Genomic DNA, 344,204 nt, shown 5'->3' with positions numbered 1-344,204 from the left:
AGCCGAAGCCTACATCCTGACCAAGGAAGAAGGCGGTCGTCACACCCCGTTCTTTGCGAACTACCGTCCGCAGTTCTACTTCCGTACAACTGACGTGACCGGCACCGTGACTCTGGCGGCTGGCACCGAGATGGTTATGCCCGGCGACAACGTCGGCTTCACCGTCGAGCTGATCGCTCCGATCGCGATGGAAGACGGCCTGCGCTTTGCCATCCGCGAAGGCGGCCGCACCGTCGGCGCCGGCGTCGTCTCGAAAATCATCGAGTAATCACGGTAGTCGGGCTTTGGCCCGACAAATCGGTGAACTAAAGAAGGCCGCTCCACATGGGGCGGCCTTTTCTCATCCAATCTTCTCGGCGCATTGAGATTGTTCGTCGAATGATCTCGGGCAAGCTGAGTTCATTGAACAAAACAGCTGTCGATCTCGCATTCTTAATCTACCGTCCACTCCAAACGAAGACTGAACTCCCAGCTCTCTATTGCAACAGCAAGGGTGACGCGCAAATCAAGCGCGTCCCGGCGATCAGGGGAGACTAAGATGTTTGGTTTTGAATTTCTAAACTATGGAACGCAAATCCTTCACAGCAAGGATTTGGATGATATGAGAGCCGCTGTTCTCGGTGACGACGAACAGGAAGTTGAGTGCAAAATCAGCGACTTTTGCCGAGAGCGCAAGCGATTTGATATCAAGCTTGCTGAAATGTCGGACAGCATGGCGAGAGGAGCGACCTCGGTCAAAACCAGCGCAGACGCGGCCTAACGGCGCAATAGTCGTTTCACGCCGGGTTCTGGGTTCACATGCTCTTTGCCCATGGCTCACGCCCGACCATCCGGTCGGCCTCGGCGGTGATGTCGTTCATATGCTGCTCAAGGCTCAGACGAAGGGCCTCAATCTGCTCTTCGCTGGCCTTGCGTGGAACTGGATCGGTCCATTCGCGGCACAGAAATACACCGTCGTTGCGCCAGGGGCGAGGCATCAGCAGACGATCCCAAGTTCCGGCTTCGCGCCCGTGCCGCGCGGAATAGGTGATGCCGAAAACTCGTTTACCTGATGTGCGAGCCCAGACCAGCGGTACGGTCGAGGATACCCGCTCGGGTCCGCGAGGGCCGTCGGCGGCAATGCCAATCGAGATACCCTGTTTCATCTTTCCCAGCACTTCGCGCGACAAGGCGACGTGGCGCTTGCGGCTGGACATTGCAATTGTATCCATCCCGAACAGCTTCTGCACTCGCCCCACCATGCTGCCCGCGCGCGCTGCCGAAGTGATCGAGCAGATGCGGCCTTTGTCCAGTGGGAAGAAATATGGCGATTGTGCCAGTCTCTGGTGCCACAGCACCACGATGACCGGTTCGCCCTGTTCGGCCAGTTGATCCAGTTCTTCGTAACCGATGCGCTGCCAGCGTGTGTTGCGATGCACCAATCGGATATAGCTTGCGATCCGTCGCGCGACCCAGTTCAGCACGGCTTCGCTGTCTGCGATTTTCTTGCGGATGCTCAAGGCTGCGGTCCTCCTGCTGGCCGAGCCTTGTCTTAAAGAACTGCGCGCCGGGCGCAACTTTTTTGTCAGCGGTAAAGTGTTCGGAAAACTCAAAAAGCCTCTTGAGTCCGCTGCGCCTCTGTCATATCTGATGGCCCAGCCTAGGGGTATAGCTCAGTTGGTAGAGCGACGGTCTCCAAAACCGTAGGTCGCGGGTTCGAACCCTGCTGCCCCTGCCATTTCCCACCAGACAAGCGAAATTCCTGCAACAGAGGCGTGGGCTTGGTGCTTACGTGTGGCGCAATTCACTTGACGTGTGCGGCAATAAAGAAAAAGCTTGATCAAGGCTGAAGGAAAAGCCATCAGGACTGTCCAGCTAATGTGCTAAAGTCGTTCGGCTTTTGTGTCACAATATGCAAGCCTGACCGGGTAGGGGAACCCGGAGACGATCGGGGACAACGGGGATAATGACAGAGATCGACGCATTCCTTGAAGAACACGGGCTGTCGAAATATGCGCCGGTATTCGCGTCGAACGAAGTTACATTGGCCGATCTCGCACATCTCTCCGAACATGATTTGATCGACCTTGGGCTGCCACTTGGACCAAGGCGCCGATTGATGGCCGCATTGGGGCAGGCGCGGGATGCCAATCCGACCCCGGTGCAAGGCAGCGGGAAGATTGTCGCCGAGCGGAGGCAACTGACAGTTATGTTTGTTGATCTGGTTGGCTCGACTGCCATGTCCGAGCGGCTTGATCCCGAAGACTTGGGGGAGCTGCTTCGGCGGTTCAAGGAAATTTGCTCGACCTCGGTTGCTCGCTTTGGTGGACATATCGCCGATTTCATGGGTGACGGGGCGATGATCTATTTCGGGTATCCTCACGCGGTGGAAGATGCGGCCTCGCGCGCCGTTCATGCGGGTCTGGATATTCTTGAAGGATTGAATCGCATGGAAGGCGAGGAGCGTCTGACTGCGCGGATCGGTGTTTCGACCGGTCTTGTCGTTGTGGGCGAGATCCATGGCGAAGGGTTGAAGGAACATGACGTGGTCATGGGGCGTACACCCAATCTGGCAGCACGTTTGCAGAGTTTGGCCGAGCCCAATACACTGATCATCAGCCCATCCACTCGCAGATTGGTGGGCAATGCATTTGAACTGCAGGATCGCGGGTCTTTCGCACTGAAAGGGTTTTCGGAACCGATACAAGCCTGGAGCGTCACAGGGCAGGCGCGGATCGAGCGCAGATTTGACATAATGCCTGATGCCGGTTCTGGTCGGCTCATTGGGCGCCAGGCAGAGTTCCGCAAGCTGACCGACAAATGGAATGAGGCAAGTCAGGGCGCTGGACAATCGGTTCTTGTCACTGGCGAGGCAGGGATCGGCAAATCACGCCTGATTGAGGGGCTTAGCCAAGAAGTGCTGGATCAAGGCGCGCTTCGCCTGAACTTCCAGTGTTCGCCCTTTCATGCCAACTCGGCACTTTATCCGATCATTCAGCATCTGGAACGCGCAGCAGGATTTGCGCCGACAGACAACGATGAGGATAAACTGGGAAAACTCTCGTACCTCTTGCGCCATCACCCGCCTGAGCATGTGCGCCTGATCGCTGATTTGTTGAGCGTTGATGCTGATGCTACGCTGGGGCCTCTCGACCTGCCGCCGCAAGTGAAGCTTGAGAAGACGTTGGAGGCAGTGACAGAACAGCTTGCGACGTTAGCGCGAGAACGACCAGTGTTGCTGTTGTTCGAAGATGCGCATTGGGTTGATCCGACCACCTTGTCTCTGACAGACCGGGTGATCGAACATATTCGGGACCTACCGGTGCTGATCGTCGTAACAGCACGTACCGGTTTCGATCCGGGTTGGGGTCACCACAACAATACCCTGCGTATACCTCTCAAGCGTTTGACCAATCGGGATGTGGCTGAGATCGTAGCTGAGGTGGCGGGAGGGCACCCAGTACCACCCGAGGTTTGCGACCTTATTGCGGCCAAGACGGATGGCATTCCGCTTTATGTCCAGGAAGTGACCCGCGGTCTTTTGGAATCGGGGCAATTGCGCTTGAGCGACAAGGGGTATGTCGTGCGCGGCCCCCTGCCATCGCTTTCAGTTCCCAGCACGTTGCAGGATTCGCTGATGGAGCGTCTGGACCGTTTGGGCAAGGCCAAAGAAGTGGCGCAAACCGGCGCCGTGTTCGGGCGGCAGTTCTCGATCGCGTTGCTGGCCTCTGTTTCGTTTCTGTCTCCGACGGTTCTGCAGGCCGGACTGGAACAGCTCTCATCGGCCGGGATCATTCTTCAAGCCCCGGATGCGGCAGAGGATGAGTTCATCTTCCGCCACGCATTGATTCGCGACATGGCTTATGACAGCCTGCTGCGCACGGAACGGCAGTCGCTGCATGACCGCGCGGCGGGTGCATTGCTGGAGAACCAGCCGCAACTGGCCCAGACTCAGCCCGAGGTTCTGGCACAGCATTACACGTTGGCCCAACGCGCGGATGAGGCCGTGATGCACTGGCAAAGCGCGGGGCGTCGAGCGATCGAACGCTCGGCCCAGGCCGAGGCGTTGACCCATCTGTCGAAAGCTCTGGATCAGCTTGCCGATCTGCCAAAGAGCCGTGCACGGGATTTGCAAGAGATCGACATCCAGATTCTGCGTGCCGGTGTCCTGCGCTCAACAAGCGGTATTTCAGGGGATGCGACGGGTGAGGCCTATGGGCGTCTGCGCGAACTATGTCACCGAGCTGACGAGACCGAGCGGCTGTTTCCTGTGCTCAACGGGCTATATGCATTCCATCTTGTGCGTGCCGAATATCGATTGGCGAAAGGCGTGGCTGCGCAGATCCTCGATCTGGCGGCGACAAGCGGCAAGACCGAACACCGCATGGTCGGTCATCGCGCCATGGGGGCGGTGCAATTGCATCTGGGCAACCTGTCAGATGCAAAGCGCCATCTTGAGCAAGCTTGGGCGCTTTATGATTTTGATCAGCACAGCCAGCTAGCCTATGTCTATGGAACGGATCATGCCGCGATTACATCAGCATTTCTGGGCACATGTTATTGCCTGATGGGTCGGCATCAAGATGCCCTGCAGGTGCAGAATACAGCGCTGGAATGGTCCAAGAACCTCAAGCACGCGCATAGTGTGGCGCAGATCTTGGTTTACATGTGCAAGGTTCACCTGCTGGCGCGCGACATCCCTGCATTGCAAAGGGATGTTAAGGCGCTGTCCGAAGTCGCCGAGGAGCATTCGCTACCCTTTATGGCGACCATTGCGCGGCTATGGGAAAGCTGGGCAAAGGCGACCACGACCTCTGAAGTCGAGCATATCGAGGACCTGCGTCAGGCGTCGGAAGACTGGTGGTCGGTTGGGGCCGGAAATTACAAGACTTTCTTCCCTTCGCTGATTGCCGAGATTCAGACAAACGCCGGCCTTCACGACGCTGCGCATCAGACTCTGACGCACGCCAGAGATGTTCTGAGCAAAACCGAAGAGAAATGGGCCGAGGCCGATCAACTGCGTATTGAGGCCGCCCTTGTAGCCAAGACCGGGGGCGATCCCGTACCGCTGCTGTTGCGCGCTATCGAAACAGCGCAAAGGCAAGGCGCGCGGCTTTACGAGCTTCGTGCAGCGGTCGCGTTGGCGGAGTGGCGGCAACACCGAGGCGAACCGGTTGGTGAGGCGTTGAATTCGGTCATGTCGCATTTCCATCAAGATGCCCAACTGCCGGACCTCAAAGACGCACGAGCGTTGATGGAAACGATTACTTGACCCGAAGGCCAACTTGCTGCCAGCTTGGGCGCGGGCAGAGTTGGGATGATACCTGAATTTCGACTTTTTAGCGCTGGGTCACCAGTCCGGCGCCCCGCTCTTGTGGTATGAGGAGACCTAATGCGTAAGATCAGCAAAACCCTTCTGGCCAAGGATGTCTTGGCGCAAAGCCGTACCGATCTGGCGCTGCAGCAGTACCATTCGATCACGCCCGATGAGATACGTGAATTTGAGAAGAAACTGATCGGAACGGTCACTCTGCCGACCGACGCGGATTACAACAATGACCGGCAGGTTTGGAATCCGGCTTTCCAGGACTACCCAGAGATCATCGTCTATTGCGAGACCATTCAGGATGTACGCGCCAGCCTTGCTTTCGCGCGTGAGCATGACCTGTGGGTTGTTGCGCGGTCAGGGCGTCACAGCACGGCGGGGTATTCGGTCAATAACCAGATGGTGCTGGATACCAGCCGAATGCGTTACGTGACCGTCGATCCAAAGGTGCCGATGGCCTATGTCGGTCCGGGCACACCGTTCAAGATGCTGAATTCGGAGTTGAACTCCTATCACCTGCACGTGCCGGGCGGGGCCTGTCAGGATGTCTGCGTTGCGGGTTTCATGATGGGCGGCGGCTATGGCTTTACCTCTCGCCGGCTTGGGATGGCTTGCGACAGCGTTCTGGGTGTCACCGTGATGCTGTGGGACGGCAGTATCGTGATCGCGGACAAAGACACGAACTCCGACCTCTTCTGGGCCATACGAGGCGGGACCGGCAACAACTTTGGTGTGTTGCTGGAAATCCGCTACCAGCTGCACCAGCTGTATGAAGTCTGGGGTTGCCACATCACATGGCCGTTGGACAAAGCCGCCAAGGCACTGGAGTACCTGCAGGCCAACTACATGCGCACCTGCGAAGATGACCGTTTCGGGGCTTATATCTTTCTGGCCTATCAGGGAGATCGAAAGGTACTGCTGGTGTCGGCGCTCTATGATGGCACGTCCGAAGAGGGGAACGCGTTTGTCCAGCCCCTGCTGAGCGATGAAATCGGCGGCGAGATGGGTGAGGACGACCAGAACTATGGCACCTATCAAGAAATCAACTCATGGCTGTATGACGACAAATATGACATCCCCGTCGTCCCCGATCAGGCGCGTGAAGATAAGCAGGCCGGATATATTGAACGCCAGCTCAACGAAGCCGAATGGCAGCGCGTCGTAGACTACCTCGACAGCACGCCCAACGCTTATGGCGCTGTGGCCATCGAACCCTATGGGGGGGCGATCAATCGGATGCCGTTGGGCAAACAAGGCAATGCCTTCATTCACCGTGATGTGTCGCTGAACTTCTACGTCGATGTGTTCTGGGTGTCGGAAGAAGAAAAAGAGATCGTGGTGCCGTGGCTCGACGGATTCATGGAACTGATGACCGAAGAAGGCTATTTCATTGACCGCGTCTATCAGAACTATCCACGGCGGACCCAGAAGAACTATCGCTGGCAATACTGGGGCGAGTATTTCAACTCTTTGCTGTTCGTGAAGCAGAAATTCGACCCGCATAACTTCTTCCATTATCAGCAGAGCATTTCGCCGGTGCCGGATGACGCTCCGCCAGACATCATCCGAGATACGTCCAAGTCGATCTTCGACGACCCAACTATCACATACGAGAGCTATTCGAACCCCTGAAAGCGGGGGCTGCCAAGGCCAAACGGGGGAGGGCCCAGTATGGACACGATCCAAGAGATTTTCTTTCTGCCACCCATGGCGGTTGCTCGCCTGGGACCGGGCGAGACACCGCTGGAAAGCTATGAGTGGCAGCAGGACATGGATGCCCATGGCAACAACAAAACGGTCATCCGCTCGAACATAACCCTGCGCGAGATCGAAGATGGTAGTGTCACCGCCTATCTTCCCGATCCCGACACGATCCGCTTTCGCGACGAAGGCGGCGCGCTGCGTCCGGTTGCCCCGTTCTTTGAGCTGTGGGCGCGGATGCATGATGCCGAGACGGGCGAGGAATATGAGACACCGGTGACGCTCGATCTGCTCGACGATCAGGGCCTGTCGCTGCAAAACGTGCGCTATTCGGTCACCGTCGGGAACACCAAGGCCGAGCGCCGGACTGGCGACGCGGCTTGCGGGTTTCGTGCACGGGTCGAGATTGCGGGACAGGATTTCACCCCGAAACCCCTGCTGGCCTTCAGCCCGTATACGTCTGAGCAACAGCCGATGGTCTATGAGCATAACCCGATCCCGCTAGGCTCGATGCGTGTGATGCATCCTGTGCAGGGTCATGATGAACCGGTCGAAGGGAAGTTCATCGACCGCAGTATCCTGCGCCTGCGCTTTATGCCTCCGAAAGGCGAGGTTTATGGCCCGCCTGATGCTGCATACGGTCCGGCGACGCTGGCCGTACCGGGCTATCAGAACGACCCGCCGAAATCGGAATATGGTCGCATCCACGAAATCGTGCCCGAACAGAACCGCATCCTGAACCCCGACACCCCTTGGTCGAAATGGATCATGATGTCCGGCACCTCGGACGACCCTGAGCCGCATGATAGTTACGACGGTGCCCGTGTGGGCAATGACCAATCCTGGGGAGTGGCCGATGACACCAGCGATGGCGTGATCGAGGCGACGCTGGCTGTACGTGGCGAACGCCTGACCGCGCGCGCCACGATCATGACCGGACCACCCGATTTTGCACCTGATGCGCGGCCGTTCTACAGCCTTGAGGATGATCTGGCCGATCGTGATCTGTCGCTAATCTCGGTAACTGAAGAAAACTACACCCAGGCCAAAGACGAGGTGGTCGATATCTTCCGCCGCGCCTTCGAGACCAACAGCCTGATCAACCTCGACGATATCCGCGCGCAAGGTTTGAAGGACAATGCCAAATTACAGGCGAAAACCGGGATTTCCCCGACGCCGGGCCTGCCGTCAACCGATGCGAAATCCATGACGGAGGAGGATGCAAGGCCGCCGGACAAGATCGACGAACTGATCCGCCCGCAACCGATCTCAGTCTTTTCGAACTCCGTGCCGAATGATCGGCTGCCCTATACAGTGGCGACGAAGTTCGTGCATGAGCAGTTGATTGACGAGGCCAACCTGCTGGATTTCCTGCGCCGTCGCCCGGATTTCGTTAAAACGCTGCTGCGTCCACCATATGGTGTCCTGACCGAGCTTGAGACAAACCCAAACCCTGATCAAAATCCGAACCCGGATTTTCGCGATCCTCGGATTATCCGCGACTCGATGCACGACGCGCGGATGCCGCCTTATATGCGCGATTCCAACTATTACCCGCTGTCGCTGTCGCGCAGGCAGTACCATCTGGTGATCTCGTTCATCGACTATCTGGTTGCACAGGAAACGGAGGCTCAGAATGTCTGATCAGCCCGGCCAAATCCGCGTTAAACCCCGCAACCTGACCGCCCGCGCGGCCTATAAGGTACCGGGCAACCCCGACAACACGCGACTGGACGGATCGGTGGGGAATTGCTTTCCCGGTCTGGAAATGGATGTACGCAACCTGGACCGCCGCTTTTTCCCCGGTCTGGTGTTCAACGCCGCGCGGGTGCCGCTGAACCCCGTGCCCGAGGCGCCGAAGAATTCACAGGGCTTCCATCTGGTCTTTGTCGATTATTTCTACGACCCGATGCTGCCCGACAACAGCCCCGAAGAATGGGTGCAGACCTTGCTGGAGGCTTACAGTGGCGTCGTGGGCGCGAAGCTTAGCCAGGGGCGCTGGTTCCTGTCATGGGTCGAGCAGAGCGGTAAGCGCATCACTTTCAAGGAGGAAGACGGCACACCCTATGACGGGCTGATGATTTGGCGGTTCATCCGCAGTCTGGAACATGGTGATGACAAACCGGTCAGCATTGCGCTGGAACGGCGCAATCATGAAGGCATCGTGGATACCGAGCAGGTTGTCCTGCACGGTTTTCGCCGCCAGTACCGGACCGAGGCGGGTGTCTTCAGCGAAGCCTATGATCCCGGAGAATTGACGCAAAGCCTGTGCAATCCGTGGTCCCATGACTTCCGCGACTGCGGCTGCCACTACTGGCCTTCGAACCACCCCGACGTAGTGATGGCTGAGGTGGCGCATGACGATCAGTTACCCTCGGGTCAGTCAACGAACCCGATCGAGGCCGAGACCTATCTGGATTGGCTGCGCTCGGACAAGTCTCCGTCCGGTAACGTCGCGGCGCTGAATACGGTCGAACAAAACCGCCCCTACCAGATTGACCATTATCAGGTAAATCAGATGTGGAGCGAATTGCCTATCGTCGTTGAAGGCCGCGAAACGGGCGAGGTTTATAAAGTTGATCCCGAAATGCCAGGCGTGGAGCCCTATGACACGCCGCAGGCGATGATCGAGGACCTCAAGACGCGTCTGGCCGCGATGGAGATGACGCTGAGCGTGCAATATCTCTATGCCTATTTTTCGTTGGCGGATCCCGAAACGGCGGATACCCGAAAATGGCCGACGCTGAAAGACGATCTGATATTTGCCCGGCGTTCGGTGCTGGAGGTCGCGATTGGCGAGATGACCCATATGCGCTGGGCGAACCAACTGCTGTGGGAGCTTGAGCCCGAGGGGTATGAACCCATCTTGACCCCGTCCGAAACCTTGCCGGCGGGCAAGGGTAAGACGCAGCCGCGCGCACTGAGGCCACTAACGGCCGAAGCGCTTGCGGATTTCATCGAGATCGAGCGCCCCGGAGGCTTTATTGACCGCGCTTATGCACAATGTGTGGCGACTTTGGAGCAGGAGGATTTGTTCCCGGAACGCCGCCTTTATGCGCTGGCGGTACGGATCGACACCGACGGGGACGAGCACTTCCTGCGCTTCAGTCAAATGAAGGACGTTTTGGCCAAATACGATACGGGAGAAGGCACGCCTGCCTATTTGCGTCAGATTGAGGTTGGCACTGAAGAGGAGGCCAGGACGGCGCTGGAACTCTACGCTAAGGTCAAGGATGGGTTAGCCAACGCCTATGCGCTTGAAGCGGATGGCAAATTTGAAGACTCCCAGGCCTACATCCAGCAGGTGCGCGATGACATGAAGCTGTTCCGCGTCGAGGGCGAAGCGCTGGCCGCCAAGGGGATTGGCATCCCGTTCTGGACGGAGGGTAAGGCGTGATCCCACCCGCCGCGCAGGTGCATTTCTTTGACACAGGGCATGGAGATCACATGCTGGCCGTTGATGGATCGCGCGTGTTTGATGTGCCTGAGGGGACGGCGGACCAATTCGCAACGATGGACAAGAGAAGTCAAAGCGCTTTCCTCAGGTCCATGGGATTGGATGGAACACCTTTCATCGATGACACGCCGCCTCAGAGTATGCCCGTGAGGTCGCTGTCACTGGCAGTGGCGCAGAAATGCAATCTGGCTTGCACTTATTGCTATGCTGCAGGGGGAGAATTTGGCGGACCCGCGCGGAATATGGAATGGGAAGTCGCCAAGGCTTCGGTTGATCGGCTGGTGGCCGAAGCCGAACCCGGTGTGCGGATCAACCTTGCCTATTTGGGTGGAGAACCTCTGATCAACCGCGATCTGGTGCAACGCACTACGGAATATGCCGTCGATCAGGCGCAGGCCAACGGGTTGAGCGTCGGGTTCTCGATCACAACCAACGGGACCCTGCTACGCCCCGAGGATGCGGCGTTTTTCGAAGCGCATGGATTTGCTGTCACCATCAGTCTGGATGGCGTGGGCGAGGTCCATGACAAGCTGCGCCCAAATCGTGGCGGTCGGGGTAGTTTTGATACGATCCTGAAGCGGGTCGAGCCTTTGCTGGCAGCTCAACACCGTATGCAGGTTGGTGCCCGGGTAACGGTTACGCCGCAGAATATGAACCTGCCAGCGACGCTGGATCGGTTTGTGGGAATGGGATTTCATTCGATTGGATTCTCGCCCATGCTGGCCTCGCCCAACGGTCAGTATGAACTGAACCGGAGTGATTTGGACGAGATGCTATCGCAGATGATCCGTTGCGGCGAAGTTTTCGAGGCGGCGGTAATCGAAGGGCGGCGCTACCCTTTCTCGAACATGGCAGCGGCGATGCAGGAGATCCACCGAGGCACCCACCGGCCCTATGCCTGCGGGGCAGGGGGCGGGTATTTCGGCGTGTCTGCTGATGGCGGCCTGTTCGCCTGCCATCGCTTTGTTGAAGACGAAGCCGGAGCCATGGGCGATGTCTATGATGGCCCTGATCTTCGGCGAGAAAATTGGTTGACGAACCGTCACGTGCACACCCAGTCCCCGTGCGGCACTTGCTGGGCGCGGTATCTGTGCGGCGGCGGCTGTCATCACGAGGTCATCCATCGCGGACGCCCCGCTTGCGACTACATTCGAGGTTGGTTGCACTATTGCCTTCAAGCCTATGTCCGCTTGTCCGAAGCACGTCCGGATTATTTTGGCGTGTCCGCTCAGGTGGCCTCTGCCTGAACGGATGGAGATTGAGACCGAAATCTGCGTGATCGGAGGCGGCCCGGCAGGTAGTTCTGCCGCGCTGAGGTTGGCTCAGCTAGGTCGGCGTGTCTGCCTGATCGAGCGGCAAACGTTCCCGCGCCAGCATGTCGGCGAGTCATTGCCGCCATCTATCTGGCCGATCCTGAACCTGTTGGGGGTCGACGAAACCGTTTCCCAAACCGGTTTTCTGCGTGCAAGCGGATCGCTTTTGCATTGGGCCGGAGCATTCGAACGTCGCGGCGTCGACGGTGATCACCCCGGACTTTTGGTTGACCGGGGCCAGTTTGATGCGGTGCTGTTACGTGCAGCACAAGCGGCAGGGGCGCAGGTCGTCCAACCTGCGCGCGCATACCGCCCGGTGCGCCAGCAGTCTGGTTGGGAGATTCCCGTTCGGACCGACACGGGCGCCTTTCGGATCCAGGCACAAATCCTGCTGGACGCAGCGGGACGGCAAGCCGGGCTGGGCCGCAGGTTTCTCCCTGCATCCCAACCTTTGTTGGCGCTTTATGCTTATTGGCACGTGCCGCCGGGCTTTGGCCCGCAAGCCCGGGTCGAGGCGGGACAAGGACATTGGTATTGGGGCGCGTTGTTACCGGGAGGAGTGGTCAACGCAATGGTTTTTGTCGATCCCGACGCCTGCATTGGGCTGCCACCCGCAGATCGACGCGATCTCTATCTGAATCTTCTGGCCCGTTCGACACTACTAGCGCCCTGTCTGGAACAGCGCCGTATCGGGCCTGTGCGGCGGGCGGATGCGACCAGCCAGGCCGAGACAACACCACCAACGCGCGACCTTCTGCGGGTCGGAGAGGCCAGCTTCGCGGTCGACGCGTTGTCGTCGCAGGGGGTGCAATTGGCGATGGGGCAGGCGGTGCAGGCCGCAGCTGTGGTGAACACGCTTCTGACAACCCCCGAACATAGTGATCTGGCCTTGTCTTTTTATGCGGATCGGCAATTCGAGCGTGTGCAGACCCATGCAGCGCTTGCAGCCGATTTCTATGCACGGCAGCATGCTGTCGATCCTTCGCACTTCTGGGCTGAGCGCGCAAAGCCGTTGGATTGGGTAAAGTCCCCAGCGTTCGATCCAAACAGGGAGGCGTTGCGTGATGATCAGCCCCTGATCCTGTCACCTCAGGCCAAGCTCATCACTTCCGGCGTGCAAACCACTTCGCATATCGAACCCGGCCTTGTCATAGGGCACCCGAATCTTCCAAGGCCAGTTGCAAATCTGGAGGGCGCAATGCTGGGACCGTTGTTAGAGCGGCTGGGCGCCCCGACAACCACTTTGAACATCATCAAGAGCTGGTCAGAGGTTTTGGCCACACACACGGCGTCGCGCATTCTGCGCTGGCTTTGGTATCATCGCATCGTGATCCCCGCCGCTGATCAGGCTTAATCGAGGTTTCCTCGGCGCGTTGAATGGCCTAAAGTCCGCCGCAACGCCAATCGCCAAGAAACAAGAGGTCGCATGTCGCGTTTTGATGGGTATTTCCTGCGGCAATTGCTGGTGCTGTTTGGCTTTTTCACCCTTGTGCTTGTCGGGGTGTTTTGGATCACGCGTTCGGTCAGCCTTTTTGATCGGGTCATCAGCGGCGGCCAATCGGCGATGGTGTTCCTGGAGTTCACGGCGTTGACCTTGCCGACGCTGATCCGGACGGTCATGCCCATGGCGGTGTTTGCGGCCGCTGTTTACGCCACCAACCGTTTGAGCCGCGAAAGCGAGATGACGGTGATGCTGGCAACAGGCTCCAGCCCGTGGCGACTGGCGCGCGCGGTCTTGGTGTTCGGGCTCAGTGCGGGACTGATGATGGCTGTCATCAGCGTCTTTTTGCGACCTGCATCGGTTGATCAACTGGAATTAAGACAGGATGAAGTTGCCGGAGATGTCACCGCACAGCTGTTGAATGAGGGCGAATTCTTGCATCCAGCAGAAGGTGTAACCGTCTATATCGGCGATATCGATTTGGACGGAACGCTGCGCGAAGTCTTCGTCTCGGACCGTCGCGATGGGATTAACCCTGTCAGTTATTCCAGTGCTACGGCCTATCTGGTCAATCAGGCTTCGGGCATTCATCTGGTTATGCTGGATGGGATTGCGCTGCGGTATGATCAGGCTGGTAACACGCTGTCATCCACGTTGTTCGAAGACGCCTCTTACGACATTTCCGAACTGACCCAGAATTCGAGTATGGGCCATCGCAGCCTTGAAGCCATCCCGACGGTCGAGTTGATCTGGGATCGCGAAGCGGTCTCAGTGAAAGATGATCACAGCATCGGCCATCTGGTGGATGAGCTGCACCAGAGGTTCTCGTGGATTGCGATATGTATTGCGGTCGCATTGGTCGGATATTCGACCCTGATGCTGGGTAGCTTTTCGCGCTTTGGGCTTTGGCCTCAGATCCTGGGTGCCTTTACCATTCTGGTCCTGCTTGAGGGGGTTCGGGGATTCGTATCCCCGTTCGTCATCAATGATCCCAGACTTTGGGGCTTGCTGTATCTTCCCGCCGTTATGGGCGTGCTTGTGTCGGTTCTGTTTTTACTGGCCGCGGGGCGACCCTTGCTGCGAAAAAGGGTTCGAAACGGAGCACCAAAGCCGTCACCGGTCTGAAGTCAGCGGCGAAGTTCCTCCAGGCACTGCAGGATGTTTTCAACTTCTTGACTGTCCGAACGGACCACCAAATACAGCGGTAGCATTAAGTCGCGCGCATCTTTCTCGCGCAACAGCTCGCCCGAGTTCAGATGCTGAGTGATGACATAGTCCGGGAAATACCCATACCCGCCACGCTGTAGGAGATAGCGTAAAGCCATCAAGCAATTACCCAGAAAGATAGTTTGCCCTGTCGCGAGACGCGCTGTGGAACGGACATGATCCCGGTAGGTCTCGCCCAGTTCTATGTTGACAAATACCCGTTCAGCGTCGGTGTTCGCATCCTTCCTGCTTTGAACCAAAGACAGCCGTTCGGGCGCAAGTTCGTGGAATACCACGCGCCGGTCCGCAGGTTTTTCATGGGTCAGCGCGGCGTCAAGTACGTGGGTAGCAACGGCGTCGACCATATCCAAATCATGGTCGTAATTCAGGGTTAAAAGCAATTGTCCAAACCGTTGTTCAAAGCGAACAGCAAGGTCCACCAGTAACGGATCCCACACGCTCAACTGGGCACCCAGACGCAGTGCCAACCGATTTTGAATCTGTTCAGGCAGGTCGTTGGCTGCGAACGACCACAGCGACAGCATCTGTTCAGCATAGGGTTTGAATTGGCGACCGTACTCGGTCAATACCGTTCCGCCTGCCCCGCGCGAAAACAGCGGTTTGCCTGTTGCGTCTTCCAGGGCCCTGATCCGGGCGCTGACTGCGGTTTGGGTTACATTCAACTTACGGGCCGCTGAGTGAAACCCACCGGTTTCGGCTACGCTTAAAAATGTTTCCAGAGATTTGGTTTGCATATTGAAAGTATTTTTTGATCGTATTGATAAAATCAATTCATTTTTTTGCCTATATCTGCCGCTTTAAAGTGATTTGACGAACGTAGCCAAAGGATTCGCGCGATGCTGGACAAGAGCCACAAACCCACCTGGACCAGTTTTGAAGAGGCGACCAAGGCCGACTGGGATGCGGTCATGGAGTATGAAGACAGCTACAACGCTGCTTTGCCGGATCGCATACTGGACGCCATTCGTTCACTGGACGAAGAATGGACGCCGTATCCGGTGAATCGCTATCAGCACAGCCTGCAGGCCGCGACACGAGCGTATGAGGACGGCGCTGATGAAGAGTTGGTTGTGGCTGCCCTGATCCATGACACCGGCGATATCTTGTCGCCTTATAATCACGGGGAACTGTCCGCCGCGATGATGAAGCCCTATGTCAGTGAGAAGACACACTGGATTCTCAAGCACCACTGCGTGTTTCAGGGCTACTACTACAATCATCATCTAGGTGGTGATCGGAATGCCCGCGACAAATATCGCGACAGTCCGTATTGGGAGGACTGCCGCTATTTTTGTCATGAATATGATCAGAAGGCGTTCGACCCGGATTATCCGACCAAACCGCTGGAGTTCTTCGAGCCCATGCTACGCCGCGTTCTGAACAAAGGCGAAGGGCACATGGAACTGAATGAGACCGCCGAGGCTTAACAGGCGGCCATCAGGCGATAGACGATCTGGGCGGCGGTAAAATCCCAGGCGGCATTGCCGTTCGGGGCCAGTTCGACGACGTCGAAACCCACACATTTTCGGCCCTTCAGGGCGTGTTCCACCAGGCGCAGTGCTTGATAATATCCCAGCCCGCCTGGGACGGGTGTTCCAGTGGCGGGCATGATTGCCGGGTCCAGCCCATCAACGTCAAAGCTGACGTACACCAGTTCGGGAAAATCCTTTGGCAGATCAACCGAGTGGATGTTGCCGGTAACCAGTTCTTCGGCGTCCACATGAAACACGTGGTTTCTCAGGCGGCTTTGGGCTTCTTCGGTCGAAAAGGCGCGAACGCCGAATTGCGCCAGACGGATACCATCTTCGGCAAGAAGATGCATGACTGAGGCGTGAGAGTGTTTCTCGCCCTGATAAGCGTTGCGCAGATCAGCATGGGCGTCGATTTGCACGATACCAATCGGTTGGTTTAGAGCGCGGGCAACACCCAACACTGCGCCGTAGCTAAGTGAATGCTCTCCACCTAGCGTCACCGGGATTTTGCCGGCGCGAACGGCCGCTTCCGTGCGTTGGGCTAGGCGTTCCATTATCTCTGACAACGCTGCATCGCAGTCAACGGGTTCTTCGGTGAAGATCCCCTCGACGCAGGGCTCGGCGTGGCCAGTGATGCGTTCCAGTTCATTACTGGCTTCGATAATTGCGTCCGGGCCTTTGGCGGTGCCCGCCCCGTAAGATACAGTACGTTCCAGCGGCACCGGGATCACACGGAACCGCGCGTCCTCAGTGCGCTCGGATGCGGACAGTTCACTGTCGAGGAAAATACTCATGAGAGGCGGCCTTTAAAGTCGTCATAGCCGAACTGTTTGATGATTTTCAGTTCGTCCGTTTCGCTGTTCCACAGCGCTATAGTCGGCAGCGGAACTCCGTTGAAGGTGTTGGTTTTGACCATCGAATAATGCGCCTGATCGAGGAAGGCAAAGCGCTGGCCGATTTCCAGTGGTTTGTCCCATGTGTAGTCACCAATCACGTCGCCCGCCAGACAGGACGGGCCGCCAAGGCGATAGGTATGGCCTGCCTCGGCCTCATCCATGAGGGCGGGGCGATAGGGGGCTTCTATGACGTCCGGCATATGGCAGGTAGCCGAGATATCGGTGATCGCAAGGGTCATACCGTTGGTCGGCAAGTCGAGGATTTCGCCAACCAGAATGCCCGCATCCAGGGCCACCGCCTCACCGGGTTCCAGATAGACGTCGATACCGTGTGTCTCACGGATGGATTTGATGAAGGCGACCAGCCCGTCGCGGTCATAGTCATCACGGGTGATATGATGCCCGCCGCCGAAGTTCAGCCATTTGAGTTGGCCAAGGTACGGTTTGAGTTTTGGCTCAACCGCGTCCCAAGTCCGCTGCAACGGCTCGAACCCCTGTTCGCAGAGCGTGTGCATGTGCAGACCGTCCACGCCACTCATAGTCTCGGCGGTCAATTGGCTGACAGGCGTGCCCAGACGCGAGCAGGGCGCGCAAGGGTCGTATTTTGGGATTTCGCCTTCGGAATGTTCCGGATTGATGCGCAGACCGACCTGTACGCCGGCGGCTTGGGCTTTTGCCAGAAAGCGGTCCTTTTGCGCGGGTGAGTTGAAGATGATGTGGTCAGACAATGACAGGATTTCGTCTATGTCCGCGTCTTTATATCCGGCGCAGAAGGTTGCGACCTCGCCGCCATATTCCTCGCGCCCCAGCCGCGCCTCATAGATGCCGGACGCGCAGGTGCCGCCAAGGTGTCGGCGCACCAGTGGGGCCAGCGAGAACATGGAAAACGCCTTGAGCGCGCTCAGGACATGTGCGCCGGAGCAGGTGCCTATCTCGGAGAGGATGGTCAGGTTGCGCTCAAGGGCTTTCTCATCGACCACGAAGCAAGGGGTGGGCACGCGGTTGAAGTCGAAATTGCGGAAAGCTCCGGCATCTCCGGCTTGGGTGGTCATCATGTCGGACAATTCGGGTGTCTCCGGATTGTGGAGAGGCCGGGGGGCGCTGCCCCCCGGACCCCCCGAGATATTTATAGCCAGATGAAGCTGATGCGGATCAGAAATCGACGGGGCCGTCGAGTTCGTGGACCTGCCACGGCAGGCCGTGGGTGTTCAGCATGTCCATGAAGTCGTCCGGGTCGAGCTGTTCCATGTTCCACACGCCCGGCTGGGTCCAGTTGCCCTTTAGCACCTGCGCCGCACCGATCATGGCGGGGACGCCGGTGGTGTAGCTGACGGCTTGGCTGCCGACCTCACGGTAGCATTCCTCGTGATCGCAGATGTTGTAGATATAATAGGTCTTTTCGCCCGAGCCGTCCTTGGCCTGACCTGTGGCGATGTCACCGATGCAGGCTTTGCCCTTGGTCTCCGCGCCCAGATCGCCGGGATCGGGCAGCAGGGTTTTCAGGAACTGAATCGGGATGATTTCCTTGCCGTCATGCATCACCGGGTCAATGCGAGTCATACCGACGTTTTCCAGCACCTTGGCGTGGGTGATGTAGGCGTCACCGAAGGTCATCCAGAAGCGGGCGCGCTCAATCTCGGGGAAATGGGTGCTGAGCGACTCCAGTTCCTCGTGATACATCAGGTACATGTTCTTGGGGCCGATGGCGGGGAAGTCGAACTCGACCTTGTGGGTCATCGCCGGGCTGTGCTGCCATGCGCCGTTTTCCCAATGGCGCACCTCGGCCAGCACTTCGCGCAGGTTGATTTCCGGGTTGAAGTTGGTGGCGAATTCTTGATCGTTGCTGCCGCCATTCGCGTCCAGCACATCGATCTGACGGATCGTATCCAACTTGTGCTTCTTCAGCCATTTGGCGAAGACGGATGTAACACCCGGATCGAAGCCCGAGCCGAGGATGGCAGTCAAACCAGCCTCTTTGAACCGCTCTTGATAGGCCCATTGCCAGTGGTATTCGAACTTGGCCTCGTCCTCGGGCTCATAGTTCGCGGTGTCGAGATAGTGGATGCCGGCCTCAAGACACGCGTCCATCAGAACCAGATCCTGATACGGCAGGGCCAGGTTTACGAGGATTTCTGCACCCGTTTCTTTGATCAGTTTGACTGTATCTTCAACCTTGTAGGCGTCCAACTCGGCAGTCGCGATGTCCACACCGACGCGGTCCTTAACGGCCGCTGCGATGGCGTCGCATTTCGATTTCGTACGGCTGGCCAGCGTGATCTCGGTAAAGATGTCCGAATTCATCGCCATTTTGTGCACGGCTGCGTGGGACACGCCGCCCGCGCCGACAACCAGTGTTTTGCCCATGGGATAGTCTCCTCTCAAGGGGTTATTCGTAATAGGTGTAGCCGTTGATCGAGTCGCGATAGGCGCTCATCAGGGTTTTTCGGTCCTTGGCTTGCAGAGTACCGGTCGAAATCGCCTCGTCCACCATTTTGCGGAACGCGGCGACACAGTCTTGCGGGTCGAATTCCACATAAGACAAGACTTGAGAAATTGTGTCGCCCTCTTGTTCATGCAGCAAGTCGAAGCCACCGTCGGTGCGCAGGTCGATGGTGACAACATTGGTGTCGCCGAACAGATTGTGTAGGTCGCCAAGTGTTTCCTGATAGGCGCCAACGAAGAAGACGCCCATGAAATACTCGCCTTCTTCGGGCAGCGAATGCACCGGCAGGCTGGGGGACACGCCGTCGGCCAAAATGAACCGGTCAATCTTACCGTCGCTGTCGCAGGTAATGTCGGACAGGACCGCGCGGCGGTCTGGTGTTTCATTCAAGCTTTGCAGCGGCACGATCGGGTGTAATTGGTCGATGGCCCAGACATCGGGGAGGGATTGGAACAGCGAGAAGTTGCAATGGTAGATGTCTGCGACCTTCTCAAGCTGGTCATCCACTTCCGTGTCCAGATCATCACTTGCCGCCAAGGCCTTGAGACGGGCCATAAGGGACAGGTAGATGCGCTCGGCCCGGGCCATCTGGCGCAGGTCGACATACCCGCGTCTAAAAAGCGCGCGCAATTCATTGCGATAGAAGGTTGCGTCGTTCCAGCATTCCTGCAGACGATCTTTGCTGAGATAGCCGTGTACTGCGGCGAGGTCCGAAACCATGTGGTGGTCATCGGGCTCGGCCATTGGTCCGTTCGGGGCGTCGTAGAGTGTGCTTTCCAACACGTTGAAGACCAGCATGGACGACGTCGCAACAACCGCACGGCCGCTTTCGGTGATCAGTGTGGGGTGGTCGATTTCAGCCTCGTCCATGGCGTAAGCCACGGTTTCGACTACGTTGGCGCAATATTCCTCGACCGTGTAGTTGATCGAGTTTTCCGCGGCCTTTTTTTCGCCCGTGTAATCCACCCCCATGCCGCCGCCGAGATCCAGATAGCTGAGTGGTACACCTTCACGCGAGAGTTCGGTGTAATACCGGCATGCCTCGCCAACAGCGCGGCGCACATCGTTAACGTCTTGCACCTGTGAACCCAGATGCGAATGTTGCAGCTTGAGGCAGTGCAGCAATCCCGCCGCTTTCAGCTTGTCCACGGTGGCAACAAGCTGGTCGGTGTTCATTCCAAAGGCGGAACGGTCGCCGGAACTTTCTTCCCATTTGCCGCTGATCTGATTGGTCAATTTGACCCGAACGCCTATTAGGGGCTCGATCCCCAGTTGGTTATAGACCTCGATGACGGTATTGGCCTCTTTTGGGCTTTCCAGCACTATGACGGTGTTGAACCCGATCTTGCGAGACAGGATCGCCAATTGGATGAATTCAGCATCCTTGACGCCATTGCAGACGATCAGCGCTTCGGGGGCCAGGCGATGGGCCAGGGCCACCACCAGTTCAGGTTTTGATCCTGCTTCAAGGCCATAATTGTATTTTTTGCCGAACTCGACGATCCGGTCGACCACCTGCGCCTGTTGGTTCACCTTGATCGGAAAAACACCGCGATAGTGGCCCTTATAGTTTACGCGCGCGATTGCCTCGGCAAAGCTCTCGTTCAGGTGCGCGATTTCATGCTCTAGATAAGACGCAACACGCAAGACCATCGGGGCTTTGATCCCCCGGTCGTCCAGATCGCTGAGGATGCCCGGCAGGCTGATTGCCTCGGCCTCGGGGGCCATCGGATTGCGCAGAGCTATCTCGCCCCTTTCTGTCACCTCAATGAGGCCATGGCCCCATTTCTCAACCCCGTAGATGGAATGCGGTGCGTCGGGCGTCTGTTTCAATCAGATCAGTCCTTAACTTGGGTGTGCTGGTTTAGCGCCTGCCAATACGGCAGCGGTTTGATTCGTCCAAGTGTAAACTGTGAGAGGGTTCGCCGCCGAAATCTAGCCGTATGCACGGATCGGGATCAGGTGGTTGTCCCACTGGCAATCCGACCGCGCGGTGATTTCGGCGCCGGTGGTCGTCAGAGTGCCAAATGCACCGGTTCCGGTGGTAAACGCCAACCCAGCCTTGCCGGCGCCTAAACCGCAAACATCTTCGAACACTAAAGCTTCGATGAATGTTCCGCTATTTACGTCGAAGCGGTGCAATGCATCGCCTCGCGGACAGGTGATCGCAACCGATTGGCCATCGGTGGAAAAGGCAATGCTGCCAGCGTACCCTTGCAACTCTCTTTGCTGCGTTTCGGGCGCTGACAAAAGGCGAGGCTTTTCGCCCCTTTGGTGAAGCCCCAGAAGGGCAGGGTACTTGGTCTGGCTGCCTTGCCATTGCATTGCAAAACCCACTAGACCATCGTCACGCACCGCAAGATGGCGGATCGAGTTTTTGTGCAGCGCGCGGGGTAGCTCTACTTGCTCCAATATCGAACCCGAAATGTCGAGATAGCTCAGGTTGGGCTGCATCGTTGGCAGATTTAGCTTGGTCCGACCGCTGTCGGGGTGTGTCTCGATGCCGCCATTGGCGATGACCAGTATGTCGCCACCGGGCAGCAAGCGCATGTCGTGGGGGCCTATCCCACCTGACGAGAACTCTCCCAGCCGTGCGAAGCTGATCGCGTCCCAGACGCCAACCACACCTTCTGCGGCCTCATAGTCGTTTTCGGTTGTGAAAAACTGTGTTCCATCAGCCGAGAATGCACCATGCCCGTAGAAGTGGCGGCCATTGGGTGCCTCCAGCCGCTTTAGGACAGAACCATCTGTACAATCAATTACAATTGCAAAGGTCCCGGGGCGGCGGGCAAAGGCGACCGCTTGGGCTTTGAACGGATGGGCCGCGGCGGCGTGCCCGCGCGCGGGTAGCGGTATAGCGAACAAAACTGCGCCCGAGTTATCCAGGCCGGACAGGCGGTAGCTACCATCTGGGAATAAGGCAGCGGCCAGATAGCTGGGCGCGCCGACGGACGCCCAGCCCGGCACCGAAGCAAGACTGGCGGCACCAAGGCCTGCAAGAAATTCGCGGCGGTTCGTCAATGGTCAATCCCCATCCAGTGAGTTGAATCCGGCGCTGATGCCGAGCGTCGGGCCAAGCTCGGTCGCGGCGATCTCGCGAATGTCGTTGATCGATTGCTGCAGCGCTTCGATGCGGACGCGACCTTGCGGTGTCGCAACACCGGCGAGGGCGGGGTCGTCCAGTGATTGAGCCCGGTCGATGGCCCGCGCGAAACCGGCATCCAGATCTGCAGCAATCTCGGGGTGGTCAAAGGACAGACGGGCGGCCAAGTCACGCAGGGCGATCAGAGACAGCGTGACATGATGCAACGACCGCTTGGACCGCCGCGCTTCAGCACGGTTCGGGCGCGGACGCTCGAACGTTCCTAAAGGGCGTCCAATGCGTGTGTCGGCTGTGAACTCTAGCCCCGTTGTAAGCGCCTTGAACAGCTCCTGCATCGCCTCATCGCCCGAGCGATAGGGGCTGTTGTCCCCCGGCTGCGTCAGTCGTGGTGCGTAGCTTTGCCAGTCCGCGTTGATCGCGACGGCATTTCGGTTGATATCAGTGGTGATGGCGCGGATAAGCGCGCAACGATAGTCGGCGCTTCCTTGTTCTGTCATCGCTGGATCAAAGAGCATTCGTTCCAATGCAAAAAAGCCGCGCCCGGCGATTGAGGTTTCGGCAAAGGCATCGGGGTCGTCGACGGCAGTGTCTTCACTGGCGATGTGTCGGGACAGGGTTTTGGGTGTGAATCCTTTGGTATCTGGCCAGAAAGCCAGTGCAAAAGCGCGATCGTCAGCCTCGGACGGCCCAAAACGTAAATGGCTGGCCGAAACCCAGCTATTGAATGCCGTGGCGTAATCAGCGCGCAGGTCGTCTGACTCCGGTTCGCAATCTGTTTGGGCTGTGGTCGACAAAGCACCGGTTGCGTCAGCCAGCTCTGCAAAGCGCGGTAGAATATGCGTTTCGGTCACATCCATCAAAATCGGAGCACGATCCTGAGCAAAGGCGCCCAAGGGCACTAGCAGGGCGGCGGCGAAAGTAAGGCTACGCATGGGTCAGAGGCTCCCAAGAAAGCGGATCAGAGCGTCGCGGTCGGCTTTTGGCATTGAAACTACCGTGTCACGGGCGGCCTGCGCCTCGCCACCGTGCCAAAGGATGGCTTCAAGCAGGGATCGCGCGCGACCATCGTGCAGGAATTGGGTGTGGCCCGAGACGCGCTGTGTCAGGCCGATGCCCCACAAAGGCGGCGTGCGCCATTCGCGGCCCGTTGCGCGGGCCTCGGGGCGGTTGTCGGCCAGACCCTCGCCCATGTCGTGCAACAGCAGGTCGGTATAGGGCCAGATAAGCTGGAAGCTCTGTTCGGGCCTATCGGGCATCCTGTGGGTGACATAAGCAGGCGTGTGGCAGGATGCGCAGCCCGAGGCAAGAAACACTTCTTTCCCGCGCAGCACTTCAGGGTCATCGGTGTCTCGGCGCGCCGGAACACCGAGATTGCGGCTGTAGAAGGCGACGAGGTCCATGCCAATTGCGTCAATCTCGAATCCCCGCGCATCATTGTCTCCGTGCGGTGCATCAATGCAGTTGGCCTGCAATTCGGTGCAATCGCCGTACGGCGCGGGGTAAAGCGGACTTGATATGCCGATATCACCTGCGAAGGCCGCCGCCGATTGCTCCATCACCGTGGGCATCCCGGCCTTGTGACCAAAGCGGCCCATCATTGGTTCGCCAAATTCCGTCGACCATACGATGTTCGGACGGCCCGAGATACCATCGCCGTCTTCGTCATCAGGATCGGCTTTGGCCAGCAAGTCCTCAACCGGAATTGATTCCAGCAACCCCAGTCCGATCATCTGCGGCGCAACTCGAGGGCTAAGCATCGCGTCCGGGTGCAGCGGGCCATAGCCTAAATCGGCGGCCTTATAGCTGGGGCGGCGGAGCGAGGCCGTTTCGCCATCGGACAGCGCGACGGGGACTTCCTCATACGTGATGTCCAGCCGATATTCTGCGGGATGGCCTGCCAGAGCGAAATCCTGCAGTTGAGTGCCATAACTCGGATCAGGCAGGGTGGCGATAAAGTCTTCGATCTCGGCAGGCGCGCCCTCTGGCTTGCCGGGAACCGAAACTCTCAGGAACATCGAGACGGCATTGTCATCCGGGCCGTTAGGCGTATGACCGCGCCCGTCCTTGATGTGACAGCGCTGACACGAGCGGGCGTTGTATAGCGGACCCAAACCGTCCGAAGCCAGAGTGGACGACGGAGACGAGACCCAGATCTTTTTGAACAACCCGTTGCCGACTTTGAAGTCCAGCTCCTGTTCGAAGCTTAAATTGGCGGAGGGCTGAGAAAACGCGTCCGCATCAGTGCGCGCCCGCACGGTCGCAGCACCAGCGGACAGTTCTTCGAACCGTTGCGGCACACTGAAGTCGTCCGGCGTTGCTGTGACAGCGTCGATCCGGGCGCGTTCTTCGGCAGTTCTTGGAAGGAAATTTAGATGAGAGTCCCGCAGCTCGGTGGCTTGGGAAGAGGTGGCCGTGAGTGCGGCCACCGATGCAAGGGCAAGCTTACTCGCCTTCGTCCATCTTGGATGCGTTAAGTTGCGCATAATTGGCTTCGCCAATCCTTTCATAAAGGTCGAGCTGCGTTTCGAGGAAGTCGATATGTCCTTCTTCGTCGCTGATTAATTCTTCGAACAGGCCCATGGACACATAGTCGCCGGCCTCGCGGCAGTATTCCCGCGCTTCGACATAAAGCGCCCGCGCGTCTTGTTCGGCGGCTAGATCGCATTCCAGTGTTTCTTTCGGGGTCTGCCCGATGCGGAGTGGGTCAAGTTTCTGCAGGTTGGGGTGGCCCTCCAGAAAGATGATCCGCTCGATCAGCTTGTCTGCATGGCCCATTTCCTCGATGGATTCCTCACGGCTTTTCTTGGCCATATGGCCAAGCCCCCAATCCTCTTGCAGGCGGTAATGTAGCCAGTACTGGCTGACCGCCGTCAGTTCATGCCGCAGTGATTTGTTGAGGTATTCTATGACCTTGGGATCGCCCTTCATGTGCTTTCTCCTGTGATACTTCGGATCGTAACGACCGAAGCTGCATGGGGACTTTAAGATTATCGTCTGCGCGCATTGTGTCTAGGAAAAGCGGCATACATCCGCCGCAATCCGCTGACTTGCCAAGGGCATGATAGATCTTGCCGGGAGTGATGATGGTCTGTGGGTCTGCCGCGCGCATCCAATCGATCGCCGCTCGGATATCGTGGTCAGAGATGTTGGTGCAATGGCAAACGATCATGGCGACTCAGTCGGTATATGCTATTTCCGAGTGAAATAGTTGGTTATTGAGGGCGCGTCCAGTGCTAAGACGCCACACTCGATGTTGAGAAAGGCCGAGAGCACTAAAAATGCGCCCGGCCATGATGCCTATTGGAATACCACGTCAGGGTTATCCAAGCTGTCCGAGCCTTCGAAATCGATCTGGTCAAGCTCCAGCACGGTCACGATGCGTTCGATGGTCTTGGTCTGATCGACCAGTCCATTGACGCCACCCATAATCAGCGCTTCGCCACCTTCATTGCCGCGTTCCAGCATCTGGTCATACGCAAAACCCGCTTCGGCGGTTGATTTGATACGGCCTAGCGCCAGCATGGTGTTGGCCAGCTTGGCTTTCATCTCTGTATCAAGCGTCGGATCGGCTGCGGTCACCAGATCCGATAGGGATGCACCCGAAACAGGCGTGCCATCGATGCGGGTGTAGCTGCCCAAATACACATTCTGGATGCCCAGGCCGTCATAGTAATGGCTGTTATGGGTGTTGTCCGAGAAGCAGTCCTGCTCTTCCTCGGGGTCGTTCAACATTAGGCCGAGGCGCATACGCTCACCCGCCTGCTCGCCGTAGGACAGCGAACCCATGCCGGTTAGGATCGCACTAACGCCAGCAGTTTCATTTGCGGCAAGAGCGGCACGTGCGTCACCATCTTCGGTCCACTGGGCAGTCATCCATTCCAGATCACTGATCAGCAGATCGGTTGCCGCTTTCAGATACTGGGCGCGGCGATCGCAGTTGCCACCTGTACAGCCGTCACCAACTAGATAATCGGTATAAGGACGACTTCCTGCGCCCGTGCCGTGGCCGTTCAGGTCCTGGCCCCACAGCAGGAATTCGATGGCGTGATAGCCGGTGGCGACGTTCGCCTCGATCCCGTCAGCCTCGTGCAGCGTATCCGACAGCAGGGCAGGGGTGATTTCGCTTGCGTCGATGGTCTCGCCAGACAGATCAAAGCTGGGGTTGGCGATGACGTTCAGCGCCGCAAACTCGTTCTCATCGCTGGGGCCTCCGTAGGAGGAATCCACATAATCTATCATGCCCTCGTCCAGAGGCCATGCGTTCACCTTGCCTTCCCAATCGTCGACGATGGCGTTGCCAAAGCGATAAACCTCGGTCTGCTGATACGGCACGCGCGCGGCGATCCATGCGGCACGGGCTGTGTTCAGAGTGGCATCGGACGGGTCAGCAATGAGGGCGTTGACGGCAGCTTGCAGTTTCTTTGCTGCAATCAGACTGTCGTCATATTTGGCTTCGGCGATATTGGAATATGTGGTCAGAACATCGGCTTTGGACGGGGCCTCGGCGACAGCTGTACTTGCGATACACAAGGTCAGGGCACTGGCCGCGTTGAACAATCTGGTCATGTGGAACACTTTTCTTTCTTAGCGGGATTCGGACCCCGGCAGACGCAGCGGGGCTGGATGCGGCAATTTCTTAGAGAAATAGTCAGTAATGTCAACCTGAGTTTTATTGTCAGGTATTATTCCCATTTCTGACTAACCATATCTGGGGAGCCCGAGGCACCCGGCGAACATTGCGCTGAGGCGCAATTGTATTAAAATGCCCTACGGTTTGTTTGGTTAATGGTGAACAGAATGAAACGCGCGGCCGTTGTTCTTGCGCTAATACCAGCCGCGCTGATGGCGCAGGCAGAGACCGCCATCGAAGCGCATACTCATGGCGCGGGTCATATGGCAATTTCATTTGTTGAAACCGGATTTAGCCTGACGCTTGAAGTGCCAGGCGTAGATATTGTTGGGTTCGAGCACACTGCCGAGAACGAAGATGAGAGGGCGGATGTTGCCGTCGCAATCTCGGACCTTTCTAAACCGCTTGAGATCTTTGAGGTGCCGCCTGAAGCGGGGTGTGTGACTGCAACGGCCAATGTCGCGCTTGTTGGTGATGTCTTCGTTCAGGATGAGGGGCAAGTCAGCGATAATGCCGCGCATCACACCGAATTTCAGGCCGACTATCTAGTGCAGTGTCAGGAGCCGTCGTTAGTGACTTCAATCCAGTTCACCTATTTCGAACGGTTTGCGCGCGCCGAGCGCTTGTTTGTTGAGCTGACATCATCCTCGGCCACACAGAACCTTACGGTGGAACGCCAAACGCCACATTTGAAGGTGCCAAACTGAACCGGCGTGTGCCCGCAGTAGCAAAGCTTGACGGTCAACCAGACTGATCCCGGACCAATGCGGCCTGCAACGCGCGGTAGGAGTCCTTTGGCCTTCTTTCCAGCGTCTCGAAATCTACATCGACCAGCCCGAACCGTTTTTCATATCCCAGCGCCCACTCGTAATTGTCAAGAAGGGACCAGATGAAATATCCCTTGATCGGAACGCCGTGGTCCAGGGCATTACACACTTCGGCAAGATGCTGGTTCAAGTAGTCAATTCTGTCAGCGTCGTTTTGACGTTCTGCGCTCGCCATGCCATTTTCGGTCACGTAGATAGGCAGGTCCCCAGTATACTCTTGCGCGGTCCGGATCAGGAAACGGGACAGGGCTGCCGGATCAATTTCCCACCCCATTTGCGTTTTTGGCAAGGGGCCAGGGACGTCGGTGAAGGAAGGCCAAGACGTATCTGCGCGCGTTATCAACTTGCGCGTATAGTAATTGAGCCCACACCAATCGACAGGTGCAGCTATCGTGTCGAAATCATCCTGCCACTTGTCCGGCAGATGCGGCTCCAATCCTTCCAGAACATTTTGAGGGTAGGATTTCTTGAAAGCGCCGCCCAGGAAAAAGCGGTTGTAAATCCCGTCGTAAAGCGCCGCCGCAGTCTGTGCCTCATCGCTGTCGTCAGCAGGTTCCGCCCATTCAAGGTTGAACACTGCGCCAAGGTTCGACATGCCCAATCCGCGCATAGTTTCGATTGCGCGGCCATGGGCCAGCAATACATGATGCATCGCGCGCGCGGTTGCCCGGATGTCGCGCAAGCCGGGGGCATGTTGGCCTTCGAAATGGCTCAGCCAGCTTACACACCAAGGCTCGTTGACAGGTGCGACGCTGAACACCCGATCGCCTATGCGGCCCATGATGATCTCGGTGAAGTCTGCAAACCAATTCGCGATATCCCGGTTTCGCCAACCGCCCAGATCGGCGAGTGGTGACGGGAGTTCCCAGTGATACAGCGTTGCGCAGGGTTTGATGCCGCGTTCAATCAGCGCATCGGTCAGGCGATCATAGAAATCCAAGCCTTGCTGATTGATCGGTCCGCGCCCTTCGGGCAGCACGCGCGCCCAACTGGTTGAAAACCGGTAACAGTCGAAGCCTGCGCTCCGGATCAGATCCAGATCCTGTTCGAACCGGTTATAGTGATCGCAGGCCAAATCTCCGTTTTCCGCATTGGCGACGTTACCTGGAGTTGCAGCGAAACTGTCCCAATGGGTCTTGCCTGCGCCCCCATTGGCGTGTCCCTCGATCTGATAGGCCGACGTCGCCACGCCAAACTGAAAATCTGGCGGGAAATCTGCGCGTTTGTACTTCATATCACATCCTTTGTGGGGCTGGCCCCGTCGAGCTGCCGACGACAAGTTCAGCCTCCAGCAAGCGCGTTTTGGGTGGGTCATCCGGAGCGTTGATCCGCTCGATCAGCATTTCGGCAGCCACCTCGCCCGCGTGTCTGACCGACGAGCGCGTTGCGGTGAAAATTGGAACATCCATACCATTGCGCATGTAAGACAACTCATCATCATGAGCGATCACCGAGATATCGCGCCCCATTTTCAGGTCGCGTTCTTCAAGTGCGCGCCGGATTCCAACCGCAGAGATAATCGAAGAGGCCAAAATTGCTGTTGGCGGGTCGTCGAGCTTCAGCATGTCGCAGGCTGTCTGATGCCCATAAATCTCGGTCATCTCGGCGCTGCGCAGCAGGTGTGGATCAGGCGAGATCCCGGTTTCTTTGAGCGCCGCCAGATAGCCGTTCCTCCGCCGACGCGCGAAATCCATTTCCTCGAGCCCGTTGATCAAGGCGATGCGCCGATGGCCCAGATCGATCAAAAACCGAGTAGCGCGTTCGAATGAACGCTGATTGTTCACATCGATCCAATCATATGGCTCTTTGGCGTAGGTCGACCGGCCATGAACAATGAAGGGTACGCCGAGGCGCGATAACACAGAGATGCGCGGCTCTCGTACCTTGGGGCCTTGCAGGACCACGCCGTCTACGACACCCCGATTGAACAGGCTGCGATAGGATTCTTCAATTGATGTGTCCGGCGCGTGCGTGAACATCATGTCATAATTGTTCGCCGCATAGGTTTTGGCTGCGCCTGCCACAAAATCTCCGAAAATCGGATTGACCATTTCGTGCCGGGACGAGGTGGGAATCACATGGCCGATGACCATAGACCGCCCTGTCGCCAGCCCCTTGGCGCGGCTGTTGGGGCGGTAACCATGCTTGTTCGCAGCAGCCTGAACCCGGATGCGCGTCCCTTCGCTGACCTCCGGGTAACCGTTCAGCGCGCGGCTGACGGTTGTTTGTGAAAGGCCGAGGATCTCAGAGAGTTGCTTTAGGTTCATTTTACTCAAAGCGCCTTCAAATTGATGCCCATTTGTTTTGTTGTGAAAACCTGGCTCAGTCAACATGTTTCGAGAGAATGTCTTAGAATGGCAGTTTTTTAGGTGTTAGTAGGCGAGATATTGACAGGGTCTGAATGTTAGCGGATAAAGTACGGCATCCAAAGCGCTTTGAAAACGAATCTCGTTTGCGCCGAAAATATTGGGAGGAGAACTCATGAGACACGCACTTTATTCGGGTGCGGCGGCGATCGCTCTGCTGGCCGGGTCGGTACAAGCACAAGATTTGGTCTTCGCGCCGGGCGAGGGGCCGTTCAACTGGGACAGCTATAATGCCTGGGCCGAAAGCGCCCCGGATCTGAGCGGTCAGACGGTCACGATTTTTGGTCCGTGGCTGACCCCGGAAGACGGTTACTTCAACAACATGATTGCCTATTTCGAAGAGGCGACTGGCGCAGATGTGATCTATACCGGTTCCGACAGTTTCGAGCAGCAGATCGTTATCGATGCCGAGGCAGGATCAGCCCCCAATATCGCGGTCTTCCCGCAGCCAGGACTGGCGGCGATCATGGCATCCAAAGGGCAGCTGACACCGCTGGGTGAAGATATGGCGGCCTGGGTTGGTGACAATTATGCGGCTGGCGATTCCTGGGTTGATCTTGGCACTTACAAAGACGCCGACGGCAATGACCAGATGTATGGCTTCTTCTACAATGTGAACGTCAAGTCTCTGGTCTGGTATAACCCGGAAAACTTCGAGGATGCCGGATACGAAGTGCCGACGAGCATGGAAGAACTGAAGGCCCTGACCGAGCAGATCGTCGCCGATGGCGAAACCCCGTGGTGCATTGGCCTGGGATCGGGTGCCGCCACCGGTTGGCCCGCGACCGACTGGGTTGAAGACATGATGCTGCGGACTCAGCCGCCCGAGGTTTACGACCAGTGGGTGACAAACGAGATTCCGTTTGATGATCCGCGCGTTATCGCCGCAATCGAAGAGTTTGGCTGGTTCGCGCGTGATGACGCCAAGGTCTCGGGTGGGTCAGATGCTGTCGCCTCGACTGACTTCCGCGACAGCCCCAAAGGCATGTTCTCATCGCCGCCCCAGTGCTACATGCACCGTCAGGCGTCCTTTGTTCCGGCCTTCTTCCCCGAAGATGTCGAGTTCGGCCTGGATGCAGATTTCTTTTACATGCCGTCTTTCGCAGACAAGGACTTGGGTAACCCGGTTCTGGGTGGCGGTACTCTGATGGCGGTAAGCAATCCATCGGATGCGACCAGCGCGTTCATGGAGTTCCTCAAGCAACCGATTGCACATGAAGTCATGATGGCACAAACCGGATTCCTGACCCCGCATAAGGGCGTGAACACCGAAGCCTATAAGGATGATACTCTGCGCGGTCTGGGTGACATTCTACTGGGCGCGACCACCTTCCGCTTCGACGGCTCGGACCTAATGCCGGGCGCCGTGGGTGCGGGTACGTTCTGGACCGGCATGGTTGACTATACTGGCGGGAAATCCGCCGAAGAAGTCACCGGCGAAATCCAGTCATCTTGGGACGCAATCAAGTAATCCGCTGAACCTTCGGGCAACCTTTCAATCAGGTTGCCCGAAACCCTAGCAAGGGAGAGGACGCCATGAATCCGGCAATTCAGGGCCTGCTAACAATCGTAATCGGTGTGTCGGGATGCGTGGGCTATTTCTACCTGTCCAACCAATTTCTGGATAAAGTCCTGTTCCCTGCGCGTGGACCGAACGCGGGTCGCAATATCAACCGCGCGAATATGATCCGGCCCTGGCTGTTTCTGCTTCCCGCGATCCTCGCCCTTGGGGTCTATCTTGCCTATCCGGTGTTTGAGACGCTGCGCCTGTCGCTGACTGATCGCGTAGCCGGAGGCGGATATGAATGGGCGGGTTTTGACAACTATACCCAGATGGTAGCCGAGCCGAAATTCTGGGAGGCGATGCGCAACAACATGCTTTGGCTGATTGTTGTACCTGCCATGTCCACCGCATTTGGCCTGCTCGTGGCGCAGCTGACGGATCGCATCCGCTGGGGTAACGTCGCCAAGTCGTTGATCTTTATGCCGATGGCGATTTCTTTCGTTGGCGCCTCGGTAATCTGGAAACTGGTCTATGATGCGCGTCCGGCCGATCAGGATCAGATCGGCGTCCTGAACGCGATCTACATCTTCTTTGGTGGAACCGAAACGCACACTTGGCTGACCCTGCCTTTCTGGAACAATTTCTTCCTGATGATCGTTCTGGTCTGGATACAAACTGGCTTTGCCATGGTCATTCTGTCCGCCGCGCTGCGCGGCATCCCGGAAGAGACCATCGAGGCCGCCATTCTGGACGGGGCCAATCCGTTCCAGATTTTCTTCAAGATCAAAGTGCCGCAGATCAAAACCACGATCATGGTGGTCTGGACCACCATCACCATCGTGGTCCTCAAGGTCTTTGACATCGTTTTTGCGATGACCAACGGCCAGTGGGAGACGCAGGTTCTGGCCAATTACATGTACGACAAGATGTTCCGCGCCAATGACTGGGGCGTGGGATCGGCATCCGCCATGGTGATCATGTTGCTGGTGACGCCGATCCTGATCTGGAACGTGCGCAATGCGCGCAAAGAAATGCAGTAGGAGGACGGGGTTATGAGCGATATTGCAGGAACCCGCCCAGCCCTTAGATGGGTCGTTCACGCCTCGGTTGTGCTGCTTGTGGTGCTTTGGGTTTTCCCAACACTCGGTTTGTTGATCTCGTCATTCAGAACGGCGGACCAGATTTCCAGCAGCGGCTGGTGGCGGGCGCTCTTCCCGTCGGAACAGAACCTGACTCTGCGCGCGGCTGCGCCGGAAACGCAGGTTCTGCAGGATGGTCTCTATGTGATCGAAGGCAATATCTTCGATGGTGATCGGGCCTCGGACATTTCGCGATGGGGTGTGAATTCCCGTGCGATTGATGCCTTTGCTCCGGGCGAAACGGCTGAGCTTCGTCGTGGCGGGACGATCACGGTTCAGGCCAACGGTGACTATCGGATGGAAAACGCAGAAGAGTTTTCGGGCAAGCGCGGCCCTCGCGTGTTTGTGACGACTACTCTGCCGCCTGAATTCACCTTGGAAAACTATGCCCATGTTCTGTTCAACGAAAGCAGTTCCGACAGTATGGGCAAGGCGTTCTTCAATACCCTGACGGTGACGATCCCGGCGACGATTATCCCGATTCTTGTCGCAGCATTTGCGGCTTACGCGCTGGCATGGATGGATTTCCCGGGGCGTGCCCTGCTGATCGCTGCGGTGGTTGGCCTATTGGTGGTGCCATTGCAGCTGGCGCTGATCCCGTTGCTGAAACTGCATCTCAATATCGGGATCGGCAAAGGATACCTGGGGGTCTGGATGGCCCATACCGGGTTCGGGATGCCATTGGCGATCTACCTATTGCGTAACTACATGGCCGGGCTGCCTCGTGACCTGATTGAGAACGCCCGGGTAGATGGCGCAACCGAGTTTCAGATTTTTACCAAGTTGATCCTGCCGCTTAGCTTTCCGGCACTGGCATCCTTTGCGATCTTCCAGTTCCTTTGGACATGGAACGATCTGTTGGTTGCCAAAGTCTTCCTGATCGATGCCAGCGGCCAGACAACGGTAATGACCAACCGTATCGTCGAGCTGCTGGGTACGCGGGGCGGTAACTGGGAAATCTTGGCCACGGCGGCGTTTGTCTCAATCGCGGTGCCGTTGGCAGTCTTCTTTGCAATGCAGAAATATCTGGTTCGCGGCTTGCTGGCCGGTTCCGTAAAATAAGGGCGTGTGATGAACGTGCAGACCAACGCGACAGCATTCGAAAAAACCAAGTCGGCGTCAGATTGGTGGCGGGGCGGGGTGATCTATCAGATCTATCCGCGCAGCTTTCAGGACAGCAACGGTGACGGGATCGGAGACTTAAAGGGTATCACCCAGCGGCTAGGCTACATCGCCTCGCTAGGGGTTGATGCAATCTGGATTTCGCCGTTCTTCAAATCTCCGATGAAGGATTTCGGCTATGACGTCAGCGACTACCGCGATGTCGATCCAATGTTCGGCACTATGGCGGACTTCAAAGAGTTGCTAGATGAGGCCCATGCACACGGACTGAAGGTGATGATCGATCTTGTGCTATCCCACACCTCAGATCAGCACCCGTGGTTTGGTGAAAGCCGCACCTGCCGAGATAATCCGAAATCCGATTGGTATGTCTGGGCCGATCCCAAGCCTGACGGGACACCTCCGAATAACTGGTTATCGATTTTTGGCGGTTCGGCTTGGCAGTGGGATGCGCGGCGTTTGCAGTATTATCTGCACAACTTCCTGACTTCGCAGCCAGATTTGAACTTCCATTGCAAGGGTGTCCAGGATGCCCTGCTGGATGTGGCGCGCTTCTGGCTGGATATGGGGGTCGACGGCTTCCGTCTGGACACCATCAATTTCTATTTCCACGACGCCCAGCTACGTGACAATCCGGGCCTGCCGATGGATCAGAGGAACTCATCAATTGCGCCGATGGTGAACCCGTATAACCATCAGGATCACCTCTATTCCAAAAGTCAGCCCGAGAATATCGCCTTCCTGGAAAGGCTACGCGCCCTGACTGACGAATACGAGGGCCGCGCCTGTCTGGGTGAGGTCGGCGACGCGCAGCGCGGGCTTGAGATTATGGGCGAATACACCAGCGGCGATAAACGGATGCACATGTGTTATGCTTTCGAGTTCCTCGAAAAGCGGGCTTTGACGGCAGCTTACGCAAAGCAGGTTTTTGACCAGCTTGAGGACAAGGCGGGTGATGCATGGCCATGCTGGGCCTTCTCAAACCACGACGTGCAACGCCATGCTTCGCGTTGGGGTTTGGACGATGCAGCTGTCCGGCAGCACGCCGTTCTGATGATGTGCCTGCGTGGCTCAGCCTGTCTTTATCAGGGTGAGGAACTGGGCCTGCCCGAGGCAGATGTTGCGTTCGAAGATTTGCAAGACCCCTATGGTATTGAATTCTGGCCGGAATTCAAAGGTCGCGATGGCTGCCGTACTCCGATGGTCTGGGCCGCACAGGACGAACAATCCGGGTTCAGCACGAGCCGTCCCTGGTTGCCAGTCAGCGCTGCGCAGGCCGAGCGGGCGGTGGATCGGTTGGAAAGAGATCCAGCGTCGATGCTGCACCACTACCGCCATGCGATTGCATTGCGTCATGCGCACTCAGCGCTGATGTCCGGCGCGCAGACAGGGATGTCACAAATCGGTTCGGTATTAACCTTCACCCGAGAGGATGAAGCCGAGCAGGTCTTCTGCGCCTTCAATCTGGGTGACTGTCCGGTTGGCGTGACCCTGCCAGAAGGTGACTGGCAAGTGATCGGGGAGGAGTTGGGCGGCGTTCGCGGGGAAAGCAACGTGACGCTGGATGCCGCTCAATTCTGTCTATTGGCTCGGGAAAAGAGGTAAACCATGTCGGAACTCAAGCTTACGGATGTGGCCAAATCCTATGGTCCGGTCGATGTTCTGAAACATATCGATCTCGAGATCGAGCAAGGCGAACTGATTGTCTTTGTCGGCCCGTCAGGTTGCGGAAAATCCACTTTGCTGAGGATGATCGCGGGCCTTGAAAAGATCACTGGCGGTACGCTTGAGATCGAAGGGCAGGTGGTGAACGATGTGCCACCTGCGCAACGCGGCATCGCGATGGTGTTCCAGTCCTATGCGCTTTACCCGCATATGACGGTGCGCGAAAACATGGCCTTCGCGCTCAAGATCGCGAAGATGCCGAGCGCTGAGGTTGATGCCGCCGTGGAGCGCGCGGCCCAGATTCTACAGCTTGAACCCCTGCTGGATCGCCTGCCCAAGGCATTGTCTGGTGGACAACGCCAGCGCGTTGCCATCGGTCGTGCCATCGTGCGCGACCCCAAAGTATATTTGTTCGACGAGCCGCTTTCGAACCTCGACGCTGCCCTGCGCGTGGCGACGCGGATCGAGATTGCACGCCTGAAAGAGGCGATGCCCGACAGCACGATGATTTACGTCACCCACGATCAGGTCGAGGCGATGACACTCGCCAGCCGCATTGTGGTTTTGGCCAATAAGGGAGTTGCGCAGGTTGGCACGCCGCTGGAACTCTATGAGACGCCAGATAACGAGTTTGTCGCGCAGTTCATCGGCTCACCAGCAATGAACCTGCTGCCCGGGACCATTACCGCGACAGGAGAGACAACAACCGTCACGCTGGATGATGGCGGCGTGGCAATCTCATCAATCCCGACGGATGCCGCTGACGAAGGCAAAAAGGTCAATATCGGTGTCCGGCCTGAGGACTTAAATATCACTGATGGAACACCAATTTATTCCGGCTTGGTGGATTTCACCGAAGCTTTGGGTGAGGTCACGCTGCTTTACTTTGCAGTCCCGGATGGACGGGAGGCCGTGATTGCAAAACTACCTGGTGTTCAGCGCAATCTGCGAGGAAAAACCGTCTCGGTCACGGCGGCACCCGAAAAGGTGCATCTGTTCCACAACGGCCAGTCGATGAGGCGCTAGTCGAGCTTCGCAAGGAAGGTGGAAACTTTTTCCAGCCCTTCGCGAATGATCGACGGAGTATTGGCGTAACCGATCCGAACACAGCCTTCGAGACCCAAGGCAGAGCCCGGCGTGAACATCACGCCGGTTTCCCGCAGCAGTTTCACACAGAACTCGCGCGAGGGCATGTCGACATCGTAATGCAAAAGCGCAGTTGTTCCTGCTTTGGGTTTGACCCAGCTGATTTTGGGCTCGCTTTCGACCCATTCTTCCAGCATGGCGAGGTTGCCGCGCGTAATGGCCTGGCTGCGCGCCAGAACCTTGTCGTGGTTTTCCAGCGCAAGCGCCGCGAAATGGTCGTCGATCATGCCGACCGAGATCGTGTCATAGTCCCGATGGATCGAAACCGCTTCGATCAGTTCTGGGTTGGCCGCAATCCAACCCAGTCGCAGCCCTGCCAGCGAAAACGCCTTGGACATGCCCGCGGTTGAAATGCCTTTCTCATAAAGATCTGCAACCGCATCCGTCATGCCCGAACCTTCTTGCCCGGTACCGCGATAGACTTCATCACACAGCAACCATGCTTCAGCGGAGCGTGCGATTTCGACGATCTCAAGCAGGAACGCGCGATCCATCACCGCACCGGTTGGGTTGTTGGGGTTGTTGATGGCAATCAGTTTGGTGCTCGGAGTTACGGCGGCGCGCAGCTCCTCAAGATCGGGCAAATAAGCGTTCTCGGCCCGTAAATGGATCTGCGTCACCTCCGCGCCGATGCTGGCAGGGATGGAATAGTGTTGCTGATAGGTGGGCACGACGGCCACCACCTTGTCGCCGCGCTCGACCTGCGTTTTGTGGACCAGCATGTTGGCACCGATCGTGCCATGGGTGACGATGACATTCTCACGCTTTTGCTGGTCATATAGATTACAAATCGCATCGCGCAGCCGGTCCGAGCCCCGGATCGCGCCATAGGTCATCTTCATCCCAAGCAATTCAGACAGATCATCCGAGTTTTTGCCGGAAAGCTTCAAAAGCTCGGCGATACTCAGGCTCTCGACGCAAGTCTCTGCAAGGTTATAGGCGCAGCGGGTTTCCCATTCATCCATCCAAATTTCGACGCCAAAGGGTTCGATCTTCATCGCGCTATCCTGTTCGACTAAGCCATCGCGCATCGTTCCCATGGCGAAGCGGCAAGGTCAACCTCGGCAGATGACCGTCATCGAACTTGCACAAGAGGCGCGTATCGTTACCGGTAGATCGCCACAGGATCACCCAACGCATCTTCATCTGGGTGAACGCCAAGGCCGGGTGTTTCGGGTAGATGCAGGTGGCCATCCACGTTTCTCGGCCCACGCCCACCGGCGATATCGACGGTGATCATGTCCTGACAGGCCCAGACAGCATGGCAATTCACATCCGGAATTGTCGCTGCCAGATGCAGCGCTTCGGTATCCGCCAGCACAGAACCACCGGTTGCCATTACAAACATGTCGATCCCATGCGCCAGCGCGACTTCGCGCATTCGGACCGCTTTGGTCAGCCCGCCGACCCGGTTGAGCTTGATGCCAAATATTTCGGCAATGCCATCGCGGGCTATGCGCGTCGCGTCCTGAAGGGTCACAAGGCTTTCATCAACGGAAACAGGCGAAGCATGTTTGCCTGAGATCGCGGCAATGTCATCCAGTGTTTCGCAAGGCTGTTCGATCATGACATTGAGGTCTTCGACCGCACTCATCACGCGTAATGCCTGCTGCCGCGACCAGCCGCGATTGACGTCATAGAGGATGATGTCTTCGGGATTGCGCAGGCTTTCCATGTCACGGATTCGGGCGATATCACGGGCCACATCGCCGCCGATTTTGACGGAATGGGCGATATAGCCGCGCTGCCGGTATCGTTCGATGACGGCGCGGGTTTCTTCGATTGTCTTGGCTCCTACGGAGGATGCGATTGGGCGCGGCGTACGCGACCCTCCCCCCATCAGATCAGCAATCGGAAGACCAGCAACCTGACCGGCTATGTCCCAGCACGCCGTGTCAATCGGGCTTTTGGCGTAGAGATGTCCGGGTAGGGCCTGATCCATCGCGCGTTCAACATCCAGAACTCGCCGCGGGTCGAGGCCAAGAACAAACGGTGCCATCGTCTCGATCCCGGCCCGTATGCCGGGGCCGTGGGCGGGTACATAGGTATGCCCCCAGGGCGTGCCTTCGCCCCAACCAACAAGCCCTTTGTCGGTTTCAATCTTGACCAGCGTCGCATCCAGCTTCTCAAACTTCAATCGCCCGCCTGACAGCCAGTATGGATGCTCCAATGGCAGGTCGATTTGAAAGACAGAAATCCCGGTAATTTTCATTTTGGTTTCACCTCGACGCAGTATGTCATGCGGCATCCATCCGAGGCAGTTCATCCATTCCATCGCCCCGCCATAAGACAAAGGTCAGGATTGAATGATCGCTTGTCGTCATGGCGTGGCTTTGCCAACTTTCATGCTGGCGGGTCTGGCCCGGCCCGACAAGCTGTGCATTCCCTTCAACCTTAAAACAGGCTTTTCCAGCGAGCGTCAGGTATAGCTCTTCAGCCTGATGGCTGTGCCAGTCATACTGCAGACCTGCGCCCCAATAGGCGACATAACCGCGTAGTTGGGTCGAATGGAAATGCCCGCTGGGTCCGAACAGTTCGTAATACCCGTATCGAGACAAGAAATCCGCACCGACTTCGGATTCGGAATAGGTCAGTTTCCAGTGCGCTTGCTCAGCAGTTGCTGCAATAGCCGTAACCAATGCCTGTGTTTCGGGCGTACCGTTCAGACCAAATTTGCTGACAAGCCGGGTTGCCGGAATCTGTGCGGGCTGTAAGTCCGTTCTGGATAAATCTGTTGGCCAACCCCCAAAACCCGCCAAATCCGGGTGGTTCTGATGCAATCGCCTGGCGGCCATTAAAACATCATCCAACGTCATGGGATCACCACGATGTTTCCGGTGTGTTTCTTCGCGATGAAGGCGGTTTGTGCCTCATGCAATTGGCTCAGAGGGTAGGTTGCGGCCAGGGCCGGTTTTACTTCGCCCGCTTCGATATAACGTACAAGATTTTGCATTACTTCGGGGTCGATGACAGTCGAGCCTGTAAAGGTCAGATCGCGCAAGTAGAACGTCCGCAAATCGAACTCGACCATAGGTCCCGCGATGGCGCCCGAGCAGGTATAGCGTCCGCCGCGTTCAAGAATGCTGATAAGCTGCGGCCAGTATGACCCGCCCACCACGTCGGCAACGACCGTGATCTTTTCGTCTCCCAACGATTTGCGCAAATCATCGGGGGCGCGGGACAGGATGACATCTGGACCCAACAGGGCCACGTCGTCGTGCTTAGCCTCCGACGCCATCGCGATGACCCGCGCATTTCGGCGCTTGGCCAGTTGAACCAGAGCGCCACCGACGCCGCCAGATGCGCCCGGAACAAGAACAGTGTCAGCCGCGGTGACCTTGGCGCGGGTCAGCATGCCTTCGGCGGTTGAGTAGGAACAGGAGAAGGTTGCCAGCTCAGCATCCGAAAGTGTTGATTGGATGGCTATCGCATTGACGGCCGGGATCGTTGTGTATTCGGCAAAGCCGCCATCTCGCTCTGATCCGAAGTAGCCGGTTTTGTCCTTGTTCACCGGATCGGTCGGATCGCGCAACCAGCAATCGGTTATCACACGCTCGCCCAAGCGGTTTGGATCCACGCCGTCTCCAACTCCAACGATCTGTCCACAGACATCCGCCCCTTGAATGCGCGGAAAGGCCAGTGGCGCTCCGCCCCAGGTTGGGTCATCAGTGCCGACCTCTTCAAACGCGCCACCGGTGGTCGCATCGCTGACTGTTTTAGAATACCAGCCGGACCTAGTGTTTACGTCGGTATTGTTCAGGCCACAGGCACCAACCTTGATCAGAACTTCGCCCGGTTCGGGAGTGGGGCAGGGCCAGTTTTCGTGCCAGACCATCTGATCCAGATCACCGTGCCCCATGGTGACCATCGCCTTCATTGTCTCGGATTGGGCCATGCGGCAAACTCCGTCGATGCATTTACGGTGACCTCAATCAAACGCGGGAGTGAGCTGAAATACATCGGTCCGGCCCCCTGAGTCGATTTGGTCTCGACACCGTATGCAAACAAAAATACCATCGTCAATCATGAATGGGACAGATGTATCAAATTTAGTTTTGGAACGGCTGGCGGAAGAACTGTCTCAGTTGACACCCGAGGCACGCAAGGCTGCGACCTATGTGCTTGAGAACCCGCGCGACGTGGGCGTATCGACTGTACGCGAAATTGCTGAAGCCGCCAATGTGAAACCCAATACCATTGTCCGAATGGCGCGGCAGGTGGGGTTCGAAGGCTACGAAGATTTCCGGGTTCCCTTCCGCGAGGCGATCCGGCGCGGGCAGGCCGATTTCCCGGAGCGCGCGCGTTGGCTGCAGGATATTCGTAAGTCCGGCAATATGGGCGGGCTTTATGCGGATATGGTTCAGGACGCTCTGCGCAACGTCGAGGAGACGTTTGCCAATATCTCGTCCGAACAGCTGAAAGCCGCCGCTGAAGATATCTGGAATTCGCGTAACGTGTTCGTACTGGGCGTTGGCGTGAACAATTCGAATGCGCGAAACTTTGTTTATCTGGCCTCGACGGGCATGGTGCAGTTTCATGCTATCCCGCGCGCCGGATCAAATCCGATTGACGATCTGGCATGGGCGGACAAACGCGATGTACTAATTGCGATGACCTGCAAACCTTATCGGAATGAAGTGGTCGAGGCGGTGCAAGTTGCCCGAGAGCAGGGCATGACGGTGGTCGGTCTTTCTGATAGCCCAGCCAGCCCTGTTCTGCGCAATGCACAACACGGGTTCGTCATCTCGGCGGATACGCCGCAATTCTTCCCGTCATCAGTAAGTACTATAGCATTGCTCGAAACGCTTTTGTCCTTCGTCATTGCAGTGGCCAGCGACGAGATCGTCGAAAGAGTGGCGACCTTTCACAAGCGTCGCCATCAGCTAGGCCTATATCACGCGGAAGAGCCCTGATTGGATCAGGCCAATCCGCATTGGCCATTCAGCCACGTACCAGGTGACCACCATCCACATCCAGCACAGCGCCTGTGAGATAGCCATTTGTCATTGCCATTATCACAGCTTGGGCGATGTCCTCGGCCTCACCAATACGTCCGACGGGCAGGCTGCTACCAACCTGAGCGAACATGGCCTCGCGAGCCTCATTCGACATTGCCGCGTAAGCCTCGGTTGCAACCATTCCAGGGCTGATGCAGTTCACACGCGCACGGTTTGATAGCTCCAATGCCAACCCCTTGGACAGGGCTTCGACCGCCGCGTTCACGGCCCCAAGACCCGTTGCACCGGCAGAGGGTCGGCGGCTGAGGACGCCAGAAAAGAAGGTGATGGAGCCGCCTTCAGTCAAGACAGGCAAGACTTCACGCGCCGCCACATAGGGCCCGATAAATTTAGCCTCGAACATCGCGCGCAGGTCAGTGGTTGGCAATTCGGCGAAGGCCCCACGCGCTGCGCTTGAGGCAGAGATGACCAGATGATCTACTTTTTCAAGGCCGTTGGCCCAGGACTTCATGCCAGTTTCGTTGGTGGTATCGACCGGTGCGATCTGAACTTCGCCTTCGATGTCTGCCGCTGCTGCTTCCAGCTTGGCGGGACTCCGGCTGGCGATGGTAACTTTCGCACCGAGCGCCACCGCCAGCTTTGCGGTGGCCTTACCCATGCCGCTGCTGCCGCCAATGATAACAACGTGTTTGCCGATGAGGGCCGTTTCGAAAACCGAGTTCATTGCTTTGGTTCCTTGCTTGTCGTGTTTGTTAAATGAGTCAATCGATGCTGAGCACCAACTTGCCGGTGGTTTCGCCCGCCTCTAGGCGGCGATGCGCTTCCGTGGCCTTGGCGATTGGGTATGTGGTGATCTGAGGACGCAGAATGCCAGTTTCCAACAGCTTGAATGCCTTGGTCATGTCCGCGCCGAATGCAGTTGGTCGGTTGGAAAAATACGTGTAAATATCGCTGACCCGCACTGAGACAGATTTCTGGAAGTGTTTCGCCAGATCCTCGGCAAAATCGCCAGCTGGCGGCCCGGCAAGGAATCCGAAGAGCACAGCCGTTCCAAGGGGAGCCAGCGCATCAAGGTCTGATTTCAAGGAGTCACCGGAAACCGGATTCAACGTCAGATCAACACCGCGCCCACTTGTGATCTTTGACACCAGCGTGGCCACGTCCTGAGTACGATAGTCGATGACAAAATCTGCTCCTTGCGCCTGGGCGTATCCGACCTTTTCAGTGCTGACCGAAGCGATCACAGTCATGCCCAGATGCTTGGCGATGTGGAGGGCCATCGTGCCCACACCGCCTGCAGCCGCATGCACCAGTACGGATCTTCCGGCTGCCGCACCGCCCAGATTGACCAGCATGTGATAGGCCGTCATTGCGTTGACAGGGATTGCTGCTGCGGTTTCAAAGGCGATGGTATCGGCAATTTTGGTTACATAAGGTGCACTTATTACGGAATGCGTACCGTAGCCGCCCGCACCAATCGGGCCCATCCATGCGACGCGATCACCCACGGCGAAACCAACGGCATCTTTGCCCGTCGCTTCGACGATTCCGGCACCTTCAACGCCGGGTACATGGGGCAGGTCTGGCATCATGCCCTCTGGCATTTCGCCACGGCGAATAATCGTATCGATAAAATTCACCGCCCCGGCATGATTACGGATCAGGATTTCTCTTGCACCGGGCTGTGCGACAGCTTGGTCAACGCTTCGCAGAACTTCGGGCCCGCCAGTTTGGGTGATTTCTATTGCGTACGGCATCATGCATCTCCTTTTGTTTCGCAGAAGATAGCGATGACGCCATTTCGTGATAATAGTTGAATTTGGAAGGTATTATCTCATAAATAGAATTATGATCTACAACGACCTTGGCCTGTTTACTGTTGTCGCCCACCACCTCAGCTTTACCAAAGCTGCAGATCGGCTGGGTATTCCGCTTAGCAGGATTAGTCGCAGGATTGCCATGTTAGAGGATCATCTGGGCGCTAAGCTATTCGAGCGCACGACAAGGCAGGTGTGCCTGACCGAAGAGGGGCGCCGTCTTCTGGATCGTTGCCAGGATCCGATTGAAGCGCTTCAGCGTGTTGCGGGTTTTACCGATGACACGCGGCACCACACGATCCGCATTACGGCCCCACCCTTGGCAGCTCGTACAACGATAGGGCCAAAGCTGGTGGATTTCGCGGAACAAAATCCTCAGGTCCAGCTTGAACTGACGACGACTAACATCATGCTGGATTTTTTCGCGGACAATATCGACCTCGCCTTTCGGGTCGGTCCGCTTGCGGACTCCGGTCTTGTTGCCAAGCGGTTATGGTCAGTTCCATATTGTTTTTGCGCAGGGCAGGGCTTCATTCGAGAGCACGGGCTTTCGGGTCCTTTAACGCGACCGAAGTTCCAGACTCTTCCTGCGCTGATGGCGGGTCAACCTTGGGTACTGGAAACGGGAGAGACGGTGAATCCAGCCCACATAGCCCATAATATTGGCGACCTTGATGTCATAGCACAGGCCGCTCGTCGTAATCTGGGGATAGCGATGTTGCCGAAGGATATGGTGGAGGGCGATCTGCGACGACTGGAAGTTGAGAATACTGTCCCGCTGACTCGAGACATGTATGCGGTTTATCCCAGCCGTCGCCTGTTGCCCGAGCGTGTCAGGAAACTGATCGATTTCATGGCGCCGAGATAAATCCTACCAATCAATTTGCACCCCATCCCGAAAGAAACCACCTGTTGGACCGTTCACGGGCAGTGTTGCAGCCCACACGACGCCCTTGGCCCCTTCGGACACCGGGCGACCACCCCCGCCCATGTCAGTGGCGACCCAGCCGGGGCACACTGCGTTGACAAGGATGCCTTCGGGTTTCAAATCAGCCGCAGTCTTGATGGTCAGCGCATTGAGCGCTGTTTTCGAGATGCCATATCCAGGAGTGCTGGATGACATGCCTGTCAGCGCTCCTGAGCCGGAAGACACGTTTACAATCCGGGCATCATGACCATTTTGAAGTAAGGGAACGGCCGAAATGGTTGTTGCCCAGGCTCCGAAGAAGTTGGTCTCGAAAGCACGACGCACGCGCACCAGGTCGGCGCTGAGCGCGTGCTGATCCGTGTCGTAGTCAACGCCTGCATTGTTTACCAGTATGTCGAGATATCCGTATTCGGAGTTGATCTTATCAAAGGCAGCGTTGACCGAGCTCTGATCGGACACGTCCAGTTGCAAGGCCCTAGCTCCATGCCCAATCTCTTCGGCCGTGGCTTGTCCCTTTTGCGGGTCGCGCGATGCTACCAAAACAAATAATCCATGATCGCGGGCCAGTTGTAGGGCGACTTCTTTACCGATGCCTCGATTGGCTCCGGTCACAAGTGCGATACGTTGTTCGGTCATGAGGTTTCCTTTGAATTTTCGTCAGTTAACCGAAAGCAAAGCCTAATAGTGAGATTGCCAACATCGCTCTGGCAAGGCAGCCGGCGCGCAACGATGCGGCGTTAACTGATGTCAGTTGGCCCCGGCCCCGCGTTCACCAGCGAGGGCGACGAGACCACGGTCGCCGGTTTCCCAAAGAGCGGTCATCGTCATCGTTGTCACAACCCAGCGTTCACCTGTTTTTTCCAACGCATAGTCATAGCGGCCGCCCAATACCCATAGGCCATCGTCAAGCCGGTGGGTAGCGGTGAAATCAGCCTGCGCCGTCGCGGCGGTTTCTGAAACTGAGGTGATTGCGTGGTTGGTCACCATGTGATGCGTGCTGTCGAACCCGGGCAGGAAGGCGGCCCAGCCCGCAACAAGTTCGTCAGCGGGTTGGGTTGCCGGGTCTCCACCCCAAAGGCTGGTGTAGTCAATGGTGACGTGATCGGCGAAGGCATCCCTTACACGGGTCCAATCATGCCGGTCTGCGCCTGCAGCGATATCCGTTAGGGTGCGGGTGATGTCGGTTTGATCGGCCATTGCAGGGCCTCCAATCATTGTTATGGCGGTGAGCATGGCGATGAGGGATCGTTTCATATCCGAGTCCTTTGTCAGAGTTGTACAAAGCAACGTGCGTTGCTGCGCCTGCTTCATTCATTAGCCAAGCGTTCAGGCACGGGCGCTAAGTTGTATTGCGACCAAAAAAACGTATTCGCCGCATCCTGATCGGCACTGAGATTGGTGGCCTCGACGATCTTGCCGTTCTCGATCCGGTAGACCAGAGCCCAGATGGTATCGACATTCGGCTTACCTTCGGCGTTGGACCAGCCTCGGTGAATATCTACAACATGGGTTTCATCCGCGCCAAAGTAGATCGGGTCAGCCTGAAACCCAGCTGCGCCCAACTGGGCGAAGAAGGCCAAAACTTCATCCCGACCGTTTTTGGTGCCGCTCAGCGGATGGCGGCCGGGAATGTGCCATTGTACGTCCTCGTCCATGACAGCGGCGATTCCATCAAGGTCGTTCGAGCCGTAAGCCGCAAAAAAGTTCTGAACCACTTTCATATTGTCTTCGGGGGTATCGGCCATTGCGTTGCCTCCCATAACGGTCGCGACCGCGAGTGCTAGTTGAAGTTTTCGGGTCATTGGGGTCTCCAAGGGAATGAGGCGTCGGATAGCGAGGTCCGACGCCTGATCAGCAGGATCAATTATCCAATCCGGCGCGGAAGTGGTCGGCAACGGCGTCGGCCGCCCGTGTCACGTCCTCGGGGTTGTCGTAGAAATCGAACTGCGTGACATCCTCGAGCCACTGCGCAGTCGCGTCACCGGCAAATCCGGCAAGGAAGGTCTGCACGCCCTGCGGGATCGCTGCGCTTTCAGAGTGAACAATGGTCAGCGGTTTGTCCAGACGCTGTGGGTTGTCGGCGGGATGGTAGGTCAGCCAGCCTTCCCAGCCTGCATTGTTCCATTTGTCATCATATTCCGGGATCGCCCCACGGTCAGCCTCATAGTAGTAACCACCGATCGGCATCAGCACGCCTTCGGCACCTTCTGGACCCGCGGCAGGAATGATCTGGCCCCCGGCGGCTTCGGCAGCCCGAGAGACTTGAAGCAAGCCGGCAACACCTTCTGCGCCGCCGTAGACGGCCTCAACAATTTCGGCGTTCTGCAGCCAGGGAGCAACCAAACCAAGTCGCTGAACCAGCGGGTTGCCCGAGACGGCATCGACCATATAACCCGCTGAGGCGCAGATACCCAGCCCATTGATGTGCTCGGCGTCCACTTCTGGCAGGGTCGCTATGAATTCGATCGCTGCCTTGATGTCCGAGGTCTTGGCTTCGGGGCTTTCGACAAAGCGCGCTTGGTTCGGCAGATCGCCGGATTTACCCCAGCCTCGGAAATCGAAGGTGAAGGCGGCAAATCCGCGTTCGGCCATTTCCCGGGCATAGTTCGCCGGCATCTGTTCTTGTACCGAGGTCCAGGCCCCTGTGACCACGACCGTTGGCAATGGTGCATCGCCGCGTTCTTCGGGTAGGTACAGTGTGCCGGATAGGGTGGCACCTTCATTCTCAAAGGTGACAATGCGGGTTTCGACCTGTGCGACGGCAGCTGTCGAGGCCATTAAAGCCGCAGCGGTATTCAGAGCGAGGGTTTTCATCGCGATATCTCCCAAAGTCTGTCTGGATGGGCGCAAGCCCGATGACGAGAGAGATACGTTGCCGGAGGTTCACTTGATTGCACCGGACTGCTGTGTTTTTGAATGATCCTGCATCAAGCCATGTTGGCCGCGCGATAAGCCTTGGGGGTTTGTCCCACCACCTGTTTAAAGCTGCGCGTGAAATGAGCCTGATCGGAAAAGCCACATTCCAAAGCGATATCACCCAGAGGACGCTGCTGGTCCTGCATCATCTTCATCGCCTGTTCAATTCGGTAGGCCATGACATATTGCATCGGGGTCGTGCCCAACGTCTCTTTGAACATGCGTGCGAAGTGCGAAGGGCTCATTCCCGCCTCGGTCGCGAGTTGCTCAACGGTTATGGTCTGATCCAGCCGGTTCTGTACAAAGGTCAAAACGCGCTGGTAATGCCGGGATGTGAAGCGGGATGACAACTGAACATCTTCGATCCGGCGTTTTCCATATTTCTGGAGCAGTTTCACTAGGAATACGCGGCTCATGGCTTCGAACATCACGACCGAAGACATGTCGGTCGATTCCAATGCGTCGCGCAGTATAACGCCAGCCGTGCACAGATCAGGGTCCGAGAACTGCGGCAAATCCCGAAATTGCTGCGGGTCAAGCAGCATGCCCAGCTCGGACTGAGCAAAGCGTTCAACCTTAGCCGGGTCCAGCGTGATAACGATGACATCAGACGTCGCGTACCACCGCCAACCCGATCGCATACCAGCCGGAGTGACGATGATTTCATCCTTGTGAAACATGAAATCCCGCAACTCACCATCCCTCCAGTTCTGAACTCTGTGCGGAATGGTCTGGAGATTGAGAAGCACGTGATGCTCTTTGAAAACATCCTCGGGCATCTGATCCGGCTCAGCCCGGAAATACCGAACGGACATCAACCCTGCAGCCGAAGGCCGCTCGATCGCATCGCTGTTTAGTAAAGGTTCCGAGGGGTAAATGTCCGCATATCTCGAAGGCAATCGTCGGCTCCCATAGTGCACCTGGGCAATTCTCGCTGGCGTCGATCGCACACAGTTGAAAACATCCAACAGGGGTGCGAACCCATGGAGTGGTGCCGTGGCCACCTGCTTCTCGCAACGCAGCCGTAGCGTTCGGGTCGACGCTTAGAGAATTTTCAAGATTGCGGTCGCTGAATCAAGACGGAACACGATGCCCGACGAGAAACACGCGCTGCCGTTGATCCGAGAAAATAGTCCATTGCCGATGGGTGATGCGCTCCGACAACAATCAAATCAGCGCCGATTTCACGTGCGAACTCGGTAATGCGCAGCCCTGGCTTTCCCGTTTCTACCTGGCAGTTTATATCGGTCGCTTCTCCGGCGATCGACTTTAGGGTTCCCATGATTTTATTGGTCAGATGGTTCTCGGATTTCACTGTCACGAATTCCGCCGTAAAACCCGGGATCTGTTCCAGAACTGTAAGTAGTGTGATCTTTCCGTCAGCTGCCAAAAGCTTGCGGGCAGTGGTGATTTTCTCGGCAACCAACTCTTCATGATCAATGGCAACGGGGATCAATATGGATTTATACATGTAAAGCACTCCCAGTGAGTTTCGGCGATGTCAACGAGCAGGGCTTGGTGCATCATAACTTGATAAGTACTTTCAGAATTAAAGGTTCTGATCTGTTGCCCAGGACCCCGCCCTGCCTTAGTGGCCAAACACCTCGAGCCGCGCCCATTCTGGACCTCGGTTCAAGAGAAAGACGGCCACCGCATATGCAATGGCCGCCTTGAGGTTACTATGCGCTGCGATACAGTTTTGTCATCGAGAATTCCCGATGTCCCAGCGCCTCTGCCGCGGTGTTACGGCCGTTTGCTGTCCTGCGGATCATATCGATCAGAGCATCACCAGCCTGATCGATGGTTTGTTCGCGCCGCAAGATGCCTGAAACATCAACATCCACATGCTCGCCCATGGTGCGCACTGTACGCGGGTTCGCGGTGATCTTGATGACCGGAACGATCGGGTTGCCCACCACGTTGCCCTGGCCTGTCGGGAAGGTATGGATCACAGCACCGCCCGCCGCCATCAGCGTCACACATTCCGCCGCAGCTGATGAACTGTCCATGAAGTAGAGGCCTTTGCCCGAGTTAGGTTGCTCGGCAGGTTCCAGAATGTCGATATACTGCGAAGTCCGGCCGATCTTTTCGAGGTTGCCAAGCGCCTTTTCCTCAATGGTGGTCAGGCCACCTTCGATGTTGCCCTTGGTTGGCTGACTGTCGCTGAGGTCATCGGTCTGATGGGCAAAGATTACATCGTCCTGATAGGCTTTCCACATCTTGTACCAGCGTTCGCCCACTTCTTCATTGATGGCGCGTTTCTGGCAGATATGTTCCGCCCCGGTGATTTCCGAGGTTTCACCAAAGAACCCGGTGATCCCTTCGGGCAGCAACTTGTCATACATGTTGCCAACGGTTGGGCAGGACCCCAGACCCGTTGTCGTGTCGCTTTCACCGCATTTGGTCGAAATCCAAAGCTCGTTGATCGAGCATTCCTCGCGCTGGACCTCGGTGGCCTTGTGGACAAAATCCTTGGCGGCCCATGAAGCGCGCCGGATGGTCTCGAAGTCACCGTTCTGTTCGATCGAGAACTCTGCCACGTCCTTGCCGGTCTCGCGGATGCCGTCGGCAATGCGTTTGGTCCAACCCGGCTCGATGCCGATCACCACCACCGAGTGGACATTCGGGTTGGCCCCTGTGCCAATCATGGTGCGGAAATGCAGCTCGAGGTCCTCGCCGAACTGAAGGCGGCCATAAGCGTGTGGGATTGCCAGCGTGCCCTTGACGTTGTTGGCGACTGCCTCGCAGGCGGCGTTGGAAATGTCATCGACGGGCAGGATCAGCACGTGGTTGCGCACACCAACCCGGCCGTTTTCGCGCCGGTAGCCCATGACAGTCATGTTCGAATATTTGCTCATGGTATTAACCCCTTACCAGCGCTTGGTCTTGCAGTTTTGCGTGTGGACATGCCCGCCGCGTGGGATGTCAGCGATGATCTTGCCGATATCCTCACCATACTTGATCGCCGTATCGCCGTTCTTGAGGTCCGTGAGCGCAATCTTGTGGCCAATCGGAACATCCGCACCTGCGGTCAGGCGAAAGGTCGAGTTGTCATGTGTAATACAGCACAGCATGTCGGTGCCTGCAGTCAGGCCTTCGACGACCACGACACCGACATTGTCTTCCTCTTCATGCACCAAAAGGTGCGGTATTTCATTTGGGGCTGGATTTGACATGAAGGTCTCCGGTTTTTGCTATGGTTTAAGGATGGTTTTCGGCGCAAGCGTCTTGCCAGCGCGAATGTCTGTAAAGGCCGCGGCCCCGTCGGACAGGTCGCGGGTTTCAACCCAGTCAAGCGTCCCGAGGCGGCCCTTGAACATGGCATTGCATGTGTCGCGGAAGTCCTGTGCGGTATAGGTGTAGGTGCCGATTAGCGTGATTTCCTGCAGCGTGATGCGTCGGATATCCAATCCACCTTCGGAACTGCCTAGGCCGATGTGCAAAATCACCCCGCCCGGGCTGACGAGCGCCGAGGCAACCGCACGGGTAGACGCAAACCCCACTGCGTCGATCACCAATGGAATGTCCTGTTCCGGTGTGTCCACAACGGCGATTCCACAGATGTCGCGAAGATAGGTCGCACGGGCTGCGTTGGGTTCGGATAAGGTCACCTGCTCGACCCCCATCGCAGTGAGCGCAAGAGCTGCCGCTAGCCCGATTGCCCCGCCGCCAATCACATGGGCACGCCGTTCGTCTGCCGGGTGCAGGGCCGCAAGCCCCAGCCGCACCGCATGCCAGCTGACCGCAATCGGTTCGGCGAGTGCGGCCTGCTCCAGCGTGATATGCGAGGGCACTTCAATCAAATTGCGCTCTGGGATAGCGACGTACTCCGCAAAAGCGCCTTCGCGCGGCGGCATTGAGATGATCTGTCGCGAGGGGCAAAGGTTCTCACGTCCGGACCGGCTGGCCGCGCTGTTGGGGTCGTTTACCAGCGGATTGATGGTTACGCGGCGACCATCAGCAGTCACTCCGGCCCCTTCATGGCCGAGGATCAGCGGTGCCGGGCGGCGGTCATCATGGCCCAGATAGGCGTGCATGTCAGACCCGCAAATGCCGACGCTATCGATACGGACGAGAACCTCATCGGGGCCTGGCTCCGGGTTAGCGAATTTGCGGTATTCCAGTGTTTCGACATCGGTGTAAACCAAAGCTTTCATTTCGCTGTAAACCCCCCATCAACCATCAAAACTTGCCCGGTCACGTAGGCACAGGCATCAGAGCAAAAGAACAACAACGGGCCGTCGAGGTCTTTGGGCTCACCGTTGCGACCGATACAGGTCTGCGCAGCATTACGGTTCGCGCGTTCAGGATCATTGAACACTGCAGCCGTCAGCTCGGTTCGAAAGAACCCGGGGCCAATCGCGTTTACGCATATTCCGCTTGATGACCAGGCCTCGGCCATTGCTCGGGTCAGCTGTGCCACGCCGCCCTTTGACGCCCCATAGCTAAGCCCACCTGGAAAAGCCCGGCTGGACTGGAGCGATGCGAAATTTACGATCCGTCCCCAGCCTTTGGCCTTCATATCGGGCACTAGGTGCTGCGACAGAAAGAAGGGAACGGCAAGGTTCAATCCCAGTGTGATGTCCCACCCCTCAGGCGATACATCATCCGCAGCCTCGCGCGTGTTGATTCCGGCGGCATGCACCAGAATATCCGGTGCCCCAAACGGCTGCGACGCGGCAACGGCCAGCTCTGCCAACCGATCGCGATCCGAAAGATCCCATGGCAGCGCATGAACCTGATCCAGCTCGGCCAACGCTTCTGCACGTCGCGCCACGCCCACGACCTTAGCGCCGGCATGCGACAGTACCTCTGCCGCTCTGCGACCAAGGCCGGAGCTGGCCCCGGTCACAAGAGCGGTATGTCCAGTGAGATCAGGATGATAGGTCACGGGTTGGGTCAGTCTTCGGCTGTCAGGTCAAAGTTTTCATCGGGGAAGAACTTGGCCAGTCGAATATCCGCAGTACGCGCGTGCCCCTCCATACCTTCAAGGCGTGAGATACGGGCCGTCGCCTGCGCAATCGGCTTCATCGCATCAGCGGTCGAGCGCTGCCAGGTCACGATCTTCATGTATTTATGGACGCTGAGGCCACCGGTGTAAGTGGCCGCCCGGCTCGTGGGCAGCACGTGATTGGTGCCCGAGGCTTTGTCGCCAAAGGCAACCGTGGTCTCTTCGCCCAAGAAAAGCGACCCATAGCACGTCAGCCGATCCAGCCACCAATCAAGATCATCGGCCATGACTGTCAGGTGTTCCGGGGCGTATTGATCCGATGTCGCCGCCATTTCTTCGCGATCCGCGCACAGGATGACCTCGGCATAATCGCGCCACGCAGCCGTAGCGTTTTCGCGGTTCACTTCGGGCAGGTCCTCGATCAGCACTGGCACCAAGCGCATAACCTCTTCGGCGAGGTCGCGATTGTCTGTCACCAGCCAAACCGGTGAGTTGTATCCGTGCTCGGCCTGCCCAACGAGGTCAGTTGCAACAACCATCGGATCAGCAGTGACATCCGCAAGGACCAGACTGTCCGTCGGGCCCGCGATCATGTCGATGCCGACACGCCCGAACAGGATACGCTTTGCTTCGGCCACAAACTGATTGCCGGGGCCCACAAGGATGTTAGCCTTGGGAAGCCCGAACAACCCGAAGGTCATCGCCGCAACCCCCTGCACGCCGCCCATGGCCATGATCTTGTCGGCGCCACAGATATGCGCGGCGTAGACGATCGCAGGCGCGATACCGACATCGGGGCGCGGCGGTGAGCACGCGACAATGTGCTTACATCCCGCTACTTTTGCCGTGGTGACCGTCATGATGGCGCTGGCTATATGGCTGTATCGCCCGCCCGGTACATAACAGCCTGCCGCATCCACGGGGATCATCTTCTGACCTGCAGTCAGACCAGGGACGACCTCGACTGCGATATCGGTCATGGACGCTTTCTGTGCCTCGGCAAAGCGTTTGACGTTGTTGTGGCTGAACTCGATGTCGCGCTTCAGCTTTTCTGGCACGGCATCCATCGCGGCCTGGATTTCGGCATCGCTTAGAATGACGTTGCCTTCGTATTTGTCGAATTTGGCAGCGTACTCTAGCGCCTTGGCATCGCCGCCTGCTTCAATATCAGTCAGGATTCCCTGCACAATTTCACTGACATCTGACGCTCCGCTGCGCGCGGTCAGCGTGGCTTTCTTCAGGTATTCACGGGTCATGAATTAGGTCCTTTTCTTACCGCGTCTTTCGGCGGCTTATCGATAGACATCAGGCAACAGCGAGGTAGAGAACGCCGGGATATAGGCGATCATCAACGTCACGATCAGCATGAAGAAAACAAACGGGATGGCGCGGTAGGCGATCTTGAGGATCGACTCGCCCGTAATCCCCGACACCACGAACAAGTTCAGCCCCAAGGGTGGAGTAATAAACCCGACCCCCAGCGCGGTGATCATCATGATGCAGAACTGAATCTGGTTCATCTCAATCTCTTGCGCCAACGGGTAGAGGATCGGTGCCAGGATCACGATGTTGGGCGTCGTTTCCATAACGCAGCCCGCAATGATTAGGATAAGGACCATCATGGCGATCAGTACGAATTCGTTACTGCTGACTGAGGTCAAAGCTCCGACAAATCCTTGCGGCACTCCAATGATCGCCAGAGCTTCGGCCAGAGGGATCGAGAAGGCGATGATCGGAAGGATCACACCGTTGACCTTGGCCGAACTGACCAGCATGGCCGGGAAGTCGGACAATTTCAGTGTGCCCAGGATAAACCCGATGACGATGGTCACGACGACCGCCACGGCACCTGCCTCGGTCGGGGTCAGTTTCCCCGAGAAGATGCCGTAGAAAATGATGCCGGGGACAAGGAAAGCGTACCAGCCGGACTTGACCGTCTTCCACAGGTTCGCGCGCCATTCAGCTGCGGTCATCATGCCACCGCCTTCCCAAAGGTTCAGCCGGTTCATCACGACGTTGGTGATCAGGATGGCCGTCAAGATCAAAAGGCCGGGGATCAGCGCAGCAAGGAACAAGGTCGAGACCGCTATGCCCAGCACGAGGCCGATGATGATATAGGCGATAGAGGGCGGGATGAGGATGCCGGTGCAGGCTCCTGCTGCGACCAAAGCACAGGCGTAGGGGCGGGGATAACCGCTCTCGACCAGCCGGTCGATAGTCATCCGCCCTACCGCTGCCGCACCTGCTGCGTCCGACCCGGAGATCGCTGCGAACATGCCGCAGACCAGGACGGTGGCCGAACCGAAGCCACCCTTGGCCCAGCAGGTCAGGGCTTCGGCGACGTCCAGAAACTTTCGACTGAGCCCGGTTCGGACAAGCACGTCGCCGGTCAGGATGAACAGCGGTACGGCGGTCAGCGCGAAGGCATCGATGCCCGAGAACAGCTTTTCACCGACAAGGCTCAGCGGCAATGCGCCGGACATGATCAGCATTGTGATCGATGCTGCGCCGATCGCGGCCCAGACCGGAACGGCGAGCGCGACAAGAGCGACGAAGAGAATGACAGAGGCGTAGAAATCCCACCCAAGTTCAAGCGTTTGACCGCCGAGTTGTTGCCACATCATGGCTCAGGCCCTCCCTTAATCAAACAGCTTGTCGCCTTCGTAGACGGGACGGCCCGTTCGAAGGTCGGCAATATCGCGGAGGAAGGACTGCACCAGCCGAAAGATGACCAGCGCGAAGCCAAACGGCACCGCCATCAGGAAAAAGACCTGGCTGATCCGCAGGCCGTGTGTGACAGACCCGAATTTCCAGGACACGTGGACTGTCTCCCACGACCAATAGATTGCGACGAGTGCCACGATGAACATCACGATGTCGCCGAAGATGTACAGCAGCGTTTTGACCGTGCGCGGGACGTAGTGCATCAGAACATCAATGCGGATATGCCCGCGTTCCTTGACTGCAGCGGCGGCACCGATCCATGCGAGATAGATGAACGCATACCGGACGATTTCTTCGCCCCAGATGGACGAGTAGGCAAAGACCTCGCGCCGGACCACTTCGATAAACATCGTGCCGACGAGCATGACGTAGAAGACTAAAAGCAGCCAACGTTCGGCATTTTTATCAATCGCTCGAAAGAGCTGAGACATAGCATCCTCACTACCGTCACGCGGCGGCGACGTGTTCTAGTGGGTTTTTAATGGGCAAACATCGGATGAGCCGACGCTGGACGCGCCGGCCCGAAGACGCGATCAGGCGTCGTGCACGTAGTATTTCGCACGCGTGTCTGCGGCTTCTTCCAGCTTGGCGAACGCATCCATCGATCCGGCCAGCTCGGTCTTGAAGCTGTCCCATTCGCTGCGCTGATAGCCACCGGCCTCTTTCCATTCGCCCAACTGATCTTCGCTGAGCGAGTGGAACTCGACGCCGTTCGCGATCAATTGAGACATGGCGTAGGCCCGTGCCGAAGGCACTTTGGAAAGGTTCTGCTGCTGGGTGACTTCGCCCGCAAATTCGATACCTTCCTTGACGTCCATCGGCAGGCTGTCGAACCATTCAAGGTTGATCGAATAGACCTGACTGTCCGGCACCGCCTGAGTGAAGGTCACATGGCTGAGGATCTCACCAAAGCCAAAGACATGCAACGCGCCCACCGAGGGATCAAGCGCGTCTGCGACGCCTTGCCGGATCGCTGACGGAGTTTCACCCCACGCAACAGGCGTCGGGTTCGCACCCACCATGCCATAATACTGCTGCAGCATTTTTGATCCGGGTACGCGGAATTTGACACCGGACATATCGCCGGGGGTAATAATTGCGTTGCCTCCCTGGCGAACAGCGACGACGCGCGGATCGATCACGATATACATCAGCGCTTTAAAGCCGGATGCCGCGATCTTGGGGTCTACTTCCGCCTTCCAAGCTTCGGAGGAAGTCAGGTTCGTGAACCGCTGGTTGGACCCACAGAAATATGGAAGGTTGATCAGATCAACCACGCTCGCAAAGGGCGCGAAATTCGACAGCGAGTGTTGCGCGGCTTGAATGGTCCCCCCCTGAACCGCCTGCGCCAGTGCACCACCAGCGCCAAGCTGACCACCGGGCGCCAGTTTCACATAGACCTTGCCATTCGTCATGTTCTGGATGTTTTCTTTCAGGTCCAACTGCATGATCGGATAGCTGCGAGACGCGCCCAGTACATAAGCCGTTGCCAGCGTCATCTTGAATTCAGCCGCGTTTTCGCGATCGCGTTCCTCGGCGGCGGTCTGTGCTGCCGCTTCGCTGGACCACAATGTCCCAGCCGCACCGGCGACCATGGCTGCCGTGAACGAGCCGGTGCCCGCGAGTTTCAAAAAATTCCGACGCTCGGCCGAAGCCAGCTCCTGTTTAGTCTTGTCCATGTGTTCTCCTCCCGTTGGACTTTTTTTCGGATTTATTCCTTTGGTTTTTTCTCCGAAATTTCTTTTGCTTCGCTCCGCAGAATGCCGATCGAAAAGGCGATGGCCGCAGCAAACAAGATCAACATTTCCCAGATATTGTTGACCAAGGGCGCATTCGAGACTGCTCCGATCACTACGTTCGCTACAAACGCGAGTAGCAATATTCCAGCTATCAAGTATGGCATGCGTCCTCCCCAACCCATCCAATGTCTCGCACTGAGTCGCCTGCAATGTAAGCGCTTACATTTTGTTATGCAAGCGCTTACATTGCATATGTGCTGTAGGTTCCCGACAAATCGTGCTTTTGATAGAATTTGTCTTGAGCTAGTTGCCAATCCAGAATGACAAGAAAAACCATGCCTCAAAGCGGTCACGAAAACACAGTCCCAACCCTTGCAGATGTTGCCCGACATGCGAACGTGTCCACCGCAACTGTCTCGCGGTGCCTGAACTCGCCAGAGCGGGTAGGGCAAAGCACAAGGGAACGAGTTCTGGCAGCCGTACGAGAACTTGGGTACGCGCCAAATTTCGGAGCCCAAGCCCTTGCAGCAAGGCAGACAAATACGATTGCTGCCGTGATACCGACTATGGAGAACGCTGTTTTTGCACGCGGACTACAGGCGTTTCAGGAAGAACTGGTGCGGCATGGTAAAACGCTTCTGGTTGCTTCGTCCGCCTATGATTCAGAGCTGGAAGAACAACAGGTGCGTGCGTTGGTAGCGCGGGGTGCAGATGGGTTGCTGCTGATTGGATACGATCGCGAACCGGAAATCTATGCGTTTCTGGAAAAGCAGCGTGTACCAACTTTGATCGCCTGGTCATTTGATCCTGACCAATCCCCGCCGGCCATCGGCTTTGACAATCGGGCTGCGATGTTTGCCCTTGCCCGGCAGGTCATTGGATATGGGCATCGGCATATCGCGTGTATCTCTGCACCAACCGCTTCGAATGATCGGGCAAGGGAACGCGTTCAAGGCATTCGGGATGCCAAACAAGAGGCCGGTCAAGACCCGAATACAATGTTTCTTGTCGAGACCGCTTACGGCGTTGAAACTGGTGAAGTTGCTTTGCGCGAGGTCATGACAGCCGCACCAGAAACGACTGCCGTGATGTGCGTCAATGACGTTTTGGCGGTCGGAGCCTTACGTGCGGCTCGGGAAATGGGGCTTGAGGTGCCCAGGGACCTCTCAATTACCGGTTTTGACGATATCGAAATTGCAATGCTCGCCGAACCCGCTCTTACGACGGTCCATGTCCCGCATCGCGAGATGGGTCGTCGCGCTGCAGGGATGCTGATCCAGATACTCCGTGATGCGCACAGCGGTCAAAGTGTTGAGTTGCCGACAGAAATAAGACTACGTCAATCACTCGGTCCTGCCCGCACTGTCGAGTGATCCTGTCCTTTAAGGCTATCTCTGGAAATCTACCCGCTCGAATCTACCAACGATGTACGACCCGGATTCGGCATGCACGGCCAATCCAACTTGAACTACTGGTGTGAGTATTTCTTAGATTCAGAGTTTATGGCTAGCAGACTAAGAAAGCTGTGAGGAAGGCCTTTGTGCGCGGCTCATCCGTTGCGATGCAGAATGCCCCGAACCGGACGATGCCTGCCGTGGCAATCGGGCAAAAATTATTATGTCGCGGCTGTCTTTCAGGTTCTGGTCACGTGGTTAACAGAGCCGAAAGTTCATTTGCTCCCTTTTTCAGGATACCCAGAAACGACATCAGGCTAATGACGTTGTGACGTTGTGTCGGTGCATGAACCGAAAGTGTGCCCACCAATCGGCCTTGCCCATCTTGAACGGGTACTGCTAGGGCTGCCATTCCACTCATGAACTCTTCATCATCAGTGGAATAACCGTTCTCAGCGATATGTTGGATTTCCGTGCGCAATGACTGCGGATCGGTCAGGGAGCTTTCAGTCTGTGGCTGCAGATTTCCTGCTGAAAGAAATCCATCCAGTGTTTTCTGCCGGAGCGTGGACAAGTACATCTTGCCGCTGGCGGTGCAATGAAAGGGAACCTGTGTCCCGACCGGTAATTGAATGCGCAAAGGCCACTTCGTCTCAACCCGGTCAAGATAGATCATGCCCTCTCGGTCAGGGATGGCGAGATTGCAGGTCTCTCCAACCTGTTCGGCGACACTGCGTAAGATCGCCAAACGCGCTGTGCGCAGATGCTCGGACGACATGGTGTTGACTGAAAGCAACCGCAGACGGTGCCCAGGACCGTATGAGCGGCCATCCAGATCGCGCTGCAGGAAACCTTCGGCCTCTGCTGTTTGCAACAAACGGTGGATTGTTGGTTTCGCCAGACCGAGTGTCTCGATCAGGTCCGATGGTTTGACGGCAACCCCGCGTCGCGCCACCTCCTCAAGGATGAGGAGAAGGCGCAAGTTAGTTGGGATCTGAGTTTCTTTGTCTTGTGTTTCCGTTTCGGCCATCCCGCAACAGTCTAGTTATTTGGCAGCAGGATCAAGGCCAGATCGGGTACAAGCGAGATCAAAATCCACACTGATATCAGCGCTGCTAGATAGGGCACAGTGTACCGAAGCAGACGGAAGTAGGGAACGCCAGTCACCCCTGATGCCACGTAGAGATTGAGACCGTAGGGTGGTGTGATGAAGCCAATCGAAGCCCCCACAAGGAAGATTACCGAGAAATGGATCGGATCAATCCCGACCGAGGCCGCAATCGGTGCCAGGATCGGGGCCAGGATAATCGTGACAGGCAGGCTTTCGAGTACCATGCCCGAGAAGAAAACGATCACCATCGAAGTAAACAGAACCGCATAGTAGCCACCCATCGAGGTTACGAAATCCCCAATGGTTTGCTGAGCGCCGAGCAATGACAGGATCTGCTGCATCACCACAGAAATCGCGATCAGCGGTGCGAGGATACCTGTGATCTGGGCCGAGCGGATCACGATTGAGGGGATCTCGGGGATCGTGAAGCCTTCGACGACAAACATCTCGGCATAGCTTTTTTCGGTGGGTGAGATGTCGTTCCGCGCGCCCATGATCCGATTGATCGGATAGCTGACCAACCCCGCAATAACGCAGAAGCCGACCGTCACTCCGGCTGCCTCAGTTGGTGAGAATTTGCCTGTGTATATACCCCACAGCACCAGCCCGATGGCGAAGAATCCAAGCCAGGCACCGAATGCAGTTTTCAACACCCGGTTCAGTTGCAGCGGGATCAGATGACCCCACCCGTTCATGCGGCAGATGATCCAGCAGGCGAACTGCATGCCAAAGACCATCAGCGCGCCAGGAAGGATACCCGCGACGAACAGCTCTGATATCGGCAGGTTCATCAGGAAGCCATAGACGATGAAGATGATCGAGGGAGGAATGATGATCCCCACCGTACCGCCTGCCGCCGCCGTGGCCGCGCTGAACCGTTCGTCATACCCCCCTTTGACCATCTCAGGGTGCAGCATCGAACCGATCGTGGCGGTTGTGGCCGAGTTTGAACCTGAGATTGCTGCGAACAATCCGCAAGCCCCAAGGGATGCCATCGCCAACCCGCCGCGTATCCAGCCCAGACAGGCATAGGCGAAATCGCTGAGCCGCCGCGCGATGCCCGATTTATTAATCAGGTCGCCGGTCAGGATGAAAAGCGGCATCGCCAGCAAGGCGAAACCCTTGTTGAACACGTTCAGAAGTTCAGCACCCATATTGTCCAGCGTCAGGCCAAGAACAAACGAACAGCCGATGACCCAATAGCCGATTACCAGCAAAACCGGCACGCCCAGCATGAACAGAAAGGTGACCGCAAGAGAGATCAGTGTGACCATAGTTCCGTCTGTCATCAGTCTGCTCCGATCACGGCCTGCTTGATCAGCGGCTCGCCTGTTTTCCAGTTGTTCAGATCATCGGCAAGGTTCTGAAACACGCGCCCGACCATCAGAAAGAACGACAGCGGTGCGGCCAGAAGGAACCACCACTGCATGATATTGTCTGTACCCAGAACGATCTGAAAGTTTGATGCCGACAATGCCACCAGCCGTGTTGTGGTCACGATGACGATCACCGCAAAGATGAACCACAATATCGCGTCGAGTATCAGGCAAGCCAATTGCCCAGCCCTCGGCATTGCAGTGCGGAATTCGCTGAAGCTCAGATGTGTGCGCAGGCGGACATTGTACGACGCCCCAAACCACGCCATGACCATGAACAGCAGCGGGGGAATGGTGGTCGACCAGGGTTCCTGATCGTTGAACACAAACCGGTCGATCACGCCCCAGAAGATGATTAATGCGATCGCAAGGTAGGAATACACCATCACCGACCGTTCCAGATGACGTTCAACAAAGGGCACCGCCCGATAGATCAACATGATCACGATTCCGCCAATCGCCGAGACAATCGCGCCCAACACCCAGGCGGCGTCGGATTCCAGTGCGGATTGAATCTCGAACGAATCCTGGCTGAGAAAGGCGCTGAAAATCGCGCCGATGTCTGCCCAAAACGACATGAACCCCGTCCTCCCAGTCGGTATAAAGTTGAACCGGCCCGCTCAGGGCCGGTTCGTAACAGTCTATCAGGCTTCGCCTTTCCACCAACGGCGCGGTTCGACATTTTCCGGCAGGGTGTCGGCCGGAATCTCGCGCGCGATGTCGTAGATTTCCTGATAGGTATCAATGCCGCCTGCCCATTTATTCAGACGTTCGCGCCACTGGGCCCAAGGCTCTGGGTTGTAGTTCGGGGCGCACATCTCTTCGGCCAGCTTGATCTGATCGTCAGCCAGGAATGCCGGGCGCACGCCATTTTCGGCGAAGATAGTGTCCGGCAATTGCGGCTCCGAGAAGCCTACCGTATTCAGCAATGCGGCTTCATTCGCACCCTGGATTAACGCTTGAGTGAAGTAGGAAGATTCCATAACTGCGTCTTGCAATTCTCCACTCAGACCGTCAAAGACCTCGGCCGACATGGACGTATGTTCAGTGCCGCAGAAAAATTTCAGATTGACCGACTGCGAAACCACCGGCGCCATGTTGGCGTAAGCCACGGCCGAGGCCCAGGTTTCCGCCCCATCGATCAGACCTGTCTTAAGCGCATCCAGTGTCTCTTCCCAAGCCACCGGGACCGGGTTCAGATTCAGCAATTGCATTGCAATCCGGCCCAACTGCGTACCCGTCACGCGGTTCTTGGTACCAAACAACTCTTCCAGTTTGGTGACGGTCGGCTTGTCGGCAAAGGTCGATCCCATTTGCAGGCCGCGTAGCTCACAATGGGTAAACAGGAACTTCAACCCGTGCCGTTTTTCCAGCGGATCACGCAGGATCCGTTGGCTCGCCGGGCTATAGAAGAAGTGATACTGCGCCGCGCGGCTGGGGAACATATAGGCGTAGTCCAGCACGTTCAGATAAGGTGCGCCTCCGGCCGAGTTCTGAGTTGAGGCGGCATAAATATCGACGATTCCCTGCTGGGTCTTTTCGACACAGCTCAGTTGGCCGCAGATCTGGTTGTCGCCGATGAATTCGATGCGAATCTCGCCGTCCGTGCGTTCTTCCAGGTCGCGCGCGAACTCAATTGCGCCGGCGCGTTCAATCAACAGGTTGCGGGTGTTGAAGCCCGACGCGCCGAATTTCAGCGTGTGCTTCGGCTCTTTCGAAAAGCGCTTCTCATAGGTGGATTCGGCGGCCTGCGCCAGATTCGCCAGGCTCATCGCGCCGCCGAACCCGCCCGCCGCCAGCAGTGTCGAGCTCATGCCGTAACGCCCGGCCACGCGGAAGAAATCTCGCCGTGAAATACCACTTAGTTTCCGTCCGATCTCCATTGCTTACCTCCCTGATCGCAATTATTGAGACGTTTTGTATCAAAAAAGGCTAGTATAATTCTTGCATCTTGCATAGAGTTTTTTTCAGCGACGTTGGAAGGAGGCGGTCATGGAGGTGGATTATGCAGTTGTTGGCGCAGGATCGTCGGGCTGTGTCATTGCCAATCGGTTGAGCGCAGACCCCAACACAACTGTTGCGCTGCTCGAAGCAGGTGGCCGCGATACCAACCCGTGGATTCACATCCCCGTCGGCTATTTCAAAACGATGCATAACCCCTCAGTTGACTGGTGCTATCGCACTGAGCCCGACCCCGGCCTTAACGGTCGATCCATCGACTGGCCACGGGGCAAGGTTCTGGGTGGCTCATCCTCGCTGAACGGTTTGCTCTATGTGCGTGGCCAGAAGGAAGATTACGACCGCTGGCGGCAAATGGGCAACGAGGGTTGGGGCTGGGACGACGTGCTACCCCTGTTCAAACGCTGTGAGGATCAAGAGCGCGGCGAGGATGAATATCATGGCGTCGATGGCCCCTTGTCAGTGTCCAACATGCGCATTCAGCGCCCGATCTGCGATGCCTGGGTCGCAGCAGCACAGGCCGCGGGTTACCCGTTCAACCCAGATTATAACGGGGCCGAGCAAGAAGGCGTGGGTTACTTCCAACTGACCACGCGCAATGGGCGCCGCTGTAGCGCCGCCGTCGCCTATCTCAAGCCCATTCGCGGTCGTCAGAACCTCAACATCATCACCAAAGCGCTTGTGTCGCGTGTGGTTCTGGATGGGAAAAAAGTAACCGGGCTGGTCTACTGGGATCGTTCTGGTACCGAGCAGACACTGACTGTTCGGCGCGAGGTCATCCTGTCCGGCGGGGCGATCAACTCTCCCCAAATCCTGATGTTGTCAGGGATCGGAGAGCCGGATCATCTAAAGGAAAATGGTATCAAACCGCTGCACGCCCTGCCGGGTGTTGGCAAAGGTCTTCAGGATCACTTGCAGGCGCGGCTGGTGTTCAAATGCAATGAGCCCACACTGAATGACGAAGTTCGCAGCCTGTTCAATCAGGCGCGAATCGCGTTGAAATACGCACTATTCCGTGCGGGTCCGATGACAATGGCCGCCAGCCTTGCGACTGGTTTCATGAAAACCCGGCCCGATGTTGAGACGCCCGACATTCAGTTCCACGTGCAACCCTGGTCCGCCGACAGCCCAGGCGAAGGTGTGCATCCGTTTTCGGCCTTCACGATGTCGGTCTGCCAACTGCGTCCGGAAAGTCGGGGAGAGCTGCGCCTGAACGGACCGGACCCATCCGAGCATGTCAAGATCATCCCGAACTATCTGTCCACTGAGACGGACTGCCGAACCATTGTCGACGGCGTGAACATCGCGCGCGGGATTGCCAAACAGAACCCTCTGGCCTCGAAGATTTCAGAAGAGTTTCGACCAACGGCAGAGCTGAGCTGCGAAGATTATGAAGGCACTCTGGATTGGGCCAGATCGAACAGCGTATCGATCTACCACCCAACCGGCACCTGCGCGATGGGGAACGCCGAGACGTCTGTTGTCGACGCAAGACTAAAGGTACACGGTATTTCGAACCTGCGGGTGGCTGATTGTTCGATCATGCCGGAAATCGTTAGCGGCAACACCAACGCACCAGCGATCATGATTGGCGAAAAGGCAAGCGACCTGATTAAGGCGGATGCTTGAGAAATCTGCCATCGTATCTGATCGCCTGATCCCTACAGTATCAATAGATCAGTGCGTCAATCGCATCAAAAACGATCTGGCGCTGTGCCGGTGGTTGGAATCTGCATTCGCTTTGCGACCGCTTTGTCTTGTGACTAAACGAAGTCTGGTAACCGAACCTCGGATGATATTGCGTTAGCCAATAGTCCTAACCGCAACTCCAACTTTCTTTTGACCTCCCCCGCGTTTCGGCCGACTCAAAATCGGTCTTTGCTGCCTACATGATTGTCTCAGGCAGCTCCCTTTGGCTAACATTCACGAATTCCAAAACGACACGCTACCCACGTGCTAATGACGTGCCAACAGGGAACTCATAATAAAGTCTTCAGCGCACACAATGATCCCGGTCATGGGCAATTCTGACAGCACACTACGATATGCACTGCCTTCCAGAACTTCGATCACCAGTTGTGACGCCTGAAGGGGATCCGGAACGGCGCGCAATTCACCGCCGGTAATTCCTCGCTTCACTACGGCTTCCAGGGCCTCAGTCAAACTCGACCGGTTCTCGACGAACAGCTGCGCGATGTCCGGTTGACGAACTGCTTCGCTCGAAATTTCCAATGTTAAAATAACGTTATCCGGCGCAGCAAGGTATTTTGCGTAGGCCTTGATGAACTTTCTTATGACTTTGGGCGCGGGCGCATCTGAGTTCAGGATTTTCAGAAACGGCTCCATCTCGCGGCGTTCAAGTATTGCGATTTCTACAAGCACATCATGTTTGCCGCGAAAATGATTATAGAGATTTCCAAGGCTGACGCCCGCCCGCGCTGCGATATCGCGGACGCCTGTCTGATGATAGCCGCGCTCAAGGAAACACATAACTGCGGCCTCCAAAATCTGGTTGCGACGCTTGGCTGTTGCCTTTTTCCGGATTGATTCCGGCTTCCTGGTGTCATCGGACATTTTTTCAACTTAATATTGAACGAACGATCGTTCATAGTATATGACACTCTATCGAATGCCACAAGGTGCAATGGATTCGGCGGCACAGGAAAGACAGGTCTATGACAGACAAAACTTTGGAAACTCGGCAAAGACCGACCCGGCGATGGCTTTGGATTGGACTATCGTTGGCACTGTTTGTAGCGATCGTCGTCCTCCTGTTTGATACAGAAGATACAATTGATGTTCAGGCAACAACGACCTCACCTCCGCCACCGACCGTCTCCGTCGTCACAGTAGTTTCGGCAACCGTACAAGCGCGGGTTTCGGCGTTTGCCGAAGTTCGGCCTCGGTGGGATGCCAAGCTGCGATCTGCTGTGTCCGGGCGCATCATTGCGGTACACAACGCCGCTTCGGCAGGGACTAAGGTGGAACGGGGTGCCCCTTTGTTTTCAATCGAAAATGCACCTTATCAAAGCGCCGTTGCAGCCGCTGAGATGGAGCTTGAGCAAGCGGAACTGGCGTTATTGCGCGCGCAGAACAAAGTGACAGTCGCGCAACGACAGTTTGACCGGGATGAAACAGAACCGCCAAACGAACTGGCTGTGAATCTGCCGCAATTGCGCATTGCCGAGAAATCCGTTGCCGCTGCGCAGGCACGCCTGAATGCGGCGCGAAATGAACTGAAGGACGCGGAGGTTGTCGCCCCTTTTTCGGGATTTGTAACCCATCGTTTTGCCAGCCTGGGCCAGACGGTCAACCCAGGCGATGCCCTGATACACCTTTCGGACGACCAGCAATTCGAACTGGTCGCCGAGTTTAGTCAGGCGGACTGGGCGTTGTTGGATCATCCGATCTCTGGCGCCACTGCTGATCTGACACAGCGCTCGGGCGGAGCGTTGGGGCGGGCTCAAGTCCGGCGTGGAGGAGGGTTTCTGGATCAAGACACGCGGCAGGTGCGGGTCTTTCTGGATGTCACAAAGCCCGATGAACGCATACTCGCCGGAGACTTCCTGCAGGTTCACATTCCCGGACGCCGGATCTCGGACACACTAACCCTACCCGAAAGCGTCCTGACCCGTGCGGGATACATTTGGCTTGTAGGCGATAAGGACCAATTGCAGAGGCTTAGCCCGAACATCCTGTTCCGCAGCGAAAGTACAGTGACGGTATCGGCTCCCGAAGGGACCGGCCCGTGGCGCGTGGCCAAAACACCTTTGGCCTCGTTTCTGCCCGGTCAGCGGGTGACGCCGCAATCAGATGGGGGCTGAGCCATGCACGCTCTGACTTCCTGGTTTATTCGAAATCCGGTCGCTGCCAATTTGATGATGGCGCTGATCCTATTTCTTGGGGTGCAAACGCTGCTGAACATTCGGATCGAAGGCTTCCCCCGCATTCCGCCGGAAAGTGTTACAATCGCGATCGAGTTTCCGGACGCCACAGCCGAACAGGTTGATGAATTGGTGACCCAGAAAGTTGAGCAGGCCCTCGAAGGTTTGGAGGGCGTGCGTAGTGTGACCTCACAATCCCAAAATGACCTAAGTGTCGTGACTGTCCGTCGCGCAGGTGGCCAGAAACTACAAGCCGTCCTGGATCGTGTCCGTATTCGGATCGACGGCTTGACTGATCTGCCTGATACTGCGCGCCGACCCGTGATCGAAGCCTCGGGTTTCGATTTTCCGGCGCTGTATCTGAACTTGTTCGGAGAAACAGACCCCGCCACATTGCAGAGCTTGGCGCAACGCCTGAAAGAAGAGTTGCTGGCGCAACCGGAATTGTCGCGGTTGCAAATCTGGGGCCTGATACCGCGGGAATTGCGCATTGAAATCGACCCGGCGTTGCTGCGCCACTATGGGTTGACGGTTTCGGATGTGACCCGTGCCATCGAAGGGAATTCGCTGGCATTTCAGGCAGGTCGTCTGAGGACCGATGGCGGTACGATCTATCTGCGGGCCGATGACAGGGCGAAATACGTGCCGGAATACGCAGCTCTGCCGATCATCGAACGTGACGACGGGTCCTATGTGCCTTTGGGCGATATTGCCAAAATCGAAGACGGGTTTCAGGACGGCGAGTACCTGTTTCGCCTGAACAGCAAACCAACCGTAGGGATGGAGGTTCTGGTCGGGCAGAGGGAAAACCTGCTGGAGATCAGTGATGTCGTGCGCAGCACGGTTGACGAGTTCAGCCGACAGCTGCCGTCGCAGGTTCAGGTCGAGATCTGGGGTGATAGCGCTGGCTACATCTCGGACCGCCTGGCGCTGTTGCGCTCAAACGGGGTGCAGGGTTTGATCCTTGTGACCCTGATGCTGTCGATTTTCCTGAACGTGCGTTTGGCCTTCTGGGTTGCCATGGGCATTCCTGTTTCGGTCATGGGGGCGCTTGCTGTCTCGGGCTCGAAATGGGTGGACTATTCGCTGAACGATGTCACGACTTTTGGTCTGATCATTGCCTTGGTAATTCTGGTCGATGATGCCGTTGTAGTCGGCGAAAGCGTTTTCGAAGAACGCCGCAAGGGGAAGGACCCGATTAGGGACACGGAACGCGGCGTGCATCGCGTGGCTGTTGCGACCGTCTTTGGCGTGCTGACCACAATCGCAGCCTTTTTCCCGATGCTGTTGATCGACAATCCGCTGGGCAAGGTACTTGCCGGGTTCGCGGGCATCGTGATCCTGACGCTGATCTTTTCGCTTATCGAAAGCAAATTCATCCTGCCCGCCCATCTGGCGCAGGTTTCGATGCGGCAAGAGCGTCGATACCTGCTGACCCGCTTGTGGGGGCGGGTACAGGATTCTGCGCAGGGCGGGTTGTACTGGGTGCGGGATCGCATCTACAAGCCTTTGCTCGTCGCGGCGGTGCGTCAGCGCTATGCCGTGCTGATCTTGTTTATTGCCGCCGCAACGCTGGGGCTTGGCCTGATGTACAAGGGCAAGGTCAGGACGGTGTTCTTTCCCGAGGTGCCCGGTCAGGTCATCACGATGAACCTGGAAATGGATGCCCGCTCCCCCTTTGCACTGACCCGCACGAACGTGAATCGGATCGAAGCCGTGTTGAACGAGCTGAACGTCGAGCTTGCAGAAGAGGCGAGCATGTCTGCTCCACCCGTTCAGACAGTATTCACCATCATCAACAGCGCTGGAAATGCGCAAATTTTCTCTGAAATGATCCCGGTAGCTGAGCGTCCGAATGTCCCGATCCTTTCTGTGGTCCGCGAATGGCGCGACCGGGTCGGTGCGGTCGAGGGCGCCACCGAGTTGGAGTTCACCGGATCGGAAACGCTTGCCGGAGGGTTCCGAATCCGGTTGGCGTCAAAAGACGAAGACCTTCTGCAGCAAGCCAGCGCCGAAATGAAAGGTTTCCTGTCGAACATCGAGGGCGTGGCAAATGTAAGGGATGGGTTGGTGGGCGGCCAACCTGAACTGAAACTCCGCCTGCGCCCGGACGCGCGGCACCTTGGTTTTAACGCCGAGGCTCTGGCCAGACAGATTGGCTATGGGTTCGGCGGGGCCGAGGTGACCAAGGTCAGACGCGATGGGTCCGAAGTCCGCGTAGTCGTACAGAACGCGCGTGAAAACCGCGATACGTTGGCGGATCTGGTGCAGACCCGGTTGCGCAGCGCATCCGGCGCCTGGGTGCCGCTTGAGACCGTCGCCGAAATCGAGGGCACCTATGCCTCTGGCACTATCGATCGCCGTGACGGCAAGCGCATGAGCATCGTAGCCGCGTCCATCGACCGCGACCTTGTTGCTCCCGAAGAGGTGGGGCAGGCGGTGTTCGAGCAGCTGGTCCCGAAACTCCGTGCCAAATATCCCAGCGTAACCGTCCTGCCGGCCGGTGAACTGGAAGAAATGGCCGATATAAGCGATGGCCTGAAGCGCGCGCTGTTGCTGGCAGCCGTTCTGATCTATGTGCTGATGGCCGTGCCGTTGAAAAGCTATTGGCAGCCTTTCGTCATTCTGGCCATCGTGCCATTCGGCTTTATCGCAGCCGCCGTCGGGCACCTGATCATGGATGTCTCGCTGTCGCTGTTTTCGTTCTTCGGCATGCTTGCTCTGACCGGTGTGATTGTGAACGACAGTCTGGTCATGATCACCCGCTACAATCAGGCGCGAGAGGAAGGTCAGCCCGTGAATCTGGCGCTGAGAAGCGCAGGCATTGGACGTTTCAAGGCGATCTTTCTGACCACCGCAACTACAGTGATTGGTCTGCTGCCTTTGCTGACCGAAACCTCTGAGCAAGCGCAGTATCTGATCCCTGCGGCAATCTCTTTAGCTTTTGGAGAACTCTTCGGCACAGCCCTCATGCTGCTGTTGGTGCCGGTACTGATCGCCATCACCGAGGATGTCATTGCCATTTTCAAGTCACCCCTTCCGCAGCCTTCTGAAGAAAGGACAAAGCCATGATACGGAACCTTCTAGCCCCTGCGTTCGCCGTGGTAACGCTTGCGACACCGGCCTCCGCCGAGGGTCTGAATGTGACTGTGGACGGCATCCGCAACGCCAACGGCAACATCGTGATCCTTGTATTCGATAACGCGCGCGCCTTTGACAGTTTGGATGTCTGGAGCGCCATTGACTACGCCCAGATTCCGTCACGTAAAGGCAGCGTCAGCCATGAGTTTTCTGACCTGAACGCGGGCCCATACGCTGTACTGCTGTTTCATGACGAAAACAAGGACGATGACCTGAACATGACTGAGACGAAACTGTTCGAGGGGCTGGGTTCAACAGGTGCCTCAGACCCTCAGGACGAGCCGGATTTCAAGGCTGCCTCGGTTTGGCCGGGCGATGTGCGTGTTCGCATTCACTATGATCAGTAGTGCGCCATGCTGACAGATCGACAACTGACAATCGGCACGCTTCTGAGTGTGTTCCGCTGGCGCGTAGGGCTTACGTGGTTCCTGATCCTGGCTGAAACTGCCATGACGGTTCTGATTCCGCTGTTCGTCGGCTTCGCCATAGATGGATTGCTGAGCGAAGATTTTGAGCCCTTTGTGCAGTTAGGTGCGCTCATGGTTGCCCTCACTATGATCAGCGTGATCCGGCGGATTTACGATACACGTGTCTACGGTATGATCCGTGTCGAATTGGGCAAGGCGCTTGCCGCGCGGTTTTCAAATCTTCCAATTTCGTCGCTGAACGCCCGGATCGGCATGGGGCGCGAACTGGCCGACTTTCTTGAGGAGATCCTGCCCTCGGCAATCGCGGGGGTGGTGCAGTTCGTCGTATCAGCAATTTTGCTGTTTTACTTCTCGCCAGTTCTGGCCCTGTCTGCCTGTGGAGTTCTTGTCGGAATGATATCTGTGTACGCTCTGTTTCATTCGACGTTTTGGCAATGGAACCGTGCGCTGAATGAGCAAATGGAGCATCAGGTCAGTGTTCTGGAACAACGACGTGACCGTCCGGTTTTCGTCCACCTGAGTAAACTGCGCCGGTTCGAAGTAAAGCTCTCGGATACCGAAGCCGTTCTGTATGGCGTAATCTTCATTCTGTTAATAGGTCTGCTCCTATTCAACCTGTGGTTCGCGACCCAAAACCTGGATGCGACACCGGGCATGATATTTTCGATTATCAGCTATTCGTGGGAGTTTGCGGAAGCCGCACTTGCTTTGCCCGTCACCTTACAATCCTGGTCTCGCCTGTCAGAAATTACGACCAGGTTGCAGAGCGATTGATCAGGCTTGCATACCATAAATGGCGTGATACGGGATTTGTAATCAGGAAGTAATCAGTCCATTCCGGTCGTGCGCAGCCTAGCTAAAGGAGGGGTAAAAAGAGCTAATAAACTAGAGCTTTGTGAATTCAGACAAAGCCTGCAACGGGCGCATTATGACTGAAGATCGGGCGTCGCGCTGTAATCGTTCGATGAGCTTCTTGAATATGGCCGGATTTCAATAGCAGATTCAGGTAAGTCAGCTCCAAAAGGTCACGCTGTGCGCGGCTGCCACCCAGACGAGCGTGATCTGCCATGACCGGTGTCAGCTGTTGCAGCGCATCCGTCCAATCTTGTCGCGCAATCGCGCCCCACGCACGGGCCACCGGGCGAACAAGATCTGACGCAAAACCCAAGCTTGTTTCGGTCAGAACCGCAAGGCGTTCTCCTTCCCCTGCCATTGCATGAGCCAGTGCGCCATGTATGTCTGCAAAACTCATGCCTGGGTTTGGAAAAAACCGTGATGCGTATTCACTCAGGTCGCGCCAAAGTTTGGGCGCAACTGTTAGACCCGCAATCTCAGTGCGGTGCAAAAGTGCAGCAGCATCGGTTAGAACATTTATCGGCAACGAATAGGACGCTGCGGGTGCGATAGCCCCCTCGTAAATCGTCCATAGCTCAGCCTCATCCCCTTGCTCCAAGGCCCACAGAGCGCGATGCCAACTTAAGTGGCCGTGCAATACCGAGCGCACATCATAATCCGCGATCCAGTCGGCAAGGTATGCGCGACCGGCCTCTCCATAACCTTGCTCGTAGAGTGTGTGCGCTTTGAAGTGTGACGCGTTTGCATTGGCGTTGTTCAAAGCGAGCGAGCCGTCCATCATGGACATGGCCTCATCAAGCCGCCCAACTTCGCACAGCGCCTGACCGTGTACGCTCATAACCCACCAGTCTTCGCCCAAGGCATCAAATAATTTGGTCGTGTAGGCAAGTTGCGTGCTTTCCCGACCAGGCTCACCCGATGTCCCAATCAAACCAAAAATGTTGGTACAGATCTGCGCGACAAGGACATCGCGGGGGTGATGAGCAGCGTGCTTCAGAACTGCGCTTCGTGCCTGTGAAACACGTCCCTGAAGCAAGAGATCGAATACCGCGAGATGACCCTCCTCGCGCTCAGTCAACCCAGATGCGCAGGCGCGGGCCGACGCCATTGCCTCTTGAGCGCCAGACATATCGTTTTCATACATTCGAGCTCGAGCAAGCCCAACGTGACCGAGGGCGAAGCCGGGATCGGCCGTGATGGCGGCGGAAAAAGCTTCGCTTGCACCAAACGTTGCTGCAAGGATGTGATCAAGCCCCGCGACGTAGGCGTCCCGCGCCTCTGGCAGGCTGGTCGTCAGCGTCAGTCCATATCGGTCAACCAGCATCTCCAAACTCCCACTTTCGTCAGCATACTCAAACGTGCGTGCTCGCAACTGCCCAACGCTAGCACAAAAAGCGAAACCATAAGCACTATTGTGGATAATCGATTGCTATAAGGATCGAACCATCGGTTAACGGGCTGGCCTTCTGGCCTTCACTGCTGATTGAAATGATATTGATTGAACCAAGCGTGCCTCATAGCCTTTCTTTGCCAATAGGGTTGTCCTAACGAGGCACAGCGATGAGGTGCACATTGCCTACCAAGTATATGGCGATGGCTTTCTTGCTACGTTTGACGGACCCGGCCAGGCGATCCATCGTGGCAAGGCGATTGGCGATGCCATTTCCAAGCTGAATCTGGAAGTTCGCATAGGGGGTCACACAGGCGAGGTCGAAGTTTCTGCGGATGATGTGCGCGGAATTGCCATTAACATTGCAGCGCGTATCTCAGAATTGGGCGGAGGCGGCGACATCGTCGTTTCCAGAACAGTAAAAGATCTGGTGGCTGGGTCCGGTCTGGACTTCGAAAGTCTTGGAACAAAAGAACTGAAGGGCTTATCCGAAGACTGGCAAGTTTATAAAGCGGTCTAAAGGCATCTCTAGCCATTCCCCCCAACAGCTTTCGGAAGTCACAAATTAAACATCAAATGATGACGGCGGGAGGGGTCGGGCAGATCTTCATTAGCCTTAAATTGTGGTTTTCACCCAATCAATATGAACGGCGGATTTGGCCTCAAAGCCGCCGAATAGCAGCATGCTAGCCACCTCGGCACGAATGCTTCGGAGCTGGGCATCGCCTAATGTGTAACCGCTCTTTGAACGTCCGACATCGTTGATCCATTTGCCAAACGCATACTTTTTAGCCAATTTGCGACAATGGAGTTTCTCGACGTCAGCCACAACAGTTTCCTCGTCGCCATGTCCTGCATCGTTGCCTTCGTGGCAGGGTTTACAGGATTGTCGATGACGCGAGATCTTTCGACGAAGCCGGTCTTTGAAAAGAAGGCCTCGGTGGCTCTTGCGGCTGTTTCGCTTGGCGGTGGAATCTGGGCCATGCACTTCGTGGCCATGCTCGGGCTTCAGATGCCGATCCTGTTCTATTACGACGCTGCAATCACACTCGTGTCTGCCCTTGTCGCGATCCTGCTCGTCGGGGCTGCGCTTATTCTGTTGCATTTCACCGAACGCAACCGCGCCACGATTGCGATGGCAGGAGGCGTTGTTGGGTTGGGCATCTTGGCGATGCACTATATTGGCATGGCTGGCTTGGAGCTTTGCCGGGCAGTGTATACGCCCAGTGGCGTCATCTTGTCCTCGATTGCTGCAATAGCGCTTTGTATGCTGGCTTTCGCGATTGCCTACGGGCAGCGAACAAACAGAAACATTTTGCTGGGCACTTTGTGTTTTGCAGCGGCGGTTTGCACCGTTCATTTTCTTGCTCTGGCGAGCACCCGTTTCGTCGCCGTGCCAAGTGGGGTTGAGTTTGGCCCGTTGATGAGCAATGAGACGCTGGCCATTGGCGTAATCCTGTTCAGTTTCATCATATTTGGTGCTTGCTTGTGGGTCAGCGTGACCTACCTGCCAGGACCTTCGAGGAAAGACCCGGAGCCAACAGAAGCGACCGCGGATGTAAAACCATTGCTGCAAATTCCTTGCGAACGGGATGGAGGAAAGGTCTTCATCTCTGCCGAAGATGTTCTGTTTTTGCGCGCGGATGGGCACTACACCCAAGTTTACACCGAAACGGATCGGTTGTTTTGTGTCTGGCCAGTGACCGAGGCCGCCAAGCGATTGGTGCCCACCGGATTTCTCCAGACCCACCGCAGCTACCTTGTCAATCCTCAGCGCGTGGCGCGGTTTGAGCGTACCAAGGATAAGGGCCGATGCCTGTTCGACGGGGATGGTTTGCCACCCGCGCCGGTCAGTCGATCCAAACTCAAGACGGTTCAGGATGCGCTTGCATCGCAGGTGGGCGCAATTCGTGCGACCTAGGGCGCATTTCGTGCAAAATACCTGTTTTTTGTTGATTTACTGAAGCGTCGCCATCCACGCGCATGCAGTGATCCTTTCAGCCAGAACATTTGCTTGAAGGGAGGAGAGCCGATGATTCCAGCGGCATTCGAATACTACAGACCCAAGGACATGGCGGGTGTGCTGTCGATCCTGGAAGAGCATGGCGATGATGCCCGCGTCATGGCCGGTGGGCACAGCCTGATTCCGATGATGAAGTTGCGGATGGCGGATGTGCCGCATCTGATCGATCTTCAGGATGTTGGCGGCATGTCTGATATCGAGATCGGAGGTGACAGTATCCGCATCGGTGCGATGGTCACCCAGCACGCGATTATTGATCACGACGCACTGGCTGAGGCCGCTCCGATTCTGCGCGAAGCTGCTCTTCAGATCGCAGACCCGCAAGTCCGATACATGGGTACAGTTGGTGGCAACGTGGCCAATGGCGACCCTGGCAATGACATGCCCGGCCTGATGCAGTGCCTGAATGCGCGTTTCACTGTCGAGGGTCCTGACGGGGAACGCGACATCGCTGCCCGCGAGTTTTACGAAGCCGCCTACATGACCGCTCGGGAAGACGAAGAAGTGTTGACGGCAGTCACCATCCCAACGCCGTATGGCGGTTACGCCTATGAAAAACAAAAGCGCAAGATTGGTGATTATGCTACCGCTGCTGCTGCAGTCCAGATCGTGAAAGAAGGTGGCACCTGTGCCTCCGCCTCGATTGCAATGACCAATCTGAGCGACACACCGGTCTTTTCCGAGGCGGCTGGGGCCGCTCTGGTTGGCACCGGCGTCGATGCAAATGCCATTAAGACCGCTGTGGCCGCCATGCTCGGTGATATTGACCCCACCGAGGACAACCGCGGCCCCGTCGCTTTCAAGAAACACGTGGCAGGTATCATTCTAACCCGCGCCATTGAGCGCGCCTGGTCGCGTGCGTGAGGAGATCGTCCGATGTCAAAGAAACAACACTACAAGATCACGGTGAACGGCAAGGAAGAGGAATTCCTTGCCGAGCCACGCGAACTTCTCATCTACACGCTGCGCGAGCGGCTCAACATCACCGGCCCGCATATTGGCTGCGAGACTTCCCATTGTGGCGCTTGCACCGTCACCATTGATGGCAAATCAGTCAAGTCCTGCACCATGTTCGTGGCTCAGGCCGATGGCAAGGATATCACAACCATCGAAGGCATCGGTGGGCCTGACGCGCTGCACCCGCTGCAAGAGGCGTTTAAGGAACATCACGGGCTGCAATGCGGTTACTGCACACCGGGCATGATCACACGTGCGGCAAAGTTGCTCGAAGAGAACCCGAACCCGTCCGAGGAAGAGATCCGTTTTGGCATGGCAGGTAATATCTGCCGCTGTACCGGGTATCAGAACATCGTGAAGTCCATCAAAGCCGCAGCGGCCGAGATGAATGCAGCCAAGGAGGCGGCCCAATGAATGACATGACACCAGATCGTGAGGAACGCACCGCGAACCTCAAGGGCATGGGCTGTTCGCGCAAAAGGGTGGAAGATGCCCGCTTTACTCAAGGCAAGGGCAACTACGTCGATGACGTGAAGCTTGACGGGATGCTCTTTGGAGATTTCGTCCGCTCTCCCTACGCTCACGCACGGATCACCAACATCGATACGGCGGCAGCACTTGAAGTGCCCGGCGTTCTCGCTGTGCTGACCGCCAAGGACCTTGAACCGCTCGGCCTCCATTGGATGCCGACGCTGGCCGGCGACAAGCAAATGGTTCTGGCCGATGGCAAGGTTCTGTTTCAAGGCCAGGAAGTGGCGTTTGTGGTGGCCGAAGACCGCTATGCGGCGGCAGATGGAATCGAGGCCGTCGAAGTCGAATACGAAGAGCTTGAGGTTCTGGTCGATCCGTTCAAGGCGATGGAATCAGAGATAGTTCTGCGTGAAGACACCGTGGGCGAGGATGGCAAACCAATCGATGGAGCACATGGTCCTCGAAAGCATCACAACCACATCTTCACGTGGGAAGCGGGCGACAAGGGTCCAACATTCGAGACAATCGACAATGCCGAGGTCGTTGCCGAAGAGACCATGTATTACCACCGTACGCACCCATGCCCACTGGAAACCTGCGGCTGTGTCGCCTCAATGGACAAGGTCAATGGCAAGCTGACTCTTTGGGGCACGTTCCAGGCGCCTCATGCTATCCGCACTGTGGTCAGCCTGATTTCCGGGATCGAGGAACACAATATCCGTGTGATCTCTCCCGATATTGGCGGCGGGTTTGGAAATAAGGTTGGGGCCTATCCGGGCTATGTGTGTTCGGTCGTCGCCTCCATCGTCACCGGCAAGCCGGTAAAGTGGATCGAAGACCGGATGGACAATCTGATGACCACCGCCTTTGCCCGCGACTATTGGATGAAGGGCCGCATTTCTGCCACCAAGGACGGCAAGATCACCGGGTTGCATTGCCATGTGACAGCGGACCATGGTGGATTTGACGCCTGCGCCGACCCAACCAAATTCCCGGCGGGTTTCATGAATATCTGCACCGGATCTTACGACATCCCGACTGCATTCCTTGAGGTTGATGGCGTCTACACCAACAAAGCGCCGGGCGGGGTCAGCTACCGTTGTTCCTTCCGCGTGACAGAGGCGGTTTATTTCATCGAACGGATGATCGAGGTGCTGGCGATCGAGTTGAACATGGACGCGGCAGATTTGCGCCGGATCAACTTCATCAAGAAAGAGCAATTCCCCTATCAGGCTGCGCTTGGCTGGGAATATGACTCTGGCGATTATCACACTGCCTGGGACAAAGCGCTCAGCACCGTCGACTACGAGGGATTGCGCAAGGAACAGGCCGAGCGTCTAGAGGCGTTCAAACGGGGCGAAACGCGCAAGCTCATGGGAATCGGTCTCAGTTTCTTCACTGAGATCGTGGGTGCCGGCCCAGTGAAGAATTGCGATATCCTGGGTCTCGGCATGTTCGATAGCTGCGAAATTCGCATCCATCCCACGGGCTCTGCAATTGCACGGCTTGGAACGATTTCGCAGGGGCAAGGCCACGCGACGACATTCGCACAGATACTGGCCTCCGAGATCGGATTACCTGCCGATAACATCACCATCGAAGAGGGCGACACCGATACCGCGCCCTATGGTCTGGGCACCTACGGCTCGCGCTCGACCCCGGTTGCCGGGGCGGCTACGGCCATGGCTGGCCGCAAGATCCGCGCCAAGGCGCAAATGATCGCGGCCTATCTGTTGGAAGTGCATGACGATGACGTCGAGTTCGACGTCGACCGTTTCGTGGTCAAAGGAGCGCCCGAGCGGTTCAAGACCATGAAAGAAATCGCATTCGCCGCCTACAATCAGGCCATTCCAGGGATTGAGCCAGGGCTTGAAGCGGTCAGCTACTATGACCCGCCAAACATGACTTATCCGTTCGGTGCCTATGTCTGCGTGATGGATATTGATGTGGATACAGGCGTGCCAGACATCCGCCGCTTCTACGCGCTGGACGATTGCGGTACCCGGATCAACCCGATGATCATCGAAGGACAGGTGCATGGCGGCCTGACCGAAGCACTCGCCGTCGCTTTGGGCCAGGAAATCGCCTATGACGATCAGGGCAACGTGAAGACGGGCACGCTGATGGATTTCTTCCTGCCGACCGCATGGGAGGTTCCGAACTACGAGACCGACTACACCGTCACGCCGTCGCCACATCATCCCATCGGTGCGAAGGGCGTGGGCGAAAGTCCGCATGTGGGCGGGGTGCCATGCTTCTCCAACGCGGTGCAAGATGCGTTTCGGGCCTTTGGTCTGCGGCATACCAACATGCCACATGATCACTGGCGGATCTGGAAGACCGCCAATGAGCTTGGCCTGCACGGCTAAAGGCGAAAGGCAGGGCGGAGACGTTCCGCTCTGCCCGGAGACACACATGACCTGGACCGATTTACAATCCGCTCTTGAAGGGCAGGGCTATGTCGCATCCGACGACCTAGCAGTTGCTCTCCATCTGGCGCTGACGTTGGAGCGGCCTCTTCTTCTGGAGGGCGCCGCAGGCGTAGGTAAGACAGAGGTTGCGCGCACCCTGAGCGATGCGCGCGACACCAAGTTGCTCCGACTGCAATGCTATGAGGGGCTTGACGCCGCTCAGGCCATCTACGAATGGAACTACCAGCGGCAATTGCTGACGATCCGCGCCGCCGCCGAAGATGGTGAGACGGGCAAAAGCGTTGAAGAGCGTATTTTTTCCCGTGATTTCCTGTTGGAACGCCCTCTATTGGCCGCCATTACCCAGGACACGCCGCCTGTTTTGTTGGTTGACGAAATTGACCGCGCTGATGTGGAATTCGAAGCCTACTTGCTGGAAGTTCTGGCCGACTATCAAGTGACTGTGCCAGAACTCGGCACCATCACGGCCTCTAGTAAGCCGATCGTGATCCTGACCTCAAACGGCACACGCGATCTATCCGATGCACTGCGTCGTCGCTGCCTTTACACCTATGTCGATTATCCGGACCGACAGACAGAACTTGCAATCCTCAAAGCCCGCTGCCCTGCGATTGAGGCACGTCTCGGCGCGCAAGTCGTAGGCTTTGTACAAAAGCTTCGCGAGGAGGAACTGGAAAAGACACCCGGCATCGCTGAGATGCTCGATTTTGCTGCCGCCTTGATGGGACTTGGGATTGCGGATCTGACCAACGATCCAACCGTGTTGCACTCCACCTTAACCACGCTGCTGAAAACTCAAAGCGATCAGGCACAGATCACCGCCGAAGTCGCGGCCCGTATCGCGGGGAAGGCCGCATGAGCCGGGTTTCCAAATTTGCGGCGCGTGATCCGGGGCCAGCGGCCCGTGTCGCCGGGTTCATTGCGCATTTGCGCCAGAACGGCCTGCGCCTAGGTGTGGCAGAGGCAGAGCTTGCCTTGCTTGCCCTCGGCGAGGTCAATGCCGCTGTCCCGAATGAAAGCCGTCGCGCGTTACGGGCCATCTGCACAGGATGCAAGGATGAGGCCGAACGGTTCGACAGCCTCTTCGATAGTTTTTGGATGGATTCCGGTCGGGTGAAGCAAATGGCCGTGCCCAAAGCGCAGTCTGCGCTCAGCGATGACGTGCATTCCTCTCGTCAAGCCAAGGGTCAGGATATGGGCGCATCGGGCAGCGCCATCGCTCCTGATTCCGGTGACGGCGAGGCCGACAGCGACGGCACCGGTAAACTTATCGCAACTCAGCAACGCAATCTCAGCCGCCGCGATCTGCGTGATCTGGTCCGCGCGGATGATATCGCAGAGGCCGAAGCAGTTGCGCGTCGCATCGGTGCCGCTTTGCGCGACCGACGTTCGCGCCGTCGGATCGCCGCCCGCAAAGGCGACCGCCTGCATTTTCGCAAGACCATTCGCCTGAGCCTTGCGACAGGAGGGGAACCTCTGCAGCTCTTGCGCAAGTCTCGCCCAGATCGCAGCCGCAAAATCGTAGCGCTTTGCGATGTATCGGGATCGATGAGCGTCTATGCACAAGTTTTCCTTGCTTTTCTCGCTGGGCTGATGCGCGCTGACAAAGATGCCGACGCTTATCTTTTTCACACACGGCTGGTTCGCATCACTGAAGCATTGCGCGACAAAGACGCACTGCGTGCAATTGGTCGGATGTCGCTGATGGCAGATGGCTTCGGCGGTGGATCAAAGATCGGGCCATCGTTGCAACGCTTTGCCGATACCTATGCGCGGCGCTTTGTAGATGGCCGGTCTGTCGTAGTGATCCTGTCGGACGGCTATGATACCGAGCCACCCGCAATCCTGGCAGCAGCGCTTGAGAAGCTGAGAAAACGCGGCTGTAAGATCATCTGGCTCAATCCATTGAAGGGCTGGAGCGACTACGCGCCCGTAGCTGGCGGAATGGCTGCGGCCTTGCCTTATCTCGACCTTTTTCAACCGGCCAACACCCTTGCCGATTTTGCCGCCCTGGAACCAAAATTGGTGACGCTATGAGTCCGGCAGAGATCTTAGACACGGACCTTGCCGATGCGGCACAAGACCTGCGTGACCGGCAAGAACCATTCGCCTTCGCGACAATCGTGCGCACTGCGGGGGCGACGGCGGCCAAGCCGGGTGCTAAAGCGCTGCTCAGCGCGGACGGGACAATCCTGCATGGATGGCTTGGTGGCGGATGCACGCGTGGCGCGGTCAAACGCGCTGCGGTAGAGGCTTTGCGCGCCGGTCAGCCGCAACTGGTTTCTGTCGCGCCCGAGGAACTCCTGGAAGAAATGGGCGTGATAGCGGGGGATGAAGTCGACGGGACGCGCTTTGCGCGCAATGGTTGCCCGTCAAAAGGCACCGTCGACATCTTTATCGAGCCCTGTTTGCCGATGCCCGAACTTGTCGTGCTTGGCGCATCCCCTGTGGCCCAAGCGCTTAGTTCCCTGGCACCGCAATTCCACTGGTCGGTTTCTGGCACCACGTCGACTGATACGACGTGCAATCGACGACGCTTTGTTGTCATTGCGACGCAAGGCCAAGGAGATCTGGACGCGCTCAAATCCGTACTGACAGATTTGCCCGATTATGTTGCCTTCGTCGGAAGCGCGCGGAAATTCTCGACATTGGCGGAAAAACTAAGGTTCGCCGGCATAACGCCCGAGGCCATCAACACCGTCCACGCCCCGGCGGGTCTGGACCTGGGGGCGGTCACGTCCGAGGAAATAGCGCTGTCGATCCTTGCGCAGTTAGTCCGTGTCAGACGGCATACTGTGGGGCTTGCCGATGGCTGATGTTGCCGCGATCCTTCTGGCCGCCGGTCTTTCCCGTCGCATGGGGGCGCAAAACAAGCTGCTGTTACCAATAGACGGCGTACCGATGATCCGCCGTGTAGCCATGGCTTACTTAGGCGCCATTGATACTGACCTGACGGTGGTAACAGGACATGAGGCGAGCGCCGTGCGCCGGGCATTATCAGGGCTAGCTGTTTCTTTGGTTCACAATGCAAACTTCACCAGCGGCCAGCAGAGCTCGGTTGCCACGGGATTGCATTGTGCACCTGACGCCCATCTGCTTCTGATCGGCTTGGGTGATCAGCCGCTATTGACCACTCAGGATCTGCAAGATCTGATTGCCGCTCACGTTGCAGGTGATGCGACTAAAGTGACGATACCTGTCCATAACGGCGCACGAGGCAATCCAATTACTATCCCGCAGCTATTGCGCCGGCGATTGCTGGAAAACCCCGCACGCCCCGGCTGCTTGGGCTTCACGCGCGATCATCCCGAACATGTACAAGCCGCTACGCTGCCATCGCCAGGGTTCTACACCGATGTCGATACCCCGGATGACTATGCGACCCATTTGGAAACCGCGAAAGAGCCGATCTCATGAGCCGACTTCTGATCTGGATGCGCAGGCGTCTTAAATCGCTCGAAATGACCACTGAACAAGCAGACAACATAAGATTTCCCTGTTGCTAAGAAGGACAAGACTATGGAACTGAAGGACGAAATCATCATCAACGCCCCGAAAGATCGCGTCTATGCGGCACTGAATGATCCCGAGGTGTTGAAACAATGCATCCCGGGTTGTGAAGAACTAATCAAGCATTCTGATACTGAACTGGAGGCCAAGGTCTTGCTTAAAGTAGGGCCCGTCAAGGCGCGGTTCGGAGGCAATGTCACCCTGGACCAGACCGGCGCCCCTGATGCATTCTCGCTGTCTGGTCAGGGCAATGGTGGTACCGCTGGTCATGCAAAGGGTGGCGCAGATGTGACGCTGAGTGCAGACGGCGACACGACGATCCTGCGCTATGAAGCAAAGGCCGAGATTGGCGGAAAACTGGCTCAGCTCGGCAGTCGTTTGATCCAGAGCACAGCCAAGAAGCTCGCAGGAAAATTCTTCAAGTCCTTCGCTGATGTAGTGAATGAAGGCGCGATGATTTAATCTTAATGGGTGGGGATGAATCGGTTCTGTAAGCTTGCTCCACCCGCGAACGACCAGAAAGGTAACTTGTACCGCCTGCGCAACTGCCTGACGTCATCGCCAATGGGACAGTTTAAGTCGATTTGATAAGAGAGGGTTTCTGGCTCATCGTAACCGCCAAGGAGTGGAGATGAGAAAGCAACCCGGAACCAAGCAGAGCCACGGTGAGAAGGTCGTAAAGGACATTCGCCGTGCGACCCGCAAACAGTATTCCGCAGAGGAAAAGATCAGGCCGTTCCGGATGACCGGAAGGGTGAGGATAGCATGCCGAGTTTTGCCGCTGTGAAAGCATTGCACAGAGCCTTTACTACAGCTGGTCCAAGGAATTCCTGGAATCCGGCAAGAAACGCGTGGCAGGTGATACGGCCCGCGCGGCGACTTCCACCCAAGTAAAGGATCTGAGACGGGAAACCCGTGATCTAAAGGAAGTTTTTGCTGAATAGGCCTTGGAATTGCGCCTGCTCAAAGAAAGCGTGATCGCGGATGGGGACGACGACGAGCGGGGCTCAAAAGTTTCCCTTTGAGGCTTCCGTCAGGAACAATTTGTCCAAAGTCAAATCTGAAACCGCGTGTTTCAGCCGCTCGGTCTCTTTCTAACGCCGTTTCAGTTCCTTCAACTGATCTACGCCCATTCCACCGTACTTCTTTCTCCAGCAGTAATAGGTTTGTTCAACAACCCCGATCAGTCTGATCGCATCAAGACGGGACATGCCTTGCCCCATAAGAACTTCAACCTGCCGCAACCACGAGACAATCTCTTCTAGCTTCGGTCGCTAGTTTGCCATTCTCATTCATCCGTTTCCTAAACATATCGGTGGACCAGTTCAGTTGGGGAGGCTCACATCTCTTCTGGACTTTCGAAATGATGCAAGTTTTCAGCATTTGTCCCAGGATTGGCGGCGCGAAAGCATGCAGCGGCGTTAGGTTTACAATTTCGATTGGATGGGGCGGCCAATTATCCAATATCCGCAGGATATAGTCGCCTTGCAAGAGATAGTATGGGAGACAAAATCCGATGTCATTCTTGAGACGGGCATCGCCCATGGTGGCTCTTTGATTTTGTCCGCATCATTGCTGGCCATGCTCGACTATGCTGACGCTGTGGAAAGCGGAGATTTGCTTGATCCGGCTAATCCGAGGCGACGCGTCGTCGGCATTGACATCGATATTCGTGCACACAACAAAGTCGCGATGGAACGCCATCCGATGGCCTCCCGGATCACTATGATCGAGGGATCCTCGACTGCGCCAGACACTATCGCGCGTGCCAAGGATGCTGTGGGCGACGCAAAAAGAGTCATGGTTTGTCTCGATTCGATGCATACCCACGACCATGTTGTCGCCGAACTAGAGGCATATGGGCCTTTGGTTGCCTCAGGTTGCTATTGCCTGGTTCTTGATAGCTTTGTAGAAAACATGCCGCAGGGATTCTTCGAAGACCGCCCTTGGGATGTTGGGAACAACCCCAAAACGGCTCTGCACAGCTGGTTAAAGGACAATCCCGATTTCACCATTGATCGCGATATGGCGACTAAACTGCAGGTGACCGTTGCACCTGATGGATTTTTGCGTAGGGATTAGATTTGACGGTGAAGACTTTTGTGTAGTCGCGATCAGCAGGGCCATGCACTTAGCTTCCTTTTTGTTGGATAGACGCCGTTCAATTTGTTCCCGTTGTTGCGACACCGTGAACAAGATCGGTGCACTTAAGGCTTTGTTGCGTGGAATAACATCGCTAGAGCGTCCTATCGAAAAACTGAAGCGCCGGGATTCCCATGAGAACTGAATTGTAATGCATCGTTTATGACAGGATGTATCATAACAGCACCATTGCCAGATGCGTTTCGGTCGCGGCTTCGAAAGTTGATTGAAGAATGGTTATGCGGGAGCGCGACGGCGTTATGGTTGTAACTTTCGCCTGCAACCGGCGCACGCACAAGGTTTACGGTCCGACGAACTGGACGATTGAAGGCCGCGCCGCAGGTTCGACCTTGCAGTGAAAGCATTCTTGATCCCCATCGCTCATTTCTTATCGAACGGATTGAGCAAGACGAAGACACAACCATGCCTGAACTAGCCAATGTACTGGCATATACGACCGGTGTGCAATCACACCCTAATGCGATGACAGGTTTCCGAGCAAGTTTGGCTTTAAGTACAATAGAAGACGCTGGTGGCCACCGAGCGACGCTACACACGGACAAGGGGACAACGCTACGACTGGTCTACCCGCCACCCGCCAGCTGTCTCGGCCAAGCCAGATCGCGTTGGAGCAAGGACATTCACTGAAATGTTCGACGCCTTCTCAGAGATCTGCGCTCTCTTCTCACCAGAAGAATGCTGGAACCACTTTGGGGCTGCCAGATTTGTCTCAAGTTAAAAGCCGGTGGTTTAAATTGTGTGTCCAAGTCGTTGTATAGCAACGTCATGTGCCGGGGCTTGTACTGGTTGGAAACGATTGCGTCTTGAACGTGTGCCTCTGATACGATTGAAGTTCTGAGTTCAACAACGCTGCGTTAGAATGGTATGGCAACTATGCGGCATAGCAGTTGAATAAAGGGGATCGCCGGTTGCACTGATGCGCTTTCCTAGAATAGTTCTGCGTATCTATTGATACAATCCAGATCGGTGGTTCGAATTGCCCTTCAGTCTTCACCTTAGTTCATCATTGCATGCTATAATCTTTCGACTGACACACCCAAGAAAGTACGTCGAAGCACGTAAACTTCGTTCTGCGGCAAAACACGCTCTCGAGAAGAAGAACTTTCGTTCAGCGTCGGGGACGATTTTGAAGGCGTTGAATTGTAATCCAGCGCTGAGGAATGGCGCGCAGCTTCTTGCTAAAGCAAAGGCCGCGGACGTGAGAGCAGGAAAGGCAGACTTAGTTGCAGAAGCGGAAATAGACCTTGTTCACGAAGTCGAACGGAAACTTGAGACCCGCAGGTTGTGTTCTGATGCAACGTTCGAAGCACTGGCCGTGGTCAAGGCATTGCAACTTGATGCCGAACAGTCGCTGGACGCTCTTTCGCGTTTGAAATCGCGCCGCCGCCGCAAGGTACTGTCTTTTGCAGTGATCGGCGTGTTGAGTAATGCGTTCGAGGATCGTAGCCATTTCCAAAAGTTCATTCAGTTGTTGGACCAATTTGGTGTGGCCGAAGAGGCAAATTCTCGCCGAAGTGTATTCAATATGTGGTTGGTGCACGAACTGAAGTTCGGGGTGCCTTACAAGGGTGGACATCCTCTTCTGGTTCCCGAAGTTTTTCAGAGGTTTATACAAACCGTGCAGGAAGGTGATCCCGCCGTTGCTTCTTTCCCTATCGAATTGCAGGACCTTATAAGGGCAGGGCAGGTTGGCGGCGCGCATGGTGGTTCCCCCGTCGAGTGCAAAAAGGTGTTGGTCGTCTCTGACAACTGGAACTTTTTTCCGCTGGCTGCGAAGGCACTCGAGGACGATGGATTTGAAGTGCGTTACCTCGATTTTGGAATTATCAGGCAGGCGTTTCCCAATACGGATCGCAAACTGGGTATTTCGTACCAAACAAAGAGCATCGCCGGGCGACCCTCTGCGACCGCTATCCGCGAAGCGCTGGCAGACCGCAATCCGTTAGCGAGTGACCTTGTTGGTTGGGCTGATATCGTTTTTTGTGAGTGGCTGACGGAGGGCGCTGTCTGGATGAGTCACTATTTGCAGGAAGAAAAGCCGCTGATAGTTCGTTTACACAGCTACGAAGCATTTACGGCATACCCTCTGATCGCGAACTTTCGCAGGATCAATGGGTTAGTATTCATTGCGCCACAAATTCGTAAGGTGTTGACTGCGCTGGTGGGTGAGAAGGCTCTTTTGGACACCGTTACAAATGTCATTCCCAATATTAGAGATGTGTCGAATTTCAACTTTATAACGCGCGAGACGTTATCAAAAAAGACCCTGGGTATGACGCAATACGCTTCCGCAAACAAGGACCCAATATTCGCTCTCGACATACTCAAAGAACTTCAGGTGCATGATCCATCCTGGAGGCTTCGTTTCGTTGGAAAGCCTTGGGGTAGCGATGTATCGGACTCTGAAGCGCAATATCAACTCAATTTCAAGAAAAGACTTTCTGAGTTTGGAGATAGCGTTTCAGTTGAAGGGTATACAAACGACATTGCTAGTTGGTACCGGTCGATCGGCTTTGTTTTATCTACGAGCCAAAGAGAAGGTAGTCATGAGAGTCTCGTCGAAGGCATGCTTACTGGTGCTATACCGGTTCTACGGAATTGGCCCATGATGGCACCTTTTGGGGCTCCCGAGTCAGTCTTCCCGGATCTTGAACGAGTAAATACTGCGGCCGAAGCAGCTGCATATATTCTTCAAGCATCCGATCAATACGAAATACGCTCTAAAGCCGCTGCAGATTACGCCGTCGATTATGTGACTATGGATAGGCCGGAAATTGAGTTGCCACGGTTTGTCCGAGCAGTATGTCGGCCTGACCGCATTGGACAATCCGTGGTTGCTTCGTGACTGTTCTCATCACCGGAGACGCTGGCTACGTCGACAGCCATATCGCCTGGGAGTTTCTGGACCAAGGCGATTCTGTCGTGATCCTTGACAACTTGATGACGGGTGTCTGTGAAAATCTACCAGAATCGGCAGTTTTTGTTGAAGCTTGCATTGGTGATGAAAAGGTAATTGCAGAACCACATTCTGGCATCCACACCATCCTGGTAATTGACCTCCCGATTGCGTTGGGAAAATGTCAAAAATTTTGTTCTTTTTGAAAATGGTATGAAAAAAAAGTAGCGGTAGCGTTCTTCTCGCTTTGTTTCTTACCCCCTAGAAACAAACAGCCATGGATTTCACGATCCTCAAGCGAGGTACAGAAACGGACGTTGGAGTGGCGTCGGTTTTCCGCGGTTGGTTTGTGGCGGCCGACTTACTAACCAACCACAAGAGTTAAGTTGGCCGCCTAAAGCTGTACGGCAGGCGCATTATCACTTGGTGCATGGCTTAAGAACTATATTGGCCGCAGCCGAAATGGAGGCTACGGCTAAATCTATGCTATCGGATTGGGCGCACCATCGATCTGTTTTGAAACGTGACGTAAGTTACTCTCCGTCCCGAATACAACTTCCGTGATCTTCTAGGTTTTTGGAACCGTGCGTAGACAACTCGTACTTCATCGTCGGGAAAAGAGTCAGCGTCCAGACTTCATTTGATGCGATGTGGATAAACGTCACACCATCAAGACCATGCGCAACCGTATGGGTCTTCGAATTCAACGGCTTAAACCAATCAAAAGCAGATAGAGCCGTTTCACCAAATCCTACGGGTGAAATGAGTTCCTGCGCGAAATTCACGGCAGTTCGTTCGCTTTACAGTCGCTCGTAGAAGAAGCATTTCCACCATCGCAATGCATAACAGCAAAATGGGCTACGTTCGCCGCATTTGAGGTCATTTATGGATGTCGGCTCGGAGCCAAATTCGTGGGCCCGCTGATTCGAGCTGAACGGCAGCTTTGGTCCGCTCACCTGCCACCTAACACTGGATTTGGAATGTCAGGAATGCGCGGTTGTGGCATGCTGCATGAACGAATGGCAGAGGTGGAATCAAAGGCAGGTGAGGGCTTATACTTCAAATCGATGCCCACCGCAGAGAACGGCGGGAGAGTGCCCTTATCGGCCATTGCTACAACGGTTCAGCGCTGCGGACGCATTAGACAGGTCTGCAGCCCAAAGCGGACATTCAAATCCAGGCATGATGACTTTCAAGATGCGGACAATCTGCCGTTCGCTTTCATCCGCGCAATGCCTGCATCCGGTAAGCGATATTCTCTGAGGAAAGGTTCAACTATTTGGGAAACAGCAAGGTAGCTACAAGTCTCGCGCCCCAACCATCGGGCCCACTATCGGGGCCGTCGGCCGAATAGCGTATCCCCCCGCCTACGCTAATAAGTTGATCCCCGAGTTGGGTAACTTTGGTGACAACACCGTTGATTGGCACAGACCATTGATCGTTTTCCCAATCGTAGGTGGACTCAGTGTTTATAGTGAACGTCCACGCGTTCGAATTTGTGTAGGAAATAAATGGCTGTAAGAACGTCTGGTTGATGTCGGTGTCACCATCAATGTCCCAAATGTGATTTGTCAGGCCACCATATGTCCAGGGACCCTGTTGTTTGAGTGCCACGCCGGTAACTCCAGCACCCCACTCTCCGAGACCTAAGCTGTTATCTGTCGACGTTGGCAGCAGAAAAACGGGTCCAGCCCCCCAGATCCAACCGCCCGCACTTGGTTTTTTGGGCGAAAGAAATAAGCTTTGAACAGTATCTCCTAGCCCAGTCTCGGATCCAGAACCCGGTATGCCACCATCTATGGAGGCGATTGGGAGAATTGTTCGGGATATGAGGTTCCAATCGTCCGTAAGATCAAAGGGAATAACCGGTTGTACGTTCAATATCCAACGCGAACCATTTCGGTCGGCACCCAAATTCTGATCATAATTCAGCTGGAATGGCACACTAATGAGAGCAGCCACTGGGTTAGCAAGTTGCTTTGCTAGTTCTTCTTCCTGGGACTCTGCCCACGCAGTACCAGAAAGGACACCAACCCCGGCAAGTATGGAGCAGCGTAGCAACCTTAGTTTCATAGGCGGTCTCCTTTCAGTTGGCCGTTTTCTCATGGGTGGCTTGCACTTGAAATCGCCAGATTGGCAATGACGTCAATGGCGCACTCACAGTCCGCCGCCGCCGAACTGGATGAATTTATCCAACCTGGTTGACTTTTAGCCAAAATACTTGGTCGAAACTGGCTTTCAGACTGTCTCCATAAGCGTGTCCGAAAGCACATCCTCGGAGAGCGCCCCCGGTGCGCCTATTGCGACAAGCCTTGTTTCGGGTTTGCGGTCACCCCAAGCACCATCCCGTGCGATGTCCATACGTTTTCCAACCACCTGAACAAGAATGCGATGATCTGGATCCTCCTCGCTGAAAACAAAACCCTTGAGACGATAAACGTCACCCGGAAGCTTCCGAATTGCACTCCTGAGAGAGGATAGGCTTATCGGGCGTTCAGCTTTCATCATAGTTGTTGAGAAGCTGTCTGAGTGATCAGAGTGATGACAACCACAATCTGGTCCATGTTCATGGTGATCAGGTATTTCCGTTTCGAGTTGTTCGGCGGCAAAGCGACCAACAGAAAGAAGTATGTCGAGTGGGACGTCTGCGTTTACAGCTTCGACCAGGCGATATCGACGGAAGCGAGATCCGAGCCAATCGTGCACCCTTTGAACAGCCGCCCTGTCGACGAGGTCGACCTTGTTCAAAATAACCATGTCCGAAAACGCAATTTGACGGAGCTTTAGTTCCATTTGTTCTGGTGCAGCAAATAGTTGTTCCGCGTCGACAAGACACATGAGGCTGTCCAAGCGGATCATGTCCCGAAACTTTTGATCTGTAAATGTCATCGCGATTGACGATGGATCCGACACTCCGCTTGCTTCAAGGACGATGTATTCTGGTTTCTCAGGCCGAGCGAGAACAGCTTCTACCGTTTCAATCAGATCATCTCGTATCGAGCAGCAAACGCACCCATTAGCCAAGCTCATCACATCATCTTCGAGGCCAACCACCAAGTCGGCGTCTACGTTTATTGATCCAAAGTCATTCACCAGAACTGCCACTCGCAATCCGTGATTGCCGGTAAGGATCCGGTTCAAAAGTGTCGTCTTACCGGCTCCAAGAAAGCCGGTAAGGATCGTAACAGGGATCGCAGAAGTCGAACCAAATTCAATCATTGTTCGATCTCCTCTCAGTCTTCATCACGCGAGCCGATTACATCCGAAACTCTGATGGTAAAGTCTTGCGGCCAGTCCCCGCCGGGTGCTCGGAAAACGTCAGTTGGGTAGTATTCGCGTGGATCGATCTCCATATCTCGATACTTCTGGTCTTGCTGGTCTGCGCGAGTGAGTCTTGGGTTCGGTAATGTGATTTCATCCGGAAGCTCAATACGCCCGGCCTCGGCCGCCGCAGCCAGTTCACGAAATGGTGGCACTGTACCGGATTTTCCGGGCAGTGCAGCTTTCCTGTACCAGATTGCATCCTTGGTCACGTTCACAACGGCTACATCGAGGCCCCATTGGAACAGACCGTCATAGTGGGCGCGAATACCAGCCAGCATTTCAGCGTCGATGTCTTCATCCTGGGTATAGTGTGTCACCATTCCCAAACGCGGCCTTGTGTCAGCAAAGAGCTTACCCACGGCATAGTGGGAGGTGTGATGCGTATCGATAGTGTAGTTAAAGAGATCTTGTGGGATACCGTATTTGTAGGTCATCAACTGACCAATATCCTGCCCCGACATTTCGGTTACAAAGACATCAACGCCTTCGCCGTATTTTCGTGAAAGCTCATCTGGGCGACCATCGCCGGTCCAAACAAAGCTCAGACCATTCCAATCGAGCCGATAACCAACCGCACCGTCCTTGGCATGACTTCGCGGCCAAGACCGAACAGTCACACCGTCTTCGTCATAAACAATACCACCTTCCTGGCGGAAATCGAATTCATTGACTTCGATCTCGTAGCCGTCCCCAATCGGGAAAACATCAAAGGCCTCCAGATGCCATTTGAGCATCTGTTGCATGCCTTTGACCATACCGGCTGTACCAAGCTCGGGCGTTCGACCTGACGGCCCATGGATGCGTAGTGGCGTGTAGCCACCCGACCAGGCACGGAAGGGGTAAATATACGGAATGTCGGCATAGTGGTCGACATGCAGGTGAGAGATGAAGATGTCGTTGATCAACTGCCCAGGCACTTGCATCGCAATGATGTTGCGTACACAACCGGATCCAAAATCGAAGAAGAACCTTTTTCCGTTACCCAGCTCGACCATAATACAGGTGCCCGCTTGATCTTCGCGCGGCGGATATGGTGTTGAGCCACAGAATGAGATACGCATCTCATCTGGCCCCAACTCCTCACTAAGCGGAAAATAGTTCGCATTTGAACCCGTCATGTACTTCGTCGGACGGAAGTACTCCGGCAATGATATGCCACCTGCTGGTCGACCACCATATGGGTTTTTGAGTGTTTCTCCTAGAGGGCCGTCACCTTCGTGGGCCTCGGCGCTTCCTGCCGCAAACCCAGCTGCCCCTGTGGCAGCCGCTCCAGTGGCCAAGCCCTTTAGAACACTCCGCCGCGACGGGTCTTCAATTTGATCTGACGCCTGAACCTGTTTGTCGTCCTGGTCTTTTCTATTGTCTTCCTTGGTCATGGATTGGTCCTCAGTTAGAGTATCTCACAGGTTGCGCTTCAACATCCGGCGAAGCTCGTTGATGAGTTCAGATTTGATGTGGGCCCATTCGGCGCGCTCTGAGGCCGTGATCGATGCGTCTTTCGAAAACGCAGATGCTTTCTTCAGATCCTCGATGACCTCGCCGAGTAGTGCATCCGTTTCGATGCGCCTCGAGAGCACATCGGAAAGTTCCGGAATTTCTTCAATCAGGTCCACCGTCACTGGAAAAATCCCGACGCCCACTATTTATTCTCAAATCAAGATGAGTGCGGTTGACCACAAAGGCCAAGTGAGTCACCGTGAGTTGGGGGTGAGTTGACATTGAACAAATCAAACGATTTGCCAATAAATCAACAAGTTGGCCAACCTTCTTCGGAACTCATCCGGGAAGCTCTGAGTCGAATTGTATCAAGCGACGGGTTTCAAGCTTCACCCCGACTCACGCAGTTTCTCACCTATATAGTCGAGGAAACTCTATCTGGTCGAAGCGCTCAGATTAGAGGCAAAGCTATCGCTGTTGAGGTCTATGGGCGGCGCATAGATGGTACTGGTGGTCAAAACCTAGTTCGCGTTGAGGCAAGGCGACTGCGTCGCCTTTTACATCAGTTCTACGAAGATCACTGGGACGGCAACGGGGTTCGCATTTTTGTTGATCCCGGCGGATACAAGCCGCGGTTTTCATACGAATCTACAATCGAACACCGTACATCAAGTGAACTGAAGAGCGACAATCCAGTTGGCCGTTGGCGTTCGCGGCAACTGCTGCCTGCTGGACTAGTTGTTGTTGCATTAGTCGCTGTGCTTGGCATCTGGATGAGCCAGGATAACAGGGAGGTTGTGCCGACAACTCGATCCATCGAGAAAGCAGAACGTGTGGCGCTTGGTGAACAATCATTGACGAGACTCCAGGCGGCCAACATTGCAGACCAAGCACGAGGCATGTTTTTTCCCGTTTTTGATGTCAAACGTCAGCAGATAGCACTGGGAATGTTCCAGCACGCGATGGAACTCGACCCGGCTCTGTCCGACGGCTATGCCGGCTCAGCGCAGGTCCTGGCGATCTTGGCGGTGTTGTCGCCAGATGAATCACAAAGGGATGATTTCTCCAATCAAGCTTCAGAAATGTCTGAAAAAGCGCTTCAATTGTCCCCGGCCGGCGCGTGGGCAAACAGCGCAAATGGTTGGGTGCTGGCTGTCAAAGACCAGCCAAACGAGGCATTGAAATACGCAAGGATGTCGGTCGAACTGGCGCCGAATGATGGCCATATTCTCGACCTTGCAGGTATCACCGCCATCTTGGCTAACGCCCCGGAATTTTCTGCCGAGGTTAGCAACCCGGATAGACCCAAATCAGGATCCGGTAGGTTTGGTGCGAGAAACATCTGGGGCGTCTCGCAACTTATGCTCGGGAACTACGAAAATGTTGTTGAAGCCTTTCAGGGAGCGCCAGCTGCTGGAGCGCCAGTCAGTGCTCCTTCGCTCTTGTTCCAAGCCGTTGCGCACGATCAGTTAGGAAATTCAGAAGAAGCACGACGGCTCGTTGCTGAAATGCGCAGGACATGGCCTGAGTTTCCGTCCGAGTTTCTCGCCGACAGGATTTTCCACAACGACATCAATACGCGGAACATAATACTAGAGGCACTGAGCAGATACTGACGAAACGTATCGCGACTATTGCCTCGAAAAGAGCGTCAAAATCTATTCAAATAGTTCCGCTTCGAAAGGGTAAGATGCCGATAAAATCGGCGATTGAACCGGACTACGCCGTTTGTGGATTGAGGGTGGACATTGCAGACTTGCAGAGTCTGCCTGCCGCGCATAGCCGCCGCTCATGAGGCGCAGTGCTGCTAATGCAGCGAACGGCAGTTTGGCGGCCAATTTGCTGCATCAGCTAGAACTCATAATGTGACTAATGGCGGTAGTGGCTCTTTCTGCCGAAATTGTCTGGACTTTGGTCCGTAAGAAAGCGGTACTGAAATCGCCAATATTTGCCCGGAACAGCCGGGCTCAGCTCAGTGCAGGACGCAGGATCAGCCTGTGTCCTTAGAGTGGAGACATAAATGACAACTTCATCAGATACAGAAATCAATAAATCGCCTGCCAAATCCGCGCGAAACAAACTGACGCGTCAGCAACAATTACAGAAACAGCTGTGCCGCAAGGCAGGTGCCACGATTGCGCAGATGCGGAACGCCTTTCGCTGACAACCGCATTCAGCACGCGCAGCGATTTCGATGATGCGCAAGTCAGGACATACTGTTGAGCGATCAGGATCTGACAAAAGCACAGTCTACCGGATTGTGAAGGCGCGCCAGTGGTTGGCGATGATCAATGATGGCAGAGCTTTCTCAGAAATCGTTCAAGAAGAAGGCACCTCCAAACGCCGGGTACAGGATGTGGTCGATCTGGCCATGCTGGTGCCTGATGCTCTGGATGCCATCGATTCAGGCGAACAAACTGATGGCCTGACAATGGACTACCTGATCAAGTCGGGATTCCCGGTGATCTGATCATATCAACACAAACGCTTCTCTGCCCTCTTATCTGCCGCCTCTCCGAAACACACCAAACTCTTACCGTCGGAATCGCGACCTGGGACTGTGGTCGGAAATCGACTACTGTTGCGCACACGCTCGGGTCTCAGTTGAAGTTGCTGGATCTTAAGTCGCTGAAAACACGCTATAATCGGCGTGCAAATTCTCGGTATGTGATTTCCGAGAAAATCATGGCTGGGGTGGTAGGATTCGAACCTACGATACACGGTACCAAAAACCGCTGCCTTACCACTTGGCTACACCCCAACGGTGAGCGGCTATCTACGACTGTTGCTTTCAGGGTTCAAGGGCTTTTTTGGACAATTTTGATGTGGATATGCAATTTAGTTTGATCGCGGTTGGATCGTCGGGATTGTCGAATATGGGTCAGGCGATTGTTTGAGGCGAAGCTAGATCTCTAAGACGAAAATCCAACTGGCAATCCTTGGTTCTGCGGTCTCGAGATACAATCCGCGATGCGCCACAACGCTCGTTCCTGCGACTGCGTTTCAATAGCGCAAGAATTGGATTAAATTATTGATTAATAGCGATAAAAATTACCTTTATCAGTTGAATGTCTTTGGCTTCGGACCTAGCTAGATAAGGTCCGCTAACCACCACAAAAAAGGAGCGAGCAATGAAATTGAACCCGCAAGTTGCAGAAGCATTGAATAAGCAGATCAACAATGAGCTCCACGCTTCGTACACCTACTTGGCGATGTCGGCTTATTTTGAGGCGCAGGATCTGCCAGGATTCGCCAGTTGGTTTCGGGGGCATTCTGCCGAAGAGGAAACCCATGCAATGCGTATATTCGACTTTATCGCCAAGAGGGGTGGGAGGGTAAATCTTGACGGCATCGCAAAACCGCAAACGGACTATGAATCACCCGTTGATGTACTGGAGCAGGCGCTGGCGCAGGAGCAAACCGTGACGGGCCAGATCAACGCGTTGTTTGAGCTGGCGCATGAGGTCAAAGAATACAGCACACAGAATATGCTGAACTGGTTCCTGGCCGAACAGATAGAGGAAGAAGACCTGTTCACATCGATCCTGGATAAGGCCAAGGCGGCCAGCGGGGACCGATGGAACCTGCTTTTGTTGGATCAGGAACTGGCCAAACGCGGCAGCGCTGCAGGCGCGGAGTAGCTCAGTCGGCGCTGTCGCGCACGCGTGTCATTCCCGAATCTCGGTGGGGTCGACCCCCCAAAGATTGCTTTTCAGGGTCCAGCCGCGATAGCCGCCTGCCGATATGCGGCACCAATCGGGTGAACATTTTTCAAGCCGGGCGACGACGCCGTCTTCAAATTGCGCGTTCACCTGCGATTTGGGATCAGGCATCGCGTAAACCGGCAGCAAGTCGGCTTCGATAAGGACTGTCCGCACACCTGAAAGCAGCGCGTAATGCACCCAACCCCCGGCACCGTCTCGATCCTGAACCTTGCGCCAGTTTCCATATTCGGCCGTGATCTGCAGCGGCATGCCACGGCGTTTGAACACCCAATCGATTCGGTGAGTCAGCGAAGGGCCGCGACGGACATTACCCTCGGCGGCTTTCATCGAGACATATCGTGGAAGCGGTAGATTCGTCACTGGACCGCGTTTTTCCTGCGCGGACACGGCCACTGCGCCGAGCACGAGCAGGAAAACCGATATCAACACCACAAAATGGCGGTTCACTGAAAAACTAGCACTCACTGCCTGTCTGCTCTTATGCCTGTGGATCGTATGCAAAAAAGGTTGAGACGATGCCCAAGGGGTTCTTGTGCCCCGTGTAATCCTGCGCCACGATGCCATGGCGCGCGGCAGTTTGCAAAGCGGTAGGAGGGTCAAGGTGCCAAGAGAACGTCTGAGTGTTGTCGTTACGCGACGGTTGCCCGAAGCGGTGGAAACACGGCTAAGCGAACTTTTCGATGTAAAACTGCGTGACACCGACGATCCCATGACTCGCGAAGAGCTGGTGGCGGCAGTGAACACAGCAGATGTGCTGGTTCCGACGATAACCGATACAATTGATGGCGGTATCCTGGGGCAGGCTGGTGAGAAATTGCGACTGATCGCCAATTATGGTGCCGGTGTCGACAATATTGATGTGGCGACGGCGAGGCAGCGCGGGATCCTTGTCTCGAACACACCAGGAGTACTGACTGACGATACTGCAGATATGACTATGGCTCTGATCCTGGCGGTTACACGACGTATCCCCGAGGGGTTAGGTGTGATGCAAAAGGGCGATTGGGCCGGTTGGGCCCCGACGGCCTTGCTGGGTGGCCGGGTCGGTGGTCGCCGCTTGGGTGTTCTTGGGATGGGCCGGATAGGGCAGGCCGTTGCGCGACGTGCCAGCGCGTTTGGAATGCAGGTTCACTATCACAACCGCCGCCGGTTGCGCCCCGAGATTGAACAGGAACTGGAGGCGACCTACTGGGATAGTCTTGATCAGATGGTGGCGCGGATGGACGTCATCTCGATCAACTGCCCGTCGACCCCTTCGACCTTTCATTTGATGAATGCGCGGCGTTTGAAATTGATGAAACCCACGGCCGTGATCGTGAATACATCACGCGGTGAAGTCGTCGATGAGAACGCCCTGACACGCATGATCCGCGCCGGTGAGATCGCAGGCGCTGGTCTGGATGTTTATGAACAGGGCACAGATGTGAACCCACGCCTCCGGCAATTGCCGAATGTGGTGCTGCTGCCCCATATGGGCTCGGCGACGCTTGAGGGTCGGATCGAGATGGGTGAGAAAGTCATTATCAACATCAAGACCTTCGAAGACGGTCATCGCCCGCCAGATCAGGTTGTGCCTGCAATGCTTTAGGCTGTGGCCTGAGAAAAGGGGAACGCAATGGTGCAGGCAACTGCTTTGCCGCGAAACGAGGCCGGGATCGACACGGCGCTGGGAATTTTGAAGCAGAGGTTCGCAGACCGGCTGCAATCTGGTGCTGCGATCTGCGAGCAGCACGGGCACACGACAACGTGGATTGAGAACCAGAGTCCGGATGCGGTGGTTTTCCCGCATTCAACCGAAGAAGTGGCCGATATTGTCAGGACCTGTGCCGAGCACAAGGTGCCAGTCATCCCGTTCGGAACAGGCACTTCGCTCGAAGGTCATGTAAACGCTCCTGCTGGTGGCATATCCGTCGATCTGAGTCAGATGAACAAGATATTGGCGGTCAATGTCGGTGATCTAGATTGCGTTGTCCAACCGGGTGTCACCCGAGCCGAATTGAACACCCATCTGCGGGATCAGGGGTTGTTCTTCCCGATTGATCCGGGCGCGAATGCGTCGCTAGGTGGCATGGCCGCGACACGCGCGTCTGGCACCAATGCTGTGCGTTATGGGACAATGAAAGACAATGTGCTTAGTCTTGAGGCCGTGATGCCGGACGGGCAAGTGATCCGCACGGGGCATCGTGCGCGCAAATCTTCGGCGGGTTTTGATCTGACCCGCTTGCTAATCGGTGCCGAGGGCACGCTGGGAATAATCACCGAAATCACATTGCGATTGCAGGGTATCCCCGAGGCCATCAGTTCAGCTCGCTGTTCGTTTCCATCGGTGGATGCAGCCTGTCAGGCTGTGATGATGACTATTCAGTATGGTATCCCGGTTGCGCGGATCGAATTGCTGGACCAGATGTCGGTCAAAGCGGCAAACGCTTATTCGGGACTGGATTTGCCAGAAACGCCACTGCTGCTGCTGGAATTTCACGGTTCGGACAGCGGTGCAGCGGAACAGGCAGAGACCTTTGGCCAAATCGCGGAAGAATTTGGTGGCAGCGATATCACCACCACTACGACAACCGAAGAGCGCAACAAGCTGTGGCAGGCCCGGCACGATATGTATTGGGCCAGCTTACAACTGCGCCCAGGCGCGCGGGGCATTTCTACGGATGTATGTGTTCCGATCTCGCGTTTGGCTGAATGTGTGACCGCCGCACAGGATAAGGCCGCTGAATTGGGTTTGCTGGCCCCGATCGTGGGTCATGTTGGTGACGGTAACTTCCATACACTTCTGTTAATCGACATGGATGACGCAAAAGAGGTCGCAAGTGCAGAGGAATTCGTCGGTTGGCTAAATGATCTTGCAATTGCGATGGAGGGCACCTGTACCGGAGAACACGGAATCGGGCAGGGTAAACGCCCCTATCTGGTGAAAGAACTTGGTGCGGCGACAAATTATATGGCGGCGATCAAAGCAGCGCTGGATCCCGATAACATCATGAATCCGGGCAAGGTACTCTGACCGCGATTGTTGGGTTCGGCCATAACAGCGCCTCAATTTTAGGTGAATGATCTGGGAAAGAGCAGTATTTGATTCCGAGGTTATTCATGGGCGCGTTGCGTTTCATTGGGTTTTTGCTGATTGCCGTCGTGGTTGTCGTAGGTCTGGATTATTATCAGCAGGATAAGAAAGTCGAAGGCAGGTTGTCCTTCAACGGATATGTCGACACGATTAATCAGCGGTTCAACTTGTATCAGGCGGAGCTAGCCGCGGAAGAAGTTGAACGCGAAAGGCAGAAGCGTTGGCGTGAGGGGGCCAAGCCGTACCTGCCGGATTCGGGCGAAGGATGGGTGCGTCGTTCGATCGTGGATGCAGATTTTACACGCGATGCCCGAGAAGGTGTTTTGCAGGACGGAATAAGTGAAGCTGCTCGTCCAATTGCAAAAAGAGTTGCTGTGCAAGAGACCGAACAACTGGCCAGAAAACTCGATAATTCTAGTTGGGTCTACGAAAGCGGCGAGCATACGGTCTGGCTACAGGCGAAACTCAGGAAAGACGCTAAATCCAATACACTGACTGGCAACATCGTCAGGTCTGTCGAAGGGTTGGGCGCAGGATCGAGTGGCTACACTCCATTCGGCATAATTGGTGGTGCTGCGTATTTCAGGTTTGAAAACAGCCGATACAAACCCGTCACAGTGAAAGATCGAAAGTTTTGGTCAATGATCACGGCGAGCCTGACGGACCTTGAGGTCGAACCTCGGTTTGAAATCTACAAGGCTACAATCGGACTGGGCGAAGAAATTCGTTTACAAGTCTATTCCGATGCACCAGCGCCTATGCTGCGAGCGTTTCTGGATCGACTGGATTATGACGGATTGAATGCACTGCTTCAAAAGCAAGTGCCTGGCGTCGGCAACGATACCGTTTTTGATGCTGAACGAGAAAGTGAACTGGCGACAAACATGGCCGCCTTGCGCGGCGAGTTTGTCAAGCTTCGCAGCGAGCTGGCGCGTTTGAAGCTAGAAAACATTGATGGATTGTCTCTTGTCGCAAATACTTTGGCCGCGCAATACGGTTTGCCGGCAGACACCTTCGACTTGACCGCGAACAGAATAGAATCTGCGGATGATTTGGTCCAGGTCGGATACCGCAAAGGACTGACAGATTTGCTTGAAGACGAGATGCAGCAGGCAGACAGAGATGCCGAGGGTTTCTTTGGAAATTTGTTCGCCAAATTCAAAGATCAGGAAACCTCTGAAGAAGTCGCATCTGTAAACGAAAATGAAGGCTTCCTGTCCGGATTGTTGTCAGCCTTTGGTAGTTCTGATTCCGAAGCAGAAACTGCCGTGCGGGTAAACCGAGGCGGTTCCGGAACGGGCATTGATTGCGCAACCACCGGAACGTTCAAAAGGTGCAAATTGGGGGGCGGATAACACGTCAGATCGACTGTTGGAAAGCGACCTGGTGCAACGCTCAGGTCGCTTTTCTTATATCACTGGTCGGATGAATGTCGCGTCGAGCCCCTCAAATGCGCCATATGGTGTCAACTGAATTCAAGGGGAGACACCCGGCTATGAAAACCCAAGTCAAAGCACTGGTCGTTGGCGGCGGCGCCGTCGGGACCTCGATTGCCTATCACCTTGCCAAAGCGGGCTGGGATGATGTGATGCTGATCGAGCGGGACGAACTGACATCCGGTTCCACCTGGCACGCAGCGGGCCTGTTGCCGTTGTTTAACATGTCGTATGCCACGACCCACATCCACAAGTACTCAGTCGATTTCTACAAGACACTAGAGGAAGAAACCGGCTTGAATGCAGGCTTCGCCGTAGTCGGAAACCTGCGTATGGCACAGACACAAGAGCGTATGGATGAATACATGCTCTATGCATCCACAGCGGAAACTTGTGATGTTGCATATGAGTGGCTGACGCCCGAGCAAATCAAGGAACGTTGGCCTCTGATCGAAACTTCGGACTTGAAAGGCGCGATCTATCACACTGAAGACGGCTACATTAACCCTGCGGACGTGACCCAGGCGATGGCCAAAGGTGCGCGTCAGCGCGGTGTCGACATCGTTCGCAAGATGCAGGCCGATGCGTTCCGCTGGAACGGTACTCACTGGGAAGTCACCTGCACTAAGATGGTCGAAAAGGGCGGCAACCTCATTCCGTCAGATGAGCAGGTTGTGATCACCGCCGAACATGTCGTGACCGCGTCGGGCAACCACGCACAGCGGACCGCCAAAATGCTGGGCATCAAGATGCCCGCAATCCCGGTCGAGCATACCTTCATCGTCATGGACAAAGACCCCGAGCTGGTCAAATGGCGTGAAGCGGGCAACCCCGAGCATCCGGTTGTGCGTGATGCCGACAACGAGTCGTATGCGCGCGAAGAACGTGGCGGCTGGATTCTGGGTATCTACGAACATGGCGCTCCTGCGCAGTTCGAACACGGCGTGCCGGACAGCTTCCGCGCTGACCTATTCCCGCTGGATCTGGATCGGATCGCCGATCAGTACATGGCGATGGCCGAACGCGTGCCGTCCTGTGCTGAGTCCGGTCTGAAAGACGATTTCAACGGCCCGATCTGCTACACACCTGATGGCAACCCGCTGGTCGGTCCCGCTCCGGGGCTGCGCAACATGTGGCTTGCTGAAGGCTTCAGTTTTGGCATCACCGCTGCGGGCGGCACCGGTTATTATCTGGCTCAGATGATGGTCGATGGCGAAGCCGAGATCGACATGGCTTCGCTGGACCCCAAGCGGTATTCGTCGAACTGGATGACCACCGAGTTCGCGGCGCGCAAGAACGAAGAGTGCTATGAGCACGTCTACATCCTGCACCACCCTGACGAAGAGCGCGAAGCCTGCCGTCCGCTGCGCACCGTTCCGGCCTACGACCGTCAGAAAGCTCGTGGCGCACAGTTTGGCTGGGTCAACGGCTGGGAGCGTCCGAACTATTTCGGCCCGCTGGATGCGCCTGATAACTTCGACAAAGAAAGCCGCAGCTTCCGCCGCGGTGGTTGGTGGCAGTATGCCGTCGAAGAAGCCAAAGCGATCCGAGAAGGCGTTGGCCTGATCGATGCGTCGGCCTTCACCAAGCATGTCGTCAAAGGCCCCGGTGCGACCCAGTTCCTGGATTGGTTCACCTGCAACAAGCTGCCCAAGGTCGGTCGCATCAACCTGACCTACGCGCTGACCGCGCACGGCACCACCCGCACCGAATACACCATCGTCCGCAATGGCGAGAACAATTACTACATCGTCTCTGCCGGTGCCTGGACCGAGTACGACGCCGACTACCTTTGCAAGGCGGCCGAGGACAAGATGGAGGAGTTCGGCTACATCGAAATCCAGGACGTGACCACCCAGTGGGGCGTCTTCGCGATCGCCGGACCCAAGTCGCGTGACGTTCTGAAAGAGGTCATCAAGGACGCCGATCCGGAAACCGCGCTGTCCAACAAGCGCTTCCCTTGGTTGTCGGCCCGTCAGATCGAACTGGGCATGTGCCCGGTCAACGCGATCCGCGTGGCCTATACGGGTGAGCTGGGCTGGGAACTGCACCACCCGATCGAGATGCAGAACTATCTGTTCGACCTGCTGGAGAAGGCCGGTGAAAAGCACGGCATGAAACTGGTTGGTGCCCGCGCCCAAAACTGGCTGCGCCAGGAGAAATCCTATCGCGCCTTCGGCACCGAACTGGGCCGCGACGCGACCCCGCTGGAAGCTGACCTGCCGCGCTTTGTTGATCTGTCGAAAGACTTCTACGGCAAAGCCAAGCTGGAAGAGACCGGCGTGCGCGTGAAGTGCTGCACTCTGTTGATCGACGGACCGGACGATGCCGACCCCTGGGGCCGCGAGGCGCTGTACACGCCGGAAGGTGAGCGCGTGGGTCGTTTGACCTCGGGCGGGTACTCGGTGGCGTTCGAGAAATCCATCGGTATGGGCTACGTCAAGCCCGAGTTGGCGGTCGAAGGCACCAAGCTGCAGGTCAAAATTCAGGACAAGCTGTGGGATGCGGTCGTGACTTGCGACAGCCCCTACGATCCGAAGAACGAAACAATCCGCAAAGACGGCTGACGCTTCCAAGAAATAAGGCGGTACTCACGTAGCACCGCCTACTAAAAGCCCGCTCTCGGTGGGCTTTTTTCATGCGCTTAATTCATCAAAGCAGTCTAGTGCCTTGGCGGCATACATCATGGACGGCCCACCGCCCATCTGGATGGCCATTGCCAGAACGTCCGAAATCTCGTCGCGGGTGGCTCCTGCCTTGGCCAACGCCTCGGAATGCAGGGTAATGCAAGGCTCACACCGTACTGCGATTGACATGCCTAACGCGATGAACTCTTTGGTTTTGTAGTCCAGCGTCCCGCCTTCCTTGACAGATTTTCCCAGCGCCCCGAAGGCACGCGCCGTATCAGGAATGGCTCCGTTAAGGTTACGCAAGCTTTTGCGCGTTTCGTTCATTGAATCCTGCCAGCTCATTATCACGTCCTTCTTGATACATATGATAATATGCATATGAATGATGAAGAGCAAAGCAGACTTTGATCCTGATCAGATTCCAGTTTTTTGGGCGACAAATGCCAAGTTGTTCGCAGGCATCTTTACGATTTCGACCAGTTCGAGGGCGTTGTCCTTTAACATAGACAATATATGTGTGTCGTCTTTGTACCCGATCTCAGGGTCTTGTTGGACCAGTGCGTCGTGAAATCGCTGGTCGCCATCGCTTGTCAGGTGTCCGTCACGTTTGAAAGGGCCATAAAGCACCAAACGCCCATCCGTTTTCAGAGCGCACGCTGCTTCGGCAACGAGGGTTTCAGCCTCGGGCAAACTGATCAGGTGCAAGAGGTTGATCAATAAAACCAAATCTTGCTGCGCAATTGTTTTGTGCCAACCCTCCGCAGTTGCATCCAGATGAGCGGCTGCGGCGGTGTTTGGTAAACCCTTGGTGTACGCATCGATGCTGGCGCGCCGTTCGGAGGTGACTTCGCTGGGTTGCCAATGCAACCCGGGCATCCGCTGGGCAAAGGCCGAAATGTGTTGTCCGGTTCCACTGGCCAGTTCCAGGGCCTGTCCTGATGACGGGGCGACCCGTGCCAGAAGATCGCACAGCACAACCGTGTTTCGGCTGGCGGCTGGGGCGACGAGTTTGCTGCCGTCGCCCTCGGTGGCGACGCTGGCATTTGAGGGCAGTTTGCGTTTTGTCATCGTTACAGCCTACCGGGTGTCAGCGCTTTCACAATCGCCGCATCAAGGCGCGGCGACGCGCCAGTCACAAGATCCGCCACAAGTTGAGAGGCAGCAGGAGCGGTCTGAAACCCATACCCTCCCTGTGCTGCCGACCAGATAAACGATGGATCGGTTGGATCAGGTCCGAGCACCAGCGTGCCATCGGCAACAAAACTACGTAACCCCGCCCAATTGGTTTCTACCCGAGTTACAGTTTCAGTAACCATCGCTTCGTATCGTGCCAGTCCTTCTGCGAGAACCATGTCATCGGCGTAAGCGTCATGGGGTGTGGTTGGGTCCGCCTCGCAAGGCGAGACCAGTAGCTTGCCCGCATCAGGTTTGGCGTACCAGCTCTCGCCTGCGCCCAGCATCATTGGCCAGTTTCGCAGGTCATGTCCGCCCGGTGCGGGGATGCGCGCAATCGATCGACGGTAAGGTGTGATCCCGATGGGGGAGATTCCTGCCATCTGCGCCACCTCATCGACCCAGGCTCCGGCGGCATTTACCAGATTGCGTGCCTCAAAGGATTCTGAGGATTCGACGGTCCAATGAACCGATTTGCGGATGCTGCTGACCCTCTGACGGGTCAGGACTGAACCGCCATTCTTGCGGACGGTTCGCGCAAAGTCCTGCAGGACGCGATCTGTATCGATATCATATGCGCTATTACTTATGGCTGCATAACCGACAGTTTCAGCATTCAGGACAGGAATGTGTCCGATGGCATCTTCCGGCGAAATCTCTTGCACACCAAGATCTTGGGCGTCTTTTTGAAACAGCGCCTGTTGATCCCTTCCGCCAATCAGCATCAGGCCGCGTGGTGTGAGGTACCCATTTGTTTCAAAGAACGCAGCACTTGCCTCGTTCAATGCCTTGACCGAGTTTGGACCGTAACCCTTTTCGAACAGGGCAGCTGAACGACCCGAAGTATGATATCCCAATCCGTCCTCGGCCTCTAACACCGTGACTGTGCCGTGCTCTGACAGGCGCGCACCTGCGCTTAGCCCGGCGACACCGCCACCGATTATCAGAAAATCAATCATGCGTTTTGTTCCGTTTCCGGCCGCCAAGTGATCGAGCCGGTGGTAAGTTGACTGGCGACATTGGCGGACCATGGCACGCGTACTGCCAAACGAAAAGACACAAGCCCACCGCAATGGAAACTTGATCGTAGGCGGCCAGCCTGCTTTTAGTGCAAACAACATAAGATTCGGAGGCGGACGTGAACGCGGCAGATATTCACCCGATGGCAACGGGGCACATTCCGTCATATGTGACACAAGCAGATGGTAGCGACTTCCTCTTCACCTTCATGTTGTTTTTTACCGTCGGGATGGTCGTGCTGATCGGGGTTGCCTACTTCACGTTGCATTCGATCCCGGAAAAAATGGCGCATGAAACCAATCACCCGCAATTCCAATTGGTTGGGATTCTGGCGCTTTTGGCTTTGTTTACGCATAACGGCCTTTTCTGGGTTGCCGCCATCCTTGTGGCTGGGTTCCAGTTCCCTGATTTCGCGGCACCGCTGCGCTCGATTGCCGATGCCATCCGATCTTTGGCGCCTGGGCAGGACAAAGAACACGCTTCACCCCCTCCTGAGCTGGAAACTGAGCCCGAACAAACCAAATCCTCCGAACCGGCAGCACAGGGGCACTGAACAATGATCGAGACGATGCTGTGCGCCCTGATTACCGTGCTTCCTGACTATCTGTTTCGCCGCTTTGTGCAGGGCAAACGGATCGGACACGAGATCACGCTGTTCACCATGTGGTACGAGTTGCGCTGGGGGCTGACGACTTGCGCTATTTTGGCGCTAACCGTTATCACAACGCTGTTCTATTTCCACCCGTCCAGCAAAACAGCGGCTTCCTACTTCCGGACGGTAACGATCCTTCCGCAGCTAGGGGGGCGCGTTTCCGAAGTCTACGTGCGCAACAATGAACAGGTGACAGCTGGACAGCCGATTTTCCGGATCGAAGACTTCACGCAAACCGCGCAGGTCGAAGCGGCGCATGCCCAGATTGCTCAGGTTCAAGCCTCGTTGAAGGTGGCGGAAACCGATCTGGCCGAGGCTGAGGCCGGGATTGCAGGCGCGCGCGCAGCTCTGGATCAGTCGCTCGAAGATCTGGAACGCAATACCACCCTGCGTGACGAGGGATCCAGTGCGGTGCGCTTGGCCGAGATTGATCGGTTGGAAAATCTGGTTGCCGAGCGTGAAGCGCAGGTCAAAGCAGCCGTCTCAAAACGCGCAGCGGTTGTACAACAGATCGAAGAGCTGATCCCGGCCCAACTTGCCAGTGCCAATGCGCAGCTGGATGCGGCATTGACCGAGTTGGACAAGACTGTGGTCAATGCTGGAGTGACGGGCAGGGTTGAACAATTCGGGCTTCAGGTCGGCGACTATGTCAGCCCTTTGCTGCGCCCGGCGGGTATTCTGGTGCCATCCTCCTCCGGACATGACCGATTCCAGGCGGCGTTCAGTCAGCTTTCGGCCCAGGTGGTCAAACCGGGTATGATTGGCGAATTGGGTTGCATGACCAAGCCCTTTACCGTTATCCCGGTGGTTGTCGTCGAGGTGCAGGATGTGATCCCATCGGGGCAGATCAGGCCATCTGATGAGTTGCGGGACGTGCAGAGCAACACCAATCCGGGTTCGATCCTTGTCTACCTTGAACCGCTCTACAAAAGCATGGCCGATGATGTGCCTCCGGGCAGCAACTGTCTGGCGAATATCTATACGGACAATCATGCAAAGCTGGAGGATGAGAGCCTCGGCTTCTGGGAAAAATCGTTCCTGCATGTGGTAGACACGATTGGCGTCGTTCATGCGGCAGGCCTACGCCTGCGACTGATACTGATGCCGGTGAACACTCTGGTGCTGGGCGGACACTAATTTCACGCCCTAGAAGCTGACCATTGCGGCGATTCAATCGCTTGAAGTCCTGACCCGACGACAGCTGGGTATCAAAACGCTCGTGGCTAGTATTGCCCACGGGCCGATGGTGTTGGGTCTCCAATAAGAGTGGCCACCAAGTAGACCTTCGCCGTGCGTGCAGCATTTGCTTTCTTTGAATGCAGCTATGCGGACTTAGCGGCTGTTTAGCGATTTGCTCATGCTTTTGAGAACTCGTTGATAGAGTTCGGTTGGTGCATCCTCAACTGCAGGTCTTTCGACCCATTCCAAATCCAAGTTCAGTGATCCCGCAGGAACGATTTTTTTTGCGATTTCGGGCGGCGTGGTATCGTCAGTCGTTCCATTCTTCCAGTCGTGAAAGGCTGATGAGTATCGAACGACCGCTCCACTGGTCGACAATTCGAGCAATCCGCCCTCGGCAAAGAACGTCAGCCTATCTCCCATTTCCTCACCAATAAGTTTGAGCCTGTTTCCCAATCGATGTTTGAGGATGGCTACAAACACTATCGCTGCGGAAAACGTGAATTTATCGACAAGCATAACAACCTGCTTGTTTGCGCTTTCTGAGATCGCGTCGATCAAGGGCATCGTTAGAAGAAAGTCGCCACCAGTGTTTCCGCGAACATCAATTAGTAGTGTTTTGTTCGAGGATGCGCGCACGCATTCCACCGCGGCTGAGATGGCTTTAGGCAGCGCATTTTCGTTCGGATCAAAGAAGCTTGGTAACGCTATTGATAGCCCTAGCTCTTGCCAGTCCTTTATCTCTACAAATATCTCGGGTTCCCAGGCTGGATCAGCCTTGCCGTGCTCGTTTCTCGGGTAGAGCACCGATCCAGGAACTGTATGTTCATTGGCCACTTTCAGATTGGCTATCCGCCCATTTTCGTCCTGCACACGGTACTCGGTCATGCCGCAGTTTGACGAAAAACCCAAACGCGCCAAAGCGTAGGGCCAAGCCAGTAGAATCGGGCCGATGACCCGTTTCCTTTGGCACGTTCCCGCCAGAAATTTCTCTGCAGTGGCTTCAATCTGGCTCAAAGCTGAGCCGTTGACCGCTATCAACTCTCCTCGCGGTGCGGCTATCTCTGGCGCCGCGTCGATGAATTGAACGGAACGTCCAACGCTCACGAATCTCAGCGGTAGTACCGCGATCGCATCATTCGGGATCAGCCGTGTGTGCCCATTGCCGGGAAGTGCCAATAAACGCATTGCTGACAACAGAAAGGCTTCGACAGAGCCCTCTGAGGCATATTGCCGGGTTTCACCAATACAGTCGTCAATCACGGCCTTTTCGATCTGTCGAAAACTGGGATCGGTCGGCAGGGCAGTTTCTAAAATTTGGTTCAGGTCTTCCGTGAGCGACATGTTTCACGATGCGCATAGCCACTCGTCAATGTCCAGATTGGGCTCAGGGCGACTAAAAAGGCCCGCAAAAACATGCGGGCCTTGTTGTTAGTTTCCGGATCAGATTCTACTGCGGAATTTCGCCTTCCAGCCCCTCAACGTAGAAATTCATGCCCGCCAGCGTACCGTCATCGGCGGTCTCGCCTTCGGCCAGCCAGTCACTGCCGTCCTGCTTTTTCAGCGGGCCAGTAAAGGGGTGGTATTCACCGGCTGCCATCGCGGCTTTCAGCGCCAGTGCTTCTTCTTTAACATCAGCCGGAACGGCGTCCGAAATCTCACCAATTGCTACCATGCCTTCCCGGATGCCATCCCATGTGTTGGCACTTTCCCATGTTCCGTCCATCACGGCCTGGGTCCGCGCGATGTAGTAGGGAGCCCAATCGTCGATGATTGAAGACACACGCGGGAAGGGTGCGTATTCGCTCATGTCGGAGGCCTGGCCAAAGGTGACAACGTTTCCTGCCTCTTGCGCGGCTGCCTGCGGTGCAGTCGAGTCAGTGTGCTGCAGGATCACGTCCGCGCCCTGTTCGATCAGAACTGTGGCGGCGTCAGCTTCTTTCGCAGGATCGAACCAAGTGTAGGCCCAGACGATCTTGAACTCGACATCCGGATTCACCTTCTTGGCGTGGATATAGGCTGAGTTGATACCACGGATCACTTCAGGGATCGGGTAGGACCCGATGTAGCCGATGATATTCGATTCCGTCATTTTACCGGCGATGTGGCCTTGGACTGCGCGACCTTCATAAAAACGGGCCGAGTAGACCGAGACGTTGTCGGCGGTCTTGTAGCCGGTTGCGTGCTCGAATTTCACATCCGGGAATTTCTTCGCGACGTTGATGGTCGGATCCATGTAGCCGAACGAGGTGGTGAAGATCAGGTCCGCGCCTTCCAGTGCCATCTGGGTCATCACGCGTTCTGCATCTGGGCCCTCAGGCACCGACTCGACGAACACGGTTTCAACCTTGTCGCCAAAGTGCTCTTCCACGGCCAGACGGCCCTTGTTGTGCTCATAGGTCCAGCCGCCATCGCCCACTGGGCCGACATAGACGAAGCCGACTTTGGTCTTGTCTTGGGCCATGGCCCCCGAGGCCAGACCCAGCGCCATTGCGGCGCTTGCCAAAAGTGTAGTGAATTTCATGTGTTACTCCCCAAGTTGGTGCAGTTGGCCTCGCTTAGTGCGAGGCATGGAAGGTCCGGCCCAATGCGGCAGGTGCGCTGCTCTTGTCGGCCGAAAGGATCACAAGCACAAGGATCGTGATGATGTAGGGCGACATTGCCAGATACTCGACAGGAATGGCAACGCCCGCTGCCTGCAAATTAAGCTGCAACACAGTGATGCCGCCGAACAAATAGGCGCCCAGCAAGACACGCCATGGTTTCCAGCTGGCAAAAACCACCAGCGCCAAGGCAATCCAGCCGACACCGGCAGTCATGCCCTCGGTCCACTGCGGCACGCGGATCAGGCTGATGTAGGCGCCGCCCAAGCCAGCGCAAGCACCACCAAACAGGATCGCCATGATGCGAATCTTGATGACTTTGTAGCCCAGCGCATGCGCCGCATCGTGGTTTTCGCCAACGGCGCGCAATATCAGGCCGATGCGTGTGTATTTCAGCGTGGCCCAGACGGCGGCCGTCAGGGCAATTCCGACGTAGAGGATCGGGTCGTGCTGAAACAGGATTGGTCCAATAACAGGGATATCGCTGATCACAGGGATATGGATTTCACCCATGCTGGGCGGCTTGATTCCTACGTAGCTCTGCCCCATCAGCGCGCTGAACCCGAGGCCGAACAGTGTTAGGGCCAGGCCGCTGGCAACTTGATTGGCCAGCGCCACCTGCGTCAGCAGCACAAACAACAGCGATAGCACCGCGCCACCGATTGCTGCCGCAATAAAGCCCAGCCAGGGCGAACCGGTCTCGACTGAGATTGCGAAGCCGCTGATTGCGCCCACGATCATCATGCCCTCGACACCGAGGTTCAGGACGCCTGCTTTTTCGACCACCAATTCTCCGATTGCGGCCAACAAAAGTGGGGTTGCGGCCACCATTAGCGAGGCGACCAGAAGGACGGGGTTAATTTCACCAAGGTCCATATCACGCTACCTCGCTACGGGCCGCACGGATGCGGTAGTTTGTCAGAAGATCGAATGCCAGCAGGAAGAACAGAAGCATCCCCTGGAAAACCTGAATGGCTGCGGCGGGCAGACCCAGCTGAGATTGGGCGATTTCACCGCCAATATAAGTCAACGCCATCAGGCCTCCGGCCAGCAGGATGCCCACCGGATGCAAACGGCCAAGGAAAGCCACGATAATCGCGGTAAAGCCGTAACCGACGTTGAAATCGATGCTGACCACGCCAGCAGGGCCCGAGACTTCGAACATCCCCGCAAGACCGGCCAGCGCGCCGGCCAGACCCAGACAGAACAAGATCAGGCGGGCAGGGTTTACACCAGCGAACTTCGCCGCACGCGGGGCCTCACCTGTCAGGCGGATGTGGAAGCCCAGCATGTGCCGGTTCAGCAAGACATATGCAAAGATAACAGCGATCAGGGCAGTGACTACGCCCCAGTGCATGCCTGAACCCGCAATCAGCTCGGCATTATACGCGCTGTCGTAGGATTGCAGATTGCGCGAACCGGGAAAGCCGAACCCTTCGGGATTCTTCAGCAGGCCTAGCGAGACCGAGGCCAGCATCTGTTCGGCCACATAGACCAACATCAGCGACACAAGGATTTCATTGGTACCGAAGCGCACTTTCAGGAAGGCTGGGATCATTGCCCATAGCCAGCCGCCAAACGCGCCTGCAATCACCATGATCGGAAAGATGTAGAATGCATCCAGCGGATAGAATGCCAGACCAGCGCCCGCACCGAAAATGGCCCCCATAATGTACTGACCCTCGGCCCCGATATTCCAGATACCTGCGCGGAAGCCTAAAGACAGGCCGATGGCGATCAAAACCAGGGGCGCGCCCTTAACCAGCAATTGCGGCCGATAATAGAAGGCGAACTCGCCAAACAGGGGTTCCCAGAAAATGGTTCCAATAGCCTCGACCGGGTTTTTGCCCAGAATGGCGAACAGGATGCCACCAAAAACCATCGTCGCCAGGACCGCGACCAGAGGGGTGGCATAAGACCACGCCTTGGACGGCTGAGGCCGTTTCTCCAACACAATCATTTGCTCATACCCCCGCGTTTCTCTTTTCTTTTAACTGTTTAGACATGGGCCACCTCCATGCCATGCGCGCCGCCCATCATCAGGCCGATCTCATCGACCGTCAGACCCGTAGTTTCACGCGGGGCGCTTAGTCGTCCTTCGTTCAAGGCGGCAAAGCTATCTGAGATTTCCATCAGTTCATCGAGGTCTTGCGAGATACAGATGACCGCAGTTCCCTTGGCCGCCAGATCCAGAATGGCCTGCCGGATCGAGGCCGCCGCCGCTGCATCCACGCCCCAAGTCGGCTGGTTCACGACCAGAACATCCGGGTTTTGCAGCACTTCGCGACCAATCACGAACTTCTGCAGGTTCCCGCCCGACAGCGACCGGGCGGCATTCTCAGGACCCGGCGTACGCACGTCAAAGGCGCTAATGATCTTTTCGGCAAAGCTCTTGGTCTCGGACCACTTCAGAAAGCCGTTATTCTCCAGCCCCTCGCGGACCGACCCAGTCAGCAGAGCGTTTTCGGTCAGGCTCATATCAGGGGCAGCCGCGTGGCCCAGCCGTTCTTCGGGCGCGGTCAACACGCCCAGCTTACGCCGCGCGGTCGGGCCGAGTTTGCCGATGGGCTGACCGTTGAATTTGATCGCATCTGCGGTGGTCGGAATTTCGCCAGAAAGCACACCCAGCAATTCATCCTGACCGTTCCCCGCGACACCCCCGATCCCCAGAACCTCGCCCTTGCGGACGGTCATGTGGACGTTGCGAAGCGCGGTTCCGAATTCCGACGGCGACGGCACTGACAATCCGCTGACATCCAGCGCAACGTCACCGAACTCCCGGCCGGAACGTTCAGGTGTCTGCAGGGTCGAGCCCACCATCATCTCAGCCATATCGCGCGCTGAGGTTTCAGCTGGTACACATTCGCCCACATTCTTACCCAGCCGCAGAATCGTGGCGTGGTCGCATAGCGTTCGAATCTCTTCTAGCTTGTGCGAGATATACAGGATCGATGTCCCTTCCGAGCGCAATTTGTTCAGCGTTTCGAAAAGGATTTCAACCTCTTGTGGCGTCAGAACCGAGGTCGGCTCGTCCATGATCAGCAACTTTGGGTCCTGCAGTAAGCAGCGGATGATTTCGACCCGCTGACGCTCACCCGCAGACAGATCACCCACCGTACGGAAAGGATCCAAGGGCAAGCCGTAGGTTTCGGATACTTCGCGAATACGCGACGCCAGATCTCCCATCGGGGGTGGGTTCTCCATCCCCAGAGCGATATTCTCGGCGACGTTCAACGCATCGAACAGCGAAAAATGCTGGAACACCATCGCGATCCCGTCCGCACGGGCGGCGCGCGGTTCAGGCGGTGCATAAGGCTGCCCTCGCAGCAGCATCGTGCCGCTGTCGGGCTTCACCAGCCCGTAGATCATTTTGACAAGCGTGGATTTGCCTGCGCCGTTCTCGCCCAACAGTGCGTGAACTTCGCCTTCACCGATGTCAAAGGACACCTGATCATTGGCCACGACGCCGGGATAGGCTTTGGTCAGCCCTTGCAAGCTCAGAAGTGGAGTGGTCACGCGCTCAGGTCCTTCTTCAATTCGTTCTGTCGGGCGGGGCGTAACAGTTGCGCTGCCACCCCAACGGCGATCATCTGCGGGTGTTTGCCCAAGCCCGGATCGCCGATCGGACAGGTGATCCGGCTGATCCGCTCGGGCGGATGTCCAAGGGCCGCAAGCCGCGACCGGAATCGCGCCCATTTCGTAGCCGAGCCGATAAGCCCCGCAAAGAGGAAATTGTGCGAAAGCAGCCGGTTGCACAGTTCCAGATCCAGATTGTGCGAATAGGTCAGCACCAGATGCTCGGCGTCGGTTGGCGCGTGGCGAACCAGCTCGGCGGGTTTTGCGGTCGGAACCGGGGTTACACCGGTTGGAACCACATCGGGAAACCGCTCGGGTCCGGTATCGACCCAGGTGATTGCCAGATCGGGTAGGGGGGACAAAACGTCCACCAGCGCCCGGCCTACATGGCCTGCGCCCCAGATCCACAGATTACGCGTCGGTTTGTGAACGGGTTCGACCATCCAACCTTCGATCAGTTGGGGCTCGGGCGCGACACCCTGTCCTCGCGCTGCCGCCAGCAGACGTTTGACCGATAGCGGCATCTCTCCGCCCGAGGCTGAACGCGCGATGACGGTATCGTCCAGTGCATTCAGCGTTTCATGATCAAATACTTCACTCAGCAATGAAACTGCACCGCCGCAGCATTGCCCCATGTCGGGGCCAAGAGCGTGATGCGTTAGTCGGGTGGCGGTGGTTTGAGATCGCGCAGCTTCAGTTGCCTGATACTCCAACGTGCCTCCACCGATGGTGCCACTTTGCCCGTCCTTCCAAACAAGCATCGCGGCCCCCACTTCACGTGGAGACGACCCTTTGATGCCGGCGATGACCACCCGGACCACTGTTCCGTGGGTTTTGACCGCCTCCCTCAAAGCCTCTAAGTCAAATCCCATCAGATGCCTCCCTTCATCTTTTGGACGCCGCGCCAAACCTCTTCAGCCGTGGCTGGTGCATCAAGAGCGGGGTAGGCCTCTCCACAGGCCGCGACCGCATTCGACAGGGCCAGCCATGCTGAAATACCCAGCATGAACGGCGGTTCGCCCACCGCTTTCGAACGATAGATCGTGTCCTCACGGTTTTCGGCATCCCAGAGTGCGACGTTGAATACGTCGGGTCGATCTGAGCAGGCGGGGATCTTGTAGGTCGAGGGTGCGTGTGTGCGCAGGTTGCCCGTGCCGTCCCAGACCAGTTCCTCGGTCGTTAGCCAGCCCGCGCCTTGCACATAACCGCCTTCGACCTGCCCGATATCCAACGCCGGGTTCAACGAAGCACCGGCATCATGCAGGATATCGGTGCGCAGAATGCGGTTCTCACCAGTCAGAGTGTCGACGGCCACTTCAGTGACCGACGCTCCGTAGGCGAAGTAGAAGAACGGACGGCCTCGTCCGGCGATCCGGTCCCATTCGATCTTGGGTGTCTTGTAGAAACCGGTCGCCGACAGGCTGATCCGACCCTGATAGACCAGCGCCGCAGCTTCAGCGAAGGTGTAGCGTTCTGCGCCAACCGAAACATGGCCATCAGAGAAGGTGACAGTCGACGGATCGGCCTGATGCCGCTCGGCCAGATAGTCCGCCATTCGATCGCGGATCGTATCGCAGGCCGCCTTCACTGCCATGCCATTCAGGTCACTGCCCGAGGATGCTGCCGTGGCCGAAGTGTTCGGCACCTTGGCCGTGTCTGTGGCGGTAATTTTGACCATCTCCAGGGGGATGCCAAAGCGCGAAGCCGCCACCTGCGCGACCTTCTGGAACAGGCCTTGACCCATCTCGGTGCCGCCGTGGTTCAGATGGACCGAGCCATCCTGATACACATGCACCAAAGCGCCTGCCTGATTCAGGTGGGTCAGCGTGAAGGAAATCCCGAACTTGACCGGAGAGAAGGCGATGCCCTTCTTGATCACACGATTCTCGGCGTTCCATTTCGCAATGGCGGCCTTGCGCGTTTCGTAATCGCTGGATTTCAGTAGGGCCTGAGTCATCCCGTGCAATTCGAAATCGCTGACCTCCATTCCGTAGGGTGTGGTATTGCCACCAGCGGGCAGAGGGCGCACGGGGGCGTCCCCGGTTTCGACCGCGCCGCGGCTCGTCAGGTCCTCATGCGGGTCGGGATGACCCAAAGGCTTCTCGGACGGCGTGATCTCGGCAATCGCATGGGCCGGTTCGTAGTAGTTTCGGCGGCGCAGTTCCACCGGGTCCAGACCCAGCTCATACGCAGCGTGGTCCATCACGCGTTCGATGCCAACCATGCCCTGCGGGCCGCCGAAGCCGCGATAAGCGGTGGCGGATTGGGTGTTGGTCTTCAGCCGGTGGCTTTCGATCCGTGCATTTGGCAACAGATAGGCATTGTCCGAATGCAGCATCGCGCGGTCGGCGACGGGCAGGGACAAGTCCTGTGCCCAGCCGCAGATGGCGTAGTGGTGGAACGAGACGCCCTGAATATGGCCGTTCTCGTCAAATCCGGCCTTATAGGCGATGCGGAACGCGTGGCGTTTGCCGGTGATTGTCATATCATCGTCGCGGTCATAGCGCATCTTGCACGCCTTGCCAGTTGCGCGAGCGGCGACCGCGCAAGCAACGGCCAGCGCATTGCCCTGGCTTTCCTTGCCGCCAAAACCGCCGCCCATACGGCGCGTCTCGACCCTGACGGCGTGCATCGGAACGCCCAACGCATCAGCCACCTTGTGTTGGATCTCAGTCGGGTGCTGGGTCGAGCTGTGAACCAGCATATCCGCGCTTTCATTCGGCACGGCTAAAGCGGCCTGACCTTCCAGATAGAAATGCTCCTGCCCGCCAAGCTCGAATGACCCTTCGATCACATGGGCGGATCCTGCAATAGCCGCATCAGCATTGCCTTTGGCATAGATGCGCGGGCCGTCTTCGAACCGACTGTCGGCGGCCAGAGCCTCTTCGACGGTTAGGATCGGGGTTTCCTCGGCGTAGTCGATCTTGCCCAAACGGGCCGCCTTGCGGGCGGCCAGATGGCTGCTGGCGATGACCAGAAACACAGGCTGGCCGATATAGTGAACCGCGCCGTCCGACAGTAGCGGTTCATCATGGATCGAAGGCGATACGTCGTTGGCGAAGGGCAGATCATCCGCAGCCATAACCATCACGACGCCCTCGGCAGCCTTCACCGCAGATAAGTCCATTGCGGTGATCTTGCCTTTGGCAATCGGGCTGAGGCCAAAAGCCAGATGCAAACTGTCCCTGGGTGTTGGGATATCGTCCACATACCGCGCGGTTCCTGAAACGTGCAGCGGTGCTGCGTCGTGGGGGAGGGGTTTGGTCACGCTCATGCCGATACCTCCAGCACATTGGTCACTTCGCCCTGATCTTCCAGGAAGTATCTTTCGAGCATCGCTTTGGCGGTTTCCAGTCGATAGGTGGCCGAGGCGCGCATGTCCGTGAGTGGTGAATAATCGTCAGCAAAGGCAGGCAGCGCGGCGTCAATCGTCTCGCGCGCCCAAGGTTTACCGACCAATGCGGCCTCGACATGGGTTGCCCGTTTCGGGATGCCGGCCATGCCGCCGAACGCGATGCGCGCCTGCGTGACGATGCCGCCCGAGACGGTGATGTTGAAACACCCGCAGACGGCCGAGATGTCCTGATCGAACCGCTTGCTGAGTTTATAGGCCTTCAGGCGATCCAGCTGACGGGGGAAGCTGACAGCTTCGACGAATTCACCGGGAACGCGGTCCTGTTTGCCATAGTCGATAAAGAACTCTTCCAGCGGAAGGGACCGGCGGGTGTCGCCTTTGCGCAGATGAAGGGTTGCGTCCAGAGCAATCAGCGCAGGCGGGTTGTCCCCAATGGGCGAGCCATTGGCTATGTTGCCGCCCACCGTTGCAGCATGGCGCACCTGTACACTGGCGTAGCGGCGGATCATTTCGGCGTAAGAGGGGTGAAGATCGGCCAGAGCCTCACCCATCCGATTCATGTCGACCATTGCGCCAAAGCGAATTTCATCGTCGGTGATGGTGATTTGTTTGAGATCATCGCAACGGTTGAGGAAGATTACTGGATCCAGGTCGCGCAGTTGCTTTGTCACCCACAGGCCGACATCTGTTGCTCCGGCAACCAGCGTGGCATTCGGGTTTTCAGCATAAACAGCTGCCAGTTCATCGGAAGATTCAGGCAGCATGCGCGACGCAGCAGAAGATGCGAGTGGCTTGTCTTTGACCCAGACTGGCACGGGACGGTCCTCGACCGCTTTCGCAGCGCGAATAATCGGTGCATAGCCAGTGCAGCGGCAAAGGTTTCCGGCAAGCTGGGTGTCATGATCCGTGGCGCCCGTCGCATGACTGGCGACCATCGACATGACAAAACCCGGAGTGCAAAAACCGCATTGCGAACCGTGCAGGTCAACCATTGCCTGTTGAACGGGATGTGCTTCGCCATCCGGGCCGCTTGCCCCTTCGACTGTACGGACCGCTTTGCCATGCAGCTGGGGCAAGAACAGGATGCAGGAGTTCAGAGCTTTTGCGCCGTCTTCGTCCGTCACCATGACCGTGCACGCGCCGCAATCGCCTTCGTTGCAGCCTTCTTTGGTGCCTGTCAGACCGCGATCTTCACGTAGCCAGTCCAGTAGGGTGGCCGTCGGATCGACATCCGGCAGCTCCACTGTCTCTCCGTTCAGAAGAAACGTGATGTTCATTCGAGAAACCCGTCGCGTTACCCGGTTGCGCCCGTTCGGCCCTCCTTCGATGCGACGTAGAAAGAGTGGCGGGCGGTAGCTTGCCGTCAGATGTTAGAAACAGCGCACCTTATCTGGCAAGAAAAACTGCCTATATGATACACCATTGCACCCGAGCGGCCCATGATTGTAGTGTATGTGTGAAACTTAATAAATTGAAAATAAACACTTTTTGGGAAGGTGTGCGTTCCTGCGCCCGAAGCACCTTCTGAAAAAGCCGAATAATCACCGATGATTTTTTCGGCATTCGATGGTGCCGGTTCCCGCTTTTGCAACGTCGCTGGCTGAGATAGCTTAGCCTGTATGAGTAGTTCCCCCCGATTCATTCACCTCCGCGTTCACACTGAATATTCGTTGCTGGAAGGCGCCGTGCGGCTGAAGAAGCTGCCGGACCTGTGCCAGAAGATGGAGATGCCCGCCGTCGCGGTGACGGATACCAATTCAATGTTCTCGGCCTTAGAGTTTTCGGTCACCGCCAGCGGGGCAGGTGTGCAACCGATCATGGGCTGTCAGGTCGATCTCAGTTACGTTCAGGCGCAGCCGGGAGAAAAGCCCAAAGCACCCGCGCCGTTGGTGCTGCTGGCACAATCCGAGGTGGGATATGAGAATCTGATGAAGCTCAGTTCCTGCCTGTATGTAGACAAAAGCGGGCAGTTGCCGCAGGTCACTTTGGACGAATTGGCGGAACGATCAGATGATTTGATCTGCTTAACCGGCGGTCCAGACGGGCCCGTAGGGTTGCTGTTACAGCAAGGTCAGCGCCCTGCTGCCGAGGCTTTGGTGGATCGTTTGTCCGCGATTTTCCCGGATCGCCTTTATGTTGAGTTGCAGCGTCACCCTGGCGAAGGAGGTCAACCTGAGGCCGAGCGCTTGACCGAGCGCGGTCATGTCGAGATGGCGTATGACAAGAACCTGCCGCTGGTGGCCACCAATGACGTCTATTTTCCGACTTCGGACATGTACGAGGCCCACGACGCGCTGATCTGTATCGCCGAGGGGGCTTATGTCGACCAGCAGGACGGTCGCCGACGTCTGACCGCGCAGCACTATTTCAAGTCGCAGCAGGAGATGGTGACGCTGTTCGCCGATCTGCCCGAAGCCGTCGAGAATACGGTTGAAATCGCGCAACGCTGCGCCTTCATGGCCTATCGCCGCGACCCGATCCTGCCGAAGTTTGCAGATGATGAGGTCGCCGAACTGCGTCGCATCGCCAACGAGGGTCTGCAAAAACGTCTGGCCGTGATCCCGCACGCCGTGACACCTGAAGAATATCAGGAACGACTGGATTTCGAACTTGGCATCATCGAAGGGATGGGCTTCCCCGGCTATTTCCTGATCGTTGCCGACTTTATCCAGTGGGCTAAGGATCATGACATTCCGGTGGGTCCGGGGCGAGGCTCGGGTGCGGGATCACTGGTGGCTTATGCGTTGACGATTACCGACCTTGATCCGCTGCGGTATTCGCTTCTGTTTGAACGGTTTCTGAACCCCGAGCGGGTTTCTATGCCCGACTTCGATATCGACTTCTGCATGGATCGCCGTGAAGAGGTTATCCGCTATGTGCAGCAGAAATACGGGCGCGACAAAGTGGGGCAGATCATCACCTTCGGTGCCTTGCTGTCGAAGGCGGCTGTGCGCGATATTGGGCGTGTATTGCAGATGCCATACGGGCAGGTTGATCGCCTGTCCAAGATGATCCCGGTCGAAGGCGTCAAACCCGTTTCCATCGAAAAGGCACTGAAGGATGAGCCGCGCCTGCGGGAAGAGGCGCGCAATGAAGAGGTCGTTGACCGTCTGCTCACATATGGCCAGCAAGTCGAGGGGCTGCTGCGCAACGCCTCGACACACGCTGCCGGCGTGGTGATCGGAGATCGGCCGCTGGATGCACTGGTTCCAATATACCAGGACCCGCGTTCGGACATGCCTGCGACCCAATTCAACATGAAATGGGTAGAGCAGGCCGGGCTTGTAAAGTTCGATTTTCTGGGCCTGAAAACACTGACCGTGATCCAGAACGCGATGGATTTGATCTTTAAGTCAGGCCGTGACCTTCACATAGCTCCCGATGGCACGGAACTCTATGAACCCGCCGAAGGGGCAATAAATCAGATCAACGCCATCCCGCTGGATGACGAGGCGACGTACAAACTCTATTCGGCGGCCAAGACGGTGGCGGTGTTCCAGGTTGAATCCTCGGGCATGATGGATGCGCTCAAGCGGATGAAGCCGGATTGTATCGAGGATATCATCGCCCTCGTCGCGCTTTATCGACCCGGCCCGATGGAGAACATCCCCAAGTTCTGCGAAGTCAAGAACAAGCTTAGCGAACGCGACACGCTGCACCCGTCCATCGACCATATCTTGGATGAGACGCAGGGCATCATCGTCTATCAGGAACAGGTGATGCAGATCGCGCAGGAAATGGCGGGTTACAGCCTTGGGGGCGCGGACTTGCTGCGCCGCGCGATGGGTAAGAAAATTCAGGAGGCGATGGATGCAGAGCGGCCCAAGTTCCTCAAAGGTGCTGCCGAAAACAATGTGGATGAGGCCAAGGCGACCGAAGTCTGGAACCTGCTGGACAAGTTCGCCAACTATGGCTTCAACAAATCCCACGCCGCCGCCTATGCGGTGGTCAGCTATCAAACCGGCTGGCTAAAGGCGAACCACCCGGTCGAGTTCATGGCAGGTGTCATGAACTGCGATATCCATCTGACCGACAAGCTCGCGATCTATTTTGAGGAAGTCCGCAAGGGGCTGCAGCTGCCCTATGTTCCGCCGTGCGTAAATCGATCCCAAGCGACCTTTGATGTGGCCGATGGGCATTTGGTCTATGCGCTGGGCGCGCTCAAGAACGTAGGCGTCGAGGCAATGAATCTTGTGGTTGAGGGGCGTGGCGAAAAGCCTTTCGTAAACCTGTTCGACTTCGCCCGCCGTGTTGACCTGAAGAAGGTCGGCAAACGCCCGCTTGAGATGCTGGCTCGCGCCGGTGCCTTTGACGAGCTCGATAAAAATCGTCGCCGTGTGTTTGAAAGCCTTGATCCGTTGGTTCAGTATTCGGCGGCGATTCACGAGCAGAAGAATTCCAACCAAGTTTCCCTGTTTGGCGAGGCAGGCGATGACCTGCCCGAACCGCGTCTGTCCCCTTCGCCTGATTGGCTACCTGCCGAACGCCTAAGCGAGGAATTCAAGGCCATCGGATTCTACCTGTCTGGCCATCCGCTGGATGACTATATGCCGGCCCTGAAGCGCAAACAGGTGCTGACACTGGACCAGGTGACTGAAAAGGCGCGCTCTGGACCATTTATCGCTAAGATGGCCGGAGTCGTTGCAGGTCGGCAGGAAAGGAAATCAGCGCGTGGCAATCGGTTTGCTTTTGCGCAGCTCTCTGATCCGACTGGGGCATTCGAGGTCACGTTATTCTCGGAAACACTGGAGAAATCCCGAGAGTTTCTGGAAACCGGCGCACAGGTGGTACTGACGGCCGAAGCGACCATGGAGGCCGATCAGCTGAAACTGCTGGGCCGTTCCGTTGGTCCGGTTGATACAGTTGTGGCCGATGCGGGTGCGACGGGTTTGCGTGTGTTTGTCGAGGATTCGAAGGTTTTGCCGAACATGGCCACGGTACTGGAAGGCGCAGAGGCTTCAGCCAAAAGGGTGGCCAAGGGACCTGTTTATGTTTGCCTATTCGATCCCGGATTGCCAGGCGAGGTCGAGATGGATCTGGGCCGGGAATTTCCGATCAACCCAGAAATCAAAGGCGCGCTGAAGTCGCTCGAGGGGATATCGGAGATCGAAGAAATCTGATCCCGAACCGTAATGTTGCCACACGCGATGGACCCCGCTAGGCTGGGTGAACATCCTCAAAGGTCATTTCACAGGAGGGTTCCGAAATGGCAAGTTCAGGCAATGTTTTCAGGATATTTACACTCGCCGCGGCATGTTCACTTGCATTGGCCACTGCGGTACATGCAGACGACAAAAAGAAGAAAAACACTCTTACCGGGGCCTTGGTCGGCGCGGGCGTTGGCGCGCTGGTCGGCGATGGTAAAGGGGCTGCGGTCGGTGGGGTGGCCGGTGCGATTATCGGACATAACTGGAAGTGAAGCTGATGCAGTCAATTCTCGTAAAATCTACTTTCTGTGCCACGCTCTTTGTCGTACCCACATTCGCGCTGGCTGACGATTCAGCAGAGCAGATGGTACAGGATGCCTTGCCTGTGATGCACTACACATGTGCGTCGATCGCAGAGGAGGCTGATGGCGACGAAGAATTTGTCGTGGCCGTTGTTGGAAAAATGACGGCCCTGTCACTCTATAACCGCCAGATCAATATCGAAGATCATGCGGCCACTGACGAGGAAAAGACCCAACTGCGCGAAGCCTTCATTGCTGCTCTGTCAGAGGGTTGTGCCGCCGACAAGAATGCCCTTCTGGGCGGTGTGGTCGATAACGCGGTGAAGTCGACGCTGGGGTTGTAACCCCTCAGTAATGCGGCGGGCGTTCGTCGCCGAACACAACGCCGCCTAAGCCTTCCTGCGCGCGTTCCGCCTCGCGTTGCAACAGCATCTCGACGCGGCGGGTCAGGCGGTCGATCTCGTTCTGTTGGTTTGTGACGACCGAGTTCAGCTCTTCGACCGTGCGGGTCAGATGGGCGATCTGCTCTTCCAGATGCTGCATGGGGCTCTCCTTATAGGCGTCTCATAGCGACCCTGTGACGCCCTGGCCAGAGAAACCCCGCCTTGCCCCGAAACAGACCATGGGATAGACCGCGCGCGGAACACTAAATCCCAAGGACGCCCCACATGGCCAAGCCCAAGAAACAGCCCCGCCCCAAGGCCGTAACGCCGAAAGGGTTCCGTGACTATTTCGGCGAGGAAGTCACGCAGCGCACCGAGATGCTGCGGACGATTGCAGGCGTCTATCATCGTTACGGGTTCGATGCCTTGGAGAGCAGCGCGGTTGAAACGGTTGAGGCGTTGGGCAAGTTCCTGCCCGACGTGGACCGCCCGAACGAGGGCGTATTTGCATGGCAGGAATTTGACGAAGGCGGCAATGGCGACTGGATGGCGCTGCGCTATGACCTGACTGCGCCTCTGGCCCGTGTCTATGCGCAGCACCGCAACGATCTGCCGACGCCTTATCGCCGCTATGCGATGGGTCCGGTCTGGCGGAACGAGAAGCCGGGGCCGGGGCGGTATCGCCAGTTTTATCAGTGCGATGCGGATACGGTGGGCACGGCCTCAATGGCTGCGGATGCCGAGATTTGCGCCATGCTGTCGGACACGCTGGAAACCGTTGGAATCCCGCGCGGTGACTATCTGGTGCGGGTCAACAACCGTAAGGTTCTGAATGGTGTGCTCGAAGCGATGGGTTTGGGTGAAGACGCCGCCGCCCGAGATAATGTTCTGCGCACGATCGACAAGTTCGACAAGGTGGGCGAGGCTGGTGTGCGTGAGCTTTTGACCAAAGGCCGATTGGATGCCTCTGGCGCTTTTATCGATGGTGTTGGTCTTAGCGGTGATCAGGCCGAGCCGGTGATTGCCTTCCTGACTTCTAAAGCTGCAGATACCGCTGGAACGCTGGCCAACCTGCGCGCGGCTGTGGGTGACAGCAAGATCGGTGCGGACGGGATCGCTGAGTTGGAGCAGATTGGTGCGCTGCTGGATGCAGGCGGGTATGGTTCGGACCGGATCGAGATTGATCCTTCGGTCGTGCGTGGCCTCGGCTATTACACCGGGCCGGTCTATGAGGCCGAACTGACCTTCGAAATATACGACGAGAAGGGTCGCAAGCGGCAATTCGGGTCGGTCTCGGGTGGTGGTCGCTATGATGATCTGGTCAAGCGGTTTACCGGACAGGAAGTACCCGCGACCGGCATCTCTATCGGTGTTGACCGATTGTTGGCCGCTTTGCGCGAAAAGGGGCGGATCGCGGCGCAGGCCACCGGCCCGGTGGTTGTGACAGTCATGGATCGCGACCGCATGGCGGATTACCAGACGATGGTCGCTGAACTGAGGAATGCAGGAGTCCGGGCCGAGGTATATTTGGGCAACCCTAAGAACTTTGGAAATCAGCTGAAATATGCGGACAAGCGGAACTCTCCGATTGCGGTGATCGAAGGCGGTGACGAAAAGGCAAATGGGATCGTGCAGATCAAGGACCTGATTCTTGGCGCCAAGATTGCCGAAAGCGCCACGCTTGAGGAATGGAAAGAACGGCCCAGCCAGTTCGAAGTGCCCCGCGGCGATCTGGTCGCTAAGGTGCGCGAGATTCTGGACAATCAGGACTGACCCATGCCGAACCGTTCCCAAATACAGGCCCGCGCCGCCATGATGCGTGTCCGGTTCGAGGCGGCGGGCGCGCAGGTGGTTGATACGCCTCTGCTGCAGCCAGCCGGGACGCTGTTGGACCTCTATGGAGAAGATATCCGCGCCCGTGCTTACGTAACCTCGGACGCGCTGCGGGGTGAGCAGATGCTGCGCCCGGATTTCACCCTGCCGGTGGTGCAGATGCACATGTCCGACGGGGCTGAACCAGCAAGATACACTTATTCCGGCGAAGTGTTCCGCCGTCAGGAACACGATCCGGATCGTGCCAATGAGTATATCCAAGTCGGCTACGAAGTATTTGATCGCGAAGACCCCGCCGGAGCCGATGCCGAGGTGTTTTCGTTATTTGCCCTGCAATTGCGCGGGCTGCCCTTGCGGGCAGCGACAGGTGATATCGGTATTCTGATCGCCGCTGTTGAGGGTCTCAAGACCACTAGTCGTCGTAAGGCTGCACTGATGCGGCATCTCTGGCGGCCTCGCCGGTTCCGCGTTTTGCTGGACCGATATGCCGGACGCAAAGCTAGTCTCGAGGGGCGCGATGCTTTGCTTGACGCGGTCGACCCATTGGCGATTGACGTGCCCATGATAGGCAAGCGCCGCACACCCGAAATTCTCGAACGGATTGATGCTCTGCGCGAAGACCGCGCTGCGTCGCCGATCTCGGACAATGAACTGGCCGGTTTGGAGACGCTACTTAATGTGCGAGAAACCATGCCTTTCGCGCTGGAACAACTGCGTGACATTGCGGTTGATCTGCCACAGATCACATCTGCTTTGGATCGTTTGGAAGCTCGTATCGCAGCCCTGCAGGCGCGTGGCGTGGATGTGGATACACTGGATTTTGAGGCGTCTTATGGCAGGACCTCGATGGAGTACTACGACGGGTTTGTATTCGGCTTTTATGCCGAAGGCCGCCCTGATCTGCCACCGGTTGCGACCGGTGGGCGCTATGATGCGCTGACCAGGCAATTGGGGGGTGGGGCCGAGATTCCGGCAATTGGCGGCGTGATCCGCCCGGACCTGATGCTCGAAATCGAGGAGGCTGCGCAATGAGCCTGAAACTCGGTGTGCCTTCGAAGGGCCGGTTGATGGACAAGACCTTCGCATGGTTTGAAAAGCGCGGCATTACACTGTCGCGCAGCGGATCAGACCGGGAATACGCGGGCAAGGTTGATGGGATTGGTGGCGTCTCGCTGATCCTATTGTCTGCAGGAGAGATTCCGCGCGAGCTGGCGGCGGGACGCATTCATTTGGGCGTGACCGGCATCGATCTTGTGCATGAAAAGCTGCCGCGCTGGGAACAGCAGGTGGAAGAGGTTGCACCTTTGGGGTTCGGCAAGGCGGACCTTATCATCGCAACCCCAGCCTGCTGGGTCGACGTGGACACTCTGGATGATTTGGATGCAGCGGCGGCAGGTTTTCGCAGGGCGCATGGCCACCGGCTGCGGATCGCTACCAAGTACCACCGTCTGGTCCGCGAATTCCTGACCGAAGCGGGAGTGGCCGATTACACGCTGGTCGACAGCCAGGGCGCAACCGAGGGGACGGTGGTGAATGAGACAGCCGAGGCGATTGCCGATATCACCTCGACCGGGGAAACACTGCGGGCGAACCACCTGAAAATCCTGTCGGATGGGTTGATCCTGCAATCGCAGGCCACGCTGTGGCGCAGCCGCGTGGCCAAATACGATGCGGCTGAAAAGACGGCTTTGAATGAGCTGCTGGACAGGTTGGCCTAAAGCACCCCAATTTCCGCTAATGCGCGGTTCAGATCGTTGGGCAGGGCATCGTCCTGCTCGCGATTTTTAGGCAAGTCGGCAGGGGTGTCCTCAGGCTTGAGATACCGCCAGCCCTGGAATGGACGCTTCAGAGCGTTCTGCGTTCTGTGTACCTCGGGGTCCAGGACGATGGCGCAGCGGCGGATGCCATCCTCACCACGGACTTCATCCAGCCGCAGGATGCGCTGGCGGCACTGGACCATACCTTTGATCACCCAATAGATCGACCCGCCATTCAGAATTTCAGCGTCGCGCTTGGGCCACATGCGGGTGACGTGGCGCGGGTATCCGTCCTCATAGAGTGGTTTGCGGCTGTCTTGCCATGCCATCAGCGTGTCGACGCTTTCTGACCCAACCGAAAGTTTGATGAGGTTTACGTACTTATCCACAGCTTTCCCACAGAGTCGTCCCAAGGGTGATCCCTATATTGTAGCCCTCATGCGCTTGTCATCAAGGTGTTGTGGTTTAGAATAGCACTGCTGTAATGTAATGATCCGTCGACGAATCGACGGAAACGTGGCGTAGCTCAAAGGACAGAGCGCCTTGCTTTCGAGTAGTCATGGTTCGCACCTATAGGCTACGGTGAGGAGGATGCGGGTTCAAGTCCCGCCGCCGCGACCAAACTCTTTTTGTGATATGGAGCACTAATGAGCCGCTTTGCCGCCCCCATCGCCGAGCAGATCTGGGATATGAAATACCGCTTTAAACAGGCGGATGGTACGCCCATCGATCAGACAGTCGAAGACAGCTGGCGGCGCATAGCTCGTGATCTGGCGCGTGTGGAAGAAGACCCGGCGCATTGGGAAGAAAAATTCTATGAGGCGCTAGAGGATTTCAAATACCTTCCTGCTGGCCGCATCACCGCCGGGGCGGGCACCGCGCGACAGGTAACCCTGTTCAACTGCTTTGTGATGGGGACGATCCCCGACAGCATGGGCGGTATCTTCGACATGCTGAAAGAGGCCGCGCTGACCATGCAGCAGGGCGGGGGGATCGGTTACGATTTCTCAACCATCCGTCCGCGCGGCGCCGATGTGAAAGGGGTCGCAGCGGATGCCTCGGGCCCGCTGAGCTTTATGGATGTCTGGGACGCCATGTGCCGGACGATCATGTCTGCAGGCTCGCGTCGTGGTGCGATGATGGCGACCATGCGCTGCGACCATCCGGATATCGAACAGTTCATCACCGCGAAATCCGACCCGGCGCGTTTGCGCATGTTCAACATGTCGGTTCTGGTCACCGATCCATTCATGGAGGCCGTCAAGGCCGATGGACCGTGGGATCTGGTATTTGACGGAAAGGTCTATCACACCGTTCAGGCGCGCGATCTTTGGAATAAGATCATGCAGGCCACCTATGATTATGCCGAGCCGGGCGTGATCTTTATCGACCGGATCAATCAGGCGAACAATCTGAATTACGTCGAGACGATCTCGGCGACCAACCCGTGCGGAGAACAACCTCTACCGCCTTATGGTGCCTGTTTGCTGGGCTCGATCAATCTGGCACGGTTGGTTGCCGAGCCGTTCGAGGATGCCGCGCATCTGGACGAGGAGGCCTTGCAAGAGCTGGTGGCCACCGCCGTTCGCATGATGGACAACGTGGTCGACGCGTCGAAATTCCCGCTGGCCGAACAAGAAGCCGAGGCGCAAGACAAGCGCCGCATCGGGCTGGGCGTGACTGGTCTGGCCGATGCGCTGTTGATGTTGGGTCTGCGCTACGGCTCGGACGAGGCGGCGCGTCAGACCGAGCGCTGGTTGCACGCAATCGCGCGCGCCGCGTATCTGGCGTCGGTCGATTTGGCGAGGGAAAAGGGCGCTTTCCCACTGTTTGACGCCGAGAAATATCTGGCCAGCGGCACCATGCAACAGATGGATGACGATGTGCGCGACGCAATCCGCGAACACGGCATCCGCAACGCGCTGCTGACCTCGATCGCGCCGACGGGCACGATTTCGCTTTATGCGGGCAACGTGTCTTCGGGGATCGAGCCGGTTTTTGCCTATGCCTACACGCGCAAGGTGCTGCAAAAGGACGGTTCGCGCACCGAAGAAGAGGTTGTGGACTATGCGGTGCAGATGTGGCGCGACAAGTTTGGCGACGCCGAATTGCCCAAGTATTTCGTGAATGCGCAAACACTAAGCCCGTCCCATCACGTAAAAATGCAGGCGGCGGCGCAAAAGTGGATCGATAGTTCGATATCGAAGACGATCAACTGTCCCGAAGATATCAGCTTTGACGCCTTCAAAGACGTCTACATGCAGGCTTGGGATCAGGGCTGCAAAGGCTGCACAACCTATCGCCCCAATGATGTCACCGGTTCGGTTCTGAGCGTATCGGAAAGCGACGACAAAGCGCCAGGTGAAAGCGCGGATGCCCCGCATGAGGTTGACGGAGGCGAGGTCGTTTATATGTCCGAACCGCTGGATCGCCCACAATCGCTTGAAGGGTCGACTTACAAGCTGAAATGGCCGGACAGCGAGCACGCAATTTATCTGACAATCAACGATATCGTCATTGGCGGACGCCGTCGCCCCTTCGAGGTGTTCATTAACTCGAAGAATATGGAGCATTATGCTTGGACGCTGGCTTTGACCCGGATGATATCGGCCGTGTTCCGACGCGGTGGCGATGTGTCCTTTGTGGTCGAGGAACTGAAAGCTGTGTTCGACCCGCGAGGCGGGGCCTGGGTTAAAGGCAAGTACATTCCGTCCATCCTGGCCGCAATTGGCGGCGTGATCGAGCAACACATGGTCAATATCGGCTTCCTTGAGGGCGAAGGCATGGGCCTGAAGTCCGATCCTCAGGCGCAGGTAGTCAACATGGACGCCCCGCGTGGCAAGACTTGCCCATCCTGTGGTCAGTTCGACATGGTGATGATCGAAGGCTGCATGACCTGCCGCAGCTGCGGTCATTCTAAGTGTGGCTGATTTGGCGGAAGAGGACTTGATGTTGTGGTGCTTCAGGCGACACCGCCATTATTGTCACCAAATGACCTCTAACTGCGATCTGCCGACCTGCTGACGGAACCTAAGAAGCGCTAGTTTTTTTACGTTTCTTGTCTGAAGGAAATTTACTGGCCTTGTCGACCGAAGCACCTTTGGCGAGTTGCTTCGGCTTCTCTGTGCGACTTGATGCATGGCATTTGTTCCAAACATTTGCTTTGGAGTACTTTTTAGTTCTTCAAGCGTCAGGTGCAGGTTCAAACCTTGAACCTTTAATAGAGCAGCACCCTAAACTCGTTCGTCGAGTGGCATTGCGTCTGCGACAAATTTTAAGAACTGCTCCGGGGGAATGCTAAGTGCGCGCGATAGTATAACAAGTTCTGGCACATCTATGCGCCTTTGGCCGATCTCAATCCTGGCAATAAATAACGGATGACACTTTAACTTCTTGGCGAGCTTCGCCCGCGAGTATCGTTGGGCTTTGTCGGCGGCGATAGGCGCGGAGATCAGCGCGAGATGCCCTGACGAGCGGAGAGATTTGGCCGCTTTGGTGTCCGTTTAATGCTTCGGACATTTCCTAATCTCATTTTCAGAGTGTTTAGAAAGTCAGATTGAATATCTAAGAGCGGATGATGAAAATTGCTAAACATATAATCAACGCAGCTTTTTTCCCCTGTTTTGCGTTTGCCCGAGAGCCACTCACACTAACTTCAGACGAATATGAGCACTTGGAGCCTATCTACTAAATCCTTTGCGTAGCGCCCGGTAGGACCACTGACGAATCAATGGAAGCGTTATTAGCGCACTTCGATCAACCACTTGCCAACGAAGTGGAGACTCTGATTGTGCGTAGTTCATGCGGCGCGAATTTCGATACGAATTTACCCAGCGGTTGCTGTCCCCAAGTTCCTACAAGAATCGTGCTTCGACCAGCATGATTGTCATTCTTAGTTTCTGATACCTTCGCACCGGCAGTTGACCAAATCAATTCACCAGAATCTAAGCGATTGTTAACGTTGCTTTTATTGTGTTTGATCGGTGCAGAAAACAAAGCTCTTTCTGAAAGCGAATTGGCATTATGTCAAAGAAAAGTTGGATTTTCACAATGGCTTGACGATCTGAAGCCACCTTTGAAACCGCCCCATGTGCCCACGGCGGCGGCATTCCAGATGAAATATCCCTTACGCAAAACCTGTTGTTTGTTGACCTTCCAGCGCGGGAACCGGGCATACAGCCCAAATGAGTCGTAAAGCAAGAATACACGCTTGGGATGGCAGGCATGAAACCGAACAGGGATAGAAAGGCTGTTACGCGACGCGGAGTGATTGCCGCGTTTGCTGCGACAACTCTTTTTCCAGCACCGGCCGTTTGGGCCCAATCGATGACAACCGAGGGGACGCGCCGGAATGTTTCCTCATTCCGCGTTGCTAAATGGCAGGATCACTTTGATACGCTTAAGAATGGTGTGATCCTGTCCGATACACAGTCCAAGGTCCTGCAATATTGGTCAGAAGACGAGCGCGTCTATCGGATGTATCCAACCAGCGTGCCGCTGACGGAAGACCTTACAAGGCTGGGCTACACCACAGTAACTCGCAAGGTTGAGGGGCCATCTTGGCGACCGACACCAGCAATGAATAAGCGCAACCCAGCTTGGCCCGACTATGTGGGCCCGGGTCCGGAGAATCCTCTGGGGACACATGCACTTTATTTGAGCTGGCAATACTACCGGATCCACGGCACCAACGACACACGCAAGATCGGAAGAAGATCCTCCAATGGCTGCATCGGCTTATATAACGATCAGATTGCGGAATTGTTCGAGCTGGCGGCTGTAGGCACGCAGGTAAAACTGATCTGACCATGGTCAAGTCGGCTTTTCTGGACAGGTGCTTAAGCTCGGTAACTTACAACGACGTGAAATAGTAAAATGGATAAACTTACACTCATGATAGGCGGTGTGGCGATCGCAGGTGCCGTCGCAATCGTCTACAATCTAAATCAGCAACCAGCTGGCCATTCGATGACGACACCTGATACGTCGACGCTGGCGTCGGGAGATCCAATCCAAAACGTCAATCTACCGGACCAGCTAAGCGAATTTGCGGCCGTCGGCAAAGTGGCATTCGACGCAAAATGCTCGGCGTGCCATGGCGGGAATGCAACTGGTCTGGAGGGCCTTGCACCACCATTGGTGCATAAAATCTATGAACCAAGCCACCATTCGGACGAGGCATTTTACGTTGCCGTCCAGAATGGTGTTCGGGCACACCATTGGAAGTTCGGTAACATGCCGCCGGTCGATGGTTTGACCCGCGCGGATGTGAAGGGCATCGTGGCGTACATAAGAGAGTTGCAGCAAGAAAACGGGATTTTCTGAAGGTGACGAGTCGAGTGGGCACAGCAATTCGTTACTCCATCCTGTCAATTGCGCTGGCTATTGGCGGGCTACTTGTGACGGCCGATTCTGCTCATGCACATGGCGGTGATTCACAGCATGTGATTGACCAAACCGACTCTGCGGACGTCGAACATGTCAAGCAGGGTCATCCCGGGCATTGTCATGGCGGAGCGATCTGCAACGCTGTTGGACTATTTTTGATGGGTCCAACACCGCCTGGTCCCCAAGGCACGGAACGAAGATACTCGATCCCTCGAGCTCAATACCGGGTTCTTAGTATTATCGCGTTTGACCCACCACCGCCGCGTGTCCTGATCTGACGAGTCGAATTGCGCTCAAGATGGGCGCGTCGAAGCAGACGAAAAGGACAAAGAAATGAACTTTCTAAAAATGACTACAGGCGTGGCCCTGGTTTCTCTATTTGCGGCGGCCGCCTTGGCGCATGGTGGCGCAACCGGCGTCGTCAAAGAACGCATGGACGGTATGTCCGCGATGAAGGACAGCATGAAGGTCCTTACACCGATGATGCAGGGGAAAACGCCCTACAATGCGCAAACGGTACGAAGCGAAGCCAAGAAAATCGGAAGCCACGCCGGTGAAAGCATGACAAAGCTGTTTCCAGAGGGATCTGATGGCAAACCCTCGGAGGCCAAATCGCAAATCTGGCAGGATTGGGGTTCCTTTACAGAAATAGCCAGACAGTTGGAAATCTACTCAGAAGGCCTTGCGCTTTCGGCAGACAACGGGCTGATGGCGTCCGGATCGGGTCATGGTTCCGGCATGATGGGCGGCAAATCCATGATGGGAGGTGGTTCCATGATGGGAGGTGGTTCCATGATGGGCAGCGGGATGATGGCTGGCAGTCCAAACTTAGCACAGCTGTCTGAAATGCCGGCAGATGGTGTGTTCATGATGCTGAGCCAGACATGCTCGGCGTGTCACACGCGATTTCGGTCGGAATAGGAATGCATCATGAAGCCGATAATACGGTTGGGTCTTGCTACCGCCGTTACGGCGTCAGCAGGGTTTGTTGCTGTGATGGCTTGGCCGATTGGCCAGCCCTTACAAGCTCTCGACATTCAAGGTGACGTTAACCGCGGGGCGTATCTGGCAAGGGCAAGCGGCTGTATCGCCTGCCACACAGACTTTGCCAAAGGAGGTGAGCCCTTGGCCGGTGGGGTGGAGTTGGATACCCCGTTCGGCACGCTCTTTTCGCCGAACTTGACCACAGATCCCGATCACGGGATCGGTGATTGGACCATCGAGGAATTTGCCCGCGCTGTGCGTCAGGGTGTGTCGCCCGACGGACAACCCTACTACCCGGCCTTTCCTTATCCGTTCTATGCCAACTTCACGGATCAGGACATCGCCGATCTTTGGGCCGCCTGGCAAACGGTTCCGCCAGTAGCGGAACCGTCAAAAGAGCAGGAAATGGTGTTCCCCTTCAATCAGAGATGGGGCCTGAAGCTGTGGCGGGCGGCATTTTTGGAACCGCCGCAGACCGATCCCGTGCCGGGCAATGATGATGTATGGAACCGGGGCCGTTTACTCGTTGAAGGTGCCACGCATTGTGCCGCCTGTCACACCGGGAGGAACCTGGCTGGCGCAAGAAATTCGGACACGGAACACTTCAAGGGAAGTGACTCTCTGCCGGGCGGTGACAAGGCACCGGCTATCGATTTTGGGACCCTGCAAAAGCGTGGTTGGACGGTAGATGATTTGGCTTACGCGTTGCGCACCGGCGTCATGCCTGATGGCGATGTCTTCGGCGGGGCCATGGGAGAGGTTGTAAACTATGGCACCAGTTTTCTGACAGACGAAGACCTGAAGGCAATGGCGACCTATCTGCTGGATGTGCACGACGGGGGATAATCCAGTGCGAGATCAAGTATTCTTTGGAAGGAAGTCCTAATGAAGCTCAATCGCAGGCAATTCGTTGCAGGCACGTCGGCACTAATCGCAGCGCCGACTATCGGGAGGGCGGCTACCGCCCCCCGAATAATCGAGGCGCGTTCAGGATTGGCGCGTATTGCCCCCAACAACTATCCGGAAACCGAGATATGGGGATATGATGGCGGTGTTCCAGGCCCTGAAATTCGTGCCCGGCAAGGCGAAACGGTTCGTCGGACACTCCTGAACTCGCTACCTCAGCCTACAGCAATCCATTGGCACGGATTGCGGGTTCCGAACAATATGGACGGGGTGCCGGGCCTTACGCAGGAGGCTGTACCAACCGGCGGCAAATTTCAGTATGACTTGCCTCTGAAGGACGCAGGGACCTTCTGGTATCACTCTCACAACCAGTCAACGGAACAAGTGGCCAGGGGCCTTTACGGCGCGTTCATCGTCGACGAAACGGACCCGCCGGACACGGACCATGACATCACGATCCTTCTGGATGATTGGCGGTTGGGTAAGGACGCTCAAATAGTAGATGATTTTGGTGCAATGCATGATTGGACCCATGCAGGTCGGATGGGAAACTACGTTCACGCGCGCATATCGCCAATGACCGAAGTTTTGACGAACCAGCGATTGCGAATTCGAATGGTCAACGTGGCAACTGATCGGATCATGTATGTGTCAGTAGGTGGCGCAAACGGGAAACTGGTCGCTTATGATGGCATGCCTGTAAGGCAGCCAGAAGATTTCGAAACACTTGTTTTCGGACCTGCGCAGCGAGCAGATTTGATCGTCGACGTCACAGCGGAATCGAACGAAGCCGTTCAAATAACTCTTCACGAACGCGATGAATCATTTGTTATCGCTGAGATCCCGGTTTCGGGAAGCGGTACATCTGCCAGCCGCGGTGAGATTGAAGCTCTGCCACCCAACCCTGTTTCTTTTCTTGAAGATGTTTCTGACGCCTTAAAGGTTCCATTGGTGATGGAAGGCGGGGCGATGGGCGGACTGCGTCAAGGTACTTACAACGGCCAAGTCATGAGCGCTAATGAGTTGGTTCAGGAAGGACAGATCTGGACATTCAACGGAGTTGCAGGGTTACCCGAAGACCCGCTCGCTTCTGTTTCGCGTGGCGACATAGTCCGTATTCAGATGCAGAACGACACTGTCTTTGCGCACGCCATGCACTTGCACGGGACGCACTTTCAGGAAGTACTGTCGAACGGGAGCCTGGGACCGCTGCGAGACACGATACTGGTTGACCGGATGGAAACGCGGGAGATTGCGTTCGTTGCGGATAACCCGGGGGACTGGCTGTTTCATTGCCATATGCTGTCGCATCAGGCCGCTGGAATGAAGACCTGGCTGAGCGTGGCGTGATGAACAAGAGCGCGGCGAAATGGGTGTCACTAGCTGCTGTGGTGATCATTTTCGCGGTCGCTGGCTGGGGCCTGAGCGGGCGTGCACAAAACAGTGCATCAGCGGATTCGGCACGTGGTGCAGTTTTGTATGCCGAAAACTGCGCGTCATGCCACGGGGCAGATTTGGAGGGTCAACCAGATTGGCAGACACCTGATCCAGATGGCGTCTTGCGAGCTCCCCCGCATGACCGAACAGGGCACACCTGGCATCACGGCGACAAGCTGTTGTTCGATTATACAAAGCTTGGCGGGTACCAAACACTAAAACAGATGGGCGTCGCTGATGTCAAAAGCGGTATGCCAGGTTTCGAGGACACTCTGTCGGATCAGGAAATCTGGGACATCCTTGCCTTCATCAAGGAGAGTTGGCCGGATCGGGAACGCAAGCTGCAAGAGCAGCGCACCGAGGCAGAACAAACGGAAGGAAACTGACGTGAAACGATTTTTTGCAGGCTTAATTGCCATCACTATGTCGATTGGTGCTGCTATGGCGAGTGCTGACGAATTGTCTGACTCCGATGTAAAACGGCTGGCTCTGGAAGCCATTATGGAAAACCCCGAAATCATCATGCAGGCGATTCAATTGCTTCAACAGCGCGAAGATCAGGCAAAAGCCGAAGCCATTGGAAACGTCTTGGAAAATCAGCGTGAATTGCTGGAACAGGAACCGAATGCGCCTGTCATCGGAAACCCGGAAGGTGATGTAACCGTAGTCGAGTTTTTTGACTATAACTGCCCATATTGCAAACGCGCGGCCCCGGTCGTGAAAAACTTAATCGCAGGCGATTCCGAAGTCCGAGTTGTTTACCGAGAATGGCCCATACTCGGAGAAGGTTCCGACTTCGCGGCACGCGCCGCGCTTGCCTCACGTAATCAGGGAAAATATGAAGAATTTCATTGGGCGCTTATGGCTCTGAACGGTCGTGCCACTGAGGCCAGTGTCCTGAAAGTTGTTCGGGAACTTGGCCTGGACGAGGATCAATTGCGCGCAGACATGGAGGCGCCGGAAGTCGATGCGCATATTCAGGTGTCCATGGAATTGGCCCGGCAGCTTGGCTTCAGTGGCACCCCTTCGTTTGTGATTGGAGATGCGCTTGCCCCGGGTCCGTTCGCCGAAGATGAAATGACCCGGCTAATCGAGGCAGTCAGAGACGCAAGATAGAACTAAGGGACGACAGCATGTGCGCTCCTAAACTACTGTTGCGAACGTGGCTTCGTATCCCTCGGACTCTGAGCTGCAAGGATATGATCAAGTTGATTAGTGCTTAAGTCACGTACCCTGCGGTTTTTCATGTCAAAGTCCAACTGTGCGGAGGAACTTACTGTGTCAATGGCTTTGTCTATAGCTGACTTGCGGTGCCCGCAGCTCTATCCGGGATACTTAGCGTCGTCATGAATGATGAGAAAGAAAGTCAGCCTCATCCCTTGACCTTCCACTTGCTGGAACCCTTATGTTGCCCGTCAGCAGAACATACGTGGTGACAATATGACTGAAAATTCACATGCGCGGTTCCAGGTTCAGGGTATGAGCTGTGCTTCCTGCGTTGGGCGCGTCGAGCGCGCATTGAAAGATGTGCCAGGGGTAGATGCCGCTTCGGTTAATCTCGCCAGTGAAAGCGTTCAGGTCGATTTCCGCGATCCAGCCGATAAAGCGGCCATTGCTGATGCGTTAAACCGCGCCGGATATCCGGCGCGGACCGCAGAGGTCACGCTGGATATTCAGAACATGTCCTGCGCATCCTGTGTAGGGCGCGTTGAACGAGCCCTGGAAGCCGATGGCGGCGTCTTGTCCGCGTCGGTCAATCTGGCCACTGAAAGTGCAACTGTGCGTTATGCTGAGGGAGTCACAACACCCGAAGCCATAGCGGCGCATGCGGCGTCTGCTGGCTATCCGGCGAGCCTGCGATCCGCAACGCAGACCGAACCACACGACCGCAAAGCGGCAGAGATCAGCCATTTGGCGCGGCGAACAAGCTTCGCCGCCTTGCTCGCATTGCCGGTATTCATTCTCGAAATGGGCTCGCATGTTATTCCGGGCATGCACCACCTGATAGCGAGCACCATCGGCATCCAGAACAGCTATTACCTGCAATTCCTTCTGACCACGATCGTTCTTTTTGGGCCAGGCTTGCAGTTCTACACCAAGGGATTCCCTTCCTTGTTTAGAGGCGCGCCGGACATGAATTCTCTGGTGGCTCTGGGCACTTCGGCGGCCTATGGGTTCTCGCTTATCTCGACCTTTGCGCCGGGTGTTCTTCCGGTCGGAACCGCAAATGTCTACTACGAGGCCGCAGCGGTGATCGTGGTTCTCATATTGCTCGGGCGATTCCTCGAGGCGCGCGCCAAGGGTCGAACTGGTGAAGCGATCCGAAAACTGGTCGGTCTGCAGGCAAAAACAGCGCGAGTTGAGCGCGACGGATCGGTTGTCGAGCTACCGATTGAGCAGATTGTTGTAGGTGATATTGTGCACGTTCGACCGGGCGAAAAAATCGCGGTGGATGGTGCCGTAATGACCGGCGCGTCATATGTCGATGAAAGCATGATCACCGGAGAGCCGGTTCCCGTCGAAAAAACCGAGGGCGCAACTGTGGTTGGGGGGACCGTAAATGGCGCGGGTGCATTGACGTACCGTGCTGAAAAGATCGGCGCAGACACTATGTTGGCCCAGATCATTCAGATGGTCGAACAAGCACAGGGTGCCAAGCTTCCGATTCAAGGCCTGGTCGACCGCATCACGCTGTGGTTTGTGCCGGTAGTGATCGCAGTGGCCGTTGTTACAGTGCTGGTATGGATGTTGTTCGGACCCGATCCCGCGCTTAGCCTGGCGTTGGTGGCCGGGGTTGCGGTACTGATCATTGCTTGCCCCTGCGCCATGGGGTTGGCCACACCTACTTCCATCATGGTCGGCACTGGCCGCGCTGCCGAGATGGGCGTCCTGTTCCGAAAGGGCGATGCCTTGCAAATGCTGCAGGAAACCACCGTTGTTGCGGTGGACAAGACGGGCACCCTGACCGAAGGGCGTCCGGAGCTGACCGACCTGATTGTGGCCGAAGGAATGACCGAAGACGAGGTTCTGCACCTTGTTGCTGCCGTTGAGGTCACTTCAGAACATCCAATCGCCACAGCCATCGTGCGCGCGGCAGAAACCCGTGGTCTGGAGCTTTCCAAGCCAGAAGACTTCACGTCGATCACCGGTTACGGGGTAAGCGCCTCAGTCGAAGGCCATAAAATCCTGATCGGGGCCGACCGCCTGATGAGTCGCGAAGGGGTAGAAATGGGCGCGTTGTCTGATCGGGGCGCTGAACTCGCAATCAACGGAAAGACTCCACTTTATGCTGCCGTAGACGGGGCTATCGCGGCCGTAATCGCTGTGGCGGACCCAATCAAAACCACCACGCCGGACGCAATCGAAGCTCTGCACGGGCTGGGCCTGAAAATAGCGATGATCACCGGCGACAATGCCGCTACTGCCAAATCCATTGCAGCGCAGCTTGGCATCGATCATGTCGTGGCTGAAGTTCTGCCCGAGGGTAAAGTATCAGCGTTGCAGGATTTGCGTTCAAATGGCGGAAAACTGGCCTTTGTGGGTGATGGCATCAATGATGCGCCTGCTTTGGCGGCAGCTGAGGTAGGAATTGCGATCGGGACAGGCACTGACATTGCCATCGAAGCGGCTGATGTCGTTCTGATGTCAGGCGACCTGACGGGCGTGGTCAATGCCTTCGATATTAGTCAGCGCACCATGCGTAACATCCGCCAAAACCTGTTCTGGGCGTTCGGCTACAACACACTGCTCATACCGGTTGCGGCAGGGGTGCTTTATCCGTTTGGCGGCCCGCTGCTATCGCCGGTTTTGGCCGCAGGTGCCATGGCTCTCTCCAGTGTATTTGTCCTGACCAATGCGCTGCGATTGCGCTGGGTAAAGCCGATCAAAGTTGGGCGAGAACAGATCTCGCAGAACACCGAGCAAACGCTGCGTTCAGTGCATGCTGGATAGTATAGGAGTACCGCTGTGAATATCGGAGATGTAGCAGAACGTTCGGGTCTGCCTGCCAAAACCATCCGCTATTACGAGGATATCGGGTTCATCAAACCCAAGCGGAGCCTCAATGGGTATCGCCATTTCGACGAAAAGGAACTGCACAAGCTGGCCTTCATCGGGCGGGCCCGCTCATTGGGCTTTACCATTGAGGATTGTCGTTCGCTACTGGCGCTTTACGAGGACAAAGAACGCGCAAGCGCGGACGTGAAAGAAATTGCAAAACAGAATCTGAAAGAGATCGACGATAAGATTTCCGATCTGAAGGCGATGCATGAAACACTGTCTCATCTGATCGAAGAATGCGCTGGCGACCACCGCCCAGACTGTCCAATTCTAAAAAACTTGGGCCAAGCGTAGTTAACCTTGTTGTTTGATCTGCCTCCAAGTTTGGCAATCTTTTTCTTCAGACGTGGCAATCCGCTCTTCTCTAGTGCGAGCCGCGCTATCAATTGTAGTTTTGTTGGCTTCGGGTCAGCACGTTGCCACGATCACACTACGACCGCAGTACGGTGAATGAGTTGATCCCTGTTTTAAGAGAAACGCTTTTAGTGTGCGTCTGTCTTACTGTGACAATCATCGGCTCTGTTGCTTTTGCAAACAACGACTTTGAGATCGCAGACAGCCACAAACAGTATGGCGTTTCGATCGCGTCAAAAGCATCTGAATTCAAACACAACAATCGCCGTTTTCATTCTACCACCGATCAAGATTGCGCGGACGACTGCATGAGTTGTGGCGGGGCATGCCACACTGGAACCTGTTGCGTAGGTGAAAACCCGACCCAATTAGGACCTGTGGTTTTGGTGGAAGCTTATGGCCAGAGAAACCGTAACATGGACACTGATAACCATGATTCTCAAACGCCTCTGACGCCCAATCTTCCTCCACAAATATCCTAACATCCAAAGTCCCGAAAGTGCGGGTTTTCAAATTGTTTCTGTTCGAGCATGCACTGCGGTCGTCAGGAGATTATTATGCGTGGAAGAGAGGCTAAAATATCAGTATTTGCCTTGGCGCTCATCTTATCCAAGCGGTTGCGACATGCGTGCGCTATGCACCGAAAGCGAACAGAAACAGGGCTGGTCATGATCGCCCGCTTGACACAAATCATAGCACTTGCCTGCGATTTCGGTCACAAGACCGAATATCACAGCGCAGGCGTAAACACGGAAAGGAAATGACATGACTACCACGAAACTTGACCGACGCCTTTTCCTGGCTGGCCTCAGCGCCTCCGGCATCGCCCTAGCTTCACCTACATTTGCAACGACCAAACCGCTGGTGCAGGTTCTCAAGGACCCCGCATGCGGGTGTTGTGGCGCGTGGATTGATATTATGCAACGCGAAGGATTCGAGATGGAAGTGCAGAATGCCTCCTGGGAGACTTTGTCTGAATACAAAGCTAACAAGGGTATTCCAGAAGAGATGGCGTCCTGTCACACGGGCTTGCTCGAGGGCTATGTCATAGAAGGTCATGTGCCCCCGGCGGACATCCGGCGCTTGTTGGCCGAACGCCCTGATGCGGTCGGGCTGACAGTGCCAGGTATGCCCTATGGCTCACCTGGTATGGGGCCGGAGAGTGAGCGGGAAGCCTATTCGGTTTACCTGATCGGTAAGGATGGCACCACAGAAGTTTTCAACCATTACAAGGCAGCGTGATTGCCAATTTTTTGCAACAACCGCAAACGGAATTGCCAAGCGTTTAGTGTGAATTTCGGTAGCAGCGATTGAAAAGCGAGTTCAAGGTCGGCTAGTCCGATACGGGGCTGGTCCGATGCTCCGAAGGAGTATGGCCCACCCAAGACGCTCTACAACTGCTAAAAACGTTAGAGCGACAACGGCGTGTTTGCACGGATCATGGAAAGGCTGGCTTCGGACCATTCCGATCACAGGGCGATCATGATAAAAGTGAGCAGGCGAACGCCATGCGTTCAATTGAGCCTGCGCAAGTATCTGAAGGCACATCGCATGGCTTCAAGCCTGCGGTTGAAAAAAGGGGCGCTGGTGCCTGATTGGGCGTGCCAACGGCGGAATGAGCGCCAAGTTGCATGCCGTCAGCGATGCTTCTGGCCACCCAATCCGGTCTTTCATAACTGTCGATCAGATCAGTGACTACACGGGTGCCAGGGCACTTCTAAGCAGCCTACCAGCCGCCGATTGGATGATTGCTGATCGGGGTTACGATTCTGACTGGTTCCGAAAGGCTATGAAAGACAAAGGGATACGCCCATGCTTCCCCGGCAGAAAGTCACGCGAGAAGCCTGTCCGAAAAGATAAACACAGGTTCAAGCACCGAAACCGCATCAAGATCATATTCGGTCGCTTGAATGAATAGGGCCGAGTAGAAACCCGCTACGAAAGATGGCTGAAAGTGTTCCCATCAGCCATCGCACTCGCAGAGATTTTCAGGCTCCGAAATTCAATGAGCCTAGGGTCTAGCGCAGTGCGCCAGACGTTCACCAACATTCGACGAAAAGTATCAATATGAGGCTGTTCTTTAGCAACATTTTCGTGATTGCTGCATTTCGGTCTCTTTTCCGCCCATTTTTTCGTTGATACACAAGCACAGTTACTTGTGGGATGAGTAAAAGTGCGGGCGGACAGATGAGAACCGGTTGTAACGGTCGGATAGCAATATTTTGGACACAGACGGAAGTTGACGGGCTTGAGGCGGCGCCTTTGGCCCACTTGCGCGTTGGTAGCTCTTGGTCCTGGAGGGGGCGAGCGGTCCAACTCGCCGCAAGTGCTGACCAAGTTGCGCTGCACGCAGGCTCCTCCGGTCTGGGATCTATATTGGCGGCCGGAGCCAGTTTCGCCAACCCCGGCGAGATCAACGAAAGTGCCAAGATCGAGTTGTCAAACGGGGCTCAGACTTTCGTTGCCGAGCTGGTGCGTGAGGTGAACGAAGCGTCTCTGGTGCTTGTGTTTGAGGATGGATACCCTGAGCCTGATCAAGATTTCTGGGTCAGTTCGGCAGCTTCGCATATTGAACCTGTTGAGATTGACAGCGGTTATGACGACAAGGTTGTCGTGTTCCCGGCGGCTCGTGCAAATGCAAGTTCAGTGCCGGTAAGTCTATCAAATACTGCCGGTTGGGCCGCTGAATAACGGATACTTCTCAGAAAGATTCCAACTCTAAGCAGAAATCCTACCCTTTGCTTGCTCTGGCGTGTTGACTCTGGCCGAAGCAGGGATATAAGCGCGACTTCATTGGTGTTGGTGGCCCCCGCGAGGGGATGCCTGTCATGGGGGAAACCTCAAGAGGACAACGCCCTTCATAGTGGCCCATCGGGGCCTCGATCTAAAGAAGGAGATCAGCCGTGACCAAACGCACGTCTGCCAAGTACAAAATCGACCGCCGGATGGGCGAAAACATCTGGGGTCGTCCGAAATCCCCGGTTAATCGTCGTGAATACGGCCCCGGCCAGCATGGCCAGCGCCGCAAGGGTAAACTGTCTGACTTCGGTCTGCAGCTGCGTGCCAAGCAGAAGCTGAAAGGCTACTACGGCGACCTGACCGAGAAGCAGTTCCGCCGCATCTATGCAGAAGCTGAGCGTGTCAAAGGCGACACCGGTGAAAACCTGATCGGTCTGCTGGAGCGTCGTCTGGACGCCGTTGTTTACCGCGCCAAGTTTGTTCCGACCGTGTTCGCCGCACGTCAGTTCGTGAACCACGGCCACGTTAAAGTGAACGGCAAGCGGGTCAACATCCCGTCCTACCGCGTCAAAGAAGGCGACGTTATCGAAGTGCGTGACAAGTCCAAGCAATTGGCGGTTGTCCTGGAAGCTGTCGGCTTGGCCGAGCGTGATGTGCCTGACTACATCGACGCCGACCACTCGAAAATGACCGCGACCTTCGTGCGTGCACCGGGCCTGAGCGATGTGCCTTACCCGGTTATGATGGAACCGAACTTGGTCGTCGAATTCTACGCGAAGAACTAATCTTCGCCGACCTGTTGAGTTTAAGGGCCGCGCTTTCAGCGCGGTCTTTTTTGTTTTGATGGGGCTCTGCCCCAGTCGCTGCGCGACTCCCCCGAGATATATTTGGCCAGATGAAGAGGCGGATCAGATAGGAAGCGGGCGACTTTCGGCAATGGCCTCCATTGCGAAATAGGAGGTGACGCTGTCCAGTTCGATCTTATCGATGAGGCGTTGATAGACTTTGTCGTAAGAGGCCATATCTTCTGTAACGACCTTGAGTTGATAGTCATAGTCGCCGCCAATGCGATGGAAATCGACCACTTCAGGAATGGTCAGGACATGACTGCGAAAGGCCTGCAACCATTGGGCAGAGTGGTGGCGCGTGCGCAGCATGACGAAAACCACCAGATTCAGCCCAAGCTTTTCACGCGCGATGCGCGCCGTAGAACCTTGCAGGACACCTGTGTCGTTCAAGGCCTTTATTCTTCGCCAGCAGGCATTTTGGGACAGGCCGACCCTATCTGCCAATTCTCGCTGGGAAAGTGTTGCGTCTTTTTGCAGTTCCTTCAGAAGACGCGTGTCAATTTGATCTAATTTTTTCTCCATATAAACTCATATGACACAAAATCCGGACATATAAAGCATAAAATTGTGAGGTTTCCACAGGATGGATCAATCATATTGGAGTTAGCAATATGGAGCCTGTGTAATGACCTTGTCCAACTTTCGCGCAGAAATTCAATCTGCTGCTCACGGAAATACTCTGCGTGATGGGCTGATCGGTGAGGGGGTACTCATCCCGGGTCTGCATGGGGACGTGCCGCTTGTGTATGCGGACTACGTTGCCTCGGGTCGCGCGTTGCGACAGGTCGAAAATTTCGTGGCCGAGCATGTGTTGCCGTTCTATGCCAACAGCCACACCGAAGCCTCCTATTGCGGTTCCTATATAACCCGTTTGCGCCGCGAGGCGCGGGCCGAGATCGCCCGCATAGTTGGCGCCAAGGAAGAGGACGCGGTGATCTTTACCGGGTCTGGCGCTACAGCGGGTCTCAACCGGCTGGTTAGTCTGCTGGGAGTGCAAGAGGCTAATCAGCCGGTCGTTTTGATCGGTCCGTATGAGCATCATTCGAACATTCTGCCGTGGCGTGAAAGCAAGGCGCGGGTGATCGAGATTCCAGAAGCCGTTGACGGCGGTCCCGATATGCGGGCGCTAAAGGCAGTGCTGATCGAACACGCAGATTCCGATCTTGTGATTGGGTCATTCTCAGCGGCGTCAAACGTCACCGGCATCATCACCGACCCTGATCCAGTGACGCGGATGCTGAAAGAGCATGGTGCGCTTGCGGTATGGGACTATGCGGGTGGTGGACCTTATTTGCCAATGGACATGGGGCCGGAAGATGCGCGGAAGGACGCGATCGTGGTCTCTCCGCATAAGTTTCCGGGTGGGCCGGGGGCGTCGGGTGTTCTGGTCGTTAACCAATGCGTTGTGAAGCGGACGTGTCCGAGTTGGCCCGGCGGTGGGACTGTCAGCTTTGTCTCGCCTTGGCGACACGACTACAGCGTCGATCTCGCGACACGAGAAGAGGCGGGTACACCAAATGTGATCGGAGACATTCGTGCGGCCTTGGCCTTCATCGTGAAAGATGCGGTTGGAACGGATGAGATCGCGCAGCGTGAAGCGCAGTGTAACCACCTGGCGTTGGATGGGTGGTCCAACAACCCACATCTGACATTGCTAGGTGCCGAGAATGCACACCGCCTGCCGATATTCTCGTTCCTCGTGTGTGATCGGAATGGGCAGCCAGTGCATCAGCAGCTGTTTACCCGGATGCTCAGCGATATCTACGGCATCCAGGCACGTGGCGGCTGTGCCTGTGCCGGGCCCTATGCGCATCGTTTGCTGGGCATTGATCGGGCAACGTCGGAAGAATTGCATGCGGCCCTGTCGGAGGGTGAGGAAATGAAGAAACCGGGTTGGGTGCGATTGAATTTCTCGTACCTCATGAGCGAAGAGACCGTTCAGTTCATCATCGACAGCGTTAACGAGCTGTCGCGCCGGACCGAGGAGTTCGTCCCATTCTACAATGCCGATCCGGCGACGGCGCGCTTCAAAGCGGCGTAAGATAATTGCCGCTTTTCTCAACCCGTTGAGAAAGGTATGAGGGGCCAAGCTAGTGGAGCCCCTCATGAACCAGATCACACCTCAACCCGGCATAATGGACATCGCGCTGTATCAGGGCGGACAGTCGCATGTTGACGGTGTTGCGGATGTCATCAAGCTGAGTTCCAACGAAAACCCATTTGGGCCAAGTCCCAAGGCGATCGAAGCGGTGCGCGAAAGTGCCGTTTCGCTGCATCGTTATCCCAGCACCGATCATGCCAGCCTGCGCGCCGCAATTTCTGAACGGCACGGACTGGATGCCAATCGGGTCATCTGCGGTGTCGGCAGTGATGAAGTGTTGCAGTTCGTGGCGCAGGCCTATGCTGGTCCGGGTGATGAGGTGATATATACCGAGCATGGATTCTCCATGTATCCGATCATCGCGCGAATGGCTGGCGCGACCCCGGTCATAGTGCCCGAGAGAGATCGCCGTGTAGACGTAGATAGCATCCTTGCCGCGGTCACTGGGCAGACACGGATTGTCTTTGTGACCAATCCGGGAAATCCTACTTCAACCATGATCTCTGACGCCGAATTGCAGAGGTTGGCGGATGCATTGCCAGCCGATTGCCTGATGGTGCTGGATGGTGCCTATGCCGAATTTGTCGATGGTTTCGATGGAGGCGCAGGGCTGGTGGACCGGTTTAGCAATGTCATCATGACCCGGACGTTTTCGAAAGTGTACGGTCTAGGTGGGATGCGCGTTGGCTGGGGCTATGCGGCGAAAGAGATTATTGATGTGCTGAACCGCGTTCGTCAGCCATTCAACTTGTCGCTGACGGCTCTTGCAGCGGCCGAGGCCGCCGTGCGGGATGAGGAATATCTGCGGTTCTGCCTATCTGAAAATTCACGCCTCCGGATTTGGTTGTCTGATGAACTGGCGAAGGTTGGTGTCGCATCCGATGTGTCATGCACGAATTTCATCCTCGCCCGCTTTGCTGACAGGGCCGAGGCGGAAACCTGCGATGACTATTTGAAAACGCAGGGTTTGATCGTGCGGCGGGTCGCGGGCTACAACCTGCCAAACGCGCTGCGGATCACCGTAGGTGACGAAATCGCCTGCGGTCGCGTGGTTGCAGCGATTACTGCGTTCAAAGGGGGCGCTGTATGAGCCAGATTTACGACCGTGTTGCGCTGATCGGGTTGGGCCTGATCGCCTCGTCCATGTTTTGGGCAATCAAACGGGCTGGGCTTGCGGGCGAAGTGACGGGCTATGCGCGATCCGAGGCAACCCGCGAGACGGCGCGCCAGATCGGCCTTTGTGACCGGGTTTGCGAGACCGCGCAAGAGGCGGTCGAGGGTGCTGATCTGGTGGTTCTGTGTGTTCCGGTTGGCGCAATGGGACCGGTAGCGCAGCAGATTGCGCCGGTTCTAAAACCCGGTACCACCGTGTCCGACGTAGGGTCGGTAAAGCGTCACGTGATTGACGCCGTCTCACCACACATACCTGATGGCGTTCATTTCATTCCGGCGCACCCACTGGCTGGGACCGAGCATTCCGGGCCTGAATCGGGTTTCGCCGAACTGTTCGACAACCGTTGGTGCCTGTTGGTGCCGGTCGAAGATTCCGACCCGGATGCGATCGCTCGCCTGCGGGCTTTGTGGGAGGGTATGGGATCGAATGTCGATGAGATGGACGCCGCGCATCATGATTTGGTGCTGGCGGTCACCTCGCACGCACCTCACCTGATTGCCTATACGATGGTGGGAGTTGCGGATGATCTCCGGCGGGTTACAGACACCGAAGTCATCAAGTATTCGGCAGCTGGTTTCCGCGATTTCACTCGCATCGCGGCTTCGGACCCGACGATGTGGCGTGATGTGTTTCTGACCAACAAAGACGCAACGCTGGAGATTCTGGGCCGGTTTACGGAAGAGCTCTTTGCGCTACAGCGGGCCATCCGAACAGGTGACGGAGAGCAATTGTTCGACTACTTTACGCGCACACGGGCGATCCGCCGCGGCATCATTGATGCGGGCCAGGATACGGATGCGCCAGATTTCGGGCGGGGAAAAACATCGACATGAGAAAGATCGGTTGCAGCCATTTGATTTTCTGCGTTGCTTTGGCGGCAACGACTGCAAATGCGGCGGCGCCTGAGACTTCTATTGTGCCGTTGACGCGCCCGGAAACCACCCAAGCGATGGTGGCAATCGTCACCCCCAACATCCGGCCGGTGCTACGGCCCGCTTCGCCGCAGGTAACGGCCGCTGCAGCCCGTCCCGCTGAATTACCATTGCTCGGGCCCGAGAATTCGATCCGCCCGTTTGTGCGCCCGGAAGAATTGGAACAACGCGTCTTTCTTAAGAAACGCAAGCTGCGTAAGGGTTCAGTCTGTGGCGATATCGATATTCAGGGTAAGCCGGTTGGACGTGTGAAGGGCAAGATCAAAGCCTGCGGGATTAAGGATGCAGTGCAAATCACCTCAGTATCGGGGGTCGGGCTGAGCCGCCCAGCGACGATGGATTGCGGCACTGCACAGGCGCTGAATAATTGGGTCGACAAAACTGTAAAGCCCACGTTCAAACGCCGAGGTCCGGTGGTCGAGCTACAGGTCGCCGCGCATTACGCCTGCAGAACACGTAACAACCGTAAAGGGGCGCGGATTTCTGAGCATGGTAAAGGGCGCGCCATCGACATTTCGGGCTTCAAGATGGCCGATGGTGAGGTGGTGACGGTTCTGAATGGCTGGCGCAAAAATCCGTCCAAGAAGCAACTGACCAAGGTATGGCGCGGCGCGTGTGGGCCATTTGGCACGGTTCTCGGACCAAACTCTGATCGCTACCATCGGGATCATTTCCACCTAGACACCGCGCGCTACCGCAGCGGCACCTATTGCCGTTAACGCAGTACCAGTCTCGGGGCAGGACCAAGGGGCAACGGACCCAAGGCGACGAACCCATCTCTGAAATTCAGCTGTAAATCCAGCGCATTTGGGTTGCCACCCAGTCCAGCCATGAAACCCAATGCGCGGGTCACAGGATCGACTGCCTGATCCGGCAGCGCACCTGCGGCGTTTGCCATCGCGATCATGTCGCGCCAGTTTTCGGCTTTCATCGCAATTTCACCCGTTGGAATGCCCTGTTCGTCAACTTCCAGTTCGCCGGTGGCGAACAGACGCAGCTCACCCCATTTCATTTCTGCCAAACGCAGATCAATCGCAACGGGTTGGGGGCGACGCTGCTCAAGTGCGGTGCGGTCCCAGGGTTTGTCGAAAGTGACAAACATATCCATTTCCAGCGTTTCGAACGATTGCGGCAGGGTCGATGCTGAACGCATCAGGCGTCTCAGATCATCGCCGGGGGTAAATCCGTCGATCTTCGCGGTAATCCCATAGCTTTCGGGCGCTCCAGATTGCTCCATCACAAGGCTCAGCGACTGGCCTCCGGCTTGCGGATCACCTTCGGTTGTCAGCAGCCAGCGCTTTGAGGTCAGCGCCATTTTCTCGAGCACCAGCGCGACACCGGGTTGGAGCTGCAATTCGGCTTGTAGCGCTTCGGCCTGAACGGTCGTGGTCTGGTCGAAATAGGAAAGGCGCTGCGGCGTACTGGCAAAGCGCAGCATCTGGCGGCCGGGCCAGATTGCTGGGCTTTGGAACTCGACCCAGTCCGCACTCCACGCCGTTCCGTTGACCGGATCGGCCAAAGCGGGATTATTCAGGCGTGTGATGTGCTGAAACGGATATCCGGCCGTCGACACGTCCGAGAATTCGGCCTGCCAGCCCAGTTCTTGCTGTCGGTCAAACCAACCGGTTAGGGCGTTTCGCAGACCATAACCGGCGACAAACCAGTAGGCGCTCCACGCGAGGGCGATAAATACAAAAACGCGTATCAGACGGCGCATGATGAATGGCCCTTTTTCCTGCCTCGGATTTGATGTTTATAGGGCCAAACAGGCAAGGACCAGTGCAATGACGATGTGGGTATTCGGATATGGATCGCTGCTGTGGAATCCGGGCTTCCCGGTGGCGCGCAGCGAGCGCGCCACGCTGCACGGATATGCGCGGTCGTTCTGCATGCGCTCGATCCACCATCGCGGCACGGAAGAAGACCCCGGTTTAGTATTGGCGCTGGATGAACAGCCCGACGCGCTCTGCACCGGATTGGCACTGTCTGTCGAGGCGGGCCACGAAGAGCGAACGTTGGCGGAACTGCGTGAGCGTGAGTTGATCTCATCAGCCTATCTGGAACGCATGCTGGACGTGCATCTGGATTGCGGGCAGATCGTGAACGCGGTGACCTACGTCATCGACGCTCATCACGTTCAATATTGCGGCGGGCTGCCTCTGGAAGAGCAGGCCCAGATCATCGCCCATGCGGTTGGCGGACGCGGGCCAAATACCGAATATCTCTACAATACTGCCTCGCACTTGACCGAGATCGGACTGCACGACCCTGATCTTGAGTGGTTGTCGCAACGGGTGCGGACAATCAGCGCATAAACTCTTGGCGTCGCGGGGCGAACTTCGATAGGTTCAGCCCAGAGCAGACAATACCAGGAGCCACGCGCATGGCGCAGGCACAACAGGGCGTGAGACCACATTTCTCACAACCGATCCGTCAGATTTTGATGATGCTGATCGCAATAGGGCTGTCAGGACTTGGCGTGTTCATGGCGTTGCCATATGTACTGCCGGTTATTCAGGCCAATCTGTATCTTAACGGGTTCATTTTGCTGGTCTTTGTCATCGGTGTCGCTGCCTGTTTTCTGCAGGTCACACAGCTGATCGGATCGGTTCGTTGGATCGAAGCCTTTGCCGGAGGGGTCGAACGTGACGATGTGCGCCCGCCGCAACTGCTTACCCCACTGGCGTCGTTGTTGAGGGAACGCGGGGCGCGGTCTCAGATCAGCTCTAGCTCTACCCGATCGATCCTCGATTCCGTCGCCGAACGGGTCGAAGAAGAGCGCGAGATCACCCGCTACATCACCAACGTGCTGATCTACCTTGGCCTACTGGGGACATTTTTTGGTTTGGCCACCACTGTCCCCGCCATCGTTGATACGATCCGCAGCCTGAACCCGCAGGAAGGTGAAGAAGGTCTGGCCGTCTTCAACCGTCTGATGACAGGATTGGAAGCGCAGCTGCAGGGCATGGGCGTTGCTTTTGGGTCGTCATTGCTGGGTCTGGCCGGATCCTTGATCGTCGGTTTGCTGGAACTATTCGCGGGCCATGGCCAGAACCGGTTCTATCGCGAATTGGAAGAATGGTTGTCCTCAATCACCCGCGTTGGCTTTGCTGCGGGCGATGAGGGCGGCGCGGAACTGGCCGTGCTGACCCCAGTACTGGACGCCATGTCTGAACAAATGGATGCACTGCAGGACATGTTCTCGGCGCAAGAAGTTGATCGCACGAACGTCTCGACCAAACTGGGACATTTGGTCGATGTCATCGGGGAAATGAACCAGCGGCAGGCCCAGACCGAAGGCGTAACGGCTGCGCTTGAACGTGTGGCGCTGGGGCAGGACGCTTTGTTGGATCACATGCGCGAACATGGCGCGGGCGAGGGGATCGATGCGGAAAGCCGCATGCGCCTGCGGTCGATGGATGTTCAGTTGCTGCGTATACTCGAAGAAATCTCCGCTGGTCGTCAGGACAGCATGAACGAACTGCGCAAGGATTTTGAGTTACTGGTCAAAGCGTTGACCTTGCCACGGGGCGCCGTACGAACGCCGCCAGAAGGAGAGTAACCCATGGCGCTGTCCCGCCGCACAGGTCAACGATTTTCGGGCTCGGTCTGGCCCGGCTTCGTGGATGCGATGACGGGATTGTTGATGGTGCTGACCTTTGTGCTGACCATCTTCATGGTCGTGCAATTTGTGCTGCGCGAAACCATTTCAGGGCAAGAGGATGAACTGACTGCGCTGTCCGACGAAATCGCCGCTCTGGCCGGGGCGCTGGGGCTGGAAGAGCGGGAAAACAGCCGTCTTCAAGCGCGTCTTGGGAACTTGAATGCAACGCTTAATCAGGTCGAAGACGATCTGGCGCAGGCACAAACCCGCATAACCGACTTTGAAGCACAGGTCGCGGCTTTGCTGGCTGATCAGGCGCGTGCGCAGGGGGATATCGCCGCGCTAGAAACGCAACGCGATGAGTTGCTAAATGAACAAGATGCCTTGAATTTGGCACTTGCTCAACGCAGACAAGAAATCGACGCACAGGCCGAAGCCGCCCGCCTTGCCGCGGCTCGACGCGAAGCACTTGAAGCTCTCGTCGCCGAACTTGAAACCAGCGAAGATGCGCAGGCAGCTCAGATATCCGAGCTAGAACAGCAACTGACCGAGGAAGAGGCCGCGCGTCTGGCCGAAGCCGCCGCTGCTGAGGCGCTGCGCGATCGTTTGCAAAACGCAGATGCCGAACTGACAGCGATGACCTTGGCACTGGAAGCGCAGCGAAAGGAAGCCGAGGATACCCTGACTTTGCTTGCTGCGGCACAGGCCGCCAAGGCGGAGCTTGAGCGTCAGTTCGGTGAGATCAATGCCGAAGAACTGAGGGCACAATTGCAAGCCGCATTGGATGCCCAAACCCAGGCGCAGGCAAATGCAGCCGAACAGAGGTCGCTGGCCGAAGAGCGCGCGGCGCTGCTGGCGCTCGCTCGGGATGCGCTTGCATCGGAGCAGGAAATCTCGACCGAAGCGCAACGTCAGACTGCGCTGCTGAACCAGCAGATGGCAGCCTTGCGTAGCCAGTTGGGATCACTGCAGGCACTATTGGACGACTACGAAGACCGCAACGCAGCCGCTGAGATCCAGATACAGACGCTTGGCCAGGATCTGAACGCCGCTCTGGCGCGTGCGGCCTCGGAAGAGCGTCGTCGCCGACTGCTGGAAGAGGCTGAACGCATCCGGCTGGAGGCCGAGGCCGAGAAATTGGCGGGTCAAAATCAGGAACTTGCGGCGCAGGCTGAGGATTTGCAGCGCTATCGCTCGGAATTCTTCGGACGGCTGCGCGATGTGCTGGGTGATCAAGATGGCGTGCGCATCGAAGGCGACCGTTTCGTGTTCTCATCTGAGGTGCTGTTTGCCACCGGGTCCGCAAACCTGTCTGCGGAAGGCCGTCAGGAGGTTGCCAAAGTTGCCAATATCCTGCGAAGCGTTGCCGCCGAAATACCCGAGGGTTTGAACTGGGTCATTCGTGTCGATGGGCATACCGACAATGTGCCATTTGCAGGCAGCGGACGATATCGCGACAACTGGGAGCTCAGCCAGGGCCGCGCCCTTTCTGTGGTGCGCTACATGGTTGACGCGCTGGGCATTCCACCTGATCGTTTGGCGGCAAACGGGTTCGGAGAGTTCCAGCCTGTTAATCCCGCAGACACACCCGAGGCGCGCGCCCAGAATCGTCGGATCGAGTTGAAGCTGACAGAGCGGTAAGGCTGGTACGAACCACTTTGGATTACCTGGCAAACATGAAAAACGCCCACCGAGAAGGCGGGCGTTTTTCGTTGTAGAAGCCGTGGGTTAGTCCGCTGTTAAAAGCGGGGGCTTGTCGCCCGGAATGCGGGGCTGATCGGGGCCTAGGATTTCCAGGTTCAGCTCGCCCTTCTTCATCGAGACGCGGACCACCCCGCCTTTGGCCAGTTTGCCGAATAGCAGTTCCTCGGCCAGAGGTTTCTTGATGTGTTCCTGAATAACACGACCCAGAGGACGCGCACCCATCTTATCGTCATAGCCTTTGTCGGCCAGCCATTCGGCGGCGCGGGGTGTCAGATCGATGGTCACGCCACGATCCAGCAATTGCGCTTCAAGTTGCAGGACGAATTTCTCAACGACCTGCAAGATGACCTCTTTCGGCAGCGGCGCGAATGAGATCACGGCGTCCAGGCGGTTGCGGAATTCCGGCGTGAACATGCGTTCGATCGCGGCAGTGTCCTCGCCTTCGCGACGGTCACGTGCAAAGCCGATGGCTGCCTTAGCCTGTTCCTGAGCACCCGCATTGGAGGTCATGATCAGCACCACGTTGCGGAAATTCACCGTCCGGCCGTTGTGGTCAGTCAGCTCTCCGTGATCCATCACCTGCAACAGGATGTTGAACACGTCCGGATGCGCTTTTTCGATCTCATCCAACAGCAATACGCAATGCGGATGCTGGTCAACGCCATCGGTCAGCAGACCACCCTGATCAAACCCGACATAGCCCGGAGGTGCACCAATCAGGCGGCTGACGGCGTGCTTCTCCATGTATTCCGACATGTCGAAGCGCAGCAGTTCCACACCCAGCGTATCTGCCAGCTGTTTCGCCACCTCGGTTTTACCCACACCGGTCGGACCGGCAAACAAGTAGTTGCCGATGGGTTTTTCAGGCTCCCTCAAACCGGCACGGGCCAGTTTGATGGCGCTGGACAGCGCTTCGATGGCTTCATCCTGACCGAACACCACTCGTTTCAACGAAGTTTCGAGATCTTTCAGAACTTCGGCATCGTCCTTGGTGACGTTCTTGGGCGGAATACGCGCGATCTTGGCAACCACCGCCTCAATCTCTTTGACGCCGATGGTCTTGCGACGCTTGCTTTCGGCCAGCAGGTGCTGTGCCGCCCCGGCCTCATCGATCACATCGATGGCCTTGTCGGGCAGTTTGCGGTCATTGATGTAGCGCGCCGACAGTTCGACAGCCGTCTTGATCGCGTCGGCAGTATATTTGATCGAGTGATGCTCTTCGAAATATGGTTTAAGACCGCGCAGGATTTTGACGCTGTCCTCGACCGACGGCTCGTTCACGTCGATTTTCTGGAACCGGCGGCTTAGCGCACGGTCTTTCTCGAAATGCTGACGGAATTCTTTATACGTGGTCGAGCCCATGGTGCGCAGCTTACCACCCTGCAATGCAGGCTTTAGCAAGTTCGATGCATCCATCGCGCCACCCGAGGTCGCACCCGCGCCGATTACGGTGTGGATTTCGTCGATGAAGAGAACCGCATCGGGGTGTTCTTCCAACTCGGTCACAACCGCTTTCAGCCGCTCTTCGAAATCACCGCGATAGCGGGTTCCCGCGAGCAGGGCACCCATATCCAGCGAATAGATTGTGGTTTCCGACAGAACGTCCGGCGCCTCACCAGCCACGATCTTATGCGCAAGACCTTCGGCAATGGCGGTCTTGCCGACACCGGGATCACCTACCAGCAGCGGGTTGTTCTTGCGACGACGGCACAGCACCTGAATGCAGCGTTCAACCTCGTCCGAGCGCCCGATCAGCGGATCGACATCACCGGCGCGCGATTTGGCGTTCAGATCAACGCAATACTTGCCAAGCGCGCTTTCCTTTTGATCGGTATCGCTGCTGGCTGTTTGCGCTTCTTCTTCTGCTTCATCGGCTCCGGTTACCGGGCGGTTTTCGCCGTAGGCCGGATCTTTGGCCACACCGTGCGCGATGAAGTTCACCGCGTCATAGCGGGTCATGTCCTGTTCCTGCAGGAAATAGGCCGCGTTGCTTTCACGCTCGGCAAAGATCGCGACCAGAACATTGGCCCCGGTCACCTCGGTGCGGCCAGAGCTTTGAACGTGGATCGCGGCACGCTGAATGACACGCTGGAAAGCCGCCGTGGGTACCGCTTCAGACCCGTCGATATCTGTGACGAGGTTCGACAGATCTTCGTCGATGAATTCGACAAGTGTGCTGCGCAACTCATCAAGATCAACACTGCACGCTTTCATGACGCGTACCGCATCGGGTTCTTCCAGCAGCGCCAACAGCAGATGCTCTAGCGTTGCGAATTCATGTCGCCGCTCATTCGCCGCCGCAAGGGCCGCGTGGATGGCTTGTTCAAGTGTGCTCGAGAATGAAGGCACGCGGGTGCTCCTCTGTATTGGGCCGGAAGGGGGGCCTTAGGCCGGATCCCCATCCCAACCATGTCCTCATACTATTAGAGTTTGGTTGATCGTGGCCCGGCTTCAAGGGTTTTCTTTCACTTGACAGTCACATTTGTTGTGACCGTGACCGTGAAAAGGGCTTGAAACGGGTTAAAAGCTGTCTTTTCTGGCTCGAATTTCGGCAAATACGGACGCTGGGTCAGAATTTTCCATGCCCAGATGGGCCTGAATCACCGGATCAGCAGCGCGCAGAAACGGGTTTGTAGCCTTTTCCAGCCCCAAAACTGAGGGCACTGTGGGTTCTCCGGCAGCACGGGCGCGGTTGATATCGGCCACGCGATCCAACAGCGCAGGGTTGTCAGGATCGATTGTGAGGGCGAATTTGGCGTTTGATTGCGTATATTCGTGGCCCGAGCACACGATTGTTTCATCGGGCAGGGCGGCCAGCTTGCTGAGAGAGGCCCACATTTGCACAGGCGTGCCCTCGAACAATCGCCCACATCCCAGCGCCATCAGGCTGTCAGCGGTGAATACAACGCCAGTTTGGGGCATGTAGAATGCAATGTGCCCAATTGTGTGCCCGGACACATCAAGAACCTCGACCGGCTCACCGCCGATATAAAATGTGTCACCTTCAACCACCGCCTGATCGAGTTTTGGCAACCGATGCTCATCTGCTTTTGCGCCGATCACACGCGCGGGCTGTTTCGCCAGAATGTCGCCCAGCCCGTCCACATGATCCCAATGATGATGGGTCAGCAACACATGGCTTAGCTGCCAGCCGCGCGAATCCAGTTCAGCCAGAATCGGAGCTGCCTCTGGCGCATCGATCAAGGCAGTCTCACCGCTGGCCGGATCATGGGCGAGAAAGGCGTAATTATCGCTGAGGCAAGGAATGGTAACGATCTCAAGAGGCATGGCCTTTTGCCCTTTCATTGCTAGACTGCGCCCAGCTAAGCCGATTGACCGGGTGTCCGCAATGCATCTTGATGTGCAGGATCTGAGGAATTTCTACTATCGCAGCACCCTGGGTCGCGCGGCCCAGGCAGCGATCCGTGGTCGGTTGGTGGATCTTTGGCCCGAAGCCAAGGGGCAAACTGTGGTCGGATTTGGTTTTGCCGTACCTTTATTGCGGCCTTACCTCAAAGATGCGCGCCGTGTGATTGGTCTTATGCCTGGTCCGCAGGGTGTAATGCCATGGCCTGCGGGGATGCCCAATGTTTCCGTTCTGACCGAAGAGACGATGTGGCCAATCGAAACAGGCCATGTGGATAAACTGGTGGTGATGCATGGTTTGGAAACTTCAAACCGACCCAGCCAATTGCTGGAAGAATGCTGGCGCGTTCTGGGGCCCGGAGGGCGTGTGCTATTTGTCGTACCGAACCGGGCCGGGCTTTGGTCGCGCTCAGACCGGACGCCGTTTGGCTTTGGGCAGCCCTATTCAACAACCCAATTGGAAAACCAATTGCGCGCGCACCACTTCGTCCCTGAAAACCATTGCTCGGCGCTTTACCTGCCGCCTTCGTTCCGTCGGTTCTGGCTAAAATCGGGCAGCCTGATCGAGAAGACTGGACAACGCATCCCAACCGTCATGGCCGGAGGCGTGCTTATGGTTGAGGCCAGTAAACTTATTCGTCCGCCTAGCGGAAGCGTTACCAAAGACACCGCGAAGCGCCCGATCAAAGCGTTGGATGGTTTGTTAAAGCCTGCGTGACAGTCCGGCGCATTTTGAAAGGAAAAAATGCGGGAAAAAGGTCACAGGAATCGCAAAAACCTGCATATTCGTAACATTTTTCAACTGCCCCAATCGGTCCAAAGGGTCGCACTTGGGTTAAGTGTATGAAAAATAATAATTTGTGGATAAAACTGTTACCGCTATAGCGTATTGCTTGGTTGGAACACCTCTGCTACATCCCCGGTGATTTTGATCCCCGCCCTAAATGGACGGGGTTTCCTCACGCCCCAAGGTAGCGGCCGCTACTCAAAATCGGGGCCTCAAATATCGGAAGGGTGGACGTGTCCGAACCAGCTTCGATTTCCACTGGCATCGCCGAGCGCTATGCCACCGCGATCTTCGAGATCGCCAAAGAGAATAATGACCTTGCAGGTCTGGAAACCGGAATCAACGATCTGGCAGCAGCATTGGGTGACAGCGCTGAATTGCGCGACCTGATCGCATCGCCTTTGATTTCGCGCGCCGAACAGGAAAGCGCAATCACCGCTGTTGCGGACAAGATGGGCCTGCATGCCATCCTGCGCAATACGCTGGGTCTGATGGCGCAGAAACGTCGTCTGTTCGTTGTACCGCAACTGGTGCAGGTTCTGCGCGACATGCTGGCTGACGAGCGTGGCGAGGTGACCGCCGATGTCGCCTCGGCCAAGGCGCTGACCAAGACCCAAATGGATAAACTGTCCAAGACGCTGTCCGAGCGTGTGGGCAAGACCGTGACAATCAATGCGACCGTTGATGAAAGCCTCATCGGCGGTCTTGTCGTTAAAGTGGGCTCGAAAATGATCGATAGCTCGATCCGTTCGAAGCTGAACTCCCTACAGAATGCAATGAAAGAGGTCGGATAAATGGGAATCCAAGCTGCAGAGATTTCTGCAATCCTGAAGGACCAGATCAAGAATTTTGGTCAGGAAGCCGAAGTGGCCGAGATCGGCCGCGTGCTGAGCGTCGGTGACGGGATTGCCCGTGTATACGGCCTGGACAATGTGCAAGCCGGTGAGATGGTCGAATTCCCCGGCGGCATCATGGGTATGGCGCTGAACCTGGAAAGCGACAACGTCGGTGTTGTTATCTTCGGTTCCGACCGTGACATCAAAGAAGGTGACACTGTTAAGCGCACCAACTCGATCGTGGACGTTCCGATCGGTGACGAGCTGCTGGGCCGCGTTGTTGACGGTCTGGGCAACCCGCTGGACGGCAAAGGCCCGATCAACGCGACCAAGCGTGGCGTTGCAGACGTTAAAGCGCCGGGCATCATTCCGCGTAAATCGGTTCACGAGCCGATGGCAACCGGCCTGAAATCGGTTGACGCAATGATCCCAATCGGCCGTGGCCAGCGTGAGCTGATCATTGGTGACCGTCAGACCGGTAAAACCGCCGTTGCTCTGGACGCGATCCTGAACCAGAAAGTTTACAACGACGCAGCAGGCGACGACGAGTCGAAGAAGCTGTACTGCGTGTACGTTGCGATCGGTCAGAAGCGTTCGACCGTTGCTCAGCTGGTGAAGAAACTGGAAGAGTCCGGTGCGATCGACTACTCGATCGTTGTGGCGGCAACCGCGTCCGACCCGGCTCCGATGCAGTTCCTGGCACCTTACGCCGCGACTGCGATGGCCGAATACTTCCGTGACAACGGCCGCCACGCGCTGATCATCTATGATGACCTGTCGAAGCAGGCTGTGTCCTATCGTCAGATGTCGCTGCTGCTGCGCCGTCCGCCCGGACGTGAAGCCTATCCTGGCGACGTTTTCTACCTCCACTCGCGTCTGTTGGAACGTTCGGCAAAGCTGAACGAAGACTTCGGTGCGGGCTCGCTGACCGCTCTGCCGGTTATTGAAACGCAAGGTGGTGACGTTTCGGCGTTTATTCCGACCAACGTGATCTCGATCACCGACGGCCAGATCTTCCTGGAAACCGAACTGTTCTACCAAGGCATCCGCCCTGCTGTGAACACCGGTCTGTCGGTTTCGCGTGTGGGCTCCTCGGCTCAGACCAACTCGATGAAGTCGGTTGCCGGTCCGGTTAAGCTGGAGCTGGCTCAGTACCGCGAAATGGCTGCCTTTGCGCAGTTTGGTTCTGACCTCGACGCCGCAACCCAGCAGCTGCTGAACCGTGGTGCGCGTCTGACCGAGCTGATGAAACAGCCGCAGTACTCGCCGCTGACCAACGCTGAAATCGTCTGCGTAATCTTCGCCGGCACCAATGGTTACCTCGACAAGATCGACGTGTCCGATGTTGGCCGTTACGAAGCTGGCCTGCTGGCGCACCTGCGTGGCAAGCACGCGGACCTGCTTCAGTGGATCACGGACGAAGATCCCAAGATCAAGGGTGACGCTTCCGACAAGATCAAGGCTGCGCTGGACGAATACGCCGCAACCTTCGCTTAAGGGAGAGGCGGGCATATGCCAAATCTTAAGGACCTTAAAAACAGGATCGAGTCGGTCAAATCGACCCGCAAGATCACCAAGGCCATGCAGATGGTCGCGGCTGCAAAACTGCGTCGCGCCCAGGAATCTGCCGAAGCCTCGCGTCCCTATGCCGAGCGGTTCAATGCCGTGATGGCGGGGCTGGCGGCTTCGGTCGGGGGCAGCGACAGCGCCCCCAAGCTGCTCCGTGGCACGGGTAGTGATGATGTCCATCTGCTGGTTGTCATGACAGCTGAACGCGGCCTGTGTGGCGGCTTCAACTCGAACATCGCCAAACTCGCTCGCCAAAAGGCGGACGAGTTGCGCGCCAAAGGCAAGACGGTCAAGGTTTTGACCGTCGGCAAAAAAGGCCGCGACGCGCTCAAGCGTGATTTTAGCGATCTGTTCGTTGGACATATCGACCTGAGCGAGGTCAAGCGTCTGGGGTATTCCAACGCGCAAGACATCGCCAAGGACGTCCTGTCTCGTTTCGACGGGGGTGAGTTCGACGTTGCCACGATCTTCTACTCGAAGTTCGTCAACGTTGTGACCCAGATCCCGACGGCACAGCAGGTCATCCCCGCCTCGTTCGAAGACGAAGCGACGGGTGACGACAGCGGTGCGGTATTCGACTACGAGCCCAGCGAAGAGGCCATCCTGGCCGACCTGCTGCCCAAGGGGGTTGCCACCGCGATCTTCTCGGCTCTGCTCGAAAACGGAGCGTCTGAACAGGGTGCACGGATGTCCGCAATGGACAACGCGACACGCAACGCGGGTGAGATGATCGACAAGCTGACGATCCAGTTCAACCGCTCGCGTCAGGCCGTGATCACCAACGAGCTGATTGAAATTATTTCCGGCGCCGAAGCGCTGTAAGAAAACCGGAGACGAAACATGGCGAATGCAAAAGGCAAAGTCACACAGATCATCGGGGCCGTCGTCGACGTGCACTTCGAAGATCAGCTGCCTGAAATTCTGAACGCGCTGGAAACGACCAACAACGGCAAGCGCCTGGTGTTGGAAGTTGCACAGCACCTGGGTGAAAACACCGTCCGCACCATCGCGATGGACGCGACCGAAGGTCTGGTCCGCGGCGAAGCGGTAAGCGACACCGGCGCACCGATCTCGGTTCCGGTTGGTAACGCCACCCTGGGTCGCATCCTGAACGTTGTCGGCGAGCCGATCGACGAAAAGGGCGACGTTGAAGCAACTGAAACCCGCGCGATCCACCAGCCCGCACCCGAGTTCGACGAACAGTCGACCGAGTCGGAAATCCTGGTGACCGGCATCAAGGTTGTTGACCTGCTGGCCCCCTACGCCAAAGGCGGTAAGATCGGCCTGTTCGGCGGCGCTGGCGTGGGTAAAACCGTTCTGATCATGGAACTGATCAACAACATCGCAAAAGTTCACTCGGGCTTCTCGGTGTTCGCGGGTGTTGGTGAACGGACCCGTGAAGGGAACGACCTGTACCACGAGATGATCGAATCGAACGTTATTAAGCCGGACAACCTGTCGGAATCTCAGGTGGCCCTGGTTTACGGTCAGATGAACGAACCTCCGGGAGCACGTGCACGTGTCGCTCTGACCGGTCTGACCCTGGCCGAGCAGTTCCGCGACCAGTCCGGTACCGACGTTCTGTTCTTCGTCGACAACATCTTCCGCTTTACGCAGGCGGGCTCCGAGGTTTCGGCTCTACTGGGTCGTATTCCTTCGGCCGTGGGCTACCAGCCGACACTGGCCACCGACATGGGCGCCCTGCAGGAACGCATCACCTCGACCAAGTCGGGCTCGATCACCTCGGTTCAGGCGATCTACGTGCCTGCGGACGACCTTACCGACCCTGCGCCGGCAACCTCGTTTGCTCACTTGGATGCGACCACCGTTCTTAACCGTGCGATCTCGGAAAAGGGTATCTACCCTGCGGTTGACCCGCTCGACTCGACCTCGCGTCTGCTCGACCCGGCCATCGTTGGTGAAGAGCACTACAAGGTTGCGACCGACGTTCAGCAGATCCTTCAGCGCTACAAGTCGCTGCAGGACATCATCGCCATCCTCGGCATGGACGAACTGTCGGAAGAGGACAAACTGACCGTGGCCCGTGCCCGTAAGATCGAACGCTTCCTGTCGCAGCCGTTCGACGTGGCCGAAGTCTTCACCGGTTCGCCGGGCGTTCAGGTTCCTCTGGATGTGACCATCGAGTCGTTCAAAGCGGTTGTCGCTGGCGAATACGATCACCTGCCCGAAGCGGCCTTCCTGATGGTTGGCGGCATCGAAGAAGTGATCGCCAAAGCGGAGAAGATGGCCGCAGAAGCCGCCTAAGGAGTATCCCTGATGGCAAACACGATGCAATTCGACCTCGTTAGCCCCGAGCGGAGCCTTGCTTCGCTCGAGGCCACCGCGGTCCAGATTCCCGGCGCGGACGGGGATATGACGGCAATGCCCGATCATGCCCCCACTATCACCACGCTGCGCCCGGGCATCCTGAAGGTCGAAGCACCCGAAGGGGCCAGTGAATACCTGGTCACCGGCGGGTTTGCTCAGATCAATGGCGATGGCCTGTCGGTTCTGGCCGAAAAGGCCATTCCGGTTGCTGAAGTAACACGTTCGCATCTGGACGATCTGATCGCTGACGCCCGCGCCTCGCACGAGGCGGCCAAGGCCGGTGAAGATCAGACGATCGTCGACGATGCTGCAAAGTTGCTGGCTGACATGGAAGCCCTAGGAACGCATATGAGCCTGTAAGGGTTCATGACATTCTGATCACTTGGAACGGCCCCGTATCCGCGGGGCCGTTTTTTTGTCGTGATTTTGCCATTCGCTGAAGTTAAGCTGCAGGAATTGAACAATAAAAGACGATAGATGAAAAAGTTTCAAACCCATCCCATCGGCATTGATCAGGGCGAGGAGGTCTTGTTTTCCGATTTCGCCGATGGTGGCGTGATGTGGACTGGTGAGGGCCCGCGTGAGCGTCGCGTAAGCATCCGTTTTTCAGAAGTGTTCCGCTCTGAGCCAATCGTCCAGATAGGCGTGGTGCTTTGGGATGTGGATACGTCTTCCGCTTTACGGGCTGAAGTTCAGGCCGAAGATATAACGCCGGAAGGATTCAATGCGGTGTTTCGCACCTGGTCTGATACGCGTATCGCCAGAATTCGGGTGAATTGGACCGCAATTGGAGATGTTTCGCATGAAGACGATTGGGATATCTCGTGAAGCAGGCCTGTTCGTGAGATAAGATTGCGCACCTTCGCGCGTCGTCCCATAAAGAAGACTGTCCACCCCAAATAGCGGCTAACGCAACCGGAGGATCTTACAGGTGTTTGCACGAGATCATATCGAATACGAGGCCCTGGATCTTCCGGATCGTATGGACTTGTCTGATGAAGAAATGCTGGCCGAAGCGCGAGCGTTCTACAACAAGATGAAACGCCGCCATACCGTGCGTGACTATTCGGACCGGCCCGTCGAGCGCACGGTCATCGAAGAGTGCATTCGCGCAGCCGGAACAGCGCCTTCAGGAGCCAATCATCAGCCCTGGCACTTTGTGGCAATCTCGAACCCTGAGATGAAGCGCCGTATTCGGGAAGAAGCGGAAGCTGAAGAGCGCAGGTTTTATGAAGGCGGTGCCGGGGATGAATGGCTGAAGGCGCTTGAACCAATCGGGACTAACGATCAGAAGCCGCATCTGGAAGGCGCACCCTGGCTGATAGTGATTTTCGCCCAACGTTGGGGTCAATTCGATGATGGAGATCGGTTCAAAAACTACTACGTGCCTGAAAGCACGGGCATTGCCACGGGCTTTTTGTTGACGGCGCTGCACCATGCAGGGCTGGTATCGCTGACCCACACACCCAACCCGATGAAATTCCTGAATAAACTGCTAAACCGCCCTGATCATGAAAAACCTATTATGATCGTAGCTGTAGGCCACCCGCAAGACGACGCGAAGGTGCCAAAAGTTGCAAAGATGAAAAAACCGTTGGAAGAAATCATGACGGTCGCCGAATAGGCAGGCCGTCATGAATTCAGAATCTATGGTAGTCAGCAGTTTTTCGATCAATCCATATGATAAAGTGACTCGTAGATCGGCGTAAGTGTCTTGTCTTCGAACAGCGATGATACACTTGTGCCGTTCCAAATGTTCAGGATCGCCTGCGTAAAGATCGGCGCGGTGGGCACGATGCGGATGTTGGCGGCCTTGTTGATCTCAGCCGTAGGCTGGATCGTGTCCGATAGGACCAGAGATTTCATCACCGAATTGGTCACACGTTCAACCGCCGGTCCACTCATGACACCGTGGGTGATGTAAGAGTGTACTTCCTTGGCGCCGTTATCCATCAGCACCTGGGCAGCTTTGCACAGAGTGCCAGCGGTATCGCAAATGTCATCGACAATCAGGCAGATTTTGTCTTTCACGTCACCAATGACCGTCATCTCGGCCACTTCGCCTGCCTTTTCGCGGCGTTTGTCAACGATCGAAAGGGGCGCATTGATGCGTTTGGCCAATTCACGGGCACGTGCAACACCGCCGACATCCGGCGAGACCACCATCAGGTCGTCCATCTGATCCTTGAATTGTTTCTTCACATCCAGGGCAAAGATCGGAGAGGCATATAGGTTGTCCACCGGCATGTCGAAAAAGCCCTGAATCTGGGCTGCGTGCAGATCCATGGTTAGAATCCGTTCGATACCCGCACCAGTCAGCATGTTTGCCACCAGCTTGGCGCTGATTGGTGTGCGCGCCTTGGTGCGGCGGTCCTGACGGGCGTACCCGAAATACGGAATGACAGCGGTGATCCGGGCTGCGGATGAACGGCGCAGCGCATCTGCGATGATCAGCAGCTCCATCAGATTGTCATTGGCGGGGTTCGAGGTTGGTTGAACGATAAACATATCCTCACCACGCACATTCTCGAAAACCTCGACGAAAATCTCTCCGTCGTTGAACCGTTCGACCCGAGCATCGACCAGCCCCTGGTCAACGCCGCGATGCAGGCTCATGCGACGTGCAATGGTTTCGGCAAGCGGAAGATTGGCGTTCCCAGCGATAAGCTTGGGTTCGTGAAGTGTCGGCATCGGCTGATTTTCCCCGGGCAGCAGTGGCAATGTGACAGATTCGTGATGTTGACACCGCTTAGCATGGGTCTACCGTCCCGCAAAGATAACGCAGCGGAGAAAGTGAACATGGCCCAGATTGACTACTTTTTTGCGACACTCTCGCCCTATTCCTATCTGGCGGGAATGCGCCTTGAAGAGATCGCGGCAAAACACGGTGCGACGATCAACTATAAACCATTGGATATTGTTGCCCTGTTCGGCCGGACAGGTGGAACGCCACCAAAAGACCGACATATATCTCGCATCGAATACCGCGCGCAGGAATTGGTGCGCCAAGCGCGCAATCTGGATATGCCGTTGAACCTGCAGCCTGCGCACTGGCCGACGAACATGGCACCGTCCTCTTACGCTGTGATCGCAGCAGTACAGGATGGATCAGGTGACGTGGGTAAACTTTGCCATTCCTTCTTGCGTGCCTGCTGGGCAGAAGAAAAGGACATCTCTGATGATGGCGTGATCCGGGATTGCTTGGAACAGGCAGGATTTAATCCAAATCTAGCTGATAGTGGCCTGTTGGTAGGTGCGGAAACCTACGCCGCAAATCTGGAAGAAGCCGTGGACCGGGGTGTTTTCGGGGCACCATTTTACATCACACCAGACGATCAGAGGTTCTGGGGACAGGACCGTCTTGATGATCTGGACAAGCATCTGGCTGAGATGAGATAGCCGGGGCAGGGAGGCACGGCTACAAGAGGTTCAGAAACCGATCGATCTGGTCGGTTTCGATGGACCAGTCACAGACAAGGCGGCAGGCCAGCATCTCGTCTTCGTCCTCACCGTCCAACGTATCGCCCCACAGGTGATAGACGGCGCCGGCCTCGTGCAGGCGCTTGTGTTGGCTGCGGGGAAAGCTTGCGAAAATCATGTTTGCCTGGGGTTCATGCAGGAATTCTGCCCCGACTGCCCGCAGACCATCCGCCAATCGCGCGCAATTGGCATTCGCTTTGCGAGCTGATTTCAGCCACAGGTCATCCTGCAGATAAGCAGCCATCTGGGCCGACAGATAACGGTGCTTGGAAAACAGGTGCGCCCCGCGCTTGCGCCGCAGCTCGAACTCCCAAGCTTTGCTTTCGTCGAAGAAGATTACGGCCTCGACACCCATCAGCCCGTTTTTGGTGCCGCCAAAGCTGACTGCGTCAACACCAGATTTCCACGTCATCTCTGCCGGTGAGCAATTCAAAGCGACCAGAGCGTTAGTGAAGCGTGCACCATCCATATGCACCGGCAACCCATACTTCTTGGCAACGCCACACAAGGCTTGAAGTTCGGCAAGCGAGTAAACCGAGCCACGCTCGGTCACCTGAGTGATCGAGACAGGCCCGCGCTGCGGACCATGCACGCCGCGGGTTTCTTCCCCCTCAATGGACTTGGTCAATGCTTCGGGGGTCATCTTGTCGCCACCCGGCACCAGAGTCAGTTTCGCGCCGGTGTAGAATTCGGGGGCATTGCACTCATCCTCATGGATATGAGCAACGGGTGAACAGAACACGGTTTCCCACGGCTTGCTCAGCGTTGCCAACGCCAGTGAATTAGCGGCCGTTCCCGTAGCGACCAGATAAACTGCCGCACCCGGTGCTTCGAAAATGCCGCGGATTTGGTCGCGCACTTCGTTCATCAAGGTGTCGGCGCCATAAGCCATCTGATAGCCCTGATTGGCTTCGGCCAATGCGGCCAGAACTTCGGGATGAACAGGCCCGGAATTATCAGAGGCAAAATGCATTAATTCGGCTCCTCGATGATGTAGTCTTCCCACTCTTCCATGGGCGTTTCGAATTCAGATACGGTTCGCCGCTGCACGGAGACTCCGGCGGTGTGAACGCTTTCAGGCGTACCTGATAGCAAAGGGTGCCAGTCGTAAAGCGGTTTGCCTTCCCAGAGCAGTCGATAGGCGCAAGTCTGGGGCAGCCAATAGGCATGGTTGTCGATGTTATCGGGTGTCATGACGATGCATTCGGGCACGAATTGGTGGCGGATATCATATTGGGTGCACCGGCAAGTTTCGTCATCCAGCAGGCGACAGGCAACACAGGTCAATGCGACCTCGCCCGTATCTTCGTCTTCCAGCTTGTTCAGACAGCATTTGCCGCAACCATCACACAGTGCCTCCCACTCACGCTGGTTCATCTTGCGCAGCGGCTTGCGTTCCCAGAATCGGGGCGCGAGGCCAGCTCGATCGATTGGATCCGTAGTCATGTACTGGCCAGTATCTCTCGGGCGCGCGCGCAATCGGCATCCATCTGCGAGATCAACCCGTCGAGACCGTCGAATGTCATTTCGGGCCGCAGATAGTCGACCAGACCAACGGACAGCGTGGCACCGTAAAGATCACCTGAGAAATTGAACAGAAATGTCTCGATGTTAGGAACCTCGCCTTGGAACATGGGCCGGGTCCCGACCGATGCCGCCCCGTGATAGCTGCCCTGATGCGGGCCATCCAGGACGTCGACCAAAACTGCATAAACGCCGAATCTTGGAGGGTGCAGTCCTTCGATCGACATATTGGCTGTCGGGTACCCCAACTCTCGTCCGCGTTGCTCGCCTCCGACGACCTCACCCTCAATCCGGTGCCAGTGCCCCAGCATTGTTGCCGCATCGCGCGGGCGCCCCTCTGACAGAGCTGTCCGGATCGCAGTCGACGAAACCACATTCTCGGTGCGCTCCAACAGGGGCGCGATTGTCACACCGAACCCCATCTCTTCGCCAAAGCGAACCAGGTCCTGAGGGTTACCGCTGCGCCCTTTGCCAAAACAAAAATCGGCACCCACGACAACATGAGAAAGCCCCAGACCATCGCATATGACATTTCTCGCAAAAGCTTCGGGCGTCATACCCGCGAGCGTTGAATTAAAAGGCAGTTCATAAAGCTTCTGCACGCCGAGTTTTTCCAGCCGGTGCGCGCGTGCATTGCCGCGCATCAGACGAAAGGGCGGTGCCTCTGGGGAAAAATACTCTCGTGGATGCGGCTCAAATGTCATGACCCCCAGCGGCGCGTTCAATTCAGCATTGCGCGCCAACTCGATGACGGATTGATGGCCAAGATGAACACCGTCAAAGTTCCCGATGGCGACACTTGCGCCTCGGTCTTCTGGTTCAACAAACTGGAAGTCCCGGATGATATGCATGCGGCTTGCCTAGCGGGACTGCCCGTCAGGTTCAAGCCGCAGTTCGGTTAAGGTGGATTATCAGTCGAACTTGCGGCTCGGAGCCAGCACCATGGCCTCACCCACCAGCACTTTCTTTCCGTCAACTGCGCAGTGGCAATCCAGCTTAACCCGGCGTTTGGCGAAATCGATATCGATCACCTTGACCTCGGCATAAACCATGTCGCCCGGACGCACCGGCGCCAGAAATTTAAGCGATTGTCCCATGTACACGGTTCCATGTCCGGGCAGCTGCTCTCCGATAACCGCAGAGATCAGGCCAGCGGTCAGCATGCCATGCGCAATACGTCCTTCGAAAATCGTATCGCGGGCATAGTCATCATCCAGATGAACCGGATTCCGGTCGGTCGATACTTGAGCGAACATCTCGATATCTTCATCGGTCACGACTTTGCGCAAGTGCCGTGACATGCCCATTTCGATGTCTTCGATGCAAATCGTTCCGCGCGGAAGGTTGTCCAACATGCTGCCCTCATTCGAGATCGAAAGAGCAACAAAAGACCATCATCTGCCGCTCGTCGGCAACTTTATTACTTCGCAGTTGCAGAAAATCAAGTCTTTTTTGCTATCTCAGGCGACCAATCGAATAGGTTGGATTGATCTGTTCCTTCTCGTTATGAGCTTTCAACGCGTCTTCGTCTGGATGATGTGATGTTTTGGTTTCTGCGGCTGCCAAACCGCCGGTGATGAAGAGGGTATCAATGCCTTCCCCCATGCCTCCAGCGATATCTGTTTGCGGCCCGTCCCCTATGGCAAGTATTTCAGAATCCGACACATCAACCCCAATCGCCTGCAACCTGCGCCGGGCCAGATCGTAGATCGGCGGGTGTGGCTTACCGAAATATAGGCTTTCACCACCCATCTCGGTATAAAGTCGGGCCAAAGCACCTGCGCACCATTCGCGCGTTTCGCCTCGGTCCACCACGATGTCCGGATTTGCGCAGAGCAGTTTCATCCCTTTCTGCTTGGCATAAAGAAAGTCGGGCCGGTTCACATCTGGGTCCGCCATCGGGTCGAACGGGCCGCAACACACGATGCCTTCGGCCGCGTCCAGCGGAACGCGTTCAATGTGGATCGGATGATCCAGCAGTTTCAGGGGTTCAAAAAAACCGGCATCCCGCTGCCATTCCCCCATGAAGTAGACTTTTTCGCCAATCGCCCCGCGAAACATCGCTGAACGCGCCGAATCACCGCTGGTTGCAATCGTGTCATAGGAATCTGCCGGCACATTGAAATGTAAAAGCTGCTCGGCAACCCCGGCCCGAGGCTTGGGGGAATTGGTTACAAGAACCACCGTGCCACCACGTTGACGATAAGCTTGCAGTGCCGCGACAGCCTCTGGGTAGGCAGTTATCCCATTATGAACGCAACCCCACAAATCAACAAACAGCGCTTTGTAGCGGTCAGAGATTTCAGCGAGTGAAGAAACGATCTGGGTCATGGCGCGCCTCGTGCAGCAGGGAATGCGAGATGTCAAAGCCTATGGCAGAGCGTGGCGCAATTGGCCAGAGTTGCAGCCCAAGGCGGAGCGGCCGAAATCAACCCCCCTTGTTCATCTGGCCAAAAATATCTCGGAGCACGAGGCAGAGCCTCGCAAAAAAAAGCGCCCGGTTTCGGGCGCCTTTGATGATCTAAATTCAAACCTTGAGGTTCGGAATGATCTGCTTTTTCCGGCTCATCACGCCGGGCAACACAACCGCGTCACCGTCCACGGTTGCGCCAAAGCTCTTCTCAGCGACGCTTTTCACCAGATCATTTGGAACCAATAGCGTCGCTTCTTCGTTCAAAATATCGACCACGAACAGCAACACCTGATCAACGCCGTCTTCCTTGGCCACATCAGCCATCGAGCTTACGATGCTGTCCTTGCGATCCAGCACGACACCGGGGGCAGTGGTTTCCAGAACCGAGACCCGGAACTTGGTGCCGTCGACTTCGTATTCTTTGCTGTCCATGCGGATCAGTTCGGCGTCCGAGAATGACGATACATCCGATTTTGCTGCAAACATGTCGGCGGCGTAGGCCGAGACATCCAGACCAAGTTCAGCCGCCAGTTTCTCAGCCACGGCGCGGTCGTGCGCGGTGGTTGTGGGTGAGCGGAATTCCAGTGTGTCCGACAGGATGCAGGTCAGCGCGGCACCTTTGATCGCGTCGGGCATCTTGGCGGCGTCGTCACCCATCAGGTCGACCATGATGGTTGCCGTGCAGGCCAGCGGGCGCACAGTGATGTCGATGGGGCCTTTGGTTTCAAGCCCGCCAACCAGTTTGTGGTGGTCGATTATGGCGCGGATATCGGCGCTGTTGATGCTGGCGGGCAGCTCGGCCGGATTGTTGGTGTCGACGATGACAACCGGTGCATCCTCGGCCACGTCCTCGATGATTTGCGGCTTGGGCAGGTCCCAACGCTCAAGCATAAAGGCGGCTTCGGTGTTGGGTTCGCCTAGCAAAACGGGCTGTGCCTGTTCACCTTTCACTTCGTTCAGATACCATGACCACAGGATTGGAGAGCCGGTGGAATCGGTGTCGGGAGATTTGTGGCCAAAAACTAGCGTTGTCATGTCTCGTGTCCTGAAGAATATGGATTTGCGCGCCTTATAGGGTGGTCAAACACGGTTGTCACCCGGAAGCAAACTTGCTGCGACCCTTGGTCTGAAAACCTAGAATTCAGCGCGTTCCAGTGTATATCCGGCTTGCTGTAGCTGGTTCAGTAAGCCGTAGTCGTTGCTCAGATGTCCGGCCCCGACAGCGATCACCGCGGTCTGATCCTTCAGGTCCAGAATCTTTTCCATCCAGTTGGCGTTGCGTTGCACCAGAAGCTGATCCTCGAACCCTTTCCATTCGGCGTTAAACTCTTCTGGTGTCATCCCTGAAGCTTCGAGTCCCTGAATTTTCGCAAGCTCAATGATCGCGGCGTGCTGCTCTTCGATATAGGCGTTCGCCATCGTGATCATTTGGTCGTCCCCGGCCTGCAGCGCCCCAGCGAGCCTGGTCAGTGAGGCCACTTGTTCCTCTAAAGAATGGCTGTCGAACATGGCGATCAGATCCTCGATCCGCTCTAGCGAATACTGGGGTATCCCGTGTTGTTCGGCCAGTTCCGTCAGGCGCGTGTCCATGCCGCGATCAAAGTCTGGGGTATTCATCAGGCAAGGCGGAATGCCCAACATCATGCTTAGAAACCAGGGGCGCATCTTGGCGGCCATCCAGGCGGGAATGCCACGCTCGGCCAGAGTCGCGGACAGCGCTGTCCAATCTTCTTCCGACATCAGATCAATCAAAGTGGGGCCGGACGTAATCAGGACCGGGCTGAAATCATCGGCCAGATCTTTTTCGAACGCGTCCATTTCGTCCTGTGTGACCTCGAAGAAAAACGCGTCGGCCTGACTCAGAACTGGCTCCAAGCGCTCGACCACGGGTGCCATGCGGGGGTCGCTGGTGTGGAGGGTGCCGATCAGGTGCAAGACGGTCCCGTCTTTTGTCGCGATCCAGTGGTTGCCCTCCGGAAACGGAATGTCACTGATTGTCTTCTCGAGATCAGCTTGACTTTCGGCCGACAGGTCAAGCCTAAGATCTCTCCCTTCGCAGGCCGCATGGGCGGTAATCGGAAGCAAAAGGCCGAGACAAAAGCTGAGCAAGCGCATATGGAACCTTCCGGAAATGGCGAATATGACCAAGACGTACTCCTGCCTTCTTGTAAGTTGCAATGTGGTTTGTCTCCAAGCCGTGGCTGGCAATCCGCGCGAAACTACATAGCATAGCGTTATGAAGCTCGAGCAGGACCTTTACCCACCCATCAAAGCCTTGTTGGAACGTCAGGGATATACCGTGAAAGGTGAAGTTGGCGCCGCCGACATTGTTGCTCTGCGAGACGGGCAGGAGCCGGTGATCGTTGAACTCAAGCTTCGCTTCAGCCTCGCGCTGTTTCACCAAGCTATCACTCGTCTGAAAATAACCGATCAGGTCTACATTGGGGTCTGTAAACCAAAAGGCCGGGCAGCGCGACGGGCGTTGAAGGATAATCTGGCGTTGTGCCGTCGCCTGGGGTTGGGCCTGATCACCGTGCGCTCTGATGGAGCGGTCGAGGTTCAATGCGATCCCGGCCCCTATGCGCCGCGCAAGGATAAGGTCAGGGCTAAGCGATTGCTGCGCGAGTTTGAAAGGTTGCAGGGCGATCCCAATGCGGGCGGTGCCACGCGTCATGGGATCGTAACGGCCTATCGGCAAGATGCGCTAAAATGCGCGGCCCATCTGGCAGAGAACGGAGCGGGCAAGGGGGCCGATGTCGCAAAGGCCACTGGCGTAAGTGCGGCGACACGTTTGATGTACGACAATCATTACGGCTGGTTCGAAAAAGTGGAAAAGGGCGTCTACGCGCTGTCTGAGGCAGGGCAAGAAGGTCTGAAACACTGGGCGTACAGCTGGGATCAGCCAGACTAGGTGCCTTGTTCTTGCCTGCTTATCGCGCCAGGCAAAAAAATCTTTCACATATTGTTGACTCGCTTCCTGCAACTCCCTAGCTATGCGTCGTTATCACTCATGAGACCCGAGTGCTAACGCCTCGTCAGTCGGCGAGGGGAGGATAACAAACTTTGAGCCCAAGGAGCTGCAAAGATGGCATTGAAACCGCTTCATGACCGTGTGCTGGTTCGTCGCGTAGAAAGCGAAGAGAAAACCGCAGGCGGACTGATCATTCCCGACAGCGCAAAAGAAAAGCCCAGCGAAGGCGAAGTCGTTGCAACCGGCGAAGGCGCGCGCAAGGACAGCGGCGAACTGATCGCGATGGCTGTAAAAGCTGGCGACAAGATCCTGTTCGGCAAATGGTCGGGCACCGAGGTTCAGGTCAACGGCGAAGAGCTGCTGATGATGAAAGAAAGCGACATCATGGGGATCATCGAGTAAGCGCACCCGCTTTCTCTGATCTTCATTTCAACAGATATTCTCAAGGAGAGACAACATGTCTGCAAAGGACGTCAAGTTTGACACCGATGCCCGTAACCGCATGCTGGCCGGTGTAAATGTTCTGGCCGATGCTGTTAAAGTGACCCTGGGCCCCAAAGGCCGCAACGTGGTTCTGGACAAATCCTTTGGCGCGCCGCGCATCACCAAAGACGGTGTTTCGGTTGCCAAAGAAATCGAACTGGAAGACAAGTTCGAAAACATGGGCGCGCAGATGGTGAAAGAAGTCGCCAGCCGCACCAATGACGAAGCCGGCGACGGCACCACCACTGCAACCGTTCTAGCCCAAGCCATCGTTCGCGAAGGTCTGAAGCAGGTTGCAGCGGGCCTGAACCCGATGGACCTGAAGCGCGGCATCGATCTGGCAACTGCCAAGGTTGTCGAAGGCATCAAAGACGCTTCGCGTGAAGTCAAAGACTCGGCAGAAGTTGCTCAGGTTGGCACCATCTCGGCCAACGGCGAAGCCGAAATCGGCCAGCAGATCGCAGACGCGATGCAGAAAGTTGGCAACGAAGGCGTTATCACCGTCGAAGAAAACAAAGGTCTGGAAACCGAGACCGATGTTGTCGAAGGTATGCAGTTCGACCGTGGCTACCTGTCGCCCTACTTCGTCACCAACGCAGACAAGATGATCGCAGAACTCGACGACTGCATGATCCTGCTGCACGAAAAGAAACTGTCCTCGCTGCAGCCGATGGTTCCGCTGCTCGAGCAGGTGATCCAGTCGCAGAAGCCGCTGCTGATCATCGCGGAAGACGTTGAAGGCGAAGCGCTGGCGACCCTCGTGGTCAACAAACTGCGCGGCGGCCTGAAAATTGCTGCTGTCAAAGCACCGGGCTTCGGCGACCGCCGCAAAGCCATGCTGCAGGACATCGCGATCCTGACCGGTGGTCAGGTGATCTCCGAAGATCTGGGCATGAAGCTCGAGTCCGTCACCATGGACATGCTGGGCACCGCCAAGAAGATCGAGATCACCAAAGACGAAACCACCATCGTCGACGGTGCTGGCGAGAAAGCCGAGATCGAAGCACGTGTTGCTCAGATCCGCACTCAGATCGAAGAAACCTCGTCGGATTACGACCGTGAGAAGCTGCAAGAGCGCGTTGCCAAACTGGCAGGCGGTGTTGCCGTTATCCGCGTTGGCGGCATGACCGAAGTTGAAGTGAAAGAGCGTAAGGACCGTGTGGACGATGCTCTGAACGCAACCCGCGCTGCTGTACAAGAAGGCGTTGTTGTGGGCGGTGGTGTTGCTCTGGTTCAGGCCGGTAAAGCACTGGAAACTCTGGAAGGTGCAAACGCCGACCAGAACGCAGGTATCAACATCGTTCGTAAGGCAATCGAAGCGCCTCTGCGCCAGATCGCCGAGAACGCTGGTGTCGACGGTGCGGTTGTTGCTGGCAAAGTTCGCGAAAGCGACGACGCAGCATTCGGCTTCAACGCTCAGACCGAAGAATATGGCGACATGTTCTCGTTCGGTGTGATCGACCCGGCCAAAGTTGTCCGTACCGCTCTGGAAGATGCGGCATCGGTTGCTGGCCTGCTGGTCACCACCGAAGCAATGGTTGCCGACAAGCCCGCCAAAGAAGGCGCGGCACCTGCCGGCGGCATGCCCGACATGGGCGGCATGGGCGGCATGATGTAAGCTGCTTAAGCCTTAGTGCTTAATAGCGGGGTCGCCTTTGGGCGGCCCCGGTTTTGTTTGGAATGTCTGTTGTGCATTCGTATCATTGGTGCTGGTAGGCTCAGGTCCGAGGAGGGTCGGGATTGGCTCGGCAATCGGGAATGTGAGTGTGCAAATCCGTTTGAAACGGCTATGCGGTTGATATGCGACTGTTTCTTCTGACCGCTTTAACCATGTGCGCCTTCGCTGCGAATTCGATCCTGAACCGCCTTGCTATCGACAGTGGCGCAAGTGATCCGGCGGGATTTGCCATCATCCGGGTTTTGGCTGGTGCCTTGGTTTTAACGGTATTGGTGGCGCTTCGGGGCAGCTCGATCCCTGTTTTTAATCGTCGACGTGTTGTTGGGGCCGGGTCACTGTCGCTTTATATGATCGGGTTTTCAGTAGCTTATCTGACGCTTGATGCCGGGCTTGGTGCGCTGATCCTGTTCGGGGTTGTGCAAATTACCATGTTTGCGATTGGTGCTATGACCGGTTCTGCACCCACGTTGAGACAGATATTGGGTGCCGGTATTGCGCTTGGTGGACTGGCGTTTGTTCTTTGGCCTGCTGGGACGGTTCAGGTCGACCCGACAGGGGCCGGCTTAATGACGGCTGCCGGGGTCGGGTGGGCCATATATTCCATCGCGGGCCGGTCCGAACCAGATGCATTGTCGGGAACTGCAGCAAATTTCATCATGGCGTTGCCCGTCACGGGATTTGCCCTGTTCCTGCTGGGAAGCAATTGGCAAATGTCTCCGCTTGGCTATGGGCTGGCTGCGCTTTCCGGAGGCGTCACGTCCGGTCTCGGCTATGCGCTATGGTACCGTGTCGTGCCACAGCTTTCACCGGCGGTGGCCGCGATCGTGCAACTCAGCGTTCCAGTTATCGCAATTGCTGCCGGGGTCATCCTGTTAGCCGAGATGGCAAGTCTAAGGCTTCTACTCGGCGCCGGATTTGTACTCGGCGGCATCGCACTGGCGGTGCTGCGCCGGAACCGTGGCTAGGGGTTCCCTCGGCCTGGGTTAGGCCTTATCTGGCGTGTATGAAATTTCTTGCTGTTCTCCTCTTGTGCCTTATGCCTGCGGTGGCCAATGCGAAATGCGTGGTCCTTCTGCACGGCCTCGCGCGCACAGAGGCCTCGTTTACCGTCATGGAGCAGCTCTTTCATGCGCATGGTTACACTGTGGTTCGTCCCGGTTACCCTTCGACAGACCTACCAATACCAGACCTCGCCAACCAGACTTTACCAGCTGCGTTCGCCGCCTGCGGGGATGATACGGTTAACGTTGTAGCGCATTCGATGGGGGGCATTCTGCTGCGCTATTGGTTGCAGGACAACGACCCCGAGAATCTGGGACGGGTTGTCATGCTCGGGCCTCCTAATCAGGGCAGCCAACTGGTGGACGAGCTTGGCGCCTGGGAGGTTTTCGGCTTTCTGAATGGCCCTGCAGGGCTGGCGTTGGGAACCGGACCAGAGGGTATTCCACGCCGCCTGCCGCCCGTGGACTTCGATTTGGGGGTGATTGCAGGCGAGAACTCATTGAACCCAGTGTTCTCGTCTCTGATCGATGGTCCAGATGACGGTAAGGTATCGATCGAAACCACAAAGGTTGAGGGTATGGCTGATCACATCGTTTTGCCGGTGACGCATACGTTCATGATGAACAACCCACGGGTCATGGCGCAGACCCTGCATTTCATCGAATTCGGACAGTTCGATCCACAAATCACCTGGCTTGACGGGGTGATGGATATCATCGACCAGATCTGCCTTGGGGAAGATTGCTCGGAACCGGACTCGGAGCCCACTCAATGAACTCATTGGAACTGACATTGACCGGCGCGAATGTTCTGTTGCCCGGCGAAGGGGTGTCGCGTGCTGAACTGACGATCGCCGAAGGTACCATTCAATCCGATAGGGCAGGGCGGCAGATTGATTTGTCAGGATACCTCATCCTGCCTGGCATCATTGATTTGCATGGCGACGGTTTTGAACGTCACATCGCGCCCCGGCGCGGTGCCATGAAGCAGATGGCAGAGGGCATTTTATCGGTTGAAGCGGAACTAGCCGCGAATGGAATAACCACAGCTGTTCTGGCGCAGTTCCACAGTTGGGAAGGCGGCGTGCGCGGGCCCGAGTTTGCTGGTCAGGTTTTTGACGCCATCGCTGCGGTTCGGGATGATGTTGTAACCCAACTGATCCCTCAACTGCGCTTCGAAACCCATATGCTGGACGACTATGACGGGCTGCCCGAACGTATCGCGGATTGGCAGGTGCCTTATGTGGTTCTGAATGATCATCTACCTCATGACCGGCTGGCTGAGGGGCGAAAACCACCCCGCTTGACAGGGCAGGCACTGAAGGCGGGACGGAATCCCGAAGTGCATTTTGAGATGCTGAAGGCAATGCACAACCGCAGCGCCGAGGTGCCAGCAGCACTGGACAGCCTTTGCACTGTCCTTGCGAACCGAGGAATTCGGCTCGGCAGCCATGATGATACAACGCCGCAGGATCGTGCTGAGTGGCGCGAGCGCGGGGTGATGATCTCGGAATTTCCGGAAACGCTGGAAGCCGCCGAATGTGCCCGGGCGGGCGGAGATCACATCATCCTCGGCTCACCCAATGTTGTGCGGGGCGGCTCACATAAGGGAAATGCCAGCGCGGTGGATCTAATCTCGATGGGTTTGTGTGATGCATTGGCATCGGATTACCACTACCCTAGCCCGCGCCGCGCTGCGCTGATGTTGGTAAAATCTGGCCTGCTGGATATTGCGGGCGCCTGGGCGCTTGTCTCGTCCGGTCCCGCGCGGGTTTTAGGCCTGAAGGATCGCGGAACGCTACAGCCCGGATATCGTGCTGATCTGGTGATACTCGATGCGACAACCCACAATGTCGCTGCCACACTGTCAGGCGGGTGTGTCAGCTATATGTCCGGTAGTATCGCAACACGTTTCTTGAGCTGATCCCGGCTTCATCTGGCTAAAAATACCTCCGCCGGAGGCATCGCGCGTAAGCGCGATTACCTCATCGCGAAATCCGGTTGAAATGCCCCATCTTGCGGCCGGCCTTGACCTCGGCCTTGCCATAGAGATGCAGTGCTACGTCCCGTTCGCGTGAAAGCTCGGGTACGCGGTCCATGTCATGCCCGATCAAATTCTCCATCACGACGTCCGAGTGGCGCTGACCGTCGCCCAAAGGCCAACCGGCCACGGCGCGAATATGTTGTTCAAACTGATCCACGGCGCAGCCGTTCTGGGTCCAGTGACCCGAGTTATGAACGCGCGGCGCGATTTCATTCACGATCAATCCTTGTGGCGTCACAAACAATTCGACACCCATGACGCCGACATAACCCAACGCGTTGAGAATGTTGGCGGCCAGCAATACCGCATCTGTCCGCTGCGCCGGAGACAGGCGTGCCGGTATTGTGGTCGTGTGCAGGATGCCATTGCGATGGACATTCTCGCCCGGATCGAAACAGGCAACTTGCCCGTCCAGACCGCGTGCTGCGATGACCGAAACCTCGTGGCTGAAGTCCACAAACCCTTCCAGTATGGACGGCGCGCCCGCCATATCGGCCAGTGCCGCCCCGGCATCTTCGGGTGCGCGCAGCCGGGCCTGACCTTTACCGTCATAGCCGAAGCGTCGGGTTTTCAGGATGGCGGGGGTGCCAATGTCATCAATTGCTGCGCGCAAGCTGTCCAAATCGGAGATGTCTGCAAAGGGCGCGATTTGCAGGCCTAAGCCTTGTAGAAATGTCTTTTCGGTCAAGCGGTCCTGACTGACCCGCAAAGCCTCTCGACCCGGGTGAATGGGGCGGTGTGCCTCAAGCAGATCCAGCGCCTGGGTGGGGATGTTTTCAAACTCGTAGGTGATCACGTCCACCGACTCCGCAAAGGCCTTCAATGCGTCGGCGTCATCATAGGCGGCGGTCGTGACCTGATTTGCAACTTGACCGGCCGGAGGATTTGCGCCCGGCTCGAATATGTGGGACTTGAACCCCAACCGTGCAGCCGCGATCGAGAGCATCCTGCCCAGCTGACCGCCCCCCAATATCCCGATTGTCGCACCGGGCGTAAGCATATCTGACATCGTCATGTCTCCAATCTCTTGCCAATCGCACTCAGTGCAGCACGCAAGGCATCATGCGCGCCCTCGGATTGCAAAATATCCGTCATCTGAAGGCTCAGTGTGCCCTCGGTCGCAAGCGCGTCACGCTCGGCTGCCAGTTGGCCCGCATGCTCTTTTTGCATTGATGTCAGAAACCCTGACACAAGCTGCGTAGTGTAGAATTCGGCCCGGTCTTTGTCGCCGGTCTGATCAGCCAACCAGTCGGTGCCTGTTGCCATAAGATCCAGGATACCTGGCACCATGGCGCAGATGGCGAAGTGGGCGTTCAACGCGGCCTCATTGGCAACCTTCACCACAGGGTTTTCAGGCTCAAACAAATCAGCCAAGAGGCGATCGTTGCCGTAAGCGGCCAGCGGGCAACCCCCTGTCTGAAGGAACCCCAGCGGAATCGTTTGCACAAAATCCGATGCCGGCGCGCACAGGCCGGATAGCTGCTCCTCAGAGACGGCGGCCATCACCGAAACAATCTTCTGATCTGCGCGAAAGCTTAGCGGGGCCAGAACGTCCTCGGCCACATGGGGGCGCAGGCAGAGAAACACGATCTCGGACGCATCAATCACGTCTTGCGGAGTGCCAACTTGGACCCCAAGTTCGGCCTGCAGTGCCGAGGATACCTGGGCATTGCGTTCTGTGACGTGAAGATCATGACCTTTTGCAGCCATCAGCCGCGCGATTGGCGCAGCGATGTGGCCTGTGCCGATGAAACCGATACGGCTCATTGCTGAGGTTCTTCCGGGATCGAAGCAGAGAGGGCCTCGCGCCAGGCGTCCAGCCGTTCCGCAAGCGCGGCATCCTGCAGCGCCAGAATGCCCGCGGCCATCAGGCCCGCATTGGCCCCGCCGGCCGAACCGATAGCCATGGTCGCAACCGGAAAACCTTTGGGCATCTGCACAATGGAATAGAGCGAATCTACGCCCGACAACGCGCGGGTTTGCACCGGAACGCCAATCACGGGCACACGTGTTTTCGACGCCATCATTCCGGGCAAATGCGCCGCGCCACCCGCGCCCGCGATAATGACCTGCAAGCCGCGCGACACGGCGGTTTTACCATAATCCCAGAGGCGATCCGGCGTGCGGTGGGCCGAGACGATCCGCGCCTCATAAGCGATGCCCAATTCATCCAGAATATCGGCGGCCTCTTTCATCGTGGGCCAGTCCGACTGACTGCCCATGATGATCCCTACTTTCACATCGCTCATCCGCTTACGTCCCTGCCATCGGAAAGAGCGCGCACTATAGCCAAATCCGCATATGTGGCAATGCGGTACGCGCGTCTCAGGCGATGATATCGGGGGTCAATCTGTCTTCGATCAGACGGATGATGTCTTTCAGGCGCAGTTTCTGCTTTTTTAGCCGCTTGATCGTCAATTGGTCCGAGGTCCCCTTGGCCTGCAAGGCCTCGATCGCTTCGTCCAAATCACGGTGCTGGCGTCGAAAGACCTCTAATTCCACCCGCAGGACTTCATCGGTTTTCATCGAAAGATCGGTGGGTGCGTTCATGGACGACTCAGTGTTTAAAGTGGTGCTTTCAACACAAGATAGTGTGTCAGGGTTTATCCGGCCAGACCTTGTGGACATCCCTGTATCTTCCCATATTCTATATCAAGCGGTTGCCGACATAGGGACCGCAGAATACGTCGCTTTGACAATGAAGGACGAAAATACGTGTCGAAACTTACCTTAGGCTCATACCCGCATCTTTTGGGGTTCGAGCAGTTGGAACGCCTTCTGGAACGGTCTGCAAAGGCCGGAAATGAAGGATACCCGCCCTATAATATCGAGCAGACCTCGGATTTTTCCTATCGCATCACCTTGGCGGTGGCCGGTTTCGCGGAAGAGGACCTGTCGATTACAATCGAGGATCGCCAGTTGGTGATCCGGGGCCGTCAGCGCGACGACAGCGAGGGGCGCATATTCCTGCACCGTGGCATCGCGGCGCGTCAATTCCAGCGCATGTTTGTGCTGGCTGACGGGGTCGAGGTGGGCGAGGCGATCATGGAAAACGGTCTGCTGCATGTGGACCTGACCCGCGCCGTGCCTGAAACCGTGGTTCAGACAATCAACATCAAGAAGGGGTAAGAGCAATGAATACACCGATTGAGATCAACGCCGAAGGCAATCGGATTGTCTATGTAAAGGCCGTTGATGTGGCCGACCTGCCGCAAGATCTGCGCGAGCAGGCAGGCGATCTGGATCAGCTGTATGCTGTCCACGATTCCGATGGGCAGCAACTGGCATTGGTGGCCGATCGCAAGCTGGCCTTTGTACTGGCACGCGAACATGACCTGTCCCCGGTGGCCGTTCACTAGGCCACCAAACATTCCGCCGAATTGACGTGACATTTTCTGCCTCAGCGGTGATCGTGCCGCTGAATGAAACGCAGGAGTGCGCGATGAGCTGGTATGATTTCGATTGGGTGGATGCGTTCAGCGATCAGGCCTTTGGTGGCAACGGCTGCGCAGTTGTGCATGAGGGTGCAGGGCTGTCGAACGCGGTTTGCATGGCATATGTGCGCGAGACTTCTCTGGTTGAATGCACTTTTACCGGGCCATCCGATATCGCTGATATCCGGGTCCGGTACTTCCTGGCCAGCCGGGAAATCCCATTTGCCGGGCACCCGACCATAGCAACCGTTGCAGCGATGCGATCACGGGGGTTGGTTCAGGGTGATGCTCTGACGCTTGAGACCGGAGCAGGGATTGTATCGATCAAACTGAATGGTGATGACATCGAAATGACGCAGGTTGCCCCGCAATTCGGCGATCATGTGCCCGCAGATCTGGTTGCCGCCGCCATCAGCCTGCCGGAAGAGGTGGTAATTTCTCCACCGCAGTTCGTTTCAACCGGTCTGCCCTTTTGCATTACGGTCCTGCGCGATCACGAGGCGCTGCGCGCTGCCAAGCTGGATGTTGCTTTGCTCAGTCATATTACCGAAAAGGCCGGTTTCTCGGGGTCGGACATGGCTGAACCGTTTCTTGTAGCACTGAAAGGCGCAACGACTACGGGCGACACATTCTCGCGCCTGATGATGGCGCCCCCCAGCCCGCCCGAGGACCCGTTCACCGGATCGGCCACCGGTGCGATGGCGGCCTATCTCTGGAAACACGGACTGATGGACAAAGAGACATTCATCGCCGAACAGGGCCATGACATGGGCCGCCCCGGTCAGGCGACCGTGACACGCGTTGGACCTTCGGATGCGATGACGGGGATCAAAGTTGCCGGGCGCAGCCATGTCCTGATGCGCGGGCAGGTGAATTTGCCCGACTGAACCAGACCCGCACCTGCGAAAAAGGCCCTCAGAAATCTGAGGGCCTTTGATGTATTTTTTCGTCTTAAGTGATCAGGATGCTGCAATCAGCCCCATGCTTTCCAGCTTAAGCAGAACCTGATGTGCGCAGTTGTCAACCTCGACATTCTCGGTCTCGACGCGCAGCTCTGGGTCTTCAGGGGCGTCGTAAGGGTCGGAAATCCCCGTGAACTCTTTGATCTTGCCCTCACGTGCCAGTTTGTACAGACCCTTGCGGTCTCGGCGCTCGCATTCTTCAATGCTGGTCGCGACATGCACCTCGCAAAATGCACCGAATTGTTCGATTTCTTCACGCACAGCACGACGGGTAGTTGCGTAAGGCGCGATAGGAGCACAGATGGCAATACCGCCGTTCTTGGTTATCTCAGACGCGACATAACCGATGCGGCGGATGTTCAGATCGCGATGTTCCTTCGAAAAGCCCAGTTCAGAAGACAGGTTCTTACGCACGATATCCCCGTCCAGCAAGGTAACCGGACGATCCCCGGTCTCCATCAGCTTGACCATCAAGGCGTTGGCAATGGTGGATTTGCCCGAGCCTGAAAAACCGGTGAAAAATACGGTGAATCCCTGTTGCGAGCGCGGCGGGAAGCGGTTGCGCAGTTCCTGAACAACTTCGGGGAACGAAAACCAATCCGGAATCTCCAGCCCTTCGCGCAGACGGCGGCGCAGTTCAGTTCCCGAGATGTTGAGGATCGTGACGTTGTCCTTGTCCAGGATCTCGTCATTCGGCTCGTATTGCGCGCGTTCCTGCACGTAGACCATATGTTTGAAATCGACCATCTCGACGCCGATTTCGTCCTGATATTTTCGGAACAAGTCTTGCGCATCATAGGGGCCGTAGAAATCCTCACCGGCAGAGTTTTTGCCCGGACCTGCGTGGTCACGACCGACGATGAAATGGGTGCAGCCGTGGTTTGCGCGGATCAACCCGTGCCAGACTGCCTCGCGCGGGCCAGCCATGCGCATCGCAAGGTTCAACAGCGACATCGACGTAGTCGAGGCCGGATATTTATCCAACACGGCTTCGTAGCAACGCACGCGGGTGAAATGATCCACATCGCCCGGTTTGGTCATGCCAACCACGGGATGGATCAGCAAGTTGGCCTGTGCTTCTTTTGCGGCACGGAAGGTCAATTCCTGATGCGCGCGATGCAAAGGATTGCGGGTCTGGAATGCCACGATACGGCGCCAGCCCACTTTGCGGAAATAGGCGCGCAACTCGTTCGGCGTGTCGCGGCGGGCTTTGAAATCGTAATGCACGGGCTGCTGGATGCCAGTGACCGGGCCGCCCAGATAAACTTTGCCCGCTACATTGTGCAGGTAATTCACAGCCGGGTGCGCATCATCATCAGCACCAAAGACCTTTTCCGCCTCACGCGCCTTGTCTGGTGTCCAGCGGTCGGTCACGGTCATGGTGCCGAGGATCACGCCTTCCTGATCGCGCAGGGCAATGTCCTGCCCCAGCTCGATCGATGCGGCAAAATCCTCGTCAACATCCAAGGTGATCGGCATTGGCCAAAGTGTTCCATCGGCGAGGCGCATGTTTTCGACCACGTTGTCATAGTCCGCTTCGCTCAGGAAACCTTTGAGCGGATTGAACCCGCCGTTCATAAGCAGTTCCAGATCGCAAATCTGCCGGGGCTTAAGATCCCAGCTGGTCAGATCAGCGGCTTCTATCTTCAGTTTCTGCGCAGACTCGTAGGAAACATACAGTTCAGAGATAGGGGCCAGATTGCTTAACATCGTCATCGGAAAACTCTTATCGCAGTTCTGTTTGCATTTGTTTCAAGGGTGTTTGCAGGGCATGTGCCTCGGCCTGAGGGTGAAGTCCATAGACTTGCAAAAACTAAGGATGAAATGCGTGGTTTTTTCTCGAAATGGAACGGTTTTCTGTTTTTTGTTTCATGTTATTGAAAAAATCCCGCCGCTCAGGCTCATTAGGCGCATTCTCAGGCAATCTGTTCCAGCGGTGAGGTTTGCGACCCAAGGTCGGCTGCGTGCCTGACGGGCAGGGCAGGGACGGGTTCAGAGACACCGCGCAGGCTGAATTCCCGCAGATCGCGGGGATCACATTGTAACCCAGCCGCGTCCAAAACCTTGTCCGATACAAGGAGCTCAACCCCCAGTGCTTTGGTTTCAGCCTCCAAACGGCTGGCAACATTTACAGCGTCTCCGATGATCGTGCGTGGCGCGTGTTTAGCCGCTCCGATTTCGCCCAGCACAAGATCACCAAGATGTAGACCCATACCAATGCGCACAGGTTGGCTGCCTTCTGCTTGGAGCTGCTGGTTGAAACGCTCCAATGCGTGTCCGATCCCAGCCGCCGCCCTCAGACCGGCACTTGCCGAACTTGCGGCGTTGGCTGTTTCGAACATCGCCAGCAACCCATCGCCCATGTATTTGTCGACAACTCCGCCTTGCGCCGTGATTGCTGGGACAATTGCGTCGAAGAAACGATTCAACAGAAACACGACATCATACGGCAATTGCCCCGTTGTGCGGGCAGTGAACCCGCGCATGTCCAGAAACAGAACCGCCAGTTGCCGTTCTTGCCCTTGGCTCGCATGCGCACGATCACGCGCGCCGTCAGGGCGGAAAACACGAAACACCGTGAGCGGGTCGGACGGCCGCATCTGGCAGGCCAAACGGGTTCCTTCTGGCGCGCTGATCGCTTTCAGACTGCGGGCTTCAACTTCGGTAGGCGGGTGCAACTGATCGGCACCATCTTCAACCACTACGCGACAGGTCGTGCAGCGCCCCTTGCCACCACACAGCGCGGTATGTGGGATGCCATTTGCGCGTGACATCTCCAAAAGGGTCATGCCTTTCTCCGACACAACTTCTGGACCGTTGACATAGCGCACCCGCACCGAATGCCGCCGCCGCCAAAGCTTGCGCCCGAGATAGACCAAGCCTGTTAGTGCAAGCGCGGCCCAGAAAACCCACTGCGTATAGTCTGTGACGGAAAACAAGGACTGAAACTCTTCTTGCGAAGGCCAGTTATAGTATTCGACATACTGTTCTCGCAGATCGGGGTCGGCAAAATCGACCCAGATTCGCCGCCCCTCGGTCAGAAGGCCTGCGAAGGCGAAGCCCGGTACAAAGACGGCGAGACCGATCAGATATGGAACTATCGCGCGCCACCATGTGGTCAACCGTAACCACATATGTAGCCCTATACATCCGTGGACCCACACCAGCAGAAGCAATAGGCTTTGAAACCAGATCGCGGTGCTGGGCCACATCAGAATGATAATGTAACCCATTTCATCATTCACCCCGAAAATCTCATGCGCGTATCGGGTCTGAACCAGATGTGAGATAAGCTGCAGCGGGATCAACAGGCCAAGAATAACCTGAAGCGAGACGCTGAAAGGCATTCTGAGCGTCCGACGCTGCGCGAGTGAGATAAGCGCCAGTCCCATGTGCATCAGCAATGCGCCATATATCACGACGCTGCCGATCTCATTACGGCTGACAGCTTTACGTCCGCCCTGCATCCCGTGCAGCAAATCAGTGTGAAACAGACCAAGGCCGATATTGATGAAATGAAAGAACGCAAAGACAAACAGCACGAGGCCGCTTGCGATTCTGAGCCGGCTCATCCATCCGCCGCGCCAAAGAACGTTTTCCAAAAGCTCACCTGTTCTTCGCGTTACTGCGGTTGATCCTGATACGGTGCCGGGTGCCGGTCAAGATAGGCGCGGTCACCTTTCGGGGAACCAGTCGCAGGGGGCGCCTGCGGTTTGTATTATCTGGTGTTCTGCGTTGAACAATACCAGATGGCTCAGTTCAGGGCGCGAGCGCGAACTATATAGCAGCCCATCCGCGCCGTATGTGCGGGCCTTGTCCGAAAATCGCCATGTTGGAGAGAGTATGCCGGTTGCCCGCATGTCTTGCCAGACGATCGAGGCAGAAGGTTGCCCTCGCAAATCCAATACTTGCGCCTTGGATATCTTCAAGCGATGGATCGTCCGTGGAGGGTCGCACTGCGAGACATAGCGCCGAATGGCGATCCCGGCCCCTTCAGCGCTAAGCGACGCATAAAGCGCGAATTGGCCAGAATGATGAAACCGTCCTTCGGGGGCACGGGCCGATGAGAGCGGGTCACCCGATTGGGTGCGGAACAGAATTCTCCAGACGAGGCCGGAGAAATCTGTGATCATCTTAGTCGTTCTCCGCCAAGAATCGTTCTGCATCCAGCGCGGCCATGCAGCCCATACCGGCGCTTGTCACAGCCTGACGGTATACGTGGTCGGTCAGGTCTCCGGCAGCGAAAACTCCCGGAACCGAAGTTTGCGTCGTGCCCGGCTTGGTCACGACGTAGCCACCCATGTGGGTTTCCAGCGTATCTTTGACCAGCTCATTTGCCGGGGCGTGGCCGATAGCGACAAATACGCCTTTGCACGGAATCTCCGTGATTTCGCCGGTCTTTACATTCTTGACCTTGACGCCTTCCACACCCAGTGGGGCATCGGTTCCGATCACCTCATCCAGTTCGTGAAACCAAAGCGGCTCGATCTTTTCGTTCTTGAACAGCCGATCCTGAAGGATCTTTTCAGCTCGCAACTCATCGCGGCGGTGGATCAGAGTGACTTTGCTTGCGAAGTTGGTCAGGAACAGCGCTTCTTCGACGGCAGTATTTCCGCCGCCGATCACAACGATTTCCTGACCGCGATAGAAGAAGCCGTCACAGGTGGCACAGGCTGACACGCCAAACCCTTTGAATTTCTCTTCCGAGGGAATGCCTAACCACTTGGCTCGTGCGCCCGTTGCCAGAATCACCGCGTCGGCGGTGTAGACGGTGCCACTGTCGCCTTTGGCTGTGAAGGGACGCTGGCTTAGATCGAGATCGCTGATGATATCGCCGATCACTTCGCATCCCATTGCCTTGGCGTGATCCTGCATCCGAACCATCAGGTCTGGCCCCTGAACCTCGGTGTCACCCGGCCAGTTTTCCACCTCGGTTGTGGTGGTCAGTTGTCCACCGGGTTCGATACCCTGCACCAGGATCGGTTCCAACATGGCCCGGCTTGCATAAACGCCCGCGGTGTATCCTGCAGGTCCCGACCCGATGATCAGAACCTTGGTGTGTCGTGTTTCGGCCATGGTATCCTCACTCAAACTGCCTCGGCGGACGTGTTGTCCGGTGCGGATCGATATAGCGACCGCAGGGCAGGGCTTAAAGCCCCTTCATATTGCAGGTCCGTGATGTGCCTAATGATTGGCTTTGCGGCCAATTATGTATCTGAAATAACGAAAATTGCGTGGCTGTGAAATATTATTGCGCCTCCCGGGGCTGCTGATATAACAACTGAAAAACTCAGGAGCATTCGATGGTCACGACCCGGTTGGATGAAATCGACCGCAAAATTCTTGCGGAACTGCAGGCCGATGGCCGTATGACCAATGTTGAGCTTGCCAAGCGCGTAGGAATATCCGCTCCTCCTTGCCTGCGACGGGTGCGGACGCTGGAAGATTCGGGGTACATTCGCGGCTATCATGCCGAGGTGAACGCCCGCGAGCTTGGGTTCGAAGTGCAGGTCTTTGCCATGGTCGGACTTGAAAGTCAGGCTGAATCCGAACTCAGCGCCTTTGAAGACCGGTGTCGGGAATGGCCATTGGTTCGCGAATGCCACATGCTGAATGGCGAGGTTGATTTCATCCTGAAATGCGTCGCACCGGATCTCAGCAGTTTTCAGCAATTTCTGACAGGCGAGTTGCTGACCACGCCAAACGTGGCCAGCGTCAAGACTTCGCTTGTTATCCGAGGCGCAAAAGACGAGCCAGGCGTACCATTTGACGTACTGGAAGACCGGATGAACCGGACGGCCTGAACCTACCTCTTGTTTGATCCACAGGACAGGGTGGCAGCATCGCTGCCAGTGCAAGGGTTAAAACCCAACTCAGTAAAATCTGCATAATGCCCCACGCTTGCAGTAATAGTTAACCAGTTCACGCTGTCATAGCGTCAATTTCACCATCTCCGGCTCTTGGCAAGAGCAACGGCCCAAAATCATTCAACGATTCGATATGTGAGAATAGATTCAAATAGATCGAACGCAAAGAGTGACTGATCATTCGGACTGCGTTGATGCCCGGATGATAGGTCTCGAATTGCAGGCCATCGACCCGAATCACGGAATGCCGGGCGACACAGATATGAAACAGCTCGACCGGAGTCGGTGGCAGCGTTTCAATGATACCCATTCCATCCTGAAACTCACTGACGGGTGTCAGCATGGGCTGCCCGCCGTTCAAATGACGCATGTGCGTAGGCGTACCCAGCAGACGTGCGGCGGGGCCCGTGATGACGCCCGACATCGGTTTTTGCATCCCGAACGTGTCGGCCATGATCCGTGTCAGCGGCCGGGTTCGCCCGCGCGTATCCTCGCGTCCGGGAATCAGTGTGACAGACCCTTTCCAAAGTACGGTTTCCGATGATCCGTCTTGAGTGAGGACATCATCACCCGGCAGCAGATCTTCGATCGCCATCTGGCCCTGTGGCGTCTCGACCAACGATCCGCGTGTGAACGCACAAAATGCATCTTCAAACATCGGTAAAGCTGGCGCGATATGGCGTGTCTGTGAAATATCCCCGTTTTTCAGCAGACTGCACACTTCATAGCGTCGAAGCTGTGCTTTTTGCTTTGTCGCGGGACGAGGCGCATCGCGCAATAGCGCTGACGTTTCGACCGCGTTTCTGGCAGCGCGGGCCAGAGAATTTGGAATAGTCATGGTATTCCGTCCCCTCTAAATTCCGTCCGACGGCTTGAACCCCCGTGCAATATCGCCGGACGACCTTGTTCTTTGTCTGTAATCAGATGGGTAAACACAGGCCGGTCGCCGCGAATGCACAGCGCCGCATCAGAAAACACCAGTGTTTTGGTCAAGTTCTTGACCCCCCCAGACAAACTCGTAAACCGCAGGCTGCAATTGCCTGCACACACACGCTCCGAACCCTGGTCGCAGTCCTGATTGCGACCCCACACACCGGACCGGAGCTTCATCCGGTATGCGTTTGCCCTCCGAGACCGGCAGCTGGTCTCTTGGGGTTGCTGTGTCAGCGTCGCGCCGCCAGATGGCGTGCAACTCTGACTGAGTGACTTGAAACCCGCTTCCAGGGCATTTCTGGTTCTTGATCCCTGACAGCCGCAAAAACGGCGCTGAGAAAGCGTGATTTCGATTTCATATCCATTGTCCTGCTTCGATAGGGCGGTCGCCCTGTTCCCGTTTATGAAGCCAATGTGACGCTGATTTGCGGCGCCTATAAGGCTGATCCGGGTTGAATTGAGGACAAATTGAAGGTTTCAGGTACCTCTTAGTTGCTTCCGCCCATGCCATCACGATCCCACTTGGGGTAACCGTCTGTGCATTGGCGAAAATTTGAGACGATTCTGACTCTGATAAACACAAGAAATGTGGCAGAAACTGGGCAAAGCTGCCTTAATATGGGCCAGATTTACAATCTGATAGCGGAAATCAATCTGCCGTAGTCGGCCTCTTTGGCATGGGTCGAGCGCCGGTATGAATAAAACCTGTCAGGGTCGGAATAGGTGCAATGACGGACCCACTCGGCCTGGCCGATACCAGCTTCGCGCAGACGATGCAGGCCAAAGGCGGGCAGGTCGAAATGCATCCGGTCACCTTTGCCATTTGCAAAAAAACGCGCGTTCTCTGGCGTGTCAGCAAGGAAGTCGTCCAGAAACTCTGAGCCGACCTCGTAAGCGCGTTGTGAAATCGTGGGGCCGATTACGGCAACAGTGTTATCCCGGCTGGCTCCCAGCGCTTCCATCGCGTCCAGTGTTGATTCCAGCACACCATCCAACGCGCCGCGCCAACCGGCATGTGCGGCCCCGATCACATTTGCGTCAGGATCCGCGAACAGCACCGGCTGACAATCAGCGGTTAAGATTGTAAGCGCCAAACCCGGCGTTGATGTGACAACCGCGTCAGCTTTGGGTTTGTCACCAGTCATCGGACCATCGACTGCAATCACGGTCGGCGAATGCACTTGATGCACACCGATCATCGCTTCAGGTGCCACTTCCATCGCGTCGGCGACGCGCCGACGGTTCAAAGCTACGGCCTCAGTCAAATCTGTCGACCCGGTTCCGCAGTTGAGTCCTTCGAAGATACCAGAAGATGCGCCACCGCGGCGGCTGAAGAACCCGTGTCGTACGGGGGACAGCATGTCTGAAGTAATGATTTCCAGTGTCATGGTTCCAGTCCCGGTGGCGGCGTGGCGTTTGGCGGATAAAGACCCAGTACTTTGAACAGGTTTCCCATTTCGTCGGGGTGCGTCAACCGTCGATGTGCAGAGACCAGCGCCTCAAGCTGTGACCCGCTGAGAGGGGCGGCAAGCGATTGCGCGCGCGCGGTGATCCCGAGCCGCTCAAGAAACACACCCTGCGGGGTCAGTTTTGTATAAGCGCAGCCCGAAGTATGAGACGCCTTCGCCAAGACCTCAAAGTCGACATGTGTGGTCAGATCCGCCTGACCGGGCTGATCCAGGGGGTCGACACGTTCATGCGCTTGCAATGCCTGCAATGTGTCGCCAAGCGAGCGCCAGTCACCATAATCGATGATCAGCGCGGCTCCGCCGTTACGGGCGATCTGCCCGGCAACAGAGTACATAATGGAACTGGCAGCAGCGCACAGTTCTACCAGATCTCCGTCCTGCGTATCCTCGACACGTTCGCTGAGCGCGGCTTGTGCCAATTGCGTACCAAGACCGAACGCAAGCGAAGCACCATCTTTGCCAACTAACCTCTCGCGCCAACCTTCGCCTTCGCGCAGGAACTGGCGGATGGGCAGGGCATCAAAGAACTCGTTTGCCACCAGAAACAGAGGAAGATCTTCAAGATCAGAAATTGCCTCGATCCACTGAGGTTCATACCCTTGCAGTGCCTTGGCTTGTACGTCGCGCAATACAGGTGAAGCTTCGAGCAATGCGATCTCGGCCGCTTTGTGAAAGCCAGGAACACTTTGAGTGGCGCGCAGGATGTCTGCCATCAGGGTGCCACGACCAGGGCCAAGCTCGGCCAGAACAAACTTTTCGGGTTTGCCTTGTACCAGCCAGCATTGCGCCAGACACAATCCTATTAGCTCTCCGAACATCTGACTGATTTCAGGCGCTGTAATGAAATCGCCCTGAGCGCCCAGCGGATCGCGTGTTGTGTAGTATCCATGTTCCGGATGCATCAGACACTCGGTCATGTAGTCAGCGATGGTCATAGGGCCATCATTCTGGATGCGCAGGAGCAGACGATCCTTCAGGTTCATGATCTGCGTCTTGCCCGAAATGCCAACCAAAGGCCAAGTGCAATCATTGGTAGCGACAAGAGTTGCCCCATGGTCAATCCATATCCGCCAACATGCCACGCCAGCCCTAGCGGATTCCCCGGCGATATAAATTGCGCATCGGGTTGACGGAAGAATTCGACAAAAAACCGCGATGCGCCGTAGCCAGCCAGAAATACGCCCATAACCAGACCTGGTTTTTGAAACGCGCCGCGCCGGTAGGCCAGCCATATCAGAATCGCCCCGAGGATCAGACCTTCAAGTGCTGCCTCATACAGTTGCGAAGGGTGGCGGGCGCACATCCCCGCAACAACGCCGGGGCAATCCTGGGCCGCAGTTCCGGGAAAGATCACCGCCCATGGCAATTCGCTGGGTCGACCCCAAAGCTCGGCATTGGTGAAATTCGCCAATCGTCCCAGCAACAACCCGGGCGGCACTGTGTAGGCAACCAAATCACCCAGCGAAAGAATCGGTATAGCGTGGCGCCTGCCGAACAGATACGTGGCGATCACCACGCCCAACAGGCCGCCATGGAATGCCATGCCACCCTGCCAAACCATCAGAATTTCCAGTGGATACGCAAAATAATATGCGGGTTGATAGAAAAGGACGAACCCCAATCGACCACCAAGAATTACACCCAGTATGATCCAGGTGACCAAATCCTCAAGCTGGTCGGGTTGCATCGGTGGTGTGTCATCAGCCCAAAGCACAGGCCGCCTAAGCGCCATCAGCGCCATGCGCCAAGCAATCAGGATGCCGACGATATAGGCCAGCGCATACCACCTGAGCGCAAACTCCATCCCGAACAGAGAGATCGAGAAAATTTCGGGTGACAGATCGGGGAAATTCAAAACAGCCTGCATGTGCGTCTCATTGCCCGGGGTTTGCGTGGCAAGTCAACCTTGAGCCCGGGCCAATCTTTACCCATATAGAGAGCAATCGCGAAATCGGAGAAAGCCCATGCAAACCCGTAACAAGATTCTGGACGATATGTCTCAACTGATGACCAATGCCATGGGTGTGGCGCAGGGGGCACGAGAAGAGGCCGAGAATGCGATGAAATCCATGATGGACCGCTGGCTGGCCGACCGGGATTTTGTGACCCGTGAAGAATTTGATGCTGTGCGTGCCATGGCGCAGAAAGCGCGCGAAGAGAACGGTGCACTTGAACAGCGAATTGCCGCGCTCGAGGCGAAGCTGGACAAGTAACATCCGCAGGAATTTAAGATTTTGGGTAAAAGCATCCGCCGCGCAATCCGAACTTGGATTGTGCGGTGTTGTGCATTTTGCCGCTCTGCAGAAATTTATCAAGACAAAGCTGCATCCATTGCCAATATTTTGATCGGCGTTGCCAACTGTCCACAACTTATTGCTGTTATCCCCAATAAATAGGGTTGCCAGAGCTGTGCTCACATCGCACCATATTTAGTACAGGCAGACTGGGGAAGCCCGGCTTGTAGAGCAGGCAACTAGCGCTGGGGCGCTGCCAGCCCCAAAATGCTAGAGATTAGTGAGGTGGCATTATGGCCCTTTCCGAGCAGTATCTCGAAGAAGACCTTCATCCGATCGACATTGTTGAACATCTTGCAGAACATCACGACTGGGATTTTGACCGGATCGGGGATGATCAGATTGCCATGGCTGTCGAAGGACAGTGGCGCACATATTCGATAACTTTGGCCTGGTCGAATTACGATGAAACGCTCCGCATGGTGTGTTCCTTTGAGATGGAGCCTCCGGCCGAGCGCGAAACCGAGCTTTATGAGCTACTGAACAAGATGAATGATCAGTGTTGGGCCGGGGCGTTTACCTACTGGGCCAATCAGAAATTGATGGTCTATCGCTATGGCTTGGTGCTGGCCGGTGGTCAGACGGCCAGCCCGGAACAGATCGATACCATGATCACCGCAGCGGTACTGAGCGCCGAGCGCTATTACCCCGCGATCCAACTGGTGACCTGGGGAAACCGAGACCCCGAAGAGGCGATGCAAGTCGCCATTGCAGAGGCCTACGGCCGCGCGTAAAGCTTTGCCCCGAACCATAGGGGAGGGGCAATCATGGATATCTCGCGAGTTGCGGAACAGGGGCTTGTGCTTCTGGGATGCGGCAAGATGGGCTCAGCGATGCTTGCAGGCTGGTTGGAACATGGCCTTCCTGCCGCATCGGTCTGGGTGATCGATCCATTTCCCTCGGATTGGCTGAAGGCGCAGGGCGTCAACATCAACACTCCTCTCCCCGAGGCACCCGCAGTTGTACTCGTAGCGGTCAAACCACAGATGATGGGCGAAGCCCTGCCAGCCATTCAAGCTCTGGGCAATGGTGACAGTCTTTTCATATCGGTCGCAGCGGGTACATCGCTGGCCACTTTCGAGAACGTCATTGGGGCAGATACGCCGATCATCCGTGCGATGCCAAATACGCCTGCGGCGGTTCGGCAGGGGATCACGGCGCTGATTGGGAATGCCAACACCTCGGACGCGGATATCCTACTGGCTGAAGACCTGCTTTCGGCCATTGGTGAGACGGTTCGATTGGATGATGAGACGCAGATGGATGCCGTCACCGGGGTCAGCGGTTCGGGCCCGGCCTATGTATTCCACCTAATCGAAACACTGGCGCAAGCTGGCGAAGCGCACGGCTTACCGCCGGAACTGGCGATGAAGCTAGCCAAATCAACCGTCGCTGGGGCAGGGGCGTTGGCGATGGCCGCTGACGAGCATCCGTCTCAATTGCGGGTCAACGTCACCTCTCCCAACGGCACCACTCAGGCCGCACTGGAGGTGTTGATGCATGAAGAAGAGGGTTTCCCAGACCTGCTACATCGTGCCGTCAAAGCTGCAACCGACCGATCTAAGGAGTTGTCTCGTGAGTGAGATTTCATTCGACGAATTTCTCAAAGTCGACATTCGTGTAGGTGAGGTGATACGCGCCGAGCCGTACCCGGAAGCCCGCAAGCCCGCGATCAAGCTGTGGGTCGATTTTGGCGATGAGATCGGTGAGCGCAAAACTTCGGCCCAGATCACCGCGCACTACGATCCGGCGACGCTGGTGGGCAAGCAGGTGATGGCCGTGGTCAACTTTCCCCCGCGCCAAATCGGTAAATTCATGTCCGAGGTTTTGGTGTTGGGTCTTCCCGACGAAAACGGTGAGATCGTGTTGATAGGCCCCGATGGCGCTGTGCCCATCGGTGGAAGGATGCATTGATGAAACTGCTGATTGCCCGACCGATGACTTCGGCTGTGCAAGTGCGCGCCCGTGCCGAATTCGATGTGGAATTCCGCAGTGAAACCACGCCTATGACGCATGAAGAAATGTTGCGGGCGCTGACTGAGTTTGACGTTGTGGTCCCAACGTTGGGCGATCAGTTTTCGGCAGAGATCTTTGCTAAGGTGCCAGAGCCTCGCTGTAAACTGCTGGCAAATTTCGGAGTTGGTTACAATCATATCGACGTGGACGCCGCGCACGCTGCCGGGGTAGCGGTAACCAACACGCCGGGTGCCGTCACCGATGCCACCGCCGATGTTGCCATGACACTTTTGCTCACGACGGCCCGCCGTTCAGGTGAGGGGGAAAGGTTGGTCAGGTCAGGCCAGTGGCAGGGGTGGCATCCTACACAGATGCTAGGCCAACATGTGACCGGCAAAAAGGTGGGCATCATCGGAATGGGCCGCATAGGTCAGGCCATTGCCCGGAGGTGTCATTTCGGATTCGACATGACCGTTGCCTATCAATCACGCAATCCAAAGCAGCTGGACCTCCAAGCAGAGTATATTCCGGATCTCAGTGCATTAGCTGCGGCAGTGGATTTTCTTGTCATAGCCGTCCCCGGAGGAGCTGAAACACGACACTTGGTCAACGCGCAGATTTTGGCTTCGATGAAGCCCTCGGGCATTGTGATAAACATTGCGCGCGGTGAAGTTGTGGACGAAGCCGCCTTAATCCAAGCGCTTAATGCTGGTCGGATTGCTGGCGCTGGACTGGATGTCTACGAGTTCGAGCCCAAGGTGCCGCAGGCCTTGTGTGACATGGGAAATGTGACTCTGCTGCCCCACCTCGGCACCGCGACCGAAGAGGTGCGCACCGATATGGGTCACATGGCGTTGGACAATATCGCGGCGTTCGTGGCCGGGCGAACGTTACCCAACCCGGTTTAGGAACCCACCGCCTCGCGCCAGTGTTTGCGGCAGAGCGAGACATAAGTCTCGTTCCCTCCAATCTGTACCTGCGCCCCTTCGGTGATGGTGTTTCCGTTTTCATCCTGACGAATCACCATCGTCGCCTTGCGCCCGCATTCGCAGATGGTGCGTACTTCGCGCATCTCATCGGCCAGAGCCAACAATGCTGCCGACCCGGGGAACAGTTTACCCTGAAAATCCACCCGCAACCCGTAGGTCAACACTGGGACCTTCAGATCATCTACGGCGCGCGCAAGTTGCCAGACCTGCTCTTCCGAAAGAAACTGGGCTTCATCAATGAATACGCAGGCGATGCCCCCTTGTGTCAGGCGGTTTTCGATCATGGCAAACACATTGTCGTCGGGACGAAACATGTCCGCTCGTTCCGAGATTCCGATTCTTGATGCGATCCGCCCCTCACCGGCGCGTCCGTCAATGGCGGCTGTCATCAGGTAGGTATACATGCCGCGTTCGCGATAGTTATGCGAGGCCTGCAGCAACACGGTCGATTTGCCCGCGTTCATAGTCGAATAGTTGAAATAGAGCTTTGCCATGCCGTGGGTCTAATTCGCATGTGATGCCTGGGCAAGCCGTCTCATGGGGGTAAATCGACGCCACCATCGCTACAGCTGAGGTTGAGCAAATGCTCTTGGGGATGGATTACCTCGCCTTCGCGACAGTGGCGTCGTCGGCCTACAAGTGGCCTATACAATGCAAGGCTAAAATCCTGCCCCGCATACACTCTTTACCGGCTCGAACGGCCGCCACTCACTCACAAAATCCCTGCATATCTGAGGGATAGTCAATTATTGCCATTTCAATTATGAATCGAATATGGGAAATTTCCCTACCCTTTCCCCCAGCATGGACAGGCAGAGGGGGCAGGGCGCAGGTAACAAGGGTAGCAAAATGGCAGATATCGGGGCCTATCTGAAAAAGCATACCGAAGCATTGGTTAAGGATGTCGGAATCGAAGCAGCGTGCGAGATCACCGGGAAATCCAAAGCCACGCTTGGCAGGTACTATTCAGACAACGCAGAACATTCTGACCGGTTCATGCCGGTGGATGCTGTTGCCCGGTTGGAAAACGCGGCTGCCTATCCGCACGTGACTGCGGCATTGGCGGATTTGAAGAATATCACGCTTTCTTACGATGGACGAAACTCGGACAGCCCACGTACGGGCGGGGTAAATTCCGATGTCATTGCGCTGAGCCAACGTTTTGCCATGCTGATGACGGAATACCAGTCGGCGATAGAAGATGGCATCATCACGGTGAACGAGGCGAAGCGGCTGCTGAAAGAAACCAGTATGCTGCAACAGGTTCTGATCGAAATGAAGCTGCATCTGGAAGAGGAAAGCGTCAGTTAAGGTGTCATGTCCCTGTACTGAATTGTTGTGAATGCGCAAAATAAAGGCGGCCCATGTGCCGCCTTTTTGTTTGTCTGCCGGGCAGATTAATATTCAGCGTTCATCATTGTTGGCGTTCTTGCCGCGCCCGGGGCTTGCCCCCTCTGGTCCGTTGCCGCCACCGTTATTGCCTTTGGCACCGCCTTTGCCTGGCTTGTCACCACCGTCGTGGCCACCTTTACCACCGCCTTTGCCGGGCTTGTCACCACCGCCGTGACCGCCTTTACCACCGCCTTTGCCGGGCTTGTCACCACCGCCGTGACCGCCTTTGCCGCCGCCTTTGCCGGGTTTGTCACCTCCGCCGTGGCCACCTTTGCCACCGCCCTTACCGCCGCCATCGCCAGGACTGCTTCCACCATCACCCGGATCACCGTTGCCGCCGGAACTCCCGTCGCTGTTGCCTGAGCTACCGCCGCCGTTGCCCGAGCTTCCGTTTTCACTCGAGCCAACGGAATTGGAGGATGGATCTCTGCTGCGCTCTTCACCGGCATTGGTGTTGGAAATCGACGCAGTGGGCAGATCGCTCAACAACTGAGTCAGACCGGGGCATTGCGCCGAAGTGTTCTGCAGGATCGAAGCAAAATCAGAACGATTTTGCAGATGTGATACAAACCCTCGCGTTACCTGCGAACAGCTGCAGAGCGTGTCAAAATCGCCTTCATTGGCGGCAACACGCGCGGTGTTGACTGTACAGGTTTGCGGTTCTGCGATTGCCGCGCCGGTCGCCATAACCCCAATGAAAGGTGCGGCGACCAAGGCGGCCAGTCCAACGCGAGTATTATTTCCCATAACAGCGGGCTCCCATAACTACATCACTCGGATGCACAGGGCATCCGGGTTTCGATGTGTCGGTCAGAGATGAAGGAGCGGTTGAGCCCGTCTGAATAATTCTTGAGAAAGCGGTTTGGTCTTGCAGCGATTCCAGCAGCGCAGATAAGGCGCGCGCTTATTGATACCGTTTGACGATCACAGAACCCACCGAATACCCGGCCCCGAACGAGCAAATCAGGCCCACATCGCCCGCATCCAGATCATCGGAATGCTTTGAGAAGGCGATAATCGACCCGGCGGATGAGGTATTGGCGTAGTCTTGCAGAATGTTGGGTTGCTCACCCGGTTCTGGCTCACGCCCCAGAACCTTCTTACCGATGAAGTCGTTCATCGTCTTGTTGGCCTGATGCAGCCAGAGGCGTTTTAGATCATCACTACTGATGCCCTCTGCCTCCATGTGGTCGCTGATATGTTTGCTGACCATGGGCAGGACCTCTTTGAACACCTTGCGACCATTCTGCATGAACTGCATGTCGCGGCGATCCACCAGACCATCGGGGCGCGAACGGCGGAGGAAGCCGTTGTTGTTGCGGATATTGTTGGAAAACGCAGTTGCGCACCGGGTCGATACTATCTCGAAATGTGGGCCTTGGGCGTCTTCGATCCGCTCGATCAGAGTAGCGGTCGCGACATCGCCAAATATGAAATGGCAATCCCGGTCGCGCCACTCAAGATGACCCGAGCAGATCTCGGGGTTGACGACCAGCGCCGCTCGGACCGAGCCCGAGCGCACCATATCCGCCGCCGCCTGAATGCCGAATGTGGCCGAGGAACAGGCCACGTTCATGTCAAACCCGAATCCGCTGATCCCCAATGCCTGCTGAATCTCGATGGCAATTGCAGGATAGGCACGTTCATGGTTCGAAGCGGCGCAGATCACCAAATCGACATCCTCGGCGCTGCGCCCCGCTTGTGCTAGCGCCTTAAGGCACGCATCCACCGCCATCTCGGTCATGATCCCAGGCTCGTCGTCGCTACGCTGGCGCAGCGCGGGATGCATGATCTCGGGGTTCAAAACACCGGTCTTGTCCATCACATACCGGTTCTCGATGCCTGATGCCTTCAGGATGAACTCTTCCGAGGAATGCTGCATCGGTTCCATGTCGCCCGCTGCAATCGCATCTGCGTTTTCGACGTTCATCCGGTCGGCATAGGCATTGAACGCTTCCACCAGTTCGGCGTTGGTTATGATGCTTTCTGGTGTATAGACACCGGTCCCGGTGATGGCAGGAGTGTACATGGCTGGCCCTGAGTTCATGATCTGCACAAAATGCAGTCCCTATTAATATTGATCAAGATGTGTTGACCCAAGGGAATGCATCGCTCCTCGCTTCATAACTTGAATAGTTCAAAATTCGAAGTATATTTCGCCGCGACTCGCACGGAAAAGATTCATGTCAGACGATATCAGCATGCGGTTAGGACGCCTCAGCCCTGAGATTCAGGCGATGATGGGGGTCTACGCGCTTTATTGGAAACTGGAAGAGAGCTTTGACAGCATCGAAACAGACCTGAGCCATCAGGAATGCCACATGCTAATCAAGCTCGATGTGCCCAAACGTATGGGAGTGCTGGCCGCAGATATGTTGACAGTGCCGTCAACGATTACGGCGACCGCCGATGCACTTGAACTGGCGGGACACCTGACCCGACAGCGTGATCCCGAAGACCGTCGCGCCTGGCTTTTGGTGCTGACCGAACAGGGCGAAGAGGCCCGCAATATGCTGGTGGCCGTGGCGGGTGAGCTTTTCCACAGCGCATCGGGTCTGAACACCGAAGAAACCGCCGAGTTCGCACGGCTGGCTCACAAAATCCGTGACAACATTCTGAAAACCGGAATTCCCGAGGGATTGACGAAATGAAACTCCTGACCTCTGTTTGCCTCGCACTGTCCTTGTTGACTGCGCCTGCCATGGCGCAAGAGCCTGCCAAGCCTGTGAAACTGATGCAGGTAAGCGAAACCTCTCCCGGCTTTTCGCGCCAATTCTTTGGTCGGATCGCCGCTCGTCAGACCGTTGATCTGGCGTTTCAGGTCGCAGGGCAGATCGTTGAGATGCCTGTGACCGAAGGCTTTGTAATCCCAAAGGGTGAGTTGATTGCCCGCCTCGATCAGGAACCGTTCGAACTGCAGCGCGACCGGACGCGCTTGCAAAAAGATCAGGCGGATCGAACACTCGCCCGCCTGTCGCGTCTGCGTGGAACCGCAGCCAGCCAGGTCGCCGTCGATGATGCCGAAACAGCTGCGCAACTGGCCGCGATTGCGGTTCGAGATGCAGAATATGAGTTGGAACATGCGACGCTGACCGCTCCGTTCGACGCGCTGGTTTCAAGCCGTGCAGTTGAGGCGTTTACAACTGTTTCTGCGGGTACTCCGATCGTGCGGATTCACGATATGTCTGAACTGCGTATTGAGGTGGATGTGCCCGAAATCCTATTTCAGCGGTCCGGACAGCAGGACGACATCACGATTACTGCCAAGTTCCCTGTCAGCGATGAGATCTTTCCGCTGGAAATAAGGGAATTCGATGCTGAATCCTCAAGCGTGGGCCAGACCTTTCGCATCCAGTTCGGTTTGACACCGCCCGAGGGATTGCAGATTCTTCCCGGTTCCTCCGTGACCGTCACGGTGCAGGTGCAGGATGAACGCACCGGTATCATCATCCCGCCAACGGCTGTAGTTGCTGATGCCAGCGGCGCGCTGGGCGTTCTGGTCTTCTCGCCGGCTGGCGCCGACGAAGGCACCGTCCGCCGGGTTCCAGTGACTGTTGAACCTACGCAGAGCGGCGATGTCCGCGTGCTCACCGGCCTGATGGATGGCGACGAAATCGTCGTCGCCGGTGGGGGTGCATTGTCCGATGGTCAAACTGTCCGCCGCTTTGTCGGCTTCTCGAACTGAGGGCGGTTTCATGAGCATCGCACGCGCTTCGATCGACCGGCCTCTCTATACGTGGCTGTTCATTCTGATTGCCCTGTTCGGCGGCATTTGGGGTTTCACGTCGCTAGGTCGCCTTGAAGACCCGGCCTTCACCATCAAACAGGCGGTGATCGCCACGCAATACCCCGGTGCGACTGCCGAACAGGTGGCGCTGGAGGTTTCAGAACCGCTGGAATCTGCCATTCAGCAGATGGGCGAGGTGGATGTCATCACCTCGGTCAACCAGCCGGGACAGTCGCTGATCGAGGTTGAGATTAAATCCACCTATGACGGCAGTGAGTTGCCCGACATCTGGACCCGTCTGCGTGCCAAGGTGCGCGATGCAGCACGCGGTCTGCCTTCGGGCGTGGGTGCGCCTTATGTGAATGACGGGTTCGGGGATGTGTTCGGCCTGTTCTATGCCGTTACGGCAGACGGGTATTCTGACGCCGAGAAGCACGAACTGGCGACCTTCCTTCGCCGCGAATTGCTGACGGTAAGCGGTGTTGCAGATGTCGAGGTTCAGGGCTTGCCGAATGAGGCGATCTTTATTGAGCCGGACCTGTCGATCTCGGTCAATCAGAACGTCCCGCTGCAGGCGATCAACGAAGCTATCGCAAACGCGGACTCGGTCAACGCCTCGGGTTCGCTGCGATCCAATAGTGACCGCACCACGATCTTGACGGCCGAGGGCTCGGACAGCGTATCGGCGATCGCCGGCCTGTCAGTTGGATCGCAGGGGCAAGTGATCAACCTGTTCGACATGTCCGACGTCTATCGCGGGCGGCAGAACGACCCCGATATCATGATCCGATTCAACGGCGCTGAAGCTTTCACGCTGGGTATCGCTGGGCTGGCCACTGAAAACATCGTCGAAGTCGGGCAGCGTGCAGATGCCAAACTGGCCGAACTGGATTCCGAAATCCCCTTTGGTGTCGAAATCCTGCCCATCTATCAGCAGCATGTTGTTGTCGATGAGGCCTCGAACGCCTTCCTGCTGAACCTCGCCATGTCAGTCAGCATCGTTGTTGCGGTTCTGGGCATTTTCATGGGCTGGCGCGCCGCAATTGTCGTTGGGTCCACCTTGTTGCTGACCGTTGTGGGTACTTTGCTCTTCATGTCGATGTTCTCGATCGAGATGGAACGGATCTCGCTGGGCGCTCTGATCATCGCCATGGGGATGCTGGTCGACAACGCCATCGTGGTGGCCGAAGGAATGCAGATTTCGATGTTGCGGGGAAAATCCTCGCGCGATGCTGCGGAAGAGGTTGCGTCAAAAACGCAGATCCCACTTCTGGGCGCGACGGTGATCGGGATCATGGCTTTCGCCGGGATCGGGCTCAGTCCTGACGCGACCGGGGAATTCCTGTTCTCGTTATTTGCCGTGATCGGCATTTCACTACTGCTGAGCTGGGTTCTGGCCATCACGGTGACACCTTTGCTCGGACACTATTTCTTCAAGCAGGGCAAAGAGGGTGAGGTGGATGCCTATGGCGGCATCCTGTTCCGCGTCTACGGTGCAATCTTGAACTGGGCGCTTCGGTTCCGATGGCTGGTAGTGGCCGGGTTGATCGGGGTCACAGTCGTCTGTTTTGCGGGCTTTGGACTGATGAAACAGCAATTCTTCCCAAACTCGAACACGCCGTTGTTCTTCGTGCACTACAAGCTGCCACAAGGCACGCCGATCGCCCGCACGGCGGAAGATATGGCCGTATTCGAGGACTGGCTGGCCGAACGTGATGACGTCGTCTCGGTTGCAACATTTGTCGGGCAGGGGGCCACGCGGTTCATGTTGACCTACGCTGCCGAGAAGCCAAACCCAAGCTATGGACATATGATCATCCGCACCGAGGCTTTGGGCGACATTCCTGGCTTGCAAGCCGATCTTGAGGAGTTCGGTTCGGCCCAGTTCCCCGAAGGCGAATTCCGAACCAAACGCCTGATTTTTGGTCCCGGTGGCGGCGATCCAATCCAGGCTCGGTTCTCGGGTAGTGATCCGGTTGTTCTGCGTCAACTGGCCGAAGAAGCGGTACAGCGCATGTCAGCCGCATCTCCGAATGCGCTACATGTGCATCACGACTGGCGTGAGCAGGAATTGGCCGTGCAGCCGATCTATGCCACGGAGCGCGCCCAAACAGCAGGCGTATCGCGCGAAGACATTGCGGCTACGTTGCAGTTTTCGACCGATGGCATCACGGGCGGCGTTTTGCGCGAGCGCGACCGCCAGATCCCGATCATCTTGCGCCGCCCGGCGGATGGAGACTATTCGATCGTCGATCAGGTAGTTTACTCCGATCAGTCGGAACGTTTCGTTCCAATCGAGCAGATGGTGGACGGCTTCGACTACAAGGCGCTCAATACGCTGGTTCATCGCCGTGACCGGGTGTTGACCATCACTGTTGGCGCGGACATCCCCCCTGACATGACCGCCGCGCAGGTCCACTCCGAAGTACGCAGTGCCATTGAAGCGATGGAACTGCCGATCGGCTATCGTATGGAATGGGGGGGCGAGTTCGAGGATTCAGGCGACGCTCAGGCCAGCCTTGGGCGGCAGTTGCCGCTGAGCTTGCTGATTATGGTGTTGATTTCCGTATTGCTGTTCAATGCAATCCGGCAAACGGTCATTATCTGGCTATTGGTCCCGATGTCCGTAAATGGCGTGGTTATCGGTCTGCTTGGAACAGGTCTGCCCTTCACCTTCACAGCGCTATTGGGGCTGTTAAGTCTCTCAGGCATGCTGATCAAGAACGGCATTGTACTGGTCGAAGAAATCGATCTGGTCCGCGCTACTGGTAAAGCCCTGCGTCCTGCGATTGTTGAGGCCTCTGTCTCGCGTCTGCGCCCGGTAATGTTGGCGGCGATCACGACGATTCTGGGGATGGCACCGCTTCTGACGGATGCGTTCTTTGTGTCCATGGCAGTCACAATCATGGGCGGTCTGGCCTTTGCCACGATCCTGACCATGGTTGCCGCACCTGTCTTCTACATGTTGTTTTTCAACCGTGAAGAAAAGCGACGTCTGGCTGCTGGTTGATCAACCGCCCGCATCCTCCTTTGGATCATAATGGTAGTAAAAACAGGATAGCTTGTTGCCATCGGGGTCGCGCAGATAGGCCACATAGAATCCGGGCTCGTAATGGGGGCGGACACCAGGTTTGCCTTCATCTGCACCGCCGTTTTTCAAACCCGTGGCATGGAAACGCCGGACCTGATCGGCACTTCTGGCGGGAAAGGCGATCATCGTGCCATTGCCGGTACTGGCGGGGGCTCCGTCAAAAGGTTTGCAGATCCAAAACCCGGTGCCGCTGTCGGGGTCGGAACCCCATCCGGCCCAGCCATCAATCCAACCGGGCAGGCGCGGCTGGCCAAGAACCGCGAAGATCGCATCATAAAAGCGGATGGCCCGAGGCAGGTCGTTGCTTCCGTATGTGGTGTAGAGGTCCATGAGCACTCCTTCCCCGCCCATCATGTGGGCGATGGGCAAGGAGGGGAAGAAAAAAGACCCCGGCCGAGGCCGGGGTCCATTCATTCATACCGTTGCCGGGGCTTAGCCCTGCAGCGATTTCACCTCAACATCGCCTTCGGCCTGCGCCTTGATCGCCAGCGCGGCGGCATAGCTTGCTGCGGCTGTGGTGTAATAGGGGATCTTGTCATACAGCGCGATCGACCGGATTGATCGGCTGTCTTCCACCGCCTGTGCGCCTTCGGTCGAGTTCATGACCAGCTGCACGCCGCCGTCCTTCATCAGGTCGGTCACATCCGGGCGGCCTTCGTACACTTTGTTGACCACGCCGCACGGCACATTTTCTTCAGTCAGCCAGGCTTGTGTGCCGCGGGTCGCAACAAGCTCAAAGCCTTGCTCAACCAGAACACGCGCTGCTTCGAGCATATCCGGCCCTTTGTCCGCATCCTTGATCGAGATAAACGCACGACCTGCGCTGGGCAGCACCATACCGGCCCCCATTTGTGCTTTCAGGAAAGCGCGCGGGAAGTCGCGGTCCCAGCCCATGACCTCTCCGGTCGAACGCATTTCAGGGCCCAGGATGGTGTCAACGCCGGGGAAGCGGGCGAAAGGCAAAACGGCTTCTTTCACCGAGAACCACGGCATGTTCGGGTCGGCCAGCGTCATCTGGTCGGCGATTTTGGTGTCATCGACCGTTTTGTAAGGGGGGCGTTTCGGGAAGTTCGCCAGTTTCTCACCGGCCATTACACGCGCAGCGATAGAGGCAATGGCGCTGTCAGTGGCTTTAGCTACAAAAGGCACGGTGCGGCTGGCACGAGGGTTGACCTCAATCAGGTAAATCTCGTCATCCTTGATGGCGAACTGCACGTTCATCAGGCCGACGACATTCAGCGCCTTGGCCAGCTTGAACGCCTGATCCTTAATCTGTTCGATGATCTCTTTCGACAGCGAATAAGGCGGCAGCGAACAGGCCGAGTCGCCCGAGTGCACGCCGGCCTCTTCGATGTGCTGCATGATGCCTGCAACATGCACGTCGTTACCGTCGCACAGCGCGTCCACGTCCAGTTCGACCGCACCGGCCAGATAGCTGTCCAGAAGAACCGGGCTGTCGCCGGATACCACTACGGCCTCATTGATGTAGCGGCGTAGCTGATCCATATCGCGCACGATTTCCATCGCGCGGCCGCCCAGAACATAGGAGGGGCGGATGACCAGCGGGAAGCCGATATCTTCGGCAATCTCCAGCGCCTTTTCGTCGGTCGAGGCGATGCCGTTCTTGGGCTGCTTCAGGCCCAGTTGATTGACCAGCGCCTGGAAACGCTCACGATCTTCGGCGAGGTCGATGGCGTCCGGCGTGGTGCCAAGGATCGGAATGCCCTCGGCTTCAAGCGCGTTGGCCAGTTTCAGCGGGGTCTGGCCGCCGAACTGAACGATGACGCCGTGCAGCGTGCCGGCTTCCTGTTCCTTCGTCAGGATTTCCATGACGTGCTCGAAGGTCAGCGGCTCGAAATACAAGCGGTCCGAGGTGTCATAGTCGGTCGAGACCGTCTCGGGGTTGCAGTTGACCATGATGGTCTCATATCCGGCTTCGGTCAGCGCGAAACAGGCGTGGCAGCAGCAGTAATCGAACTCGATGCCCTGGCCGATCCGGTTCGGACCACCACCAAGGATGACGACCTTTTTGCGGTCGCTTGGACGTGCCTCGCATTCGACCTCACCCATCATCGGGGCTTCGTAGGTCGAGTACATATAGGGGGTCTGCGCCTCGAACTCAGCCGCACAGGTGTCGATGCGTTTGAAGACGGCGTTCACACCCAGATTGCGGCGGGCGCGGCGGACGTTGTCTTCGTCACGGCCGGTCAGATTGCCCAGACGCGCGTCGGTGAATCCAAGCATTTTCAGTTTGCGGATACCGTCCTCGGTAACCGGCAGACCATCTTTGCGCACCTGACGCTCGGCCTCGATGATCTCACGAATGCGGGCCAGGAACCACGGGTCGAACTTGGTGACACCGAAGATTTCATCGTCGGTCAGACCGTGACGCATAGCCTGCGCGATTGTGCGCAGACGATCGGGGGTCTGCTGGCTGATTGCCTTGATCACAGCGGCTTTGTCGTCCGCTTCTTCCCAGACTCCGACGTTCAGACCGGGGATTTCGATCTCATCAAAGCCTGTCAGACCCGACTCCATCGAGGCCAGAGCCTTTTGCATCGATTCGTGAATGGTGCGGCCGATTGACATCGCCTCACCCACCGACTTCATGGCGGTGGTCAGATAGGGTTCCGAGCCGGGGAATTTCTCAAAGGCAAATTTCGGGATTTTGGTGACAACATAGTCGATGGTCGGCTCGAACGAGGCCGGGGTGACCTTGGTGATGTCATTGTCTAGCTCGTCCAGCGTGTACCCAACGGCCAGTTTTGCGGCGATCTTGGCAATCGGGAATCCGGTCGCCTTCGAGGCCAGAGCCGAGGATCGCGACACACGCGGGTTCATCTCGATCACGACCATGCGGCCATCCACCGGGTTGATCGCCCACTGCACGTTCGAGCCGCCGGTTTCGACGCCGATTTCGCGCAGCACGGCAATCGAGTGATTGCGCATGATCTGGTATTCTTTGTCGGTCAGCGTCAGGGCAGGGGCCACGGTGATCGAGTCACCTGTGTGCACGCCCATCGGATCAACGTTCTCGATTGAGCAGACAATGATGGCGTTGTCAGCGGTGTCGCGCACCACCTCCATCTCGTATTCTTTCCACCCCAGAAGACTTTCATCGATCAGGATCTGACCGACGGGGGACGCATCCATACCCGAGCGGCAAATATGGATATAATCCTCGCGGTTATATGCGACACCGCCGCCGGTGCCGCCCAGCGTAAAGGCGGGGCGGATGATGGCGGGCAGACCAACTGTTTCGAGGGTTTCAAGCGCTAGTGCCACACCGGCGTCGAGATCTTTCTTGCCGTTCTCATCCTTGGGGGCCGTCACGATCTCGGCCTTGGGGTTTTCGATGCCCAACCTATCCATCGCCTCGCGGAACAGGGCGCGGTCTTCGGCCATTTCGATCGCGTCTCGCTTGGCGCCGATCATCTCGACGTTGAACTTATCCAGCACGCCCATCTCTTCCAGCGCCAGCGAGGTGTTCAGGCCGGTCTGTCCGCCCATAGTGGGCAGTAGGGCATCGGGGCGTTCTTTTTCGATGATCTTGGCGACAACTTCGGGCGTGATCGGCTCGATATAGGTCGCATCGGCTAGCCCCGGGTCGGTCATGATCGTTGCAGGGTTCGAGTTCACCAGAATGACCCGATAGCCTTCCTCGCGCAGCGCCTTACATGCCTGAGCGCCGGAATAGTCGAACTCGCAGGCCTGACCGATAACAATGGGGCCTGCCCCGATGATCATGATCGACTGGATGTCGGTTCTTCTCGGCATGGCTTGGCCCCTTCAATTGTCCGCGAGTCAGGGCACCGCCCCAGCGCCCAAATTGTCCTGCGTTATAGGGACCGCGCGAAAAGGTGCAAGAGGTATCGGAAACGGGTTTGAAATTGCCGCTTTCCCCTCTTTCCCTTGGCGCGCTATTCTCTATACCGCGCAGCACGGCAAATGAGGATGCAATTGCGTATTCGTTTCGATCAAGGACCAGCTGGGCGCGGAACCCGGTTTGAGCGTCCGACCCGGATTATCCGCGCGGATAACGCGGCGGAGGTGCCCCAGGCTCTGGCGGCGCTGGATCAGGCGCGCGCGGATGGGGCCTGGCTGGCAGGATACGCAAGTTATGAGCTGGGCTACGTGCTGGAACCACGTCTGGCAGACCGGCTGCCAGAAGGACGACGCCTGCCACTACTGTGTTTCGGTGTGTTTGACGCACCGGATCGCGTTGGACTGCCAAAGGCGTCGGGCAGTGTCACTGCGTTTCAGCCCCGCTGGGACGAGGCGCGATATACGCAGGCCTTTCGTACAGTGCATGAGGCGATTGGTGCGGGTGACATTTATCAGGCAAATCTGACCTTCCCAATTGATCTCGATGTAACCGGAGACAGCGTTGCGCTTTATGCGGCGCTTGCGGCTGGTCAACCCGTCGGCCACGGCGCCTTGGTTGAGCAGGAGGGGCTGCCTGATCTGCTGAGCCGCTCGCCCGAACTGTTTTTCCGAACCGACGCCGAGGGCCGGATCGAAACGCGCCCGATGAAGGGAACTCAACCGCGCAGCGAGGACCCAGTCGAAGACGAGCGTCGACGCGCTTTCCTGTCTTCGGATGAAAAGAACCGGGCCGAAAATCTGATGATCGTCGATCTGCTGCGCAACGATATTAGCCGGGTCGCGCTGGCCGGATCGGTGAAAGTACCCGAGCTGTTCAAGGTTGAGACCTATGCGACTGTCCATCAGATGGTCTCGCTTGTGCAGGCGCAGTTACACCTTGGCGTAGGCCTTTCTGATATTCTGACCGCCTTGTTCCCGTGCGGATCAATCACCGGAGCGCCAAAGATTCGCGCGATGGAGATCCTGTCCGAACTGGAACCTTGGCCTCGCGATGTTTACTGCGGAACCATCGGTTGGGCGGCCCCGGACGGTCGGTCGGAATTCAACGTGGCCATCCGGACCCTCATGGTTGAAGGCGGCAAGGCGACCCTTAACGTAGGCGGCGGGCTGGTCTGGGACAGCACCGCGCCATCGGAATATGAGGAGGCGCTATGGAAAGCCCGCTTCGCCCACCAACTGAGCCTGATTTCCGTCTGATCGAAACTTTGGCCTACAGGCCGGGGCAGGGGTTCGTCAGGCTTGATCGTCATTTGGCCCGCATGGCGCGCACAGCACAGAAGTTCGGCATTGATTTTGACCGAACCGCCGCTTGGACGATTTTGGATGCGAGTTTGGGTGAGATTGCATTGCGCTGCCGTTTGACCTTGGACGCGGATGGTAAATTTGAACTGACGTCCGGAGAATTGGCTGCCAATCCGTCCGTCTGGCGTGTGGATTTGGCCAAACAGAGACTATCATCATCGGATATCTGGCTGGGTTACAAAACGACCCGACGGGCCGTCTATGACATGGCGCGGGCGGGCTTGCCGCTAAGAGTTGATGAGCTTTTGTTTTTGAACGAACGGGATGAGCTTTGCGAGGGCACTATCACGAACCTGTTCCTGACCATGCCCGACGGCAGACGACTGACGCCCTCACTGCGATGCGGATTGCTTCCCGGGGTTTTGCGCGAGGAATTGTTGGATAATAAAGAAGTTACCGAATCCGTTCTGACCTTGACCGATCTAAAAAACGCGCAATCTATCCACTGTGGAAATTCCCTTCGGGGGCTGATCCGTGCGGAGCTTGTGGCACCTTGAGCAAAAATACCGAATGGGTGGAGACCCCTGTTACCAACTCACGCCTCAGGATTGAGTTTGTGCTCTTTTTTGTGGCGGTTCCCATAGCCATCGCGACATTGTTCCCGCCAAACTGGATGTTCCCCTCGCTTTTTGCGTTTACCGGACTGGGCATACTGCTGCTGCAGGATACGCCCGGTTTTTCCTGGGCGGAGCTTCGGTATGGCTGGCGAAACTGGTCGTGGACCGAAGTCTTTGCATTTACCCTGTTCATGGCTGCCTTCTGTTCCGCCCTGGTGCTGTGGGCGCGACCGGATGCAGCCTTTGTTTTGCTGCTGCATCGGCCAGAGATGTTGATATTCATCTGTATCGGCTACCCGTTGTTGTCCGCTCTGCCACAAGAGCTGCTTTTCCGCTCTCTCTTTTTCCGACGCTATCACGCGATCCTACCTGAAGGGCGGGCCGCATACCTTTTGAACGCTGGCCTGTTTTCGCTTGCGCACCTCATGTACTGGAGCTGGGTAGTAGCCATCATGACTTTCGTCGGAGGCCTCCTGTTCACCTGGGCCTACCGCAAGCGCGGATCATTCTTTTATGCAGTTCTTCTGCACGCAATTGCCGGTAATATTATCTTTGCGGCAGGGCTGGGCGTCTATTTCTACTCGGGCAACGTGCAAAGGCCGTTTTGACGGCGCGACCCGCCTTGACTTTCCAAGCCTGACGGGGTGTATCGGCGCGACGAATTCTGCGCCCGAAGGGATATGATCCATGCACGCCTATCGCAGCCACACCTGCGCCGCTCTGACCGCCGCCAATGTCGGTGAAACCGTCCGCCTGTCCGGTTGGGTGCATCGTGTCCGAGATCACGGCGGCGTACTGTTCATCGACCTGCGCGACCATTTCGGTGTGACCCAGGTTTTGTGCGACGGCGATAGTGCGGCATTTGCTGAACTGGAAAAGGTACGGTCCGAGTGGTGCATCCGCATCGACGGCACTGTCAAAGCCCGCGACGCTGATCTCATTAACCCGAAATTGCCGACAGGCGAGATCGAGGTTTATGTGCGTGAGCTGGAGGTTCTTGGTGCTGCCGACGAATTGCCGTTGATGGTGTTCGGCGATCAGGAATACCCCGAGGAAACACGTCTGCGCTATCGCTACCTCGACCTAAGACGCGAGGCGATGCAGCAAAACATGACCCTTCGCTCGGACGTTGTCGCATCTATGCGCCGCCGGATGTGGGATCAGGGATTCCGTGAATATCAGACACCGATCATTACCGCATCGTCGCCCGAAGGCGCACGCGACTTTCTGGTCCCCTCGCGACTACATCCGGGCAAGTTCTACGCCCTACCGCAGGCCCCGCAGCAATTCAAACAGCTGATCATGGTGTCGGGCTTCGACAAATATTTCCAGATTGCACCCTGCTTCCGCGATGAAGACCCGCGTGCAGACCGATCGCCCACCGATTTCTATCAACTCGATCTAGAGATGTCGTTTGTCGAGCAGCAGGATGTGTTCGACACCATCCAGCCCGTGCTGACTGGTGTGTTCGAAGAGTTCGGGGGCGGGCGCAAGGTCGATCAGGAGTGGCCGCAGATTTCCTACAAGGACTCAGCCCTGTGGTACGGCACCGACAAGCCTGACCTGCGGAACCCCATTAAGATGCAAGTGGTCTCTGACCACTTCCGGGGTTCTGGCTTCGCGATTTTCGCGAAGCTGTTGGAGCAGGAAGGCACCGAAATCCGCGCTATCCCAGCGCCGAGCGGTGGCAGCCGCAAATTCTGTGACCGTATGAACGCATTTGCCCAGAAAGAAGGTCTGCCCGGTATGGGTTACATTTTCTGGCGTGATCAGGGCGAGGGTATGGAGGCCGCAGGTCCACTGGCCAAGAACATCGGCCCCGAACGAACCGAGGCGATCCGTCAGCAATTGGGTCTGGGCGTCGGTGATGCCGCGTTCTTCCTGGGTGGTAAGCCAAAAGCCTTTGAAAAGGTGGCCGGAAAGGCCCGTGACGTGATCGGAGATGAACTGAATCTCACCGAGAAAGACCGCTTTGCCTTTGCCTGGATCGTCGATTTCCCGATCTACGAGCAGGACGAAGAAACCGGCACGATCGACTTTGAGCACAACCCGTTCTCGATGCCGCAGGGTGGAATGGAGGCGCTGCAGGGCAATCCTCTGGACGTACGCGGGTATCAGTATGACCTGGCCTGCAACGGCTACGAGCTGGTGTCAGGTGCGATCCGGAATCATAAGCCTGAGATTATGTTGAAGGCCTTTGAACTGGCAGGGTACGGCGAAGACGAAGTCAAATCCCGCTTTGGCGCCTTGTTTAACGCCTTCCACTACGGCGCCCCGCCGCACGGGGGCTGTGCCGCAGGTATCGACCGGATCGTGATGCTATTGGCGGATGAGGCTAATATCCGCGAAGTCATGATGTTCCCGATGAACCAGCGCGCTGAAGACCTGATGATGGACGCGCCATCCGATCCGACCTCGGATCAGTTGATGGAACTGGGTCTCAGGATCATCCCGCAAGACTAAATCTAGCCGCCCGCCCTGAGCGGGCGGTTTACGTTTGGGGCAGTGCAATACAATCGGTGTATTCGCCGCGCCACGCAAATCCGAGTTGCGTGGTGGTCTCAAAACAAGCTCAACTCAATCCAGTGGATTTGCGGCATCCCGACGATTGCGGATGCTCTTGGCCGTCTGTCGTGTCAGGCGGTAGACCCAGATGCAAAGGATCGATGCGGTAATAAAGTAAGCGGTCAGCATCTCAGATCGCCTCTTGCCGTTCGAGCCGATCCTGAACCAGACCCGCAATCCGTGCAGCCTGGGCGGTGACCGGTGTCCCCCGCGCACGAGATTGGGCAAGGTCCCGGGCTGCTTCGGCAAGCACAGTATCTTCGGCGTCTCGCGCAACGCTTTGCAGGAATTGTACCGCATAATCCAATGTGCGCTGATCAGTGGGGCCGGTAAGCACGTCGGCGATATGGGCCATGTCGTCCCGATAGGCCAGCGGATCGGGCTGAACGATGTTATCCCTGACGGAATCCAGACCTCCTGGGCGGCGATCTTCGGGCAGAAGTTCAAGTATGGAGGTCTGGAAATAAGCGACCGAGGTCAGGGGTTTGGCCAGAAACCCATCTGCACCTGCGCGTCTGGCGATAACCTGCATGCTGTCATCGCCAGACAGCCCGAGAATGACACCGATGCGGGGTACAGCGTGGGTCATTTCGGCTATCAGGTCAGCGCCGGACCCGTCAGGAAGACCCATATCGACGATCAGGACCGAGGGACGATAGATTTGCAGATGGCGCCGCGCTGATTTCAGACAATCCGCACGACGGATACGCGCACCGCTATGCAAGCACATCAATCGTATTGCATCGCACGCATAGCGGCTGTCTTCGACCACAAGGATTGTTTGGCCCAGCAGCGGTCGCATCTTGGTGGCCAGCGCTGGAGAGGCGAAAGGTCCCGAATCGTCCATGGCAGAACTCCTGTTTAGCAGATGCCTCACGCTAGGAACTTCTGGCTAATACAGGGTTAACGACGATTTGGCGCACTTGTCCTTTGGGTATACTGCCCCCATAACCGCTGCAACGCAGAAGGAAGGAGAGTCCCATGATTGGTCGCCTGAACCACGTAGCCATTGCTGTTCCCGACCTAGAGGCCGCATCGGCCCAGTATCGCAATGCGCTTGGCGCCAAAGTCGGCGCTCCACAGGATGAGCCGGATCATGGGGTCACCGTGGTCTTTATTGAACTACCCAACACCAAGATCGAATTGCTGTATCCGCTGGGTGAGAACAGCCCGATCAACGGATTTCTGGAAAAGAACCCATCAGGCGGCATCCACCATGTCTGCTATGAGGTCGAGGATATCATCGCAGCCCGCGATCATCTGAAAGAGACCGGTGCGCGCGTTCTGGGATCGGGTGAACCCAAGATCGGAGCGCATGGCAAACCGGTGTTGTTCCTGCACCCGAAGGATTTCAACGGATGCCTCGTTGAGCTGGAGCAGGTCTGAAGTCGATGACCATTACCGCCGCTCTGGTTCTTTTCGCTGTAATTTGGTTTCTGACCTTGCTGATTGTTCTGCCTGTGCGCATCAAAACGCAGGGGGATCTTGGGGATATTGTTCCGGGCACTCATGCGGGTGCGCCGGAAGTCCATCACATGAAGAAGAAGCTGTGGATTACCACCGGGATATCGGTGGTGCTGTGGGCGATCATTGCCGGCATCATTATCTCCGGCGTAATCAGCGTGCGCGATTTCGATTGGCTGAACCAACTGGAACCGCGCGAGTAGCTCAGGTTCGGCTACCCGACAGACCGTGATAAATGTGCGTGAAGGTCGCCGCTCCTAGGATCGGGATCAACAGGTTGACCAATGGCACAGAGAGCGGGACCGCCATAAGAATACCGGCGACCCAAATGGTTGTCGCGTGCTTTGCGCGCAGCTTTCGCGCCCCCTCGCGCCCCAGTCGGCGCATCGCAGCCAGGGTGAAATATTCTCTCCCCAGAAGAAACCCGTTCATACCCCAAAAGATAAACAACGCGAATGGCGTGAAGAGTGCATAGAGGATCAATGCCAACAGGTTGGCAACGATCAGTACACCCAGAAAACTGAGAGTATCCCTTAGCGCATCGCCAAAGGGGATGCGCTTAGCCGGCGGCAGACCGGGGTAATGCTTATCCTCAACCGCCTGTGCGACCTCATCCAGAAACATCGAGGTGATGGCTGACGCAACGGGGACCATCAGAAACACCGACAGCACCATCATCAGCAGGAATGACGACACGCTTAGCAGGTCGTTCAGCCATGTCACCTCACCCAGTATTGGCAAGGTGGCCTGATCGCCGACCAGCGCGTTGATCAGCCACAAAAATCCGGCATAGGCAGCCACCAACAACGCGAATGTCAGGCCGACACCCAACAGAAGCACCTTGCGAAACCTGGGGTCACCGATCTGTCCCAGCGCCTGCAGAAACGACTGGATGATGATCATTCGGAAACCCATTGGGTTAGCGCCGCCACATCGGGGCGCGGTCGTTCGGGCGGGGTCGTACCTTCGGTTGCGATATGGATAAAGCCTGCAATCTTCTCGTTTTCGGCCAAGCCGAGCCCCTGTTCGCAAAACTCGCGATCATGAGATTGCCAGCCGGACAACCAATTGGCCCCCCAACCTGCGGCCAGCGCTGCGTTCAGCAGAGCCAGACATACCGCACCCGCTGAATAGGTCTGTTCAATTGCCGGTATCTTGTCAGAAGGTTTCTGCACCTCAATAACAGCAACCGCCAGATGGCCCATTTCGAATTGGCTGCGCGCCTTGGCGATATCTTCGGGCGATTTTCCCAAGGTGAGACCACAAGTTTCTGTAAGATCTGCAAGGCGTTGCATGGCCCCATGCTCGACAACAACAAAACGCCAGGGTTCCAGCTTTCCATGGTCCGGGCTGCGCGCTGCAGCAGTCAGCAGCGGCCTCAGCTCGTCCCGGGTCGGGGCCGGGGCTACCAGCGTTTTGGCCGGACGAGACCGGCGCGCGTGCAGAAAATCCAGCGCAGCTTGGTTCTTCAGGGTCATATGTTAACTTCCTTCACATGGCAGTCTGTATGTCGGAGGCATACTGTTCTCTTTCAAGGGCAAACTGCTCATCAAAAGGCGACAAATTCAATCTGAATTGCTGCTTGTGATCAGACGCAAGATCCAAAAGGAACCACTAGTCTTTGGTGCTCTCGGACTCACGTATCTGATAAACGCCCTCGGGCAAATCCAGCGCAGCGGCCAGATCGCGTACCTGCTCTGGTGACAGGGTAATCTTCTGAATCTGATCGGTCCGCGGGTCCAACTGCTCAAGTGTGACGCATTCAGCGAAGTTGTTGATGACGACATCCTCTTGCAAAGGCTTTGCGCCTTCGTCCACCAGCGTAATCACCGTCGAGTCGAATTCGTGTTCAATTGAAAACATATGTGCAGAGTGCAGGGCATAAGATCGCAATGCAACCCGTTGCAAGCTGTAATCGGCTGTGGCCCGGCCTTAAATGCCGCGCTATGCTTGTCTGCCGACAGAGTGACCGAAAGGAATGTGAATGCGCCGTCTTGCCCTGTTGCTGGTGATGCTGTTGGCGGCTTGCGATATGTCGCCTGTTATCGCGATCCCGGCCGATCAATGGCAGCCATCGTCATCAGAACAAAAGGACAGGGCGCGCGTATTCGAGCAGGTCAGCCGGGCTGTCGGAACGACCGCAAGCCGGGAATGCCGCCGCCAATCGAGGACTGCCAATTGTGATTTTGTGATTTTGGTTGATCTCTCGTCAAAGGCCCCAGCGAATGCATTTCAGACCTTGGACAAGGATGGGCGGCCGCTAGTCGTTTTTACACAGCCGATGATCGATGCAACGCAGAACGCGGACGAGATGGCCTTTGTCATGAGCCATGAGGCCGCCCACCATATTCTGGGTCACATCGCCCGGCAGGCCCAGAACGCCAAAGAGAGCGCGCGGATATTCGGTGAACTCGCGCGCAATCAGGGCGCGGACGATGCAGGTATTGAGCGCGCACAGGCGCTGGGTGCTGAGGTCGGGGTGCAGAACTACACGCGTGAGTTCGAATTGGAAGCGGATCGTCTGGGGACACAGATCACTTACGCGGCGGGGTATAACCCGCTGGTCGGGATGGCTTTCTTCCAACGCATTCCTGATCCGGGTGATCGTTTCCTTGCCACGCACCCTCCCAATGCCCAGCGGGTCGAAGTTGTGTTGCAAACGGCGCGGGAACTGGGATTACGATAATGGTCAACTTAACCCGATTGGGTGTCGTTCTCAGTGATCGCGGGTCGAAATATGCTGTGACGGGCGCGGGGGTCACCAGTCGTGCTGATGTCGATGCTGTACTGGCGGAACTGAAATCCGACAAGGCATATTCGAAGGCAACTCACAACACTTGGGCGGCCATCTTGCCAAACGGTGCGCTCAAGGCTGATGACGGAGAGTCTGGCGCGGCAATGGTCATTTTGCGGATGATGGAGCGGGCCGAGCTGACGGATCACGTAATCATCGTGACACGCTGGTACGGTGGCAAGAAGCTGGGCGGGGACCGCTTTCGCCGCGTGCAGGACGCCACGCGGGCCTATCTGGACCAGCTGGCAACCGGGCATTGACCTGAGTCAAGGGCACTGTGCGGGGCATGCGTTACCCTTTCCATAGAGTGAATGGAAAAGGAAACCGCATGTCTGATCGTGAAACGCTGCGACGTCACGCCGACCTTGTAGATCGGATGGCCACGACGCTGGGCGTAGATTTGCAAGAAGTTGCCATCGAAGGGGCCTTACAGTTCGACGAAATCTCGGACGCGGTATTGCGGTGCACGGAATGCCCGAATCCGGGCCATTGCAAGGCCTTTCTGGCCAAGAACCTGACAGCGCCCGACACACCTGAATACTGCCGCAATCACGAGCTGCTGAACAGGCTCAAGCCGTAACGCCAAAGGGGGGTACCGTGCCACGACTTGGACGGATCATGACCCATCTTCGCCTTGTATTGCGAATGGCACAGGCGACGGGAGCCGACCTTGCCACCGCACATCGCGACGGGCACCTGAGCCAACAGGAATGGGCAGATATGGTTCAGCTCTGCCGCGGGTGCGAATGGGCGCGGGCATGCCCAGACTGGTTGAACGAGAACGAAACGGCGGAAAGCGCGCCCTGCACCTGCCCAAACCGGCACAGGTTCGCCACCTTGAGGGTCAGCAAACAAAGGTGATCAAATGGACCGAACATCACTGGGCGAGATCGAAAAACACTTTTGGCTGACACGCTCGGTCGCGCGATCCTTAGGGATTTCTCTGACCGAAGCAATGGCCGAAGGGAAACTGACACCTGCCGACTACGCTCAGATGGTGACCCGATGCCGGGGCGCAATATGCGACGAACGTTGTCAGATATGGCTTGCCGCACAACAAGGAATGGCTGAGAAAGCACCTGATTTTTGTGCCAATGCTCAGGTTTTGAACGACTTGACCTGACTTTCAGAGCTTATTGTGCGTTCCGTCGCACAACGGAGGATTGGCGCAGTGCTTACAGCCACAAAAAAACACCTTTTTGCTGGCCTCAGCCGTATATTTTACGGGTTCGAAAGACGTATCTTTGTGCGAACCGTCGCAAAATGGTTGCCGCTTGGACTTGCCACAGGCGCACCAGAAATAGGTTTTTCCTTCGGTCACTTCGAACGGATAGGGCGATTTCTGGGCGATGATCGGGGCGTCTGACATGTGGCTACTCCGTCTTTGGCTGATGTCGAAGTCAAAGTTTAGGGCTCTTTGTCAAAAAAGGTAGACTGCGAATGAAAACCCGCCTTCCAGCGTGGTTTCGCCTTTATTCACGAATGCGTTATCGATTCGGTTGCCATATGAAATTCTTGGTCCTATTCTGATACCGGCCCCGAAAAACTGGGCAATATCAGAAAAGTAATAGAGGATTGATGGACATGAAACTGAAATTTGCTGCTATCTGCGCCACGGCCGTTGTATTGACTGCGTGCTCGCAGCAAGAGGAACCGACCCCGGTTTACATCCAGCCCGACTATGACAAGTTTGGTACACCCAGTTGCTCGGCAGGCTATGAACTGGCCACAACCGAAGCAGGCCAGACCGTATGTAACCCGGTCACCCAATAAGTATTAAGCAGGCGGTTCTGATCGCAGGGCCGCCTGCGCACCTCTAAAAAGAACACCGCCTTCGAGGCGGTTTTTTCTTGCCTTTCTGCTGTGGGACGCGGACGTCTTCTTGCAGGATGACTGATCGGAAACCCCATGCGCAAGTTCTTTGACCACCTAAAGGATCGTACCCGCTGGAGCTGGCAGGGCCTGGCTGCAACCTGGCGGCAAGAGTATTCGTTTCGTGGGTGGGTTTGGGCCAACCTGATTTCGGCTTTATTGGCGTTTGCACTCCCTCTAGTTACGGCAGAACGGGCGCTGATCCTTGCTCTGGGCATTCTGGTCTTGGTGGCCGAGCTATTTAATACGGCCATTGAGCGTGCCGTCGATCACACCTCGACCGAGCACCACGCGTTGGCGGGGCAAGCCAAGGATGCAGCAAGTGCAGCGGTGGCGTTGTCTGCAGTCGCTGCCGGAGTGGCGTGGATCGTGATTTTGATCGGCTTGCTCTAGGGACAGACGCCTTTCGTTACGCCGAGGGGTGCAAACGCCCCCACAAGTCGTATTCTCCGGCTTCATCTACCTCGACCGTGACGATATCCCCGGGTTTCAGGCCTTCGAAGCCTTCGTCGATAAACAAGTTACCATCGATTTCTGGAGCATCGGCCTTGGTGCGGCAGGTCGCGGCCTCTTCATCCACCTCGTCTACGATGACATCGAGTTTTTGGCCAACCTTTGCTGCCAGCTTGGCCTCAGAAATGGCCTGAGCTTTCTCCATGAAACGCTCCCATCGCTCTTGCTTGACCTCGGCCGGGACATGATCCGGCAGGTCGTTCGAGCGGGCGCCATCGACATTTTCGTACTGGAAACAGCCGACACGATCCAACTGCGCTTCGTCCATCCAGTCCAGAAGCGTCTGGAACTCTGACTCGGTTTCTCCGGGGTAGCCGACGATGAACGTGGACCGCAAAGTGATATCCGGACAAATAGCGCGCCAGTTGGCAATCTCGTCCAGAGTTTTTGCCCCTGCGGCAGGGCGGGCCATGCGTTTCAGAACATCGGGATGCGCATGTTGGAATGGAATGTCGAGATACGGCAGCACATTGCTACCCGCATCTGCCATCAGCGGGATCAAATCGCGCACATGGGGGTAGGGATAGACGTAATGAAGCCTGACCCACGCATCAATCTGGCCCAGTTCACGCGCCAGATCGGTGATATGGCTGCGCACCTCCCGATCTTTCCATGGGTTCACGTCATACTTACGATCCAGCCCATAGGCCGAGGTATCCTGTGAGATCACAAGCAGTTCGCGCACGCCGCTGTCGACCAGTTTCTCAGCCTCGCGCAGCACTGCATGGGCCGGGCGGCTTGCGAGTTTACCGCGCATGTCGGGGATGATGCAAAACTTGCACTTATGATTACAGCCCTCGGAAATCTTGAGATAGCTATAGTGGCGCGGGGTAAGTTTGACGCCCGAAGCGGGCAGCAGATCGACATAAGGGTTTGGGTCGGGTGGTACGGCTGCATGTACTGCGTCCAGCACCTGTTCGTACTGATGCGGTCCTGTAACCGCCAGAATGCGCGGATGGTGTTCCCGGATATAGTCAGGCTCAGCCCCCAAACAGCCGGTCACAATGACCTTGCCGTTTTCAACCAATGCCTCGCCAATTGCGTCCAGCGACTCGGCCTTGGCGCTGTCCAGAAACCCGCAGGTATTCACAATAACGGCATCAGCACCCGTGTAGTCCGGCGAAATACCGTACCCCTCGGCCCGCAACCGGGTCAGGATGCGTTCGCTGTCAACCAGCGCTTTTGGACAACCCAGCGACACCATTCCAAGGGTCGGTTGGCCACGGCGGGGTGTCTCGGCGATCCGGGCCTCTGGGGCTAGATCGGGGCGAAGGTTCGGTGGGTTCTTGCTCATGGCCGGGCATATAGAGGGGAAAGCTTCCCCTTGCAAATCCCGCCCGCTCGGGGCTGACTTGAAACAGAGCAGAAAGGCCGGAAAGGCAGACCCATGAAGTGGCTCATTCGTTTTCTATTTCTCATCGTTGCAGCCTTCGGGCTGGTCATTGGTGCCTTGCTGCTGATGCCAGGCGAAAAACTGGCGACAATACTTGCTGAACAAGTAAAGGCGCAAACAGGCCGCGATCTCGAGTTGACCGGTGACGTCAAACTGTCATTTTGGCCGGTATTGGGGATGGAAACCGGCCCTGTGACATTTGGCAATGCGCCTTGGGCCGGGCCGGAACCGATGCTTAGCGCCCAAAGCCTCGCGGTTGGGGTCGATGCCTCGGCGTTGTTGTCTGGGAATATCCGGATCAAACGGGTGTTGGCCGATAGCCCGGTTCTACGCCTTGAACGCGCCGATGGGCGCGGCAACTGGGAGCTGCATCAGCCAGGTAACTCCTCGCAAACGGGCGCTACGGCGCAAGCCGTTGAAAGCCGACCCATCACGCTCGAGCGGTTGGAACTGACCAATGCGCGCCTAATCTATCTTGAGAATGGCGCGGTTAGTATGGATTTTGCCGATGTCGATCTTTCGGCCCGCTGGCCTGACGTAACGGCCCCAATGGAAATGCAAGCCAGTATGTCCGTCCCCGGAGGCAGCGTCGCAGTGGACCTTACCATCCCCGACTTGCCCGCATTTTCCAGCGGCGCTGTAACGCCGTTGCAGCTGAGCCTAACCGCGCCTGGCGGAGATATTCAGTTCTCGGGCCGGGTGAATCTGGCCGGCGAAATGGATGGCAAGACGACGGTCACGGCCAAGGACACTCAAAAGATGCTGGCCGCGTTTGGTCAGGGAGGAGTCACCGTTCCGGAGGGACTAGGACAGGTCGCGAGCGTATCCGGGCAGATGACCTATACCCGGGACGGGCGGATTTCATTGCGCAACATGATCGCGGTTCTGGATCAAAACCGGCTTGAGGGCGAAGCTGATATCCAGATTTCAAATCCGCCCCAGATGACTGCGCGTCTGAACGCAGGCGATCTCGACTTATCGAAGGTAAGCGGAGGCAACACTTCTGACGGCACCTCAGATACGGAAGGGTGGTCAAAAGCCCCAATTGATGCGTCGTTTCTGGCGCTGGCAAATGGCAAGATCCGCTTGCAAGCCACCTCGATTGCGGTTCCGGGTATGACCTTTGGGAAAAGTGATCTGACACTCAGCCTTGATCGGTCGCGGGCGGTATTGCAGATGCACCCGGCCTCGCTGTTCTCGGGGCAATTGAACGGCCAGGTGGTCGCCAATAATCGCAACGGTCTGTCGGTTGGTGGAAGTCTGAAAGCTGCCAATATCGATATCAACGAAGCGCTCGAAACGCTGGGGGATATCAAACGGCTTTCGGGCACCGGTTCAGGCAATCTTGAATTTCTGGGCGTCGGACAGAGCGAAGATCAGATCATGCGATCGCTCAGCGGCAAAGGAGATATCGAGGTCGGGCGGGGCGTTATCTCGGGGCTGGATCTTGACCGCCTTATGGGGCGGGGAAAGGGATCGGGTGGTACGACCGTATTCAACAGCCTTACGGCCAGCTTTACGATGAAGAATGGCGACTTGACCAACAAGGACCTGTTGATGCAGCTGGATAATTTCCGGGCGGACGGTACGGGCCGCATCGGCTTAGGAGCTCGCGATATCGATTATCTGTTCACACCGGTCGCCCTGCGCGCCAACTCAGGGCAGGGGATATCGGTACCCGTCCGAATTAAAGGTCCGTGGAGCGACCCGTCGATCAAGCCGGACCTTACCAAAGTCATTGAGGCGGCAGCCGAAGGCAAAGTTAAAGAACTGGAAGACGACGCAAAGAAGAAGGTTTTAGAAAAGGTTGGTAAAGAACTGGATACCACGGTGACGGATTCCGATCACATCGAAGACGCGCTGAAGAACAAGCTTGAGGATGAGGCCAAGAAAGGCCTGCTCAAGCTGTTTGGCGGGGATTGATCTAAGCGCGATAACAAAGGGCGCCGAAATGGGTGCCCTTCATAGTGTCATTTAGATTGTCTGATCGTATTCGCCCACGCCGGGTTCAGTTCGAATGACGGCGTCGATATCTGCGAAGATCGCGCGCATTTCATCCTCGCTTTCGCTGCTTTCGCAGACGACGACCAGATTGGGTGTATTGGATGAAGCGCGGACGAGTCCCCAACTGCCATTGTCCAGAATGACCCGGGCTCCATTGACGGTCACGACCTCTTTGATAGCCCGCCCCGCAAAGCGTTCGCCCGCATCGGCTTTGGCGACCAGTCTTTCGACCAAGCGCTGCAGGATTTCGTATTTCTCAGTATCCGCTGCGTAAGGAGACATGGTGGGTGTTGACCACGTCTTGGGCAGCGCCTTGCGCAGGTCCGACATGCTTTGATCCGGGTTACGGTCCATCAGTTTGCAGATTTCCACCGCCACGCGCATTCCGCAGTCGTATCCGCGCCCGACCGGTTCGGCCAAGAAATAGTGTCCCGATTTCTCAAACCCAGCCAGCGCACCGATTTCCTTGACGCGGCGCTTCATATGGCTATGGCCGGTTTTCCAGTAGTCGGCTTTGACCCCAAGCGCTTGCAACTCGGGATCGCTGGCGAACAGCCCAGTGGATTTCACATCGGCTACAAAGGTCGAACCTGGATGCAGCTTGGCCAGATCACGGGCCATGATGACGCCGACCTTATCGGCAAATATCTCTTCGCCTTCGTCATCCACAACACCGCAACGATCGCCATCCCCATCAAACCCTAGCGCCAGGTCCGCGCCGCTGGATTTGACTGTGTCGGCCATGTCATGCAGCATTTCCATGGCTTCCGGGTTCGGATTGTAATTGGGGAAGGTGTAATCCAGCCGTGTATGGCTGGGCACAACCTCAACCCCGATCCTTTCGAAAATCTCGGGCGCGAAGGCGGCGGCGGTGCCGTTGCCGGTGGCACAAACCACTTTCAGCGGACGCGACATTTTGAAGTCACCGACCAGATCATCGATATAGGCTTCCTTCACGCCATCGACGAATTCATATGACCCGCCCGGGCGTGCAACACCTTCCCCGTTCAGGACGATGTCGCGCAGTTCCGACATTTCGTCAGGGCCGTGGGTCAATGGGCGGTCAAAGCCCATTTTGACGCCGGTCCAACCGTTCGGGTTATGGCTTGCCGTGACCATCGCAACCGCCGGTACGTCCAGATGGAATTGCGCGAAATACGCCATCGGGCTGAGCGCTGGGCCGATATCTTTCACCTGAATACCCGCCTGCATAAGTCCAACGATCAGAGCGTTTTTGATCGACAGGGAATAATCGCGATAGTCATTTCCCACTGCAATCACGGGTTCGATCCCGCGTTTGTGCATCTGTGTGCCCAGACCCAAACCCAGGGCCGTCATGCCTGGCAGATTGATCTCATCGGGGTATTTCCACCGCGCGTCATATTCGCGAAAGCCCGTGGGCTTGATCATCGGATCGCGCAGAAAGCTCCAGGTGTTTGGGGTCACCTCAGGCAAAGGCTTGGTCATCACAAATCTCAATCGTTAAATCTGAATTGGGTTTTCTTTGGCCAGCGCATCAAATCGCATCAATGTGTCAACCAGATGGCCCATTTGATCCAGAGGGATCATGTTCGGCCCATCTGAGGGGGCGGTGTCGGGATCCTGATGGGTTTCTATGAATACGGCTCCGACGCCCAGAGATACAGCGGCGCGCGCCATCACCGGCGCAAACTCACGCTGTCCACCCGAGGAACCACCTTGGCCGCCGGGCTGTTGCACCGAGTGGGTCGCGTCCATGACGACCGGATATCCGGTTTGCACCATCTGCGGCAGCGATCGCATGTCCGCGACCAGCGTATTGTAGCCAAACGAAGTTCCACGCTCGGTCAGCAGGATGTTCTGATTGCCAGTGCTTTCGATCTTTGTGACGATATTCGGCATTTCCCACGGGGCAAGAAACTGCCCTTTTTTTACGTTGACCGCTTTGCCGGTATTGCCCGCCGCCAGCAGCATGTCCGTCTGACGACACAGAAACGCAGGGATTTGCAGAATATCGACGGCCCCAGCCGCAATCGCGCATTGCGCTTCGGTATGGACATCGGTCAGTACCGGTATGCCCATGGTCTTGCGGATATCTTCCAGCACCTGCAGCCCGGAATCAATGCCCATGCCGCGCTTGCCGGACAGCGAGGTCCGGTTAGCTTTGTCATACGAGGCCTTGAACACATATTGCGCACCTGCGGCGTCGCATGCCTCTTTCATGGTGCCGGCGATCATTTGGGCGTGATCGGCGGTTTCAAGCTGGCAAGGGCCGGCAATGATGGTCAGCGGAAGGTCGTTGCCAACCGTCAGGTCGGCTATTTTTACATGTTTCATGAGTCTTACGAGGATACCTGTTCACGAAGGACCGACGCGGTAAGCGAGATCATCAGGTAGATACCAGCAAATAACAGGAATGCCAAAATCGTATTTTCGAACTTGCGCGGATAGCTGGGCTCCTGGCTGGCGACCGGGTTCACCGAGACGGTCAGATACCGCACTTTTCGATTGGCCTCGGTCCGCGTAGCTTCCATTTGCTGCATTGCCGTTTGCAGCATCATGTCACGCGCCGCCAGATCGGCCTGAGCCATCTGGATTCGCACGCTCAAACGCGCCAGCGAATTTTCGCCCGCCGACACATCCAGCATCTCGGCATTCAACTCATCAAGGACCGCTTGCAGCCGCGCGATATCCGCCCGTGTACCATCCACCTTGGCCTGGTTGGGGCGCGTATTATCGAGAAGCGCGGCCAATTGTAGTTCTTTGTCCTGCAGCTCGAATTCGAACTGATCGATCCTTCCTCGCAGGCTGGCGATCACACTTTGCGGGTCCAGTATCGCACCTTGTAGCTGCAGTTCGATCAGGTCTTCCTGAGCCTGTCTGCGTGCCTCTTGCGCAGCCTCAAAACTCGCCAAGGCATCGCGCATCTGGTCTTCGCGTTTCAATTCAGTCAGACCATTGATGGTCTCTTCCGCGTAAGAGATAAGCCGCCTGGACAAATCGACCGCTATCTCGGGGCTCGGCGCTGCGACCTCCATTCGGATGACGCCGTCACTAGGATCATATCCGATTGTGATCATACGTTTATAAAGCTTGTAGGTTTCTTCAAGCGTCGCATCAGCCGGCAATCGTTGGATCGGGTCTATCCAATCCTGCCGAAAAAACTCAGTAAATCCGACATCACGTTCAAGCCGTTCCAATGCATCCTTGGATTCCAGAAATTCCTGAGTGGACACGGAATCCTGCGCCGTCGCAAACTGCGTGCCCGCCAGAAATCCACCGAATGAGGCACCGCCGCCATCCGCTTGCAGGATCGAAAACACCGAGTCGCTGGCATACATCGGTGTCGCCACGCGATAGAAATAGTAGCCCACGATGAATGTTGGAATGAATACGAACACCGTCAATCGTGCGAATAACCCGGCAAGCTTGCGGCGTCGGCGGCGGGCGATGTCTTTCTGGATCTGCCCGATTTCATATTCACGACGTTCGGCTGGGCTGAGTTCGGGTCCTGGCAGGTTCTTCTGCGAGTCCCTGGTCGTTTGCGGCAGGTGAATCTTTATATTGTCTTGCGCGGCGTCATCACCAGTTGGCTTACCTTGGTCAGGAGCTGCCAGATCAAGCAGGTTTGTGCGCTGAAACGGATCAATTCCTTTCTTTCGTAACAGTCGGACCGCATCGTAGTCAGACGTCGCCGCCAGCCCGTTCTTGTGCGCCAAACGCCGCGCGACGCGCAATTGCCGCCCTGTCAGACCTTCGCGTTTGATCGCGTCCAACTCGTTGCCCGGTTGCTGAGTGTCGTCAGCCGAGTCTGTGCCTTGGGTCGCCTTTCGGATGCGCGAAATGGCGTCCGAGCGTGCCTCGGCAGTGCCAGAACCGCGTGCCGTGCGGTCGGGGTTGTATTTCCTAGCCTTGGGTTTGGTAGTCATAGAGCTGCTTTGCCTCTTCCAAGGTTTCAAACATGTAAAGCTGGCCGTCTACCAATACCGCAGCCTGCCGCGCGAATTTTTCAAGAAGCGAAGGGTTGTGCGATACGATCACCAAGGTTGTCGTGCGCAGCTTCTCTTTCAGAATGTCGCCCGCCTTCTTGTTGAACTCGACATCGGTTGTCGAGGGCATCCCCTCATCGATCAGATACATATCGAAATCCAGGGCCAGCATCAGTGCAAATGTAAACCGGGCCCGCATTCCGGACGAATAGGTTCCGAGCGGCTGGTCGAAATACTCACCCAAGTTGCACAGCCATTTGCAGTAGGCTTCGACATAGTCGGGATCCATGCCGTAGATCTTCGCGATATAGCGTGCGTTCTCCAGCGCGGACAGGCGCTTGGCCACACCTCCTGCAAAGCCCATGGGGAAGGATACGCGGCAGTCGCGCCGAATCACGCCTTCGTCGGGCTTTTCCAGCCCTGCCATCATGTTGATCAACGTAGTCTTGCCGGTTCCGTTCGGGGCCAGCACGCCAAGAGATGTTCCAAGCTCGACCCGGAACGAGACCCGATCCAGAATCACCTTTCGGCGGGTTCCGGTCCAGAAAGACTTGCTGACATTTTCGAATTCCAGCATGTGCGGCCTGCAGATCGCTCGGGGTTTTGACGGTTTGAGGATCGGTGTGCTACCGATCCATGTTGGCCACATTATGTCGAAATATGAAACAAATGATCAATGCGCATCCGCGTTCATGACATTGATGTGTTGCAAGGACGGTTTCATTGGCTCGAGGGTAGATGATGCCTATCTTCATCGATGAACATTGCAAAAGCCTGTTGATCCGATGAATTCGCTGATAGAGGACATCCAAGCCTGCCGTTTGTGCGCGGATAGGTTCGCGCAGACCACGACTGCGCACCAGCCGCGCCCGGTGGTCTGGTTTCGCCCCGGTGCGCGCATTTTGATCGCAGGTCAGGCACCGGGCGCGCGCGTCCATGCTTCAGGGAAGCCTTTCACCGACCCTTCGGGTGACCGGCTGCGGGATTGGCTGGGACTGGATGAGAACGCATTTTATGACCGTTCGCGCGTATCCATCGTGCCGATGGCGTTTTGCTTCCCCGGATACAATGAGCGCAAGGCCGACCTGCCTCCGCCGCCGATATGCGGGCGCACCTGGCATGACAAGGTGATGGCTGCGTTGGGAGAAGTACCGTTGACGATCCTCGTCGGGGGTCATGCCCATAAATACCATCTTGGCGTAAAAACACCGGTTACCGAGACTGTTAGTCTTTGGCGAGACCATGCACCGCGCGTGTTTGCCTTGCCTCACCCGTCCTGGCGCAATACGGCTTGGCTGAAGAAAAACCCCTGGTTCGAGGCCGAGCTTTTGCCGGTGCTACAGAAACGGGTGAATGAGGTTCTGAATGACTGAAGCCACAGCTTTGGATGCTGCACATAACGCCATGCAGGCGGCCCCGGAAGACGACAACGCTCGACTACGCTTTTTTGAAAGACTGGCCGATAGCGAGCTGTTCCTGATGCTTACCGAAGAAGCGAAGGATGAAAGCATTTCGCCCGAGCTGTTCGATGTGGCGGATGGTCGTTTTGTTCTGGTGTTTGATCTTGAGGAACGAATGGCGGCATTTGCGGGTCGGCCGGTCCCCTATGTCGCTCTGTCGGGTCGTGTTCTTTCAGGGATGTTGTCGGGGCAGGGGGTCGGGCTGGGTCTGAACCTTGATGTTGCACCGTCGTCGATGTTGATCCCCGCGGAAGCGCTCGGTTGGTTGTCTGACACGCTGCAGCATGGTCCTAAGGAGGTGCAGCAGCGACTTGCCGAATTCCATCCGCCCTCCGGTTTGCCAGATGTTCTGTTAACCGCGCTTGATGCAAAGCTGGCGACGGCTGCAGGTCTGGCTGCGGCGGCGTTTCTGGTTGGAACAAGGACCGAGGATGGGGGGCAGGGTCATTTGTTGGGTTTTGTTTCGGCGGTCGAAGGCGCGCAGCCAGCGCTTGCACGCGCCGTATCCGAGGCATTGACCTTTTCGGGGATCGAGGCCGGAGCGCTGGATGTTGGCTTTTTTGAAGTGCAGGATCCGGCTACTTCTGCCCTGGCAAAGGTTGGGCTGCGGTTCGATTTGCCCCAGCCTCAAGCGCCCCAAATGGAAAGGGCCGCGCCGGGCAGTGTTCCCGAGCGGCCCCCAATATTGAAGTAGCGCAGGACGTTAATCCGCCGCTTCCAGTTTATCCTGCGTGCGGGTCTCAAAATCGCTGGCGTCATGACGTTCGTGCAACTGCGTATGCGGCTCTCCGAACGCACGATTGACCATCCGGCCGCGCTGAACGGCGGGGCGAGCATCGATGGCATTGGCCCACCGCATCACGTTTTCATAGCTTTCGACATCCAGGAATTCTGCCGCATCGTATAGACGGCCCAGAACAAGCTGTCCGTACCACGGCCAGATCGCCATGTCGGCGATCGTATAGTCCTGACCTGCAATATAAGGCTTATCGGCAAGTTCCAGTTCCAGCACATGCAACTGGCGTTTGGCCTCCATCGCGAAACGGTCGATCGGATATTGCCATTTCTCAGGCGCATAAGCGTAGAAGTGGCCAAAGCCACCGCCCAGATATGGCGCGCTGCCCATTTGCCAGAACAACCAGTTCATCACTTCTGTCCGCTCGGCACCGCTGGCGGGCAGAAACTCACCGAATTTCTCAGCGAGATGCAGCAAGATGGAGGCGCTCTCGAAAACGCGCACAGGTGTTTCACCTGAATGATCCCACAGCGCCGGTATCTTCGAGTTAGGATTGGCCCCGACAAAGCCCGAGCTGAACTGATCACCTTCACCGATGTTGATCAGCCACGCATTGTATTCGGCCCCGGAATGGCCCAATGCCAAAAGCTCCTCCAGCATGACCGTAACCTTGACGCCGTTCGGGGTGGCGAGCGAATACAGTTGAAGCGGGTGCTTCCCGACCGGAAGATCCTTATCGTGGGTCGCACCAGCTATGGGCCGGTTTATATTGGCAAAGCGTCCCCCGCTTTCGCTGTCCCAAGTCCAGACCTTTGGGGGTGTGTAAGTGGATTGTTCGCTCATCTTTTGCCTTTCTGCATCATTTGGCCAAAACGCCGCCGCCTTCACAGCTAATATTGCAAAACTCAAAGTCCAACCCCGGATGTGGCGAGATATTTGTAACATTGCACCTCGTTCACCTCACAAAACCCCTCTGGTTTTCACAGCGGCGCGAGGGGGTCTTCGCGCCGGGCCAAAATTACCTATTGTTTGACCAGACCCGCAGTTCGGGTGACCAGAAACCGTAAGGACATGAGGACCAATCACATGAAACGCTTTGCGCTGACCCTTGCCGCGACGATGGCTTTTGCCGTGCCCGCGTTCGCCGGAGAACAATATGTTGATGGCACCGGATTTGCAGTATCGGGATACGACGTTGTTGCTTACCGCAGCCTGGATCAGGTTCCTGTAGGCCAGTCGCAACCCGAGGCCGTTCGCGGTCGGGCCGACATCACCGCAGACTATAATGGTGTAACCTGGGCGTTTGCGACCGAAGAAAACCGTGACAAGTTTTTGGAGAACCCGGCCTTTTACGCTCCGCAATATGATGGCCATTGTGCATACGGCGTGTCGAAAGGCGGCAAGGTTCCGGGCAACCCAAATCTGTGGCGTATTGTCGATGACAAGCTCTATCTGAACATCACTGATGTTGTTGTTGGTTTCTGGGAAGAGGATGTTCCGGCCAACATCGACCTGGCGGAAGGCAACTGGCCCGGAATCGAAGGGGATGCCGCTTCGACCAGCGTGATCCCGAAATTCACATCAGAAGGCCCAATTTCCAACTGATTCCGATTAATGAAAGAAAGCCCGGCCACTAAGGCCGGGCTTTTTTCGCTGGCGGGTTCTCTCACCCCGCCAACTCGAACATATCCCGCATGTGTTGATCCGCTTCGAACCGTATTGTTACACTCTTGGCACCGGGAAATTTCCTCTCGCGTATCGGGTCAGGAATGACAATCTCACCGGAGCCCGAGCCCTTGGACCGAAAGGTCAGAATCTCTGTTTCTGACTTGCGGTAGCCGGAAAGGACCGAGGTTGGCAATGCAACGCGGTTAGACCCTTCGCAGACTGACGATGCGACGAAGTAGGTAAGATCGCGCCCGAAGCATCCGATTGCATCAGGAACATGGTCCGAAGATTCGCGGGCGCTTTTGGCGGCGTCCGGTTCACCTAGTTCCGATAAATCCTTCAGCGCGCGTTCGGGTTTTAACAGATCGTGACAAGCTTTGATTTCATCTGCGGCCAGTTCGATTACGCGTTTCTTCAGACGAGGACGACGCGGTGTAGAAGAATCTACACCGTTTTTGCGTGTCATCCCTTCTTTACGCAAAAAATCATAGGCTGATTTAGCATCCGAAAAACCGGAATAATCACCGTCGGTATGATCAGGATGATCGTGGAACGCGATTTTGCGCCAGGCTTCACGAATCTCGTTTGCGTTTGCATTTGGGGGCAGACCAAGAACCTGCAACGCTTCGGCCCGAGCCTGTACCTTGCTCACTGGCTTCATACTCAAAACACTCATTAAAACTACAACGGGGTCAGATTGCCATTGATCACATTTTTGTCAAATTTTTTCAGGAATTAGACTGAGGTAGGGCAACAGTTGACGGGTGCATATCGAGATTGTCGCCTGCGCAGCGGTTGTCGCAAATGAGCATATCAGACGACCGCCACGCCCGGCGATACAGGGCAAACGCAAAAACTGTAGGATCAGGCGACGTTCTGCAATTCGGTCTGGGGTGTAATGCCCAGGGCAAAACAGACATCCCGAGTAAGCTCAGGTCGGTTGAGCGTATAGAAATGCAGTTTGTCCACGCCGCCTTCTATCAGGTCCGAGCAGAGTTCGGTGCATAGCGCCGTCGCCAGAAGATCTTCGCGATCGTCCCGGATTGCTTTGTCAAATGTGTTCTCGATCCAGTCGGGAATGTGGGCGCCACAGCGTTTTGCAAAGTTACGCGCACCCTTCCAGTTCTCGATGGGAAGAATGCCCGGTACGATAGGCTTGTCGATCCCCGCTTTTTCGCAGGCATCGCGAAACCGGAAGAAGGTTTCAGCCTCGAAGAAGAATTGGGTCAACGCCTCGTCCGCGCCCGCATCCAGCTTGGCCTTTAGCCAATCCACATCAGCGCGGGCATTGCTTGCTTCTGGATGTTTATCCGGATAAGCGCCGACACGGATGCTGAACATCTCGGTCTCGGCCAGTGCAGAAATCAGTTCTACCGAGTTGGCGAAACCATCAGGGTGGGGGGCGAACCGGTCTTGACCTTTAGGGGGGTCGCCACGCAGGGCAACGATATCCTGAACACCTGCGCGCGCGAAAGTGTCTGCGATCTCAAGCGTCTCCTGACGCGAGGCATCGACACAGGTCAGATGCGCAGCAACAGGCAGCCCCGAGGATTTGTGCAAGGTTGCAACTGCATCACGCGTCAACTCACGTGTTGTACCACCAGCACCATAGGTCACCGATACAAACCGTGGGTTCAGCGGCGCCAAGGTCTGAACCGTATCCCAAAGGCGAAACGAGGCCTCCAGAGTCTGCGGCGGGAAGAACTCGAATGAAATCTCAGGCTTGGTCATGGTGGCCTCGTAGCTGTCATTTATGCCCTTGTGCCATCAGATGCATTGTGAGACAAACTCATATTGTTCAACAACAACATGAGTTGCGTGAGTAATGCATATCGAATTTCGCCACTTACGGACGATCAAAGCCATCCACGAATGCGGTGGGCTTGCGCGTGCAGCTGATCAGCTAAACATCACGCAATCCGCACTAAGTCACCAGATCAAGGGGTTGGAAGATCAGGCCGGGGTCGAGCTGTTTTTACGTCGATCCAAGCCGATGAAGTTGTCGGCAGCTGGTTTGCGGCTGCTGCGGCTCGCTGAACAAATTCTGCCTCAGGTCGAGGCGATGCAGGATGAGTTTTCATCGCTGCGCGACGGTCGCACCGGTCGGATGCACATTGCGATCGAATGTCACGCTTGTTTCGAGTGGCTGTTTCCGGTGCTTGAAGCTTTTCGTAAATCCTGGTCAGACGTTGATGTGGATATCCGCCCGGGCCTTGCATTCGACGCGTTGCCCGCCTTGCAGAAAGAAGAGGTTGATCTAGTGGTGTCCTCTGACCCCGAAGATCTGCCGGGTGTCGAATTTGTCGAACTCTTTGACTATCAGGCCGTATTTGTCGCGGCGTCTTCGCATCCATTGGCTGAAAAGCCCTATATCGAAGCTGAAGATTTCCGAGGTCAGACACTGATTACCTACCCGGTCGAACGAACCCGGTTGGATGTTTTTAGTCAGTTGCTGATCCCGGCCCGGGTCGAGCCTGCCACCATCCGACAGGTTGAACTGACCGCTGTGATCTTGTTGTTGGTGGCTTCGAATAGGGGCATATCCGTTCTTCCGGACTGGGTGGTGCGCGAGGTAAAGTATAGCTCGGACTACGTCACGCGCCCGCTTACCAAAGACGGGATTACCCGCAGGTTATATGCTGCGGTCCGCAGCGAAGACCTTGAAAAACCCTTTGTGCAAGAGTTGGTGAAACTGGCGCGGACCGAGGCGCGTAAGCTTCAGACTCAATAACACCGGACGCAGATCAGCCATGCGCATCATTCCTCTTGGCAAGGGCGCGTTGCCCCAGTATACGCGCGGCTTGACCGGACAGGAGCCTATGGAAAATGGTTGGCAGTGCAAATCTCAACATCATGATCAAGGCCGCGCGTAAGGCGGGGCGTTCTCTGGTCAAGGATTTTCGTGAAGTCGAGAACCTGCAGGTGTCGATGAAAGGTGCGGGCGACTTTGTGTCGAAGGCCGATATCGCGGCCGAAGCCATCCTGAAAGAGGAATTGCTGGGTGCCCGTCCGACCTATGGTTGGCTGGCCGAAGAGGGCGGCGCGATTGACGGCGAAGACCCGACTCGTCGCTGGATCGTCGACCCGCTGGATGGGACAACCAACTTCCTGCACGGGCTGCCGCACTGGGCCGTTTCAATCGCGTTGGAACATAAGGGCAAGATCGTTTCGGGTGTGATCTATGACCCTGCCAAGGATGAGATGTTCTTTGCCGAAAAAGGCGAAGGTGCGTGGATGAACGACATGCGCATCCGTGTGTCGGGCCGCCATCGCATGATCGAGTCGATCTTCGCGACAGGTCTGCCATTCGGTGGCCGTTCGGACCTGCCTGCGACCTTGCAGGACCTGGCCCGTCTGATGCCTGCCTGTGCAGGTGTTCGTCGCTGGGGTGCTGCCGCGCTGGACATGGCCTATGTGGCCGCCGGTCGTTACGAAGGCTTTTGGGAGCGTCGCCTAAACGCCTGGGATCTGGCCGCAGGCATCATCATCGTGAAAGAGGCGGGCGGCTTTGTTCAGGCGCTGAACCCCGAAGGCAGCGTGCTTGAGGATGGCGAAGTGATCTGCGCCAATGAGCCGATCTTTGACAATTTCGCAACGGTAATTCGGGGCTGATATTCAACCCCGGTCATTTGATCATGGTACGCGCGTCCGGTCCGGGCGCGCGTTTTGTTTTAGAAGTCGACCTCGATCGCGATCCCTTGCTGGACCGCCAGATCAACTGCCGCGCTGGCCACCGCAAGATCTTGCAGCCCCACGCCAGTACCGTCGAACACGGTCACCTCAGCCTCGGACACACGCCCGGGATGGGTCCCGTTAATGACCTCTCCGATCTGCCGGATATCGCCTTCGGCTTTCATTTCGGCAGCCACGGCATGCTGGCTTTCACCCAATGTCACGGCCTGCGCGACCTCGTCGGTAAAGACGCTTGCGCGCGCGATCAGGTCTGTGGCGACCTCTTGCTTACCGACGGTATCGGTGCCCATACATGCGATGTGTGTGCCGTCGGAGACGTGCTCGGACATCAGTGTTGGCGCGAAGGAGGAGGTGATGGTGATAATCACATCCGCCTGCACCATGCCGGGCAGATCCACAGCCTCAAAAGGCAGCCCCGCTTCAGCCGCGACCTTTTCGAGATTTGGCAGCATTTCTGGATGCAAGTTCCAGCCTATGACTTTCTCAAAGTTTCGCTGTTCCAATGCCGCGCGAAATTGGAATGTCGCCTGATGCCCAGCGCCAACCATTCCGATCACCTTGGCATCTTTGCGTGCCAAATGGTTGATCGAAACCGAAGAGGCTGCAGCCGTGCGCAGTGCGGTCAGCAGGTTGCCCCCAACGATGGCCCGAACGCGACCCGTATCTGGATCAAACAAAAACACGGTGGATTGGTGATTGATCAGCCCGTGCGTTTCCAGATTGTTTGGCCAATACCCGCCTGCTTTCAGGCCAAGGTTCTTGCCCGCGCGATCAAACCCGCCTTTGAACCCATAGAGCGCATCCGCATGACCTATGGCCTCGCGCACGACCGGGAAGTTGTAGGCATCCCCAGCCGCCATCGCGGCAAACACTTGCTCAACCGCAGTATAGCTTTCCTGTCGGCCTAACAGAGCGCCGATTTCCTTTTCAGGAACGATGATCATCGCGTTTGTCTTTCTTTTTGATGGCATTAGAAAGGGCGGTGCTAAACGTCCGCCCCTGCATTCATCTGTTGATCAATAGGCCTTGCCACGGGCAGAGACCGGCCAAAGGGCTTCAACCTTGCCGCCGCGCACACCGACGTACCAGTCATGAACGTTGCAGGTCGGGTCACAGTGGCCGGGCACCAGCCGCAGCTTGTCGTTGACCTTCAGCACCCCATCCGGATCGCCAATCACCCCGTGTTCGTCCGAGCACTTCAGGTATTCCACATCGTCCCGCCCAAAGATGAAGGGCAGGCCGCTATCGACGGATTGCGCCTTCAGACCCGCATCGCAGATTGCCTTGTCCGCTTTGGCGTGGCTCATCACGCTGGTCAGAATGAACAAGGCGTTTTCCCATTCACCCTGATCGATCCGTTGACCGTCCTTGTCCAGAATCCGACCGTAATCAGCATCCATGAAGGCATAAGAGCCACACTGCAGCTCGTTATAAACGCCCGAGTTGCTTTCGAAGTAATAAGACCCCGTACCGCCGCCCGAAACCAGCTCGCAGTCGATCCCTTCAGCCTTCAATCCGTCGACGGCATCCTTGACCATGGCGATTGCGGTATCCAGTTTTTCTTTGCGTGCCTCATACGTATCCAGATGCTGCATCGCGCCTTGATAGGCCTGAATGCCGGTAAATTTCAGGTTAGGGGCGGCCTCAACCGCCTTGGCGATTTCGATCACGGCGGGGGTCGTGGTGACACCACAGCGGCCCGCGCCGCAGTCGATCTCGACAAAAACCTCCAATTCAGTGCCATGCTTAGCGGCAGCAGCAGACAGGTCAGCGACGTTGTCAACATCATCAACGCAGACAATCGTTCGTGCACCTAGCTTAGGTAGGCGCGCCAGACGGTCGATCTTGGCCGGGTCGCGCACCTGGTTCGAGACCAGAATGTCCTTGATGCCGCCGCGCGCAAACACCTCGGCCTCGGAAACCTTTTGGCAGCAGACGCCGACTGCGCCGCCCAATTGTTCCTGCAGCTTCGCGACGTCTACGGATTTGTGCATCTTGCCATGCACCCGGTGCCGCATCCCATGTGCCTTGGCATAGTCGCCCATCTTCTTGATGTTACGCTCCAGCGCGTCCAGATCAAGGATCAGGCAAGGCGTCTGGATTTCGGATTCATCCATGCCGATCGCGGCAGGGATGTCATAGCCAACTTCGAATTGATCACTGTTCATCGGTTTGTTCATCCTGTTTCTCCTTACCCTTTCAGCCAGGGCAGCTTATCCAGATCCACGTTGCCGCCGGTGATGATGACGCCGACGCGCTTGCCCCGGAAGGTGTCGGGGTTCTTAAGAATGGTGGCCAGAGGAACGGCCGAAGACGGCTCCATCACCACGCGCAAGTATTTCCAGGTGAGTTTCATTGCGTCGATGATCTCTTGCTCGGACGCCGTGAAGATGTCGGTCACATTGTTCGACACAAAGTGCCATGTGTTTTCCTTGAGCGGGACCAACAGCCCGTCCGCCACCGTTTTGGGGGCATCGTCCGCAATGATATGACCCGCTTTGAAGGAACGGTACGCATCGTCCGCCTGCTCAGGCTCAGCCGCATAGATCGCGGTTCCTGATGCCAGATTCGAGACCGTCAGACAGGTGCCTGAGACCATCCCGCCACCGCCGATTGGCGCGATCACTGCATCCAGGCCATCGGTCTGCTCAAGCAATTCAGCCGAACATGTGGCCTGACCAGTGATAACACGAGGGTCGTTGTACGGGTGCACGAACTCTCCGCCTGTTCGGGCCTGCACCTCGGTAAAGGTCGCTTCGCGGGAAGAGGTGGATGGCTCACATTCAGTGATCGTACCACCAAAGCGTCGTACCGCGTCTTTCTTGGCCTGCGGCGCGGTGCGCGGCATCACCACATTGCATGGAATGCCCCGGCGACCAGCCGCATATGACAGCGACAGGGCGTGGTTCCCGCTTGAGTGGGTGCAAACACCCTTGGTCGCCATTTCATCGCTTAGGCCGAAGACCGCATTACTGGCACCGCGCACTTTGAATGCACCTGCCTCTTGAAAGTTCTCGCATTTGAAGAACAGCTGCGCGCCGGTTCGTTCATTCAGATAGTCCGAGGTCATGACCGGTGTGCGCCGGATGTGCGGCTTGATCCTTTCATGCGCAGCCCGTACGTCGTCATACGTCAGGTCGGCGACGGGGATTTGATCCAACATGACTGTCCTCCCTAAGCTGCGGCTTTTGCGTGGCTGGTTGAGCTGGCGCGATAGAATTCCTGCGCCGCAGCAACCCCGCTCCCAAGCTTCACTGGGTAGTTCAGATCGGCCATGGCCATCTCGACCGTGGCCAGCCCCGACAGGACCATAACATCGGTCAGGCTGCCCAAGTGGCCAATACGGAACGCTTTGCCATTCAACTCACCCAGACCAATGCCGAAGGATACCCCATAGGTGTTGAAGGCATGGTCAGTCAGTTCGTTGCTGTCGAAACCTTCGGGCACAAAAATGGCGCTGACGGTGTCCGAGTAGAGGTCAGGAGATTGTGCGACCAACTTCAGGCCCCAGGCCGCAGTCGCGCGGCGCACACCTTCGGCCAGACGGGTGTGGCGGGCGTAGACATTGTCCAACCCTTCCTCGAACAGCATCTTCAGGCTTTCGCGCATGCCGTAGATCAGCTGCAAAGGCGGAGTATAGGGAAAGCCGCCAGACGCATTTGCCGACATCATATCACGGAAATCAAAGAAGGTGCGTGGCAGTTGCGCGGTCTCTATCGACGCCAGTGCCTTGGGGCTAACGCATAGGATTGCCATGCCGGTGGCCAGCATGAACCCCTTTTGCGACCCCGAGACTGCAATATCCACGTCCCACCGGTCAAACTCGAACGGCATTGAGGCCAAAGAGCTCACGCAATCCACAAACATCATGGCCGGGTGATGTGCCGCATCCATCGCATCGCGCACAGCGCTGATATCGGAACGCACACCTGTCGCGGTTTCGTTATGCGTCACCAATACGGCCTTAATTTCATGCGCTTTATCCGCGGACAGGATGGCCTCGAACCTGTCGGCTGGCGCGCCTGTTCCCCATGGACATTCAACAATCTGAACGTCCAACCCGTGTCTTTCGCACAGATCGATCCAGCGATGGCTGAAGACGCCGTAGCGGGCGACAAGAACCTTGTCACCGGGGCTGAGCGTATTTGTAATCGCTGCCTCCCAACCGCCCGTTCCGCTGGCTGGAAAAGTGATTATCTGGCCTTCGGTGGTGCCGAAAACCTGTTTTGTGTCTTCCAGTACCGGGGCGAAGGTTTCAACGAAATCCGGGGCGCGGTGGTCTTGCGTCTGAACCTGCATGGCAAGGCGCAAACGATCAGGAATATTGGTTGGGCCTGGGATAAAGACCGGGTTTTGATGCGACATAACTCAATCCTCTGCTTTGGACCCAAGTGTCGCTTGAACGGTTGTGTGTTGCAATTTTCTTGAAAAATATTTTCATTTTATCCGTTAAATTGATAAGGTGCTGAAACGGATAGGAATTCAGTTTATCAAAATGATCTCGGAGAATTCCGGGCCAGAAAAATTGGTTCGGGTTTTCGGGGGAAAGTCCGAAAGCCAGGTGAGAAATGGAAACGCAAAAGCGACCGCGCGGCAGACCCAAATCGCTGTTTAAAGAAAGTTCGGCCGGGACCATGCAATCATTGGATCGGGCGCTGGGCGTACTGACCACTGTTGCCCGGCTAGAGCGCGTCGCGCTAAGCGATCTTGCCCGCGAGGTTGATGTTCCGACAGCCACCACGCATCGCATTCTGGTGACACTGCAAAAACACGGGTTCGTATCCTTTGATGAGGAACGGCAGGAATGGCTGGTCGGAATCGAAGCCTACCGGACCGGTGCGTCTTTTCTTCGGCGCAACAGCGTTCTGGAAATCGGCAGGCCGATCCTGCGGCGTCTGATGCAAGACAGCGGTGAGACCGCAAATCTGGCCGTACCCGATGGAGCAGAGGTGGTCTTTGTCGGGCAGGTCGAAACTCAGAACCCCATCCGGGCCTTCTTTCCACCCGGTGCGCGGACGCCCATGTATGCGTCCGGTACAGGAAAGGCTATTCTCGCTGCGTTGAGCGAAGAGAGTTTAGGCAAAGTTCTGGGCCGGATTGATCCGGTTGCTTTCACTGAAAATACGAAGTTGCCCGCTTCGGGCCTGTATGCAGATCTGGCTGAAACTCGTACCCGAGGTTGGTCTTACGATCACGAAGAACGGTATGAAGGTATGTCTTGCATTGGTGCGGCCATCTTCAATGACAGGGCTGAGCCTTGCGCCGGTATCTCGGTATCCGGACCCACCGTAAGGTTCAGCCGAGAACACGCGCCCGAGTTGGGCGATCTGGTCATGCGCGCGGCGCAAGAGATCACCCACCTGAGCGGCGGTAGGCTACCCAAGAGCTGACGCTTGATTATTTGCGCGGCACTCTGGGGATGCGCGATTGCGAGAGTTTGTACTTGTGTTCCGGATGCGGTGGATGGCCGTGGGTGCGGTTCCAGAACCCAGTCCCTCCGCGCCTGAGCCATAGGGGGATGCACAGGATCAGCCCAACAAAGAACCCTCCGGTATGCGCCCAATAGGCAACGCCACCTTCATCGGGATTGCTGGCCAGGCTGCCAAGGAATTGCAGGCCCAGCCAGACACCCAGCATGATAAAGGCCGGGATGGTAAAGATCCGGATATAGACGATCAGAATCAACAAGATATCCACGCGCGCTTTTGGGAAAAGCAGAAGATAGCCGCCCATGACACCGGCTATCGCTCCGGACGCGCCAATTGTTGGCACCACCGAATCCGGTGCCGAAACGACGTGAATCAGCCCCGCTCCGATTCCTGCCAGCAGATAGAACACGAGAAACAGCACATGCCCCATTTCGTCTTCGAGGTTGTCGCCGAATATCCACAGAAACAGCATGTTTCCCGCCAGATGCATCCAGCCCCCATGCAGGAACATTGACGTCACGAGTGTCTCGAACCCATAGCCGTCAGTTATCCGGGCAGGAATGACCGCGTAGTCAATATAAAGCTGATTGATCAGCCGCGCATTCTCCATGACACCCACATAGCTGAGGAAGATCAGTATGTTCGCAGCCATAAGGGCATAAACAACAAACGGAGTACGCCCCGAAGGGTTATGGTCTCGGATCGGAAACATGGCGCGACGCTGGGCTTTTCGCCGCCCAGCGTCAAGGTCCGGTTATGCCGCACCTCCCAGAAGGGCGGCGTTGCCTCCGGCGGCGGTGGTGTCGACACAGACATGGCGTTCCCCCAGCACCCGCGCACGGTCGGGCTGCCCGGGGATCAGCGGGATGATCGGGCCATCGCGCCGGGCCAAATGCTGCTCGATCTGGCGGGCAGCGTCGTCGTCGCCCCACCACAGAACGCCCGAGAAACCGGTCAGGTTTTCAAGCCGGTGCAAATCCAGCATGCCCGTCATACGGATCGCTGTGCCGCCCAACGCTTTGACCGCATCCGCCTGAGCCTTGGCGGCCTCGTCCCCCGGACCCATGCACAAAAGCGGGGAGCGGGAATATTCGGTCAGGCGGTTCGATTCACCGGTGGGGCCAGGCAGCGATTGGGTGCTGGGCGTTGCAGGTTGCCCTTCGGGCGCACCTGGTTCAGCCGAACTGTCCCAGCGTCCCGAAGCATTCTGCCGATCAGGCGCGCAGAACCGTGCCATATAGTTCGGACCGCCCGCCTTGGGGCCGGTGCCGGACAGACCTTCGCCACCGAAGGGTTGCGAGCCGACGATTGCGCCGATCTGGTTGCGGTTGACGTAGATATTACCGGCATGGATCGCCTCGGTCACATGCTGCACCCGGTCGTCGATCCGCGTGTGCAGGCCGAAAGTCAGGCCGTACCCCGTGGCATTGATATCCGCAATGACCTTGTCGATATCTTGCGCCTTGAACCGGGCGACGTGCAGAACCGGACCGAACACCTCGCGCTCTAGCGCCGAGATGCCGGGTATCTCAATCAGAGTCGGTGCGATAAATGTACCCTCAGGAGGCGTTGTCATCTCCTTCAGTACCCGTCCTTCTGAGCGGGCCTGGGCCACGTGGTCCGCGATGATTTGCCGGGCTTGCGCGTCGATGACCGGGCCGCAATCAGTTGAAATCAGCCAAGGATCGCCCACATGCAAAGCGTCCATCGCCCCTTGCAACATGGTCAGAACGTCCTCGGCAATGTCCTCTTGCAGATAAAGACAACGCAGGGCCGAGCACCGCTGGCCTGCCGATTGGAACGCGCTTTCGATAATCGATTGGACCGCTTGTTCCGGCAAAGCGGTGCTGTCTACGATCATGGCGTTCAGACCGCCGGTCTCGGCGATCAATGACGTACCTGTCCGCATGTGCTGCGCCATTGCTGATCGGATTTTCAGCGCGGTCGCGGTGGAACCGGTAAAGGCCACACCAGAGACGCGTTCGTCCGACGTCAACGCCGCGCCCACTTTCGGCCCGCCCGGAAGAAGTTGCAGCGCATCGCGTGGAACGCCTGCTTCATGCATCAGTTGAATGGCACGATGGGCGATCAATGGCGTTTGCGGGGCAGGGGCTGCCAGCACAGCGTTGCCGGTGGCCAACGCAGCCGATATCTGCCCGGTGAAGATCGCCAGAGGGAAGTTCCACGGGCTGATGCAGGTGAATATTCCGGCGGGTTTGGCGGCAGGAATATTGGCGGCGTAGTAGCGCAGGAAATCAACCGCTTCGCGCAGCTCGGCAACTGCATCAGGCACTGATTTCCCGGCTTCGCGGGCGAGCAGGGCAAACAGCTCTCCGAAATGCGCTTCGTAGAGATCGGCTGCTTTATTTAGAATTTCAGCGCGCTTCTCTGCTGAGGCCTGCCATGGGCAAGCGCTGGCCAGCGCCAGTTCCACGTCTTCGGGGCTGGCCGCAGCAACCGAACCGGGACGATCCAATGGTTGCGCGGGATTGATCACGGGAGTGTCCGCCAAAGGCAGTGCATCATCCGACAGCAAAGGTCGGGCGTACCAATGATGGGCGCGGAAGGCGTCGCGCGCGATGTCAATCTTGTCCAGCGTCGGCGTATGGTGCAGATCAAAGCCTTTCGAGTTTGGGCGTTCCGGTGCGAACAACTCAGGCCCGGTTGGCAGCGGTTTGCCAGGCGTTTGAACGGCCACGAACGGATCTGCGGCAACGGTTTCTGGGGCGACTTCCTCATCAACGATCTGATTGACGAACGAAGAATTTGCCCCGTTTTCCAGAAGGCGACGCACCAGATAGGCCAACAGATCCCGATGCGCACCGACCGGAGCATAGATACGGCAGCGCGAGGACCGCTTGTCGCGCACGATCTGATGCAGGGTTTCACCCATACCGTGCAGGCGCTGGAATTCGAATGGCTGGCCGTCCGCCATATGTAGGATGGCGCTGACGGTATGGGCGTTGTGCGTGGCAAATTGCGGATAGATACGGTCGGTCATTCCCAGCAGCTTGCGGGCGTTGGCGATATAGGACACATCCGTCGCTGCCTTATCGGTGAAGACCGGAAAACCATCGACGCCCTCGACTTGCGCGCGCTTGATCTCGGTATCCCAATAAGCGCCCTTTACCAGCCGCACCATCAGCTTGCGGTCGTGTTGCTGGGCCATGTCATAGAGCGTATCCAGCACCAACCCGGCGCGTGGGCCGTAGGCTTGCACGACGATGCCGAACCCGTCCCAACCGGCCAGTGCAGGCTCTGCCATAACTTCTTCGATCACCTGTAGCGAGAGCGACAGGCGATCGGCCTCTTCCGCGTCAACGTTCAGCCCCATGCCCGCCGCCTTGGCCAGCAAAGCCAGCGCGCGCAGCCGGGGCACCAGTTCGTCCATCACCCGTTGTTCTTGTGCCAGCTCATAACGGGGGTGCAGGGCCGACAGCTTGACCGAGATGCCCGGATTTTCGCGAATGTCTTTATGGGTGCAAGCCTCGGCAATAGCGGCGATCGCGCGCGAGTAAGACAGGTGATAGCGGGCAGCATCGGCCTCGGTCCGTGCCGCCTCGCCCAGCATGTCGTACGAGTAGGTATAGCCCTTGTCTTCCATTCCTTTGGCGCGCTTCATGGCGGATTGAACGGTTTCGCCCAAAACGAACTGACGCCCCATTTCTTTCATCGCACGACCAACGGCGGTGCGGATCACTGGTTCACCCAGCCGCTTTATGGCCCCGCGCAGCGCGCCGACGGGCGAGGATTTGTCTTCGTCCAGAACCCGGCCTGTCAGCATCAACGCCCATGTCGACGCGTTCACCAGTGACGAGGATGATTGTCCCAGATGTTTTCCCCAATCTGACGGGGCGATCTTGTCTTCGATCAGTGCGTCAATGGTATCCGCATCTGGCACACGCAACAGCGCCTCGGCCAAACACATAAGCGCAACGCCTTCATCTGTGGATAGGCCGTATTCAGCCAGAAACACTTCCATCATGCCAGGCGACGTGCTTGAGCGGATGTCGCGCACCAGCTGTGCTGCAGCCTCACAAATGGCCGTTCGGTCGGCCTCTGACAGCTTGGCCTGAGAGATCAGCGCGTCCAGTACAGTGGACTGGTCGGCATAAGTCTGAGTGTCGATTTTGGTGCGTAGGCTGTGTGACATGTGTACTCCGGGGCTTTTGCCTAATATAACCGCCTATAGTCAGGAGAATGGACCGAATTTCCTCGAATTCTGGTCGAATTGACTGAAATATAGGAGCCTGATTATGCAAAACGACTTGTCCAGCCTTGATCGCTTTGACCGTGCGATCCTTACGGCATTAGCTGAAGATGGCCGCATCTCAGTGACGGACCTTGCGCGCAGGATCGGCTTGTCAAAATCGCCGACACAGGCGCGGCTCAAGCGGCTTGAGGCTGACGGGATCATCACAGGCTATCGCGCCATGTTGGACCCGATCCGTCTGGGCCTTGATCATGTGGCCTTTGTCGAGGTGCGTCTCACAGATACTCGTGAAAAAGCACTGGCCGAGTTCAATTCAGCGGTGCGCAGAGTTGCTGAGATTGAACAGGCTCATATGATCGCGTCCAACTTTGATTATCTGCTTAAAATCCGCACCCGATCGATGACGGAATACCGCACGGTGCTAGCCGAGAAAATCTCATCCCTGCCGCATGTTGCCAACACCTCCACCTTCGTTGCGATGGAGGCGGTGAAAGAAACCGGGTTGCTGGCTCCGCTATAAAGCAGTTGACCTAAACGACTGATGGATCAGGTTAGAGAGGATGAAAAACGTACTTATCGTTGCCATACTCGCTGGTTCTGCCGCTCAGGCTTCTGCAGATTGCCCGGTTGCGCCGGATCATATCTCTGGCGTCGACGCCCTGATTACGCAAGCCCAAACCGCGTCGTCTGAGCGCGAGGCGCGGGGCATTTCGGGACGGATGTGGCAACTCTGGACCGATGCGCCGGACGCCCGATCTCAAACCCTGTTGGATCGCGGGATGTCTCTGCGCGAGTCTTGGGATTTGACCGGTGCGCTGGCCGAGTTTGACGCTCTGGTCGCTTATTGCCCGGATTATGCCGAGGGGTACAATCAACGGGCATTCGTCAACTATTTGCAGCAGGATTACGGTGCGGCCCTGATCGATCTGGATCGGGCCATTGAGCTGTCCCCGAACCATGTAGCGGCGCTTAGCGGGCGGGCATTATCGCTGTTGGGTCTCAAGCGGCTGGACGAAGCGCGAACGGCGCTGAACCATGCACTCGAACTGAACCCGTGGCTTTCAGAGCGTGCCTTGCTTGCGCCGGGCGGGCTGCTTGATCCACCGGGTGAGGATATTTGAATTGAGACGAAAAAGCGCCCCGGAACCGAAGTTCAGGAGCGCTTTTGATGCAAGGGCTTGATTAGCCGACCAGCTCGTTGTCGGTGCGTTTGATCGCAATCACCGACGAACGCGGCGTACCGCCATCGGGCCAATTGCTGCCCGGATGCTGGATGCCAACAAACATGGTGCGCAGGTCGGTCGACCAGGCCAGACCGGTGACTTCACAGCCATTCGGGCCGGTCATGAAGCGCACAATCTCCCCGGTCACGGGATCGCCAACTAGCATCTGGTTATTGCCGTTTCCTGCGAATTCTTCCTCGTTGTCATCATTCCCGTCTGTCTGAATCCAGACCAGACCAGTCGAATCGATGGCCATGCCGTCGGGTGAGTTGAACAGGTTGCCTTCGTTCACATTTGCCGATCCGCCACGGTTATCCGAATGAACAGTTGGGTTTCCGGCCATGACATAGAGATCCCAATCAAAGCCAGTGGCCGCGTGATCTTCATCCGCTGGACGCCAGCGCACGATCTGGCCGTATTTGTTGGCCTCGCGCGGGTTAGGGCCGTTGACTGCAGTGTCATCACCCCCAGCATTTGGCTTAACTCCACGGTTCTTGTTGTTGGTCAGGCAGCAATATGCCTCGACCGCAACAGGGCTTGAGGCCACCCATTCCGGGCGGTCCATTGTGGTGCCGCCCGCAGCCGATGCGGCCATACGGGTAAAGATCAGAATTTCGGCCGCGTCCATGCCGGTTGTTTCCGGCGTCAGCGGCAGCCATTCGCCGCTCATGTCGTCATTGAACTTGGCGACATATAGCGTGCCGTCATTCAACAAGCCCTGAGTGTCGACACCGGGCGCATAGGCCGCGTTCGAGACGAACCTGTAAAGATACTCGCCACGTTCATCGTCGCCCATATAGACCACGACACGACCGTCCGCAGCCAGCGCGACCTCAGCATTTTCATGCTTGAAGCGACCAAGGCCGGTGTGCTTGACCGGAGTGCTGTCGGGTTTGGTCGGGTCGATTTCAACGATCCAGCCTGCGCGGTGCGGCTCATTGGGGTTTTTCGAGGTGTCGAAGCGGGGGTCAAACAGTTCGTAGCCATTCCAGCTTTCGGCTTTGATGCCATAGCGTTTCATGCCGTCCGCGACCTTCTGATCGTAGCTGGCATTCTCGTCAGAGGAACCAAAGTAGCCGTTGAAATTTTCTTCGCAGGTCAAGTAGGTGCCCCACGGTGTCTTGCCGGAACCACAGTTGTTCATGGTGCCCAGCGACGCGGTTCCTGTTGGATCGGCCTCGGTCTTCAGTAGGTCATGACCAGCGGCGGGGCCGACGATCTTCATTGGAGTGTTGTGGTGGATCCGGCGGTTGAAGGGGCTGTCCTTAACGACCGCCCAGCCCGCAGGGCCTTCCTTGATCTCCATTACGGTCACGCCCTGGATGTTCTGCAACTTCAGAACTTCATCGGCACGGGTTGGAACACCTTCCTGCGCGGCAGGCAGGTTGATCTTGCGGTTTGGGTACTCGTGGTTGATCGCAATCAGCTCGTGACCCCGGAACGAGAATGTCTCCATCCCATCCGTATTCTCGCCAAAAACCTTGTCCGAGTTTTCAACCTTACCGCCATCGGTCAAATCGTATCCATCGGCCTCGGAAAACAGCGGATCACCCCAGCGCATTAGCATCTTCCACTCATAACCTTCCGGAACGTGGACTGTCCCATCGGTCTGGGCGGGAATCGGCGTGAAGGCAAAGCGTTGTGCATCGACCGCCTGTGCTGAAGTTGAGCCCAACAAACCAGCGCCCATCGCCGCAGCGCCCGATCCAAAAGCCACAACTCCTGACAGGAAACCCCGTCGCGAGATAGCGCTTTCAACCACGCGGTCGAAGTCGTGTTCATCCGGGCGGGGGAAGTGCAACTCATCCCAATCGTCGGCGGAAAGGGTGGTAAGATCGACGTCTGTCATGGATAGCTCCTGGCTGTCTGAATAGGGTTTTGGTGAACAGCGTATATTCACGTAACATGACAGTTTGTTTTCAAACCGCAGGTTGAGTTATTCTCCATTTCGAAAACATCAGTTCAAAACAGGCAGTTTTCAATTGCTCCGCTCAATTTGGGTTGGCTGAGAACACTTGATATCCGCCCTCGTTGGCGAAAATTAGGTTGATATCCCAGCCCGCAGTCTTGAAACTGTCTTCGATACGACGCCAAAACGGTCGATCCAGAACAACGATATAATCAATCTTACGTTCCCGCCCCAACACATCAAATGCTCGCCATCGTTCTTTACCATTCGAGGGGGCTGTGAATTCCTCGTGAAATTTGATCGCAGAAGGCGATTTCAAGCCGACAAGATCAACGAACCGAATGTTTTGATTCGAGGCTGTCGAGGCGATCTTCCAGGGTATAAAGCCTGCGTCGTGAACACCTACTACAGAATTCGACGGTAAATTCTCAGTCATCCATTCCGCTGTAATAAGACGCTCTTCGCTACCCGATTTCCATTGTATGGTGTAGACTGGCCAACTGCTTGTCGCAAAAGCGTATACCGACAGGAGGGCACCGATCACAAAGACCGGGGCCGAAGAAACTTGACGCGCCGTCAGGACCGCTGTCCAAGATGCAATTGCAATTGGTAGCAACGGATACAGGTAGCGGAAATTGTTGTGATACAGAGCACCCGGTAGTTTCAGAGCTGATGAGAGCACAAAAATTCCGAAAAAAGCTAAGGCAACCCAGCCTCCCCTAAGGAATGGTGCGAAGACCAAGCCCGAGAAAACCACAAGCAAATTGGTCTCAACCACGGCGTGCAGAGCGACCATCAGTCGACTAGAGAAAACTTCACCTTTCTCTGCAAAAAAAGCCTCTTTCGCGCCGGCAGTATCAGGCCAAACACTGCCTAGAATCAGAACGCTCACAAGTGCCAAGATTATGTAGGCGGATGCGGAAATGAAAAAAATCTTGACGCAGTACGCGTAGTTGATCGGCTTCACGACGATGATAGAAATGAACAAGAGAGCAGAAAGAACGTAAAACTCCGGTCTGATAAAAGGCATTATGCCAATCAATATCGATAGCGCGACGTGGCGATTGGTTTGGCGTAGAAAAAAGGCCCAAGTGATGGCTGCCATTGCCATACCAGTCTCTAGGCCATTCATAAGGTGGAGCCACGCGAATCCTAATAAGAGACCCGCAATCGACCCAGATGCTGCAACAATCCGAGAGCCTGACACGGAACACAGTAACAACCATAACCCAATCATATATGCGCCGGCGCTTAGAACGCTCAAGGCCAAGCTGGCCTCTGGTGTAGTGGTGAATTGCGATAAAAAGGCCAGCACGAGAAAATGAACCAAGCTACTTGCGCCGGTCGGACCATCATTGCCGTAAAGATCTGAGCGCCCCGAAAGAAACAGATCCACGTTTCCGATTGTTATATAGGCATCATCCAAAGGCATCCATACGGGCGACTGCTGCGAGAGTGTCAACACGATCAGGCAAGTGAACACTAAGGCTGGGATAAGCATACAAAGTGTTTTTCTCCAGTGTGAGTTAGATGCCGGAATCAAGTTACTTCCCTTGCGTTTGGTGGTGACCCAGATCTGTTTTCCATCGCTAATTAACGACCATTGAATTGCCACGACTTCCCTTTTTGCCGCCCATCTGAAAATTTCTTGAAGATCGTGTCATTGATGTCGTGCGCCGTATCTGAGGCTGAAAACACAACTTCGCGCTTGACGATGGTTGGTACATAAAATAATCAGCGCAAGCACTGAGCGGGTATAGCTTAATGGTAAAGCCCCTGCCTTCCAAGCAGGCTATGTCGGTTCGATTCCGTCTACCCGCTCCAACTCAGCCCCTCCATCTCTAACATTCCGGTCGAATGCGTCAAAAGGCCCGGATCGTGCCCCGAATTGCGCCCAAAGCTTGACCCCATTGTCCCACGCCGCCATGAAACGTTGATTGACGCCTGATAAGGGCTGCGACCAGAATACAAGGGCCAGATATGGCAAGAACACGCTCCGCCAATCCAGCAAATGCACAAGCGCCCGGCGCCTACGATGAACGGGCTAGGTCTAAAAAAATTGGCGTGCTGCGGTCATTGTGGCCGTTTATGAAGCCCTATCGACTGCTGATGATCGGCGCGACACTGGCGTTGATCCTGACGGCCAGCATGACGCTGACATTGCCCTTGGCTGTGCGGCGTGTGGTCGACAATTTCCGCATCGAAGATGGTGATTTGCTTGAATGGTACTTTCTGGCCGCCCTCGGTATAGCCGGGATTCTCGCCGTGGGTACGGGTATTCGCTATGCTTTGGTGACCCGGTTGGGTGAACGTGTGGTGGCCGATATCCGAAAGGCGGTTTTTGACCGCGTGATCGGGATGAGCCCCGAGTTTTACGAGCGCATCATGACCGGCGAAGTTCTGAGCCGGATCACCACCGACACAACGCTGATCCAATCGGTGCTGGGATCGTCTGTGTCCATCGCGCTCCGCAATCTTTTGATGTTCGTCGGCGGACTGGTGCTGATGCTGCTGACATCGGCTAAGCTGACTGGGATGGTGTTGCTACTGATTCCGCTGGTGGTTGTGCCAATATTGGTACTGGGCCGCAGGTTACGGGTGATCAGCCGGGAAAATCAGGACTGGATTGCGGCGTCCTCTGGAAATGCCGGCGAGGCGTTGGGTGCGGTGCAAACCGTGCAGGCTTTTACTCATGAGGACGCCAGCAGGACGCAGTTCGGAGAGATGACAGAAACTTCGTACGAAGTTTCTCTGCGTCGGATCCAGACCCGTGCGATTCTGACCGTCATTGTGATCTTTCTCGTCTTCTCGGGCATCGTTGGCGTGCTGTGGATGGGTGCGAATGATGTGCGTAACGGGGTTATGACCGAGGGCGTGCTGATCCAGTTTGTGATCTATTCGATCATCATGGCGGGTTCAGTCGCCGCGTTGTCCGAAATCTGGAGCGAGTTGCAGCGCGCTGCAGGTGCGACGGAGCGTTTGGTCGAGCTGCTGAACGCTGAGGATACCGTCAATGATCCGTCGCAGGCCAAGGATTTGCCTGTGCCCGTACGCGGAGAGATACGTTTCGACGATGTGACATTCCACTATCCCGCGCGCCCGGACGTTGTCGCGCTGGATCATTTGTCACTGCAGATTAAACCTGGGGAGACAGTGGCCTTTGTTGGCCCGTCTGGTGCGGGCAAGACAACAGTCATCCAGATGATTCAGCGGTTCTATGATCCCGATGCGGGACAGGTCAGTCTTGATGGGCTCGACCTGCGCGAGTTGAACCGTGACGACTTCCGTCAGCACATCGCGCTGGTCCCGCAAGACCCCGTGATCTTTGCCGCTTCGGCGCGCGAGAATATCCGCTTTGGCCGTCTGGACGCCTCAGATGCCGAAGTCGAGTCCGCCGCCCGAGCCGCCGCCGCGCATGAGTTCATCTCGGCTTTGCCCGAAGGGTATGACAGCTTTGTGGGCGAACGGGGCGTAATGCTGTCGGGTGGTCAGAAGCAACGTATCGCCATCGCACGTGCCATCCTGCGCGACGCACCGGTGCTGCTGCTGGACGAGGCGACCTCGGCTTTGGACGCAGAAAGCGAACGTGCGGTGCAGGGTGCGGTTGATAACATGAGGGCAGGGCGCACCACTCTGATCGTGGCGCACCGTCTGGCGACCGTTAAGAAGGCAGACCGGATTGTCGTGCTGGAAGCCGGGCGCATTGTGGCGCAGGGTACCCATAACGATCTGGTGGCGCAGGACGGTTTGTATGCCCGCCTCGCACGCTTGCAGTTCACCGACGGGGTGGCTGCAGAATAAAGTGACGCTCCGGCACATCTCGTTTCGCCGTAGCGTCATTCTACATATTCCCGGACCTGATCGCTAAGCCCTTGCTTGCGCATGGTGTGTTTTGCTTCCATCTTGGAGGTGACAAACAAGCCTGTGCGCGACACGGGAGACAGATCAGGGGAGGAGCCACATGGCCTTTGTGGGATTGGAAGACAAGGCGCGCATCGAGCAGGAGATGGCGTGGGAAGATCGGGACGTACCCGTCACCTTCCATCAACTGTTGTCGCGGACGGCGGGCAAGTTCCCGAACCATAAAGCGATCAGCTTTCAGTTGTTGTCCGGCCCGAGCGACAAGGCCGAGACGCTGACATGGTCCGAGCTGCTGGGCAAAGTCAATCAGGCCGCCAACCTATTCCGTTCCCTTGGCATCGGAGAAAACGATGTGGTGGCCTATGTGCTGCCCAACTGCAACGAGACGCTGGTCACCATGATGGGCGGTGCGGTGGCCGGGATCGTGAACCCGATCAACCCGTTGCTGGAGCCAGAGCAGATCGCGGCGATCCTGCGTGAGACCAAGGCCAAGGTTGTCGTCACCCTGAAATCCTTTCCCAAAACCGATGTGGCCCAAAAGGTTGAAGAGGCTGTGCGTCACGCTCCGGGTGTCAACACGATCCTTGAGATCGACCTGAATCGCTATCTGACGCCGCCCAAATCCTGGCTTGTACCGTTCTTGCGCCCAAAGATGGGTGATAAAGAAAAGCTGGCCCATGCGGACTACAAGAACTTCCTTGATGAGCTGAACAAGCAGCCTAAAACGCTGAACTTTGAGGATAGCCAGGAAGATCGGGTGGCGTGCTACTTCCACACGGGCGGCACCACGGGCATGCCGAAAGTGGCGCAGCACAAATACTCGGGCCTTATCTACAATGGCTGGTTGGGCAACACGCTGCTCTTTGACGAGAACGACGTCATCATGTGCCCACTGCCGATGTTCCATGTCTTTGCGGTGCATGTCATCGTGATGGCGGCGGTGTCGTCTGGTGCACATGTGGTATTCCCGACGCCTGCCGGGTATCGCGGTGATGGCGTATTCGACAATTTCTGGAAACTGATCGAACGCTGGAAGGTTTCGTTCATCATCACAGTGCCGACAGCGATTTCAGCCAAAATGCAGCGACCTGTGGATGCGGATATATCCAGCGTTAAAACAGCATTTTCGGGATCAGCTCCGTTGCCGGTCGAACTGTTCCGTCGGTTTGAAGAAGCGACCGGCGTTACTATCGTCGAGGGCTACGGCCTGACCGAGGCCACTTGTCTGGTGTCATGCAACCCCGTGGATGGGGAAAAGAAGATCGGCTCGATCGGTATCCCGTTCCCTTATACGGATGTCAAAATCCTGCAGGACGGGCCCGATGGACCAACCGAGTGCGGCGTAGATCAGATCGGTGAAATTTGCATCTCGAACCCCGGCGTATACGCGGGCAATACTTATACCGAGACCGACAAGAATACGAACCTCTATCATTTCGATAAATACCTGCGCACGGGCGATCTGGGACGGTTTGATGAGGACGGCTATCTGTGGATCACCGGTCGCGCGAAGGACCTGATCATTCGCGGCGGACACAATATCGATCCTGCAGAAATCGAAGAGGCCTTGCTGGGCCATGATGCCGTCGCCTTTGCAGGGGCCATCGGTCAGCCCGATGCGCATTCGGGTGAGGTGCCTTGCGCCTTTGTTGAACTGGTCGAGGGGGCCTCGGTCACTGAACAGGAGCTGATGGACTATTGCAAGGTCCACGTCCACGAACGCGCGGCACAGCCCAAGCACATGACCATTCTGGATGAATTGCCGAAAACCGCCGTTGGCAAGGTTTTCAAACCCGAACTGCGCAAGCAAGCCATCACTCGCATCTACAACGGTGCATTGGACGCCGCAGGCATTGAAGCGCGGGTCGTTTCGGTAATCGACGACAAGAAGAGGGGTCTTGTCGCGCAGCTTGACGCGAATGGGTCTTCCGAAGACGATGTCTCAAAAGTACTGGGTTCGTTTACCCGGCCATGGGAGTGGTCTGAATAATTCGGAGGAACAATGGACTATGAACGTCTGATCGACGAGGAGACCTGGGGTTTCATCCGGCGCACAGCCGAGAGCTATCCGGATGATACGGTAGAGATGTCCATTGCTGACCAACGCCGGGTCTATGACGCGATGTGTCAGGACTTCCGCCAGCCGCGCCCACCTGGCATCGAGGTGCGCGACAGGTCCGCCGATGGCGTAGCTGTTCGCATTTATAGCGCCGGTGACCCCACCCGGACCGTCGTCTACATACATGGTGGTGGGTTCGTCGTCGGGGGCTTGGATAGCCACGATGATGTTTGTGCGGAACTCTGCGCCCAGACGGGCTATCGGATCGTTTCGGTCGACTATCGGTTATGCCCTGAGCATGTGCACCCGGCGCAGTTTCAGGATAGCTGGACCGCCACGAACTGGGTGGTTCAGGAATACGGCGAACCGATCGTGCTGGCCGGTGACAGCGCGGGTGGCAATCTGGCAGCAGCCGTTTCGCACCATGGTCGGAGTCGGTTGGAAAATGTGCTGGGGCAGGTCCTTATATATCCCGGCTTAGGCGGAGATATGTCGCAGGGGTCGTATATCGAACATGCCAATGCCCCGCTGCTGACATTGGACGATATCCGGTTTTATGAGACTGTTCGGTATCAAGGTACCACGCCCCAGAACGATCCTACCTATGCACCGTTGCATGACGTCGATTTCTCGGGGCTACCGCCGACGGTGGTGGTGACCGCCGATTGCGATCCGCTGCGCGATGACGGGCAAGCTTATTGCGACCGGATCACAGCCGCAGGTGGGCAGGCCCATTGCATCAACGAGGCCGGTTTGGTCCACGGATATCTGCGCGCCCGAACATCGGTCAGGCGCGCCGCGGACAGCTTTGAGCGGATTTCCGTGGCGATTGAGGCTTTGGGGCAGGGGATTTGGTCCTACGACTGAACCGCGTCAGGTCAGGAACGGCTTGGCTTTCATCGTATCCGCCACCGGTGCGCCCATGCGCTGAAGTATGGTTGGTGCAAGCTGTAGCTGGTCTATCACGGTATCGGGATCAGGGCCTTTGGCCTCTCCAAAGTAGTAAAGCGCTGTTTCCTGCTGCAACGGGCTGCGCCCTCCGTGATGGCCACGTTCGTCTTGTCCATGATCAGCCGTCACGATGACGTCATAGCCCAACTGCTGCCAGCGCGGAATGAACGGGGCCAGCATTTCGTCCATGACAAAACAGGCATGGTCCATCTCGGCGCAATCGTGGAAGAAACGATGCCCCATACTGTCCAGTGTGCAGGTGTGCAGGATGCCATAATCCAGCCCAAAGCGCAGACACAGATTGGTCAGCGAGGCAAACAGATCGACATCACTGGGCGTCATCTGGTTCGCTTTGCCGTATCCCGTCATCGAATGAAATCGACCATGGTTGATGGTCAGGCTGTCGGGCTCGTCATATTCAACGTCGCGGACGTAGTCGAATGGGTGGCGATTGAAGAATTGAGACCAATAGCTGTGGGTGACCGCGCCGGTTATGCCGCCTGCCTCACGCACCTGGCTGAACACATCCTTGTGGCTTAGCCGGAAGACGTTGCCGTTGCCGGTGCAGCCATGCTCTTGCGGTGTGACGCCGGTATGGATCGACGCATAGCAACTGGCAGAGGTCGAAGGCAGTACAGAGCAGAGTTTCCAAACCCGGGCAGCACCGCTGTCGACCCATCCTTCAAGATTGCCAAACAGTCGACGAAAGTTGCGCCAGGGGACGCCGTCAAGGATGATCAAAAGCAGTTTGCGGTCCATGTTCCGGCCCTTGTTTCTGAGTATTCGTTCCGGCGAACCTATGAGATTCGTCCGGCTATGGCTGCGCATTTGCGCCCCAAATAGCAAAATCCCGACGTCTGCTTGTGTTCACAGCGCCGGGAATTTGAATGGTCTTCGGTGTTTCTATGAGAAGGGCGCGGATCAGTTCCCCGCGCTCTCCATTTTGCGGTGAGCGACAACCTCTTCCAGCCAGCCAAGATGCATCTCAGGCACCGAGCTAAGCAGCAAGTCTGTATAGTCGTCGAATGGAGGGCTTAGCACCTGGCTCTTGGGACCGTAGCGAACCACCCGACCCTGGTACATCACCGCGATACTATCGCTGATCGCACGGACTGTCGCCAGATCGTGGGTGATGAACAGGTATGCCACATCCTCGATCTTTTGCAGATCCAGCAGCAGCTTGAGGATACCGTCCGCGACCAGCGGGTCGAGCGCCGAGGTGACCTCATCACAGATGATCATCTTTGGCTTGGCCGCCAGCGATCGCGCGATACAGACACGCTGTTTTTGACCACCCGACAGTTCCGCCGGATAACGATCGATGAACTTCTCGCCCAGTTCGATCTCATCCAGCAACTCGACGATCCGCTTGCGTTTCTCGGCGCCGCGCATGTTGAAGTAGAACTCGAGTGGGCGGCCGATAATCGTACCGACGGTCTGACGCGGGTTCATTGCCACGTCGGCCATCTGGTAGATCATTTGCAGCTCACGCAGGTCTTCACGCGTGCGGCCTTTCAGATCAGAGCTGAGCTTGCGGCCCGCAAAGGTAATCTCACCATCGCGGGGCGGAAGAAGCCCGGTGATGACCCGTGCCAGCGTAGACTTGCCCGATCCGGATTCACCCACAACCGCCAGTGTCTGCCCCGGATGAAGCTCGACGTTGACATTATGCAGCACGTCGAAGTTCAAGCCTTTGTAGCGCGCGGTGATACCATCGACGCTCAGCACGGGTTCAGGAGTTGGTTTTTTCTCTTCGTGCTCGATTGAGCGGACCGAAACCAGCGCCTGTGTGTACTCTTCTTGCGGGCGGTTGATGATCTGGTCGGTATTTCCGTATTCGACCGTATCGCCCATCCGCAGCACCATGATGTCATCACTGACCTGAGCCACAACCGCCAGATCATGGGTGATATACAAGGCGGCAACGCCCGAGTCGCGAATGGCGTCTTTGATGGCCATCAGCACATCGATTTGGGTAGTCACGTCCAGTGCCGTGGTAGGTTCGTCAAAAACCACCAGATCAGGCTCAGGGCAAAGCGCCAGCGCCGTCATGCAGCGCTGCAGCTGTCCGCCCGAAACCTGGTGCGGGTAACGATCACCGATATTGTCAGGGTCGGGCAAACCCAGCTTGGCAAAAAGCTCACGCGCGCGGGATTCAGCCTCTTTGCGCGAAAACTTCTTCTGCTCAACTGCGGCCTCGACCACTTGATCCATGATCTTCTTTGCGGGGTTGAACGATGCGGCGGCGGATTGGGAAACATATGTTACCTCACCACCGCGCAGTTTGCGGATGTCCCCATGAGATGTCTTGAGGATATCACGCCCGTTTACCCAAACCTCGCCCCCGGTGATTTTCACACCGCCACGGCCATAGGCCATCGAGGCCAGACCGATGGTAGATTTGCCAGCCCCGGATTCGCCGATCAGACCCAGCACCTTGCCTGGAGCGAGGTCAAAGCTGACCCCGTGCACGATCTCGATGTCATGGGGCTTTTCACCCGGCGGATAGACGGTCGCGCCGATTTTGAGGTCGCGGACCTTGAGAAGGATATCACTCATCCCCGGCCTCCTTTCAGCGATGTGGTACGGTTCAGGACCCAGTCAGCCACCAGGTTGACCGAGATTGCCAGCGTCGCAATGGCCACAGCGGGATAAAGCGCTGCGCCGATGCCATAGACGATGCCATCCTTGTTTTCCTTCACGATACCGCCCCAGTCAGCCAGCGGTGGCTGGACGCCCAGTCCCAGGAACGAAAGGGTCGAGATGAACAGAACCATGAAGATGAACCGTAGCCCGAATTCGGCCACAAGTGGCGACAGCGCATTGGGCAGGATTTCCCGGAAGATGATCCAGGCGCGCCCTTCGCCGCGCAGCTTGGCGGCTTCAACATAGTCCATCACGTTGATGTCCACCGCTACAGATCGCGATAGGCGATACGGGCGGGTGGCATCCAGTAAGCCCATAACAAGGATTAGGATCGGGACGGTCACCGGAACGATGGCCAGAATGACCAGTGCCAGGATCAGAGTCGGGATTGACATGATCAGATCCACCGTACGGCTGAGCGCCTGATCAGCCCATCCGCCCAGTACAGCAGCCAGCAAGCCCAACGACGTACCGGTCAGAAAGCTGAGCAGCGTCGCCGCTGCCGCGATGAAGATTGTCGTGCGCCCGCCATAGATCATGCGGGTCAGCAGATCGCGACCGATATTGTCAGTGCCTAGCAGATGTTCGGGGCTGCTCGGCTCCCAGACGTCGCCGACGACTTCTGCCATTCCATAGGGTGCAATCAACGGGGCGGCGATCGCCACGAAGAAATAGGCGAAGGTGAAGATAAGGCCAATCAGAGCCGAAAGAGGAATGTTCTTTATCATTTCGGATGCCTCAGTCTTGGGTTGGCAAGGATCGACACGATATCTGCAACCATGTTCAGACCGATATAAACGGCCGCAAACACCACGCCGCAGGCCAGAACAACCGGCACATCACGTTTGGTCACGGCATCCACAAGGTATTGCCCCATACCTGGATAGACGAACACAACCTCGACCACGACAACACCCACGACCAGATAGGCCAGGTTCAGCATGACGACGTTCACGATCGGTGAAATCGCGTTAGGAAAGGCATGGCGGGCAATAACCTGAAATGTGCTGAGGCCTTTCAATTCAGCGGTTTCGATATAGGCCGATTGCATGAGGTTCAGAATGGCCGCGCGCGTCATGCGCATCATCTGTGCCAGCACGACCAGCGTCAGAACAAAGGCAGGTAGCGCGATTGCATTCAACTTTTGTCCAAACGACATAGAATCATTGATCATCGCAAGCGACGAGAACCACCCCAATTTCACTGAGATATAGTAGATCACCACATAACCGATCAGAAACTCGGGGATCGAAACCGTCGTCAGGGTGATGGCTGAAATCAGTTTGTCGGGCCAGCGATTGCGGAACCGCACGGCAAGCAGCCCCAGAAAGATTGCAAGCGGTACGGAAACTATTGCTGCCACGCAAGCCAGGAACAGAGTGTTCCCAAGGCGTTTTCCAATACTCTCGGAGATATCAAGTTTGTTGGTCAGGGATTGACCCAGGTCACCCTGAAGTATGCCGCCCAACCACTCGAAATAGCGTGTAAGGGCAGGGCGGTTCAGGCCCATTTCTTCGCGTAGGTTTGCCAAGGCCTCTGGAGTTGCGGACTGCCCCAGGACGGCTTGCGCGGCGTCTCCGGGTAGGGCTTCGGTTAGGCCGAAAATCAGGGCCGAAGCGCCGAGCAGCAAAAGGAGTCCCAGCGCCAGGCGCTGGGAAACCAATTTGATGATGGGATGCATTATCCGTAGCCCGTTTTAGACGAACCACATTTTGCGAGATATGTTGCCGTTCATCATCTCTTGCGTCGGGTCAGATTCCCATCCATCCAGCTGGTTGCTGACGCCTTCGACAAAGTCGTTGAACATCGGGCAGATCAGGCCGCCTTCGTTGCGGACCATTTGACCCATCTGGCTGTAGATGGCTTTGCGTTTCTCAGGGTCGAGTTCCGCCTTTGCCGCGAACAATAAGTCGTCAAACGCCTGAACCTTAAACCTCGTGTCATTCCAGTCTGCGGTCGACAGATATGCAGTCGAGTACATCTGGTCCTGAACCGGACGGCCGCCCCAGTAAGACGCACAGAAGGGTTGAACGTTCCAAACCTCGGACCAGTAGCCATCATTGGGCTCACGCTTGATTTCAAGCGGAATTCCAGCCTGTGCAGCAGTCTGCTGGAACAGAGCAGCAGCATCTACAGCACCTGGGAACGCACCATCGGCAACGCGCAAAATAATCGGAGAGCCATCATGTCCAGATTTCTTATAGTGCTCTGCAGCCTTTTCAACGCTGAATTCGCGCTGTTCGATGGTTTCATCAAACAATGGATAGGCTGAATTGATCGGCATATCATTCCCGATCGAGCCATAGCCGCGCAGAACTTTGTCAACCAATTCCGCTCGGTTGATGGCGTACTTCAGTGCGGTGCGCAGTTCATTGTTATCAAACGGAGCCGTGTCGCAATGCATGATGAAGACATAGTGACCGCGACCAGCGGTTGAATGCACCGTCAGGTTAGGCGCACGGCCCAACAGGTCGGCAACTTTGGGTTCAACGCGGTTGACGGCGTGGACCTGTCCGGACTGCAGTGCAGCGGTCCGTGCCGTCGCATCGTTGATCACAACAACTTCTACGCTGTCAAAATTGCCGAAATCGCTGTTCCAGTGGTTTTCGTTCTTGGTGAACAAGTGGCGGACGCCGGGTTCGTCCACTTCTAGTTTGTACGGGCCGGTGCCGATACCTGCCGCAGGATTATCCATGCCGCCATCGGGCTGAATGATGAGGTGATAGTCGGCCATCAGATACGGCAGGTCAGCGTTCGGCTCGGTCAGTGTGACCTGGAAATTGTCTCCATCGGCCTTCATCGACTCGATGCCTTTCATGATGCCCAAGGCACCTGATTTGGAATCTTCGTTCGAGTGACGCTGCATAGTTTTCAGCACGTCTTCGCTGGTCATGGTCTTGCCGTTGTGGAACTCGACCCCTTGACGCAGCTTGAACGTCCATACTTTCGCGTCTGCACTTCCTTCGACGCTTTCAGCCAGACGCGGTTCGATGGTTCCGTCGGGCGCCACTTCGACCAGTTGGTCGCCGAACTGCTTGCCGTTCTGGAACGGGACTGAGCTTGCGTAGGTTGCCGGATCAAGTGAGTTGGTTGATTCACCACCCTGCAAACCGAATTTCAGATCGCCGCCCTTTTTCGGACCAGCGGCACGTGCCGCATCGGCAAACATAGTGCTTGCCATTGCGGCCGAGACACCCAGTGCCGCTGCTTTACCCATGAATTCACGGCGGGTCAGCTTTCCAGCTGTGACCTGCTTTGACATGTGAGTGAGTTGTTCGTTCATCCAGATTTCTCCCAGTTGATAGGATGTTCAGCCCGTTGGTGGGCTTTTTATTGACGCATGAGTCAACTTAGGTGCAATTCAGGGCAGCGGGCAAGTGCAAATCTCTTGAAATAATGGGGAGGTTCCGCCTTTGATCGCGCCAGATGATCTTGTTATGAGCCTTTGGAAATCCAAAACCCCTTATTCCTAACTACTTACTCTGACCTGAACAAATTATCCGATAGTTGCCTGGTCAGTTTAGCATGAACTTTCGTTCCACAGATCAAACGCCATTCCGGCCTTTAAGTGATTCTATCTGGTGGGTTTTTCGGATGGGCGGGGTCAGGGTCTGGGATCAGTTTTTTATTGCAACAATCAGATCCATTACGTTTGTGCCTGTGGGTCCCGTGACCAACAGCGCCCCCGCCTTGTCGAGGAAACTGCCGCTATCTGCATTGTCTAGATACGCTTGCGCCTTATCAGACCAAGTGTCGCCGGTAACGATGGCGCCTGCTGCATCTGTTGGCCCGTCGGTGCCATCTGTTCCTCCGACGATGACTGTCAAATCAGATTGCCCTGCGATTTCGCGCGCGAGTGCCAGAGCAAGGGCCTGATTACGCCCACCGCGCCCTGGCGCATCAGGTAGGACCACGGTTGGTTCGCCGCCAAATACCATGGCGCCCTTGGGCATATTCCGCAGCCGATCTCCTAATTTAGCTGCAACCGAGAGATAGTCATCGTGCATCGCTTCTTCGTTGTCGAGGACCTTGATGCCTGAGTTCTCAGCCGCAAATGCTGCGGCGTCGCGCGCGTGTGCGTTTGATGCGATTATCGCGGTGTGGGCAGAAAACTCCGGTTCGTCGGGCAATGACCCGATACCGGAGCCAATAACACCCAGATCATCACCCGGGACGTCCGAGATCGCCAGAACGATCACGCTTTTCCCCGAGAATGCTGACAACAAACCGCCACCCTTGATCCGGGACAGCTTGCGCCGTTCCGTGTTCATTGCACCGATGTCGAGACCTTCACTCAGCAGTCTTTGGTTGAGGGCCTCAAGATCATCCAATGTCGTACCGGCCACGAGGTCCTCGGCAAGCGAAGAAGCCCCTCCCGAAACTAGCAGAAGCAGCTTGCTGTCGGGTTTCATCGCCTCAACCGTTTCGCGCAATGCCTGCCCACCCTTCAGACTGCGGGCATCGGGAACCGGGTGTGCAGCTTCAATCACCACAATATGCTTAGGCAGGTCGTGGCCATGGCCATCCTTGGTAACCACCAGAGTGGGCACTGGGCCAAACCGTTCGACGGCGGCACGGGCCATGGCCCCTGCGGCTTTTCCAACGGCCAATATCTGATCTGGGGCTTCGATCGCCCGAGTGGCCTCCAGCGTTGCGCGATATCCATCAACCGCCGCCACACCTGCGCGCCAAATGTCCTGTGCCTGTTGCGAACTCTGCATCAGCTTTCCATCCAAATTGTGACTGGTCCGTCATTGACCAACTCTACCGCCATGTCAGCTCCGAACGCACCTGTCTCAACCGGAATGCCCCGCGAAGAAAGGTTGTGTACAAACGCCTCGTAGAGGTGTTCGCCCTCAGCCGCCGAGGCGGCCCCGGAAAACCCGGGCCTGTTTCCACGCGATGTGTCAGCTGCCAAGGTGAACTGGCTAACCACCAGGGCCGAGCCCTCAATATCCAATATCGAACGGTTCATCTTTCCCGCGTCGTCCTTGAAGATACGGAGCTTTGCGATCTTTTCAGCCAATTGATCAGCTTGTGTCTCTCCATCCCCCTGCATCGCACAAACCAGAATCATCAATCCGGGGCCCGATCGCCCGATGACTGTTCCATCGACTTTGACCGAGGCACTGGAAATTCTTTGAAGTAAGGCGCGCATCTGCAGGTCCTGTATTTTATTGCTATTCGTGCCAATCGATCACTTCATCCAGCGCGGCACGTTCCGTTCTGAACGCGTTCGCCGGGTGATCCATATCCGCATATCCGAACGAAATCGCGCACAGAATCAAGCGATCTTCTGATATCCCGAAATAACGGTGAAGAAATGTGCCATGGGCCGCTACCGCTGCCTGCGGGATACAAGCCACACCCAGGGCCTGCGCCGCCAGTGAAAATGCGGTCACGAAGCCACCACAATCCATCGCGCCGTAAGGGCCCAGTTCAGCAGGGCTGGACAGTATGGCGCAATGTGGGGCGCCGAACAGAGCATAGTTTTCCATCATCTGTTGCGCCGAGGCCCTGCGATCACCTTTTTCGATACCAACCGCTTTGTAGAGGGCCCAGCCACAGGCGCGACGGCGCTCTTGATAAACACCGGAATAGCCGGTTGGAAAGGGTAGGTCCGGAGCAGGCGCAACGTGCGAAGCTTCGTGTTGCAACGCGTCCCGAAACTGGTCTGTCTCGGCCCCGCTGGTGATCACGATCTGCCAGGGTTGCGCGTTGCACCAGCTTGGAACACGCGCAGCACTGGCGACGATCTGTTCAATCTGTTCGCGAGGCACCAAGTCCGTGCGAAAGGCACGGCAAGAAAAACGATCGGCCAAGAGCGCGTTCAGAGCGTCAAGGTGCAATTCAACATCTCCTTTCAGGCATGCCGAGGAGTAGGTTCCATGAGCGTGCTCTGCTTATCAGCGTTATTGCTGTCCAGTTGCCACCAGATACCCGACGCCGGCCGCAACGAGAAGGCCCAGAACCACGGCGATCGTAATCTTGATTGCGGACCAGGGACGCTCACCCTGAACGCGGCCGGTCCGGCCATTGACCACAAAACGATAGGTCTGGCCGCGGTATTTGTAGGCCGCCATCCAAACCGGCAAAAGGATGTGTTTGAATGTGACATCTCGCACTTCGGTGTCGACAGCGTGAATGCGCTGACGATCGCCTCCGATATCGAACCGCACGTCACGCTCGATCACCCGTGCCATATGTGCGCGGGCCTCTTGATAACCTTCTCGCAGTTCGACCGTGTAAGCCTCGGCGCGGAAACCGGCCAGATATTCTGGCTGGTATGGCTCAAGCGCAGGCAGGTCCCATGGCTCCAGCGCATCGGTATAGGATTTGGGCAGCGATTGTGATGCCAACACCAGAACATCGTCAAAGAACCGCGCAACCCGTCCGGATTTTGGAGTCCAGCGCACTTTGGGAACCTGTTGCTGCACGCGCTTTCCATCGCGCATGACGGTTCGGGTTTCGTAATACACCACACCGCGTTCCCCACGATAGCTCGACTTGGTATCAGCGTCGAAGGTCCAATACGGGACATAAATGCCCTGCATCTTGCGTCCCTTTCGGGCGTATTCCTTCAACCCGTTGGGTGCAAACCACAGTCGGCCCAGCCAATCCCCCATTGCCTTGTGGGCCGAGCGTTCATCCAGTGCAAAGGGCAACACTCCGCGGGGTTTGATATGGCGGCTAACGCCTGTATCGGTCACTACCGGAGTGGCACAGAACGGGCACTCCGCAGCATGGGTGTTCGGATCAAACTCAACCTGAGCCGCGCAGTTCGGACAGGTCAGAACACGGGTTTCTTCAATCTCGCTGTCAGGCAAGCGATCCGCGATGGCGGCGTCGAAATCCAGCTCTCGCAGACTCGCACCACCCCATGGGCCAGCACCGATCGTTCTGGTGTTGCCACAATGATCGCAGGTCAGCGTTCCGTCACCGGGATTGAACCGATAATCCGCCCCGCATTGGTCGCAGGGGAAACGGTGTTCGTCTTTCGCCATGACAGAACCTCGAAATCAGGTTATCAAATGTCAGATCACGCGCCCGGAGGCGGCGGAGGCAGGATCGTGAACAGCTGTGCCAGTTCCTGCACGTCGCCTGCCTTCTTCCAACCGTCCTGACCGGCAGTCCAGACGTGGGTATCACGTGTGATTTCACCATCGGTTGCCATACGACCCATCTTGGCCTTGGAGAACGGCCCGCTGGTCTGGCCATCCACCGCGATATGCCACACGTGTTCGACGGGTGGCGGGGGTGGCGGTGCCGCAGGCGCTGAGGCTTGCGGGGCAGCGGGGGCGGAACCGCCCCAAGGGCCGCTTGGTTGACCCGCTGCCATGTTCGACATCTGCTGTGCCATCGCCATACCCATTCCCATGCCAAGACCGGCACCCATGCCGCCACCCTGACCGGGATTGTTGGCCGCTGCGGTCATCGCTTCGGCTGCGGAATACTGCGTGAACTTGCCCAGATCGCCCGCCAACCCCATCGATGTGCGCTTGTCCAGCGCGGCCTCGACCGCTGGTGGCAGCGAGATGTTCTCGATGTAGAACTCGGGCATGCTCAAACCATACCCGTCCAGCACCGGTGACACCTCGGCGGCAATCAGTTTGCCCAGATCGGCAGTGTTCGCCGCCATATCGAGAACTGGAATGCCCGAGCCTGCGATGACGCGGCTGAATTCCTGCACGATGATGTTTCTGATCTGAAAGCTGATCTCGTCCATAGTGAATTCACCATCGGTGCCTACGATCTCTACTAGGAATTTCGCCGGGTCCTTGACCCGCACTGTATAGGTGCCGAAGGCCCGGATGCGTGTTGGTCCAAACTCGGGATCGCGCAGCATGATCGGGTTCTTGGTGCCCCATTTCAGGTCATTGAACCGGGTCGTGTTAACGAAGTAAATTTCAGACTTGAACGGAGACTGAAAGCCGTGATCCCAATGCTGCAGCGTCGTCATGATCGGCATGTTGTTTGTCTCAAGCATGTAGAGACCTGGGGTGAAGACATCCGCCAACTGCCCCTCATGCACAAAGACCGCCGCTTGACCTTCGCGCACGGTCAGCTTGGCGCCGTATTTGATCTCGTGTCCTTCACGCTCGAACCGCCAGACCATGGTGTCGCGCGTATCGTCGACCCAGTGGATGACATCTATGAATTCACCGGTCAGAAAATCAAAAATTCCCATTGGATTTCTCCTGTCTTCGGGGTCAGAGCGACTGCCCCATCAATTCGCGTGCAATGATACGGACCACTGGCCGCGCTTCGTCAGCTGTCATGCCTGGCTTGAGGCGCGGGTCGTATAGAATGGTTAGTAGTTTTTCATCATGGCTTGTGAGCAGGGCGAACTCGTCGTCATCGTTGAAGATTGATGGCCGGGCAGACGGGCTGTCATTCGGCAGCCCCAATCCCTGAGCGATCTCTTCGTGGACGCAACTCAGGCGCACCAGATCGGGATGTTCCGCCCGGATCAGGGCAACAGCCCGGGTATATGTCTGTGGCGCGCTGTTCGACGCCGAAGCGAATACAAAGCAATAGAAAGAGCGTGGCAGTTTGTCGAAGAGGTCAAGTTGTGCCTGCCCTATGCCCGGGATCAGTTGTCGCAGCCGGGCTTGCACATAAGCGGTATCATCTTCACCCGCCACGAAGACGTGGAAATTTGCATTCCGGGTGGTGGTTGAGACCGGGTGTCCAGTGAGCCGCGACAAGCGGTTGGCGTAGGCGTCAATTCGGGCGGCCTCTTGCAGGCGGACTTCAGGTGCAACCGATGGACCAAACTCGGGCTTTATGCGAACCGGCGACGACCAGCGACTAAGCTGTCGGCTGGTGCGACTGCTGCCGCTGGCAACGGCTTGCCCCGGATATTCATTATAAAACGCTATGGTCTCAAAGTTCCGAGCCAGATCATCGGCATCATAGGGCGTATCAGGGCCACCGCCATCGGTTCTCAGCAACCCGCGCGTCAGCAAGTTGTTTTGTACGCTTTCATAGTATCGCGCGAGATCAAGGCTCGCTGGTGAGGGCGCTTGATATGCATTGCTCAGGCCTTGCGGCTGGGCAGGTTGAGGTTCAGGAGCGATCGTCGTCGTCAATGCCTCATCGCAGCCAGCAAATGCCAGCAGCGACAAGCCCAATACTGCAATCTTAGCGCGATGAAATGGCCGCACGCCCGCTGTTTCCATTATCCGGGAACAGCCGTTCCGGCATTGTCGCCGATCCCGTCCTGTCGCGCCTTGGCCGATGCGAGTGTGTCGCGCAGCTCGGCTTCCATCTTCTCAAGCTCTTCCTCAGCGGCGGCACGCTTGGCTTTGCCTTCGTCGGCAATGGCGAGGCTTTCATTAATGGTGCCGATCAGATCTGCGTTGGCTTGTTTGACGGCTTCGATGTCAAAGACACCGCGTTCCATCTCTTCGCGGATCATTTTGTTGGATTCGCGCAAGTTGGCGGCGTTCGAAGTCAGCAATTCATTGGTCAGATCATTGGCATCACGTACGGCAGCGGCGGCCTCGGCACTGCGCTGTATGGTGACAGCTTGTGCCAGCTGGGTTTCCCAGAGCGGTACTGTGTTGACGAGGGTCGAGTTGATCTTGGTCACCAGCGACTTGTCATTTTCCTGCACCAGACGGATGGAGGGCAGCGATTGCATCGTCACCTGACGGGTAAGCTTCAGGTCGTGGACCCGGCGTTCCAGATCATCGCGCGCGGCACGCAAGTCGCGCAATTCCTGCGCTTTCATCACCTGTTGGTCTTCGGGCGCGGCCTGAACCTCGGCCTCTTTTTCAGGAATGTCGTGGCTGTCCAGCTCGGTCAGCTTCTCCTCTCCCGCTGCGATGTACAGTGCGAGTTCGTCGTAGAACTCCAGCGTTTTTTCGTACAGCAGATCCAAAGACTTGATATCTTTCAGCAGTGTATGCTCATGCCCCAGAAGATCATCAGTAATCCGGTCGATCTGGCTTTGAACGTCTTCATACTGCGCTGTGAATTTGGCGAAGGGCGCAGCACGGCCCAGCAGTTTTTCCCACCAGCTACGCTCGCGACGCACATCCAGTTCGCTGACTGAAAATCCGCGGATCGTTGTTACGATGTTGCGAAGGCTGTCACCCGCCGGGCCCACATCCTTGTTGCGGACATCGGCCAGCATCGCCTGACTGATCTCTTGCAATTCCGCCTGTGCGGATGATCCGAACGAGACGATCGAGTTTGTGTCGCCCATATCGATCTCACCCATCCGCTTGCGGATCTCGGCACCAACTGGTTCGTCGGCCTCTTCCAACGGGACAATCTCGGCCTGCGGCTCGGGGAGGGCTACGGCGGTGACTTCCTGCACCAGCGTTTCAGCCTCGACTGCCTTGTTTTTAATCTCATCGGACATGGGGTAATCCTCGCTTACATAAAAGCCGGTCAGTCCAACCGGACGCCTTCGCGCTGCAGCCGGTCGCGCAGCACATCAATTTCAACCGTCAGATCACTGCGGTCATCCAATAGCATCTTTCGCGTCCGCGCCGCGAAATTCTGTTCAAGATCGTCCAGCAACGCCGAATAGTCCGCCAACGCCTGCGCATCACGCGTCCGTGCATAGACGTCCGAAAACTTCACCGTCGCATCGCGCGCGCCCTGCAAATAAACCGTCAGGTATTTTCGGGCACCAGCCAGATCGCGCGGGTCTTCCTCGACCGTGCGAAACAGATCGCGGGCTGTATCCTGAAAGCGTTCGACCCGCGCTTCGATCCGGCGGTCACCTGCGCGTTTTATTGCATCTGTCATTTGGGTCAGATGGGTTTCGGCGTCCTCGACCACGCGTGCGACACGGTCCTGCTGGAAGGTGTCGACACCCTCCATTCCTTTGTCCTTCATTGGGTCGAGGCCGAAGGAAACCGAATGTAGAACCGTTGCAGCGGCGCCAAACAGGATGGGGGCCAGCAGGCTTACCTGTGATGCTGTTTCGGCGTCCAGAAATTCGGTCCGGTATGAGGCTAGCGCCGCCCCCAAACCGGTCAGAACGCTGGAAAATATCTTGCGGGGAAACGCAGGTCTGCGTGCGGTGCGGCGGGCGTTGTAAGCGGATTCGGCCCTTAAACCTTCGCGCAGCAGAAACGCGGCAGCGGTCAGTAGCCCCGCCGCAACCAGGCCTATGGTCATTCCGATCGCGCCATCGTTCAGAGACAGAAACACCAGTGGTATCGCCGGGACAAACAGGATGTTCGCGCGTGCACCTGCCGGTTCGACACGGGCACCATCGAATTGGCCACGCGATGGCTGATCCTGCGAGGAAACATCGCCTTCTGGGCTGAATTTGCCGCCGTACCGTTTGGCCATTTCGCTACAGGCCCCCCAACAGACCGGTGCAGACGCCGAACAACAGCACCAACAGGGCCGCATAGGCCAATTTTTGTACTCCGGTCCCGGACATGGCGCCCCCCAACTGTGACCATCAGGGAAAATTTAGGCGATACGAGGGCTTGGCGCTAGGGGGAAGGTTGAATAACCCGCGTCACTTGCGAGGTTTCTTGCCGATTGCTGGTCTTTTGCGCTGCGGTTGAGCAGGGCGTTTGGCCGGGGGTATTCCGCTATCCTCAGCATCCAGCCCCAGTTGGTCGCGCATGACACGGCGGCGGATTTCTTCAACCTCGCCGGGTTTCAGGTTGCCCAGTTGGAATGGGCCGTAAGAAACCCGCAAAAGCCTGTTCACCACATAACCGATATCTTCGATAGCGCGGCGGATTTCGCGATTCTTGCCTTCGCGCAGGCCGATGGTCAGCCAAGCGTTCGCGCCCTGTTGACGGTCCAGTGTCACGGTCATGGGTTGAAACCGCTCACCATCGATTACCAGGCCTTTGCGCAGCGGTTCGAAATCCTCGTCTTTGGGGCGTCCATTTACCCGCACCCGGTATTTGCGTAGCCATCCAGTTGAGGGTAGTTCCAGCTTGCGCTTGATGCCGCCATCATTAGTCAGCAGTAGCAATCCTTCCGAGTTCAGATCGAGTCGCCCGACGCTCATGACCCGGGGCATATCCTCGGGCAGGTCGTCAAAAATCGTCTTGCGGCCTTTTTCGTCACGCGCCGTCGTCACCAGTCCCGGTGGCTTGTGATAGAGCCACAGGCGTGATGGCTCGGGCTCGGATACTGGTTTGCCATCGACGGTAATCCTGTCCTTGGCGGTTACGTTCAGCGCAGGGCTGTTGATCGCTTTGCCATTCACGGTCACACGTCCGGCTTCGATCATGCGTTCAGCTTCGCGGCGCGAGGCGACACCGGCGCGGGCCAGCACTTTGGCGATCCGGTCGCCGGGAGGAGGGGTATTGGTCATCCTCCGGCCATAACCCATCCCGGCGGCTTGCGAAAGACGGGTTTCTGAGGCAGTCAGAGGCATGAAGTTCAGATCCCACATGAAACAGGCGCTGGAACAGGCACAGGCGGCAGCAGATCGAGGTGAAGTGCCGGTCGGCGCGGTGATCGTCGCGCCCGACGGGCAGGTGGTGGCCGCAGATGGGAACCGCACCCGCGAGTTGAATGACCCCACTGCCCATGCTGAGATTCTGGCTCTGCGCGCCGCATGTGCCGCGGCCGGGTCCGAGCGTTTACCCGATCATGACCTTTACGTAACCCTTGAGCCTTGTGCCATGTGCGCCGCAGCGCTGGCCGCAGCACGCATCCGGCGCATCTACTACGGCGCTTCCGATCCGAAATCTGGCGGTGTCGCGCATGGCGCGCGGGTGTTTTCGCACCCACAGGCCCACCATCGACCCGAAGTCTATGACGGCATTGCCGCCGAAGAGGCTGCCGCGCTGCTGAAACGCTTCTTCGCGACGCAGCGCGGTTAAGTTTTTACGACCATCTCACGTGGGATATCAGCCAGGGGCTTGCCCCCATCTGACGTCACCACAAAGCTTTCGGTAATCGCCAGTCCCCAGTCTGGGGTCCAGAGGCCGGGCATTAGGTGAAAGGTCATATTCTCTTGCAATTCCGTCGTGTCACCGGGTCGCAGGCTCATGGTGCGCTCGCCCCAGTCGGGCGGATAGCTGAGCCCGATGGGATAGCCGGTGCGGTTGGCTTTGACATACCCCGCGCGGGCGAAACTGTCATAGACACAAGCCGCGACCTCTTCGCAGGTGATGCCAGGGCGTGCGGCGGTCATTGTGTCGTCGATAGCGATTAGAACGGCGGCTTCGGCCCGGCGGATATCATCCGGGGGATCACCCAGAAACAGGCTGCGACTGGCGGGGCAGTGATAGCGTCGATAGCAGCCGGAGATTTCGAAATAGGTCGCCTCATCCCGCGCCAGAGGTCGGTCGTTCCAAGTAATGTGCGAGGCAGAAGCCTCACGACCGGAGGGTGCAATCGGTACGATAGCAGGGTAATCTCCGGCTAGGCCGGGCAGTCCGGCGATGCCTGCCGCCTGCACTTCTGCGACAAGTTGGTTTTTGGGCATTCCTTCCTGATATGCATCACGCAGAACACCGTGCATATGTGCGGTCAGCTGACCCGCCTTGCGCATCATTGCGATCTCGGCATCGCTTTTTACGGCGCGCTTCCAATTCACAAGCCCTGTGGCATCAATCAATGCACCGAAGGCGCGTTCGAGGATGCGGTGGCTGGTGGCTGAGTAATAATAGTTATCCATCTCCACGCCGATACCAGAGGTCCAGCCGCGATCCCGCAATGCCAACACAAGGGCGTCGACCGGGTGGTGGTCCGGGTGTTGCACATGCTCTTCAGGCCAATCCAGCAGGTCCATCTGGTCCAACCAGGTGGTCTGCGCAGCCCCCGCTTTGTCCTGCGTTCTGCCCCACCAAAGAGGCGATCCGCTGGCGGGCAGGATGACCATCTGCGGTACGTAAAAGCTCCAACCGTCATAACCTGTGAGCCACGCCATGTTCGATGGGTCCGTGATCAACAAGGTCTCGATACCCTGTTGATCCATCGCAGAACGGGTCTTGTGAATGCGGTCAGCGTATTCCTGCGCGCTGAAATCCGACGCGGGCATCAGAGAGAAATCGCCCGCATGACCTCGGGCTCGATCACATCGACACCGGGCAACTCGTCAGCCAGTTCCTGAGCCGATTGTGCAAGGATCGGAAAGGTCTTGTAATGGCACGGGATCACTGTCTTGAAATTGAAATACCGCTTGGCAGCATAGGCAGTGCCCTTCATGTCCATGGTAAAGTGGCCACCTGCCGAAAGGATGCCGATATCGGGTTTATAATAATTACCCATCCACTCCATGTCGGCCATAATGTCGGTATCGCCAGAGAAATAGAGCATACGGTCCTCGGACGCGATCATATAGCCGACCTCGGTTCCACCCGTACGCAGACCATCAGGTGTCGAGAAGGTCGAGCTGTGCGAGGCAGGCACCATCGTTAATTTGATACCGTTTAGGTCAACCGTGCCACCTTTGTTGAATCCGACCGTTTCAATGCCTTCAGCCTCGGCCCAGTAGCCCATCAGGTCGTATTGCCCGACCACGGGCACGTTTAGATGTTTGGCCAGCGGCAGCACATCGACGACATGATCGAAATGAGTATGAGTCAGCAGGATATGCGTCGCGCCCGCAACGGCTGCGTCGTGCTGATCTTCGGGCAAAGATGGGTTGCCCGTCAGCCAGGGATCGATCAACAGAACTTGTCCTGCTGTTTCGATGCGAAAGCTGCCATGTCCCAGCCAAATGATATCCATGAAGAATCCTCCCATTTTCCGCTTGGAGTTAGCCTAGCATCGGCTATGTAAAAATCTATGGATTGGACGCAGTATGTTGATGGATATTGTGAGCGGCTCTCACCCGCGTATTGGGCCGAGCCGATAAACGCGATTACCAATGCGGCCTTTCTTATTGCTGCATTTGTGATGTGGCAAAGGGCGCGCGGGCAGGGCGCACCTTTGGCGATGGCTTTGGTTGTCATATTGGCGATGATCGGAATTGGCAGCTATCTGTTCCATACACATGCGCAGGTTTGGGCGGCGATCTTGGATGTGACGCCAATTCTGCTGTACATCCTCGTCTACATCTACGCGGTGAATCGCGATGTCTGGCGGCTGAGCAACAGATACGCGCTGGGTTTGACCGCGCTGTTCTTTCCATACGTGGCGCTGACGATCCCGCTATTCCAGTTGGTGCCTGGGCTTGGTGGCTCGGCGGCATACGCCCCAGTTCCTCTATTGATTCTGATTTATGCGGTCCTGTTGCGCCGGAAAGCCCCGGACACTGCGCGTGGGCTGACAATAGGAGCAACTGTCCTGATCAGCTCGATCACCTTTCGATCACTGGACACTCCAATTTGCGGGTATCTGCCAACGGGGACGCATTTTATGTGGCACATTCTGAATGCGGTTATGTTGGGCTGGATGATTGAGGTTTATCTGCGGGCGATCCGAAATCCATCTGCTGGAGCTGCGGTGGCTGCAGGATCAGGACATTGATCAGAACTACCTAAGCATCATCCTGATTGGTTAGTCCCTGAACGCAGCAGCCAAAGCCTCGGGCAGATCAAATTCAGCCAATACGCGCGCGCGGCCTTCGGCTGACATCTTGAAAGCCGTTTTTTCAACAATGCGCTGGATTTTTTCGGCAGAGTGCTTGGCGGCAAAAGGTTCAAAGTACCATTTCAGAAAAACGAAACAGATCACGTCCTCAAGCGCCTGTACCTCGGCATTGCGCTTGATCCCCTGTTTGCGCAGCATTTGCCCGACGGCTTCTATATCGTCCGCACCATATTCAGCCTGTTCCATGAATCCTTGCACAACGTCAGCGTGATATACGCCTTGCGCCTTCCTCCAGGCCAGATACCCTGCACGTCCTTCGGGGTATTCAGTGCGCTTTAGCTTCCAGCGTTCGACATGCTGACCACGTGCGGCGATCTGTAAAGCATCCGACGCATCGGGAAATAGCCGATCCAGCTCGGTGCTCATGCGTTGGCCATAAAGCAGCTCGACCGGCTGGCCGTCCTCTATATTAGGGTCTTGCGCATTTGCTGCGTCAATTGCGTCCAGAACGGTTTGCTTGCGTGTGCTCATTCTCTGCTCCGTTAGCTCGCCTGAACTGCACCTGACGGGTGGTTCGGCGTTTGATCCAAGACCATGCTAACGAGTTGTTGGAATGGGTGCAGCAGTCAATTGTAAAAAGCGCCGGATCGGGAGGGGGCGTACCGATCCGGCGCGCAGGTCAGGGTTATTTGCCTGCCTGGGTGTGGTCCCTCGTCACGGGCTCCGAAACAGGCGCGGGGAAGCTAAGGTTTCGGGTCAGATTGTTCATATCGATACCCAAAGCCAGGGCGGGCGAGGTCAGAACCAGAGCGGACAATATGAAGGCGGGAAGAAGGGTTTTCATGAGGTGTCTCCGATTTCTCGTTGCGTCACGATATTGAGGTGAACTGTTCGGTTCATTTTTTCAATGGCAAAACTGAACTAATCGGTTTACTTATTTGCATATCAGCCATTCAAATATGCATGGCAGCTGGCGATATTGGGTTTGAATCCGCGTCTGCCGCCTGTCGCTCTTGCGAGTGTTGCGGCAGGCAGGTAAACGCCCCCTAACGTAGATGAGGGTTTCCGATGTCGATTGACCAAAGCACCGCCGCCAAGGTGGCCAAACTGGCCCGGATCAAGGTCGAGGATGATGCGCTGCCTGCGCTGGCGTCCGAGTTCAACAATATCCTCGGGTTTATCGAGCAACTGAACGAAGTGGATGTCGAAGGCGTCGAGCCGATGGTCTCGGTCGAGCCGATGCGCCTGAAGCGTCGTCAGGACGTGGTCACCGATGGAAACCAGCAGGACAAGGTCCTATCCAACGCCCCCGATGCGCGCGAAGGGTTCTTCGCTGTTCCAAAAGTTGTGGAGTAAGTCATGAGCGAACTGAACAAACTGGGCCTGGCCGAGGCCCGCGATGCGCTGCGTGCCAAAGAAGTGACCTCGGTCGAACTGACCGAGGCCTGCCTCAAGGCCATTGACGAAGCCGACGCGCTGAACGCGTTTGTCCACAAGACGCCCGAGATCGCGTTGGAGCGCGCCACGGCGGCGGACGAGCGGATCAAAGGCGGCGACGCGCCTTCGATGTGCGGCCTGCCGATCGGTATCAAGGACCTGTTTTGCACTAAGGGCGTGCCCTCGCAAGCGGCCTCGAAAATTCTCGAGGGGTTCAAGCCCGAATACGAATCCACCGTGTCGCAACAATTGGCGGATGCTGGTGCTGTGATGCTGGGCAAGCTGAACATGGACGAGTTCGCGATGGGTTCGTCTAATGAAACATCCGTTTACGGCAATGCGGTCAGCCCGTGGCGGCGCGGCAATGACGATGCACAGCTGACACCCGGCGGCTCGTCCGGTGGCTCAGCCTCGGCTGTCTCGGCTGACCTGTGTCTGGCCGCGACCGGTACCGATACCGGCGGTTCGATCCGCCAGCCTGCTGCTTTTGTCGGCATCACCGGCATCAAGCCAACCTATGGTCGTTGCTCGCGCTGGGGCATTGTGGCCTTTGCGTCTTCGTTGGATCAGGCTGGACCGATGACCAAGAACGTCCGTGACGCAGCGATCATGCTGGAAACCATGTGCGGTCATGACCCCAAGGATTCCACCAGCGCCGAGCTGGCCGTGCCAAATTTCGAGGCGATGTTGACCGGCGATATCAAAGGCAAGAAAATCGGTATCCCGAAGGAATACCGCATGGACGGCATGCCTGCCGAGATTGAAAAGCTTTGGGCCGATGGCACCGCTATGCTGAAAGACGCAGGCGCCGAAATCGTCGATATCTCGCTGCCGCATACTAAATACGCGCTGCCTGCCTATTACGTGATTGCTCCTGCCGAGGCGTCGTCGAACCTCGCCCGCTATGACGGTGTCCGTTATGGCCGCCGTGCACAGCTGGCTCAGGGCGATGGCATCACCGAGATGTACGAAAAGACCCGCGCCGAAGGCTTCGGTCATGAGGTCCAGCGCCGGGTGATGATCGGCACCTACGTGCTGTCTGCAGGCTTCTATGACGCCTACTACAACCGCGCCCGCAAGGTCCGCACCCTGATCAAGAAGGACTTCGAAGATGTCTTTGCCGCAGGCGTTGATGCGATCCTGACCCCGGCAACGCCGTCGGCCTCGTTCGGTCTGGGCGAGATGACCGAGGCTGATCCTGTTCAGATGTACCTGAACGATGTGTTCACCGTGACAGTGAACCTCGCTGGCCTGCCCGGTATTTCGGTTCCTGCTGGTCTGGACAAACAGGGCCTTCCGTTGGGTCTGCAGCTGATCGGCCGTCCGTGGGAGGAAGGCGATCTGCTCAACACCGCCTACGCGCTAGAGAGCGCGGCTGGGTTTGTGGCCAAGCCCGGAAAATGGTGGTAATCCTCAATCCTGACACGGCAATAAAGAACCGGAGCAGCCAAATGCGCAAATTGCTTCTGATCCCGGCCCTTGGGTTGATCGCGGCATGTGATACCGTTACCCCTGTTTCGGGTACCGGTTTCAATACGCCGGAATATCAGGCGCAGCGCGAGGCCGAACTGGCCGGCCAGGGTCTGGCCGGTAATCCGCTTGCGCCACCCGAGGCGGTTTCAGAGCAGCCGCTCTCGGCGCAGGGGGCTGTTGGTGCCGTACCAACAGGCGACGCCTCTGACATCGCCAACCAGACGGCCATTGCCTTGGCGAATACGTCGGGTCAAGAGACGCGCGTCGCGCCTCTGATTGCAACAAACAACCCAAGTATCTCTGATGAACAGGATTTTGAGGCTGTCTCAAACCGTCGCAGTATCGATGCCGACGCCGCTCGTATCGAACATAATCGGCAGTCTTACGAGGTCGTCGCCCCTACTGCCGTGCCCGAGCGTGGCTCTGACGGGCAACCCAATATCGTGCAATACGCCCTGAGCACTTCGAACCCCATCGGTACCCAGTTGTACAGCCGAGCCGGATTTAACCTGCAGGCCAAGGCACAGCGCAACTGCGCTCAGTTCGCCTCTCCTGATCAGGCGCAGATTGAGTTTCTGTCGAATGGAGGCCCCCTGCGTGACCGCAAAGGGCTGGATCCGGACGGCGACGGTTACGCCTGCGGCTGGGACCCCAGCCCGTTCCGCAGTGCCGTCAACAACTAAGCTCTCCCCCATCTGGCACCCATCGCCCAATTTCGGCCCCCGCCGGGATGGGCTGTCACCCGAGCTGATCGTGCTGCACTACACTGCAATGGAGAGCGCTGCTGCCGCGCTTGAACGTCTCTGCGATCCGGGTCCCGAGGTCTCCGCCCACTACCTGATCGGTCGTGACGGTGCGCTATGGCAGCTTGTCCGAGAGGAAGATCGCGCTTGGCACGCCGGGGCGGGGGAGTGGCAAGGGCAAGCCGACATAAACTCCCGCTCGATCGGGATCGAGCTGGACAATGGCGGAGATCACCCGTTTGCCGAACCCCAAATGCGTGTATTGGAACAGCTTTTGCCCGAACTCATGCAGCGTTGGACCATCGCGCCAGAGGGTGTGATCGGGCATTCCGACATGGCACCGGGCCGCAAGTCCGACCCCGGCCCCCGGTTCGACTGGCAAAGGTTGGAACACCAGCGCCTTGCCGCTCGGCGTGGTACTGCCCTCGAACCGAACGTCAACTTCCGCGAGCTGGCGCAGAACCGGGGCTACACAGCGACAAGCGACGAGAAGACGCTCCTAAATTCCACACGCCTGCGCTATCGCCCGTGGGCCTCAGGCCCCTTGCACCTCGATGATCTCATAGCCCTCTGTCCGCTCCCAAAATCGACCTGATCCGCCCTTCATCTGGCCAAAAATATCTCGGGGATGAATTGGCCGTAGGCCAAGAAGGGGCTGGCCCCTTCACCACCCCAACCCCTCTTGACGCCATCACGCACAGAGCCTACCCAACCCACGCGCGGAGGGCCGGATGGCCGCTGGGGTCGTTAGGCCCGAGAGGAAAGTCCGGACTCCACAAGGCAACGGTGCCGGGTAACGCCCGGGCGGGGAAACCCGACGGAAAGCGCCACAGAAATCAGACCGCCACACACGTGTGGCAAGGGTGAAACGGTGGGGTAAGAGCCCACCGCGCCGCTGGCAACAGTGGCGGCACGGCAAGCCCCACCGGGAGCAATGCCGAATAGGGTCCCCGCGCGGGCCGGTCGGTGCAAACCGATACCGCCGCTAGGCACGCCTTGGCCGAGAGGGACCGGGTTGGCAGCTCGAGCCGCGCAGCAATGCACGGCCTAGAGGAATGGTCATCGAAGGGGGCAACCCTGGAACAGGATCCGGCTTACAGGCCCTCCGCGCGTCTCCTGTTAACCGCCCGGAGGTGTGTAGGTGCCGCCAAGTGCTGCAGCTTTTTCGGCGACGGCAACAAATTCCTGCGCCGACCATGCGCGAACGGTCTCGATCCTCGAAACCGCACCCGTGCCCGCGACGGCCATGCCAATTGCCACAGCATCACTGCCTTCAGGCAGTTCGCTGATAACGACGACATCATTGCCTCCGGTGGTTATATAAAATGAGATCAGTCTGCCGCCTGATTTCTCAAGCAAGGACTTGACGGGACCGGTGCGATCTTCCGGTTTTGCCAACATTCCTTTGACCCCATCTTGCGAATAAGACGCATAGGTAATGAAAACAGGCATATTTCTCTCCCTTGGTTGCAGTTTATTCGGAGCGCTAAAAGCGGCCGACTCCCTGGCCGTGTCGCGTGCAGGATTGCGCGCAAACCGGAAAAGACCCGGCCAAATAGACAGCCGGGCGTTGCTATAGTTGTGAGCGGTGTTGTCTGCCGGAATTTACATCCGGCACGGTATTACCTAAGTCCGTAAAACGGGCTTCGAAGGTTCCGGCGACACTATCACAGAATCGTGAGCGCTCCAAATCGACTGCTCTTGAAGCCGTGTCAGGAATTGTTCCCCTAACGCGGCGAATCCGGTTGACTTGGGCGCATGAGCGGTTAAAAGCGCACGCTCATAAGGATTCAACCGAAAGGCCCCTGCCTTTTCGGACGCAGGAGATAACCATGGCGAAGCCGACGACAATCAAGATCCGTCTGAACTCGACCGCGGGCACGGGCCACTTCTACGTGACCAAGAAGAACGCGCGCACCATGACCGAGAAAATGACCATTCGTAAATACGATCCGGTCGCTCGGAAGCATGTCGAGTACAAAGAAGGCAAGATCAAGTAATCTGCCCTCTGACATACTTTTTGAAGAAGGACTCTGCCATGCAGGGTCCTTTTTTGTATTGTTTTGGGGTATCTCTTGGTCGGCCTAAACCAAGCAGGGGCGTTGCAGGGGCGCATCAGAGGTTTGGGTGTTCTGAATCTCAGCGGCTTGCTTTTTCTAATCCCCTGCCGCTACGCTTCAGCAACCCTTTCCAAAATGTTGACCGCCATGAAAAAAATCTTGTTGCCCGCTCTTGCTGTTCTGACATTGTCAGCCTGCGAAGACCCCTTTAACCGCGAAGGTGTTGGTTTCACCGGGATTGATGGTGAACCGCGCACAGTGTCGGATGTGAAAGGCGCCGTAGCCTTTTTGCCGCCAGAAACCAACATCCCGGCGGAACTGGCCAAGCTACCAACGGTCCAGGTTACATCGGACAAAGCCGAGCTTGAAAAGATCGCGGGTGTCGCAATCGATAATGGCGGTCGCTCAGATGCGAATTCAGTTCAGCTCACTGGCAGTGATACCAATCTGTACCTGAGCAATGTCAGTGTAAACGGTCAGTTGTTCGGCGTCCTGCGTACGGAAAACAACTCCACCAAAGTTGATACATCGGTGGGCTCGGCCTTTGGCGCTCAAACGGAACGCTTTACCGGATGTTTGCCCGCGGGTGATGTATACCGCAAAGGTTCGTCCGAGCGCAGTTCGGGTTTTGCAGTGCCACTGAACTGCCGTTAATTTAGCTTACACAATCTAAGTAAAAGCCCCCGCCATTGGCGGGGGCTTTCTAGTTTCAGTGTTTCTGCAAGTCTTACGAGGCACTGAACAAGGGCTCAAACCCAGCACCGGTCATTCAATCCATGTGACACACCGGGCGATGATCACGCGAGTTCCGAGGCCCCCGCCATCCGTTGGCATCCAAGCAAGCGCTGTGCGTGTTCTCTATTTCACCCCACCGCCAAAGAATAATCAGTGGTGAAACTCAGACCCGATCAGCAGAACTGTTTAACCTCAACTGATAGGAAGCAACGTTCATTGCTCTACCAATGCCTGCCCATTCTCGTCAAAGAAATGAAGTTTGTCGGTGGGAAAATGCAGGCCGATCTTTGCCCCAGGCTTTAGAGCGGTGTCCCCGTTCAGGCGCACGGTAACCTTCTCTTCGGCGCCGCAATCCACGATCAGGAAGGTATCTGCCCCCAGATACTCAATCACCTCGATGATGCCATCACATTGCCCATCGCCCGATGACACAACATCGATGTGTTCGGGGCGAATGCCGAGTTTGCTTGCTACACCCGAGCGCGCGAAGTCGCCGCCTCTGCCATGTTCCAGAGTGTAGCCATCGTTCTGAGTCGTGCACGGCAATATGTTCATTTTGGGGCTGCCAATGAACTGTGCGACAAACAGATTGGCAGGGCGTTCGTAAAGTTCGCGGGGTGTGCCGACTTGCGCGATCTTGCCGTACTCAAGCACGACGATGCGGTCGGCCAATGTCATCGCTTCAACCTGATCGTGCGTCACGTAGATCATTGTGCGCTTTAGGTTCTGATGAAGTTTCGCGATTTCGTAACGCATTTCGACACGAAGCGCTGCATCAAGATTCGAGAGCGGTTCATCGAACAGAAACGCCGTCGGGTCGCGCACGATAGAACGACCAATTGCAACGCGCTGCCGCTGTCCACCGGACAGGTCCTTGGGGCGACGTTCCAGAAAAGGTCCCAGCTTGAGAACCTCGGCGGCTTTATTGACCTGCTCTGCTATCTCGGCCTTCGGAACACCCGCGACCTTAAGTGAGAACCCCATATTTTCGGCGACTGTCAAGTGGGGATAAAGCGCATAGGACTGGAACACCATCGTCAGACCCCGCTTGGAGGGTGGGTGATCCGTGACATCATTGCCGTTGATTAGTAGCGATCCGCGCGAGATATCTTCAAGCCCACCGATCATGCGAAGCAGGGTGGATTTTCCACAGCCCGATGGACCGACGAAGACGATGAATTCACCTTCATCAATCATTAGGTCAACGCCTTTGATGACCTGGGCCGAGCCAAACCACTTTTCGACGGATTTTAGTTCGATGCTGCCCATTAGTTCCTCCCTGCCCAATGCAGCCAAACTGCGGCTGTCCAGGTGAATGAATTCCCTCCGGCAGGGCTGCCGGTCAGTGGATCGTAGTATTCAGCGAAGCCGTTCGTTGCGATCAGCTGCGACGTTTTCTGGCGCAGTGCCTCGGCTTCTTCCAGGTGCCCCATATCCGCCAATCCAAACCCGATCAGCATATTCATGAACCCCCAAGTGGGACCCCTCCAGTACCTGCGTTGGTCGAAGTTGGGCATCGCGGGGTCATAGCTGGGAACTGGAAAGGGTACTTTTGCAAGCGTCGCCTGCAGGCGCTCCAGCATGTGCTGTGAATCAAGCCCCCCAAACCAGCAAAGATACGACGCGTTAGAGATGCTTCCGGCCCAATCACCAGTCAGCGCATCACGCGAGTCGAACGAGCTCAGCGTTTCGTTCCACAAAGATCGCGCGCCCGCTTCGAGCCTTTGAATGTCGCTACTTAGTCCATCCGCATCAATTCCAAGCCTTTCGCTGATCTCCTGCAGATCGCGTGCGGCGCGCAGAGCGATAAATGTCATCGTCGGATCTGCGACTCGGAAGGGATTCAGGCTCAGCAACTTCTGTTGATCCCAGTCGGCCTGGCAGCCGATCTGAACCAATTTGATATAGCGGTCATAGTCGTATTTGGTCGGTCGATCTGCACTGTTGACGTGGCTTGTGTCACGGCGCTGGTAGTCTCCGACACCTGTGGGATCTACGCCCTCCATTGCTTTGTCCCAGTCCGGTGCATTGTCGCGACCAGCTTCCCACGGATGCGTGGTGCAGACCGCGCCGTGTTCGTCGAGTCGCCATCTCATGATCCAGCGATGCCACGCCAGCAGAGATGGGAAAAGCGCGCGAACGCGGTCCGCGCCTGCATCGCCATCTTTTTCCCAGATCTTCCGCGCCACAGTTGCAGCCACCGGGGGCTGAATGATGCCTGAGGATGGGATCGGCCCGTGGCCACCCCAGACATCCGGGCCGGGGTAATATCCGTCATCCTGTTTGTGGAACAGGATATGCGGCACCATTCCATCATCCCACTGGCCCGAGAACAGTGTTTCAAGTTCCACCCAGGCTCGATCAATGTCGAACTCGGCAAAACCAAGCGCCGCAATCGCGCTGTCCCAATTCCATTGATAGGGGTAAAGCCCTTCGGTCGGGATGGTGTAGCCGCCGCGATCATTGGCAACCAGAATGTTGCGCGCCTCGCGGTCGGGGTTTGTATGTTGGTTCATCTCAGTCATCCTTTGACGGACCCCGCAGTCAGGCCCTTAGTCATGAAACGTTCAAGTCCCAGGAACAGCGCCATGATCGGAACGGTGGCGATCACCGCACCGGCCATCAGATGCTGTCGAGGAATTTCCGAGGAGTTCAGCATCGTGACGCCTCGGGTCAGGGTAAATTTCGAAGGGTCGTCCAGCAGCATGAAGGCCAGCAGGAACTCGTTCCAAGCGATCATGAAGACGTAGAGCGAGACCGACGCCAGCGCAGGCAGGCTAAGCGGCAGCGTAATCTTCCAAATCACTGCCAGCCGCGAAAGCCCATCCATGAGACCGGCCTCTTCCACCTCAGTCGGCAAGCCACGGAAATAACCTTGCAGCATGTACAGCGCGACAGGGATCGTCGTGACCGGGTAGATCATCACGATGCCAAGGATCGAGTTGCGCAAGCCAGTCAGCGAGAACGCGATATAGATCGGCAGCGCCAGAACGATCATCGGCACCATGTAGATCAGCAGGATCGAGCGTGAGAACGCCTTTTGCCCCGAGAAACGGAACCGCGCGACGGCATAGGCTCCGGGGACGCTGAACAGCAGGGTGATAAAGACCGTCAGGACCGAGACGTAGAGCGAGGTCCAAAGATAGGTGCCGAAGTTGAAATCGCGAAACAGCTCGGTATAGCTGCGAAACAGCGCGGTGCCTTGTGATAGATCTACCGAGAAATCCAGCGGGTTCTGCAACAGGGCCTGTTGCGACTTCAGGCTGGTCATCACCATCACATAGAACGGAATGATCACGATCGCCGTGAAGAAGATATAGCCAAAGCCCGTGCAGAACCGGATCACGGCCTCTTCGTACTCGTGGCGGGTGAGCTCGCCGAACGGTGTCTCTTTCAGGATTGCGGCAACGGATAGGTGTATCACGACCGCCATCGCCACGACGGTGACCAGTATTGCCTGCAGGGATGTGTCAGAGCCGATCAGGACAGGCCCGACTCCGGTCAGGCAAGACAGGCCTAACAAGGCGGATACACCCAGTCGGGCCGGTGCGCGTTGCGCCGAGAAGCGGACATACACCAGACCGGCAATAGCCCCCCATATCAAGCAGAGCAAGACCTGTGGCCGGAACGCAGCCCCGGTCGAGAATGACATGGTGATGGCGACAGTAGTGGCGATCACCACCAGCCAGAGCGCGCCTAGAATCGGGGCGGTTATATACCCTTTGCGCATCACAAACCCTCCTCGCGGCTGATGAAGCGGAAGAAGACGAAGCTAAAGGCAATCAGGCACATCAGGATCACAACGGCCACCGCTGCGCCTGCGCCGATGTTCGAAACCGCAAATGCCTGTTCATAGACATTTACGGTCAGAGTACGGGTGCCGGCATTGCCGCCGGTCAGCAGGAAGATGTCGTCGAACTTGTTGAACGTCCAAATGAAACGCAGCAGGAACAGTACCGACAGGATGCCCAGCAGTTGCGGGATGCTCAGCAGCCAGAACTTCTGGAATGGTGAGGCTCCATCCATATCTGCTGCTTCGTACATGCTGGAGTCGATTGATTGCATCCGCGCCAGAATGAACAGGAACGACAGCGGGAAATAGCGCCAGATCTCGAACACTGTCACCATGATAAGCGCCAAAGGGCGTTCCCCGAAGAAGTTGATCGGTTCACTGCTTAGTCCCATCTGCACCAACAATGCGTTGGCAGAACCCGAGAACGGGTCGAACAAGGTGACCCATGTGAAGGCCACAGCGATGACCGGCGCCACATAGGGGAACAGATAGAGGCCGCGTATGAACCCTTGTCCTTTGAAGCTTTTGTTCAGCAACAAGGCTGCAAACAGGCCCATCACCAAAGCTCCAATGGTGCCGACCACGGTGTAGAACAACGTAACCCACAGCACGCCCCAGAACTCGTCTCCATCAAAGACACGGGCGTAGTTTTCCAGACTGAATTCAAGGTTGGTCAGGACGCTGGGTCCGCTCCCGGTCACGCCGGGCTCTGATCCTTCGAGCAGCTCTTCGAAAGCGTCCGGATCTCCGTCCAAGGTGACCGGAATACGGATGCGTTCGCGTTGACCGCCTTCCAGTGTGCCGAAATCGCAGAACAGGTTTTGCCCGTCCAGAACACAGGGACTTGCAACTTCGCGCGCCGTCACGCCGTCCGGTAGAACATCTGTCAGGGTGACGCCGACAACGGCGATGTCCTGACTTGAGTTGCGGACGCGGTATTCAATCCGCAGATCCTCGCCAGATCCGCGCAAGCTTTCACGCACCACAGGTGCAGGCGGACGAAGGTCAGACAGGGTGAAGGGCTTGAAGCTGATCCAGAAGATCGCCAGCAAGGGCAGGATCACCACAAGCGATACACTGATCACTGTCGGAGCCAGCAGCGTCCAGGCCAGACGCGCCTCGCGTTTGGCTAGCGCCCCGGTTCCGGTCGGTGGGGTGGCCGAAGACATGGGATACCTCGAAGGGTTGGGTGCAGCGGCGTAATCGCCGCTGCATGTGTCACAAGGTTACTGAACCTTCGCGAGCTCGTCGTTCATTGCGGCCACTGCAGCGGCGGCATCGATTTCATCGTCGATATATTGGCGCACGACCCGGTTAATTGCCTGGCTGTTGATCATTTTGGACGCCAAAGCCAGCTGGCCTTCAGCAACGCCCCAGCGCTGCGCCACGTCCAGACCGCCGACGATCTCATCGATCATCGCCTGATCATACAGCTCGCCCAACGGGGCTTTGCGGTCCACGCCAACAGGCAGCTCTGCCCATGCTTCCGAGAACGCGGTCGGGTTGTCAGCATTACCGCGACGGACCGGGAACTTGCCCTCGGGTGCGATGGCCAGTGTTTGAGTATAGCCGTCGTCCATGGCGAATTTCACGAACTCCATCGCCGCGTCGGTGTCGGCGTCGTTGGTGATGCCAAAGTAACGAACGTCACCCCAAGCCGCGCCATCCGGGTTCGATGGGCCCGAGAAGTTAGTGACGATACCAGTCTTCGAGGCCAGATCGCGCGAGGTCGGATCATCGTTGATCGTCGGCGGGGCGCTGTCGCGCAGACCGGCCAGTTCGTCAAGGATGAAGGGCGACCAGATGATCATCGCTGCTTTGCCATCAAAATACAGCTCGCGCGATTGTTTCCAGAATAGCTCACCCGGGGGCGAGGCTTTCGAGATCGCCTTGTAGAAATCCAATACCTCTATGGTCTTGGCTTCATCCAGCGGCTGGAATCCGTCCGCGCCAACGGGGGTCACGCCATTGGCGAGGAACACATGCTCCAAAACCTGACTCATGAAGTTTTCATCAACTTTGGTTGCAGCAACGAAACCGTACATCTCGGGCGGGTTGTGCAACTGCTCCAGCGCAGCGACGACGTTGGCGAATGAGTTCGGGGCCTCAAGGCCCGCTTCATCAAACAGGTCTTTGCGGTAGACAACCATTTGGGTCCATCCATCGACCGGTACCGACGCGGTTTCGTCATTGAACGCAGCCATACCAAGCGCGCCGGGGGCGAAGGTGTCGGCGCCCAGTTCTTCGATCACTTCGGTGGCGGCTTCGGTGTCCAGAATGCCCGCTTCAGCCCATGGCAGGGCATATTGCAGCGGATGATAGACCACATCTGGCAGGTCTCCGGCGGCAAATGCTGCTGTGGCGCGTGTACCCAGATCACTTTCGGTGACCGGGATAACCTCGACCGTGGTGCCGGTTTCAGCCTTGAACTGGTCAGCCATTTCCTGTTGCTTGGCCAGCCGCTCGGGCTGTTCTTCGGTGGTCCAGAAGCGGATCGTATCCGCCTGAGCTGACGTCGCCGCCAATACTAGCGCAAGTGATGTTCCAAGCATCATTCGCGATGCTAAAGGTGCAAGTTTCATAGTCGGTTTCCTCCCCGGTTATGATCTTTTGAAAGTTGAATTTTTCGGGCCAGTTCCTCGGCTGTAACGCTTGGTGGCCCGTCGGAACTGCGTTCGATCAGAACGGCCTCACCAATCTCACGCAGATCTGCGGGCACTTCACCGCGAGTCTGACTGATCAGCATCGTCGCAAGGCGTTCTCCTGCCCGCTTAGAATCGACGCTGAACGTGGTTAGACCAGGGCTGACATATTGGCATTCAGGGATGCCGTCATATCCCAGAATTGATACATCTTGCCCGACCTCGAGGCCCAGTTCTGTACAGACCGAGTAACACCCCAGCGCAGCCAGATCCGTTGCAAATACTATTGCAGTAGGTGGGTGATTCAGCGTCAAAAGCGCGCGTGCCTCAACCGCACCCTCCTCGCGCGTACGAGCACCTTCCCGGATCAACTCGGGATCGGCAGGCAAGGCCGCGATCTTGAGACCTTCAAGATAACCGTCACGGCGCAGATGGCTGTAGTTGAATTTCGGATCGCTACCGACATATCCGATACGCGTATGGCCAAAATCGACGAGCCGACCGACCGCATCACGGGTTGCAGATTCACCCGAAATGTCGAACCAGGATGTCTCATCCTGCCAGTCCGCCTGCCCATACCCCGTGCGGCCATACATGATGAAGGGAACCTTCAACTCTTGCAGGTATTTCACCCTCGCATCGTCGACCTCGGTCCGGGGCAGAATGAATCCATCGGCTTTGCGCTCTTCGACAAGCCGCCCCAATACATCAAGCATATCTTTTTCCGACTTCGCCGTAGAAATCGTCATCGTCCAGTCGGATGCGCTCGCCGCTTCGCATGCTCCGGCCAGAAAATCCTGAAGAAATGGATTATGCCGGTCTGGTTCTTCGCTGTTGATGACCATGGCAATGGCGCGCACCCGCCCGGTTCGTATCGCCTGCGCATGGCTGAGTGGGCGATAGCCCATCTTTCGCGCCGTGGTTTCAACGCGCTTTCTCGTGGATTCCGAGATGTCGGTATATCCATTCAGGGCGCGGGACACCGTGCTCTTAGAAAGCCCAAGATGATCGGCCAATTGATCCAGTTTTACCCTGCCGGGGCCAGAATGACTCCGGGGGCGAGACTGCGGTTGCTGGAGAGTTGGATTCGTCATCATTCTTCTATTTGTTTTCTCCGAAACCGGTTTCGGCAATCAAAATTATGAAATTCTTTGATTGGATCGACCAAGTACACGAACGTTCCAATGGCGAATGGCGCTGATGAACGCACATGCAAACTTGCAAACGCGGCTTTCAGAGTGGTGCAAATTTAGGGTTGCGCCAACAAGGATGACTGCCGACTGCTACAGTAACTACAGGCTGATCATTGTTCGCCGAGCTTTGATGAGAATCGGTGAATTGAGCATGAGAATTATGCGTAAATACGGGCGACTATCCGGCTATGAGGGCGTGTAAAATTTGTGGAGGAAAAAGAATCTGGTCGGAACATCATGCGAATTCACCAAGGCTTGGTATTGGCTTTTGAAGAGCAACATAAAAAAAGCCCCGCTTAGCAAAGTGCCAAGCGGGGCTTTCTGTATTCTGTTGGAAGCGGTTTTATTCTCTGTTGCCCAGGAGTTGCAGCAGGAACATGAACATGTTGATGAAGTCCAGATACAGGTTCAAAGCACCCATGATCGCCGCTTTGCCAAGCCATTCCTGATCGCCAGCATGAGCCATCTGCAGATAGGTGGTTTTGATCTTCTGCGTGTCATAGGCGGTCAGGCCGGCAAAGATCAGCACACCCAGGATCGACACTGCGAACATGATCGCTGGTGATTGCAGGAAGATGTTGATCACCATCGCAACGATCAGGCCAATCACACCCATCATCAGGAAGGTGCCCATGCCGGACAGGTCTTTCTTGGTCACATAACCGTACAGCGAAAGACCTGCAAACGCGATCGAAGTCACAAGGAATACCTGCGCGATCGAGATGCCGGTGAATGCTACGAAAATCCAGCTCAGCGACAGGCCCATCACGGCTGCAAATGCATAAAAGAACAGCTGTGCGCCGGACGCCGAGAGGCGGTTGATGGCGGCGCCAAAGCCAAACACCATCGCCAAAGGTGCAAACATCACGATCCAGCCCAGGATGTTGGGGCTCAGCGTGACCGGATCACGGAAGATCGACAGCAGTTGCGGGCTCGAGCCCACCGCCCATGCCACGGCAAATGTGATCAGCATGCCTACGGACATCGTGCCGTAGACTTTGTTCATATGGGCGCGCAGGCCCTCGTCTATCTCGGCAGCGCGCGCGCCGGACGCCGTCCGGATCGTGTCGAATTGTGCCATATAGGGGTCTCCCTTCAATATTCTGTTCGCAGCCCACGGATGCGAGCCGGTTTCCCGGTAAATATCGGAGAGTGTGGCCCTCGTTTCAAGGGTTTTAAGCCTGAAACTCAGCAAAACTGTCGGCAATTTTTGCAACTGTCGCCAAAAAACCGGCGGCTTGGTCGCCAAATCCCTCAAGCCGCCGGTATTTTCGAATTAATACAGATGTTTGTGCCAGCTGTCGGGCGCGTCCCAGAACGGGCGCTCTGCTTCGTTACGCGCGTCTTTGCGTGATACGCCGATGTCATTCAGTGCATCATCATCAAGCTGGGCGAGGGCGCGCCGCTGACGAGCGAGGTTAAACAGGTCAAGTATCCGAGCACCAATCGCCTTACGCTTGATGCGACGATGAGCTGAGATGGCTATATGGGTCATGATGATTGCCCTTTCCTGATTGTTTGATGAAACCTAGCGCTTCAATCAATTTCCTTGATCTATATGGAGCAGTCTGACATATTTTGGAAATGAATGTTTATGACGAGTCTCATAAGGAATCTTGAACATGCGAAATTTGGACATCACCACATTGCGGTCTTTCGTAGCTGTTGCTGACCATGGGGGCGTGACGCGTGCCGCTGGATTTCTTCACCTCACGCAATCTGCGGTCTCTATGCAGCTCAAGCGGCTGGAAGAGCTTTTGGGGCTGGAATTACTGGATCGATCCGGTCGAACCATCGCGCTAACGGCGTCCGGAGAGCAATTGCTGGCATACGCACGGCGGATGATTGCGTTGAATGATGAGGTAATCGGGCGGTTGACGGATCAGGCGTTTGAGGGCGAGGTCGTGCTAGGCGTACCGCATGACGTCGTTCATCCGTTCATCCCGCGCGTGTTGAAGCGTTTCAATGCCAGCTTTCCTCGGGTCAGCGTGAACTTGGTCACTTCCAACACGCGGCACTTGAAAGAAGAGTTCGCACGCGGAAGCTTCGATCTGATTGTGACTACGGAATCGGGTGCGGGCGAAGGTGCCGAAACCCTGCACCATATGCCTTTGCGTTGGGTTGGCGCGCTGAACGGATCTGCCTGGCGCCAAAAGCCTTTGCGGCTGGGGTTTTGCCGGAATTGCATTTTCCGTCCGGTTGCGACAGCGGCGCTGGATGATGCGGGAATCGAATGGGATATGAGCATCGACAGCGATTCCGACCGCACCGTTGAAGCCACCGTCAGCGCTGATCTGGCTGTGGGAGTTTTGCTGGAAGGCACCCAGCCCAGCCATCAGGAACTGATTGACCATGCCGGAGTGCTGCCGGACCTGCCGGTGCAGTTCATCAACCTCTACGGTGCAGAGCGGGTACGTGAGGAATATGTATCAGAGCTTGCGAACCTGCTGCGCCAGAACTTCAGTCATCCAACGGCGCAGCCGCTTAAAGTGGCGAGTTGATGCGGATCACCACCTTGCCAGTGGATTTGCGATCGCGCAGCAGTTCCAAACCTTTTGCTGCATCCTGCAAGGGCAGGACGTGGCTGATATGAGGCTTTATCCGGCCCTCAGAATGCCAGCGGAACAAGGTGCTGAAGCTGTCGCGCACGATCACGGGTCTGAAATTCAGATAGCCGCCGATATATACGCCGATCACGGTCAGGTTCTTGACCAATAGATGGTTGGCCGGGATCTGGGGCACCTCACCTCCGGCAAATCCGATCGGTAACAAGCGGCCTTCCGGGTTGGTCGCGCGGAAGGCGGCCTTGAAGACATCTCCACCAATCGCATCGTAGACCACGTCAGCACCACCCAGAGCGAGAACGCGGTCGCGCAGGTCTTCGCTTGCGTCAAGCAGATGGTCTGCACCTGCTTTTTGTGCCACGGCCAATTTGTCCTGCCCGCGGGCTTGGGCGATGACTGTCGCACCCATCAGTTTTCCGATTTCAACTGCGGTCAATCCCACGCCACCGGCAGCACCGGTGACCAGTAGGGTCTCGCCCGGTTGCAGTCGCGCCCGGTGCGCAAGAGCAATATGGCTGGTGCCATAGGCAATTTGGATCGCGGCCGCGTCTTCGAAACTCATCGAATCTGGAAGGGGAATTGCCCGGTCCGCATCAAAAACGCCTGATTCGGCCAGGCCGCCTTGACCTGAATAGACTGCAACACGATCGCCCAACTTCAAATGCGTAGCATTGTTTCCAATTTCGGTGACAATCCCTGCAATCTCCATGCCCAGCGTAAACGGTGCTTCGGGGGTGTCTTGATACGTTCCTTTCTGCATCAGAAGGTCTGCAAAGTTCAGGCCGCAGGCGCGGATTGCGATACGAACTTGGTTCTCTTGCAGCGGTGCTTCGCGTGTTTCGCATAGCTGAGCGGGTGCCCCTTTGGTCTCGATACGAAATGCCTGCATCATTGGTCTCCGCTCGTTTGTCGCCATAGGCCGTTTGGCTTGACCGTTTGTCAATTCCATTCGCAATCTTCACAGCGTTAAACTGAATAGGGTGGATCAACTGTTTCCCATTTAGAAACTATCAATCTCTATGTTGGCCGTACAACCACAAACCACTGTTCGAATTCTCTGATTCAACCAGCTTGAAAAAATAACGGATTGCGGCAATATTGTACTATGGTGCTGTTCGGGGGGCACGATCCGAATTAGGGAGTTCTTAAGCAGCGACCCGCTAAGTAAGCGGCGATGGCTGCTGTCGCGGTTTCCCGGACAGGTGTTTGTGTAAAGGAGACTACCAATGACCCATCACGTCGATGTCCATGTGGGCAAACGCGTCCGGCATCGCCGCTGGCTGATTGGCATGACTCAGCAGCAGTTGGCGCAGCAAGTTGGTATCAAGTTTCAACAAATCCAAAAATACGAAACAGGGGCCAACCGGATAAGCGCATCGCGTTTGTGGGACATTGCCGAAGCGTTGGATGTTCCCGTCAGCTTTTTCTTCGAGGGTCTCGAAGAGGCTCAGAAGTCGGATGCAGACAAGAAATCGGTTCCTGCGGATTTGATGGGTGACAAAGAAGCGCTTGATCTTGTTCGCTCGTATTATGCGATCCCGGAAAACCAGCGTCGCCGCCTGTTTGAACTGGCACGCGTGCTGAGCGACGTCGCCTGATACAAGCGCTTGACTTCGCGGGGTGTGGGGCGCACGGGTAAGCAATGCAAAACACCCTACCAAGCGATCTAGAGATTGCCGAAGAAATGGCCGACGCTGCGCGGGCGGCCATTCTTCCGTATTTCCGCCAATCTAACCTGAAGACAGACAACAAACTCGATGCCGGTTTTGATCCGGTGACAGCCGCTGATCGCGAAGCAGAAAAAGCAATGCGTAGGGTGCTGGCTGATCACCGGCCTGAGGACGGTATCCTGGGGGAAGAGTTCGGTCATTCCGAGGGAACTACCGGACGAGTTTGGGTGCTGGACCCAATTGATGGCACGCGCGGTTTCATAAGTGGTACGCCCACATGGGGTGTTCTGATCGCCCTAAGCGATGAGACTGGACCGAAGCTTGGTGTGATCGATCAGCCCTATATCGGCGAACGTTTTATCGGAGATAAAGAGCACGCCTTTGTCAAAGGCCCTTTGGGACGCACAGAACTTGGGACGCGTGACACTCGATCTCTGGACCAGGCGATCATCTTCACCACCTTCCCGGAGGTTGGCAGCGCGGTCGAGGCCGCCGCCTTCAAGGCGGTTTCTCAGAAAACGAAGCTGACACGCTATGGGATGGACTGTTATGCCTACGCGTTGCTCGCTGCAGGTCAAACCGATCTAGTGGTCGAGGCCGGATTGAATTCCTACGATATCCAGGCCCCAATCGCGGTGATCGAGGCCGCGGGTGGTATTGTGACGGATTGGCAGGGTAATCCGGCTCATAATGGTGGGCGTGCGCTCGCTGCAGCCAATACTGAGATTCATGCGGCAGCGCTAGAAATTCTGAAGCAATACTAAACGGGTTGCCGACCCTTCTTTGCAACTTTAAACTGATCACGGCTGGTTCTTACGCCCGTTTTCCACCAGCCCATCACTCCATGCATGAGACGGGCAGTATGCGGGAGTGCGAAAATGACAGAATTTCTGATCCGTAACGCCAATATGATCCTGACGATGGATGATGATCGGCAAGAGCTTGCAGGCGCTGATCTGCTGGTTCGGGATGGTAAGATAGCCCAGATTGGCCACCGCCTTACGAGCGATGGCGAAATACATGATGCCACTGGGTGTGTTGTGACCCCCGGTCTGGTGAACACCCATCACCATCTCTACCAAACGCTCACCCGCGCGGTTCCCGGCGGGCAGGACGCTTTGCTGTTTGGTTGGTTGCGAACGCTCTATCCCATCTGGTCCCGCTTTGGTCCTGACGAGATGTTTATATCTGCCCAGATCGGATTGGCCGAGATGGCACTGTCCGGCTGCTCGCTTAGCTCTGACCACCTTTACCTATATCCCAATGGCGCGCGGCTTGAACACACGATCCATGCAGCGTCAGAGCTGGGGCTGCGTTTTCATCCCACGCGTGGAGCTATGAGCATTGGCGAAAGTGATGGTGGACTGCCTCCTGATGCTTTGGTCGAATCCGAGCAGGCTATTCTGGAGGATATGATCCGCGTAGTAGATGCCTATCACGACCCATCTGAGGGTTCGATGTGTCGCGTTGGTTTGGCGCCATGTTCGCCGTTCTCGGTTAGTCGGGACCTGATGCGCGATGCCGCGCTGTTAGCGCGCGACAAAGGTGTGATGCTGCACACCCATCTGGCGGAGAACGATGAGGATATAGCCTATTCTCAAGATCAGTTCGGCTGTAGACCCGGCCAATACGCCGAAGAATTGGGCTGGACCGGTTCGGATGTCTGGCACGCTCATTGTGTCAAGCTGGATGGCGCCGAGATTGACCTGTTTGCACGTAGCCGAACCGGCGTTGCGCACTGTCCATGTTCCAATTGTCGTCTTGGTTCAGGTATCGCGCCAGTCCGAAAAATGCGTGATCAAGGCGTGCCAGTCGGGTTGGGTGTGGATGGATCAGCCAGCAACGACAGCGGCAATCTGATGGCCGAGGCGCGCCAGTCCATGCTGCTGCAACGAGTCGCAAACGGCGCTGACGCCATGTCGGCCCGTGAGGCGCTTGAGATCGCCACCCGAGGCGGGGCGGATGTGTTGAATCGGCCCGATTGCGGCCGGCTTATGCCCGGTAAACGAGCTGATATTGCCATTTGGGACGTGCAAGGAATTGAAAGTGCAGGCAGTTGGGACCCCGCTGCGCTCCTTCTGGCCGGACCAACGCGTGTCAAACACCTCTTTGTCGAGGGACGCCAGATTGTTCGTAACAGTCAGATCGCCACGATCGACCTGCCAAGGGTCATAGAAACCCAGAATCGTCTGGCACGCGCGCTGGCAGAATAGCGGATCCGCTCTTCATCTGGCTAAAAATACCTCCGCCGGAGGCATGGGCCATAGGCCCATTCCTATCGACCAGAAACAGCTCGTCCGGCGATCCAGGTATCGGTTACGGCACGGTCATCACCCATCATAATGGTCGGGAACACCGCTTCCCAAAGATCATCAGCATGAGCTTCGCGCTGGGCGATAGCAGGCGTCGATGCGAGGTTCAGCACCGCCAGATCGGCCTCCATGCCCACGGCGATGTTGCCAATACGGTCATCCATCCGCAGGGTACGAGCCGATCCCACCGTTCCAAGCCAAAGCAATTGCGAGGGGTGCAAGGGATGGCCTCGCAATTGACCAATCTCATAGGCCGCAGCCATTGTGCGCAGCATTGAAAAACTTGAGCCGCCTCCGGTGTCGGTGGCCAAGCCCACGCGGTGCCCTGAGTGGATCAGACCATTCATGTCAAACAGGCCAGAGCCGATAAACGTGTTTGATGTGGGGCAGTGGATCAGAGCTGCATCTACCTCGCGCAGACGATCGCGCTCCCGCTCTTCCAGATGGATCACGTGCCCGTAAAGGCCATTTCCACCCAGCAGCCCAAACTGCTCATAGGTGTCCAGATAGTCGCGCGCGTCGGGGAACAGGGATCGGACCCATTCGATCTCATCGGTCTGTTCGCTCAGATGGGTTTGCATCAGGCAGTCGGGATGCTCGGCCCAAAGCGCGCCCATCGCCTCCAGCTGTTCTGGCGTCGATGTCGGCGAAAATCGTGGAGTGATGGCGTAAGTTATGCGATCAACCCCATGCCACTTTTCAAGCAGAGCTTTGGACTGGTCGTATCCGGTTTGTGCAGTATCTCGCAGCCCCTCAGGCGCATTGCGATCCATGCAGGTTTTACCCGCGACAACCCGCTGCCCACGCGCCTGCGCGGCGGTAAAGAAGGCATCAACACTCTCTGGATGAATGGTGCAAAAGCTGCACATGGTTGTGGTGCCATGGGCTGCGGTTAGGTCTAGATATCTGTTTGCAATTTCAGCGGCATAGGCGGGGTCGTCAAACTTCATCTCTTCAGGGAACGTGTAGCTGTTCAGCCAATCGATCAGCCGCTTTCCCCAGCTCGCGATCATTGCCGTCTGCGGATAGTGGACATGAGAATCCACAAATCCCGCCATGATCAGCTGATCGCCATAATCCTTAATGTTGGCTTCGGGATGCGCGTCAGACAGGTCGGACGCCTGGCCCAGTGCCGCGATGCGGCCATCTTCGATCAGGACGGCTTGGTGAATTTTGGTCGCATCGGTGGGCTCACCTTCGAACGGTGATCCGTTGAAGCTAAGCACACGTCCCTTCAGAAGCGTCTTTTGCGCCATTTGTTCTGTTCTCCGCCTGTTTTGGACCGCCAACCAGCATAGGGGCGCGAAAGATGCGGGTAAATTGGACCATTGTCATTGTTTTCCGGTAGCTGCTTCTTCTATCTAGGGGCAATCGACAAGAAAGAGGGGCAGCGCATGACGACAGGCAACGACGAAGCCAGACCCGATCAGCCCCGCGATGAGGACGCCTATGCGCTGGACCCGCGAACCGTTGCGGCCATCCTTTATGCGGTTGATGTCGAAGATCGTGCCAAGCTGATTGAGCTGATGGAGCCGCTGCACGCGGCCGATATCGCTGACCTTCTGGAGCAGATCAATCCTTACGACCGTGCGCGCCTGATCCGGCTGTATGACAAAGAGTTCGACGGCGATATCCTGTCGGAGCTCGACGAGTCAGTTCGGGAAGAAGTAATCAATGTCCTGAAACCGGACGTTCTGGCCGAAGCCGTTCGGGATATGGAAAGTGATGACGTTGTTGACCTTCTGGAAGACCTTGAAGAGCCGCAGCAAGAAACCATCCTGGGCGCGCTTGAAGACTCCGAACGCGTCGCGGCAGAGCAAGCCCTATCTTATCCAGAAAACTCTGCTGGCCGCCTTATGCAGCGCGAGGTGGTCATGGCGCCCGATCACTGGACCGTAGGGCAGGCCATCGATTTCATGCGTGCCACCGACGATTTGCCGGAACAGTTCTATCACGTCATACTTGTTGACCCGCGATTGAAACCGGTTGCTCAGGTCACGCTGGGCAAGTTGATGGCAACCCGGCGCGAGGTGCCGCTGCAGGACATTGCCGAAGATGAATTCCACACCATCCCCGTCGAACAGGATGAAGAGGACGTGGCCTATGCGTTCAATCAGTATCACCTGATTTCGGCTCCCGTCGTGGATGGCGACGGTCGTTTGGTCGGTGTTATCACTATCGACGATGCGATGGTGGTCCTGGACGAAGAATACGAAGAGGATATGCTGCGTCTTGCGGGCGTCTCGGACGAAAGCTCTCTGTCCGATAGTGTAGCGGCAACCAGTAGGCGCCGCTTGCCTTGGCTTGGTGTCAATCTGGTTACGGCGATTTGCGGATCGCTGGTGATTTCTCAGTTTGAGGCCGCGATTGATCAACTGGTGGCGCTCGCGATCCTGATGCCGATCGTCGCCTCGATGGGGGGCAATGCCGGGACCCAATCACTTACCGTTGCAGTGCGGGCGTTGGCAACACGCGACCTGACCGGCTCGAACGTAGGGCGCGTGATCCGGCGAGAACTGCTGGTGGGAATGCTCAACGGGCTGTGTTTCGCTATCGTGTTGGGAACCGTCGGGATGATGTGGTTCGACTCCCCGCTGCTGGGTGTCGTGATCGGATCTGCGCTGGTCGTGAACATGATCATCGCGGGCTTTGCTGGTACGGTAGTACCGGTAGTGCTGGACCGTCTGGGTGTTGACCCGGCGCTGGCGTCAGGAACCTTTGTGACCACGACAACGGATGTCATGGGGTTCTTCATCTTTCTGGGGCTTGCCAGCGTGGTACTACTGTGAACGAGACAACCGATCTGACCGAAATCAAGGCCGCAGCGCGCAAGGCGGCATTCGCGCGACGCAAGGTAGCGTTTGATATGCGCATCCCGGGCGCGGCCGGGCGCTTGTCCGAGGTTCTGGCGGGTCATCGCGGTGTTCCCATGTCTGGCTATATGCCGATCCGCACCGAAATCGACCCGCTGCCTGCAATGGCCGAGGCTTCTGCATATGGCCCAGTGGGCGTGCCTGTCATTCAGGCCGCAGGGCAGGCGTTGCGCTTCTCTCGATGGACGCCTGAGGGCATACTGAAAGATGGACCCTTCGGCGCGAAAGTGCCCGAGATCGATGACTATTTCGACCCGGAGATCCTGATCGTGCCACTGGTTGCCTTTGATGCGCAGGGTGGCCGCTTGGGGTATGGCGGCGGCTTCTATGATCGCACGCTTGAAGGGTTGCGCGCCAAGCGCCCGACGCTGGCCATAGGATTTGCCTTTGATGCGCAGGAAGCTGAATATCTGCCGCTGGAGCCGACCGATCAACCACTCGATATGGTGATTACTGAAAGCCGGGTGCTAACTTTCTAAGTTATCCCTCGCTATGCGCGATCGCGATTTCCTTTACATTGGCAGGCTTCAGGCTGAGTGATTGTTTGCTTCTGCCTTGTTATTGCCACTTCCAGCCCCTAGGACCGCAATCATGAGGATTTTGTTTCTTGGTGACGTCATGGGGCGTTCGGGTCGCGCCGCCATCCAACAGCATTTGCCACGTCTGCGTGACGAATGGCGGCTGGATTTTGTCGTTGTCAACGGCGAGAACGCCTCGAACGGAATGGGGCTGAGCGGGGACCACGCCAAGTTGCTTTTGGACGCGGGGGCCGATTGTATCACCTTGGGCGATCATGCTTTCGACCAGAAAGACATGCTGCAGTTTATTGAGAAAGAACCTCGCATCGTGCGTCCGTTGAATTATGCCAAAGGGGCACCGGGGCGAGGGCATCGACTGTTCACCGCGCCGGGCGGTCGCAAGGTTCTGGTGGTGCAGGTGTTAGGGCAGGTCTTCATGAAACGCCCCTTTGACGATCCCTTTTCGGCCATTGAACCGATCCTGAAATCGCACCCACGCGGCGGCCAGGCGCAGGCGATCATCGTCGACATGCATTGCGAGGCAACGTCCGAGAAGATGGCGATGGGCCATTATTGCGACAAACGCGCAAGCCTTGTGGTTGGGACGCATACGCATGTGCCTACCGCGGATGCGCAAGTATTGCCGGGCGGTACAGGATATCTGACCGATGCCGGGATGTGCGGCGACTATGACTCGGTCATCGGAATGGACAAGCAGGAACCGATGCGCCGGTTCATAACCGGGATGCCCAAGGCGCGGTTTACGCCTGCGACCGGTGAGGCGACCTTGAGCGGAGTTTTTGTCGAAACCGATGACCGCGATGGAAGCGCAAAATCCGTGCAGATGGTTCGTGTTGGCGGGCGGTTGCAGCAGTCGACACCCTGAAAGGTACGTCAGACTTGCCCCGCCGCGTGCAATACGTGAAACTACCTATTAGGCGCGTATGCCAGATCAGGGTTCGGACAGAATACCAAGAATGCAATTCCTTCAACTGACAGAGATGGGCAGCGCAATTCTGGCGCTGATGATCGTAGCGGGCATGTTCATCATGTTTCTGCGCGAGGTCTATCCGACCGAAGTTGTCGCCATCGGCGGGGCGGCTCTGATGCTGGCAACCGGTATCCTGCCCTATCAAAGTGCGCTTGCAGTCCTTTCGAATCCCGCGCCGTGGACCATCGGCGCGATGTTCATCATCATGGGTGCCTTGGTTCGCACCGGAGCGCTTGACGCGTTCACCTCGCTCGCGCAGAAGCAGGCGCAGGTGAACCCTCGGTTTGCCATCGGGTTATTGATGGCGTTTGTCGTCGTTGCTTCGGCGGTGGTATCGAACACGCCGGTTGTCGTTGTAATGATCCCGGTCTTTATCCAGATCGCCCGCACGCTGAATGTTTCGGCGTCCAAATTGTTGATCCCGCTCAGCTATGCGGCGATCCTTGGGGGTACGCTGACGCTGATTGGCACCTCGACTAACCTGTTGGTCGATGGTGTGGCCCGCGCACAGGGTATGACGGCGTTTTCAATCTTCGAGGTTACCCCGCTGGGCATCGCGCTGGTGATCTACGGTATGGTGTACCTGCGCTTCATTGCGCCACGACTGCTACCCGAGCGTGACAGCATGGCTGAGATGCTCAGCGACCGGTCCAAGATGAAGTTCTTTACTGAGGCGGTTATCCCACCCGACAGCAATCTGATCGACCGCGAAGTGACCGGCGTTCAGCTGTTCAAACGCCCCGGAGTGCGTCTGATCGACGTGATCCGGGGGGATGACTCGCTGCGACGGAACCTCAAGGGGGTGACGCTGAAAGTGGGCGACAGGGTAGTTTTGCGCACCGAGATGACCGAATTGCTGAGTCTTCAAAGCAACAAGGAACTCAAGCGCGTGGATCAGGTCTCAGCCGTTGAGACCAAGACGGTTGAGGTTCTGATCACGCCGGGCTGCCGTATGGTCGGTCGAACGCTTGGTGCGATGCGGTTACGTCGCCGATATGGTGTCTACGTCCTGGCGGTTCATCGCAGGAACCAGAATATCGGGCGTCAGTTGGATGCTTTGACCGTGCGTGTCGGGGATACGCTGCTGTTAGAGGGCTCGCCTGCGGATATCCAGAAGCTGGCCGCCGATATGGATATGGTCGATGTTACGCAACCTTCGGCACGAGCGTTTCGCCGCAGCCATGCGCCCATAGCCATCGGTGCGCTGGTCGGGATCGTCGCCCTGGCGGGGTTGGGCGTGGCACCGATTTTGCTGTTGTCGATCATCGCCGTTGCCGTGGTTCTGCTGACCCGATGTATCGACGCGGATGAGGCGTTCTCATTTGTCGAAGGCCGATTGCTGGCCCTGATCTTCTCCATGCTCGCAATTGGGGCTGCGCTCGATAAATCGGGCGCGGTTACACTGATTGTCGAAGCGGTTGCACCGGCGCTGGGCATGTTGCCACCTTTCTTGATCATATGGGCCGTATATCTGTTGACCTCGGTGCTAACCGAATTGGTTTCGAACAACGCCGTGGCGGTGGTGGTCACTCCGATCGCGATCTCTCTGGCTCAGGCTGTAGGAATTGATCCGCGCCCGCTGGTGGTCGCGGTGATGGTGGCGGCATCGGCATCCTTTGCGACGCCGATTGGCTATCAGACCAACATGATGGTGTATGGCCCGGGTGGGTACAGATTCACCGATTTTCTGAAAGTTGGTGTGCCGCTGAACCTGACTGTGGGTCTGCTGGCGTCACTTCTTATTCCGTTCATCTGGCCGCTCTGACACTGGCACGGATTCGCCGACCTGGTGTTTCGGGCCTTGTAAATGTCGACATCGTCACAATCTTTTTGCCTAAGATGAATGTGAAAGGATGGGATCATGCCTTTTCCAAAACTCGGGCAGGCCATTGTGGCCGGAGCAATCGTATTGGCCTTGCTGGGCAGCCAAAGCTCGGCAGGAACAGTCACTGGCACGGCAACCTACCGTGAACGGATCGCCCTGCCACCGGATGCGACGCTATTTGTCGAATTGCAGGATATCTCTCGGGCAGATGCGGCAGCGGTCACGCTGGCGGCGCAACGCTATGCGTTGAACGGAGTGCCCTCGGAATTTGAACTGACTTTTGATGACGCGCTGATCCGCGAGGGGATGACCTATGCCGTACGCGGGTCGATCTATCGCGGGGGTGAGCTGTTGTTTACGACGGATACGGTCCATCCCGTGCTGACCAACGGCGAAGGCAATTCGGCTGATCTTGTGCTGGTGCAGGCCGGTGCTCAGAGCCCCGCGACCCTGGAAGGGACCGAGTGGACAGCCATCGGTATCGGTGGAACCGTGCTCGATACAAAACGGCCGCCCCAGCTTTCCTTCGCCCAAGGTGGTGCGTTCGGTGGCTCGGGCGGTTGCAACCGGTTTTCCGGGCAAGCCGAGATCACCGGCAACAGCCTTGAGTTTCCAGACAATATGGCCGCGACTTTAATGGCGTGCCCGCCAGAACTGGACGAGGTCGAGGATCAGTTCTTTGCTGCCCTGCAAAACGTGACGAACTATGCCGTTGCCGGCGACAGCATGGTTTTGCTCGATGCTGCAGGTGAGCCGATACTGAAATTCGTGCGCACCCAGTAATCAGGCCACTGCACGGGACCTTCCTGCGTTGCGACCCGAGAAGATGCAACCGCCCAGAAACGTGCCCTCTAGCGCGTTGTACCCGTGATAGCCGCCACCGCCAAAGCCCGCGACCTCTCCGGCTGCAAACAAGCCAGGGACGATTTGTCCATTGGCGCCGATCATCTGACTGTCCAGATTGGTCTGCAGCCCGCCCAATGTCTTGCGGGTCAGTACGTGCAGCTTGACCGCGATTAGCGGGCCGTTTGATGGATCAAGGAACTTGTGCGGTTTGGCCGTCCGGATCAGCTTGTCGCCCCGATAATTGCGTGCGGCAAGGATGGCCATCATCTGGGCGTCTTTGGAAAACGGATTGTCGACCTGAGAATCCCGTGCCTCGATCTGGGTGCGCAAATGCGTCTCGTCTATCAGACCTCCGCCTAATTGGTTCATGCCGCTGACCAATTCAGTCAGCGTGTTGGCGACGACGAAATCCTCGCCCTTTTCCTTGAACGCCTCGACCGGCCCAGTCGCCTTGGTGCCAGACAGGATGCGCTGACGGATCACCTCTTTCCAGCTGCCCGAAGTGAAATCCGGGTTCTGCTCGGACCCCGAAAGTGCAAATTCCTTTTTGATGATCTTCTGGGTCAGAACGAACCAGCTGTATTCATATCCGGTTTTCAGGATCTCTTTCAGCGTTCCCAGCGTATCGAACCCCGGCAGGCAAGGGGGTTGCAGGCGATAGCCGCGCGCATCGAACCACATCGAACTTGGGCCGGGTAGAATACGTATACCGTGCGCGGGCCAGATCGGATCCCAATTGCGCACACCTTCAGTGTAATGCCACATTCTGTCGCCGTTGATGACATGTCCGCCAGCTTTCTCGCTGATCGGGATCATGCGGCCATCGACATGAAACGGAACGCCTGCCACCATATCTTTGGGCGGTTCACCCAGCCGGTCGCGGGGCCAGTTCTGTCTCACCATCTCGAAATTCCCACCGATCCCACCAGAGGTGACAATAACCGAAGGGGCATAGACTTCGAATTCGCCTAGTTCGTCCCGGTTGGTCTTGCCACCTCTTTGAATGCCGTCATCGGCCAGAACTTCCCCTGACACACCTTTGGCAGAACCATTTTGCATAATGATGTGGCTGACTTGGTGACGGAACTTCAGTTGGATCAAGCCGGCGTCGACATGCGCGCGGACGCGGCGGATAAAATGCTCAAGTACACCTGGGCCGGTTCCCCAAGTGATGTGAAAGCGCGGGACCGAGTTGCCATGGCCGTCCGCATAAGAACCGCCGCGTTCGGCCCAGCCCACGACGGGAAACCAGCGCAGCCCCATTTCATGCAGCCACGGACGCATTTCACCTGCGGCGAACTCGACATAGGCTTCAGCCCATTTGCGGGGCCAGTTGTCTTCATCGCGGTCAAACTGCGCGCTGCCCATCCAGTCGCGCAGGGCCAGATCGTGGCTGTCGCGGATGCCCATGCGGCGCTGCTCGGGGGTGTTGACCATGAACAGGCCGCCGAGGCTCCAAAACGCCTGTCCACCCAGAAAATGCTCAGGCTCCTGATCCAGCACGATCACCCGCTTGCCCCGGTCGCCCAATTCGGCCGCCGCCGAGAGGCCCGCAAGGCCGCCTCCGATCACGATCGCGTCTGCGGTGTTATTGGTCATCGGATGTCCTTTCAGCGGCTGCGGAACCAAAGGATGAAGGGGGTTACGACCACATACATCGTGATGCCATAAACGGCGGCAGGAACGGCAAGTGGGCTGAAGCCGGTCGTGGTGCCGGTGATCAAAGCTGCCAGCGTAATTCCCATCGCCGAATTCTGAATGCCAGTCTCGACCGAGATCGTTTTCGCCTCACTCCATGTCAGATTGGCGATGCGCGCCAGCCCCAGACCGATCAGCAACAGCGCAACGTTCAACGCGATTAGAGCTGCCCCAATCGAGCTGAGGTTTTGGATGAAGAACTGCCAGTTTCCGGCCAGTGCCGCCGCGACGATCAGCACGAACAGTATCGATGCGAGCGTCGAAAGCGGGCCGTCGACCCGAATGGCGAACCCCCTTGCAAAGTGACGTATGGCGACACCAATGGCGACTGGTAGGGTCGTGATCAGGAACAGCGCGGTGGCTAATGCGCTGATCGAAACTTTGGGTGCGGCCTCGCCCATGAAATGATCTATGGACCATGCGGCCAGAATGGGGACGGTCACGATGGACAGCAGGCTGATCACCGCTGTCAGGCTGACCGACAGCGCCACATCACCTTTGGCAAACTTTGCTAGGATGTTGCTGGTGACCCCACCGGGGCAAAAGCTTAAAAGCATGACACCCACGGCGATTTCAGCGGGCAATCCGAACAGAGTGACCGTCGCGAAGGCAGCCAATGGTATCAGCACAACTTGACTGATGGCGCCAATGGCGAAGGGGTACCCCCGCGCCAAAACCCGGCGGAAATCGGCGGCTTCTAGCCCGATCCCCAGTGACAACATGATAATGGCCAGCGAAATGGGCAGGCCAACGTTGATAAGCAGGTCCAAGAACAACTCCTCCCAAAGTCATTCGGGCCAGCCTATGCGAGGGGTCGTAGATCAGGCAACAACGCCGTTGGGTCACCCGTAGCGTTGAGCAAACCGGCGCAGGATTTCACCCGGCTGCGTAACGTCTGCGGCATGGCACATATCGATCAAGCCTTGCGCATCCTCAGGCGGAAAATAGCCGTGGTCCTTGTAGATGTTGATCCGCTGCTCAAAATCTTTGGCGTCCGCTTCGGGGTGGAACTGGGTGGCATAGACATTCTGCCCCCAGCGGATCATCTGAAACGGGCAGGGGTCAGACGCTACCAGATGAACGCAGCCATCCGGCAGTAACTGCACGGCTTCCTTATGTCCCACAAACGCTTCGAATTTCGGCTTTAGGCCTGCGGTCAAGGGGTCTTGGGCGCCATCCTCTGTCAGACGGCAGTCGGACGGTCCGACCGGTTCGCCAAATTGCCGTTTGCTGACATCTCCACCCAGATGTGCGGCGAGAATACCCAAGCCATAGCAGCAGCCCATGAACGGGTGATCTTTCGCAGTGATCTGGGGCATCAGTCCCATGATTGCGCCTTCGATCTTTGCATCCAGCGCGGATTTGGTGGTCGGATCGTCGCTAACGCAGCCGGGACCCCCACCCACGATGACACCAGCGTAATCGACGACATCCAACCCTTCGGGCAGGTCTTCGCAATCCAGCCGGATGCGATGAGTTTGCGCAGGGCTCAGCCCGGTTTTGTCCAGTATCGAGGCATATTCGGCATCCGATGCATCGGTTTCCGGGCGCAGTTGCAGGATCAGAAAGCGTTTCATAAACAGCCTTTAGCCATCAAAGCGGCCAGAACACAAGGATCGCGGGGATCGAGACCGCGATGATCAGGATTTCCAGCGGCAGCCCCATGCGCCAGTAATCACCAAAACGGTATCCTCCGGGACCAAGCACCAGCGTATTGTTCTTGTGCCCAATGGGCGTCAGAAACGCGGCAGACGCCGCAACGGCCACCGTCATCAGAAACGGATCGGGCGACACCTCAAGCGTGCGCGCCATCTGAATGCCAACCGGGGCGGCGACAATGGCGGTGGCTGTGTTGTTCAACACATCGGACAGGGTCATCGTCACGACCATCAGTACGGTCAGGATTGCCCAGGCGGGCAGGCCGTTGGTCAGCTGAATCAAGGCGTTGGCGATCAACTCGGTTCCGCCCGAGGTTTCAAGCGCGCTGCCCAATGGGATCATTGACCCCAGCAATACAACCACCGGCCATTCGATGTGGTTGTAGATATCCGCAATCGGCATGATCTTGGTCAGCACATAGGCGACGACCACGAACCCCAGTGCGATCGGCAGATAGATCAGCCCGATACTGGCCGCCAACACGGCTGCGGCAAACAGGCCGATGGCAAGCCAGGCTTTATCATTCGCGGTTACATTCAAGCCGCGCTCGGCCAGGGGCAGGCAGCCGAGCCACTCGGTGACATCGGGTGCTCGGTCGCGCGGGCACAGCAGCAATAAGATGTCGCCGGGCTCGACCTCGGTTTTGCGAACCTGACTGGTGATCCGGCGCCCTTGGCGTGAAATGCCCATCAGGACTGTACTCTGTCGCCAGGCCAGTCCTAACGCCTGCGCAGTTCGCCCAGTGATGCGCGCGCTTTCGGGGACAACGACTTCAACCACTTCCAGCCCTTCGCCTTCGGCAGTCAAAACCTCCTGCCGACGGGCGTCCGAGAAATCCAGATTGAGCGCGGCGCGGAACTCATCCAGCGCTTCGGGGCGTGCTTCCAGAACAAGCGCATCGCCTTCATGCAGGGTTGCGTGGGTTGATCGACCATAGCGTCGCTTTCCGTCCCGGATCAGGCCGATGATAGCGACGTCAGATTTCTCGGCGGCCTCATAAAGCTCACTGACCCGTTTCCCGATATGGGGCGATTCGGGCGGGATCGTCAGTTCGGCGATGTATTCGGCCAAAACTTCCGAGGTTTCTTCCTGCGCGCCGCGATTGGGAATGAGGCGCCAGCCGATCAGCGCGACGAACGCCAGCCCCGCAATTGCAGCCAATCCGCCCACCGGTGCGAAATCGAACATGTGAAACGGTTCGCCCAGTGTTTCAGCCCTGATCGAGGCGATGATGATATTTGGCGGCGTACCAATCAGCGTGGCCATCCCTCCCAGGATCGTCGCAAAGCTGAGCGGCATCAGGCTAAGGCCGACCGGGCGCCCCGCTTTGCGCGCGGTCTGGATATCGACTGGCATCAGTAGCGCCAGCGCCGCGACGTTGTTCATGAAGGCCGATAGGATCGCCCCGATGCCGCCCATTAGCGCGATATGCGCGCCCAATCCGCGCGATGCGTCGACCAGTGTGCGCGTGATCATGAACACTGCACCCGAGCGCACCAGACCGGCAGAAACCACCAGCACCAACGCCACGATGATCGTGGCCGGGTGCCCGAACCCGGCAAAGGCATTGTCAACGGGCACCACACCCAGCGTGACCGCGATCATCAAGGCGGTGAATGCTACAAGGTCATAGCGGAACCGCCCCCAGAGCAGCATTCCGAAAACGGCGATGAAAAGGGAAAAAAGAATGATCTGATCTGTCGTCATACCGCCACCATAGTCACGGGCGAAGACAGGGCAAGCCGCTCTCTTGATCCTTTGCCCCGCAAACGTCTATATGAGCGCCAAACACGCAATCACGATGACGAGGACGCACCATGGCAGGCCACTCCAAATGGGCCAATATCCAACACCGCAAGGGACGTCAGGACGCCGCGCGGTCCAAACTGTTTTCCAAGCTGTCGAAAGAGATCACGGTCGCCGCCAAGATGGGCGACCCCGATCCCGACAAGAACCCGCGCCTGCGTCTGGCGGTGAAAGAGGCCAAGTCGAATTCGGTGCCCAAGGACGTGATCGACCGTGCGATCAAGAAGTCCGTAGCAGGCGAGGGCGATGAATACGAAGAAATCCGGTATGAGGGCTATGGTCCCAACGGTGTGGCCGTGATTGTTGAAACGATGACCGATAATCGGAACCGTACCGCCTCGACTGTTCGTTCGACCTTTTCGAAGAATGGTGGAAACTTGGGTGAAACCGGCTCGGTCGGGTTCATGTTCGACCGCAAGGGCGAAGTTGTGTATCAGGCAGACGCAGGCGATGCGGATACGATTTTCGAAGCCGCGATCGAGGCCGGGGCAGAGGATGTCGAAAGCTCGGATGACGGTCACATCATCTGGTGCGCAGATACGGATCTGAACGATGTGTCAAACGCGCTGGAAGAGGCGCTGGGCGAATCCGAATCCACCAAGCTGGTCTGGAAGCCGACAACGACGACCGAGTTGGGTCTGGAAGACATGCAAAAGCTGATGAAATTGGTGGATGCATTGGAAGACGACGACGACGTTCAGCGCGTGACCACTAACTTCGAAGCGACCGACGAGGTTATGGCGCAGCTCTGATGTATCGGACACACGCCAGATGAACCAAACCCGGCCCAGCGGCCGGGTTTTTCTGTTGCAGCTGCGCGTTTTACACAAGCCTTGGTCCTGAAGCCTCTTGCGATTAAACTCAGATCATTGAGGCTGAAGGACCTGAAAGGCAACCGTAGGCACATCATGCAGAGCATCGCAAATGGCGAGTAAATCGACTGATCCGGCCCGACGAAATGTCCCGGTTCTGGCTAGCCAAAGTATCCTTTCCCAGGTGGCGTGGACTTTGGGCAGCCCGTCTATCGTATTGCCATTCCTTGCGGTCTCGCTGGAGTTACCGATGTTCCTTGCCGGCGCATTGGTGTCGATCCGCATGGTTGGCAGCATGATCTCGGACGTGTTTTTCGCCCGCTCCATTGCTGCGCAGGCGCGGAAGAAACGCGGGATTGCCCTGACCGAGATCGGAATTGGCGGTTGCCTTCTGATGGCCCTTTTGATCGCGGCCACCGGCAGTGTCTCATTGACGGCCATTGCCTTTGTGATCGCCTTTTTCATGATTGGGCTTATTGAAGAAAGCCAATCCCTGATGCTGTCTGACTTGTTGGGCGATCATCTGAAATCGAAATCCCGGATGGTTATCCGTTATCTCCAATTGGGCGCGGGAGGTCTTTGTGCCATCGGCTTGGTGTTGCTGATACACGAGATCACGAAAGAGTACCCGCCATTCTCGCGGCATTCCGCGGTGATTGCGGCCTCGGTTGTGTTTTTCTTGTTTTCAGCATTATGCATTCTCGGCATGGCCGAGATCGCCCCCGATGAGTCCGGTAATAGAAAACCTAAAGGTGCAGGACGTCAATCGCTGCAGAACATCATCTCCGGCATCGTAAGTATGTTCGAACAGCCATGGTTCCGGCGCTATATGGCTCTACGGCTTCCTTTGGTTGTCGTGTCGCTGTCGGTTCCGTTTTTTGCGCTCATCGCTGCCGAGGCACATCACAACTCGGCCAAGGGTTTGACGGCCATGATCATCTCATCCGCGTCCGGCTATCTGGTCTCGGCACCCTTGTGGCAACTGGTGAACATGAAATCACACCGTACCGTGATGGTCGCGGGCAACTTGTTGGTCGCAGTGACAGGGATCGTTTTGTTGGCGTTCCACTATGCCGGTATCGATCACGAAGTTCACTTACACGCCATTGCCCTGTTTGTCGTCTCGGTGGCGACAACGGGAATTTCCAGCGCGCGCCAGCTTTATTTTTTAGACGTTGCGCCCAAGGAACAACGTATTCAGGGCGCAGCAGCCATCAAATCCATCTGCAGACTCGCTGCCGTTGCACTGTCTGCAATTTTGGCTGCGGTTGCACATATGCACGAGGTTGCAGCTGCCATCGTGTTTATCGTGCTGGCCAGCATCTGGGCGGCTTTTAGCTGTTACCGCATCGCGAAACCGCAAAAGGCTGCAGAGTCGCAGGCCTAATGTGCCGCCGGCGCGATCAGTTGCTGCGTTGCCGCGCGACGTACCGCTTGGGTCAAGGGTGCAAGGGCAGGGGCAAGTACACGCCCGATCTGCCAGGTCAGTTCGATATCGAGTGGCGCATCGGGGATTACTTCGCAGATCTGCCCATTTGCGATCGCTCTTCTTACAAGGCTTTCGGGGTTCATACCCCATCCTAATCCGGCGATTGCCGCGTCAACAAAGGCGTTTGTGGACGGCAGAAAGTGAGACGGTGGCGAAAGACGGCTGCCTGTCTGGGCATATATCCAGGATTTCTGCAGATTATCCTTGCGGTTAAAGGTCAAGCAGGGGGCCTGTGCCAGGGATTTGGCGGAAACCCCATCAGAAAACCACCGCTGCATGAAGCCGGGGCTCGCGGTCGGCAAATAGCGCAAAGTGCCCAACGCAATGGCATCGCATCCGGTAATGTTCTGACCACCCACCGTTATCGCCGCACTTACGTCGCCACGCCGCAGCCAGTCAGCCGAATGGTCCTGATCGTCAATTACAAGGTCGAACAGTATGTCTTCGGCGCGCGCCATCGCGTCGATAAACCATGTGGCCAGACTGTCAGCCGGTAGCGCGACGCGAACCCGTACCGGACCTTCACGCTGATCCAAAGTCAGCTCTCGCGCCAGCTTTGCCTCCAACAGACCGATATCTTCGGCATGACGGGCGATCCGCAGACCCGCCGGAGTGCCGATGCATGGGGTGCCGCGATGAATAAGGGCCGCACCAACACGATCCTCCAACGCCTTGATCCTCTGCGAAATAGCCGACGGGGTGACGGATAGCTCTGCGGCTGCGGCCTCAAAGCTGCCGTGTCGCAAGATCGCCGCCAATGCTGAGAGCTGATGAGGGTCGAGGAGCATTAGAGTTACTTAATCTGGGTAATCATCATTAATTTGATAGATTCACACTGGCCATGTAGTCAACGAGCATCGACAGGAGGCTGCATGTTCCCATCAATGATTGCCGGGTTTGCCCTGAGTTTTAGCCTTATATTGGCGATAGGCGCTCAGAACGCCTTTGTTCTGCGCCAAGGCCTGCGGCGCGAGCATGTCTTTGCACTGTGCCTGACCTGCGCAGTGTCTGACGCGATACTGATCGGGGCGGGTGTTGCAGGGTTCGGCACCCTGGCTCAGGCCGCGCCGTGGTTTGAAACGGTGATGCGCTATGGTGGGGCAGTGTTTCTGATTTGGTACGCCCTACGAAGTTTTGGGTCTGCCTGGCAGGGAGGGGCGGTGATGGATACCGCAACAGGGCAGCACACCAGTCTGCGTGCGGCCATGCTGACCGTGCTGGCCTTCACTTGGCTCAACCCCCATGTATATCTGGATACGGTCGTATTGATCGGGTCGATATCGGCCCAATATCCAGATCGCATGGGGTTTGCGATAGGGGCGATGACTTCGAGTTTCGTTTTCTTCTTTTCGCTCGGCTACGGTGCCAGAGTGCTTTCACCGATTTTTGCCCGCCCGCGCGCATGGCAGATTCTTGATTTTATCATCGGAATCGTGATGCTTATGATCGCGTTGAAACTTGTTATCATGTGAAGGGTTGTCCCGGATCAGAATTCGGTGTTCAACCGTTTGTATGACCTCACCTAATGATCAGCACCGCCCGCTTGTTGGCATGTTTTGGATGCTTGCGGCCGGGCTGTCCTTTGTGGGCATGAATGCGCTGGTGAAGGTGCTGGGAACCAGCATGAACCCCATTCAAGCGGCATTCTTGCGCTATGTCCTGGGTCTGGTGTTTCTTTTGCCCGCAATCCGGGCGATCCTCGGAACTCCATTGACCCCGCGCAATCTAACGCTGTTTGGACTACGCGGAATGGTCCACGCCATCGCCGTCATGCTGTGGTTTTTTGCGATGACGCGCATCCCCCTCGCCGAGGTGACCGCGATGAATTACATGACACCTATCTACGTCACGGTGGGTGCGGCACTGTTCTTGGGTGAAAAGCTAGCTTTTCGTCGTATCGCCGCGATTGGGGTCGCTGTGATCGGAGTAGTGATCATCCTGCGCCCGGGCTTTCGCGAGATTTTGCCCGGTCACATAGCGATGCTGGGGGCTGCACTAGCGCTTGGTGGTTCCTATCTGCTGGCCAAAGTGATGGTCCGTGATATCCGTCCCTCAGCCGTTGTTGCCCATCTTTCGATATGGGTCACCATCGCGCTTATCCCTTTCGCCGTCGCGGTTTGGGAGCCGCCCAGCCTGCGCGATCTTGGTATACTTTTCATCGTCGCCAGCTTTGCGACTGCGGGGCACTATTTCATGACGCTTGCATTGCAGGCTGCCCCGGTGGCCGTGACCCAGCCGGTGACGTTCCTGCAGCTGATCTGGGCCACTTTGCTCGGCGCTTTGGCCTTCCATGAACGCATCGACATTTGGGTAATTGCAGGAGGCACTCTGATCCTGGCTGCCGTCAGCTTCATCACCTGGCGTGAAGCCGTGCTGAGCCGTGGCGGCACACCGCCGCAAGGTTCTGAGACCCCACCGGCGAAACCAAGAACCGTTATTGATTGACGAGTCAATAAAAACCGCTTAGCCTTCCTTGCACTCAGGTATGGCGAAGAGGCGAAGATGCCAAAACTCGGAATGGAGCCGATCCGGCGGGACGCGATCGTCAAGGCGACGATCGCCGAGCTTGGCGCGCAAAAATCCCTTGATGTCACCGTTAGCCAGATCGCCAAACGCGCAGGGATGTCCAGTGCATTGGCGCATCATTACTTTGGGGGCAAAGAACAGATATTCCTAGCCGCGATGCGGCGTATCCTGACGGATTTTGGATCTGAAGCGCGCGCGCAACTCAGCACGGCAGATCCGGAAGAGCGCGCACAGGCCATCATTCGTGCCTGTTTCGCGCCATCATGTTTCACACCGGATGTTATCGCAGCTTGGATGACTTTTTATGTTTTGGCTCAAACCAACGATGATGCGCTGAGGCTCTGGCAAATCTATCAGGCACGCATCCGCTCGAACCTGATCCATGCGTTGCGCCCACATATGAGTGACCCGAGCGAGGCTGCCGAAGATATGATCGCGCTGATCGATGGGTTGTACATCCACTCTGCACTGAATTCCCCACAAGAGCCGCAGCGGGCAGTCACCCATGCGCTGCGGGTACTGAGAGTTTTCCTAGAGGCCGAAAAATGACAAAGCCGAATATTCTGATCCTGATGGTGGATCAGCTCAACGGGACCCTCTTCCCCGACGGTCCTGCAGAATGGTTGCATGCGCCGAACCTGAAGAAGCTGGCGGCAAGATCAACGCGTTTCGCAAATGCCTACACTGCTTCGCCGCTCTGTGCTCCGGGACGTGCGAGCTTTATGTCGGGTCAACTGCCATCGCGCACTGGCGTCTATGACAACGCCGCCGAGTTCAGCAGCGATATCCCGACCTATGCCCACCACCTTCGTCGTGCGGGATATTACACTTGCTTGTCCGGCAAGATGCACTTTGTCGGCCCAGACCAGTTGCACGGGTTCGAAGATCGTCTGACCACTGATATCTACCCGGCAGATTTCGGTTGGACGCCGGATTATCGTAAACCCGGTGAGCGCATCGACTGGTGGTATCACAATATGGGCTCGGTCACTGGGGCAGGCATTGCCGAGATTTCCAACCAGATGGAATATGATGACGAGGTCGCTTATAACGCCAAGGCCAAGCTATATGACCTTGCACGCGGCAAGGATGATCGCCCCTGGTGTGTGACCGTCAGCTTCACGCACCCACACGATCCTTACGTGGCGCGACGCAAGTACTGGGATCTGTATGAAGACTGTGAGCATCTTGAGCCACAGATCGCGGATCTGGGATATGACAATCAGGACCCGCATTCCAAACGTATTTTCGATGCCAATGACTGGCGCAGCTTCGACATAACGACCGAGGATATTCGCAAATCCCGTCGCGCCTATTTCGCCAATATCTCATATCTGGATGACAAGATCGGTGAGATACTGGAGGTTCTGGAAACGACGCGTCAAGAGGCGATCATACTGTTCGTGTCCGACCACGGCGACATGCTGGGTGAGCGCGGGTTGTGGTTCAAGATGACTTTCTTCGAAGGCTCTTCCCGCGTGCCGCTCATGATTTCGGCCCCCGATCTTCCAGTCGGTCGCATCGATACACCAGTTTCGACGATCGACGTGACACCGACGCTTGGTACGTTGGCGGGCGTCGATATGGCTGAAATCTCACCTTGGACGGATGGTGAGGACCTTGTTCCGTTGGCAAACGGCACAGACCGAACCGCGCCGGTTGCAATGGAATATGCCGCCGAGGCCTCATACGCTCCTTTAGTCTCTCTGCGTTATGGCAAGTGGAAATACAATCGCTGTACATTGGACCCCGATCAACTGTTCGATCTCGAGGCTGATCCGCATGAGATGGAAAATCTCGCTGGCCTGCCCGAACATGCAGGCACCTTGCAAACACTGCGTGCTAAATCCGAGGCGCGATGGGATTTGGATCGCTTTGACGCCGATGTGAGGGCCAGCCAAGCCCGGCGCTGGGTGGTTTATGAGGCACTGCGGCAGGGTGGCTATTATCCTTGGGATTATCAGCCTCTTCAGAAAGCGTCTGAACGGTACATGCGCAATCATATGGACCTGAACGATGTCGAGGATAGCCAGCGTTATCCGCGTGGCGAGTAATCCTTTACATTTTTGAAATTGCACCCGTCGGAAGTGCAGAGATTTTTCGTCGAAAAATCTTGCCCCGAAGGTGAACGGAGACACGAATATGGAAGCAGATTTTGTCATTGTTGGCGCCGGTTCTGCTGGTTGCGCGATGGCTTACCGTCTGAGTGAGGCCGGAGCCTCGGTTCTGGTGATCGAGCATGGCGGCACTGACGCTGGACCCTTCATCCAAATGCCTGCCGCCCTAAGCTATCCGATGAATATGTCGCGATATGACTGGGGCTACAAATCCGAGCCCGAACCGCATCTGAACAATCGTCAACTTGCTTGCCCCAGAGGCAAGGTGATCGGAGGGTCTTCTTCGATCAATGGCATGGTCTATGTGCGCGGTCACGCGCGAGATTTTGACACCTGGGCCGAGATGGGCGCAGATGGATGGTCTTACGCAGATGTGCTGCCGTACTACAAACGCATGGAAACCTGGCATGATGGTGGCCATGGCGGTGATCACACCTGGAGAGGCACGGATGGACCTCTGCACGTGTCGCGAGGGCCTCGTGAAAATCCGCTGTTTAAGGCGTTCGTCGATGCAGGTCAGCAGGCTGGATATGAGGTCACTGGCGACTATAACGGTGAGAAACAAGAAGGTTTTGGGCCGATGGAGCAGACCGTCTGGAAAGGACGGCGCTGGTCGGCGGCGAATGCGTACCTTAGGCCAGCGCTCAAGCGGCAAAACTGCGAAATCATCCGGGGTCTTGCGGCGCGCGTGATTATTGAATCCGGGCGCGCATCCGGGGTCGAATTGATACGGGGTGGTAAACGGGAAGTGATCACAGCGCGGCGCGAGGTTGTATTGGCGGCTTCGTCGATCAATTCGCCTAAACTGCTGATGCTTTCGGGGGTTGGACCTGCGGCGCACCTGGCTGAGCACGGAATCAAAGTGGTCGCCGACCGCCCTGGCGTCGGCGCCAATCTGCAGGATCACCTAGAGCTTTATATTCAGCAGGCCTCGATCCAGCCGATCACGCTTTACAAGCATTGGAACCTGATCAGCAAAGGAATGATCGGAGCGCAATGGCTGTTTACCAAAACAGGCCTTGGTGCATCGAACCAGTTTGAAAGCGCCGCCTTTGTGCGTTCGAAACCGGGTGTGGAATATCCTGACATACAATATCATTTTCTGCCGATGGCGGTTCGCTATGATGGGCAGGCGGCAGCCGAAGGGCACGGATTCCAGGCGCATGTGGGGCCAATGCGGTCGCCCTCGCGCGGCGCTGTGACTCTGCGATCCGCCAAAGCCGAAGACGCGCCGGTGATCCGGTTCAACTACATGAGCCATGATTCGGATTGGGAAGACTTCAGAACCTGCATTCGCTTGACCCGAGAGATCTTTGGACAGCAGGCGTTCAAACCCTTTGCCGGTAAAGAGATCCAACCGGGGGCGGAAGTTCAGTCGGACGATGAGCTAGATGCCTTTATCGCCGAGCATGCCGAAAGCGCTTATCACCCTTGCGGGACTTGCCGTATGGGCCGTGCGGATGACAAGGATGCCGTTGTCGACCCGCAGGGGCGTGTGATTGGGGTGGATGGATTGCGCGTCGCCGATAGCTCGATTTTCCCGCAAATCACCAATGGCAATCTGAACGCACCGTCGATCATGGTGGGTGAAAAGATGTCGGACTATTTGCTGCAGAAAGACCCTTTGCCCAAAGCGAACGACCAACCCTGGATAAGTCCGAGATGGGCAACGGCACAGCGCTGACACATCCAAAACCCACGGCGTGCATTTATCCTGAAAGCTGGTTGATTGCGCTCAGAATTTGATCGGCGTCAAAGCGGAGTGCGACAGTCATGTTTAGCCTTGGGATGTAACGCTGAAACAAGGAGCCAACTGGATGTCTCATACCCCGCATGAACTGGCTGAAGAGTTCCCCGACAAGCTCGAAGTGATGAGCCAGCTCAAGCAAACGGATGCGCATTTTGCCCGACTTGCGGATGAGTATCATGAGGTCAACCGCACCGTGCATCGGGCTGAAACCAATGTTGAGCCGATGGAGGAATTGGCCGAGGTTGATTTGCGCAAGAAACGCGCGGCGCTCAAGGACGAGATCTGGGCGATCTTGTCAAAAAGCTAAGGATTAGGCGGGGGCTCTGCCCCCGGACCCGCAGGATATATATGGCCAGATGAAGATCAGGTGACCTCATAAGGCAGGGTGCCGCGGCTATGGGCGTCGATGGTCAGGCGGCGCTCTAACGGTGGGACCGATCTTTGGTGGCAGGTCTGGCGCTCGCAGATGCGGCAGGATATGCCGATGGGCTCGTAAGCGCTCGCGTTGTTTATGTCGAGATTATCGGCGTAGACCAATGCTTCGGCATGACGAACCTCACATCCCAAGGCGATGGCATAGCGGCGGACAGGAGCACCGAACGAGCCTCCGGATTTTGAAACATCACGAGCCAATGAGATATAGCGGACGCCATCCGGTGTCTCGGCTAGCTGTTGCAGGAAATGACCCGGGGTCTCGAATGCCCGGTGGACATTCCAGAGTGGGCAGGCACCGCCGAAACGGGCAAATTGCAAGCGCGTAGCTGAATGGCGTTTGGTGATCGTTCCGGCCTGATCGACACGGACAAAAAAGAACGGAATCCCCTTTGCGCCGGGGCGTTGTAGCGTAGACAGGCGGTGCGCCACCTGTTCAATCGACGCCCCGAACCGGTTGCTGAGCAGCTCCAAATCATGCCGATAGTCTTGCGCTGCGGACAGGAAAGCGCCGTACGGCATCAGCGAAGCCCCGGCAAAATAGTTGGCGAGGCCAATTTTGGCGATGGCGCGGGCCTCATCGCTTTGGAAACGGGCGAAATCTAGCGTTGCTTCAAGCAGCTTATCCTGACTGATCAACGCCACCTGCAGCAATAGTTGGAAGACCTGCGTTTGTGGTGCGGCGCGCGAGGAAAGGCGCAGGGTTTTGTCACCAGCATTGTAGCTGCGTAAGGTTTCTGTGTCGGCAAAAGTGACGTGAATGCCGCGTTCTGACAGGCTGTTCAGGGCGACTTGTCGAATATCGCTGGTTTCATCGGCACGGCTGGCGAAGCGTTCGGCGGCGCGGTCAACGGCGTCAATATAATTGTCGCAGTAGTGAAAGAAATCGCGCACCTCTTCCCATGGGCTGGCCTGAATACGGGCATCCTCGCGGCCCAATGCCTCGTCGAGCGAGGCGAGGCGTTCATGGGTCTGGCGATAGGCGCGGTGTAACTCGATGAACGCGCGTGCAAGCGCGGGCGCATTTGAAGCGGTGAGCCTGAGATCAGCCAGAGGGGGTATCGTTTCGGCAAACACCGGGTCGGCCAGTGCTTCGCGCATATCCGAAACCAATCGTTCGCTATCCCCTGTGCTGAGTTCGGTCACATCCATACCAAACTCTTGCGCCAGTGCCAGAACAACGGTCGTCGAAATCGGCCGGTTGTTATTCTCCATCTGGTTCAAATAGGGCAGTGAAACGCCCAGTTTTGCGGCGAAATCCTTCTGCGTGAGGGTCAGGCGTGTGCGCATTTCGCGCAGCTTGGCGCCAGCGTATAATTTCTGAGTGGCCATGGCGGTTCTTTGCAGCTTTACTGAATCTGCAGGCTAACTTTGCAAACCCTGTCGCGCAAGCCGTCTACAGACCCAATTGCCGTTCGCGCCAGATAACAACGCTGATCGCGCAGATTGCCAGGGCGGCGGTTGCCAGCATCAGCCAAAGCAGAGGCATCGCGCCTGTCTCATGCGTCAGCAATGCGCCTGCCAATGCGCTGAGTGCCGCGCCGCCGCCCAACATGATCGCACCGCTCAAACCAGAGGCTGTAGCCGCAAGATGCGGGCGGACCGAAAGCGATCCGGCGGTTGCATTTGGGATCGCCATGCCGTTGCCCAACCCGACGAAGGTCATCAGGCCGAAGAAGCTGAGAGCCGTTCCCAAATCCACTAGGAACAACAAAGCTGATAGGGCCACGCCAATTGCATTCAGCCAGCATCCCCAGCGCACCATTCGGTTGACACCGAAGCGAACCGAGAATCGACCGCTGATGAAGTTGCCGAAGAAATAGCCAATTGCGGGCGCACCGAAGTAGATGCCGACCTCGGCGGCTGTCATGCCGAACATCTCGGTTCCGATAAAGGGTGCGCCTCCGAGATAGGCAAAGAACGCTCCTGAGGAGAAAGCTGAGGACAGGGAATAGCCCCAGAAGCGGGGCGATTTCAGCAGTTCAGGGTATTCGCGAAATTGCTGCATCAATGTTTTGCCGCTTGCGGCGGCGGTTTCGCCAAAGTCTTGGTAGGTCAGCACCAGCGCCAGCGCCGCAAGGGCAAAGGGAAGCCAGAAATTGGCTTTCCAGCCAAAGGATTCTTCAAGAAGCCCGCCGACCGCAGGGCCGATCATCGGGACAACTGCCATTCCCATGGTGACATATCCGAGCATTGAGGCCGCCTGATCCTGTTCGTACATGTCCCGCACAGCCGCACGGCTTAAGACAATACCAACGACAATGACGGCCTGAAACATTCTGAAGGCCAGAAAGGTCTCGACATTTGGGGCGTATATACACCCCAGCGTTGCCAGCAGAAAAAGGGCGAGTCCCCACAGCAGTACAGGCCGACGTCCGGCCTTATCGGCAATGGGTCCTATTAAGATTTGCAGTGCCGCGTTGACCAGAAGATAAAGCGCGATCGAAAGCTGCATCACCTTGTAATCAGTCTGAAAATACGTCGCCATAAAGGGAAGGCTGGGCAGATACAGATTCATGCTCAGAGCCGACAATCCTGACAACAAAACGAGTGTTGCAAGCGTGGGGGGCGTGCGGCTGACAGAAGGTGAACTGAACTGCATGGTTTACCTTTAGACCCTGATCGCGCGAAATGCCATCGGCAGTTTGGCTTGTTGTGTTAATTAACAAATTTGCAGTTATCTCAAATAGTGTTGCCAAATATTTGCAAATTTGCCGAAAACTTCTTTGGCCGCCGATCCCAACTCGTTATGGTCGCGCAAATTCTCTTGGGAGACTACCGACATGAAAGACATCCTTTCCGAGCTCGAAGGCCGTCGCAACAACGCGCGATTGGGTGGTGGGCAAAAACGCATCGACTCGCAACACGCCCGCGGAAAGCTGACGGCACGCGAACGGATCGAGTTGCTGGTAGACGAAGGCAGCTTTGAAGAGTTTGACATGTTTGTCAGCCATCGCTGCACTGATTTCGGAATGGAGAAACAAAAGCCTGCTGGTGATGGGGTGGTCACAGGCTGGGGTACGATCAATGGTCGAATGGTCTACGTCTTCAGCCAGGACTTCACCGTATTCGGCGGCTCGCTGTCAGAAACCCATGCGCAGAAGATTTGCAAGATCATGGACATGGCAGTTCAAAACGGAGCGCCGGTGATCGGGATCAACGACTCGGGCGGGGCACGGATTCAGGAAGGCGTCGCCTCATTGGCCGGATATGCCGAGGTGTTCCAACGCAATATCATGGCCTCGGGCGTGGTGCCGCAGATCAGTGTGATCATGGGGCCGTGCGCAGGTGGGGCGGTTTACAGTCCTGCGATGACCGACTTCATCTTCATGGTCAAAGACACCTCGTACATGTTCGTAACCGGCCCAGACGTTGTGAAGACCGTTACCAACGAGGTCGTGACGGCTGAGGAACTGGGCGGGGCTTCAACCCACACCAAAAAGTCGTCGGTCGCTGATGGCGCGTTTGAAAACGATGTGGAAGCGCTGGCCGAGGTGCGCCGTCTTGTCGACTTCCTTCCGCTCAACAATCGCGAGAAACCGCCAGTTCGTCCGTTTTTTGACAGCCCTGACCGGGTCGAGACATCGCTGGATACGCTGATCCCGGACAATCCGAACACGCCGTACGACATGAAGGAACTGATCACCAAAGTGGCGGATGAGGGTGATTTTTACGAGATTCAGGAAGACTACGCTAAGAACATCATCACCGGTTTTATCCGGCTTGAAGGGCAGACCGTGGGCGTCGTGGCCAACCAACCCATGGTATTGGCAGGATGTTTGGACATCGATAGTTCCCGAAAAGCGGCCCGGTTCGTGCGGTTCTGTGATTGCTTTGAAATCCCGATCCTGACGCTTGTTGATGTTCCGGGCTTTCTGCCGGGCACTTCGCAGGAGTATGGCGGCGTGATCAAGCACGGCGCGAAACTGCTATTTGCTTATGGCGAAGCGACCGTGCCAAAGGTCACCGTAATCACGCGTAAGGCCTACGGTGGCGCGTATGATGTTATGGCCTCCAAACACCTGCGCGGCGACTTCAACTATGCGTGGCCCACGGCTGAGATCGCGGTGATGGGCGCAAAGGGCGCGACCGAAATCATCCACCGCGCCGATCTGGGCGACGCCGACAAGATTGCGAAACACACTCAGGACTACGAGGACCGGTTCGCAAATCCCTTCGTTGCGGCCGAGCGCGGCTTCATTGATGAGGTGATCATGCCACAATCGACCCGCCGCCGTGTATCACGTGCATTTGCGAGCCTGCGCGGCAAGCAACTGAAGAACCCTTGGAAAAAGCACGACAATATCCCGCTGTAAATGCCCGCCGAGGAGGCCCGAGCCGTAAATGCCCCGATTGACCGGACATAAGACCGTGCAGGTTGCAACAGCTCTGCACGCTCCCTCGGAGGAAGGAAACCGCCGCTGGCGGATCCGGGGATGCGCCGGGGTTTTTACGTTGCTGGTCGGAGTAGGTTCGGCGCTGGCCTCAAACCTGCTGCCCGTGCCATCGGGTCAACCGGTCGAGCTTAGCGATGTGCTTCTGGACACCAATCCGGGTGAGCTTTGGGTGCGGTTTCGGTTCATTGCACCCAAGATCGGATCGACTGCAGGTCGTATCACATATGATGTCGCCGTAGTCGACATGGAGCATTTGTGTGAAACACTGGCGGTGCCTTACGTGGCCCAGCACGAATTGCAGCCTGCCCGGATAGTGATTTCGTTTTCGGACAGACCGGTGGCGTTCGGCACCTCCGAACCTGACGCAACGCAGTTCTTCGAAGCCTACCGGCTGGATCAATCCCGGTGTATCTGGGAGGGGCTCTGACCATGAACCAACAATGTCACGGTCTCAGAGTGTCCCGATACAGTGATGCAGCTCTGGAGGTTCGCATGATCACTTCAATCCCGCAGGCATGTCCGATGGCCTGCCATATCTGGAACTTGTCCGTTGAGGTTTCGCAATGCTGAAACATCGCGGTTTCCCCGGACGTTTGCCCGGAACAGACTTCCAGTTCACCATTCGGCGGGCCAATCCCAAGGGCGTTACGCCGCTGACCCAGCGAGAACGCTTTCGCGATCGCAAACCCGCCGACAAGCGCGCAGATGTCGCGTTTATCGAGGCGTTATGGGCGCACTTTGGTGATCAGCCCTTTGAGCGGGGCAATCTGGACGCGGGCCGTCTAAGTTGGCTGTTCGGGCGCGAGGTTGTCGCCGCCGAAGACCCGTTTGATCCTGCAAGCTATGATGCTCTGCTGGTGATCAATCTGGACGCCGCGCGCCAATCTTTCCCTGACGTGTTCGACGGAGTGCGCTGATTGTGACCGGGGCTGCCGCACATAACACTCAGATGATCAGTGACACTGGAACCCTGCCCGCTAATGGGCAGGGTAGGCTGTTTTCATCAGAAGTTGAGTTGCGCGGCCAACTGGACACGATTGCCGTCGAATGTGTCGCCGGAAATTGTATCGTTCCGCTCTCCATAGATGTATTCGGCGCTGAGCGTCAGGTTGTCTGTCGCCTTGTAAAAGGCATTGACGTGGATCGTCTCAAGCTCGGTGAACGACAAAGTACCGGTCGATGTAGGCAGGTCGTAGTCTTCCTTGCCATAGGCGATGCCGACGTTCCATTTGGAACTCAGGTCCTGACGGAATTCGATGGTGTAGCCATCAACATCGTTGGCCTGACCCCCGACGACTGCGTCACCCAAGCCGATCAGGTAGGGGCCAAGTGCCTCGCCGTTGACATAGTTGACCTGAAACAACCCACCTTCCCACGGTCGGATCGAGCCCGACAAAGAGAAACCGGTCTGATCGACCTCGACGTCGCCGGATTGCGCCTTGCCGTAGAGCGCCGAGGCACGAGCGATGTATTTGCCATCGTTGTATTCGACCGAACCAGTCAGCACGGGATCATCCGAATCCGAGCCGCCGACGTTCTCTTCAACGGAAACGGCGAAGGTGGTATTCGATCCGATATTGTTGGTGTAGCGCACCTGCGGAACGCGCGCGAAAGCGATCCCGACCGGCCCGTTAAATTCCACCGAGGTCGGGTAGGTGTCCAGAGGTTGGAAATTGGTCCAGTATTGTCCGATCAGCCATTGTTCCCCAATTCGGATATTGGCATGACGAATTCGGAATTCGGCGGTTCCGTCCGAGCCGAAGGCATCGACTTCGATCTGGCCCTGAATGTCACCGATTCCCGAAGGCGTGCTGGTGCGCAGCCCGATACGAGACTGACGGACTGTGGCGCCAAACGTACCATCTGTCTCGGCCGAGGGTTCACCAATCACGTTTACGAATGCGGTGTCGCCCTGATCGTATTCGAAGTCATAGAAGAAGTCGGCTTTGACATAACCGTAGACGTCCAGAGTGGTGTTGCCGATCTGCAGATCCCCAGTGCCAGACCCGGGATTGGAGGATTCCAGCGCTTCGACCCGGGCGCGCAGTGCATCCAGTTCAGCCTGAGTTTGTGCATCTTGCGCCAAGGCTTGCATACCGGTCACGGAAAGCGCGCTGGCAGCAAGCAGGCTAGCAGTTTTACCCTTTGTTATCATATGGATAGTTCCTTGTGTGCGAGTGTGCAGGGGCACCGTTCCACGCAACTGAATTCTTGGGAAATCACCAAGTTGAGAGAAGATGCTCTCAATTTTTCAAGCAAAAGTGTCGGTAGACATGTGACGTTTCACGCTGCGGTGAAACCGGAATCTAAGTTACTGTCACCGGAAGGATTTTTGCGTGAGTTTGTAGTGATGTTGCGTGAGGTGCCTCGCGCACTGCCTCGCTACAAGTCTTCGATTTGTAACAGGAACGTGACGGATTTCAGACGTAGTCGTCGCTGTCCGGGCGATTACGACGTCGGCGCAAATCTGCGTGGTGCCGCGCTGGATGGGCAGGTTTCAGCCGGAATCTCAGATGGAAACAATAACTGGTTGGCGGCCAGAATTGTGCTGTGCACAGTGATTGGGCCGTGCGGCTCTACTTTGCCTGCGTCGCACAAGCACCTACTATTCCGTACCCCTTCCTTCCGCGGGCAGGCTTGTGTTCCCCACAGAGTTCTGTCCGCGGTTTTCTTTTTGTCAGGTTTGGACAAAAAGCGGCAAAAACCTGCGCAATTCGCAAGTTTGTGGTCCGTGTTATTGCATAACAAGGCGCGAAATCGGCATCTGCTCTCAAGGACTGCAAAAAATCTAGAAGGGCAGAAACCATGCGACTCAAACGAATTTCCCTTGCGTTGGCAACCTGCGCGGGTTTGGCGGCCTGCGGTGGCTCGACCGGCGAACAGGCGATCCTTGGCGGCGGTGCGGGCGCTCTGGGGGCAGCGGTCCTCAGTGCAGATCCGCTGCTTGGGGCGGCAGTCGGGGCTGCGGGCAACGTGCTTTATTGCAAGACCCAGAACAACTGTAACTAAAGCTGAATTTAACGGGGCTGGAAAAGTCCCGTCCGTCATTGCGCATCACGCCGTCGTGGGGTCAACGCCCCGCGGCGGCGTTTTGCGTTTCCAGAACATCAAGCCAAAGGACGTTCCATGTTCAACAAGATCCTGATCGCAAACCGGGGCGAGATTGCCTGCCGGGTCATCAAGACCGCCCGCAAGATGGGCATTGGCACGGTTGCCATCTATTCAGATGCTGACAAGAACGCCCTGCATGTTTCAATGGCGGATGAGGCCGTGCATATCGGCCCGCCGCCTGCCAACCAGTCATACATCGTCATCGACAAGGTGATGGATGCCATCCGTAAAAGCGGCGCGCAGGCGGTCCACCCCGGTTATGGCTTTCTGTCCGAGAACTCCAAATTCGCCGAGGCGCTGGATGCCGAAGGCGTCGCCTTTGTCGGCCCCCCGGTCGGTGCGATCGAAAGCATGGGGGACAAGATCACCTCGAAGAAGATCGCGCAGGAGGCCGGGGTTTCGACGGTGCCCGGTTACATGGGCCTGATCGAAGACGCCGATGAGGCGGTGAAGATTTCGAACGACATTGGCTATCCGGTGATGATCAAGGCCAGCGCTGGCGGCGGTGGCAAGGGCATGCGGATTGCGTGGAATGACGAAGAGGCGCGGGAAGGTTTCCAGTCATCCAAGAACGAGGCCGCGAACTCCTTCGGCGACGACCGGATTTTCATCGAGAAATTTGTGACTCAGCCGCGCCACATCGAGATTCAGGTGCTCTGTGACAGTCACGGCAATGGCATCTATCTCGGGGAACGCGAATGCTCGATCCAGCGCCGGAACCAGAAAGTTGTGGAAGAGGCGCCGTCGCCGTTCCTTGACCCTGAAACCCGCAAGGCGATGGGCGAACAGGCCGTCGCGCTTGCCAAAGCGGTGGACTATGCCAGTGCCGGTACGGTGGAATTCATCGTGGATGGGGAAAAGAACTTTTATTTCCTCGAAATGAACACGCGCCTGCAAGTGGAACACCCGGTGACCGAACTGATCACCGGTGTTGATCTGGTGGAGCAGATGATCCGTGTGGCGGCTGGTGAAAAGCTGACTATCACACAGAATGATGTAACCCTGACTGGCTGGGCCATCGAAAACCGTCTTTATGCAGAGGACCCGTATCGTGGCTTCTTGCCCTCGATTGGCCGCCTTACCCGTTATCGCCCGCCGCAGGAGGTCGCAGCAGGCCCGCTGCTTGTGAATGACAAATGGCAAGGTGATGCGCCTAAAGGGGATAGCGCTGTGCGTAACGATACCGGCGTCTATGAGGGCGGCGAGATCAGCATGTATTACGACCCGATGATCGCCAAGCTGTGTACCTGGGCACCGACCCGCGAACAGGCGATTGAAGCCATGCGCGTGGCGCTGGACAGTTTCGAAGTCGAAGGCATCGGTCACAACTTGCCATTCCTGTCAGCGGTCATGGATCACCCGAAATTTGTAAGTGGTGACATGACGACCGCTTTCATCGCCGAGGAGTATCCGGACGGGTTCGAAGGCGTCGACCTTCCCGAAGAAGATCTGCGTCGCATCGCAGCCTCGTGCGCTGCCATGCACCGGGTTGCCGAAATCCGTCGCACCCGCGTATCGGGCCGGATGGACAACCATGAACGGAAGGTCGGCAAACGTTGGAATGTCGCTCTGCAAGGGCAGGATTTCAGCGTCAAGGTTAAGGCTGACAAACAGGGCGCGACTGTCAAATTCAAAGACGGGTCAGCTCTGCGCGTGTCCTCTGACTGGACGCCGGGTGACCAACTTGCGGTGTTGGACGTGGATGGCAGCCCGTTGGTCTTGAAGGTTGGAAAGATATCGGGCGGGTTCCGTATCCGAAACCGAGGGGCTGACCTCAAGGTACATGTGCGCACCCCGCGTCAGGCCGAACTGGCCCGCCTGATGCCCGAGAAGCTGCCGCCTGATACATCGAAAATGCTGCTCTGCCCAATGCCGGGCTTGATCGTGAAGATTGATGTGGAAGTAGGTCAGGAGGTGCAGGAAGGTCAGGCACTTTGTACCGTTGAGGCGATGAAGATGGAGAACATCCTGCGCGCTGAGAAAAAAGGCGTTGTCTCCAAGATCAACGCGGGCCCCGGCGACAGTCTGGCCGTTGACGATGTGATCATCGAGTTCGAATGATGATGCGCGCACCTGCGACATATCTTTCAAGGTTCCCAGCGGCTTCCGCCGGGATCTTGAGGCATGTCGCAGGTGCTCAGCCGCCCTCACGTCGTTCGCGGATTTCGCGCTCGCGCAAAGGCGTCTTGTCAATGGACCGGCCAATCTCACGCACGCTCCATGGGCTGGGTTTGCGCAGTTTGACGACACCATCCTTGTCGACAAACACCATCTGGAAACCACGCGGTCGCAGTTTTGATCGGATCGATGATCGCGCCGCCGGATCAGTATCGGTCAAGACGATCACGTCGCGATCCCGCATTGCGTCCTCGCCTTCGAGTAACATGTCAATCTGTTGCTGGAATCTTGGGTCTGCCGGGGTATCGGCAAAAACGACGATCGGGCGATGCGTCCAGAGAAAATCGCTTAGATCGCTGTCAGCTACTGGACGAACAAAGCTGTCATCCGCAGGGGCAGTCGCGTCGGCGGCCAAGGCGGCCAACGGGAATAGTGCCGAGAAAACAAAGGCAAGCGTGCGTGTCATGAGGCCTCCTGTTGTCATGAATATAGCCTCTGCTGGGGCGAATGCGACTGACGAAATGCGTGTGATCACCAAAAATTTGCTTCGTGGACGCCGCACCTACCCATGCGTATTTATCAATTTGCCTGCAAAACGCGCCGTTCCCGCGGCCTTCGCGTTGGGAGAGTAGGCCGATGGAAGTGATCCTGCATTGTGGCGCACATCGATGTGCAAGCACCAGTTTCCAGAACTATCTGAGCCGGAACGTGCAGGTCCTTGCAGATCAAGGGCTGGCGTATTGGGGGCCGGAGCGAACACGTTCCAATGGCCTCAACAGCTTGAACAAATTGACGACTGAGGTCTGTGATGGATTACGCCGCGAGTTAGACGTATGTCAGCAAGACGGCGCGACGCAGCTATTGGTCAGCCAAGAGAATTTCGTGGGCTCGATGGAGCGCAATATCGCCTTTGCCTCGCTTTATCCCGGCATGCAGGAACGCGGGCAGCTTTTGGCAAAGGCCTTCGATGGCGGAGTCAGCAAAATTGCACTGAATATCCGCGCGTTGGATATGTATTGGTCTTCCGTGGCCGCCTATAAGTTCAAACGTGGCAGCGCCCCAATCGAGCCCACAAAGTGGACCCGCATCGCGCAAAGCAAGCGGAGCTGGCGCGACGTCATCACTGACATTAGCCTCGCCTTCCCGGGCGTCCCATTGCTCGTTTTGCCGTTTGAGGAATTTGCGGGTCATCAACAGGCGCAGCTTCAGGCGCTGACGGGTCGCACCGCGCCCGAATTCAGCGATGGCCTTGCGTTGAATGCTGCGCCCAAAGCCACGCCCCATGGTCTGACCGCTGAACAGGCGATGCAGCTTTGGGCTGATTATGCCGATGATCTGGAATGGCTTGCCTCGGGCGCCGATGGGAGGGCTGAACTGATCTGCCGGACAGATAGCAATGCACGCGGGGTCGCCCCCGCCGAAACCAGAATTGAACAGAGGAAATCGACATGACCGACACCAACGACTGGCAGGTGCTGGCTGAAAAAGAGCTGCGCGGCCGACCTTTGGGCGATCTGACCAAAGAGACGCTGGAAGGCATCGACGTCAAACCGCTTTATACTCAGGAAGACACGGCTGATCTGCCGCATATGGGCTCGCTTCCGGGCTTCGGCCCGTTTACGCGCGGCGTAAAGGCGACGATGTATGCAGGGCGCCCTTGGACGATCCGTCAATATGCAGGCTTCTCGACGGCTGAAGAATCGAATGCATTTTACCGCCGCAATCTGGCAGCCGGCCAGCAAGGTGTCTCGGTCGCCTTCGATCTGGCGACTCACCGGGGGTATGACAGTGACCATCCCCGTGTGGTGGGCGATGTCGGCAAGGCCGGTGTGGCCATCGACAGCGTTGAGGATATGAAAATCCTGTTCGACGGTATCCCGCTGGACAAGGTTTCAGTCTCAATGACGATGAACGGGGCAGTGATCCCGGTTCTGGCCAGCTTCATCGTTGCAGGTGAAGAGCAGGGGCATGACAAGGCCGTGCTCTCGGGCACCATTCAGAACGACATTCTGAAAGAGTTTATGGTGCGTAACACCTATATCTACCCGCCCGAGCCTTCGATGAAGATCATCTCGGACATCATCGATTACACTTCGAATGAGATGCCCAAGTTCAACTCGATCTCGATCTCGGGCTATCACATGCAAGAGGCCGGGGCGAACCTGGTGCAGGAACTGGCTTATACGCTGGCCGACGGGCGCGAATATGTGCGCGCAGCGACGGAATCAGGCATGGACGTGGACAAGTTCGCGGGTCGTCTGTCGTTCTTCTTTGCCATCGGCATGAATTTCTTCATGGAGATCGCCAAACTACGCGCTGCGCGCACCCTTTGGCATCGGGTAATGACCGAGTTCGGGGCGAAATCCGAACGGTCGAAAATGCTGCGAACTCATTGCCAGACCTCGGGCGTGTCGCTGCAGGAACAGGACCCCTATAACAACGTGGTCCGCACTGCCTATGAGGCCATGAGCGCGGTTCTGGGCGGCACACAGTCACTGCATACCAACGCACTGGACGAGGCGATCGCGCTGCCAACCGATTTCTCAGCACGTATCGCGCGAAACACGCAGCTGGTGTTGCAAGAGGAAACCGGTGTGACCGATGTGGTCGATCCGCTGGCGGGCTCTTACTACGTCGAAAGCCTGACCAACGAGCTGGTCGAAAAAGCCTGGGCTCTTATGGAAGAGGTCGAGGAAATGGGCGGTATGACCAAGGCCGTTGCCAGTGGCATGCCCAAGCTGCGGATCGAGGAAAGCGCTGCGCGCCGTCAGGCCATGATCGACCGGGGCGAAGAGGTCATCGTTGGTGTCAACAAGTATCGCAAAGAGCAAGAAGACCCGATCGATATTCTGGACGTCGATAACGTGGCTGTGCGCGAAGCTCAGGTCGCGCGGCTGGAGCGTATCCGTGCAACGCGCGACGAGGCGGCTTGCCAACAGGCGCTGGACGCCCTGACAACAACCGCCCGCGAGGGAGGCAACCTGCTGGCCGCCGCCGTCGAGGCCGCCCGAGCCCGCGCATCCGTAGGAGAGATCAGCATGGCAATGGAGAAAGAGTTCGGTCGCCACCGTGCCGAAGTGAAGACCCTGGCCGGTGTTTACGGTGCGGCCTACGAGGGTGACGAAGGTTTTGCCGCGATTCAGAATTCCATAGAAGAATTCGCCAAGGCCGAGGGGCGTCGCCCGCGTCTGCTGGTGGTCAAGATGGGGCAAGACGGCCACGATCGAGGGGCCAAGGTGATCGCCACTGCCTTTGCCGATATCGGGTTTGATGTGGATGTCGGCCCTCTGTTCCAGACGCCTGCAGAAGCCGCACAGGACGCGGTGGACAATGATGTGCATGTGATTGGGATCTCTTCGCAGGCTGCGGGGCATAAGACATTGGCGCCTCAGTTGGTTGAGGAACTGAAAAAGGCGGGGGCTGAGGACATCATAGTCATCTGCGGTGGGGTCATTCCGCAACAGGATTACCAGTTCCTTTACGATCACGGTGTGAAGGCGATCTTTGGTCCGGGAACGAACATCCCTGAAGCGGCACAAGACATCTTGCGTTTGATCGGCGAAGCCAAAACCTGACGCCGGCGCCAAGATTTTTCGTACGAAAAATCTTGTGATTTCGCCCCTTTGCGGAAAACATGCGACCAGACCCAAATGGTCTGGTCGTTTGTCATCAGGAGGCGTCTTCATGTTACTGGATCATCTGGCTGTTGCGGGCGAAACGCTTGAAGAAGCTTCTGACCATATCGAACAGGCGCTGGGCGTGCGGCTTCAGGACGGCGGCAAGCACGAAAAATTCGGAACGTATAATCGACTTCTGGGCTTGCGGGATGGGCTCTATCTGGAGGCGATTGCGATCGACCCCGAAGCCTCCAAACCGCAAAGGACGCGCTGGTTCGATCTGGACCGGTTCACCGGATCACCCCGCCTGACCAACTGGATTTGCCGGGTTCCGGATATCGAAGCGTCACTGACCGTTTTCCCCGACGGCGTCGGACAACCTATCGATCTGAACCGAGGCGCGCTGCGCTGGCGTATGGCAGTCCCCCCAAATGGACGTCTGCCATTTGACAACCTCTTTCCGGCGCTTATCGAGTGGAAGGGTGATCTGCATCCGGCGCAAATGCTTCAGGACAGTGGCTGCTGGTTACGCCGCCTTATAGTGTGCCATCCGGATGCAATCGACTTAGCCAAAGGTCTGGGGGCGTTGGAGCATGTCGCGTTTGACAGCGGCCCGGCTGCTTTGCGCGCTGAAATCGATACCCCGCACGGGCTACGCGTGCTGGAATGAACATCCGGCAGGCCAGAACCCACGATGCATCCGCGATTGCGGCGATCGCAAACGCGATCATCCGAGACACACTTGTCACATTCACCAACGATGAACGCAGCGTTGAAAGCGTGGTGGCAGAGATCGAAAGCAGAGGTCCTGCTTTCCTGGTCGCCGAGCACGATGGCGCCGTTGTGGGGTTTGCGACCTATGGCACCTTCCGTTCGGGCCCGGGATATGCGCAGTGTCGCGAACATTCGATACAGCTGGTACCAGAGGCCAGAGGCCAGAATGTTGGCCGTTCGTTGATGGAGGCTCTTGAAGCCATCGCGCGGGAGGATAACGTGCATGTCTTGGTGGCGGGCATTTCATCGGCCAACCCCGCAGCCATCGCCTTCCATAAGGCAATTGGCTTCAAGCAGGTGGGACGCATGCCTGAAGTGGGGTTCAAATGGGGGCAGCGGCTGGATCTTGTCCTGATGCAGAAAATACTCGGCCCGCAGTCATCTGTCGCACCTGACAGTCGTGACAAGGCACGCTAGGGTGCGCCCATGTCGATCTGGTCCAGAATAGCCGACGCGCTGAACGCGCTTGCCCAGGGCGAAAGCCTGACTGCGGTGTTTGAGAAACTGCGCACGCCGCCAGAACGTTCGGTGGCCTTTGCGATTGCCGTCGTGGCGCTTGGCGCCAAGATGGCCAAGGCCGACGGTCAGGTGACGCGGGATGAGGTGACGGCTTTTCGTGAAGTGTTCCAGATCGCGCCCGAAGATGAAGACGGGGCGGCCAAGGTCTTTGACATGGCACGGACAGACGTTGCTGGATATCAGGACTATGCCCGCCGGATTGCCCGCATGTTCGCCGAAGATAGCACCACCCTGTGCGATTTGATGGAAGGGCTGTTTCACATTGCCATGGCGGACGGGTTCTACCATCCGAACGAAAACGAGTTTTTGGAAGAAGTCAGCCGCATTTTCGGCCAGACCGACGCTCAGTTCATGGCCCTGCGCGCGCGTTTCGTACCGGATGCGCCGAAAGACCCCTATACGGTTCTGGGCGTTCCCCGCGACGCTCCTCTGACCGAAATTCGCAAGGTTTGGCGGCAACTGGTGCGAGAAACTCATCCCGATGCGATGTTGGCACGCGGCGTTCCGGAAGAGGCGGTGCGGCTGGCCGAGAAAAAGATGATCGACATCAACCGCGCCTGGGATGAAATCAACGGCGCCCGGGTCTGATCCGTGCGGTTGGCGACCTACAATATCGAATGGTTCGCCAACCTGTTTGATCGCAATGACAGCCTGATTGTCGATGACAGCTGGTCAGGGCGTCACGATGTGACCAAGGCCCGGCAGGTTGAGGCGATCGCAAAGGTGCTGACAGCGATTGATGCCGATGCGATGCTGATCGTCGAAGCCCCCAACACAGGCAAGTCTCAGAATACCGTCCGTGCCTTGCAGCGATTTGCCGAGGCGTTCGGTCTGCGTACAAGCCATGCAATCATGGGATTTCCCAATGATACACATCAGGAATTGGCCCTGCTTTATGATCCCGAAATTCTTACAGCCAAACACGACGCAAGGGAGGCTGAGAACGCGCCGCGTTTCGATGCCGAGTTCCGGATCGACCTGGATGTGGATGCGACCGAGGATCTTGTTCGGTTTTCAAAGCCTCCGATGGAATTGGCGATCCAAACAACCTCAGGGCAGGAGTTTCGACTGATCGGGGCGCATCTGAAGTCCAAAGCGCCCCATGGCGCTGCATCGCGGGATAAGATGATACGAATTTCGATTGCCAATCGCCGTAAGCAGTTGGCGCAGGCGGTATGGCTGGGTCGACGGGTCCAACATCATTTGACGGAGCAAGAGCCGGTGATTTTGCTGGGCGATCTCAATGACGGACCCGGACTGGACGAGTTCGAACACCTCTTCGGTCGATCGTCGGTCGAGATATTGTTGCAGGCGGGGCTCTATGATCCTCATGCAGCAAGGGCATTGGAACTGCGCCCCGGTTCTGTCCCAGCAACTGCACGATTTGCGCGGCCTAATGAGGGACGGTATCTTGAGGCGTTGTTGGACTACATAATGATTAGCGAGGATTTGCGCGCCCACCACCCGAACTGGCGCATCTGGCATCCGTTTCGCGATGCCGCCTGCTGGGGCAACCCCGAGCTGAGGGATGCCTTGCTAACCGCATCCGACCACTTCCCGGTGACGTTGGATATCGACCTCTGACCTTTCAACACTCGGCACGCTCGCTTATATTCAAGCTATGCTACGTCTCATGCTGATCAGCGCTATTTGTACTGCCTTGGCCCTGCCTGCCCAAGCACAGGACGATTCGGGTAAGTCGCTGATGGAGCGGGGTGCCGAGTTGTTTCTGGAAGGCTTGCGGCAAGAGATGGAGCCCACGATCGAAGACCTGCGTGGATTTGCGGACCAATTTGGTCCGGCTTTGCAGTCTTTCATGCGGGAAATGGGTCCGGCGCTGGCTGAGTTGGCTGCTCAGGTGCAGGATTGGAGCGCGTATGAATCGCCCGAGATGTTACCAAACGGCGACATTATCATCCGCAAGAAGCCCAAAGATCAGCCCGAAGAAGTTGTGCCGGAAGAAGAGACGTCTAACGGTTATACCGATATCTGATTATCCGCGAATGATCACTTTGGGTTCTGATTTCAGCGCGCCGGCCAACGAGTTAAAACGGGCCTCGGCGACTTCGTTGAACAATGCGCCCGCCGATTTGGGCAGACGCAGTTCGAGCTTTTGTTTTTTGGGATAGTAACGCATCTTGCCCATGGCTGCGTCGTGCTGCATCCAAAGCATCGCTCCGAACCGTAGTGCTTTGCCCAGGATTTCGGCCTGTTCCTGGCCGCGTTCGTCGAGCAGTTCGTAAAGCTCGGTAAAGCGGCTCCCTTCGCGTTTGTTGCGATATCGGTGTTGCAAAGCGAGCCCGATAAAGATCCGCTCGGAGTGTTTGATCCCGCTCATGTTGGCGCGGGTGACATATTCGAAACAGGCCTCGGCCCGGTAATCTGGATGCGCACGCCAACTGACGTCATGCAGCAGACAAGCTGCCTTGATCAGGCGCAGCATCGGTTCCGGCGCCGAACGGAACAAGGGCATGACAAAATCGAACAGGTGTTTGCCGAAACCGGGCAAGCGCGCGTCTTTCGCTTCGGCAAACCGGCAGGCTTCGATCAAAGGATCCCGGTCGCGCAGGCGTTGCGGCATCTGTTCATACAGCAATCCTTCGCGGATGCCGTAGCTTGAAATCGCGATGTCCTTTGGTTTGAACGTGCGGATCAGGCGTGAAAGCACATCCATTGCATAGGGGATCAATGCCATACGCGAGCCCGACACACCGGCCAATGCGCGCAATTCATCAGGATCATTCTGTTCGATGAACTTGATGGTCTCGCGTACCTGACTTTGTGTCATGCGGTATTCGTGCAGCACGTTCAGCGGATAGCCTCGGCGCAGCATGTCCAGACGTGCGAAGGCGCGCCAGCTGCCGCCGACCAGAAACAGCCGATCACGTTGAGGGCCCATCCGGTCGCGCATCTCTTCCAGCGTCTTCTTGATATGCTCCTTACGCGCCCGGCGACCGCCTTTGATATCGCGCAGTTTGAGCGGCCCCAGGGGCGAAGTCATGCGACGTCCGACCTTGCCGCCTCCGATCTCAGCGAGTTCGACGGACGAGCCACCGATGTCGCAGATCAGCCCATAAGCTCCCGGCCAACCCAGCAGCACGCCCTGAGCTGAGAGCCGTGCTTCTTCCTCGCCATCGACAACGTTGATGATCAGGCCGGTTTCGGCTTTTGCCTGCGCACAGAAATCCGGTCCATCGCTGGCCTCGCGCACCGCAGCGGTGGCGACCGCGTGCAGGGCGGGCAGGCCGAGGTCTCTGGCAAGATGCTGAAACCTGTGCAAGGCAGCCAGCGCCCGTTTGCGACCTTCAGGGTTCAATCGGCCGGTCTCTGACAGGCCGGCGCCCAGTTCGCACATCACCTTTTCATTGTAGAAATAGGCCGGTGAGCGCGCCGCGCCGTCAAAGATCACCATCCGGACCGAGTTCGATCCGATATCGACAACCCCGACCCGGGAAAGTGCACGGGCGCCCGGATCTTCGAACAGCGGCCTTCCGAACAGCCCGTGATCCGGGAAATCAGTCTCGGCAATCTTGGTCATGGTGTCCCCAGGTCTTTTGCGCGACAGGATGCGAGATCACCCTTGTCCGGTCAATTACAGGCATCCGATTGTTCGGCCTCTGTGTTCAATAGACGCACCGCCAGCGCACGGGTGATGTCGCGTTTTTCAGTCAGCGCAATTTCGTCAAGCTGCTCGACCACGCGGGCGGCGGTTTCAAAGCTTCGATTCATGTGCTTGACCAGATATGCTATGACATCCGGCCCCGGATTGAGCTGCCGGTCGGTGAATAGCTTCGCCAGCACTGCGCCCAGCAGCGCATCGTCCGGCCCTTCAAGCGACACATGATGCGCACCTTCGGCCCGGCTTTGCAGATCGGCCAGCGGCAGATGCCACAGCTTCGGCGTCGTGCGCCCGGTCATCAGCAAGGCGTGGCCCTCGGCCAGAACCAGATTGTGCAAATGGAACAGAGTTTTCTGCTGCTCGACGTCCGCCGCGATTACCGGCACATCTTCGACCGCCACCGGACCGCGCGCCAGGTCCGGTACGTCGTCATATCGAAGCGCGGCGGCTTGTACGATTCGACCGCCGGTCTCGCCGGCCCAGACATGCGCCAGATGGGTCTTGCCCGATCCCGCAGGGCCGCTCAGCACCAGTTTGTTGCCAGGCCATGAGGTGGCAGAGATCATCGCAACAGCCAGCGCATTAGCAGGCGAGACGAAAAAGTCTTCGCGGCCCAAGGCAGTCTTGGACGGCAGATCAAAACTGAGCTGCATGGCCATTTATTCGTCTTCCTGATTGAGCCCTTCAAGCCCGGTATATAGGCGGCTGTGCAGATACTGCTCGGTCGCAAACCGTGCCAGCACACCCAAGGCAGCCGCTACAGGTACTGCGATCAGCATTCCGACAAAGCCGAACAGCGCGCCGAAGACCGACAAGGCCAGCAGCAGCCAGACCGGGTGCAGGCCCACCGAACTACCGACGAGTTTGGGCGTCAGGAAGTTGCCCTCGGTCACCTGTCCGATAGCAAAAATACCGGCGACCAAACCGATATGTGCCCAATCCCCCCAGAACTGAAACAGGGCCAGGCCTATGGCTAGGGTGCCTCCGATCAGGGCACCCAAATAGGGGATGAAGGTTACCAGCCCTGCAATGAAGCCGACGATCAGGCCGAATTGCAGGCCGACCAGCATCAATGCGACAGCATAGTAGGTGCCGAGGATCAGGCAGACGGTACCCATTCCACGCACGAATGAGGCAAGAACGGCGTCGATTTCACCAGCAAGTCGTTTGATCGTGGGGGCGTGATCACGCGGCAAGAGCTCTCCGATCCGGGTGATCATGCGATCCCAATCCATCAGCAGATAAACCGCGACAACCGGTACGATAACCAGCAGGACGACGACATTTATTGCTGAACCCAATGAGGCCAGAACGGTTTGCAGCACATCGCCGGTTTTTGATTTCAGCGTCTCGCCAAATGACACCAGCATCTGGTGGGTATTTGATTCGCGATCGAGCAAAGCCGGGAATTGTTTCTCAATAAAGGCGCGCAGTTCTTTAAAAAGGCTTGGCAAAACATCAATCAGATCCAGTAGCTGTGTGATCAACGCGGGCACAACCATAAGAATCATCAAAACAAAACCAAACACGCCGACAACGGTAATGATCCCGGTCGCAGCCATGCGCGAAAGGCCGAGTGTTTCCAGGCGGTCCGCAACGGGATCAAGGAAATATGCAATCGCACCACCGATCACAAAGGGCAGCAAGACATCGCCCAACAGGTACAAAAGCAGCGCGAAAACAGCGGCGGCAATGCCCCAGTATCTAAGCTGATCCTTCACCGGCAAGGCCATGGCGCAATCCCTCGTTTGCACAGCATTGCCGTGTTCTTGGCCCATGACGCCCGGCGATGCAAGCGGTTCATGGCGCGCGATTTTTATACCCTAGTCTGTCAGAGTACCCAGTTCCGGTGTCTCACCTGTGGCCATTTCATCAGGCCAGTTGGTGCGCCAGATTTCCGCCGACCAGTGTCCGCAATGTACCTTCGGGCGATCAAAGCCGGGCAGGGCAGGCAGCAGTGGTGCAACCACCACATCGTGGCGCGGAACGGCGAAATAAGGGAAGGAATAGCGTTCACGCCCGGATCGATTAACCACGCGATGCGGGGTCGATTTCAACCGCCCGCCCGACCACAGTTCCAGCATGTCGCCGATATTGACCACGAAGCCGCCGGGCGGGCAGTCCGGTGTGATCCAGCCGCCGGTGCGGGTCTGCACCTCAAGTCCTCCGACCGGATCGGGAGCGATTATTGTCAGCGCGTCGGTGTCCTTATGCGGATGAATTCCATAGCCAAGCTCATCCGGGGATTGTGGCGGATAGTGTAGCAGGGTCATGTTGGTCATCGGGTCGCGGAAGGCGTCGCGTAGTGTGTTGGGCGGGATTTTTAACCCCACTTCCAATGCACCCAGCAAAAGATCTGTCACGCCATCAAGCTGTAGCCAGTAATCCAGTATTACCGCGCGGGCCTGGGGCACTTCTCGGGGCCAGATATTCGGGCCGTAAAGTGCGCATTCAACCCGGATCGGCGCGTCTTCGGCTGCTTCGAAATGCAGCTTATACCCTTCGTACTTATCCGCCGCGCCCGAGCCGTCATTGGGCGTGAAGAAGCCCATCGGAATGTATCCGCGATAGTTATCGCGGGTGATGGCCTGATCCCATTTTCGGGCCTCGTCGATATCAAAGATCGCACTGACACACTCGCGCACCTGCTCGATGTGCTCAGGCGCGATGCCTGTCCCTGTGATCGATAGAAACCCGATGCTGGTGCAGGCATCCATGATCTGCGCGACCGTTGCCTGATACAGCGGACCAGAAGGATCAGTCAGCGGCCTGATATCTATGGTTGGAATACGCTCCATCAGTTAATTCTCACGCCTTGCCGTTCCAGTTCCTGATGCACAGGAGCAAGGTTCATACTGTCGAGCTCCTGATTGCTATTCAGCGATAAGGCCGCAGCGATCCCTGCGCCCTGACCCATCACCGCGCAGCAGGACATGTTGCGCGTCGCGGCGTGAGCGACCCGATCCGCGCCATGGGACCGGCCCGCAACCAACAGGCCCTTGATCCCTTTGGGCAGCATCGAGCGATACGGAATCTGCATATATCGCCCCGTGGTCGGCAAGATCAGAATGCCGTAGCCATCGATGAATTCAGGGTAGATACCGATGGAATCCTCGAACCGGCCCTGATGACGCGCGTCATTTTCGGTCATGTTGTAGACAGCATCGATCTTGCGCGTATCCCGAATGCCTATGGTCATGCCGAAATTGCGTAGACGTGCGTTTTCGCACCCCGGCATGAAACGGCGGAGGGCATCAATGGCCAGCATCGCCTGTCGGCGGCCTTCGATTTCACCAAAGGTCAGGCTTTCGGGGTCGGTTCCATCGATCTGGTCCATATGAATCAGGTTCATATAGGTCAGTTCTCCGGTATCGTGCATCGCCCCCCAGGTCCCCGCGATCGTGTTCAAATGAGCCGGTATCAAGCCCTCATCAATCGCCTGCTGGAAGGGTTTCTTGACGAAGGGCGAGAACATGTCGTCCTCTTTGCCCGAGGTTTCGATATTCCATTCGCCTCCGCCACCCCAGTCTTTGTAGGTCTGCGGGTCGGCTTTGACACCTTCAATAAAGGCCCGTTTGTCGACACCGGCCAGATGGAACATCACTGAGGCCGCCATCATGTCCTCGCGTGGCGTCTTGTGCGTCGGGGCGCCCGCGCGATGCGCTACATCTGCATCCCCTGTGGCGTCGATAACAACCTTGGCCAAGATCGCCTCACGCCCCGCTTTGGATTCGGTAATCACCCCAGTGATGCGATCCCTCTCCATGATCGGGGCGACGAATTGCCGGTGCAACATCGGATGGACGCCAGCCTCTTCAACCAGCTTGTCGGCCACCAGCTTGAAGCCCTCGCTGTCCAGTTCGTAGCTGAGCGATTGGCTTTCAGGCACTGCTGCACCCATCTCTTTGGCGCGGGTTTCGAACTCCATGCCGATGCCTCCGGCCTCGACAGTTTGTTCGTGGCGATACCAGGCAAAGCCTTCGACGCCGACTGCCGTAATATTCCCACCCATGCAACCGAATCTATCCATCAAGGAAACTTCGGCCCCAGCGCGTGCGGCAGCCAGCGCTGCTGACAATCCAGCGGGGCCCGAGCCGACAACCAATACGTCTGTCTGATGAACAACGGGGATCTGGCGGGCGGGTTCGGTGATTGTTTGCATTGCTGCCTCGCGGTTTAAGGTTTGCGCCAACATTGAAAACCCCAACGCTCGGGTCAATCAAAAAACCGACTGCGCATGGGTCGCAAAACACCGATGTGCGATTGCCCCCGGCTAGGCTTTGGAATAATCACCTTGCAGCGAAATTCTCACCCGTAAGGTTACGTTATGCGCCTCAGCCGTTACTTTCTGCCCGTTCTCAAGGAAAACCCCTCGGAGGCTCAGATCGTCAGCCACCGGCTGATGCTGCGTGCCGGGATGATCAAACAGGCCGCCGCCGGGATTTATTCCTGGTTGCCATTGGGCTTCAAAGTTCTGCGCAAGCTGGAGAACATTGTGCATGAAGAGCAGGCGAGGGCTGGACACATCGCGATCCAGATGCCGATTCTGCAATCAGCCGACCTTTGGCGCGAATCCGGTCGTTATGACGATTATGGCCAGGAAATGCTGCGCATGCAGGACCGCCACGGTCGCGATATGCTGTACACGCCGACCGCCGAGGAACTGGTGACCGACATCTTCCGCGGCCACGTGAGCAGCTACAAAGACCTGCCGCTGACGCTCTATCAGATTCAGTGGAAGTTCCGCGATGAAATCCGCCCACGTTTCGGCGTGATGCGGGGGCGCGAGTTCTACATGAAGGACGGATACAATTTCGATCTGACCAAAGAAGACGCGCTGCACGCCTATAACCGCCACTTGGTCAGCTATCTGCGTACTTATGAGCGGATGGGTCTGCAAGCCATCCCGATGCGCGCTGATTCTGGACCTATCGGCGGTGACTACACGCATGAGTTCCTCGTACTGGCCGATACTGGCGAATCCGAGGTCTTTTATGACAGCGCGGTCACCGATCTGACCTTCGGCGATCGTGAGATCGACTATGATAACCGCGAACAGTGTCAGGCGATCCTCGAAGAGTTCACTTCTAAATACGCCCGCACGGACGAAACCCACGACGAAGCCCTGTTTGACCAAATCCCCGAAAACCGCCGCCGCGTGGCGCGTGGTATCGAAGTGGGGCAGATCTTTTATTTTGGCACCCAGTATTCCGAAGCTCTTGGAGCGACTGTGCAAGGCCCCGATGGCAAGCCGGTTCCGGTGCATATGGGCAGCCACGGCATCGGCGTTAGCCGCCTGATCGGTGCGATCATCGAAGCCAGCCATGACGATAAGGGCATCATTTGGCCCGAAGGCGTGACTCCATTCCATTGCGGCATTGTGAACTTGAAGCAAGGTGATGAAGAGGCGGACGCGGCGTGCGATAAACTCTACAGCGCGTTGACTGCGCTGGGGCTTGAGCCGCTTTATGATGATCGGAATGAACGGGCAGGGGGCAAGTTTGCCACCATGGACCTGATCGGTCTGCCGTGGCGCATCACAGTGGGCCCGCGTGGTCTGAAGAACGGTGTGGTCGAACTCACCAGCCGCCGTACCGGCGAAAGTGAGGAACTCAGCCCCGAAGCGGCCGTCACCAAGATCGCAGAAATCTATGAGGGCATCGCCTGAACAAGGCGGTGCAACCTTCGGCGGTTTAGCTCAGGAAGCTGAGGTCGGACGTGCGGTCAGGAAATCGCCGTCCGCTTCGCTGCCGCGTGCGACCACGATCGGGCGACCAAAGCGGCGTACAAGTTCCGCCAGTTCGAAGCCCAGAAACCGCAATCCACAGACGCGTTCGTCAGTGGCGCGATCCGTGATGCACAGCCGCCCCTGCCGGAAAGCAAGGCGATAGCCTTTGTCCCGCAGTATGTCGGCCAAACCGGCCCAGCTTGCTGCGCTTGTGAAAACTGGCCTGATCGCTGCCCGCAACAATGCGGCGCTTTCGCAATCCAGTTCTGTTGCTGCTGAACGGGCAGTAATCGGGCCCGTACCTTCCATATGTTCTTGAATACCCATGAGCGTGCCTCCGCCCTTAAACTCTTAAAATGTGTCCCCCACACAAATAGGGTGACAAAGTTTCTCACACTAATCAATTTGTGAAACAATATTTCGCACCTGAATGTTGCGATTGTGACTCAGTCGGGTGCTGATATCTCACATTGACTTCATAACTGAAACAATAAGCCCTTGTCTGTGAAGGGGTTCACAACCATTGGTATAATTTGCGGCCAGTGATTTCTCGCGCTGCCGGTGATGATTTGGCGCTTGGGGCAAATGATTCGTTTCAAACTGTTCTTTTCGCCCCTTTATCGGGCGCAGTAACGCCGAGCCGGTGTCCGCACGATAACTGGCTTGACCATCCGGCGAAATGTCGAAAGGGTCGCGAAAAATCTGAACCCGAGGCAGGAATGGCCAAATCTCCCCCGCCCTTTGCCCCTTTCGAATGGAAAATCGCCTGGCGATACCTCCGTGCCCGTAGGGCCGAAGGGGGCGTTAGCGTGATGACCTGGATCTCGCTGATCGGGATTACGCTCGCTGTGTTCGCTCTGATCGCGACGCTGGCTGTTCGGTCCGGATTCCGGTCAGAATTCGTGGGCACTATTCTTGGGGCCAACGCACATGTCACAGTGTATTCCGCCGGAGAAATCGATGCGCAGGGGCGGCTAGACCGCACCATCACGGAATTCGATGGAATGGCCGAGCGGATCGCGCAGGTGCCGGGGGTCGAACGGGCAGCACCGCTTGTCAAAGGGCAGGTGCTGATCACCAATGCGGACCGCAGTTCAGGCGTGCAGGTCTTTGGCATTCGTCCCGACGATCTGGCTGAGTTGCCCGGTATTGCAGAAAGCGAAGAGGCCTATGGTGACCTGTCCCGGTTCCCGGACGGCATCGCCATCGGCTCGGGCGTGGCGCGGGCCATCGGGGCGACGGTGGGGGATCGGGTCAAACTGACTTCGCCCAACGGTGTCAAAACCGCATTTGGCACATCTCCCCGCGTGAACGCTTATGAGGTGGTCTATGTCTTTTCTGCCGGGCGCTATGACATCGACCGCACGCGCGTCTACATGCCGTTTGCCGAGGCGCAAAGCTTCTTCAACCGTGAAGGCGTGGCGGACGAGATCGAAGTGATGGTCGAGCGCCCCGAAGAGCTAACCCCGATCCTGATTCCGATCCTTGAGGCCGCAGGTGAGCGCAACCAGATATGGACTTGGCAGGATGCCTCTGGAGGTTTCCTGCGGGCGCTGGAGGTCGAAGACAATGTGATGTTCATCATCCTGTCGATCCTCGTGCTGATTGCAGCAATGAACATCGTCTCGGGGTTGATCATGCTGGTGAAGAACAAAGGGCGCGACATCGGTATCTTACGCACCATCGGGCTCAGCGAAGGATCAGTGCTGCGGGTGTTCTTTATTTGCGGGGCCTTTACGGGGATCATCGGAACAGCGATGGGCGTCGTACTGGGCTGCCTCTTCGCCATCTATATCGATCCGATTTTTTCCTTCGTGAATTACGTCATGGGCGGCGGCGTCTGGGACCCGTCCATTCGCGGCATCTACGCCTTGCCCGCCGAATTACACCTGTCTGACGTCATGAAAGCGGTGGGTCTGTCACTTGGCCTGTCTTTCCTTGTCACCTATTTCCCGGCTCGTCGCGCAGCGCGGCTGAACCCGGTTGAGGCGCTGCGCTATGAGTGATGTGACTTTAAGGCTCAGCGGTCTGACCAAGACCTATCTGCAAGGCACCCCAGGAGAGGTGCAGGTTCTGCGCGGTGCCGATCTGGAGCTGCGCGCGGGTGAGGCTGTGGCACTGGTTGCACCATCCGGGGCGGGCAAGTCGACCCTACTGCATATCGCAGGCCTGCTGGATACCCCAGATACAGGCGAAGTCGAAGTCGCAGGGCAGGGCGCGACGGGCAAAGGGGATCGCATGCGCACAGCGATCCGTCGGCGCGATGTTGGCTTCGTCTATCAGTTCCACCATCTGTTGCCTGAGTTTACGGCGCTGGAGAACATCGTGTTGCCGCAACTGGCAAACGGTGCTTCCGAGAAAGCAGCGCAAGCCCGTGCGATGCAGTTGCTTGATCGCGTTGGCGTCGCTCCGCGCGCAGATCACCGGCCAGCAGCCTTGTCGGGCGGAGAGCAACAGCGCGTGGCCTTCTGCCGGGCGCTCGCAAATCAGCCACGTGTGCTGCTGGCGGATGAACCGACCGGCAATCTGGACCCCGAAACCTCGGATCAGGTGTTTGCGGCCCTTATGGCGCTGGTCCGGGATGAAGGGCTTTCGGCGCTGATCGCGACGCATAACCTTGATCTGGCGGCGCGTATGGACCGGATGTTGCGGCTGGAGGGGGGCGTGCTCAGGCCAGCTGAGTGATGGCGACCCCGATTGCCATTAATGCAATGCCTCCTGCCCGCATGAATGTCAGCGGCGTTACCTGCGCGCCGAACAAGCCAAAATGGTCAATTGCGGCTGTGCTGATCAACTGGCCCAGCAGGACGAAGAACACCGCATTGCCCACGCCAAAATGTGGGGCCACATGGGTGATTGATAGCACATAGAAGGCGATTAATACGCCGCCCAGCAGCAGATGTTTGGGGGCTTGGGTGAGTTTGGCAAAGGCATCGGATCCACCGAGTACCAACAGCGCCAGCGCTGAAGCGACAAAGGCGATCGCGAACAGGATGACAGCGGCCGCATTGGGTGAGCCGATCAACCTGCCCAAGGCTGCATTCAGAGCGGCGAGGATGGGAACGCCGATTCCGGCGGCCAGCATGATGGCTGCGTATTGTGTCATTGCCTTTTGTCCCTGCGCCTATTTCGTTGATCTGGATCATTGCGTCAGCGCGACCTCCCGGCAAGTCTCGAATTGCAAGGCAGGAGGGAGAAAAGTGATGATCCGATCAATACTTGGCGCGGGCGCGCTGACTGTACTTACCATGATACCACAGGCCTCTTCAGCTCAGGACGTGGAGACCGGGGCCGAGCTGTATCAGCACTATTGCGCTACCTGTCATGGACTGGATGCAACGGGGCATGGGCCAATGGCCGGGGTGCTGGTGATCCAGCCGACAAACCTGAGAACGCTGGCCGATGCAAATGGTGTATTTCCGACAGCGCGCGTCGTAGCGCGGATTGACGGGCGCGAACCGTTGGTCAGCCATGGCAGCCCGATGCCGGTTTATGGCCCCTATTTCGAAGGTAACGACACCGCGATCAAAACGCCGGAAGGGCAGCCAATCCTGACCAGCAAGCCAATCGTGGATCTAGTGGCTTACCTGAAGACCCTGCAAGTAAACTAACAAGCTCAGCGACAGATACCATTAATCTCTGCGCCCGCCCAGGGTATCAGGACGGAGCTTTCGCGCCTGTTACCGGGCAATTTCGAGACTTCGAATTGGGCGCTTAGCATATCGTGCAGACGTTTGGTTCGAGGTGCGTCGGGGTCGAGCGCCCGGCAGCAAACATATTCCTCGACGATGGCGCCCTGCTGTTCGTAGCCATAGGCCAGAAAATCGGGCGAAGTATCAAGGTCGAACAGGTAAGGATCGTCCTTCCGGCCATGCTCTGCCGCAGCGCGGAACGGGTGATAACCAGTTGTCTTGCGATTTTGCCACTGCCAGACATGGGTTAATTCATGCGCAAGCAACATTGCCCCGATCAGGTTCACCTGATCGGGGTACTGGCTCATGTAGTCGTCCAGATACCAGTCCTTCGTGAAGTATACATGGTTGAACAACGCAACGCCCGCGGGTTTGCCGGTCACGGTTTCCTCTTTGACAGGTGGTAAGATCCGTTCACGGCAGGCAACCCGAGGGCGGGCTTTGCGGGTAAATGTAACCGCTGCGACGGGGGCACCCTCTACCAATCGCACACGATCCAGATTCAATGTGTCTCCGTGGATTTTACTGACAAATGCGCGCTCGTGATCGGTTAGAGGTCGACCACAGGCTACAAATAGAAACAGCAATGAAATCAACAGGGGGCGGATCATGGCATTGAGCCTAATGCGGCAGCTCGGCGCTGCAAGTCGTTTTCAAAGGCTCATCGCCAGAACCCGGCTGATTTCCGTCAGCGATCGCCCGGATTGTCCCATCCATGTATTGAACGCGGCCTGCACCGCGGCCATTGCTTTTTTGGAGGTTGCAGGTTTGTCGATAACGCCCTCAGCGATCAGACGAGCTGTTACATCTTGGGACAGAATAAAGCTGTCCCGACCGGCAAATCGCATAGCATACTGCGCCGAAGCACCGCCAAGCCGCGATCCGCGCTTGGCGAGCATCTGTAGCAAGCCGACATAATCCTGTGATGGCCACCCGCCCAGAATTTGCCCGACGCCACCTTCCGCGCGGAGTTCTAGCAGAAACGCGGCATTGTCGCGCACTGTGGCAATCTTAGTTCCGTTGCGGACAATGCGGGTGTCCTGCAGCAGTGCGTCGAATTTCTCGTCATCCATGAATGCGCAGCGTCCAATGTCGAAGCCGTCAAATGCCGTTTCGAATCCGTCCCACTTCGATTCGATCACTTTCCAGTTAAACCCTGCCTGGAACACGGTTTTCGTAATAATCGATAACCAGCGATCATCTGACATCGCCACCAATTCGGCGATTGGTTTAGGCTTGCTTAGCTTGCTTTCCAGTTCGGCGGGGCCGCCGTGGCGATCAGCCGATATCTGGTAGATCTTTTCAAAGTGACGCATCTCCCAGACCCTCCCTTATCCAGATGCTGCCTTATTAAGAAGAATTGACAAGGCAAATCAGATCTTGAGATGAAGCGCGTGTTTTATATTGACTAGTCAATCAATATCTTTGACGGTTCCGAACTGACGGTGTTAAGTGTGTGTATTGCCGAGTGGAGCAGCAGGGATGGGTTGTGTTTTCACGCTTGATGAAGCGCGTCGGACCCGGAACAACTGTTCCCTTTCCTTTTTCGGCTAAACTTGTGCATGTTGCGAAATGTGCTGTGACCACAAATGATCCTGGGCGGGCTCGATATCGCCATGGGGCAAACGTAAAAAACAGGGAGTTGTTGTTATGAAAAAGCTAAGCGTAAGCTTTTTGGCTATCGCAGTGGCCGGGGCGGCCCATGCCGCAGATATGGGCGCGGTCGATGAACCGATCAAGCTGGCGATCAACGAATGGACCGGTCAACATGTGACCACCCATGTGGCGGGTGAGATGCTGAAGGCTGCCGGTTATAACGTAGAATACGTGACCGCCGGGATGATGAATCAGTTCCAGGCGTTGGCCGATGGGGACATTGACGCGACATTGGAAATCTGGTCGTCCAACGTGTCCGACGAATATGCCAAGAAGATCGACGAAGGCACCGTTGTTGAAATCGGCGATCTGGGGCTTGATGCCAAGGAAGGCATTGCCTACCCGGCACATGTGGCGGAGCTGTGCCCGGGCCTGCCTGCGTGGGAAGCGCTGAAAGAGTGTGCGCAAGTTTTTGCTACGGCTGAAACTCTGCCCGGTGGCCGTCTGGTCGATTACCCAGCGGATTGGGGTACGCCCGGCGCGGATCGTATGACCGGTCTTGAATTGCCGTTCAAAGCGGTCCCCGCGGGTTCCGAGGGCGCTTTGATCGCCGAATTGCGCGCCTCGACCGAGCGCAAGTCGCCGTTGCTGATCACCTTCTGGCAGCCACATTGGGCGATGTCGGCATATGACGTACAGTTTGTCGAACTGCCTGCAGGCGAAGAGGCGTGCTTTAACGATCCGTCTTGGGGCCCGAACCCCAACGCAGTGAATGATTGCGATTTCTCGCCGTCACGTATCTTCAAGGCCGGTTGGAGCGGCATGGCAGACAAGTGGCCCGCTGCCTATGAAATCCTGACTAACTATCAGCTTTCGGTCGAAGACCAGCAGCCAATGATGGGGGCGATCGACGTAGATGGTGGCGCGGTCGAAGAAGTCGTCGCGGCTTGGATGGCCGAGAATGAAGACAAATGGCGCCCCGTCGTTGACGCGGCAACGCAGTGAGTCCGCTTAAGTGACTGAAGCGAATACGCCAGCCATCGCCTGCCAGAATCTCTGGCAGGTGTTTGGCCAAGGTGCCGACAAAGCTCTGACCGACGCGCTGTCTCGGTCAGGGAGTGACGCTGACAAAGCCGCCGCCGATTTGCGCGAACAGGGGTTTATCCCCGCTGTTCAGGATGCCAATTTCGAGGTCAAAGAAGGCGAGCTTTTTGTCATCATGGGTCTGTCCGGCTCGGGCAAATCGACGCTGATTCGTTGCATTTCGCAACTTCTGCCCGGTACGGGCGGCGAGATCCGTGTGGATGGCGAGAATGTCATCGGTGCATCGAAGAAAACCCTGACTGAACTAAGGCGAAAGAAGCTGGGCATGGTGTTCCAGCATTTTGGCCTGTTCCCTCATATGACTGTGGCTGAAAACGTGGCTTATCCGCTGCGTGTGCAAGGCGTCGGTAAAAAGGAACGTTTGGCACGTGCGCAGGAAGTAATCTCGCTAGTCGGCCTGGAAGGCCGCGAAGATAGCTTTCCCCGGCAGCTTTCGGGTGGTCAACGCCAACGCGTGGGGATCGCGCGCAGCCTTGCGGTGAATCCCGATATCTGGTTTCTGGACGAGCCGTTCTCGGCCCTTGATCCTTTGATCCGCCGCCAGCTGCAGGATGAATTCCTACGCATCCAGGCGACGTTGAAGAAATCCATCGTCTTTATCACTCACGACATTCAAGAGGCGCTGAAACTGGCCGACCGCATCGCCATCATGCGCGATGGCAAGATCGTTCAGATCGGCACGCCGACGGATATCGTGCTGCGTCCGGTAGACGACTACGTGCGCGAATTTTCTAAGGACGTGGCCAAAGGCCAGCATGCTAAGGTTGCTTCGGTCATGCGTGATGATGCTGAGCGTGGGCCGGATGATCCGGGCCTGACCACATCCATGACGCTCGACGCAGCGCTCGCACATTGCATGGAGCTGTATGAACCCGTGCCCGTCCGCGATGCAGACGGCAATATTGTCGGTACGGTTCATCCGTCCGATCTCGCCGCAGCCCTGCAGGTGGATGAAGCATGACCGCTGTGACGGATATCCCCGCGCGGCAGGCCCGCCTGACGGCTGGGGCGCAGGCCGCGCTGATTACCCTTGTCGTTGGCGCGGTTTGCCTTGCGCTGGAAGGCGTCGCCCCATGGCTGGTCACATGGCCCAAAGAATGGGAACTGCCTGCAACACAATGGGTTGGTGCGTTTCTCGACTGGTTTCTGAATGGCATTAAACCGGCGATGCGGCTGTTTTCGGACCTGATGACTTATCCGATGAATGCTGCAAACTACGTGCTTGGCAGCACGCCCTGGCCGATCTTGATTGGGGTCGTCACTGCGCTGGGTTGGTATCTGGGCGGTCTGCCGATGGCGGCGCTGGGGTTCTTTGGCCTCAGCTTCGTTCTGGCTTCAGGCTATTGGGCCGAGAGCATGAATACGCTGGCCCTTGTCGCCGTATCTGTCCCCGTGGCGCTGATTATGGGCGGGGCTATCGGTATTCTTGCCAATGAAGTGCCACGTGTGAAGGCCTTTGTTCAGGCAGTACTGGACATCATGCAAACGGTGCCGACCTTTGCCTATCTGACGCCGCTGCTGCTTCTGTTTGGCTTCGGTCCGGTGGTCGGCCTGATCGCTTCGGCCATCTACGCCGCGCCACCTATGGCTCGCAACGTTATGCTGGGGCTGGAACGGGTAGAGCCCGAAATCAAAGAAGCTGCGATCATGTCCGGCGGGACGCGCTGGCAGCAGCTCTTTCAGGTCGAAATTCCTGCTGCCACGACTCAGATCATGGTTGGTGTGAACCAATGCCTGATGGCCGCCCTGTCGATGGTGATCATCGCCGCCGTCATCGGTGGCTTCAACGACATCGGCTGGGAAGTTCTGTTAACCATGCGCAAGGCGCAGTTTGGTGAATCCCTCATGGCCGGTCTGGTCATCGTTGTCTTCGCAGTGATCATCGACAGGATGAGCGGCACTTTGGCGACCGAGCGCAAGCGATATGACAGCCGCGTTGTCTGGGCGATGCTGGGCTTTGCAGTGCTATTTACCGCTGCCTTCTGGTCCCGGTTGCCGAACCCGTCTGACCTTACAGTTCTGGACCCGATGGCCGAGGCGATTGACACCGGCCTGACCTCATTTACGCAGGCTAACGGGCCTTGGCTGGACGCACTCAAGAATAACTCTCT

At 56.8% G+C, this 344,204-nt stretch carries 327 protein-coding genes, 4 tRNA genes, 1 other RNA gene and 4 pseudogenes (1 of these 336 cut by a window edge); 176 read left to right on the top strand and 160 right to left on the bottom strand.

Annotated features, from left to right (window positions below; genetic code table 11):
* Window positions 1-268, top strand: a 268-nt coding sequence (locus ACR0NM_RS13250) for an EF-Tu C-terminal domain-related protein (protein ID WP_480615117.1), incomplete at its 5' end; no start/stop codon positions are given.
* A gap of 270 nt (window positions 269-538) precedes the next feature.
* Window positions 539-760, top strand: coding sequence for a hypothetical protein (locus tag ACR0NM_RS13245; protein WP_170420395.1), 222 nt, complete (start codon window positions 539-541; stop codon window positions 758-760).
* A 34-nt stretch (window positions 761-794) separates the two neighbouring features.
* Here the strand turns inward: ACR0NM_RS13245 and ACR0NM_RS13240 are convergent, their stop codons facing one another.
* Window positions 795-1,499, bottom strand: coding sequence for a DUF374 domain-containing protein (locus tag ACR0NM_RS13240; protein ID WP_170402235.1), 705 nt, complete (start codon window positions 1,497-1,499; stop codon window positions 795-797).
* A gap of 142 nt (window positions 1,500-1,641) precedes the next feature.
* Here ACR0NM_RS13240 and ACR0NM_RS13235 point away from each other — a divergent pair.
* The 8 genes from ACR0NM_RS13235 (at window position 1,642) to lptF (ending at window position 14,342) form a co-directional block, all read left to right on the top strand.
* Window positions 1,642-1,717, top strand: a tRNA-Trp gene (locus ACR0NM_RS13235).
* Between the two features lie 228 nt (window positions 1,718-1,945).
* Window positions 1,946-5,251, top strand: coding sequence for an adenylate/guanylate cyclase domain-containing protein (locus ACR0NM_RS13230; RefSeq protein WP_480615115.1), 3,306 nt, complete (start codon window positions 1,946-1,948; stop codon window positions 5,249-5,251).
* A 120-nt stretch (window positions 5,252-5,371) separates the two neighbouring features.
* Complete coding sequence (locus ACR0NM_RS13225; protein WP_170512877.1) at window positions 5,372-6,937, top strand: FAD-binding oxidoreductase; 1,566 nt, start codon at window positions 5,372-5,374, stop codon at window positions 6,935-6,937.
* 39 nt (window positions 6,938-6,976) lie between these two features.
* Window positions 6,977-8,650: a hypothetical protein gene (locus tag ACR0NM_RS13220; RefSeq protein ID WP_480615113.1), complete on the top strand. Its 1,674-nt coding sequence runs from the start codon at window positions 6,977-6,979 to the stop codon at window positions 8,648-8,650.
* Window positions 8,643-10,403 (top strand): ferritin-like domain-containing protein, encoded by a 1,761-nt coding sequence (locus ACR0NM_RS13215; RefSeq protein ID WP_480615111.1) that lies wholly within the window; start codon window positions 8,643-8,645, stop codon window positions 10,401-10,403. The genes ACR0NM_RS13220 and ACR0NM_RS13215 overlap by 8 nt, the downstream gene beginning before the upstream one ends.
* Complete coding sequence (locus ACR0NM_RS13210) at window positions 10,400-11,710, top strand: radical SAM protein (RefSeq protein WP_480615109.1); 1,311 nt, start codon at window positions 10,400-10,402, stop codon at window positions 11,708-11,710. The genes ACR0NM_RS13215 and ACR0NM_RS13210 overlap by 4 nt, the downstream gene beginning before the upstream one ends.
* A 4-nt stretch (window positions 11,711-11,714) precedes the next feature.
* Window positions 11,715-13,130 (top strand): flavin-dependent monooxygenase QhpG, encoded by a 1,416-nt coding sequence (qhpG, locus tag ACR0NM_RS13205; protein ID WP_170392576.1) that lies wholly within the window; start codon window positions 11,715-11,717, stop codon window positions 13,128-13,130.
* A gap of 72 nt (window positions 13,131-13,202) precedes the next feature.
* A complete protein-coding gene (lptF, locus tag ACR0NM_RS13200; RefSeq protein ID WP_170392575.1) occupies window positions 13,203-14,342 on the top strand; it encodes an LPS export ABC transporter permease LptF in 1,140 nt (379 codons plus the stop codon).
* Window positions 14,343-14,344: 2 nt separating this feature from the next.
* On the opposite strand, the gene ACR0NM_RS13195 is transcribed toward lptF, so the two are convergent.
* Window positions 14,345-15,178: a LysR family transcriptional regulator gene (locus tag ACR0NM_RS13195; protein WP_170402209.1), complete on the bottom strand. Its 834-nt coding sequence runs from the start codon at window positions 15,176-15,178 to the stop codon at window positions 14,345-14,347.
* Window positions 15,179-15,280: 102 nt separating this feature from the next.
* Between ACR0NM_RS13195 and ACR0NM_RS13190 the strand changes: the two genes are divergently transcribed.
* Window positions 15,281-15,871 (top strand): HD domain-containing protein, encoded by a 591-nt coding sequence (locus ACR0NM_RS13190; protein WP_170564393.1) that lies wholly within the window; start codon window positions 15,281-15,283, stop codon window positions 15,869-15,871.
* On the opposite strand, the gene speB is transcribed toward ACR0NM_RS13190, so the two are convergent.
* From speB to ACR0NM_RS13140, 10 genes are all read right to left on the bottom strand, one after another.
* Entirely contained in the window at window positions 15,868-16,710 is an 843-nt protein-coding gene (speB, locus tag ACR0NM_RS13185) for an agmatinase (protein WP_480615107.1), read from the bottom strand. The two genes, ACR0NM_RS13190 and speB, sit on opposite strands and share 4 nt — an antisense overlap.
* Window positions 16,707-17,876, bottom strand: a complete 1,170-nt coding sequence (gene nspC, locus ACR0NM_RS13180; RefSeq protein ID WP_480615105.1) for a carboxynorspermidine decarboxylase — start codon at window positions 17,874-17,876, stop codon at window positions 16,707-16,709. Before nspC ends, speB begins: the two co-directional genes overlap by 4 nt.
* A gap of 88 nt (window positions 17,877-17,964) precedes the next feature.
* A complete protein-coding gene (locus ACR0NM_RS13175) occupies window positions 17,965-19,176 on the bottom strand; it encodes a saccharopine dehydrogenase family protein (RefSeq protein ID WP_480615103.1) in 1,212 nt (403 codons plus the stop codon).
* A 22-nt stretch (window positions 19,177-19,198) separates the two neighbouring features.
* Window positions 19,199-21,088: a biosynthetic arginine decarboxylase gene (gene speA, locus ACR0NM_RS13170; RefSeq protein WP_480615101.1), complete on the bottom strand. Its 1,890-nt coding sequence runs from the start codon at window positions 21,086-21,088 to the stop codon at window positions 19,199-19,201.
* Window positions 21,089-21,190: 102 nt separating this feature from the next.
* Window positions 21,191-22,276, bottom strand: coding sequence for a DUF1513 domain-containing protein (locus ACR0NM_RS13165; RefSeq protein WP_480615099.1), 1,086 nt, complete (start codon window positions 22,274-22,276; stop codon window positions 21,191-21,193).
* A 3-nt stretch (window positions 22,277-22,279) separates the two neighbouring features.
* On the bottom strand, window positions 22,280-23,290 hold the full coding sequence (locus ACR0NM_RS13160) for an imelysin family protein (RefSeq protein WP_480615097.1): 1,011 nt from the start codon (window positions 23,288-23,290) through the stop codon (window positions 22,280-22,282).
* A 3-nt stretch (window positions 23,291-23,293) separates the two neighbouring features.
* Window positions 23,294-24,841 (bottom strand): di-heme oxidoreductase family protein, encoded by a 1,548-nt coding sequence (locus tag ACR0NM_RS13155; protein ID WP_480615095.1) that lies wholly within the window; start codon window positions 24,839-24,841, stop codon window positions 23,294-23,296.
* Entirely contained in the window at window positions 24,801-25,286 is a 486-nt protein-coding gene (gene bfr / locus ACR0NM_RS13150) for a bacterioferritin (protein WP_170392566.1), read from the bottom strand. The genes ACR0NM_RS13155 and bfr overlap by 41 nt, the downstream gene beginning before the upstream one ends.
* A complete protein-coding gene (locus ACR0NM_RS13145) occupies window positions 25,234-25,527 on the bottom strand; it encodes a (2Fe-2S)-binding protein (RefSeq protein ID WP_170420427.1) in 294 nt (97 codons plus the stop codon). The genes bfr and ACR0NM_RS13145 overlap by 53 nt, the downstream gene beginning before the upstream one ends.
* A gap of 128 nt (window positions 25,528-25,655) precedes the next feature.
* Window positions 25,656-26,924 (bottom strand): imelysin family protein, encoded by a 1,269-nt coding sequence (locus tag ACR0NM_RS13140; protein ID WP_480615093.1) that lies wholly within the window; start codon window positions 26,922-26,924, stop codon window positions 25,656-25,658.
* A 231-nt stretch (window positions 26,925-27,155) separates the two neighbouring features.
* Between ACR0NM_RS13140 and ACR0NM_RS13135 the strand changes: the two genes are divergently transcribed.
* Window positions 27,156-27,695, top strand: coding sequence for a ZrgA family zinc uptake protein (locus tag ACR0NM_RS13135; RefSeq protein WP_170513516.1), 540 nt, complete (start codon window positions 27,156-27,158; stop codon window positions 27,693-27,695).
* 34 nt (window positions 27,696-27,729) lie between these two features.
* Here ACR0NM_RS13135 and ACR0NM_RS13130 read toward each other — a convergent pair whose 3' ends face one another.
* Window positions 27,730-29,049, bottom strand: a complete 1,320-nt coding sequence (locus ACR0NM_RS13130; protein WP_480615091.1) for a GH1 family beta-glucosidase — start codon at window positions 29,047-29,049, stop codon at window positions 27,730-27,732.
* A 1-nt stretch (window position 29,050) separates the two neighbouring features.
* The gene (locus ACR0NM_RS13125; RefSeq protein WP_170420435.1) at window positions 29,051-30,082 is read right to left on the bottom strand and encodes a substrate-binding domain-containing protein; all 1,032 of its coding nucleotides are present in this window, start codon (window positions 30,080-30,082) and stop codon (window positions 29,051-29,053) included.
* 214 nt (window positions 30,083-30,296) lie between these two features.
* Here ACR0NM_RS13125 and ACR0NM_RS13120 point away from each other — a divergent pair, with 214 nt between their 5' ends.
* From ACR0NM_RS13120 to ACR0NM_RS13100, 5 genes are all read left to right on the top strand, one after another.
* A complete protein-coding gene (locus tag ACR0NM_RS13120) occupies window positions 30,297-31,652 on the top strand; it encodes an ABC transporter substrate-binding protein (RefSeq protein WP_170512843.1) in 1,356 nt (451 codons plus the stop codon).
* A gap of 65 nt (window positions 31,653-31,717) precedes the next feature.
* Complete coding sequence (locus ACR0NM_RS13115; protein ID WP_170402173.1) at window positions 31,718-32,725, top strand: carbohydrate ABC transporter permease; 1,008 nt, start codon at window positions 31,718-31,720, stop codon at window positions 32,723-32,725.
* Between the two features lie 12 nt (window positions 32,726-32,737).
* Window positions 32,738-33,886: a carbohydrate ABC transporter permease gene (locus tag ACR0NM_RS13110; protein ID WP_170392558.1), complete on the top strand. Its 1,149-nt coding sequence runs from the start codon at window positions 32,738-32,740 to the stop codon at window positions 33,884-33,886.
* A gap of 9 nt (window positions 33,887-33,895) precedes the next feature.
* Window positions 33,896-35,551, top strand: a complete 1,656-nt coding sequence (locus ACR0NM_RS13105) for an alpha-glucosidase (RefSeq protein WP_480615089.1) — start codon at window positions 33,896-33,898, stop codon at window positions 35,549-35,551.
* 3 nt (window positions 35,552-35,554) lie between these two features.
* On the top strand, window positions 35,555-36,637 hold the full coding sequence (locus ACR0NM_RS13100; RefSeq protein WP_170392556.1) for a sn-glycerol-3-phosphate ABC transporter ATP-binding protein UgpC: 1,083 nt from the start codon (window positions 35,555-35,557) through the stop codon (window positions 36,635-36,637).
* Here ACR0NM_RS13100 and ACR0NM_RS13095 read toward each other — a convergent pair.
* The 4 genes from ACR0NM_RS13095 to ACR0NM_RS13080 form a co-directional block, all read right to left on the bottom strand.
* The gene (locus tag ACR0NM_RS13095; protein ID WP_480615087.1) at window positions 36,634-37,755 is read right to left on the bottom strand and encodes an aminotransferase; all 1,122 of its coding nucleotides are present in this window, start codon (window positions 37,753-37,755) and stop codon (window positions 36,634-36,636) included. The genes ACR0NM_RS13100 and ACR0NM_RS13095 overlap by 4 nt on opposite strands.
* 107 nt (window positions 37,756-37,862) lie before the next feature.
* Entirely contained in the window at window positions 37,863-38,969 is a 1,107-nt protein-coding gene (locus ACR0NM_RS13090; RefSeq protein ID WP_480615085.1) for a mandelate racemase/muconate lactonizing enzyme family protein, read from the bottom strand.
* A 25-nt stretch (window positions 38,970-38,994) separates the two neighbouring features.
* Window positions 38,995-39,552, bottom strand: a complete 558-nt coding sequence (locus ACR0NM_RS13085; protein ID WP_480563556.1) for a dimethylsulfonioproprionate lyase family protein — start codon at window positions 39,550-39,552, stop codon at window positions 38,995-38,997.
* Window positions 39,553-39,569: 17 nt separating this feature from the next.
* A complete protein-coding gene (locus ACR0NM_RS13080; protein ID WP_480615083.1) occupies window positions 39,570-40,652 on the bottom strand; it encodes an alcohol dehydrogenase family protein in 1,083 nt (360 codons plus the stop codon).
* Window positions 40,653-40,782: 130 nt separating this feature from the next.
* Between ACR0NM_RS13080 and ACR0NM_RS13075 the strand changes: the two genes are divergently transcribed.
* Entirely contained in the window at window positions 40,783-41,670 is an 888-nt protein-coding gene (locus tag ACR0NM_RS13075) for a MurR/RpiR family transcriptional regulator (protein WP_170392553.1), read from the top strand.
* A gap of 28 nt (window positions 41,671-41,698) precedes the next feature.
* On the opposite strand, the gene ACR0NM_RS13070 is transcribed toward ACR0NM_RS13075, so the two are convergent.
* Together ACR0NM_RS13070 and ACR0NM_RS13065 are read right to left on the bottom strand one after the other, a co-directional pair.
* A complete protein-coding gene (locus ACR0NM_RS13070; RefSeq protein ID WP_480615081.1) occupies window positions 41,699-42,439 on the bottom strand; it encodes an SDR family oxidoreductase in 741 nt (246 codons plus the stop codon).
* A 37-nt stretch (window positions 42,440-42,476) separates the two neighbouring features.
* Complete coding sequence (locus tag ACR0NM_RS13065) at window positions 42,477-43,472, bottom strand: quinone oxidoreductase family protein (RefSeq protein ID WP_480615079.1); 996 nt, start codon at window positions 43,470-43,472, stop codon at window positions 42,477-42,479.
* Window positions 43,473-43,563: 91 nt separating this feature from the next.
* Between ACR0NM_RS13065 and ACR0NM_RS13060 the strand changes: the two genes are divergently transcribed.
* Complete coding sequence (locus tag ACR0NM_RS13060) at window positions 43,564-44,400, top strand: LysR family transcriptional regulator (protein WP_480615077.1); 837 nt, start codon at window positions 43,564-43,566, stop codon at window positions 44,398-44,400.
* Between the two features lie 3 nt (window positions 44,401-44,403).
* Here ACR0NM_RS13060 and ACR0NM_RS13055 read toward each other — a convergent pair whose 3' ends face one another.
* The 15 genes from ACR0NM_RS13055 to ACR0NM_RS12985 form a co-directional block, all read right to left on the bottom strand.
* Complete coding sequence (locus ACR0NM_RS13055) at window positions 44,404-45,096, bottom strand: SDR family NAD(P)-dependent oxidoreductase (protein WP_480615075.1); 693 nt, start codon at window positions 45,094-45,096, stop codon at window positions 44,404-44,406.
* Between the two features lie 111 nt (window positions 45,097-45,207).
* Window positions 45,208-45,714 (bottom strand): nuclear transport factor 2 family protein, encoded by a 507-nt coding sequence (locus tag ACR0NM_RS13050; RefSeq protein ID WP_170420457.1) that lies wholly within the window; start codon window positions 45,712-45,714, stop codon window positions 45,208-45,210.
* A 53-nt stretch (window positions 45,715-45,767) separates the two neighbouring features.
* A complete protein-coding gene (locus ACR0NM_RS13045) occupies window positions 45,768-46,262 on the bottom strand; it encodes a nuclear transport factor 2 family protein (RefSeq protein ID WP_480615073.1) in 495 nt (164 codons plus the stop codon).
* Between the two features lie 58 nt (window positions 46,263-46,320).
* Window positions 46,321-47,274 (bottom strand): alpha/beta hydrolase, encoded by a 954-nt coding sequence (locus ACR0NM_RS13040; protein ID WP_170513551.1) that lies wholly within the window; start codon window positions 47,272-47,274, stop codon window positions 46,321-46,323.
* 113 nt (window positions 47,275-47,387) lie between these two features.
* Window positions 47,388-48,275 carry a helix-turn-helix transcriptional regulator gene (locus ACR0NM_RS13035; protein WP_170564335.1) on the bottom strand — a complete coding sequence of 296 codons (888 nt, stop codon included), beginning with the start codon at window positions 48,273-48,275 and terminating at the stop codon, window positions 47,388-47,390.
* Between the two features lie 155 nt (window positions 48,276-48,430).
* Window positions 48,431-48,847 carry a universal stress protein gene (locus tag ACR0NM_RS13030; RefSeq protein WP_170402133.1) on the bottom strand — a complete coding sequence of 139 codons (417 nt, stop codon included), beginning with the start codon at window positions 48,845-48,847 and terminating at the stop codon, window positions 48,431-48,433.
* Window positions 48,848-49,055: 208 nt separating this feature from the next.
* Complete coding sequence (locus ACR0NM_RS13025) at window positions 49,056-50,234, bottom strand: UxaA family hydrolase (protein ID WP_170392544.1); 1,179 nt, start codon at window positions 50,232-50,234, stop codon at window positions 49,056-49,058.
* 12 nt (window positions 50,235-50,246) lie between these two features.
* Window positions 50,247-50,552: a UxaA family hydrolase gene (locus ACR0NM_RS13020; RefSeq protein WP_170392543.1), complete on the bottom strand. Its 306-nt coding sequence runs from the start codon at window positions 50,550-50,552 to the stop codon at window positions 50,247-50,249.
* An 18-nt stretch (window positions 50,553-50,570) separates the two neighbouring features.
* A complete protein-coding gene (locus ACR0NM_RS13015; RefSeq protein WP_480615071.1) occupies window positions 50,571-51,533 on the bottom strand; it encodes an alcohol dehydrogenase catalytic domain-containing protein in 963 nt (320 codons plus the stop codon).
* Window positions 51,530-52,267 (bottom strand): SDR family oxidoreductase, encoded by a 738-nt coding sequence (locus ACR0NM_RS13010; protein WP_170609663.1) that lies wholly within the window; start codon window positions 52,265-52,267, stop codon window positions 51,530-51,532. The genes ACR0NM_RS13015 and ACR0NM_RS13010 overlap by 4 nt, the downstream gene beginning before the upstream one ends.
* Window positions 52,268-52,275: 8 nt before the next feature.
* On the bottom strand, window positions 52,276-53,583 hold the full coding sequence (hisD, locus tag ACR0NM_RS13005) for a histidinol dehydrogenase (RefSeq protein ID WP_170819320.1): 1,308 nt from the start codon (window positions 53,581-53,583) through the stop codon (window positions 52,276-52,278).
* Between the two features lie 36 nt (window positions 53,584-53,619).
* Window positions 53,620-54,951: a TRAP transporter large permease gene (locus tag ACR0NM_RS13000; RefSeq protein ID WP_170402124.1), complete on the bottom strand. Its 1,332-nt coding sequence runs from the start codon at window positions 54,949-54,951 to the stop codon at window positions 53,620-53,622.
* 15 nt (window positions 54,952-54,966) lie between these two features.
* Window positions 54,967-55,482 carry a TRAP transporter small permease gene (locus ACR0NM_RS12995; RefSeq protein WP_170392538.1) on the bottom strand — a complete coding sequence of 172 codons (516 nt, stop codon included), beginning with the start codon at window positions 55,480-55,482 and terminating at the stop codon, window positions 54,967-54,969.
* A gap of 102 nt (window positions 55,483-55,584) precedes the next feature.
* The gene (locus tag ACR0NM_RS12990) at window positions 55,585-56,730 is read right to left on the bottom strand and encodes a TRAP transporter substrate-binding protein (protein WP_170392537.1); all 1,146 of its coding nucleotides are present in this window, start codon (window positions 56,728-56,730) and stop codon (window positions 55,585-55,587) included.
* Window positions 56,731-56,762: 32 nt separating this feature from the next.
* Complete coding sequence (locus ACR0NM_RS12985) at window positions 56,763-56,954, bottom strand: hypothetical protein (protein WP_170564329.1); 192 nt, start codon at window positions 56,952-56,954, stop codon at window positions 56,763-56,765.
* 156 nt (window positions 56,955-57,110) lie between these two features.
* Here ACR0NM_RS12985 and ACR0NM_RS12980 point away from each other — a divergent pair, with 156 nt between their 5' ends.
* Complete coding sequence (locus ACR0NM_RS12980) at window positions 57,111-58,163, top strand: LacI family DNA-binding transcriptional regulator (protein WP_480615068.1); 1,053 nt, start codon at window positions 57,111-57,113, stop codon at window positions 58,161-58,163.
* Between the two features lie 271 nt (window positions 58,164-58,434).
* Here ACR0NM_RS12980 and ACR0NM_RS12975 read toward each other — a convergent pair whose 3' ends face one another.
* The 4 genes from ACR0NM_RS12975 to ACR0NM_RS12960 form a co-directional block, all read right to left on the bottom strand.
* On the bottom strand, window positions 58,435-59,214 hold the full coding sequence (locus ACR0NM_RS12975) for an IclR family transcriptional regulator (RefSeq protein WP_480615066.1): 780 nt from the start codon (window positions 59,212-59,214) through the stop codon (window positions 58,435-58,437).
* Between the two features lie 11 nt (window positions 59,215-59,225).
* Window positions 59,226-60,584, bottom strand: a complete 1,359-nt coding sequence (locus ACR0NM_RS12970; protein WP_170594355.1) for a TRAP transporter large permease — start codon at window positions 60,582-60,584, stop codon at window positions 59,226-59,228.
* Window positions 60,584-61,249, bottom strand: a complete 666-nt coding sequence (locus ACR0NM_RS12965; RefSeq protein WP_170392533.1) for a TRAP transporter small permease — start codon at window positions 61,247-61,249, stop codon at window positions 60,584-60,586. Before ACR0NM_RS12965 ends, ACR0NM_RS12970 begins: the two co-directional genes overlap by 1 nt.
* Window positions 61,250-61,315: 66 nt before the next feature.
* A complete protein-coding gene (locus ACR0NM_RS12960; protein ID WP_170402109.1) occupies window positions 61,316-62,554 on the bottom strand; it encodes a TRAP transporter substrate-binding protein in 1,239 nt (412 codons plus the stop codon).
* A 109-nt stretch (window positions 62,555-62,663) separates the two neighbouring features.
* On the opposite strand from ACR0NM_RS12960, the gene ACR0NM_RS12955 reads away from it, so the two are divergent.
* The gene (locus ACR0NM_RS12955) at window positions 62,664-64,259 is read left to right on the top strand and encodes a GMC family oxidoreductase (protein ID WP_480615064.1); all 1,596 of its coding nucleotides are present in this window, start codon (window positions 62,664-62,666) and stop codon (window positions 64,257-64,259) included.
* Between the two features lie 327 nt (window positions 64,260-64,586).
* On the opposite strand, the gene ACR0NM_RS12950 is transcribed toward ACR0NM_RS12955, so the two are convergent.
* Complete coding sequence (locus tag ACR0NM_RS12950; protein WP_480615062.1) at window positions 64,587-65,204, bottom strand: TetR/AcrR family transcriptional regulator; 618 nt, start codon at window positions 65,202-65,204, stop codon at window positions 64,587-64,589.
* 101 nt (window positions 65,205-65,305) lie between these two features.
* Here ACR0NM_RS12950 and ACR0NM_RS12945 point away from each other — a divergent pair, with 101 nt between their 5' ends.
* The 4 genes from ACR0NM_RS12945 to ACR0NM_RS12930 are packed head-to-tail and all read left to right on the top strand — an operon-like array spanning window position 65,306 to window position 70,857.
* Entirely contained in the window at window positions 65,306-66,454 is a 1,149-nt protein-coding gene (locus ACR0NM_RS12945) for an efflux RND transporter periplasmic adaptor subunit (RefSeq protein WP_480615060.1), read from the top strand.
* Between the two features lie 3 nt (window positions 66,455-66,457).
* A complete protein-coding gene (locus ACR0NM_RS12940) occupies window positions 66,458-69,586 on the top strand; it encodes an efflux RND transporter permease subunit (RefSeq protein WP_480615058.1) in 3,129 nt (1,042 codons plus the stop codon).
* The gene (locus ACR0NM_RS12935; RefSeq protein ID WP_480615056.1) at window positions 69,583-70,002 is read left to right on the top strand and encodes a DUF2141 domain-containing protein; all 420 of its coding nucleotides are present in this window, start codon (window positions 69,583-69,585) and stop codon (window positions 70,000-70,002) included. Before ACR0NM_RS12940 ends, ACR0NM_RS12935 begins: the two co-directional genes overlap by 4 nt.
* 6 nt (window positions 70,003-70,008) lie before the next feature.
* Window positions 70,009-70,857, top strand: a complete 849-nt coding sequence (locus ACR0NM_RS12930) for an ABC transporter six-transmembrane domain-containing protein (protein WP_480615054.1) — start codon at window positions 70,009-70,011, stop codon at window positions 70,855-70,857.
* A gap of 127 nt (window positions 70,858-70,984) precedes the next feature.
* On the opposite strand, the gene ACR0NM_RS12925 is transcribed toward ACR0NM_RS12930, so the two are convergent.
* Window positions 70,985-72,262: a tetratricopeptide repeat protein gene (locus ACR0NM_RS12925; protein WP_170402091.1), complete on the bottom strand. Its 1,278-nt coding sequence runs from the start codon at window positions 72,260-72,262 to the stop codon at window positions 70,985-70,987.
* 241 nt (window positions 72,263-72,503) lie between these two features.
* On the opposite strand from ACR0NM_RS12925, the gene ACR0NM_RS12920 reads away from it, so the two are divergent.
* Window positions 72,504-72,848 carry an adenylate/guanylate cyclase domain-containing protein gene (locus tag ACR0NM_RS12920; RefSeq protein WP_480615052.1) on the top strand — a complete coding sequence of 115 codons (345 nt, stop codon included), beginning with the start codon at window positions 72,504-72,506 and terminating at the stop codon, window positions 72,846-72,848.
* Between the two features lie 96 nt (window positions 72,849-72,944).
* Here the strand turns inward: ACR0NM_RS12920 and ACR0NM_RS12915 are convergent, their stop codons facing one another.
* A complete protein-coding gene (locus ACR0NM_RS12915) occupies window positions 72,945-73,157 on the bottom strand; it encodes a hypothetical protein (protein ID WP_170402087.1) in 213 nt (70 codons plus the stop codon).
* Here ACR0NM_RS12915 and ACR0NM_RS12910 point away from each other — a divergent pair.
* From ACR0NM_RS12910 to ACR0NM_RS12865, 10 genes and pseudogenes are all read left to right on the top strand, one after another.
* On the top strand, window positions 73,134-74,249 hold the full coding sequence (locus ACR0NM_RS12910; RefSeq protein WP_480567406.1) for an MHYT domain-containing protein: 1,116 nt from the start codon (window positions 73,134-73,136) through the stop codon (window positions 74,247-74,249). The two genes, ACR0NM_RS12915 and ACR0NM_RS12910, sit on opposite strands and share 24 nt — an antisense overlap.
* Window positions 74,250-74,360: 111 nt before the next feature.
* The gene (locus ACR0NM_RS12905; RefSeq protein WP_480615049.1) at window positions 74,361-75,215 is read left to right on the top strand and encodes an FAD binding domain-containing protein; all 855 of its coding nucleotides are present in this window, start codon (window positions 74,361-74,363) and stop codon (window positions 75,213-75,215) included.
* Between the two features lie 12 nt (window positions 75,216-75,227).
* Window positions 75,228-75,722: a (2Fe-2S)-binding protein gene (locus tag ACR0NM_RS12900; RefSeq protein WP_170392521.1), complete on the top strand. Its 495-nt coding sequence runs from the start codon at window positions 75,228-75,230 to the stop codon at window positions 75,720-75,722.
* Entirely contained in the window at window positions 75,719-78,148 is a 2,430-nt protein-coding gene (locus ACR0NM_RS12895) for an aerobic carbon-monoxide dehydrogenase large subunit (RefSeq protein ID WP_480615047.1), read from the top strand. Before ACR0NM_RS12900 ends, ACR0NM_RS12895 begins: the two co-directional genes overlap by 4 nt.
* A 46-nt stretch (window positions 78,149-78,194) precedes the next feature.
* Window positions 78,195-79,070, top strand: a complete 876-nt coding sequence (locus ACR0NM_RS12890) for an AAA family ATPase (RefSeq protein ID WP_480615045.1) — start codon at window positions 78,195-78,197, stop codon at window positions 79,068-79,070.
* Window positions 79,067-80,248, top strand: a complete 1,182-nt coding sequence (locus ACR0NM_RS12885) for a vWA domain-containing protein (RefSeq protein WP_480615043.1) — start codon at window positions 79,067-79,069, stop codon at window positions 80,246-80,248. Before ACR0NM_RS12890 ends, ACR0NM_RS12885 begins: the two co-directional genes overlap by 4 nt.
* Window positions 80,245-81,027, top strand: coding sequence for an XdhC family protein (locus ACR0NM_RS12880; protein ID WP_480615041.1), 783 nt, complete (start codon window positions 80,245-80,247; stop codon window positions 81,025-81,027). The genes ACR0NM_RS12885 and ACR0NM_RS12880 overlap by 4 nt, the downstream gene beginning before the upstream one ends.
* Window positions 81,020-81,628, top strand: coding sequence for a nucleotidyltransferase family protein (locus ACR0NM_RS12875; protein WP_480615039.1), 609 nt, complete (start codon window positions 81,020-81,022; stop codon window positions 81,626-81,628). The genes ACR0NM_RS12880 and ACR0NM_RS12875 overlap by 8 nt, the downstream gene beginning before the upstream one ends.
* A 102-nt stretch (window positions 81,629-81,730) precedes the next feature.
* The gene (locus ACR0NM_RS12870; RefSeq protein ID WP_170402067.1) at window positions 81,731-82,183 is read left to right on the top strand and encodes an SRPBCC family protein; all 453 of its coding nucleotides are present in this window, start codon (window positions 81,731-81,733) and stop codon (window positions 82,181-82,183) included.
* 169 nt (window positions 82,184-82,352) lie between these two features.
* Window positions 82,353-82,662: pseudogene (locus tag ACR0NM_RS12865) on the top strand (transposase); the annotation flags it as partial.
* 28 nt (window positions 82,663-82,690) lie between these two features.
* On the opposite strand, the pseudogene ACR0NM_RS12860 reads toward ACR0NM_RS12865, so the two are convergent.
* Window positions 82,691-82,977 (bottom strand): annotated as a pseudogene (locus tag ACR0NM_RS12860) (transposase); the annotation flags it as partial.
* 181 nt (window positions 82,978-83,158) lie between these two features.
* Between ACR0NM_RS12860 and ACR0NM_RS12855 the strand changes: the two are divergent.
* The 3 genes and pseudogenes from ACR0NM_RS12855 to ACR0NM_RS12845 all read left to right on the top strand — a co-directional run.
* Window positions 83,159-83,803, top strand: a pseudogene (locus tag ACR0NM_RS12855) (cephalosporin hydroxylase family protein); the annotation flags it as partial.
* A 1,207-nt stretch (window positions 83,804-85,010) separates the two neighbouring features.
* Window positions 85,011-86,729, top strand: coding sequence for a glycosyltransferase family protein (locus tag ACR0NM_RS12850; RefSeq protein WP_480615037.1), 1,719 nt, complete (start codon window positions 85,011-85,013; stop codon window positions 86,727-86,729).
* The gene (locus ACR0NM_RS12845) at window positions 86,726-86,986 is read left to right on the top strand and encodes an NAD-dependent epimerase/dehydratase family protein (RefSeq protein ID WP_170564275.1); all 261 of its coding nucleotides are present in this window, start codon (window positions 86,726-86,728) and stop codon (window positions 86,984-86,986) included. The genes ACR0NM_RS12850 and ACR0NM_RS12845 overlap by 4 nt, the downstream gene beginning before the upstream one ends.
* A 1,069-nt stretch (window positions 86,987-88,055) precedes the next feature.
* Here ACR0NM_RS12845 and ACR0NM_RS12840 read toward each other — a convergent pair.
* The 4 genes from ACR0NM_RS12840 to ACR0NM_RS12825 form a co-directional block, all read right to left on the bottom strand.
* Entirely contained in the window at window positions 88,056-88,853 is a 798-nt protein-coding gene (locus ACR0NM_RS12840) for a transporter family protein (protein WP_480615035.1), read from the bottom strand.
* Between the two features lie 165 nt (window positions 88,854-89,018).
* Window positions 89,019-89,999: a CobW family GTP-binding protein gene (locus ACR0NM_RS12835; RefSeq protein WP_170513653.1), complete on the bottom strand. Its 981-nt coding sequence runs from the start codon at window positions 89,997-89,999 to the stop codon at window positions 89,019-89,021.
* A gap of 14 nt (window positions 90,000-90,013) precedes the next feature.
* Window positions 90,014-91,480 carry a guanitoxin biosynthesis MBL fold metallo-hydrolase GntH gene (gene gntH / locus ACR0NM_RS12830; protein WP_480615033.1) on the bottom strand — a complete coding sequence of 489 codons (1,467 nt, stop codon included), beginning with the start codon at window positions 91,478-91,480 and terminating at the stop codon, window positions 90,014-90,016.
* A 24-nt stretch (window positions 91,481-91,504) separates the two neighbouring features.
* The gene (locus ACR0NM_RS12825) at window positions 91,505-91,723 is read right to left on the bottom strand and encodes a hypothetical protein (RefSeq protein WP_170519419.1); all 219 of its coding nucleotides are present in this window, start codon (window positions 91,721-91,723) and stop codon (window positions 91,505-91,507) included.
* Window positions 91,724-91,822: 99 nt separating this feature from the next.
* On the opposite strand from ACR0NM_RS12825, the gene ACR0NM_RS12820 reads away from it, so the two are divergent.
* The 3 genes from ACR0NM_RS12820 to ACR0NM_RS12810 all read left to right on the top strand — a co-directional run bounded on the left by ACR0NM_RS12820 (window position 91,823) and on the right by ACR0NM_RS12810 (window position 94,011).
* A complete protein-coding gene (locus ACR0NM_RS12820) occupies window positions 91,823-93,157 on the top strand; it encodes a tetratricopeptide repeat protein (RefSeq protein ID WP_480615031.1) in 1,335 nt (444 codons plus the stop codon).
* A 404-nt stretch (window positions 93,158-93,561) separates the two neighbouring features.
* Window positions 93,562-93,705 carry a hypothetical protein gene (locus ACR0NM_RS12815; protein ID WP_480615029.1) on the top strand — a complete coding sequence of 48 codons (144 nt, stop codon included), beginning with the start codon at window positions 93,562-93,564 and terminating at the stop codon, window positions 93,703-93,705.
* A gap of 30 nt (window positions 93,706-93,735) precedes the next feature.
* Window positions 93,736-94,011: a hypothetical protein gene (locus ACR0NM_RS12810; RefSeq protein ID WP_170564260.1), complete on the top strand. Its 276-nt coding sequence runs from the start codon at window positions 93,736-93,738 to the stop codon at window positions 94,009-94,011.
* Window positions 94,012-94,227: 216 nt separating this feature from the next.
* Here ACR0NM_RS12810 and ACR0NM_RS12805 read toward each other — a convergent pair.
* Window positions 94,228-94,302, bottom strand: a tRNA-Gln gene (locus ACR0NM_RS12805).
* Window positions 94,303-94,672: 370 nt separating this feature from the next.
* Here ACR0NM_RS12805 and ACR0NM_RS12800 point away from each other — a divergent pair.
* Entirely contained in the window at window positions 94,673-95,182 is a 510-nt protein-coding gene (locus ACR0NM_RS12800) for a ferritin (RefSeq protein ID WP_170401952.1), read from the top strand.
* A 27-nt stretch (window positions 95,183-95,209) separates the two neighbouring features.
* Here the strand turns inward: ACR0NM_RS12800 and ACR0NM_RS12795 are convergent, their stop codons facing one another.
* A complete protein-coding gene (locus ACR0NM_RS12795; protein ID WP_480615131.1) occupies window positions 95,210-95,698 on the bottom strand; it encodes an SH3 domain-containing protein in 489 nt (162 codons plus the stop codon).
* A 169-nt stretch (window positions 95,699-95,867) separates the two neighbouring features.
* Between ACR0NM_RS12795 and ACR0NM_RS12790 the strand changes: the two genes are divergently transcribed.
* The 4 genes from ACR0NM_RS12790 to ACR0NM_RS12775 all read left to right on the top strand — a co-directional run bounded on the left by ACR0NM_RS12790 (window position 95,868) and on the right by ACR0NM_RS12775 (window position 102,342).
* On the top strand, window positions 95,868-96,854 hold the full coding sequence (locus ACR0NM_RS12790) for a 2-hydroxyacid dehydrogenase (RefSeq protein WP_170392503.1): 987 nt from the start codon (window positions 95,868-95,870) through the stop codon (window positions 96,852-96,854).
* Window positions 96,855-96,881: 27 nt separating this feature from the next.
* Complete coding sequence (locus ACR0NM_RS12785; protein ID WP_170733023.1) at window positions 96,882-98,279, top strand: FAD-linked oxidase C-terminal domain-containing protein; 1,398 nt, start codon at window positions 96,882-96,884, stop codon at window positions 98,277-98,279.
* Window positions 98,280-98,662: 383 nt separating this feature from the next.
* Window positions 98,663-99,694: a hypothetical protein gene (locus tag ACR0NM_RS12780; RefSeq protein ID WP_480615027.1), complete on the top strand. Its 1,032-nt coding sequence runs from the start codon at window positions 98,663-98,665 to the stop codon at window positions 99,692-99,694.
* Between the two features lie 140 nt (window positions 99,695-99,834).
* A complete protein-coding gene (locus ACR0NM_RS12775) occupies window positions 99,835-102,342 on the top strand; it encodes a GcvT family protein (RefSeq protein WP_480615025.1) in 2,508 nt (835 codons plus the stop codon).
* A gap of 69 nt (window positions 102,343-102,411) precedes the next feature.
* Here ACR0NM_RS12775 and ACR0NM_RS12770 read toward each other — a convergent pair whose 3' ends face one another.
* From ACR0NM_RS12770 to ACR0NM_RS12760, 3 genes are all read right to left on the bottom strand, one after another.
* Window positions 102,412-102,747: a carboxymuconolactone decarboxylase family protein gene (locus ACR0NM_RS12770; protein WP_480615023.1), complete on the bottom strand. Its 336-nt coding sequence runs from the start codon at window positions 102,745-102,747 to the stop codon at window positions 102,412-102,414.
* Between the two features lie 72 nt (window positions 102,748-102,819).
* Window positions 102,820-103,473, bottom strand: a complete 654-nt coding sequence (locus ACR0NM_RS12765) for a DUF938 domain-containing protein (protein WP_480615021.1) — start codon at window positions 103,471-103,473, stop codon at window positions 102,820-102,822.
* A 2-nt stretch (window positions 103,474-103,475) separates the two neighbouring features.
* Window positions 103,476-104,537 carry an NAD(P)/FAD-dependent oxidoreductase gene (locus ACR0NM_RS12760; protein WP_480562459.1) on the bottom strand — a complete coding sequence of 354 codons (1,062 nt, stop codon included), beginning with the start codon at window positions 104,535-104,537 and terminating at the stop codon, window positions 103,476-103,478.
* 203 nt (window positions 104,538-104,740) lie between these two features.
* Between ACR0NM_RS12760 and ACR0NM_RS12755 the strand changes: the two genes are divergently transcribed.
* Both ACR0NM_RS12755 and ACR0NM_RS12750 read left to right on the top strand, forming a co-directional pair.
* Complete coding sequence (locus ACR0NM_RS12755; protein WP_170610013.1) at window positions 104,741-105,151, top strand: hypothetical protein; 411 nt, start codon at window positions 104,741-104,743, stop codon at window positions 105,149-105,151.
* Between the two features lie 3 nt (window positions 105,152-105,154).
* Complete coding sequence (locus ACR0NM_RS12750; RefSeq protein ID WP_170392496.1) at window positions 105,155-106,387, top strand: HlyD family secretion protein; 1,233 nt, start codon at window positions 105,155-105,157, stop codon at window positions 106,385-106,387.
* 195 nt (window positions 106,388-106,582) lie between these two features.
* Here the strand turns inward: ACR0NM_RS12750 and ACR0NM_RS12745 are convergent, their stop codons facing one another.
* The 8 genes from ACR0NM_RS12745 to xdhA form a co-directional block, all read right to left on the bottom strand.
* Entirely contained in the window at window positions 106,583-107,773 is a 1,191-nt protein-coding gene (locus tag ACR0NM_RS12745) for a S41 family peptidase (RefSeq protein WP_480615019.1), read from the bottom strand.
* Between the two features lie 106 nt (window positions 107,774-107,879).
* Window positions 107,880-108,953, bottom strand: coding sequence for a BMP family ABC transporter substrate-binding protein (locus ACR0NM_RS12740; RefSeq protein ID WP_170392494.1), 1,074 nt, complete (start codon window positions 108,951-108,953; stop codon window positions 107,880-107,882).
* A gap of 34 nt (window positions 108,954-108,987) precedes the next feature.
* Window positions 108,988-109,908: an ABC transporter permease gene (locus ACR0NM_RS12735; RefSeq protein WP_170392493.1), complete on the bottom strand. Its 921-nt coding sequence runs from the start codon at window positions 109,906-109,908 to the stop codon at window positions 108,988-108,990.
* Between the two features lies 1 nt (window position 109,909).
* Entirely contained in the window at window positions 109,910-110,992 is a 1,083-nt protein-coding gene (locus ACR0NM_RS12730; RefSeq protein ID WP_170392492.1) for an ABC transporter permease, read from the bottom strand.
* Window positions 110,993-111,030: 38 nt separating this feature from the next.
* Window positions 111,031-112,548 (bottom strand): ABC transporter ATP-binding protein, encoded by a 1,518-nt coding sequence (locus ACR0NM_RS12725; RefSeq protein WP_170420509.1) that lies wholly within the window; start codon window positions 112,546-112,548, stop codon window positions 111,031-111,033.
* Window positions 112,545-113,480, bottom strand: a complete 936-nt coding sequence (gene xdhC, locus ACR0NM_RS12720) for a xanthine dehydrogenase accessory protein XdhC (protein WP_480615017.1) — start codon at window positions 113,478-113,480, stop codon at window positions 112,545-112,547. The genes ACR0NM_RS12725 and xdhC overlap by 4 nt, the downstream gene beginning before the upstream one ends.
* Complete coding sequence (gene xdhB, locus ACR0NM_RS12715) at window positions 113,480-115,882, bottom strand: xanthine dehydrogenase molybdopterin binding subunit (protein WP_480615015.1); 2,403 nt, start codon at window positions 115,880-115,882, stop codon at window positions 113,480-113,482. Before xdhB ends, xdhC begins: the two co-directional genes overlap by 1 nt.
* A complete protein-coding gene (xdhA, locus tag ACR0NM_RS12710) occupies window positions 115,879-117,240 on the bottom strand; it encodes a xanthine dehydrogenase small subunit (RefSeq protein WP_480567391.1) in 1,362 nt (453 codons plus the stop codon). The genes xdhB and xdhA overlap by 4 nt, the downstream gene beginning before the upstream one ends.
* A gap of 342 nt (window positions 117,241-117,582) precedes the next feature.
* Here xdhA and dnaE point away from each other — a divergent pair, with 342 nt between their 5' ends.
* From dnaE to ACR0NM_RS12695, 3 genes are all read left to right on the top strand, one after another.
* Window positions 117,583-121,083: a DNA polymerase III subunit alpha gene (gene dnaE, locus ACR0NM_RS12705; protein ID WP_170564231.1), complete on the top strand. Its 3,501-nt coding sequence runs from the start codon at window positions 117,583-117,585 to the stop codon at window positions 121,081-121,083.
* Window positions 121,084-121,169: 86 nt separating this feature from the next.
* Window positions 121,170-121,382 (top strand): YMGG-like glycine zipper-containing protein, encoded by a 213-nt coding sequence (locus ACR0NM_RS12700; protein WP_170392486.1) that lies wholly within the window; start codon window positions 121,170-121,172, stop codon window positions 121,380-121,382.
* Between the two features lie 5 nt (window positions 121,383-121,387).
* Window positions 121,388-121,756, top strand: coding sequence for a hypothetical protein (locus ACR0NM_RS12695; protein ID WP_170392485.1), 369 nt, complete (start codon window positions 121,388-121,390; stop codon window positions 121,754-121,756).
* Window positions 121,757-121,760: 4 nt separating this feature from the next.
* On the opposite strand, the gene ACR0NM_RS12690 is transcribed toward ACR0NM_RS12695, so the two are convergent.
* Entirely contained in the window at window positions 121,761-121,955 is a 195-nt protein-coding gene (locus tag ACR0NM_RS12690) for a SlyX family protein (protein ID WP_480615013.1), read from the bottom strand.
* A 125-nt stretch (window positions 121,956-122,080) separates the two neighbouring features.
* Between ACR0NM_RS12690 and hisS the strand changes: the two genes are divergently transcribed.
* From hisS to hisG, 3 genes are read left to right on the top strand one after another with little or no spacing between them, the layout of a single operon-like run.
* A complete protein-coding gene (gene hisS, locus ACR0NM_RS12685) occupies window positions 122,081-123,568 on the top strand; it encodes a histidine--tRNA ligase (RefSeq protein WP_170401912.1) in 1,488 nt (495 codons plus the stop codon).
* 3 nt (window positions 123,569-123,571) lie between these two features.
* Window positions 123,572-124,660, top strand: a complete 1,089-nt coding sequence (locus ACR0NM_RS12680) for an ATP phosphoribosyltransferase regulatory subunit (protein ID WP_170802005.1) — start codon at window positions 123,572-123,574, stop codon at window positions 124,658-124,660.
* Complete coding sequence (hisG, locus tag ACR0NM_RS12675) at window positions 124,657-125,346, top strand: ATP phosphoribosyltransferase (protein WP_170401909.1); 690 nt, start codon at window positions 124,657-124,659, stop codon at window positions 125,344-125,346. Before ACR0NM_RS12680 ends, hisG begins: the two co-directional genes overlap by 4 nt.
* Here hisG and ACR0NM_RS12670 read toward each other — a convergent pair.
* Window positions 125,343-125,774, bottom strand: coding sequence for a DUF1489 family protein (locus ACR0NM_RS12670; protein WP_480615011.1), 432 nt, complete (start codon window positions 125,772-125,774; stop codon window positions 125,343-125,345). The genes hisG and ACR0NM_RS12670 overlap by 4 nt on opposite strands.
* A 126-nt stretch (window positions 125,775-125,900) precedes the next feature.
* Here ACR0NM_RS12670 and ACR0NM_RS12665 point away from each other — a divergent pair.
* Window positions 125,901-126,006, top strand: a tRNA-OTHER gene (locus ACR0NM_RS12665).
* A gap of 26 nt (window positions 126,007-126,032) precedes the next feature.
* Window positions 126,033-128,315, top strand: a complete 2,283-nt coding sequence (locus tag ACR0NM_RS12660; RefSeq protein WP_480615009.1) for an adenosylcobalamin-dependent ribonucleoside-diphosphate reductase — start codon at window positions 126,033-126,035, stop codon at window positions 128,313-128,315.
* A 303-nt stretch (window positions 128,316-128,618) separates the two neighbouring features.
* Here ACR0NM_RS12660 and ACR0NM_RS12655 read toward each other — a convergent pair whose 3' ends face one another.
* A complete protein-coding gene (locus ACR0NM_RS12655; protein WP_255612146.1) occupies window positions 128,619-128,825 on the bottom strand; it encodes a helix-turn-helix domain-containing protein in 207 nt (68 codons plus the stop codon).
* A gap of 775 nt (window positions 128,826-129,600) precedes the next feature.
* Here ACR0NM_RS12655 and ACR0NM_RS12650 point away from each other — a divergent pair.
* The 13 genes and pseudogenes from ACR0NM_RS12650 to rpsD all read left to right on the top strand — a co-directional run bounded on the left by ACR0NM_RS12650 (window position 129,601) and on the right by rpsD (window position 142,037).
* Window positions 129,601-130,191 carry a L,D-transpeptidase gene (locus ACR0NM_RS12650; protein WP_480615007.1) on the top strand — a complete coding sequence of 197 codons (591 nt, stop codon included), beginning with the start codon at window positions 129,601-129,603 and terminating at the stop codon, window positions 130,189-130,191.
* Between the two features lie 69 nt (window positions 130,192-130,260).
* Window positions 130,261-130,710, top strand: coding sequence for a c-type cytochrome (locus ACR0NM_RS12645; protein WP_170392477.1), 450 nt, complete (start codon window positions 130,261-130,263; stop codon window positions 130,708-130,710).
* Window positions 130,711-131,106: 396 nt separating this feature from the next.
* Window positions 131,107-131,694, top strand: a complete 588-nt coding sequence (locus ACR0NM_RS12640; RefSeq protein ID WP_480615005.1) for a c-type cytochrome — start codon at window positions 131,107-131,109, stop codon at window positions 131,692-131,694.
* A gap of 9 nt (window positions 131,695-131,703) precedes the next feature.
* Window positions 131,704-132,603, top strand: coding sequence for a c-type cytochrome (locus ACR0NM_RS12635; protein ID WP_480615003.1), 900 nt, complete (start codon window positions 131,704-131,706; stop codon window positions 132,601-132,603).
* Between the two features lie 39 nt (window positions 132,604-132,642).
* The gene (locus ACR0NM_RS12630; RefSeq protein ID WP_480615001.1) at window positions 132,643-134,013 is read left to right on the top strand and encodes a multicopper oxidase family protein; all 1,371 of its coding nucleotides are present in this window, start codon (window positions 132,643-132,645) and stop codon (window positions 134,011-134,013) included.
* Window positions 134,013-134,486, top strand: a complete 474-nt coding sequence (locus ACR0NM_RS12625; RefSeq protein WP_480615129.1) for a c-type cytochrome — start codon at window positions 134,013-134,015, stop codon at window positions 134,484-134,486. Before ACR0NM_RS12630 ends, ACR0NM_RS12625 begins: the two co-directional genes overlap by 1 nt.
* Before the next feature lies 1 nt (window position 134,487).
* The gene (locus tag ACR0NM_RS12620; RefSeq protein ID WP_480614999.1) at window positions 134,488-135,216 is read left to right on the top strand and encodes a DsbA family protein; all 729 of its coding nucleotides are present in this window, start codon (window positions 134,488-134,490) and stop codon (window positions 135,214-135,216) included.
* 324 nt (window positions 135,217-135,540) lie between these two features.
* Window positions 135,541-138,051, top strand: coding sequence for a heavy metal translocating P-type ATPase (locus tag ACR0NM_RS12615; RefSeq protein ID WP_480614997.1), 2,511 nt, complete (start codon window positions 135,541-135,543; stop codon window positions 138,049-138,051).
* A gap of 15 nt (window positions 138,052-138,066) precedes the next feature.
* A complete protein-coding gene (cueR, locus tag ACR0NM_RS12610) occupies window positions 138,067-138,453 on the top strand; it encodes a Cu(I)-responsive transcriptional regulator (RefSeq protein WP_170392471.1) in 387 nt (128 codons plus the stop codon).
* 825 nt (window positions 138,454-139,278) lie between these two features.
* Window positions 139,279-139,755: a DUF411 domain-containing protein gene (locus ACR0NM_RS12605; RefSeq protein ID WP_480614995.1), complete on the top strand. Its 477-nt coding sequence runs from the start codon at window positions 139,279-139,281 to the stop codon at window positions 139,753-139,755.
* A gap of 108 nt (window positions 139,756-139,863) precedes the next feature.
* Window positions 139,864-140,494: pseudogene (locus ACR0NM_RS12600) on the top strand (IS5 family transposase); the annotation flags it as partial.
* 395 nt (window positions 140,495-140,889) lie between these two features.
* Entirely contained in the window at window positions 140,890-141,204 is a 315-nt protein-coding gene (locus ACR0NM_RS12595; RefSeq protein ID WP_170392467.1) for a hypothetical protein, read from the top strand.
* 212 nt (window positions 141,205-141,416) lie between these two features.
* Window positions 141,417-142,037: a 30S ribosomal protein S4 gene (rpsD, locus tag ACR0NM_RS12590; RefSeq protein ID WP_170392466.1), complete on the top strand. Its 621-nt coding sequence runs from the start codon at window positions 141,417-141,419 to the stop codon at window positions 142,035-142,037.
* A 123-nt stretch (window positions 142,038-142,160) separates the two neighbouring features.
* Here rpsD and ACR0NM_RS12585 read toward each other — a convergent pair whose 3' ends face one another.
* Window positions 142,161-142,622, bottom strand: coding sequence for an Lrp/AsnC family transcriptional regulator (locus ACR0NM_RS12585; protein WP_170401903.1), 462 nt, complete (start codon window positions 142,620-142,622; stop codon window positions 142,161-142,163).
* Between the two features lie 103 nt (window positions 142,623-142,725).
* Here ACR0NM_RS12585 and ACR0NM_RS12580 point away from each other — a divergent pair, with 103 nt between their 5' ends.
* The 4 genes from ACR0NM_RS12580 (at window position 142,726) to ACR0NM_RS12565 (ending at window position 147,026) form a co-directional block, all read left to right on the top strand.
* The gene (locus ACR0NM_RS12580; RefSeq protein WP_480614993.1) at window positions 142,726-144,141 is read left to right on the top strand and encodes an aminotransferase class V-fold PLP-dependent enzyme; all 1,416 of its coding nucleotides are present in this window, start codon (window positions 142,726-142,728) and stop codon (window positions 144,139-144,141) included.
* Between the two features lie 64 nt (window positions 144,142-144,205).
* Complete coding sequence (gene hisC, locus ACR0NM_RS12575) at window positions 144,206-145,291, top strand: histidinol-phosphate transaminase (protein ID WP_480562444.1); 1,086 nt, start codon at window positions 144,206-144,208, stop codon at window positions 145,289-145,291.
* Window positions 145,288-146,208, top strand: coding sequence for a prephenate/arogenate dehydrogenase family protein (locus tag ACR0NM_RS12570; protein ID WP_480614991.1), 921 nt, complete (start codon window positions 145,288-145,290; stop codon window positions 146,206-146,208). The genes hisC and ACR0NM_RS12570 overlap by 4 nt, the downstream gene beginning before the upstream one ends.
* A complete protein-coding gene (locus ACR0NM_RS12565) occupies window positions 146,205-147,026 on the top strand; it encodes an extensin family protein (RefSeq protein ID WP_170420536.1) in 822 nt (273 codons plus the stop codon). Before ACR0NM_RS12570 ends, ACR0NM_RS12565 begins: the two co-directional genes overlap by 4 nt.
* Here the strand turns inward: ACR0NM_RS12565 and ACR0NM_RS12560 are convergent.
* Window positions 147,023-148,024, bottom strand: coding sequence for a DUF2125 domain-containing protein (locus ACR0NM_RS12560; protein WP_170392459.1), 1,002 nt, complete (start codon window positions 148,022-148,024; stop codon window positions 147,023-147,025). The genes ACR0NM_RS12565 and ACR0NM_RS12560 overlap by 4 nt on opposite strands.
* Window positions 148,025-148,091: 67 nt before the next feature.
* On the opposite strand from ACR0NM_RS12560, the gene ACR0NM_RS12555 reads away from it, so the two are divergent.
* The 3 genes from ACR0NM_RS12555 to ACR0NM_RS12545 all read left to right on the top strand — a co-directional run bounded on the left by ACR0NM_RS12555 (window position 148,092) and on the right by ACR0NM_RS12545 (window position 151,552).
* The gene (locus ACR0NM_RS12555) at window positions 148,092-148,622 is read left to right on the top strand and encodes a gamma-glutamylcyclotransferase (protein ID WP_170512532.1); all 531 of its coding nucleotides are present in this window, start codon (window positions 148,092-148,094) and stop codon (window positions 148,620-148,622) included.
* 68 nt (window positions 148,623-148,690) lie between these two features.
* Window positions 148,691-149,869, top strand: a complete 1,179-nt coding sequence (locus ACR0NM_RS12550; RefSeq protein WP_480614989.1) for a biopolymer transporter ExbB — start codon at window positions 148,691-148,693, stop codon at window positions 149,867-149,869.
* Between the two features lie 3 nt (window positions 149,870-149,872).
* Window positions 149,873-151,552, top strand: coding sequence for a peptidoglycan -binding protein (locus tag ACR0NM_RS12545; protein WP_480614987.1), 1,680 nt, complete (start codon window positions 149,873-149,875; stop codon window positions 151,550-151,552).
* Between the two features lie 87 nt (window positions 151,553-151,639).
* Here ACR0NM_RS12545 and clpA read toward each other — a convergent pair whose 3' ends face one another.
* Window positions 151,640-153,964, bottom strand: coding sequence for an ATP-dependent Clp protease ATP-binding subunit ClpA (gene clpA, locus ACR0NM_RS12540; protein ID WP_480614985.1), 2,325 nt, complete (start codon window positions 153,962-153,964; stop codon window positions 151,640-151,642).
* A 171-nt stretch (window positions 153,965-154,135) separates the two neighbouring features.
* Entirely contained in the window at window positions 154,136-154,903 is a 768-nt protein-coding gene (gloB, locus tag ACR0NM_RS12535; RefSeq protein ID WP_480614983.1) for a hydroxyacylglutathione hydrolase, read from the bottom strand.
* A 61-nt stretch (window positions 154,904-154,964) separates the two neighbouring features.
* On the opposite strand from gloB, the gene ACR0NM_RS12530 reads away from it, so the two are divergent.
* The 8 genes from ACR0NM_RS12530 (at window position 154,965) to ACR0NM_RS12495 (ending at window position 162,125) form a co-directional block, all read left to right on the top strand.
* Entirely contained in the window at window positions 154,965-155,699 is a 735-nt protein-coding gene (locus ACR0NM_RS12530) for a methyltransferase domain-containing protein (protein ID WP_170401881.1), read from the top strand.
* 302 nt (window positions 155,700-156,001) lie between these two features.
* Window positions 156,002-156,562 carry a F0F1 ATP synthase subunit delta gene (locus ACR0NM_RS12525; protein WP_480614981.1) on the top strand — a complete coding sequence of 187 codons (561 nt, stop codon included), beginning with the start codon at window positions 156,002-156,004 and terminating at the stop codon, window positions 156,560-156,562.
* Complete coding sequence (gene atpA, locus ACR0NM_RS12520; RefSeq protein ID WP_170392443.1) at window positions 156,563-158,101, top strand: F0F1 ATP synthase subunit alpha; 1,539 nt, start codon at window positions 156,563-156,565, stop codon at window positions 158,099-158,101.
* 15 nt (window positions 158,102-158,116) lie between these two features.
* Window positions 158,117-158,995 carry a F0F1 ATP synthase subunit gamma gene (locus ACR0NM_RS12515; protein WP_170392441.1) on the top strand — a complete coding sequence of 293 codons (879 nt, stop codon included), beginning with the start codon at window positions 158,117-158,119 and terminating at the stop codon, window positions 158,993-158,995.
* Window positions 158,996-159,013: 18 nt separating this feature from the next.
* Entirely contained in the window at window positions 159,014-160,438 is a 1,425-nt protein-coding gene (gene atpD / locus ACR0NM_RS12510) for a F0F1 ATP synthase subunit beta (RefSeq protein WP_170423135.1), read from the top strand.
* 12 nt (window positions 160,439-160,450) lie between these two features.
* Window positions 160,451-160,861: a F0F1 ATP synthase subunit epsilon gene (locus ACR0NM_RS12505; RefSeq protein WP_480614979.1), complete on the top strand. Its 411-nt coding sequence runs from the start codon at window positions 160,451-160,453 to the stop codon at window positions 160,859-160,861.
* A 117-nt stretch (window positions 160,862-160,978) separates the two neighbouring features.
* Window positions 160,979-161,329, top strand: coding sequence for an H-type lectin domain-containing protein (locus ACR0NM_RS12500; protein ID WP_480614977.1), 351 nt, complete (start codon window positions 160,979-160,981; stop codon window positions 161,327-161,329).
* A gap of 103 nt (window positions 161,330-161,432) precedes the next feature.
* Window positions 161,433-162,125 (top strand): nitroreductase family protein, encoded by a 693-nt coding sequence (locus ACR0NM_RS12495; protein ID WP_480614975.1) that lies wholly within the window; start codon window positions 161,433-161,435, stop codon window positions 162,123-162,125.
* A gap of 47 nt (window positions 162,126-162,172) precedes the next feature.
* Here ACR0NM_RS12495 and ACR0NM_RS12490 read toward each other — a convergent pair whose 3' ends face one another.
* Window positions 162,173-163,192 (bottom strand): ribose-phosphate pyrophosphokinase, encoded by a 1,020-nt coding sequence (locus tag ACR0NM_RS12490; protein ID WP_170392433.1) that lies wholly within the window; start codon window positions 163,190-163,192, stop codon window positions 162,173-162,175.
* A gap of 108 nt (window positions 163,193-163,300) precedes the next feature.
* Between ACR0NM_RS12490 and ACR0NM_RS12485 the strand changes: the two genes are divergently transcribed.
* Complete coding sequence (locus tag ACR0NM_RS12485; protein WP_480614973.1) at window positions 163,301-163,900, top strand: DsbA family protein; 600 nt, start codon at window positions 163,301-163,303, stop codon at window positions 163,898-163,900.
* 19 nt (window positions 163,901-163,919) lie between these two features.
* Here ACR0NM_RS12485 and ACR0NM_RS12480 read toward each other — a convergent pair whose 3' ends face one another.
* The 7 genes from ACR0NM_RS12480 to ACR0NM_RS12450 all read right to left on the bottom strand — a co-directional run bounded on the left by ACR0NM_RS12480 (window position 163,920) and on the right by ACR0NM_RS12450 (window position 170,033).
* Window positions 163,920-164,954 carry a threonine aldolase family protein gene (locus ACR0NM_RS12480; RefSeq protein WP_170392428.1) on the bottom strand — a complete coding sequence of 345 codons (1,035 nt, stop codon included), beginning with the start codon at window positions 164,952-164,954 and terminating at the stop codon, window positions 163,920-163,922.
* Entirely contained in the window at window positions 164,954-165,427 is a 474-nt protein-coding gene (locus ACR0NM_RS12475; RefSeq protein WP_170512517.1) for a YcgN family cysteine cluster protein, read from the bottom strand. The genes ACR0NM_RS12480 and ACR0NM_RS12475 overlap by 1 nt, the downstream gene beginning before the upstream one ends.
* Window positions 165,424-166,356: a bifunctional riboflavin kinase/FAD synthetase gene (locus tag ACR0NM_RS12470; protein ID WP_170392424.1), complete on the bottom strand. Its 933-nt coding sequence runs from the start codon at window positions 166,354-166,356 to the stop codon at window positions 165,424-165,426. Before ACR0NM_RS12470 ends, ACR0NM_RS12475 begins: the two co-directional genes overlap by 4 nt.
* A 60-nt stretch (window positions 166,357-166,416) precedes the next feature.
* Complete coding sequence (locus ACR0NM_RS12465) at window positions 166,417-166,860, bottom strand: MaoC family dehydratase (RefSeq protein WP_074736482.1); 444 nt, start codon at window positions 166,858-166,860, stop codon at window positions 166,417-166,419.
* A gap of 100 nt (window positions 166,861-166,960) precedes the next feature.
* Window positions 166,961-167,836 carry a TIGR01459 family HAD-type hydrolase gene (locus ACR0NM_RS12460; protein WP_170392423.1) on the bottom strand — a complete coding sequence of 292 codons (876 nt, stop codon included), beginning with the start codon at window positions 167,834-167,836 and terminating at the stop codon, window positions 166,961-166,963.
* 196 nt (window positions 167,837-168,032) lie between these two features.
* Window positions 168,033-168,953: a manganese-dependent inorganic pyrophosphatase gene (locus ACR0NM_RS12455; RefSeq protein ID WP_170420563.1), complete on the bottom strand. Its 921-nt coding sequence runs from the start codon at window positions 168,951-168,953 to the stop codon at window positions 168,033-168,035.
* Window positions 168,954-169,052: 99 nt separating this feature from the next.
* A complete protein-coding gene (locus tag ACR0NM_RS12450) occupies window positions 169,053-170,033 on the bottom strand; it encodes a TraB/GumN family protein (RefSeq protein WP_170392419.1) in 981 nt (326 codons plus the stop codon).
* Between the two features lie 121 nt (window positions 170,034-170,154).
* Here ACR0NM_RS12450 and ACR0NM_RS12445 point away from each other — a divergent pair, with 121 nt between their 5' ends.
* The 6 genes from ACR0NM_RS12445 (at window position 170,155) to ACR0NM_RS12420 (ending at window position 175,975) form a co-directional block, all read left to right on the top strand.
* Window positions 170,155-170,829, top strand: coding sequence for a DUF2161 family putative PD-(D/E)XK-type phosphodiesterase (locus tag ACR0NM_RS12445; RefSeq protein WP_170594561.1), 675 nt, complete (start codon window positions 170,155-170,157; stop codon window positions 170,827-170,829).
* A 174-nt stretch (window positions 170,830-171,003) separates the two neighbouring features.
* The gene (groES, locus tag ACR0NM_RS12440) at window positions 171,004-171,291 is read left to right on the top strand and encodes a co-chaperone GroES (RefSeq protein ID WP_010441779.1); all 288 of its coding nucleotides are present in this window, start codon (window positions 171,004-171,006) and stop codon (window positions 171,289-171,291) included.
* A 55-nt stretch (window positions 171,292-171,346) separates the two neighbouring features.
* Entirely contained in the window at window positions 171,347-172,990 is a 1,644-nt protein-coding gene (gene groL / locus ACR0NM_RS12435) for a chaperonin GroEL (RefSeq protein ID WP_170392413.1), read from the top strand.
* A 182-nt stretch (window positions 172,991-173,172) separates the two neighbouring features.
* On the top strand, window positions 173,173-174,015 hold the full coding sequence (locus ACR0NM_RS12430) for a DMT family transporter (protein ID WP_170661797.1): 843 nt from the start codon (window positions 173,173-173,175) through the stop codon (window positions 174,013-174,015).
* A gap of 38 nt (window positions 174,016-174,053) precedes the next feature.
* A complete protein-coding gene (locus ACR0NM_RS12425; RefSeq protein ID WP_480614971.1) occupies window positions 174,054-174,827 on the top strand; it encodes an alpha/beta fold hydrolase in 774 nt (257 codons plus the stop codon).
* Window positions 174,824-175,975: an alpha-D-ribose 1-methylphosphonate 5-triphosphate diphosphatase gene (locus ACR0NM_RS12420; RefSeq protein WP_480614969.1), complete on the top strand. Its 1,152-nt coding sequence runs from the start codon at window positions 174,824-174,826 to the stop codon at window positions 175,973-175,975. The genes ACR0NM_RS12425 and ACR0NM_RS12420 overlap by 4 nt, the downstream gene beginning before the upstream one ends.
* Before the next feature lie 61 nt (window positions 175,976-176,036).
* Here ACR0NM_RS12420 and ACR0NM_RS12415 read toward each other — a convergent pair whose 3' ends face one another.
* The 4 genes from ACR0NM_RS12415 to ACR0NM_RS12400 all read right to left on the bottom strand — a co-directional run bounded on the left by ACR0NM_RS12415 (window position 176,037) and on the right by ACR0NM_RS12400 (window position 178,645).
* Window positions 176,037-177,104 carry a 5-(carboxyamino)imidazole ribonucleotide synthase gene (locus tag ACR0NM_RS12415; protein WP_480615127.1) on the bottom strand — a complete coding sequence of 356 codons (1,068 nt, stop codon included), beginning with the start codon at window positions 177,102-177,104 and terminating at the stop codon, window positions 176,037-176,039.
* A gap of 2 nt (window positions 177,105-177,106) precedes the next feature.
* Complete coding sequence (locus tag ACR0NM_RS12410) at window positions 177,107-177,862, bottom strand: NAD(P)-binding domain-containing protein (RefSeq protein ID WP_170636067.1); 756 nt, start codon at window positions 177,860-177,862, stop codon at window positions 177,107-177,109.
* Entirely contained in the window at window positions 177,859-178,344 is a 486-nt protein-coding gene (gene purE / locus ACR0NM_RS12405) for a 5-(carboxyamino)imidazole ribonucleotide mutase (protein WP_170392399.1), read from the bottom strand. Before purE ends, ACR0NM_RS12410 begins: the two co-directional genes overlap by 4 nt.
* Before the next feature lie 76 nt (window positions 178,345-178,420).
* The gene (locus tag ACR0NM_RS12400) at window positions 178,421-178,645 is read right to left on the bottom strand and encodes a YdcH family protein (RefSeq protein ID WP_010441787.1); all 225 of its coding nucleotides are present in this window, start codon (window positions 178,643-178,645) and stop codon (window positions 178,421-178,423) included.
* Between the two features lie 165 nt (window positions 178,646-178,810).
* On the opposite strand from ACR0NM_RS12400, the gene ACR0NM_RS12395 reads away from it, so the two are divergent.
* From ACR0NM_RS12395 to ACR0NM_RS12385, 3 genes are all read left to right on the top strand, one after another.
* Complete coding sequence (locus tag ACR0NM_RS12395; protein ID WP_010441788.1) at window positions 178,811-179,224, top strand: Hsp20 family protein; 414 nt, start codon at window positions 178,811-178,813, stop codon at window positions 179,222-179,224.
* Between the two features lie 5 nt (window positions 179,225-179,229).
* Complete coding sequence (locus ACR0NM_RS12390; RefSeq protein ID WP_170392397.1) at window positions 179,230-179,454, top strand: DUF1150 family protein; 225 nt, start codon at window positions 179,230-179,232, stop codon at window positions 179,452-179,454.
* An 83-nt stretch (window positions 179,455-179,537) separates the two neighbouring features.
* Window positions 179,538-180,416 carry a PhzF family phenazine biosynthesis protein gene (locus ACR0NM_RS12385; protein WP_480614967.1) on the top strand — a complete coding sequence of 293 codons (879 nt, stop codon included), beginning with the start codon at window positions 179,538-179,540 and terminating at the stop codon, window positions 180,414-180,416.
* A 72-nt stretch (window positions 180,417-180,488) separates the two neighbouring features.
* Here the strand turns inward: ACR0NM_RS12385 and ACR0NM_RS12380 are convergent, their stop codons facing one another.
* The 4 genes from ACR0NM_RS12380 to trxB all read right to left on the bottom strand — a co-directional run bounded on the left by ACR0NM_RS12380 (window position 180,489) and on the right by trxB (window position 185,567).
* Window positions 180,489-182,207, bottom strand: a complete 1,719-nt coding sequence (locus ACR0NM_RS12380) for a bifunctional sulfate adenylyltransferase/adenylylsulfate kinase (RefSeq protein ID WP_170801983.1) — start codon at window positions 182,205-182,207, stop codon at window positions 180,489-180,491.
* Between the two features lie 200 nt (window positions 182,208-182,407).
* A complete protein-coding gene (locus ACR0NM_RS12375) occupies window positions 182,408-184,063 on the bottom strand; it encodes an adenylate/guanylate cyclase domain-containing protein (RefSeq protein ID WP_480614965.1) in 1,656 nt (551 codons plus the stop codon).
* A gap of 102 nt (window positions 184,064-184,165) precedes the next feature.
* Window positions 184,166-184,624, bottom strand: a complete 459-nt coding sequence (locus tag ACR0NM_RS12370) for an RES family NAD+ phosphorylase (RefSeq protein WP_170420582.1) — start codon at window positions 184,622-184,624, stop codon at window positions 184,166-184,168.
* A gap of 1 nt (window position 184,625) precedes the next feature.
* A complete protein-coding gene (gene trxB / locus ACR0NM_RS12365; protein WP_170512491.1) occupies window positions 184,626-185,567 on the bottom strand; it encodes a thioredoxin-disulfide reductase in 942 nt (313 codons plus the stop codon).
* A gap of 227 nt (window positions 185,568-185,794) precedes the next feature.
* On the opposite strand from trxB, the gene ACR0NM_RS12360 reads away from it, so the two are divergent.
* Window positions 185,795-186,295, top strand: a complete 501-nt coding sequence (locus ACR0NM_RS12360) for an Lrp/AsnC family transcriptional regulator (RefSeq protein WP_170392385.1) — start codon at window positions 185,795-185,797, stop codon at window positions 186,293-186,295.
* Window positions 186,296-186,413: 118 nt separating this feature from the next.
* Here ACR0NM_RS12360 and ACR0NM_RS12355 read toward each other — a convergent pair whose 3' ends face one another.
* The 4 genes from ACR0NM_RS12355 to lgt all read right to left on the bottom strand — a co-directional run bounded on the left by ACR0NM_RS12355 (window position 186,414) and on the right by lgt (window position 190,627).
* Window positions 186,414-187,196 (bottom strand): Hint domain-containing protein, encoded by a 783-nt coding sequence (locus ACR0NM_RS12355; RefSeq protein ID WP_170392383.1) that lies wholly within the window; start codon window positions 187,194-187,196, stop codon window positions 186,414-186,416.
* A 724-nt stretch (window positions 187,197-187,920) separates the two neighbouring features.
* Window positions 187,921-188,679 carry a peptidoglycan editing factor PgeF gene (pgeF, locus tag ACR0NM_RS12350; protein WP_480614963.1) on the bottom strand — a complete coding sequence of 253 codons (759 nt, stop codon included), beginning with the start codon at window positions 188,677-188,679 and terminating at the stop codon, window positions 187,921-187,923.
* Complete coding sequence (locus ACR0NM_RS12345; protein ID WP_480614961.1) at window positions 188,676-189,743, bottom strand: class I SAM-dependent methyltransferase; 1,068 nt, start codon at window positions 189,741-189,743, stop codon at window positions 188,676-188,678. The genes pgeF and ACR0NM_RS12345 overlap by 4 nt, the downstream gene beginning before the upstream one ends.
* Complete coding sequence (gene lgt / locus ACR0NM_RS12340; protein ID WP_170512528.1) at window positions 189,740-190,627, bottom strand: prolipoprotein diacylglyceryl transferase; 888 nt, start codon at window positions 190,625-190,627, stop codon at window positions 189,740-189,742. Before lgt ends, ACR0NM_RS12345 begins: the two co-directional genes overlap by 4 nt.
* Before the next feature lie 97 nt (window positions 190,628-190,724).
* Between lgt and ACR0NM_RS12335 the strand changes: the two genes are divergently transcribed.
* The 5 genes from ACR0NM_RS12335 (at window position 190,725) to ACR0NM_RS12315 (ending at window position 193,918) form a co-directional block, all read left to right on the top strand.
* Complete coding sequence (locus ACR0NM_RS12335) at window positions 190,725-190,973, top strand: accessory factor UbiK family protein (protein ID WP_170512483.1); 249 nt, start codon at window positions 190,725-190,727, stop codon at window positions 190,971-190,973.
* Window positions 190,974-191,287: 314 nt separating this feature from the next.
* Window positions 191,288-191,788: a type III secretion system chaperone family protein gene (locus ACR0NM_RS12330; RefSeq protein ID WP_010441802.1), complete on the top strand. Its 501-nt coding sequence runs from the start codon at window positions 191,288-191,290 to the stop codon at window positions 191,786-191,788.
* A gap of 33 nt (window positions 191,789-191,821) precedes the next feature.
* Window positions 191,822-192,637, top strand: a complete 816-nt coding sequence (proC, locus tag ACR0NM_RS12325) for a pyrroline-5-carboxylate reductase (RefSeq protein WP_170512482.1) — start codon at window positions 191,822-191,824, stop codon at window positions 192,635-192,637.
* Window positions 192,630-192,968 carry a tRNA-binding protein gene (locus tag ACR0NM_RS12320; protein WP_170392371.1) on the top strand — a complete coding sequence of 113 codons (339 nt, stop codon included), beginning with the start codon at window positions 192,630-192,632 and terminating at the stop codon, window positions 192,966-192,968. Before proC ends, ACR0NM_RS12320 begins: the two co-directional genes overlap by 8 nt.
* A complete protein-coding gene (locus ACR0NM_RS12315; protein WP_480614960.1) occupies window positions 192,968-193,918 on the top strand; it encodes a 2-hydroxyacid dehydrogenase in 951 nt (316 codons plus the stop codon). Before ACR0NM_RS12320 ends, ACR0NM_RS12315 begins: the two co-directional genes overlap by 1 nt.
* Here the strand turns inward: ACR0NM_RS12315 and ACR0NM_RS12310 are convergent.
* On the bottom strand, window positions 193,915-194,493 hold the full coding sequence (locus ACR0NM_RS12310) for a thymidine kinase (RefSeq protein WP_170661817.1): 579 nt from the start codon (window positions 194,491-194,493) through the stop codon (window positions 193,915-193,917). The genes ACR0NM_RS12315 and ACR0NM_RS12310 overlap by 4 nt on opposite strands.
* 355 nt (window positions 194,494-194,848) lie before the next feature.
* Here ACR0NM_RS12310 and ACR0NM_RS12305 point away from each other — a divergent pair, with 355 nt between their 5' ends.
* The gene (locus ACR0NM_RS12305; protein WP_170392365.1) at window positions 194,849-195,310 is read left to right on the top strand and encodes a hypothetical protein; all 462 of its coding nucleotides are present in this window, start codon (window positions 194,849-194,851) and stop codon (window positions 195,308-195,310) included.
* A gap of 93 nt (window positions 195,311-195,403) precedes the next feature.
* Here ACR0NM_RS12305 and ACR0NM_RS12300 read toward each other — a convergent pair whose 3' ends face one another.
* Window positions 195,404-196,138, bottom strand: a complete 735-nt coding sequence (locus ACR0NM_RS12300) for a hypothetical protein (protein WP_170512520.1) — start codon at window positions 196,136-196,138, stop codon at window positions 195,404-195,406.
* Window positions 196,139-196,295: 157 nt separating this feature from the next.
* The gene (locus ACR0NM_RS12295) at window positions 196,296-197,420 is read right to left on the bottom strand and encodes a beta-ketoacyl-ACP synthase III (protein ID WP_480614957.1); all 1,125 of its coding nucleotides are present in this window, start codon (window positions 197,418-197,420) and stop codon (window positions 196,296-196,298) included.
* Window positions 197,421-197,574: 154 nt separating this feature from the next.
* Between ACR0NM_RS12295 and ACR0NM_RS12290 the strand changes: the two genes are divergently transcribed.
* Genes ACR0NM_RS12290 through ACR0NM_RS12280 form a run of 3 tightly spaced genes read left to right on the top strand, consistent with a single transcriptional unit; the run spans window position 197,575 to window position 202,128 of the window.
* Window positions 197,575-198,042, top strand: a complete 468-nt coding sequence (locus ACR0NM_RS12290; protein ID WP_170420601.1) for a MarR family winged helix-turn-helix transcriptional regulator — start codon at window positions 197,575-197,577, stop codon at window positions 198,040-198,042.
* A complete protein-coding gene (locus ACR0NM_RS12285) occupies window positions 198,039-199,076 on the top strand; it encodes an efflux RND transporter periplasmic adaptor subunit (RefSeq protein WP_170392359.1) in 1,038 nt (345 codons plus the stop codon). The genes ACR0NM_RS12290 and ACR0NM_RS12285 overlap by 4 nt, the downstream gene beginning before the upstream one ends.
* A gap of 10 nt (window positions 199,077-199,086) precedes the next feature.
* Entirely contained in the window at window positions 199,087-202,128 is a 3,042-nt protein-coding gene (locus ACR0NM_RS12280; protein ID WP_480614955.1) for an efflux RND transporter permease subunit, read from the top strand.
* Here the strand turns inward: ACR0NM_RS12280 and ACR0NM_RS12275 are convergent, their stop codons facing one another.
* A complete protein-coding gene (locus ACR0NM_RS12275) occupies window positions 202,129-202,539 on the bottom strand; it encodes a VOC family protein (protein ID WP_170636053.1) in 411 nt (136 codons plus the stop codon).
* A 102-nt stretch (window positions 202,540-202,641) separates the two neighbouring features.
* Window positions 202,642-205,986 (bottom strand): carbamoyl-phosphate synthase large subunit, encoded by a 3,345-nt coding sequence (carB, locus tag ACR0NM_RS12270; RefSeq protein WP_480614953.1) that lies wholly within the window; start codon window positions 205,984-205,986, stop codon window positions 202,642-202,644.
* A 177-nt stretch (window positions 205,987-206,163) separates the two neighbouring features.
* Here carB and ACR0NM_RS12265 point away from each other — a divergent pair, with 177 nt between their 5' ends.
* From ACR0NM_RS12265 to aspS, 4 genes are all read left to right on the top strand, one after another.
* Window positions 206,164-207,291, top strand: coding sequence for an aminodeoxychorismate synthase component I (locus ACR0NM_RS12265; RefSeq protein ID WP_480615125.1), 1,128 nt, complete (start codon window positions 206,164-206,166; stop codon window positions 207,289-207,291).
* The gene (locus ACR0NM_RS12260; RefSeq protein ID WP_170392351.1) at window positions 207,246-207,893 is read left to right on the top strand and encodes an aminotransferase class IV family protein; all 648 of its coding nucleotides are present in this window, start codon (window positions 207,246-207,248) and stop codon (window positions 207,891-207,893) included. Before ACR0NM_RS12265 ends, ACR0NM_RS12260 begins: the two co-directional genes overlap by 46 nt.
* A 59-nt stretch (window positions 207,894-207,952) precedes the next feature.
* The gene (locus ACR0NM_RS12255; RefSeq protein ID WP_480503528.1) at window positions 207,953-208,561 is read left to right on the top strand and encodes a CPBP family intramembrane glutamic endopeptidase; all 609 of its coding nucleotides are present in this window, start codon (window positions 207,953-207,955) and stop codon (window positions 208,559-208,561) included.
* Between the two features lie 79 nt (window positions 208,562-208,640).
* The gene (gene aspS, locus ACR0NM_RS12250; RefSeq protein WP_480614950.1) at window positions 208,641-210,416 is read left to right on the top strand and encodes an aspartate--tRNA ligase; all 1,776 of its coding nucleotides are present in this window, start codon (window positions 208,641-208,643) and stop codon (window positions 210,414-210,416) included.
* Window positions 210,417-210,648: 232 nt separating this feature from the next.
* Here the strand turns inward: aspS and ACR0NM_RS12245 are convergent, their stop codons facing one another.
* Window positions 210,649-211,365 (bottom strand): response regulator, encoded by a 717-nt coding sequence (locus ACR0NM_RS12245; RefSeq protein WP_170392345.1) that lies wholly within the window; start codon window positions 211,363-211,365, stop codon window positions 210,649-210,651.
* Window positions 211,366-211,499: 134 nt separating this feature from the next.
* Between ACR0NM_RS12245 and mce the strand changes: the two genes are divergently transcribed.
* Complete coding sequence (gene mce, locus ACR0NM_RS12240; protein WP_010441821.1) at window positions 211,500-211,904, top strand: methylmalonyl-CoA epimerase; 405 nt, start codon at window positions 211,500-211,502, stop codon at window positions 211,902-211,904.
* Window positions 211,905-211,909: 5 nt separating this feature from the next.
* Window positions 211,910-212,185, top strand: a complete 276-nt coding sequence (locus tag ACR0NM_RS12235; protein WP_170392343.1) for a DUF1467 family protein — start codon at window positions 211,910-211,912, stop codon at window positions 212,183-212,185.
* 1 nt (window position 212,186) lies between these two features.
* Here ACR0NM_RS12235 and ACR0NM_RS12230 read toward each other — a convergent pair whose 3' ends face one another.
* From ACR0NM_RS12230 to ACR0NM_RS12220, 3 genes are all read right to left on the bottom strand, one after another.
* Window positions 212,187-212,885, bottom strand: a complete 699-nt coding sequence (locus tag ACR0NM_RS12230) for an EI24 domain-containing protein (RefSeq protein WP_170512503.1) — start codon at window positions 212,883-212,885, stop codon at window positions 212,187-212,189.
* Window positions 212,882-213,460, bottom strand: coding sequence for a nitroreductase family protein (locus tag ACR0NM_RS12225; RefSeq protein WP_480614948.1), 579 nt, complete (start codon window positions 213,458-213,460; stop codon window positions 212,882-212,884). The genes ACR0NM_RS12230 and ACR0NM_RS12225 overlap by 4 nt, the downstream gene beginning before the upstream one ends.
* A gap of 136 nt (window positions 213,461-213,596) precedes the next feature.
* Window positions 213,597-213,845: a hypothetical protein gene (locus ACR0NM_RS12220; protein ID WP_170392337.1), complete on the bottom strand. Its 249-nt coding sequence runs from the start codon at window positions 213,843-213,845 to the stop codon at window positions 213,597-213,599.
* Between the two features lie 121 nt (window positions 213,846-213,966).
* On the opposite strand from ACR0NM_RS12220, the gene ACR0NM_RS12215 reads away from it, so the two are divergent.
* From ACR0NM_RS12215 to ACR0NM_RS12195, 5 genes are all read left to right on the top strand, one after another.
* Window positions 213,967-214,668 carry a M48 family metallopeptidase gene (locus ACR0NM_RS12215; protein WP_170392335.1) on the top strand — a complete coding sequence of 234 codons (702 nt, stop codon included), beginning with the start codon at window positions 213,967-213,969 and terminating at the stop codon, window positions 214,666-214,668.
* Window positions 214,668-215,036, top strand: coding sequence for a YigZ family protein (locus ACR0NM_RS12210; protein WP_170512496.1), 369 nt, complete (start codon window positions 214,668-214,670; stop codon window positions 215,034-215,036). The genes ACR0NM_RS12215 and ACR0NM_RS12210 overlap by 1 nt, the downstream gene beginning before the upstream one ends.
* Window positions 215,037-215,104: 68 nt before the next feature.
* Window positions 215,105-215,356, top strand: a complete 252-nt coding sequence (locus ACR0NM_RS12205; RefSeq protein ID WP_170420623.1) for a DUF6455 family protein — start codon at window positions 215,105-215,107, stop codon at window positions 215,354-215,356.
* A 17-nt stretch (window positions 215,357-215,373) separates the two neighbouring features.
* On the top strand, window positions 215,374-215,637 hold the full coding sequence (locus ACR0NM_RS12200) for a DUF6455 family protein (RefSeq protein WP_370644304.1): 264 nt from the start codon (window positions 215,374-215,376) through the stop codon (window positions 215,635-215,637).
* Between the two features lie 4 nt (window positions 215,638-215,641).
* On the top strand, window positions 215,642-215,899 hold the full coding sequence (locus ACR0NM_RS12195; RefSeq protein ID WP_170512454.1) for a DUF6455 family protein: 258 nt from the start codon (window positions 215,642-215,644) through the stop codon (window positions 215,897-215,899).
* Window positions 215,900-215,902: 3 nt separating this feature from the next.
* On the opposite strand, the gene ACR0NM_RS12190 is transcribed toward ACR0NM_RS12195, so the two are convergent.
* Window positions 215,903-216,145: a CDGSH iron-sulfur domain-containing protein gene (locus ACR0NM_RS12190; protein ID WP_480614946.1), complete on the bottom strand. Its 243-nt coding sequence runs from the start codon at window positions 216,143-216,145 to the stop codon at window positions 215,903-215,905.
* Between the two features lie 215 nt (window positions 216,146-216,360).
* Here ACR0NM_RS12190 and ACR0NM_RS12185 point away from each other — a divergent pair, with 215 nt between their 5' ends.
* Entirely contained in the window at window positions 216,361-216,549 is a 189-nt protein-coding gene (locus tag ACR0NM_RS12185) for a hypothetical protein (protein WP_255611743.1), read from the top strand.
* A 135-nt stretch (window positions 216,550-216,684) separates the two neighbouring features.
* Window positions 216,685-217,041, top strand: coding sequence for a diacylglycerol kinase (locus ACR0NM_RS12180; protein WP_480614944.1), 357 nt, complete (start codon window positions 216,685-216,687; stop codon window positions 217,039-217,041).
* A gap of 16 nt (window positions 217,042-217,057) precedes the next feature.
* On the opposite strand, the gene rimO is transcribed toward ACR0NM_RS12180, so the two are convergent.
* Window positions 217,058-218,455: a 30S ribosomal protein S12 methylthiotransferase RimO gene (gene rimO / locus ACR0NM_RS12175; RefSeq protein WP_480614942.1), complete on the bottom strand. Its 1,398-nt coding sequence runs from the start codon at window positions 218,453-218,455 to the stop codon at window positions 217,058-217,060.
* Between the two features lie 93 nt (window positions 218,456-218,548).
* Here rimO and ACR0NM_RS12170 point away from each other — a divergent pair, with 93 nt between their 5' ends.
* Window positions 218,549-220,477, top strand: coding sequence for an AsmA family protein (locus tag ACR0NM_RS12170; protein ID WP_480614940.1), 1,929 nt, complete (start codon window positions 218,549-218,551; stop codon window positions 220,475-220,477).
* A gap of 51 nt (window positions 220,478-220,528) precedes the next feature.
* Here the strand turns inward: ACR0NM_RS12170 and ACR0NM_RS12165 are convergent, their stop codons facing one another.
* The 4 genes from ACR0NM_RS12165 to ACR0NM_RS12150 are packed head-to-tail and all read right to left on the bottom strand — an operon-like array spanning window position 220,529 to window position 225,103.
* Window positions 220,529-222,025 carry a phosphomannomutase/phosphoglucomutase gene (locus ACR0NM_RS12165; protein WP_480614938.1) on the bottom strand — a complete coding sequence of 499 codons (1,497 nt, stop codon included), beginning with the start codon at window positions 222,023-222,025 and terminating at the stop codon, window positions 220,529-220,531.
* Window positions 222,026-222,040: 15 nt separating this feature from the next.
* On the bottom strand, window positions 222,041-222,874 hold the full coding sequence (gene kdsA / locus ACR0NM_RS12160; protein ID WP_480614936.1) for a 3-deoxy-8-phosphooctulonate synthase: 834 nt from the start codon (window positions 222,872-222,874) through the stop codon (window positions 222,041-222,043).
* Between the two features lie 5 nt (window positions 222,875-222,879).
* The gene (locus ACR0NM_RS12155) at window positions 222,880-224,466 is read right to left on the bottom strand and encodes a capsule biosynthesis protein (protein ID WP_170392313.1); all 1,587 of its coding nucleotides are present in this window, start codon (window positions 224,464-224,466) and stop codon (window positions 222,880-222,882) included.
* Window positions 224,444-225,103 (bottom strand): ABC transporter ATP-binding protein, encoded by a 660-nt coding sequence (locus ACR0NM_RS12150; protein WP_170392311.1) that lies wholly within the window; start codon window positions 225,101-225,103, stop codon window positions 224,444-224,446. The genes ACR0NM_RS12155 and ACR0NM_RS12150 overlap by 23 nt, the downstream gene beginning before the upstream one ends.
* A gap of 208 nt (window positions 225,104-225,311) precedes the next feature.
* Between ACR0NM_RS12150 and ACR0NM_RS12145 the strand changes: the two genes are divergently transcribed.
* Both ACR0NM_RS12145 and ACR0NM_RS12140 read left to right on the top strand, forming a co-directional pair.
* Entirely contained in the window at window positions 225,312-225,899 is a 588-nt protein-coding gene (locus ACR0NM_RS12145) for a uracil-DNA glycosylase family protein (protein WP_170636042.1), read from the top strand.
* The gene (locus ACR0NM_RS12140) at window positions 225,892-226,680 is read left to right on the top strand and encodes an SseB family protein (RefSeq protein WP_480614934.1); all 789 of its coding nucleotides are present in this window, start codon (window positions 225,892-225,894) and stop codon (window positions 226,678-226,680) included. The genes ACR0NM_RS12145 and ACR0NM_RS12140 overlap by 8 nt, the downstream gene beginning before the upstream one ends.
* A 9-nt stretch (window positions 226,681-226,689) precedes the next feature.
* Here ACR0NM_RS12140 and yghU read toward each other — a convergent pair whose 3' ends face one another.
* The gene (gene yghU, locus ACR0NM_RS12135; protein ID WP_480614932.1) at window positions 226,690-227,565 is read right to left on the bottom strand and encodes a glutathione-dependent disulfide-bond oxidoreductase; all 876 of its coding nucleotides are present in this window, start codon (window positions 227,563-227,565) and stop codon (window positions 226,690-226,692) included.
* Between the two features lie 243 nt (window positions 227,566-227,808).
* Here yghU and ACR0NM_RS12130 point away from each other — a divergent pair, with 243 nt between their 5' ends.
* Complete coding sequence (locus ACR0NM_RS12130) at window positions 227,809-228,327, top strand: YHS domain-containing (seleno)protein (RefSeq protein WP_170392303.1); 519 nt, start codon at window positions 227,809-227,811, stop codon at window positions 228,325-228,327.
* Between the two features lie 61 nt (window positions 228,328-228,388).
* On the opposite strand, the gene ACR0NM_RS12125 is transcribed toward ACR0NM_RS12130, so the two are convergent.
* Together ACR0NM_RS12125 and metF are read right to left on the bottom strand one after the other, a co-directional pair.
* The gene (locus ACR0NM_RS12125) at window positions 228,389-229,051 is read right to left on the bottom strand and encodes a J domain-containing protein (protein ID WP_170625218.1); all 663 of its coding nucleotides are present in this window, start codon (window positions 229,049-229,051) and stop codon (window positions 228,389-228,391) included.
* Between the two features lie 203 nt (window positions 229,052-229,254).
* A complete protein-coding gene (gene metF / locus ACR0NM_RS12120; protein ID WP_480614930.1) occupies window positions 229,255-230,121 on the bottom strand; it encodes a methylenetetrahydrofolate reductase [NAD(P)H] in 867 nt (288 codons plus the stop codon).
* 94 nt (window positions 230,122-230,215) lie between these two features.
* On the opposite strand from metF, the gene ACR0NM_RS12115 reads away from it, so the two are divergent.
* Both ACR0NM_RS12115 and ACR0NM_RS12110 read left to right on the top strand, forming a co-directional pair.
* Window positions 230,216-231,121 (top strand): LysR family transcriptional regulator, encoded by a 906-nt coding sequence (locus ACR0NM_RS12115; RefSeq protein ID WP_170564044.1) that lies wholly within the window; start codon window positions 230,216-230,218, stop codon window positions 231,119-231,121.
* A 95-nt stretch (window positions 231,122-231,216) separates the two neighbouring features.
* A complete protein-coding gene (locus ACR0NM_RS12110) occupies window positions 231,217-232,002 on the top strand; it encodes an inositol monophosphatase family protein (RefSeq protein ID WP_480614928.1) in 786 nt (261 codons plus the stop codon).
* A 59-nt stretch (window positions 232,003-232,061) separates the two neighbouring features.
* Here the strand turns inward: ACR0NM_RS12110 and bhcD are convergent, their stop codons facing one another.
* The 4 genes from bhcD to bhcA form a co-directional block, all read right to left on the bottom strand.
* On the bottom strand, window positions 232,062-233,027 hold the full coding sequence (bhcD, locus tag ACR0NM_RS12105; RefSeq protein ID WP_480614926.1) for an iminosuccinate reductase BhcD: 966 nt from the start codon (window positions 233,025-233,027) through the stop codon (window positions 232,062-232,064).
* Between the two features lie 72 nt (window positions 233,028-233,099).
* Window positions 233,100-234,263, bottom strand: a complete 1,164-nt coding sequence (bhcC, locus tag ACR0NM_RS12100) for a 3-hydroxy-D-aspartate aldolase BhcC (RefSeq protein WP_170512464.1) — start codon at window positions 234,261-234,263, stop codon at window positions 233,100-233,102.
* Window positions 234,264-234,274: 11 nt separating this feature from the next.
* On the bottom strand, window positions 234,275-235,246 hold the full coding sequence (bhcB, locus tag ACR0NM_RS12095) for a beta-hydroxyaspartate dehydratase BhcB (protein WP_480614924.1): 972 nt from the start codon (window positions 235,244-235,246) through the stop codon (window positions 234,275-234,277).
* 11 nt (window positions 235,247-235,257) lie between these two features.
* A complete protein-coding gene (gene bhcA / locus ACR0NM_RS12090; RefSeq protein ID WP_480614922.1) occupies window positions 235,258-236,448 on the bottom strand; it encodes an L-aspartate--glyoxylate aminotransferase BhcA in 1,191 nt (396 codons plus the stop codon).
* Between the two features lie 203 nt (window positions 236,449-236,651).
* On the opposite strand from bhcA, the gene ACR0NM_RS12085 reads away from it, so the two are divergent.
* On the top strand, window positions 236,652-237,473 hold the full coding sequence (locus tag ACR0NM_RS12085; RefSeq protein ID WP_480614920.1) for an IclR family transcriptional regulator: 822 nt from the start codon (window positions 236,652-236,654) through the stop codon (window positions 237,471-237,473).
* A gap of 7 nt (window positions 237,474-237,480) precedes the next feature.
* Here the strand turns inward: ACR0NM_RS12085 and ACR0NM_RS12080 are convergent, their stop codons facing one another.
* Both ACR0NM_RS12080 and putA read right to left on the bottom strand, forming a co-directional pair.
* A complete protein-coding gene (locus ACR0NM_RS12080; protein WP_480614918.1) occupies window positions 237,481-238,224 on the bottom strand; it encodes a rhomboid family intramembrane serine protease in 744 nt (247 codons plus the stop codon).
* A gap of 42 nt (window positions 238,225-238,266) precedes the next feature.
* Window positions 238,267-241,665 carry a bifunctional proline dehydrogenase/L-glutamate gamma-semialdehyde dehydrogenase PutA gene (gene putA, locus ACR0NM_RS12075; RefSeq protein WP_480614916.1) on the bottom strand — a complete coding sequence of 1,133 codons (3,399 nt, stop codon included), beginning with the start codon at window positions 241,663-241,665 and terminating at the stop codon, window positions 238,267-238,269.
* Between the two features lie 103 nt (window positions 241,666-241,768).
* Between putA and ACR0NM_RS12070 the strand changes: the two genes are divergently transcribed.
* Window positions 241,769-242,245: an Lrp/AsnC family transcriptional regulator gene (locus ACR0NM_RS12070; protein WP_170392279.1), complete on the top strand. Its 477-nt coding sequence runs from the start codon at window positions 241,769-241,771 to the stop codon at window positions 242,243-242,245.
* A gap of 40 nt (window positions 242,246-242,285) precedes the next feature.
* Window positions 242,286-242,846, top strand: a complete 561-nt coding sequence (locus ACR0NM_RS12065; RefSeq protein WP_170392277.1) for a tetratricopeptide repeat protein — start codon at window positions 242,286-242,288, stop codon at window positions 242,844-242,846.
* Between the two features lie 61 nt (window positions 242,847-242,907).
* On the opposite strand, the gene ACR0NM_RS12060 is transcribed toward ACR0NM_RS12065, so the two are convergent.
* Window positions 242,908-244,797, bottom strand: coding sequence for a PhoX family protein (locus tag ACR0NM_RS12060; protein WP_480614914.1), 1,890 nt, complete (start codon window positions 244,795-244,797; stop codon window positions 242,908-242,910).
* Between the two features lie 142 nt (window positions 244,798-244,939).
* On the bottom strand, window positions 244,940-246,472 hold the full coding sequence (locus tag ACR0NM_RS12055) for a hypothetical protein (protein WP_480614912.1): 1,533 nt from the start codon (window positions 246,470-246,472) through the stop codon (window positions 244,940-244,942).
* Window positions 246,473-246,607: 135 nt separating this feature from the next.
* Between ACR0NM_RS12055 and ACR0NM_RS12050 the strand changes: the two genes are divergently transcribed.
* From ACR0NM_RS12050 to ACR0NM_RS12035, 4 genes are all read left to right on the top strand, one after another.
* A tRNA-Gly gene (locus ACR0NM_RS12050) sits at window positions 246,608-246,681 on the top strand.
* A 156-nt stretch (window positions 246,682-246,837) separates the two neighbouring features.
* Window positions 246,838-248,658 carry an ABC transporter transmembrane domain-containing protein gene (locus ACR0NM_RS12045; protein ID WP_170392269.1) on the top strand — a complete coding sequence of 607 codons (1,821 nt, stop codon included), beginning with the start codon at window positions 246,838-246,840 and terminating at the stop codon, window positions 248,656-248,658.
* Between the two features lie 160 nt (window positions 248,659-248,818).
* Window positions 248,819-250,708: an acyl-CoA synthetase gene (locus ACR0NM_RS12040; RefSeq protein ID WP_480562409.1), complete on the top strand. Its 1,890-nt coding sequence runs from the start codon at window positions 248,819-248,821 to the stop codon at window positions 250,706-250,708.
* A 12-nt stretch (window positions 250,709-250,720) separates the two neighbouring features.
* A complete protein-coding gene (locus tag ACR0NM_RS12035; RefSeq protein WP_170512444.1) occupies window positions 250,721-251,644 on the top strand; it encodes an alpha/beta hydrolase in 924 nt (307 codons plus the stop codon).
* Between the two features lie 6 nt (window positions 251,645-251,650).
* Here the strand turns inward: ACR0NM_RS12035 and ACR0NM_RS12030 are convergent, their stop codons facing one another.
* The 14 genes from ACR0NM_RS12030 to ACR0NM_RS11965 form a co-directional block, all read right to left on the bottom strand.
* On the bottom strand, window positions 251,651-252,487 hold the full coding sequence (locus tag ACR0NM_RS12030; protein ID WP_170732972.1) for an alkaline phosphatase family protein: 837 nt from the start codon (window positions 252,485-252,487) through the stop codon (window positions 251,651-251,653).
* A 162-nt stretch (window positions 252,488-252,649) separates the two neighbouring features.
* A complete protein-coding gene (locus tag ACR0NM_RS12025) occupies window positions 252,650-254,287 on the bottom strand; it encodes an ABC transporter ATP-binding protein (protein ID WP_170801947.1) in 1,638 nt (545 codons plus the stop codon).
* Complete coding sequence (locus tag ACR0NM_RS12020) at window positions 254,284-255,099, bottom strand: ABC transporter permease (RefSeq protein WP_170402849.1); 816 nt, start codon at window positions 255,097-255,099, stop codon at window positions 254,284-254,286. Before ACR0NM_RS12020 ends, ACR0NM_RS12025 begins: the two co-directional genes overlap by 4 nt.
* Window positions 255,099-256,055: an ABC transporter permease gene (locus ACR0NM_RS12015; RefSeq protein WP_170392259.1), complete on the bottom strand. Its 957-nt coding sequence runs from the start codon at window positions 256,053-256,055 to the stop codon at window positions 255,099-255,101. The genes ACR0NM_RS12020 and ACR0NM_RS12015 overlap by 1 nt, the downstream gene beginning before the upstream one ends.
* Window positions 256,056-256,070: 15 nt before the next feature.
* Entirely contained in the window at window positions 256,071-257,657 is a 1,587-nt protein-coding gene (locus ACR0NM_RS12010; RefSeq protein ID WP_170392257.1) for an ABC transporter substrate-binding protein, read from the bottom strand.
* Window positions 257,658-257,991: 334 nt separating this feature from the next.
* Window positions 257,992-259,095, bottom strand: coding sequence for a glycerate kinase type-2 family protein (locus tag ACR0NM_RS12005; protein WP_480614910.1), 1,104 nt, complete (start codon window positions 259,093-259,095; stop codon window positions 257,992-257,994).
* Window positions 259,095-259,532, bottom strand: a complete 438-nt coding sequence (dtd, locus tag ACR0NM_RS12000) for a D-aminoacyl-tRNA deacylase (RefSeq protein WP_480614908.1) — start codon at window positions 259,530-259,532, stop codon at window positions 259,095-259,097. The genes ACR0NM_RS12005 and dtd overlap by 1 nt, the downstream gene beginning before the upstream one ends.
* Before the next feature lie 22 nt (window positions 259,533-259,554).
* Window positions 259,555-260,223 carry a nitroreductase gene (locus tag ACR0NM_RS11995; RefSeq protein WP_170636027.1) on the bottom strand — a complete coding sequence of 223 codons (669 nt, stop codon included), beginning with the start codon at window positions 260,221-260,223 and terminating at the stop codon, window positions 259,555-259,557.
* Window positions 260,224-260,286: 63 nt separating this feature from the next.
* Window positions 260,287-261,378: a TFIIB-type zinc finger domain-containing protein gene (locus ACR0NM_RS11990; RefSeq protein WP_170392249.1), complete on the bottom strand. Its 1,092-nt coding sequence runs from the start codon at window positions 261,376-261,378 to the stop codon at window positions 260,287-260,289.
* A 35-nt stretch (window positions 261,379-261,413) separates the two neighbouring features.
* Window positions 261,414-262,562 carry an SPFH domain-containing protein gene (locus tag ACR0NM_RS11985; RefSeq protein ID WP_480614906.1) on the bottom strand — a complete coding sequence of 383 codons (1,149 nt, stop codon included), beginning with the start codon at window positions 262,560-262,562 and terminating at the stop codon, window positions 261,414-261,416.
* A 22-nt stretch (window positions 262,563-262,584) separates the two neighbouring features.
* Window positions 262,585-263,556, bottom strand: a complete 972-nt coding sequence (locus ACR0NM_RS11980; RefSeq protein ID WP_480614904.1) for a DUF2927 domain-containing protein — start codon at window positions 263,554-263,556, stop codon at window positions 262,585-262,587.
* Window positions 263,556-264,746, bottom strand: a complete 1,191-nt coding sequence (locus ACR0NM_RS11975; protein WP_480614901.1) for a toxic anion resistance protein — start codon at window positions 264,744-264,746, stop codon at window positions 263,556-263,558. The genes ACR0NM_RS11980 and ACR0NM_RS11975 overlap by 1 nt, the downstream gene beginning before the upstream one ends.
* Before the next feature lie 29 nt (window positions 264,747-264,775).
* Entirely contained in the window at window positions 264,776-265,690 is a 915-nt protein-coding gene (locus tag ACR0NM_RS11970; RefSeq protein WP_170401630.1) for a 5-bromo-4-chloroindolyl phosphate hydrolysis family protein, read from the bottom strand.
* Window positions 265,691-265,865: 175 nt separating this feature from the next.
* Window positions 265,866-266,744, bottom strand: a complete 879-nt coding sequence (locus ACR0NM_RS11965) for a pseudouridine synthase (RefSeq protein WP_480614899.1) — start codon at window positions 266,742-266,744, stop codon at window positions 265,866-265,868.
* Between ACR0NM_RS11965 and ACR0NM_RS11960 the strand changes: the two genes are divergently transcribed.
* The gene (locus tag ACR0NM_RS11960) at window positions 266,743-267,195 is read left to right on the top strand and encodes a nucleoside deaminase (RefSeq protein ID WP_170392237.1); all 453 of its coding nucleotides are present in this window, start codon (window positions 266,743-266,745) and stop codon (window positions 267,193-267,195) included. The two genes, ACR0NM_RS11965 and ACR0NM_RS11960, sit on opposite strands and share 2 nt — an antisense overlap.
* Here ACR0NM_RS11960 and ACR0NM_RS11955 read toward each other — a convergent pair.
* Window positions 267,192-268,358 carry a M24 family metallopeptidase gene (locus tag ACR0NM_RS11955; protein WP_480614896.1) on the bottom strand — a complete coding sequence of 389 codons (1,167 nt, stop codon included), beginning with the start codon at window positions 268,356-268,358 and terminating at the stop codon, window positions 267,192-267,194. The genes ACR0NM_RS11960 and ACR0NM_RS11955 overlap by 4 nt on opposite strands.
* A complete protein-coding gene (locus ACR0NM_RS11950) occupies window positions 268,358-269,050 on the bottom strand; it encodes a metal-dependent hydrolase (protein WP_480614892.1) in 693 nt (230 codons plus the stop codon). The genes ACR0NM_RS11955 and ACR0NM_RS11950 overlap by 1 nt, the downstream gene beginning before the upstream one ends.
* Before the next feature lie 57 nt (window positions 269,051-269,107).
* Between ACR0NM_RS11950 and ACR0NM_RS11945 the strand changes: the two genes are divergently transcribed.
* Window positions 269,108-269,791: a ceramidase domain-containing protein gene (locus ACR0NM_RS11945; protein ID WP_480614889.1), complete on the top strand. Its 684-nt coding sequence runs from the start codon at window positions 269,108-269,110 to the stop codon at window positions 269,789-269,791.
* Between the two features lie 30 nt (window positions 269,792-269,821).
* On the opposite strand, the gene ACR0NM_RS11940 is transcribed toward ACR0NM_RS11945, so the two are convergent.
* A complete protein-coding gene (locus tag ACR0NM_RS11940; protein ID WP_480614886.1) occupies window positions 269,822-270,385 on the bottom strand; it encodes a DUF4202 domain-containing protein in 564 nt (187 codons plus the stop codon).
* A 154-nt stretch (window positions 270,386-270,539) separates the two neighbouring features.
* Window positions 270,540-270,698, bottom strand: coding sequence for a hypothetical protein (locus ACR0NM_RS11935; protein ID WP_170401611.1), 159 nt, complete (start codon window positions 270,696-270,698; stop codon window positions 270,540-270,542).
* A 224-nt stretch (window positions 270,699-270,922) separates the two neighbouring features.
* On the opposite strand from ACR0NM_RS11935, the gene gatC reads away from it, so the two are divergent.
* The 5 genes from gatC (at window position 270,923) to rnpB (ending at window position 274,620) form a co-directional block, all read left to right on the top strand.
* Window positions 270,923-271,210 (top strand): Asp-tRNA(Asn)/Glu-tRNA(Gln) amidotransferase subunit GatC, encoded by a 288-nt coding sequence (gatC, locus tag ACR0NM_RS11930; RefSeq protein ID WP_170392224.1) that lies wholly within the window; start codon window positions 270,923-270,925, stop codon window positions 271,208-271,210.
* A gap of 3 nt (window positions 271,211-271,213) precedes the next feature.
* The gene (gatA, locus tag ACR0NM_RS11925; protein WP_480614883.1) at window positions 271,214-272,701 is read left to right on the top strand and encodes an Asp-tRNA(Asn)/Glu-tRNA(Gln) amidotransferase subunit GatA; all 1,488 of its coding nucleotides are present in this window, start codon (window positions 271,214-271,216) and stop codon (window positions 272,699-272,701) included.
* Between the two features lie 41 nt (window positions 272,702-272,742).
* The gene (locus ACR0NM_RS11920; protein WP_480614880.1) at window positions 272,743-273,447 is read left to right on the top strand and encodes a hypothetical protein; all 705 of its coding nucleotides are present in this window, start codon (window positions 272,743-272,745) and stop codon (window positions 273,445-273,447) included.
* Window positions 273,431-274,102 carry an N-acetylmuramoyl-L-alanine amidase gene (locus ACR0NM_RS11915; RefSeq protein WP_480614877.1) on the top strand — a complete coding sequence of 224 codons (672 nt, stop codon included), beginning with the start codon at window positions 273,431-273,433 and terminating at the stop codon, window positions 274,100-274,102. The genes ACR0NM_RS11920 and ACR0NM_RS11915 overlap by 17 nt, the downstream gene beginning before the upstream one ends.
* 124 nt (window positions 274,103-274,226) lie before the next feature.
* Window positions 274,227-274,620: RNase P RNA component class A (rnpB, locus tag ACR0NM_RS11910), an RNA gene on the top strand.
* Between the two features lie 6 nt (window positions 274,621-274,626).
* On the opposite strand, the gene ACR0NM_RS11905 is transcribed toward rnpB, so the two are convergent.
* Window positions 274,627-274,959: a GYD domain-containing protein gene (locus ACR0NM_RS11905; RefSeq protein ID WP_480614874.1), complete on the bottom strand. Its 333-nt coding sequence runs from the start codon at window positions 274,957-274,959 to the stop codon at window positions 274,627-274,629.
* 380 nt (window positions 274,960-275,339) lie between these two features.
* On the opposite strand from ACR0NM_RS11905, the gene rpmG reads away from it, so the two are divergent.
* Together rpmG and ACR0NM_RS11895 are read left to right on the top strand one after the other, a co-directional pair.
* The gene (gene rpmG / locus ACR0NM_RS11900; protein WP_010441901.1) at window positions 275,340-275,507 is read left to right on the top strand and encodes a 50S ribosomal protein L33; all 168 of its coding nucleotides are present in this window, start codon (window positions 275,340-275,342) and stop codon (window positions 275,505-275,507) included.
* 207 nt (window positions 275,508-275,714) lie between these two features.
* Complete coding sequence (locus ACR0NM_RS11895) at window positions 275,715-276,221, top strand: membrane lipoprotein lipid attachment site-containing protein (RefSeq protein WP_170392214.1); 507 nt, start codon at window positions 275,715-275,717, stop codon at window positions 276,219-276,221.
* Between the two features lie 294 nt (window positions 276,222-276,515).
* On the opposite strand, the gene ACR0NM_RS11890 is transcribed toward ACR0NM_RS11895, so the two are convergent.
* The 8 genes from ACR0NM_RS11890 to ACR0NM_RS11855 all read right to left on the bottom strand — a co-directional run bounded on the left by ACR0NM_RS11890 (window position 276,516) and on the right by ACR0NM_RS11855 (window position 285,425).
* A complete protein-coding gene (locus tag ACR0NM_RS11890) occupies window positions 276,516-277,571 on the bottom strand; it encodes an ABC transporter ATP-binding protein (RefSeq protein WP_170392212.1) in 1,056 nt (351 codons plus the stop codon).
* Entirely contained in the window at window positions 277,571-278,818 is a 1,248-nt protein-coding gene (locus ACR0NM_RS11885) for an MGH1-like glycoside hydrolase domain-containing protein (RefSeq protein ID WP_480614871.1), read from the bottom strand. The genes ACR0NM_RS11890 and ACR0NM_RS11885 overlap by 1 nt, the downstream gene beginning before the upstream one ends.
* A gap of 5 nt (window positions 278,819-278,823) precedes the next feature.
* Window positions 278,824-280,032 carry a carbohydrate ABC transporter permease gene (locus ACR0NM_RS11880; RefSeq protein ID WP_170392208.1) on the bottom strand — a complete coding sequence of 403 codons (1,209 nt, stop codon included), beginning with the start codon at window positions 280,030-280,032 and terminating at the stop codon, window positions 278,824-278,826.
* Complete coding sequence (locus tag ACR0NM_RS11875; RefSeq protein WP_170512378.1) at window positions 280,032-281,264, bottom strand: carbohydrate ABC transporter permease; 1,233 nt, start codon at window positions 281,262-281,264, stop codon at window positions 280,032-280,034. The genes ACR0NM_RS11880 and ACR0NM_RS11875 overlap by 1 nt, the downstream gene beginning before the upstream one ends.
* Window positions 281,265-281,321: 57 nt before the next feature.
* Window positions 281,322-282,677: an extracellular solute-binding protein gene (locus ACR0NM_RS11870; protein ID WP_170392204.1), complete on the bottom strand. Its 1,356-nt coding sequence runs from the start codon at window positions 282,675-282,677 to the stop codon at window positions 281,322-281,324.
* A complete protein-coding gene (locus tag ACR0NM_RS11865) occupies window positions 282,674-283,831 on the bottom strand; it encodes a LacI family DNA-binding transcriptional regulator (RefSeq protein ID WP_480614868.1) in 1,158 nt (385 codons plus the stop codon). Before ACR0NM_RS11865 ends, ACR0NM_RS11870 begins: the two co-directional genes overlap by 4 nt.
* A 442-nt stretch (window positions 283,832-284,273) precedes the next feature.
* The gene (locus tag ACR0NM_RS11860) at window positions 284,274-285,011 is read right to left on the bottom strand and encodes a Bax inhibitor-1/YccA family protein (RefSeq protein WP_010441904.1); all 738 of its coding nucleotides are present in this window, start codon (window positions 285,009-285,011) and stop codon (window positions 284,274-284,276) included.
* A 195-nt stretch (window positions 285,012-285,206) separates the two neighbouring features.
* Window positions 285,207-285,425 (bottom strand): DUF1127 domain-containing protein, encoded by a 219-nt coding sequence (locus tag ACR0NM_RS11855; RefSeq protein ID WP_170512374.1) that lies wholly within the window; start codon window positions 285,423-285,425, stop codon window positions 285,207-285,209.
* Window positions 285,426-285,552: 127 nt separating this feature from the next.
* Between ACR0NM_RS11855 and ACR0NM_RS11850 the strand changes: the two genes are divergently transcribed.
* A complete protein-coding gene (locus ACR0NM_RS11850; RefSeq protein ID WP_170512372.1) occupies window positions 285,553-286,431 on the top strand; it encodes a LysR family transcriptional regulator in 879 nt (292 codons plus the stop codon).
* On the opposite strand, the gene ACR0NM_RS11845 is transcribed toward ACR0NM_RS11850, so the two are convergent.
* Window positions 286,415-287,383, bottom strand: coding sequence for an NADPH:quinone oxidoreductase family protein (locus ACR0NM_RS11845; protein WP_480614865.1), 969 nt, complete (start codon window positions 287,381-287,383; stop codon window positions 286,415-286,417). The two genes, ACR0NM_RS11850 and ACR0NM_RS11845, sit on opposite strands and share 17 nt — an antisense overlap.
* Window positions 287,384-287,720: 337 nt before the next feature.
* On the opposite strand from ACR0NM_RS11845, the gene ACR0NM_RS11840 reads away from it, so the two are divergent.
* From ACR0NM_RS11840 to ACR0NM_RS11830, 3 genes are all read left to right on the top strand, one after another.
* A complete protein-coding gene (locus ACR0NM_RS11840) occupies window positions 287,721-288,092 on the top strand; it encodes a helix-turn-helix domain-containing protein (RefSeq protein ID WP_170343628.1) in 372 nt (123 codons plus the stop codon).
* A gap of 44 nt (window positions 288,093-288,136) precedes the next feature.
* Window positions 288,137-288,928 carry a histidinol-phosphatase gene (gene hisN / locus ACR0NM_RS11835; protein ID WP_480614862.1) on the top strand — a complete coding sequence of 264 codons (792 nt, stop codon included), beginning with the start codon at window positions 288,137-288,139 and terminating at the stop codon, window positions 288,926-288,928.
* Window positions 288,929-289,042: 114 nt separating this feature from the next.
* The gene (locus ACR0NM_RS11830) at window positions 289,043-290,377 is read left to right on the top strand and encodes an 8-oxoguanine deaminase (protein WP_170392194.1); all 1,335 of its coding nucleotides are present in this window, start codon (window positions 289,043-289,045) and stop codon (window positions 290,375-290,377) included.
* 62 nt (window positions 290,378-290,439) lie between these two features.
* Here ACR0NM_RS11830 and guaD read toward each other — a convergent pair whose 3' ends face one another.
* On the bottom strand, window positions 290,440-291,732 hold the full coding sequence (gene guaD, locus ACR0NM_RS11825) for a guanine deaminase (protein ID WP_480614859.1): 1,293 nt from the start codon (window positions 291,730-291,732) through the stop codon (window positions 290,440-290,442).
* 138 nt (window positions 291,733-291,870) lie between these two features.
* Here guaD and mgtE point away from each other — a divergent pair, with 138 nt between their 5' ends.
* The 5 genes from mgtE (at window position 291,871) to ACR0NM_RS11800 (ending at window position 297,466) form a co-directional block, all read left to right on the top strand.
* Window positions 291,871-293,265 carry a magnesium transporter gene (mgtE, locus tag ACR0NM_RS11820; protein WP_170401569.1) on the top strand — a complete coding sequence of 465 codons (1,395 nt, stop codon included), beginning with the start codon at window positions 291,871-291,873 and terminating at the stop codon, window positions 293,263-293,265.
* Window positions 293,262-293,828 carry a 5-formyltetrahydrofolate cyclo-ligase gene (locus ACR0NM_RS11815; RefSeq protein ID WP_480614856.1) on the top strand — a complete coding sequence of 189 codons (567 nt, stop codon included), beginning with the start codon at window positions 293,262-293,264 and terminating at the stop codon, window positions 293,826-293,828. Before mgtE ends, ACR0NM_RS11815 begins: the two co-directional genes overlap by 4 nt.
* Window positions 293,829-293,940: 112 nt before the next feature.
* Window positions 293,941-294,753, top strand: a complete 813-nt coding sequence (locus ACR0NM_RS11810) for a TIGR00282 family metallophosphoesterase (protein WP_480614853.1) — start codon at window positions 293,941-293,943, stop codon at window positions 294,751-294,753.
* Between the two features lie 91 nt (window positions 294,754-294,844).
* Window positions 294,845-296,623 carry an SLC13 family permease gene (locus ACR0NM_RS11805; RefSeq protein ID WP_170392185.1) on the top strand — a complete coding sequence of 593 codons (1,779 nt, stop codon included), beginning with the start codon at window positions 294,845-294,847 and terminating at the stop codon, window positions 296,621-296,623.
* Between the two features lie 96 nt (window positions 296,624-296,719).
* A complete protein-coding gene (locus tag ACR0NM_RS11800; protein ID WP_480614850.1) occupies window positions 296,720-297,466 on the top strand; it encodes a YbaY family lipoprotein in 747 nt (248 codons plus the stop codon).
* On the opposite strand, the gene ACR0NM_RS11795 is transcribed toward ACR0NM_RS11800, so the two are convergent.
* From ACR0NM_RS11795 to ACR0NM_RS11780, 4 genes are all read right to left on the bottom strand, one after another.
* Window positions 297,467-299,128, bottom strand: coding sequence for an FAD-binding dehydrogenase (locus ACR0NM_RS11795; protein ID WP_480614847.1), 1,662 nt, complete (start codon window positions 299,126-299,128; stop codon window positions 297,467-297,469). It abuts the gene before it with no gap.
* A gap of 11 nt (window positions 299,129-299,139) precedes the next feature.
* Complete coding sequence (locus ACR0NM_RS11790) at window positions 299,140-299,997, bottom strand: bile acid:sodium symporter family protein (RefSeq protein WP_170512356.1); 858 nt, start codon at window positions 299,995-299,997, stop codon at window positions 299,140-299,142.
* Window positions 299,998-300,069: 72 nt separating this feature from the next.
* Entirely contained in the window at window positions 300,070-300,804 is a 735-nt protein-coding gene (locus ACR0NM_RS11785; protein WP_480562392.1) for a glutamine amidotransferase, read from the bottom strand.
* Between the two features lie 16 nt (window positions 300,805-300,820).
* Complete coding sequence (locus ACR0NM_RS11780; RefSeq protein ID WP_170732952.1) at window positions 300,821-302,593, bottom strand: SLC13 family permease; 1,773 nt, start codon at window positions 302,591-302,593, stop codon at window positions 300,821-300,823.
* A 110-nt stretch (window positions 302,594-302,703) separates the two neighbouring features.
* Between ACR0NM_RS11780 and ACR0NM_RS11775 the strand changes: the two genes are divergently transcribed.
* On the top strand, window positions 302,704-303,444 hold the full coding sequence (locus ACR0NM_RS11775; RefSeq protein WP_170392173.1) for a YebC/PmpR family DNA-binding transcriptional regulator: 741 nt from the start codon (window positions 302,704-302,706) through the stop codon (window positions 303,442-303,444).
* A gap of 172 nt (window positions 303,445-303,616) precedes the next feature.
* The gene (locus ACR0NM_RS11770; RefSeq protein ID WP_480614844.1) at window positions 303,617-304,891 is read left to right on the top strand and encodes an MFS transporter; all 1,275 of its coding nucleotides are present in this window, start codon (window positions 303,617-303,619) and stop codon (window positions 304,889-304,891) included.
* Here ACR0NM_RS11770 and ACR0NM_RS11765 read toward each other — a convergent pair.
* Window positions 304,888-305,781: a LysR family transcriptional regulator ArgP gene (locus ACR0NM_RS11765; protein WP_170392170.1), complete on the bottom strand. Its 894-nt coding sequence runs from the start codon at window positions 305,779-305,781 to the stop codon at window positions 304,888-304,890. The two genes, ACR0NM_RS11770 and ACR0NM_RS11765, sit on opposite strands and share 4 nt — an antisense overlap.
* An 84-nt stretch (window positions 305,782-305,865) precedes the next feature.
* Between ACR0NM_RS11765 and ACR0NM_RS11760 the strand changes: the two genes are divergently transcribed.
* The 6 genes from ACR0NM_RS11760 to ACR0NM_RS11735 all read left to right on the top strand — a co-directional run bounded on the left by ACR0NM_RS11760 (window position 305,866) and on the right by ACR0NM_RS11735 (window position 311,693).
* Window positions 305,866-306,465, top strand: a complete 600-nt coding sequence (locus tag ACR0NM_RS11760; protein WP_480562391.1) for a LysE/ArgO family amino acid transporter — start codon at window positions 305,866-305,868, stop codon at window positions 306,463-306,465.
* A 40-nt stretch (window positions 306,466-306,505) separates the two neighbouring features.
* Window positions 306,506-307,438 (top strand): DMT family transporter, encoded by a 933-nt coding sequence (locus tag ACR0NM_RS11755; protein WP_170392166.1) that lies wholly within the window; start codon window positions 306,506-306,508, stop codon window positions 307,436-307,438.
* 57 nt (window positions 307,439-307,495) lie between these two features.
* Window positions 307,496-308,068, top strand: a complete 573-nt coding sequence (gene betI / locus ACR0NM_RS11750; RefSeq protein ID WP_480614841.1) for a choline-binding transcriptional repressor BetI — start codon at window positions 307,496-307,498, stop codon at window positions 308,066-308,068.
* The gene (gene betC / locus ACR0NM_RS11745) at window positions 308,065-309,573 is read left to right on the top strand and encodes a choline-sulfatase (RefSeq protein ID WP_480614838.1); all 1,509 of its coding nucleotides are present in this window, start codon (window positions 308,065-308,067) and stop codon (window positions 309,571-309,573) included. The genes betI and betC overlap by 4 nt, the downstream gene beginning before the upstream one ends.
* Window positions 309,574-309,661: 88 nt before the next feature.
* The gene (betA, locus tag ACR0NM_RS11740) at window positions 309,662-311,320 is read left to right on the top strand and encodes a choline dehydrogenase (RefSeq protein ID WP_170401536.1); all 1,659 of its coding nucleotides are present in this window, start codon (window positions 309,662-309,664) and stop codon (window positions 311,318-311,320) included.
* A 133-nt stretch (window positions 311,321-311,453) separates the two neighbouring features.
* Entirely contained in the window at window positions 311,454-311,693 is a 240-nt protein-coding gene (locus tag ACR0NM_RS11735; RefSeq protein ID WP_170392158.1) for an HP1242/YdcH family protein, read from the top strand.
* A 56-nt stretch (window positions 311,694-311,749) separates the two neighbouring features.
* Here ACR0NM_RS11735 and ACR0NM_RS11730 read toward each other — a convergent pair whose 3' ends face one another.
* A complete protein-coding gene (locus tag ACR0NM_RS11730) occupies window positions 311,750-313,150 on the bottom strand; it encodes a helix-turn-helix transcriptional regulator (protein ID WP_170512339.1) in 1,401 nt (466 codons plus the stop codon).
* A gap of 64 nt (window positions 313,151-313,214) precedes the next feature.
* Window positions 313,215-314,420 carry a multidrug effflux MFS transporter gene (locus ACR0NM_RS11725; protein WP_480614835.1) on the bottom strand — a complete coding sequence of 402 codons (1,206 nt, stop codon included), beginning with the start codon at window positions 314,418-314,420 and terminating at the stop codon, window positions 313,215-313,217.
* A 181-nt stretch (window positions 314,421-314,601) separates the two neighbouring features.
* Here ACR0NM_RS11725 and ACR0NM_RS11720 point away from each other — a divergent pair, with 181 nt between their 5' ends.
* The 3 genes from ACR0NM_RS11720 to ACR0NM_RS11710 all read left to right on the top strand — a co-directional run bounded on the left by ACR0NM_RS11720 (window position 314,602) and on the right by ACR0NM_RS11710 (window position 317,132).
* A complete protein-coding gene (locus ACR0NM_RS11720) occupies window positions 314,602-316,134 on the top strand; it encodes an acyl-CoA carboxylase subunit beta (RefSeq protein WP_170563888.1) in 1,533 nt (510 codons plus the stop codon).
* A 28-nt stretch (window positions 316,135-316,162) separates the two neighbouring features.
* Complete coding sequence (locus ACR0NM_RS11715) at window positions 316,163-316,642, top strand: DUF6497 family protein (protein WP_480614831.1); 480 nt, start codon at window positions 316,163-316,165, stop codon at window positions 316,640-316,642.
* 136 nt (window positions 316,643-316,778) lie between these two features.
* A complete protein-coding gene (locus ACR0NM_RS11710; protein ID WP_170392151.1) occupies window positions 316,779-317,132 on the top strand; it encodes a hypothetical protein in 354 nt (117 codons plus the stop codon).
* A gap of 86 nt (window positions 317,133-317,218) precedes the next feature.
* Here the strand turns inward: ACR0NM_RS11710 and ACR0NM_RS11705 are convergent, their stop codons facing one another.
* Window positions 317,219-318,370, bottom strand: a complete 1,152-nt coding sequence (locus ACR0NM_RS11705) for a DcaP family trimeric outer membrane transporter (RefSeq protein WP_170563885.1) — start codon at window positions 318,368-318,370, stop codon at window positions 317,219-317,221.
* A 650-nt stretch (window positions 318,371-319,020) separates the two neighbouring features.
* On the opposite strand from ACR0NM_RS11705, the gene ACR0NM_RS11700 reads away from it, so the two are divergent.
* Window positions 319,021-319,224, top strand: a complete 204-nt coding sequence (locus tag ACR0NM_RS11700) for a hypothetical protein (protein WP_480614828.1) — start codon at window positions 319,021-319,023, stop codon at window positions 319,222-319,224.
* Window positions 319,225-319,341: 117 nt separating this feature from the next.
* Complete coding sequence (locus ACR0NM_RS11695) at window positions 319,342-321,387, top strand: ATP-binding protein (RefSeq protein ID WP_480614825.1); 2,046 nt, start codon at window positions 319,342-319,344, stop codon at window positions 321,385-321,387.
* Window positions 321,388-321,463: 76 nt separating this feature from the next.
* Here the strand turns inward: ACR0NM_RS11695 and ACR0NM_RS11690 are convergent, their stop codons facing one another.
* Window positions 321,464-321,910 carry a DUF4174 domain-containing protein gene (locus ACR0NM_RS11690; protein ID WP_170392143.1) on the bottom strand — a complete coding sequence of 149 codons (447 nt, stop codon included), beginning with the start codon at window positions 321,908-321,910 and terminating at the stop codon, window positions 321,464-321,466.
* A gap of 170 nt (window positions 321,911-322,080) precedes the next feature.
* Here ACR0NM_RS11690 and ACR0NM_RS11685 point away from each other — a divergent pair, with 170 nt between their 5' ends.
* From ACR0NM_RS11685 to ACR0NM_RS11655, 7 genes are all read left to right on the top strand, one after another.
* Window positions 322,081-322,896: a hypothetical protein gene (locus ACR0NM_RS11685; protein WP_170625255.1), complete on the top strand. Its 816-nt coding sequence runs from the start codon at window positions 322,081-322,083 to the stop codon at window positions 322,894-322,896.
* Window positions 322,893-325,019: a methylmalonyl-CoA mutase gene (gene scpA, locus ACR0NM_RS11680; protein ID WP_170661943.1), complete on the top strand. Its 2,127-nt coding sequence runs from the start codon at window positions 322,893-322,895 to the stop codon at window positions 325,017-325,019. Before ACR0NM_RS11685 ends, scpA begins: the two co-directional genes overlap by 4 nt.
* A gap of 109 nt (window positions 325,020-325,128) precedes the next feature.
* Complete coding sequence (locus tag ACR0NM_RS11675) at window positions 325,129-325,731, top strand: VOC family protein (protein ID WP_480614822.1); 603 nt, start codon at window positions 325,129-325,131, stop codon at window positions 325,729-325,731.
* On the top strand, window positions 325,728-326,252 hold the full coding sequence (locus ACR0NM_RS11670) for an N-acetyltransferase family protein (protein WP_480614820.1): 525 nt from the start codon (window positions 325,728-325,730) through the stop codon (window positions 326,250-326,252). The genes ACR0NM_RS11675 and ACR0NM_RS11670 overlap by 4 nt, the downstream gene beginning before the upstream one ends.
* A gap of 9 nt (window positions 326,253-326,261) precedes the next feature.
* Window positions 326,262-326,942, top strand: coding sequence for a molecular chaperone DjiA (locus ACR0NM_RS11665; protein WP_170392133.1), 681 nt, complete (start codon window positions 326,262-326,264; stop codon window positions 326,940-326,942).
* Window positions 326,943-326,945: 3 nt separating this feature from the next.
* Window positions 326,946-327,938, top strand: coding sequence for an endonuclease/exonuclease/phosphatase family protein (locus ACR0NM_RS11660; RefSeq protein ID WP_480614817.1), 993 nt, complete (start codon window positions 326,946-326,948; stop codon window positions 327,936-327,938).
* Window positions 327,939-327,987: 49 nt separating this feature from the next.
* The gene (locus ACR0NM_RS11655) at window positions 327,988-328,347 is read left to right on the top strand and encodes a hypothetical protein (RefSeq protein ID WP_480436234.1); all 360 of its coding nucleotides are present in this window, start codon (window positions 327,988-327,990) and stop codon (window positions 328,345-328,347) included.
* Here the strand turns inward: ACR0NM_RS11655 and ACR0NM_RS11650 are convergent, their stop codons facing one another.
* From ACR0NM_RS11650 to ACR0NM_RS11630, 5 genes are all read right to left on the bottom strand, one after another.
* The gene (locus tag ACR0NM_RS11650; RefSeq protein WP_170401504.1) at window positions 328,348-329,892 is read right to left on the bottom strand and encodes a Ppx/GppA family phosphatase; all 1,545 of its coding nucleotides are present in this window, start codon (window positions 329,890-329,892) and stop codon (window positions 328,348-328,350) included.
* A gap of 50 nt (window positions 329,893-329,942) precedes the next feature.
* Window positions 329,943-330,632, bottom strand: coding sequence for an HdaA/DnaA family protein (locus tag ACR0NM_RS11645; RefSeq protein ID WP_170392125.1), 690 nt, complete (start codon window positions 330,630-330,632; stop codon window positions 329,943-329,945).
* A complete protein-coding gene (locus ACR0NM_RS11640) occupies window positions 330,633-331,706 on the bottom strand; it encodes an AI-2E family transporter (RefSeq protein ID WP_480614814.1) in 1,074 nt (357 codons plus the stop codon).
* A gap of 90 nt (window positions 331,707-331,796) precedes the next feature.
* Window positions 331,797-332,771 carry an isopenicillin N synthase family dioxygenase gene (locus tag ACR0NM_RS11635; RefSeq protein ID WP_480614812.1) on the bottom strand — a complete coding sequence of 325 codons (975 nt, stop codon included), beginning with the start codon at window positions 332,769-332,771 and terminating at the stop codon, window positions 331,797-331,799.
* Window positions 332,771-334,168, bottom strand: a complete 1,398-nt coding sequence (locus ACR0NM_RS11630; RefSeq protein WP_480614809.1) for an FAD-dependent oxidoreductase — start codon at window positions 334,166-334,168, stop codon at window positions 332,771-332,773. Before ACR0NM_RS11630 ends, ACR0NM_RS11635 begins: the two co-directional genes overlap by 1 nt.
* A 132-nt stretch (window positions 334,169-334,300) precedes the next feature.
* Here ACR0NM_RS11630 and proS point away from each other — a divergent pair, with 132 nt between their 5' ends.
* Entirely contained in the window at window positions 334,301-335,641 is a 1,341-nt protein-coding gene (gene proS / locus ACR0NM_RS11625) for a proline--tRNA ligase (protein ID WP_170465087.1), read from the top strand.
* Between the two features lie 30 nt (window positions 335,642-335,671).
* Here proS and ACR0NM_RS11620 read toward each other — a convergent pair whose 3' ends face one another.
* Window positions 335,672-336,028: a hypothetical protein gene (locus ACR0NM_RS11620; RefSeq protein WP_170401488.1), complete on the bottom strand. Its 357-nt coding sequence runs from the start codon at window positions 336,026-336,028 to the stop codon at window positions 335,672-335,674.
* A gap of 392 nt (window positions 336,029-336,420) precedes the next feature.
* Here ACR0NM_RS11620 and ACR0NM_RS11615 point away from each other — a divergent pair, with 392 nt between their 5' ends.
* Together ACR0NM_RS11615 and ACR0NM_RS11610 are read left to right on the top strand one after the other, a co-directional pair.
* Complete coding sequence (locus ACR0NM_RS11615; protein ID WP_480614806.1) at window positions 336,421-337,707, top strand: lipoprotein-releasing ABC transporter permease subunit; 1,287 nt, start codon at window positions 336,421-336,423, stop codon at window positions 337,705-337,707.
* Window positions 337,700-338,386, top strand: a complete 687-nt coding sequence (locus ACR0NM_RS11610) for an ABC transporter ATP-binding protein (protein WP_480586696.1) — start codon at window positions 337,700-337,702, stop codon at window positions 338,384-338,386. The genes ACR0NM_RS11615 and ACR0NM_RS11610 overlap by 8 nt, the downstream gene beginning before the upstream one ends.
* Here the strand turns inward: ACR0NM_RS11610 and ACR0NM_RS11605 are convergent.
* Window positions 338,370-338,807, bottom strand: a complete 438-nt coding sequence (locus tag ACR0NM_RS11605) for a DMT family transporter (RefSeq protein WP_480614803.1) — start codon at window positions 338,805-338,807, stop codon at window positions 338,370-338,372. The genes ACR0NM_RS11610 and ACR0NM_RS11605 overlap by 17 nt on opposite strands.
* 97 nt (window positions 338,808-338,904) lie before the next feature.
* Between ACR0NM_RS11605 and ACR0NM_RS11600 the strand changes: the two genes are divergently transcribed.
* Entirely contained in the window at window positions 338,905-339,312 is a 408-nt protein-coding gene (locus ACR0NM_RS11600) for a c-type cytochrome (RefSeq protein WP_170392112.1), read from the top strand.
* 5 nt (window positions 339,313-339,317) lie between these two features.
* Here the strand turns inward: ACR0NM_RS11600 and ACR0NM_RS11595 are convergent, their stop codons facing one another.
* Together ACR0NM_RS11595 and ACR0NM_RS11590 are read right to left on the bottom strand one after the other, a co-directional pair.
* On the bottom strand, window positions 339,318-340,004 hold the full coding sequence (locus ACR0NM_RS11595) for a hypothetical protein (protein ID WP_170635994.1): 687 nt from the start codon (window positions 340,002-340,004) through the stop codon (window positions 339,318-339,320).
* Window positions 340,005-340,046: 42 nt separating this feature from the next.
* Complete coding sequence (locus tag ACR0NM_RS11590; protein WP_170512305.1) at window positions 340,047-340,709, bottom strand: DNA-3-methyladenine glycosylase I; 663 nt, start codon at window positions 340,707-340,709, stop codon at window positions 340,047-340,049.
* 334 nt (window positions 340,710-341,043) lie between these two features.
* On the opposite strand from ACR0NM_RS11590, the gene ACR0NM_RS11585 reads away from it, so the two are divergent.
* The 3 genes in view from ACR0NM_RS11585 to ACR0NM_RS11575 are tightly spaced (at most 10 nt apart) and all read left to right on the top strand, a layout consistent with a single transcriptional unit that may run on beyond the window.
* A complete protein-coding gene (locus ACR0NM_RS11585; RefSeq protein WP_170392106.1) occupies window positions 341,044-341,994 on the top strand; it encodes an ABC transporter substrate-binding protein in 951 nt (316 codons plus the stop codon).
* Window positions 341,995-342,004: 10 nt separating this feature from the next.
* Window positions 342,005-343,054 (top strand): betaine/proline/choline family ABC transporter ATP-binding protein, encoded by a 1,050-nt coding sequence (locus ACR0NM_RS11580; protein ID WP_170392104.1) that lies wholly within the window; start codon window positions 342,005-342,007, stop codon window positions 343,052-343,054.
* On the top strand, window positions 343,051-344,204 hold the 5' portion of the coding sequence (locus tag ACR0NM_RS11575; protein ID WP_480614800.1) for an ABC transporter permease. 910 nt of this gene lie beyond the right edge of the window; the window shows 1,154 of its 2,064 coding nt (coding positions 1-1,154); its start codon is at window positions 343,051-343,053; the stop codon falls past the right edge of the window. The genes ACR0NM_RS11580 and ACR0NM_RS11575 overlap by 4 nt, the downstream gene beginning before the upstream one ends.

The organism is Ruegeria sp. AF2 (assembly GCF_056542025.1).
The sequence above is the reverse complement of the archived record's forward strand: the minus strand, read 5'-3'. Positions and strand labels throughout refer to the sequence as shown.

Coding starts and splice junctions, on each gene's coding strand:
- ACR0NM_RS13070 (WP_480615081.1), bottom strand. CDS start 42,439: ATGAACTCGGTTTTCGAAACGGCCCTCATCGGCAAACACGTTGTTATC.
- ACR0NM_RS11775 (WP_170392173.1), top strand. CDS start 302,704: ATGGCAGGCCACTCCAAATGGGCCAATATCCAACACCGCAAGGGACGT.
- ACR0NM_RS11980 (WP_480614904.1), bottom strand. CDS start 263,556: ATGGAAACAGCGGGCGTGCGGCCATTTCATCGCGCTAAGATTGCAGTA.
- ACR0NM_RS12260 (WP_170392351.1), top strand. CDS start 207,246: ATGGAAAGCCCGCTTCGCCCACCAACTGAGCCTGATTTCCGTCTGATC.
- carB (WP_480614953.1), bottom strand. CDS start 205,986: ATGCCGAGAAGAACCGACATCCAGTCGATCATGATCATCGGGGCAGGC.
- ACR0NM_RS13040 (WP_170513551.1), bottom strand. CDS start 47,274: ATGAAAACCCTCGCTCTGAATACCGCTGCGGCTTTAATGGCCTCGACA.
- ACR0NM_RS12960 (WP_170402109.1), bottom strand. CDS start 62,554: ATGGAGATCGGACGGAAACTAAGTGGTATTTCACGGCGAGATTTCTTC.
- trxB (WP_170512491.1), bottom strand. CDS start 185,567: ATGGCCGAAACACGACACACCAAGGTTCTGATCATCGGGTCGGGACCT.
- ACR0NM_RS12070 (WP_170392279.1), top strand. CDS start 241,769: ATGCAAAACGACTTGTCCAGCCTTGATCGCTTTGACCGTGCGATCCTT.
- ACR0NM_RS11595 (WP_170635994.1), bottom strand. CDS start 340,004: ATGATCCGCCCCCTGTTGATTTCATTGCTGTTTCTATTTGTAGCCTGT.
- ACR0NM_RS13110 (WP_170392558.1), top strand. CDS start 32,738: ATGAGCGATATTGCAGGAACCCGCCCAGCCCTTAGATGGGTCGTTCAC.
- ACR0NM_RS11700 (WP_480614828.1), top strand. CDS start 319,021: ATGCGACTCAAACGAATTTCCCTTGCGTTGGCAACCTGCGCGGGTTTG.
- ACR0NM_RS12230 (WP_170512503.1), bottom strand. CDS start 212,885: ATGATCATCATCCAGTCGTTTCTGCAGGCGCTGGGACAGATCGGTGAC.
- kdsA (WP_480614936.1), bottom strand. CDS start 222,874: ATGAAACATGTAAAAATAGCCGACCTGACGGTTGGCAACGACCTTCCG.
- ACR0NM_RS12605 (WP_480614995.1), top strand. CDS start 139,279: ATGACTACCACGAAACTTGACCGACGCCTTTTCCTGGCTGGCCTCAGC.
- ACR0NM_RS13190 (WP_170564393.1), top strand. CDS start 15,281: ATGCTGGACAAGAGCCACAAACCCACCTGGACCAGTTTTGAAGAGGCG.
- ACR0NM_RS12125 (WP_170625218.1), bottom strand. CDS start 229,051: ATGAAGCCAGTGAGCAAGGTACAGGCTCGGGCCGAAGCGTTGCAGGTT.
- ACR0NM_RS12375 (WP_480614965.1), bottom strand. CDS start 184,063: ATGAGCCGGCTCAGAATCGCAAGCGGCCTCGTGCTGTTTGTCTTTGCG.
- ACR0NM_RS12550 (WP_480614989.1), top strand. CDS start 148,691: ATGGCGCAGGCACAACAGGGCGTGAGACCACATTTCTCACAACCGATC.
- ACR0NM_RS11685 (WP_170625255.1), top strand. CDS start 322,081: ATGGAAGTGATCCTGCATTGTGGCGCACATCGATGTGCAAGCACCAGT.
- ACR0NM_RS13225 (WP_170512877.1), top strand. CDS start 5,372: ATGCGTAAGATCAGCAAAACCCTTCTGGCCAAGGATGTCTTGGCGCAA.
- ACR0NM_RS12505 (WP_480614979.1), top strand. CDS start 160,451: ATGGCAAACACGATGCAATTCGACCTCGTTAGCCCCGAGCGGAGCCTT.
- ACR0NM_RS12500 (WP_480614977.1), top strand. CDS start 160,979: ATGAAAAAGTTTCAAACCCATCCCATCGGCATTGATCAGGGCGAGGAG.
- ACR0NM_RS12410 (WP_170636067.1), bottom strand. CDS start 177,862: ATGAGCCGTATCGGTTTCATCGGCACAGGCCACATCGCTGCGCCAATC.
- ACR0NM_RS12210 (WP_170512496.1), top strand. CDS start 214,668: ATGGTCAACTTAACCCGATTGGGTGTCGTTCTCAGTGATCGCGGGTCG.
- dtd (WP_480614908.1), bottom strand. CDS start 259,532: ATGCGCGCCTTACTTCAAAGAATTTCCAGTGCCTCGGTCAAAGTCGAT.
- ACR0NM_RS12360 (WP_170392385.1), top strand. CDS start 185,795: ATGGTCACGACCCGGTTGGATGAAATCGACCGCAAAATTCTTGCGGAA.
- ACR0NM_RS12515 (WP_170392441.1), top strand. CDS start 158,117: ATGCCAAATCTTAAGGACCTTAAAAACAGGATCGAGTCGGTCAAATCG.
- ACR0NM_RS11965 (WP_480614899.1), bottom strand. CDS start 266,744: ATGCCTCTGACTGCCTCAGAAACCCGTCTTTCGCAAGCCGCCGGGATG.
- ACR0NM_RS12570 (WP_480614991.1), top strand. CDS start 145,288: ATGAGCCAGATTTACGACCGTGTTGCGCTGATCGGGTTGGGCCTGATC.
- ACR0NM_RS13135 (WP_170513516.1), top strand. CDS start 27,156: ATGAAACGCGCGGCCGTTGTTCTTGCGCTAATACCAGCCGCGCTGATG.
- ACR0NM_RS12400 (WP_010441787.1), bottom strand. CDS start 178,645: ATGAACGCACCCACCGATCTTTCGATGAAAACCGATGAAGTCCTGCGG.
- ACR0NM_RS11650 (WP_170401504.1), bottom strand. CDS start 329,892: ATGACCAAGATTGCCGAGACTGATTTCCCGGATCACGGGCTGTTCGGA.
- ACR0NM_RS12885 (WP_480615043.1), top strand. CDS start 79,067: ATGAGCCGGGTTTCCAAATTTGCGGCGCGTGATCCGGGGCCAGCGGCC.
- ACR0NM_RS12225 (WP_480614948.1), bottom strand. CDS start 213,460: ATGACCCTGAAGAACCAAGCTGCGCTGGATTTTCTGCACGCGCGCCGG.
- ACR0NM_RS12035 (WP_170512444.1), top strand. CDS start 250,721: ATGGACTATGAACGTCTGATCGACGAGGAGACCTGGGGTTTCATCCGG.
- ACR0NM_RS12530 (WP_170401881.1), top strand. CDS start 154,965: ATGCATCTTGATGTGCAGGATCTGAGGAATTTCTACTATCGCAGCACC.
- ACR0NM_RS11675 (WP_480614822.1), top strand. CDS start 325,129: ATGTTACTGGATCATCTGGCTGTTGCGGGCGAAACGCTTGAAGAAGCT.
- ACR0NM_RS12480 (WP_170392428.1), bottom strand. CDS start 164,954: ATGCATTTTGCCTCTGATAATTCCGGGCCTGTTCATCCCGAAGTTCTG.
- ACR0NM_RS11780 (WP_170732952.1), bottom strand. CDS start 302,593: ATGACGACAGATCAGATCATTCTTTTTTCCCTTTTCATCGCCGTTTTC.
- ACR0NM_RS12880 (WP_480615041.1), top strand. CDS start 80,245: ATGAGTCCGGCAGAGATCTTAGACACGGACCTTGCCGATGCGGCACAA.
- ACR0NM_RS12930 (WP_480615054.1), top strand. CDS start 70,009: ATGCTGACAGATCGACAACTGACAATCGGCACGCTTCTGAGTGTGTTC.
- ACR0NM_RS13160 (WP_480615097.1), bottom strand. CDS start 23,290: ATGCGTAGCCTTACTTTCGCCGCCGCCCTGCTAGTGCCCTTGGGCGCC.
- scpA (WP_170661943.1), top strand. CDS start 322,893: ATGACCGACACCAACGACTGGCAGGTGCTGGCTGAAAAAGAGCTGCGC.
- hisN (WP_480614862.1), top strand. CDS start 288,137: ATGCAAAACACCCTACCAAGCGATCTAGAGATTGCCGAAGAAATGGCC.
- ACR0NM_RS11990 (WP_170392249.1), bottom strand. CDS start 261,378: ATGGCGAAAGACGAACACCGTTTCCCCTGCGACCAATGCGGGGCGGAT.
- ACR0NM_RS13055 (WP_480615075.1), bottom strand. CDS start 45,096: ATGACCGAACAACGTATCGCACTTGTGACCGGAGCCAATCGAGGCATC.
- ACR0NM_RS11945 (WP_480614889.1), top strand. CDS start 269,108: ATGGATTGGACGCAGTATGTTGATGGATATTGTGAGCGGCTCTCACCC.
- ACR0NM_RS12030 (WP_170732972.1), bottom strand. CDS start 252,487: ATGGACCGCAAACTGCTTTTGATCATCCTTGACGGCGTCCCCTGGCGC.
- ACR0NM_RS12700 (WP_170392486.1), top strand. CDS start 121,170: ATGGCAAGTTCAGGCAATGTTTTCAGGATATTTACACTCGCCGCGGCA.
- ACR0NM_RS12165 (WP_480614938.1), bottom strand. CDS start 222,025: ATGACCAAGCCTTTGCCTGAGGTGACCCCAAACACCTGGAGCTTTCTG.
- ACR0NM_RS11840 (WP_170343628.1), top strand. CDS start 287,721: ATGACCCATCACGTCGATGTCCATGTGGGCAAACGCGTCCGGCATCGC.
- ACR0NM_RS11845 (WP_480614865.1), bottom strand. CDS start 287,383: ATGCAGGCATTTCGTATCGAGACCAAAGGGGCACCCGCTCAGCTATGC.
- ACR0NM_RS12630 (WP_480615001.1), top strand. CDS start 132,643: ATGAAGCTCAATCGCAGGCAATTCGTTGCAGGCACGTCGGCACTAATC.
- ACR0NM_RS11885 (WP_480614871.1), bottom strand. CDS start 278,818: ATGAACCAACATACAAACCCCGACCGCGAGGCGCGCAACATTCTGGTT.
- bfr (WP_170392566.1), bottom strand. CDS start 25,286: ATGAAGGGCGATCCCAAGGTCATAGAATACCTCAACAAATCACTGCGG.
- ACR0NM_RS11880 (WP_170392208.1), bottom strand. CDS start 280,032: ATGCGCAAAGGGTATATAACCGCCCCGATTCTAGGCGCGCTCTGGCTG.
- ACR0NM_RS12580 (WP_480614993.1), top strand. CDS start 142,726: ATGACCTTGTCCAACTTTCGCGCAGAAATTCAATCTGCTGCTCACGGA.
- hisG (WP_170401909.1), top strand. CDS start 124,657: ATGAGCCTGAAACTCGGTGTGCCTTCGAAGGGCCGGTTGATGGACAAG.
- xdhC (WP_480615017.1), bottom strand. CDS start 113,480: ATGGGATTTGACTTAGAGGCTTTGAGGGAGGCGGTCAAAACCCACGGA.
- ACR0NM_RS12140 (WP_480614934.1), top strand. CDS start 225,892: ATGACTGAAGCCACAGCTTTGGATGCTGCACATAACGCCATGCAGGCG.
- ACR0NM_RS11975 (WP_480614901.1), bottom strand. CDS start 264,746: ATGTCCGATGAGATTAAAAACAAGGCAGTCGAGGCTGAAACGCTGGTG.
- betA (WP_170401536.1), top strand. CDS start 309,662: ATGGAAGCAGATTTTGTCATTGTTGGCGCCGGTTCTGCTGGTTGCGCG.
- ACR0NM_RS11655 (WP_480436234.1), top strand. CDS start 327,988: ATGCTGATCAGCGCTATTTGTACTGCCTTGGCCCTGCCTGCCCAAGCA.
- ACR0NM_RS11690 (WP_170392143.1), bottom strand. CDS start 321,910: ATGACACGCACGCTTGCCTTTGTTTTCTCGGCACTATTCCCGTTGGCC.
- ACR0NM_RS12640 (WP_480615005.1), top strand. CDS start 131,107: ATGAACTTTCTAAAAATGACTACAGGCGTGGCCCTGGTTTCTCTATTT.
- ACR0NM_RS13140 (WP_480615093.1), bottom strand. CDS start 26,924: ATGACCAGATTGTTCAACGCGGCCAGTGCCCTGACCTTGTGTATCGCA.
- ACR0NM_RS13130 (WP_480615091.1), bottom strand. CDS start 29,049: ATGAAGTACAAACGCGCAGATTTCCCGCCAGATTTTCAGTTTGGCGTG.
- ACR0NM_RS11620 (WP_170401488.1), bottom strand. CDS start 336,028: ATGGGTATTCAAGAACATATGGAAGGTACGGGCCCGATTACTGCCCGT.
- ACR0NM_RS12470 (WP_170392424.1), bottom strand. CDS start 166,356: ATGCATATCATCCGGGACTTCCAGTTTGTTGAACCAGAAGACCGAGGC.
- ACR0NM_RS13120 (WP_170512843.1), top strand. CDS start 30,297: ATGAGACACGCACTTTATTCGGGTGCGGCGGCGATCGCTCTGCTGGCC.
- mce (WP_010441821.1), top strand. CDS start 211,500: ATGATTGGTCGCCTGAACCACGTAGCCATTGCTGTTCCCGACCTAGAG.
- ACR0NM_RS12730 (WP_170392492.1), bottom strand. CDS start 110,992: ATGATTGTGTTGGAGAAACGGCCTCAGCCGTCCAAGGCGTGGTCTTAT.
- ACR0NM_RS13105 (WP_480615089.1), top strand. CDS start 33,896: ATGAACGTGCAGACCAACGCGACAGCATTCGAAAAAACCAAGTCGGCG.
- ACR0NM_RS13085 (WP_480563556.1), bottom strand. CDS start 39,552: ATGGCCGCCAGGCGATTGCATCAGAACCACCCGGATTTGGCGGGTTTT.
- ACR0NM_RS11600 (WP_170392112.1), top strand. CDS start 338,905: ATGATCCGATCAATACTTGGCGCGGGCGCGCTGACTGTACTTACCATG.
- ACR0NM_RS11630 (WP_480614809.1), bottom strand. CDS start 334,168: ATGTTGGCGCAAACCTTAAACCGCGAGGCAGCAATGCAAACAATCACC.
- ACR0NM_RS12690 (WP_480615013.1), bottom strand. CDS start 121,955: ATGCAGCATCTGGAAGAGCAGATCGCCCATCTGACCCGCACGGTCGAA.
- qhpG (WP_170392576.1), top strand. CDS start 11,715: ATGGAGATTGAGACCGAAATCTGCGTGATCGGAGGCGGCCCGGCAGGT.
- ACR0NM_RS12970 (WP_170594355.1), bottom strand. CDS start 60,584: ATGACAGACGGAACTATGGTCACACTGATCTCTCTTGCGGTCACCTTT.
- ACR0NM_RS11665 (WP_170392133.1), top strand. CDS start 326,262: ATGTCGATCTGGTCCAGAATAGCCGACGCGCTGAACGCGCTTGCCCAG.
- ACR0NM_RS12300 (WP_170512520.1), bottom strand. CDS start 196,138: ATGGGAAATAATACTCGCGTTGGACTGGCCGCCTTGGTCGCCGCACCT.
- ACR0NM_RS12295 (WP_480614957.1), bottom strand. CDS start 197,420: ATGTACACTCCTGCCATCACCGGGACCGGTGTCTATACACCAGAAAGC.
- ACR0NM_RS13060 (WP_480615077.1), top strand. CDS start 43,564: ATGATCTACAACGACCTTGGCCTGTTTACTGTTGTCGCCCACCACCTC.
- ACR0NM_RS12735 (WP_170392493.1), bottom strand. CDS start 109,908: ATGGACCTTGGTGAAATTAACCCCGTCCTTCTGGTCGCCTCGCTAATG.
- ACR0NM_RS11640 (WP_480614814.1), bottom strand. CDS start 331,706: ATGGCCTTGCCGGTGAAGGATCAGCTTAGATACTGGGGCATTGCCGCC.
- ACR0NM_RS12890 (WP_480615045.1), top strand. CDS start 78,195: ATGACCTGGACCGATTTACAATCCGCTCTTGAAGGGCAGGGCTATGTC.
- ACR0NM_RS11875 (WP_170512378.1), bottom strand. CDS start 281,264: ATGTCTTCGGCCACCCCACCGACCGGAACCGGGGCGCTAGCCAAACGC.
- ACR0NM_RS12285 (WP_170392359.1), top strand. CDS start 198,039: ATGAAACTCCTGACCTCTGTTTGCCTCGCACTGTCCTTGTTGACTGCG.
- ACR0NM_RS12060 (WP_480614914.1), bottom strand. CDS start 244,797: ATGACAGACGTCGATCTTACCACCCTTTCCGCCGACGATTGGGATGAG.
- ACR0NM_RS11635 (WP_480614812.1), bottom strand. CDS start 332,771: ATGGAGCGTATTCCAACCATAGATATCAGGCCGCTGACTGATCCTTCT.
- ACR0NM_RS11830 (WP_170392194.1), top strand. CDS start 289,043: ATGACAGAATTTCTGATCCGTAACGCCAATATGATCCTGACGATGGAT.
- bhcA (WP_480614922.1), bottom strand. CDS start 236,448: ATGTCGCATCAAAACCCGGTCTTTATCCCAGGCCCAACCAATATTCCT.
- ACR0NM_RS12785 (WP_170733023.1), top strand. CDS start 96,882: ATGGTGCAGGCAACTGCTTTGCCGCGAAACGAGGCCGGGATCGACACG.
- ACR0NM_RS11795 (WP_480614847.1), bottom strand. CDS start 299,128: ATGACCAATAACACCGCAGACGCGATCGTGATCGGAGGCGGCCTTGCG.
- ACR0NM_RS12650 (WP_480615007.1), top strand. CDS start 129,601: ATGGCAGGCATGAAACCGAACAGGGATAGAAAGGCTGTTACGCGACGC.
- ACR0NM_RS11785 (WP_480562392.1), bottom strand. CDS start 300,804: ATGAAACGCTTTCTGATCCTGCAACTGCGCCCGGAAACCGATGCATCG.
- ACR0NM_RS12835 (WP_170513653.1), bottom strand. CDS start 89,999: ATGATTGAATTTGGTTCGACTTCTGCGATCCCTGTTACGATCCTTACC.
- ACR0NM_RS11615 (WP_480614806.1), top strand. CDS start 336,421: ATGGCCAAATCTCCCCCGCCCTTTGCCCCTTTCGAATGGAAAATCGCC.
- ACR0NM_RS11865 (WP_480614868.1), bottom strand. CDS start 283,831: ATGACGAATCCAACTCTCCAGCAACCGCAGTCTCGCCCCCGGAGTCAT.
- ACR0NM_RS11710 (WP_170392151.1), top strand. CDS start 316,779: ATGCTGAAACATCGCGGTTTCCCCGGACGTTTGCCCGGAACAGACTTC.
- ACR0NM_RS11605 (WP_480614803.1), bottom strand. CDS start 338,807: ATGACACAATACGCAGCCATCATGCTGGCCGCCGGAATCGGCGTTCCC.
- ACR0NM_RS12460 (WP_170392423.1), bottom strand. CDS start 167,836: ATGACCCAGATCGTTTCTTCACTCGCTGAAATCTCTGACCGCTACAAA.
- ACR0NM_RS11890 (WP_170392212.1), bottom strand. CDS start 277,571: ATGGGCAGCATCGAACTAAAATCCGTCGAAAAGTGGTTTGGCTCGGCC.
- ACR0NM_RS12430 (WP_170661797.1), top strand. CDS start 173,173: ATGCGACTGTTTCTTCTGACCGCTTTAACCATGTGCGCCTTCGCTGCG.
- ACR0NM_RS13065 (WP_480615079.1), bottom strand. CDS start 43,472: ATGCCGTACGCAATAGAAATCACCCAAACTGGCGGGCCCGAAGTTCTG.
- ACR0NM_RS11960 (WP_170392237.1), top strand. CDS start 266,743: ATGAAGTTCAGATCCCACATGAAACAGGCGCTGGAACAGGCACAGGCG.
- hisC (WP_480562444.1), top strand. CDS start 144,206: ATGAACCAGATCACACCTCAACCCGGCATAATGGACATCGCGCTGTAT.
- ACR0NM_RS13095 (WP_480615087.1), bottom strand. CDS start 37,755: ATGAAGATCGAACCCTTTGGCGTCGAAATTTGGATGGATGAATGGGAA.
- rpmG (WP_010441901.1), top strand. CDS start 275,340: ATGGCGAAGCCGACGACAATCAAGATCCGTCTGAACTCGACCGCGGGC.
- hisS (WP_170401912.1), top strand. CDS start 122,081: ATGGCCAAGCCCAAGAAACAGCCCCGCCCCAAGGCCGTAACGCCGAAA.
- atpA (WP_170392443.1), top strand. CDS start 156,563: ATGGGAATCCAAGCTGCAGAGATTTCTGCAATCCTGAAGGACCAGATC.
- ACR0NM_RS11590 (WP_170512305.1), bottom strand. CDS start 340,709: ATGCGTCACTTTGAAAAGATCTACCAGATATCGGCTGATCGCCACGGC.
- ACR0NM_RS12645 (WP_170392477.1), top strand. CDS start 130,261: ATGGATAAACTTACACTCATGATAGGCGGTGTGGCGATCGCAGGTGCC.
- putA (WP_480614916.1), bottom strand. CDS start 241,665: ATGTCACACAGCCTACGCACCAAAATCGACACTCAGACTTATGCCGAC.
- ACR0NM_RS11730 (WP_170512339.1), bottom strand. CDS start 313,150: ATGGCCACTCAGAAATTATACGCTGGCGCCAAGCTGCGCGAAATGCGC.
- ACR0NM_RS12215 (WP_170392335.1), top strand. CDS start 213,967: ATGCGCCGTCTTGCCCTGTTGCTGGTGATGCTGTTGGCGGCTTGCGAT.
- ACR0NM_RS13230 (WP_480615115.1), top strand. CDS start 1,946: ATGACAGAGATCGACGCATTCCTTGAAGAACACGGGCTGTCGAAATAT.
- ACR0NM_RS12935 (WP_480615056.1), top strand. CDS start 69,583: ATGATACGGAACCTTCTAGCCCCTGCGTTCGCCGTGGTAACGCTTGCG.
- ACR0NM_RS12310 (WP_170661817.1), bottom strand. CDS start 194,493: ATGGCAAAGCTCTATTTCAACTATTCGACTATGAACGCGGGCAAATCG.
- ACR0NM_RS11950 (WP_480614892.1), bottom strand. CDS start 269,050: ATGGATATCATTTGGCTGGGACATGGCAGCTTTCGCATCGAAACAGCA.
- ACR0NM_RS11735 (WP_170392158.1), top strand. CDS start 311,454: ATGTCTCATACCCCGCATGAACTGGCTGAAGAGTTCCCCGACAAGCTC.
- ACR0NM_RS11670 (WP_480614820.1), top strand. CDS start 325,728: ATGAACATCCGGCAGGCCAGAACCCACGATGCATCCGCGATTGCGGCG.
- ACR0NM_RS12385 (WP_480614967.1), top strand. CDS start 179,538: ATGAGCTGGTATGATTTCGATTGGGTGGATGCGTTCAGCGATCAGGCC.
- ACR0NM_RS12925 (WP_170402091.1), bottom strand. CDS start 72,262: ATGCTGGTTGACCGATATGGACTGACGCTGACGACCAGCCTGCCAGAG.
- bhcB (WP_480614924.1), bottom strand. CDS start 235,246: ATGTTGGATCAAATCCCCGTCGCCGACCTGACGTATGACGACGTACGG.
- ACR0NM_RS12290 (WP_170420601.1), top strand. CDS start 197,575: ATGTCAGACGATATCAGCATGCGGTTAGGACGCCTCAGCCCTGAGATT.
- ACR0NM_RS12180 (WP_480614944.1), top strand. CDS start 216,685: ATGCGCAAGTTCTTTGACCACCTAAAGGATCGTACCCGCTGGAGCTGG.
- ACR0NM_RS12945 (WP_480615060.1), top strand. CDS start 65,306: ATGACAGACAAAACTTTGGAAACTCGGCAAAGACCGACCCGGCGATGG.
- ACR0NM_RS11720 (WP_170563888.1), top strand. CDS start 314,602: ATGAAAGACATCCTTTCCGAGCTCGAAGGCCGTCGCAACAACGCGCGA.
- ACR0NM_RS12955 (WP_480615064.1), top strand. CDS start 62,664: ATGGAGGTGGATTATGCAGTTGTTGGCGCAGGATCGTCGGGCTGTGTC.
- ACR0NM_RS13245 (WP_170420395.1), top strand. CDS start 539: ATGTTTGGTTTTGAATTTCTAAACTATGGAACGCAAATCCTTCACAGC.
- ACR0NM_RS11760 (WP_480562391.1), top strand. CDS start 305,866: ATGTTCCCATCAATGATTGCCGGGTTTGCCCTGAGTTTTAGCCTTATA.
- ACR0NM_RS13075 (WP_170392553.1), top strand. CDS start 40,783: ATGAATGGGACAGATGTATCAAATTTAGTTTTGGAACGGCTGGCGGAA.
- ACR0NM_RS12740 (WP_170392494.1), bottom strand. CDS start 108,953: ATGAAATTCACTACACTTTTGGCAAGCGCCGCAATGGCGCTGGGTCTG.
- ACR0NM_RS12185 (WP_255611743.1), top strand. CDS start 216,361: ATGAAACTGAAATTTGCTGCTATCTGCGCCACGGCCGTTGTATTGACT.
- ACR0NM_RS11940 (WP_480614886.1), bottom strand. CDS start 270,385: ATGAGCACACGCAAGCAAACCGTTCTGGACGCAATTGACGCAGCAAAT.
- ACR0NM_RS12870 (WP_170402067.1), top strand. CDS start 81,731: ATGGAACTGAAGGACGAAATCATCATCAACGCCCCGAAAGATCGCGTC.
- ACR0NM_RS11770 (WP_480614844.1), top strand. CDS start 303,617: ATGGCGAGTAAATCGACTGATCCGGCCCGACGAAATGTCCCGGTTCTG.
- proS (WP_170465087.1), top strand. CDS start 334,301: ATGCGCCTCAGCCGTTACTTTCTGCCCGTTCTCAAGGAAAACCCCTCG.
- ACR0NM_RS12900 (WP_170392521.1), top strand. CDS start 75,228: ATGTCAAAGAAACAACACTACAAGATCACGGTGAACGGCAAGGAAGAG.
- ACR0NM_RS13045 (WP_480615073.1), bottom strand. CDS start 46,262: ATGACCCGAAAACTTCAACTAGCACTCGCGGTCGCGACCGTTATGGGA.
- ACR0NM_RS12065 (WP_170392277.1), top strand. CDS start 242,286: ATGAAAAACGTACTTATCGTTGCCATACTCGCTGGTTCTGCCGCTCAG.
- ACR0NM_RS12195 (WP_170512454.1), top strand. CDS start 215,642: ATGGACCGAACATCACTGGGCGAGATCGAAAAACACTTTTGGCTGACA.
- bhcC (WP_170512464.1), bottom strand. CDS start 234,263: ATGAACAAACCGATGAACAGTGATCAATTCGAAGTTGGCTATGACATC.
- ACR0NM_RS11800 (WP_480614850.1), top strand. CDS start 296,720: ATGCCTTTTCCAAAACTCGGGCAGGCCATTGTGGCCGGAGCAATCGTA.
- ACR0NM_RS12635 (WP_480615003.1), top strand. CDS start 131,704: ATGAAGCCGATAATACGGTTGGGTCTTGCTACCGCCGTTACGGCGTCA.
- ACR0NM_RS12040 (WP_480562409.1), top strand. CDS start 248,819: ATGGCCTTTGTGGGATTGGAAGACAAGGCGCGCATCGAGCAGGAGATG.
- ACR0NM_RS12810 (WP_170564260.1), top strand. CDS start 93,736: ATGATGCGCAAGTCAGGACATACTGTTGAGCGATCAGGATCTGACAAA.
- ACR0NM_RS12305 (WP_170392365.1), top strand. CDS start 194,849: ATGGCAGATATCGGGGCCTATCTGAAAAAGCATACCGAAGCATTGGTT.
- ACR0NM_RS11705 (WP_170563885.1), bottom strand. CDS start 318,370: ATGATAACAAAGGGTAAAACTGCTAGCCTGCTTGCTGCCAGCGCGCTT.
- ACR0NM_RS11725 (WP_480614835.1), bottom strand. CDS start 314,420: ATGCAGTTCAGTTCACCTTCTGTCAGCCGCACGCCCCCCACGCTTGCA.
- ACR0NM_RS12205 (WP_170420623.1), top strand. CDS start 215,105: ATGTCTGATCGTGAAACGCTGCGACGTCACGCCGACCTTGTAGATCGG.
- ACR0NM_RS13220 (WP_480615113.1), top strand. CDS start 6,977: ATGGACACGATCCAAGAGATTTTCTTTCTGCCACCCATGGCGGTTGCT.
- ACR0NM_RS11645 (WP_170392125.1), bottom strand. CDS start 330,632: ATGGCCATGCAGCTCAGTTTTGATCTGCCGTCCAAGACTGCCTTGGGC.
- purE (WP_170392399.1), bottom strand. CDS start 178,344: ATGAGCGATGTGAAAGTAGGGATCATCATGGGCAGTCAGTCGGACTGG.
- pgeF (WP_480614963.1), bottom strand. CDS start 188,679: ATGACACTGGAAATCATTACTTCAGACATGCTGTCCCCCGTACGACAC.
- ACR0NM_RS12425 (WP_480614971.1), top strand. CDS start 174,054: ATGAAATTTCTTGCTGTTCTCCTCTTGTGCCTTATGCCTGCGGTGGCC.
- ACR0NM_RS12010 (WP_170392257.1), bottom strand. CDS start 257,657: ATGAACGAACAACTCACTCACATGTCAAAGCAGGTCACAGCTGGAAAG.
- aspS (WP_480614950.1), top strand. CDS start 208,641: ATGCACGCCTATCGCAGCCACACCTGCGCCGCTCTGACCGCCGCCAAT.
- betC (WP_480614838.1), top strand. CDS start 308,065: ATGACAAAGCCGAATATTCTGATCCTGATGGTGGATCAGCTCAACGGG.
- ACR0NM_RS12545 (WP_480614987.1), top strand. CDS start 149,873: ATGGCGCTGTCCCGCCGCACAGGTCAACGATTTTCGGGCTCGGTCTGG.
- ACR0NM_RS13050 (WP_170420457.1), bottom strand. CDS start 45,714: ATGAAACGATCCCTCATCGCCATGCTCACCGCCATAACAATGATTGGA.
- ACR0NM_RS12280 (WP_480614955.1), top strand. CDS start 199,087: ATGAGCATCGCACGCGCTTCGATCGACCGGCCTCTCTATACGTGGCTG.
- ACR0NM_RS12490 (WP_170392433.1), bottom strand. CDS start 163,192: ATGCCGACACTTCACGAACCCAAGCTTATCGCTGGGAACGCCAATCTT.
- ACR0NM_RS13015 (WP_480615071.1), bottom strand. CDS start 51,533: ATGAAAGCTTTGGTTTACACCGATGTCGAAACACTGGAATACCGCAAA.
- ACR0NM_RS12155 (WP_170392313.1), bottom strand. CDS start 224,466: ATGACTACCAAACCCAAGGCTAGGAAATACAACCCCGACCGCACGGCA.
- ACR0NM_RS12355 (WP_170392383.1), bottom strand. CDS start 187,196: ATGACTATTCCAAATTCTCTGGCCCGCGCTGCCAGAAACGCGGTCGAA.
- gatA (WP_480614883.1), top strand. CDS start 271,214: ATGAGCGAACTGAACAAACTGGGCCTGGCCGAGGCCCGCGATGCGCTG.
- mgtE (WP_170401569.1), top strand. CDS start 291,871: ATGACGACAGGCAACGACGAAGCCAGACCCGATCAGCCCCGCGATGAG.
- ACR0NM_RS12750 (WP_170392496.1), top strand. CDS start 105,155: ATGATCGAGACGATGCTGTGCGCCCTGATTACCGTGCTTCCTGACTAT.
- ACR0NM_RS12465 (WP_074736482.1), bottom strand. CDS start 166,860: ATGTTGGACAACCTTCCGCGCGGAACGATTTGCATCGAAGACATCGAA.
- ACR0NM_RS12995 (WP_170392538.1), bottom strand. CDS start 55,482: ATGTCTCAGCTCTTTCGAGCGATTGATAAAAATGCCGAACGTTGGCTG.
- groL (WP_170392413.1), top strand. CDS start 171,347: ATGTCTGCAAAGGACGTCAAGTTTGACACCGATGCCCGTAACCGCATG.
- ACR0NM_RS13020 (WP_170392543.1), bottom strand. CDS start 50,552: ATGTCAAATCCAGCCCCAAATGAAATACCGCACCTTTTGGTGCATGAA.
- ACR0NM_RS11850 (WP_170512372.1), top strand. CDS start 285,553: ATGCGAAATTTGGACATCACCACATTGCGGTCTTTCGTAGCTGTTGCT.
- ACR0NM_RS12235 (WP_170392343.1), top strand. CDS start 211,910: ATGACCATTACCGCCGCTCTGGTTCTTTTCGCTGTAATTTGGTTTCTG.
- ACR0NM_RS12450 (WP_170392419.1), bottom strand. CDS start 170,033: ATGCGCTTGCTCAGCTTTTGTCTCGGCCTTTTGCTTCCGATTACCGCC.
- ACR0NM_RS11585 (WP_170392106.1), top strand. CDS start 341,044: ATGAAAAAGCTAAGCGTAAGCTTTTTGGCTATCGCAGTGGCCGGGGCG.
- speB (WP_480615107.1), bottom strand. CDS start 16,710: ATGAGTATTTTCCTCGACAGTGAACTGTCCGCATCCGAGCGCACTGAG.
- ACR0NM_RS13090 (WP_480615085.1), bottom strand. CDS start 38,969: ATGAAAATTACCGGGATTTCTGTCTTTCAAATCGACCTGCCATTGGAG.
- ACR0NM_RS11895 (WP_170392214.1), top strand. CDS start 275,715: ATGAAAAAAATCTTGTTGCCCGCTCTTGCTGTTCTGACATTGTCAGCC.
- ACR0NM_RS12660 (WP_480615009.1), top strand. CDS start 126,033: ATGAGCCGCTTTGCCGCCCCCATCGCCGAGCAGATCTGGGATATGAAA.
- ACR0NM_RS11755 (WP_170392166.1), top strand. CDS start 306,506: ATGACCTCACCTAATGATCAGCACCGCCCGCTTGTTGGCATGTTTTGG.
- ACR0NM_RS12775 (WP_480615025.1), top strand. CDS start 99,835: ATGAAAACCCAAGTCAAAGCACTGGTCGTTGGCGGCGGCGCCGTCGGG.
- rimO (WP_480614942.1), bottom strand. CDS start 218,455: ATGAGCAAGAACCCACCGAACCTTCGCCCCGATCTAGCCCCAGAGGCC.
- ACR0NM_RS12815 (WP_480615029.1), top strand. CDS start 93,562: ATGACAACTTCATCAGATACAGAAATCAATAAATCGCCTGCCAAATCC.
- ACR0NM_RS11805 (WP_170392185.1), top strand. CDS start 294,845: ATGCAATTCCTTCAACTGACAGAGATGGGCAGCGCAATTCTGGCGCTG.
- xdhB (WP_480615015.1), bottom strand. CDS start 115,882: ATGAGCGTGACCAAACCCCTCCCCCACGACGCAGCACCGCTGCACGTT.
- ACR0NM_RS12015 (WP_170392259.1), bottom strand. CDS start 256,055: ATGCATCCCATCATCAAATTGGTTTCCCAGCGCCTGGCGCTGGGACTC.
- metF (WP_480614930.1), bottom strand. CDS start 230,121: ATGACCAAGCCTGAGATTTCATTCGAGTTCTTCCCGCCGCAGACTCTG.
- ACR0NM_RS12565 (WP_170420536.1), top strand. CDS start 146,205: ATGAGAAAGATCGGTTGCAGCCATTTGATTTTCTGCGTTGCTTTGGCG.
- ACR0NM_RS12150 (WP_170392311.1), bottom strand. CDS start 225,103: ATGCTGGAATTCGAAAATGTCAGCAAGTCTTTCTGGACCGGAACCCGC.
- lgt (WP_170512528.1), bottom strand. CDS start 190,627: ATGCAGGCTGTTTTGAATTTCCCCGATCTGTCACCCGAAATTTTCTCG.
- ACR0NM_RS12980 (WP_480615068.1), top strand. CDS start 57,111: ATGACAAGAAAAACCATGCCTCAAAGCGGTCACGAAAACACAGTCCCA.
- ACR0NM_RS13080 (WP_480615083.1), bottom strand. CDS start 40,652: ATGGCCCAATCCGAGACAATGAAGGCGATGGTCACCATGGGGCACGGT.
- ACR0NM_RS12110 (WP_480614928.1), top strand. CDS start 231,217: ATGGTTGGCAGTGCAAATCTCAACATCATGATCAAGGCCGCGCGTAAG.
- ACR0NM_RS12905 (WP_480615049.1), top strand. CDS start 74,361: ATGATTCCAGCGGCATTCGAATACTACAGACCCAAGGACATGGCGGGT.
- ACR0NM_RS12615 (WP_480614997.1), top strand. CDS start 135,541: ATGACTGAAAATTCACATGCGCGGTTCCAGGTTCAGGGTATGAGCTGT.
- ACR0NM_RS12220 (WP_170392337.1), bottom strand. CDS start 213,845: ATGTTTTCAATTGAACACGAATTCGACTCGACGGTGATTACGCTGGTG.
- ACR0NM_RS12455 (WP_170420563.1), bottom strand. CDS start 168,953: ATGACAACGCTAGTTTTTGGCCACAAATCTCCCGACACCGATTCCACC.
- ACR0NM_RS13125 (WP_170420435.1), bottom strand. CDS start 30,082: ATGAACCTAAAGCAACTCTCTGAGATCCTCGGCCTTTCACAAACAACC.
- ACR0NM_RS12335 (WP_170512483.1), top strand. CDS start 190,725: ATGCAAACCCGTAACAAGATTCTGGACGATATGTCTCAACTGATGACC.
- ACR0NM_RS12370 (WP_170420582.1), bottom strand. CDS start 184,624: ATGATCACAGATTTCTCCGGCCTCGTCTGGAGAATTCTGTTCCGCACC.
- ACR0NM_RS11765 (WP_170392170.1), bottom strand. CDS start 305,781: ATGCTCCTCGACCCTCATCAGCTCTCAGCATTGGCGGCGATCTTGCGA.
- ACR0NM_RS13025 (WP_170392544.1), bottom strand. CDS start 50,234: ATGAGCAAATATTCGAACATGACTGTCATGGGCTACCGGCGCGAAAAC.
- ACR0NM_RS11935 (WP_170401611.1), bottom strand. CDS start 270,698: ATGAAAACCCTTCTTCCCGCCTTCATATTGTCCGCTCTGGTTCTGACC.
- ACR0NM_RS12875 (WP_480615039.1), top strand. CDS start 81,020: ATGGCTGATGTTGCCGCGATCCTTCTGGCCGCCGGTCTTTCCCGTCGC.
- ACR0NM_RS11695 (WP_480614825.1), top strand. CDS start 319,342: ATGTTCAACAAGATCCTGATCGCAAACCGGGGCGAGATTGCCTGCCGG.
- ACR0NM_RS12080 (WP_480614918.1), bottom strand. CDS start 238,224: ATGTTTCCGATCCGAGACCATAACCCTTCGGGGCGTACTCCGTTTGTT.
- gatC (WP_170392224.1), top strand. CDS start 270,923: ATGTCGATTGACCAAAGCACCGCCGCCAAGGTGGCCAAACTGGCCCGG.
- ACR0NM_RS12760 (WP_480562459.1), bottom strand. CDS start 104,537: ATGATTGATTTTCTGATAATCGGTGGCGGTGTCGCCGGGCTAAGCGCA.
- proC (WP_170512482.1), top strand. CDS start 191,822: ATGGATATCTCGCGAGTTGCGGAACAGGGGCTTGTGCTTCTGGGATGC.
- ACR0NM_RS12985 (WP_170564329.1), bottom strand. CDS start 56,954: ATGCCATACTTGATAGCTGGAATATTGCTACTCGCGTTTGTAGCGAAC.
- ACR0NM_RS11715 (WP_480614831.1), top strand. CDS start 316,163: ATGCCCCGATTGACCGGACATAAGACCGTGCAGGTTGCAACAGCTCTG.
- ACR0NM_RS13145 (WP_170420427.1), bottom strand. CDS start 25,527: ATGATCGTTTGCCATTGCACCAACATCTCTGACCACGATATCCGAGCG.
- ACR0NM_RS11920 (WP_480614880.1), top strand. CDS start 272,743: ATGCGCAAATTGCTTCTGATCCCGGCCCTTGGGTTGATCGCGGCATGT.
- ACR0NM_RS13030 (WP_170402133.1), bottom strand. CDS start 48,847: ATGTATAAATCCATATTGATCCCCGTTGCCATTGATCATGAAGAGTTG.
- dnaE (WP_170564231.1), top strand. CDS start 117,583: ATGAGTAGTTCCCCCCGATTCATTCACCTCCGCGTTCACACTGAATAT.
- ACR0NM_RS12990 (WP_170392537.1), bottom strand. CDS start 56,730: ATGGACAAGACTAAACAGGAGCTGGCTTCGGCCGAGCGTCGGAATTTT.
- ACR0NM_RS12345 (WP_480614961.1), bottom strand. CDS start 189,743: ATGAACCTGAAGGATCGTCTGCTCCTGCGCATCCAGAATGATGGCCCT.
- ACR0NM_RS12695 (WP_170392485.1), top strand. CDS start 121,388: ATGCAGTCAATTCTCGTAAAATCTACTTTCTGTGCCACGCTCTTTGTC.
- ACR0NM_RS12940 (WP_480615058.1), top strand. CDS start 66,458: ATGCACGCTCTGACTTCCTGGTTTATTCGAAATCCGGTCGCTGCCAAT.
- ACR0NM_RS12265 (WP_480615125.1), top strand. CDS start 206,164: ATGCAATTGCGTATTCGTTTCGATCAAGGACCAGCTGGGCGCGGAACC.
- ACR0NM_RS12275 (WP_170636053.1), bottom strand. CDS start 202,539: ATGGACCTCTACACCACATACGGAAGCAACGACCTGCCTCGGGCCATC.
- ACR0NM_RS13100 (WP_170392556.1), top strand. CDS start 35,555: ATGTCGGAACTCAAGCTTACGGATGTGGCCAAATCCTATGGTCCGGTC.
- ACR0NM_RS12965 (WP_170392533.1), bottom strand. CDS start 61,249: ATGTCGTTTTGGGCAGACATCGGCGCGATTTTCAGCGCCTTTCTCAGC.
- ACR0NM_RS12755 (WP_170610013.1), top strand. CDS start 104,741: ATGGCAACGGGGCACATTCCGTCATATGTGACACAAGCAGATGGTAGC.
- ACR0NM_RS12800 (WP_170401952.1), top strand. CDS start 94,673: ATGAAATTGAACCCGCAAGTTGCAGAAGCATTGAATAAGCAGATCAAC.
- yghU (WP_480614932.1), bottom strand. CDS start 227,565: ATGAGCGAACAATCCACTTACACACCCCCAAAGGTCTGGACTTGGGAC.
- xdhA (WP_480567391.1), bottom strand. CDS start 117,240: ATGAACATCACGTTTCTTCTGAACGGAGAGACAGTGGAGCTGCCGGAT.
- ACR0NM_RS12170 (WP_480614940.1), top strand. CDS start 218,549: ATGAAGTGGCTCATTCGTTTTCTATTTCTCATCGTTGCAGCCTTCGGG.
- ACR0NM_RS11860 (WP_010441904.1), bottom strand. CDS start 285,011: ATGGCACAATTCGACACGATCCGGACGGCGTCCGGCGCGCGCGCTGCC.
- ACR0NM_RS12380 (WP_170801983.1), bottom strand. CDS start 182,207: ATGACGATGTTAAGCAATCTGGCCCCTATCTCTGAACTGTATGTTTCC.
- ACR0NM_RS12245 (WP_170392345.1), bottom strand. CDS start 211,365: ATGGACGATTCGGGACCTTTCGCCTCTCCAGCGCTGGCCACCAAGATG.
- ACR0NM_RS12585 (WP_170401903.1), bottom strand. CDS start 142,622: ATGGAGAAAAAATTAGATCAAATTGACACGCGTCTTCTGAAGGAACTG.
- ACR0NM_RS12420 (WP_480614969.1), top strand. CDS start 174,824: ATGAACTCATTGGAACTGACATTGACCGGCGCGAATGTTCTGTTGCCC.
- ACR0NM_RS12625 (WP_480615129.1), top strand. CDS start 134,013: ATGAACAAGAGCGCGGCGAAATGGGTGTCACTAGCTGCTGTGGTGATC.
- ACR0NM_RS12485 (WP_480614973.1), top strand. CDS start 163,301: ATGGCCCAGATTGACTACTTTTTTGCGACACTCTCGCCCTATTCCTAT.
- ACR0NM_RS11610 (WP_480586696.1), top strand. CDS start 337,700: ATGAGTGATGTGACTTTAAGGCTCAGCGGTCTGACCAAGACCTATCTG.
- ACR0NM_RS12390 (WP_170392397.1), top strand. CDS start 179,230: ATGAATACACCGATTGAGATCAACGCCGAAGGCAATCGGATTGTCTAT.
- ACR0NM_RS12680 (WP_170802005.1), top strand. CDS start 123,572: ATGCCGAACCGTTCCCAAATACAGGCCCGCGCCGCCATGATGCGTGTC.
- ACR0NM_RS11905 (WP_480614874.1), bottom strand. CDS start 274,959: ATGCCTGTTTTCATTACCTATGCGTCTTATTCGCAAGATGGGGTCAAA.
- ACR0NM_RS13155 (WP_480615095.1), bottom strand. CDS start 24,841: ATGCGCAACTTAACGCATCCAAGATGGACGAAGGCGAGTAAGCTTGCC.
- hisD (WP_170819320.1), bottom strand. CDS start 53,583: ATGACCCGTGAATACCTGAAGAAAGCCACGCTGACCGCGCGCAGCGGA.
- ACR0NM_RS11970 (WP_170401630.1), bottom strand. CDS start 265,690: ATGGCCAAACGGTACGGCGGCAAATTCAGCCCAGAAGGCGATGTTTCC.
- ACR0NM_RS12130 (WP_170392303.1), top strand. CDS start 227,809: ATGAAACGCTTTGCGCTGACCCTTGCCGCGACGATGGCTTTTGCCGTG.
- ACR0NM_RS12415 (WP_480615127.1), bottom strand. CDS start 177,104: ATGTCAGATATGCTTACGCCCGGTGCGACAATCGGGATATTGGGGGGC.
- groES (WP_010441779.1), top strand. CDS start 171,004: ATGGCATTGAAACCGCTTCATGACCGTGTGCTGGTTCGTCGCGTAGAA.
- lptF (WP_170392575.1), top strand. CDS start 13,203: ATGTCGCGTTTTGATGGGTATTTCCTGCGGCAATTGCTGGTGCTGTTT.
- ACR0NM_RS12315 (WP_480614960.1), top strand. CDS start 192,968: ATGAAACTGCTGATTGCCCGACCGATGACTTCGGCTGTGCAAGTGCGC.
- ACR0NM_RS12190 (WP_480614946.1), bottom strand. CDS start 216,145: ATGTCAGACGCCCCGATCATCGCCCAGAAATCGCCCTATCCGTTCGAA.
- ACR0NM_RS12840 (WP_480615035.1), bottom strand. CDS start 88,853: ATGAAACTAAGGTTGCTACGCTGCTCCATACTTGCCGGGGTTGGTGTC.
- ACR0NM_RS11955 (WP_480614896.1), bottom strand. CDS start 268,358: ATGCCCGCGTCGGATTTCAGCGCGCAGGAATACGCTGACCGCATTCAC.
- gntH (WP_480615033.1), bottom strand. CDS start 91,480: ATGACCAAGGAAGACAATAGAAAAGACCAGGACGACAAACAGGTTCAG.
- ACR0NM_RS12770 (WP_480615023.1), bottom strand. CDS start 102,747: ATGAGCTGGCAGGATTCAATGAACGAAACGCGCAAAAGCTTGCGTAAC.
- ACR0NM_RS12025 (WP_170801947.1), bottom strand. CDS start 254,287: ATGAGTGATATCCTTCTCAAGGTCCGCGACCTCAAAATCGGCGCGACC.
- ACR0NM_RS12975 (WP_480615066.1), bottom strand. CDS start 59,214: ATGGCCGAAACGGAAACACAAGACAAAGAAACTCAGATCCCAACTAAC.
- ACR0NM_RS12895 (WP_480615047.1), top strand. CDS start 75,719: ATGAATGACATGACACCAGATCGTGAGGAACGCACCGCGAACCTCAAG.
- ACR0NM_RS12045 (WP_170392269.1), top strand. CDS start 246,838: ATGGCAAGAACACGCTCCGCCAATCCAGCAAATGCACAAGCGCCCGGC.
- ACR0NM_RS12330 (WP_010441802.1), top strand. CDS start 191,288: ATGGCCCTTTCCGAGCAGTATCTCGAAGAAGACCTTCATCCGATCGAC.
- ACR0NM_RS12005 (WP_480614910.1), bottom strand. CDS start 259,095: ATGCAGAGTTCGCAACAGGCACAGGACATTTGGCGCGCAGGTGTGGCG.
- ACR0NM_RS13195 (WP_170402209.1), bottom strand. CDS start 15,178: ATGCAAACCAAATCTCTGGAAACATTTTTAAGCGTAGCCGAAACCGGT.
- atpD (WP_170423135.1), top strand. CDS start 159,014: ATGGCGAATGCAAAAGGCAAAGTCACACAGATCATCGGGGCCGTCGTC.
- ACR0NM_RS12445 (WP_170594561.1), top strand. CDS start 170,155: ATGAAGCTCGAGCAGGACCTTTACCCACCCATCAAAGCCTTGTTGGAA.
- ACR0NM_RS11855 (WP_170512374.1), bottom strand. CDS start 285,425: ATGACCCATATAGCCATCTCAGCTCATCGTCGCATCAAGCGTAAGGCG.
- ACR0NM_RS12560 (WP_170392459.1), bottom strand. CDS start 148,024: ATGCGCCGTCTGATACGCGTTTTTGTATTTATCGCCCTCGCGTGGAGC.
- ACR0NM_RS13175 (WP_480615103.1), bottom strand. CDS start 19,176: ATGGGCAAAACACTGGTTGTCGGCGCGGGCGGCGTGTCCCACGCAGCC.
- ACR0NM_RS11870 (WP_170392204.1), bottom strand. CDS start 282,677: ATGAAACTTGCACCTTTAGCATCGCGAATGATGCTTGGAACATCACTT.
- gloB (WP_480614983.1), bottom strand. CDS start 154,903: ATGCCTCTTGAGATCGTTACCATTCCTTGCCTCAGCGATAATTACGCC.
- ACR0NM_RS12745 (WP_480615019.1), bottom strand. CDS start 107,773: ATGTCGCTCACGGAAGACCTGAACCAAATTTTAGAAACTGCCCTGCCG.
- ACR0NM_RS13115 (WP_170402173.1), top strand. CDS start 31,718: ATGAATCCGGCAATTCAGGGCCTGCTAACAATCGTAATCGGTGTGTCG.
- betI (WP_480614841.1), top strand. CDS start 307,496: ATGCCAAAACTCGGAATGGAGCCGATCCGGCGGGACGCGATCGTCAAG.
- ACR0NM_RS12115 (WP_170564044.1), top strand. CDS start 230,216: ATGCATATCGAATTTCGCCACTTACGGACGATCAAAGCCATCCACGAA.
- ACR0NM_RS12145 (WP_170636042.1), top strand. CDS start 225,312: ATGAATTCGCTGATAGAGGACATCCAAGCCTGCCGTTTGTGCGCGGAT.
- ACR0NM_RS13215 (WP_480615111.1), top strand. CDS start 8,643: ATGTCTGATCAGCCCGGCCAAATCCGCGTTAAACCCCGCAACCTGACC.
- bhcD (WP_480614926.1), bottom strand. CDS start 233,027: ATGATCATCGTTCCTGAAAAGGAAATCGGCGCTCTGTTAGGCCGACAG.
- guaD (WP_480614859.1), bottom strand. CDS start 291,732: ATGGCGCAAAAGACGCTTCTGAAGGGACGTGTGCTTAGCTTCAACGGA.
- ACR0NM_RS12085 (WP_480614920.1), top strand. CDS start 236,652: ATGGAAACGCAAAAGCGACCGCGCGGCAGACCCAAATCGCTGTTTAAA.
- ACR0NM_RS12950 (WP_480615062.1), bottom strand. CDS start 65,204: ATGTCCGATGACACCAGGAAGCCGGAATCAATCCGGAAAAAGGCAACA.
- ACR0NM_RS11810 (WP_480614853.1), top strand. CDS start 293,941: ATGAGGATTTTGTTTCTTGGTGACGTCATGGGGCGTTCGGGTCGCGCC.
- ACR0NM_RS12765 (WP_480615021.1), bottom strand. CDS start 103,473: ATGACAAAACGCAAACTGCCCTCAAATGCCAGCGTCGCCACCGAGGGC.
- ACR0NM_RS13000 (WP_170402124.1), bottom strand. CDS start 54,951: ATGATGTGGCAACAACTCGGCGGTCAAACGCTTGAACTTGGGTGGGAT.
- ACR0NM_RS12910 (WP_480567406.1), top strand. CDS start 73,134: ATGGAGTTTCTCGACGTCAGCCACAACAGTTTCCTCGTCGCCATGTCC.
- ACR0NM_RS12475 (WP_170512517.1), bottom strand. CDS start 165,427: ATGACTACGGATCCAATCGATCGAGCTGGCCTCGCGCCCCGATTCTGG.
- ACR0NM_RS11985 (WP_480614906.1), bottom strand. CDS start 262,562: ATGGGAATTTTTGATTTTCTGACCGGTGAATTCATAGATGTCATCCAC.
- ACR0NM_RS12555 (WP_170512532.1), top strand. CDS start 148,092: ATGACGATGTGGGTATTCGGATATGGATCGCTGCTGTGGAATCCGGGC.